A 461373-nucleotide genomic window follows, 5' to 3' on the forward strand; every position below is an offset into this window, starting at 1 on the left:
TGGCGCCGGAGACGACGGTCGAGAGGAGCACCCGGTTGTAGGCGGCGTGCGGCTCCTCTCCGACGATCGTCACGGCGAAGCGCGAGGCGTCGGGGTCACGCTGGCGGATCTCCTCGGCGAGGCGTGCACCGGCCATGCCGTTGCCGACGATGAGCACGTGCCTGCGACTGCGGGTCATGCGATGGCCTCCAGGCGGACGGCGCACGCCTTGAACTCCGGCATGCGACTGGTCGGGTCGAGGGCGGCGTGGGTGAGGGAGTTGGCCCGGCCGTCGCCGCCCCAGTGGAAGGGGAGGAAGACGACGTCGAGGCGCATGTCCTCGTCGAGGTGCACCGCCGCGCGGGTGCGGCCGCGGCGGCTGACGACGTCGGCGAGGTCGCCGTCGTCGAGGCCGGCCTGCGCCGCCGTCTCCGGGTGCACCTGCACGAACATGTCCCCGGCGGCAGCGGCGAGCTCGGGCACGAGTCGGGTCTGGGCGCCCGACTGGTAGTGCTGGAGCACCCGTCCCGTCGTGGCGACGAGGGGGTATGCCGCGTCGTCGGCCTCCGCGGGACCGACGTGGTCGACCGCGACGAACCGGGCACGTCCGTCAGGCGTCGCGAAGGCGTCGAGGAAGAGCCGCGGCGTGCCCTGGGGGCGCTCGGTCGAGCACGGCCAGTGCAGGCTCTCACCGGCGTCGAGGCGCTCCCACGTGACGGCCGAGTAGTCGGCAGGGCCACCGGCGGACGCCCGGCGCAGCTCCTCGAAGACGGTGTGCGGGTCGGTGGAGAAGCCTGTGCTGCAACCGATCCGGTCGGCCAGCGCGCTCCAGACGTCGAGCTCGCTCCGGCAGCCCGCCGGAGCGGTGAGGGCGCGGCGACGACGCAGCACGCGGCCCTCGAGGTTGGTCAGGGTGCCCTCCTCCTCCGCCCACTGCAGCACGGGCAGCACGACGTCGGCGATGGCTGCGGTCTCCGACAGCACGAAGTCCGAGACGACGAGCAGGTCGAGCGCAGCGAGTCGCTCGGAGACGACGCGCGCGTCGGGCGCCGAGACGACGGGGTTGGACCCGTGCACGAGCAGCATCCGCGGCCCGCCCTCGGTGCCGAGCGAGGCGAGCAGCTCGAAGGCGCTGCGGCCGGGGCCCGGCAGGTCGGCCGGGTCGATGCCCCAGACCGCGGCGACGTGCGCCCGCGCGGCGGGGTCGTCGATCTTGCGGTAGCCGGGCAGCTGGTCGGCCTTCTGGCCGTGCTCGCGGCCGCCCTGCCCGTTGCCCTGGCCGGTGATCGTGCCGAAGCCGCTGCCCGGGTTGCCGGGGAGCCCGAGGGCGAGGGCGAGGGCGATGAAGGCCGTCACCGTGTCGGTGCCGCTCGCGTGCTGCTCGGTGCCGCGAGCCGACAGGATGTAGGCGCCGCGCTCGGTGTCGCGGGCCCGGGCCAGGGCTGCGACCGCCGCCCGCATTGTCGTGACGGCGACTCCGGTGACCCGCTCGGCGCGCTCGGGCAGCCACTGCGCCGCGATCGGCCAGAGGTTGTCGAAGCCCGAGGTGCGCTCCGCGATGAACCCGCGGTCCGCATACCCCTCGGTGACGGCGAGGTGGAGCATGCCCAGCGCGAGCGCGGCGTCGGTGCCCGGCCGCAGCTGCAGGTGCACGCCACCGCCGTCGAGCGCCTTGGCGGCGGTCGGGGTGAGGCGCGGGTCGGCGACCATGAGCCCGCCGGCGTCGGCCGCGCGCACGAGGTGGGTGAGGAAGGGCGGCATCGTCTCGGCGGGGTTCGCGCCGAGCAGGAGCACGGCGTGCGCCGAGCCGATGTCGGTGACCGGGAAGGGGAGCCCGCGGTCGAGGCCGAAGCACCGGATGCCGGCCGCCGCGGCGGAGCTCATGCACCAGCGACCGTTGTAGTCGATCTGGCTCGTGCGCAGCGCCACTCGCGCGAATTTGCCCAGCTGATAGGCCTTCTCGTTCGTCAGGCCACCTCCACCGAAGACCGCCACCGCGTCACGGCCGTATGCCGCCTGCGTCCGCACGATGCCATCGGCCACGACGTCGAGCGCCTCGTCCCACGACGCGGGCACGAGCGCGCCGTCGCGGCGCACGAGGGGAGTCGTGAGGCGCCCCGGCGTGCGGAGCAGCTCCGCGCTCGTCCAGCCCTTCTGGCACAGGCCTCCCCGGTTGGTCGGGAAGCGACGCGGCGTCACGGTGAGGTCGGCCGCCGACGACCCCGTGAGGGTCATCGCGCACTGCAGGCCGCAGTAGGCGCAGTGGGTCGCGACGCCGGCCGGCGCATGGTCCGGGGTCGTGGAGACCCCGCCGGCCGGCGTCACACCCTGGGTCGTGGCGGTGGTCGTCATCGGCGGTAGCGCACCTTGGTGAGCACGGCTGCGGCGACGTAGAAGAGGGTGAAGACGACGAACGCGGCCGTGGCCGACTTGTTGACGCCCTGGTAGGACGCCCGCAGGCCGAGGTTGATGAGCACGCCACCGAGGGCGCCGATCGCCCCGGCGATGCCGATGAGCGCGCCGGCCATCGAGCGGGACCACGCGGTGCGCTCGACGGCCGGCCCGACGATCGAGGCGGACTTCGTCTCGAAGAGCGCTGGGATCATCTTGTAGACCGAGCCGTTGCCGATGCCGGAGAGGATGAAGAGGAGCACGAAGCCGCCGATGAGGCCGGTCAGCTGCAGCGCCGTCGCCGCGCCGACGGTCGTGTCGTCGGCGCGGGCCGCCACGGTGACGAGCACCCCGGCAAGGGCCATCCCGATGAAGGTCCACAGCGTGACCGCGGCACCGCCACGCTTGTCGGCGAGGCGCCCGCCCCACACGCGGCTCACCGAGCCGAGCAGCGGGCCGATGAAGGCGATCTGGGCCGCCTGCAGGCTCGCGGCGGCGCTCTGGGCCGCGGTCGGCGCGGCGCCGCCGGTCATGCCCGCGAGGAAGGTCTGGTTGAGCACCTGGCCGAAGGCGAAGCCGAAGCCGATGAACGAGCCGAAGGTGCCGATGTAGAGCAGCGAGATGAACCACGAGTCGCGGTGGCGCAGCACCTCGAGCATGGCCCTGGGGTTAGCTGTCTGGTGGTCGAGGTTGTCCATGAAGATCGCGGCGCCGAGGCTCGCGACGGCCAGCAGCACGAGATAGACGGCACAGACGACCTCGGGCCGCCGGTTGCCGAGGGTGGCGATGACGAGCAGGCCGACGAGCTGGATGACCGGCACGCCGATGTTGCCGCCGCCTGCGTTGAGCCCGAGGGCCCAGCCCTTCATCCGCTGCGGGTAGAAGGCGTTGATGTTGGTCATCGACGAGGCGAAGTTGCCGCCACCGAGACCCGCAAGGCCCGCGACGAGCAGGAAGGTCGTCAGCGAGTGACCCGGGTTGACCATGAGCCACCACGTGAGCACGGTGGGCACGAGGAGCGCCACGCCGCTGACGATCGCCCAGTTGCGGCCACCGAAGAAGGCGGTCGCCATCGTGTAGGGCACCCGCAGCACGGCGCCCACGAGGGTGGGCACGGCGACGAGGAAGAACTTGTCGGCCGCCGTGAAGCCGTAGACGGCCTGCGGCATGAAGAGCACCATGACCGACCAGATCGACCAGATCGAGAAGCCGACGTGCTCGGTCGCGACCGACCAGATGAGGTTGCGGCGGGCGACGTCCTTGTTGCCCGCCTCCCACGCCTGCGTGTCCTCGGGGTCCCAGTCGCGGATGACCCGCTTCTTCGGGGCGGTCAGCTCGCGGAACCGGCTCGGGCGCTCGGTGCCGGCGGGGGTGGTCTTGGTGGTCTGCGTGTTCGGTCCGGTGGTCGTGCTCACGGGGTTCCTCCTGAGGGCTGCCTGGGGCCGCTGCGAGAGCGTGTGACACACGCTAGGAACGTCGTGTTGCCCCTCGACCGGGCTCGCGTGAAGCCCTCGTTACATCTCCCTCACACCGCGCCGCCGGTCCGGTGAGGTCACGCGTGGTCGCGCTCGCCGGCGTCCTCACGCTGCCCCCAGCACCCCGGTGAGGTATGCCGCCGGGCCCGCGTACGCTCGTCGCATGCCTTCCGCTGCTCCCGAGGCCACCGGCACCGCCGCGCTCAACACCCTGTCGGTGGGCACCGCCGGCCCGCGGATCGCGTTCCTGCACGGTCTCTTCGGCCAGGGACGCAACTGGACCCAGATCGCCAAGGCGGTGAGCGGGCCTGACGGCCACGACGCGAGGTGCCTGCTCGTCGACCTGCCCGACCACGGACGCTCGCCGTGGTCGACCGAGTTCTCGTTCGCGGCATACGGCGATGCCGTGGCGGCGACCCTGCGCGCCCACGCGCCGGGGGAGGCCTGGACGGTCGTCGGGCACTCCCTCGGGGGCAAGGTCGCGATGTTCGTCGCGCTGCTGCACCCCGAGCTCGTCGAGCGCCTCGTCGTCGTCGACATCGCCCCGAAGGGCTACGGCTCGCTCGAGCGCTTCGAGGGCTACGTCGGCGAGATGCAGCGGCTGCCGCTGGCGCAGGTGAGCAGCCGTGGTGACGCCGAGGCGCGGTTCGAGGAGCCGGACCCGGGCGTCAAGGCGTTCCTGCTGCAGAACCTGCGGCGCGACGGCCAGGCCTGGCGGTGGCAGGTCAACCTCGACCTCATCGCCGGCGACGCCGCACGCGGCACCGGGTCACGCATCGCCGACTGGCCCGAGGAGGCCGACGCGCTGCCGCCCTACGAGGGGCCGGTGCTGTGGGTGGCGGGCGGCGAGTCGCGCTACGTCAAGCGCGAGGACGGCGAGCGGATGCGCGCGCACTTCCCGCGCACGCGCCTCTTCACGATCAAGGGAGCCGGTCACTGGGTGCACACCGACGCCCCCGACATCATCGTCACCGCCCTGCGCCGCTTCGTCACGTCCTGACCGATCGACAGAACAACCCCAAAGGCAATCGAAAGAGCAATCCGCCCGCCTTCCAGGGGACCGCGCGGTCCCGCTTGGTCGGCGGGTTCAGGGGGTTGTCGCAACACGTGACTCGTTGGTGGTTGAGAGTAGCTTGGCCAGGCTTGGGCTGGGGTGTCCCAGCTGAGGGTTTTCCGGGGTCGCGCGTTGAGGGCTGCGGCGACATCGAGGAGGTCCGTCGCGGTGTGGGTGGACAGGTCGGTGCCTTTGGGGAAGTACTGGCGCAGGAGCCCGTTGGTGTTCTCGTTCGTGCCGCGCTGCCAGGGTGAGTGGGGGTCACAGAAGTAGATCGGCAGCCCGGTCGCGACGCGGATCTCGGTGTGGGCGCCGACCATCTCCGAGCCCTGGTCCCAGGTCAGGGACCGCCACAGGTGCGAGGGCAGGGCGGTGATCGCCTGGCTCATCGCGTCGCGGACCGCGACCGCGTCGTGGCGGCCGGGCAGGTGCAGCAGCATCGTGTAGCGGGTGGTCCGCTCGACCAGGGTGGCGATCGCCGAGCCGCTGTCGGCGCCGATGATCAGGTCTCCTTCCCAGTGCCCGGGCACGGCCCGGTCGGCGGCCTCGGCCGGGCGGTTGCTGATCAGCAGCTCGTCCGGGACCCGGGTGCGGCGCTGGCCGGGGTCGCGGTTCGGGCGCCGGACCGCGCGCCCGGTCCGCAGGCAGCTGGCCAGCTCACGGCGCAGCCCGCCGCGGCCCTGGACGTACAACGCCTGGTAGATCGTCTCGTGGCTGACCTGCATGGTCTTATCGTGCGCGAAGGTCCGGGCGAGCGTGGCGCTGATCTGTTCCGGGCTCCACCGGGACGGCCCGCCCAGCTTGTCCTGCACGTACCGGGCCAGGCGCGGGTTGCTGGCCAGCTTGCCCGGCTTCGGCCGCCGTCCGCGGGCCTCGGCCCGGGCCTGGGCGACCGAGGCCAGGTACGGCCGAGGCGAGGGGCGCGTCCCCGGCGGCGCGGACGGGCCGGGCACCGCGAACCGGGCGTTGCGGGTCAGCTCGCGGCTGACCGTCGAGGGTGACCGGCCCAGCCGCCGGGCGATCTCTCGCACCCCGGCCTTCTCCGCGGCCCAGACCGAGATCAGCTCGCGCTCCTGGAACGACAGGTACCGCCCGGACAACGGCTTCAGCTGCGGGTTCACCCCGCCAGCCTTGCGGAAGTGGCGCCACGCCGGCGTCGGGGTGATCCCGACCCCGGCGGCGGCGGCTTCCACCGAGGCCCCGGCCCGGGTCAGCTCCCAGAACCCGCGCCATACCTCACGACGTGCTGGAGGACGCCCCTGACGCGCCCCGCTGCAATCCACCATTGACAACACCCTTTCGACGGGTGTTGCGACAACCACTGGAATCCGCCGTCGCGCGGATTGCTCTTTCGATCGGGAAGGGGGGTGGGCTCTCGATCGGTCAGAGGAGGCGGCGGCCGAGGGCCCAGGCGGTGAGCTCGTGGCGCGAGCTGAGCTGCAGCTTGCGCAGCACCGAGCTGACATGGGTCTCGACGGTCTTGACGGAGATGAAGAGCTCCTTGGCGACCTCTTTGTACTGGTAGCCGCGGGCGATGAGGCGCATGACCTCGCGCTCGCGGGCCGACAGCCGGTCGAGCTCCTCGTCGATCTCGGCGACCTCACCGGCCGCCGCGCCGAAGGCGTCGAGGACGAATCCGGCCAGGCGCGGGCTGAAGACGGCGTCACCGTCGGCGACGCGCCCGATCGCCGTGAGCAGCTCCTCGGCGCTGATCGTCTTGGTCACGTAGCCGCGGGCTCCGGCGCGGATGACCGCGATGACGTCCTCGGCGGCGTCGGAGACCGAGAGGGCGAGGAAGCGGACGGGAGACCCGGCCTGGGAGTCGACACCGGCGCAGGCCCGGATGACATCGGCTCCGCCGCGGCCGTTGCCACCCGGGAGGTGGACGTCGAGCAGCACGACGTCGGGCTGCTGCTCCGTGATGACCTGGGTGGCGGACTCGACCGCGCCGGCCTCGCCGACGATCTCGAGCCGGAAGGTGGCCGGGCCCGACGGACCGGCGAGCGAGGTGAGCTCGGACCGGACCCCCGTGCGAAACATGTGGTGGTCATCGACGATGACGATGCGGATGCTCCGCGGGTCGGTCATGAAGGCTGCTCCTGAGGCTCGTTCGCTGTCGTGGGGGCGGGCGCGGCCGTCGCTGCGGGCTCGGACGGCGTCGCGGGGGCCGTCGCTGCCGTCTCGGCCGGAGCCGTGGCCACCGTCTCGGCCGGCTCGGCCGGCTCGGCCGGCTCGGCCGGCGGTGGAGCCGCTGCGGGCGTGGTGGTGTCGGGGTCGCCGACGGGCAGGCGCAGCTCGACCTCGGTGCCGTCGGCGCGGCGGCGAATGCGGGCCGTGCCGCCGTGGCGCTCCATGCGACCGATGATCGACTCGCGCACACCCGCCCGGTCATCGGGCACGGCGTCGAGGTCGAAGCCCGAGCCGTGGTCGCGCACGAAGGCCTCGACCGCGTCGGGTCCCACCTCGACGTAGGCGCTGACGGGCGGGCTGGCGTGCCGCACGGCGTTCCAGGTGGCCTCGCGCACGGCCTTGACGAGGGCGTCGAGGTGCTGGTCCATCGGGCGGTCGCCGGTCACGACGAGCTGCACGGGCACGCCCTGGAGGTCCTCGACCTCGCCCATCGCGGCGGTGAGCGCGGCGCCGAGGGTGCCGGCGCGGGAGTCCTCGTCGTAGAGGTAGCTGCGCAGCTGCCGCTCCTGGGCACGGGCGAGCCGGGCGACCGTGGCGGCATCGGTGGACTGTCGCTGGATGAGCGCCAGCGTCTGCAGCACGGAGTCGTGCAGGTGGGCGGCGATGTCGGCGCGCTCGGTGGCCCGGATGCGCGCGGTCTGCTCCTCGCGCAGGTTGGTCCAGAGGCGCAGGATCCACGGTGCGCAGAGCACCGAGACCCCGACGAGGGCCGCGAGCACGGCGCCCGCCACCTGCCACAGCTCGGAGATGTTGGTGCCACGCACGAGCAGGGCGACGAGGCCGAGCAGGGTGAAGCCGAGGCCCACGACGAGCCAGATCCAGCGCACCGGACGGCGGCCGCCGAGCGGACTGCTGTCATCGAGCTGCGACCAGAAGAAGATCGCCCCGATGACGATGGCGACGACCGGCACGATCACCTCGGCGTGCACGTCGAAGCCCGCGCTGCCGAGCCACAGCGCTCCGGCCGCCACGAGGGCGGCCACCCCGAGCAGCGTGATGACGACGGCCTGGTTGCTGCTGCGCAGCCACGAACGCAGGGCCGCCACGTCGATGCCGTGGTGACGGGTGCTCGCCCCCGACGTCCCGGTGACCGCAACGGGAGCCGGCGTCGCGGCCGGCGTCGCTCCGGGGACCGCGCCGACGTGGGAGCCAGCCGCACCCCCGAGGGTGCCGGCGACGGCCGAGGGAGCGGACGGCATACCGGAAAGCGTTGTGGGAGAGCCCTCCTCGAGCATCGTGGCCCAGAGGAAGATGTAGACGACGAAGCCCGCGCCGAACGGGATGCTCGACGCGACGAAGGCGAAGCGGACCCAACCGACCGGCAGTCCGAGGTGGTTGGCGAGACCGACGGCGACCCCGGCGAGCACCTTGTCGTTGCGGTGCCGCACGAGCGGCGGGCGCTGCGTGGCGCGCCACGCGGGCAGGGGAGCAGGGGCTGGTGGCGGTGGCTGTGGCTGCTGCACGGCGCCCTCCTGACTGCCCGTCACGGTCTGCATGTGTCCATCCTCGCCCACCCCGAGGGATGGGGGCGACCCTCTGGGCCGGGTTTGGGGGTCGCGTCAGGGTCTGCTCAGGGTCGACCCTCATGGCTGTCGCGAAGCGGCGAGGCCACTCTGGAGACATGACGAACAGCAATCACGCCCCCAGTCAGGGCCACGGCCTCGACGGCTTCTACGCGGCGCTGCGTCGACCAGGGATCGTGCGAGGCACCGACGAGCGCTGGTTCGCCGGTGTGGCCGGAGGCATCGCCCGCTGGCTCGGCGTCGACCCCCTCGTGGTGCGCGCCGGCTTCATTCTCTTCTCCATCTTCTTCGGCTTCGGCCTCAGCCTCTACCTCCTGCTGTGGCTGCTCATGCCGGACGACCGCGGCCGGCTGCCCGTCGAGCGGGCCCTCAAGGACGGCGACGGGGGCTCGATCTTCCTGCTCGTCGTGACGGCGATCGCCGTGCTCGGCGGGGCTCCTTGGTGGGGCGGCGACTACCACGGCGCACGCCTCTTCGGCTTCGGCCTGCTCGTCGTGGGGGCGTGGTGGTTCCTCACCCGCACCGACACCGGCCGCGACCTCATGGTCACCAAGCCCTGGCGCGGCGGGGGTGCCGGCGTCGCCGGCACCGGGACGTCGACCGGCAACGCGGCCGCCAACGCTGGTGCGGCCTACGGACCCGCGAGTGCCGCGGGCACGGCCGGTGAGCCCGGCGACCCCGGCGTCACCGGTGCAGCACCCTTCGCGCCGGCCCAGCCGTGGTCTCCCCAGGCCCCCGTCGCGCAGCCGCCCCGTGACCGGGTGCGCAGCATCGGCTTCGCCGGCGGCCTGCTCGTGCTCGGGCTCGCCCTCGTCAGCGGCGTCGTCATGCATCAGGTCGCGACGACCGCAGGGTGGGCGGGCAACCCCACCGCCGTCGGGATCGCCGCCGGTGTCGGCGTGCTCGGCCTCGCCATCGTGATCGGCGGTCTCGCCGGTCGCCGGGCGGGTGGCCTCGCCTTCTTCGCCGTCGTCGGCATGATCGCGGCGGTCGCCACCACCGCGGCCCCGACGGGACTGACCCAGCCGTTCCAGGTGGGCGACCCACGGCACGCCGTCACGACGCTGACCGGTGACACGGACTTCCAGCTCGGGCTCGGTGAGATGACCGTCGACCTCAGCGGCGCCGACTATCGCGAGACGACCGCGCGGCCCGATCGCGTGACGGCAACGATGGGCGTCGGGCAGCTCACCATCGTGGTGCCCGACGGCGTCGCCGTGACGGTCAACGCCGAGGCTCGCCTCGGTGAGATCGATGCCCCAGCCGCCGCTGTGGCTCCGGGTTCGAGGATGCAGTCCGCGGACGACATGTCGCGGATGCAGCACGGCGGGGCCGGCATCTCTGAGACCCTGACCTTCGGCCCCGCGGGCGCGCAGCCCGAGATCGTCGTCGACGCGGAGCTCGGTCTCGGCCAGATCGTCGTCCGGAGCGCGTCATGACCGACCGCGACGAGCCCACCCCTGCAAGCGAATCCCCAGACACCCTCGACACGGAGCTCCCGATGACCCAGCACGACGACCCCACCGCTGACCCGACGGCCGACCCCGTCGTGGACCCGACGCTGACGATCGAGACCGTGCACACGCAGGCCGTGCCCGAGGTGACCCCGTTCCGGGTCGAGCCCGCCACACCGGTGCCTGACGACGTCACCCACGAGACCTCGGACCTGTCGCACCTGCCGCCGCCGTCCGTCGACCCCGTCACCCCGGCCACCCCGGCCGGCACTCCGGCCCCGCAGGCCGGCGGGTGCGACGGCGGCCACCCGTGGAGCCACTCGTCGCACCGCGGCCACGCCCACGTCACCGTGCGCAAGGGTCCGCGTCCGGGCGCGGTCGTGCTCGGGCTGCTCAGCATGCTCGTGGCGGCCTACGTCATCGCCGTCAACGTCAGCGACGCGAGCCTCGACGTCCGACTTGTGGGGCCCGCCCTCATCGGGGCACTCGGCGGTCTCCTGCTCCTCGTCGGCCTCGCCGGCGTGCTCGTCGGGAGGCTGCGCCGCTGAGGAGGACGTATGCCGTCCGGTCGGGGGAGACGGGCCCCCGCCGGACGGCATACGGCTGCCTCGGCGGAGTCGACCGGCTGGGGCGAGGGGCATCACCGCGCGGCCGGTGCTCCGTGGTTAGGCTCGTGCCGGTCGGGCCGGCTGGCCCGGCGACCCTCGAAGGGAGCAGCCAGGTGGCCATGAAGTCCGGGATCGACCTCGATGCCTTCGACCGCTCCACGCGGCCGCAGGACGACCTCTTCCGTTTCGTCAACGGCACGTGGATCGACACGACCGAGATCCCCGGTGACCGGGCGCGCTACGGCACGTTCGACGTGCTGCGCGAGCAGTCCACCGAGCGCGTGCGCGACCTCATCGAGGAGGCGGCCGCCAGCCACGACGGAGCCCCCGGCACACCCTCGCAGCAGGTCGGCGACCTCTATGCGAGCTTCATGGGCACCGAGCGCATCGAGGAGCTCGGCCTGGCCCCCCTGCAGGCCATGCTCTCGGAGGTCGCGTCGGTGACCGACCTCGAGGCTCTCGGGTCCGCGCTCGGCCGCCTCGAGCGCGACGGCGTCGACGGCCCGCTCGGTCACTGGGTGGGGCCCGACCAGCGCTCGCCGGAGGACTACGTCGTCTACCTCGAGCAGCACGGGCTCGGCCTTCCCGACGAGTCCTACTACCGCGAGGAGAAGTACGCCGAGATCCGCACGGCCTACGTCACGCACATCGGTCGGCTGCTCGACCTGGCCGGCATCCCGGAGGCGGAGGCGAAGGCCGAGCGCATCATGGCGCTCGAGACGCAGCTCGCGGCCGCGCACTGGGACAACGTGACCACGCGCGACGCCATCAAGACCTACAACGCCCACACCTTCGATGAGGCCCAGGCGCTGGCTCCCCAGTTCCCTTGGGAATCATGGCTGCTCGGCCTCCGGGCTCCCGAGGGATCCTTCGCGAAGGTCATCGTGCGCGAGCCGAGCTTCGTGAGCGCGCTCGGTGACGCAATGGAGTCGGTCGACATCGCCGACTGGCGTGCGTGGCTGACGTGGCGGGTGCTCTCGGAGTTCGCGCCGATGCTGCCGCAGTCGCTCGTCGACGAGAACTTCGACTTCTACGGCCGCACGCTCTCGGGCCAGCCCGACAACCGCGAGCGGTGGAAGCGCGGGGTCAGCCTCGTCGAGTCGTGCGTCGGTGAGGCCGTCGGCCAGCTGTATGCGGAGCGCTGGTTCCCGCCGGTCGCCAAGGAGCGCATGCAGCACCTCGTCGCCAACCTCGTCGAGGCCTTCCGCCGGTCGTTCGGCTCGCTCGAGTGGATGAGTCCCGAGACGCGCGCCGAGGCCATCGCCAAGCTCGACGCCTTCACGCCCAAGATCGGCTACCCCGATGTGTGGCGCGACTACTCGTCGATCGAGATCGTGGCCGACGACCTCGCCGGCAACGTGCGACGCAGCGTCGCCTTCGAGATCGACCGCAACCTCGCCAAGATCGGTCAGCCGATCGACCGCACCGAGTGGCACATGCTGCCGCAGACGGTCAACGCCTACTACATGCCGTCGATGAACGAGATCGTCTTCCCCGCAGCCATCCTCCAGCCGCCGTTCTTCGACCTCGAGGCCGACGACGCCGTCAACTACGGCGGCATCGGCGCGGTCATCGGGCACGAGCTCGGTCACGGCTTCGACGACCAGGGCTCGCGCTACGACGGCACCGGCGCGCTGCGCGACTGGTGGACCGAGGCCGACCGGGAGCGCTTCGACGCCCTCGCCCAGCGCCTCATCGAGCAGTTCAACGCCTACGTGCCGGCCGGGCTCGACCCGTCCCACACCGTCAACGGCGCCCTCACCGTCGGCGAGAACATCGGCGACCTCGGCGGACTGCAGATCGGCTACGCGGCCTACCGCATCGCCACCGAGCAGGACGGCATGCCTGAGATCGACGGCTTCACCGGCGCCCAGCGCTTCTTCATCGGGTGGGCCCAGGTGTGGCGCGGCAAGGCCCGCGAGGCCGAGGCGATCCGGCTGCTCGCCATCGACCCGCACTCGCCGCAGGACGCCCGGGGCAACGCCGTGCGCAACGTGAGCGAGTTCCACGAGGCCTTCGCCGTCAAGCCGGACGACGAGATGTGGCTCCCCGAGCAGGAGCGGGTCCGCATCTTCTGACCCACGCCCCCCGCAACACACCGAGCAATCGTCAACTCCGCGCGGCACACCACCGGATCTTGGCGATTGCTCCGTGTGTTGCGCGGTCTGGGCGGTCGGGGGGTGGCGGTCCAGAGGTGGTGGCGGTCAGGGGTGGAGCGGCAGCTTGAAGCCCACGTGTGATGCCTCGAAGCCGAGCCGCTCGTAGAACCGGCGGGCGTCGGCGCGGCTCGCGTCGCTCGTCAGCTGCACGAGCGAGCAGCCGGCTCGGCGCGACTCCTCGACGGCCCAGTTGATGAGCTCGGTGCCGAGACCGTGGCCGCGCTCGTCCCGTGCGACCCGCACCCCCTCGATGATCGAGCGGGTCGCGCCGCGGCGGGAGAGACCGGGGATGACGCTGAGCTGCAGGGTGCCGACGACGCGCCCGTCACGCTCGGCGACGACGAGGCGATGCGCGGGGTCAGCTGCCACGCGGTCGTATGCCGCGGCATACGTCTGCGTGTCAGCGGGGTCCTCGCGTGCCGCGCCCAGGGGATCGTCGGCGAGCATCGCGACCATGGCGGGCACGTCCTCGCGCGTCGCGGTGCGAATGACGCACCCGCTCGGCGTCGTCGTCGAGGTCACGCGGACTCGGCGACCCGCTTGAGCTGGGTGAGCCCCCGCTCGAGGTCGGGGCCGATCATCTTCTCCATCGACCAGATCTTGCTCATCAGCTTCATCACGAAGTTCTGGGGACCCGTCATGGCCCACTCGACGTGCGTCGACTGACCGCCGTCGACCGGTGTCAGGGTGAAGTCCACCCGGTTGTGCGCCTTCATCGGCGCCGCGAAGAGCAGGTCGACGCCGACGCGCTGCGGCTGCGACTCGACGATCTCCATGCGGCCCTCGCCCGCTTTGCTGTTGCCCTGCCAGGCGTAGACGGCGCCCAGCCCCGACGAGGGGCCGTCGTAGGCACGCTCCATGTTCGGGTCGAGACCCTCCCAGGGCGACCAGGAGCGCCACTCGTGAAAGTCGTTGATGAGTGCGTGGATCCGCTCGGCGGGTGCGGCGATCGTCGTCTCGCGGCTCAGGTGGAAGCTCTTGTCGGCCATGGCCGCATCCTCCCACTGCGCTGGGTCCGATCGTCGGGACGGTGAGCGAAGCCGCACCGCGCGCGACCTAGGCTGCTGCCGGTGACCTCCCCGACTCCCACCGGCCGCGCCGCGACCCCGCGTCCCGACGACATCCGGCTCGTCGTCGTCGACCTCGACGGCACCCTGCTCGACGGCGGCGGGGAGATGCCCGGCGAGACCGTTGCGACGATCCGCGCCCTTCGCGAGCGGGGGGTCGCGTTCGCCCCGGCGAGCGGGCGCCAGCACGCGACGATCGCGCGGCTCTTCAGCGAGGTCGAGAACGGTCTCGTCGTGATTGCCGAGAACGGCGCCTACGTCACGCGCGACGGCGCCGAGGTCAGCTCGCACACCCTCGATCTCGACTGGTCGCGCAGCGTCATCGAGCGCACCCGGCACCTCGAGAGCCGGGGCGTCGACCTGGGCGTCGTGCTCTGCGGCAGGTCGTCGGCGTGGATCGAGCGCACGGACGAGGTGTTCCTCGCGGAGGTCGAGCGCTACTACGCGAGGCTGAGCACCACCGACGACCTCACGCACGTCGACGACGAGGTGCTCAAGCTGGCCGTGCACGACTTCGGCGACCCGACGGCGCTGACCGGCCCCGACCTCGCGGCGTTCTGCGCGCCTCAGCAGGTCGTCGTGTCGGGTCACCACTGGGTCGACGTCATGGGCGTCGGCGTGCACAAGGGGCTCGCCGTGCGCGACCTCCAGCGAGCGCTCGGCATCACGGCCGCGCAGACGATGGCCTTCGGTGACTACCTCAACGACCTGGAGATGCTCGGGGCTGCCGAGCACTCCTACGCCATGGCAAACGCGCACCCGACCGTGCTCCGGGCAGCGCGGCACGTGGCCCCGGCCAACACCGAGGACGGCGTGCTGCGCACCCTTCGGGAGATCTTCGACCTCTGACGCGAAGCCGTACCATCGCATGTCGACCATTTCGGTGATTCTGGGGACGTGTCGCGCGATCGTCACTACCTTGTGACGAGTAGGCCGCTCGACGATGCGCGACCAGGGAGTGCGCACGCGAGTAGTGCCCCTGATGGGGAGATGTCATGGTGCGCAAGGCGATTCGTCGTGCCCTCGGAGCCGCGTTGACCGCGCTCCTCGTCGTCGTGGGGGCCCTCGCCGGTCAGTCACCGGCGTTCGCGGCCGACCCGGATCCCGGCGTCGATCGGCTCGTCGCGTTGCTCGGCGGCAGCGGCGGCTCGCCCAACCTCGCGACGTGGACCAAGGGCCTGTCGACCCTCGGCTCCTTCGGCAAGCAGCTCCCCTTCGTCGCGGCCAGCCCGGGCGGGCTCGCCGGACTGGACGACCTGGTGGAGAACGGCGTCGCCAGCACGCTCGCGGGCGCCACGACGTGGGCCGACCTCGCCACGAGCGGCGAGGCCGTGCCGCTCCCCGGCGGACGCAGTGGCGTCCTCGACATCACGGTCGACGACCTCGGCGAGGGCAAGCGCGCCCACGTCCACCTCGTCGTGACGCGCACCGCCACGCAGCAGGCGCTCGCGGTGAGCTCCACCAGTCCCAAGGTCGAGCTGTCGTCCCCGCAGGGCATGACGGCCACCGTGGAGGCGACCCTGTCGCTCTGGGTGGTGTGGACGGGACCGACGACCAACCGGGTCTACCTCGCGAGCGACGACGCGCACGCGCCGCGGATCGACATCGACGTCACCGCGCAGCTGTCCGCCTCGGCCAAGGCCGCCGTGGGCATCCTCGGAGTCACCCTCAGCAGCACCGACTTCATCGTCAGGGCCCACACCTTCGCTCGGGTCAACGACCCGAACAACGACGGCATCCTCGCCTTCGAGACCGGTGGCACGGGCGCAGCCGAGCTCGCGGCCGAGGGATCGCTGGCCGGCCTCGTCACCGCCGCCCTCGACCCGGCTGGGTCGCCGTCACACCTCGGCGTTGCCGGCTCGGTGCAGGGCACCCTCGCCATCGCTGCGGACACGAGTGGCCTCACAGGTATCGGCTTCCCGACCGATGTGGCATCCACGGTGGAGATCTCGTGGCCCGACATCGCCACCGGGTCGCCGACCGTCACCGCCCCCGACTTGGCGTCGCTCGTCGGCAAGTTCCAGAACATGAGCCTGCGCGACCTCGCGGACGGCCTCGCCCAGGTGGCCACGGCGCTGACGGGCATCCAGCAGGCGAAGTTCGACCCCGACGGCGCCGGCCCCCTGCCCACGACCGGCAACCTCGACCTGCCCTTCCTGCGCGGCACGGTCGCCGATGCCGTCAAGGCCAACCAGGTGCTCGTCGACTTCCTCAAGGCCCACGTCATCCAGCAGCCGGACCCCGCGCAGCCGAGCCCGCCGGGCTTCGATGCATCGACTGTCGGCAACCCGACCTTCACCTCCCTGCAGGACCTCATCGCCAAGCTGAAGGCGGCGGGCATCGGCCTCGACAACATCAGCTGGGACCCGACGACGAGCAAGCTCGTCTTCCGGATGCAGATGACCAAGGCCGCTCCCGCCTCGCCCGCGCCCATGGATGCCGGCAGCGCGCGCACGTCGAGGGCCTCCGCGACGTATGCGGCCGACGGGCTCGCGCTCGACGACGGCACCAAGCCGTGGGCGCCCGACCAGTGGGCCGGTATGCGGATCGTGGCCGGCACGTCGGCCGGCGAGATCGCCACGAACGACGACGACTCGTTGACCCTGTCGGGTCCGTGGATCGGAGGGAAGCCGACCGACACCACGCCCTTCGTCATCGTCGGTCCCGAGGCCCAGCTCGGCGCCGTCACCTTCGGCGACCGGCTCACCGACCAGCCCGTGACGGACGGGCCCCGGCGTGGCATCCTCCGAGCGAACGCTCCTCAGACCTTTGCGACCGTCAAGCCCTCGTTCTCCGCCGACCTCACGCTCGTGCTCGACCTGCAGGACCCGCGGACGGGCCAGGCCTGTGTCGGCTTCGAGGGCAACACCGAGCCGTGCCCCTTCACCCAGACCACCGGCACCTTCAAGACGAACATCACCTCCCTGCCCCTCGGGCCCGATCGCATCATGGTCCGCACGGGCAGTCCCCTGCTGACCGCGGACTTCCCGATCGAGACCAAGGTCGACCTCAGCGCCAACGCCGGCTTCTTCCAGGTGCGGCTGGAGGGCGAGCTCTCGGTGTGCAACAGCTCCGCCGCTGCCGACTGCTCCGGTCCGGTCACCGGCAACATGCTGACGATCGGCCTCAAGCAGGCCGGGGACGCCCAGCACGACCTGAGGCTGCGAGACCTCTTCGCCCAGCTCGTCACGTCCACCCCGACGGGTCCGAGCCAGGCCGGCGGCCTGCTCGACGTCGACGTCAACGTGCGTGCAGCAGCCGACATGGCCGTCAGCATCCCCGAGGCGGCCGGCTTCCTGCCCGCCGGCACCGACGTGGGCGTCAGTGCGACGTGGGCCGACCTCACCCAGCTCTCGGGCGCGTTGGGTCCCCAGCTCGACCTCAGCAAGCTCGACCGCATCTTCGCCCTCGACATCAAGCCGGGGTCGCAGGCGGAGCTCTTCGCGATCGTCCTGCGCACGCTCCAGACGCTCGCGGCGCAGCTCGCCGAGGCCCAGCCCGGTGGGGCAGGTGGGGTCTACAGCAAGGAGATCCCCGGCATCGGGGTGTCGCTGCGCGACCTCATGCGCCGTGACGCCTCCGGCCAGGGCGCCGACGTCAACTTCGGCGACAACACCCTCCAGCACGTGGGGCGGGTCTTCGACCCCTCGTTCGTCGGCCGCAGCGTCGTCGTCGGCACCCAGGTCGCCGTCGTCGCGTCCGCCTCGGGTGACACGGTGACGCTGACCGAGAACTGGACCACCAAGCCGGCCAACGACACCGCCTACAGCTTCCGCTCGCCGCTCGACGACGCCATCGACGCGATGTCGGCCCACCCGCCGCAGAACATGCAGGATCTGGTCGCCTTCCTCGACCGACGGCTGGGGACGGACGCCCTCGACTTCCGCTACCTCGACGACGGGGGCACCCCGAGCGTCGTCCTCGACGTCGACTGGAAGCGCTCGTACACGACGACCGCTCCGCTGCGCCTCGACATCGGCGGCGACAAGACCATCTTCTCGGCCGAGGCCTCCGGCGAGGGCTCCGTCGCCGTCGAGGGCGGGGTCAAGGTCGGCCTCGTCGTGCCGCTCGAGCCGGGCGCGGGGCCCACCACCGCGACGGCCCTCAAGGTGCTCGAGGACTCCTCCATCGGCATCGCCGCCGACGCCCGGTTCACGGGCTCGGCCGCCGGCACCCTCGGCCCGCTGTCGATCTCGGCAGGCCTTCCCGGCGGTGGGGCCGGCACCCAGGTCGACCTGCAAGCGGACCTCAGCCTCGACCTCGCCAAAAGCGGGGCCACCCCCGACACTCCCGTCACCTTCTCGGACTTCCTCTCCGGTGTGGCCGTCGAGCTCAACGCGCGGAACACCCCGGTCGACTGCGGGGAGTCGCTGACCGTCGATCTCATGGTCTGCGGCGTCATCCCGCTCTATGCGACCGTCGCGGGCGGCAGCCCGACCTCGCTCGGCAACGTGGCCCTGCGCCTGCCCGACAGCGACGACCCTGCCGACCTCATCACGGTCTCGGGCAACCTGCCGGCGCCCGACGACGGCATGGCCCGGCTCGAGCTGCCCGACCTCTCGACGGCCTTCGCCAAAGCCATCGCGGACTTCACGCAGATCGGCCCGGGCCTCGACGGCTACCTCGAGAAGATCGAGCAGGCGATGCGCATCGCCACGCTCGACGGCAAGCTGCCCTTCGTCGGCAAGGACCTCCAGCAGGGCGCCGACTCGATCAACCGCCTGCGAGCCGAGATCAAGGCCAAGCTGGGCAACGTCCCGGCCAGCGCCGACGAGGCCCGTGACTACGTCAACGACAAGCTCAAGGAGGCCATCGCAGCGGCCGGGCTCCAGGACGCGAACCTCGTCGTCAACTACGAGTGCAAGGCCAAGCTCGAGCCGACCGGCGCCCCGACCCTCGTCGCCGTCCCGGCGACTGCCGGGACGACGAAGTGGCAGTACAAGATCGTGGCGAGCCAGGGCACCGACGACGACACCGTGCCATCCGCCCCCGCGACCGTCTCCACGGCCTTCACCGACCTCGGTGGCGGCAACTCCATCGAGCTCACGTGGACCGCGTCCGCAGGCGCCACGGCATACAAGATCCTGCGCAGCAAGGACGACGCTGACTTCGGGTTGGTCGCGACGGTGGACGGCAGCACGCTGACCTACACCGACAGCGACAACGCGGCCCCGGCGACGTACGACGAGAAGACCTCCAAGCCGATGCTGCTCGCGTGCCCGACCGACAACGTCAACGGGGTCAACATCACCTTCGAGGTGCTCGCCGGGCAGGTCGATGCCGTCCAGGGCTGCGTCCCGGGCTCGGGCTGCCTCGGTGACGGCGCCTCGCTGCCGCTCGACATCGGCATCCCGGGCCTCGCGATCAAGGCGGGGGAGAACGACGCCATCACCTACGGTCTCGGGCTGCAGCTGCACGTCAAGGCCGGCATCAACACCGACGACGGCTTCGTCATCTACACCCATGACAACTGGCAGGGCGGCCAGGCCGCACCGGAGTTCGGCCTCGGCGCGCGCTTCGACATGCCCGCGACGATGAAGGCACAGCTCGCCTTCCTCGACATCGACGTGCAGAAGCAGGGGACGGTGCCGCTCTTCGCCGGCGCGTTCTTCGTGGACCTCACCTCCACCGACCCGACGGAGACGGCCACCTCGACGCTGACGATCGCCGACATCTCCGGTGGCGACGTCAGCTCGCTCTTCGGCATCTCGCTCAGCGCGACGATCAAGGCCGACTGGCTGGTCAAGGCCTCCGTCGACTCCGTGCTGCCCGGTGTGCAGGCCAACTTCCTCCTCGGCTGGACGATCACCGACAAGAACATCAAGGACGTCGGCTTCCCGACCATCGCGTTCAAGGAGGTGGCCATCGACGCAGGCGGCTTCCTCTCGAGCCTGCTCGGGCCGGTCCTCAAGAAGGTCAAGTCCGTCACCGGGCCGCTCCAGCCCGTCATCGACACGCTCTACGCGCCGATCCCGGTGCTGTCCGATCTCAGCAAGCTCGCCGGGGGCGGCGACGTCAGCCTCATCACGCTGGCGAAGACGTTCAACACGATGGCCGGCGGGCCCAAGCTCGACTTCGTCGACAAGATCGCCGCCCTGACGACCCTCGTCAACAACCTCCCCGACTGCGGGGGCGGGGCCGGTGACCCGACATGTCTCATCCCCATCGGCGAGTTCACGGTCAACGGCTCCCTGGCGCTCGACACCGACGTGTCACCGACGAGCAGCCTCGATCCCGGGGGAGCGAGCTCGCTCATCTCCACAGCACTGCCCAAGAGCGAGCAGCAGGTCAAGGACCTGCTCAACGCCAAGGGCGGGCAGGGGAAGGTCTTCGGCGTCGGCACCGACACCACGGGCAAGGCCAACCAGTCCGGCTTCAGCTTCCCGATCCTGGACGACCCGGCGTCGGTCTTCAGCCTGCTCATGGGCAGTGACGTCTCGCTCGTCGAGTTCGACAGCGGGCCGCTCACGCTCGGCTTCACGTGGCGCCAGGCCTTCGGCCCGGTCTACGCACCCCCGCCGGTCATGGTGACGCTCTCGGGCTCCGCCTCGGTGACGTTGCGCTTCATGGCGGGTCTCGACACCGCCGGCATCCGGTATGCCGTGGAGGCGGCCCAGGCGGGCGCGCCCATCGACGGCCTCAAGCTGCTCGACGGCCTCTACTTCAAGACGACCGACAAGACCGGCACCCCCGTGCCCGTGGTGCGGCTCGACGGCGAGATCGCCGCCGGGGCAGCGGTGACAGCGCTCATCATCACCGTCGGCATCGAGGGAGGACTGCACCTCACCATCGGCTTCCACTGGAACGACCCCAACAACGACGGGAAGTTCCGGGTCAGCGAGTTCCTGCAGGCCGCGGTCAACAACCCGCTCTGCCTCTTCACCACGACCGGACGGCTCAGCCTCTTCCTCCGGCTCTACATCACCTTGGGCTTCTCGCCCTTCAGCGTGTCCTTCTCGATCACGCTGGCCGACATCACGCTGCTAGACTTCACGGCCCAACCGGACTGCGAGCCACCACCACCGCGCTTGGGTGGCACCGAGGGCGACACGCTCGTCGTCTTCGCCGGGCACTTCGGCAACGACCTCTCCCGTGGTGCCCCGTGGGGCAACACGGCCGACACCGAGGCCGACGTCGTCAAGGTGACGGCCCTGCGCTTCGCCCAGAAGAAGGGCGTCGACGAGGCCGGCACCAACCCCGACTTCGACGGGTTCAGGGTGCAGATGCTCGGCGAGACCCGGGACTACCTCGACGCGGGCCTCGCGAGGGTCGTCGTCGACGGCCGAGGGTCCTCGACCCCCCTCATCGTGAGCTTCGTCGGCGACGGCAAGAAGGACTCGAGCCCGACGTCGACGACGACGCAGGCCGACCTGTCACTCTTCGACAAGGACGCGATCGTCTTCGGCACGTCGGGCAAGGACCAGATCCAGACCGGCACCGGCAACTCGTGGGTCGATGCAGGTGGGGGCGCCGACCGCGTCGTCACGGCGGACCTGGCCGACAAGGTCGCCCGCGTCGCGGGTGGTCCGGGCGACGATGCCATCACAACCGGCTCGGGCGACGACTTCGTCTCGGGTGACGGCGCGCTCCCGGTCTCGACCCGGGCCTTCACCGCGACCCTCAACCCGGTCGACGTCGAGAACTCGAAGCCGAAGATCACCACGGTCGGCCTCGGCGACGTCATCGACTGGACGAAGCTCGATGTCGACCCGACCCTGGGTGACCAGGGCAGCGGCGGCGTCGACGTCATCAGCGTCGGGCTCGGGCGCAACCGGGTCAACGGCGGCCCCGGCGACGACAAGATCGGCGTCGCATCCGACCGGCCGGGAGCCACGGCCGGCACGACGATCCGCTCCGAGGGCAACGTGCTCATCGGAGGCCTCGGCAGCGACGCCGTCACCGGCGGCAGCGGCCCCGACACGCTCTACGCCTCGACCGAGGGCGGCTTCGGCGTCGACCAGGATGGCACGGCCGACACGCTCACCACCCCGGCCGGCAAGCCGTCGATCCCCAACATCATCGAGACCGGGTCGGGCAACGACGAGGTCTGGGGGAGCACGGTCGAGGACGTCGTCACGAGCCACTCGAAGAGCTCGGAGCACGCCAGGATCATCGGCGGCGCAGGGCCCGACGCCCTCGTGGGCGGCTACGGGACCGACGCGGTCTTCGGCGGGCCCGGCGACGACTACGTCATCGCGGAGCCGAGCGAGGTCGGCGCGCGTGGCCTCGACGAGGCCGGGGCGCCACGCGGACCCGACGTCGTCGAGGACGTGGACTTCGGTGCCTATCGCTTCGTGCGGCACCTGCCCATCCCCTCCGGCGAGACCTCGTCGAGCAAGACCCTCGTCGGCGGCAAGGGCAACGACCACGTGCTCGGCGGCGACGGCCCGGCCACCATCTTCGGTGACACCCTGCGTGACGCCGCGACGGTCGGCGCGAACGCCGACGAGACGTGCCGGGCCGGGACGCCCGTCGCGTCCGACCCGGTGCCCCAGGGCACCACCGCCGCGACCGGCGACGGCAACGACCTCATCCTGGGCGGGGCCGGCGTCGACACCGTCGCGGCCGGCGGGGCCCGTGACCGGGTGCTCGCAGCCGGGTCCGGTGACCTCGTCTGCGGCCAGGAGGGCAACGACGTGCTCCTCGGCGACGACGGCGCCGACGGGGTGTGGGGCGGCTCGGGTGCCGACCGCGGCTACGGCGGCTCGGGCGCCGACCTCGTCTTCGGCAACGGCGACGACGACGCGCTCTACGGGCAGGCGGACGCCGACGTGATCGAGGGCAACAACGGAGCCGACTGGGCCACGGGCGGCGACGGGGACGACCTCGTCTACGGCGGCACGCGTGCCTCCGGCCGCACCGACATCGACGCCGCCGACGCGGGCGACGTGCTCGCCGGCGACCTCGGGGTCGATCGCATCATCGGCGACAACGGCACCGTCGACGACCCGCTGTCAGCCGGCGACGACCCGGCGATCCCCTACGACCTCGACGGTCTGACACCCGACGCAGGCCGGGGAGACCTGATCTTCGGTGGCGGCGATGACGACACGGCATACGGCGGCCTCGGCAACGACCGGGTCAACGGCGGCGACGACGCCGACCACCTCGAGGGCAACAACGGCTCGGACACCGTCCACGGCGACCGTGGTGAGGACCAGGTCGTCGGAGGCTCGTTCCAGCAGTCCGCGGCTGGCGTGGGTCGGCCGGATGCCGGCGACATCCTCCACGGCGACGCCGGCCCCGACCTCATCACGGGCGACAACGCCGTGGTGACCTCGGGTGTGCCAGAGGCGGACACGACGCCGGTCACGCGGATGCGCGGCTTCGCCCGCACGCACCGCGTCGAGCTGCTCGACCTCGGCACGAGCCCGGTGCTCGCCAACTCCGGGGCCGACCAGGTCTTCGGCGGTGACGACCAGGACGTCGTGCTCGGCCAGAGCGGCACCGACCGCCTCAAGGGTGACGGTGGCGACGACTACGTCGAGGGCGGCCCCGACGTCGACTGGGTCGAGGGCGACCTCGGCGACGACGACCTCGTCGGCGGAAGCTCGACCCCGTCCGGCGGCTCCGGCCCGACGACCGCAGGCCAGCCCGACACCGACGACGCCGTCTTCGGCGGGCCCGGTGACGATGTCGCGCTCGGCGACAACGGGCAGATCCTGCGTCCGGCCGCCGGTCAGGCGCCGACGTCGGTGACCCTGCGGCTCGGCAGCACGTCGGGCACGGCGATGACGCCACGGGTCCTGCAGCCGTGGGACCGCATGGTCACCGCGGGCTTCCTCGAGACACCAACGGCCGGGCGCTGGGGCTTCGACCGCATCTCGGGCGGCGACGGTGTCGACGTGCTGACGGGACAGGACGGCAACGACGCCCTGAGCGGCGACTCCGGGGCCGACTACCTCGAGGGCAACGGCGGGTCCGACCAGCTCTTCGGGGACCTGTCCCTCGACGCGGTCTCGGAGCACGGCACCACGGTGCTGGCACTGGCGGCGGCGTGGCCCGGCTCTGCGAGCCCGGCGGCGCTGCTCGTCGGCACCGAGACGGCCCCCGGGCAGGACGACCTCATCGGCGGCACGTCGACGCCCGCCTACCGCGACGGGCCCGACACGATCGAGGGCAACGGAGCCGACGACGTCGCGCTCGGCGACAACGGCTCACTGCTGCGCACGCTGAGCGGAGCTCCCGGTGCGCAGTCGGAGCGGGTCTATGCCGACCGCTACGCCGACGGCGCCGTTCCCTCCGATGCCACCCGGTCGCGCACGCACGACCCGGCTCTGCCCGGACCGAGCACGCGCTTCTGCACCACCGCTCAGGCGACGTGCGAGGTGGCGGGCGCCCACGGAGGCGACACCATCTGGGGCGACGGTGGCAACGACGGCGTCTGGGGCCAGGACGGCGACGACGCCATCTCGGGCGGCGGAGGAGACGACGACCTCTACGGTGAGCTCGGCGACGACACGATCAGCGGTGACGCAGGCCGCGATGCGATCGTCGGCGACCGCGGTGGTGTCGTCAACCAGTTCCTCAGCGCGGGCGACAGCCCGGCCGAGGTGACGACGTCGCTCAACAGCCCACCGGCAGAGACCTACACGGGCTTCCGCCGTGGCGCCTACGACCGCCGGGTCGACCTGCTCCACGACGTGGACGGCGACGAGTGGATCGGTGCCTCCACCGATGCGCCGATGCCGCACGACGGCTTCGCCAACGGCGGACGCGACCGGCTGCGCGGCGGGACCGACGCCGACAACATCCATGGCGGCTACGGCGACGACGTCGCCAACGGCGACAGCGGTGGCGACGAGGTCTACGGCGACGACGGTGAGGACGTCCTCTGGGGCGGCCGGGGCTGCGACCCGCTCCTCGACGCGGCGACCCCGGACTGCCTCACCGGCGGCGTGTTCGACGCGACCGCTCGAGGCACCGGCGACCGCTTCGTCGACCACCTCTTCGGAGGCGCCGGCGAGCCCGTCGTCGCCAAGCAGGACATCGCCGGCTCGGACCTGCTGGACGTGCGGCCCCGGGGCAGCTACACCCCCGGCAGCGGGTGCACCACGGGCGCCTGGCCGGTCACGTCGGGCAGCAAGAAGAACGCCGTCACCATCGACCCGTGCCTCTGGTTCGAGCTGACCGACACCGACGACGCCGATCCTGCCGACAACAACCACCACCAGGGCACCGACTGGATCTACGGCGGTTGGGACCGCGACGTCATGCAGGGCGACGTCGCTGCCAACGGCCCCAACCCGGGTGACCGGTTGATCGACTGGGTCGGGGTCTACAACCTCTACACCCACTGCAACGCGGCCTACGGCGGCTTCAACGACGTGCGCCAGATCTCGCCGCAGATGCAGACCTTCCTCCAGCAGGTGGCGTGGGGCACGGGAGCCGGACGATCGGCGTCGGACGTCACGACACCCGGCACGTCGGCGTTCCGCGAGCTCGCCCTGGTCTACACCGGCGACATCAACGCCCACGGCTCGGGCTCGGCCTACCCGACCACCCCGGGGCACTTCGAGGAGGTCGCCTGCCAGCCGTGAGCCAGTGAGGCGAGCCGGTGAGCCGGCTCGCTGACGGTGACAGAGAGGCACCGAGCCACCCGTGTGGGGTGGCTCGGTGCCTCTTGAAGTGCCTCAGGTCGGGGGAGCGATCTGCTGCTGCGACGGCAGCTGGTCCTGCCGCACGATGCCGACGGGGCAGGTGAGCCCGTTGGGCCCGTGGTTGCAGTAGCCGCCGGGGTTCTTGTGCAGGTAGCCCTGGTGGTAGTCCTCGGCGAGGTAGAACGGGCCGGCGTCGTCGGCCGAGCGGATCTCGGTCGAGATCTGCCCGTGCCCGGCGTCGTCGAGCACCTTCTGGAACGCCTCGCGGGTGGCCTCGGCCGCGAGCCGCTGCCCCTCGGTCGTCCAGTAGATCGCCGAGCGGTAGGCGGTGCCGATGTCATTGCCCTGCCGGTTGGGCGTCGTCGGGTCGTGGTTCTCCCAGAAGGCCTTGAGCAGCAGCTCGGGGCTGGTCCGGGTGGGGTCGTAGACGACGCGCACCGCTTCGGCGTGGCCGGTCAGGCCGGTGCAGGTCTCCTCGTAGGTGGGGTTGGGCGTGTAGCCGCCCATGTAGCCGGCGGCCGTCGCGATGACGCCGTCCTGCCGCCAGAAGATGCGCTCCACGCCCCAGAAGCAGCCCATCGCGACGTAGAGCACCTCGGACCCGTCGGGCCAGGGCCCCTCGAGCGGGGTGCCGAGCACGACGTGCGTGGGGTTCACGGCATACGGGCGCGTGTCGCGTCCCCGGAGGGCGTCCTCGCGCGCGGGCATCTGGGTCTTCTTGCCGAATCCGAACACCATGCCAGTGTCACATCCTTCGTCTCGTCAGCGGCTTACGTCCCTTTAACACCCCAGACGTCCCCGGTATGCCGCGGGGGCGGGTCCCCGACAAATGGGTCGCACCGCCGGGGCGGGCTCGGCAGACTGACGGCCCATGAGCAGCGACAGCCTCGAGATCCGGCCGATCGACCTCCTCGACGACGGCCGCCTCGCCGATGCGGAGCGCTGGTGCGATGTCCACGCCGCGGTGCAGCGCGAGCTCTTCGGCGACAAGGGGAGCTCGTGGACCCTTGAGGAGATCCGCGCCTTCCACCGGTCGGACGAGAAGCTGCGGGTGGCGCGCGCGGCCTGGATCGGCGGCGAGCTCGTCGGGGCGCTCGACATGATCATGCCGCTGGCCGACAACCCCTCGATGGCGATCCTCTGGCTCTCCGTCGACGCGGCGCACCGCGGGCGGGGAGTCGGCTCGGCCCTGCTTGCGGAGGCCGAGCGGGTCGGGGCAGAGCACGGCCGGACGCTCTTCAACGCAGAGACGGAGTGGGCCGAGGGGAGCGCCGACGCCTCCGAGTCCTTCGCCCGCGCTCGCGGTTTCACGATCGGCCTGACCATGCTGCGGAGCGACCTGGCGCTGCCGATGGACCGGGAGGCGCTCGACGCCGCACTGGGTGGGAACGACGGCGCGGACGACTACGTGCTCGAGTCCTTCGTCGACCACATGCCGGAGGAGTGGCTCGATGACCGGGCCGTGCTCCAGCAGCGCATGAGCACCGACGCCCCCACTGACGACCTCCAGGTCGAGGAGGAGGTCTGGGATGCCGACCGTCTGCGGTCCAACTACGAGCGGGCCCGTTCGTCCGGTCGCCGCATCGTCGAGACCGTGGCGCGCCATGTGCCGTCCGGGCGGCTCGTCGGCTTCACCAGCGTCTCGATCTCGGCCGGTGAGCCGGAGCTCGCCTACCAGCAGGACACCCTGGTCCTGCGCGAGCACCGAGGCCACGGGCTCGGCCTGCGGCTCAAGGCCGCCAACGCGCTGCGGCTCATGGACGAGCTGCCCGAGGTCACCTCGGTGCGCACGTGGAACGCCGCGTCCAACGCCCACATGCTCGCGGTCAACCGCCGCCTCGGCTACCGCGTCGACGGCTACAGCCGTGAGTGGCAGAAGCAGGCGGGAGTCGCCGAATGACCCCACAGGTCAAGGAGATCGACGTGACGGCCGGCGACGGCCTGAGTGAGTCGTGGCTCGAGGTGCACCATGCGGCCAACCGGGCCGTCTGGGGCGACGCAGCCCAGCGCACGTCGATCGAGGAGGTCGCCGATGTCGCGGCACGACGGCACGAGGTGCGTCGCAGCTTCGTCGTCACCGACGACGACTCGGACGTCGCGATCGCGGCAGCGCAGACGATCCGCCGCACGCGCGAGAACGTCGGCACGGGAGGGCTCTGGCTCTCCGTGCATCCCGACCACCAGCGCCGCCGCGTCGGCACCGCCCTGCTTGAGCACTGCGAGCTGGCCCTCCGCGACGACGGGTGCGACCGCATCCACGAGCACAGCGGGGCGCCGGACGAGCAGGGTGATGCCGCAACGGGATTCGCCATCGCGAACGGCTACCGGCAGACCCTCCTCGTCCTCCGCCAGGACCTCGCACTGCCCGTGGACGAGGCCGCGCTCACCGCGCTCGACCCGCGACCCGACCCGGCGGCATACGCCATCGAGACGTCCGTCGACGGGCTCCCCGAGGAGTGGCTCGAGGACCGGGCCCTGCTGGCCCGGCGGATGAGCACCGACGCGCCGTCCGGCGACATCGACCTCGACGAGGAGGACTGGGACGCCGAGCGGGTGCGGCAGCTGTGGAACACGCCGAGCCCGATCTGGGCCGTCGAGTCGGTGGCCCGACACGTCCCGTCGGGGCGGCTCGTCGCCTTCACCGACCTCGTCGTGCGCCCGGGCCAGCCCGACCTCGCCGTCCAGACCGACACTCTCGTCCTGCGGGAGCACCGCGGCCGGGCGCTCGGGCTCGCGGTCAAGCTCGCCAACCTGCGCAGTCTCCAGCGTGAGCGGCCGGACGTGACGACGGTGCGCACGTGGAACGCCGACACCAACGTGCACATGATCGCGATCAACGAGCGCCTGGGCTTCCGGCCCACCGGCTGGTCACGGGAGTGGGCCAAGGAGTTCTAGGGCCGACCGCGACCCCGGTCAGAAGCCGACCCCGGCGCTGCCGCTCCCGTGGCCGCCGAACTTGCCGACGTCGAAGTCCTTGTCGACGACGTCGATGTCGCCGCACCGCTTGCACGTGAGCCGGAGGGTGCGGTCGGGCATTCGCTCCCGCTTCCACCGGTGGCCGAGGACGAGACACACGAAGTTGCGCCGTGCCATGACACGAGTCTCCTCCGAGGTGCGCGCCGTGGTGGCGGAAACGCAGATGCTCGGCAGACGGGTGGGGAGGTACTAGGACCAAAGCCCGATGGTGCGTGTCCGTCCGACGGCGGCACGGTGGAGAACGAGCAGACATCGGCCCAGCAGGTCCGCCGCAAGGCATTCGGGCCGGCCGCCGACACCCCGTCTGCCAGACTCCCCTCAGGAAAGGTCCACTCCCATGCGACGCCTCGCTCTCGCCCTCGCCGCTGTTGCCGCCCTCGTGCCCGCCACGCTGGGCCTCATCGGCAACAGCTCCTTTGCCCAGACCGTGCCGACCCGCGTGCCCGCCTCGGCGCAGCTCGTCACGAACGACGACGACGCCACCGGCACCCCGACCCCCACGGCGACGCGCACGTCGGAGTCGGGCGACGACCGCGGCGGCGACCGTCCCGCCGGCACCCGCACGCCGGAGCCGGGCGACGACCACGGCGGGGACCGCCCTGCCGGCACCCGCACGTCGGAGCCGGGCGACGACCACGGCGGCGACCGCGGCTCCGGGGGCCACGGCTCGGACGACTCGGGGTCGGACGACTCCGGGTCGGACGACTCCGGATCGCGCTCCTCGGGCGGTCACGGCTCCGACGACTCCGGCGGAGACGACAGCTGACCATGAGCCACACCCCCCGCTCGGCCAGCGATGACACCGTTCCGGTGCCGGTCGCGACGCAGCCGGCAGGGGCCACCCCGCCCCTGCCGGTGTCGGGAGCCGCCGGCGAGCCTCACCACGACCCTCCCTCGTGGTGGACGCTCGCCGACGGCGCGGCCGTGCCCCCGATGCGGCCTCTGCCGAGCCGGCGACGCACGCTGGTGCAGCTGGGCCTCGCGGCCCTCGCCGTCTTCGCGGTCGTCGTCGTGGGCACGTCGTTCGCCGCCAGCCGGCTCGCCGAGCGCGAGGCGGTCAACGACGCTGCCCACACGACCAACCTGCTCGCGTTGTCGGTCGTCCAGCCGGCGCTCACGGACGCGCTGCTCGAGGGGGACCCGGCGGCATACGGCGACCTGGACCGCGTGGTGCGCGAGAGCGTGCTGCCCAACGGCATCGTCAGGGTCAAGCTGTGGGCGCCCGACGGCACCATCGTCTATGCCGACGAGGCGCGCCTCGTCGGGCAGCGCTTCGCCCTCGGCGCCGAGCAGCGCGACACGCTTGCTCGACCGCAGACGCGTGCCGAGGTCTCCGACCTCGACCGCTCCGAGAACGAGTTCGAGCGCTACGGCGGCAAGCTGCTCGAGGTCTATCGCCCCGTCTGGACGCCGTCGGGGGCGGAGCTGCTCTTCGAGGTCTACGGCGACTACGCCCCCGTCCAGGACCGGGCCTTCGACCTGTGGCGAGGGCTCGCCGGGGTGCTCGCGAGCAGCCTGCTGCTGCTCCTCGTGCTCATGGCGCCGATCATCTGGCGCCTGCTCGACCGGCTCCGGGCGGCCCAGGAGCAGCGCGAGGCACTGCTGCGTCGCGCGGTCGACGCCTCCGACGGGGAGCGGCGACGGATCGCGGCCGACCTGCACGACGGACCGGTGCAGGACCTGGTCGGCAGCTCGCTGGCCGTCAGCGGAGCCGCCGAGGCCGCCAGGGCCGACGGGCGCGAGGCGCTCGCGTCGACGATCTCCGACGCCGGCAGCACGGTGCGGTCCAGCGTGGCCAGCCTGCGCTCGCTGCTCGTCGACATCTATCCCGCCCGCCTGGCCGACGCCGGGCTGGCGGCGGCGATCGCCGACCTCGGGCGGCCGCTCGAGGGCCGGGGCGTTGCGGTCGAGCTGCAGGTGGACAACACCGCGGTGGCCCTCCTCGGGCGGACCGAGCAGCAGGTCGTGCACCGGGTCACCCGTGAGTGCCTCCGCAACGTCGTGAAGCATGCTGACGCCACCCGCGTCGTCGTCAGCCTGACGGTCGTCGGGGACGACACGGCCGCAGCCGACCGAGCAGCCGAAGGCAGCGACCCCGGCCACCCCAGCCACCCGGTCGTGCTCGCCATCGACGACGACGGCGTCGGTTTCGACCCGTCAACGCTGCCAGATCGCGAAGGGCACTTCGGGGTGCGGGTGCTGGCCGATCTCGCGACCGACGTCGGTGCGGTGCTGCGGGTGTCGTCGTCGCCCGGTGGGGGCACGCGCTGGCGCCTGGCCCTGCCGGCGCAGGAGCGGTCATGACCACCGTCGTCGTCGTCGACGACCATCGGCTCGTGCGCGCCGGGCTGCGCACGATCATCGATGCGAGCGCCGACCTCGAGGTCGTCGGCGAGGCCGGGGACGGCGCGCAGGCGGTGACGGTCGTCAGCGAGGCGCACCCCGACGTGGTGCTCATGGACCTGTCGATGCCCGGCGTCGACGGCATCGAGGCCATCCGGAGGCTACGTGCGGCCGGCCTCGTGATGCCCGTCGTCGTGCTCACCTCCTTCGCCGAGGCGGAGCGCGTGCGCTCCGCCCTCGAGGCCGGGGCCGTGGGCTACCTCCTCAAGGACAGCGAGCCGAGGGATGTGCTCGAAGCAGTGCGGGCCGCGGCGGCCGGGCATGCGCCGCTCGACCCCCGCGTGACCCGCGTGCTGCTGCCGTCGGCCGATCGCGGCGGCTCGGAGGTCTCGCTGAGCGGCCGCGAGCGCGAGGTGCTGTCGCACGTCGCACGGGGGCTGGCCAACAAGCAGATCGCGCGCACCCTCGGCATCAGCGAGCGCACCGTCAAGGTGCATCTCGGCAACGTCTTCCGCCGGATCGGGGTCTCCGACCGCACGAGCGCCGCCCTCTGGGCACGCGACCACGGCATCAGCTGACCGCGTCGCCTGGCCTCCGGCGGGGTCGGGACGTCCCCGGGGTGGGCATAGGCTCGTCCCCATGTCTGACGAGCACGGATTCTCCACGCGCGCCATCCACGCCGGCCAGGAGGCCGACCCCCTGACCGGGGCCGTCGTGCCCCCGATCTACCAGGTCTCCACCTACAAGCAGGACGGCATCGGCGGCTTCCGCAGCGGCTACGAGTACAGCCGCTCGGCCAACCCGACGCGCACCGCGCTCGAGGAGTGCATCGCGGCGCTCGAGGGCGGCAGCCGCGGCTTCGCGTTCGCCTCCGGGCTCGCCGGTCAGGACACCGTGGCGCGGGCCCTGCTCGTGCCGGGCGACCACGTCGTCGTGCCCAACGACGCCTACGGCGGCACCTATCGCTACTTCAACAAGGTCGCGCGTCCGCAGGGCATCGAGCACTCCATCGCCGACATGGGCGACCTCGACGCCGTGCGCGCCGCCATCGAGCCCGGTCGCACGAAGATGGTGTGGGTCGAGACGCCGACCAACCCGCTCCTCGGCATCGCCGACATCGCGGCGATCGCGGCGATCGCCCACGAGGCAGGCGCGATCCTCGTCGTCGACAACACCTTCGCGACGGCCTACCTGCAGAGCCCGCTCGCGCTCGGCGCCGACATCGTCACGCACTCTACGACGAAGTATGCCGGTGGGCACAGTGACGTCGTCGGCGGCGCCGTCGTGACGGCCGCTGACATCCGCGTCGCTGGTCTGGAGGATGCTGAGGAGCGAATCGCCTTCCACCAGAACTCGATCGGCGGTGTGGCCGGGCCGTTCGACGCCTGGCTGACGCTGCGGGGCCTCAAGACGCTCGCGATCCGCATGGAGCGCCACTGCGACAACGCCGAGAAGGTCGTCGACTTCCTCACCGGTCACGACGGGGTGTCGCAGGTGCTCTATCCCGGCCTCCCGACGCACGTTAACCACGACGTCGCGGCGCGCCAGATGAAGCGCTTCGGCGGCATGGTGAGCTTCCGCATGCGGCGCGGTGAGGATGCTGCCGTCAAGGCCTGCGCGGCGGTGCAGCTCTGGACGCTGGGCGAGTCGCTCGGCGGCGTAGAGTCGCTCATCGAGCATCCGGGACGGATGACCCACAGCTCGGTGGCCGGCACGGAGCTCGAGGTCCCGTCAGACCTCATCCGCCTGTCGGTCGGCATCGAGGACGTCGACGACCTCATCGCCGACCTGCGCGAGGCGCTCGACATCCACGGCTGACTCACCCCCCATCCATGACGATCCTCGCCGTCGACTTCGGCTCGACCTTCACCAAGGGTGTGCTGCTCGCCGATGACGGCGCGGTGCTCGGCACCGCTGCGACGGTCACGACCGGCACGCAGCGACGAGGAGACATCCTCGACGGCTACCGCGAGCTGAGGCGCGCACTCGAGGTGGCGGATGGCGTCGCGGTGCATGCCTGCTCGAGCGCTGGAGGAGGGTTGCGTCTCGCCGTCGTCGGCTACGAGCGCACGGTGACGGCCCAGGCCGGTCATCGGGTCGGGCTCTCGGCCGGGGCCAAGGTCGTGCACGTCGCGGCTGGAGAGCTGAGCACGGATGACGCGGCCGCGGTGCGCGCTGCCCGGCCCGACATGGTGCTCCTCGTCGGTGGCACCGACGGTGGCAACGCGGATGTGCTGCTGCACAACGCTGCTCGCCTCGCCAAGGTGGCGATCGGTGGCCACGGCGACCATGCGGTGCCCGTCGTCGTGGCTGGCAACGTCGATGCCCGCGAGGAGGCTGCGTCGCTGCTCCGGGCGACCGGCCGCCCGGTCGTGCTGGCCGACAACGTGCTGCCGCAGATCGGCGTCATCGCGCCCGAGTCGGCGCGTGCCGCGATCCGGGCCGCCTTCCTGCGCCACGTGATCGGCGGCAAGGGGCTCTCTCGTGACCCGGCCTTCGGGGCAATGGTCGAGGCAGCCACCCCGGACGTCGTGCTGCGTGGGGTTGAGGTGCTCGCGGCCGTCGAAGGCGGCGGTGACGTGCTCGTCGTCGACATCGGGGGCGCGACGACCGACGTCTACTCGTGCCTGACGCCGGAGGGGGAGGACGCCACCCTGCGCAAGGACGTCGTCGCACCGCTCTGGCACGCCCGCACGGTCGAGGGCGATCTCGGCATGCGCTGGAACGCCGTGCACGTCATCGAGGCCGCCGAGGCTGAGCACCTCCTCGACGCGTCTCCCGACACCGATGCGCTGAGGGCGTATGCCGTCCGCGTCCACGAGCGCCCGGACTCCCTCCCCGTCGACGACGCCGAGCGCGCCCTCGACCTCGAGCTCGCCCGGCTCGCGGCCCTCGTCGCCGTTCGACGGCACGCGCGACCGGCCCAGCCGACGGAGTCGCCCCGGCCCCTCGCCAACGTCACGACCCTCATCGGGTCGGGCGGGGTGCTGCGCCACGCCGACGAGGCCGGTCGCAGCAGGGTGCTGGGCGCGGTGCTGGCCGACCACGCCGGAGGGTGGAAGGTGCCGCGGGCCGCGAGCGCGACGGTCGACACGGCATACCTCCTCTTTGCGGTCGGCCTGCTCGCCGACCGCAAGCCCGAGCTCGCTCGAGCCCTCGCCACCCAGGTCCGCCACACCCCCTGACCTGAACCGCCCACCCGTCGAGTGGCCACCCTTTGCCGCGTGCGCCCCGTCGAGTGGCCACCGCTTGTCGCCGGTATGCCGTCGAGTCGCCACTCAGGGCCACGGCCACGTCTTCCCCACCTGTCCGAACTGGCTCGTCGTCGTCCACAGGAGACGCCCCGCATCTACCCGCGGGGGCAGGCTGTCAGCAAGGTCGGTCCATGGAGCCGTCGCGCCTTCCCCAGGACCTGATGATCCGGCCGTTCAGCCGACAGGAGGCTCTCGCCCGCGGGGTCACACCTCGCCGTCTGCGCGCCCAGGATCTGTGGACCCCGACGCCGGGCGTGCGCACCGTCGAGATTCCCCTGACGCTGCTCGATCGAGCCAGGGCCTTCGCGGTGGTGGCGCCGAGCGACTTCGCGTTCGCGCGTGCCACCGCAGCCCGGCTGCACGGCATACCGCTGCCGCAAGATCTGGAGAAGGATCCGTTCATCCACATCGTGACGCGGACGGCAGACAACCGTGTGCGTCGTCTGGAGGTCGTCGGCCACCGCGGGCTGGAGACGCGGCGCGTTGTCGAGATCGCAGGCCTCCCGGTCGTCAGTCCTGCGGACACCTGGGTCGACCTGGGGGGGGGTACGTCGGGCCCGGGCGTCCTTTCGGCCTGGACGACGTCATCGCGGCGGGTGATGCCGCGGCGAACCTCGAGAGATCAGTGGAGTCGTTGGGTCTGGCGCTACGTCGCCGGGTTCGCCCGCGAGGCAAGGTGACCCTGGATTATGCGTTGCCCCATGTGCGAATGGGCTCGCGATCCGCCATGGAGACCCGGTCACGTCTCATGGTGGTGCGAGCCGGCCTGCCCGAGCCGGAGATGAACCTCGAGCTCTACAGCCCTTCGGGGGACTGGCTCGGGGTGGGCGACCTCGGCTGGAAGGAGCAGCGGGTGGTCGGCGAGTACCAAGGCGTGCAGTTCCACTCTCGCGAGACCGATCGTCGGAACAACGACGTCCGCAGGAAGCGGATAGAGAGGGGGGACTGGCGCTACCTCGAGATCGTGTCTGCCGACGTCTTCGAGGAGATGGCCAGAGCTGTCAAGCTCCGAGAGCTCGCTGTGATGCTCGGGCACAGTCCTCACCTGCTGCGGCTGCACGATGCCGGGCCACGGTTCTTCGCCCCCGCGAAGTACGAGCGGCCACGACGCCGTCGTTCGTGAGGCCACCTCGCCGGCCCTAGGGCGACCACATTCGGCCACTCGTCGGCATAGGGACGGCACATTGTGGCCACTCGACTCGGGTGGGGCGACCACATGTGGCCACTCGACGGGGGATGGCGAACGGGCCGGTGCCCCGAAGGAACCGGCCCGCTCAGGTGCGCGCTCAGCCCGTGTAGGGCTTCGCGGCGATGATCTTGACGTCGATGGTCTTGCCGGTCGGGGCCTCGTAGGAGGTGGCCTCGCCGACGGTCTTGCCGTTGACGGCGGCTCCCATCGGGGACTTCTCGGAGAAGACCTGCAGGTCGGACCCGTCGGCGATCTCACGGTTGCCGAGCAGGAAGGTCTCCTCGTCACCGAAGATCTCGACCGTCACGAGCATGCCCGGCTCGACGACCCCGTCGTCGGCCGGCGTCTCGCCGATCGTCGCGGTCTGGAGCAGCTGCGTGAGCTGGCGGATGCGGGCCTCCATCTTGCCCTGCTCCTCGCGGGCGGCGTGGTAGCCGCCGTTCTCCTTGAGGTCGCCCTCCTCACGGGCTTCCTCGATCTTGCGAGCGATCTCGATGCGACCTTCGCCCGTCAGCTGGTCGAGCTCCGCCTTGAGGCGGTCATGGGCCTCCTGCGTGAGGAAGCCAGCGGCAGTGTCGGTCACGTGGTGTCACTACTCCTTGTATGAGTCGACGCCCACGCGGTGCTCGCGTAGGCGCCCACAAATGCGCAGGGCCCGGCGGTGTGTCGCCGACTCGTGTTGCCGGCTGGCGACGGTTCCGGACCCTGATGAATGACCAATCATAACAAAGTCGTGCTCAGACACGCAGTTTGCGCGCGCTTTGACCCCGCCGGAGACCTCAGAAGCAGGTCTTGACCTCGCCCGTGACGGCCCGCGACGTCGTGCGCACGGTGACGGTCTCGGTCGTCGTCAGGGAGCCGCTGCCGGCAGGAGGCGGCGGATAGGCCACGTCGATGCTGCCGACGGTCGCGAAGTCGCGGGCGAGGGCCTGGATCGTGCACGTCGTCGTCTTGTCGGCCGGCCGGTTGAGCTGGAAGGTCACCCGCACCGACTGGTCGTCGAGCACCTTGTAGCCGGTGGTCGTCCAGCTCGAGAGACCGACCGTCGATGCGACGCCGAACCACACCGCGACCGCGATGCCGGCCGCCACCCCGAGCGTGCCGATGACCCACCACTTCGTCGTGCCGGGAGCGGGGCGGGGCAGGGTGGTGCGGGACGGCATACGGAGTCCTGGCGGTCGGGAGCCCCGGGCAGAGGGCGCCCGGGGGAGTGAGAGGATGTCGTGCGGGCCCAGTCTCCCTCATGGGGAGCGCGGCCCTTGCGCCGGGAGGCCACGAGCCACCGGCGCCGGTCTTCACCCATCGAGCACGAGACCAGCACGAGACCAGACGGACAGGGAGCCACGTGGCCCAGGGCATGCGGTTGATGGCGGTGCACGCGCACCCCGACGACGAGTCGAGCAAGGGCGCCGCGACGACGGCGAAGTACGTCGCAGACGGCGCCGACGTGATGGTCGTGTCGTGCACGGGCGGTGAGCGCGGCGACATCCTCAACGAGCGGCTGAAGAACGACGCGCACATCCTGCGCGACATCGCCCAGGTGCGCCGCGACGAGATGAAGGCGGCGCAGGAGGTGCTCGGCGTCGAGCACACCTGGCTCGGCTTCGTCGACTCCGGTCTGCCCGAGGGTGACCCGCTGCCGCCGCTGCCCGACGGCTGCTTCGCCCTCGAGGACATCGACGTGACGACCGAGGCGCTCGTGCGCGTCATCCGCGCCTGGCGCCCCCACGTCATGACGACCTATGACGAGAAGGGTGGCTACCCCCACCCCGACCACATCATGTGCCACACGGTCTCGATGGCGGCCTTCGAGGCGGCCGGCGACCCGACCAGCTACCCCCACGCGGGGGAGCCGTGGCAGCCGCTCAAGATCTACTACAACGGCGGGTGGTCCAAGCCCCGCCTCGAGGCGATCCACGAGGCGATGCTCGCCGAGGGGCTCGAGAGCCCGTATGCCGAGTGGCTGGCCAACTGGAAGCCCCGTCGTTCCGGCCGGGTGACCACGACGATCGCCTGCGCCGAGCACTTCGAGACGCGTGACCGCGCGCTGATGGCGCACGCGACGCAGGTCGATCCCGACGGCTTCTGGTTCCAGGTGCCGCTCGAGATCCAGCAGCGGGTGTGGGGCGTCGAGGAGTACGAAGCCGCCGTTTCCTACGTGCCCGTCGCCGAGGGCGAGGACGACCTCTTCGCCGGTCTCGGCACGCCGGCCGAGGCCGACGCGCTGGCGACCCGCCGCGACCTCGAGGTCGCCTACGACGGCAGGGCCGCCGGGGCCGCGGCCCCCGAGATCGAGCCGGAGCAGCCCTCGGGCCGCGAGGAGGGCGACAGCTCCGACACGCACGTCGACGACGACGAGACGGATGGGGCCGTCGAGACCAACAGGGCCGACGTGTCGGACGGGGCCGACGAGGCGGACGACACGACAGAGAAGGCGGACGCCTGATGGATGGCGGCGGCAACCTCCCGATCGGGCCCGGCATCTGGGGCTTCATCGCCTTCTTCGTGCTCGCCATCGCTCTCACGCTGCTCGTGCGCAACATGAACTCCCGGCTGCGCCGGATGGCCTACAGCGACCGCGAGCGCGCTCAGGCTGCCGAGGCTGAGGCGGCGCAGGCTGCTGAGGCCGAGAAGGCCGATGCGGCACCCGAGGCGGCGCGTGCGACCGAGGGCGACGGACCCGAGCCGGGCGACGAGCCGACGGACGGCCGGCCCGACCAGCGCTGATCGATCACGACCAGCGGGTCGGGTGTCAGCTGACGGTCTGGTAGCCGACGATCGCGAGCGCGACGGCCGCGAAGTGGGTGAGGAAGCCGCCCAGCGTGAAGGCATGGAAGACCTCGTGGAAGCCGAACCACCGGGGCCACGGGTTGGGTCGCTTGACGCCGTAGACGATGCCGCCGGCGGTGTACATCAGCCCGCCGATCGCGATGAGCGCGCCGATGAGCGGGCCACCCGTGCGCCAGAACGGCACGACGTAGAAGATCGCGGCCCAGCCGAGGGCGATGTAGAGCGCGGTGTAGAGCCAGCGCGGGGCGCCGACCCAGAACACACGGAAGAGCACCCCGGCGATGGCGCCACCCCAGATCACCGTGAGCAGCAGGCGGGCCTGGTCGGCCGGCAGCAGGGTCACGGCGAACGGCGTGTAGGTGCCGGCGATGATGAGGTAGATGTTGGAGTGGTCCATCCGCTTGAGCAGCGTGCTCGCTCGCGGACCCCACGTGCCCCGGTGGTAGACCGCCGAGACGCCGAAGAGCAGCGCGGCGCTGACCGTGAAGACGATCGAGGCGGTGCGCACGGAGCCGGGCTCAGACATCAGGATGAGGACCAGCCCGCCGATCACCGCGACGGGGAACATCGCGACGTGCAGCCACCCACGCAGCTTGGGCTTGACGACCGCGACGAGCTCGGCGACCGCCCCGCCCGCGGCGTCCGAGGACCCGCCCGACTCGGGGCTCTGGGGTTCGCAGTTCTGCTGGGTCATGCGGACCAGCATAACCTACGGCACCGTAGGTTACGGAAACGTAGGTTGGCCCTGCTCTCGTCCGGCACACCCGCCACACCCGTCTCAGCCAGGCGGTCGGCGCGCGGGCCGCGCGGCGCCGCCGTGGACCGGAGACGCATCGGCCCACTCCGCGTGGAGTCACATCCTGCTCCGCTGAGAGGAGCAGGATGCGACTCGATGACGGGTGGATCCGCTCGAGGGTGCACCCGTGCGGGAGGAGCGCGGGCTCGGAGAGCCGACCACACGGCATACCGGCGGGGGGTGTGGCTGTGGTCACGCCGCGCCCACTGTCGGGCGAGGGGTCGAGGGGTACGGTGGGCCCTGCGGACCGCCCGGGCCGCGCTCGCGGCCACGGCCGGCGGCGAGGGTCGTGCGCGACGAAGAAGGAGGCCCCCCGTGGGGTGGCGCGACGTGGTCTATGGCGCATACGAGCGCCAAGTCCTCAAGGACCTTCCCCGCGAGTCGCTCCCACGGCACGTCGCCGTGATGCTCGACGGCAACCGCCGCTGGGCCCGCGCCCGCGGGCACGGCACCACGAGCGGACACCAGGCCGGGGCCGACAAGATCGAGGAGCTGCTCGGCTGGTGCAGCGAGGCCGGTGTCGAGTACGTCACGCTGTGGCTGCTCTCGACCGACAACCTGCACCGCCCCGCCGCGGAGCTCGAGCCGCTGCTGGGGATCATCGAGACCGCCGTCGCCGACCTCGCCGACAGCGGTCGCTGGCGGCTGCAGATCGTGGGCGCCCTCGAGCTGCTCCCCGAGGGCACGGCGGCCAGCCTGCGCGACTCCGCCGAGCGCACCCGTCATGTCGACGGACTCACGGTCAACGTCGCCGTGGGCTACGGCGGCCGCCGCGAGATCGCCGACGCCGTGCGCGACCTGCTGCTCGAGCGGGCCGCTGCCGGTCAGAGCATCGAGCAGATCGCCGATGCCCTCACCGCCGACGACATCGCCGAGCACCTCTACACCAAGGGTCAGCCCGACCCCGACCTCGTCATCCGCACGTCGGGTGAGCAGCGGCTCGGCGGCTTCCTCCTGTGGCAGAGCGCGACGTCGGAGTTCTACTTCTGCGAGGCCTACTGGCCCGACTTCCGTCACGTCGACTTCCTCCGTGCACTGCGGGCGTATGCCGGCCGGCACCGTCGCTTCGGCACCTGACCTCCGTGCCCGGCGGGGAGTGCTCCCCATCGCGCGCGGCAGGCACCCCCACGTAGGTTGCTCTCGACGTCCACACCAGGGGAGATCGATGGCCATCTACAAGAAGGGTGCCGATCCGGTCGCGCTGCGATCGGCGGCCGACCGGCTGACCGCGCACGCCCGCGACTGCGAGTCGGTGCGCAGTGAGGCCTCCCGGGCCGTCGGCACCCTCAAGGGCAACTGGGGTGGCGGCGACCTCGACCACCTGATGAGCCGGTGGCCTCCGGTCGAGGCCCAGCTCGCCGCCTTCGGCACCGACCTCGACTCGCTTGCCCAGGCGCTGCGGCGCAACGCCGGCGGTCAGGACGTGACGAGCGGCAACGGCTCCGGCGGGGTGCCGGTGGGCCCCATCGGCCCGCTCGGTCCCGTCGGGCCGAGCCCGCTCGGGCCGGGTGGTGCCTCGGGCTCCGGCAGCGCCAGCGCGGCCGACCGGTCGATCCTCGACGGCCTCAACAACGGCATGACGGTGGCCGGGCTGCCGAGCCTGCTCGCCGCCACGGCCGGCGTGCTGGCGACCTACAACCGCGCCGACGGGTGGCTCCAGAGCGGTCGCTACCTCTCCAACATCACCTCGATGGCCCGGGTCGCCGACCCGATGTTCGACCTGCTGCCCACGGCCTCGCGATTCGGCGGCACCGCCAACCTCGTCGCCGACGTCTGGGACATGAAGGGGCTCTCGGGCGTCTTCGCCGAGGGCAGCCGAGCCGGGTCGCTCGTCGGCAAGTTCGGCGTGCTCGGGCCGATCGGCATCGGCATCAGCGGTGCCCAGCTCGCCACCTCGATCGTCGAGGGCGACACCCGCGGCATCATCGAGAACGGCCTCGGCACGGGCCTCGCGGTCGGCGCGGTCTTCGCCCCGCCGCCCATCAACGTCGCCTGCGGCATCGCGGGTCTGGGCCTCGCCGCCTACCAGAACATCCCCGCCGTGCACGACGCGGTCGATGCGGTCGGCGAGGGCATCGGCGACGTCGCCGAGGGGATCGGCGACGCCGCGGCCGATGCCTGGAACAGCATCTTCTGACCCAGCCCGACCCCTGGACCGTCGGCGGCGCGAGGCGAAGCAGCCGGCCCCCGGCCCCCGGCACGCGTCGCCCAACGCGCACCGGCAGGATGGTCCGGAGCACCGAGACCCACGAAGGAGCACCACCCATGGCCACTGACCCGCTCGCCGGATCGGAGCTGGCGCGTGTCCCGCTGCCCGACAACGTCTACGGCTTCGGCTGGGCCGAGATCCGCTACCTGCTCGGCCGCCACGGGGGCGAGAGCACGGCGATGACCACACGGTCGCTCGGCTTCGATGCGGCTCCCGACGACGAGGTCGTCGTCGCGGCCGGCGTCGCCTCGCTGCTCGCCCGCGGCCTCGCCGCCGCCGAGGGCGACCGGGCCGTGAGCCGCGGCGAGGCCGCCGTGCTCGAGACCGTGCTCGCCGGCGCCCGGCGGTGGACCGGCATCAGCTTCCGCGACGGCGACGAGGGCGACCTCATGGTCATGCTCGAGGACGGCGGCATCATCGCGATGCTCCAGCCGCGCAGCCTCGGCACGTGGTTCGTCGGGCTGAGCGACGAGGTCGACCAGCCGGCGGCAGTGCTCGCCCGCGCCATCGAGGCCATGCACGAGGTGCGCGGGGGAGCCGGCCGCTTCGGCATCGAGACCCGCACGCTCGCGGGCGCCCAGGGCACGCGCTTCCTCACGCGTGCCGGCGACGGGTGGTCGGTGTCCGACACGAAGGACGGCGACGCGCGGCCCGTGGCCGGAGGCGACCTCGCCGCCGAGCTGTCCGCACTGCTGCCGCAGGCCCCTGCATGACGACCCCGGACCGCAGCCCCGCGTCGCCCGTCGGTCGCCCCGACGACCCGCCCCCGTATGCGTGGCTCGACGACCCCGCCCAGCCCTTCGGCCCCGTCGGCATCGGCACGACGCTCACGATGGGGTCGCTGCTGCTGGGCCTCGGCCTGCTCGGCGTCGGCTACGGCGTGCTCGCCGGTCCCGATGCCCGCGCGGCACGGCTCGGCGTCGGCGTGGTCTTCGTCGTCATCGGGGCCGTCGTGCTGCGCATGGGCACGGCCCGCCGTGCCTGGCGCGCCCGCAACCCCGGCGTCGACCCGCTGCAGGCCGCGACCGGGTCGGGCGGCAACGTCGGCTCGGCCCTCGGCGACGACTCCGCGACGGGCCGCATCGGGCGGTGGATCCTCGTCGTGGTGTGCGCCGCGGTCGTGCTCGTCTGCCTCCTCGCGCTGACGCGCATCGGCTCCGGCCAGTCCGAGGGCGGCGCCGGGGCGATCATCCTCGTCGTGCTGCTCGGCGCCCTCGCCGGCACCGTCGGCGTGCTCACCCTCCGCCGCCCCAAGTGATCGAAAGAGCGATCCGTCCGAGTCCTGCCGGCTACAGCCGGGCGAGAGCGGCCGAATCGCTCTTTCGATCAGAGACCGGCGAGGGCGCGCGCGGATCGCTCTTTCGATCGGAGCCCGCCACGCGGCATACCGGAGCGGTGCGGGGACCTGCGTGTTAATGGCATGTGAACACTGGCGCGACACGACCGCGAGATCCGTCGCGCGGGCGCGCAGGAGTCGTACGGTCGATGCAGTGACGGACACCCGTCCGGCACTGCCAGGAGGCCCACCGATGGAGCGATCGCTTCGGACGGAGGGCCGGGCACCACGCCACCCTCTGGTGGCCGCCCGGCACCTCGGGAGCGACTAGGCGCGTGCCGTGCGTGCGCGCCGCTAGGAGTGGGAATGGCTACGAAGAGCTCGGCCCCGGCCGACAACGCCACGTCGACCGCCACCTCGAGCACGACGGCCCGCACGCGCAGCGGCGCAAGCCCGGACCCGGGTCCGGCACGCAAGACCTACGTGATCGACACCTCGGTGCTGCTGTCGGACCCCAGGGCGATGATGCGTTTTGCGGAGCACGAGGTCGTGCTGCCCGTCGTCGTCGTGACGGAGCTGGAGGGCAAGCGCCACCACCCGGAGCTCGGCTACTTCGCCCGCCAGGCGCTGCGGCTGCTCGACGACCTGCGCATCAGCGAGGGGCGCCTCGACCGGCCCGTCGCCGTCGGTGACGCCGGCGGCAGCCTGCGCGTCGAGCTCAACCACACCGACCCGTCGGCGCTGCCTGCGGGCTTCCGGCTCGGCGACAACGACACCCGCATCCTCTCCGTGGCCAAGAACCTCGCCAACGAGGGCTGCGACGTGACGGTCGTGTCCAAGGACCTGCCGATGCGGGTCAAGGCGTCGGCGTGCGGGCTCGAGGCGGAGGAGTATCGCCACGAGCAGGGCGTCGACTCCGGCTGGACCGGCATCCAGGAGATGGAGGTCAGCACCGACGAGCTCGACCAGCTCTACGAGCGTGGCCGCATCGAGCACGCCGGCGCCGCCGAGCTGCCCTGCCACACCGGTCTCGTCCTGCTCTCGCCGCGGGGAAGCGGTCTCGGGCGGGTCGGGGCCGACAAGCAGATCAGGCTCGTGCGCGGTGACCGTGACGCGTTCGGCCTCCACGGTCGCAGTGCGGAGCAGCGCATCGCCCTCGATCTGCTGCTCGACCCCGACGTCGGCATCCTCAGCCTCGGCGGCCGCGCGGGCACCGGCAAGTCGGCCCTCGCGCTGTGCGCCGGGCTCGAGTCGGTCATGGAGCGCCGGGCGCAGCGCAAGGTGCTCGTCTTCCGGCCCCTCTTCGCCGTCGGTGGCCAGGAGCTCGGCTACCTGCCGGGCACCGAGGCCGAGAAGATGAACCCGTGGGGCCAGGCGGTCTTCGACACGCTGAGCGCGCTCGTGTCGAGCGAGGTCGTCGACGAGGTGATGGACCGCGGCCTGCTCGAGGTGCTGCCCCTGACGCACATCCGCGGGCGGTCGCTGCACGACGCGTTCGTCATCGTCGACGAGGCCCAGTCGCTCGAGCGCAACGTGCTGCTCACCGTGCTCTCGCGCATCGGACAGAACTCCAAGGTCGTGCTGACTCACGACGTGGCCCAGCGTGACAACCTCCGGGTCGGCCGGCACGACGGCGTCGCCGCTGTCATCGAGAAGCTCAAGGGGCACCCGCTCTTCGCCCACGTGACCCTCACGCGGAGCGAGCGCAGCCCCATCGCGGCACTCGTCACCGACCTGCTCGAGGGCATCGACGCATGACCTGACTCACACCGCCGCAGCCCGTGGCGGCCCCTCGCAGCGCCGGCCCGCCCCGCACCCGCACGATCGTGGAACGTTGGACACGACTTGCAGGCCCGCGGGGTGGGCTGGCACCGTGGGGGACGATCCCGACGTCGGGCTCGTCTGCCGCGCCCCACGCGCGGCCCGCCCGTCTCCGCCACCCCGTCGGACGCCGCGGCCCGCTGCCCTGTCGCAGCGGGCGGTATGCCGTCCGGCCGACGCACGCAGAAAGGTGTGACTCCGCTTCGTGGCCCGCTACCAAGGACGACACCGCTCCGGATCTTCGTCACCCTCGGCACCGTCGGCACCCTCGTCGGACGCGGCGTCGCCGACCTCGGCCGCAGTGGTAGACCGGACGTCCAGCCAGGCCACGGTGCCGGTGCCCACGGCGCGCGTCGCCGCCCGCGCCTCCTCCCTCAACGACACGCTGAGCGCGGCCTCGCACGCTCGCGCCGCGACAGAGGGTGGCCGGGCGCGGCACGCCGAGCCCGCCACCGCGCCGCGGCGTCGACTCGGGCGACCGCTGCTGGCGGGTGCCCTGACCGTCGGACTCGTCGGATCGGGCATGGCCTATGCGAACGCCAACCACCTGATCGGCGCCGACCCTGCCGCCTTCGTCGTCGGGGCCGGCGTGGCCGCGCAGACCGACGAGCTGGCCCGTGCGAGCACGGTCGACGTGACCTATCGCGCCGCCGCCTCCGTGTCGCGCAACGAGCGCCGCACGGCCATCGCGGCGTCCGGGGCGCGCGACGCCAGGGAGCTCGAGGCCAAGCAGAAGGTCGAGGCAGCCCGCAAGGCCAAGGAGGCCAAGGCCGCCGCCGAGCGCGCCGAGCGTGAGAAGGCCCGCAAGGCGGCGATCGACAACGCCAAGGAGAACCCCAAGGCCGCCGCCCGCGTGCTCATGGTCGACCAGGGTTGGACGAGCGACGCTCAGTACAACTGCCTCGTCAACCTCTGGACCGGCGAGAGCGACTGGCGCTGGTGGGCCGAGAACCCCAGCTCCGGCGCCTACGGCATCCCGCAGTCGCTGCCGGCACGCAAGATGGCCCAGATGGGCGCCGACTACCGCACCAACCCGATCACGCAGATGAAGTGGGGGCTGTGGTACATCAAGATGTCCTACGGCACCCCCTGCAACGCCTGGTCGTTCTGGCAGTCGAAGAGTCCCCACTGGTACTGACGCACGGGGGCTCACGGCCGCCAGCGGCCTGCGCCCCCGTGTGCCCCCGAACTGCCCGCCCGGTTCGTCTCGTGCACCAGTTCGGTGCCGTATGCGTTGGGCTCGGTCCCAGCGCGACGTCAGATCTTCCGGAGTCTCACTCGGGTGACCTCGTGGTTGACGCCCTTGGAGAGCACGAGCGTGGCGCGTGACCGGGTCGGCAGGATGTTCTCGACGAGGTTGGGGCCGTTGATCTCGCGCCAGATGCGGTTGGCGGTGGCCACGGCCTCGTCATCGGACAGCGCGGCATACCGGTGGAAGTAGGAGTTGGGGTCGGAGAAGGCCGTCTGCCGCAGGCGCAGGAAGCGCTCGACGTACCACGTGCGCACGTCGTCGACCCAGGCGTCGACGTAGACGGAGAAGTCGAAGAAGTCGCTGACCGCGAGACCCGAGCCGCGCACCGGGTGCACCTGCGGCGCCTGCAGCACGTTGAGCCCTTCGATGATGAGCACGTCGGGGCGGCGCACGACGATGCGCTCGCCCGGCACGATGTCGTAGGTGAGGTGCGAGTAGACGGGGGCGGTCACCTCGTCGCGTCCCGACTTGATCTCGGCGACGAAACGCATCAGGGCCCGACGGTCGTAGGACTCCGGGAAACCCTTGCGCTGCAACAGTCCCCGGCTCTCGAGCTCGGCGTTGGGCAGAAGGAAGCCGTCGGTCGTCACGAGGGCGACCCGGGGTGTGTCGGGCCAGCGCGCGAGCATCTCGCGCAGGATGCGGGCCGTCGTCGACTTGCCGACGGCCACGGAGCCGGCGACCCCGATGACGAAGGGGGTCGGGGCTGGGCGCTCGCCGAGGAAGTCGCTCGTCACGGCGTGCAGCTGCCGGGTGGCGCCGACGTAGAAGTTGAGCAGGCGCGAGAGCGGGAGGTAGACGTCCTCGACCTCGCGCAGGTCGATGCGGTCGCCGAGCCCCCGCAGGCGGCTGAGGTCGGCGTCGTCGAGGTTGAGCGGGTGGTTCTCGCGCAGCCGTGACCACGCCGCCCGGTCGAACTCGACGTAGGGGGACGGCAGTCCGGGGGTGGTCCGGCTCGTCCCGCTCACTGGCTGCGCCACGTGCGCCATTGTGTCGGACGGGCGGCACGAGGGGGGAGTCGGGCGGTCACCGTCGCATGGTGGCCGGTCCCCTAGGCTGGTCGCCATGTGCGGAATTGTTGGCTACGTGGGCCGCTCGACCGACGGCACGGCCCTCGAGGTGGTCATGGAGGGGCTCGCCCGTCTGGAGTACCGCGGCTACGACTCGGCCGGTGTGGCCCTCGTCGCCGGCGACCACGTCGAGACCCGCAAGAAGTCGGGCAAGCTCGCCAACCTCACGGCCGAGCTCGAGGCGCACCCTCTCCTCGACTCGACGACGGCGATCGGCCACACCCGGTGGGCGACCCACGGCGGCCCGACCGACGCCAACGCGCACCCGCACCGCGGCGGCCAGGACGGCAAGCTCGCCCTCATCCACAACGGCATCATCGAGAACTTCCACGCCCTCAAGCAGGCCCTGCTCGCCGAGGGGGTGGAGTTCACGAGCGAGACCGACACGGAGGTCGTCGCGCACCTCGTCGCCGCGGCATACGACACCCACGGCGACCTGACCGAGGCGATGCGCGCGGTCGTCGCCGACCTCGAGGGTGCCTTCACCCTCCTCGCGATCCACGCCGACCAGCCGGGCGTCGTCGTGGGCGCCCGCCGCAACAGCCCGCTCGTCGTCGGGCTCGGCGACGACGCCAACTACCTCGGCTCCGACGTCGCGGCCTTCATCGGCTACACCCGTCACGCGCTCGAGCTCGCGCAGGACCAGATCGTCACGATCACGCCCGACGGCGCGACCGTCATCAACTTCGACGGCAGCCCGGCCGAGGGCACGGCCTACGAGGTGACGTGGGACGCCGCGGCCGCCGAGAAGGGCGGCTACGCGACCTTCATGGAGAAGGAGATCCACGACCAGCCGCACGCGGTCGCCGACACGCTGCTCGGCCGCACCGACGCCTCGGGCCGGCTCGTCCTCGACGAGCTGCGCATCTCCGAGGAGCAGTTCCGCGCCGTCGACCGCATCACGATCGTCGCCTGCGGCACGGCGGCGTATGCCGGCATGGTCGCGAAGTACGCCATCGAGCACTGGACGCGGATCCCCGTCGAGGTCGCCCTCGCGCACGAGTTCCGCTACTGCGACCCCATCGTCAACGAGCGCACGCTGGTGGTGTCGATCAGCCAGTCGGGCGAGACGATGGACACCCTCATGGCCGTCAAGCACGCGCGGATGCTCGGCGCCCTGACCATCTCGGTGTGCAACACCCACGGCTCGACGATCCCGCGCGAGTCCGACGCCGTGCTCTACACGCACGCGGGTCCCGAGATCGCCGTGGCCTCGACGAAGGCCTTCCTCGCCCAGATCACGGCCTGCTACGTTCTCGGCCTCTACCTCGCGCAGCTGCGCGGCGGGTCGTTCGCCGACGACGCACAGTCGGTGATGAAGGAGCTCGGCGAGGTGCCGGCCAAGATCGAGGCCCTGCTGGGCCGCATGGACCGGGTCAAGGAGATCGCCCGCTTCATGGCCGACACCCGCGCCGTGCTGTTCCTCGGTCGCCACGTCGGCTACCCGATCGCCCTCGAGGGTGCGCTCAAGCTCAAGGAGCTCGCCTACATCCACGCCGAGGGCTTCGCCGCCGGGGAGCTCAAGCACGGCCCGATCGCGCTCATCGAGCCCGGGCAGCCGGTCTTCGTCATCGTGCCCTCGCCGACGAGCGAGCACGGCCTGCACGGCAAGGTCGTCTCCAACATCCAGGAGATCCGGGCCCGCGGCGCACGCACCCTCGTCATCGCGGAGGAGGGCGACGAGGCCGTCGTCCCCTTTGCGGACGAGGTGATCCGCGTCCCCGCGACGTCGCCGCTCCTCGCGCCGCTGCTCACGGTGGTGCCGCTCCAGGTCTTCGCGCTGTGGCTCTCGACGGCCAAGGGCCTCGACGTCGACCAGCCGCGCAACCTCGCCAAGTCGGTCACGGTCGAGTGATCATCGGGGTCGGGATCGACGTCGTCGACATCGAGCGCTTCCGCCAGACGCTCGAGCGCACGCCTGCCCTGCGTGAGCGGCTCTTCACCGACGAGGAGCGCGGGCTCGGCATCGCCTCGCTCGCGGCCCGCTTCGCCGCGAAGGAGGCGCTCGCCAAGTCGCTGGGCGCCCCCGCGGGCATGCACTGGACCGATGCGCGGGTCGTCACCAACGACGACGGCAAGCCGTCGCTGGAGATCGGCGGCACGGTGCTCGCGCGGGCCAACGACCTCGGCGTCGACTCGCTGCACGTCTCCTTGTCACACGACGCGGGCGTCGCGTCGGCAGTCGTCATCGCGGAGGGCTGATGATCCGGGCACATGCGGTCGAGACGGTGCGAGCGGTGGAGGCGCGGGCCATGGCCGACCTCCCGGATGGCGAGCTCATGCAGCGCGCCGCGCAGGGACTGGCCGAGGTCGCCGCGGCGCGGCTCGAGGACTCCGACGGCAGCACCGTCGTCGGGCTCGTCGGCTCGGGCGACAACGGCGGCGACACCCTGTATGCCGTCGCCCACCTCGCGGAGTCGGGCTATGCCTGCGCCGTGGTGGTCGTCGCGGCCGGCGGTCGTGACGCCCTGCGGCAGGAGGCCTTGGAGGCGGCGGAGGACGCCGGGACCATCGTGCACGTCGCCGCCGACGACGAGGAGGCGGCGGCGCGGGTCGTCGCCGAGGCCGACCTCGTGCTCGACGGCATCGTCGGCATCGGTGGCCGGCCCGGGCTCCGGCCCGAGGCGGCTCGCCTGGTCGACGCCATCGACGACGACGCCTGGGTGATCGCGGTCGACGTCGCGAGCGGGCTCGACCCCTCGGGTGAGACCGGCGAGGACGACGCGGTCTGGGCCGACGAGACGGTGACCTTCTCGACGGCCAAGCCCGCTCACCTGCTGCCCGCGGGTGAGGCCGCCACCGGCCGCCTCACCGTCATCGACATCGGCCTCGACCTCTCCGACACGGCTGCTGCCGTCGAGCGGCTCGACTACGACGACGTCGCGCTGCTGTGGCCGGTGCCGACCGCCGGAGACGACAAGTACTCCCGGGGCGTGCTCGGCGTCGTGGCCGGCAGCGAGGAATACCCCGGCGCGGCGGTGTTGACGACGACCGCCGCCGCCGAGGCCGGCGTCGGCATGCTGCGCTATGTCGGGTCGCCCACTCCCGTGGGCCTCGTCCACGCGGCCGTGCCCGAGGCCGTCGTCGGCACCGGCCGCGTCCAGGCGTGGGCGGTCGGCCCCGGCCTGCCCGCCCACGAGTCCGAGCCGGCGGGCCACTCCCAGCTCGCGGCGGCCCGGGTGGCCCGGGCGAGCGACCTGCCCGTTGTCGTCGACGCCGGCGGGCTCGAGCTCGTCGACGGGCCGCGGGCGGCTCCGACCGTGCTGACCCCCCACGCGGGGGAGCTGGCCCGTCTGCTGACCCGCCTCGGCAGCGCCGCGGGTGGGACCGATGACGGGACGGAGGGCCCGACCGGCGGCGGTGCGAGCACGGGCGACCGCGAGCCCCTCCTCAACCGTCCCTCAGGGCCAGCCCGCGAGGTCACCGCCGACGACGTCAAGGGCGACCCGCTGGCCCATGCGCGCCGGTTGGCCACCCTGACCGGCGCCACCGTGCTGCTCAAGGGCGCCACCACCCTCGTCGTCACCGACGGCCGACCCGTGCGGTCACAGGCCGAGGCGCCGCCGTGGCTGGCCACGGCGGGGTCCGGCGACGTGCTGACCGGGGTCATCGGGGCCCTTTTGGCCGCCGGTCTCGAGCCGCACGACGCCGCCTCGCTCGGTGCGCTCGTGCACGGCGTGGCGGCGGACCGGGTGTCCGGCGGGGGCCCGCTGCGGGCGCTGGCGGTGGCACACGGCATACGCCCGGCGGTGCGTGACCTGCTCGCCCGGGGCCGCACGGCGCCCGCGTGAGCGCGTACCGCGGCACGAGCACCCCTCCGGAACTGCGAGAATTGATCCGTGAACGACCCTGCCCCGACCCGTCCGTCTGAGCACCCCGGTGCCTCGGCGCCGGTGCTCGACCCCACCCCCGACCTGTCGGGAGCAGGCGCGGGGGACCCCACCCACGGCCTCACCGTGTGGGCCGAGATCGACCACGCAGCGATCGCCCACAACGTGCGCGTGCTGCGTGAGCGCGCGCCCGGCTCGCAGTTCATGGCGGTCGTCAAGGCCGACGCCTACGGCCACGGGCTGCTGCCCGTCGCGCGCACGGCGGTCGCTGCCGGTGCCACGTGGCTCGGGGTCGCGCAGTTCGGCGAGGCCTTCGCCCTGCGCGACGCGGGAGTGACGACTCCCCTGCTGACGTGGCTCTCGGTGCCGGGGGCCGACTTCGTCGGGGCCGTGCGCCGCGACATCGACCTGTCGGTGTCGGCGCCGTGGGTGCTCGACGAGATCGCGGCCGCGGCCCGCGCCGAGGGACGCACTGCCCGCGTGCACCTCAAGGTCGACACCGGGCTGGGGCGCGGCGGAGCCTTCGGCGCCGCGTGGGACGACCTCGTGCGCCACGTCCGGCCGCTCGAGGCCGAGGGCGCCGTGCAGGTCGTCGGCATCTGGCAGCACTTCGCCCACGCCGACGCGCCCGAGCACCCGACGGTCCTCGCCCAGCAGGAGCGCTTCTTCGAGGCCGTCGCCATCGCCGAGCGGGCCGGCTGCCGCCCCGAGCTGCGCCACCTGGCCAACAGCGCCGCGACGCTGGTGCACCCCTCCGCCCACGCCGACCTCGTGCGCCCGGGCATCGCGATGTACGGCCTGACGCCCGTGCCGCAGGTCGACGACGACTTCGGCCTGCGTCCCGCGATGACCGTGCGCTCCCGACTCGCCCTCGTCAAACGGCTACCGGCGGGTCAGGGCATCAGCTACGGCCACGCCTACGTGACCGACACCGACACCGTCGTCGGGCTCGTGCCCGCGGGGTATGCCGACGGCATCCCCCGCGCGGCCACCAACGTCGGCCCCCTGCTCGTCGACGGCCGCCGCACGACCGTCGCCGGGCGGGTCTGCATGGACCAGCTCGTCGTCGACCTCGGCCCCGCCTCGGAGGTGGAGGCGGGCGAGGTCGTCACGCTCTTCGGAGGGGCCGACGGCGAGCCGACAGCGCAGGACTGGGCCGACGCGACCGACACCATCAGCTACGAGATCGTCACCCGACTCGGACCGCGCGTGCCGCGGATCCACCTCGGTGCAGAGGACCAAGCATGACCCCCAGCCCCCGTCGCAACCCCGTCCTCGGCATCGCGGCCGCCACGCTCGGCGTGGCCGCCGGTGTCGCTGCCGGCATCGCGGCCGACCGCGCCGGCAAGCACCGCGCGGCCATGGCCGCCCTCGAGACGCCCGAGCTGCTCGACATCGTGCCCGATGAGGAGCACGTCGTGATCACGGCCGACGGCGTCGCGCTGCACTGCGAGGTCGACGTGCCCGACCCGCAGGCGGCAGCCGCCGCGGCCGAGGGTGCCACGCGCCGGGGCCGCCCCGAGGAGCTGCCGACGATCGTGCTGACGCACGGCTACTGCCTCAGCCTGCGGTGCTGGGTCTACCAGCGGCGCGCGCTCAAGGCAGCCGGCTACCGCGTCGTCAGCTGGGACCAGCGCGGGCACGGCCAGTCGGGCCGAGGCGGGCGCGACAGCTACACGATCGAGCGCCTCGGCGAGGACCTCCGCTCGGTCATCGACCAACTCGCTCCGACCGGCGACCTCATCCTCGTCGGCCACTCGATGGGCGGCATGACGATGCTCGCGCTCGGCGAGCAGCACCCCGCGCTCATCGTCGAGCGGGTCTCCGGCGCCGCCTTCGTCGCGACGAGCGCCGGGGGTCAGAGCCTGGCCAACGGCGGTCGGGTCGCGACGTTGGGCCGCCACGCGCTCGACCGGCTGGGCCCGCCCGTGCTCGGCCCGCTGAGCACCCGTCCCGAGCTCTTCGGGCGGATCCGCCGGATGGGGCGCGACGTCGAGGACTTCCTCGTCGAGCAGAACTCCTTCGCCTCGCCGGTGCCGCGCTCGGTCGTGCGCTACACCGCCGACATCCTGCTCGGCACGCCGCTCGACGTCATCAACGACTACCTGCACTCCTTCGACGGCTTCGACAAGCGTCCGGCGCTGTCGGAGTTCCGGCACTCGCTCGTGCTCGTCTTCAACGGACGAGAGGACATCCTCACCCCGCCCTCGCACAGCGAGCTCATCGTCGAGGGCATCCCCGGTGCGGAGCACATCGTCGTCAACGACGCGGGGCACGTCATCATGCTCGAGCACCCCGACCTGCTCAACGCCCACCTCGTGCAGCTCATCGACCAGGCCTCGCGGGCCCGGGCCGAGCGCATCGACCTCTCGCACCAGCCCCGCGTGCGCCGCGTCGTGACCGACGTCGCCAAGGGCCGCCGCCAGCGCCGCCTCGAGCGCGAGGCGGAGGCACTGCTGCGCAGCCAACGCGGGGACGCCTCCCGTGGAGCGTGACTTCCGCTGGCCCACGCTGGAGGACACGCAGCAGTTCGGTCGTGCGCTCGGCGGGCTGCTGCGCGGTGGTGACCTCGTCGTGCTCACCGGCGACCTCGGCGCCGGCAAGACGACGCTGACGCAGTCGATCGCTGAGGGCCTCGGCGTGCGCGGCCCGATCACGTCACCCACCTTCGTCATCTCCCGGGTGCACCCCTCGCTCGTCGGCGGCCCGGCGCTCGTGCACGTCGACGCCTACCGCCTCGGCAGCGCGGTCGAGCTCGACGACCTCGACCTCGACGCCGACCTCGACGCGAGTGTCGTCATCGTCGAGTGGGGCGCGGGGCTCGCCGAGCAGCTGAGCGACACCCGCCTCGAGCTGACCATCTCCGGCGACGTCGAGCGCAGCGTCCACGCGGTGGCCGTCGGCCCGCGCTTCGAGCACGTGCTGGCCGAGCTCTCGCCTTGGGTAGCCTGACCGACGTGCTCCTCCTCGCGATCGACACCTCGACGACGGCGATCACGACGGCCCTGCACGACGGGTCGTCTGTCGTCGCAGAGGTGACGACCCTCGACGCCCGCGCGCACGCCGAGCACCTCGCGCCCGGCGTGCGTGACGCGCTGGCGCAGGCCGGCGCCTCGCCCACCGAGGTCACCGACGTCGTCGTCGGCATCGGGCCCGGGCCCTTCACCGGCCTGCGGGTCGGCATCGTCACGGGCCGCACCTTCGCCTTCGCGCTCGGGCTGCCCGTGCGCGGGCTCACGAGCCTCGACGCCCTGGCGCACGAGGCCTGGCTCGGGGGTCGCCGTGGTGACCTCCTCGTCGCCACCGACGCCCGCCGCAAGGAGGTGTATGCCGCCGCCTACGTCCTCGACGACAGCGCGGCCACGCGGGTGGCCGGGCCCGTTGTGTCGCGTGCGGCCGATCTCGACGCCGACCTCACGGCTCTTCCGGCTGCGGGTCGGGGCGCGCTGCTCTCCCCCGACAGCCTCCCCGACGCGGTGGAGCCCCTCGACGTCAGCGCGGGAGCGTTGGCAGACCTGGCCGTGCGCAGGCTGGCGCACGCACCCGCCCAGCCGGACGGCATACGGCAGCACGTCGACCCCGGTCACGGCTTCGACGGGCTCGAGCCGCTCTATCTCCGTCGCCCCGATGCTGCACCCGCGCCGCCCAGCACGAAGTCGACGCTGGGGTGAGTGACGTGACCTTGCGCGAGCTCGAGTGGAGCGACCTGACGACCCTCGCGGCCCTGGAGCAGCAGCTCTTCGCCGACGACGCGTGGTCGGAGCAGACGTGGTGGGCCGAGCTCGCCGGGCGCCCCCGCCGCGACTACGTCGTGGCGATCGCAGACGGCTCCGTCGTCGGGTATGCCGGTCTCGACGTTACGGGTGACGTGGCCGATGTGATGACGGTGGCGACCGCACCGACCCAGCAGCGCAAGGGAATCGGCCGCCTGCTGCTCGACCACCTCGTGCGTCGCGCTGCGGCGCACGGCTGCGAGGCGCTCCTGCTCGAAGTGCGGGCCGACAACGATGCTGCGCGAAATCTCTATGAACGCAACGGTTTTGAGGTCATCTCCGTGCGCCGCCGCTACTACCAGCCCGGCGACGTCGACGCGCTCGTCATGCGCCGGTTGCTGACGGAGGGAGACCGATGAGCGACCAGCCGCTGGTGCTCGGCATCGAGACGTCGTGCGACGAGACCGGTGTCGGCATCGTCCACGGCGAGACGTTGCTCGTCGACACGATCGCGAGCAGCGTCGAGGAGCATGCACGCTTCGGCGGCGTCGTGCCCGAGGTCGCGAGCCGTGCGCACCTCGAGGCCATGGTGCCGACCATCGAGCGCGCCTGCCGCGAGGCCGGTGTCGCGTTGCGCGACCTCGACGCGATCGCGGTCACGTCGGGCCCCGGGCTGGCGGGAGCGCTCCTCGTCGGCGTCGCCTCGGCCAAGGCGCTCGCGGTCGCCCTCGACAAGCCGATCTACGGCGTCAACCACCTCGCCTCGCACGTCGCGGTCGACATCGTCGAGCACGGCCCGCTGCCCGAGCCGACGATGGCGATGCTCGTCTCCGGTGGGCACTCGTCGTTGCTGCTCGTGCCCGACGTCACCCACGACGTGCGCTCACTCGGCGCGACGATGGACGACGCGGCCGGCGAGGCGTTCGACAAGGTCGCCCGCGTGCTGGGTCTGCCCTTCCCCGGCGGTCCGCACATCGATCGCGCTGCGCGAGAAGGAAATCGGATCGCGATCGACTTCCCTCGTGGGCTGACGACCGGCCGTGACCTGGAGCGGCACCGCTTCGACTTCTCGTTCTCGGGGCTCAAGACCGCGGTTGCCCGCTGGGTCGAGACGCGGCAGCGAGCGGGTGAGAGCGTGCCGGTCGCGGACGTCGCTGCGTCGTTCCAGGAGGCCGTCGTCGACGTGCTGACCCGCAAGGCGCTGCTCGCCTGCAAGGAGCACGACGTCGACCACCTGCTCATCGGCGGCGGGGTGGCGGCGAACTCGCGGCTGCGGGCCCTGGCCCAGGAGCGGTGCGACAAGGCCGGCGTGACGCTCCGCGTGCCGCGGCCGGCGCTCTGCACCGACAACGGGGCGATGGTGGCGGCGCTCGGGGCGCAGATGGTGGCGAAGGGGCGCGACCCGAGCGACCTGGGGCTGCCGACCGACTCGTCGATGCCCGTCACGCTCGTCCAAGCCTGAGGCCGACAACCGTCGAGTGCCCACATCCCGACGCCCCACACCGTCGAGTGCTCAGTTCCCGACGCGCACACAAGGTCGAGTGCTCAGTTCCCGACGCCCACGGAGGGAGTTTCGCCGCTGGCTGGGTGCGTTCGGACGCCTACCGGCGGTCGCGGCGTGGAGCGTCGGCGCCGGTTCCAGCGTTCGTCAGCTGCCGTATGCCGTGGGCGCCGCCGATGCCGCTCCCCACCGGCAGCCGACCGCCCGCCTTCTCACAGTCGAGTGGGCAGTTTCCACCGGCTCGGCTCGGCACAGGGACCGCCACGAATTCGCGGCAGCCGTGTCGTGAGCGTGGCCGCATGCGCGGGTGGCTGCCCGTGGCGGTCCGTCGGCCCGGGTGGTGGTGTGTCAGAAAGTGAGCACTCGACTCTGTGGGGGTGCCGGGCAGGGGGCACACGACGGCGGGTCAGGGGCAGGTGGCGAGCTTCATGCGGAGCTTGAGGTCGACGACGCGGGTGGCGGCGGCCTCGACCTTGGCGGCGAAGGCGGGGTCGTCGGCCATCTCGTCCGTGAGGGCGTCGTGCATCGTCGGGATCGTCGACGGCGGCGCGCTCAGCACGATGTCGCCACCGGCGTCGACGAAGCGAGTGGCCCGCTCGCCCACGGGCACCGCCGAGACGGCCTTGGCGGCGCCGACGTCGTCGGTGATGACGACGCCCTGCCAGCCGAGCCGCTCGCGAAGCAGGTCGGTGACGATCGGCTTCGAGAATGAGGCATTGGTGTCCGGGTCGAGCTTCGGATAGATCGCCGAGCTGACCATGACGAGCTCGACGTCGGCGTCGATGCCGGCCTGGAACGGCTCGAGGTAGGGGTCGTCGACGGTGGTGCGCGAGTCGGTGATGCCGCGGGCGGTGACATCGGTGTTGCCGACGATGCGCCCGATGCCGGGGAAGTGCTTGATGGTGCTCGCGACCCCGCCCGCGCGCATGCCGGCGATGAAGGCGGGCACCATCGTCGCGACCCGCTCGGGGTCACTGGAGAACTGGCGGCCGTACTGCCCGATCGGGCCGTTGCCCGTGCCGAGGGAGGCCGGCACGGTGTCGGCCACGGGGGCGAGGTTGACGTTGATGCCGGCCCGGGCGAGCTGACGCCCCCAGCGGGTCGCGTCGGCCTCGAGGTCGGCGGCGCTGCCCCGACCCTGCACGCGCGCCGACGGGATGGTGCTGAAGCCGTCACCCTTCAGCTGTTGCACGGCGCCACCCTCCTGGTCGGCGGCGATGAGCAGGCCGAGGCCCGCCGTCGCCTCCGGCGAGGCCAGCCCCTCGAGGTGGCTCGTCGTCGTGCTGACCGCCGCGGTGCCCTCGCCCCAGCCGCCGAGCAGGATGACGCCGCCGAGGTGCCGGCGCGCCACGAGACGGTCGAGACTCGAGCGCGACGCGCCGTCGTCGAGGCCGACCATGAGCAGCTGCCCGGCCCGCTCGTCCGCGTCGAGGCCCTCGACGATCTCGGTCGCACACGACGATGGCGACGTGGGTTGCGCCGTCGTGGCGTCAGGCGTCGCGGTGGCGGTGGCCGAGGGGGTGTCGGGGCTGGTGGGCGGCGCGCTGGAGGTGACCACGCTCGAGGGATTGGACGGGCTGGTCGCCGCGCCTGCTGCACCCGTCGCCCCACCGTCGGTCGCGCTGCCCGTCGAGCACGCCGCGACGAGCGACGTCAGGACGAGGGCGACGGGCAGGGTGGCACGGGACGGCATACGGCTGGGCACCGCACGACCCTAACCGGTGAGGCGCGCCCCACCCGACCCGCGGCCCATGCCCCAGCGGCGCCGAAACGGTAGTTTGCCGAGGTGACGAGCCCCGCCCACACCTCCCGTCCCGTCCCGATCGTGCTCGACGTCGACACGGGCGTCGACGACGCCTGCGCCCTGCTGCTCGCCGCGCTGCACCCCGACCTCGACCTGCGCGCGGTGTCGTGCGTCGGCGGCAACGCCCCGGTCGACGATGTCGTGCGCAACACGCTCGTCGCGCTCCAGGCCGCCGGTCGCACCGACGTGCCGGTGGCCCGGGGAGCCTCCCGGCCCCTGCTCGAGCACCCCGTCGATGCGCGCCACGTGCACGGCGACGACGGCATGGGCGACCTCGGCTGGCCGGCTCCGGAGGCCCGCCCCGACCCTCGCCATGCCGTCGAGCTGCTGCGTGACGTATGCCGTGAGGCCGCAGCCGAGGGACGTGCGGTCACGCTCGTCCCCCTGGCCCCGCTCACCAACATCGCCCTCCTCCTGCGCACGTATCCCGAAGCAGCAGAAGGGATCTCGGAGATCGTCTTCATGGCCGGCGCGGCCGACGTCGGCAATGCGACAGCGTCCGCCGAGTTCAACGTCTTCCACGACCCCGAGGCCGCCGCGATCGCGCTCGACGCGGCCGCCGACCTCGGCATCCCGGTGACGATGTATGGGCTGGAGGTTTTCTACAAGCCTGTCGTCACTCGCGAGGAGGCCGCCGAGCTCGTCGCGGTCGGCGGCCGTGGGGCGGCCGAGCTCGGGGGACTGCTCCTGCAGTTCCAGCACGAGCGCTTCCAGCGCGACGCCTCCACGATCGGCGACGCCGGTGCCGTGTGCGCGGTCATCGACCGGGCGTCGCTGGCGACCACGATGCTGCCGGTGCGCGTCGAGCTGGCGGGCACGTGGTCACGCGGGCGCACCATCGTCGACCGCCGCGACTGGTCCGGGGACATGAAGCACGACCCGCACGGCGAGGCACCGGTGCGGGTGCACGTGGCGCTCGGGGTCGACGGCGACGCCTACTCCCGACTGTGGCGCGAGACCCTCCTCGGCGCGGCGGGGGAGTCCTGATGGGCAGGGTCGCCGTGCTCGGCTCGCTCAACGTCGACGTCGTGACGCTCGTGGAGCGCCACCCCCGGCCCGGAGAGACCGTGCTCGGCCGACCCGGCGGGCGCTTCGCCGGCGGGAAGGGCGGCAACCAGGCCGCCGCAGCCGCGCGCGCCGGGGCCGCGGTGCAGATGCTCGCGCGACTCGGTGCCGACGAGGCAGGCGCCGCCTACCGCTCGCGGCTCGCCGGACTCGGCATCGACGGTGCGGCCGTCGCCACGAGCAGCGCGGCGCCCACCGGCACCGCCCTCATCACCGTGGACGACCACGGCGAGAACTCGATCATCGTCATCGCCGGCGCGAACGGCGAGCGGGACCCCGCTCTCGTGGCGGCGGCCGGGCGCCTCGGTCCGGGCGACGTGCTCCTGTGCTCGCTCGAGGTGCACCTCGAGACTCTCGCGTGGGCCGCGCGCGCCGCCAGTGACGCGGGTGCCCGTGTCGTCATCAACCTCGCCCCGTATGCCGCCCTGCCGCCCGACGTCATCGCGCTCGCCGACCCGGTCGTCGTGAACGAGTCGGAGATGGCCCTGCTCGCCGACTCCGACCTCGTGCCCGAGTCGCTGCTCGTCACCTTCGGAGCAGCCGGGGCCCGGTGGGGCCTCGCGGGGGTGGACGGCGCGCCCGTGCCGCCCGAGGAGATCGGCGACACGGTCGGAGCGGGCGACGCCTTCTGCGGGGCGCTGGCGGCTGCACTCGCATCCGGCGCCGATCAGCAGACGGCTCTCGAGGCCGGCAACGCCGCCGGGGCGCAGGCGGTGCGGTGGAGCGGCGCCCAGCCCGACGCGTCTCTCTGACACCTTGCTTACCTTGCGGGTTACGTAACCATAGAGTTACGCTAAAGAGGTGAGCGGAGCATTCGAGGCCCTGGCCGATCCGACGCGGCGCACCATCGTCGAGCGGCTGGCGCACGAGCCGATGACGGCCGGCCAGATCGCCGACCTCTTCGACCTCGCCCGCCCGGGCGTCTCGCGCCACCTCCGGGTGCTGCGCGAGGCCGGGCTCGTCGAGGCCGAGGCGGTGGCGCAGCGGCGGGTCTACCGGCTGGCGCCCACCGCCCTCGACGACGTCGAGCAGTGGTGCCGCTCGGTCCGCTCCTTCTGGGACCAGCGCCTCGACGCCCTCGAGACCGAGATCGCCCGCGGCTCGCGGGCCGACCGAAAGGCATGCCAGTGACCACCCCCACCGAACTTCTCGGCCGCATCGCCGACCCGACCGACTCCAGTGATGGCGGCACGCGCGTCGTCACCTTCGACCGGCTCTATCGCACGAGCGTGGCCGACCTGTGGGAGGCCTGCACCGACCCCGACCGCCTGGCGCGGTGGTTTGCGCCGGTGAGCGGGGACCTCGAGGAGGGCGGCACCTTCGTGATCCACTTCGACGACGACGACACGCCGCGGTGCCGCGTCACGGCGTGCACGGCCCCGACGGGCTTCACTTGGGAGTGGCCGCAGGCCGACGCGGTGTCGGTCGTGACCGTCGAGGTCGCGCAGGACCCCGCCGGCGCGCGCCTGCGGCTGCGGCACACGGGGATCAGGCCCACGCAGGCCACCGGGTATGCCGCTGGGTGGGACACCTACGTCCGTCGCCTCGAGGCGTGGCTGAGCGGCGTCGCCCTTCCCGACTGGGACGAGACGTGGGGAGCGTTGCACGCCCTCTACGCCGCGGATGGTGGTGCGGGAGGTGCGGCCACCGGCGCGGACGGCGCGGGTGGTGGCGCGGACGGCGAGACCGGGGCTGCCGCTAGGCGGGGGTGACGACGAGGGCGACCTGGCCGCCACCGACGCGGGTCAGCACGAGGGTCGCCTCGGAGCCACCCTTGCCCCGACCGGTCATCTTCAGCTGCCGTCGCAGCACGTCGGCGTCGAGGGTGACGCCACGCTTCTTGATCGTGACGCGGTCATACCCCTGGTCGCGCAGCCACCGGGCGAGCCGCTTCGTCGACAGGGGCATCGCCTCGACGATGCGATAGCGCCTGGCCCACGGCAGCTCGTGCGCGCCGGCAGCGGTGACGTAGCCGACTCCGGTGGCGAGCTCGGCCCCGTCGACGGCCGCCACGAGCGCGCCGGTCAGGCCCGCCCGGATGACCGCGCGGTCGGGCTCGTAGAGCCACTCGCCGAGGTCGTGCACGGAGGTCAGCCCCGGGTGGTCGGCCCCGGGTGCGGCGTCGGCCTGCGTCACGACGGTCGTCGACGAGGCCGTGCACACCGCGGCCGTGCGTCCCACGGTCGTGACGAGCGGTCCCCACCACACGGCGCACTCGAGCACCTCGCCGTGCCACGACGTCCACTGCGCCTCGGCGCCGGCGGGCACGGCCCCGTGCGGCATCGAGGGGGAGAGCTTGGCGCCGGTGGCCGGCACCTGCCGGGCGACCTGCTGCACGTGGTCCCACGAGGGCGAGATCGCATCGAGGGAGAAGACCCGCTTCGTGCGACCGCGGGCGTCGGCGACACCGCTGACCCGCCGGGCGGGGTCGAGCCAGGCGCCGACCCGGGAGCCGCCGGCCACCGCGGCGGCCGACAGGTCGATGTCCTCGGCGCGGGCGCACACCGCCGTCGAGGCGGGCCAGTGGCGCAGGTTGACGGCCGCGACCCGGGCCGTCGCGGGGTCGGCGTCGACCGCGTGCACCGCGATCTCGAGCGAGCTGAGCGCCATGGCGTCGGAGCCCAGCCCACACCCGAGGTCGTGCACGACGGAGACGTCGGCGGCGGCATACCGCTGCGCGTGGCGGGCGGCGATCGGCAGCCGCGTGGCCTGCTCGAGCGCGTCGGGGGTGAAGAGCATGCCGGCCGCGAAGTCGCCGAACTTCTCGACCGCCCTCGCCCGCAGCCGCGACTGCGTCATGGCGCCCGCCACGAGCTCGGCGTCGAAGCCGGCGCCGCGCAGGCTCTCCTGCAGCGAGAGGGAGGTCGCCTCGTCATAGGGCGGGAGGGCCGACAGCAGTGCCCAGCCCTCACCTCGGGAGAGGCGGTCGACCAGCGCGGCGTCCATGACCGCCATCCTCGCACCCGGCCGGGAATCGGCCCCGCGGGCGGACCGGGGGTCGTCCGAGGGTGCTCGCGGGCGCAGGCCGATCACGGCCGCGCGACACGAATTCTGGCACTCGACTTGACCGAGTGCTAACGCCTGCCTAGATTTTGACCTGTTGGCACTCTCACCCCGAAAGTGCCAGCTCCCTCTCCGAGGGCGGTCGACCCCCGCGACGGCGACCAGCCTCGAAGAGCCACCGTTCGTATGTCCTTTATCGAGAAGTCCCGAAGGGTAGGTCACCACCGTGTCGGTTTCCATCAAGCCGCTCGAAGACCGCATCGTCGTCAAGTCCCTCGAGGCCGAGCAGACCACCGCGTCCGGCCTCGTCATCCCGGACACCGCCAAGGAGAAGCCCCAGGAGGGCGAGGTCCTGGCCGTCGGTCCCGGCCGTTGGAACGAGGACGGCGACGAGCGCGTCCCGCTCGACATCCAGGTCGGCGACAAGGTCATCTACAGCAAGTACGGCGGCACCGAGGTCAAGTACGGCGGCGAGGAGTACCTCATCCTCTCCGCCCGTGACGTGCTCGCCATCGTCGGCTGAGCACCACTCATCCGCTGTATGCCGTGAACGCACCCCGGTGAGCCCCTCGGGGTCTCCCCGGGGTGCGTTCGGTTTCACACCCCAGATCCACTCAGCCGCAACGCAATCCGAGCCTGAAGGAACACCATGGCCAAAATGCTGGAGTTTGACGACTCTGCCCGCAAGTCCCTCGAGCGCGGTGTCGACGCCCTCGCCAACGCCGTCAAGGTGACGCTCGGCCCGAAGGGCCGCAACGTCGTCATCGACAAGAAGTGGGGCGCGCCCACGATCACCAACGACGGCGTGACCATCGCCCGTGAGATCGAGCTCGAGGACCCCTACGAGAACCTCGGCGCCCAGCTCGCCAAGGAGGTCGCGACCAAGACCAACGACGTCGCCGGTGACGGCACGACGACCGCGACCGTGCTCGCCCAGGCCATGGTCAAGGAAGGCCTGCGCAACGTTGCCGCCGGTGCCGCCCCCGCCGCGCTCAAGCGCGGCATGGACAAGGCCGTGACCGCCGTCAACGACGAGCTGCTGCGCAACGCCCGTGAGCTCGAGGGCAAGGACGAGATCGCTTCGGTCGCGACCCTCTCGGCCCAGGACTCCACCCTCGGCACTCTCATCGGCGAGGCCTTCGACAAGGTCGGCAAGGACGGCGTCATCACCGTCGAGGAGTCCTCGACGACCGCCACGGAGCTCGAGTTCACCGAGGGCATGCAGTTCGACAAGGGCTACCTGTCGGCCTACTTCGTCACCGACACCGAGCGCATGGAGACCGTCCTCGAGGACGCCTACATCCTCATCAACCAGGGCAAGGTCTCGGCCGTCGCCGAGGTGCTGCCGGTCCTCGAGAAGGTCGTGCAGTCGGGCAAGCCGCTGCTCATCATCGCCGAGGACGTCGACGGCGAGGCCCTCTCGACGCTCGTCGTCAACAAGATCCGCGGCACCTTCAACGTCGCCGCGGTCAAGGCGCCGGGCTTCGGCGACCGCCGCAAGGCCATGCTCCAGGACCTCGCCATCCTCACCGGTGGCCAGGTCATCGCACCCGAGGTCGGGCTCAGCCTCGACCAGGCCGACCTGACCGTGCTCGGCCAGGCCCGCCGCGTCGTCATCACCAAGGACGACACGACGATCATCGACGGCAGCGGCGAGGAGTCCGAGGTCTCCGGCCGCGTGCACCAGATCAAGGCCGAGATCGAGCGCACCGACTCCGACTGGGACCGTGAGAAGCTCCAGGAGCGCCTCGCCAAGCTCGCCGGCGGCGTCTGCGTCATCAAGGTCGGCGCGCACACCGAGGTCGAGCTCAAGGAGAAGAAGCACCGCATCGAGGACGCGATCTCGGCCACCCGCGCCGCGATCGAGGAGGGCATCGTCGCCGGTGGCGGCACCGCCCTCATCCACGCCGCGGTCGTCATCGACGGCCTCGGTCTCGAGGGCGACGAGGCGACGGGTGCGGCGATCGTCCGCAAGGCCGTTGCCGAGCCGCTGCGCTGGATCGCCGAGAACGCCGGCCTGCAGGGCTACGTCGTCACCTCCAAGGTGGCCGAGCTGCCCCTCGGCCAGGGCCTCAACGCCGCCACCGGTGAGTACGGCGACCTCATGGCCGCCGGCGTCATCGACCCGGTCAAGGTGACCCGCTCGGCCCTGCGCAACGCGGAGTCGATCGCCTCGATGATCCTCACGACCGACACCCTCGTCGTCGAGAAGCCCGAGAACGAGGAGCCCGCGGCCGCCGGTGGCCACGGGCACGGCCACGGTCACTGAGACCCGGCCATCCGGCATACGGCGACCGGCTGCGTGAGCAGCCCCGCCGCCTAATGCCTCCTGAGGCACGAGAAGCACAAGAAGCACGAGAGTCACGAGAAGCACGGCGAGGGCCGCTCCCGATGGGAGCGGCCCTCGCTGCGTCTCGACCGGCGCAGACCCCGTCGTGTGCGCGGCCGAGAGCTAGGGGGCTGGCCTCGTCAGGAGGCCGCCTGGATGGAGCCCGTCAGGGGCCCGTCGTAGAGGGTCTCGCGCTCGGCCTCGGTGAGGCCGCCCCAGACGCCGTAGGGCTCGCGCACCTCGAGCGCGTGTGATCGGCACTCGAGCATGACGGGGCAGTCGGAGCACACGGCCTTGGCCTGGGCGTCGCGGTTGCGGCGGCGCGGGCCGCGCTCGCCCTCGGGGTGGAAGAAGACCTCGGGGCTGACGCCACGGCAGGCGCCGTCGAGCTGCCAGTCCCACAGGTCGGCTACGGGTCCGGGGAGGCGGGTGATCTCTGCCATCAAACTCGACTTTCGCTCGGGCGGTGTCGGTGCCGCCTGTCGTCCGGTGACCCCACCGCCCTGCTGGGGTGAGGCCGCGAATCGACGCTAACCGGGCACCCGATCACGGATAAAGAGCGGAATCTTCAAGACTTGTTCAAGATTCGCCATGTGGATGGCATGCTCACGGGAGGGACGTCTCGATCCACGAAACTCCCAGTTGTGCCGACGAGGCCCTAGCATGGGCTCGCTTTTGACAGGCGTCACCGGAGATGCGACCCATCGCCGCGTGACACGAGGAGTTCGGGGGAAGAACTCACATGGGTCTGGCTTGGTCTTCGCGCGCCGGCGTAACGACCGGTGCCCTCGAGGCGATGGAACGGGTGGACGCACCCGCATCGCTTCGTGAGCTGGCGGCTGCCGCCGCGCGCGACACCCAGGCGCGCGACGTGCTGCTGGCCCGCGTCAGGGACATGGCCCTGAAGTACGCGCGTGTCCGCCTCGGTCGCTTCGGCGCCGAGGACACGGCCCAAGACGTCGCGCAGGAGGTGTGCATGGCTGTGATGACGGCCCTGCCGACCTACGAGGAGCGCGGCCTGCCCTTCGAGGCCTTCGTCTACACGATCACCGCGCGCAAGCTCGCCGACGCGCAGCGCGCTGCGATGCGCGGTCCCGTGCCCGTCTGCGACGTCCCCGACGAGGTCGACGACGCGCCGGGCCCCGAGTCGACGGCCGTCATGCGCGACGAGGCGGCGACCGCGCTCAGCCTCATGCAGCAGCTGCCGGTGCAGCAGCGCGAGATCCTCACCCTGCGCGTCGCCGTCGGACTCTCCACCGAGGAGACGGCCGCGGCTCTCGGCATGTCGCCGGGCGCGATCCGGGTCGCCCAGCACCGAGCGCTGGCCAAGCTGCGGACGATGCTCGCCGAGTCCAGCCGAGGGGGTGTGGCATGAACGACCCGATCCCGCTCGACGACCTCATCGCCGACGACCTCCTGCTTGATCAGCTCGCCGGTCGCCAGGCCGCCGGCGACGAGCCCGTGGCGGCGCTGCTGTGTGCCGTGGCCGCTCACGCCGACACGCCGCTGACCGGCCGCGCGCGGCGTCGTCGGGCTCACGGCCGGCGCCTCTTCGCCGCCTTCGCCATCATCACCGTGGGCGCGTCGGGCGCCGGGGTCGCGGCAGCCGTCACCCTGCCCCACTACCTTCCCGGTGCGGCCGAGCGCGCCCGCATCGAGCGGGCCATGGACGCGAACGCCGCCAGCGATCGCCCGAGTGCCCTGCTCACGCGCCTCGGCATCCCCGCGGCCGCCGAGGCGGCGCTCGGCGCCGACCGGGGGCTCGTCCTCGTGCGACGCGCCGACGGCCAGATCGTGCTCGTGCCCGCCGCGGCCGTCGCCCGGCCCGGTGAGATCAGCGGCGCCTCCGCAGCGCTGGCAGCCGGAGGCAGTCTCGCCGGACTCACCGGCACGCCGCAGGTGCCCGGCGGTCTGGGCAAGGGCACCGACGACGGCAACGCCTACGCGTACGGCCACGACAAGGGCGCCGCGCTGGGCTCCCCGACCGTGGGCGCGGGTGTCGGCTCCTCAGGCTCCACCGGCTCATCCACAGCCGTGGGTGCGCAGCCGAGCACCGACGACGACGACAAGACCGTGACCAGCGGCAAGAAGCCGGTCTCCGGCAACAACGGCAAGACCGGCAAGGGCCAGGACAAGGTCAAGACCACCGCAGTGACCCCACCCACGACGACCGTGCCGACGCCGGCCCCGACACCCACGACGACGACCTCCCCGACCGAGTCGGCGGCGCTCGTGGCACCCGGCTCGAGCCAGGCCGGCACGACGTCGAGGAAGTCGGCCCGCTCGACCCAGAGCGAGAGCCCGGCACCGTCGGAGGCATCGCGGGGCGCAAGCCGGGCTGACTCGTCGGCCCAGACGTCTCCCTCATCCCCGTCGAGCCAGCCCGCGACGGCTGGCCAGCCGTCGCGCTCGGCGCAGACCGGTCGTCCTGCGCCTGCGTCCCCAGCCCCCGCCAAGGCCAAGGAGCCTGCCGCGTCAGCCACATCCGACGAGGCGGACGAGTCGCACGAGGCCACGGAGACCGGCGAGCCGTCTGAGTCGTCTGAGTCTTCGGAGTCGTCGGATGCTCGAGACACGCGACCCGTTGCGGGCTCGGCCGTCGGTGGCGCGGCGGCCTCGTCGCGGCCGAACGCCGCGGACAGCGCACCGGCCGGCCAGGCGGCAGGACAGGCATCCAGCGAGTCGGCCGGGCAGGCATCCGGCGAGGCGGCTACCGCTGCCGCCCGACGTCCCTGACCCACTCCGCCCAGCCCGGTCAGGGGCCCGCTCGCGGGCCCGTAGACTTGGGCAATGGCTCTCGGATCGTCTGACGTCCCCGCTGCTTTCGCCCCGATGGGGCTGACCTACGACGACGTGCTGCTCCTCCCGGGCTACAGCGACCTCGCCCCCAACGACATCGACACCTCGACGCGCCTCACCCGCGAGCTGACGCTGCGGGCGCCGCTCATCTCAGCGGCGATGGACACCGTGACCGAGGCCCGCATGGCGATCGCGATGGCCCGCCAGGGCGGCATCGGGGTGCTGCACCGCAACCTCTCGATCGCCGACCAGGCCTACCAGGTCGACCTCGTCAAGCGGACCCAGACCGGCATGATCAGCAACCCGATCACGATCGGCCCCGACCGCACCCTCGAGGAGCTCGACGCGATCTGCGGCGAGTATCGCGTCTCGGGTCTGCCGGTCATCGGGGACGACAAGAAGCTCATCGGCATGGTGACCAACCGTGACCTGCGCTTCACGCCGGTCGCCGAGTGGGCGACGACGCTCGTGAGCGACGTCATGACGCCGATGCCGCTCATCACCGGGCCGGTCGGCATCAGCCGCGACGAGGCGACGTCACTGCTGCGCCAGCACAAGCGCGAGCGCCTGCCGATCGTCGACGACGAGGGGCACCTCGCCGGTCTCATCACCGTCAAGGACTTCGTCAAGGGCGAGCAGTTCCCCGACGCGAGCAACGACGCCGACGGCCGCCTCATGGTCGGGGCGGCGATCGGCTACTTCGGTGACGCGTGGGAGCGCGCCACGACCCTCATCGAGGCCGGCGTCGACGTCCTCATCGCCGACACCGCTCACGGCCACGTGCGCCTGCTCATCGAGATGGTGCACCGCCTCAAGAGCGACCCGGCCACCCGCCACGTGCAGGTCATCGGCGGCAACGTCGCGACCCGCGAGGGCGCCCAGGCCTTCGTCGACGCGGGTGCCGACGCCATCAAGGTCGGGGTCGGTCCCGGCTCGATCTGCACGACCCGCATCGTCACCGGCGTCGGCGCGCCCCAGATCACGGCGGTGCACGCGGCTGCCCAGGCCTGCAAGCCGGCCGGGGTGCCGGTCATCGCCGACGGCGGCCTCCAGTACTCCGGCGACATCGCCAAGGCGATCGTCGCGGGCGCCGACTCGGTCATGATCGGGTCGCTGCTCGCCGGCTGCGAGGAGAGCCCCGGTGAGCTCATCTTCGTCAACGGCAAGCAGTTCAAGGCCTACCGCGGCATGGGCTCGCTCGGCGCCATGAGCTCGCGCGGCAAGAAGTCCTACTCCAAGGACCGCTACTTCCAGGCTGAGGTCGACTCCGACGACAAGATCGTGCCCGAGGGCATCGAGGGTCGGGTCGCCTACCGCGGTCCCCTCTCGCAGGTCGCACACCAGATGCTCGGCGGGCTGCGCCAGTCGATGTTCTACGTCGGCGCGCGCACGATCGGTGAGCTCCAGGAGAAGGGTCAGTTCGTGCGCATCACGTCGGCCTCGCTCAAGGAGAGCCACCCGCACGACATCCAGGGCATCGTGGAGGCCCCCAACTACTCCATCGGCTGACACCCCCGCGTCGAGTGCTCGTTTTTCGGCGTGGGCAACTGGGCACTCGACGGGGTGGGGGCGCAGCCGTTCGAGCACGTATGCCGCGTCGCTGAGCCCGCGGGACGGCATACGTCCGCTCGTGGCCGGGTCGATAGGGTGGCCCGGTGACCGAGATCGAGATTGGCCGAGGCAAGCGCGGTCGGCGCGCCTACTCCTTCGACGACATCGCCGTCGTGCCCTCCCGGCGCACCCGCGACCCCGAGGAGGTGTCGGTGTCGTGGCAGATCGACGCCTACCACTTCGACATCCCCGTCATGGCCGCCCCGATGGACTCGGTCGTCTCGCCCGAGAGCGCCATCGCCCTCGGCAAGCTCGGTGTCCTGCCAGTGCTCGACCTCGAGGGGCTGTGGACCCGCTACGAGGACCCCACGACGCAGCTCGCCGAGATCGCCTCGCTCGACCCGGGCGCGGCGACCTCGCGCATGCAGCAGATCTATGCCGAGCCGATCAAGCCCGAGCTGATCACCGAGCGCCTGCACCAGCTGCGTGAGGCCGGCGTCACCGTGGCGGGCGCCCTGTCCCCGCAGCGCACCCAGCAGCACTGGAAGAGCGTCGTCGACGCCGGCGTCGACCTCTTCGTCATCCGCGGCACCACCGTCTCGGCCGAGCACGTCTCGGGTCGCGCCGAGCCGCTCAACCTCAAGCGCTTCATCTACGAGCTCGACGTGCCCGTCATCGTCGGCGGCGCCGCGTCCTACACCGCGGCTCTGCACCTCATGCGCACCGGCGCCGCGGGGGTGCTCGTCGGCTTCGGCGGCGGTGCCGCGCACACGACCCGCACCACCCTCGGCATCCACGCCCCGATGGCGTCGGCCGTCGCCGACGTCGCCGCGGCCCGCCGTGACTACCTCGACGAGTCCGGCGGCCGCTACGTCCACGTCATCGCCGACGGTGGTGTCGGCACCTCCGGCGACATCGTCAAGGCGGTCGCCTGCGGCGCCGACGCGGTCATGCTCGGAGCCGCCCTCGCCCGGGCGAGCGACGCCCCCGGCGCCGGCTACCACTGGGGTCCCGAGGCGCACCACCCGGAGCTGCCGCGCGGCGAGCGCATCGAGCTCGGCGCGCACGCCTCGCTCGAGGAGATCCTCTTCGGCCCGGGGCGCCAGGCCGACGGCACGACCAACATCATCGGCGCCCTGCGTCGCGCGATGGCGACGACCGGCTACTCCGACGTCAAGGAGTTCCAGCGCGTCGAGGTCGTCGTCTCGCCCTACCTCGGAGCCTGACCGAAGCGTTATTACCGATCGGTAGTCAGGGTGGTGGCGCGTCCGTAGGCTGCGCCCATGAGCTACGACCACGACGTCGTCGTCATCGGCTCCGGCTTCGGCGGCTCGGTCGCTGCGCTGCGGCTCGCCGAGAAGGGCTACGGCGTCCACGTCTACGAGGCGGGCCGCCGCTTCGAGGACGAGGACTTCGCCCGAACGAGCTGGGACGTCCGCCGCTACCTCTGGGCGCCGCACCTCGGGCTCTTCGGCGTGCAACGCATCCACCGGTTGCCTGACGTCGTCGTCCTCGCGGGTGCGGGGGTCGGCGGCGGTTCGCTCAATTACGCCAACACCCTCTACGTGCCGCCGGCGCCGTTCTTCCGCGACCGGCAGTGGGGCCACATCACCGACTGGCAGGCCGAGCTCGCCCCGCACTACGCGACCGCGCAGCGCATGCTCGGCGTGGTCATGAACCCGTGCGACGGCCCGGTCGAGCAGCTCATGCGCGACACGGCGACCGCGCTGGGGGTCGGCGACACCTTCCGCAGGACACCCGTGGGGGTCTTCTTCGGTGAGCCGGGCCGACGCGTGCCGGATCCCTACTTCGGCGGCGCCGGCCCCGACCGCACGGGCTGCACCGAGTGCGGCAACTGCATGGTCGGCTGCCGGGTGGGCGCCAAGAACACGCTCGTCAAGAACTACCTCGCCCTCGCCGAGGGCCGCGGCGTGACCATCGAGCCGCTGCGCACGGTGACGCGGGTGCGACCGCTCGACCCGGCGTCGCCGGAGCGGGGGTATGCCGTCACGACCGTTCGCAGCGGAGCGTGGGGCCGGCGCCGGGCGGGGGAGCGCACCGTGACGGCCGGTCAGGTCGTCGTGGCGGCCGGGGCGTGGGGCACGGCGCAGCTGCTCCAGGCGATGCGGGCCGAGCCGGAGGGGCGGGGCCTGCCGAGGTTGTCGCCACGTCTCGGAGAACTGACCCGCACCAACTCCGAGGCCCTGGGCGGGGCGATGACCGCCCGGGTGCCGCGCGGCGTCGACCTCACCCGCGGGGTGGCCATCACATCGAGCTTCCACATCGACGAGAGCACGCACCTCGAGAACGTCCGCTACGGCAAGGGGTCCAACCTCATGGGAGCGCTCGCGGTGTTGCAGGTGGACGGGGGCGACGGCATACCCCGGTGGCTCCGTTTCGTGGGGCAGGCGGCCCGCCACCCCGTGGTCCTCGCGCGGTCGCTGTCCAACCACCGGTGGAGCGAGCGGTCGGTCATCTCGCTCGTCATGCAGACCTCCGACAACTCCATCACCGTGTCGCGACGGCGGGGGCTGCTCGGCTGGCGCCTCACCTCGACGCAGGGGCACGGGGCACCCAACCCGACCTACATCCCGCAGGGCAACGCCGCGGTGCGCGAGCTCGCGGCGGGACTCGAGCGCGCGACGGGGGAGCGCGCCGCGGCGGGGTCGTCGATCGGCGAGGTGCTCGACATCCCCATGACGGCTCACTTCCTCGGAGGTGCCGTCATCTCCGACTCGCCCGACCGCGGCGTGATCGACCCCTACCACCGGGTCTGGGGCTATCCGGGCCTGCACGTTGTGGACGGCGCCGCCGTGTCGGCCAACCTCGGCGTCAATCCCAGCCTGACGATCACCGCGCAGGCCGAGCGGGCTCTGTCGCTCTGGCCCGCCCGCGACGAGCCCGACGGCCGTCCCGCCCAGGGGGAGCCCTACGTCCGCCTCGCGCCGAAGATGAGAGCCGTCTCATGAAGGGCTCATCTGCCCGTCACCTGGGTGACCGACGCTTGAGGGGTGACGCACCCTGACCTTGCCCTGCTGACGGGGGCGGACGCTCACGACCTGCTCGCAGCCGCCGTCGCGACGTCAGGTGGTGAGCTGATCGAGTGGCGGGTGCGCCAGGTCGACCACCGCCCCGGCTCGAGCAGCACCGCGAGCTACGACGCCACGGTCGTGCACGACGGAGCGCGCGCCCGGCAGACCCTCGGTGCGAGCGTCGGCCTGTCGACGGTGGGCACGGACCTCCCCGGCGTCCTCGAGCTGTCCGACGGGTCGAGGCGGGTGGCCGTCTGGCGCTTCCCTCAGGACCCCGGGCTCCCCGGGCTCGCCGCGGCTGCCGACCCTGAAGCGCTCGCGCGGCTGCTCAGGGACCTCGGCGTCGCCGGTGTGTCCGCGGCCGACGTGGAGGTCTCGGTCGCTGCCTACCGACCGCGTCGTCGTGCGGTGCTGCGGGTCAGGGCTCCGGGAGCCGGTGTCTACGTCAAGGTCGTCCGTCCGAGCACCGTGCACGACCTGCACCGGAGGCACGTCCTGCTGCGGGAGGCCGGCCTGCCCGTCCCGCGCAGCCTCGGCTGGAGCGAGGACGGCGTGCTCGTGCTCGAGCCGCTGACGGGGACGCCGATGCGAGGACGGCTCCGCGCGCCGGGTGCGGCCCTCCCGACGGCCGACGAGGTCGTCGGCCTGCTCGACCGGCTGCCCGAGGGCGTGCTCGAGCTGCCGCACCGTCCGGCGTGGAGCGAGCACGCCGAGCACTACGCAGCGGTCATCGGTGCCGTGCTGCCCGCTGAGGCTGACCGCGCACGTGAGCTCGCCGCGGTCGTGGCGAGCCGCATCGCAGGGTTGCCGGCCGACGCCCCCACCCACGGCGACCTCTACGAGGCGCAGCTGCTCGTGTCCGAGGGGCGCATCAGCGGACTGCTCGACGTCGACTCGGCCGGACCGGGGCGGCGCGCCGATGACCTCGCCTGTCTCGTCGCGCACGTCGAGGTGCTCGCCACCATCGACGAGCAGCACCGGGACCGGCTCCGGCGCCTCTCCCGCGGGTGGGCGCGGGAGCTGGCTCGCCAGGTCGACCCCGACGAGCTGCGGGCGCGGGTCGCGGGCGTCACGCTGTCGCTGGCCACCGGTCCGCACCGGGTGCAGGACCCGCAGTGGCCGACCGCGACGACCAGGCGGCTCGACCTCGTCGAGGAATGGCTGTCGGGCCCCCCGGTTGCGACCTCGGACGATGGGGGAGCATGGGGACCGTGACTGCAGGACGGGAGCCCGCGAGCGTCGAGGAGCCCGGCGACCGGGCCGGCGACCGGCCGCGCCGCCGGCGGGTCTCGGTGCGCGCCCGGGTGCTCTCGTCGGTGCTCGTCATGTCGGCCCTGGGTCTGGCCGCCTCGGGCGCTGTCGCCGACGTGATCCAGAACCGCCGCACGGCCGAACGCATCGATGCGGCGCTCGCCCAGGAGGTGCAGGAGTTCCGGACGCTCGCTGCCGAGGGGGTCGACCCGGCGACGGGCCAGCGGTTCAGCAGTGTGCAGCAGCTGCTGCTCATCGCCCTCGAGCGCAACGTGCCGAGTGAGAACGAGATGTTCCTGACCTACCGAGAGGGCCGGCCCGACCAGTACTCGGCCGGTGGGCTGCCGGAGCTGGCGTCGTCGCCGGCCGTGCTCGCCGCCGTCGCCGCCGTCGATGACGGCGCCCCCAACGTCGTCACGACCGACGTCGAGGTCCCCACCGTCGGTCGGGTGCGCCTCTCCGTCGTGCCGGTGCGCGTCGACGGCTCCACCGCGGGCGGGAAGTACGTCATCGCGTTTGCGGTGGACCGTGAGATGCAACCCCAGGCCGACCTCATGCGCACCTACGCGCTCGTCGCCGTCGGCGCGCTGCTGCTCATCGGCGGTGTCGGCTGGGTCGTCGCCGGGCGCCTGCTGCGGCCCCTGAGCCGGCTCCGTGAGACGACGCAGCGGATCAGCGAGACCGATCTCTCCCAGCGGGTGGAGGTGGCCGGGGCAGACGACATCTCCGAGCTCGGTGACACCTTCAACGCCATGCTCGACCGTCTCGAGACGGCCTTCGCGGCCCAGCGCGAGTTCCTCGACGACGCGGGGCACGAGCTCAAGACGCCGCTGACGATCGTGCGCGGCCACCTCGAGCTGATGGATCCCGACGACCCCGTCGACGTCGCAGAGACACGCGCGCTGCTCCTCGACGAGCTCGACCGCATGGGCCGGCTCGTCCAGGACCTCATCCTGCTGGCCAAGGCCGAGCGAGCCGACTTCGTCGAGGTCGGTCCGGTCGATCTCGGTCCCTTCACCGACGAGGTGCTCGACAAGGCCCGCGCGCTCGGGCCACGCGACTGGCGCGTCGACCATCGGGCAGAGGGCGTCGTGCACGCAGACGGCCAGCGCCTGACCCAGGCCCTGCTGCAGCTCGGGCACAACGCCGTGAAGTTCAGCGAGCCGGGCACGACCATCGCCATCGGATCGCGCCTCGACGACGACGAGGTGCGCCTCTGGGTGCGCGACGAGGGCCCGGGCGTGCGGCCGGAGGACGCGGAGCGCATCTTCGGGCGCTTCGTGCGCGGTGGGTCCGAGCAGCCTTCCGACGCCAGCGTGGGCTCTGACCCCGGTCCGGGGCCCGGGCACGGCACCAGCCCAGGCCCAGGCACCAGCCCCGGCGCGGAGCCCGGCAGCGAGGGCTCGGGGCTCGGCCTGGCCATCGTGCGAGCGATCGCCGAGGCCCACCACGGCCGGGTCGAGGTCGCTCCCGCTCATCCCACCGGCGCCGTCTTCACCATCATCCTGCCCCTGCGGCAACGACCGGCCCCAGCCGGTGCCGGTGGTGGCACCGAGACGCCAGCCACTCCCGATGGCCTCCAGAGGCACAGCACACCTGACCCCGTCGCCCAGGAGGTGGCACCGTGAATCGCATTCTCATCGCCGAGGACGAGGAGCGCATCGCCTCGTTCGTCCACAAGGGTCTGCGCTCCAACGGCTTCACGCCGACCGTCGTCGGTGACGGGGTGACCGCCTACGACTACGCGATGTCAGGCGACTTCGACCTCATGATCCTCGACATCGGGCTGCCCGGGCTCGACGGCTTCAGCGTGCTCGACCAGCTGCGCGGCTCCGGCAGCACCCTGCCGGTCGTCATCCTCACCGCTCGTGACTCCGTCAGCGACACCGTGGCGGGTCTCGAGGGCGGGGCCGACGACTACATGGGCAAGCCCTTCCGCTTCGAGGAGCTGCTCGCCCGGGTGCGGCTCCGGCTGCGCGAGACCGGTTCGGCCGAGACGACCGTCATCAGCCACGGCGACGTGTCGCTCGACCTGCGCACCCGTCGAGCGAGCGTGGGGCACCGGGTCGTCGACCTCTCGGCGCGGGAGTTCGCGCTCGCGGAAACCCTGCTGCGCAACGCGGGCCAGGTGCTCTCCCGGGAGCAGCTGCTGAGCCACGTCTGGGGCTACGACTTCGACCCCGGGTCCAACGTCGTCGACGTCTATGTGCGCTACCTGCGCCGCAAGCTCGGCCCTGAGTGCATCGAGACGGTGCGGGGGATGGGCTACCGCTTCACGCGCTGAGACACGGGCCCGCCGCTGCATGAGGGTCCTCTCATGCACCTCTCCTCGGTGCCTCATCCGCCGACCGCATCGTGGAGTCATCAGGGTGCACCAGTGCACACAGGCAGCCCCTCGGGGGCGCGATGAGAGGACGAGAGATGAACGTGTCGAAGAAGTGGGTCGTGGTCGGTGCCGCAGCGGTGCTCGGAGCCGGCGGGACCCTGGGCGCCGCGGCGCTCGGGCTCAACGACCGCCCGGCCCAGGCCGACAGCGCACCGGCTGTGATGCTCGCCGCCGGGTCGCTCGACCAGCCGGGTGCCGACGACAGCCCCGAGAGTGCCGACTCGCCGAACGAGTCGGCCACGGAGTCGGCTGACTCGGCCTCGGACAGTCCTGGGGACCCGGGCTACGTCGACGCCTCTCCCGAGAGCGCGGACTCACCGAACGCCTCAGCGACGGACTCACCGAATGCGTCGGCCGACTCGCCCGCGCCGGCGCCCGGTGCGGCCGTGGCCTCGGCAGCGAGCGCCGACTCGCCTGCGGTCGCGCCCCGGGTGGCGGTTGCCTCGGCGGCGAGTGCGGACTCGCCCACGCCGGTGCGGCCCCAGGTGCGCACGGTCGCGAGCGCTGACTCCCCGGCCCCGGTCGTGCAGCAGCGGGTGGCGGTCTCCTCGGCGCAGGCCAGTGCCGCGAGTGCCGCGAGTGCCGCCAGTGCGGCGAGCGCCGACTCCGCTGACTGACCAACCTCGTCCGACCACCAGTCCGACCAGCACTGCCGTGCCGTGGGATCGACCTGCGGCACGGCAGTGCTGTGCGCCCCTCCAGCCCTGGTGGATGGGGCCGTCACCCCTCAGAGACGGCCCCACCCGGGCGCGAGTCACCCAAAAGGGGTCAGGGTGGAGCCTCGCGCCACCCTGACAACGAGGCGACCGCCCCGAGGTCACGCGCCGTTTCCGCCCGATTCGAGGTGATGCCGGCCCTGACGTGGGGCCCGGCATCACCTCGAACGGGGAGGGGTGGTCAGCGGACGGGCTGGGGCTCGTCGCGCCAGGAGCGCCACAGGGCGGCATACGGCCCGTCGGCGGCCAGTAGCTCCTCATGCGAGCCGATCTCGCTGATCAACCCGTCCTCGACCACGCAGACCCGGTCGGCGTCGTGCGCGGTCATGAGCCGGTGCGCGATCGCCACCACCGTGCGCCCCTCGACGACGGCCGCCAGCGACCGCTCGAGGTGCCGGGCAGCGCGGGGGTCGAGTAGCGACGTCGCCTCGTCGAGCACGAGCGTGTGCGGGTCGGCGAGCACGAGCCGGGCGAGGGCCAGCTGCTGGGCCTGCGGCTCGGTGAGCCGGTGACCACCGGAGCCGACCGCCGTGTCGAGACCGAGCGGCAGCTGCTCGGCCCACTCGCGGGCATCGACCGCAGCGAGCGCGTCGAGCAGCTGATCGCGGCTCGCCTCCGGCCGGGCGAGGCGCAGGTTGTCCTCGAGCGTGCCGACGAAGACGTGGTGCTCCTGCGTCACGAGGGCGACCTGGCCGCGCAGCTGCGCGAGCTCGAGGTCGACGAGCCGCACGCCACCGACCTCGACCCGGCCCGCCCGCGGCCCGTCGATGCCGGCCATGAGCCGGCCCAGGGTCGACTTGCCGGCCCCGGACGGCCCGACGATGGCGAGCCGCTCGCCCGGGTGCAGGTCGAGCGAGACCCCGCGCAGCACATCGCGCCCGGCCCGGTAGGAGTAGTGCACGTCGTCGACGTCCAGGTGGTCGTCGGCCGGCTCCTCGCCGGTCGCGGCGCGGTCGGGCGGCACGTCGGCGATGCCGATGACGCGGGCGAGCGACGTCGCCCCGACCTGGATCTCGTCGAGCCACGAGATGAGCTCGTCGAGCGGACCCGCCATCTGCTGCACGTAGAGCGCGACGGCGGTCACGGTGCCGATGGTCGCGACGTCGCGCGAGATGAGCCAGCCACCCCAGAGCAGCGTCACGGCGACGGGCATGAAGAAGGCGAACTCGACCGCGGGGAACCAGCGCATGCGCAGCTTCAGCGTGTAGACCTCGGCGTCGTAGCAGTCGCGCAGGGCCTCGTCCATGCGCCGACGCCGACGCCCCGAGAGTCGCAGGGCGTCGACCGTGCGCGCCCCGTCGGCCGACTCGGTGACGACACCGTTGAGCACGGCATACGTCGCCCGCTCGCGCAGGTAGCCCTCCGGCGCGTGACGCAGGTAGCGCCGCGTCGACAGCACGAGGATCGGCACGCCGACGACGACGGCGAGGGCCACCTGCCACCCGGTGACGAAGGCGGCGATGACGGTGATCGTCGTCGTGACGGCCCCGACGAAGATCGAGGGCACCCCGAAGCGGATGACGTGCGAGAGCGCCTCGACGTCGTTGGTCGTGCGCGAGACGAGGTCGCCGGTGCCGGCCCGCTCGACGGTCGACAGCGGCAGCTCGACGACGCGGCCCATGAACTGCTCGCGCAGCTCGGCGAAGACCGTCTCGCCCATGACGAACGACGCCCGGCGGGCGAACCAGGTGACGACGGTCTGCACGACCACGGCCCCGGCGATCCAGAGGGCGAGGGTGTTGACGACCTCGAGCGAGCGCCCGTTGCTGATCTCGTCGACGAGCAGGCCGATGACGCGGGGGGCGACGAGCGCTGCGACGGCAGCGATCGTGTGCAGGCCGATGACGCGCAGCAGGCTGCCGCGGTGCCGGCGCAGCAGACCGCGGGTGTGGGCCCTGACCGACGCGGTGTCGGCGACGGGCAGGGTGCGGGTGGATGGGGTCGGCGTGAGCGACATCAGTCCTCCTCCCCTCGGACGACGGTGCGCCGGTAGTCGGGATGCTCGGTCATGAGCTGCTGGTGGGTGCCGGTGGCGACGGCCTTGCCGTCGCGCAGGAAGACGACGTGGTCGGCTCGGTCGAGGATGAGCGGGCTCGCCGACATGACGACCGTCGTGCGGCCCTTCCGGGCCGCGGTGAGCCGCGCGGCGATGCGGGCCTCGGTGTGCGCGTCGACGGCGCTCGTCGGCTCGACGAGCACAAGGGTCTCGGCGTCGGTGAGCAGCGCCCGGGTGAGCGCGAGGCGCTGGCGCTGACCACCCGAGAAGGCGCGGCCGCGCTCCTCGACCTCGTTGTCGAGGCCGCCGGGAAGTGCTTCGAGCACGTCGTCGCCGCTGGCGACCGAGAGCGCGGCGAGGATCGTCGCGTCGTCGTGCTCGCCCCACGGGTCGAGCTCGTCGCGCAGCGTGCCGGTGAAGAGGCGGGGGTCGGTCTCGGAGACGACGATCCGTCGCCGCAGCTCGGCGAGCGGCGCGTCGGCGAGGCGGGTGCCGTCGAGGCGCGCCTCGGTCTCCTCGGCGCCGAACCTGCCGAGGCGGTCGGCGAGGACCGCAGAGTCCTCGGGCCGCGCCGACACGACGACGGTGAAGCGGCCCGGCTCGATGCTGACGCCGCTGCGCGGCTCGACGAGGCGCGCCGCCGCCGTGGGCAGCGGGAGCGTGCGGCCTGCCTCGACCTGGTCGGGCCGCACCCGCAGGATCCGGATGAGCTTGCCCGCCCCGATGTGCGCGCGGGTGGCCCGGTCGACCATCTCGGTCGCCGTGCGCAGCGGGATGACGAGGAAGGCCGTGTAGCCGTAGAAGGCGACGAGCTGGCCGGCCGTGATCTCGCCCTCGATGGCGAAACGCGCCCCGAGCCACACGACGATGAGCACGAAGATGCCGGGCAGCAGCACCTGCGCCGCGTCGAGCGCCGCCTGGTAGCCGGCGACCCTGTTGCCCACGGTGCGCACGGACTGCGACTGCACGGCATACCGACGCAGGAAGGTGTGCTCGCCACCGATGCCGCGCAGCACGCGCAGCCCGGCGACGGTGTCGGCACCGAGCCCGATGAGCCGGCCGGCCTCCTCACGCTGGGCGAGCTGGCGGGCCTGGAGCGGGCGCACGATGAGGCTGAGGCACGCGACGAGCACCGGCACGCCGATGAGCACGACGAGGCCGAGGGTCACCGACGCGCGCAGCAGGATGAGCGCCACGACGACGTAGGACACGACCGACCCGACGAAGCGCGCGGTCACGTCGTAGAGGCCGCCGATGCGCATCGCGTCGGAGCTCACGGTCGCGACGACGTCGCCGGTCGGCACGGTGCGGGTCAGCGCCTCGCCGGTGCCGGCCGTCTGGTGGCCGATGAGCTGGGCCGACCGGAAGGCGCCCTGCAGCCAGTTGGCGACGGCGTACTTGTGGCGCATCGCCCCCGACAGGGCGCTGACGACGACGAGGCCGAGCAGGACGCCGCACCACAGGAGCAGCGAGCCGGGGTCGGCGCCGATGATGCCCTCGTCGATCGCCTTGCCCATCGCGGCGGGGAAGAGCGCCTGGCTCACGAGCCACACGATGCCGAAGGCGATCGCGATGACGAGGGTGCGCCACTGCCCCTTGCCGACCCACCGCAGGTATGCCGTGGGGCTGGCCAGGTCGGGCGTGCCGGGATCGGCGTGGGGCAGTGAGATCACTTGCCCCATTTTAGGTCGGCGCGCGGTGTGCCTCACGCCATTTTCCGGTGGGGTCATCCCCCGACCGTAAAAGTTCAAGCAGGCTTGAGGTCAAACGACGAGCAGGTATGCCGCACAGCTCATTTCGTGGGGTCCCATCCCGAGCGCTCCAGGGCGTCGGACAGCTCGTCGACCTCGAGCGTGCTCTCGTCGACGTTGCCGTTGCGGTAGGCGGCGCGTCCGACGAGGTGCGCGGTCACGGGGGAGGTGAAGAACTGGGTCGCGGCGAGCAGCACGAGCGTCGTGACGGCCGACCACGTGCGCAGGGTCGCGGCCAGTCCGGTGAGGATGAGGATCAGGCCGAGGGTCTGCGGCTTCGTGGCGGCGTGCAGGCGCGACAGGGTGTCGGGGAAGCGGACGAGGCCGATGGCACCCGCGAGGCAGAGGAAGGCGCCGAGCAGCAGGCAGACACCGCCGATGACGTCGAACACGGTCGTCCAGCTCATCGGGAGGCCTCCGGCTCGGTGGGATCGGAGGGCTCACGGCTGTCGGTCGGGTCGCCGACCGGCGCGGTGGGGTGCACGGGACGAGCCGCGCCCTCCTCGACGTCGAGGTCGTCGGCATCGCGGGACATGAAGCGCGTGACGGCCACCCCGCCGACGAAACCGACGAGGCCGAGGATGAGCAGCAGGGGGAGGTTGGTCGCGGTGCGCTGCCACGCCGACTCCGTGGCGATGCCGGCGATGACGATGACCATGAGGATCTCGGCGGCGACGATGCGGTCGAGGTTGGTCGGGCCCCGGAAGAGCCGGAAGAGCACGATGGCGGCGGCAGAGCCGAGCAGCGCGAGGGCGAGGGCGGCGACGACGGTCATGACGGGCCCCCCTTGGCCTGCTCGAGACGGGCGATCTCGTCGTCGGAGCCGAAGGCGCGCACGACCCGCTCCTCGACGTCGAGGACGTGTCGGCGCTGGTGCTCGATCGCGCCCTCACGCTCGATGTCGAGCAGGTGCAGGTAGAGCACCGACGTCGACCGGCGGGCGTCGACGACGACCGAGCCCGGCACGAGGGCGACGAGCTCGGCCGTCAGCGTGAGGTAGAAGTCGGAGCGAGACCGCAGCTGCACCTCGATGACCGCGTTGCGGGGCCGCCGTCGCCCCAGGGCGAGGCGCAGCACCTGCCAGGACGCGGCGACGAGGTCGACGAGGAAGAGCACGATGAGCCAGACGACGCGGTGCGGGCGCAGCCGGCCGTGGAACTCGATCGAGGGCAGGGGGAAGGCGAGCGTCACGAAGAGCCCGACGAGCAGCCCGTTGACGAGGTTGCCCCAGCTGAGGCGGTCCCAGAGGAGCATCCAGGCGAGGGCGATCGTCGCGATGGCGCGAGGCTGGAGCGTGCGCCGTCGACGACGGGGCGCGGCGGCCTCGTCGGCCGTCTGCCTGTCATCGGCCGAAGCGGTCAGCCGGGCCCGGCTCCGGCGCGAGGACTCGCTCACCGTCGCACCCCCTCGGGCAGCACCGACGTGATGTAGGGGTCGCGCTGCTGGAGGTCGGCGGCGGCTCGCTCCGTGTAGGCGTGGAGCGGCCCGGCCACGAGCGTGATGACCAGACCGACGGCGGTCATCGCGGCGGTGGCGCCGAGCATCATGCGGGGGAGCGCCCGCGGCGAGGTGTCGACGGCCGCGGCCACCCCGGTCGGGGCGACGAGCGTAGCTGTCGCGGCACCGCCCGGGGGCGGGCCCGCGCGGCGCCCGGCGTCGCGCTCGGCCTGCTCGAACTGCTCCGCCTCGTCGGCGGCTTCCTCCGCAGCGAGCTCGGCCACCTCGCGCGTCTCGGCGAGCGGGCGCCAGAAGGCCTGGCTCCAGACCTTCGAGAGGGCGTAGAGGGTCAGCAGGCTCGTCGCGATGCCTCCGACGACGACGACCCAGGCGAGCGGGGTGCCCACCGCGATGCCGGCGTCGATGAGGCCGATCTTGGCGAGGAAGCCCGAGAGCGGGGGGATGCCGGAGAGGTTCATCGCGGAGACGAAGAACAGCGTCGCGAGCAGGGGCGAGGCCATCGCGAGGCCGCCGAGACGGTGCAGGCTCGTCGATCCGCCGATGCGCTCGACGAGGCCGGTGATGAGGAAGAGCGAGGTCTGGATCGTGATGTGGTGCACGACGTAGAAGATCGCCCCGGCCGTGCCGGCCTGCGTGGCCAGCGCGATGCCGAAGATCATGTAGCCGATGTGGCTGACGAGGGTGAAGGACAGGATCCTCTTGAGCCCCGACTGCGACACGGCGCCGAGGATGCCGATCACCATCGTGAGCAGGGCCGCCCAGAGCAGCAGGCCGGTCAGCGGTGACTCGGGGAAGAGCAGCGTCTGGATGCGGATGATCGCGTAGACCCCGACCTTGGTGAGCAGGCCGGCGAAGACCGCGGTGACGGGGGCCGGTGCCGTCGGGTAGCTGTCGGGGAGCCAGGCCGACATCGGGAAGACCGCCGCCTTGATGGCGAAGGCGGTGAGCAGGCACAGCTGCAGCACGAGCGCGACCCCGGCGTCGAGGCCACCGATGCGGATCGCGAGCTGCGCGAGGTTGACGGTGCCCGTGGCGGCATACGTCGCGGCGATGCCGATGAGGAAGAGCGCGGAGCTCAGCAGGCTGACGACGACGTAGGTCGTGCCGGCGTGGATGCGCGAGGCCGCGCCGCCCAGCGTGATGAGCACGTAGGAGCTGAACAGCAGGATCTCGAAGCCGACGAAGAGGTTGAAGAGGTCGCCGGCGAGGAAGGCGTTGGCCACTCCAGCCGTCAGCACGAGGTAGGTCGGGTGGAAGATCGACAGCGGCGTCTCCCGGTCGACCTCGTCGTCGCTGTCGGCGTGACCCTGCCCGATGGCGAAGAGCAGCACGAGCAACGTGACGACGCTCGAGACGAGGAGCATGAGCGCGCTCAAGCGGTCGGCGACGAGCGAGATGCCGAGGGGCTCCTCCCAGGCCCCGAGCCACAGCACCTGCGGCCCGCGCGCGTCGGTCTGCCACACGAGGACGGCGGCCACGACGACGACCGCGCCCAGCACGGCGATGCTCACCGCCCGTTGGAGCCGGTCGGAGCGGCGGAAGGCCAGCGTCAGCGCGGCTCCGAGCAGGGGGAGCAGCACGGGCAGCGGCAGCAGGTTGGGCACGGGGAAGTCACCCACGGCTCTCACCCGACTCCGCGCGCTCGTCGGAGGTGGTGGTCGACAACTCGGACCGGTCGTAGGTCTCGGACGTCTCGTCGTCGCGCGCGAGCCGCTGGATGCGGGCGTCCTCGGCGTCGTCGGGCACGTCGTCGGTGCCCGAGATCTGCCAGAGCCGGTAGGACAGGGCGAGCAGGAAGCCGATCGTCGCCAGCGAGATGACGATCGCCGTCAGCACCATGGCCTGGGGCAGCGGGTCGCTCATGGCCGCCGGGTCCTCGCCGACGAAGGGTGCGCGGCCGGCACGGCCCGAGACGACGAGGTAGAGCACGGCGACGCCGTTGCCGATGAGCACCATGCCGAGCAGGATGCGCACCAGGCTCCGGTCGAGAGCGAGCGCCGTGCCGACGGCGACGAGACCGACGACGACGAGCACGAGGGTGAGGTTGGGCGTCAAGGTCGACTCGAAGCCCGTGGGAGCGAGGGTGGTCATCGGCGCGCCACCTCCTGCTGGTCCTGCTGGTCCTGGCTGTCCTGCCGCTCCTCGGCGATCTGCCGGTCGATGCCCGTGCCGAGGCTGCGCACGATGTCGAGCATCATGCCGATGACGATGAGGTAGACGCCGATGTCGAAGACCAGCGAGGTCACGAGGTGCACCTCGCCCCACGGCCACAGCGTGAAGTCGACGGCCGTGGTCTCGAGGATCGTGCCACCGAACGCGAGCGGCGCCAACGCCGAGCCGACAGCCACGAGCAGCCCGAGCCCGACGAGCAGTCCCGCGTCGAAGGGCGCTGCCTCGTCGAGCTCGTAGCGGCCGCCGGCGAGGTAGCGCACGACGAGTGCGAGGCCCGCCACGAGGCCACCGGCGAAGCCGCCGCCGGGCTGGTTGTGACCGGCGAAGAGCAGGTAGAGCGAGGCCGCGAGCATGATGTGGAAGACGAGGCGCGTGACCACCTCGAAGATGACCGACCGCTTCTCCTTGACCATCGTGCGGCCGCCGAGGAGCCACGTGCCGCGTGCGGCGTTGCTCGCCGGCAGCGACTTGGCCGTCGCCGTCGAGAGCCGCGTGTTGCGGGTGCGCACGAAGATGAGGCTCGCGATGCCGGTCGCGGCCGCGACGAGCACCGACACCTCGCCGAGGGTGTCCCAGGCGCGGATGTCGACGAGGGTGACGTTGACGATGTTCTTGCCGTGGCCGAAGTTGTAGGCCTCGGTCGGGAAGTCGACCGAGACGGGGGTCGTGGTGCGCCCGCCCGAGGCCACGAGCGCGATGACGCCGACCGCCGCCCCGACTGCCGCCCCGAGGCCCAGACGCCAGGTGCGCGACGGGGAGTGGGGGTGCCGCGTGAACTTCGTCGGCATCCGGCGCAGCGCGAGCACGAAGACGACGAGCGCGACCGTCTCGACGAGCATCTGGGTGATGGCGAGGTCGGGGGCGCCGTGCAGGACGAAGAGCATCGCCACCCCGTAGCCCGTCGCCCCCACGAGCATCACCGCCGTGAGCCGGCGGCGGGTGACGAGCACGAGCATCGCGGCCAGGATCATCAGGGCGCCGACGACGGCCTGGGCCGGGTTGTCCCAGGCACGCACCGAGGGCAGCCGCCCCTGGGTGACCGCAGCCAGGCCCGGGAGCGCGATGAAGACGAGCAGGATGCTGGCGAGGTAGATCGGCAGCGAGCCGCGCTGGGTGATCGCGGTGGTCTCGACGGCGCCGCGGTCAACCGCCCGCAGGGTGCGGGCGAAGCCGCGCTCGCCGTCGATCAGGGCGGGCACCCGGGCCTGGGCCCGAGCGAACGCCTCGCGCTGCACGAAGAGGGCGACACCGGCGCCCAGCGACACGAGCGAGAGCAGCAGCGGCACGGTGACCCCGTGCCAGAGGGCGAGCGGCTCCGGGGTGGCGCCGGTGGGGAAGGAGGCGGCATACGGCATGAGCCAAGGGGACTCGAGCGGCGCGAGCAGGCCGAGCGCGAGACACCCGACGCCCAGCAGCAGGGGAGCGAGGACGAAGCCCGGGTGCGGGGCGGTGATGGGAGTGGGCGGCACGCCGGGCTTGGTCGCGAAGGCGCCCCAGAGGAAGCGGCACGTGTAGGCGACCGTGAGGGCCGAGCCGACGACGACCCCCGCGAGCGCGAGGTAGCCGTAGACCGACGGGAAGGGCGCGGCCTCCTGCGCCTCCTCCCACAGGGACTCGAGGGCGCTCTCCTTGGCGACGAAGCCGGCCATCGGGATGACCCCGGCCATCGAGAGCCCGGCGAAGGCGGCCGGCACGCTGACCGGCAGCATCCTGCGGCCGAGGCCCGAGAGGCGCCGGAGGTCGCGGGTGCCCGTCGCGTGGTCGACGACGCCGACGACGAGGAAGAGGGTCGACTTGAAGAGGCCGTGGGCCAGCACGAGAGCCAGGGCTGCCAGCGCGGCGGTCTTGGTGCCCAGGCCTGCGATGGCGACGATGAAGCCGAGCTGGCTCACGGTGCCGTAGGCGAGGAGCAGCTTGATGTCGTGCTGGCGCAGGGCTCGCCAGCCACCGACGATCATCGTCAGCAGGCCGAGCCCCAGCGTCAGCGCGTGCCACCCCGGGGCGCCCGCGAAGATCGGAGCCAGCAGCGCCACGAGGTAGATGCCGGCCTTGACCATGGCCGCGGCGTGGAGGTAGGCGCTCACCGGCGTGGGAGCGGCCATCGCGCCGGGCAGCCAGAAGTGGAAGGGCACGAGGGCGGACTTCGACAGGGCGCCGACGAGCAGCAGCACGACCGCCGTGGCGGTGACCGCGTCGAGCGGCGGGGGGTCGGCGAGCAGGCCGCTGATGCTGTAGGTGTGGTGCACGCCGATCGCGATGATGCCGACGAGCATCGCGAGGCCGCCGAAGGTCGTCACGAGCAACGCCTGCATCGCCGCGCGACGGTTGGTCGAGCTCGCCGGGTTGTGCCCGATGAGCAGGTAGGACAGGACCGTCGTCAGCTCCCAGAAGACGTAGAGCATCAGGAAGTTGTCGGTGAGGACGAGGCCGAGCATCGCCCCGGCGAAGGCCGTGAAGACCGGCGTGAAGCGCCAGAGCGTCGGGTCGTCGTCGTGGAAGTACCACGTGCAGTAGAGCAGGACGAGGGCGCCGACCCCGGTGACGAGCAGCGCCACGACCCACGAGAGGGTGTCGAGGCGGAAGTCGAGGTCGAGGCCGAGGCCCGGCACCCAGGGGATGCGCTGCGTCGGGGGGCGGCCGTCTCGCACGTCGGTCGCGACGGTGAGCAGCCAGATGAAGGCGGTGGCCGGGGCAAGCGCGAGCACGGGAAAGGCCTTGGTGCGCAACGTCTTTGCCAGCCACGGCGCGAGCGCGGCGGCAAGCAGGTGCAGAAGCAACAGTTGCGCCACGGCGGCCCCTCGGTCGTCGGGTGATGGTCTGGGCCCGGCTCGCGGGACCCGTCAGGACGTGGCTTCGATCCTATGCGCTGCAGGAGACCCCGCCGACCAGTGGTCGACGGGGTCTCCTTGACGTGCGGTGGGTCGGGGTCAGCCGACCCGGGGGCGCAGGACGTGCGCCAAGGGGTCCGGCGTCACTTCGGAGCGACGAGGACGGTCATGGTGTTGCCCTGCTTCGAGCTGTTGACGACGGTGATCGTCGTGCCCGTCTTGGGCACGTCGACGCCGTACCAACCCGGCTGGTAACGGCCGGCATGAGCACCGGTCGCAGCGTGCTCGTCCGCGTTGACCCACCACGTCTTCGTGTCGTCGAAGACCGGCACGGCCGGCTTCGAGGCGATGGTCGCGGCGACGCCGTTGTTGTGCAGCGTGATCGCGTCGGTGCGCTCGAGCCCGAAGGTCGAGTCGTAGGACAGGATCCGGTTGCGCATCAGGGTGCCGTCCGGCCAGTGGCTGAACTGCGGGTGGGCGTCGACCGGGAGGACGAGGCCCTTGCCCGGGTGGTCGCCGACGTTGTTGTCGGTCTGGGAGGTGTCCCAGTAGTTGATGAGCAGACCGTTCTGGTACGGGAAGGTCTCGACCCAGTCAGGACGGGTGTTGCCGTAGCCGAAGTTGTAGGCCGTCTTGAGCGACGTGTCGTAGCCGTCGTACTGACGGTTCTCGGCGATGTAGGCGTTGAAGAAGGCCTGCAGCTCCTGACCCGTCGTGGTGACGAAGCCGTCGAAGGTCCAGCCCTCCTCGGCCTCGGCCGTGCCGATGAGCGCGCCGTTCAGGGCGATGTTGTCGACCTTGATGCCGGGCTCGGTGGCCGCGACGTCCGTCCAGTAGCGGAAGCGGACCTGCGTCGTGCCGGTCGGGAGCGTGCCGGTGAGGTCGACCCAGGCGCCGGCCGTGGAGCCGGTGATGCCGTTGCCGTCGTTCTGGCTGTTGGGGTTGGTCGACGTCGACCGGTTGGTCGCGATCGGCGTCCAGGTGCCACCGACGTTGGCCTCGAGGTAGGCGTAGTCCCAGTCCTTCTCGATCTGGTAGTTGACCTTGGCGGTGAGCGCGCCCGGCGAAGCCGCGTGCGTCATCGTCGTCTCGATCTCGTCGCCCTGCGTGCTCCAGTACATCTTCGAGCCCGCGAAGGGCGCGCCGAGGTTGAGCGGCACCTGCTTGTCGGGGAGCACGGTGAAGAGGGCCTGCGACTTCTTCGTCGCCGGCACATTGGAGCCGAGCGTGTGCGAGGAGCGCTTGCCGGCGTAGGCCACGTCGTAGAACGGGCCCTGCTTGCCCTGCGGCTGGAGCCAGCCGAGCTGGAAGAGCTCGAAGGCGCCGAGGTCGGTCGGGTCGTCGCCGATGCCGTCGGGGCCACCGTCGCCGATGTTGGAGCCGGAGGACATCAGCGTCCAGAACCCGGTGTTGTTCTCGGCACCACCGGTGTTGCCGGAGGTGTCGTAGAGGTCGGGCAGGTCGAGGTCGTGGCCGAACTCGTGGGCGAAGACGCCGAGGCCACCGTTCTCGGGCTGCACGGTGTAGTCGTAGACCCACATGCCGGTCGGGTTGTTGGGCACGTCGCTGCTCGAGACGATGCCGCCGTTGCTGCCGACGTCGACTCCGACGCCGTAGGGGCCACCTGCCTGCAGGTTGGTCTGCCAGCGGTGGCTCCAGATCGCGTCGGTGCCCTGGTTGGGGTCGCCCGCGGCCTCGTCGCCACCGGCGTGGACGATCTGGAAGTGGTCGATGACGCCGTCGGGCTCCTGGAAGTTGCCGTCGCCGTCGATGTCGTAGCGGTCCTGGATGTCGAAGGTCTTGAGGTAGTCCTGGACCTCCTTCATCGTCTTGCCGCTCTTGAGCTGGCTGTCGACCCACATCGCGAGGGCGTCGCGCACGAGGGCCTTGCTCGTGGCGCAGACGATGCCGCCACAGTAGTTGCGGCCGTAGAGCGCCTCGTTGAAGGGGACCTTGACCCACTCGGTCACGTCACCGTCGACCGAGTAGCGACCCGAGGACTGCGTCTCGTAGTACTTCGCCATGCGGTTGAAGTACATGTCCTCGTAGTGGGCCTTGTTGTAGTCGGCCTTCCACAGGGTCGTGTTGTCCTTGGTCCGGTCCGGCTGGGGGATCTCGTTGTGCAGGGGGCCGGTGACGTCGGTCGTGCTGCCGTCCGGCGGCGGGCCCTGGAAGGTGGGATTCGGGTACTGCTTGTCACCGAACTCGACGATGACCGCGAAGATGCGGTCGGTGCCTTCGCGCTCGAGCTGGACGTACTGTCCCTTGCCGAGCTTGGCGACCTTGCCCTGGGCGCTCTTGTCGCCCTTGAGCCGCTTCTCCAGCGCCTTCTGGCGCATGGCGTCCTGCTTGACCGCCATGGGGGAGCGGAAGTTGTCGTTCGCGTGCTTGCTGTTCGCCTTGCCCGTGTCGCTCTTGGCGGCGGGAGCGGCGGGAGCGGCCTGTGCCGGCGCGGACGCCACGGCGCCGGCCAGCAGGGCCCCCGTGGCGAGCAGGCCGATGAGCCCACGTCGCCGGGTGTGCATTGAGTGCCTCACGAGATCCATCCCTGATGTGTGAGTAATGGTGGGATCGCACGACGAAGCGGTGCTTGTCCTCCCCCGAGGCGACTGGCCCATTCAAGGCCGACATGGCTCACGGTGACCGCTTGCGCAGCGGTCGTTACCGATTCGAGACCTCCCGCACAGCCTCGGTCCAGCATCGTGTGGCAGCGGCGTCTCCGTCACGGTCCGCGATCGGAGGTCGCGCGGGGAGTGCGCCGCGTCGGGGCTCAGAAGGTGACGAAGGTGTCGCGGGCGATGAAGAAGCCGTGCCTGCTTGCCTCGTCGATGCAGGTCATGCCGAACTCCTGGCTGAGGCAGGCCACCGATCCCAGGGAGGTGTCGGTGCGCACCCCGTAGGCGAGGGTGGCCGGGGTGCCCTGACGGATCGTGTCGGAGTTGCAGACGGGTCTGGCGCCATCGGCGGTCAGCTCGATCCGTCCGATGTCCGATGGGCCACCCTCCGGGCAGGGGGCCGACGAGGGGGCCGTGCTGCGTCCCTTGGCGACGTCGCAGGTCATCACGACGCCGGGGCCACCGCTGGTGCTGCACGTGATGTTGCCCGTGGGGCTCTGGAAGACCGAGCCGAGGTCGGCCGACGTGGCACCGTCGATGCGCTCCTTCGCCTCGTCGAAGGAGCGCGGCGCGCCCCGTTGCCTGCCCACGGCGAGCGACGTGGGCACGGCGCTGCTCGAGGGTGCCGCGGTCGGGGTGGCTGACTCAGGCGGCGCCGCCGTGGCCGACGTCGTGGTCGCACCCGGGGCGTCGACGGTGACCGTGACGGTGCGTCGGGGGGCGGGCAGGTCGGTCATGCCGCACCCGGACAGGGCGACGACCGCAGCCGCACCGGCGCCCACCGCGGCCACGGCACGACGCGGAGAGCGGCGCCTGGTGGCGGATTGCGAGCGGGTCAGGTCGAGCATGGCGCCGAAGTCTGGCACGGGTCGGGCTCCCGCCGCAGGCGTGACCTACTCTTGGGGGGTGCTCCGTGGACTGCTCAGCCCCAAGTGGGTGGGGCTGTTCGCCGTCGTGCTCGTGGTCGTGACCGCCTGCACGGTCCTCGGCCTGTGGCAGCTCGGCGTCGCGCGCGACGAGGGCCACAAGCAGGCCGTGGCCTCGGCCTCCCAGCTCCAGCCGGCCCCGCTCCAGCAGGTGACCCAGGCCCACTCGGCCTTCGAGGCGGAGTTCTCCAACCGCCCGGTCACCGTCACGGGCACCTATGACGACGGCCGCACGATCCTTGTCGTCGACCGCCGCCTCGGCGACCGCGCCGGCTCCTGGGTGGTCACACCGCTCCTCACCGACGGAGGCACCGTCGCGGTGCTCCGGGGCTTCGTCGAGGGACTCCCGTCGACCCCGCCGGCCGCACCCGCGGGCGTGGTCACGGTCGCGGGCTCGCTCGGACCGACGGAGTCGCCCCGCCCGGGTGCGGCCCTGCCGGCGCCGCAGCGCCGCTCGGTCGACCTCGCCGCTCTCGTCAACGAGTGGCCCGGAGACCTCTACAACGTCATCGTCCTCGCGTCGGGCGAGACCGACGCGACGTCCGGTGCCACCTCCGGCGCGGGCCCCGCGGCAGCGATCGCCACACCCGGCCTGACCCGGGTGCCCCCGCCCGACGTCGACACCCCGCTCAACCTGCGCAACGCGGCCTACGCCGTGCAGTGGTGGGTCTTCGGGCTCTTCGCGGTCTGGATGTGGTGGAAGATGTTCCGAGCCGAGCAGCAGGCAGAAGACGTGCCGGCCGCCCAGAGAGAAGAGATCCACGCGTGACGACCTACCCCCAGTCCCTCGCGAAGCCCAAGCAGATCCGCAGTGCCCTGTCGATCTATCGCGTCCTGGCGATCACGGCAGGCATCGCGCTCGTCATCCTCATCGTCGAGATGGTGATGAAGTACGTCCTCGACCAGACCAACGTGCTGACGGAGTTCTGGAGCCCGATCCACGGGCTCATCTACATGGGGTATGCCGCGGCCGTGGCCAACCTCGGCATCAAGTGCGCCTGGGGCGCCAAGCGCATCGTGCTCAACCTGCTCGCCGGCTTCGTTCCCGTCGTGCCCTGGATCGCCGAGCGGCGCAACCATGCCGAGGTCGAGGCGATGCTCCAGCGCGCCTACTTCGCGGGCGAACCGGTCGGCGACCCGGCCGGCGACCCGGCCCGCGGCGACGTCGACGGGCCTCGCTGACCGCGCCACCCGGCATACGTCGGCGGGGGAGGGCTCAGCCACCCCCGATAGGCTGGGCGCGTGATCGACGAGCCCACGTCCGAGCCCGCCACCCTGCCCGGCACCGAGACCACCACGGCGCCCACCCCGGAGCCCGCCGCCGACCTGCAGAGCCGCCCCGTGCTCGTCGTCGACTACGGCGCGCAGTACGCCCAGCTCATCGCGCGTCGCGTGCGTGAGGCGCAGGTCTACAGCGAGGTCGTGCCGCACTCGATGCCGGTTGCCGACCTGCTGGCCAAGCGCCCGGCCGCGATCATCCTCTCCGGCGGACCCAGCTCGGTCTATGCCGACGGCGCCCCCGCTCTCGACCCGGCGCTGCTCGAGGCCGGGGTGCCGGTCTTCGGCATGTGCTACGGCTTCCAGGCGATGTCGCGCGCCCTCGGCGGCACGGTCGCGCGCACCGGCGCTCGCGAGTACGGCAAGACGACGGCGTCCGTCACGCCAGCGGAGTCGACGCTCTTCTCGGGGCAGCCGACGAGCCAGGTCGTGTGGATGTCGCACGGTGACTCCGTCACCGAGGCGCCGGCGGGCGCCAAGGTCACCGCCACGACGGCGGGCACGCCGGTCGCCGCGATCGAGGACGACGAACGCCGCCTCTACGGGGTTCAGTGGCACCCCGAGGTGCTGCACAGCGAGCAGGGCCAGCGGGTGCTCGAGAACTTCCTCTGGAAGGGCGCCGGCATCGCGCCCGACTGGACCGCGTCCAACGTCGTCGACGACCTCGTGACGACCATCCGTGAGCAGGTCGGCGAGGACCGGGTGCTCTGCGCCCTCTCCGGCGGTGTCGACTCGTCCGTCGCGGCAGCCTTGGTGCAGAAGGCTGTCGGCGACCAGCTCACCTGTGTCTTCGTCGACCACGGGCTGCTGCGCGAGGGCGAGGCCGAGCAGGTCGAGCAGGACTTCGTCGACGCGACAGGCGTCGACCTCGTCGTCGTCGACGCGCGCGAGCGCTTCCTCGCGGCACTGGCCGGCGTGACCGATCCCGAGGCCAAGCGCAAGGCCATCGGCGAGCAGTTCATCCGGGTCTTCGAGCAGGCGGCGCGTGACATCGTGCATGACCGCGGCGACGAGGACCACCCCGTCAAGTGGCTCGTGCAGGGCACGCTCTACCCCGACGTCGTCGAGTCCGGCGGTGGCGAGGGCGCCGCCAACATCAAGAGCCACCACAACGTCGGCGGGCTGCCCGACGACCTCCAGTTCCAGCTCGTCGAGCCGCTGCGCACCCTCTTCAAGGACGAGGTGCGCCAGGTCGGACTCGAGCTCGGCGTGCCCGAGGTCATCGTGTGGCGCCAGCCCTTCCCGGGGCCCGGCCTCGGCATCCGCATCATCGGCGAGGTGACCGCCGACCGGCTCGACGTGCTGCGCCGCGCCGACGCCATCGCCCGCGCCGAGCTGACCGCCGCAGGCCTCGACCGTGACATCTGGCAGTGCCCCGTCGTGCTGCTCGCCGACGTTCGCTCGGTCGGCGTGCAGGGTGACGGCCGCACCTACGGGCACCCCGTCGTGCTGCGCCCCGTCGCGTCCGAGGACGCGATGACGGCCGACTGGGCGCGGGTGCCCTACGACGTGCTGGCGTCGATCTCGACGCGCATCACCAACGAGGTCGAAGAGGTCAACCGGGTCGTGCTGGACGTCACGAGCAAGCCCCCGGGCACCATCGAGTGGGAGTGAGCCGAACCGCGGGCTCAGCCTCGGGCTGGGTCTGCGCGTTCGTTCGGCTTGCTCCCGCGACGAGATGGCTCGAGTGGGAGTGAGCCGAACCGCGGGCTCAGCCTTGGGCTGGGTCTGCGCGTTCGTTCGGCTTGCTCCCGCGACGAGATGGCTCGAGTGGGAGTGAGCCGAACCGCGGGCGCAGCCTCGGGCTGGGTCTGCGCGTTCGTTCGGCTTGCTCCCGCGAACAGAGGGCTCGAGTGGGAGTGAGCCGTATGCCGCCCGGTCGGGTCCCGGCGACCGCCGCGCAGCGGCTGCCCACGCCGGAAGCGCCCCGCGCACGTCACTAGGGTTGTCGCCATGTGCGGAATCAGCGGTCACCTGGGCGTCTCGGCCGACGAGGAGCTGATCGAGCGGCTCTCCCGGTGCGACCATGCGTCGGCCGGGTCCCCGGGGGCACCCGCCGTCGTGCGGGTCGGCAGCGCGGTGCTGGCGGTGACGGCACCAGGCGAGGCAGCGGACCGGGCGCTCGCGACGAGCGTCTCCGGGCGGCATACCCTCGTCCTCGACGGCGAGCTCTACGAGGTCGACGGCGTCCGGGACGAGCTCGCCACGCTGGGACACGACCTCACCGGAGGCGATGCTGCCGTGGCGCTGGCCGCCTACGGGGAGTGGGGCCCCGAGGGCCTCGACCGGCTCGAGGGCTCCTATGCCCTCGCCGTCCACGACCGTGAGACCGACAGGGTGACGCTCGCGCGCGACCCCTTCGGCACCCGGCAGCTCTACGTCGCCCGGGTGGCTGACGGCGCCGAGGGCGGTGGCTGGCTCTTCTCGAGCACCATCCGCCCGCTCCTCGAGAGCGGGCACCACGAGCGCCGTCCCAACGACCGCACGATCTATCGCTACCTCTGCTTCCGCGTGCACGACGACGGCCCGGAGACCTTCTTCGAGGGCATCGAACGCGTCGGCGCCGGCGAGACCCTGACCCTGACGCCGTCCGGCTCCGAGCGCCACATCTGGAGCAGCCTGCGCGACGAGCTCGAGGCCACCCCCGTGGCGCGACCCTACGGCGTGCGCGTGATCGAGGACTTCCGGCACCTGCTGACGGCGGCCGTGCGTCGGCGTCACGCCGGTCGGGTCGCCACGTCGCTGTCGGGAGGCATCGACGCTGCCGCCATCGTGGCGGTCGTCGACGGTCTGGAGCGCGCCGAGGCGCCGACGGCGCACCACGTGCAGCAGACGTGGTCGGTGCTCTTCCCCGAGACGCGCGCCGACGAGGTGCGCTACGTCGACGACGTCGTCGAGGCGCTCGGCGACCGTGTCGAGGCCCACCGGGTCGAGCCGTCACCGACGGAGTTCAAGCAGGACCTGCGCGACTTCGTGCGCCTCCAGGAGGAGCCGCTCGTCTCGACCGGCGCCTACACCCAGTTCCGGGTCATGCGCGAGGCTGCGTCGAGCGACGCCGCACCGACCGTCCTGCTCGACGGGCACGGCGGAGACGAGACTCTCGGCGGCTTCGGGCCGCACCATCTCGTGCACCTGCGCGAGCTGAGCCGCTCAGGCGGAGCCGCGGGGGCGGCCAGGGCAGCCGCCGAGCTCGGTCGCTCGATCGACGTGCTCGCCCGGCGCGGGGGACCGGTCGTCGCCGACCGCGTGCGCGGCCGCCGTGACGTGCCGGTGCGCAGCCTGCTCGGGGCGCAGTTCGCGGCCGAGCACGCCGACGAGACGTATGCCGTGGAGCGCGGCTCGCTCCATCGCCGCCTCCTCGACGACGTCGTCGCGGGCTCGCTCCCGGCGCGACTGCGCTACGCCGACAAGAACGCTCGTCACTTCGGGCTTCGCGTGCGCCTGCCCTTCCTCGACCGCGACCTCGTGCGCTTCGTGTTCGCGCTGCCCGACGAGGCGCTGATCCACGAGGGGTGGAGCAAGCGCGTGCTGCGCGACGCGATGCGCGGCCGGGTGCCCGAGTCGGTGCGTCGTCGGCGCGACAAGGTCGGCGCGACGACGCCTCAGGGCGAGTGGTTCATGCGGCTCAAGAATCACATCTACGGCGTCTTCCTCTCCGAGTCCTTCGCCGACCGTCCCTATGTCGACCAGAGCGCGGTGCTGCACGCCTTCGAGGGCTGGATCAAGGGCACCAACTCGATCGACTCGATGACGGTGTGGCGCATGCTCAACCTCGAGCTGTGGCTCCAGGAGTTCTTCGACGAGCACGACCCCGCCGACGACGAGCCCGCGCGGGTCAAGACCGACTACGAGCCCAACGCCCGCAAGCAGCTCGATCTCACCCTCGACGACGGCTCGGTCGTGCGGCGCTACCCGCTGCGCACCGACCTCTACGCCCGCGAGGACGACCTCGACGCCAAGACCCTGACCTATCTCGAGCGCTTCTTCGACGGACTGCCCGACGCGGGGCCCGAGCACGCCGCGGCGACCAAGGGCCAGTGGTTCTTCTTCATCTCCGAGAAGATCGTCGCGATCACCCAGGGCCGCTCGTTCTTCATCTGGGACATCACGGTCGGTCGGCCGGCGCGTGTGTTGAGCCGCTACGTCACCCGCACTCCCGCAGGCATCGGGCTCGGGTCGCCCTTCACGATGCAGCTCGCGATCGAGGAGGCCGGGCTGCCGCGCGTGCTCTACGCCTCCGCCGGTGGCTTCGTCGGCAAGCTCATCGGCAAGCGGGGCCTGTTCTACGACCTCGTCGGCGGTGACATCCGCGCCATCGACGGGCCGACCGAGTACTCCGTCTATCCCGCCAACGTCTCGGCCAAGCTCGGCCCCAAGGATCCCGACGACGTGGCCGCGCGCCTCAGTGCGGCGATCCGCGAGCGGGTGCCGGAGGCCTACCGCGAGACCTTCGGCGGCACCGTCGTCATGGACGCCAACGACATCGGCCGCAACGTGCTCGGCAAGGATGCGCCTGGCCCCAAGGAGCGCTACGAGGCGATGTTTGCCGACAACCCCCTCGGGCAGGGCTCCGAGCAGACGCCGATGGCCATCGTCTTCGAGAAGCCCGCCGACTGAGACCCGTCGAGTGCCCATTTCCCGACGGGTCCCGCGGCCAGCTGGTGTCGGGAAGTGAGCACTCGACGGGGAACGTCATTCGACTGCTCACTTCCCGACGGGGAACGTCAGTCGAGTGCCCATTTCCCGACGGGTCCCGCGGCCAAGTTGTGTCGGGAAGTGGGCACTCGACGGAGACGACGGAGCGCTACGTCTGGTCGCTCAGGCGTCGATGAGCGACTCACGCACCTGCTTGCGCAGCACCTTGCCGATCTGCGAGCGCGGCAGCTCGTCGACGGCGACCACGCGGCGCGGCACCTTGTAGGCGGCCAGGCAGCCGCGGCAGTGCTGGCGCAGCGCCGCCTCGTCGAGGGTGGCTCCAGGCGCGAGCTGCACCGCCGCAACGACGTCCTCGCTGCCGTCGGCACGGGGCACCCCGACGACCGCCGCGTCGGCGACGTCCGCGTGCTCGCGCAGCGCGGCCTCCACCTCCGAGGGCATGACGTTGAAGCCCCCGGTGATGATGATCTCCTTGATGCGGTCGACGATCGAGACGAAGCCGTCGGGGTCGACCTCGACGATGTCACCGGTGCGGAACCACCCGTCGTCGATGATCGCGGCCCGGGTCTCGTCGGGCTTCTCCCAGTAGCCGCCGAACACCTGGGGACCCCTGATGAGCAGCTCGCCTCGCTCACCGGGAGCCCGGTCGATCTCGGGGTGCTCCGGGTCGACGACGCGAATCTCCGTGCTGGGGAAGGGAACTCCGATGGCCCCGGGTCGGCGGTCGCGTCCGAGCGGGTTGCCGACCGCCACCGGTGAGGTCTCGGTGAGGCCGTAGCCCTCGATGAGCAGACCCCCGGTCACCCGCTCCCACAGCTCGAGCGTCGACGCCGGCAGCGACATCGCTCCCGAGATGGCGAAGCGCACCGAGGTGAGGTCGACCCCGCGCTCGTCCGCGGCCCGGGCCAGGCGCTCGTAGATGGGCGGCACGGCCGGCAGGAACGTCGGCGGGTGCTTCGCGGCTGCCGCGAGCACCATGTCGACGTCGAACTTGGGGAAGAGCACCAGCCGGGCGCCGATGCTGAGGGCGAAGGTGAGACAGAGCGTCAGGCCGTAGGCGTGGAACATCGGCAGCACCGCGTAGATGACCTCCTTGCCGTCCTCCAGCCCCGGCACCCAGGCGCGGCCCTGCGCGGCGTTGGTGCGCAGGTTGCGGTGCGTCAGCATGGCGCCCTTGGGCCGCCCCGTCGTGCCGCTCGTGTACTGGATCGCCGCGAGGTCGGTGGCGCGCGGGCGCGGGTAGTCGGCGGCGAGCTCGCCGTGCGTCAGCAGCAGCCGCCACGGGATGGTGCCCGGCGCCGGCGCGGTGAGGGCCGCGCGCGAGGTGCGCGCCTTGGCGACAGGCAGGCGCAGGGCGAGGCGGGTGCGCAGCGGCATCGCCGCGGTGAGGTCGACCGAGACCACCGTCGTGACACTCGCCGCACCCGTCACGAGCCCCGCGGCCTTGTCCCACACGACGGCGACGGTCGCGCCGTGGTCGCTCAGCTGGTGCTCCATCTCACTGGCGGTGTAGAGCGGATTGTGCTCCACCACAACGGCGCCCAGCCTCAGCACCGCATGGAAGGCGACGATGTGCTGGGGGCAGTTGGGCAGCACGATCGCGACGCGGTCACCCGGGCCGACACCGAGCTGCCGCAGCCCCTCGGCCGCCGCGCGCACCTGCCGACCCAGCTCGGCGAAGGTCGTCTCGGCGCCGAAGAACTCGAGCGCCACGAGGGGGCCGAAGCTCTCGACGGATGTGTCGAGCAGATCGACGAGCGACGAGTCGCGCACGTCGACGTCGGCGGGCACGCCCTCCGCGTAGTGCCCCAGCCAGGTGCGTTCCATGCCATCGGTCACGTCGAGCCGCCTTCGTCGTCGTCGAGGTGCGTGCCGCAGGGGCAGCACGCGTCAGTATGCCGTTCGGTGGGGTCGGCCCGGAGGCGGACGCAGCGATCCCCGTCACGAGCGGTCGCGTCGTCGCAGCCCCGGAGGCCGGCTCGGGTGCCAGCCATGGGGCCAGCCCTGGTGCTCGGGGGCCGGGGTCGCGGGGACGAGGGCGAACGCGCCCTCCTCCTCCTGGCTGTTGTGCAGCCGGCACACGGCGTAGAGGCCGTAGAGCATGCGCCGCAGCTCGACGACGTCGTCGGGAGCGACCGGGGGCGGGCCCGACGCGTCGCCGACGCCGGGCCCGGTGCCGGGGGCCGTCCCGTCGAGGTCGGCGAGGAGACGGCGGAGCCTGCCGACCTGGTGCTCGATCTCGGCGTGGGTGCGCCGCATCGTGGCGGTGGCGTCGGTGCCGAGCGCCCGGTCGACGAGGGGCATGAGCAGGTCCTCGTCCGCGCGCTCGTGGGGGATGAGCTGGTGCTCGAGGCGCTCGACCAGGGCCTCGACCGGGGCGAGGTCGACGCTCTCGCGGGTGAGGTCGTCGGCGACGGTGCGGATTTGCTCCACGGCCCCGAGCGTGAGGTCGTGCTCCTCGCGGAGTCGGTGCGCGGTCGCGACGTCGTCGGCCGACATCGCGATCGTGTGCAGCCGCCCGGGGAGGAGGGCCCGCAGCGCGATCGCTATCGCGAGCACGTCGATGCCCTCCTGGAGCACCGCACCGGCAGCGGGGGGCAGCAGCCCGACGGCGGCGAAGACCATCGCCACGAGCGACAGCCCCATGCCCACGAGCACGGCCTCCAGCGCGATGCGCCGCGACCGGCGGGCGATGAGGATGGCGTCGGCCAGGGCGTCGACGCGGTCGACGGTGAGCACGATGTCGGCCGCCTCAGACGACGCCGTGGCACCGCGCGAGGCGAGAGCCACCCCGACGCCGGCGGCCGCGAGGGCCGGCGCGTCGTTGACGCCGTCACCGACCATGATCGTGCGACCCGTGGCCGACTCGGCCCGGATGACGGCGAGCTTGTCCGCCGGGTCGCAGTCGGCGAGCACCGCGTCGACGCCGACGATCCGGCCGACCGCCTCGGCGACCTCGGCCCGGTCGCCGGTCAGGAGCACGGTCCGGGTGATGCCGGAGGAGCGCAGCATCGCGAGCATGCGCGGCGCGTCGGAGCGGATCGGGTCCTCGAGCAGGAAGGCGCCGGCGGGCACGCCGCCGACGGAGACGAAGACGGTGAGCGAGCCGTCGAGCGAGGCCCGCCGACGCACGCGCTGGAGCCACGGCGGCCGCGTCGAACCCACGATCCAGGCGGCCTTGCCCAGCCGCACCTCGCGACCCTCGACGGTGCCCTCGAGCCCATAGCCGTGCACCTCGCGCACCGCTGTCGGCATCGAGAGCGGCAGGCCCCTCGCGAGGGCGGCGCTGACGAGCGCGCTGGCCAGAGGGTGGGGCGAGACCTGGTCGAGGGAGGCGGCGAGGCGCAGCACCTCGTTGGCGTCGTCGTCGGTGCCCGCCGTCACGGTGGAGGCGAGCTCGGGACGGCCCCTGGTCAGGGTGCCGGTCTTGTCGAAGAGCATGACCTGCCCGGCCGCCAGGCCCTCGAGGGCTGCGCCACCCTTGACGACGACCCCGATCCGGGCCGCGCGCGAGAGTCCCGACATGATCGCGACGGGGGCCGCGAGCAGCAACGGGCAGGGGGTCGCGACGACCAGCACGGCCACGGCGCGCAACGGCGTGCCGGAGACGGCCCAGGCCACGCCGGCCAGAGCCAGGGTGAGTGGCACGAAGAGCATGGCGAACCGGTCGGCCGTGCGCACGAAGGGTGCCGACGACGCCTGCGCCTGCTCGACGAGCCGCACGACGCCGGCATAGGTCGACTCGGCGGCTGAAGCGGTCGCGCGCAGGTCCAGCGGTGGGCCGGCGTTGACCACCCCACTGCGCACGTCGTCTCCCGCGCGTCGCTCGACCGGTCGCGCCTCGCCCGTGAGCGCCGACTCGTCGAGGGTGGCGGCCACCTCGAGCCGGCCGTCGACCGGCACGACCTCCCCGGTGCCGACGACGAGCCGGTCACCGGCCGCCACCTCGCCGACCGGCACCTCGGTGACCCCGTCGGCGGTCACGCGTCGCGCCGTGCGGGGGGTGCGCTCGACGAGCAGGCGCAGCTCGCGACTCGCCCGCACAGCGGCTCGGGCCTCGAGCAGCTGACCGCTCGCGAGCATGACGGAGATCATCGCGCCGGCGAAGGGCTCGTCGACCCAGAGGGCCCCGGCCAGCGCCAGCACGGCGATGACGTCGACCGTCGCGGTGCGGTGCAGCAGCGCCCGGGTCGTCGCCACGAGCGAGACGACGAGTCCGAGCACCGTGGCCACGATCCACAGCAGCCGCGCGACCTCACCGGCGTCGAGCACCGCGGCGACCGCCCCGCCGGCGAGCAGCCCGGTGGAGCCGAGGAAGAAGACCGTCGGCCAACGGTCACGCCACCAGCTCACCCTCCGATCATCCGCCTCCCCGGAGCCGGCGGACGGCGTTGGGGAGCGGGGTCACACGACGGGGCCGGACGGCATACGGCCCGCTCGTCAGGGGAGCCCGTCGAAGACGTCGCGGCGGACCGGGTCGCCGGGGCGGGCCGCCGGGTCGACGAACCACTCGCGCCCGAAGACGAGGTCGTAGAGCGGCCGGGGGATGCGCAGGAAGGCCGCGAGCGTGCGGTCGGCGCCCCCGTCGGCGCTCGCCTGCGACGCGTGGGCGCGCATCGAGGCGCGCTTGGCGCCGATGTGGCGCCGCACGCTGATCCGGTGGGTGATCTCGCTGCGGGCCGAGAAGGCGCGGTCGAAGCTGGAGCGGTCGAACTCCGGCGGGAAGCGATAGACCTTCGCGGCGAGGTCGATGGCGCGGCAGATGGTGTCGCGCGGCACGGTCGCCTCGAGGACCCGGGGAGTGCGGGCGAGCTCGGCCGCTCGGCGACCGACGACGTGCACCTGCTTGTGGTCGGGGTGGCCGTAGCCGCCGTTGGGCTCGTAGGACAGCAGCACGTCGGCCTGCTCTTCCGCGAGGATCGCCGCGAGCCGGCCGGCCGCCTCCTCCACGTCGGCCCGCACGAAGCACGTCGCGCCCGGAGGGTCGGGGGCGACCTCGGGGCCCAGACCGCTGTCGGCGTAGCCGAGGTGCTCGACGCGCGCGACGCCCAGGGCTGCGGCGCTGCGGCGCAGCTCGGCCATGCGGCGACTCGCGAGCGAGCCGTCGGCGGCATACTCCTGCGACGCGAGTCCCAGCGCACCGTCGGTCGCGACGACGAGCACGACCCGGTGACCCTCGGCAGCGGCGCGCGCCATCGTGCCCGAGGTGAGCAGCGCCTCGTCGTCAGGGTGGGCGTGGAAGGCGAGCAGGGTGCGTGGCATCGCCACATCCTCCCGCATGACAGAGTGAGGCCCGTGAAGGTGGCCCTCCTCTCCGACTGCTATCTGCCCAGGCTCGGCGGCATCGAGGTGCAGACGCACGACCTCGCCCGCGAGCTCGTCGCCCTCGGCCACGAGGTCGAGGTCTTCACCGCCACCCCGGGCGCTGGGGGTGAGATGCACGGCGAGGTCACGGTCGTCGACGGCATCCCCGTGCACCGGTTGGCCCTGCGGCTCCCGGGCCAGCTGCCGATCAACCCGCTGGCCCCGCCCGAGCTGCGTCGGCGCCTCGTCGGCGGACGATTCGACATCGCCCACGTGCAGACCGGTGTCGTGTCGCCCTTCGCGTGGGACGCGACCCGGGTGACGCTTCGGCTGGGCCTGCCGACGGCGATGACCTGGCACTGCATGCTCGCCAACCTCGCTCCCGTCTTCGACGCGGGTCGTTTCGTGCGCCGGTGGGCGTCCCGGGGAGTCGCGATGTCGGCCGTCTCCGACGTGGCGGCCGAGCCGCTGCGGGGGCTCGTCTCACCGGGGAGCGCGGTGTCGGTGCTGCCCAACGGCATCGACGTCAGCCGCTGGGCCGTCGGGTCGGCCCCGCGGCCTCCGGGGCCCCTGCGCCTCGTCACGGCGATGCGCCTCGCCAAGCGCAAGCGCCCGGCAGCGCTCGTCGACGTCGTCGCCCGCGCGGAGTCCATCGCTGGGCAGGGCACGATCACCCTGACCATCCTCGGGGAGGGCCCCGAGCGCGCCCGCGTCGAGCGGCACGTGCGCGAGCACGACCTCGGCTGGGTGCGCCTGCCCGGCCGCGTGTCGCGTGAGGAGCTGAGGGAGAGGTATGCCGCCTCCGACGTCTATCTGTCACCCGCACGTCTCGAGTCCTTCGGCATCGCGGCGCTCGAGGCCCGCACCGTCGGCCTGCCGGTGATCGGTCGATCCGGCTCTGGCGTGGGTGAATTCGTACGTGACGGCGTGAATGGCTTTGTCGTGTCGAGTGACTCGGAGATGGCCTCGGCAATCGCCTCTCTCGCAACGGATCCCGCTCGCGTTGCTGAGATGCGCGCCTGGAACGTCGCCCACCGACCCGAGCAGGACTGGTCGCAGGTCGCCCGGATGGCCGTGCGCGAGTACGAGCGGGCGATCTCGCTCGTCCGGAGCTGACCGGCGTGTCTCGGCCGGTGCGCACCAACGTGCCCGGCGGCGTGCACGTCGTCGGAGTCGTCGAGTCCGGCAGGGCCGTCACGCGTGCGGCGCTCGGGCACGGTGCTGACCCGGCGCACGTGCTCGCCGCATCAGGGTGGGCTGCCCGATCCGCCCACTCGGCCACGGTGCGCGAGGACGGGGCGCTCGAGCTCACCTACGTCGTGACCCGGCTGGACGGCATACCTCCTGCCGCGCCGCAGGTGCCGCGCGACGCCGACGTGGCGACCGACGAGGTGGGCGAGGCCTACCAAAGGGTGGCGGCCTATGCCGTCGTGACGAGCGAGCGCGGCGTGCTGCTGACGCAGTTCAACTCCCGCACCGCGATCCCGGGGCGGTGGGGGCTGCCCGGTGGCGGGCTCGACGAGGGGGAGGACCCGGTGGACGGCGTGCACCGCGAGGTCTGGGAGGAGACCGGGCAGCGCATCGAGCTCGGACCTCTCGTGACGATCCAATCGCAGCACTGGGTGGGGCGGGCGCCGGCGGGTGGCGTCGAGGACTTCCACGCCGTGCGCATCGTGTTCGCGGCGACCTGCCCCGAGCCGGGCGAGCCGGTCATCCACGACGTCGGCGGCACGACCTCGGACGCGCGCTGGTTTGCCCGGGCCGAGGTGGCGGGGCTGCCGATGAGCTCGTCCTGGCGGGGGCTGGCAGCCCTGTCAGAGGCCGTCTCCGACACTCCGTAGGATGACCGCCATGGATGTCCTGCACAAGGTCCTCGTCGTGATCCACCTGCTCGGCATGGCCGCTGTCGTGGGCGGCTGGATCGCCGTGCGCTCCGCGCGCACCGTGACGCCGGTCGTCGTGTGGGGTGCCCGCGTGCAGCTGCTCACCGGCCTGCTGCTCGTCGCCTTCGCATCGATGGACACCACCGACGACTGGGCCGTCAACAACACGAAGATCGCGGTCAAGCTCGTCATCTCCCTCGTCGTCGTCGCGGCGGCCGAGATCGGAGCGGCCCGCTCCAAGCGTGGTCAGGACGCCGGCACGCTGCTCGACGTCGCCGGTGGCGCGGCCGTCGTCAACGTGCTCGTCGCCGCACTCTGGTGACCGGCGGGCGTCCTCGGCGCGAGCACGAGCCGCGCGGACGTCGGGGCCCACGGGACCCACGCGGCCGATGCGGCCGACTGGGCAGACGGGGCGAGGGCTGAGATGCGGTGGAACGCGGGTGTGCTGGCCGGCCTGCTCATCGGCCTGGTCTGGATCGTCGCGGCCGTCGTGCTCGTCGTCATCGGCCGCCGCCGGCGCCGGTCATCGACGGCTGCGGGCGCCGGCAACATCGGGATCATCGGGATCTTCCTCGGCGTCGTCGGGGCCCTCACGTGGTTTGCGACCCTGCTGCTCGCCGTCGTCCCCGGCGAGTCCTGACCCCACCGCCCTGCGTGGGCTGAGCGCTCGTCAGACCCACAAAGGCTCAGTGCTGCCCGCCGGTCAGGCCTGAGGGGTGAGGCCATCGAGGGGTTTGTGGGTCCGATGGGTCAGCAGAGCCACCACTCGCTCGAGGACCGACCGCACCCACACCTGCTCGAACATCACCTGCTCCCACGTGAAGCGCAGCACCCGCCAGCCCGCGACCACGAGCTCGTCGTAGCGCCAGCAGTCGCTCTTGAGGCGAGCCCGGCCGGTGTGGAACTCGTGGCTGTCCGCCTCGAGGACGAGACCGAGGGTGGCGTCCACGAGGTCGGGGGCCACCCGCTCCCCGCCGGCCAGCCGGACGCCGACCTGGGGCACGACGGCCAGCCCTTGCACGTCGAGGGCGATCGCGCGCAGGCTCGACTCGAACGGGTTGGCCGCCTTGCGATGCGCGTTGTGGAGGACGCGCAGGACGCGCATCCTCCCGGCGCCCTGGATGTGCGCCCCTGCGCGCATGAGATCCGTGGGTCGCAGCAGCCCGCTCCGCAGCGCGGAGTCGGCGACAGACAGTGCCTCGTCGAAGGGCAGGTGACGAGCGCAGTCGACGACGGTGCGCAGAGGACTCGTCACCCCGCGCTCGACCTCGTGCGGCTCCAGTGCGGCGCGCCGCAGGGTTGCTCGGCCGCGGGACTCGTCACGCACCTTCCGGACACGCGGCACGATGACCTCCGGCCGCTCCGGCACGGTGCGCACCTTCCAGCCGTGGGTCAGCGCAGCGGACCGGAGCGCAACCACCGCGCTCAGCTCGTGGGCGACCCGCAGTGACTGCTCCGCCTGCGGCAGGACGTAGCGGCCCCGCCGCGGGCGGTGCACCGAGCCGTCGGCGAGCGCACGGGCGATGGCGGTGCGGCTGGCGATCTCGAGCAGCTCGCTCCGCGTTGCGACACCGCCAAGGCGGGCCATGTGGTCGACGAGTGCAGGCACCCCGTCACTGTGGCGTGCCGGCCGCGAGGGCCCGCGCCGTTGTCCACAGGTCCTCCGGACTCACAAACCTGCCGCCGTTGCGGTGAGCCCCGCACGGGCCCCGTGGCGTGAGCGGGTTTGTGAGTCCGGGCTACAACCCAGCCGGTATCCCGGGTGGCTCAGCTGCGCTCGTGGGCGAGCTCGCCGCCGATCCAGGTCTGCAGCACCACGGTGTCGCGGATCTCGGCCGGTGCCGACTCCTCGAGCGCCCAGAGGTCGCGGTCGACGACGACGAGGTCGGCGAGCTGGCCGGCCGCGAGCCTGCCGACGTCGGAGCGCCCGACGGCCTCGTGCGGCCCGACCGTGTGCGCGCGCACGGCCTCGTCGAGGGTGATCCGCTCCTCGGGCCGCCACCCGCCGAACGGCGACCCGTCGGCGCGCTGCCGCGTGACAGCGGCGTGCAGGCCGTAGAAGGGGTTCGGGTCCTCGACGGGCGCATCGGAGCCGAAGGCCAGCCGCACCCCGGCGTCGAGGAAGCTGCGCCACGCATACGACGCCAGCCGGCGCGGACCGATGATCTGGTCGGCGAGCTCGAGATCGGCCGTGCAGTGGCTCGGCTGCATCGAGGCGATGACGTCGAGCGTCCGGAAGCGCGGGATGTCGACCGGCAGCACGTGCTGGGCGTGCTCGACGCGCAGCACGTTGTCGTGGCCGTCGGCCCGCACCGCCTCGAACGAGTCGAGCACGAGCCGGTTGGCCTCGTCGCCGATGGCGTGCGTGCAGACGTCGAGGCCGGAGCGCACCGCGAGCAGGGTGCGCTCGAGCAGCACGTCATAGGGCATCGCGGCGATGCCGCAGCCCTCGTGGCCGATGAACGGCTCGGTCATGTGCGCGGTGTGCGACCCCAGCGCACCGTCGCTGAAGAACTTGACCGGCCCGAACCGGAAGCGGTCGTCGCCCTGACCCGACCGCCGGCCCTCGGAGATCGCGAGCTCGAGGTCGCCGTCGCGGGTGCACTTGGTCACCCGCAGCCGCAGGGCACCGTCGGCGTGCAGCTCGGCGTAGGCCGCACGCGTCTCCTCACCGTCGATGTCGGTGATGCTCGTCAGGCCGACCGAGAGCAGCAGCTGCTGGGCGCGCTCGAGCCACGGGCGCAGCGGCGCCTGGTCCTGCTCGATGACGTCGAGCAGGTCCTGCGCCGACTCGCGCAGGATGCCGGTGGGCTCTCCGTCGGCATCGCGCACGATCTCGCCGCCGACGGGGTCGGGGGTGTCGCGCGTGATGCCCGCGCGATGCAGCGCAAGGGAGTTCGCCCAGATCGTGTGACCGTCGACGCTCGAGAGCGCGGCCACGCGGTCGCCCGAGACCGTGTCGAGCGAGTGCCGGTCGGGCTGGACCGGCACGTCCCAGACGTTGTGGTTCCACCGGCCGCTGTGCAGCCACTCGCCGTCCGCAAGCCCCTCGGCGTGCACCCGCACGAGCTCGAGCGTTTCGTCGAGCGACCGCGCCTCTCGCAGGTCGACCGACGACAGGCTGCGGGCCACCCACTCGGTGTGGATGTGCGCGTCGTGCAGGCCCGGCATGACGAGGGTGCCGGGGAGGTCGACGACGTCATCGGCCCCGGCCTCGAGGGCCGACGCCCCAACAGCAGTGATGCGGCCGTCCTCGACGAGCAGCGCATCGGTCCAGGGCTGGTCTGCGTCGCCGGTCCAGATGCGCTCGTGGCGCAGCAGGGTGCGGGTCATGCGCCCGGCACCAGGATGAGCTTGCCGGTGGTCTGTCGACCCTCGAGCGCCTCGTAGGCCGAGGCTGCGTCGGCAAGGGCGTAGCGGCCGCCGATGTCGATCGCGAGTGAGCCGTCTGCAATGGCGCCCAGCACCTCCCGCGCCCGCCACTCGAGCTCGTCACGGTCGGCGACGTAGTTGCCCAGCGTCGGACGCGTCACGAAGAGGGACCCACCGGTGTTGAGGCGTTGCAGGTCGAACGGCGGCACCTGACCGCTCGCACCGCCGAAGAGGACCATCATGCCGCGCGGTCGCAGCGAGGCGAGCGACGCGTCGAAGGTCGCCTTGCCGACTCCGTCATAGACGACGTCGACGCCGCGCCCCGCTGCCGACCGCACCGCCGCGGCGAGGTCGTCCGACGACGAGAAGGTCGAGTAGTTGATGAGGTGCTGGGCGCCGAGCGCCCTTGCGATGTCGAGCTTCTCGTCGGTGCCTGCTGTTGCCACCACGGTGGCTCCGCGTGCGGTGATCAGCTGCACGAGGAGCTGCCCGACCCCGCCGGCCGCGGCGTGCACGAGGGCGATGTCACCCTCCCGGACGGCATACGTGCTGGTGACGAGGTAGTGGGCGGTCAGGCCCTGGAGCATGGCGGCGGCCGCGACGTCGAGCCCCACACCCGCGGGCACGGGCACGACCTTGTCGGCGGGCTTGTTGGTCAGGGACGACATGCTGCCGGCTGCCTGGCACCAGGCCACCCGGTCACCGACGGCGACGCCGGACACCTCCGGGCCCACCGCGGCGACGGTGCCCGCTCCCTCCTCGCCGAGCACGAAGGGGGTGGGCACGGGATAGATGCCCTGCCGCTTGTAGACGTCGATGAAGTTGACGCCTGCGGCCGCGACCTCGACCTGCACCTCGCCGGCGGCGGGGGCCGGCACGTCGTGCTCACGCACCTGCAGGACGCCGCGATCACCGGGCTCGGACACGAAGACGCTCGTCGCAGTGGTCATGGCAGCCACCCTACGACCGCCGGCGACGCGGCTCGCTCCCAGTCGGGCCTGCGGCCCCGAGCCGCACGAGGAGGTCGACCTCGTCCTCGAGGGCGTCGAGCAGCTCGCCCGGGTCGGGCACGACCGACTCGTCGGCGAGGATGCCGATGCGCACCGTGTCGGCGTAGGTGAAGATGCAGAAGCCCAGCGTGTGCTTGCCCGAGCCCGGCACCCAGCCCAGCACTCCGGCCACCGGGACCCCGGCGAGGTGACGCACCTGCCGCGGCCCGGCGACGTTGGTCGTCACGCCGATGGCCTTGTCGGCGAAGAAGTCGACGACCCGCCGCTCGAGCGCCCCCGTCGTGCGACCGATGACCGAGATGAGCGCGAAGGTGAGGGCAGCCTCGGGCGACGCCTTGAGCCAGTCCATCCGCGCCTTGGTCAGCGCGAGGCGCCCCAGCGGCGTGGCGTCGCTGCTGGGGAAGCGCAGGAAGAGCAGCGCGAAGCGGTTGCCGAGCTCGCGCGGCAGCGGCTCGTCGAGGGGTCGCAGGTTGACCGGCACCATGGTGACGAGGTCGACGGGCTCGCCCGGGCGCTCGTGCTGGTAGGTGTGCAGCGCACCCGCGACGGCGCTGAGGAGCACGTCGTTGAGCGTGGCCCCGACGAGGCGCCCGGTCTGCTTGAGCCCGGACAGCGGCAGCGGCTGCGTCCACACGATCCGCTTGCGGTGACCGGGTGAGCCGCCGACGGCACTCGAGGGGTTCGTCGTCAGCAGGAGGTCGGCCACGATCTGGCCGCTGCGCAGCGTGAGCCCCGCCGCGTCGGACGCCGCCGCGCGAACGCCCTTGCGGCGCAGTCGCTTCCACCCCTCCTGCGCCGCCGCGACGACGGGGGAGCGGGTCGTCGCGTCTCCCGCGGCTGGGTCGGTGGTCGAGACTCGAGGAGGAGGTATGCCGTGCAGCTCGGCACTGACGCCGGCGTCGGTGAGGTCGCCCGGCCGGCCCGCGGCGTCCTCCGTGAGACCGAGCAGCACCCGGGTCAGCGCCATCCCGTCGGCGAGGGCGTGGTGGATGCGGAACACGAGCGCGGCACCCGCTCCGTGTCCGCTGACGAGGTGCACCTCCCACAGCGGGCGCGTCACGTCGAACGGCCGTGAGAGGTGACCCTCGATGTAGGCCTGCAGGTCGGCATCGGTGCCGTCCCCGGCCAGCGTCACGCGGTGCACGTGCCGCTCGAGGTCGAAGTGCGGGTCGTCGGCCCACTCGTGCCGGCCGAACGGACCCGGGCGCGGCACGGGCCGCTGGCTGAAGACGGGGTAGGGCTCGACGATGCGCGACCGCACCACGTCGAGCACCCGGCCCCAGTCGGGCACCGACTCGAGCAGCACGACCGAGGTGATGACCATGAGGTTCGTGGGCCGGTCCATGTTGAGCCACAGCGAGTCGACCGCGCTGACCCTCCGGCGTGCGCGCGCCACCTACGACCCCGCCAGCCTCGTCAGGGCGTCCCCGTCGACGCGGTGGGTGGTCCACTCGTCGAGCGGCGTGGCGCCCCGCGAGCGGTAGAACTCGATCGACGGCGTGTTCCAGTCGAGGACGGTCCACTCGAGCCGGGTCCAGCCGTGCTCGACGCAGATCGCCGCGAGCCGCGCCAGCAGGGCGGCGCCGATGCCGTGGCCGCGCTGCTCGGGCTCGACGAAGAGGTCCTCGAGCCAGACGCCCGCCTGCCCGGTCCACGTGGAGAAGCTGCGAAACCACAGCGCCATGCCGACGACCGCACCCTCCCGCACGGCCACGAGGCTGTATGCCGTGGGGTCGCCGTCGGCGGGGAAGAGTGCCGTCTCGAACTGGGCCGGGGTCGCCGTCGCGGCCTCGGGCTCGCGCTCGTAGGCGGCGAGGGCGCGCACGAGTCGGATGAGGTCGGGGACGTCGGCGGGCGTGGCCTCGCGGATCTCGAAGTCGGTCACGACCCCATCCTCGCCCCCGCGGTGCCGGTCGCCCAGCCCAGCGCCGGTGCCGGTCGCCCAGCCCAGCGCCGGGCCGAGTGGGAGCGCGCGCGAGCGGGGGCGTCTACGGGGGTGTGGCGTGTGTGTGGCTGGCGGGCGCTGTGGGCGCCGCGACGTAGGCTGGGGTCCATCATGAGCACGCTCTTCGACGCCCTCTCCTTCCCCGGCTACGACCGCGAGCAGGGGGCCGTGGCCACCGGTGGTTCGAGGGGCACCGGGTCCGCCGCCGAGGCCGGCGCAGTCACGGGAGTGACGGAGCAGGGCGTGCCGACCTGGGCGGAGGCAGCGGCCCGCGGGGGCGTCGACACCCCGGGCACCCGGCATACCGACATCGACCCCGACGCGCTGCTGCGCGGCCTCAACCCGCACCAGCGCGAGGCCGTCGTGCACGAGGGCACCCCGCTGCTCATCGTCGCGGGGGCCGGCTCCGGCAAGACGCGCGTGCTCACCCACCGCATCGCGTGGCTGCTCGGCGAGCGGGGCGCGCAGCCCGGGCAGATCCTCGCCATCACCTTCACCAACAAGGCGGCGGCCGAGATGCGTGAGCGGGTGGAGGCCCTCGTCGGGCCCCGGGCCCGTGCCATGTGGGTGATGACCTTCCACTCCGCCTGCGTGCGCATCCTGCGGCGCGAGGCGGCCAAGGTCGGCATGAAGTCGACCTTCTCGATCTACGACGCCGCCGACAGCCAGCGGCTCATGAGCCTCGTGCTGCGCGACCTCGACCTCGACCCCAAGCGCTACCCCGCGCGCGGCTTCTCCCACCAGGTGAGCAACCTCAAGAACGAGCTCATCGACGAGGAGACCTACGCTGCGCAGGTCGCCGAGGGCAACCACTACGAGCGCACGGTCGCGTCGGCCTATACGCAATACCAACGCCGCCTCCGCCAGGCCAACGCGCTCGACTTCGACGACATCATCATGATGACGGTCAACGTGCTGCAGGCCTTCCCCGACGTGGCCGAGTACTACCGCCGGCGCTTCCGCCACGTGCTCGTCGACGAGTACCAGGACACCAACCAGGCGCAGTACCAGCTCATCAAGGAGCTCGTCGGGGAGGCCACGGGCCCCGAGGGTGCCTATGCCGTGCCGCCGGCCGAGCTATGCGTCGTGGGTGACTCCGACCAGTCGATCTACGCCTTCCGCGGTGCGAGCATCCGCAACATCCTCGAGTTCGAGCAGGACTATCCCGAGGCGCGCACCATCCTGCTCGAGCAGAACTACCGCTCCACGCAGCGCATCCTGCGGGCGGCCAACTCTGTCATCGCGCGCAACGAGGGTCGCCGCGCCAAGAACCTCTGGACCGACTCGGGCGACGGCGCGATGATCACCGGCTACGTCGGCGACAACGAGCATGACGAGGCGGCCTTCGTCGCCAAGGAGATCGACGCGCTGGCGGAGCACGGCGTCAAGCCGGGCGACGTCGCCGTGTTCTATCGCACCAACGCGCAGAGCCGCGCCGTCGAGGAGGTGCTCGTGCGGGTCGGCCTGCCTTACAAGGTCGTCGGCGGCACGCGCTTCTACGAGCGGCGAGAGGTCAAGGACGCGCTCGCCTACCTCCGCGTCATCTCCAACCCCACCGACACCGTCAACCTGCGCCGCATCCTCAACACCCCCAAGCGGGGCATCGGCGACCGGGCCGAGGCCTGCGTGGCGGCGCTCGCCGAGCGCGAGCGCATCCCGTTCGTCGCGGCCCTCGGCCGGGCCGAGGACGCCCCCGGCATCGCCACTCGCTCCGTCGCCGCGATCAAGGGCTTCACCACGCTGCTCGAGCGCCTGCGCACCGCCTACGAGTCCGACGACAGCGTCGCCGCCCTGCTCGAGATGGTGCTCGAGGAGAGCGGCTACCTCTCCGAGCTGCGTGCCAGCCACGACCCGCAGGACGAGACCCGCGTCGAGAACCTCGCCGAGCTCGTGGCCGTCGCCCAGGAGTACGACGAGCGCCGGGCCACCGAGCTGCAGGAGTCCGGCGGTGAGCTGCCCCCGGGCGTCGAGCCGGAGGACGTCGGTCCGGCGGGGGCGCTCGAGGAGTTCCTCGAGCAGGTCTCGCTCGTGGCCGACGCCGACGAGATCCCCGACTCACCCGAGGGTGCGACCGGACCCGACCTCGGGGTCGTCACCCTCATGACGCTGCACACGGCCAAGGGCCTGGAGTTCCCCGTCGTCTTCCTCACCGGCATGGAGGACGGCACGTTCCCGCACATGCGGGCGCTCGCCGACCCCAAGGAGCTCGAGGAGGAGCGTCGCCTCGCCTACGTCGGCATCACCCGGGCCCGCGAGCGGCTCTATCTCAGCCGCGCCGCCGTGCGCTCGGCGTGGGGTGCTCCTCAGTACAACCCGCCGTCGCGCTTCCTCGACGAGATCCCCGGCGACCTGCTCGACTGGCAGCGGCTCGGACCGTCCTTCAGCGGGGCCCGCGGCTCCGACCGTCCGGCCGTCGCCACGCTGGCTGCCAGGCCGGGGGTGCGCAGCGCGGGCAAGCGTCCGGTGATCTCGCTGCACTCGGGCGACCGGGTCAGCCACGACGCGTTCGGTCTCGGCACGGTCGTGCGGGTCGAGGGCGAGGGCGACAAGTCGATGGCGCACGTCGACTTCGGTGAGGAGACCGGCACCAAGCGCCTGCTCCTGCGCTACGCCCCGCTCGTCAAGCTCTGACGGGCCGGGCCGGGGCCTCAGCCAGCCCTGCCCTCAGCCGGCCGCGCCGTCAGCGATGGGCGCTCGGCGGGCCGGACGGCATACACGAGCCGTGACGTGTCGAAGGCCCGCACCCCGGTGGGGGAGCGGGCCTTCGACACGTATGCCGGGTGGTGGCGGGTGCGCTCAGAGGCGCACGCCGCGCTTGGCGAGCCACGTGCGAGGAGCGACTGCACCCGCGTCAGCGGGGTGGATCTCGAGGTGCACGTGCGGGCCGGTGGAGTTGCCGGTGTTGCCGCTGTAGGCGATGGTCTGGCCGGGCACGACGGCCTCCCCGACGGAGACGAGCAGGCGGCTGTTGTGCGCCATCCACGAGACGGTGCCGTCCCAGTACTTCACCTTGACCATGTAGCCGTAGCCCTCGTTGGACCAGCCGGCAAAGGTCACGCGGCCCGTCGACATCGACCGGACCGGGGTGCCGGAGGGAGCGGCGAGGTCCTGAGCGGGGTGCATCTTGCCCCAGCGGAAGCCGTAGCCCGAGGTCAGGGTGTAGCCGGTCACGGGGGTGACCCAGCGGCGGGCGAGGGCGATCGCCTTCTTCTCGGCGTCGGCCTTCGCCTTGGCCTTCGCCTTGGCGGCAGCATCAGCCTTGGCCTGAGCGGCCTTCGCAGCGGCGGCCTTCTCGGCGGCTGCCTTGTCGGCCCGCGCCTTGGCCTCTGCGGCGGTCTCGTTGCCGGCCGTGGAGGCGCTGACGACGAGCGTCTTGGCGTCGCGGGCGACGTCACGCGACGAGCGGGCGCCGGCCCGGCCAGCCGTGGCGGCGGCGACAGCGTCGGGGTCGGCAGCGAGGCCGAGTCCGGCCACGGTGTTGGAGACGTTCTTCATGGCAGCCGCCTCAGGGCTCAACTCGCTCGCTCCGGCGTCGCGGATGAGGAGACCGCCTGCGACGGTCGTGCTGAGCAGAGCAACGGGGACGACATACTGTCGACCCCGGGACGGCTTGAGGGCTGGCCGATGACGGCCGACGTAGCTTTGTGACACGAAGAAGTTACCTAACGTTACCGACTGCGAGCCTCAACGGTAACGTGACCGATTCGTTACGCAAAATCGGGTAGGAACGTGGAGGGACCGCCGTCGCGCTGGAGGGGACCGCGACTGGGCTCGACAGTAGGGCATCCAGCGAGCTGCCGACAGCTTTTGTCCCCAGGTATTTCGACCGGTTTCTCTCCGCCCCCGGGAGGGTTCCGGCACAGCGCCCGAACGGCCCTGGGACGCCGTCGCCAGCGCGCATTCAGGACGGCGTCGAGAGCGGCGTGTTGTCGGTGCGGCGAGACGCCGACGTGGTAGTGCGGCGGGTGCGCAGGGAGCTGACGCCGGGGGTCACGGTCGCGCCGGACGTGTCGAGGTGGGCGAGCGCGGCGGAGATGCCGTGCACGACCGAGCCCGTGATCGGCAGGCTCATGTGGCCCACACCGTGCAGGGCGATGTTGTGGACGTTGAGGTCCTCGTGGTGCAGGGCGGCGTTGCGCTGGGGCACGACGACCTGGTCGAGGTCGGACCAGTAGACGATGAAGCGGGTCTGGCAGTCGGTGACGGGACCGGCGAGCTCCTCCATCAGCGCACTGCCGGGTCGCAGCTGCCGCGTGAGGCCGTTGTTCCAGGAGTAGGCGAGGTAGCTGCCGCGGTGGGGGGTGCCGAGGGTCACGAGGGTGTGCACGTGGGCGTCGCCGCCGAGGCGGGTCACGTAGTAGCGCGCGATGAGCCCGCCCATCGAGTGGCCGATGACGTGGATGCGCTCGTAGCCGGTCTCCTCGACAATGCGCTCGACCTCGGCGCCCAGCCGCGCCGCCGCCGACCGGATGTCGTCGGTGAGGATCGAGTAGTTGATCGTCTCGATCTGGCCGAAGCCGCGGCGCACGAGCCCACGGCGCAGCACGGTGAAGATCGAGCGGTTGTCGACCATGCCGTGCACCAGCAGGATCGGGGTCTCGGCCGCCTCGACGTTGTGGATGGCGAGGCCGCGCTGGCTCGGGGGCAGGTGCTCGAGGCGGTAGCCCTGGCGACGGTCGGTGGCTCGCGGTCCGAGCAGCCCGAGGGGGTAGAGCCCGAGGTGCAGCCCCATCCACGTGGCCTCGAGGGCGGCGCCGGCCAGCCCGGTGGGCGTCAGCAGGGCGCCCAGCACGTCGCCCACGGCGGCACGCAAGCCCCCGTGGCCGCCGGGCTCCTCGCCCGCGGCGCCGACTGCGCGCGGCGTCGCTGCCGCTCGTGCTGCCACTCCCACCTGCCGACCGTACCGCCCACGGTGGCGGATGCGTCACTATTGCGCGCCGCGTCTCACGGGGCTGGCTAGAGTGCGCCGCATGAGTGAGACCACCGCGAGCGTGATCCGAGTCGTCGTCGCCAAGCCCGGTCTCGACGGTCATGACCGGGGCGCGAAGGTCGTGGCCCGGGCTCTGCGCGACGCCGGCATGGAGGTCGTCTACACGGGGCTGCACCAGACTCCCGAGCAGATCGTCGAGGCCGCGATCCAGGAGGACGCCGACGTCGTCGGCCTCTCGGTGCTCTCCGGCGCCCACCTCACCCTCTTCGCCCGCGTCGTCGAGCTGCTGCGCGAGCGCGACGCCGCCGACATCATCGTCTTCGGCGGCGGCATCATCCCCGCCGACGACATCCCCGAGCTCGAGGCGCTCGGGGTCGCCAAGATCTTCACGCCCGGCGCCACGACGATGGAGATCGTCGACTGGGTGCGCACGCACGTCCACGCCGACTGACGCCACCGCCACGAGGCGGGCGCCGCGTCTCACGGCTGACGCCAGAGGTATGCGTGTGGCTCGGTCCCCGGGACACGGTCGAGTGTGATCTTCGTCCGTTCCCGCGCTCCCCGGTTCCGTCGTCGCTGCTCACGGGCACTAGAGTCCGGGAGACAGCCTGATTCGGTTGCGCCTCGCGCGCAGGGACCGACCGAGCACCAGCGCGGGGGCCCCGGCACGCCAGAGCGGTGCAGTCGACGACGATACGAATCGACGACGAGGACGGACCCCACCCGTGGATCTCTTCGAGTACCAAGCCCGAGACATGTTCGAGAAGCACGGGGTGCCCGTGCTCGCCGGCGCCATCGCCACCACCCCCGAGGAGGCGCGAGCGGCCGCGGAGCGCATCGGGCCGAAGTCCGGCGGCGTCACAGTCGTCAAGGCGCAGGTCAAGACCGGCGGCCGCGGCAAGGCCGGCGGCGTCAAGGTGACGAAGAGCCCCGACGAGGCGCAGGAGGCGGCCGAGGCGATCCTCGGCATGGACATCAAGGGCCACACCGTGGGCACCGTGATGATCGCCCAGGGCGCCCGCATCGCCGAGGAGTACTACTTCTCCGTGCTGCTCGACCGCGCCAACCGCACCTACCTCGCCATGTGCTCCAAGGAGGGGGGCATGGACATCGAGCAGCTCGCCGTCGAGCGCCCGGACGCGCTGGCCCGCATCGCGGTCGACCCCAACACGGGCATCGACGCCGCCAAGGCGCAGGAGATCGTCGACGCCGCCGGCTTCGACGAGGCCGACAAGGCCGCGATCGCCGACGTCATCCAGAAGCTGTGGACCGTCTACCGCGACGAGGACGCGACGCTCGTCGAGGTCAACCCGCTTGTCAAGACCGAGGACGGCGAGATCGTCGCCCTCGACGGCAAGGTCACGCTCGACGGCAACGCCGACTTCCGCCACCCCGACCACGAGGCGCTCGAGGACAAGGCGCACGCCGACCCGCTCGAGGCGGCCGCCAAGGAGAAGGGCCTCAACTACGTCAAGCTCGACGGCTCCGTCGGCATCATCGGCAACGGCGCCGGGCTCGTCATGAGCACCCTCGACGTCGTCGCCTACGCCGGCGAGGAGTTCGGTGGCCAGAAGCCCGCCAACTTCCTCGACATCGGCGGCGGCGCGAGCGCCGAGGTGATGGCCAACGGGCTGCACATCATCCTGTCGGACCCGCAGGTCAAGAGCGTCTTCGTCAACGTCTTCGGCGGGATCACCTCCTGCGACGCCGTCGCCAACGGCATCGTCGGCGCGCTCGACGCCCTCGGCGACGAGGAGGACCGCCCGCTCGTCGTGCGGCTCGACGGCAACAACGTCGAGGAGGGCCGCGCCATCCTCGCGGCGCGCAACCACCCTCGCGTGATCATCGAAGAGACCATGGACGGCGCGGCCCGCCGGGCCGCCGAGCTGGCCGCGAACTGACCCCGAGTCGATAGAGAAGGAACTGAGGCACATCTGCCATGTCGATCTTTTTGAATGCTGACTCGAAGGTCATCGTCCAGGGCATGACCGGCTCGGAGGGCATGAAGCACACGCAGCGCATGCTCAAGTCCGGCACGGTCATCGTCGGCGGGGTCAACCCCCGCAAGGCCGGAACGACCGTCGACTTCGAGGGCGGCGTCTCCGTCCCCGTCTACGGCACCGTCCAGGAGGCCGTCGAGGCCACCGGCGCCAACGTGTCGGTCATCTTCGTGCCGGCCGCCTTCACCAAGGCCGCCACCATCGAGGCGATCGACGCGGGCATCCCGCTCGCCGTCGTCATCACCGAGGGCGTCGCCGTCAAGGACACCGCCGAGTTCTACAACTACGCCAAGGAGAAGGGCACGACGCGCATCGTCGGCCCCAACTGCCCGGGCCTGATCACCCCCGGCGTCTCCAACGCCGGCATCATCCCGGCCGACATCTCGGGCGGCGGCCGCATCGGCCTCGTCTCGAAGTCGGGCACGCTGACCTACCAGATGATGTACGAGCTGCGTGACTTCGGCTTCAGCTCGGCCGTCGGCATCGGCGGCGACCCCATCATCGGCACGACGCACATCGACTGCCTCGAGGCGTTCCAGAACGACCCCGACACCGATGCGATCGTCATGATCGGCGAGATCGGTGGCGACGCCGAGGAGCGCGCCGCGGCCTACATCAAGGAGCACGTGACCAAGCCGGTCGTCGGCTACGTCGCCGGCTTCACCGCCCCGGAGGGCAAGACGATGGGCCACGCGGGCGCCATCGTCTCGGGCAGCTCGGGCACGGCCCAGGCCAAGCAGGAGGCCCTCGAGGCTGCGGGCGTCAAGGTCGGCAAGACGCCGTCCGAGACCGCCCAGCTCATGCGCGAGATCATGCAGGGCCTCGCCGGCTGAGCACCCTGCGCATCGACGGGCGGGCACTCCTTGCGGGGTGCCCGCCCGTCGGCGTCGCGAGGGGCGGTATGCCGTCCCGCGGGCGTGCGCCGCCGCCCACCGGACGGCATACCCCCGCGTCGGTCGTCAGCAGGCCATCAGGCCGATGACGTAGCCGCGAGCGCGCAGCTTGGGGATGAGGATGTCGAGGGCGGCCACGGTCTGCGACCGGTCCCCACCGCCGTCGTGGAGCAGGATCCGCGACCCGGGGCGGACGTTCGCGAGGACGCGGTTGACGATGGTCCACGTGCCCGGGCGCGACCAGTCACGGGGGTCCACGGTCCACAGGATCTGGCGCTGGCCGCGGCTCGCGATGATCGACGCGATGCGGCTGTTCGTCGCGCCGTAGGGCGGGCGGACGCACCGCGGTCGGTAGCCGAGCGCCGACTCCATCTTGTTGAGCTGCCACGTGACCGAGGTGGTCGACAGGGTCGTGAGGTTGGGATGGCTCCACGTGTGGTTGCCGATGAGGTTGCCGTAGGAGCGCAGCGAGCGGGTGATGGACGGGTAGTAGGAGACGTTCTGCCCGAGCTGGAAGAAGACGCCGCGCACGCCGTACTTGCGCAGGATCGAGAGCACCCGCGGCGTCCACGTGGGGTGTGGCCCGTCGTCGAAGGTGAGATAGACGGTGCCGGCGTAGGCGACCGGCACGGTGGCCACCGTGGGCGGTGCGGTCGGCGCGGCCGCCGTGGGCGGCGACGCCGGTGAGGTGAGGGTGCTCGCCAGTGCGAGCGCGGTGACGAGTGCGGCCATACGGCCGATGAGTGTGATGCGCATGGTGCTCATCCCCCTTCATCCTCAGTGTGTGCCCGGGACCGGATCCACATCGGGAAACGCCAGGTTCCGTCGGCCACACTCCTGGCCCGCAACTGCGGCGGGCCTCGTCGGCGTGGGTGCTCGCTCCGGTGCCCGTCAGTTGTGACCATGGACCGAAGCCCGCCGTCGTCCCCGCAGCACCTCGGCACCGCCCCGCACCACCTCGGCACCACCTCAGGAGTGAGACCACTGCCCACGTCCGTCCGCCCGTCGTCCGCGCTCCCGGCCTCGCTGCGCGCGGGAGCCCTCGCCGCGATCGGCACGTGGGCGGTCGTCGTGCTGCCGGCCCTCGTCGGGTGGGTCGCCGCTCCCGAGAGCTCGGTCGGGTGGTTCTCGGCCGTCTCCGTCGGCAGCGGCATCTGGTTCCTCGGGCACGGTCAGTCGATCGGGGCCGGGGGCGTCGCCGTGTCGCTGACGCCGTTGCTCCTGCTCGCCGTCAACGTCTACATCGCCTACCGCTGGGCCCGCCGGCTCGCCGCGACCCAGCGCGCCGCCGTCGGTGCCGCCGCGTGGAGCGACGTCGCGCTGCGGGGGGTCGTGCCCGGCTTCCTCGGGGGCTACCTGCTGATGGCGGGCGTCTTCGCGCTCTTCACCCTCGGAGGGGTCGCCGCACCGGGCTTCGCCGCCGTGCCGGGCGCGCTCCTCGTGCCGGTGCTCGCGCTCGGCTTCGTCCTCGTGCGGCCCGACGACGAGGAGTCGCCGGCCTTCGTGCGTGCGGTGTTCCGTCGAGGTCCGACCTGGCTCCCGACCGTGTGGCGGGTGGGGTGGCGCGGCGCCGGTCTGCTCCTCGCCGTCGGTGCCGGCGTCGTCGTGCTGCGCCTCGTCCTGACCTTCCCGGCGGTCCTGTCGATCCAGTCCGACTACGGCGTCAACCTCGGCGGCGCAGCCATCGTCGCCCTCGCTCAGCTCGCGCTGCTCGGCAACGCCGTGACCTGGGCCCTCAGCTTCGTCGCAGGTCCGGGCTTCGCCTTGGCGCTCGGGTCGACGGTCTCGCCCGCGGCTGCCGTGCCCGGCCTGCTGCCGCTCGTCCCGGTGCTGGGCGCGGTGCCCGAGGCAGCCGACTACCCGACGGTCCTGTATGCCGTGTTGCTCCTTCCGATCGCCGCCGGAGTGCTCATCGGGCGTGGGGTCGACCAGGAGCTCGAGTTCTTCGGCAACGTGCGCGCCTGGGTCACGGCCACAGCCGTCGCGGCCCTGCTCGCCGTCGCCGTGGTCGTGGCGCTGACCGCGCTCGGCAACGGCGCCGTCGGGGTCGACCGCCTGCGATCCGTCGGGGTGCCGCTGCTGCCCTTCGCCGCCGCGCTCGCCCTCGAGGTGGTCGCCGGCGCACTGCTGTGGGTGGGCTACCTGCTGCTCCGGGAGCGCCACGAGCAGAAGAAGCTCGAGACCGACACTCCCTCGGAGGAGTCCGACTCCGAGGTCGCCACGTCACCCGAGGCAAGCACGGCGGCCCAGGCGACCACGGCCGCCGAGGCGAACCAGCCGGCCGAGGTCTCGGCGACGAAGGCCGAGCCCGAGCCGGCCTCGGTGGCGGAGTCGACCCCCTGACGCGGCAGCTGGCCGGTCAGGGCAGGAGCGAGCCGAGCAGGCCGGTGCGCAGCTGGTCGCACGAGGCGCGGGCTGCGCTGGTGTGCGCCTGGTCGATGCACTGCTCGTAGGAGCTGACCGGGCCGTAGAAGATCGCCTGCACGACGAGCGTCAGCAGCATGGAGACGATGATGCCCAGGCTGAGCGCGGTCCAGAGCTTCTCGCTCGTCGGCCGGTCCTTGAGGAAGCGCAGCAGCTTCACGCTGAGGTAGGCGGCCACGAGCAGCGGCAGCGCCGCGACGAAACGCCGGGGCAGCGGCATCGTGATCGCGATGAGGCCGAGCAGCACGAAGCCGATGAGCGGGAGTGTGCGCTTCGCTCGCTCACGGGCGAGCACGATCTCCTGCTCGCGGGTCGGCTGGGGCGGCTGGGTCATGGCCCCATCCTCGCCCACGACCCCGGTGACTCGGTCACGGGGCCCGCGCTGTCGCCGGTCCGAGCCGACACCGGCCCGTGGCTAGACTCGCCGGTGTGACGACTGCCGCCGCCAGCGAGCCGACCTCGGACGACGGCGGTGACGCCGACGGCGCCGTCCCCGTGGTGGTGCTCGTGTCGGGCTCCGGCACCCTACTGCAGGCGCTCATCGACGCTGCCGCGGATCCGGACTACGGGGTGCACATCGCCGCGGTGGGGGCCGACCGCCCGTGCCGGGGGATCGAGCGCGCCGAGCTGGCCGGCATACCGGCCTTCGTCTGCCGTCCGGCCGACTTCACCGACCGCGCGGCGTGGGACGTCGCGCTCGCTGAGCACGTTGCCGCCGCAGGTCCGCGCTTCGTCGTGACAGCCGGCTTCATGCGGATCCTCGGTCCGGCCACCCTCGGCGCCCAGCCGGTCGTCAACACCCACCCGGCGCTGCTGCCGAGCTTCCCCGGCGCCCACGGGGTGCGCGACGCGCTCGCCTACGGCGTCAAGGTGACCGGCACGACCTGCCACGTCGTCGACGCGGGGGTCGACACCGGTCCCATCATCGAGCAGCGGGTCGTCGCGGTCCGGGGCGACGACACCGAGGAGACGCTCCACGAGCGCATCAAGGTGCAGGAGCGCGACCTGCTCGTCGAGACGGTCAGCCGCCTCGCCCGCGAGGGCTTTGCGGTCGAGGGCCGACGAGTTCGGATCGGGCAGGGCTGACCGCTACGCTGGTCGCACACGACTGGCGCAGGTGGGTGACCACCGGGGAGTGACGTCGGGAGCATCGAACGCCTGGGTGCCTCGCGAGAACGGATGCCGTGGGTCCCATGGGGCCTGCCGCACGCCGCGACCGATGTCACCGACCCAGGAGTGCAGTCATGACCGCCGTCCCGTCCGCCGCCTCGAACCCCAGCGACACGAGCACCGACGGCCGCCGCCCGATCCGGCGGGCCCTCGTCTCCGTCTACGACAAGACGGGACTCGCCGAGCTGGCCACCGCGCTCGACGCGGCCGGCGTCGCCATCGTCTCGACCGGCTCGACCGCGAAGACGATCGCCGCTGCGGGCGTGCCGGTGACGCAGGTCGAGGAGCTGACCGGCTTCCCGGAGTGCCTCGACGGGCGGGTCAAGACGCTGCACCCCAAGGTGCACGCGGGCATCCTCGCCGACACCCGCAACCCCGACCACGTCCAGCAGCTCACCGAGCTCGGTGTCGAGGCGTTCGACCTCGTCGTCGTCAACCTCTACCCCTTCCGCGAGACCGTCGCGTCGGGTGCGAGCGAGGACGAGTGCGTCGAGCAGATCGACATCGGCGGGCCCTCGATGGTGCGCGCCTCCGCCAAGAACCACGCCAGCGTCGCCATCGTGACGAGCCCGGCGGCATACGGACACGTCGTCGAGGCCCTGGGAGCGGGAGGCTTCACGCTCGCCGAGCGCCAACGGTTGGCGGCCGAGGCGTTCGTGCACACGGCGTGCTACGACACCGCCGTCGCGAACTGGATGCAGCGCTTCGCGCCGGTGGACGCCGACACGGTGACCCGCCCTGACGGCACGGGCTTCCCGGCCTGGACCGGCGCGGCGTTCGACCGCTCGGCGGTGCTGCGCTACGGCGAGAACCCGCACCAGCAGGCCGCGCTCTACCGTGACTGGCGGCCGGGGGTGGCCAGCGCCGAGCAGCTGCACGGCAAGGAGATGTCCTACAACAACTACGTCGACACGGACGCCGCGGTGCGCGCCGCCCACGACCACGGCGACCAGCCGACCGTCGCGATCATCAAGCACGCCAACCCGTGCGGCGTCGCCGTCGGCGGCACCATCGAGGAGGCCTACGCTCGGGCCCACGCGACCGACCCGGTCAGCGCCTACGGCGGCATCATCGCCGCCAACCGCACCGTGACCGCGGCGATGGCGACGGCTGCCAAGCCGGTCTTCACCGAGGTCATCATCGCGCCGGACTACGAGCCCGCGGCCCTCGAGATCCTCACCGCCAAGAAGAACCTCCGCATCCTGCGGCTGCCCGCCGGCCTGGCCGAGGCCGCCGCCCCGATCGAGACCCGACCCATCAGCGGGGGCCTGCTCATGCAGACGGTCGACACCGTCGAGGCCGTCGTCCGCGGGGACGCCGACGACGTGACCGGCGGCGACGACGCTGCCCACTGGCGGCTGGTGGCGGGCGAGAGCGCCGACGAGGCGACGCTCGCCGACCTCCAGTTCGCGTGGCGGGCGATCCGCGCCGTCAAGTCCAACGCGATCCTGCTCGCGCACGACGGCGCCGCGGTCGGCGTCGGGATGGGGCAGGTCAACCGCGTCGACTCCTGCTACCTCGCGGTGCGGCGCGCGGGTGAGGAGCGGGCGCGGGGCTCGGTCGCCGCGTCCGACGCGTTCTTCCCCTTCGCCGACGGGCTGCAGATCCTGCTCGACGCCGGGGTGCGCGCCGTGGTCGCGCCCGGCGGCTCGATCCGCGACGACGAGGTCATCGCGGCTGCCCAGGCGGCCGGCGTCACGATGTACTTCACCGGCACACGCCACTTCGCCCACTGACCACCCCGATCAAGAGAGCCATTCCGCGCGGTTCTCGGGGCCCGCGGGGTCGCGCTCGTGGGGCGCGGAACTGCTCACTCGATCAGGGGGGCTGGCCGACTGACCCATCCGATCGAGAGAGCAGTTCCGCGCGGGGTCTCAGCCAATCGAAAGAGCAGTCTTGCGCGGCCTCGGGGCCCGAGCGGTCGCCCTCGTGGGGCGCGGAACTGCTCTCTCGATAGGGGACTGTGCGATCGGGTGGTGGGCCACGTGGTGCGGCGCAGGCACCGAATGGCAGGCTGGCCCGCATGACGAACACCCCCCTGGCCGGCAGCCGCAGCGCCGGCCGCAGTGACCTCACCTGGCTCGTCGCGCTGGCCGCGTCGCTCTGGGGCCTGTCGGCGCTCTGGCGTGGACCGTTGGCCAAGGAGTATCCGGCCCTCGCCATCGTCTTCTGGGAGCACCTCGTGCTCGTCGTGCTCGTCAGCCCGTGGATCGTGCCCGCCGTGCGACGGCTGCTCGCGTCGAGCACCCGCACCAAGGTGAGCGTGCTCGTCATCGGTGCCGGCTCGTCCGCGCTGGCGACGACGCTCTTCACGGCTGCCTTCCGGATGGGCGACCCCATCACCCCGCAGGTGCTCCAGAAGCTGCAGCCGCTCATCGCCTTGGCGCTCGCAGCCCTGCTGCTGGGCGAGCGGCTGAAGCGCAGCTTCGCCTACTTCGCCGTGCCCGCGATCGTCGGCGCGTGGTTGCTCGCGTTCGCCGACCCGCTCGGGGTCAGTGTCGCGAGCGCGACCGCTGCCGCCCTCGCCGTCGGTGCCGCGGCCCTGTGGGCGGCCGGCACGGTGCTGGGACGGGCCGCGAGCGCCGAGCTCAGCTTCTCCGACCTCACCGCCCTGCGCTTCTCCGTGGGCCTGCTCACCCTGCTCGCGCTCAGCGGTGCGACCTCGACCTCGCTCGCCATCGGCATGGACGCGGTGCCCAACATCCTGCTGCTCGCGGTCTTCCCCGGCCTGCTCGCCCTGCTGCTCTACTACCGGGCTCTCGGCCGCACCCCCGCGTCGCGCGCCACGCTGGCGGAGCTGGCCTTCCCGCTCACCGCGGCCGTCGTCGGTGTCGTCGCGCTCGATGCGACGCTGGCGGGGTCGCAGTGGCTCGGCTTCGCGATCGTGCTGGTGTCGGTGGTCGGCCTCGCAGTGCACGAGCACCGGTCGGAGCGGCCCTCGGTGGCGGTCCCCGACCGCGCCGACGAGGCATTGGTCCCCACCGACCGCTGACCCCGCCGCCCTCACGTCGAGTGGGCACTTTGCATCACAGTCCAAGGTCGAGTGGGCACTTTCCACCCGACGGGCACGATGGAAAGTGCCCACTCGACGTGACGCGGGGTCGCGAGGGCGCCTTTCCGCCCGACGATCCGGGTGCAAAGTGCCCACTCGATGTCACGCAGAGTCGAGTGGGCACTTTCCATCGCCGTCGGGGGCGGGTCAGCGGGTCCAGGTGTAGCCGGTCGGCTCGCCCTGACCGAGGTCGACGATGGCGGCCACCGGGCCACCGCCGTCCGGGCCCTGGTGGGCGGCCGAGACCGAGACGAAGACCGCGGGGTCGCCCGTCACCGAGGCGGTGACGCCGCCCACGGCCGACTTGATCTGCCGGTGCCAGTGCACGTCGGAGTCGTCGAGCATGGCGTTGCGTCGACCGTGCACCTGCCCGTCCTGGCTCACCTCGCACTTGAGGAAGACGTTGACGAGCCGGCCCTGCAGGTCACTCGAGTGCGGGCGCTCCGGCAGCTCGAGCCCGGCGTCCTTGATGGCCTCCCAGATGCCGTCGGCGTCGAGGGCGTCGCGCATCACGGAGTGCCCGATGCGGTAGCGGCCACCCACGCCGCGGGCGTTGCCGACGACGACGACCTGGGCCTGGTCGAGCTCGACACCGGAGCTGCACGACGCGACAGCCGAGAAGAGCGAGCGGTCGTGCATGATGTCGGCGTCCGTCGGCATCTCGATCTCGCCGAGGGCGACCGCGATGCCCAGGGCGGTCGTGCCGTTGGAGAGGTCCATCGACTCGTGCGTGTGCTCCGTCCAGACCCGGTGCCCGCGCGACTTCGCGTCGCGGATCGTGTGGATGGTCAGCAGTGGGGTCTTGGTCTGCACGTAGTGCACGTCGGCGGGGTCGGTGATGCCGGCCCGCTCCATGGCCACCCGCACGGCGTCGGCCACCTTGGTCACCATCGCGACGTAGCCGATCTCCTCGGGCAGCAGCCGCTCGCTCATCGCGAAGCCCACGGTGAGCCGCAGGTCCTCGGAGGGCTCTGCCTGCTCGGCCGGCACGGTCGCAAAGATCGTCGCGTGCGGACTGATGACACCGTCGGTGCCACCCGACCAGACGATGGGGACCTGCCGCACCTGGTCGGCCGGGGCGCCCTTGTCGACGAGCACCTCGCGGAATGCCTTGTCCGCGATGATGCGCGTGTAGTCGTTGACCCCGCCGTTGCCCTCGGTCTTGCCGATGATGGCGACGACACGGTCGGCCGCCATGACGCCGTCGTCGATGAGCTGCGCCAGCTCTGAGGCATCGGCGACGGAGTGGATGGGAACCTTGCGGACCTCGATGGCTTCGGGCACGTGGATGACCTTTCTCTTCAGGGGTTCTCGACGATGGTGCCGACGCGGCCGGCCGTGCCGACGTCTGCGGCGAGGGTGTCGGCGATGCGGTGCAGCTCGGTGATGACAGCTCGCGAGCCACCCGAGCGCACGAAGCGGAGCGCGGCCTCGACCTTGGGGCCCATCGAGCCCGAGGCGAACTCGCCCTGGGCGGCATACGCCTCGAGGTCGGACGGGGTCACCGACCCGAGAGCGCGCTCGTGCGCCGTGCCCCAGCCGATGGCGACGTGCTCGACGTCGGTGGCGATGACGAGGGCGTCCGCCCTGACGTCCGTCGCGAGGAGCGCGGCCGTGAGGTCTTTGTCGATGACGGCCTCGACGCCGCGCAAGGTGCCGTCGGGGTGTCGCACGACGGGTATGCCGCCCCCGCCCGCCGCGACCACGACGTGGCCGGCGGCGAGCAACGTCAGCACGGTCGGCGTCTCGAGCACCTCGAGGGGCTCGGGCGACGCGACCACGCGGCGCCAGCCCTGGGTGCCACGGTCCTCCCACCTCTCACCGTGGTCCATGAGCACCTGCGCCTGGTCGCGAGGGAGGTAGCGTCCGACCGGCTTGGTCGGGCGGCCAAAACCCGGGTCGTCGGAGTCGACACGGGTGCGCGACACCAGTGCGGCGATGGGACGCACGACCCCACGCGTCGCTAGGGCTGCCTCGAGGGAGTTGAGGATGGTGAAGCCGATGGTGCCCTGGGTCTGGGCGCCGCACCAGTCGAGCGGGACCGGTGGCACGACGTGCGCGGCGAGCGCGTTCTTGACGAGCAGGTTGCCGACCTGCGGGCCGTTGCCGTGCGTGACGACGACCTCGTGCCCGGCCGCGACGAGCTCGGCGACCGGCTCCATCGCCACGGCGATGGCGGCACTCTGCGCCTCCGGGCCCGCGCTGCCGTCCGATCCGATCATGGCGTTGCCGCCGAGCGCCACGACGAGCCTCATGGGGCTGCCCGGAGGCGGCTGGCGCTGGTCATGCGGCGAGCCTAGGCAGCAGATCGATGGAGTCGCGTTGTCACGTCCTGCCTAATGGAGCGGGTGCGGTTGGCACATCTTCGTCGAGTGGGCACTTTTCCCCCGGCCATGTGCCCGGTGGAAAGTGCCCACTCGACGTGGGGGGGGGCGGTGGGAAGTGCCCACTCGACGTGGGGGGGGCGGTGGGAAGTGCCCACTCGACGTGGTGGGGTGTCCTGCGCGGAGGGTGGGGCGCGGCCCCCGTTGGGTAGGGGAGCGGATGTAATCTCCTCGGAGAGAGAGCAGGCGGCGCTCGCTGCCGTCGTCACGGAGGTGGACTGTGGGACCCGGAGTCGTGCTTGCGGTGCTGGGGGCGATCCTCACCTTCGCCGTGCGGGCAAACACCTCGGTCATCAACCTGACCGTCGTCGGCATCATCCTCATGGTGGCGGGGGCCGGCATGATCTGGCATGCCCGCAAGGGCACCCGGCGTCAGCGCATCGTCACACGCGAGGAACGACCCGCGGGCTCCTCCACGCCGACGCACACGGTGCGCCAGACCATCGAGGAGCGCGACATCGAGTGACCGACTGTCGTCCTGACCGCCCACCCTGCCGTGACGGTCAGAGCCAGTCGACCTCGGCGCTGGTGCGTCCCTCGGCCAGGGCGGCATACCCCGGCCCCCGGTCGAAGAAGGGCAGCTCGGCCTCGCGCGCACCTCTTAGCTGCTCGCGCAGCGCGTCGGTGGCGGCGGCGTCGACGACCGGGTCGTCGATCGTGCCGGTGGCGACGACGCCGTAGTCGCGCCGTGCGCCCTCGAACGAGACCTTGCCCCAGCGCAGGTCGCGCTCGACGTCCTCGAGGGGGCGCTCGAGCGGGTCGCCCCAGCCACCGCCGCCCGTCGTGCGGATGCGGATGACCTGGCCCGCCCGCACCGGCTCCGCGTCGGCGAGGGCGTCGACGACGCGCTCGTCGGGGCCGCCGAGGTCGACGGTCACCTCGAAGGAGCGGCCGGCCCTGCCTCCCCTGACGCCCCAGCACGCGAGGATCGAGCGGTCGGCGATCGACATGAAGTGGGCGTCCTCGAGCATGCGGAGGTGCTTCTCGTAGCCGAGCCCGCCCCGGTGGAGGCCCGCGCCGCCCGAGTCGACGGCGAGCCCGAGTCGCTCGACGATGAACGGGAAGCGGCTCTCGGTGAACTCCGTCGGCAGGTTGCGGCTGTCGGGCACGACGTGGATCGTGTCCTCGCCGTCGGCGTAGTAGCGCCCGCCCGACCCGCCGCCGAGCACCTCGCGCATCAGGTAGTCGTTGCCGTCGCGGTCCTTGCCATAGACGCCGGTGTAGCGGATCGTCTCCTGGTCGGCCGGCATGCGCCCGTCGACAGCCTTGGCGACGACCCCGGCAAGCACCCCGAGCAGCCGGAGGATGACGAAGGTGCGCGCGTTGGTCGGCGCGGGATAGATGGGCGTCAGCAGGGTCCCCTTCTCGGGGAAGCGCATCTCGATGAGCGGCACGATGCCCTCGTTGACGTCGAGCTCGGCCATCCGCTCCGGGGTGTCGGCGAGGTTGCGCAGGATCGGCGCGAGCCACTTCTTGAGGAAGTTGCCGCCGACGTAGTCACCACAGTGGTTGATCGGTCCCTTGGCCTGCGGTGCCGTGCCCGTGAAGTCGATGACCAGCCTGGGCCCGCCGTCGGGGTACTGGTCGGGATGTCCGGGCCCACCGGTCGACTCCTTCGTCAGCGTGATCCGCTGCGTGTGCAGCCGCGGCTCGTCGACGCCGTCGTGCTCCGCGTAGTCCTCCCAGACGTAGGTGCCGTCGGGGATCTTGCTGAGGATCTCGCGACGGTAGGTCTCCGTCGTGCGATCGAGGATGGCGTCGAAGGCGGCCTCGATCGCGTCGCGGCCGTAGCGCGCGAAGAGCTCACCGAGGCGGCGCGCCCCCATGAGGCAGGCGGAGCACTCGGCGTCGAGGTCGGCGGCGAGGCTGTCGGGCATCCGGCTGTTGCGCGTCATGATGCGCAGGGCCGCCTGATTGGCAACTCCCTTGTCCCACAGCTTGATCGGGGGAACGGAGAGCCCCTCCTCGAAGACGGAGCGCGCGTTGCTCGGCATCGATCCGGGCACCGCGCCGCCGATGTCGTCGTGGTGCCCGAAGGCCTGCACGAAGGCGACCACCTCACCGTCGGAGAAGACGGGCACGGTGACGCAGAGGTCGGGCAGGTGGCCGATGCCGCCCTCTGACTCGTAGACGTCGTTGTGGAAGTAGACGTCGCCCTCGCCCATCTCGGCGAGCGGGAAGTCGCGCACCACGGGGTGCACGAGCGCGCTGTAGGAGCGCCCGGTCAGCTTGCGCAGCTGCCGGTCGTGGATGCCGGCCCGGAAGTCGTGCGCGTCGCGGATCATCGGTGACCGCGACGTGCGGGCGATCGCCGTCTCGACCTCCATCTCGACGCTGGCGAGGGTGCCCTCGACGATCTCGAGGAGGATCGGGTCGACCGTGCTGCCCGCCGCCGTCAGCCGGTTGCCGTGCTCATAGGCGGTGGGTAGCCCCGCCGGGTTGACGGGCGCATCGTCACCCCGCGCCGGTATGCCGTCCGGCTGGCTCGCGGGTCGCGTCCCCCCGTGCCCGGCTCGGTCGGCAGGGGCGAGCCGCACGGCGGCCGTCTGGCAGGAGAAGCACATGTCAGGCCTCCGTGGCTTCGGAGCTCTTGGTGATGACGAGGTTGCCCAGCGCGTCGACGCGCAGCCGGAAGCCGGGGTGCAGGGGCACGGTGGAGCCGAACTCCTCGATGACAGCGGGCCCCTCGATCGTGTCGCCGGCCAGCAGCGCGGGCCGCCACCACAGGTCGGTCTCGACGTCACCGTCGTCGGAGTCGAAGCAGACGGGCCGCCTGCCCCGGTGGGCGCGCTCGGCGACGGTCGCCGGGGAGGTCGCGGCGTCCGCGAGCTGCGGCAGGGTCGGCCGGGTGATCGGGCCGATGCCCGTGATGCGCAGGTTGACCCATTCCACCTGCTGGCGTGGGTCGTCGCGGAAGTCGTAGCCGTAGAGCGCGCGGTGCTCGTCGTGGAAGCGTGACGCGATGTCAGCGGCATACCCCTCGTCGACGAGGCCCTCCGGGGCTGCGACGCGGACCTCGTAGGCCTGGCCGAAGTAGCGCAGGTCGACCGTCCGCGTGTAGCGATGGGCGTCGCTCGGGAAGCCTTCTGCACCAAGGGCGCTCGCTGCCCGCGCGGTGAGCTCGTCGAAGGTCCGCTGCACGGCGGCGTGGTCCAGCGCGTGGTGGCGTGCGACGGCGGTCTGCACGTAGTCGTTCTTGACGTCCACGGTGAGCAGGCCGAAGGCCGAGACGTTGCCGGGGTGCTGCGGCACGACGACACCGGCGAGTCCGAGGATGTCGACGAGGCGGCACGCCAGCAGCGAGCCCGAGCCACCGAAGGTCGCCAGCATGAAGTCGCGCACGTCGAGACCGCGCTTGACCGAGACCTGGCGCAGGGCGTTCGCCTGGTTCCACGCCGAGATCTCGAGGATGCCTGTCGCACAGCGCTGCAGATCGAGCCCGAGCCGGTCGGCGAGTGCGGCGACACCCGCGCGCGCAGCCTCGACGTCGAGGGGGATCTCGCCGCCGAGCAGGTGCGGGGGGATGCGGCCCAGGGTCAGGTGCGCGTCGGTGATGGTGGCCTCTGTGCCGCCCTTGGCGTAGCAGAGCGGGCCGGGGTCGGCGCCGGCCGACTGAGGCCCGACCTTGAGCGACCCCTCGGGCGAGATCCACGCGATGGACCCGCCGCCCGCCCCGACGGTGACGACGTCGATCATCGGGATCTTGCTCGGGTAGGCCCCGACGGTGCCCTCGGTGGTCAGGGTCGGCTCGCCGGCGAGCACGACCGAGACGTCGGTCGACGTGCCGCCGCCGTCGCAGGTCAGCACGCGGTCGAAGCCGGCGCGGCTCGCGATGAGGCCGGCCCCGAGCGCCCCCGCGGCCGGCCCGGACAGGACGGTCGTGATCGGCTGGTTGACCACCTCGTCGGCCGACAGCACCCCGCCGTTGCTCTTCATCACCCAGAACGGCAGCACACGGGGGGCTCCGCCTCCCGTGTCCTCCCCGGAGGGCCCGGGAGTCTGGCTGACGAACTCCGTGAGTCGGGTGCGGATGTTGGCGACGTAGCGCGACACACTGGGCTTCACTGCGGCGTCGACGAGGGTCGTCATCGACCGTTCGTACTCGCGATACTCCCGGAGCACCTCCGAGCTGATCGAGACGACGGCGTCGGGGTGCTCGCGGCGGAGGATCGCGCGCATCGCGCGCTCGTGGCCGTCGTCGGCGTAGGAGTGCAGGAAGCAGACCCCGATCGTCGTGATGCCGCGCCCCTTGAACCATCGGGCCACCTGGACGGCGCGGTCCTCGTCGAAGGGACGGATCTCTTTGCCCTGGAAGTCGATCCGACCCCCGACCGTCTTCACGCGGTCGGCGGGGACGATGCGCGGCGGCTTGACCCAGAAGTAAGAGTTGCCGTAGCCGTCGGGCACCGCCTGGCGGGCGATCTCGAGGATGAACTCGTAGCCCTCGGTCGTGATGAAGCCCAGCGCCTCGACCTTGCCCTCGAGGAGCTTGTTGGTCGCGACCGTCGTCCCGTGCGAGACGGCCGAGATGTCGTCACCACTCGCGTCCATGAGGTCGAGCACCTTGCTCACCCCAGCGAGGAAGCCGTCGGCGGGGTTGCCCGGTGTCGAGGGGGTTTTCGTCGTGACGAGCTCACCCGAGTCCTCGTCGAGCGCGACGACATCGGTGAACGTGCCGCCCGTGTCGATGCCGATGCGGATCCGTCGCGTCATGTGAAGAATCCAACCCAGCCGCCCGAGCGGTGGCGTTGGCACAACCTGCCAATGTCGAGAAGCATGCGTCGGCTCCGTCTGAGGGGTGAGCGTGCCACGCTGGCACGACGTCACGAAGGAGAGAGAGTCATGGCCAAGTACCTGATCGGTGTCGACTTCCAGCCCGGAACCGTCGACACCCCCATGTCGGAATGGACGCCCGAGGAGGTGCAGGCGCACCTCGACTACTACGGCGCCCTCAACGACGAGCTCGTCGCGCGTGGCGAGCTCGTCGACGTGACGATCCTCACCGGGCCCGACCTGGCCAAGATCGTGCGGTCCGACGGCGGCGCCCCAGTCGTCACGGACGGGCCGTTCCAGGAGTTCAAGGAGTGGCTGGCCGGCTTCCAGATCGTCGAGGTCGACTCCGAGGAGCGCGCCATCGAGATCGCCGCGAAGGTGTCGGCGGTGCCGGGGCCCGGTGGCGTCCCCTTCGGCCAGCCCATCCACGTGCGCCGGGTCATGGACGACAACCCGTCGGGCCCTGACGAGATGGACGACTTCCTGCGCACGGCCGAGGGAGCGCCCTGAGGTCGACACCAGAGGTCGATGACCTGCTGCGCGCCTTGGCGCCGCAGGTCGTCGGCGTGGTCAGCCGCCGCTTCGGCGACTTCGACGGTGCCGAGGACGCGACCCAGGAGGCTCTCATCGCCGCCGCCCGGCGGTGGCCGGAGGACGGCGTGCCCGACGAGCCCCGCGCATGGCTCGTGCGCGCCGCCTCGCGGCGCCTCGTCGACGCCTGGCGCAGCGATGCCGCCCGGCGTGAGCGTGAGGCCCGGGTCATCGCGTGGGACGTGCCCGCCGCGGATCCTCCCGACCACGACGACAGCCTGACCGTGCTCTTCCTGTGCTGCCACCCGTTGCTGACCCCGGCGTCGGCGATCGCCCTGACGCTGCGCGCCGTGGGTGGCCTCACCACGGCTGAGATCGCGCACGCCTTCCTCGTGCCCGAGTCGACCTTGGCGCAGCGGATCAGTCGCGCCAAGGCGCAGCTGCGCCAGTCGGGCGACGGTTTCCGTATGCCGTCCGGCGCGGACCGCGACCATCGCCTGCGGTCGGTGCTCCACGTCCTCTACCTCATGTTCAAAGAGGGCTACACCAGCATGCAGGGGGAGTCGCTGCATCGGATCGAGCTCTCCGGTGAGGCGATCCGGCTGGCGCGGCTCCTGACCGAGAGGCTGCCCGACGAGCCGGAGGGGCTGGGACTGCTCGCCCTCATGCTGCTGATCGACGCTCGTCGGCCGGCGCGGACCGACACGCAGGGCGACCTCGTGCCGCTGCCGGAGCAGGATCGCACGCTCTGGGACGAGGCGCTCATGGCCGAGGGCGTCTCCATCCTTGGTCGGGCCATGGCGCAGCGTGCGGTGGGGGAGTATCAGCTCCAGGCCGCCATCGCGGCGGTGCACGACCGCGCAGCCACGGCGGACGCGACGGACTGGCGCGAGATCTGCGTGCTCTACGAGCTGCTCGAGGGCGTCACCGGCAGCGCCGTCGTCACCCTCAACCGTGCGGTGGCCGTGGCCATGGCTGACGGGCCGGTCGAGGGACTGCGGGTGGTCGACGAGGTGGCCGACCGTCTCGGTGGCACCCAGCGATGGCTGAGCGTGCGCGGCCACCTCCTCGAGAGGTCGGGAGACGTCGACGGCGCAGCCGAGCACCTCGAGCGCGCGGCGGCGCTGGCCGTGAACCTCTCCGAGCAGCGCCATCTGGTGACCCAGGTCCGCCGCCTGCGCCGCCTGCCGCGCCCGTGACGCACCGACGCAGGTGAGACGGCTCGCGCCGGTGCACGGTGCGGGCCGAGGCGCGCTGCGTCGAACCGGCTGTCGGGTCACCCCATGGAGGTGACCCACGAAGGGCGCGGCAGGCGGATGATGGACGTGTTGGCCCACCACACCGTCGTCAGGAGGCCCTCGTGCTCCTCGGACCGCCGGATGCCTCTGCATCCGAGGCACCCCCGACGCCGCGCGCTCCTGGAGGCCGCGCCGGGTGGAGCGGAGTCGACGCGGTCGACGCAGTGCTCGGCCTGGCTGTCGGGGTGATCGAGGCGGCTCGTCGGGCCGGCGACCTGCCGCTCATCGGCGGGCCCGTGCGGGCCGTTGCGGCCGTGCCGGGGTCGGTCGCCCGGGCAGCCCGAGCCCAGCCGTGGGTCGACGGCCTCGTCGAGCGTGGCGACCGCGAGCGGCGACAGGCCTTGAGCCTGGCGCACTCCCTCGCGCGCCGCGCCGCCCCCGGACTCGTCGACGCCCTGCTCGATCTGGTCGACGTCACCGAGCTGGTCCGCCGGCACGTCGACCTCGATGCGCTCGCGGCAGATCTCGATGTCGACGCGGTGGTCGCGCGGGCCGACCTGCAGAAGGCGATCGACCGGGTCGACCTCGACGGCGTCGTGGCGGGGGTCGACCTGCAGCGCATCATCGACCGGATCGACGTCGACGCGATCATCGCGCGCGCCAACATCCAGGCCGTCATCGACCGGGTGGACGTCGACGCGGTCGTGGCGCGGGCCGACCTGCAGAAGGCGATCGACCGGGTCGACCTCGACGGCGTCGTGGCGGGGGTCGACCTGCAGCGTGTCATCGACCGGATCGACGTCGACGCCATCGTGGCGGGCGTCGACCTGCAGGCCGTCATCGACCGGGTGGACGTCGACGCAGTGGTCGCCAAGGCAGACCTGCAGGCGGTCATCGACCGGGTGGATGTCGATGCAGTGGTCGCTCGGGCCGACCTGCAGAAGGCGATCGACCGCGTCGACATCGATGCGGTCGTGGCCAGGGCCGACTTCGATGCGGTGATCGCCAAGCTCGACCTCATCGAGCTGGCCGAGTTCGTCGTCGAGGGCATCGACCTGCCGGGCATCATCCGCAGCTCGACCGGCTCGATGGCCTCCGAGGGCCTGCGTGAGGTGCGGCGCCAGGGCATCGGCGCCGACGAACGGGTGGCGCATGTCGTCGACCGGTTGCTCCACCGGCAGGAGCGGGCCCCCGGCCAGCCCCTGCCGCGTCTCGGCGACGGTCAGCCTGCTGCTCCGCGCGAGCACGGTCAGTGAGGCGCGGCGACGTGGACCCACCCGAGGAGGAGCTGCCGGGCCATGCGGCACGTGTCACGGTCCCGCCGGCGGCCCGCGCCGTGCAGGGCCACCGCGCCGGCATCGTGACGAGGGTGCTCGCGGCGTCGATCGACGGCGCCGTCGCTGTCGCGGCCGTCGGCCTGGGGTATGCCGGGGCGGTCGCCGCCTACTTCGTGCTGAGCCCGCGGGCGTTCAGCTTCCCCGACCCCGGCTTCGGGCCGCTCTTCGCCTGCTTCCTCGGCTTCCTCGTCCTCTACTTCACCCTCGCCTGGGCGACCACCGGCCGCACCTACGGCGCCCGCCTGCTGGGCCTTCGGGTCGTCAGCGCGCGGGGTGGACGGGTCCGTCCCGTCGTCGCCCTGATGCGATCGCTGCTCTGCGTCTTCGTGCCCGTGGTGCTCTTCTGGGTGATCATCAGCCGCGAGAACCGTTCGGCCGCCGACCTCCTCCTGCGCACCTCCGTCGTCTACGACTGGGCCGCGTCCTAGCGCGACCCGGTCGTCCCGGCTGGGCGCCCCTCGTCGGCGGCCTACACGGCGGCGACCCGGGAGGTGAGGTGCCCGCCCGCGGTGCCGGACGGCATACGGGCGGGCACCTCACGTGGCTGCCAGGACTCAGCTGCCGCTCTGCGTCGCGATCCTCTCCACGACGTCCTTCTGCGCCTTGATCTGCGCCGACGTCGAAGCCGGGTTGGTGCGGACCAGCTCGGCCTGGAGCATGACCGCTCCGAACGTGCTGTCGAGCGTGCCGTTGCCGTCGGAGTCGACGGGCGTGCCGAGACTCACCGAGCCGTTCGCGAAGTTCAGCCAGGCACCGAGGGCGTGCTGGTCGAAGATCACGTCGGCCGGCGCCTTCGCCGGGTTGTTGAGCACGAGCGTCGCGGCCGCACGGGTCGAGGCGTTCTTGTGCTCGTTGAAGACGAGGCTGAAGTGCGCGGTGATGTCGAGGTAGCACTGCAGCTGCGCCGGGGTGAAGCTGTTCGGCGGCTTGTTCCGATACTGGTTGAGCCACCAGCCGTGGCCCTTCGAGACCGTCGCGTTGCCGGTGATGACGACGGCCGCCGTGTCGCTGGCGGAACCGCCGTCATCGTCGGTGACGGTGGCGGTCAGCTCGAAGAGGCAGGCCTCTCCGTAGGCGTGCGTCGAGCTCTCCGTGACGTCGCGCGGCTGGATGCTCGGGCTCTTTGCGGGGTCGAGCGCCGGTGGGTTGACGAGCGAGGTCTCGTTCGTCACCACCCCGTCGTCCCAGTCCCAGGCGAACTCCAGGTCGTCGCTGCCCGGGTCGGCCCCGCCGACCGGGACGGTGAGGTCCTCGCCGGCCTCGACGACGAAGGCGGACTGGCCGTCATAGACCTGCTCGCCGCTCGAGTCGATGACCGCCGTCGGGTCGACGTTGGCGACCGCGGCCACCTCGGAGTCGCAGTTGCCCGTCGTGTCGTCGTCAGCGGCGCACACCTGCACGGTGTAGGCGCCGTTGTCGCCGTAGGCGTGGTCGACCGAGAACGTCAGCGTGGCGTTCGGCCGCACGTTCTCCAGGGCTCCTGGGAGCGCGACCGCGGCGTTGCCGTCGTCGAAGCTGATGGTCGCCGAGAGCGGGTCGAGCCAGCCGGGGTCGGTGACGGTGCCCGAGACGGTGACGGTGCCGCCCTCGTCGATGGGCGTGATCGCCGTGATGGAGACCGTCGGCGCGACGTTGGTCACGTTCACGGTCGTGCTGTCGGTCGCGGTGTGACCGAAGGCGTCGGTCACGCGAAGGCCGATGGTGCTGAGCCCGTCCTGTCCCACGGCGGTGAAGCTCGGCGAGACACCCACGGCGTCGTCATACTGACCGTCGTTGTCGAGGTCCCACTCCCACGTCGTGATCGCTCCGGCGGAGGGGTCGGTGCCCGGAGCGGACCCGCTGCCGTCGAGCACCGCGTCGGTGCCCTCCGGCGTCACGTAGGGTCCGCCGGCGTCTGCGGTCGGCAGGCAGGCGGCCGGCACGTCGTCGCTGGCCGTCGGCACGGTGTCGAGGCCGGTCGTCGAGCCCGTGCCGAGTCCGCGCCCGGCGAAGGCCGACCAGATGAGGCACTGGTTGGCGCCGCCGCTCGCGGCGTCGGCGTCGAGCAGTCCGTCGCGCGCGTCGACGAACGTCGGGTTGGCCGACGTCGCCTTCATGCCGTCGAGCACGAGGTCGGCCATCGGCTCCACCCCGCCCGGATACTGCGCCCGGATGTCGTAGACCGCGGACGCCCAGATCTGGCCGTTGCCGTGGCCACTGCCGGACCCGGTGTCGTAGTCCTGGAAGGTGAGCGTGGAGTTGTCGTAGGCCACCCCTCTGATGCCGGTCGTTGCGTTGCCCGTGACGTACTCCCCGATGACCGCATCGCCCCACTTGAGGTAGGAGACGACGTCGCTCCAGCCCTCGCCGAGGGCTCCGCGCTGGTCGCCGCCGTTGTAGCCGAGGCTGCCACCGCCGACGAGGCGGCTCGAGACGCCGTGACCGTACTCGTGCGCGATGACGTCACCGTCCATGTCGCCGTCGCGGAAGGGCCGCGTCGGGATCCACATGTACATCTGCATGCGCGGGCTCGCGCCGTCGCCGGGTGTGCCGAAGTTGGCGTTGTTGCGGCACCGGTCCTCGTCCTCGTTGGGCGTGCCGTCTCCGTCGTCACAGCCGAAGTCGTAGCCGTCCTGGGCCTCGGCGAGCACCGGGTCCCCACCCGAGCCGCCGCGAGCGAAGTTGTCGACCTGGAAGTTGCCGCTCGCCTCGTCGAAGCCGTGCGTGTAGAGCCAGTCGTGCATGACGTTGGTGTAGTAGAAGAGCTGCGTGATGATGGCGTCGCGGTCGGCGTCGAGGGCAGCGGCCGAGCCACTGTTGGCCGTCGTGCGCCACGCGTCGGTGAAGGTGTAGTTGAAGTGCTGGTCGGCGGCGTTGGGCTGGTACTCGTTGTTGGCGTCGTCGTCGTTGCGGTCGAGGTAGGCGTTGACGTTGTTGCCACTCGTCGTGGTGCCCGAGACCCACGACCCGTCGAGCCCCGTGAAGGGGGTCACCTGGAACGCCGCGCCCGCGGCGTCGGGGTGCTGTGCCTGGTTGACCGTGCCCTCGGGGCCTGCGTGCGCGTAGCGACTCGTCCGTGAGAGCACCGCACCCGTGGAGGCGTCGACGGCGGTCTCGTACCACGACGTGCCCGACGCCTCGATATCGGTGAGCCAGGCGAGGGTCAGGGCGCGCCCGTGGTCGGACGGCACCCACACGAGCTCGGCCGACACGGGCCGGTCGGCGGAGGTTCCCTTGCCGTAGACGTTGGCATAGGTGCGCTTGCCCGTCGCGGTGGTGTCGGCCTCGCTCAGCCGCCGCGCCGGTCGTGCGCCCTGCGTGCCGGCCGCCGAGTCGAGTGCCTGGCGGGCGGTGAGCCTGGCGTTCGCGCTGCCCTTCGCGCTGCCGGAGGCGAGGTCGCCGGAGGCCGACAGGATGCGTCCGTCCGCGGCGACGACCACCGTGAGCACCGCGTCCTTGATCCTCAGGCCGCCGGCGCGCTGCCCGAGGTGCACGGCGGACGATCCGCTCGTGAGCGGAAGTGCCTTGAGCACGAAGAGGTTTCGCGCCTGACCCGGCGTCAGGCCGAAGTCCTTGGCGTGCGAGCGGGCCCATTCCTGGGCGAGATCGGCGGGCGCGCCCGCGGCCGGGGCGGTCAGCCCCGTGACGCCCGCGCGCACCGAGAGGGTGAAGCCCGTGACCGGGTCGGTCGTGACCACAGTCGGGCTGGGTCTCGGCGGTGGAGCCGTCGGTGTCGCTGCGGGTGCAGCGGTCTGGCTGCTCGCGGTCGCGATGATCGCGGGCGAGCCGAACGTCAAGAAGAGCAGTCCGCCGATGGCAGCGGACAGCGGTCGGCGAGTTCGCACGATGAAGCCTTCCCCAAGTTCCGTGCGTGTGTGATCGGTGCAATGGCACCGACCTGGCCCCGAGACGCACGGCGGATGGCCCGTGGGCCTTCATCGACTATGACGACCCGGACCGTCCGGTGTCTGCCGAATCGGGAAAATCCGTCATGCTCCCAGCCGCGATGACTCTCTCGGTAGTCACTCAATTCCCCTGCGTCACAGAGGTGCTCACGACTCCCGTATGCCGTGGATCGGTGTCGCGCGCGGGAGCCCGCGCTTCCGTGGGTGGTGGCGTCACGGCATACGGGCTCAGGCGCAGCCAGCGTCGGTCGCCGTCAGGCCAACCATCACCCGGCGTCACCCCGGTGGATGGGCGCGTGCGCGAAGGGTGTCTCGGCAGGGCGCTCGAGGTCGTCACGGTGGTTGCGGATGAGGTCGAGGTTGCGGTCGCGCAGGTGGTCGAAGGACTGCCCGATGTTGGACCCGGGGGTGAGCGACGCCAAGGCGTCGGCGGGGTCGAGGCGGGCCGTGACCCAGCCCTCGTGGGTGGCTGCCCGGGCGACGACGTGGCCGATGGGCGTGACGATGTGCGAGTTGCCGAAGTAGAGCACGCCGGCCGGGTCGGTGCCGACGGCGTTGGCGCCGATCACGTAGACGTGGTTGTCGTAGGCGCGGGCGCGGGAGGTGAGGTCCCAGATGTCGGCCGAGCGGAGCAGCGCCGACGGCCGGCAGATGACCTCGGCCCCCTGCACGGCCTGGATGCGTGACAGCTCCGGGTAGTCGCCGTCGAAGCAGATGATCATGCCGATGCGGCCGAGGTCGGTGTCGCACACGGTGACGGTGTCGCCCGGGGTGACCCACCCTCCGCCGGAGACGATCTCGGAGCAGAAGGGGTGTGTCTTGCGATAGACGCCGAGCACCTCGCCCGTGGGGTCGATGAGCACCGAGGAGTTGAAGACGGTGCCCCGCTCGGGACCACGCTCGTAGGTGCCGATGCAGACATGCACGCCGAGCTCTCGGGCGACGTGCTGCAGCGGCAGGGTCATGGGTCCCGGCAGCTCGGTGACGAGATCCCAGAGCTCCTCCTTGGAGCAGCCGGGGGTGAAGCCGGTCGTCGCCGTCTCGGGGAGCACGACGAGCTCGGCCTCGGTGGCGGCGACGCAGCGGCGCACCATGTCGACGCAGTGCTCGAGGTTGGCTGCGATCGTCTCGGGGCTCAGGGGGGCTGCGGTCGGTGCGACCTGCACGGCGGCGGTGGTGAAGGCGCGCATGTCAGCGCCTCCGGCCGAGTCGCGCCCCGAGGGCGACACCGAGCAGGGCGACCACCCCTCCGGCGACGACTCCGAGCGCGAAGCCGCGCGTGCCCTCCCGGACGGACGGCTCCGCAGTGGGGGACGCCCGGCCGGCGAAGGAGCGTGGTGTGGGAGCGGGCAGGACGCCTCCTAGCTCACCCGTCGAGGCGACCTGGGCTTCGACGGGAGCCAGCCCGGCAGGGACGCCCGCGATGTCGGCGTCGAGGGCCGCGAAGAACTGGCCGGCCATCTTGCGCGTCACGCCCGAGAGCATGCGCTGGCCGACCCCGCCGATGGCGCCACCCACCGACGCATCGGCGTCGTAGGTCAGCTCGGTGCCGCCCCCTGGCGTCTCGGCGAGGCGCACGACGACGAGTGCGTCGACCGTGCCCGGAGCGCCGACGCCCGAGGCCCGCATGGCGAAGGAGCTCGGCGGCTGCGGCTCGAGCAGAGCGACCTCACCGTCGTAGGTGCCCTTGATGGCGGCGACCCCCGCCGTGACGGTCATGGCGTAGTGGTCGTCGGCCAGCTCGGTGAGGCGCTCGCAGCCGGGGAGGCACCGGGCGAGCACCGCAGGGTCGTGGACGGCGTCCCACACCTGCTGCGGCGGCGCCGCGAGGGTCGAGGTGCCGGTGATCTTCATGCCGTCTCCTTGGGGCCGGTGCGGGTCACGCGGTGCAGTGACGGGATCTCGCCGGCGGCGTGCCGACGGCGCAGGTCCCACAGGTCGTTGGGCGAGATCGGCATGCGCGAGATGGGGAAGCCCTCGGCGTCCTCGATCGCCGAGGCGATGACGGCCGACACCGGGATGCACCCGGCCTCGCCGGCACCCTTGATGCCCAAGGGATTGAGGGGTGAAGGGGTCTCGAGGTGGTCGGTCTCGATCGTCGGCACCTCGGAGGCGTAGGGCACGAGGAAGTCCATGAACGACGCGTTGAGCAGCTGGCCCGACTCGTCGTAGGCCATCCGCTCGTAGAGTGCGCCGCCCACGCCCTGCGCGACGCCGCCGTGCACCTGCCCCTCGACGATCATCGGGTTGATCATCGTGCCGCAGTCGTGCACCACGCAGTAGCGCAGGATGCGGATCTCGGCCGTCACCGGGTCGGTCTCGACGATGGCCGCATGCATGCCGTTGGCGAAGGTCGCCTGGGTGGGGGAGTAGAAGTCACGCCCCTCGAGGCCGGGCTCGTCGTCGTCGGCGACCGGCGGCTTGTCGGGGTCGAACGTGCCGGCGAACTGCGTTGCGGCCTGGGCCGCCTCGTCGAACGCGTAGCGCAGCGGGTTCGAGAGCACCGACACGGTGCCGAGCGACATCGACGTCGCTGGTGCACCCTTGACGCGCACCGTGCCGTCGACGATCTCGAGATCGTGGGGAGACACCTCGAGCGCGTCGGCGGCGATGCGCAGGGCCTTGGCGCGCACGTTGCGGGCCGCGAGGGCGATGGCGCTGCCGCTCATGACGGCGGCCCTCGACGCGAAGGTGCCCACGGCATACGCCATTTTGCGCGTGTCACCCGTCGTCACGTGCACGTCCTCGAGCCGCACCCCGAGCTCCTGCGCGACGATCTGGGCGAAGACGGTCTCGTGGCCCTGGCCCTGCGACGTCAGTCCCGTGGAGACGTTGACGCGCCCGCTCGTCTCGATCTGGATGTGACCGCCCTCGTAGGGCCCGACGCCGGTGCCCTCGACGTAGCAGCCGATGCCGAGCCCCACACGGCGGCCCTCGGCCTCCGCCACCGCACGGTAGGCCGCGAAGTCGTCCCAGCCCACGAGCGCCTTGATCTTGGCCAGGCTCGCGGGGAAGTCGCCCGAGTCGTACTTGAGCGGCCGGCCGTCCTGGAAGAGCAACCCGTGGTCGTAGGGCATCTCGCTCGGCAGGATGAAGTTGCGAGACCGCACCTCGGTGCGGTCGAGGCCGAGCTCGTCGGCGATGGCGTCCATCGCCCGCTCCATCGCGAAGCAGCCCTGCGGCCGCCCGGCGCCACGGTAGGGCGTGACGAGCACCGTGTTGGTGTAGAGCGACCAGAACTCGCAGCGGTAGGCGCCGGGCTTGTAGGGACCGAGCAGCTGCGTCGAGGTGATGATCGGCACGATGATGCCGTAGGGGGTGTAGGCGCCGTTGTCGTGCCAGAGCTTGACGTCGAGCGCGAGCAGCCTTCCGTCGTCGTCGAATCCGACGGTGACGGTCTGCAGCTGTCCCCGCTCGTGCGCTGCGGAGATGAAGTGCTCGCGCCGGTCCTCGGTGAACTTCACCGGTCTGCCCAGGAGGCGGGCCGCCCAGGGCACGAGCACCTCCTCGGGCCACGGGTGCACGATCTTGACCCCGAAGCCACCGCCGACGTCGGGGGCGATGCACTCGACCTTCGCCAGCGGCAGGTCGAGCTTGGCGGCGACGGCGGCCCGCACACCGGTGGAGGTCTGGGTGGAGGACCAGAGGCGCAGCTCACCGCGCTCGTCGTCCCACCGGGCATAGACGCCGCGCCCCTCCATCGGAGTGCAGGCACTGCGCTCGATGTCGAGGTCGAGCGTCAGCGTGCGCGGCGAGGAGGCGAGGGCCGACTCGACGTCACCGACCTCCTGCAGCATGTGGGCGGCCACGTTGCCCGGCACGTCGTCGTGGACGAGCAGGGTGCCGTCGCGCGCGGCCTCGATGCCGACGACCGGCGGGAGCTGCTCGTAGGTGACGCGGATGCGCTGGCAGGCGTCCTCGGCGACGTAGCGGTCGGTCGCGACGACCATGACGACCGGCTCACCGACGTGGTTGACCTCGTCACGGGCCAGGGCGTGCCCCGTGCGTCCGTGGGTCAGCGTCGGGTGCGGGATGAGCAGGGGGAGCGGCTCGCCCACCCTCCCCGGCAGGTCCTCGTGGACATAGATGCCGACGACACCCTCGACGTCGACCGCGTCGGTGGCGTCGATGTCGACGATGCGGGCGTGGGCGTGGGGGCTGCGCACGAAGGCCGCCGCCAGCGCGTCGTGGCCGAGGTCGTCGAGGTAGCGCCCGCCGCCGGTGACGAGGCGGGGGTCCTCCTTGCGCCTGATCGGCGCGCCGAACATCTGCGTCGTCATGCCGGCGCCCTGTTGTCGCCAGCGCCGGCGCCCTGGCTATCGCCGTCGTCGCCGTCGCCCTCGGCTCGCCGCTCCGCCGTGATCTCGGCTGCGCGGAGCACGCTCTTGACGATGTTCTGGTAGCCCGTGCATCGGCAGAGGTTGCCCGAGATCGCCTCTCGCGCCTCCTCACTCGTGGGTGCCGGGTGCTCCTCGAGGTAGGCGGTGATCGTCGTGAGGAAGCCCGGCGTGCAGAAGCCGCACTGGAGCCCATGGCACTCGGCGAACGCCTGCTGAACCGGGCTCATCGACTCTCCGGTCGGTGCCACCCTGGCATCGGGCGCGTGGCCCAGTCCCTCGACGGTCGTGATCTCGTGGCGCTGCGCCGACACGGCGAACATGAGGCACGACCGCATCGGGGCGCCGTCGACGAGCACCGTGCAGGCGCCGCAGACGCCGTGCTCGCAGCCCACGTGGGTGCCGGTGAGACGCAGGTCGTGGCGCAGGAAGTCGGACAGCAGGCGGCGGGCGGGCACGGACGCAGTGCGACGCACTCCGTTGACCGTCACCGTCACGTCATGCAGTGTTTCGAGGTCGCTCATCACCGATCTCCTTCTGCTGCAGCGATGCTCTCGTGGAGCACACGGCGGGTCAGCTCGCCGACGAGCATCCGCCGGTAGTCGCTGGTCGCGTGGATGTCGCTCTCGGGCTGCACGTGCTCACTCACGGCCGTCGCAGCGGCGTCGACCGCCGCCGACCAGGCCCCGGACCGGGGCTCCGTGCCCGCCAGCGGCCCCACCAGGTCGAGCACCGACGGCACGTCGGTCACCGAGACGAACGAGGCGCGAGCAGCCGTGACGACGCCGTCGGCCACCGTCACGGCGACCGCGACGCCCGCGAGGGCGTAGTCGCCGTGACGCCGTGCCGACTCACGGAAGCCTGTGCTGGTGCCTGCGGGCAGGCGCGCGAATCGCACTGCCACGACGAGCTCGTCGGGTCTCAGGCTCGTCTCGAGTGGCCCGGCGAAGAAGTCCTGCCAACCGATCTCACGCGTGCCGCTCGCGCTCACCGCCTCGACGAGGCCGTCGCAGAGCGCCAGCACCGCCGGCATCTCGCCGGCCGGGTCGGCGTGGGCGATCGAGCCCACGGTCGTGCCGCGGTTGCGGATGGCCGGGTGGGCGACGTTGAGGGTGGCCTGCCGCAGGAGGGGGAGGGCGGCATACGCCTCGTCCGAGCGGGCGAGGCCCGCGTGGCGGACCAGCGCGCCCACGCGGACGACATCGTCGGTCACCACGATGCCGTCGAGCCCGGACACCCCGTTGATGTCGACGAGGTGGGCCGGTGAGGCGAGGCGCATGTTGAGGATCGGGACGAGGCTCTGCCCTCCGGCGAGCACCTTGCCGTCGTGGCCGACCTGCTCGAGCACGGCAGCGGCCTCGCCGACGGTGCTCGGCGCGTGGTGCACGAAGGGGGCTGGCTTCACCGAATCGATCCTGCCTTCCGATCGGCGCTGGCACTAGGGGGCTGGTCGGATCCCTGGGCCCACGCTCTTGTCAGGTTGTGCCGTCACCACCGTGGGGCCCCGACGACCGATCGGGGCCCACGGGTGCGGTATGCCGTCCGGCTCGCTCAGTGCCGCCGGTCGGGTCCGCCGGGAGTGTCCTGGTAGAGGTCGTCGATGCCGTCGGCGTCGCCGTAGTCCCCCTCCCGCCGACCGAGCGAGATCATCGTTCCCCCGGCGGCATCCGCCCGGTCACGCAGCTCCGCCGGGGCAAGGGCCCGGGCGAGGTGGAAGGCGCCGACGGCGACGATGGTGCCGAGGGCGATGCCGCCCAGCGAGAAGCTGTCGGAGAAGACGAGCGACACGTTGCCGATGCCGATGACGATGCCGGCTGCCACGGGCACGAGGTTGATCGGGTTGCCGAAGTCGACCCCGTTCTCCTTCCAGATCTTTGCGCCGAGCAGGCCGATCATCCCGTAGAGCACGACCGTGATGCCGCCGAGCACGCCGCCCGGCACCGAGGCCACGAGGGCACCGAACTTCGGCGACAGGCCGAAGATGATGGCGACGGCGGCTGCGACGTAGTAGGCCGCGGTGGAGTAGACGCGGGTGGCAGCCATGACGCCGATGTTCTCGGCATACGTCGTCGTCGGCGAGCCACCGACGGAGCTGGCGATCATCGTTCCGACGCCATCGGCGGCGATGGCCCGGCCCATGGAGGGGTCGAGGTCGGTCTTCGTCATCTCGGCGACGGCCTTGACGTGGCCGGTGTTCTCGGCCACGAGCGCGATGACGGCGGGGAGCACGAGCAGGATCGCCGCGATCGAGAACGACGGCGCGTGGATGCCGACGATCTCCTTGCCGTCGGGGCCCATGGTCGTCGACGGCGGCAGGCCGAACCACGGCTGCGAGGCGAGGTTGTCGAAGTTGGTTCGGAAGTGGGTGGTGACCTCACCGGCCGCCGCGTCGTAGGACGTGATCTGGCCGAAGACCTTGTCGAAGACCCAGGAGATGACGTAGCCGAAGATCAGGGCGAGGAAGACCGCGATCCGCGAGACGAAGCCCTTGAAGGCGACCGCGCAGACGATGGTGAACGTCATGACGAGCAGCGCCACCCACTGGTCCTGCGGCCAGTAGATGTTGGCCACGACCGGGGCGAGGTTGAAGCCGATGAGCATCACCACGGCGCCGGTGACGACCGGCGGCAGCACCTTGTGGAGCACGGCCGAGCCGGCGAAGTGGATCGCGACGCCGACAAGGGTCAGCACGAGTCCGGCCACGAGGATGGCACCGGTCACGGTGGCAGACGTCGCGCCCTCCTGCGCCCGGATGGCGACGACCGCGCCGACAAAGCTCGCCGACGTGCCGAGATAGCTCGGCACCTTGCCCTGGACGATGAGCAGGAAGCAGATCGTCGCGATGCCGCTCATCATGATCGCGAGCTGTGGGTTGAGGCCCATGACGAGCGGGAAGACGAAGGTCGCCCCGAACATCGCCACGACGTGCTGGGCCCCGAGACCGACCGTCCGGCCCCACGACAACCGCTCGTCGGGGGCGACGACGTCGTCGGGACCCATGGTCTTGCCGTCCCCGTGAAGTTTCCAGCCCAAAGCCATTCCGACTCCTATGGTCGCCGCGCGTGGCGCGGATGAGGTCCCACTGCGGGATGGGCGAAAACTACTCCCGCAGCAGGTGATCGCGTTCGTCAAAGGTTGATACACGCCGACGCGGACCTGCTGGCAGGTCATGATGTATCCCGTGCACGACGATCGAAAGAGCAATCCGTCCGCGTCCCCGGGGTCCGCGGGCACCCGCGCCGAGGGGACGGATTGCTCTTTCGATCGGTCCGGGCCGCTGCGGCCCTACGAGAGCCGCGACCGCGACGCCCTCTACGACATCTGCCTGCGCACCGGCGACGGGGGAGGCGACGCGACCGGTCGCTACGCCGTGCCGGCCCTGCTGGGCGAGGTCTACGTCGGCCCCTACCTGGCCTTCGAGCCGGAGCGGGCCTTCGTCCTCGACGACGGCACCGGTGCCGGCGGCTACACGCTGGGCGCCGTGGACACCCGGGCCTTCGAGGCCCGCTGCGAGCGCGAGTGGTGGCCGGGGCTGCGCGAGCGCTACCCGCTCGGCAGCCAGACCCCGGGCTCGGCCGACGCCGAGGTCGTGTCGCTGATCCACCGGCCGCCGGTCGTCCCCGACGCCGTCGTCGCCGGCCACCCGTCCCACCTGCACATCGACCTGCTGCCTCCGTGGCAGGGCGGCGGTTGGGGCCGGCGCCTCATCGAGCGGCTCCTCGACGCACTGCACGACGCCGGCTCGCCGGGAGTGCACCTCGGCGTCGGGACGGGCAACCATCGGGCGGTGGGCTTCTACCGTCACCTCGGCTTCACTCAGCTGCTCGCCGATGGCGACACCCTCTTCCTCGGCCGCTCGACGACCCCCTGATCGACAGAGCAATCCGTCCGCCGCCCCCATCCTGATCGAGAGAGCGATTCGTCCGCCCCCATCCTGATCGAAAGAGCAATCCGTCCCCGAGGAGCGGACCGAGCGGCCACGCTGACCGGACGGATTGCTCTTTCGATCACAGCCCGATGCCCGTGAGGCGCGCGGAAGTGCTCTTTCGATCGGACGGGCTCAGATGCCGCGCATGGCGTGGATCTTGAGCGCGAGCGCCAGCGTGAGCCGCAGGTCAGGGTCAGTCCCGAACGGACCGAGCATCTTCTCGAGCTTGCCGATGCGGTAGCGCAGCGTGTTGTAGTGGAAGAAGAGGCGGCGCGCGGTCTCGGCGACGTTCATGTTGGTGTCGAGCAGGATGCTGAGTGTCTCGCGCAGCCCGGCGTTCTCGGGGGAGTCGTCGGTGGCGAGCTCGCCGAGGGAGTCGCGCACGAAGCGGCGCAGGTCGGCACCCTCCGGGATGAGCGCGAGCAGGCGATAGATGCCGAGCCCGTCCACGTGGGTCAGCGCGCCGTCGCCGTGCATCTGTCGCCCGACGGTGACCGCCGACAGCGCCTCGTCGTAGGCCTGCGGCAGCGTGGCGACGGACGTGATGGGCCGCGACACCCCGGCCGAGAAGCTGCGGCGCCCGCCACCTCCGTCGCCGCGCACCACACGCACGAGATCGGCCACGCCGCGCATCAGGCGCTCGGTGTCGGCGTCGGCGGGCACCCCGACGAGCGCGACGACCTCACGGCTGAAGCCCATCACCGGGGCGCCGGGGTCGCGCACTCCCATCGCGTGGGTCCAGGCGCGGGCGAAACGCTGCTGGAGGAAGCGCACCTCCTCGGGGTCGCGGCTCGTGCGGTCGTCGTCCTCGTCGGTCTCGGCGACGACGACGACCATCGGCCGGTCGATGTGCCACCCGAGCGAGGCGGCGTGGGCCACGGCGTCGGCGGGGGAGCCGGCCCGCCCGGCGAGCGCGTCGCGGAGGAACTCAGCGCGGTACTTGCTCTCGACGGCCGACACCGCCTGGTCCTTGGTGATCGCGAGCGCCGCGACGGTGGCGGCCCGCTCGAGCAGGCGCACGTCGTCGGCGGTGAGGTCGCGGTGACTGCAGAAGGCGATGAGCACCCCGTGGTCCAGGTGCCCCGCGACGATGCGCACGGCGGCCCGCCCCGGCCCGTGGACGGCTGCCGCGCGGTCGTCGCGCACCAGTCCCATCGGCTCGCTCTCGGTGAGCAGCCGGCCCGTGCGGTCGAAGCAGCCCTGCCCCTCGGCGTGGGTGAGCTCGCGGGTCGACCCGGCGCGAGCGATGACGCGACCGTCGGTCGTCGTCACCATCGCCGCCCCGTCGAGGAAGCCGACGACCTGCTCGCAGAGGTCGTCGAGCGAGCCTCCCGCCAGCACGATCTGCACGAGGGCGCGGTCGGCGTCCTCGAGTCGGCGCAGCATCGCCGTCTGGTGCTCGAGGATCGCGCTCAGCACCTCGGTCGTGAAGGTGCCGAGGCGGCCCTCGGGCACCTCGATGATCGGCAGGCCGCTTCGCGTCGCTGCCTCGACGAGCAGCCGGTATGCCGCAGGGTCGGGTCCCGAGACCACGAGCCCCACCGCTCCGGCGCCGTGCAGCGCATCGACGACCGCGGCAGGGCCGTCGGCGGCACCGGCGGTCGTGATCTCGTGGAGGGCCGCGGTGTCGGCCAGCACGAGGCAGTGGGCGAGCGCAGCGACCGGCTCGGTGGTGTCGGCGGCGCGCCTCAGGGCCATGCGCAGCGGCAGGGTGCTGTCGACGGTGGCGTCCAACCGCTCGGGCGAGGCCTGCACGGAGCCCTGGGCCGTCGAGGCGAGGCCGGCGATGAGGCGCAGCGAGATGCCCGAGACCTCGGGGACAGGCCGGGCGGGGTGGCTGGGCGGGGGCGCGGCTGGCAAGTCACCATCGCGACGAGGCGCAGCGTTGGCAACTTTCACCATGAGCGCACCCTACCCAGCGTGGATAGCGTCACGACACGCCGCCCGACCGCAGTGGATGCTGGTGCGGGACGCGCTCGCGCGACGGGCGGGTGACGGATGCGGGACGGATGCGGTGGCAGGCACAGGGCGGCAGCGGGAGGCGGCAGGGGATGGGCGAGAAGCACGGGACCGACCTGCTGGGTGCCGCCGTGTCGCCGCTCGTGGCCGGCGCCGTCGCGGGGGGTGCCACGCGACGCCGGGTGCTGGGGGTCTTCACGACCTGCGTCTACGTCGAGCTGGGAGCGCACGACCGCGTGCTCGCCCTGCTGGCCTCCGACGCGCTGCACCTGCCCATCGGGCTGCGGCTCGCGGTGCCCTCGTCGGCGCTGTCCTGGGGCGTCCAGCCGGGCGACGAGGTGGTCGTCGGGGCGGGACGGGTCGTGCTGCCGGCGCACGAGGTCGTCGCCGCGCGTCTCGCCCGGCCGTCGCGCGTGCGTGCCACGACCTGGGTGCCGACCCCGGCCGATGCCGTCCGTCTCCCCGACCCGGGGGTGCTCGGTGACCTCACCCGCGACCTGACGAGGACCGCCCTCGCGGGTCGCCCCCTCGACGCCGCCGTGAGGGGCCTCGTGGGCGCCGGCCGCGGACTCACCCCGAGCGGCGACGACGCCCTGTGCGGCGTGCTTCTCGCGCTCGCGTCGGTCGAGCACCCCGACGCGGCTCGGACGCTCGCCGCGCTGAGGGCACAGCTGGCGAAGGCGCTCGGCCGCACGACAAGTCTCTCGGCCGCGCTCCTCGCGGCAGCCGCGTCGGGGTATGCCGTGCCCGACGTCGTGCGCCTCGTGACCCTCCTCGCCGCGGCCGGGTCGACCGGCCGGAACGACACCCCCGGCACCCCCGGCACCAGCTCTGTCGCGGGGCGCGCCGGTGCGATCCCGCGCGTCGACCCGCGACCGGACCGGACGGCATACGACCTTGCGTTGGAGGGGGTGCTCGCCATCGGCCACACGTCGGGGCGCGACCTGCTCTCCGGCGTCGCGGGCGCCCTGCTCGCCCTGGCCCACGCGCTCGACCCCAGCCCGACCACCCCGCCACCCGAGGGAGCCCACCGTGCCTGACCACGTCGAGCGCCGCACCGGCACCTACGTCGACTCCGTCAGCCTCCTGCAGGTCTCGCGGGCCGCGGCCAGCACGCCCGGCGTCGAGGCGGCGCAGGTCGCGATGGCGACGGAGCTCAACCTCGACGTCATCCGAAGCATGGGTTTCGACGTGCCGGACGGATCGCCCAACGACCTGCTCGTCGCGGTGCGCGGCAGCGACGAGGGCATCGCCGCGGCCCTGGCCGTCGTGGCGGAGCACCTGACCCGACGTCGCGGGGCAACGCCGACCGGGGGCCTGGGCGAGGCGCCGGCCCCGCGCACGACGGGCGCGGCCATCGCCGCCCTCGGCGCCGACCTCGCCCTCGTCTCGGTGCCCGGGGCGCACGCCGTCGTCGAGGCGTTCGACGCGATCGCGGCCGGTGTCAGCGTCATGGTCTTCTCCGACAACGTGCCCGTCGAGGACGAGGTGGCGCTCAAGAAGGCGGCCGCGCGCGCGGGCGTGCTCGTCATGGGGCCCGACTGCGGCACCGCGGTGGTGGGCGGCGTCGCGCTCGGCTTCGCCGACGTCGTGCGCCCCGGGCCCGCCGGCATCGTCGCGGCGTCCGGCACCGGGGCGCAGCAGGTGATGGCCCTGCTCGACGCAGCGGGGGTGGGCGTGAGCCACTGCCTCGGCGTCGGCGGTCGCGACCTCTCTGCCGCGGTGGGCGGCCGCTCCACCCGTCAGGCGCTCGCCGCGCTCGCGGCCGACCCCGCCACCGAGCGCATCCTCGTCGTCTCCAAGCCTCCTGCCGCGAAGGTGCTGGCCGAGCTCGAGGCGTATGCGGCTGGGTTGGGCAAGCCGGTCCACTGGGCGACCCTCGGGCCAGGTCGACCCGACCTCACCGCCGCGGTCGAGGACCTGCTCGGAGGGTCTGAGCGGGTGTGGCCGGAGTGGGCTGGCACCTCCAGCGACGAGCTCGCCGAGGGCTCGCTCCGCGGGCTCTTCTGCGGTGGGACCCTGGCTGACGAAGCGATGATCATCGCCGCCGAGTACGTCGGCGACGTGCGTTCCAACATCCCGCTTCGACCGGACCTCGCGCTGGGTCCGGACCTGCGCGATCCCGGCCACGTCGTCATCGACTTCGGCGACGACTCGATGACGCTCGGGCGGGCGCACCCGATGATCGACCCGTCGTTGCGGCTCGAGCGCATCGCCGTCGAGGCCGCCGACCCGACGTGCGGGGTGCTGCTGCTCGATCTCGTGCTCGGCCACGGCGCCCACCCGGACCCGGCCCCGGAGCTCGCCGACGCGATCAGATCCGCTCGTGCGACGGCGGCGGCGGCGGGTCGCGACCTCCCGGTCGTCGTGTCGCTGACCGCGACCGAGGGGGACCCGCAGGGCCGCGACCGGACCGCGGGGATCCTCGCCGATGCCGGCGCCACCGTGCTCCTGTCCAACGCCAACGCGACGCGGCACGCGATCCACCTCCTCGGCCGGCAGACGTGGCCACTGGCAACGACACCGGGCGCCACGGCATACGACACCTCCCCAACCCGATCGAGAGAGCAATCCGACGAGCTGCACGGGCTGCTGTCGAGCGAGCTCGTCGTGGCCACGGCGGGTGCTGGACTCTTTGCGGATTCCCTTCGTGCGCAAGCGGTCTCGGTGATCGAGGCCGACTGGCAGCCACCGATGCCGGGCACGGAGCGCGACCTCGGGGTCGTGCTTGCCGATGCCCGTCGGGCGGCAGCAAACGCTGAGTCGCTCGCTCGGATGACGACAGCCGGAGCCGACCTCGTCGACGTGCGGCCGGCGCGAGAGGCGCTCGGGCTCGAGTCCGGCACCTTCCTGCATGCAGGGCCGCCGATCAGCTTCGACCGTGCGTCGGGGCCGCTGCGGGGCGCGCTCATCGGCGCGATGCTGCTCGAGGGCCTGGCCGGCAGCGCCGAGGAGGCGGAGGCGAGGCTCGAGAAGGGTGACGGCATCACCCTCGAGCCGTGCCACCACCGCGACGCCGTCGGCCCGATGGCGGGGGTCATCAGCCCGTCTATGTGGGTCTACGAGCTGCGCGACGAGGTGCACGACAACACGTCGTGGTGCTCGCTGAACGAGGGGCTCGGCAAGGTGCTGCGCTACGGCGCCTACGGTCCCGAGGTCATCGACCGGCTGCGCTGGATGAATGCCGTGCTCGGGCCGATCCTCCAGCAGGCCGTGCGCGCGCGCGTCGACGCGTCCGGCCCGGTCGACATCAAGGCGATCATCGCCCAGATGCTCCAGATGGGCGACGAGGGCCACAACCGCAACCGCGCCGGGTCGCTCATGCTGCTCCGCGAGCTGCTGCCGACGATGATCACCGCCGACGCGTCGTCGACTCATGTGGCCGAGGCCGTGCGCTTCTCCGGAGCCAACGAGCACTTCTTCCTCAACCTCGGTATGCCGGCCTGCAAGCTGAGCACGCTTGCCGCGCACGGCATCCCGGGCTCGAGCGTCGTGACGACGATGGCGCGCAACGGCACCGATTTCGGTATCCGCGTGTCGGGCACGGGGGACGCGTGGTTCACCGGCCCGGCCAACACCCCCGAGGGGCTCTTTCTCGGGTCCTTCGGACCTGACGATGCCAACCCCGACATCGGTGACTCCGCGATCACGGAGACGGCGGGCATCGGTGGCTTCGCGATGGCCGCCGCACCCGCCATCGTGAAGTTCGTCGGTGGTGACGTGCCCTTCGCCCTGCGCGCAACCCAGACGATGTATGCCATCACCGTCGGCGAGCACTCCGCCTACCAGGTGCCGATCCTCGAGTTCCGTGGCACGCCGACCGGCATCGACGTCGCGGCGGTCGTGCGCACCGGCATCTTGCCCCAGATCAACACCGGCATGGCCGGGCGCGTTGCTGGGACGGGCCAGGTGGGCGCCGGCCTCGTGACCCCGCCGGCCGACTGCTTCACGGCAGCGCTGAGTGCACTCGCAGGAGCCGCCGCGCCCTGAGCCCCGTCGAGTGCCCGGTTTCGGACGGATCGAGGTCGAGTCGAGTGCCCGGTTTCGGACGGATCAAGGTCGAGTCGAGTGCCCAGTTTCGGACGGATCAGGTCGAGTCGAGTGCCCGGTTACGGACGGATCAAGGTCGAGTCGAGTGCCCAGTTCCCGACGGGCACCTTCACGGCATACGCGCGCGCCAGAACTCGTCGCGGGCAATCGCCGCGTCGATCGCGTGACGCGAGAAGAAGTGTGGATCTGTGTCGTGAAGTGTCAGCGCAGACTCCGGTACGTGCAGCTCATCGGCAAAGCGGCGGATGATGTCCCAACGCGCGGAGGCGGTGGCCATGTCGACCGCCCAAATCTTGATCACGACCCAGCCGTCGTCCTCAAGACGTGTGCATCGAACGTCGTCATGCTCCTGCTGCTCTGCGCCTGAATGGAATTCAGCACCCTGGTACTCGCCGATGAGCCGGATCTTTCGACCGTCTGGTAGGTCGATCTGCCAGACCAGGTCGCCAAAGCCCAGCAGGACGTCGGGATTCCAGGATGCGAAGATCGGTTGGTTGGGCAGCGGTTCGGGAAGGCCCGCCCGAACGAACATGATTCGCGCCGTGGTCTCGCGCGGAGACCACGATCCCACCCGGATGAGCTCCAGCGCCTCGGTGAGGAGAGCCTTACCACGTGGACGCACTCGTCTGCTCAGTGCTGCCTTCAGCGGAGCCGTGCTACGAAGTGCGGTAGCGCACGCATCGCCAACGACGATGGCGTCGTCCAGACCCATGGGCTTGCCGCGGCCGACGAGCTCGCCCAGGTCGACCCACGTGTCGGCGAGGCCGACGACTCGGAGTCCGTGGACCGTCGTCACTGCTCGGGCATGGACGGCCCGGTGCCCGACCACGTGTGCTCGGCGAAGGTGTGGTCTGTCGATGCGGTGGATGACGTGCAGCCGCTCGTCCGCTTCCAGGGCGTACGAGAGGGGAAGGCCGTGGAGCTGCGCGGAGGTGGTGTGGGAGAAGGCCGCCCCCGGTGGCAGGACGCAGGCCAGGGCCTCCGCCCGCTCGATCAGGCTCGACGGCGCGTAGCTGGATCGAACTCCGCGGAAAGGACGCTCCAAGGTCGCCGAATCGAGCTGTCGCTCCGTATAGCCGAGCCTTCTGCCGTGAGCGACGCTGAACGGCGTGTTGGGGAGGTCCATTCAGCGACAGTGCCCGAGGACCTGTACGTCATGCGCCGGGGAGAATCGAGCTGTGGATTGTCGCGACCTTCCTCGACGGGGTGTGGAAAACGTCGTGGAGAACTGGGCACTCGACGGGTGGGGGCGTCGGGAACTGGGCACTCGACGGGTGGGGGTGTCGGGAACTGGGCACTCGACGGGTGGGGGTGTCGGGAACTGGGCACTCGACGGGTGGGGGTGTCGGGAACTGGGCACTCGACGATCGGGGAGGGCAGCGGGCGGCTTCCTTGACGGAGACCGCGGCACCCGCATACGGCACGACGGTCTGGCCGATCTGCCCGGGGCAAAAAGGATTGGGGCGGTGTCGGTGGCCCGGCCTAGGGTGGACGGGCCATGCGAGACTTCCCACCCGTCACCCGGGCCTACACCGAACGCGGCGCCGACGAGCCCGACACCCGCAGTCCCCTGAGGTTCCTCTGGTGGATGGTGCGGGCCAACGGCGCGCTCTTCTGGGTCGGGCTGCTCGTCGCGCTCATCTGGATGGTGCCGCAGACCGTCGGCCCGTGGATCGTCGGTCGGGCGATCGACACCGGCATCGTCGCCGGCGACTCAGCCCAGACCACGCAGTGGATCGTGCTCCTCGCCGTGGTGACCATCATCGGCGCCGCCAGCGGCATCGCCTTCCACACCGTGATCGTGCGCGAGTGGCTCATCGCGCTCTACGGCACGACCAAGCTCGTCACCCGCAAGGCCCTCCAGCTCGGTCACGTCCTGACGCGTCGTACGCCCACGGGCGAGGTGCTGTCGGTCTCGGGCAGCGATGGTGACCAGTTCGGCGCCCTCATGGAGGTCACGACGCGAGCCGTGTCGCAGCTCGCCGCCTACCTCGTCGTCGCCGGCATCGTCCTGACCACCTCCGTGCGCATGGGCCTGCTCGTGCTCCTGTCGGCGCCGCTGCTCGTGCTCCTCGGCGCCCCGCTGCTGCGCCCCATGCAGCGCTGGCAGGGCGTCGAGCGCGCCCGCAACTCCGAGCTGACCTCGATGGCGACCGACATCGTCGGCGGCCTGCGCATCCTGCGCGGCATCGGGGGCGAGCAGACCTTCGGGGGCAACTACGCGACGCAGTCGCAGCGGGTCCGGGAGTCGGGTGTGGCCGCGGGCCGCTGGCTCGCCGCCGTCGAGTCGGTCGGCGTGCTGCTCTCCGGCAGCTTCGTCGTCGCCCTGATGTGGCTGGGCACCCGCGAGGTGGCCCAGGGCCAGCTCACCGTCGGCGAGCTCGTCAGCTTCCTCGGTTACGGCCTCTTCCTCATCCAGCCGATGCGCACCTTCGTCGAGTTCGCGCAGAAGTGGACCCGGTCGGTCGTCTCCGCCCGCAAGGCCGTGGCCGTGCTCTCCCAGCGCCCGCCCTGGGTGCACCCCCACGTGCCCGAGCGACTGCCCCATCAGGCCCCCATCGTCGACCGCACCTCGGGTGCGACGATCGAGCCCGGCCGCCTCACCATGGTCGTCTCGGCCGTGCCCGACGACTGCGCGGCGCTCGCCGACCGCCTGGGCCGCTACCTGCCGAGCGAGGAGGGCGCGCTCGTCAGCGACGAGATCCCCGAGGAGCTCAAGGGTCGGGCGGCCCGCCGAGAGCGATCGGCCCGCGCCCGGGCCCGCGAGGAGCAGGCCTGTCTCGACGACGAGCGGGCCCGCCAGGCCTGGGGCGTCACCGTGGGCGGGGTCGACCTCGCCAACGTCGAGCTCGACGAGGTGCGCGCGGGCATCCTCGTCAGCGACACCTCGCCCCAGATCTTCGCCGGCACGCTGCGAGAGGCCGTGGACCCGCTCGGCCGCCTCAGCCGCGAGGAGGCCGAGCGGGCCCTGCACACCGCCGCCGCCGAGGATGTCTTCGACGCGCTCCCCGGCGGTTGGCAGGGCGAGCTCGAGGAGCGAGGCCGGGGCCTGTCCGGCGGCCAGCGCCAGCGCCTCGTCCTCATGCGGGCGCTCGCGGCCGATCCCGAGGTGCTCGTGCTCGTCGAGCCGACCTCCGCCGTCGACGCGCACACCGAGGCCCGCATCGCCGAGCGCCTCGGAGAGCACCGCCGCGGCCGCACGACGGTTGTCATGACCGCCTCGCCCCTGCTGCTGCACCACGCCGACGAGGTCATCCTCCTCGAGGGCGGCGTCGCCACCACACGGGGTCGTCACGCCGACCTGCTCGCCGGCTCCGCGGCATACCGCTCGGTCGTCGTGCGTGGCGCCGAGGGCGCCTCCGTGCCCGCGCAGCCCGACAGGGAGGAGGCGCGATGAGCCGCACCGACGCGCTCGACAGCGCTCTCGACCCGAGGACGTATGCCGCCGGCGACCTCAGCCCGTTGCTGACCCCTGACATCGCGGCCGAGTCAGCACGCACGTGGGACGCCGTGACGCAGGCGCCCGCGGTGCCCGACGAGCTGCGCCCGGTCACGGGGGCCTCGACCCGCGAGCGGGTGTCCGCGCTCCACCGGCGTCACCTGCTGCGTGAGAGGCGGGCCCAGGAGTTCGTCGCCGACACGATGAACGCCCGCAAGGGTCTGCCCATCGCCGACAACCACCAGGTGATCCGCTTCATCGGGCGGCTGCTCGCCGACCATCGCACCCTCGTGGTGGCGGTCGTGCTCGCCAACGCGCTCGCAGCGACGGCGGGCCTGCTCGTGCCGCGACTGCTCGGCAACCTCGTCGATGCGACCGTGGCGGACGTCGCCGCCGGTCGCGTCGATGCCGCCCTCGCGGGCGCCAACGCCGCGGCCCTCGTCGTCGCGGGGCTCGTCGTCATCCAGAGCCTCTTCACCTTCGCCGCGAAGATGAGCTCGACGGTGCTCGGCCAGAACGTCCTCGCCAGCGCCCGCGAGTTCATCGTGCGCGCGATCCTGCGCCTGCCGCTCTCGCGCGTCGAGAGTGCGAGCTCGGGCGACCTCGTGACGCGCGTGACCCGCGATGTCGGCACGATGAGCGAGAGCGTGCGCTGGGCCCTGCCCGAGTCGATCATCGCGAGCATCACCGTCGTGCTGACCCTCGTCGCCATGGTGAGCAACTCGCTCGCGCTGTCGTTGCCGTCGATCGTTCTCATGGGGCTCGCGCTCTTCCAGGTGCGCCGCTACCTGCAGCGCGCGCCCAAGGGCTATCTCACCGAGGGCGGCACCTACTCGCGCATCAACACGACCCTCACCGAGACCGTCGAGGGTGCCCGCACGGTCGAGGCGCTGGGGCTCAGCGAGCAGCGGCTGCGCCGAGGCGACGACGACATCGAGGTCTCGGGCCAGGCCGAGCGCTACACGATGACGCTGCGCAACCTGCTCTTCGTCGTCATGGACGTCGCCTTCAGCATGCCCCGGGTGCTCGTGCTGCTCTTCGGAGCCATCGGCTACACGCAGGGCTGGGCGACCCTCGGCCAGCTGACGACGGCGATCCTCTACGCCGAGGCGCTGTGGGGGCCGTTCGACATGCTCGTGCACACGGTCGACCGCGTGCAGGTCGGCATCGCCTCCACGACGCGACTGCTCGGCATCGCGACAGTGCCTCCCGACCGCGAGGCGGCACCTGACCGTCCCGTCGGGCGCGACCTCGTCGGCCACGACCTGCGCTACGCCTACCGACCGGGCCACGACGTGCTGCACGGCATCGACCTCGACCTGCGCACCGGCGAACGTCTCGCCATCGTGGGGCCGAGCGGCTCGGGCAAGTCGACGCTCGGACGGCTGCTCTCGGGCATCCACGGGCCGCGCACGGGCACCGTCGCCGTCGGTGGCGTCGAGCTGACCGCGCTGCCGCTCGACGTGCTGCGCACCGAGGTCGCGCTCGTGACCCAGGAGCACCACGTCTTCATCGGATCGGTCCGCGACAACGTCGTGCTCGCCCGCGAGGGGTCGAGCGACGAGCAGGTGCGGGCGGCGCTCGGTGCGGTCGACGCTCTCGAGTGGGTGGACCGTCTGCCCGATGGCATCGACACCCGCATCGGCTCGGGGCAGCAGGTGCTGACGCCGGGGCGGGCCCAGCAGATCGCGCTCGCGCGACTGATCCTCGCCGACCCGCACACGATCGTGCTCGACGAGGCCACCTCCCTCATCGACCCGCGCACCGCGCGGCACCTCGAGGGCTCGATGAACGCGCTGCTGACCGGCCGCACGGTGGTGGCGATCGCGCACCGGTTGCACACGGCGCACGACGCTGACCGCATCGCCGTCGTCATCGACGGCCGGGTCGTCGAGCTCGGCAGCCACGACGAGCTCGTCGAGCGCGAGGGCGAGTACGCCGCCCTCTGGCGGGCCTGGACCTCGTAGGTCCTCAGCCAGTCGAGTGGCCGCGTCGTCCCACCCGTCGCGGCCTCATCGGGGCCCCTCGACTCGGGTTGGCGCGGGGAAGCCCAGGCGGGCCTTGATGACCGGAGCCGTGAGGTCGAGCATCGCTCGGGTCAGGCGGACGCGCTCGAGCGTCAACAGGGCGAGCTCGTCACCAGTGACAGTGCTCGAGGCCAGCTCGTCCGAGGGCAGCGCGGTGAAGACCGATCGGGCGAAGAGCGAGCCGAGGTAGCCGAAGCGCACGTCGTCGGCGCCGACGGCATACCCCTCGTCGGCCAGACCCTCAAGGTAGGCGGGGAAGATGACCGCGTCGATGGCCCTGATCTCGGAGGCGGGGGTCAGTCCGGCGTGCATAGGTCCGACGAGCAGCTGTCCGAGGTCGAAGCCGACCGCGAGGAGCGACCCGAAGCCCCAGTCGATCACGACGAGGTCGTCCTCGCCGTCGCAGATCAGGATGTTCTGCACGCTCGCGTCCCCATGCGCGAAGGTCTGCGGCAGCCGGTCGAGCTCGGCCAGCACGGGCAGGGCGAGGTCGAGCATGGCGAGCAGATCGCCCCGCAGGTCGTGGTCGCCGGTGGTTGCCACGGCCTGCATCATCGCCGGGTGTGCCCAGAGGTCGTCGTCGGCGAGCTCGGCACTCGCTCCGACGAGGACGCGACCCTCGACGAGATAGCGCAGGGCGGCACCGCGGGGGAGCTGGCGACAGATCTCGGGGAGTTGCTCGTTGACCTCCGCGCCCTCGTGGCGCCGGGCGGCCAGACGACCGAGGAGGTATGCCGCTCGGCCGAGCTCGTCTGTCGACCACGGCCCGGTGCGCTCGTCGACGAGCTCGGACCAGAGGCAGATGTGGTCGTCGTCGAAGTGCTCGTGGTGGCGAAGCTGGGGCATGCGCATGCCGTCGGGGAGCACACCCGCGATGCCCGACAGGGCCATGTCGAGCTCGAAGCGCCACGGGAAGGTGGTGAGGAAGAAATCGCGCGGCGGCCCTTCGGGGATCAGCTCGAGGCGGGGCCAGAGCCGAGGGTGGCGCAGGAGCTTGACGAAGGACCGCGCCGGCGGAGTCGGGGCGTGTGCCACCTCGGCCCTCCAGAGTCCGGCGGTCGCGGGGGAGCCCCAGGCGTAGTCGACGGCGGCGAGCGTCACGCTCTCGGCTCCGACGCCCGCCAGGCGCGCCGTGACGGCGGCGATGTCGTGCTCGTCGACCGGCAATGTGCCCACCCCCTCAAGTAGTAAAGCACCTTGACCAAATCGAGGATAGAGTCGGACCATGGTCTTGCGCAAGGACGAGCGTGCCCGCGACGGGCCTGGACCCGACGACTATCCCGACCACCTCTTTCGCTGGGCAGACGCGGTCGGTCGCCGCCTCAACCACGAGATGCGCGAGCTCGCACCCGCCCATCTCGTCGCCATCGGAGGTCGCCGATCGCGACTGCTGCAGATGATCCCCGTTGACGGCATGCGGGTCACCGACCTCGCGCACCGGTCGGCCGTGACCAAGCAGGCCATCGGTCAGCTCGTCGACACGCTCGAGGCCCAGGGCCTCGTCGAGAGTGGCCCGTCAGAGGGGGACAGGCGGGTGCGCTGGGTTCGCCGCACCGCGGCGGGTGACCGGGTCGTCGAGGAGACTCTCGCCCTCATCGAGGCCGCGCAGGACCGGCTCCGGGCGCAGGTCGGCGCGCGCCGCTACGACGTCATGGTCGACACGATGCGCGAGCTCGGACGCGACGTCACCTGGTGATCGTGTGGGGCTCCGGCGCGCCGCGGCGGTCCCCTCGACGGACCGGCGCGGTCGTGTGACAGTGGGGCCATGAGCAGCGCGGCGAGCAACGGGACGGACCGGACGGCATACGTCATCATCGGCGGTGGGCTCACCGCCGCCAAGGCGGTCGAGGGCATCCGCGAGCACGACGAGAAGGGCAGCGTCGTGGTCGTCACCGAGGAGGAGCAGGTGCCCTACGAGCGGCCACCGCTGTCCAAGGGAGTGCTCAAGGGTGACGACGACGTCGACACCGTCTACACCCACCCCCAGTCGTGGTACGCCGATCACGATGTCGAGCTGCGGCTCGGCGACCCGGCCACGTCGCTCGACGCGGAGGCGCACGTCGTGACCCTGCGCAGTGGCGAGTCCCTCTCGTACGACAAGCTCTTGCTCGCCACCGGATCGTCGGCTCGAGCCCTCGACGCCCCGGGCGCCGATCTCGACGGCGTGCTCTACCTCCGGGAGCTGCAGGAGTCCACTGCCCTCAAGGAGGCCCTCGTCGACGGAGCCAGGGTCGTCATCGTCGGCGCCGGATGGATCGGCCTCGAGGTCGCTGCGGCGGCCGCTGATGCCAAGTGCGCCGTCACCGTCGTCGAGCCCCAGGCCGCGCCCCTCCTCGGCGTCATGGGTGAGCATGTGGGGGGCTGGTTCGCCGACCTGCACCGCTCCCACGGCGTGGCCTTCCGCTTCGGCGAAGGGGTGGCGCGCATCGAGGGGACGGGCCGCGTCGAAGCGGTCGTGACGACGGCGGGGGAGCGCCTCCCTGCGGACGTCGTCGTCGTCGGCGTGGGCATCACGCCCAACACCGGGCTCGCGGAGGGAGCCGGGCTCGACGTCGACAACGGCGTCGTCACCGATGCCCGGCTGTGCACGTCGACCGACGGCGTGTGGGCGGCCGGCGACGTGGCCAGCTGGGAGAGCACCGCCCTGGGCACGCACGTGCGGGTCGAGCACTGGGCCAACGCCAACGACGGTGGTCTGGCGGCGGGCCGCTCGATGGCTGGCGCCGACGTGACCTACGACCCCATCCCGTTCTTCTTCTCCGACCAGTACGACGTGGGGCTCGAGTATGCCGGCCACGTCGCGCGCGGGTCCGGTGCCGAGGTCGTGCTGCGCGGCGAGCCGTCGAGCAACGAGTTCATGGCCTTCTGGGTGGTGCCCAAGGGTGCAGGCGTGCGGGTGCTCGCCGGCATGCACGTCAACGTCTGGGACACCATCGACACCGTGCAGCAGCTCGTGCGCGACCGCACGGTGGTCGACCGGCAGCGGCTCGCGGACACCGGTGTCCCGCTCGACGAGGTGGCCAGAGCGGCCTCCTGACAGCTCGGAGGCGGCAGCGAAGCGGTTGGCCGCGCCGTACCTGGCCGGTGTCATTCCCCCACGGACGTGACGAGCTGCCGCCTACTCTGTTGCGGTGGACGAGCACACCCGATGGATCCGGGCGGCCTCTGAGATCCTCAACGCGCCGACACCGCAGCGCGCGCACGACCTCCTCGTCGACGAGCTGATGCGCGAGACCCACGCCGACGTGGCGACCCGGGTCGGACTGTCGCCCCAGGATCCGCAGGCCATCGCGATCAGTGTCGAGGCCCGCGAGAAGCTTCCGCCGCGCGAGCACTGGCCGGTGGCGGCCCAGGCGCGGGCGCACCCGCTCGCGCAGTACTACGGGACGACGACAGACCACTCACCGGTCCGGCTCACCGACCTCATCGAGGCAGGCTGGACCCTGGACGATGACGCCCACGATGCGATGGCTGCCCTCGGCATCACGGTGCACCAGATGACCGTGCCGTGCGACACGCACCGAGGCGACTTCGACGGCTGGGTCGTGCTCAACGAGGGCGGCTTCGGCAGCGAGGATCTCGCCCGGCTCACCGATCTGCACACCCTGCTCGTCGGCCTCGACCGTCACATCCGGCTCTTCACCGCCGCGGTGGGAATGGGCGTGCCTGACCCCGGGGACGCACCCTCGTTGACGCCGAGGGAGCGATTGGTGCTGAGCCTGCTGGCGAGCGGGTCGACGGCGGAGGGCGTCGCCGCGCGGCTCATGATCTCGCCGCGCACGGTGCACAAGCACCAGGAGCACCTCTATCGCAAGCTCGGTGCCTGCGACCGGCTCTCCGCCGTGCTCGCCGCCCAGCGGCTCGGGCTGCTGCCCGCCGGCGGGAGCGGGCGCGCAGCCTCCCTGTCTGCGCACCCGCACCCCGATCGGCGCTACTCCTCGGGGAGCTCCCAGTCCGGGGCGCATTCCGCCATCCCGTCGACGACGGCCATCGTGAGCATGCCGAAGTCCTCGTCCGAGAGGTAGTTGAACGGCTTCGGTTCCATGCCCTTCTTGTAGTACGCGCCGCTTCCCACGGTGGCGCGTGACTGAATGAGCGGCTCCTGGGTCACGTCGTTGGCGACCATCCAGTCCTTCACGGCGTCGTCGGCGACGTAGCCGCACTGCTCGGCGTACTCCGGCCCGATGATGAACATCGTGCCGAGGTCGCTGAGCGGCACCCAGGGCGTGTTGCCCTTGAGGTGCTGCTCGTAGGCCTGGGGTTGCCAGTAGTCCCGGTAGCAGTGGTGGGCGGACGCCACCGAGGAGCCGGCGAGGGTGATGGCGGCAGCTGCGGCGGTGACGGTGCCGGTCCGGCGCAGGATCTTGCGTAGTGCTCCCATGCTCACATCTCTCTGTGCGAAAGGTGGCCCCCCGAGCCCGGCGCGGGTTCGCGCCAGCGTCAAACACAGTCTGGGTGGCGGCAACCGCTAGCAAAATACGCAGACCTGCGTATGCCGCTGACGTTCTGCCGCTGTGAACGTCCCGTTGTGCGCGTGGCAGGATGGGCGCCGTGACGGCACGCATCCTCGACGGCTCGGCCACCCTCAAGTCCATCAAGCTCGAGCTCGCCGAGCGGGTCGCCCGCCTCGCTGAGCGCGGCGTCGTGCCCGGTCTCGGCACGGTGCTCGTCGGCGATGACCCGGGCAGCCACTGGTACGTCAATGCCAAGCACAAGGACTGCGCTGAGATCGGCATCACGAGCATCCGGCGTGATCTGCCCGCCACCGCCACCCAGGCCGAGGTCGAGGCCGTCATCGACGAGCTCAACGCCGATCCGGCCTGCACCGGCTTCCTGGTCCAGCAGCCCACCGGCCTGGACGAGATGGCACTGCTCTCACGGGTCGACCCCGAGAAGGACGTCGACGGCCTGCACCCGACCAACCTCGGCTGGCTCGCGCTCGGCAGGCCGGCCCCGCTGCCGTGCACCCCGATGGGGTGCATCGAGCTGCTGCGGCGCTTCGAGGTGCCCATTGCCGGCGCCAAGGTCGTCGTCATCGGCCGCGGCCTCACCGTCGGCCGTCCGCTCGGCCTCATCCTCACGCGCAAGAGCGAGAACGCCACCGTGACGCTCTGCCACACCGGCACGCGCGACCTGGCCGCCGAGGTGGTCCAGGCCGACATCGTCATCGCTGCGGCCGGTGTGCCGGGCATCGTCACCCGAGAGATGGTCAAGCCCGGGGCCGCGGTGCTCGACGTCGGCGTCAGCCGCGTCGACGGCAAGATCGCGGGCGACGTCGCGCCCGAGGTCGCCGAGGTCGCCGGCTGGGTGAGCCCTAACCCCGGGGGAGTGGGGCCCATGACCCGAGCGCTGCTGCTGTCCAACATCGTCGACGCAGCCGAGGCGCATCTCGCCGCAGCCTCCGCTGATTCCACCCGGCAGGGCTGAGCCCCGCCGATGCAGTGGCGCGGCAGCGGCTTCGTCGTCCTCTCCTGGTGGTGGCTGATCGCCACCATCGTCGGGACGGGGGTGCTCGTCATCGCCTTCGCGGACCTGCGCTGGGGCGGTCGCATCATGGCGGCGGGCTTCCTGCTCGGGGCGGTGATCCGGCTCGTCGCCCGGCCGGCCCGCAAGGCCGGCGGCCTCAACGTCCGCTCTCGCACCCTCGACGTCGCCATCCTCGCGGCGCTCGGCGTCGCGCTGCTCGTCGCCTCGGCGACCGTGCGGCTCGATGACCCCGTGACCCGTTCGTCAGCCAGCGTGACCCGCTGACCCGACGCGCCGGCATACCCCGTGGTTGCCGTATGCCGTCGGGCCCGTCACGCGCGAAGGGCGCCGACCCGCAGGTCGGCGCCCTCCGTCACACGTCTAGCCGGATCAGATGAGCCCGAGCCCCTTGACGGCGTCGCGCTCCTCGACGAGCTCGGCGACGGAGGCGTCGATCCGGGCGCGCGAGAAGTCGTCGATGTCGAGGCCCTGGACGATCTGCCACTGACCGTTGCTCACGGTCACCGGGAAGGAGGAGATGATCCCCTCCTGCACGCCGTAGGAGCCGTCGGAACGGACCGCCATCGACACCCAGTCGCCCTCGGGAGTGCCCTGCACCCAGGTGCGCACGTGGTCGATGGTCGCCGAGGCGGCGGAGGCGGCCGAGCTCGCGCCGCGGGCCTCGATGATGGCCGCCCCGCGCTTGGCGACGGTCGGGATGAAGGTGCCGGCCAGCCAGTCCTGGTCGCCCACGGTCTCGGCGGCGTTCTTGCCGGAGACCTCGGCGTGGAAGAGGTCGGGATACTGCGTCGCCGAGTGGTTGCCCCAGATCGTCATCTTCTTGATCTCAGTGACGGGGACGCCGAGCTTGGCCGCGAGCTGGCTGGTCGCCCGGTTGTGGTCGAGGCGCGTCAGGGCCGAGAAGCGCTCGGTCGGGATGTCGGGCGCGTTGCTCATCGCGATGAGGGCGTTGGTGTTGGCCGGGTTGCCCGTCACCGTGATGCGGATGTCGTCGGCCGCGACCTCGTTGAGGGCCTTGCCCTGGGGCGCGAAGATGCCGCCGTTGGCCTCGAGCAGGTCGCCGCGCTCCATGCCCGGACCGCGGGGGCGGGCGCCGACGAGCATGGCGAGGTTGACGCCGTCGAAGACCGTGGCCGCGTCGTCGCCGATCTCGACCTTGGCGAGCGTCGGGAAGGCGCAGTCGTCGAGCTCCATGACGACGCCCTCGAGCGCCTTGAGGGCGGGCGTGATCTCGAGGAGGCGCAGCTCGACCGGGGTGTCGGGGCCGAGCAGGGCACCGCTCGCGATGCGGAAGAGGAGGCTGTAGCCGATCTGGCCTGCGGCGCCGGTGACGGCGACCTTGACGGGGGTTGTGCTCACAGGAAGAGGCCCTTCACGTCGGTGTGTCGCTGGACGCTCCGACGCTACCAGTGCGTGCGGGCGCCACCTCCCGGGGGAGTGCGGGCGCGGGTGCGGCCTTGGTCACGCCCCCCGCCCTGATCGAAAGAGCAATCCGCCCCCGGCCGCGCGAGCGCGCGGCACCCGTCGACGCGGCGGATTGCTCTTTCGATCGGTCAGGCCGCGAGGGCGAGGGTGGCGAGGGCGATGAGCCAGCTGACGAAGCTGCCGACGAGGAAGTACTCGGTCACGTCGTCGATGCCGGCAGGCCCACCCGGATAGCCGCCGGCGGCGTTGCTGCGGGCCGCCGCCTGGATCTCGGGGAAGCGCAGCAGCCCCTTGGCGGCGATGACGATGCCCGCGGCGCCGAACTCGCCGGCCAGCCCCAGGCCGAGGATGACGAGTCGCTCCATGGGTCCGAGCAGGCGCCCGCCCTTGAGGCGGTCGACGGGCTGGCCCGGCCCGGTCGGAGATGCGGCCGGCGGGAAGGTGGGCGCCGCGGCAGCAACCATGTCGGGACGCAGGGCCCCGATGGCCAGCAGCACGAGGCGCACGATGACGTTGGCCGTGGCGACGTTGAACGCGACGAGGCCGGCGAGCACGAGCAGACGGGTGGGGCTCGGGTCCGTGTCGCCCGGCAGGTCGGCCCACGTCAGCCAGCTCGCGAAGGGCCCTCCCGGCGTGCTCGCCGGGCCCGAGAAGCCGAGCAGGCCGACGACGAGCAGGGCGAACGAGGCCAGCGCGGCCAGCGCGCCGTAGCCAGTGCGCTGGGTGCGGCGGGAGAGCTCCATCCAGCCGGCCGCGACGACGCACCCGAGCAGCAGGGCCACGACGTCGGGCCAGGCGTCGACGTCGGTGAGGACGGCCACCACGGCGACGACGACGGGGGTGGTGACGTGAGCGACCAGCCGGGCGTGCGGCCAGGAAGCGGAGCGAACCAGGTCGCCGACACCGAGGCCGATGAGCACGATCGACAGCCAGGTCACGGCAGGTCCCAGAGCCGCTGCATCGACTCGAGCGCCACCCCGATGCCGTCACGGCGCACCCGCTGCGAGACGGCCGACGGGCTGAGGCCCAGGCGGTCGGCCAGGTCCTGCTGCGTGTGGGCGCTCATGAGGCCTCCGAGGATCTCGCGTGAGGTGGTCGACATCGACCCAACCATGAAGTCCAGACAGTCGAGCGCCGACTGCACCGCGGACACCATCGCGGGAGGGTCGTCGGGTCCCAGGTATGCCGTGCGCGACGTGCGCGTCTGCGCCTTGCGGGCGCGCTCCTCCGCCGACGTGATCGCGTCTCGGGCGCCCCAGTAGGCAGGTCCGTCGTGGATGCCACGCACCGGGTCGAGCGTCGTGACCGCGCCTCGGCCGAGCCCGAAGCGCACGTCGGTGCGTGGGTGCAGCGCGGTGCGCACGACGAAGCTGGCGTGCAGCGCCTGTCCGAGCGTGGCGTAGACACCCTGGAACTCGTCACCTAGCGTGATGACGAGAGGGTCCTGGCTGGCGACGGTGCTGTTGGCCTTCGCGAGAGCCTGCGAGAGCTCGTCGTGCAGGGCCTGTCGGTCACCTCTCGTGCGGGAGCGCACGATGTCGCCGATGAGTGCGACAGGTGAAGCACCTCGCTTCAACTGGTCCATCTGCAGATCATAGCTTCACTAACGTCAGATGAAGATATTCACTTCATCGAGCCGGGCAGTTGAGGTCCGTGCGTCGCAGGGCCAGCTCGAACCCGGGGCCCAGAGGTGCCCAGACCTGCTCCGCCGCGATGACCGGGCCCTGCCCGGGGACGGTCGGGTCCGTTGCGGGACCCGATGCAGTCTCCTGTGGCAGGTAGGTCGACAGAGCACAGACGTGCGGGTCCTCGAAGAGGGCGGTGACCCAGAAGGAGCTCTCGGTCAACGTCGTGGGCTGCATGACGATCGGCGCGGTCTGGTGGAAGCCGAACCACTCGAGGCCTGCATCGACGGTCTCGGCGGCGAAGCCTGCCGACACGGCGCGCTCCCCGAGACGCCACTTGGCGCCGTCGAGAGCTGCCGACCCGACCACGAGAGAGGTGCCGAGTCCTGCCAGCACCACGAGGCCGGCAGCGACGCCGACCGTGGCGACGCGAGCGCTCCGGGGCCCTGCACCGCCTGGCTCGAGGCGGTGACGGATGGTCCACAGGATGACGGCCGCGGCATACGGGGTGATCGGCATGAGGTAGCGGTCGAAGATGCGGTTGTGCACGGCGACCCCGATCGCGAGCACGATGGCGGCCATCGTCACCGTGAACGCGAGGCTCAGCACGAGCTCCGGGGGGGCAGCCCGCAGTCGAGCGAGTAGCAGGGCCCACCCGCGCCGGTGGAGGAGGCCACGCAGCTCAGCCCATGCCACGGTGGCGAGGATCGTCGTGCTGAGCACGGTCACCGCGACGACCAACACCCAGATCACCGGGGTGACCACGACGGGCTGGGGCCCGCCGACGGTCTCGGGGTAGGAGCCGGAGGCGGTGACGTAGTTGCCGAGCAGCACGCTCCCCTCCGTGGCGACGACGCCCGCGAGCAGCACGCCGCCGGTCGTGGCGGCAGCCACCCAGTGCCGTCGCACGAAGGCGCCGCGATCTCGCCGGACGACCAGCACCGCCACGGGCGACATGAGCAGGCCGGTCGTGTAGATGGTGCGGACGAGGACCTTGACCTGCTCGGGTCCGGGCACGCGCACCGGCCTCGAAGGACTCCCCGTCACGAGGCCCGCACGCCAGGCGAGCAGGGCGAGCGCCGCAGCGACCCAGACGGCCCCGGCACCGAGGATGACGGCCCGGTCACGACGACTCCGAGCCCGCACCAGCGCGACGACGACGACAGCGATCGTGCTCGCGACGGCATACTCCCGGATGGTGAGCGCCGCGAAGCACAGGACCAGGGACCCGGCGAACCACGCCCACCTGACCCGAGGTCCCCGCAGCGCCACCGCGGCACTCGCGAGGGCCAGCGCCTGGAACGTGAAGGCCGGCACGTCGGACATGAACGTCGTGGACAGGGTGCCCCACAGGGGCCCGAGAGCCAGGGTCGCCACGGCCAGCGCTGCAGGCACGCGGCCGAGGAAGCGGCGGATGAGCAGCCAGGCGGCCCACAGCCCCACGGCCCCGCAGATCGCCACCATCACCTGGAGCGCCGCCATGCTCGGACCGAAGACGGCCATGACCGGGGTGGCCAGCGCGATGAGCCCGACGAGCATCGTGCTCGTGAACGGGTCCGGGGAGAAGCCGCCCTCGGCGTAGGCGTCGAAGGCGACGCGGTAGTAGGTCCAGTCGTCGTTGCGCGACACCCCGAGAGCGCCGAAGCGCGCCGCGATCGCGAGGTACAGGCCCGCCAGGGCGAGGCACGCGACCGCAGCGAGCCAGCGCTCGCGACGAGGAGGTCGCTCCGGCAGGGCTGAGCCGCTCCGGGCTGGCACGGTCATGTCAGGGCTCTCCGTCGTCGGGGCAGTCGAGATCGACGGGTCGGGCAACGAGGTCGAAGCCACCGCCGAGCGGGGCCCACACCGAGGCCCGCGCGACCACGTCGCCCGCGCTCACCGGCGACACGCCCCGCTCGTGCGACACCATGACACAGACCCGGGGGTGGTCGAAGAGCCGGCTCACCCAGAAGGGATGCCCGGGCAGCACCCGCGGACGTGGGTCGATCGGCTGCTCCTGGTGGAAGCCGAACCACTCGAATCCAGCGTCGATCGTCGCCGCGCTCCACCCGCGGGACTCGAGCTGCTCGCCGAGCCGCCACTTCGCTGCGTCGAACTGCATTGAGGTGACCAGCAGCGAGAGGGCGACCGCGGCGACGAAGCCCGTCACGAGCCCCGAGGCCCAGGCCGCCACCCGTCCGGGCGCTTGCTGCGCGTCGACGCTTCCCTCGCTCTGCCACGCCCAGAGGATCGTTGCCGCCACCGCCGGCACGACCGGCACGAAGTAGCGGTCGAAGAAGGGGCTGGTCGTGAAGACGGCGAGGGCGAGGGTGAGCGCGACGTATGCGGCGGCATACGTCATCGTGACGGTGGCGGCAGCAGGCCGACGCGGCGTGAGCGCTCCCGCACGCCGGCGCGCGCGCACGCGATCGACGGTGGCCACTGCGAGCACGACGGCCGTGACGGCGCTGACGACCGCGACGGCCACGACGAGTGACCAGACCGCGGGCGTGACCACCCACGGGCGCACGCCAGCAACGGTGCCCGTGTAGGAGCCGCGAGGTCCGACGTAGTTTCCGAGGAAGACGCCGCGCAGCAGCTGGGTGCCGCCCACGAGCAGCACGGTCGCAGCGACCGTCACCCATCGGTGCGCCAGCATCAGGCGGGCTCCGCCGCGGAAGAGCACGTAGAGCGTTGCCGGCGACACGAGCAACGCGAGGGTGTATGCCGCCCGGCCGGCGAGGCGCAGGTCGTCGAGGTCGGGCAGCGGGCGGAGTGTCAGACCCGGGCCGGGGAAGGCGGTCGAGCGCCAGACGTAGAGAGCGGCCGCGGCCGCGAGCCACCCGAGCCCCAGCGCGACGGTGAAGCGGCGGTCGGCGCGCCCCGCGCGCCACCACGCCGCGGCCACGATCGCAGCCGCTGCGGCGACGGCATACTCGCGGATCGTGAAGCCGGCAAAGGCTGCGAGGAGTGCGACCGTCAGCCACGAGCGGCTGAGCCGGTCCCCGTGCAGGGCGCGCGCGGCGAGGAGCAGGGCGAGTGACTGGAGGGCGAAGGTCGGGACGTCCGTCATGAAGGTGGCGGTGATGCCGGCGTGGATCGGCCCGAGGGCCAGGGTCGCCACAGCGAGGAGTGCGAGTCCTGGGCGCAGGAAGCCGCGCAACAACACGTAGGTGCACCAGAGTGCGAGCACGCTCAGCACCGCTGTGAGCAGCTGGAGCGCAAGCATCGACGGACCGAACACCGCCATCAGCGGCCGGGCGAGGGCGATGTGACCGACGAGCATGGCGCGCGTGTAGGGGTCGGGTGCGAAGCCGCCCTCCTCCGCGGCGGCGAACGCGACACGGTAGTAGACCCAGTCGTCGTTGCGCGAGATGCCGAGTGCGCCGGTGCCCGCAGCCACCGCGACGACCAGGCCCGCCCACGCCGCGCAGACGACGGCGGCGAGCAGGCGCTCGCGGCCGGTCACGGGCCCGGGCACGCGCGGACCGTCGACCGGGGCGGACGGGTGGGAGGTCAGGCCGGGCTCAGTCGTCGAGGACCGGGTTGCCGGCCGCGTCCCGGGCTGCGTTGTCGACGTCGTCGGTCGAGCCGTCGATGTCCATGTCAGCGCGGTCCTCGCCCGTGATCCAGGCGAAGGTGGCTCCCGCGATGAGGGCTCCGACGATGGGGGCGACCCAGAACGCCCAGAGCTGGAGGCCGGCGTCGTTGCCGTTGAAGAAGGCGACGGCCGTCGAGCGGGCCGGGTTGATCGACCCATTGCTCACCGGGATCGCAACGAGATAGGCGACGAGCAGACCGAAACCGATCGCCAGTGGCGCGAAGCCCTTGGGGGCGTCGGACTTGGTGGCCCCGAGGATGATGTAGACGAAGAAGGCCGTCACGAGGGCCTCGACCACGAGGACGGCGCCGAGACCGAAGCCGCCGGGGGAGTGCTCTCCGAAGCCGTTGGCCGCGAGGTTGCCGGTGACCGGCAGGCCCCGGCTCTGGACGAGACCGGCGAGGGCGCCACCGGCGAGCAGGCCGCCGACGAGCTGCGCTCCGATGTAGGCCGGCACGTCCTTCCAGTCGAAGCGGCGGGCCACTGCGATGCCGATCGTCACGGCGGGGTTGAAGTGGGCGCCGGACACGTGCCCGACGCCGTAGGCCATCGTGGTGACGGCGAGACCGAAGGCGATGGCCACGCCGAGGTGGCCGATGCCGTAGTTGACCGGGTTGCCGTCGGAGAGCGCAGCGACGATGAACTTGCCGTTGAAGATCGCCGAGCCGCAGCCGATGAAGACGAGCCAGAAGGTGCCGAGCGCCTCGACGGCGAGGCGCGAGCGCATCTTGGGGGTGTACATCCTGGTCTCCTCCAGCACGACGGTGACGGTCGGACAGCGGCAGGGCGAGCGCCGCCCCGGCAGTCCGGTGCTGGCAGCGTAGTGGACCGCCGAAGGACCCTCGACGACGCGAGGCCGAGACGATCGGGGCGATTTCGGCTGATTCTCCACCCGCCGGCTGCCGCATCGGCCACACTCGAACCTTCTCAGGGGAACGGGGTCCTTCATGCGGCGCGCACTCATCACCGGCATCACCGGCCAGGACGGCCTCTACCTGGCGGAGAGTCTGCTCGCCAAGGGCTACGAGGTGCACGGTCTGCTCCGTGGCCAGAGCAACCCGAAACGACCGCTCGTCGAGCGGCTCGTGCCGCAGGTGCACCTGCATGCCGGGGACCTCACCGACCAGTCGAGCCTCATGCGGGTCATGGCGGCCGTCGACCCGCACGAGGTCTACAACCTCGGCGCCGTCTCCTTCGTCGCCTTCTCCTGGGAGAACGCCCGGGTCACGAGCGACGTCACCGGGCTGGGCGTGCTCAACATGCTGGAGGCGGTGCGGCTGCACTGCGGCGACGATCCGCGGCGCGTGCGCTTCTACCAGGCGTCGAGCTCGGAGATGTTCGGCAACGTCTTCGAGGTGCCGCAGCGTGAGACCACGCTGCTGCGGCCGCGATCGCCCTATGCCGTCAGCAAGGCCTACGGACACCACATGACGATCAACTACCGCGAGTCCTATGGCATGCACGCGTCGTCGGGGGTGCTCTTCAACCACGAGTCACCCCGCCGCGGCATCGAGTTCGTCACGCGCAAGGTGTCGCGTGCGGTCGCCCGCATCTCGCTGGGACGGCAGCAGACGATCGCCATGGGCAACCTCGACGCCCAGCGCGACTGGGGCTTCGCGGGCGACTACGTCGAGGCGATGTGGCTGATGCTGCAGCAGCCCGAGCCGGACGACTACGTCGTCGCCACCGGTGAGACGCACTCGGTGCGTGAGCTGCTCGACGCCGCGTTCGGTCGCGTCGGCATCAGTGACTGGCAGCCCCACGTCGTGCTCGACCCGGCCTTCCTGCGGCCGGCCGAGGTGGACGTGCTCACCGGTGACGCCTCGAAGGCACGCGCCGTGCTCGACTGGAAGCCCAAGGTGGCCTTCGAGGAGCTCGTCGCGATGATGGTCGACGCGGATCTCGTTGCGGAGCAAACCGATTCGCCATACTGACTCCATGCCACGAGCGTTCATCACCGGAGCCGCAGGCCAGGACGGCAGCTATCTCGCCGACGACCTCGTCGCCGCCGGTTGGGAGGTGCACGGCCTCGTGCGCGCCGGTGACGACCTGACGCACGTGCCGCCGGGGGTCGTCGTGCACACCGGCGACATCACCGACGGTCCAGCCACCCGGGGCCTGTTGCTCGATGTCGCACCGGAGCACGTCTACAACCTTGCGGGAGTCAGCTCCGTCGCGCGGTCGTGGGAGCACCCGGTCGAGACGGCGCGGGCGAGCGGCGTCGCCGCCGTCGAGCTCATGTATGCCGCTCGCGACCTCCGCGACGCCAGCGGCGTGGACGTGCGGTTCGTCCAGGCCTCGAGCTCCGAGATCTTCGGTGACCCGGCCGAGAGCCCGCAGACCGAGCGGACCCCGGTGCGGCCGACCAACCCTTACGGCGCGGCCAAGGCCTTCGCCCACCTGTCAGCGGGCGTCCTGCGCAGCCAGGGCATGCACTGCTCGAGCGCGATCCTCTTCAACCACGAATCACCAAGGCGGCCAACGACTTTCGTCAGTCGCAAGATCTGTGCTGCGGCCGCTCGCATCGCTCGCGGGTCGTCGGAGATCCTCGACCTCGGCAACCTCGACGCCCGCCGTGACTGGGGATGGGCACCCGACCACGTGCGGGCCCTGCGGCTCCTGGCGCAGTCCCCGGCGCCAACTGACGTCGTCGTCGCGACCGGTGTCGCCCACTCGGTGCGCGACCTCGTCGTCGCGGCCTTCGCCCACGCCGGGATCACCGACTGGCAGGCTCGCGTGCGCGTCGACAACTCACTGGTCCGCGTCACCGACGCGGCGGACGTCATCGGCGACCCGTCGCTCGCCGGCGCTCACCTGGGGTGGCGGGCCGAGACCTCGTTCGACGAGATGGTCGTCCACATGGTGGACGCCGAGCTGGCCCTCATCGACGCCTGACCAGCGCAATCGTCACACCGGCGATCACGAGCACGGAAACGACGATCAGCACCATGTATCTCATGCTGCCCTGCCGACCCTTGGCAGGTAAAGGAATCGTAAGTTTTGTCGTTTTCGTGACGGCCACTCCCGAATGTGGCAATGATCAAGATTCGTATTCAGGCAGTCCAGCGGCGTGCTGTCTCGGGGTAGTGCAAATGTGGGGTTCTCGCGGGGGGACACTTGCATGTCTGAAAGTGCGTTCGACTGTGACCAAGGGGCGGTGACGCCCCAACCGACCATTGCGGTGCGCAGCTGGGTCGTGGGTTTCCACGGCATCCTGCGGGCCGATGATCTCGATGCCGACGGACGGCCGTCGCTCTGCGCCCTGGCGCTGGGCAACCGTTCGCTCGGCATGCAGCGCATGCGCGAGCTGACCTTCCTGCCGGGGGTGACGCCGCTCCGCGCCAACCCCAGCTCGACGAGCGGACACCACCACCTCGGCGCCGTGCAGCACGACGGCCTCGGTGCCGTCGACCTCGCCGACGCCGTCGAGGCCGTCGAGCGGATCACCGGTCTGCAGCCGGTGGAGCCGGTGGAGCAGCCTCTGTCTCGCCAGCCCGGTGCAGCCACGACGCTGCCCGTGCCGTGGGACCCCTCCGAACCGCTGCCCGACTACCTCGAGCGCCGCCTCGGCACGGCTCGCTTCCTCTACCTGCCCAACCGGTCCCGGGCCTACCGCATCGCCAAACGAGCACTCGATCTCGTCGGCGCCACGGTGCTCCTGCTCCTGGCCGCCCCCGTCATGCTCGCGATCGCGCTGCTGATCCGGCACGACTCGCCGGGCCCCGCGGTCTTCCGCCAGCAACGGGTGACGCGCGGAGGCCGGGTCTTCACGTTCTACAAGTTCCGCACCATGTGGGTCGATGCCCGCGAGCGCTATCCGGACCTCTACGACTACCAGCGCAGCGGCCCCTTCAGCGATGTCTTCTACAAGCTCGAGGACGACCCGCGCAACACCGGCGTGGGCCGCTGGCTGCGCCGCACGACCCTCGACGAGCTGCCCAACCTCTTCAACGTCATCCGCGGCGAGATGAGCCTGGTCGGGCCCCGGCCGGAGCTCCCCGAGCTCATCGCCCACTACCGGGCGGAGGACCTGGCCCTCTTCTTCACCAAGGCGGGGCTGACCGGGCTGGCCCAGGTGTCGGGCCGGAGCCTGCTCACCGTCAAGGAGCGCATCACGCTCGACCTGCGCTACGTCGCCCAGCAGACCCTCCTGCTCGACCTGCGCATCATCGCCCGGACGGTCGGCACCGTCGTGCGCTCCAAGGGTGCGTTCTGATGGCGCCTGACGACTCCCCGCCCGCCGCGGACCTCGACGTCGTCATCGTCAGCTACGAGAGCAGCCACCTCATCGGTGCCTGCCTCGACAGCATCGAGGGCGCTCGAGGCGGCCTCGACCTCACCGTGACGGTGGCCGACAACGCGAGCACCGACGGCACCGTGGCCCTCGTCCGCGGCAGGGGTGACCGCACCCGCGTCGTCGAGATGGGCCGCAATGCCGGCTTCGCCACCGCCAACAACCGCGCCATCGCGGCCGGGGCGGCCCGGCACGTCCTGGTGCTCAATCCCGACACCGTCGTGACCACCGGCGCTCTCGAGACGCTCGTCGCCTTCGCCGACGCCCACCCTGCTGCCGGGGTCGTGGCCCCCCGGCTGCTCAACACCGACGGGTCGCCTCAGCTCACCGCCCGAGCCTTCCCCACTCCGGCAGCCGCCGTCTTCGGTCGGCGGTCACCGGTGACGAGATGGTTCCCGCACAACCGCTGGTCGAGCCGCTTCCTCGTGGAGCGAGACCACCTGAGCGCCGAGCCCTTCACCGTCGACTGGGTCTCCGGCGCGGCCATGCTCGTGCCGCGGTCGGTCATCGAGAGCGTCGGTGCCTTCGACGAGGACTTCTTCCTCTTCTGGGAGGACGCCGACTGGTGCCGGCGCATCTCCCGTGCCGGGCACGAGGTGTGGTGCGTGCCGGAGGCGGTGGTCGTGCACGACGAGGGCGGCACCCGAGCCCACGGCTGGACCCCGCGCACGATCCGCCACTTCCACACGGGCGCCTACCGCTACTGGGCCAAGCACCACGCCCCGCAGCCGTGGAACCCGCTCCGGGTGGGAGCTGCCGGCCTCCTCGGGGCCCGCGCCGCAGCCCTCACCGTCACCACCAGCATCCACAGCCAGCTCGAGAGAACAGGTCGTTGACAATGCTCCGCAATTCTCAGATGTGGCAACGCAACTGGCGCATCGTGACGGTGGCTGCCCTCGGTGCGGTGCTCGCCTTCGTCGGCTCCTTCCTCGTGCAGCCGACCTTCGAGTCCTCGACCCGTCTGCTCATCCACGGGCGTGACGCGACGTTCCTCTCGAGCACGGGCCAGGACCTCACGACGCAGCCCGGCGTCGTCGACTCGCAGCTGTCGCAGTCGCTCGCGGGCACGTATGCCGGCATCGCCACGAGCCGCAGCGTCGCCACGGCCGTCGTCGACCAGCTCGACCTCGACGCGGCGTCGCGCTCCGACGGGCTCGTCTCGACGCTGGCCAAAGGGTTTGCCTGGGTCTACCGGTGCACCCGTGCCTTCGTCACCTCCGGCTACTGCGCCGACGTGGACCCCTACGAGAAGGCCGTGACCGAGGTCCAGGAGGGCACGACGGTCCAACCGCTCGCCACCAACGCCGGCGCGAGCGCGGGGCAGGGTGCCTCCTACGTCCTCGAGATTACCTCGAGCGGGCACTCCCCGCAGGAGGCCAAGGAGGTCACCGACGCGGTGGCCGCCGAGCTCGTCGCGACGAGCCAGGCCCGCTACACCGAGGACGCCCAGCGCTCGCTCAAGGCCTTGCAGGCCCAGCTCGCAGCCGCGAGCAAGGACGTCGGCACGGCATCCACGGCGCTCGCGACCTACCAGACCGAGAACGGCATCTCGGCCGCCGACGGCAAGCTCGCCCTCTCGGCCGAGACGTACGAGTCGCTGCGCTCCGACCTGCTCAAGGCACAGGCGGAGGAGGCCGACCTGCGAGCCCAGCTCGTGTCGATCGCCTCGTCGCTCTCGACGATCCCGCGCAGCGCCCAGTCGAGCCAACGGATCATCACCGGCCGGTCGACGACGCAGCTCGACAGCAGCAACGTCAACACCGTCTACAACGACCTGCTCACCCAGCAGCGAACGACCCGGGCGAGCCTCGACGGCCAGGTGGCCCGGGTGCGACAGCTGCGCGAGGCGGTCAACGGGGCGGCACCGCTGTCCAACAACGCGACGCTCGCCGGCATGACCGGACTCGAGAGCCAGCTCGAGCTGGCGCAGAAGAACCAGGCCGACCTGGCCGCCTCCGTGCAGCAGGCCCGCACGACCCAGGCACAGGGCCCCGTCGGGCTCACCCGCATCGACACCGCCGCCGAGCCGCCCTATCCGAGTGAGCCCAAGCGCTACATCTACCTCGCCCTCGGTCTGCTCCTCGGCGCTCTCGCGGGCGCGGGCCTGACGATGTGGGCCAAGCGGCACGACTCCGACCCTGGCCCGAGTGACGTCGAGGGCGACGGTCCGACCGGCGACGCTCCCGGCGCCGAGGGTCGTGACCCCGACCTGCTCGACGAGCTGACGGGCGCGGGGCAGCCGGTCACCCAGTGGCCGGAGCCCGCTCGCGCGGAGGTCCTCACCGGCGCCGCGCCGTCGGGCAACGGCCACCACGCCCCCACGTCCACGACCACGCTCGGGCCTCGTCAGGCGGACGGGACGCCCTGACCGTGACCACGCGCGCCGCCGGCCCCGTCGGGTCGGGCTCCGTCACCCTCAGTGCTGCCTCGCAGCTGGGGGCCAAGGTCGTGCACCTGCTGCTCAACGCGGTCTCGACCCTGGCTGTGCTGCGCTACCTCGCACCCGACGCCTACGGCACCTACGTCCTCATCCTCACCATCACGACCCTCGTCGGTGTCGTCGCCGACTTCGGCCTGCCCAAGCTCGCCGTGCGCGAGATGCTCCGCCCGGGTCAAGTCGAGGGTGACGTCGTCGGCACCGTCATCGTCGTGCGGCTGGGGTTGGCCGGCCTCGGGGTCGTCGGGGTGCAGGCGGCGCTGTTGCTCTTCCAGCAGTCGCCCCAGGCGCATCTCGCCGGTTTCGTCGCCTCGCTCGGCATCATCGTCGAGGCGGTGCTCGGCATCGTCGTCACGATCTTCCACACCCGCTTCGTGCAGCAGTACGAAGCGGGCATCCGGGTGGTCGCCGAGGCGATCGAGACGGCCCTCGTGCTCGTGCTCATCGCCCGCGGCGTCAGCCTGCCGTGGCTCTTCGTGCCGCCCCTCGTCGGGCTGCTCGTCGGCACGGCCCTGGCCGTCCGCCTCGCCTCGCGGCGCTTCGGCCTGCGACCGCGCTTCGAGGCCCCGCTCGTGCGCGGGCTCGTGCGCGAGGCGCTGCCGCTGGGCCCCGCCCTGATGATCGGGGTGCTCTACCTCAAGCTCGACTCCTTCGTCGTCGCAGCGCTGCGACCGAGCAGCGACCTCGGTCTCTACGGAGCGGCCTACCAGCCGATCGAGTACCTCTTCCTCGGCAGCGCCGTCTTCATCAACGTGCTCTACCCGCTCGCGACGTCGGCCTGGGCCACCCCGGGGCGCGTCCGCTTCGTCGAGATCTACCGCCGCGGCACCGAGCTGCTCGTGGCCCTCATGCTCGTGGTGCCCGTCGTCGTCGCCGTCGTGGCCGACGAGCTCGTGCTCCTTGCCTTCGGGCCGGCGTATGCCGCCTCGGCCCTGCCGCTGCAGGTGCTGGGTGTCGCCGTGGTGCTGATGACGGTCAACGCCTGGCAGTCGCTCGTGCTGCTCTCGGGTGGCCACCAACGAGTGACCCTGCGCTACAACCTCGCTGCGCTCGCCCTCAGCCTGGTGCTGTGCCTCGTGCTCGTCCACGCCGTCGGTCTCGTCGGCGCGGCCCTGGCTGCGGTGGCGACGGGGCTCTTCGTGCTGTGGGCCTCGACCCGGGCGGTGCGACACCACATGGACGCCCACCTCGACGTGCTCGTGGTCGGCCGGATCATCGCGGTCGCCGCCGTGGCCACCGCGCTGCTCTGGGTGCTCGACAGCCTCCGCGTGCCCTGGCCCCTCGCCGTCCTCGCCGCCCTCGCGGCCTATGCCTTCGGTATGCAGCGCATCGGCCTCCTCCGCTCGCTCAAGGGGGCGCTGACATGACGCAGCCCTTCGTCTCCGTGATCTTCCCGACCTACAACCGGCGGGACGTCGTGCAGCGCACCATCGAGCACCTGCTCGCTCAGGACTACCCCCACGACCACTTCGAGATCATCGTCGCCGACAACTCGAGCGACAGCACGCCCGACATGGTGCGCGAGCTCGCGGCGACCTCTGACGTGCGCATCGTGCTCCAGGCGAGCGACGAGCGGCTCCCCGCGGTCAAGCGCAACCAGGCGCTCCGCGAGGCCAGGGGAGAGCTCGTCGTCTTCATGAACGACGACGTCTGGGTGACTCCCGACTTCCTCGCGCGTCATGTGGAGGCCCATGCGGCACAGGGCGATCCGGTCGCCGTGCTCGGACTCGTCGAGCAGTCAAGGCAGATGCCGCAGACGGCGTTCATCGAGTGGTACGAGCCCTTCGCCTACGGCGAGATCGTCGACCGCGGCGGCGCCGAGGTGTCCTATCGCTACCACTGGTCGATGAACCTCAGCCTCCCGCGCCAGGTCATGCTCGACCGCAACCTGCTCTTTCACGAGGACTGGGCGGAGATCGGCCACGAGGACATCGAGCTCGGCTACCGCTGGACCCGTGCGGGCTACCGCGTCGTCTACGAGCCTCGCGCGTGGGGCGAGCACTACCACCCGCACGACCTCGCCAGCGCCTGCCGGTTGCAGGCCTCGATCGGGCGTGGTCTGCGCGACCTCGAGGTGCTCATCCCCGAGCCCGACCTACTCGAGCGCTACGGCGTGCTGACCCGGCGCGCCTCGTGGCGGGGCCGTCTCCGAATGGGGGTGCGCACGGCGCTCTTCAACCGCCTCACGGTGCCCCTCCTGCAGCCGCGTCTCGAGCGAGTCGACCGCAGAGCGCGAGTCGCCGAGTGGACCTACTGGAAGGTCATGCTGCACCACACGCAGCACGCCTACCGGACGACGCCGCCGCGGCGGCCCGTCCCCACACCGACCACCCCTGGCGCGCGCGCATGACCCCGCCTGCCCCTCCCCGCCCCCGGGGCGGTCCCGTGTCGGCCGTCATCGTGGGACTGCTCGTGGCCCTCGCTGCACTCGTGCTCGCCCAGCTCGGCATGACGGGGCTGTATGCCGTGCTCGCCGTCATCGTCGTCGGTGTCGTCGTGCGTCTGCTGCGTGACGACCTGAAGGGACCCGTCACCGACCGGATCGCGCGCCTGTGGTCCGGCCGGGGCGGCTCCCGCCCTCCCCGCACCCGTCGGGACGCCAAGGCCGCCTCGGCCACCTCGGGCGTCGCCGTCGCGGCGGTCGCGGCGGTGGGGTCGGCGGCCGTCGCGTGGGCCGTGGCCACCCAGGGCGGCAAGGCGATCGGAGCGGTCGTCGCCCTGCTCGTCCTCGGGCTCGCGGCGCTCGTGCTCTGGCCCCTCGTCGTGGACCTGGCCCGCGGCTGCGTGGCCGACGAGCGCGAGATGGTGTCCGAAAGTGGGCACTCGACCTCGAGTCGGGCCACCCCTCAGTCGAGTGCCCAGTTCTCCACGCCCCAAACCTCGTCGGGGGTGTCGGAAAGTGGGCACTCGACTGTGGGTCGGGCCACCGCTCAGTCGAGTGCCCAGTTCCCGACGCCCACAACCACCTCATCCGGCGTGGGTCTCCTGGCGACGCTGCTCGTCGCGGCTGCGGGCGCCGGTGTCGCCTGGGTCCTCGCGACCCTCGGCACCAAGGGCCTGCTCGCCGCGGCCGGCGCGGTCCTCGTCGTGGCACTGCTCGTGCTCGTGCGCGACAAGACCGTCTTCGTCACCTTCGTCGCCGTCTGCTCCCTCACCTTCGTGCTGCACAAGTCCTTCACGCCACAGGACGTCGAGCAGTCGGGTGGGGCGATCTCCATCTACGTCACGACCTTCGACGTGCTGCTGCTGCTCCTCTACGGGCTGTGGGCCCGCGAGGGGACGCTCGTCGCCGACGTGCGGGCGGCCTTCCGCCAGCCGATCATCTGGTTCCCGCTGCTGGGCGTGCTGCTGCTCCTCCCGAGCCTGCTGTCCGCCCCGAGCATCGGCCACGCCGCGTCGGAGCTCGTGCGGATGGGCTGGATGTTCCTGCTCTTCGTCTACGTCGCCGTGCGCATCCGCACCGTGCGTCACATCTGGGCCGTGCTCGCCGGACTGACCGTCTTCGTCGCCGTCGAGCTCGTCGTCGTCATGCTCCAGTGGCGCACCGGGGGCGTGCTCGGGCTCTCCTTCCTCGGGGTGCCCCAGTCCCTCGGGGAGCGCACGACCGACGCCCAGGCGATCGGACGCCCCTTCGGCACGATCATCCACCCGGTCTTCATGGCCGCAGCGCTCGGCGCCGTCGCCATGGTGGCGCTCGCCTTCGCCATCCACCGCCGTCGGTCGCTCATCCGGATCACCGCCGGCGCCGCCTTCCTCGCCTGCCTCGCCTGCATGTGGGTGTCACAGACCCGCGCCTCCTTCGTCGCGGTGCTCGCCGTCTCGGCGGTGCTCGTGATCCACGGCATCCGGGTGGGCGCCATCCCCTGGAGTGCCGTCCGCGTCGGCGCGCTCGTCACGGTGGCAGGGGTCGTCGTCGCCTTCCCCGTCATCAGCAAGAAGCTCGCCGACAACTTCGGCACCGGGCACTTCTGGACCGAGGTCGACTCGCGCCTGCAGATGAACGACATCGCGGGCCACATGATCGCCGACCACCCGATCCTCGGCGTCGGCCTGGGCAACTACGAGCTCGTCCTGCCCCGCTACGAGCAGAACCCCGTCATCTTCTTCGGGCACCCGGTGCACAACCTCTACCTGCTCACCCTCGCCGAGGCCGGCCTCATCGGCCTCATCGGGCTCGTGGTCGTGGGGGTCGCCAACTACGACATCGCCATCCGTCTCGGTCGCAGCGCCGACCCGCTGCTGCGTCCCCTCGGCATCGGCGTCGCCGCCGCGATGGCCTTCCTCATGATCGAGGAGCTGCTCGGTTTCTCACTGCGACAGGACATCCCGCTCGCGCTCTACTGGTTGCTCGCCGGCCTCGCGGTGGCCGGCACGCGGTTGTCGGGTGCGGACTGGCCCGCCCTGCGGGGCGCGCGCGGTCGCGGAGCCGGCGACGCGGCATACGGCACGCACCACGACCACGGCAACGGCCGAGGTATGCCGCCGCGAGCGTCCCAGCCTGCCGCGGGTCCCAGCCGTCCTCGCCGCGGTGCCTCGGTCGCGTCACGCGCGCTGCTCGCCCTGCCCATCGCGGGCCTCGTGCTCGCCGGGCTCATGCCCGCCCAGCCCGGTGGCGCCGCCGAGGGAGCGCCGTCGGCCCCGGCGATGAGCACGGTCGCGGCCACCCCACCCGGCCTCGTCTTCTCCGCGCTCGAGCGCGCCACGGGGGTGCAGGGGATCTTCACGGCGAGCCTCGACGGCACTGGCATCCGGCGGATCACCCCCGCCGACGGCAAGGCCTACAACTGGCCGCGCTGGGCCTTCGGCAACACGAAGATCGTCTTCACGGTGCGCACGGGCCCGCCCGGCTCGCCCGAGACGATCGCGCTGATGAACCCCGACGGGTCCGGGGCCCGTGTGGTGCAGTCGTTCGAGTATCGCGTCGGCCAGCCGATCGTCGAGCCCAACGGCCGCTACGTCCTCTTCACCGCACAGGCACCGTGGTTCCCGCAGGTCGCGACCTTCCGGCTCGACCTCGTCACGGGTGAGAGCCGCAACGTCTCGGCCGTGAGCGTGCCGGTGGGTGGCTTCGACTCCGACCCCTACCTCGCGGCTGGCTCGGTCATCACCTTCATCTGGACCGAGGGCAAGAGCAAGGCCTCGGTCACGCAGATGCGCACCGACGGCACCGACCGCCGCCGCATCACGAACGACCGCTGGTTCAACACCGACCCGGGGCTCTCGGCCGACGGCAGCCAGGTCGTCATCGCGTCCTACCGCGGCGAGGGCAACCCGTCCAGCGGAGGCAGGATCGACTTCACCGACGTCAAGCCGAGCGACTGGAACGTCGTCGTGCGGCCGACCGCAGGCGGGCCCGAGCGGGTCTACACCGCGGGCGAGAACTGCACGACCCGCACGCCGCTCGACCCGTGCACCCCCAAGGACATGTCGGGCTTCGTGCCGCGCTTCAGCCCCGACGGACAGTCGATCACCTTCGTCGGCGCGCTCGACGTCGCCCACACGTGCATCTGCCGCATCGCGCTCGACGGGTCGTCGGAGGGCGCCATCATCTCGAGCAGAGCACTCGCGATCGACTGGTACGACTGGCCGCAGCGCGGCGCTCTCAGCACCGACACGTCCAGCATCGGCACGCAGGTGCGCGACTCGCGACTGCTGCTCGTCACCGCGCGGCCCGACGGCACCCGCTACCTCGTGGGCGCGTCGGCCGACCTCATGCACCAGCTCGAGATCCCGCTGCCGGCCGGTCTGGAGCCCCTCGAGGCGCGCTGGGGGCCGGACCGGTCGACCATCGTCTTCACCGCCGAGGTGCCGGTCGGCGCGGCCAGGGCGCCGCACCCGGCGGCCCCGTCCGGGCAGACCCGACGGGCCCACCTGACCTTCGACGACATCGACCCCGTCGCCACGACCCAGCGACTCGCCCGGCTGTCGGAGCTGCCCGGCGACGAGGCCCGCCAGCAGGTCTTCCTGCGGCGCCCCGACGGCACGGTGCGGCAGCTGACCGACGCGTGGACCGAGGACTGGCGCGACGGGCTCGCCCCCGGCGACCTGCGGGGCAACTCGCAGCCGGTGATGACCCCTGACGGCAGTGCGGTCATCGTGCGCAACACCTCGACTCTGACAGGTGAGTCGTTCCTCCTGCGCCTCGACCTGCGCACCGGCGCGGTGCTCAACCTCACCAACGGCACGGCAGGCGCGGTGCCCACCGACGACGCCGAGCCGGCATTGACTGCCGACGGCCGGCGCCTCGCGTTCACATGGACGGAGGGGAGCCTCCGGTCGGTGCACACGATGGACGTCGGCACGGGTGGGCGGGTGGCCGATCTCGTCACCGGGACGACGCCGGCGGGCATGCCGGACTGGTCACCGGACGGTCGCTCACTCGTGTGGGTGAGCGGCGGCGACGGCACTGGCGGCACTGTCGTGCGGGCACCCTTGGGCGACAAGGGCACCGGACAGGCCACGGTGCTGAGCCGCGGCATCGACCGGGGGTGGAGCCCGCTCGTGGCGCCGGAGGGTGACCGCGTCCTCTTCCTCGCACGCACCGGCAACACCCTCGGGGTGTATGCCGCGGAGCCGGGCCCCTCGGGCACGTGGTCGTCGCCGTCGCGTCCTCGGGTGCTGCAGCCCGACCCGCTGCGCAACGTCTTCGGACTGGACTGGAGGTGAGGGCCATGGGGGAGTCAGTTGCAGCGTCTCGAGCGGGTGATCGGACCCATGACCGGCCCAGCCACCTCGCGACGGTCGTCGTCAACTGGAACACCGTCGACCTGCTCGACGACTGCCTTGCCAGCATCGAGGCGGCCACGCCGACGGGCTGGCGCAACGACGTCGTTGTCGTCGACAACGCCTCGAGCGACGGGTCGGTCGAGCACCTGCGGGCGCGCTGGCCCGGCGTCCGGGTCATCGCCAACGCCGACAACGTCGGCTTCTGCCGGGCCAACAACCAGGCCATCGAGACGACGGACGCGCCGCTGCTGCTTCTCGTCAACACCGATGCCCGTCTCGCACCCGACGGCATCGCGGCCCTCGCGCGCCACCTGGAGGCCGACGACCGGGTCGGCGTCGCCGGTCCCCGTCTCGTCTACGGCGACGGCAGCTGGCAGCGCTGGACCGCGGGTCGCCTGCCGCGGCTCTCGTCGATGGCGACCTACCTCTGCGGTCTCGACCGGGTGGCCCCGACGCGCTTCGGCCGCTCCGGGCTCTACCTCGGGGACGACGTGGGTGAGGCTTTCCGGCCCGAGTGGGTGTCGAGCGCCGTGATGCTGCTGCGGCGTGACGCGATCGACGAGGTCGGTGCCTTCGACGACGCGATCTTCGTCTACATGGACGACGTCGACCTCTGTCAGCGACTCGGCGCCGGAGGCTGGCACGTCGTCTACGCCGCCGACACGACCGCAACCCACTTCATGGGCGCCTCGACCAAGAAGGTCACCGGGCGGGCGTCGCCCGAGGCCCTGCGGTCGCTCAACCGGTGGTACGTCCGGCACCACGGCCGGGCAGCCGGCCATCGGCTGCGGGCACTCGAGGCCGTCGGCTTCGGCACCCGGGCCGGAGTGCTCGCCGCAGCCTCGCTCGTCGGTCGACCCGGAGCCCGGGCTCGCCTGAGCGCCACCACGACTCACCTACGACTCGCCCTGGAGGGGATCGATGCCTGACCACGACGCACACGACCACCACGACCATCACGACCACGGGTCGGGGCCGCTGACGCTCGAGCAGCGCCACGCGCACGAGGCGGAGACCTACGACCGGATGGCCGAGGAGATCCGGTCGACGTGGACCGACCCCGACTACGTCGTGCCGGCCGACCGCATCCCCTTCGCCAACCGCGAGCACGTCGACTTCCTCACCGACGCGATCGGCCGCCTCGGACCGTTGGCCGGCAGGCGCATCCTCGAGGTGGGCGCCGGAGGCGGCTCGCTCGCGGTCTGGCTGGCGCACCAGGGAGCCGAGGTCGTCGGCATCGACGTCTCGCCCGGTATCCTCGACGTGGCACGTCGCCGGGCCGAGGCGAGTGGCGTCGCCGACCGCACCACCTTCGTATGCCGTCCGATCGAGCACTTCGTCCCCGCTGACGAGGGGCTGGGCGACCTCCGCTTCGACGGGATCATCGGCAACAACGTCGTGCACCACTTCGAGCGCGACCTGGCCCTGCACCGCATCGGCGAGCTGCTCGCACCTGGCGCGAGCGCCGTCTTCTGCGAGCCGATCCTGCTGCTGCCCGAGTGGGTGCGCGGCGTGCGCAACAGCTCGCTCGTGACGCGGCGCTTCCCGATGCACACCCACAGTCCCGACGAGCGCTCGCTCGGCACGGATGACTTCGCCATCATGCGTCGGCACTTCGAGGTCGTCGAGTGGACGCCCTACCAGGTGCTCTGCCGGCTGCAGAACTTCGTCGAGCTCTCCGACCCCGCCTGGCACCGCCTGGAGAGGTGGGACCGGCGCATCCTCGCGCGCGTCCCGGGCGCCCGCCGCGTGTCGCGGATGGCCGTCATCACGCTCTCCCGGCCCGTGTCCGGCCACGACGCCGCACCAGAAGCCACCACCGTGTCCCGTCCCAAGGAAGGCAGCACCCCATGAGGATCCTCGCGACCGGCTCGGCCGGCATGCTCGGCAGCGCGCTCGTTCCCGCCCTGATGCGCGCCGGGCACGGCGTCGTCGCCACCGACATCGACCTCACCGACCCGCAGCCGTGGGGCCCGACCGGCCCCACCCTCGGTCACCTCGACGTGCGCGACCGCGGCCAGGTGCGGCACACGATGGCTGCGGAGCAGCCCGACATCGTGCTGCACCTCGCCGCCGAGACCTCGCTCGAGGTCAGCGACGCCGACCCCGACCACGCCTACCTCACCAACACGGTGGCGACGAAGTACGTTGCGCAGCAGGCTCGCTCGGCTGGCATCCCGATCGTCTACATCAGCACCGCTGGTGTCTTCGACGGTCAGAAGGCCACGGCCTACACGGAGTTCGACCGGCCCAACCCGATCAACACCTACGGGGCGTCGAAGCACGAGGGCGAGCTGCTCGTGGCGGCGACGGTGCCGCAGCACTTCATCATCCGTGCGGGCTGGATGGTCGGCGGCGGGCGGATGAAGGACCACAAGTTCGTCTCGCGCATCGTCGACCAGGTCCGCGACGGCGCCGACACCATCTACGCCGTCACCGACAAGCTCGGCACGCCGACCTACGCCCCCGACTTCTCCAGCTGCCTCCTGGGGCTGCTGGACTCGAAGGTCTACGGCACCTACCACATGGCGTGCGGGGGAGAGGGGAGCCGCTACGACGTGGCCGCCCACCTGCTCGACGTGCTGGGACGCACCGACATCGAGCTCGTGCCCGTCACGTCGGAGCACTTCGCCGACGAGTTCCCGTCGCCGCGCCCGCCGTCGGAGATCATGCGCAACCTCGTGCTCGACCTGCAGGGAATGAACACCATGCGCCCGTGGCGCGTCGCGCTCGCCGAGTACCTCCAGGCCGAGTTCCCCGACCTCGTCCGCGCCAGCCGCGTCGCGTGAGGCGCCGGCTCCCCGGCACTGCCGCCACGCCCCCGGTCACCCCGTCCCACCCGTCACCCCGTCCCACCCGTCACCCGAGGAGAGACCGATGACCCTCTCAGCCCTACCGACCCTGCCGAGCCCGGCCGACCAGACGAGCCGGGGCGCGGGCAGCCCCAGCGTCTGCGTCGTCGTGCCGATGCCCAACGACCCGCCGTGGGAGCTCTTCGACGCCATCCCGCCTGACATCCCGATCATCGTCAGCGACGACAGCGACGGCCACCTCTCACCGCCGCCGCGCGACAACGTGCATTACGTCGACTACGCGGCGCAGGAGGCGTATGCCGGGTCGCACTACGGGGCGATGCCCCACAAGAGCGCGGCGAGCCGCAACATCGGGCACTACATCGCGTGGAAGGAGGGCTTCGACGTCATCATCGCCCTCGACTACGACTGCCAGACCCGCCCGGGCTGGCTGGACGCCCACTTGGGCAGCCTCGGCCGGGTCGACCAAGCCCCGGGGGTGCGGCCGGTGGCCGACAACGGCTGGGTCAACCCGATAACGAAGGCGTTCGACAACGGCGACACCGTCTACGCCCGCGGCTACCCCTACGAGTGGCGCACGCCCTCGCTCGCGCAGACCCGCACGGAGCCCGTGTCGGGTCGCGTCGCGCTCAACCTCGGCGTGTGGGACGGCATCCTCGACCTCAACGGCATCGACAAGCTGTATGCCGGTGAGCCGGGTGACCCGGGCGTGCCCGCCGGCCCGTCGCGCATCGCCCTCGGCAACATCCCGATCTGCGGCATGAACACCGCGTTCGTGCGCGAGCTGACGCCGGCCTACTACTTCCTGCCCGACCTCTGGGTGAACGGGTGGCAGCTGAGCCGCCACGACGACATCTGGGGCGGTTACATCACGAAGCGCCTGATGGACCTGCGGGGCGACCTGCTGGCCTATGGCGGTCCGGTCGTCGGGCACACGAAGCAGACCCGCCTCGAGCGGGTCGTCGTGCTCGAGCAGTGGATGCACCTCATGTCGATGCCGTTCTACGACATCGTCGACGAGGCCGCCGCGCGCGTCGAGGCGGGCGACTACGCCGACATGTTCGCCCACTTCGTCGAGGAGTATGCGCGTGGGGTCGAGTCGAGCAGCGCACCGTCGCACTACCGCGAGGTCTACAGCCAGCTCGGTGACTGGATGACCCGCTGGGCGGCGGCGTTCCGATGAGCCAGCCACACGGCATACCGCCTCGGCCGAAGAACCCACCTCTGCTCGCAGCCCTGCGAGCGGATGCGCGGGAGCTGTCGAAGGTCAAGGCCGCAGACCGCGGCGCGGTGGGCATCGTCGACGCGCTGATGCTGCCGGGCTTCTGGTCGGTGGCCCTGTGGCGACTCGGGAACTCCTTGCACGCCAAGAAGATCCGGCCGCTCTCGCGCATCTGCTACTTCGCCAACATGGTGCTCTTCGGGGCCGACCTCGCCTCGGGCGCGGTCGTCGGACCGGGCTTCGTCATGCCGCACCCGGTCGGCGTCGGCGTCGCGAGCGACTGCGTCATCGGGGCGCGCTGCCGGCTCATGGGGCTCGTGCGCATCGGCGGCAGCGGCAAGCGGGGCAGGGTCGGGCACCCGGTGCTCGGCGACGACGTGTGGGTGCTCGACGGGGCCAAGATCTTCGGCCCGGTCGAGATCGGCGAGCACTCCGTCATCGGGGCCTCCGCGATGGTGACGTCGGACGTGCCCGCGCGCATGCTCGTGCTGCCGCCCAAGGAGTCGACGACGATGCGGATGCGACCGCGCACCGACCTGGCGTCGGTGCCGCCGGAGGCCTCGGTGCCCCCCGACGCGACGGCGGCGGTGGCGTCGTGATCATCGCCTTCGACGCCACGGCGATCGGCTCGGGGCTCGGAGGCGACGAGACCCTGGTCTCGGGCATGCTGCGCGGCCTGGTGCTGTGCAGCTCGCCCGTCGACCGGGTGCACGTGCTGGCGTCCGAGGGCGTGCGCCTGCCGGAGGACGTGACCAGCGACCAGCGGGTGTCCGTGCAGCGGGTCCGGAGGCGGGCGGGGGCGCTGCACTTCACCGTGGTGCTGCCGCTCTGGCTCGCCCAGCTCGGCCGCCGCCACCTGCGGCCCGACGTCGTCGTGACCAACACCCACGCCCCGCTGGCGACGCAGGTCCCGGTGGCGCTCATGGTGCCGGACCTGTCGTTCGAGCACCTCGACGGCGCCTACCCCTGGGCGACCCGGCTGCGCCTGAAGCAGCTCGTGCGACGCCAGGTGCGCTCTGCCGGGGTGGTGCTGACGATCAGCGACTTCTCGCGCGACGACCTCGTCGCCACCTACGCACTCGACCCGGCGGGCGTGCACGTGGTGCCGTTGACGGTCGACGACCCCGGCGTGCCCGACCCGGAGGTGCGTGAGGCGCTGACCGGAAGGGGAGTGGCCGCGCCCTACGTGCTCTATCTCGGCAACCTGCACCCCCGCAAGAACGTGCCCCGGCTCATCCGGGCCTTCCTGCGGCTGCAGGCGCGCGACCCCCGGGTGGCCGGGCACCGGCTGGTCGTCGCCGGCCGCCCGTGGTTCGGCGGCACGGCGGAGCAGAAGGCCGCGCACGGTGCGGCGGAGGGGAGCGTCGTCTTCCTCGAGCGAGTCAGCGACGCCGAGCGCGAGGTGCTGATGCGCGACGCCGACGTGCTCGCCTACCTCTCGACGTTCGAGGGCTTCGGCCTCCCCCCGCTCGAGGCGATGGCACGCGGCACCGCCGTGCTGGCATCCGACGTGACCTCGATCCCCGAGGTCTGCTCGGGCGCGGCCGTCCTCGTGCCCCCCACCGACGACGCCGCGATCGAGGCGGGGCTGCTCCAGCTGCTGACGGACGACGCGGCGCGAGCGCGCTGCGTCGAGGCGGGGCTGGGCCGTGCCGCCGCCTACGACCTGGCGCGCACGGGGCGGGCGCTCGTGGCCGCTCTGGGCTCCGTCGTCGGGCGCGATCCGTCCCCTGCTGCGAGACTTCACGCAGCATGAGGAGGAGGTGGGTCATCGTGATGCTCGCAGTCGCTGCCGCGCTCGTGGCAGGCGTGGTCGCCGTCGCCCAGTTCGTCTCGCCTGCGGTGTCGCCGGTGCCGACCTCCTGGAAGCCTCCGACGGGCCTGCCCGTGGCGCGTGCCCTCCCGACTTCGACGTTCGCCTTCGACTCCGACCGCACCGGCAACTTCGAGCTCTTCACGATGCCCCTTGCGGGAGGCGCGGCCAAGCGCGTGACGAACGACCCGGCATACGACTCGTGGTCGCCGCGCATCTCACCCGACCGCCGCACGATCCTCTTCCACCGCGCGCCCAAGGGAGTCCACGACCTCGACCACTCGAAGATCAGCCTCTGGGCCGTCGGGTCCGATGGCAGCGGGGCACGGCAGCTGCGGCCGGCAGGGCTGGACGGGTGGTATCAGCAGGGGCACGCGGAGTGGTCGCCCGACGGCAAGGCGCTCGTGCTCTTCGGTGGGAGCCGGCTCAGCCCACAGATCTTCGTCACCGACCAGCTCGGCCAGCGTCCGCGGGCGGTGACGAGCCGGCCCGGGACCAACCTCGACCCGGCCTTCACGCCTGACGGGACGCAGATCGTCTTCGTCGGCTGTGCGCAGGCGATCTGCACGGAGAGCGACTACGAGATCTATCGCGTTCGACGCGACGGCACGGCGGAGACGCGGTTGACCGACGACGACCTGCGCGACCACGACCCGGTCGTCTCGCCCGACGGTCGCCGCATCGCGTGGCTGACGGCCTTCGGCGGGGCGGGAGTCGGGGTGTGGGACATCCGCGTGGCGGCGGCCGACGGCTCGGGCGCCCGGCGTCTCCTCGGCGACAGCGGCATCACGAGCAGGCCGGAGTGGCTGCCCGACAGCGCGTCGGTGCTGACGCACCGGGTGGCGCCGGGGCGGCTCGCCTTCTCCGTCTACCGCGTCTCGGCGGACGGGTCCTCCGTCGTGGAGCTGACTGCCGGCCAGCCGGGAAGCAACGAATATCCCGCACCCTGAGTCACGTTTCCGACGGATCGAGACAGGGCCGTACTTTCCTCAGCCAGTGGGCGTCTCATGTGCTTCTCGGCGTCAACGTCATTCCTTTTTGCCTGCTACTCTCCGAAATTCATCGACATGTGCGACAAAGGGGATTCGTGAACACGCAATCTGGCACCGAGGGCATTTCTCGTCGGCGTCTGGTCAAGGGGGCCGCGTGGTCCGTGCCGGTCGTCGCCGTTGCCTCCGTGGCCCCGGCGTATGCCGCCTCTCCCGGCACCTGCCCGACCGTGACCGGAGTCGTGACGAATCCGTCGCCGAAGAACTCTGCGACGGTGGCCCTCACCCTGTCGCCCTACGCCGGCGGCTCCTACTCGGTCGCGATCACCAGCGTCTCCGGGGGGTCGTTCGTGCTGACAGGAGCCCTCCCCAACCCCGTCGTCTTCACCTCCTCGAGCGCCAGCGTCGTCTTGGCGCGCAGCAGCAGCGGGAACGTCAACTCGCCAGGCGTCACGGTGACCGTGGGCTACCAGGTGACGCGCGGCTCTACCGTCTGCACGGCCGACACGTTCACCTTCACGTACTACAACTGACTCGCCTCTGCCCGCCCCCTGAGTCGCGTTGTCAGCGTGCCAGGAGGTGGGCGGTGAGTCCGGCTCGCCAGTCTCGGACAGGGGCGATGCCGACGCGCCCGAGGGAGTCGTGAGACAGCACGCTGTAGGCGGGTCGCGGCGCGGGGCGCGGAAAGGCATCCGTCGTGGTCGGCAGCACGCGGGCAGGGTCCAGCCCCGACTCCTCGAAGACCGCCCGGGCGAAGCCGCACCAGGTCGTCTCTCCGGACGAGGTGCCGTGGTAGGTCGCTGAAGGGGCATCCCCGTCGACGAGCCGCAGGAGCAGGTCGGAGAGGTCGACCGTCGAGGTCGGCTGACCGCGCTGGTCGTCGACGACGCTCAACGTGTCGCGCTCGGCAGCGAGCCTCAGCATGGTCGAGACGAAGTTGGGCCCGCCGTGCCCGTAGAGCCAGGCGGTGCGCACGATCCAGTGGTCGGAGCAGAGCGCCTGCACCGCCCACTCGCCGGCCGCCTTGGTGCGACCGTAGGCCGAGCGCGGGGCGATGGGGTGGTCGACGGCATACGGCTCGGTGGCCATGCCGTCGAAGACGTAGTCGGTGGAGATCTGCACCATCCGGGCGCCGGCGTGATCGCACGCGCGGGCGAGGTTGGCCGGCCCGACCGCGTTGACGGCGAAGGCCGCTGCCTCCTCGGTCTCCGCCGCGTCGACGGCGGTGTGGGCGGCAGCGTTGACGACGAGGTCGTGACCGGCGACCCCTGCGATGCACTCACCCGGGTCGGTCACGTCCAGATCGGCCCGACCCATCGCGGTGACCTGGTGACCTGCCGCGCGCAGCCGTGGGACGAGGTCGTGCGCGAGCATCCCGCCCGCGCCCGTCACGAGCACCCTCAGGGGCTCACGTGACGGCAGGGCCGACCCGTCGCCGACCGCTGCGGTCATCGGCCCAGGCGGGCGTAGACGCGCTCGGCGTCGACCTTGGACTGGCGCCACCAGTCCTCGTTGGCGCGGTACCAGTCAATCGTCGCCTCGAGGCCGGAGCGGATGTCGGAGTAGCGCGGGCGCCAGTCGGTCTCGGCGCGCAGCTTGCTCGAGTCGATGGCGTATCGCAGATCGTGGCCGGGGCGGTCGTTGACGTGGTCGAACCAGTCGACGGGCTTGCCGAGCAGCTCGAGCAGGAGGGTGACGATCTCGAGGTTGTTCTGCTCGCCGTCGGCGCCGATGAGGTAGGTCTCACCGAGGCGACCCTGCTCGAGGATCGCGATGACGGCGTCGTTGTGGTCGTCGACGTGGATCCAGTCGCGCACGTTGAGGCCGGACCCGTAGAGCTTGGGCTTCGTGCCCTCGAGGATGTTGGTGATCTGGCGCGGGATGAACTTCTCGACGTGCTGGCGCGGGCCGTAGTTGTTGGAGCAGTTCGAGACGGTCGCCTCGATGCCGAAGGAGCGGATCCACGCCCGCACGAGCAGGTCGGCGCCCGCCTTCGTCGCGGAGTAGGGAGAGGAGGGGTTGACCGGGGTCGACTCCGTGAAGCGCTCGGGGTCGTCGAGCTCGAGGTCTCCGTAGACCTCATCGGTCGAGATGTGGTGGAGGCGCTTGCCGTGGCGGCGCACGGCTTCGAGGATCGTGAAGGTGCCGACGACGTTGCTCTCGACGAACGGCCACGGGCTGTCGAGGCTGTTGTCGTTGTGCGACTCGGCGGCAAAGTGCACGACGACATCGTGGTCGGCCACGAGCCGGTCGACGAGCGCGGCATCAGCCACAGAGCCCTCGACGAGCTCCACCGAGCCGTCCCCGCCGAGGTCGGAGAGCACGGGTGCGAGCGAGGCCCGGTTGGCGGCATACGTCATCGAGTCGATGACGGTGAGCGTCCAGTCGGGACGCGTCTCGCGCGTGCGCAGGACGAAGTTCGAACCGATGAAACCGGCACCCCCGGTGACGAGCAGTCGCATGGCCCACACCCTATCGACCCTGCAGCACAGGCTCCTTCCGCGACCATCGTTATGCTGCCGACCGTGAAGATCTCGGTCATCGGATGTGGCTATCTCGGAGCCGTGCACGCAGCGTGCATGGCCGACTTCGGCCACGAGGTGATCGCCCTCGACATCGACGCGGCCAAGGTCGACCGTCTCGGCCGCGGCATCCCGCCCTTCCACGAGCCCGGCTTCGAGGAGGTGCTGCAGCGAGCACTCGCCTCGGGGCGCCTCCAGTTCACGACCGATCCCACGGCGATCGGGGAGGCGCAGCTGCACTTCATCGCGGTCGGCACGCCGCAGCGCGGCGGGAGCTACGCCGCCGACCTCAGCCAGGTCGACACCGCCGTGGCCTTCCTCGTCGAGCACGCCCGCGCGCACACCGGGCCGGTGGTCGTCGTCGGCAAGTCGACCGTGCCGGTCGGCACCGCACAGTCCATCGCCGACCGCCTCACCGACTCAGGTCTCGACGCCGTCGTCGTCTGGAACCCGGAGTTCCTCCGTGAGGGGTATGCCGTCGCGGACACGACTCGCCCCGACCGTGTCGTCTACGGCCTCCCGGAAGACGAGGACCGTGGCGAGGTCGGGCGCGCCGCCCTCGACGAGGTCTACCGTCCGATCATCGACGCCGGCACGCCCCGCCTGCTCGTCAACTACCCGACGGCCGAGCTCGTCAAGGTCGCGGCCAACAGCTTCCTCGCGACGAAGATCTCGTTCATCAACTCGATGGCCGAGCTGTGCGACGCCACGGGCGCCGACGTCACGCGACTCGCCGAGGCGATCGGCCATGACGACCGCATCGGACCCAAGTTCCTCCAGGCCGGCATCGGCTTCGGCGGTGGCTGCCTGCCCAAGGACATCCGCGCCTTCATGGCGCGTGCCGGCGAGCTCGGCGTCGACCAGTCGCTGACCTTCCTCCGCGAGGTCGACTCGATCAACATGCGCCGTCGCGACCATGCCGTCGAGCTCGCTGCGCAGATGTGCGGTGGCCGCCTCGTCGGCCTCAAGGTGGCCGTGCTCGGCCTGACCTTCAAGCCAGACAGCGACGACGTGCGCGACTCTCCGGCGCTCGACATCGCCGGCCGGCTCTGGGGGCGCGGCGCCAACGTCGTGGCGACCGACCCGGCCGGAGCCGACGCGGTACGCCGTGCTCGCCCCGACCTGCACATCGTCGACACCGCCGACGAGGCGCTCGAGGGGGCGGACCTGGTCATGCTGCTCACCGCGTGGCGCGACTACGTCGCCCTCGACCCCACCCACGCGAAGTCACTGGTCGCCGTGCCCCGCATCATCGACGGGCGCAACGCCCTCGACCCCGTGGCCTGGTCGCAGGCCGGGTGGGACTACCGCGGCATGGGCCGGCGCGCGCCCGTGACGTGATGTTGCCGGGCTGTGCGCACCCACCGATGCAGAGCGCCTAGGCTGACCACCCATGAAGGGCATCATCCTGGCCGGGGGCTCGGGCACACGGTTGCACCCCATCACCCGCGGCATCAGCAAGCAGCTGATGCCCGTCTACGACAAGCCGATGGTCTACTACCCGCTGTCGACCCTGATGATGGCCGGCATCCGTGAGGTGCTCGTCATCACGACCCCGCAGGACGGGCCACAGTTCGAGCGGCTGCTCGGCGACGGTTCGCAGTGGGGCATGTCGATCACGTATGCCGTGCAGGCCAGTCCCGACGGACTCGCCCAGGCGTTCATCCTCGGTGCCGACTTCATCGGCGACGACCAGGTGGCCCTCGTGCTCGGCGACAACATCTTCTTCGGGCCCGGCCTTGGATCACGCCTGCGTGACAACACCAACGTGCACGGCGGGCACGTCTTCGCCTACCGCGTCGCCGACCCGACGGCATACGGCGTCGTGGAGTTCGACGAGGACGGAACGGTGCTCTCGATCGAGGAGAAGCCCACCCAGCCCAAGTCCAACTACGCCGTGCCGGGTCTCTACTTCTATGACAACGACGTCGTCGAGATCGCGCGCAACCTGACGCCGAGCGCGCGCGGCGAGCTCGAGATCACAGCGGTCAACGACGAGTACCTCCGGCGCGGAACCCTCACGGTCACGCCGCTGCCGCGGGGCACGGCGTGGTTCGACACGGGCACGTTCACCGGCCTCATGGAGGCCAGCCAGTACGTCCACGTCGTCGAGGCGCGACAGGGCCAGAAGATCGGCTGTGTCGAGGAGATCGCCTGGCGCAACGGCTGGCTCGACGACGACGGGCTGCGCGTGCACGCCGACGCCCAGGCCAAGAGTGGCTACGGCCTCTACCTGCACGCCCTGCTCGCCGAAGGCCACGAGGAGACCTGATGGACATCCGACCGCTGTCGATCGCCGGGGCCTGGGAGGTGACGCCTCGGGTGTTCCCTGACGACCGCGGCGTCTTCCTCGAGTCGTTCCGCGGCGACAAGCTCGCCGCCGCTGTCGGGCACCGCCTCGACGTCGTGCAGAGCAACGTCTCGGTGTCCTCGCGCGGCACCGTCCGCGGCATCCACTTCGCCGACGTGCCGGTCGGACAGGCGAAGTACGTCACCGTGGTCGCCGGATCGCTCATCGACTTCGTCGTCGACCTGCGTGTGGGCTCGCCGACGTTCGGCCAGTGGGACTCGGTGCTGCTCGACACGGGCGACCGGCGGGCCGTCTACCTCTCCGAGGGCCTCGGCCACGCCTTCTGCGCGCTAGAGGACGGCACGACGGCGCACTACCTCTGCTCGTCGGCCTACAACCCGTCGGCCGAGCACGGCATCAACCCGCTCGACCCCGAGGTCGCCCTGACGCTTCCCGAGGGCATCGAGCCGCGACTCTCGCCGAAGGACTCGGCCGCCCCCACCCTCCGCGCCGCTCTCGAGGACGGTCTGCTGCCGTCGTTCGAGGCGTGCACCGCCTTCACCGACTCGCTCGCCGTCGCGAGACCTGCGCCGGGGGGTACGTCAGAGTCGTGACGGACACTCCAGGGGGATCGTTTGTGGAGGCCGACGAGGGGGAGGCGCCGCGCCGACCGGTCGTCGGCCACATCCTCGTCGTGTGCACGGGCAACATCTGCCGCTCGCCCTACATCGAGCGTCGGCTCGCCGGACTCCTGGCAGGCACGGGCGCCGTCGTCTCGAGCGCCGGCACGAGGGCCCTCGTCGGTGCGCCGATCGAGCCGGGCTCGGCAGACCTGCTGGCGGCTGCCGGCGGCAGCACGGCCGACTTCGCCGCCAGGCAGATCAGTCCGGCCATCCTCGCCGAGGCCGACCTCGTCATCGCGTCCACCCAGCTGCACCGGGCCGAGTCCGTGAGGGTCAACCCCCGCGTCCTGCGGCGCACCTTCACCCTCGGCGAGCTCGCCGACCTGGTCCGCGACGCCGACCTCGCCGCGGAGGCCGCCGACACCGACCCCGAGCTGCCCTGGGCGCGGCGTCTCGGCGAGATCGCGCTTCGGCGTCGAGGGCTCTTCCGCGCGCGACCGGCGGAGGAATCGGACATCCCGGACCCCTACCAGCGTGGAACCGCGGCCTACGCCACCATGGCGAGCGAGATCGAGAAGGCACTGCTCGTCGTCGGCCCCGCCCTGCGACCACCCACCGGCTAGACGGGTGCGGCCCGAGCCCGCCGGGACTCGTACGATGTGACCCGGAGATCTCGGGACAGGAGTGGGGGCAGGCATGCGCAACAAGGTGGCCACGATCGGACTGGTGGCCTTCCTCGCCGTCGATGTCGGCCTGGTGGCCCTCGCCCTGCGACCCGGGCGCCCGGCGACCGTCGCCCCGTCGACCGGCACGCCGACCGCAGTCGTCACGACGACAGGCGCATCGACGACCAAGACGCCCGCGACGACGCCCACGGGCACGGCCACGGACACGGCCACCGGCACGGCCGCCCCGGGCCAAGGCCCGAAGCCGGCCCCTGTGGCCCTGCTCATCGGGGCGCTCGACGCGACGACCGCGTGGCGCGCGTCGACGGGCAGCTGTGAGAAGGGCGGCTCGGCCCTGTCCGTGACCGCCGACGGGGGCGAGACGTGGGACGAGACCAAGTCGCCCGCCCGCTCCGTCATCCGCGTCCAGCCCCTCGACGAGGACCGCGTCTTCGCAGTCGCCGCGGGGGCCGACTGCGAGCTCAAGCAGTACGCCAGCAACGACCGCGGCGACTCGTGGCAGGCGCCGTCAGCGGTCTCGGGCGGGTGGGCCCGTCAGCTCGACGAGCCGACCGAGGTGCTCACGCCGCAGAACGACCGCGCCCAGCCCTGTGGTGCGTCGACCGACGTCATCGACCTCTCGCGCACGTCGGCAGACCAGGCCCAGGCCCTCTGTGCCGACGGCGCCGTGACCGTCACCGGCAACGGCGGAGAGTCCTGGGCCGACGCCGGCACCGCGAAGGGCGGGCTCGCCCTCGGCAACCGCCTCGAGTCGGGCCGGCTCACGACCTACGTCGCCCGGGTCAGCGGCGACTGCCCGGGCATCGAGCTCGTGCGCGTGGCCAAGGGCAAGAGCCTCGACCGGGTCTCCTGTATCGGCACGAGCGTGCCCACCAAGGCTGGCCAGATCGGGCTGTCGATCGTCGGTGAGGCGGGGTGGCTCGTCGCCGCCGACTCGGTGTGGACCGCTACGGCAGACCTGACGACGTGGAAGCAGCCCTAGCAGTCACTGGTAGGACTCGAGGTCGTCCTCGCGGATGGCCTTGCCGAGGTCGCTCATGCGGCCCTTGTCGACGACGTCGATGGACTGGCCGTCGGGGCTCGTGCCGAAGCCGCTGAAGGGCGCAGTGATGAAGCGGATGTCGCTGCCGCGCAGGCTCCGCAGGGCGAAGGCCTCCGAGCGCATGGTGGCGACGTCGAGGTTCTGGTCGACCGTGAGGTTGTTGGTGGCCGCCTCGGTGAAGTCCTTGAGCTTGATGGGGTTGGTCAGCACGTCCCTGCTCAGCGTCTTGAGCATGAGGGCCTTGATGAACGCGAGCTGGCGCTGGCCGCGGCTGATGTCGCCCTGGCTCAGCATGTAGCGCTGGCGCACGAAGATGAGGGCCGTCTCGCCGTCCATGCGCATGACGCCTTCCTTGAAGACCTTGCCGTCGCCCTCCGACGCCTCCTCGACGTTGACGTCGACGCCCCCGACGGCATCGGTCATGCTCTTGAAGCCCTCGAAGCCGATCATCGCCACGTGGTCGACCTTGATCCCGAGCATGTTCTGCATGGTCTTGACCAGCAGCGGCGCGCCGCCGTAGGCGTAGGCCGCATTGAGCTTGGCGTCCCCGCGACCGGGGATCGGCACCCAGAGGTCTCGGGGGAAGTGGATGAGCGTGACGTTGCGGTGGTCTGCGGGCACGTGGACCAGCACCATGACGTCGGAGCGGGCGCCGACCCGGTCGGGCCCGGCGTCGTTGCCGATGATGAGGTAGTTGGTGCCACTGCCGGTGGGGAGCGGCACGGCGTTGCCGTTGGCGTCGACGGGCGCGGCGGAGTCGGGAAGGAGCTGCTCCTGCTTGACGTTGTTGGTCACGATCTGGTTGAGCCAGACGAGATAGCCCCCAACCGCGAGGACGGGCACCAGGAGCAGCACCAGCGCCACGACGAGGACCTTGCGGTTGCGTCGCTTGCGCCTCGAGCGCTCGACGGGGTCGTCGTCGTCGGAGCCCACGCCCAGCGTGGGGCGCTCGTCCGCATCCGGATCGCCCAGCAGGGCCGCCCTGGTGTCTTCCACGCCGTCAGTGTAGGTGCCCCGGCACCCGTTCATGGTGCGCTTCCGCGGCTGCCTACACTGTCGCCCATGCTCAGCGGACCCCGGCGATCCTCGTCGGCCGACGTCCTCGTGGCGATCGGGGGCCTGCTCGTCTTCGGGGCCTACGTGTGGCTGCTGACCAAGGCCACCCCGGTCGTCGTCACGGCGTTCTCGTTCGCCTCGGACGACAAGCCCGAGCTGTATGCCGCCTTCCTGGCCTTGCTCGTCGGCCTCCCCGGACTGCTGTGGACCATCCCACGAGCCGCTCGTCCGCCCGCACCTGTCGTCGTGCCGTCGGTGCGCAGCCGGCGCCAGCTGAGTGAGCGCCGTCAGTCGTTCCTGCGCACGGATGTGCTCGGCCTCGCGCTGCTCCTGCTCGCCCAGGTGCCGCTGCCGGCCCCGTGGGGCCCGGCGGGCAAGGCCGCGACGATCGCCAACATCACGACGTCACCGGAGATCGTCGAGCTGAGCGCGAAGTTTGCGACCTACTCGCTCGGCGTCTTCGCCATCGGCATCGCCGCGGCGGTCATCGTCAAGGTCTACGGCCACGCGGCGGCCTACCGGGTCATCGGCATCAGCCTCGCCGTCGGCGCCCCGGTGGTGGCCTGGTTCCTGGGGCTCCGAGCCCTCTGAACCCACGGCACCCCCGACGGCGGGCGTCCCGGCGGCCGCGTCGCGCACGACGCTGCGCATGCTGCCCCGGACGAGGAACGGCTTCTCGATGAAGTGGTAAAACACGGCCGCGAGCAGCACCGTGGCCGTGCCGGCGACAGCGAGGGCGACAGCCGTCGTCACTCCGATGCCAAGTTGGGCGGGGTCGGCGAGGCCGGAGGTGAGCAGGAGCACCGGTTGGTGCAGGAGGTAGAAGCTGTAGGAGATGACACCCAGGGCGGTCAGCCACCGCAACGGTCCCCGCTCGAAGACCCGCGATGGGACGTGCGCGAGGGCCACGAGCAGGCACACGGCGGTGACGCCGAAACCGAGGGCGCTGACGGGACCCCAGCCGGCCGCATACCCCACGACACCCACCGCGGTGGCGAGGGGCAGCACCAACCAGGCCGTGCGGCTGGAGCGGTCCCGCACCATCGAGCGAGGCGCGGGAGAGGCTGAGGCGACGAGGGTCGCTGCCCACATGCCGAGGGCGAACTGGAACCAGCGGGCCGGGAACAGCTTGCCGGGGTCGGGCAGGAAACCCAGGGGGTGCGGTTGCGCCGTCCACCACACGGTGAACGCGGCCCACACCAGGGCGACCGCGAAGGTCGTCAGCAGCGCACCCCGCATCCGCCACCGCCGGTGGATGAGCAGGAGCAGGGGGAATCCGAGGTAGAGGGTCGCCTCGAGCGAGATCGACCAGAGCGAGCCGTTGACCGACCCGAGCGTCTCGCTGAAGAACGGGAAGGTCAGCGTCAGGTGCGTGACGACGTCGATGCCCGTGATGGGTCTGGCCACGAGGCGCTCCTGGAGCGCGGGCACGAGCTCGAGAGCCATGACGAGCAGGACGGCGGCGTAGTAGGCCGGGAGCAGGCGGTAGGCGCGCCGGCGGAAGAAGCGCCTCGCGTCGAGCGAGCGCATGCTCCCTCCCCGCAGCAGCGGCAGGGTCAGGCAGAAGCCGGACAGCACGATGAAGATGTCGACACCGGCGCCGCCGAAGCCCATGATCCGAACGAGGAGCCCGTCGACCGTCAGCGTCGGGGGCCGCACGTTGTCGAGCCAGTAGCCGTGGATGTGCAGCAGGAACACCCAGAGGGCAGCGAAGCCGCGCAGGGTGTCGACGTAGGCGAGCCGCCGGGTCGCGGTGGAGTGAACGGACGGGTCACTGCTCGCGGTCATCGCCCCTCCTCCGTCAGCGTCGTCCGGTCCGCCCCTCGGCGGCGTGCACCGGGGGTCAGTCTAGGAAGCGGGAGACCTCGGCGCGGAGGCGTTCGCGGAATCGCTCCTCCGAGAACGCCTCGGCGTGAGCACGGATCGCGGCGGCGTCCCACCCCCGGTCGCGAGCGGAGGTGATGGCGGCGCGCACGGCATCGACCGTCGGCTCCGCGAAGAACACCCCGTTGACCGCCTCGTCGATCGTGTCGAGGTAGCCGCCGCCGTGGAGGGCCAGCGTCGGCACCCCGAAGGTCGCGGCCTCGAGGGGCGTCAGGCCGAAGTCCTCGAGGCTGGGGCCGACGAGCGCACGGGCGTGCGCGTAGGTCCAGCGGAGCTCGGCGTCGGTGAGACCACTCAGCAGGCGCACGTTCCCGGGCGCCGAGGCCCGCAGCTGCTCACCCATCGGGCCCTGACCGACGACGACGAGCCGCTCGGGCAGGTCACGCACCGCCTCGATCGCGACGTCGACGTTCTTGTAGGGCAGCAGGCGTGAGACGACGAGGAGGTAGCCGACGTCGGCCCAGTCGGCGAGCGCCTCGACGGGCGTCAGCTCGCCGCCCGCGTCGACGCCGTAGGGCGGCGCCACCACGGTCGCCTCGATGCCGTATGCCGCCGCGATGCGTTCGCGCACCACCGTGGAGTTCGCGAGGTAGACGTCGGCGGACGCCGCGGCCCGACGGTCCCAGCGGCGAAGCCAGCCGCCGAGCACGTCGAGGGCGCGGGACTTCGCGGAGCGGGCGGCCTGGTCGCCGAGGTAGGCGTCCGCCTGGTAGAGCCACCGCGCCGGCGCGTGGCAGTAGACGATCTTGCGACCAGTGGTCGGCACGCCGTGGGCCCAGCCGGAGCTCGACGCCACGACGACGTCGGCGTCGATGCGAAGTCGCGACACGGCATACGGCAGCAGGGGGAGCGCGGCACGGTGCTCACGGCGCAGGGGGCCGATGCGGTTGATCGGCGAGGTGACGATGCGGGCGTCACGGAACTCCGGGTAGGTGCCGTCGGGGTCGTAGAGCGTCGTGTGGATCGTCGCGTCGGGGAACGCCCGGTGGAGCGCGAGCACGACGCGTTCAGCGCCGCCGCGCTGGGTCAGGTAGTCGTGCGCGATGGCGACGCGCGGTCGTTCCGTCATGGTGTCCGATCAGATCACGGGGCAGGACGCTAGCCTCGGGCAGGTGCCCAGAGTCAGTGTGGTCGTGCCGACCTACAACCCCGGGGATCTTCTCACCCGGTCCCTCGGGTCGGTGCTCGCGCAGAGCATGACCGACCTCGAGGTCGTCGTCGTCGACGACGGGTCGCGCGAGCGGCAGGAGTGGGTGGCCGACCTCGACCCCCGGGTCACCTACGTGCGACAGGACAACCGCGGGGTCTCCGTCGCGCGCAACGTCGGCGTCTCAGCGGCGCGCTCCGACTGGGTGGCCTTCCTCGACCAGGACGACGAGTGGCTGCCCGACAAGCTGGCCATGCAGCTCGACCTCGTTGCCGCTCAGCCGCGGGCGGCCTTCTGCTGCACCGGATTCGACTGGGTGCGCGCCGACGGCTCCGTGCACGGTGACCCCGAGCAGCTGACCTATCGCGGACTGCTCAGCACCCAGTCGGCACTGCTCAGCTCGGTGCTCATCGCCCGCGACGACTACGAGGCTGTCGGCGGCCACGACCCCCTGCTCGTGCAGATGCAGGACTGGGACCTCTTCCTGCGGCTCACCATGGGCGGGCGCGACCCGGTGATGGTGCCGGAGCGGCTCGTCCGCTACCACCTGCACGGTGAGAACGCGTCCCGTGACTACGTGACGGCCATGCGCGAGCGTCTCGCCGTCCTCGACCGGCACGAGGCCCGGGCGCGCCGGCGCGGTGACGGCATGACCCTCGCGGCCATAGATCGCGGCAGGCGCCGCACCCGGGAGCTCTTCGCGCACCAGGCAGTCGACGCCGCCCGTGACGGGGCGCGCGACCACGACGGCCGCGCCGTGCTCGCGCACGGCGCACGCGCGGGGCGGCTCAGCCCCACGGTGGTCGCAACGGCGGTGGGACAGGCTCTCGCCTCCCGGCTACCGCGGCGGACAACGACAACGGCGTCCATGCCGGGGTCTGGGGCGGCGTCGGCGTCGGCGTCGGGGGAGGGCGAGTGACGGCACGCCTCGCGGTCAACGGGAGGTTCTTGTCGCAGGCCACGACAGGCACGCAGCGCTACGCCCTCGAGCTCGTCAGCCGTCTGGTCGCGCGGCACCCCGGGCAGATCGTGCTGCACGTGCCGCAGGGCACGCCGGTGCCGGGGTTCATCGCCCGGCACGTCGAGGTGCGTGAGTCGCGCGCCCGTGGCCAGGTCTTCGAGCAGGTCGCGCTGCCGTGGGCCTCCCGGCACGACCTGCTGCTCAGCCTCGGGGGGCCCGCGCCCGTGGCGGCGCGCCGGCAGGTCGCGACGATCCACGACGTCTCCGTCTTCCGACACCCGCAGACCTACAGTCGCGCCTTCCGCACCTGGTATCGAGCGATGTATCGCGTGCTCGCGCGACGCGCCGTCCGCATCCTCACGGTCTCGCAGTTCAGCGCCGACGAGCTGGGCCGCGTGCTGCGCGTCGCGCTGCCACGCGTCAGCGTCGTGCCCAACGGGTCAGACCACGTCGACCGGGTGGCGGCGGCGCCACCCGACCTCGCGGCATACCCGGGCCTGGCCTCGGCGGAGCCGTGGGTGCTGTGCGTCGGCACGTTGGCCCGCCACAAGAACCTCGGGCCCACCCTCGACGCGCTCGAGGCGGCGAGCATCCCCTCGGTCGTCGTCGGCGCTCGCGGCAGCGCCGCGGTCTTCGCCGGGCCGGGGGCCCAGCGGTGGCGCTACGCCCACGTCGCGGGCCGGCTCACCGACGAGGAGCTGGCCTGGCTCTATGGGCATGCCACGGCGCTCGTCTTCCCCTCGCTCTACGAGGGGTTCGGGATCCCCGTCGTCGAGGCCCAGCGGCTCGGGTGCCCCGTCGTCGCGCTCGACACCGGTCCGATGCGCGAGGTCGGGGGCGACGCGGCGATGCTCTGCGACCCCGCCCATCCGGAGCAGGTGGTCGAGGCCGTGGGCCGGCTGGTCACCGACCCGGGGATGCGGGCCGAGGTCGTCGAGGCCGGCCGTCGAAACGCCGACCGCTTCCGGTGGGACCTGTCCGCCGACCGGCTGGAGGACGCGCTCGCGCAGGCGGGGTGGTCCTGGTGACCTCGACCCGGTCTGCGATCGGGTGCCCACGGGAGAGCCGGGTGCGCCACCGGCCCGTGTGGCCAGTGCGATACTCCTGCCATGTCTGAGGCCCCGTCCCCGTCGGTCGACGTCGTCGTCGCGACCTTCAACCGTCCCGACAACGTGCGGATCTGCCTCGAGCACCTCCTGCTGCAGACCCTCACTCCCGACGAGATCGTCGTAGTGGACTCCTCGCCGCACCGCCTGACCGCCGACGTCGTCGCCGACTTCCCTGGGGTCCGCTACATCCGCAACGATGCCGGGCCGGGCACCCTCGCCACGTCGCGCGCGATCGGGGTCGCCGAGACGCACTCCGAGATCGTCGCCTTCATCGACGACGACGCCTACGCCGAGCCCGACTGGCTCGAGAACATCGTGGCCCGCTACTCCGACCCGACGGTGGGCGCGGTCGGGGGGCGCGCCAGCAACGGTCGGCCGGGGGAGGAGCTCGAAGGGCACGACGAGGTCGGCCGTCTGCTGCCCGACGGCACCCTGACGGGCAACTTCGCGGCCGACACCGGGCGCGACCTCGAGGTCGACCACGTGCTCGGCGCCAACATGTCGGTGCGACGGTCGGCGCTCGAAGGGATCGGCGGCATCGTCGACCTCTTCCCGGGCACCTGCCTGCGCGAGGAGAGCGACATCATGCTGCGCCTCGGGCGGGCTGGCTGGCGCATCGTCTACACCCCGACGGCGCTCGTCGAGCACGTGGCGGCGCCCTACACGCGCGGTCGCCGCTTCGACGTGCGCTACACCTACTACGGGCACCGCAACCACATCGTGCTGCTCTCGCACACGTTCGGCATGGGCGCCCCCATCCTCAGGCGCTACTTCGGCACGGCGCTGCGCGGGGTCGGCGGCACCGTCGTCGAGGGAGCGAGGGCCCTCACCGATGGCGAGCGCAGCCCGCGCCAGCGCGTGCGGTCCCTCGGCGGCAAGGCGCTCCACGCGTCTGCCACCCTCGGCGGGCTGGCCGCCGGCACCACCGTCGCCGCCCGCACCCGCCTGGCCGATCGTCGCGCCGACACGCCGCCGGCGACCGGCGGGTGACCACGACGCCGGTCACCGCGGCCTACGTCGTGCTCTCCCACGCGTCCGCCGACCGGTTGACCCACCTCGTCAGCGCGATCCGGCGTTCGAGCCCGCAGAGCTGGGTGGTCGTGGCCCATGACGCCCGCGCTACCCCGGCGCCGCGCATCGATGACGAGCGCGTCCTGGTGTGGACGCACGGGCTGTCCACCGACTGGGGTTCCTGGGCGCTCGTCGAAGCGACGCTCGGGGGCTTCCGTCGCGCCCGCGCCGCCGCCGATCCCGACCTCGTCGTGCTCGTGTCGGGCCAGTGCCACCCCGCCGTCGACCTCGAGGCGTGGGAGCGTGACCTGGTGGCCGCCGGGGGCTGGCAGGGTGAGGTGCGCCCCGTGTCCTACCGGGCGCGCTGGGGCGGTGGCGACGGCGCCGGCGACAGCGTGACGACGCGCTACACCTACCGGTGGTGGCCGGCCCCGCTGCTCGACGGCACGCTCCGGCGCAAGGGACGCCTGGCCCGGGTGCTCTGGGCCGCGGCCCACCGCACCGAACCGCTCGTCTCGTTGCGCCTCGTCGAGCGCGGGCACGGGGCCCACGTCGGTGTGCGCCGCCTGCGCAGCCCCTTCACGTCCGACACGCCCTGCCAGCTCGGCTCGCAGTGGGTCGCGCTCGACCGCATCGGTCTCGACCACGTGCTCGCGGAGCTCGCGCCCGGGGCCCCGCTCGAGCGGGCCTACCGGCACACCATCATCCCCGACGAGAGCGCGCTGCAGACCGTGCTGGCCCGGCACCGCCCTGCAGCGGTGACCCGCACGGTGAGCCACCGGCTCCCCGAGGACGTACCGCTGGCGTGGCAGCAGCAGCTGCACGACATCGAGCAGTCCGGGGCGCCCTTCGGTCGCAAGGTCGAGGACTTCGCCGACCCCGCCGTGCTCGAGCGGCTCGACCTCCTGAGCGGCGCGACGTGAGCACCCCCGACGGCACGCCGCCCCCCGACCCCGACGAGCTCGGACCCGCCGCAGTGCTCGGCCCGCCGACCGAGGCAGCCCTCAACCGCGGCGCGCTGCAGGAGCGGGCCGTCCGCGGGGTGACGTGGACGATGATCCACACCGCCGTCGCGATCCCGGTGGCCTTCGTCGTCAACCTGCTCATCGCCCGGGTGCTCGGGGTCGAGGACTATGGCCGACTCGCCTTCCTCACCGCGCTCATGGAGTTCGTGTCGGGGCTGCTGGCCTCCGGCTTCGGGGCCGCGGTCATGCAGTTCGGGTCCAAGGCCCACGCTGCCGGCCGCACGCAGGAGGTGGCAGCGCTCCTGTCGAAGTGGCAGGGCTTCCGGGTGCTCTTCGCGATGCCGATCCTGTCTCTCGTCGTCGTCTTCGCGACCGACGTCACGCCGGCCGCCGTCGCCATCGCCGTGATCTTCGGCGTCGTGCTGCCCTCGACCCTCGATGGGGCGGCTGCCTGCCTCGGCATCGAGAACAAGACTGCGGCCGGCGCCAAGATCACGCTGATCACCTCGCTCGTGACCCAGGCTGCGGTGGTCGCCGTGCTGCTCCTGGTGGGCTCTGCCGAGGCGGTGTGGTTCACCCGGCTCATCGTGTCGGGGCTCGCCATCGCGATGTGCCTCATCCCGATCTCGAAGGCCTACCGTCGGGCCGTGCTGCGACCGGCGTTGCCGCGCCACCTGCCGCCGGGCTTCCTGCGCTTCGCCGTGCTCATGGGCGCGTCCGGTGTCATCGGCGGCCTCGTGACCTCACGCAGCGAGATCTTCGTCATGAACGCGATCGCCACACCGGCGGCCGTCGGCATCTTTGCCCTCGCCTTCGGCCTCTCGAGCCATGTCTTCGCACCGGCCCAGGCGTTCGCCTTCCCGCTCATCCCGGCGATCTCAGGACTGCGCGAGGTCGACAGCGACTCCGTGCCGGCCGCCTTCCGGCGGGTGATGCGCGTGGGAAGCACGGTCGTGGGTCTGCTGTCGGCGGGAGTCATCGCCCCCCTCGCCGCTCTGGTGCCCAGCCTCTACGGCGAGCAGTTCAGCCAGGCCGCACCGGTCGTGGTGGCCCTCTCCATATCGGCGGGTCTCGTCACCTGCTTCACCCCCGTCTACGCCTTTGTCACGTCGCGTCTGTCGGGGGGTTCCATCCTCAAGGCCAACATCGTCGCGCTCGCCCTGGACCTGGCCCTGGCCTTCGCCCTGATCCCATCGATCGGCGTCTGGGGTGCGGTGATCGCCAATGCGGCGGGGGCGCTGACCACCCTGACGATCCTGCTGCGACTCGAGCTCAGGCAGCTCGGGCTCCGCGCGCTCGACCTGCTCGGCGACACGATGCCGGTCTACGTCGGGGCGGTGGTCGCCGCAGTCGCGTTCTTTGCCAGCGAGGGTCTCGAGGTGCCAGCCGTCGTGAGAGCCATCGCCCTCGGCGTCCTCGGCACGGCCGCCTATCTCGGTGTGGTGCGTCTGCTCCGCAGTGGTCTGACACCGACGGACGCCGAGGTGCTGTCGCGCGGCCTGCCCCGCTTCGTGCGGCCTGTCGGGGGCCTCATGGTTCGACTCATCACGGGTCGGGCCCCGGCGTGAGCGCGACTGCCCGGCTCGACTACGACGTCGTCATCCCCACGCACGGCCGCGATCTCGACCTGCTCGGCGCCACCCTCGCCAGCGTCCGGGCCCAGAGCGTGCCGGCGCGGTCGGTCATCGTCGTCGTCGACGGCAACCCGGAGGCCGTCGAGGCGGCACGCCGACGCTGGTCAGATGTCGACTTCGTGCAGACGACGCACTGCGCAGGCGCAGGGGTCGCGCGTCAGGCCGGCATCGAGCGGGCGGGCGCCGAGTGGGTCGCCTTCGTCGACGACGACGACCTGTGGTCGCCCCGGAAGCAGGAGGTGACGGCCGAGCATCTGGCGGCACACCCCGGCTGCTCTGCTGTGCGCACGGCGTTCTGGACGTTCACGACGCCGGCCGCTGGGCTCGATCGGGTCAGTGAGCTGCGCGCCGAGCTCGTCGGTGAAACGGTCGCCGACCTCGAAGCGGCTGCGAAGACCGCGCCGGCCCTCAACGACATGCGCTATCTCGACATCGAGGGCCACAGCCTCGACCTCATGCTCGAACGCAACCGGGGTGTGATCGGATCGAGCGTCGTGCGTCGGTCACTTCTGCAGTCACTGCCGCCGGTGCCCGGAGGGGTGCGACCCGGCGAGGACCACCTGCTGCTCACGCTCGTCGCCCGCGATGCCGAGTGGGAGCTCCTGCCGGAGCGGCTTCTCTACTACCGCCTGCACCCGGGCCAGGACACGAGACGCCCCGACCCGACGGCGGCGCGATCGATCATCCGCTCGCGCGAGCTCGCCTGGCAGTTCGCGGGAGACCGGGCGACGCTGCCCCTCGCGGCCTACGGACCGACGTACCGACGCGAGTTCCGGCGCCTGCTCTGGCCGCTGCTCCGGGGCCGCGAGGTCCGGGAGTTCACACGCACCTACAGGGCCGCAGGGACGCTCCTTCCTCGGGTCACCGACCGCGCCCTGTTGCTCGCACCCGAGCCGCTCGTGTGGCGTCTCGTGCACCAGCGCCGCGAGCGCCGGCCGACGCCCTCGATCCAGGATCTGCTCGGCGGCCCTGCCCCTGCCTAGTCGACGGCGGACGAATAGATCGCGGTGTAGTCCTCGGCCACGCGGGTCCACGTGTAGTCCCTGACGGCAACCTGCCCCGCCGCGCCCAGAGAGGCCGACAGTGCGTGGTCGTCGAGCACCCGGCGCAAGGCGGAGGCGAGGGCCTCAGTGTCTCGGGGGTCCACGACGAGGCCGTTGGTGCCGGAGTCGACGAAGGTCGATGGTCCGCCGAGACTGGTTGCCACCAAAGGGGTTCCGGCCCGCCAGGCCTCAAGGGCCACGATGCCGAACGCCTCGCGGCGGCTGGGCATCACGACGACCTGGGCGGCCCGCATCCACGCGTCGACACCGACCTCGTCGAGCGCCCCGAGGAGGTGGAACCTGTCAGCGAGACCGCGCTCTCGTGCCAGTTTGGCCAGCGCATCTCGTTGCGATCCGGTGCCGCCCACGACGAGCGTGACGGTCGGGTCAGCCAGGCTCGCGACCGCGTCGATCGCCAGGTCGAAGCCCTTCATCCGCTCGAGACGGCCGACGGCGAAGACGACCCGGTCACCGGGCGACAGTCCGATGCCGGCGCGGGGCGACGACGCCGCGGGCTGCTGTGGCTCCGGCCCGACGCCATTGGGCACGACGATGCCGCCGACGAGGCCGAAGCGGTCGCGCAGGTCGTCGAGCACCTCCTGCGAGCAGCCCGTCGTCACCGCCGCTGCCGAGATCGTCTCGCGCAGACCCCGGCGCAGCAGCGCGGACGTGCCGAAGGCGTCGTGGTCGTCCATGAAGGTCTCGCCGTGAGACGACAGCACGAGAGGGAGCCCGGCGCGGCGTGCCAGCGCGGCGGCATACAGGCCATTGGGTCCGAAGCACTGGATGTGCAGCACCTCGGGACGGAAGGAGCGCTGGGCCAGTCGCCACGCGCGCCAGGCCCCGGGCGCGGCGGCGGCGAAGCGCGCCAGTGCGCCCCCGCTGCGGGCGGGCATCGGCGTCGGCAGGTGGCGGACGCGGATGCCGTCGAGCTCGGTGGTGCCGAGGTGCTCGCCACGATCAACCGTCCACACCTCGACCTCGACGCCACCAGCACGCAGCTCGCGGGCGACGTGGCGCACGTGTGACTCCACCCCGCCGAGGTGGGGGTGGTAGGACGAGGCGACGAGGGCGACGCGTGGTGGCACCGGTGATCCTTCCGCACCGACACGCAGCCGGGCGCGGTGCCGTCTCACCCTACGATGCGGGGGCAGACACCACGACAGTCAGGATCTCGCGTGCCCCGGCTCAGCATCGCCACGACCGCCACGGAGGTGCCCATGGGCGCCCAGGCCTATGAGCAGCACGTGATCTCGCGTGCGGCGGCCGCCCTCGCAGCCGTCGCCCCGGGTGAGGACTGGCACGTGCGCCACGTCGTCGTGAGGTCGCTGCGATCAGGCCTGCCCGGCACCCGGAGGCTGCCGATGGGCCGGCTGACGTCGGCGTCCGAGCGCGTGCGGAGGGCGGCCGGCCGGGTGGCCTACGGGCGCACCGACCTCGTCCACCGCATGACGCTCGAGCTGCCCCCCGCCCCGCGCGAGGTCGTCACGCTGCACGACGTCGTCGCGTGGCGCTACCCCGACGAGTCTCCGCCGGTGGCTGCCGCGGCCGCTGAGCTGCGTCGGGCCGCTGCGGTCATCTGCGTCTCCGAGTTCACCGCCTCCGAGGCCGTCGACCTGCTCGGGGTCGAGTCGCCGGTCGTCGTGCCCAACGGTGTCGAGCAGCGTTTCTTCGACGCCTCACCCCTGGACGGCGAGTCACTCGCGGGCCTCGGGGTGGCGACGCCCTTCGTGCTCGCGGCGGGCGGAGCCTCCGGGCGCAAGAACCTCGCGGCACTCGCCGAGGCCTGGCCGCGCGTCCACGCCGCACGACCCGACACGACTCTCGTGCTCGCCGGACCACCGCACCCACGGCGCACCGCGCTCTTTGCAGCCCTGCGCGGGGTGCGGCTCGTGGGACGGGTCCCTGACGCCGTGCTGCCGGGCCTGTATGCCGCGGCGGCCGTGGTCGTCGTGCCCTCGCTCGTCGAGGGTTTCGGTCTGCCTGCCCTCGAGGGGATGGCGGCCGGGGTGCCGGTCGTCGCCGCCAACCGGTCGTCGTTGCCGGAGGTCGTCGGCGACGGCGGGCTGCTCGTAGAGCCGGGGGGCGCGGCACTGGCGCAGGGGATCCTCGACGTGCTCGCCGGTGGTAGCGACGTGGTCGCCATGGTCGATCGCGGGCGCGAGCGCTCGCGACGCTTCACCTGGGAGGCGAGCGCCGACGGTCACGCCAGGGTGTGGCGGTCAGTCCTCTGAAGGATCCCGGGGGCCGACATCGGCTGCGAGGTTGGCCGTGTCGCCGCCGAGGAGCGCGATGACCGAGGCGGTCACCGCTCCCACGAGCAGGGCGCTGCCGACGACGTCACGGGGTTGATGGGCATACCAGGAGACGTTGCCCAGCCCGATGCACAGAGCCGCGATCGCTCCTGCGAAGAGCCCCCAGCGGCCCACGCGAGTCGGCCACACCAGCATCACGGCGACGAGCAAGCCGAGCCCGAGCGCTGCGTGGTTGGACGGGAACGCGGACTGTCCGGTCTCGAAGGGGTCCTCCTGGCGCAGCCACAGGGTCAGCGCCGTCGAGGTGACGGGCACGATGATCGCAGCCAGCGCCCGACGCCACGCCCCCCGCACGAGGGCGAGGAGCACGAGCAGCCCCACGACCGGGCCCAGCACGACGATGACGAGCGGGCGGGCCAGGGTGGAGAGGTCCTGACGCACCCTCTCCCCGATGGTGTTGAGCACGGTGTTGCGCACCTCGTCGTCGAGGCGCGCCCCGGTGCCGGTGCGAAGGGTCAGCCAGGCGCCCGCCACGAAGAGCAGGCCCAACGAGACTCCGGCGAGGGCCCAGCGCAGGCGGACGCGGAGCGGCACGTGCGCCTCCCGAGGTGCTGTTAAGGTGCGGTCAACCAGTCCGTTTGCAGTCTATGGGGGTCCGCTCGATGGCAGCCCACGAGGTCGCCGAGGTCCCCGCGGCGGCGACGACGGTCCCTCTCGAGGTGCGGATCGGCTTCGCCCACGCCTCCGTGCAGTGGATCGCCGACCGGTGCGGTGCAGACCTGCTCCACGTCAAGGGCGCTGCCCTCGATCCGACCCTGGTGCCCGATCGCGGCTTCTCCGACGCCGACGTGCTCGTGCGGCCCACCCACGTGGCTCGCGTGCTGGCCGAGCTCCCGCGACACGGCTGGGAGCTGATCAACTCGTTCGCCTATGGCTCCTCGTTCGAGCACTCGGCCACGTTGCGGCACAGCGACTTCGGTCTGCTCGACCTGCACCGCATCTTCCCCGGGGCCGGGCCCACCCCCGACGAGGCCTTCGCGACGCTGTGGTCCGAGCGTCGCACGACGACCCTCGGCGGGTGGCCGTGCGCCGTGCCGGCGCGTGGCGCGCAGGCGGCCCTGCTGCTGCTTCACGCCGCCCGAGGTGGCATGGACCCCAAGGCGTCCCGCGACATCGGCTTCGTCTGGACGCGGGCGACCGACGAGGAGCGGGCCGAGGTGGTCGACTGGGTCGAGCGGCTCGATGCCGCCCTCGGCTTCTCGGTCATCACGGGGGAGCTAGACCGCCATCGCGACGACCCGGCATACGACCTGTGGCGCGTGGCGTCCGAGGGCGGCACGCGGCTGGAGGAGTGGCGGGCGCGCGTGCGCGCCGCCAGCGGTCTGCGGGCCAAGGCGCTCGTCGCCGGACGCTCGGTCCTCGTCAACGTCGAGCACCTCACCATCGTGCGGGGCCGCCCGGTCTCCCGTCGGGAGGTCGTGGCGGAGTTCTTCGACCGGCCGCTCCGGGGAGTGCGCGAGCAGCTGTGGAGAATGCGGTCGTCGCGGCAGGGGCGGGGCCAGTGACCCCCGCCTATCGTGCCGGGGCGGACGTCGCGGCCACCACCAGCGAGGACGGGGCCACCGTCTACGTCGCCCGGCTCCCCGCCGGCCCGATCCTCGTGCTCGCAGGAGCGGGGGCCGTGATCTGGGCCGAGGCGACCGAGGGCTCGGCCGACGGCTGGATCGACCGGGTGGCCGACGCCTTCGACCAGCCCGCTGCGGGCATCGCCTCCGACGTGCTCGCCTTCGTGCACACGCTGGGCAGCCAGGGCCTGCTCGAAGCGGCTGACTTCACCAGCGCCTGACGGCGCGGCCGAGCAGCCAGCTCCACCCTGCCGTCGGGCGAGGATCAGGTGCTGCTGTGGCGGACCGCCCGAGTCGCGCGGTCGGTGCGGGCCTTGCGCTCGCTGCGCGTGAGCTTGGTGCCCACCTCGCGGTTCTGGCCGTAGTAGCCGTAGCGGTGAGCTGTCGAGCTGGCGGGCACCATGTTGAGGGCGAAGCCGGCGACCGGCGCGTCGACGGTCTCGAGAGACTGCACCGCGCTCGCGAGGTCGCGCTTGCTCGTGCGGTCGGCTGCCACGACCATGATGAGGCCGTGGGTGAGCTTGTTGATGAGCACGGCGTCGATGACCGGCACGACCGGCGGGCTGTCGACGAGGATGAAGTCGAAGTCGTGCGACAGCTTGCCGAAGAGCGTCTCCATCGGCTCGGACCCGAGCAGCTCACTGGGGTTCGGCGGGACCGGACCCGAGGGGAGCACGTGCAGGCTGGTCTCGCGCCAGCGCTGGATGACGTCGGCGGGATCAGCGTGGCCGAGCAGGAGGGTGGTCAGACCGAAGGAGCCGTCGAGTCCCATCGAGGTCGCCACAGACGGGTTGCGCAGGTCGCCGTCGATGAGCAGCACCTTGGAGCCTGCGTCGGCCATCGCCATCGCGAGGTTGATCGTCGTGGTCGTCTTGCCCTCGCCGGGCACCGAGGAGGTGATGACGAAGGAGTGACCGCCGGTGGTCACGTCGACGAAGAGCATGTTGGTGCGCAGACGCCGGATCGACTCGGCGTGCCGCCCGTGCGGGTCGCTCTCGATCGTCAGCAGACCGTCGCGGGGGGCCTTGACGACCGGGATGTCGCCGAGGATCGGCCGCGGGGAGAGGGCCTTGATGTCGTCCTCGCTGCGCACCTTGGTGTCGAGGGCGTGCGCGAGGAGGGCAAGCCCGATCCCGAGCGCGAGGCCGAGGAGACCACCGAGCATGAGGTTGCGCTTCGCGTTGGGAGAGGAGGGTGCGCCGGGCACCTGGGCCTCGGCGATCGTCTGCGACTGCACGGCCTGGCCGTTGGCGGCGAGCAGCGGTGCGAACTTCGCCGTGGCCACCTCGGCGAGGATCGGGCCGGCTGCGTTGGCGATGCGCGCGGCGGTGACCGGGTCGCCGTCGGTCGCCGTGATCGTCATCATGTTGGAGGTGAGCGAGACGTCTGCGGCCACGGCCACCGGCGCGTTGGGCTGCAGACCCAGGGTCTGGCGCAACGGTGCGATGACCGAGGGGGCGTTGAGGACGTCGACGTAGGTCGCGAGGTCGTTGGCGCCGATCGCGTAGGCACCCACCTTCTCGCCGGTCGCCGACTCGGGCTGGGTGGCCGACAGGTAGATCTTGGCGCTGGCCGTGTAGACGGCAGGCGTCATCATCGTCTGCACGGCCGTTGCCGCGATCACGGTGAGCAGTGTCAACGCGATGATCCGCCAACGTGCCACCAGAACGCTGAGGAAATCCCGGAACGTCACCTTGCCCCCGGCCCAACTCGACAGTACGTGCGAGCATCCTCCCATAGGATTCGAGGGGTTGTGCCGGGTCCGAGACATCGTGGGCATCGAGCGGTGCACGACGGGATCGGGCCGGGAGCGAACGAGAGCGGGGTGGGTGACCCATGCGGATACTGAGGGTGTCCCACAGCGCCGTCGTCGACTCCTGGCGCGAGCGCGAGCGGGTGCTTCGCGGCCTCGGTCACCGCGTCGACCTCGTGTCCGCAGCCCGCTGGCACGAGGGGGGCCGGGAGGTCTCGCTCGTGGCACGTCCCGACGAGGACGTCGTCGCCGCCCGGACCCTCGGTCGTCACCCCGCTCTCTTCGTGTACGACCCCCGCCCGCTCTGGACGGCGTTGGGCCGCCCGGTCGACGTCATCGACGTGCACGAGGAGCCCTTCGCCCTCGCGACGGCGGAGATCCTGCTGCTGCGATGGCTGCGACGGCAACGCGCCCCCTACGTGCTCTACACCGCTCAGAACATCGACAAGCGCTACCCCGTGCCGTTCCGCTGGATCGAGCGGGCCGCGCTGCGAGGGGCTGCGGGCGTCAGCGCGTGCAACGCGACCGCGGCACGCATCGCCGAGCGCAAGGGCTTCCCCGGCAGGGCCGCCACGATCGGCCTCGGCACCGACCTGGCCAGCTTCCGCCCTGCCGACGCTGACGATGGCCCCCGCACGTCCGACGGCCCCGTCGTGGGGTATGCCGGCCGGCTCGACCCAGCCAAGGGCGTCGACGTGCTGCTGCGGGCCGCAGCCATCGACCCCACCCTGCACGTCCGCCTCGTCGGCGACGGCCCGGAGCGGGCGGCGCTCGCCGCGCTCGCCGACGACCTCGCGGTCGCCGAGCGGGTCGAGTTCATCGGGTCGCTCGCCGCGGAGGCGCTGCCGGAGTTCTACCAGTCGCTCGACGCCCTTGCCGTGCCGTCCCTGACGACCGCGAGCTGGGTCGAGCAGTTCGGGCGGGTCGCCCTCGAGGCGATGGCCTGCGGCACGCCGGTGGTGGTCAGCGACAGCGGAGCCCTGCCCGGTGTCGTCGACGGCGCCGCCGTCGTCGTGCCGGAGGGCGACCCCGCAGCCCTGGCCAAGGGACTCCAGGAGGCGACCCGAGACCCGGTGGTGCGCTCCCGGCTGCGGGCCGACGGACTCCGCCGCGCTGAACGCAGCTCCTGGCAGCGGGTCGCCGCGGCCTACGAGCAGCTCTACCGGCGGGCCACCCACGCGCCTTCCGAGGCCGATCGACCGCTCGAGGTCGTGGTCGTCGCCTACGGCCAGCCGGCGCTGCTCGCTCGCGCACTGGCTCCGCTCGACGGGCTCACCGTCACCGTCGTCGACAACTCCTCCTCGCCCGAGGTGAGAGCCGTCGTCGAGGGCACCGCGGCGCGTTATGTGGACCCGGGCCGCAACGGCGGTTTTGCGGCGGGGGTCAACGAGGGCCTGCGTCACGCCGATCCGCGCGCCGACGTGCTCCTCGTCAATCCGGATGCCGTCATCGACCGGTCAGCCATCGAGACGCTGCGCGCCGCCCTCGCCTCCGACGGCAGTCTGGCCAGTGTGGGTCCTGCACAGTTCGACGCCGAGGGGCGGCCGTCCAGGGTCGAGTGGCCGTTCCCGTCGCCGCTGGGCACCTGGGTCGACGCCGTGGGTCTGGCCCGGTGGCGTCGGAGCACCTACGTCATCGGATCGGTCCTGCTGCTGCGCCGCGAGGCACTCGACCACGTCGGACCCTTCGACGAGGAGCGCTTCTTCCTCTATGCCGAGGAGACCGACTGGGCCTACCGTGCCGCGCGGCTCGGTTGGCGACATCGCGTGGTCGACGAGGTGCACGTCGAGCACGAAGGTGCAGCCACGAGCACCGACGACGCGCGCCGGGAGGGCCACTTCCTGGCCGCCCACGAGATCTATCTCCGCAAGCACCACGGCACCCTCGGGTGGCAGGTGAGCCGGGCCGGCAACGTCATCGGCTCGGTGGTGCGCGCCGCACTGCTCCGCGGTGACGGCCGGCGCGCGGCTCGCGACCGGGCCCTGCTCTACCTGCGCGGGCCGGCACGGCTCGAGAGCCGACCCCTGGACTCGGGCCACGCCTCTTCGACAGTGGTCGCGCCGTGAATGCGTCGGCGCCCGAGCGGGTGCGCGAGGTCCTGCGGGAGGAACGGACCCTGCATGTGCTCCTCGTCGCGGGGGCCGTGGTGCTCGCGCTGGTCGTGGCGCGGCTGTCGGTGACGATGCCGGAGGCCGCCATCGTCATCGCTGTGGCCGTGCTGGCGATCGGCGTCACGGCCCTGCAGCCCGGGCTCATCCCGTTGGTGAGTCTCCCCTTCCTGCTCGTCGTCCTGCGGGTCGGCACCGGCGGGATCGACCTGTCGCTGTCGGACTTCGCCCTGGCTGCCGCCGCGCTTCCCGCGCTCTTCATGGCGCGGCGCCCCTTCGCTCCCGGCCTCCGAGCCGTCCTCTGGGCCTCCGTCTTCTACCAGTTCACGACGCTCATGGCCGTCGTCAACAACCCGTATGCCGCCAACGCGGTCGAGTGGGCCCACGCCTGGCTGTTGGTCGCTGGGGGGCTCCTCGTCGGCTGGGCCGTCGGCGCCAACGGGCACGGACGGACAGGCGTGCGGCTCCTCTACCTCACGATCGGCCTGCTCGCCCTCATCACCGTCGTCGAGGGCCTGATCCAGTTCGCCCAAGGTGATTTCGAACCGGTCTATCCCAGCTTCCCCTTCGCCATGCACAAGAACTTCGCAGGCACGCTCTGCGGCCTGGGAGCCGCGATGGTCTATGCGCGTCCCCGCTGGGCGGGCCTGGCGAGGCCCACGACGGTGATCCTCATGACCCTCCTGATCGGGGCCATGCTCTTCACGCAGTCGCGTCAGGCGGTCGTCGGTCTCGTCGGTGCCGTCTTCGTGCTCGTGCTCCGTTCCAACACCGACCGCAAGCGTTCCAAGCTCACGCTCCTGCTGCTGGTGCCGATCGTCGCGGTCCTGACCAACCTCGTGCAGGACCAGCTGAAGTCCGACAACCAGTTCAACTCCGCACTCCAGCGGCTGACCTGGTTCCAGGACTCGCTGACCGTCTGGAGCACCGATCCGTGGTTCGGTGTGGGGCTGCGCTGGTGGTACACCGACCGCTTTCCGTTCCAGTTCCAGCCACCCAACGCCGAGATCGAGGTGCTCACCTCGGCCGGCGTCGTGGGACTGGTGGGGTTCGTCGTGCTCATCGTCGTCTCCCTGCGCGTCGCCTGGAAGCTCGACCCCGTCTACGGCTCGCTCGCGGTCGCCGTGCTCGTCTCGCGCCTCGTGCAGGGTCAGTTCGACCTCTACTGGGCCGCCGTCCAGGCCTCGCTGCCCTTCGTCGTGCTCGGTCTGTGCCTCGGTGTCCAGCGGCACGCGGAGGAGACGGACGGGCCTCCGGCCGGCGGTCGCGACACCTCTGCAGCCAAGACGCCGGTGACCGTGCCATGACCGTGATCGTCCAGATCACCCCCGAGATCGGGCCGGGCACGGGGGTGGGTGCCGTGGCGCACCACCTCGAGCAGGAGTGGACCCGGCTGGGGCTCGACGTCCGGACCTTCGGAATGAAAGAGGCGGGCGGCGACTGGCTGCCGCAGCCCGGTGGGGGCGTGGGCGGTCGGCTGGCCCTCATGGCGCGCGTGGTCTGGTTCTCCACGGTCGGCACACGACGGGCCCGCGCGCATCTGCGGGCGCACCCCGAGCAGGTGTCGGTCTGCCACAACGATGTCGTCGCCGGCGACGTCTACGTCAACCACGGCATCGTCCAGGCGGCCATGCGTGCACGTGGGCACTACCGACTCCGGATGCTCCGCAACCCCCTCCACCTCTTCACGACGACCCGAGACCGGTGGCGTTACTCCCGACCCGGCACCCACCGGGTCGTAGTCAACCTCGTCAGCGCCGAGGAGTCGCTGTTGCGACAGAGCTACCCGAGGCTCGCGATCCCGACGGTGGTGATCGGCAACGGTGTCGACATCGAGCGCTTCCGTCCGCCCACATCCGACGAGCGCGGGGCCGCTCGCGCAGCCATCGGTCGCAGCGCCGACGACCGAGTCGTGCTCTTCATCGGCAACGAGTTCGGGCGCAAGGGTCTGCCCCTGCTCATCGCGGCGATGGCGGGGCTCGACGCACGCACCCATCTCCACGTCGTGGGTGGCACTCCTGACCTCATCGTCCAGGCGTCGTCGTCCACCGCCGCAGCAGCCGTCGAGGGCCGGGTGCACCTCGAGGGGCCTCACCCTGACCCCCGTCCGTGGCTGAGCGCCGCCGACGTGCTCGTGATGCCGAGCGCCTACGAGTCGTTCGGCCTCGTCGTCCTCGAGGCGCTCGCCTCCGGGGTGCCCGTGGTCGCGACGCCGACGGGATGCGTGCGGGACCTCGTCGTCGACGGCATCAACGGTGCCGTCGTCGACCCGACGCCGGGCGCGCTCGTGCGCGGCCTGAACGCAGTGCTCGCCGGTGACCGCAGTGCCCTCGCGAGGGCGGCGAGGGCCACGGCCGAGGAGCACTCCTGGGCGCGGGTGGCGCAGCGCTACCTCGACCTGCTGACCGAGGTGTGCGGCCTCGACCCGCGGGGAGCGGCTCGATCGGTCTCGGACGGGGGCCGCCCGTGAGGGTCCTCCACGCCGTGCGCTCGGACGCCTTCGCCGGGGTGGAGAGCCACGTGGCACGACTGGCCTGCGCCCAGGCGGCGACCGGTGACGACGTCGTGGTCATCGGTGGTGACCCTGAGCGCATGGCTGTCGCGGTCCGGGGCGCGGCACGACTCGTGCCGGCGACGACCGTCCGCGAGGTGATGACCTCGGTGCACCACTGGCGACGCGGTGCCGACGTCGTGCACGCCCACATGACCGCGGCCGAGATCGCGTCTGCGGCAGCCCTGCTCGGCACCCGCACGCCGCTGGTCGTGACCCGGCACTTCGCTCGCGTCCGGGGCAGCAACCCGGCCTCCACGCTGGCGGGCTCGTTGGCTGCAACGCGCGTCTCTGCCCAGGTCGCGATCAGCGAGCATGTCGCGCGGAGCATCGGGGGGGTGAGCACGGTCATCCACCCCGGCGTCCCGTCGACGGACTCGACGACCCTGGCCGCGCGGCGGCAGCGCGTCGTGCTCGTCGCGCAGCGCCTCGAGTCCGAGAAGGAGACCGATGTCGCGGTCACCGCCTTCGCCCGCTCGCGACTGGCCGACCACGGGTGGCGCCTCGAGCTCGCCGGTGATGGTGCGGAGCGAGCGCGCCTCGAAGCCCTGGCAGGGGGGCTCGGGGTCGCCTCCGCCACCGACTTCCTCGGTCACCGGAGCGATGTGACGCAGCTGATGCAGCGAGCCTCGGTGCTCCTCGCGCCGTGCCGGGTGGAGGGACTCGGACTCACCGTGCTCGAGGCGATGGCTGAGGCACTTCCGGTCGTCGCGGTGGGGGCCGGTGGTCACCTCGAGACTGTCGGCAGTGTGTCGGCCGCGGCCCTGCACCCGCCCGGGGATGCCGCCGCCGCAGCCTCGCTGCTGACTGCCCTTGCCCTGGACCCCGCGGCCCGCGACGCCTACGGCGCGGCGCTCCAACGAGCCCAACGCGAGCGCTTCACTCCTGCGCACCAAGCCGCCGAGACGGCGGCCGTCTATCGCGAGGTGGTGTGAGTGGACCTCGTCGTGACTTCCCTCGAGGCCTGGGACACGGTGTGGCGGCGCAACCAGCACCTGGTGGCCGGTCTGCTCCGGAGTGAGCCCGCGCTGCGCGTGCTGTTCGTCGAGCCGGCAACCGATCCGTTGCATGCGGGTCTGGGCGCCGGCCGGCCCCGGCGCGGACGGGGCCTTCGCTCTCACGAGGGGGACAGCATACGGGACGGGGCCCTCTGGCTGCTCGAGCCGACGAAGTGGCTGCCGCGCCGGGTCGACCGGTCCGTCGACGAACGGTGGGCGAGGCAGGTGGTGCGGGCAGCACGCGGGCTCGGCATGGGTGACCCCGTGCTCTGGGTCAACGACCCCCGGGGGGCCATGCTCGTCGAGGCAACGACGTGGCGCTCGCTCTATGACGTCACCGACGACTGGACCCTGGCGGATCGGCCGCCGGCCGAGACCGCACGCATCGAGGCCCAGGAGGACGTCCTGCTGTCGCGATGTGACGAGGTGGTCGTGTGCTCCCCGGCCCTCGCGAGAAGCAAGGGTGCCAGTCGCGCCGTCACGCTCATCCCCAACGGGGTCGACGCGGCGGCCTACTCCGCCGCACACCCGCGGCCCGGTGACCTCCCCGACGCCCCGGTCGCGTTGTATGCCGGCACCCTCCACGGTGACCGCCTCGACGTCGCGCTCTGCGCTCGCGTCGCCGAAACCCTCGCGGGTCGGGGACAGCTCGTGCTCCTCGGTCCCGACGCGTTGGAGGCCGCCCAGCGCAGCGCGCTCGAGGACGCGGGAGTCGTGCTCCTCGGGGCACGGCCGAGTGTCGAGGTCCCGGCCTACCTGCAGCACGCGGACGTGCTCGTCGTGCCGCACGTCGTGACGCCCTTCACCGACAGCCTCGACCCGATCAAGCTCTATGAGTACCAAGCGGCGGGACGGCCAGTCGTCTCGACTCCGGTGGCCGGGTTCCGTGACGCCGTCGACGACCTCGTGACGGTGGCCTCCGGGCCGAGCTTCGCAGCAGCGGTCGTCGAGCGCGCCACCACCGCTGGAGCGTCGGAGACGGGACCGGGACCAGGGGGCGACCGCGAGCGGATGGCGCTCATCGACTGGTCGCGTCGGGTCGACCAGATGTCAGTGGTCCTCACACGCCTGCGGACCGGGGGGTCGGGGTGAACGCGCAGGCGGTGGGCTCGGTCCTGCACGTGCGGGCCTTGGGCATCACGGTGGCCATCGACGTCGCCGACGATGCTCTCGTCGAGCCACTCGAGCACGCGTGGGAAGCGGTGCTGACGGAGCCGGCGACCGGGTGCCCCACGGTGCGCACCCCCGAGCCGCTGACCGACGGCGTCGCCCGCACCGACGACGAGCGCGCGTCCACGCTGAGCCACATCACCCAGGAGGTGACCCGGGCGGCGATCGGGGCGAGGGCGGGGGAGCTGTTCATGTTCCACGCAGGTGCCCTCAGCGACCAGGCGTCAGGTGCTGCGATCGCCTTCGTCGCGCCGGGGGGGACGGGCAAGACGACCCTCGTACGCACCCTGGGTGCCGGGCGAGGCTACGTGACCGACGAGACGGTGGGCGTGCGGGCCGACCTCGAGATCGAGCCCTACAGCAAGCCGTTGTCGGTGCGCCGGCCCGACCTCGGCGGACCCAAGGACGAGACCTCACCCCTCGCGCTCGGGCTGGAGGTGCCGCGGGTGACGCCATGGTTGGCGGGCATGGTCGTGCTGCAGCGTGACCTGGACCCCGGCGCACCCGTGACCGTGGAGCAGGTCGACCCGCTGGACGCCCTGGTCATGCTGGGGCCCGAGACATCGTCGCTGGCGCTGCTGGATCGTCCGCTGCACGCGCTGTCGGAGCTGTTGCACGAGATCGGCGGGCTGCGCGTCGTCCGCTATCACGATGCGGCCGATCTCGAGCCTCTGGTGCGCGACGTCCTGGGGGTCACCCGATGACAGCGTCGACGGACGCCACCGAGGACGCGGGGGCCGGGGGCGTTGCGGGCGCGGGGATCGGCGTCGACGGATGGGCGGGCTCATCGGTCGTGACCGCTGGTCCGGTCGTCGACCGATTCGAGACCGATGACGGCATCGTCGTCATGGTCGCGTCGGGCGCCGCGCACCGGATCGTGCGGCTCTCTCCACTGGGGCAAGCCCTTCTCGATGCGGTCGGTGACGTGACCACCCTGGGCGAGCTCGAAGCCGCGATGCTCGAGCAGCTGGGTCCGCCGCCGGACGGAGATCTGGCGGGAGCGGTGCTCTCTGCCGTGCACGGGCTGGTCGATACAGGGCTCTTGAGCGTGTCCCCACCAACGTCAATGTGACGCAATCGTGACAATCCTGCGCCGGACCGAGCAGTGGATTTCCGTGCCACGGGCCTGCTGAGGTGCGGTATGTTGTCTGCGTTCTTGGGGGTTCAGTCTTCGAGTGGGGGATTCATCCATGTCGCACAACCATGGCGTCAGCTCGACGCCTCCGAGCCGACGCTCGGTCGTCAAGGGCGCTGCCTGGGCCGTGCCGGCCGTCGTCGTCGCCAGCGCGGCGCCGACCGTTGCCGCCTCGCAAGGGCTCCTGACGCTCAACGGCAACGCCTGCAAGTTGCCCGGCAACTCGCAGTCCACGTTCAAGGGCTACGTCTTCGAGCTCAAGGGCAACAACGTCCTCGGACCCAACCCGCGTGACGCGGTCATCGTCATCACCGGGATCACGGTCTCAGACACGCCCGACCTCGGCGTCTTCAAGGTCGTCATCCCGGCCGGCAACCCGTCGTGCTCGTGCGCGGGTGCGTGCGCGCTGGACCCGAACACCTCGTTCTGCACGCCGGACGGCACCCTGAACCAGCAGGTGCTGATCTACACCTCTGCAGACGTGACGGGCAACAGCGCCTCGTCCACCGTCACGGTGAGTTACAGGGTCTACGACTGCAACAACCTGGCAACCTGCCCCGCGCCGGGTCCTGTGCAGACGACGTCCGCCACTCTTGGTGGCACTCCGCCGGTTCAGGGCGCTTCCTGTCTCATTCCGGGCGCCGAGGCGAACCAGCCGTAAGGAATCTGCATCTTCTGATCATCACGAACGCGCGGCTGCCTCTCGGCGGCCGCGCGTTCTTCCGTCGGAGTCAGTTGTGGCGGACAGTCTGCGGGTGGGGCATCCTTCGTCACCCTGCACGTGTTGAGCCACCCGCTCAGGTCAGCGCACCGAGCTCAGCGCGGATGTCCTCGACGAACTCTGGCACCGCCACGTTTCCGACGATCGGGCCGCCCGCGAGAAGTCCATCCGCTCCCAGAAGGACGGCAGAGGGTGTGCGCAGGTCGAAGGTTTCGTAGATGAGCCCGTCAGTGTCGTGCACGCTGATGGGGTGCTCGATCGACGTCAGAGCCGTCGACTCCGGGCCGAAGCGCAGCACGAGGCGCACGTCGAGCTGCGGCAGCTGCTCGCGCCAGGTCGGCACGGCAGCGATCACCGGCTCGCAGCTGCCGCAACTCTCGGAGACGTAGAGCAGCAACTGCGGTCGCTCGGCGCTCAACCCCCGCAAGGTCGTGCTCGTCCCGTCGGCGAGGGTGACCGGCACCGCCGGTGTGCGCACGCGGAGGTAGTCGCCCTCTTCGACGGCCAGCTCACCGACGGCGTCAGCGCTCGCGCCCGCCGGTGAGTCCGAGCCCAGGCCGACGACCAGCAGCACGGTGACGGCGGCTGCCGCTGCCGCCAGCAGCCACGCCCACGGCGCCGTGCCGTCGATGACCCGGCTCAGCAGCGACTCCCCGCTCAGCGCCACGAGGACCGAGACGACCGCCAGGGCCAGCAGCCAGGTGTTGCGCCACACCGTGACCCGGGTGATGCGGCCGGGGCCCAGGCTGCCGAAGCATGCGCAGTCGACATCGGTGTCGAAGCCCCGGGCGCGGATGACGAGCGCCAGGTAGGCAGCGAAGAGCGCCAGCACGGCGAGAGAGACGACGACACCGACCCAGCCACCGACGGTCACCAGAGCGAGCCCGAGCACGATCTCGACCCACGGCAGTGCCCGGACCACGGGCGGCGCGGACAGCGGCCGGGGCACTCGCAGCGCCGTGAACGCCTGCGCGGACGCCGCGGGAGACCGCAGCTTGCCCACCGCGCTGACGACGAGCACGACGGCGAGGATCGCTGGAGCGATGGCGAGAGCATCTGTGGGCACAGCGCATTCTAGGCAGCCGAACCCGTCCGACGGTCACGCTCACGAAGGATTGGACCCCCGCACCGTCCCCCTCAGCCCGGTCGGCCACAATCGGCGGCATGCGCATCATCTCGGTCAACGTCAACGGCATCCGGGCGGCTGCCCGTCGCGGGGCCGTGGCCTGGCTGCGGTCTGCCGACCCCGACGTGCTCTGCCTGCAGGAGGTGCGCGCGAGCGACGCAGAGCTCGGCAAGGTGCTCTCCGAGGCGGGCTGGGCGCACTGGTCGGTCGCGCACACCGAAGGCTCGGCCAAGGGCCGCGCGGGCGTGGCCGTCGTGAGCCGCGACCCCCACCGGGGGGTGACGATCGGGCTCGCCGGTGGTGCCTTCGCGGACGCCGGCCGATGGGTCGAGGCCGAGCTCGAGACCGACTCCGGTCCGGTGACGATCGCCTCGACCTACGTCCACACCGGGGAGGCGGGCACAGCGCGCCAGGAGGAGAAGTACTCCTTCCTCGACGCGATGACCCAGCGCCTGGCGCGGGCTTCACGGTCGGGCGAGCGCATGGTCGTCACGGGCGACCTCAACATCGCGCACCGGGAGGTCGACCTCAAGAACTGGAAGGGCAACCTGCGCAAGTCCGGCTTCCTCGAGGGGGAGCGTGCCCACCTCGACGCGTGGCTCGACGAGGGGGGCTGGGTCGACGTGGTGCGCCGAGCCGCAGGTGCAGGACCCGGGCCCTACACGTGGTGGTCGTGGCGCGGCAAGGCGTTCGACAACGACTCCGGCTGGCGCATCGACTACCAGCTCGCCTCGGCGACCCTCGCCCCGACGGTCACTGCCGCGTGGGTCGGCCGCGCCCCGACGTATGCCGCTCGGTGGAGCGACCATGCCCCCGTGGTCGTGGACTACGACGTCTGAGCCCGCCGGACGGCATACCGACGAGGTGGGCAGGGGAGCTGACCGAACCGGTTGGGGACGAACGTGTGCCATGGGCCAGAATGCAGCCATGCCTTCGACCGCACCGCCGACGCACCAGCCCCGCAGCCTGTCCGGCATGCAGCCCACGAGCGACTCGCTGCACCTGGGCAACTACATCGGTGCCCTCGTGGAGTGGGTCAAGCTGCAGGAGACCCACGACGCCTTCTACTTCGTGGCCGACCTGCACGCCCTGACGGTCTCGCCCGACCCGGCCGTGCTCCGTGAGCGGACCCGCCTCACGGCGGCGCAGTTCATCGCCGGTGGTGTCGACCCGTCACGGTCGGTCCTCTTCGTGCAGAGCCACATCGCGCAGCACACCGAGCTGTCGTGGGTGCTCTCCTGCCTCACCGGCTTCGGCGAGGCAGGTCGCATGACGCAGTTCAAGGACAAGTCCGCCAAGGGCGCCGGCCCCAACGTCGGGCTCTTCACCTACCCGGTGCTGCAGGCCGCCGACATCCTCATCTACGACGCCAACGTCGTGCCCGTGGGGGAGGACCAGCGCCAGCACCTCGAGCTCTCACGCGACCTCGCCGGCCGCTTCAACGCCCGCTTCGGCGACACGCTCGTCGTGCCGGAGCCGCACATCATGAAGGCCACCGCCAAGATCCAGGACCTGCAGGACCCGACGTCCAAGATGAGCAAGTCGGCCGCGACCGACACCGGCCTGATCAGCCTGCTCGAGGACCCGGCCCGCACCGTCAAGAAGATCAAGTCGGCCGTCACCGACACCGAGCGCGAGATCCGCTTCGACGTCGACGCCAAGCCCGGCGTCTCCAATCTTCTGTCGATCCACGCGGCCCTGTCTGGCACGCCGATGGACGAGCTCGAGGCTGCCTATGAGGGCAAGGGCTACGGCGACCTCAAGAAGGACGTCGCCGAGATCGTCGTCGGAGCCATCACGCCGTTCCGCGAGCGCACCCTCGAGCTGATGGCCGACCCCACCGAGCTCGACCGCATCCTCGCCGACGGCGCCGAGCGCGCCCGGGCCGTTGCGGAGGCCACCGTGAGACGGGTCTACGACCGCGTCGGACTGCTGCCCTCAGCGAGCCGCGCCTAGTCGCTCCAGGCCGTCGAGCAGGGCCGTGTGGCTGCGCTCCCACGTGAACGAGCGCCCGTGCGCGGTCGCCGTGCCGCGCGCCGCCTCCACCGCGGCGGGAGTCAACGTCGTCAGCTCGCGGACCCAGCCCGCGACCGTGGGCTCGACGAGTCGGCCGGCACTCCCCAGCACCTCCGGGAGCGCGCCGGAGCGGTTCGCGAGCACGAGGGCGCCGGAGGCCATCGCTTCGAGGGGCACCATCCCGAAGGGCTCGGCCCTCGATGGCACGGCCACGACGTCTGCCCACCGATAGAGCTCCCCGACGCCCTCCTGCAGCCGATAGGGCTCGAAGGCGATCGGCGCCCGCACGGAGCCCGCGATCGAACGGAGCCCTCGCTCGTAGTCGCTCAGGTCCTCGGTGTCGCGCAGCTCCGAGCTGCCCACGATGCGGGTCTCGAAGCGCTCGGCGTGACGACCCATCGCGGCGAGCGCCTCGAGCAGGAGGTGCACGCCCTTGTGCGGCGCCACCTGCCCGACGAAGAGCAGTCGCAGTGGCGTGTCGGGCAGTCGTGGCTCGCGCGTCACGGCCGGGAACCGCTCGAGGTCGACCCCGTTGGGCACGGTCACGAGCTTCTCCTGGTCGAACCACGACCGGCGCCGCACGCCCTCAGCCATGAAGTCACTCACCGACACGAGGGCGTCGGCGTAGCGCAGGAGGTGGGTCAGCTCGGGCCGCAGCACCGAGCCCGAGATGGCGTTGTGCAGGTGCAGGGCGATCCGGGTGGACCGCGGCAGCTGCCGACGAAAGAGCGGCAGTGACGTCACGGCATAGTGCCCTTCATGCACGATCACCCAGTCGGGCGGGTCGGTCGCGAGGGCCCGGGCGGCAGGCTCGAAGAGCTTCGCCGCGTGCGGACGCTCGAGCAGCAGGGCGCCGAGCGCCCAGTCCTGGCGATACTCGGCCGTCGTGAAGTGCGTCCTCGGGCAGTTCTCGGTGTAGTCGACGGGCACCGTCGTCGCGTCCGGGTAGGTCGCCTCGCGGTTGTGCGAGGTGACGACCGTCGACCGTCCACCTCGACGCGCGTGCTCGTGGGTCAGGGCGCGCACGACGTGAGCCACCGAGCTGCCGTCACCCGCGAGCGGCATGGGAACGTGGGCCAGGTGCGGGAGCTCGCTCATCGCCGCCAGCGTATCGCCGAGACCCCTCGGCTCGGCTTGGCACGGCAAGGTTCGATACCGTCGGCTCCGTGACGTTAGCGCCCGCCATGACCATCGGCGTCTCGATCCCGATCCCCGACCCGCACGGCGACTACCTCCAGTCGCGCCGGGCCGATTTCGGCGATCCGGCGGCCTGGGACATCCCGGCGCACATCACGTTGCTTCCGCCGACATCGGTCGACGAGGCGACGTATGCCGCTTTCCTCGACCACTGCCGCTCGGTGGCCTCCGCGCATGCCGCCTTCGACGTGGTGCTGCGTGGCACCGGCACGTTCCGTCCGCTCTCCGACGTCGTCTTCATCCAGGTCGCCAAGGGCGTGTCGGCCTGCGAGGCCCTCGAGGTCGAGCTGCGGGGCGGCCCGGTGCGACGTGATCTCGAGTTCTACTACCACCCGCACGTCACCGTCGCGCACAACGTCGGGGAGGTGGCGCTCGACCGGGCGTTCGCCGAGCTGGCCGACTACTCGGTGGCCTTCCGGGTCGGGGCGTTCCACCTCTACGAGCTGGGCAGCGACGCCGTGTGGCGTCCGGTGCACGAGTTCGAGCTGTCGGGGGGTTGATGGGTGTCGGTGTTCCAGAAGGCGCTCGACAGGCTCAAGACCACCCGCGCGTGGTCGGCGTGGCAGCGCTACGGGAGCGCCAACGGTGACCTGCTGGCCGCGGGGGTGGCCTACTTCGCGTTCTTCTCGATCTTCCCGGCGCTCGCGCTCGCCTTCGCGATCTTCGGCTTCGTGCTGCAGGACCGCCCTGACCTGATCGCCACCATCGCGGACTCGCTCAACCAGGCGCTGCCGGGCATGGTCAAGACGGCTGACAACCCGGACGGCATCATCAGCATCTCCGCCCCCGCGAGCCTCACCCTCACGGTCACCGGGATCATCGCCTTCATCACGCTGCTGCTGGCCGGGCTCGGCTGGGTCGGCTCGCTCCGCACCGGCATCCGCACGGTCTTCGGGCTCAAGGCCTCTGATGGCAATGCCGTGACGACGAAGCTGCGCGACCTCGGGGTGCTCACGGTCCTCGGGGTGCTCATCGCCGTGTCCGCGATCCTCACGAGTGCGATCGGTGGGCTCGCCGGCACCATCGCCGACTGGGTGGGTCTGCCGGGCGGAGCCGTGCTGGTGGCCGCGGTCGGCCTGCTCGCGGGCATCCTCTTCGACACGCTCATCATGGTCGTGCTGCTCCGGCTGCTGACCGGGGCACCCCTGCCCTGGCGCAACGTCCGTCAGGGCGCCCTCCTCGGCGGTGCGGTCATCGCCGTCCTCAAGCTCTTCGGCGGCTTCCTCATCAGTCACGCCACGGGCAACCCGCTGCTGAGCGCTGTGGCCATCCCGGTGGGTCTCCTCTTCTGGCTCAACGTCATGTCGCGCGTCGTGCTGCTCGCGAGCTCGTGGGCCGCCGACGACGTCGACCTCGCCACGCTTTCGGACGAGGCCCGCCGCACCGCGCTGGCAACGACCGCCCGCCCACCGTTCCTCGCGCCGCTGCCAGCCACGGCCGACCTGTCGAGGCTGCCGTATGCCGCTGTCACACCGGTGGCACGGCCCCTGGCGGACGTGGCGGCCTCCGGGAGTGAGGCCGGCCAGCAGGTGTCCGGTGCGGCGTCCGGCGAGCGACGTGCCTCCCGCGCGGTCGATCGGGTCAGCATCGCGGCAGGAGCCGTCGTCGGTGCTGCCGGTGCGGGTGTCGCCGCAGCCCTGCGTCGTCGCCGCGGCTGACGTGCCCTCCGGCTAGGTCGACGGATCGCTCACTCCTCCGCGACGCCGACGATGGCGGATCACCAGGCCAGCGGCGGCCGCCGTCAACAGGGCGCCGGCCAGGCTGACGACGATCAACGAGGTCGGGTCGCCGTCCGCGGTGGCCGTCGCGCGTGACGCTGTCAGTGGTGCCGGGGTGCCGGTCGCAGGAGTGGGCGGGCCGGTGCTGGCGGTGGTGCCCGGCGGCGGTGTCGTCGTCGCGGGAGCGTCAGGGTCGGGCAGGCTCGTGAGCGACGGCTGGGGCGTCGGCGGCTCGGCCTCCCCGGGCGCGACGAGCGTGCCGACCGGTGTGACCCGGTCGGCGTTGGCGAAGCCCCAGTCGAGCAGGGCGGCCGTGGGCTTCCAGGAGCCGGTGATGCTGCCCATCTGGGTCACGACGAGGGTGCGTCCGCCGCGCGTGGCCGCTCCGATGAAGGTGTGCTGCGCACGGTCGGTGCGGCCCGGCTTGATGCCGATGCTGCCGGGGTAGTGACGCAGCAGCTCGTTGATGTTGTAGATGTGGAACGGCTTCCACACCTTGCCCTTCTCGTCCTTGCCGCCGGGGAAGATCGCATCGCGCTTGACGGCCGCGGCCCTGAAGGCGGGCAGCTGCATGGCCTCCCGGGCGATGAGCGCGAGGTCGTAGGCACTGGAGCGCTGGTTGCCGTCGTCGAGTCCGCTCGGGTCGACGACGACGGTGTCGTGGGCACCGAGGTCGCGAGCGGTCTCGTTCATCAGTGCGACGGTCCTGTCATAGCCGCCGGCAGCGTCGGCCAGAGCGTAGACGGCGTCGTTGGCCGAGAACATCATCATCGCGTCGACGAGGTTGCCGACGGAGTAGCGGTTGCCGGCCAGGATGCCCACCCGCGAGCCAGAAGCCGCCTGCGCGTCCTCGCTCGCGACGACGACCGTGCGCGGGTCGAGCCGCGGCATCAACGTCAACGCGGTGAGCGCTTTGAGCGTGCTGGCCGGGCGGAGCCAGGCGTGGGGGGACTTGGCCGCGAGGACCTCGCCGGAGTCGAGGTCGGCGATGACGTAGGAGACGTCATAGACCTCCGGAGGCGGCGAGCCTCCCTGCCCCACATCGGCGATGACGCCGGTGCGCCCGAGCTGCTCACCACCCACGACGGATTCGGCGCGCCACGAGGGATGCTCGAACGGCGCGGGTGGCGCGTTTCGGCACACCACGCGAGGTGTCGCCGGCTTCGTTGGCCTCACGGGCGTCGTGGACCGCGCTGCAGGCGGTCGAGTCGCCGTCGCAGCAGCGGTGGGCGCCCGGGTGGGTGCACTCGTCGGCGCCGTCGTCGTCGGCGTCGTCGTCGGGGCGGCAGGAGCAGGCGCGGGAGGAAGGACCCGCGGCGTCAGGGTGACTCCGGGCGGCACGGTCGTGCTGGTCTGCCACGGCTGGCAGGCGGCAGCAGCGGCCGGACCGTTGCCGACCACGACGGCACGGGGGACGGGCCCGTGAGCCGGCGGGACGGCATACGCCGTCGTGATGCCGGCGAGGAACGGCAGCAGCGCGACGGTCACCCCCACAGCGTGCACGGGCAGGCTGCGGCGTCGATGAGGGAGATCGCGCGACATTGCCGGGTCAGACTAACAAGCCGGCACCGGGCGTCACCTACACTCGCCGTGGAAGATCCGGGGGCTGGCGCGACGGTCTCGGCTCCGCCTCGTCAGCACCGACTGCTCCGTGGAAGGGGCCACCGCATGGTCACGGTCCGCTCCCTGGTCCGCCGGGTGGTGAGGCGCGGGCCGCGCACAGTGGTGTTGCTCCAGGAATGGGCTGGCTTCGGCAACCAGCTCTACTACTTGCTCCACGTGTACAGGCGACAGCGTGCGGGCGAGAACATCAAGGCTGTCCGCAGCCGCGCGAGCGAGCCGTGGATGGCGCACTTCGCGCACATGCGGGACCAGCTGACGATCGCTCCTGAGGAGTTCCACTGGTCTGACCGCATCGACCCCACGGACTGGGACAGCCTCGGAAGATTCGGGGTCGACTACTCCCGCGAGGAGCTCCAGTCCTTCTTGACGACGTTCATCCTCCCGTCCCTGGCCCGGCCTGAGGCAGAGAGTGTGACGCCTTCACTCACCGTGAACGTGAGGCGCGGGGACTATTACTGGAACCCGCCGGTCAGAGGTAAGTTCAGCATTGATCAGCCGCACTACCTCTCAGTGGCTCTGGAACGGTACACATCCATTCGTCCGCACCCAGAGCACATTCTTGTTGTCTCGGATGACCAGGACTGGTGTGAGGCGCGGCTTGGTTTTCTGGAGGGCTACACGCACAACCTGCGGTTTGCGCGCGACAGTGCAGGACCGCTCGACGACTTCACCCTCGTCTGCCGCTCCCAGGACCTCATCATCACCAATTCGACTTTCTCGATGTGGGCGGCGCACGTGAGCTCGCTGCTCAACGACGGCACGTCGCTCGTGATCGCGCCGGCGTTCATCACCAGGCCTCACCGTGGTCGCTGCGAGCAGCTCGACCCACGCTGGAGCATCATCGAGGACCTCCCGGGAGGCTGGGACTCCTGAGCCTCCGCCGACGACGAACCCGCCCCGGCGAGGCCGGGGCGGGCTGTCAGCGAGGCCGTGGTGGCGGCGACCCGAGAGTCACTGGCCGTGCGCGAGGGCGTGGCGCAGGTCCTTGTTGAGCTGGTTGATGACGTCGAGCGGGATCTCCTTGGGGCAGGCGGCAGAGCACTCGCCGATGTTGGTGCAGCCGCCGAAGCCCTCGTCGTCGTGCTGGGTGAGCATGTTGACGACGCGGGCGTCCCGCTCCGGCTGGCCCTGCGGCAGCTCACCGAGGTGGGTGATCTTGGCGCCGAGGAAGAGCATGCCGGAGGCGTTGGGGCAGGCCGCCACGCAGGCGCCGCAGCCGATGCAGGCGGCAGCCATGAAGGAGCGGTCCGCCTTCGGCTTGGGCACCGGCACCGAGTGCGCCTCGGGCGCCGATCCCGTGTTGGCGCTGATGAAGCCGCCCGCCTGGATGATGCGGTCGAACGAGGTCCGGTCGACGACGAGGTCCTTGATGACCGGGAAGGCGTCGGCACGCCACGGCTCGATGGTGATCTCGTCACCGTCGGAGAAGGTGCGCATGTGCAGCTGGCAGGTCGTCGTGACCTCGGGGCCGTGGGCCTTGCCCGAGATCATGAGTCCGCACATGCCGCAGATGCCCTCGCGGCAGTCGGAGTCGAAGGCGATCGGCTCCTCGCCGCGGGCGTTGAGCTGCTCGTTGAGCACGTCGAGCATCTCGAGGAACGACATGTCCTCGGAGATGTCGGTGACCGGGTAGGTCACCATCTCGCCCTTGGCCTTGGGGCCGGACTGGCGCCAGATCTTGAGAGTGAGGTTCATCGGGGTCCTCGCAGGGTGTCGGGGTGAGGCGCGAACGGAGCTCGGTGCTGGGTGATCGTCACTTGTAGCTCCGCTGCTTCATCTCGACGAACTCGTAGACCAGGTCTTCCTTGTGCAGGGTGGGTGCGCCGTCACGGCCGCCCCACTCCCACGCGGCGACGTAGGCGTACTCGTCGTCGTGGCGCAGGGCCTCGCCGTCCTCGGTCTGGCTCTCGGCGCGGAAGTGGCCGCCGCACGACTCGCGCCGGTGCAGGGCGTCGACGCACATGAGCTCGCCGAGCTCGAGGAAGTCGGCCACCCGGCCGGCCTTCTCGAGGCTCTGGTTGAGGGTGTCGGCGGCCCCGAGGACCCTGACGTTGCGCCAGAACTCGTCGCGCAGGCCGCGGATGAGGTCGATGGCCTTGAGCAGCCCCTCCTCGGACCGCTCCATGCCGCAGTACTCCCACATGATGTTGCCGAGCTCCTTGTGGAAGGAGTCGACCGAGCGGTCGCCGTTGATCGACAGGAACTTCTGCACGCGGGCATCGACCGAGGCGCGCGCCTCGACGACCGCCTCGTGGGACTCCTCGAGCTTGTCGAACGGACCCTTGGAGAGGTAGTCGCGAATGGTGTTGGGGAGCACGAAGTAGCCGTCGGCCAGGCCCTGCATGAGCGCGCTCGCGCCGAGGCGGTTGGCGCCGTGGTCGGAGAAGTTCGCCTCGCCCGTCACGAAGAGACCGGGGATCGTCGACTGGAGGTCGTAGTCGACCCACAGGCCGCCCATCGTGTAGTGCACCGCGGGGTAGATGCGCATCGGCACCTCGTAGGGGTTCTCACCCGTGATCCGCTGGTACATGTCGAGCAGGTTGCCGTACTTCTCGGCGACGGTCTCGGCGCTCATCCGCTTGAGGGCGTCGGTGAAGTCGAGGTAGACGCCGCGCCGGAAGTCCCCGACCTTGGGGCCGACTCCGCGGCCCTCGTCGCAGACGTTCTTGGCCTGGCGGCTGGCGATGTCACGCGGCACGAGGTTGCCGAAGGAGGGGTAGATCCGCTCGAGGTAGTAGTCGCGGTCCTCCTCGGGGATGTCGCGGGGGTCCTTCTCGCAGTCGGCGGCGTTCTTGGGCACCCAGATGCGGCCGTCGTTGCGCAGCGACTCGGACATCAGGGTCAGCTTGCTCTGGTGCTCGCCGGCGACGGGGATGCAGGTCGGGTGGATCTGCGTGTAGCAGGGGTTGGCGAAGTGCGCCCCCTTGCGGTGCGCGCGCCAGGACGCGGTGACGTTGCTGCCCATCGCGTTGGTCGAGAGGAAGAAGACGTTGCCGTAGCCACCGGAGGCGAGCACGACCGCGTCGGCGAGGTGCGTCTCGATCTCACCGGTGACGAGGTCGCGGGCGATGATGCCGCGCGCCTTCCCGTCGACGACGACGATCTCGAGCATCTCGTGCCGGCTGAACATCTCGACCGTGCCGGCGGCGATCTGGCGCTCGAGGGCCTGGTAGGCACCGATGAGCAGCTGCTGGCCGGTCTGGCCGCGGGCGTAGAAGGTGCGAGAGACCTGCACTCCGCCGAAGGACCGGTTGTCGAGCAGCCCGCCGTACTCCCGCGCGAAGGGCACGCCCTGCGCGACGCACTGGTCGATGATGTTGGCGCTGACCTCGGCCAGGCGGTAGACGTTGGACTCGCGCGAGCGGTAGTCGCCGCCCTTGACGGTGTCGTAGAAGAGGCGGAACGTCGAGTCGCCGTCCTCCTTGTAGTTCTTGGCCGCGTTGATGCCGCCCTGGGCGGCGATCGAGTGGGCGCGGCGCGGGGAGTCCTGGTAGCAGAAGGACTTGACCCGGTAGCCGGCCTCGCCGAGCGTCGCGGCCGCGGCGCCACCGGCGAGGCCGGTGCCGACGATGATGACGGAGAGCTTGCGGCGGTTGGCCGGGTTGACGAGCGCGGCCTCGAACTTGCGGGTGTTCCAGCGCTCGGCGATGGGGCCGCGGGGCGCCTTGGTGTCGACGATCGGCTCTCCCTCGCGGTAGATGCCGTGCACGAGCGGCGCCTCGGCGCCGTCGAACTCGGACTCGGTGTCGGGCGCGTCGGTGGCCGGTGCCTCGGGTGCGATGGTGTCGGTGTGCAGGTCGGTCATGCGGTTCAGCCCTTCACGATTCCGAAGAGGATGGCGAGCGGCGGCAGCGCGAAGCCGACCGCCGTGACGAGCGCGATGACGGAGGCCACCGTCTTGGCCGTGCGGCGCGACCGCGCGGAGGAGGTCCAGCCGAGCGTCTGGGAGGCGCTCCACACGCCGTGCCACAGGTGCATGCCGAGGGCCGCGAGCGCGAGGAGGTAGATCACGACTACCCACCACACCTGGAAGCTCGAGATGACCAGCCGGCCGGCGCTGTCACCGGCGGCGACGGAGCCGACGTTGAACTTCACGATCGTGAACTGCAGCAGGTGCCAGACGAGGAAGAGCAGCAGGGCCACGCCGCCCCAGCGCATCATCCGCGACTTCACCGTCGCCTTGGCCGCCTCCTTGGCGACGTAGCGCGTCGTGCGCGCACCGCGGGCCCGGCTCCACAGGTAGAAGGCCGACCACGCGTGCGCGACGAGTGCGGCGATGAGCAGCGCCCGGAAGAGCCAGAGGAACCCGCCGTAGGGCAGGATCGGCGTCAGCAGCGTGCGCAGGTGCAGCGCGTAGTCGTCGAAGGCCTCGACGCCCGCGAAGATCTTGAGGTTGCCGTACATGTGCACGACGACGTAGAAGACGAAGAGCGCGCCCGACAGTGCCATGAGCAGCTTCATGAACACGGTGGTGCGACGCGCCGACGCGGGTCGGGGTTTTCCCGTCACTGGGAGGGTGTTGGTGGCCACAGCCGCACCCTATCGCCGCGTTTGCGCGAGCCCCATGTCGTACCCCCCGGTAGCCCGCGCACTGTGACAATCTCAACAAGAACCCTCGACAAGCGCCCGCCACGAGCAGGTATGCCGTCCGGCGCCGTCGCGGACGGTCCGTAGGGTGAGGCGCATGGTCACTTCCCAGCCGGTCTCCGGCGTCACGGCCGCGCTCGACTGGGTGATGGACAAGTCTTTGGTGCTCGGCTACACCAAGGTCGGACCGGCGGTCCGGCGGGCCTGGTGGCCAGACGATCCCGAGCCCGGGGCCCTGACCGGTCGCCACGTGCTCGTCACCGGTGCCACGGGTGGGCTCGGGCTGGCCACGGCAGGCGGCGTCGCCCGGCTCGGCGCCGTCGTCCACCTCACGGGCCGCGACGCATCCCGCCTCGACCGCGCTCGCGCGACGCTGCTCGCCCAGCAGCCGGGTGCGACCGTGGAGACACACGTGTCCGACGTCAGCGACCTCGCCGCGACGGCGGACTTCGCCCGCGACCTCGCGGCCCGGGTGCCCCGGCTGCACGCCGTCGTCCACAACGCCGGGGTCATGCCGCCGCGGCGCACGACGACGCCCGAGGGCCACGAGCTCGCCCTCGCGACCCACGTCCTCGGCCCCCACGTGCTCACCTTCGGGCTGCGCGAGTCGCTCGCCGGCGGCCGCGTCGTGCTCGTCACCTCCGGCGGCGCCTACGCGCAGCGCCTGGAGGTCGACGACCCGGAGTTCACGCAGGGCACCTACTCGGGCACGGCGGCATACGCCCGCACCAAGCGGATGCAGCTCGTGCTGACGCGGCTGTGGGCTCGCGAGCTGTCCGGCGACGACGTCAGTGTCTCCTCGATGCATCCCGGCTGGGCCGACACGCCCGGGGTCACGGACTCACTGCCCGGCTTCGCGAGGGTCACCGGCCCGCTGCTGCGCGACGCCGAGCAGGGCGCCGACACCGCGGTGTGGCTCACGGCGACGGGTGACGCTATCGGCACGGGAGGCTTCTGGCACGACCGCCGTCGCCGCGCGGCGCACTATGCGCCCGTGCGGGTCGAGACCCCGGGTGAGATCGAGCGCTTCTGGGCCTTCGTGTGCGAGAGCACGGGAGTGCCCGCGCCGACCGGCTGACGCGGCCACGCGGCATACCTGCTGGGTGGGCCTCGTGCGTCAGGGGCGCAGCCAGCAGGTCCAGCGCACGATGCGCAGGTAGCCGAGCCGCTCGTAGACGGGCTGGCCGTCGTCGCTCGCGATGAGCACGGCGCCCTGGCCGGGCCACGACGTCGTCGCCGCCCAGGTCAGCGCTGCTCCGGCCCCCTTGCCGCGGGCCGAGGCGAGCACCGCGACGTTCTCGACGACGGTGACACCCGCAGCGGAGTGCGCGGCCGACGTCGCGACGGGCACGCCGTCGTCGTAGCCGACGAAGACCCGTGTCGGGCCGGCGACGACGTCGGCGCGGTAGAAGTCACCGGGCGGCAGGTCGGCCATGTCCGGCATCGGATAGCCCTCGACGAGCACCCGCTCGGCGTCCTGCAGCTCCTGCGGCGTCGTGGCCTCGCGCACGTCGAGCGTCGTCGTCGGCGGTGCCGTCACGGTGGAGGTGGGGCGGAGCATGAGCGGCGGGTGACCGACGAGTCCCAGCCCGTGGGCCGTGAGGTCGGGCGTCGGGAAGGGGCTGATGACGATGGCCGAGACACCCACGGGGTATGCCGCCGAGATCGCGTCGACGGTGGCAGCCCAGTCGCGCGGCGGGCTGGTGACGATCGCCCAGTTGAGCAGTGCCGAGGCTCCGCCGCCGCTGCCGGCGCACCAGCCGGCGCCCCGGGCGAAGTCGCCGCGGGCCGCGGTGGTCAGCGCCTCGGCCCACGAGATGTGGGCCTGTACGGCCTGGCGCACGATCGAGTCCGCGGGGTCGAGGTCGTCCTCCCAGCCGGTGGTGAGGTGTTCGCCCTCCTCGGGCAGCAGCGAGGTCATGCATCAACTGTGGCGCTGCCTCGCGCGGCATGGTCCGGATTCGCGAGATCGCGCCCCAAGGGACGCGCGCGCCGCCGAGGTCCCGCCTCAGCGCGCCGGTGTCGAGCCGGGCGCGACGTAGAGCCCGTCCTTGATGCACACCTGTGAGCGCGAGGTCGGCACGCACGTGTAGCCCGAGCTGATGAGCCGGCGCACCTCAGCCACGTAGGCGTTCCAGTCGGGGCGGTCGACCTCGTCGCGGATGTTCTGGTCGACGATCAGCGCGTCGGCCGTGGAGAGGCAGGCGAAGATCTGGTCGAAGACGGCCTTGCCCTCGAACGAGTAGTGGTGGAAGCGCGGACAGACCAGGTCGAGGGAGCCCAGCCCGACAGCATGTGCTCCGTCGTCGTTGGCCCCGGCCCGGGCGTAGGTGCGGACCTCGGGCTGCTGGGCGAGCACCGCGCTCTCGACCGACTCCCGGCCGAGCGCCGCCACCCTGCCCGGCGCTTCGCGGGCCGACTCGAGGTAGTAGTAGGGGTGCAGCGTCCCGCCGGTGATGAACGCAGCGAGAACGACGACCCCGACGGCGCGCCAGGGTGCGGTGGCAGCCAGACCGCCACCGGAAGTCAGGCGCTCGACCCCGCCCTGGGTCAGCCTCCGCGCCACGAGCACGAGGGCGAGGCAGCCCGCGACATAGAGGGACTGGCTGTGATGGGCCCAGGGGGCGCTGGCGCCGATGACGAGGATCGCGGCGAGGAGCGTGGCTGCTGTGAGGTCCCAACCGAGGGCAGGAGTCACCAGCGGAGGCTCGTCGTGGTCCTCGAGCCGGCTGGCGCGCGCGGTGGCGCCACCGCGACGCCCCACCGCGACGAGGACGAGCAGCACGGCGGAGATCGTGATGAGCCCACCGCCACGCCCGTCCTCGGGGATGGCATTGAGCAGGTGGCCGACGAAGCTCCCGTATCGCGACTCCGAGAGCGTGCCCTCGGCGTACTGCACGTTGGACGCCAGGATCGCGACGAGCCCGTCGAGCTCCCCTCGCACCCACAGGACGCCGAGCCCGACGGCGGCGACGACCAACGAGCTCAGCGCTGCCCACGCGACACCGAGCCACGTGCGGCGGTGCCAGGCCGCCGTGAGGATCGCCGCAACGGCGATCGGCACCATGATCTCCTTGCTGAGCACGAGCGCCCCCGTGAGAAGGCCGGCGACGACCCAGCGCCCCCGCACGGCCAGGGCCGCGACGGCCAGACACAGGGCGACCCCCGGCAGGTGCGTCATCCCCGGGCCATAGGCGTTGCCCGTGACGACGATCGGCACGCCGGCGAAGGCCGCGACGAGACCGATGCGGGTGCCGACCCCCGCGGACGCTGCGACCGCACGCACGGCGAGGCAGGCGATGAGCACCCAGCCGATCTCGAGGGCGATGTCGGCATACGGTGACACGAAGCGGCCGAGGGCGAGCTCGGCGTAGTAGAGCGGGCCCTTGTTGTCGATCGCATCGACGTAGAGGCGGTCGCCGGCGAGCAGCCGCTCAGCCATCGAGATGTAGCTTCCGTGGTCGCCGAAGAGGCTCGGCACCATGCGGGGCAGGGTGACGAGCCAGACCAGGGCGATGGCTGTGGCGGAGGCCAGGGCGCCGGCCCCCCGGCGCGGTCCCTCAGCAGAGGTGCTGTGAGGCGGGGTTCGTCCTGCCGTCGTCGATGCGGTCGCGGGGGAGGCGATCGCAGGCTCGGTCTCTCGCGTCGTCATGTCAGCTCGAGTCGGCCCTGGGCCGTCAGCGCCTCGACGATCTGCTTGACCTCCTGGGCCCGCTCCGGCGTCGTGATGAGCAGGGCGTCCTGGGTGTCGACGACCACCAGGTCATCGACCCCGATGAGCGCCACGAGCCGCCCGCCGGTGGCGACGGTGGCGGTCGAGTCGATGCTGATGACGTCGTCCGCGGGGCCGATGATCTTGACGCCGGGGACCGTCCCGGAGACCTGCACGAGGTCGGTGAGCGACCTGAAGTCGCCGATGTCGTCCCACCCCATGGCAGCGGGCACGACAGAGACCCGGCCCGAGCGGGCCGCCGGCTCGGCGACCGCGTGGTCGATGGCGATCTTGCGCAGGCTCGGCCACAGGTCACGCATGCGCGACTCGTCACCGGCGATGGTGCGCAGGGCACTGGTCATCTCGGGGTGCTCCTCGGCGAGCATCTCGAGCAGGGTCGTGGCGCCGACGACGAACATGCCTGCGTTCCAACGGTATTCACCACTGGCGACGTAGCTCTTCGCCGTCTCCGAGTCGGGCTTCTCGACGAAGTCGGCGACGCGCCGAGCCGTCGGGGCTCCCTCGACGGAGAGCGCCTCGCCGAGACGGATGTAGCCGAAGCCCGTGGCGGGGCGGGTCGGCTCGATGCCGATCGTCACGAGGTCTCCGCGTCGGGCGAGCACGACGGCCTCCTCGATGGCACGCCGGAAGGCCGAGACGTCAGTGACGACGTGGTCGGCGGCGAACGACCCGAGCACCGCCTCGGGGTCGCGCCGCTCGAGGAGCGCTGCGGCCAGGCCGATGGCCGGCATGGAGTCACGCGGGGTGGGCTCGGCCACGACGGAGTCGCGCGGGAGCATCGGCAGCTGCCCCCGCACGGCCTCGAGGTGGGCAGCGCCGGTGACGACGAGGATGCGGTCGCGGGCGAGCGGTTCGAGCCGGTCGTAGGTCGCGCGCAGCAGCGTCTGCCCCGACCCGGTCAGGTCGTGCAGGAACTTGGGGTAGTCCCTGCGAGACAGGGGCCACAGGCGCGTGCCCGACCCGCCGGCCGGGATGACCGCCCAGAACCCATCGATGCCCGTCATGGGCAGAGGGTAGCGACATCCGCACCCGACGCCGCGCGGTCAGCCGTCTGCCGCCGCGTCGAGGTGGGTATGCCGCGTGGCCCGGTCGCGGTGGTCCCGCGCCTCACGGGGTGTCGGCATGACGTCAGGATCGGCGGCGGGCGGGGTGCCCGCGCGCACGAAGTGCTCTCTCGATCGCGCGAAGTGCCCGCGCGCACGAAGTGCCCGCGCGCACGAAGTGCTCTCTCGATCGGTGAAGTGCCGCGCGCATGAAATGCTCTCTCGATCGCGCGAAGTGCTCTCTCGATCGGGGGAGGGTGGGGTCAGGCGATGTCGCGGCGGGTCAGCCCGGCGAGCCCGACCGCGGCGATGGCGGCGCCGACGGCGACGAGACCGAGCAGGGGAGCGGCCTCGAGGCTGCCGCCCGGCAGCTGGGAGAGGTGGTCGAAGGGGGAGATCGCGGTGATCCACGAGGGCAGGCCCATGAGCACCCCGAACTCGCCGAGCACGAGGAAGCCGATGAGCACCGCCCACGCGAGCCCGGTCAGGCGCGGCACGAGTCCGACGAGCAGCACCGCGACAGCGACGCAGACCCAGACCGCGGGGAGCGTGGCGAGGGCCGCCCCGAGCATCCGCCCGGCGGAGCCACCCACGTCACCGGTGCGCTGCCCGTCGATGGCGCCGGCGACGAGGCCCGCCACGGCGAGCACGAAGGTGGTCGCGGCGAGCGCGCCGAGCAGGTGGGACAGCGCCCACCGGAGCCGGGTCGCCGGGGTGGCGAGCACGGCCTCGAGGCGGCCGGTGGTCTCCTCCGTCCGCATCCGGGTGGTCAGGGCGATGCCGAGGGCGGCGGCGCCGATCGCCGCGAAGCGCAGCTCGGTGGCGAAGAAGGTGTCGGTGATCGATCCGGCCCCGCCGCCGAGCTTGCGGAGCATGTCGGCGATCTCCGGCGAGTCGAGGAAGGACTGCACGCTCCCCCCCAGTGACCCCACGACCGCGCCGAGCACGACGAAGCCGATGGTCCAGCCGATGAGGGTGCCGCGGGCCAGGCGACGCGTGAGGCCGCCGACCGTGCGGAGGGATCCGCGCGCCGGGCCGGGCCGGCTCGGCAGGACGCCGGCCCCGAGGTCGCGACGCTCGAGGAGGGCGAAGGCGATCAGGACGAGGCCGGCATACGCGAGCAGGCCGACCAGGAGGATCCACGTGCGGTTGGCGCCGTAGGGCTGGACCATCTCGCCCCAGCCGAGGGGGGAGAGCCAGGTGAGGAACCGGACGGGACTGTCGTCACCGGCGGCGTCGCCGAGGGCGCGGAGCATGTAGGCAACAGCCAGGGCTCCGAGGGCGAAACCCGCTGTGCCACGGGCGCTTTCGGTGAGCTGCGCGGCCACCGCGGTGACGCCGACCCAGGTCAGCCCCATCACCGTCCAGGACACCCCCAGGGCCACCGAGCCGCTGGCGTCGAGCCCCACGGCGATCGCACCGAGAGCCGTGAGCACCACCGTGCCGAGCACTGCTGCGGTGGCGAGCAGCACGGCGGCCGCGAGGGGAGCGCGGCGACCGACGACACCGCTGCCGAGCAGCTCGAGGCGGCCCTCCTCCTCCTCGGTGCGGGTGTGCCGTCGCACGACGACGTAGGCGAGCATGCAGAGGAAGACCCCGCCCATCAGCACGGTCTTGAAGGTCGCCAGGGCGTCGATGGTGGCACTCGCGACCGGACCGTAGATCGCGACGAGCGCCGGGTTGTCGAGGGTCTCGCGCAGGGCACCGCCCGCCATCGACGTGTCGGGGTAGAGGTCGAAGGTCGCCTGGGCCGATGCCGCGACCACTGCCGCGAGGGTCAGGGCGCTGACCGGGATGAGCACGCGGTCGCGGCGCGCCGCGAGCCGCAGCAGGCGGGAGGTGCCGGTGAGCCCGGTGACGCCGGCGGTGGTCCGCTGCCGGCCGCGCGGCGCGCTCAGCGTGCTCGGGGCCGTCATGGCGTCGCCGCCGGCACGCGGTACTGCTCCATGAAGAGCTCCTCGAGCGTGGGCGGGGCGCTCGTCAGGCTGCGGATGCCGAGGGTCCCGAGGTGCTGGAGCACCGCTCCCAGATGGCCGCTCTCCACCGCGCAGGTCACGTGGGTGCCGGAGACGACGGCGCTGCTCACCCCGGCGAGGGCGGCGACCTCCGCCTGGGACGCGGGGTGCTCGAGGGTGGCCTCGATCGTCGTGTGCGAGAGGTGGCGCAGCTGGGCGAGCGTGCCCGACTCGACGTTGCGCCCGTCACGGATGATGCTGACCCGGTCGCACACCGACTCGACCTCGCTGAGGATGTGGCTCGAGAGCAGCACCGTGCCGCCCCCCGCCCGGAACTCACGCACCGCGTCCTTGAAGACGGCCTCCATGAGCGGGTCGAGACCCGAGGTCGGCTCGTCGAGCAGGAGCAGCTCGACGTCGGCGGCGAGCGCGGCCACGAGGGCGACCTTCTGGCGGTTGCCCTTGGAGTAGGAGCGGCCCTTCTTCGTCGGGTCCAGGGCGAAGCGCTCGATCATCTCGGCGCGGCGCTGCTCGTGGAGGCCGCCGCGCAGGTTGCCGAGCAGGTCGATCACCTCGCCGCCCGTGAGGTTGGGCCAGAGGGCGACGTCGCCGGGCACGTAGGCGAGCCGGCGGTGCAGATCCTCGACCTCGTGCCAGGGGTCACCCCCCAGCAGGGTGGCGCTGCCGCCGTCGGAGCGCATCAGCCCCAGCAGGATGCGCAGGGTCGTCGACTTGCCCGACCCGTTGGGCCCGAGGAAGCCGTGGATCTCCCCGGTCTGCACCTCGAGGTCGAGCCCGTCGAGGGCGACAGTGCGGCCGAACGTCTTGCGCAGGTCATGGACCTGGATCGCCGAGGTCATGCTCTCGACGATACACAGGATTCACGTTTAACTGAATACAATGACGGAAGTCCCAGCACGTCACGACCCACGAGACCCGGGAGGTGCGGTGGCCGCACGACCACCCGTCCGCGACGAGCGGGCGGTCGCCGCCTACGTCGAGCGCTTCGGCGACTCGCTCACCGACGCCGGTATGCCGCGGCTCGCCTCACGCGTCTTCGCGCGCCTGCTCGCCGACGACGACGGCCGCATGACCGCCGCCGAGCTGACCGAGGCCCTCGAGGTCAGTCCCGCGGCGATCTCCGGCGCGGTGGGCTACCTCACCCAGACGTACCTCATCGGCAAGGAGCGCGAGCGAGGCTCCCGGCGCGACGTCTACGTCGTGCAGAGCGACGCCTGGCACGGGGCGATGCTGAGCCGCGACCGCGTGCTCGCCCAGATCGAGACGAGCCTGCGCTCCGGCGTCCCCGCGGTGGGTGGCACCTCGGCCGCGGCCGGCCGGCGGCTCCAGCTCTCGGTCGAGTTCCTCGCCTTCCTCTCCGAGCGGATGGGCGAGATCGAGCAGGAGTGGCAAGGCCGCAAGGCGGAGATCACCCGGGACTGGCCGGCCGACCACTGACGCGCGGCCCCTCGAGAGGCTGCGTGCCGCCGGGACCGGGCCGGACGGCATACCCCCGTGGTGACGTGACATGGGCAACGATCGGTCTCGCCGGGGCTGCGGGCGACCACCCCGCCGATACGCTCGGCCCCATGGCTGACAGCACTGGTGCGCGCTCCGAGTCCGACCTGCCGATCGAGGCCGTCTACGACGCGTCGGCCCTCGCGGACTTCCACGCCGACAGCAAGCTCGGTGCCCCCGGCCGTTACCCCTTCACCCGGGGCGTCTACCCGTCGATGTACACCGGGCGCCCGTGGACGATGCGGCAGTACGCCGGCTTCGGCACCGCCAAGGAGAGCAACGAGCGCTACCACCAGCTCGTCAAGGCCGGTACCGGAGGCCTCTCCGTCGCCTTCGACCTGCCGACCCAGATGGGCTACGACTCCGACGAGGCCATCGCGCACGGTGAGGTCGGCAAGGTCGGCGTGGCCATCGACAGTCTCGACGACATGCGCACGCTCTTCGACGGGCTGCCGCTCGACACGATCTCGACGTCGATGACGATCAACGCGCCCGGCTCGACCCTGTTGCTGCTCTACCAGCTCGTGGCCGAGGAGCAGGGCGTCCCGGGCGACAAGCTCACCGGCACGATCCAGAACGACGTGCTCAAGGAGTACATCGCGCGCGGCACCTACATCTATCCGCCCCGCGAGTCGCTGCGCCTCATCTCCGACATCTTCGCCTACTGCCACCGGGAGATGCCGCGCTGGAACACCATCTCCATCTCCGGCTACCACATGGCCGAGGCCGGGGCGACGCCCGTGCAGGAGATCGCCTTCACCATCGCCAACGCCATCGAGTACGTCCGGGCCGCTGAGGCCGCCGGGCTGCACGTGGACGACTTCGCGCCGCGCCTCTCCTTCTTCTTCGTCGCGCGCACGACCCTGCTCGAGGAGGTCGCGAAGTTCCGCGCCGCGCGCCGCATCTGGGCCAAGATCATGAAGGAGCAGTTCGGTGCCCAGAACCCCAAGTCGATGATGCTGCGCTTCCACACCCAGACTGCCGGCGTGCAGCTGACGGCGCAGCAGCCCGAGGTCAACCTCGTGCGCGTCGCGCTGCAGGGGCTCGGCGCGGTGCTCGGCGGCACGCAGTCGTTGCACACCAACTCCTTCGACGAGGCCATCGCCCTGCCGACCGAGAAGGCGGCACGCCTCGCGCTGCGCACGCAGCAGGTCATCGCCTACGAGACCGACGTGACCAAGACCGTCGACCCGTTCGCCGGCTCCTACGTCGTCGAGTCGATGACCGACGACATCGAGGAGGCAGCGCTCGCGCTCATCCAGCGCGTCGAGGACCTCGGAGGGGCCGTCGCCGCCATCGAGCAGGGTTTCCAGAAGTCGGAGATCGAGCGGTCGGCCTATCGCGTGCAGCTCGAGATCGACTCGGCCGAGCGCACTGTCGTCGGTGTCAACCGCTTCACCCTCGACCAGGAGGAGCGCTACGAGCCGCTGCGCGTCGACCCGACCATCGAGGCCGACCAGCGCGCCCGGCTCGAGGCCCTGCGCGCCGAGCGCGACGACGCCGCGGTCACGGCCGCACTCGCGAAGCTGAAGGACGCCGCTCGCGGCACCGACAACCTGCTCTACCCGATGAAGGAGGCGCTCGCCGCCCGCGCCACCGGCGGTGAGGTCGCGCATGCGCTGCGGGAGGTGTGGGGCGTCTACCAGCCCCGCGAGACCTTCTGAGCCGGCCGGCATACCTGAGCCGTATGCCGGGTGCCCGGCTCGGCGGACCGCCACCACTGGCGAGATGGCCCGTTCTCACACGGGGCTACACCGTCACCACAGCGCTCGTGGCGGTCCGTCTGCGCGTGGCAACGACCTGGCGCAGGGCCGTGACGACGTAGTCCGGCTCGAACATCACCTCGTCCCACGTGAACCGGATGACCACCCACCCGCGTGCGCCCAGACCGGTGTAGCGCCGGCAGTCGCGCTTGAGCGCCGCTCGCGTGCCGTGGTTCTCGAAACCCTCTGCCTCGATGACGATGCGAAGGGCTGCGTCCGCGAGATCGACCTTCGCGTAGAACGTCCGATCACCAATGACGTGCTGCGTCACGACTCTCAATCCCTCGACGTGGAGGCACAGGGCGCGCAGCACCGACTCGAACGGGTTGGCCGCCTTGCGATCGGCACGCTCGAGGACCCTCGCGACCCGCAGACGCAGCCGTCGGGGCAGCCGAGCGGCGGCCGCCATGATGGTGATGGGTGACAGGCCGTCGCGCCAGGCGGAGTCGGCAACGGCGAGAGCCTCGTCGAAGGGCAGGTCGAGGCAGCAGTCGATGACAGTGCGCTCGCGGCTCGTCACCCAGCCGTCGACCACCTCTGTCGTCTCGAGGTCGCGCCAGTGCCGCTGCACCCCGGTGCGCGCGGCGGCACGGAGCTTGCGCCCGCGCGGCAGTGTGATGTGCGGCAGGTCCGGCTCGTGCTTGACCTGCCACCCCCAGTGCAGCGCTGCCGTCGTGTGCGACGCCGTTGCGCTCGCACCGAGCGCGACGGAGCGGGCCGCGGCCACGCTGGGCAACGCATACCGGCCGCGCGTGACGCGGATGAGCGCACCCGAGGTCAGCGCGAACGAGATGCTGCGGCGCGAAACGGATCTCCTCAGCTCGCGCCACGTGCAGGTCCCCCCGTGCTGTGCGAGCAGCGTGGCCAAGCCCATCACGCAAGCGTGCCCGCGAGGCTGCTGCCACCGATCTGGTCATCCACAGGCACACGGACCGCCACGAACGCCGCCGTGGAGCGCGCGCGAGCGTGGGCCCCGGCGCTCGACGGAGGTCGTGGCGGTCAGTGTGCCCATGCGCGACGAAATGGTGTGCCGGGTGGTCCGAGGGGTATGCCGGTCAGCGGGGGCGGGCGCCCACGCGGGCTGCCGCTGCGCTGCCGGCCGTGACCCCGGACGCCAGGGCCTCGGCGGGAGGCTGACCCGCGAGCCAGGCCGCCAGCAGGCCGGCGTTGAAGGCGTCACCACAGCCGGTCGCGTCGACGTTGGCGACGTGCGGAGCCTCGGCCGAGACGTCGACGTCGTCCGCGACCCACCGCGCCCCAGCCGCACCGAAGGTGGCGACGACCTGCCGGGTGTGGCGCAGGATCGCCTCGAGGCCACCGAGGGTCGCGACCTCGTTCTCGTTGGGCAGCAGCAGGTCGACACCGTCGACCCACGACAGGAAGGTGTCGACGCCCTCGCGCACGATGAGCGCGGGCGACTGAGGGTCGACCGAGGTCGTCCAGCCGAGCGCGCGCGCCTGCCGCAGCGCCTCGAGCCCCGCCGCGCGCGATCCGGCGTCGAAGAGCACGTAGCCCGACAGGTGCAGGTGGGGGACCGGCTCGGCGGGCAGCCCCAGAGACCCCAGGTCGACGTCGGCCACGGAGAAGGCCTTGTTGGCGCCACGGTCGGGAAACATCGTCCGGTCGCCGTGGGCGTCGAGCAGGATGACGACCATGCAGGTCGGCAGCGTCTCGTCGACTCCGAAGGCGCAGCGCACCCCTTCGGCCTCGAGCTCGCTGCGGCAGGTCGTGCCGGCGGCGTCATGCCCCACCCGCGCGAGCAGGGTCACGTCGGCTCCGGCGGCGGCGAGCCACGACGCGGAGTTGCCGCCGGCGCCACCGGCGACGAGGGCCACGGCCGACGGGGTGTCGGAGTGCCAGTGGATCTCCCCGCGGGGCCGCGTGATGACGTCGAGCCCGACATCACCGACGACGACGACCGGGCGTCCGGTCACGACCCGAGACCGGCCGTGCCGGCCGCCGCGGACTGGGCCACGATCTCGGCGGCCACCTCACCGGCCAGCCGTGCGTTCGACAGCACGAGCTCGACGTTGGCGCGCAGCGACTCACCACCTGAGTTGTCGTGGAAGTACTCGAGCAGCCGGGGTGTCACGTCCTTGCCGTGCACGCCCTCGCGCTCGAGCACGGCCAGGCCCTCGGTGACCAGCCGGTCGTGCAGCCCCCGCTCGACCTGCCGGTCGGCGGGCAGCGGGTTGGCGAGCACGACACCCGCGGCGTCGGTGGGCAGCTGGTCACGTGCGACGACGACGGCCGCAGCCTCCGCGGCCGACTCGACCCGCCACGGGACCTCGTGCCCGGAGTCGGAGAGGTAGAAGCCGGGGAACGCGCTCGTCCGGTAGCCGAGCACCGGCACCGACAGCGTCTCGAGATACTCCAGCGTCCCCGGCACGTCGAGGATCGACTTCACACCGGCGCACACGACGAGCACGGGCGTCGAGGCGATCACCCCGAGGTCGGCCGACACGTCGAAGGTCGCCGACGCGCCCCGGTGCACGCCGCCGAGTCCGCCGGTGGCGAAGACGCGGATGCCGGCGAGGTGCGCGACGGCCGACGTCGAGGCGACGGTCGTCGCGCCGTTGAGCCCGAGCGCGATGGCGACGCCGAGGTCGCGCATCGAGAGCTTGGCGATGTCGGGGGCGGTGCAGACCTGCTCGAGCTCGGCCGGGCCGAGGCCGACGTGCACGACTCCGCCGAGCACCGCGATCGTGGCCGGCACCGCGCCCCCCGCGCGCACGGCGTCCTCGATCTGACCGGCGATCTCGATGTTGTCGGGGTGCGGCAGCCCGTGGGCGAGGATCGTGCTCTCGAGGGCGACGACGCCGCGCCCCTCCGCCAGGGCCGCTGCCACCTCCTCCTGCACGACGACGGGGGTCGACGGGGGCACGGGGGAGGTCATGCTCGACATGGCAGCCAGACTAGTTGCGGCCCCCACGCGGGCACGACGCGCACTCGCGCATCCCGGGCAGCGCATAGATGAAGCAGCACGACACCCGCTGCGGCGCGGGCCCGACCGCCACCCCGGCCGCGCCGTCGGCCAGCCGCACAGCCGTCTGCCACACGTCGTCGACGACACCCCACCGTTGCCGCGAGCCCATGACGACGTCGGGTGCGAAGTCGCGCACGACGTCCTCCACCAGCCGGAGGTATGCCGTCCGGGCCAGTTCCAGCGCCTGCTCGGCCGACGCACGGGCCGCCGACTCACGCCCGCCCGGCGCAGCGGGCTCGGGCCCACACGGCGGCGCAGACTCCAGCGAGAGCCGGTCCGGGTCGACGACGATGCGGTGCGGGTGCAGGCCCGGCGCCAGCTCGAAACCCAGCCCACCCGGGTCGGGCACGACGACCCCCTCGCCGAGCCGGACGGCATACGCGAGCGGGGTGGCGGCGACCTCGCACCACCACTGGAGCACGAAGGCTGCGGGCACGTGCGGCGGCACCGGCACCCCGTGGAGCCGCTCCTGCTGCGCCTGCAGCGCGGCGCGCCACGGCTCCAGCGGGTCGCCGCCGGAGCGCGCCAGCGAGGCCACCTCGCCCACCCACACCGTCGCGTCGGAGCCCTGCGTGACGATGGACGTGAAGGGCAGTGCGCGGTCGATGCGACCGAGCACGCGCAGGGCGGCTGCGTGCGGCACGGGCTCGCTCACGGGTCTCCGTCCGGGTCGATGGCGTCTCGATGAGGGGTCGATGCGGGTTGCTGTCAGGGTCGGGTTGGTGGTCGGCGGCGGGGCCAGCGCCATCCTCTCGCTAGAATCCGGTGCTCGTGACCCAGCCCGCCCTCTCGATCCCGTTCGAGGCCATCGCCCGAGCCGTCTCCGAGCACGGTGCGGAGCTCGTCGCGATCCGGCGGGACCTGCACACCCACCCCGAGCTCGCCCGCGGCGAGGTGCGCACCACCTCGGTCGTCGCCGAGCGGCTGGAGCGGGCCGGCATCGGCGTGCGCCACCTGCGCGGCACGGGCCTCGTCGCCGACATCGGTGCACCCCAGCCGGCGCGTCGGATTGCCCTGCGCGCCGACATCGACGCGCTGCCCATCCGCGAGCAGACCGGCCTCGACTTCGCGTCACGCACCGACGGCGTCAGCCACGCGTGCGGCCACGACGTGCACACCACGGCCCTGATCGGCGCGGCCCTCGCCCTGCGCTCCGTCGAGGACCGCCTCGTCGCCGCGGGCATCGGCGCCCGGCTCGTCTTCCAGCCCGCCGAGGAGGTCATGCCCGGAGGGGCCGAGGACGTCGTCGCCCAGGACGGTCTCGTCGGGGTCGACCGCATCTTCGCGCTGCACTGCGACCCCTCGCTCGACGTCGGCCAGGTCGGCCTGCGCGTCGGCGCGATCACGGCAGCGGCCGACCAGGTCGAGGTCACCCTCTCGGGCCGAGGCGGCCACACGTCAAGGCCCCACCTGACGCAGGACCTCACGTATGCGCTCGCCAAGGTCGTCACCGAAGTCCCCGGAGTGCTCTCGCGCCGGCTCGACCCGCGCGCCGGGGCCGCGCTCGTCTGGGGCTCGGTGCACTCGGGCGGTGCCTACAACGTCATCCCGGCCATCGGCAAGGTCGGCGGCACGCTCCGCATGCTCGACGCGAGCGTGTGGGAGGGCGTCGAGCGGCTGCTCGAGGAGGTCGTCCACGCGGTCGTGGCGCCGTATGCCGTGCAGGCCGAGGTCTTCATCACCAAGGGCGTGCCCCCGGTCGTCAACGACGCCGCGTGCATCGACTCGCTCACCGCGGCGGTCGCCGGGGCGGGCGCCCACGTCGCGCCGACGCCGCAGTCCCTGGGCGGCGAGGACTTCGCGTGGTATCTCACCCACGTGCCCGGTGCCATGGCCCGGCTCGGCACCCGCACCGCAGGCGGGCCGACCTACGACCTGCACCGCGGCGACCTCGTCGTCGACGAGACCGCGATCACGGTGGGGGCCCGCACTCTCGCAGGGGCGGTCTTCACCTCGGCCGCCTCGGCTGCAGGCTCGGCGGGGCTTGGTGGGGTTGCTCCACTGGCTGCGGTCGCGGATCGGTAACACTTCCCGGTAGATGCCGGTGAAGGTGCAGATCCTGTCGGGCGCGGGTCTACAGTTCCGTGCTATGTGGGCCGATGTCGTCGTCGGCCCCGCTGAATTTAAGGAGCACCCCTTGCGTCACGCAACCAAGGTCGCGGCTGTCGTCGCCGCTGCCGCGCTGGGCCTCACGGCCTGCGGAAGCAGCACCAACGAGACCCCCGCCCCCGGCAGCACCGCCGGCGGCACGAGCGCGGCCAGCGGCGAGAAGCTCGTCGTCGGCATCGCCTACGGCGTCGGTGGCCGCGGCGACCAGTCGTTCAACGCGTCCGCTGCTGCCGGCCTCGACAAGGCCAAGGCCGAGCTCGGCGTCGAGTTCAAGGAGGCGACGCAGGTCAACGGCGAGAGCGAGGCCGCGACCCAGGAGCGTCTGCAGCAGTTCGTCGACGCGGGCGCGACCCACGTCATCGGTGTCGGCTTCGCCTATGCCAAGGCCATCGGTGCGGCCGCCAAGGCCAACCCCGACGTCAAGTTCGCGATCATCGACGACGCCTCGGCCGACTCCGCCGGCGCCAACGTCGCGCAGCTGACCTTCGCCGAGGAGCAGGGCTCCTTCCTCGTCGGCGCCGCCGCCGCCCTCAAGTCGAAGACCAACCAGGTCGGCTTCGTCGGTGGCGTCGCGACCGACCTCATCAAGAAGTTCGAGGCCGGCTTCATCGCGGGCGCCAAGGCCGCCAACCCGGCCATCACCGTCAAGAGCCAGTACCTCTCGCAGCCGCCGGACTTCTCGGGCTTCAACGACCCCGCCAAGGGCAAGACGGCCGCCGAGGGCCTCTACCAGGGCGGCGCCGACGTCGTCTACCACGCTGCCGGTGGCTCGGGCTCGGGTGTCTTCACCGCTGCCAAGGCCGCGGGCGCGCTCGCGATCGGTGTCGACTCCGACCAGGCCCTGACGGCCACGCCCGACGTGCGTGACGTCATCCTCACCTCGATGATCAAGAAGGTCGACGTCGCGGTCTACGACTTCCTCAAGGCCGGCTCCGAGGGCAACGACCTGACGGGCAACAAGATCTTCGACCTCAAGGCCGGCGGTGTCGACTACGCGACCACCGGTGGCAAGGTCGATGACATCAAGACCAAGCTCGACGAGTACAAGGCCAAGATCGTCGCGGGCGAGATCACCGTCCCGACGGCCCCCTGATCCCCGCTGATCAGAGCCTGACCCCGCTTGGCTGACCGGTGCGCCCAGAGCGTCACCAGCCAGATTCCTGAGAAGGGCGACACGGCCCGCGTGGCGCGGTAGCGTCATCGCGGGCCGTGTCCGTCCCCGGCTCAGGGAGCCGCCACCTCCGCCCGGACCCCGCGCCCGGGCCCGGACGAGGAGTTGTCGCCATCACTGCTGCAGCACCCCAGCGAGCCGCCGATCCGGCTGCGAGCGAGAACGCCGTCGAGCTCGAGGGGATCACCAAGCGCTTCCCCGGCGTCGTGGCCAACAAGGACATCAGCTTCGCGGTGCGCCGCGGCACCGTCCACGCCATCGTCGGCGAGAACGGCGCCGGCAAGTCGACGCTGATGAAGATCCTCTACGGCGTGCAACGACCCGACGAGGGCACGATCCACGTCGACGGTCGCGAGGTGCACCTCTCCTCGCCATCCGACGCGATCGACGCCGGCATCGGCATGGTGTTCCAGCACTTCCAGCTGGCCGACAACTTCACCGTCCTCGAGAACGTCGTCCTCGGCGCCGAGAAGCTGCACGGCATCGGCGACGCCGCGCGGCGCGAGATCCGCCGCATCTCCGACGACTACGGGCTCGACGTCGACCCCGACGCCCTCGTCGAGGACCTCGGCGTCGGCGCCCGCCAGCGCATCGAGATCCTCAAGGTGCTCTACCGCGGGGCCAAGGTCATCATCCTCGACGAGCCGACCGCGGTCCTCGTGCCGCAGGAGGTCGAGGAGCTCTTCGACAACCTGCGTGACCTCAAGTCCGAGGGCCTCACCGTCCTGTTCATCTCGCACAAGCTCGACGAGGTGCTGTCGGTCGCCGACGCCATCACGGTCATCCGCCGCGGCACCACCGTCGACACGGTCGACCCGGCGTCGGTCAACGCCCGCCAGCTCGCGGAGCTGATGGTCGGCGCCGAGCTGCCGACGCCGGCGACGGAGGAGTCCACCGTCACCGACCGGGTCGTGCTGCGCACCGAGGACATCGTCCTCGAGGGGGTCGGCACCAGCCGCAACGTGCTCGACGGCATCTCCCTGACGATCCACGCCGGTGAGGTGCTCGGCATCGCGGGCGTCGAGGGCAACGGCCAGGCCGAGCTCGTCGAGGTCATCATGGGCATGCGCGAGCCCACGTCGGGTCTCGTCTTCCTCGACGGCATCGACATCTCCGACTGGCGCACCCGCGAGATCCGCGAGGCCGGTGTCGCCTACATCCCCGAGGACCGCCACCGCCACGGCCTGCTGCTCGAGGCCCCTCTGTGGGAGAACCGCATCCTCGGCCACCAGACCGAGGAGCCCAACGCCAAGGGCTTCATCATCAACGCCGCCGGCGCCAAGGCCGACACGGAGCGCATCGTCAAGGACTACGACGTCCGCACCCCTTCGATCTACGTCAAGGCCGGCTCGCTCTCGGGCGGCAACCAGCAGAAGCTCATCGTCGGGCGCGAGATGAGCCATCAGCCCAAGGTCCTCGTCGCCTCCCACCCGACCCGGGGCGTCGACGTCGGCGCTCAGGCGAGCATCTGGGACATCATCCGCCAGGCCCGTCGCGACGGGCTCGCCGTGCTGCTGATCTCCGCCGACCTCGAGGAGCTCATCGGCCTGTCCGACACGATCGAGGTCATCCTCCGGGGCCGGCTCACCGGCACCTTCGACCCCGACACGGTGACCGCCGAGGACCTCGGTGCCGCCATGACGGGAGCCGCGAGCGCCGCCGGCCCGGCTGATGCCGCGACCACGCCCGCCGCGACTGATGGCACCCCGACGGACCCGACCGCGACCGACTCCACCCCGACCGACTCCACGCCGACCGACTCCACGCCGACGGACCCCACCCCGACCGACCACGCTGGCGACGTCGAGGAGAGCCGATGAGCACCTTCAACCCGCGCAAGGCCCTGCTGGGCCTCGCGGCGCCCGTCCTGGCCCTGCTCGTCGCCTTCCTCGTCACGTCGGGGATCCTGCTCGCCCTCGGTGACCCCGTCGTCGAGGTCTGGCAGACCATCCTGTCGTGGCCGCGCCCGCGCCAGCTCGTCCAGATCGTCAACGGCGCGACCGTCTACTACCTCTCCGCGGTCGCGGTTGCGGTCGGCTTCCGGATGAACCTCTTCAACATCGGCGTCGACGGGCAGTACCGCATCGCCGCCTTCGCCGGAGCCCTCTTCGCCGGCCAGGCGTGGTTCCCCGGACCGCTCAACGTGCTGCTGACCCTCGTCGTGGCGATGGTGGCCGGTGGCATCTGGGCCGGCATCGCGGCCTACCTCAAGGTCAAGCGCGGCATCTCCGAGGTGATCAGCACGATCATGCTCAACGCGATCGCCACCGGCGTCGTGCAGTGGCTGCTGCTCAAGGTGGCCGTCAAGCAGCCGGGCAGCAACACCATCTCGACCCAGCCGATCCCCGAGTCGTCGCGCCTCGAGGGGCTCGCGCTCATCCCCGGTGCGACCAACAAGGTCTACACCCTGCTCATCCTCGCCGTGGTCGTCGGCTTCGCCTACTGGTTCTTCATCGGCAAGACGCGCTTCGGCTTCGACCTGCGGGCCACCGGCCAGTCCGAGACTGCTGCGGTCGCGAGCGGCGTCAAGGTGCCCCGGATGGTCGTCTCGACACTCGTCATCTCGGGCGCCCTCGCCGGGCTCATCGGCATGCCGCTGCTCTTCGGCCAGGACTACAGCTACGGCACGACCTTCCAGGCCGGGCTCGGCTTCGCCGGCATCGGCATCGCGCTGCTCGGTCGCAACCACCCCCTCGGCATCGCGGTCGCCGCGCTGCTCTGGTCCTTCCTCGACGTGCAGTCGAACGCCCTCCAGATCCGCGCAGGCGTGGCCTCTGAGGTCGTCTTCATCATCCAGGGCGTCATCCTCTTCGCCGTCGTCATCGCCTACGAGCTCATCCGCCGCGCCGACGTGCGGCTCGAGCAGCAGCGCGTCGCGAGGGAGCTGGCCGGCACCAGATCCGATGCCCCGACCGTGGAAGGAGCGTCCGCATGAGCGCCTCCGGACTCAGCGTGGGCACCGAGGTCGTGCCCGAGAACACCCCGATGCGCAAGCGTGGCCTGGGCCTCAACCGGATGCAGTGGGTCGGCGTCTTCCTCGCTGCCGTCTTCGTCGTGTCGGTGCTCCGGGTCGTCACCGGCGCCAACGACATCGACTCCTCCGGCCTGCTCATCGCCGCCTTCGGGCTCGCCGTGCCCATCGCCCTCGCCGGCCTGGGCGGCCTCTGGTCGGAGCGTGCGGGCGTCGTCAACATCGGCCTCGAGGGCATGATGATCCTCGGCACGTGGGGCGCCGGCTTCCTCGGGTACCACATGGGCCCGTGGTGGGGCCTCGTCGGCGCGATCGTCGGCGGCGTGATCGGCGGCTTCGTGCACGCCGTCGCCACCGTGACCTTCGGGGTCGACCACATCGTCTCCGGTGTCGCCCTCAACATCGTCGCGCTCGGCTTCGCGAAGTACCTCTCCGTCCGCTTCTTCAGCACGCTGCCCGGCGGTGGTCCCACCCAGTCGCCGCCGCTGCCGGAGCTGCCGACGGTCACCGTGCCGGGTCTCTCCGACGCGCTCGGCTCGCTCGAGCAGCAACGCATCTTCTTCGTCTCCGACCTCGCCGGCATCCTGCGGGCCTTCTGCACCAACATGTCGGTCGTGACGATCCTCGCGGTGCTGCTCTTCGTGCTGACGTGGTGGCTGCTGTGGCGCACCGCCTTCGGGCTGCGGCTGCGGTCGGTGGGAGAGTCGCCCGTCGCCGCGGAGTCGCTCGGTGTCAACGTGCTGCGCTACAAGTTCATCGCGGTGCTCGTCTCCGGTGGCCTCGCCGGTCTCGGCGGTGGCTTCCTCGCCCTCGTCGCGGCCAACGTCTTCCGCGACGGCCAGACCGGTGGTCGCGGCTACATCGGCCTCGCGGCGATGATCTTCGGCAACTGGCGTCCGGGCGGCCTGCTTGCCGGGTCCGCGCTCTTCGGCTACACCGACGCGGCCCAGCTGCGCGGCGGTGGCACGACCGTCCACGCCTTCTTGCTGCTGCTCGCGCTGCTGCTGGTCGGCATCGGCGTCTGGCAGATCGTGCGCAAGGGCCGCAAGGTCCAGGGCATCCTCGCCATCGTCGTCGGTCTGGTCGTCGGCACGTGGTACGCCCTGACCGACGTCATCCCGCCGGAGCTCTCGGGCACGACGCCCTACGTCACGACGCTGCTCGTGCTCGCCTTCGCCTCGCAACGCCTCCGGATGCCGGCGGCCGACGGGCAGGTCTATCGCAAGGGTGAGGGCCACTAGTGGGCCCGTCGCACCCCCCTGAGCGCACTGAGCCCACAGCCGACGGCACGTCTGCGACGGAGCCGGCCCCGCGGCATACCCCCGCTGGTGCCGGGGAGCCCGGCGACACCGCAGGGGTCGACTGGGAGACCCTGCGGGTGCGTGCCGTCGCGATGATGGAGCGGGCCTATGCGCCCTACTCGCACTTCCCCGTCGGGGTGGCCGGCCTGGTCGACGACGGCCGCGTCGTCGCCGGGTGCAACGTCGAGAACGCCGCCTACGGCGTCGCCCTGTGCGCGGAGTGCGGCATGGTCTCGGAGCTGCACGCCACGGGCGGCGGCCGCCTGACGGCGGTCTACTGCGTGGGGGGCGACGGACTTCCGCTCATGGCGTGCGGCAGGTGCCGGCAGCTGCTCTGGGAGAACGGTGGACCGACCTGCCTGGTCATGACCCCGGAGGGCGTGCTGCCCATGTCGCAGGTGCTTCCGCAGGCCTTCGGCCCCGACAACCTCACCCTCGGGGGCCCGCGGGCATGAGCACCCCGCGCCCCCGCAGCCCCCGGTCGCGGCGGTCCCCGACACAAATCCACGGGTATGCGTGAGGATGAGGTCGTGAGCGAAGCCTTCGATGCCGTCGACGTCATCTCTGCCAAGCGCGACCGGGAGGAGCTGTCCGACGCCCAGATCGACTGGGTGATCGACGCCTACACCCGCGGGGCCGTGGCCGAGGAGCAGATGTCGGCCCTCGCGATGGCGATCTACCTCAACGGGATGAGCCCGAGGGAGATCGCGCGCTGGGCCGACGCGATGATCCGCTCGGGCGAGCGGCTCGACTTCTCGGGGCTCTCCCGTCCCACGAGCGACAAGCACTCGACCGGGGGAGTGGGCGACAAGATCACGCTCCCGCTTGCACCGCTCGTCGCCGCGTGCGGCGTGGCCGTGCCGCAGCTCTCGGGTCGAGGCCTCGGGCACACCGGGGGCACGCTCGACAAGCTGGAGTCGATCCCGGGCTGGCGGGCCTCACTGTCCAACGAGGAGATGCTCGCGCAGCTCGAGGACGTCGGCGCGGTGATCTGCGCAGCGGGCACAGGGCTCGCGCCCGCCGACAAGAAGCTGTATGCGTTGCGTGACGTGACCGGGACCGTCTCGTGCGTGCCCCTCATCGCCACCTCCATCATGAGCAAGAAGATCGCCGAGGGCACCGGCTCGCTCGTGCTCGACGTCAAGGTGGGCTCCGGCGCGTTCATGAAGGAGCTGGGCCAGGCGCGTGAGCTCGCCGAGACCATGGTGCGACTCGGCACCGACGCGGGGGTCAGGACCGTTGCCCTGCTCACCAACATGCAGACCCCGCTGGGGCTGACCGCCGGCAACGCGCTCGAGGTGCGCGAGTCGGTCGAGGTGCTCGAGGGCGGGGGGCCGCCTGACGTCGTGGAGCTGACCCTGGCGCTGGCGCGCGAGATGGTGGCTGCGGCCGGCCGTGATGACGTCGACCCCGCTGACGCGCTGGCCGACGGGCGTGCCATGGACGTGTGGCGTCGGATGATTCGCGCCCAGGGTGGTGATCCGGACGCGGAACTGCCCGTGGCCCGCGAGACCCACGTCGTGCAGGCGCCGGCTGACGGTGTGCTCGTGCAGCTCGATGCGCTCGCGGTGGGTGTGGCCGCCTGGCGCCTCGGCGCGGGACGAGCCCGCAAGGAGGACCCGGTGCAGGCCGGGGCGGGAGTCGAGATCCACGCCAAGCCGGGAGCGGTGGTGCGTGGGGGAGAGCCGCTGCTCACCCTGCACACCGACGAGCCGGAGCGCTTCGAGCGAGCGATGGCTGCGCTCGAGGGAGGCTTCCTCATCGCCCCGGAGGGGTCGAGGCCCGATTTGCCGCCGATCGTCATCGAACGCGTCTCCTGAGGGCATTCACGCAGGTCAGCGGCCCGTGTGTGGTCCTGGCGAGGGGCTCCGGAGGGCCGATTAGGCGTTTGCCGCGGGGCCCGTGTAATGTTCTCTTCGTCAGCCCGACAGGGAGGAACGGACGCCACCGCGGCGGTGAGAGATCACCGAGCGAAGTTGGCCGGTCCCGGGGCTGATCCCCAAGACAGATGGACGGTCGGTTCGCCCGGTCGTTTGGTCGAGGGGCCCGCCTCTGGCGGGTCCGACCCGGTGCGGCTCCTTGGAGCCGGAGCGAGTTTGACTCCCTCAGGACTGGCGGGTAACTTTGATGGTCTTGCCCCTGACCGTCGCTCACGAAGCGATGTGACGGTGCGCGTCCGATTCTTGAGAACTCAACAGCGTGTCAAATAATCGATGCCAATTACCTCGTCTCGGGGCCTGGCTGGTCGCGCCTTTTGGTGTGGTTGGTGGGTTTCGGGGTGAATTATCCTTTGGTTGAAACGGATGAAACAGCTTTATTGCTGGTTTGTTCGGCTTCAGCTGGGTTTCGGATCCTTCATGGGTTCAAGTTTTTGCTCACTGTCGTTTCGGTGGTGGGTGTTTGAACATCAACGGAGAGTTTGATCCTGGCTCAGGACGAACGCTGGCGGCGTGCTTAACACATGCAAGTCGAACGGTGACGACAGGGCTTGCCTTGTCTGATCAGTGGCGAACGGGTGAGTAACACGTGAGTAACCTGCCCCAGACTCTGGGATAACCCCGGGAAACCGGAGCTAATACCGGATATGACCCTCGCATGCATGTGCAGGGGGTGGAAAGTTTTTCGGTCTGGGATGGACTCGCGGCCTATCAGCTTGTTGGTGAGGTAGTGGCTCACCAAGGCGACGACGGGTAGCCGGCCTGAGAGGGCGACCGGCCACACTGGGACTGAGACACGGCCCAGACTCCTACGGGAGGCAGCAGTGGGGAATATTGCACAATGGGCGGAAGCCTGATGCAGCGACGCCGCGTGAGGGATGACGGCCTTCGGGTTGTAAACCTCTTTCAGCAGGGAAGAAGCGAAAGTGACGGTACCTGCAGAAGAAGCACCGGCTAACTACGTGCCAGCAGCCGCGGTAATACGTAGGGTGCGAGCGTTGTCCGGAATTATTGGGCGTAAAGAGCTTGTAGGCGGTTTGTCGCGTCTGCTGTGAAAATCCGGGGCTCAACCCCGGACTTGCAGTGGGTACGGGCAGACTAGAGTGTGGTAGGGGAGACTGGAATTCCTGGTGTAGCGGTGGAATGCGCAGATATCAGGAGGAACACCGATGGCGAAGGCAGGTCTCTGGGCCACTACTGACGCTGAGAAGCGAAAGCATGGGGAGCGAACAGGATTAGATACCCTGGTAGTCCATGCCGTAAACGTTGGGAACTAGGTGTGGGTCTCATTCCACGAGATCCGTGCCGCAGCTAACGCATTAAGTTCCCCGCCTGGGGAGTACGGCCGCAAGGCTAAAACTCAAAGGAATTGACGGGGGCCCGCACAAGCGGCGGAGCATGCGGATTAATTCGATGCAACGCGAAGAACCTTACCAAGGCTTGACATACACCGGAATCACTCAGAGATGGGTGCGTCTTCGGACTGGTGTACAGGTGGTGCATGGTTGTCGTCAGCTCGTGTCGTGAGATGTTGGGTTAAGTCCCGCAACGAGCGCAACCCTCGTTCCATGTTGCCAGCAACACCTTTTAGGTGGTTGGGGACTCATGGGAGACTGCCGGGGTCAACTCGGAGGAAGGTGGGGATGACGTCAAATCATCATGCCCCTTATGTCTTGGGCTTCACGCATGCTACAATGGCCGGTACAAAGGGCTGCGATACCGCAAGGTGGAGCGAATCCCAAAAAACCGGTCTCAGTTCGGATTGGGGTCTGCAACTCGACCCCATGAAGTCGGAGTCGCTAGTAATCGCAGATCAGCAACGCTGCGGTGAATACGTTCCCGGGCCTTGTACACACCGCCCGTCAAGTCACGAAAGTCGGTAACACCCGAAGCCGGTGGCCCAACCCTTGTGGGGGGAGCCGTCGAAGGTGGGACTGGCGATTGGGACTAAGTCGTAACAAGGTAGCCGTACCGGAAGGTGCGGCTGGATCACCTCCTTTCTAAGGAGCATCTGCCCACGGGGTCTCTTCGGAGGTGTCGTGGTCCAGAGCCCGGTCTGTCCCCGAGTGTGGGGCAGCGGGTGCTCAAGGGTGGAACATCGATTGTTGGACATCGACGCTGGTCGTCACACACAAGTACAAGTGGAGCTCTGCTCCACAGTGGAACGTGGTGGTGGTCGGGGTGGGTGTCCGTGACACGTTGTTGGGTCCTGAAGGATCGGGCGACACGCAGTGCGTCCTGGTGGAGCTGAGGCTTCGTCGGGGTGTGGTGTGTGCCGGCTGGTTTCTTCTGGTCGTGGGCCTCACCGATGCTCGAGTGTTTGCTCGGGTGGGTGTGGGGTGCCGGTTGTATGTTGAGAACTTCACAGTGGACGCGAGCATCTTTAGTAGTGTTCAAGTTTTTAAGGGCACACGGTGGATGCCTTGGCACCAGGAACCGAAGAAGGACGTAGGAATCTGCGATAAGCCTCGGGTAGTCGATAACCAGACTGTGATCCGAGGATTTCCGAATGGGGAAACCCGGCTGGAGGCAAGTCCAGTCACCCGCACCTGAATATATAGGGTGTGTGGAGGGAACGTGGGGAAGTGAAACATCTCAGTACCCACAGGAAGAGAAAACAACAGTGATTCCGTGAGTAGTGGCGAGCGAAAGCGGATGAGGCTAAACCGGGCGTGTGTGATAGCTGTCAGGCGTTGCATGTCCGGGGTCGTGGGACCCGCCAGTCGGTGCTGACAAGCCGGCAGGGAGTAAAAAATCTGCGTCATAGTCGAAGAGCATTGAATGGCTCGGCACAGAGGGTGCGACCCCCGTAGACGAAATGGTGTGGACTCCCGGTGGATTTCCCAAGTAGCACGGGGCCCGAGAAATCCCGTGTGAATCTGGCAGGACCACCTGCTAAGCCTAAATATTCCCTGGTGACCGATAGCGGACAAGTACCGTGAGGGAAAGGTGAAAAGTACCCCGGGAGGGGAGTGAAATAGATCCTGAAACCGTGTGCCTACAATCCGTTGGAGCCTCCCGTCGTTGGACGTGTGGGGTGACAGCGTGCCTTTTGAAGAATGAGCCTGCGAGTTAGTGCTCAGTGGCGAGGTTAACCCGTGTGGGGAAGCCGTAGCGAAAGCGAGTCCGAATAGGGCGTTTGAGTCGCTGGGTCTAGACCCGAAGCGGAGTGATCTACCCATGGCCAGGTTGAAGCGCAGGTAAGACTGCGTGGAGGACCGAACCCACTTAGGTTGAAAACTGAGGGGATGAGCTGTGGGTAGGGGTGAAAGGCCAATCAAACTCCGTGATAGCTGGTTCTCCCCGAAATGCATTTAGGTGCAGCGTCACGTGTTTCTTGCCGGAGGTAGAGCTACTGGATAGCTAATGGGCCTCACCAGGTTACTGACGTTAGCCAAACTCCGAATGCCGGTAAGTGAGAGCGTGGCAGTGAGACTGCGGGGGATAAGCTCCGTAGTCGAGAGGGAAACAGCCCAGATCACCAGCTAAGGTCCCTAAGCGTGTGCTAAGTGGGAAAGGATGTGGAGTTGCTGTGACAACCAGGAGGTTGGCTTAGAAGCAGCCACCCTTGAAAGAGTGCGTAATAGCTCACTGGTCAAGTGATTCCGCGCCGACAATGTAGCGGGGCTCAAGCACACCACCGAAGCTGTGGCATTGACATATTTGCTCGGCACCGACACCTGCGGGTTCGGTGTCCAGGCGTGTTGATGGGTAGGGGAGCGTCGTGTGGCCAGGGAAGCGGCGGTGTGAACCAGCCGTGGAGGCCACACGAGTGAGAATGCAGGCATGAGTAGCGAATGACGGGCGAGAAACCCGTCCGCCGAATAACCAAGGGTTCCAGGGTCAAGCTAATCTGCCCTGGGTAAGTCGGGACCTAAGGCGAGGCCGACAGGCGTAGTCGATGGACATCCGGTTGATATTCCGGAACCGGCGAAGAACCGCCCATGACGAACCGAGTGATGCTAAGTGCCTGAAGCACGCCCACCGGACCTTCGGGTCCATCGGGTGTGTGGAGCGCACGACCCGACCTGGTAGTAGTCAAGCGATGGAGTGACGCAGGAAGGTAGCCTCCGCGTGGCGATGGTAGTCCACGTCCAAGGGTGTAGGGCGCGGTCCAGGCAAATCCGGACCGCCGCATTGAGTTGCATGCCTGAGACCTGATAGTGACCGCGAATGCGGGAAGAGGGTGATCCTATGCTGCCAAGAAAAACTTCTAGCGAGGTTCGAGCCGCCCGTACCCCAAACCGACTCAGGTGGTTAGGTAGAGAATACCAAGGCGATCGAGTGAATCGTGGTTAAGGAATTCGGCAAAATACCCCCGTAACTTCGGGAGAAGGGGGGCCCTGATCGTGACGACACTTGCTGTCCGAGCGTGATCGGCCGCAGAGACCAGGGAGAAGCGACTGTTTACTAAAAACACAGGTCCGTGCCAAGTCGCAAGACGATGTATACGGACTGACGCCTGCCCGGTGCTGGAACGTTAAGGGGACCGGTTAGCCTCACGGCGAAGCTGAGAACTTAAGCGCCAGTAAACGGCGGTGGTAACTATAACCATCCTAAGGTAGCGAAATTCCTTGTCGGGTAAGTTCCGACCTGCACGAATGGCGTAACGACTTCTCCACTGTCTCAACCACGAACTCGGCGAAATTGCACTACGAGTAAAGATGCTCGTTACGCGCAGCAGGACGGAAAGACCCCGGGACCTTTACTACAGCTTGGTATTGGTGTTCGGTACGGCTTGTGTAGGATAGGTGGGAGACTGTGAAGCCGTCACGTCAGTGATGGTGGAGTCAACGTTGAAATACCACTCTGGTCGTTCTGGATATCTAACCTCGGTCCGTGATCCGGATCAGGGACAGTGCCTGGTGGGTAGTTTAACTGGGGCGGTTGCCTCCTAAAAGGTAACGGAGGCGCCCAAAGGTTCCCTCAGCCTGGTTGGTAATCAGGTTTCGAGTGTAAGTGCACAAGGGAGCTTGACTGTGAGACAGACATGTCGAGCAGGGACGAAAGTCGGGACTAGTGATCCGGCGGTGGCTTGTGGAAGCGCCGTCGCTCAACGGATAAAAGGTACCCCGGGGATAACAGGCTGATCTTGCCCAAGAGTCCATATCGACGGCATGGTTTGGCACCTCGATGTCGGCTCGTCGCATCCTGGGGCTGGAGTAGGTCCCAAGGGTTGGGCTGTTCGCCCATTAAAGCGGTACGCGAGCTGGGTTTAGAACGTCGTGAGACAGTTCGGTCCCTATCCGCTGTGCGCGTAGGAAACTTGAGAAAGGCTGTCCCTAGTACGAGAGGACCGGGATGGACGAACCACTGGTGTGTCAGTTGTTCCGCCAGGAGCACCGCTGATTAGCTACGTTCGGAAGTGATAACCGCTGAAAGCATCTAAGCGGGAAGCACGTTTCAAGATGAGGTTTCCAGGCCCGCGAGGGCGAGAGGCTCCCAGCTAGACTACTGGGTTGATAGGCCGGACGTGGAAGCACAGTAATGTGTGGAGCTGACCGGTACTAATAAGCCGATGACTTGACTCACAAAGATGCTACGCGTCCACTGTGCAGTTCCCGAGATACAAACGGGTCCTGCAAACAACACAAAACCCCACCCCCACCGGTGTCACGACCGGGAAGGGCGGGAGGTTTGCGGCACAACCACGACCTTGATATCTCCATAGAGTTACGGCTGCCATAGCGAAGGGGAAACGCCCGGCTCCATTCCGAACCCGGAAGCTAAGCCCTTCAGCGCCGATGGTACTGCACTGGTGACGGTGTGGGAGAGTAGGACGCAGCCGGACATACTTTCAGACAACCCCGCCGGGTCTCCCGGCGGGGTTGTCGCATTCCCATGCCGTTTTCCAATGTGCGACGCTCACTCCGCGGCCCCGGAACGGCCCCTTTCCGGCCCGGCCCTACTGTGTCGGGAGTGGGCAGGTCGCGCACGTCCGAGGCGTAGGGTTGGGTCCGTGCCAGAACTGATTCCCTCACCTACTCGTATCCCCGTGCCCGGCGGCAAGGTCATCGAGGAGCACGTCGGCGGCGTGACGACCCCCAATGCCGGCCTTCAGGCCTCCGTCTCGGTGGCCCACATGAAGGCTCCGGCCGGATGGTCCGAGCCCTTCCAGACGCCCGAGTTCGACGAGATCACCCTCGTGCTCGCGGGGCTCGTCCTCGTGGACCATAACGGCGGCACCCTCGAGGTCCCCGCCGGCCAGTCGGTCATCACCCGCGGTGGCGAGCGTATCCGCTACTCGTGCGGCCCCGAAGGAGCCGAGTACGTCGCCGTGTGTCTGCCGGCCTTCTCACCCGACTCCGTGCACCGCGAGGACGAGGCGTGAGCATCGCTGCCAGCGCGCCGGCCCTGACCTCGGCCACGGCCTTGGCTGCCCCCAAGGTGCTGTTGCACGACCACCTCGACGGTGGGGTGCGACCCGCGACGATCATCGAGCTCGCGGCCGCCAACGGCTACGCCTCCTTGCCCCCCGGCGACGCAGACACCTTGGCACGGTGGTTCCGCGACAGTGCCGACTCCGGGTCGCTGCCGCGCTACCTCGAGACCTTCGACCACACCCTGGCCGTCATGCAGACCCGTGACGAGCTCTTCCGGGTCGCGAGCGAGTGCGCCCAGGACCTCGCGGCGGACGGTGTCGTCTATGCCGAGAGCCGCTACGCCCCGGAGCAGCACCTGCGCGCCGGCCTCACCCTCGAAGGGGTGGTCGAGGCGGTCAACGCCGGCTTCCGCGACGGCGAGGAGCGGGCCGCAGCCGACGGACGCCCGATCCGGGTGACGGCCCTGCTGACGGCGATGCGACACGCAGCCAACGCCACCGAGATCGCGCGCCTCGCCATCCGCTACCGCGACGAGGGGGTGTCGGGCTTCGACATCGCGGGCGCCGAGGCAGGCTACCCGCCCACACGTCACCTCGATGCGTTCGAGTACCTCCGGCGCGAGAACGCCCACTTCACGATCCATGCCGGTGAGGCCTTCGGCCTGCCCTCGATCTGGGAGGCCATCCAGTGGTGCGGCGCTGACCGGCTGGGCCACGGTGTGCGGATCGTCGACGACATCACCATCGATGGGGCGCCCTTCGCCGAGTGGCTCGAAGGTGCGAAGAGCAACCCGGCGGCCCTGGTCGAGGTCGAGCTCGATCGCGTGCGACTCGGGCGCCTGGCCGCCTACGTGCGCGACATGCGTATCCCGCTCGAGATGTGTCCGAGCAGCAACCTGCAGACCTCGGCAGCCCTGTCGATCTCGCTGCACCCGATCACGCTCCTCAAACGGCTGCGTTTCCGAGTCACCCTCAACACCGACAACCGGCTGATGAGCGGTACGACGATGAGCCGCGAGGCCAGCCTGCTCGCTGAGGCGGCGGGCTGGGACCTCGGCGACCTGCGGTGGGTGACGATCAACGCGATGAAGTCGGCGTTCATCCCCTTCGACGAGCGTCTTGCGATCATCGACGACATCATCAAGCCGGGGTATACCGCTGTCGGCGTCGACGGGTCCCCGCCGGCACCCGCGCCCTCCGCCTGAGCTGCTGCGGGTCCCCTCAGGAGGCCGAGGGCAGAGCCCTTGCGGGCAGGCCGGAGAGCTCGCTCTCGGCCTGCCGCGGGTGGATGCAGCGGGCGCCGTGGGCCTGTGCCTCGGCGACGACCCGCGGCTCGTCGCGAAGCAGGGCCAGCCCGCGGCGCACGAGGATGTGCGGAGGCTTGCGGCGCTCGGCGAGGTCTCGCGTGAAGCGTCGCAGCGCGGTGAGGAAGCGGTTCTGGCGCACGCAGAGGGCGTCGGCCAGCAGGCCCTGCTCGCGCAGCGGCTCGACGAGACGGCCGGCGAAGAGGCCCTCGGCGAGCACGTAGTCGTGGGGCCCGGCCGTCAGCACGTGCCGCCCGGTGACGGCCGAGGCCCCGATGTCGTAGACGGGGACCTCGACGTGGCCGTCGTCGACGAGCCGGCGCAGCGCCTCGACCGCCGCGTCGGCGTGCCACGAGTCCACGTGGTCCCAGTCGGGGATGCCGATGGGGGAGCGGGGCAGGTGCGGGTCGTGGTGCTCGCGGTAGAAGTCGTCGAGCCGGACGACGGGCCAGCCGTGGGCGGAGCTCAGCCGCTCGGCGAGCCGGCTCTTGCCGGCACCACTCGGCCCCGTCAACAGCACGACCCGACGGCGGCCGGGCCCGGCCGACGACGGCTGCGCCGACTCGGATCCCGTGCCCAAGCTCAGAGGCCCTTGGGGTGCCAGACCGTCTTGGTCTCGACGAAGGCGCGGATGCGCTCGAGGCCGGGTGCGGCGGTCCAGTCCGGCTCGACGGGGACGCCGCCCTCGACGTGCGGACGCAGCACGCGCTTGAGGTTGCCGGCAGCCTCCGCCTCGAGGCCGGCCCAGTCGACGCCCTCGGCGCCGGCGACGCCCGTGAGGTCGATGGCGTTGACGTCGCGGTGCGCGGCGAGCCAGGTCGCGACCTCGGCCGTCTGCGCCGTGACGATGTTGACGACACCGCCGGGCACGTCGGAGGTCGCGAGCACCTCACCCAGGGTCACGGCCGGCAGCGGGCGCAAGGCCGACGACACGACGACCGCCGTGTTGCCCGACGCGATCACCGGGGCCACCACCGAGACGAGACCCAGCAACGAGGAGGCTTGCGGCGCAAGGACGCCCACGACGCCTGTCGGCTCGGGGGCCGACACGTTGAAGTAGGGGCCTGCGACGGGGTTGAGGTTGCCGAGGACCTGGGCGATCTTGTCGGTCCACCCGGCATACCAGACCACGCGGTCGACGGCGGCGTCGACGACGGTCGCGGCCGTGCGGGCGGTCAGGCCCTCACCGGCGCCCACCTCGTCGATGAACTGCGCGCGACGACCCTCGAGCACCTCGGCCACGCGATAGAGCACCTGGCCGCGGTTGTAGGGGGTCGCCGCGGCCCAGCCGCCGAAGGCGCCGCGGGCGGCGACCACGGCGTCACGCACGTCCTTGCGCGAGCCCATCGACGCGTTGGCGAGGAACTCCCCGGAGGCCGACTGCACGGCATACGAGCGTCCGGACTCGCTGCGCGGGAACTTGCCGCCGATGTAGAGCTTGTAGGTCTTGCGCACGTCGAGGCGGCTCATCGGGTGGCTCCCGTCAGGGTCGCAGGGGTGGTCGTCACGTAGGCCTCGAGGCCGTGGCGCCCGCCCTCGCGGCCGTAGCCCGACTCCTTGTAGCCGCCGAAGGGCGACGTAGGGTCGAAGCGGTTGAAGGTGTTGGCCCAGACGACTCCGGCGCGCAGCTGGTCGGCCATCCAGAGGATGCGTGAGCCCTTCTCGGTCCAGACCCCCGCCGACAGCCCGTATGCCGTGTTGTTGGCCTTGGCGACCGCCTCCTGCGGCGTGCGGAAGGTGAGGACCGACAGCACCGGCCCGAAGATCTCCTCGGTCGCGACGCGGTGGGTCTGGGCGACGCCGGTGAGGAGGGTGGGCGGATACCAGAAGCCCTTGGTCGGCAGGGTGCACGCCGGGCTCCAGCGCTCGGCTCCCTCGGCGACCCCCGCGTCGACCAGCGTCGTGATGCGGTCGAGCTGCTCACGGGAGTTGATCGCGCCGAGGTCGGTGTTCTTGTCCATCGGATCCCCGACGCGCAGCGTCTCGAGGCGGCGCTTCAGCTTGGCGACGACCTCGTCGTGGACGTTCTCCTGGACGAGCAGGCGCGAGCCGGCGCAGCAGACCTGCCCCTGGTTGAAGAAGATGCCCCCCACGATGCCCTCGACGGCCTGGTCGATGGGGGCGTCGTCGAAGACGACGTTGGCCGCCTTGCCACCCAGCTCGAGGGTCGCCTTCTTCGCGGTGCCGGCGATGGCGCGGGCGATCGTCTTGCCCACCTCTGTCGAGCCGGTGAAGGCGATCTTGTCGACGTCGGGATGCTCGACGAGCGCCTGGCCGGTGCGGCCGTCACCCGTGATGATGTTGACGACACCGGGCGGCAGGTCGGCCTGCTGGCAGACCTCGGCGAAGAGCAGCGCCGACAGCGGCGTGCTTTCGGCGGGCTTGAGCACGACGGTGTTGCCGGTCGCGAGGGCCGGAGCGATCTTCCACGCGAGCATCAGCAGCGGGAAGTTCCACGGGATGACCTGCGCGACGACGCCGTGCGGACGGGCCGTCGTGCCGGGCGCCGACAGACCGGCATACTCCAGCTTGTCGGCCCAGCCGGCGTGGTAGAAGAAGTGCGCCGCCGCGGTCGGCACGTCGAAGTCGCGGGTCTCCTTGATCGGCTTGCCGTTGTCGAGCGTCTCGAGCACGGCGAACTCGCGGGCGCGCTCCTGCAGGATGCGGGCGATGCGGAAGAGGTACTTGCCGCGCTCGGCACCGCTGAGGCGGCCCCACTCGCCCTCGAAGGCGCGTCGGGCGGCGGCGACCGCCTTGTCGACGTCCTTGGGGCCGGCCTGGCTCACCTCGGCGAGCACCGACTCGTCGGCAGGGTTGAGCGTGGCGAAGGTGGCCTTGGGGCGCGTGAAGGCACCGTCGATGAAGAAGCCGTAGGTCGGCGAGATCGTGACGACCGATCGCGACTCGGGCGCGGGGGCGTAGTCGAACGTGGGCATGCGCAGATCCTTCGTCGGTCAGTCGATCGTCACGTAGTCGGCACCGGAGTAGGCACCTGTCGCGAGCTTCTGCCGTTGCAGGAGAAGGTCGTTGAGCAGGCCCGAGGCGCCGAAGCGGAACCACTCGGGGGTGAGCCAGTCCTCACCGGCGATCTCGCTGACCATGACGAGGTACTTGATCGCGTCCTTCGTGGTGCGGATGCCGCCGGCGGGCTTGACGCCGACCTGCACCCCGGTGAGGTCGCGCCAGTCGCGCACGGCCTCGAGCATGACGAGGGTGACGGGCAGGGTGGCGGCCGGCTGGACCTTGCCGGTGGAGGTCTTGATGAAGTCGCCGCCCGCGAGCATCGAGAGGTAGGACGCGCGGCGCACGTTGTCGTAGGTGACGAGCTCGCCGGTCTCCATGATGACCTTGAGGTGGACGTCGCCACAGACCGCCTTGACCTCGGCGATCTGGTTGAACACCGTGAGGTAGTCGCCCGCGAGGAAGGCGCCCCGGTCGATGACCATGTCGATCTCGTCGGCGCCGGCCTTGACGGCGTCGCGCGTGTCGGCGAGCTTGACCGGCATGCTGGCGCGGCCCGACGGGAAGGCCGTCGCGACCGCGGCGACGTGGATGCCGCTGTCGCCGAGCGCCGCCTTGGCCGTCGCGACCATGTCGCCGTAGACGCAGATCGCGGCCGGACGCGGGGTGGTCGGGTCGAGCGGGTCGGGCACGAGCGCCTTGGCGCAGAGCGAGCGGACCTTGCCGGGGGTGTCGGAGCCCTCGAGGGTCGTCAGGTCGATCATGCTGATGGCGGTGTCGATGGCCCAGGCCTTGCTCGTCGTCTTGATCGAGCGGGTGCCGAGGCCTGCGACGCGCCCCTCGCAGCCGACCTGGTCGACGCCGGGGAGTCCGTGGAGCCAAGAGGTGAGGGCGCGGTTGGTCAGGCGTGACACGCCGAGGACGTCGCGCGCCTGGGCCGTCAGCTCCGCAGCCGTGCGGGTCGTGGTGCTTACAGTCACCCCGGGAGTCTATCCACGATTCGAGACGCCGAGGTCAGGGTCGGAGGTGGCCGCCGGGGGGAGCCCCACCGGCCCGGCGTGAGAGAGTCGTGGGGCAAGAACGACGAGGGTGGAGCGGAGCACGTGACGATGGGCGAGACCGACCGGCCGGGCAGGCGCACCCTGCGACCCGGCTCCAGCATCGCCGTGGGGGTGGTCGGTGTCGTGGCCGGCCTGGCACTGCTCGTGCCGGCGCTGCTCACCTCTCCACGCAGCTGGGCGCTCATCTCCTCGGTGGTGCTCGCCCTCGTGCTGCTGTGGCTCTTCGTCGTGCGCCCCGCTGCCGTCATCCACGACGAGGGCATCCGGCTCGTCAACCCGCTGCGGGTCGTCGACGTCACGTGGCCCACGATCACCGAGGTGCGCTCGAGATGGGCCCTCGAGCTCGTGGCCGACGGGAAGAAGTACACCGCGTGGGGCGTGCCGGCCGACCCGGGCCGCCCGAAGTACGGTCGCTCGCTGCTCACCGTGCCGGCCAACCGGATGGCCAAGGCGGGCAGCCTCGCGGCGACGCCCGCGGCAGGGTCGGCCGACCAGCCCGTCAAGCGCTCGAAGGTCGAGGCCCAGGCGGTTGCTGCCGAGGTCGAGGCCCGCATCGCGGCCGACCGAAAGCGCAAGGGCGACAAGACGCCGCGGATCGCCCACCAGACCTGGGACCCGGTGTCGGTCGGACTGCTGCTCGCCGCGCTTGCCTTCTTCGTCATCGGCGTCTTCGTCCTCTAGGGCGCCGGAAGCCTCGAGCGCCCGGGGCACTCCGGTGTCTGGGTCACCTCGAGCGGCTCGAGCGGCACGGGGGCCAGGACCGCCGGGGACGGCGGGTCAGAGCGCGGTCAGCCGCTCCAGATCGGTGCGGACGGCGGCGAGGCGGGTCTCCGCGACCGCCCGGGACCGGTCGAGGTCCTCGGGGGTCGCCACCGGCTCGATGACCTCGAGGTAGACCTTCACCTTGGGCTCCGTGCCGCTGGGGCGCACGATGACCCGTGAGTCGTCGGCGAGCAGGAAGCGCAGGCCGTCGGTGGGGGGCAGACCGCCGTCGCCGCGGCTGAGGTCGTCGAGTCTCGCGACGTCGGTGCCTGCCACGGTGACCGGCGCGTCGGCGCGAAGCCGCCCCATGAGGACGTCGATCTGCGCGAGGTCGTCGACGCGTACCGCGAAGGAGTCGGTCGCGTGCACGCCGTGCGCGATCGCGAGGTCGTCGAGCAGGTCGCTCAGGGTGCGCCCTTCGGCCTTGAGCCCGGCGGCGAGCTCGGCGAGCAGCAGGGCCGCGCTGACCCCGTCCTTGTCGCGCACGAGGTCGGGGGCGACGCAGTAGCCCAGCGCCTCCTCGTAGCCGTAGCGCAGCCCCTCGACGCGAGAGATCCACTTGAAGCCGGTGAGCGTCTCCTCGTGGCGGATGCCGGCTGCGCGCGCGATGGAGGCGAGGAGTCGTGACGAGACGATCGAGTTGGCGAAGACGTCGCGCCGGTCGACGCCGCGGGCCACGAGGTGCGCGCCGAGCAGGGCCCCCACCTCGTCGCCACGCAGCATCCGCCAGTCACCCGTCGCCGGGTCGAGGATCGCGGCGGCGCAGCGGTCGGCGTCGGGGTCGTTGGCGATGACGAGGTCGCACCTCACCTCCCGGGCCCGGGCCAGGGCGAGGTCGATCGCGCCCTTCTCCTCGGGGTTGGGGAAGGCGACCGTCGGGAAGTCGGGATCGGGCACAGCCTGCTCGTCGACGGCGATCGGCGCCGCGAAGCCGGCCCGGAGGAAGGCCTCGTGCACTGTGCCGTGGCCGACGCCGTGCAGGCTCGTGTGCACGATCGACAGGTCGCGGGGTGAGCCCGGGTCGACGACCGTGACCACGGCGTCGAGGTAGTCGGACAGGAGGCGCTCCCCGAGCGTCTCCCATCCTTCGTGCGCGCGCGGCACGTCGGCGACCCGCTCCACGGCGGCGATGTGACGCGCGATGTCGGCGTCGGCCGGGGGCACGATCTGGCTGCCGTCGCCGAGGTAGACCTTGTAGCCGTTGTCCTGCGGAGGGTTGTGGCTTGCGGTCACCATGACGCCCGCGTCGGCGCCAAGGTGGCGGATCGCGAAGGCGAGCACCGGCGTCGGCAGCGGCTGCGGCAGCAGCAGCGCCCGGCCGCCCGCGGCGATGACGACGGCCGCGGTGTCACGGGCGAAGACGTCGGAGTTGTAGCGCGCGTCGAATCCGATGACGACACAAGGGCGCTCACCCACGCCACCCTCGTCCTTGAGGTATGCCGTGAGGCCGGCTGCCGCACGGATGACCACGCTGCGGTTCATCCGGTTGGGACCGGCGCCGAGAGCACCGCGCAGCCCGGCGGTGCCGAACTCGAGCATGCCGACGAAGCGGTCGGCGAGGTCGGCCCCGGCCGCCTCGTCGCCAGACTCGGCCAGGACCAGGAGGGCATCGAGCTCGGAGCGCGTCGTCGGGTCGGGGTCGTCGTCGCGCCAGGCGCGCGCGGCGGCATACAGGGCCTCACGGGGGTCGGTCGAGGGAGCCTGCGCCATCAGATCCTCCCGACGACCTCGGCGAGGAGGCGGCCGCAGCGCTCGGCGGCTGCCTGACCGGCCTCGAGCACCTCGGCATGGGACAGCGGGGTCTCGGAGATGCCCGCGGCGAGGTTGGTCACGAGCGAGATGCCGAGCACGTCGAGCCCGGCCTGGCGCGCGGCGATGGCCTCGAGCGAGGTCGACATGCCGACGAGGTCGCCGCCGATGACCCGCGCCATCGCCACCTCGGCCGGGGTCTCGTAGTGCGGGCCGCGGAACTGGACGTAGACGCCCTCGTCGAGGCCGGGGTCGACCTCGCGGGCGAGGTCACGCAGGCGAGGCGTGTAGAGGTCGGTGAGGTCGACGAAGTTCGCACCCTCGATGGGGGAGTGCGCGGTGAGGTTGATGTGGTCGCGGATGAGCACGGGCGTGCCGGGGCCCCACCCGGGGTTGAGGCCGCCGCAGCCGTTGGTCAGCACGATGGTGGAACAGCCCGCGGCCTTGGCGGTGCGCACGCCGTGCACCACGGCCCGCACGCCTCGACCCTCGTAGAAGTGGGTGCGGGTGCCGAAGACGAGGGCACGCCGGCCGGTGGCGCCGATCGCGACGGAGCGGATGCTGCTCGAGTGGCCGGCCACGGCTGCGCCGTGGAAGCCGGGGACCTCGGCCTGGTCGACCGTGGCGAGCGTCTCGCCGACGAGGTCGGCGGTCTGCCCCCAGCCCGAGCCCAGCACGAGGGCGACGTCGTGCCGCGCGGTGCCGGTGCGCTCGGCGATGACCGCGGCTGCCTGCTCCGCGACGGCGAAGGGGTCGGCGGCCGGGTCGGAAAGGAGGTCGGGTGTCGTCGTCACGCACAGGACTCTAGCGAGGTGCCCGCGGCCCGGTGCCCGGACGCTGGCAATGGGCCGGGTGGCCGGGTGGTTGGATGGTGGCGTGATCACCCGAGACACGTCCGTCGTCATCATCGGGGGTGGCCCCGGTGGCTACGAGTCCGCCCTCGTCGCCGCGCAGCTCGGGGCGTCGGTCACCGTCGTCGAGCGCGACGGCGTCGGAGGCGCAGCCGTGCTCACCGACTGCGTGCCGAGCAAGGCCCTCATCGCCACCGCCGACTACATGTCCGACTTCGAGGTCGCCTCGCACCTCGGTGTGCGCCTGCAGGACGACCATGGGGACGAGGTCTCCGACGCCGTCGCGCAGGCTCACACCGTCAACGACCGCATCCTCGACCTCGCCGCCGCGCAGAGCGCCGACATCCAGCGCAGCCTCGAGCAGGTCGGGGTGACGGTCCTGCGGGGCACCGGCCGGGTGGCCGGCCGTGGCGCGGTCGTCGCCGAGCTCTCCGACGGCACGAGCGAGGAGCTCGCAGCCGACGTCGTGCTCGTCTCCACCGGAGCGGCGCCCCGGGTGATGGACACCATGCGCCCCGACGGCGAGCGCATCCTCACCTGGCAGCAGATCTACGCCCTGCGCGACCTGCCCGAGCGCATCATCGTCATCGGCTCCGGTGTGACCGGTGCCGAGCTCGCCCAGGCGTATCTCGGCCTCGGCTCCCAGGTCGTGCTCGTCTCGTCCCGCGACCGCGTGCTGCCCGGTGAGGACGCCGACGCCGCGACCGTCATCGAGGACGTCTTCCGCAAGCGCGGCATGGAGGTGCTCGGGAAGTCCCGTGCCGCGAGCGTCGAGCGCACCGCGGACGGCGTCGTTGTCACGCTCGTCGACGGGCGCACCGTCGAGGGGTCGCACGCCCTGCTCGCCGTCGGCTCGGTGCCCAACACGGCGGGCCTCGGCCTCGAGGAGGTCGGCGTCGAGCTCAGCGCGTCGGGTCACGTGCAGGTCGACCGTGTCTCCCGCACCAGCGTCACCGGCATCTATGCCGCCGGCGACTGCACCGGGGTGCTGCCGCTGGCGTCGGTGGCGGCCATGCAGGGGCGCATCGCGATGTGGCACGCGCTCGGCGACGCGGTGGCGCCGCTCAACGTCACGGGGGTCGCCGCCAACATCTTCACCGAGCCCGAGATCGCGACGGTGGGCATCGGGCAGGCCGCGGCCGACCAGTCAGCCGACGTCGAGTCGGTGATGCTGCCCCTCGCCCGCAACCCGCGCGCCAAGATGCAGGGAATCACCGACGGCTTCGTCAAGCTCTTCTGCCGCAAGGGCTACGGCACCGTCCTCGGCGGCGTCGTCGTGGCGCCCAAGGCGTCCGAGCTCATCCACCCCGTCGCGCTCGCCGTGCAGAACCGGCTCTCGGTCGACCAGGTGGCGAGCACCATCACCGTCTACCCCTCGCTGTCGGGGTCGATCGCCGAGGCGGCCCGACAGCTGCACCAGTCGGACTGACGCTCAGAGCGACCCGGAGCCGGCGGAGCCGCCTGAGCCGCCGGAGTCGCCCGAGTCGCGTCGGTCGAGCTGCTGTTGCGCCTCGAGGTCCTCACGGGCCCACCGCTCGCGGCGTCGTCGCGAGGCCACCTCGCGGATCTTCTTCTGCACGGGATAGAACACGGCGATCACGACCGCGAGGATGAGCAGGTTGGTGAAGGAGAACCCCGTTTGCTCTGGGGCGGCAACGGGCAGGGTCGCAAGCACCCCAGCAGTGTGCCAGAGGCGTAGCCTCCCGGGTGTGGCGGCGCCCGCCGCCACCCAGGGGTCAGCCACGGGCCATCGGCCCTGGCTGCGCGAGACCGAACGACGAGGACACGCATGAGCGACTGGATCCAGAAGGCCAAGGACTTCGTCAAGGGCAACCCGGAGCAGGCCGGGCAGGGCCTCGACAAGGCAGAGGAGTTCATCAACGAGCGGACCGGCGGCAAGTACGCCGACAAGCTCGACCAGGGCACCGACAAGGTCCGTGAGGGCCTGGGTCTGCCGCCCGAGGCCGAGAACGCCCCCGGCACCGACGCGGCGCCGGCCGACGCCCCGCCGGTCGACCCGGCCCCCGAGATCCCGCCGAGCGGCGAGCCCGCGGGCGAGCAGGGCCTGCCCGGCGTGCCCGACCCCAACCTGCCGGGCAGCGCTGAGGGCGACATCACGCTCGGCGAGCCGCCCCAGCCGCCCCAGCGGCCCGAGGTGCGCTGACACCCACGCAGACACCCGCGCAGACGAGTGGCCACGACCCGCGGGGTCGTGGCCACTCCGTCGTCCAGCGCTCCGGTATGCCGCGGGGCTCGTCGCCGACGAGCGCCTCGGTCAGGCGTCGGCGTCCTTGATCTCGGCGAGGACGGCGCCCGAGGAGACCGTCTCTCCGACCTTGGCGGTGAGGCCGGTGACGACGCCGTCGCGGTGCGCCGTGATCGGCTGCTCCATCTTCATCGCCTCGAGCACGATGACGAGGTCGCCGGACGCCACCGTGGCGCCCTCCTCGACCGCGATCTTGACGATGGTGCCCTGCATCGGCGCCGTGAGCGAGTCGCCGGAGGCCGCGGCGCCGGACTTGGCTCCACCGGAGCGCTTCGGGGCCTTCTTGCGCCCGGCCGCACCGCCGCCCCCACCTCCACCTCCACCGCCGAGCGTGAGGTCGCCGGGCAGCGAGACCTCCAGGCGCTTGCCGCCGACCTCGACGACGACGGTCTGGCGCGGCTCCGCCTCGGCAGCGTCACCCGACCCACCGGCATACGGCTCGATGGTGTTGTCGAACTCCGTCTCGATCCAGCGGGTGTGGATCGTGAAGGGGGCATCGCCCTCGGGGGCGAAGGCCGGGTCGGAGACGACCGCGCGGTGGAAGGGGGTGACCGTCGGCATGCCGTCGATGACGAGCTCGGCGAGCGCGCGGCGGGCCCGCTCGAGCGCCTGCTGGCGGGTGCGGCCGGTGATGATGAGCTTGGCGATCATGGAGTCGAAGGCGCCCGCGACCGTGTCGCCCTCGACGAGGCCGGAGTCCCAGCGCACGCCGGGCCCCTGCGGCACGACCATGCGCGACACGGTGCCCGGGGCCGGCAGGAAGCCTCGGCCCGCGTCCTCGCCGTTGATGCGGAACTCGATCGAGTGCGCGTGCGGCTCGGGGTCGGGGTAGTCGAGGCTCTCGCCATTGGCGATGCGGAACTGCTCGCGCACGAGGTCGATGCCGGTGACCTCCTCGGTCACGGGGTGCTCGACCTGCAGGCGGGTGTTGACCTCGAGGAAGCTGATGTCACCGGCCGGGCCGACGAGGAACTCGCAGGTGCCCGCGCCGACGTAGCCGGCCTCCTTGAGGATCGCCTTGGACGCGCGCAGCAGCTCGGTGTGCTGCTCCTCCGTGAGGAAGGGCGCCGGCGCCTCCTCGACGAGCTTCTGGTTGCGGCGCTGGAGCGAGCAGTCGCGCGTCGAGATGACGACGACGTTGCCGTGCTGGTCGGCCAGGCACTGGGTCTCGACGTGCCGGGGGTGGTCGAGGAAGCGCTCGACGAAGCACTCGCCCCGGCCGAAGGCGGTGACCGCCTCGCGGACCGCGGAGTCGTAGAGGTCGGGGATCTCGTCGATGGCGCGCGCGACCTTGAGGCCGCGTCCGCCGCCGCCGTAGGCGGCCTTGATGGCGACCGGCAGCCCGAACTCCTCGGCGAACGCGACGACCTCGTCGGCCCCGCTCACCGGGTCGGTGGTGCCGGGCACGAGCGGCGCGCCGGCCTTGGTCGCGATGTGGCGCGCCTTGACCTTGTCGCCGAGGGAGTCGATGGCCTGCGGCCCGGGCCCGATCCAGATGAGCCCGGCGTCCGTGACGGCCTGGGCGAAGGAGGCGTTCTCGGCGAGGAAGCCGTAGCCGGGGTGCACCGCGTCGGCGCCGGCCCGGCGCGCGACGTCGAGGAGCTTGTCCTGGTCGAGGTAGCTGTCTCCGGGCGTCGAGCCGCCGAGGGCATAGGCCTCGTCGGCGACCTTGACGTGCAGGGCATCACGGTCCGGGTCGGCATAGACGGCGACCGAGGCGATCGCACTGTCGGCGCACGCCCGAGCGATGCGGACCGCGATCTCCCCACGATTGGCGATGAGGACCTTGCTGATGGGTGCCATGGATCGGAGCCTAGCGGGACGTGAGCACGGTGAAATCATGACGTCGGACACCTTTGCCCCAGCGGGCTGGTGGGCTGGGCGGCACGAGCGCGACCGGGCCTGCCGGTACTAGGTTGGTTGCATGGGACTGTTCTCCCGCAAGGACAAGGAATCCGTGGTCGACACCGCATCGGAGGCTCCGGAGGTCGACGACGACGACCTCATCGCGGACCTGCCCGAGCGACCGATCGCCCGCCCTCTCGACGACCCCGAGCGGGCGCGGATCGCGGCGGGCATCGAGGCGGCGAAGGCCGAGGGCGTCGACATCGACGACCTCGAGTCGATCGGCTCGCACTACGACGACGCCTACCGGCGCGCCACGGCCGATCCCGGCGCGCTGAGCGCCGACGCCGTGGTCGAGACCTACGCCATCGCGATCGGTGAGCACCTCGCCCGCCACAGTGCCCGGGAGTGGGCCGTGGTGACCGACGTCTTCGGCACCGATCTCGGGCTCGTGGCGGCTCGCGCCGACACCGTCATCGTCCCCCACAACCTCGTGGGTGCCCGGTGGATGCGCCGCGAGACCGGGTGGATCCCGGGCGTGGTGTCGCACCTGGTGCGCATCCGGCCGCGACGGACCTGACGCGGTCGCTCGTGCCGCTCAGCCGCCGGCGCCTAGGATCTGCGGCATGGACAGCGCCGTCGACGGAGTGACCGACCCGCGCAGCAAGCGCGACCTCGAGCAGGGCATCGAACGCGACTTCACGCGCAAGATGTCCTACGGCGACTACCTGAGACTCGACACGTTGTTGAGCGCCCAGCAGCCGCTCAGCGACCCGCCCCAGCACGACGAGCTGCTCTTCATCATCCAGCACCAGACCTCGGAGCTCTGGCTCAAGCTGCTCATCCACGAGCTGCGTTCGGCCCGGACCCTGCTGACGACCGACGAGCTGGGGCCGGCGCTCAAGCGGCTGGCCCGCGTCAAGCACATCCAGCACACCCTCACCGACCAGTGGTCGGTGCTCGCCACCCTGACGCCGAGCGAGTACGCCCAGATCCGGCCCTTCCTCGCGGCGAGCTCGGGCTTCCAGTCGGCGCAGTACCGTGAGGTGGAGTTCCTGCTGGGCAACAAGAACGCCGACATGGTCGCCGTGTTCTCGCACGACGAGGGGGCGCGCGCGGCCCTCGACGCCCTCCTGCGCGAGCCGAGCCTCTACGACGAGTTCCTCGCCTACCTCGCACGGCGGGGGTATGCCGTCCCGGCAGAGGCCCTCGACCGTGACTGGTCGCAGCCCTACCGCCTCAGCGAGGGCCTCGTCGACGTCTTCGCCGACGTCTACGCCCGGCCCGACGAGCACTGGGGGGTCTACGAGACGTGTGAGGAGCTCGTGGACCTCGAGGACAACTTCCAGCAGTGGCGCTTCCGACACCTCCAGGTCGTGCAGCGCACCATCGGCCAGAAGACCGGCACCGGTGGCTCGACCGGAGTCGACTTCCTGCGGCGCGCCCTCGACCTCACCTTCTTCCCCGAGCTCTACGAGGTGCGCACGCGCGTCGGCTCCTGAGCGGGGCCTGACGGCGACGCCCCTCTCGCGTTGCCGACCCGGATCGGCTGGGCCAAGGTGGGGGCAGCGACCCGGAGACAGCGGCCGCAGCGGACCGAGGGGAGGCCTCATGGCGAAGGTGTCAGCGGAGCAGCAGACCGAGGAGGGCAGCGGCGAGCTCAAGCGGGTCATGGGCCCCGGCCTGCTCCTGCTCTTCATCGTCGGAGACATCCTCGGGACGGGCGTCTACGCCCTTACCGGTGACGTCGCGGCCGAGGTCGGAGGGGCGGCCTGGGCGCCGTTCCTCGTGGCCTTCGCGATCGCGCTCCTGACGGCGTTCTCCTACCTCGAGCTCGTCACGAAGTATCCGCAAGCGGCAGGTGCGGCGCTCTACACGCACAAGGCCTTCGGCATCCACTTCCTCACCTTCATCGTCTGCTTCACCGTGATGAGCTCGGGCATCACGTCGGCCTCGACCGCGTCACGCGCGTTTGCCGCCAACCTCGCCAAGGGCTTCAACCTCGACGACAAGAACAGCGGCCTGATCCTCGTCATCGCGCTCGCCTTCATGGCCCTCGTCGCGGCCATCAACTTCCGCGGGGTCGGCGAGAGCGTCAAGGCCAACATCGTGCTGACCATCGTCGAGCTCTCGGGCCTGCTCCTCGTCATCTTCGTCGGCTTCTTCGCTCTCTTCGGCGGCGCGGGCGACTGGTCACGCACCCTCATCTTCGAGTCGCCCGGCGACAAGTCGGCCTTCTTCGCGGTCACGGCCGCGACCTCCCTCGCCTTCTTCGCGATGGTCGGCTTCGAGGACTCGGTCAACATGGCCGAGGAGACCAAGGACCCGGTGCGGATCTTCCCCAAGATGATGCTGACCGGCCTCGGCATCACGGGCGTCATCTACGTGCTCATCTCGCTGTGCTCCGTGGCACTGGTGCCGGTCGGGGTGCTGGCCGACAGCGACACGCCCCTCGTGACGGTCGTCGAGACCGCCGCCCCCGGCGTCCCGATCAAGGACCTGCTGCCCTTCATCTCGATGTTCGCGGTGGCCAACTCGGCGCTCATCAACATGCTGATGGCCTCGCGCCTGCTCTACGGCATGAGCCGTCAGGACGTGCTCCCGCACTTCCTCGGCCGCGTGCACCCGACCCGCAAGACGCCGTATGCCGCGATCATCTTCACGACGCTCATCGCCTTCGGCCTGATCGCCTACGTGTCCTTCGCGAGCAGTGATGCGATCGCGGCGCTCGGCGGCACGACCTCACTGCTGCTGCTCGGAGTCTTCACGATCGTCAACATCGTCGTGCTCGTGCTCCGGCGCGACCCCAAGCCCTACAAGCACTTCGTCACCCCGTCGGTGGTGCCGGTGATCGGGGCCATCGCCTGCTTCTTCCTCGTGCTGCCGCTCTCCGGCAGACCCATCGAGCACTACAAGATCGGCGGCGGGCTGCTCGCCCTCGGGGTGCTCCTGTGGGTGCTCACGTGGATGGCCAACCGCGGCCTGCGTGCCAAGAAGACCTACTTCCGCGACACCGACGACCTGAGTGGCGGCGGTCCCGTCAACTGAGGTCTCCGCGCGGCGGTGACCACCCAGCACGCCTGCACCGTTAGCCTTGCGCGATGCTTCCGGCTCGTCTGTCCCCTTTTGCGCGCCGGCTCACGATCGGTCTCGCGGGCGCGGTCCTGCTGCTGGCCGCCCTCTACGTCGTGACCTACTGGCTCCGGCGCGAGCCGGGTCGGCTCGACTACTCGCTGTTTCGGATGGTCCACCTCAACCGCGAGTTCTCGCTGCCGACGTGGTTCAACACCATCCTGCTCATGGGCGTGGCCCTGCTCGCGTTCTGCGCTCGAGCGGTGGCCACCGATCGAGCCGAGCGGCGGGCCTGGCTCGTGGTCGGCATCGGCGTCACCTACCTCAGCCTCGACGAGGCGGCCGCCCTGCACGAGGTGCTCCCCAACCTGCTCGGCCTGGCCACGACCGAGCTGCGCACCTTCCAGTGGCTGGGCGCCGGGATCGTGGCGGCCGCGGTGGGCAGCGCCGTGCTCGTCGTCGTGGGGCGTGCGCTGCAGGCGCCGCTACGGCGGCCCCTGCTGCTCGGCCTCGTCGCCTACGGGGCGGGGGCGCTGGGGGTCGAGTTCGTCACCGGCTACATCGAGCTGGCCTACCCGTCACCGCGAGCAGTCGTGGAGCACGGCCTCAAACCGGCGCTCGTCGTGCTCGAGGAGGGCCTCGAGATGCTCGCGTGCGTGTGGGTGATCGGCCACCTCGCCACGCACCTGGAGTCGCGGGTGACGCGGTTGGCCGCCCCGACCCCGGCTGCAGCCTGAGCGGGCCCGCCTGCTCAGGCGGTCTTGGCGCGGACCTGCCGCTTGATCCTGGCGAGCATCGCGACCATGCCGCGCAGGCGCAGCGGCGAGACCGCCTCGGCGAGGCCGAAGCGCATCGGGGCGTCGTCGGGCACGGCCAGCACCTGCGCGGCCGACAGTCCGTCGAGCCCCTCGTGCAGGATGCCGGCGAAGCCGCGGGTCGTCGGTGCCTCGGCCGGCGCGTCGAAGAAGAGGTGCACGTCGCGCTCCTCGAGCGACGCGCCGTCGTCGACCTCGACGGTCAGGAAGAGCGGCGACTGGCACTCGTCGACGCGCTCGAGCTGGTCGAGGTGACCGGCATACCGCTCTGGCAGCGGGGGCAGCTCGTCACTGAACTCGAGGAGCAGCTGGAGCTTGAGGTCGTTGCTCGCGGAGCGGAAGTCGTCGGCGATCTCGGCGAGCGAGCCCGGCAGGGGAGAGCCCTCGGCGTTGCCGGAGCCGGTCATCGCACTCACTTCTCGATGGGCACGCGCACGGCGTTGCCCCACTCGGTCCACGAGCCGTCGTAGTTGCGCACCGAGTCGAAGCCCAGCAGGTGGGTGAGCACGAACCAGGTGTGCGACGACCGCTCGCCGATGCGGCAGTAGGCCACGACGTCGTCTGTCGGCGCCAGGCCCTGCTCCTCGAGATAGATCGCCTCGAGCTCCTCGCGGGGCTTGAACGACCCGTCCTCCTGCGCGGCCCGGGCCCACGGCACCGACTTCGCGCCGGGGATGTGGCCGCCGCGCATCGCGCCCTCCTGGGGGTAGTCGGGCATGTGGAGCAGCTCACCGGAGAACTCCCCGGGGGAGCGCACGTCGACGAGCGGCTTGCCGAGGTGGGCGAGCACGTCGTCCTTGAAGGCCCGGATCGGGGCGTCGTCGCGCTCGGCGACGGGGTAGTCGACGACCGTCGGGGTGGGCACGTCGCGGGTCACCTCGCGGCCCTCGGCGATCCACTTCGCGCGACCGCCGTCGAGCAGTCGCACGTCGTCGTGGCCGAAGAGGCTGAAGACCCACAGCGCGTAGGCGGCCCACCAGTTGCTCTTGTCGCCGTAGAGCACGACCGTCGTGTCGCGGCGGATGCCGCGCTCACCCATCACCGTGGCGAAGCCGGCGCCATCGACGTAGTCGCGGGACACGGGGTCGTTGAGGTCGACGTGCCAGTCGATCTTGAGGGCGCCGGGGATGTGGCCGGTGGCATAGAGCAGGACGTCCTCGTCGGACTCCAGCAGGGCGATGCCGTCGGGACCGCCGACAGCGCCGGCCTCGATCTGCTCGGCCAGCCACTCGGTGGTCACGAGCCGCTCCGGATGGGCGTAGGAGGAGATCTTCGCGTCGTCGGTGCTCATGCACCCATGGTGTCAGAGCCACGGGAGAAGAGGGTCAGGGCAGGGTCAGGGTCAGAGCCGGTCGAGGTCCTCGCGGCAGCGGCGCTCGAACTCTCCGAGCTCGGAGATGGCGTCCTGGACGTCCTTGAGCCGCTGGTCGAGGTCAGCCCGACGTTCGTCGATCTGGCCGAGGACGTACTCGAGCTGGGTCCGGCGACCGCGCGGGGCGTCGAAGAGGTCGATGATCGTGCGGATCTCGTCGAGCGGGAAGCCGAGGCGCTTGCCACGCAGGATGAGACCCAGCCGGGTGCGGTCGCGGCGGTGGTAGACCCGCTGGGTGCCGCGGCGCTCGGGGGAGATGAGTCCGAGGTCCTCGTAGTGCCGCACGGTGCGGTGCGTCACCCCGAACTCGTCGGCGACCTGCGCGATCGTCCAGGTCGCCTCGGCGGGCCGTGCGGTCGCAGCGCCACTTGTCATGCCGACGACGATGCCTTACGTTTACGTCAACGTCAAGCACGCGTCACGAGCGCGTGATGGCGGCCACCAGCCTTCAGGAGAACAGCGATGTTCGAGCTCAGCCAGGACCACGAGGACTTCCGCAAGGTCGTTCGCGACTTCGCCGAGAAGGAGGTGGCGCCCCACATCGCGAAGTGGGACGCCGCCGCCTATTTCCCGACCGACCTCGTGCCCAAGATGGGCGACCTCGGGCTGTTCGGCCTCGTCGTGCCGGAGGAGTTCGGCGGCGCCGGAGAAGGTGGCGACTTCACCAGCCTCTGCGTCGCGATCGAGGAGCTCGGCCGGGTCGACCAGTCGATCGGCATCACGCTGTCGGCGGGCGTCGGGCTCGGGATCAACCCGATCCTCACCTACGGCACCGACGAGCAGAAGCAGCGGTTCCTGCCCGACCTCGTGGCCGGCCGCACCCTGGCCGGTTTCGGCCTGACGGAGCCGGAGGCGGGCTCCGACGCCGCAGCCACCCGCACTCGCGCGGTGCTCGACGGCGACGAGTGGGTCATCGACGGGGCCAAGGCCTTCATCACCAACTCCGGCACCGACATCACCTCCGTCGTGACCGTGACGGCCCGCACGGGCACCAACGAGGACGGCTCGCCCCAGATCTCGGCGATCATGGTCCCCGCCGGCACCCCGGGGTTCATCGTCGAGCCCGCCTACCACAAGCTCGGCTGGCACGTGTCCGACACCCACGGCCTCACCTTCGAGAGCTGCCGGGTGCCGGCCGACCACCTCCTCGGCGAGCCGGGGCAGGGGTTCAAGCAGTTCCTCAAGACCCTCGACGACGGCCGCATCGCCATCTCGGCGCTCGCCGTCGGTTGCGCCCAAGCCTCCCTCGAGCTGGCCACCGACTACGCGAGGACCCGGATCGCGTTCGGCCGGCCGATCGGCGTCAACCAGGGCGTCTCCTTCCAGCTCGCCGACCTCGCCGTCATGGTCGAGGGGTCGCGCCTGCTGACCTACAAGGCGGCCTGGCTCAAGGACGAGCTGCACGCCGGTCGTCGCTCGGTGGCGGAGGTCAAGCACGCAGCCTCGATCGCCAAGCTCTACTCCACCGAGGCCGCTGTCACCGCGACGCGCATCGCGACGCAGGTCTTCGGCGGCAACGGCTTCATGGAGGAGTACCCCGTCGCCCGCTTCTACCGTGACGCCAAGATCCTCGAGATCGGCGAGGGGACCTCCGAGGTGCAGCGCATGCTCATCGCACGAGGACTGGGTCTGCCGGCATGACCGAGCCCGCCCCGAGCACCGAGCCCAGCACCGATCCCGTCTCGGACCCCCAGGCCGACCCCAGGGTCGCGGACGTGCGGGCCCGCCTCCACACGGCATACCTCGCCTCGGCGAGCGCCCCCGCCAAGGCGCAGGCCAAGCTCGACGCCCAGGGCAAGATCTACGTCCGGGACCGCATCGCGCTGCTCTTCGACGAGGGGTCTTTCGTCGAGGACGGCCGCTATGCCAACGCCCTGGCGCCGGGCCTGCCCGCCGACGGCGTCGTCACCGGCCGGGGCACGGTCGACGGTCGGGCGGCGATCGTCATCGCCAACGACCCCACGGTCAAGGCCGGCTCGTGGGGAGCGCGCACCGTGGAGAAGATCGTGCGCGCGACCGAGATGGCGCTGCGCGAGGAGCTGCCGGTCTTCTGGTTCGTCGACTCCGCCGGTGCGCGCATCACCGACCAGGTCGAGATGTTCCCCGGCCGGCGCGGTGCCGGACGCATCTTCCACAACCAGGTGGCGCTCTCGGGCCGGGTGCCGCAGATCTGCTGCCTCTTCGGCCCGAGCGCGGCGGGTGGGGCCTACATCCCCAGCTTCTGCGACCTCATCATCATGGTCGAGGGCAACGCGTCGATGTATCTCGGCAGCCCGCGCATGGCCGAGATGGTCGTCGGCGAGACCGTCACCCTCGAGGAGATGGGTGGTGCGCGCATGCACTGCACCGTCTCCGGCGTCGGTGACCTGCTCGCCCACGACGACGCCGAGGCCATCGAGCTCGCCAAGCTCTACTTCTCCTACGTCCCCGGCACGTGGCGCGACCACCCGCCGACGTATGCCGTCGAGGAGCCCTCGGAGCCCCTCACGGCGCAGACGGTGCCCGAGCGCGAGTCGGTGCCCTTCGACATCCACGAGGTCGTCGACGGCCTCGTGGACGAGGACTCCTTCTTCGAGCTCAAGCCGCTCTGGGCCGGCGAGCTCGTCATCGGCTTCGGGCGCATTAACGGCGAGAGCGTCGGCATCGTGGCCAACAACTCCGCGGTCAAGGGCGGGGTGCTCTTCACCGACAGCGCCGACAAGGCCGCTCGCTTCATCTGGCTCTGCGACGCCTTCGGCATCCCGCTCGTCTACCTCGCCGACGTGCCCGGCTTCATGATCGGGTCGGAGGTCGAGCGCGGGGGCATCATCCGCCATGGCGCCAAGATGGTGAGCGCCGTCGCGTCGGCGACGGTGCCGCAGGTCTGCGTCGTCGTGCGCAAGGCCTACGGCGCCGGCCTCTATGCGATGGGGGGTCCGGGCTTCGGCCCCGACGCCACCATCGCGCTGCCGACGGCCCGCATCGCCGTCATGGGTCCGGAGGCCGCGGTCAACGCCGTCTACGCCAACAAGATCGCCGAGATCGGGGCCGAGCAGGGCGCTGAGGCCCGCGACGCCTTCGTCGCCGAGCGCCGTCGGGAGTACGAGCAGGACGTCGACATCGAGCGGCTCGCGGCCGACCTCGTGCTCGACGCCGTCATCGAGGCCGATGAACTGCGCTCGGAGCTCGCCCGCCGGCTGGCTTATGCTTCCCGGCGTGACCGTCACTTCAGCGAGCGCCGACGCTCCGTCCCGCCGGTCTGAGCCGCGCCTCGGTCACCGCCTCGAGCACCCCGACCGCGAGGCCGAGGCCGCTGCGCCGTTCTACCGTCGTTTCCCGGTCTGGTTCCCCTTCGCGATCTACGGTCTCTCGCGCATCTGGGTGCTCATCGCGGGCATCGTGCTCGCCCGCAACCAGATCGCGCTGCCCATCGGCACGGCCAACATCCGCATCTTCTTCCCGTCGCCGGAGAGCCCCGGCTACTGGACGGTGATGAGCGGCTGGGACGGCCAGTGGTATCGCGTCATCGCCGAGCAGGGCTACCCCGCAGTGCTGCCCCGCGCCGGCTGGGGCGGCATCGACATGAACCCCTGGGCCTTCTTCCCCCTCTTCCCGATGGCCGTCGGCGGCATCATGAAGGTGACCGGGCTGCCCTTCGAGATCGTCGGCCCGCTGCTGTCGACGCTCATCGGCTTCGTCGCGATGCACCTGCTCTTCAAGCTCGTCGACCAGGCGGTCGGCCGCTGGGAGGCCATCGTCGCCGTCACGGCCACGAGCTTCTACATCGCCTCGGCCGCCTTCTCGGCGTCCTACACCGAGTCGGCCGCGCTGCTGCTCGTCGTCACCGTGCTGCTGCTGCTGCGCGCCAGACGGTATGCGTGGGTCGTCGTCGCGCTGCTCGCGCTCTCCCTGACCCGCAACGTCGTGATCGCCATGGTGCCCGTGATCATCGCGCACGCCGTCGTGCGCTGGCGCCAGCACGACGAGGGCGATCACCCGGTGCGCTTCCGGTGGGGCATGGCTGCCCTGGCGGCGTATGCCGGCGCCCTGACCTTCCTGTGGCCGACGATCGTCTCGATCGGCACCGACACCCCCGACGCCTACAACCAGACGATGCTCGCCTGGAACATCGAGACGAAGATCAAGCTCTACCTCTGGTGGGGGCTGCTCTACGACTACTGGGGCATCGCGGGGCAGGTCATCGGCGTGCTCGGCGTCGCGGGGTTCGCGTGGTTCATGCTCTCGAAGAACTCCTGGCGGTGGGGGCCCGAGATCTGGGGCTGGGCCGGCGCCTACCCCGCCTACATCCTGCTCGTCACGAGCACGACGCCGAGCCGGGTGCGCTATGCGATGCTCGCCTTCCCCTTCACCCTCGTCATCGCGTGGTTCCTCAAGCTGCCGTGGTGGCGGCGCTACCGCTACTGGCTGCTGCTCGCGATCGTCCTGCTCGGTGCCGTGCAGATGTGGTACTGGCTCCAGCACTACCTCGTCATCGAGAACCTCACCGACGACCTCTACCCCTGATCGTCGCCCGCCGCTCCGCCGACGACGTCGAACCACCCGATGCCGGCGTCGGCGAGCAGCTCGCGCAGCAGGGGGAGGGAGAGGCCCACGACGTTGTGGTGGTCACCCTCGATCGCGGTGACGAAGGCGCCACCCAGCCCGTCGATGGTGAACGCCCCGGCAACGAGCAGCGGCTCTCCGGTGGCCACGTAGTCGTCGATCTCCTCGTCGGTCAGCCTGGCGAAGTGCACCGTCGTCGAGGCGGTCGCGCCGAGGGTCGCCCCACCGTCCTCGTCGCGGTCGTCGACGAGCCAGTGCCCCGTGTGCAGCACACCCGTGCGGCCGCGCATCCGGCGCCATCGTCGGCGGGCCTCGTCGGGATCGGCCGGCTTGCCGTGCACCTCGCCGTCGAGCTCGAGCACCGAGTCGCAGCCGAGCACGACCGCGTCGAGGTCGTTCGTCGAGGCGACGTCCTCCGCCTTGGCCCGCGCCAGCAGCAGGGCGACATCGGCGGCCACGAGCCGGCCGTAGCGCTCGGTGGCCTCAGCGAGGGCGAGGTCCTCGTCGACCGTGCTGACAACGACGGCGGGCCGGACGCCGGCGGCCTGGAGGGTCGTGAGCCGGGCCGGCGAGGCGGAGGCCAGCACGAGACGGACGGCGGGCACCTCGGGAAGGGGATGCTGCGGCATGACGTCATCGTAGGGTTCGGACGCGGACCGGCAACGCGCGGCGGCACCACCCGGGAGAGGGTGGTGCCGCCGCGCAGGTGCGCGCGGGTCAGGCGAGGGCCTTGGGTCAGATCTCGTCAAGGACTGCCGCCCTCAGGGTGTCGAGGCCGACGCCGCCGATGTCGAGGGCCCGGCGGTGGAAGGCCTTGAGGTCGAAGCCGTCACCCTCGCGCTGCTCGACCTCGTCGCGCAGCTGCAGCCAGAGCCGCTCGCCGATCTTGTAGCTCGGCGCCTGACCGGGCCAGCCCAGGTAGCGGTTGAGCTCGAAGCGCAGGATCTTCTCGTCCATGAAGCCGTAACGGGTCAGGTAGCTCCAGGCCTTGTCGTAGTCCCACGCACCGCCGCCGACCTCCTCGGGGGCGTCGAAGCCGCAGTGCACCCCGATGTCGATGACGACGCGCGCGGCCCGAAGTGACTGTCCCGCAAGCCAACCCATCCGGTTGCCCGGGTCGTCCATGTAGCCGAGCTCGGCCATCAGCCGCTCGGCATAGAGCGCCCAGCCCTCGCCGTGGCCCGACGTCCACGCCTCGAGGCGGCGCCACTTGTTGAGCAGCTCGGAGCGGTAGACGGTCTGGCCCACCTGGAGGTGGTGGCCCGGAACGCCCTCGTGGTAGACGGTCGTCAGCTCGTTCCACGTCCGGAACTCGGTGTTGCCCTTGGGCACCGACCACCACATCCGACCGGGCCGGCTGAAGTCGTCGGACGGGCCGGTGTAGTAGATGCCGCCGGTCTGCGTCGGTGCGATCATGCACTCGATGCGCTGGACCGGCCCCGGGATGTCGAAGTGGACGTCCTTGAGATCGGCGATCACCTCGTCGGCCCGCTCCTGCATCCAGGCCCTGAGCGCGTCGGTGCCGTGCAGCTGGTACTTCTCGTCGGCGTCGAGGATCTCGACACCTCGCTGGACCGTCGCGCCGGGCTCGAGGCCCTCGGCGATCTCGGCCATCTGGGCGTGCAGGTCGGCGACCTCCTGCTGACCCCAGCGGTAGGTCTCCTCGAGGTCGACGGCCGCGCCGAGGAAGTAGCGCGACTCCAGGGCGTAGCGCTCCGCACCGCACGCGTCGGCCTCGGGCGCGTGAGGCAGCAGCTCGCGCTCGAGCCAGTCGGCGAACGAGCCGTATGCCGCCGAGGCCGACCGCGCCGACGTGGCTAGGGCGTCCCTCACCTCGCCCGCGAGCGGTGCGTCACCCACCGTGGCGTCCTCGACGATCTTGGCGAAGTAGCCGTCGTCGGTGGTGAGATCGCGCGACTGCTCGGCGCAGGCCTCGACCTGACGGCGCGGCGAGACCTGCCCGCGCTCACGCGCCAGCAGGAGCGAGCGCTGGTAGCCCTCGAGGGCCGCCGGGATCTTGCCCATGCGGGTGGCGAACACGCGCCAGTTGGCCTCGGAGTCCTGCGGCATGAGGTCGAAGACGTCGCGCACGCTCTGGAGGGGGGAGGCGAGGACGTTGAGCGACATCTCGTCGAGCCCCGCGGCATACCGGTCCTCGGCGAGCTGGAGCCGCTCGGTCATGGCGGCCACCGTGACCCGGTCGACGTCGTCGGCGGGGGAGGCGCTCGCGAGCTCTGCGAGGGCCGCCCGGCGCAGCTGTGAGGCCGCGGCGATGCCCGTAGGGGAGAGGTCGTCGAGGTCCTCCTCGCCGCCCGGCACGCCGAGGTAGGTCGCGTTGATCGGGCTGAGCGCGACGGCGGCGTCGAAGTAGCGCTCGGCGATGCGGTCGACCTCGGTCTGCGGTCGGCTCGTCGGGGAGCCGTCGCTCGCTGCGTCGGACAGGGTCTCAGGGGCGGCAGGGGTGTCGGTCACCCGCCGAACGTACTGCACCACCCCGCCTGGGTGGCCACCGAATTGCGGCGCGTCAGTCGTCCCCCGCGCCCGCGACGACGAGCACGATCTGGCCGTCGGTCAGCTCCTGGCCGGTGCCGGGCCAGGTCGCGACGACGGTGCCCTCCTCGCGCGAGGAGGGCACCCGGACGGTCGTGACGCGCAGGTCCTCCGGGAGCTCCTCGCGCACGTCGTCGAGGGCCGAGCCCACGATCCAGCCCGGCACGGTGAGCGAGCTGCTGCCCTGCTTGCGGCCCTCCGCCTTGCCGCCGCCGCCTCGGCTGACGACGAGCACGACGGTCTGACCGGGACGCACGGTGATCCCGGCCTCCGGCAGGGTGGCCAGCACCTGGCCCTTGTCCTCGCGCGAGCGCACCTGCACCGTCTCGACGCGCAGCCCCATGACCTCGAGGGTCCGGCGGGCGTCGTCCGCCCGCGAGCCGACCAGCCCACCGGGCACGCCGACCCCCTCCGCGGGGTCCGCCGTCGTGGGGGGAGGAGCGTCAGTGGTCGGCGTGGCTGCCGGGGTCGGCGCGGCGGCCCGCGACGTCGGGACGCGGGTCGAGGTCTGCGAGCTCGTGGTCGGCGCAGCCGGCCCCGGCGCCACGGCGGCACCGGACGCGACGCGGGGTGCGTCCGGACGTCCGGTGAGCAGGGTCAGGCCGCCGACGAGCAGCACGAGCGCCGCGGCTGCAGCAGCGATCCACGCGGCTCGTGAGGGGTGACGGCGGTCGGGGACGGCCGCCGGGGGCTGCGCGCGGCGCCGGGGCTGCACCGGGACCGGCATGGGGGCGGTGGCCGTCAGCTCTGCTGCCGCCACGGCTGACTCACGTGCGGCAGCCGCTCGGGCCTGCTCGGCGGCTCGTGCCGCTGTCTCGGTGAACACCTCGCGCAGCGCGGCTGCCATGGCGTCGGCGTCGGGGTAGCGCTGGGCTGGGTCCTTGGCCGTCGCGACGGCCACGACGCGGTCGAGCGCGGGCGGGATGCCCGGGGCCGCGGCACTCGGCGGGGGCACGGCCTCGTCGAGGTGGCGTAGCGCGACGGCGACAGGGGTCTCGCCGTCGAACGGCGGGCGCCCGGTGAGCATCTGGTAGAGCAGGATGCCGAGCGAGTAGAGGTCGGACGCCGGCGAAGCGGCCTCACCGCGGGCCTGCTCCGGCGGGAGGTAGGCGGCGGTGCCGAGGATCGTGCCGACGTCGGTGATCGAGGTCTGGCCGAGGGTGCGGGCGATTCCGAAGTCGGTCACCTTGACCTCGAGGTCGGGCGAGACGATGACGTTGCCGGGCTTGATGTCGCGGTGCACGACGCCGGCCCGGTGCGCGGCCCCCAGCGCGGCACAGACCTGGGTGGCGATGGTCACCGCCTCCGCAGGCTCCAGGCGACCACGTCGCCGCAGCAGCGCGGCGAGGTCGGCGCCGGGGGCGAGCTGCATGACGATGAAGTGCTCTGCCTCGTCGGTCCCGTCACGGTGCACGCCGTAGTCGTAGACCTGGGCGATGGACGGGTGGAGCAGCCCGGCGACGACGACCGCCTCACGGCGGAAGCGCTCGACCGACTCCTCGGAGCTGCCCTGGGAGCGGTGGAGCAGCTTGACGGCGACCTGCCGGGCGAGGCGCTCGTCGGTGGCGACGTGGACCTCTCCCATGCCGCCGACGGCAAGCCGCTCGCCGAGCACGTAGCGTCCGGAGAGCCGCACCGGGGTGGAGGAGTCGGCCGACATGACGGACCACCCTAGGGCAGCGCCACGGTCGGGCGTCAAACGCCGTGCTGCACGCCAGCAGCCCATCGGAGGCCGGCCAGCAGCCGGGTGGGCAGGTCTGCCAGCAGCCCGTTCAGCACCCTGCCCAGGAGGGCGTTGCGGTCCGCCCCGTGGCAGTCACCGAGGCAGCGCGCTCGCGCGCCAGCCGCCGATCCGGGTCGAGGGTCCGACGAGTCGCCACGCCGGGTCGGCCCACGCCGACCGTCGCGCGGAGTCGTGGCCGTCCGGGTCGTCACCGCCCAAGGCGGAGAGCACGACGACGAGCGCGGCGAGCTCCTCGGGCGTGGGGTTGCCCGATACCGACAACGCCGACTGCACGGTGTTCGCTGCGCTCACCTGACTCTCCGTTCCGGCAATCCAAGCTCCTGCGTCGCGGACCCCCACAGCACGGAGCTCGCTTCGCTCGCGCGGTTCTTGTTCTCGGTCAAACCAAGCTCCTTCGTCGCGGCTCGACCGTCACAACGGGATGTTCCCGTGCTTCTTGGGGGGCAGCGTCTCGCGCTTGTTGCGCAGGGCGCGCAGGGCCCGCGTGACGTTCATCCGAGTGTTGGACGGCGAGATGACGGTGTCGATGTAGCCTCGCTCGGCCGCGATGTAAGGGTTGGCGAGCATCTCCTCGTAGTGGTGGACGAGCTCGCTGCGGTGCGCGTCCACGTCGCCGCCCTCGGCGGCCGTGGCGGCGAGCTCCTTGCGGTAGAGGATGTTGACCGCGCCCTGCGCGCCCATGACCGCGATCTGCCCGGTCGGCCACGCGAGGTTGATGTCGGCGCCGAGGTGCTTGGAGCCCATGACGTCGTAGGCGCCGCCGTAGGCCTTGCGCGTGATGACGGTGATCTTGGGGACGGTGGCCTCGGCGTAGGCGTAGATGAGCTTGGCCCCGCGGCGGATGATGCCGTCCCACTCCTGCGAGGTGCCGGGCAGGAAGCCGGGCACGTCGACGAAGGTCAGCACCGGCACGTTGAAGCAGTCGCAGGTGCGCACGAAGCGCGCTGCCTTCTCGGAGGCGTCGATGTCGAGGCACCCGGCGAACTGCAGCGGCTGGTTCGCCACGACGCCGACCGACATGCCGTCGACGCGGGCGAAGCCGGTGATGATGTTGGGCGCGAAGAGCGGCTGCACCTCGAGGAACTCGCCGTCGTCAACAATGTGCTCGATGACGTGCTTCATGTCGTAGGGCACGTTGGGCGAGTCGGGGATCGCCGTGTCGAGCCACCGGTCGTCGTCGGTGACGGACAGGTCGGCCTCGCCGTCACCGTAGGCCGGGGGCGTCTCGAGGTTGTTGCTCGGCAGGTAGGAGAGCAGCGCCTTGACGTAGTCGATGGCGTCCTGCTCGTCGGTGCCCATGTAGTGGGCGACGCCGGAGCGGGTGTTGTGCGTCTGGGCGCCGCCGAGCTCCTCGAAGCCGACGTCCTCACCGGTGACGGTCTTGATGACGTCGGGGCCGGTGATGAACATGTGCGAGGTCTGGTCGACCATCACTGTGAAGTCGGTGATCGCGGGCGAGTAGACGGCGCCGCCGGCGCAGGGACCCATGATGAGCGAGATCTGGGGGATGACGCCCGAGGCGTGCACGTTGCGCCGGAAGATCTCGCCGTAGAGGCCGAGCGAGACGACGCCCTCCTGGATGCGCGCGCCGCCGGAGTCGTTGAGCCCGATGACGGGGCAGCCGATCTTCATCGCGAAGTCCATGACCTTGACGATCTTCTCGCCGAAGACCTCGCCGAGCGAGCCGCCGAAGACGGTGAAGTCCTGCGCGAAGATCGCCACCTGACGCCCGTCGATCATGCCGTAGCCGGTGACGACGCCGTCGCCGTAGGGCCGGTTGGCCTCCTGGCCGAACTGGTTGCTGCGGTGCCGGGCGTACTTGTCCATCTCGATGAAGGTGCCCTCGTCGAGCAGCATCTCGATGCGCTCACGGGCGGTCTTCTTGCCGCGCGCGTGCTGCTTGTCGACGGCCCGCTCCGAACCGGCGTTGGCCACCTCGGCCACGCGCCGCTTGAGATCGGCGAGCTTGCCCGCCGTGGTCGTGAGGTCGGGACCGGTGCGATCGGCCGTCTGGGCGGCGTCGGCGAGTGCCTGATCGGGTGCCATGGCCGCACTCTAGTCTTGGCGACGTGCGCGATTCGCTGGACGCGGAGATCGTCGGTGCGGGCTTGGTCACGTCGGGGCAGCCTTGGCGTGGCGTCGAGTTCCATGCTGCGATCGGCTCCACCAACAGCCGGCTCCGCGAGCTGGTGACCGGCGCCTCCACCCCCACCGGCCCGTATGCCGCCGGGCCGGGTGCCGTCGCCGGTGGCCGTTGGTGGGTGGTGCTGACCGACCACCAGACGGGTGGCCGGGGGCGCCTCGGGCGGGTGTGGCAGGTGCCCGACCGCGCGTCGGTGGCCGTCTCGTGCGCGATCCCCGTCCGTGACCCCGCTGTCGCCGGGTGGCTGCCGCTGCTCGCCGGGCTCGCCCTCGCGCGGGCCCTGCGCCACGTGACGCGGGCGGCAGGCCGTGAGCTCGACCCGCGCCTCAAGTGGCCCAACGACGTGCTGCTCGGCGACGACGGCGACCGCAAGGTCAGCGGCATCCTCGCCGAGCTCGTCGCCGTGCCGACCGCTGCTCCCAGCTCGCCCGGTGCCTCGGTGCCCGCGCGTGACCCGGCGTCGAGCGCGGGCGCCGGCGACACGGCATACGTCGTCGTCGTGGGCACGGGGGTCAACGTCGACCAGACGCGCGACGAGCTGCCCGTCGACACGGCCACCTCGCTCGCCCTCGCGGGGGCGGGGGTGCGGCGGGAGGACGTCGTCGTCGCCTATCTGCGCGAGCTCGCAGCCCTGCTGCCCGTCTCCGACGGGCCGACAACGACCGAGGGGTCTGTCGGCGCGGTCGACGACGCGGCCCGCGCGGCCTACGTGGCTGCCTGCTCCACCGTCGGTGCCCACGTGCGCGTGCACCTGCCGGGCGGAGACGCGATCGAGGGCGAGGCCGTCGACGTCGACCGCGACGGCGGGCTCGTCGTGGCCACGCGAGCCGGCCGGCGCACCTTCGCCGCGGGCGACGTCATGCACGTGCGCCGGCCCTGACCTTCCCGTGATGCGGGGCGTGGGCCGGCTGGCATGATCGGGCCATGACCGCCCCGGGCTCCGACCCAGCCGACCGGGCTGGGCAGGACATCACCGAGCAGCTGCTCGGGCAGCCGCGCGTGCTCCGTCGGCGAGACGTGAGCCGCGGCGCCGAGGTGTCGCTCCTGTCGGCCCGCAAGTTCTGGCACGCCCTCGGCTTCCCGGTCATCGACACCGACGACGAGCTCTTCACCGAGGCCGACCGGCAGGCGCTCGCCACGGTCGCGGGCATCGTGCGCGAAGGACTGCTCGACGAGCCGACGGCCCTGGCGATGACGCGTGCCTTCGCGCGGTCGGCCGACCGCCTCGCGGGGTGGCAGTCGCAGCTCATCGCGGAGGCGGTCGAGGCCGAGGCGACCCTGGCGATCGAGGCGGAGCACGACGTGCCGGCCGACGAGCTCGACGCATCGGTGGCCGCCGGCTCGACCAACGCCCCCGCGGCCCCCGAGTCGCGGTCGGTGCCCGGAGTCGCGACCGCCGCCGAGACGGCACGTCGCCTCGCGGACATCACCGACCGGCTCGAGCCGCTGCTCGTCTACGCCTGGCGGCGACACCTGTCGGCCACGGTGTCGCGCATGATGGCCGACGCCGACCCCGAGTCCTTCGGCCTGACCAAGCAGCGCTCCGTCGGCTTCGCGGACCTCGTCAACTTCACGGCCCTCGTGCGGCGACTGTCCGAGCGAGACCTCGCCCGGCTCGTCTCCCGCTTCGAGGCGCTCTCGGCCGACGTCATCACCGCGCACGGGGGGCGCCTCATCAAGACCGTCGGCGACGAGGTGCTTTTCACGACCGTCGGCGCAGCGCCAGCGGCCGCGATTGCGCTCGACCTCGTCGACACGATGACCGAGGACGACGTGCTGCCCGACGTGCGCTGCGGCATGGCGCGCGGCCCGATCATCTCGCGCCTCGGCGACGTCTTCGGCACCACCGTCAACCGGGCCTCGCGCCTGACGGCCGTCGCCGGGGCGGGCTCCGTGCTCGTCGACGCGACGATGGCTCGCGAGCTCGCGAGCATGTCGGGGTTCGAGCTCACCGGCCAGCGCCGCCGCGTGCTGCGCGGTGTCGGCGCCGTCACTCCGTCCGTGCTGCGCCGCGCGTCGAGCGCGGGTCGTCGCACCACCTGAGCCACCGAATCCCACGCCCTCGCAGGCGCCGACCAAGGAGAGCCCGTATGCCGCCCAGCCCCGCCCTCGTGCGCGTCGACCGTTTCGAGGTGCCCGGTCTCGAGCACGTGGCCGAGATCGTGCTCGACCGACCCCAAGCGATGAACGCCGTCTCCACCGAGATGGCGCGGGCCATCACCGCGGCGACCGAGCGGGTGGCGCACGACGACACCGTGCGCTGTGTCGTGCTCACCTCGAGCCATGAGCGCGCCTTCTGCGTCGGAGCCGACCTCAAGGAGCGGGCCGGCTTCACCGACGCCGACCTCATGGAGCAGCGTCCGGTGGCTCGGGCGGCCTACGGCGGGGTGCTGGCGCTCCCGGTGCCCGCGATCGCTGCCGTCGACGGCTTCGCGCTGGGGGGCGGCTTCGAGCTCGCGCTGTCGTGCGACGTCGTCGTTGCCGGGGAGGGCGCGCTCGTCGGCCTGCCCGAGGTGAGCGTCGGGGTCATCCCCGGCGGCGGCGGCACGCAGCTGCTCGTGCGCCGGGTCGGGTGGTCGCGCGCCTCGCGGCTGATCTTCACGGCTGCCCGGCTCGACGCCGCGGCTGCCCTCGAGCTCGGGGCGGTCGACGAGGTGGTGCCGGCCGGCACGGCCCGGGCGCGCGCCCTCGAGCTCGCCGCGACGATCGCTGCGCACTCGCCCGTCGGGCTGCGCAACGCCAAGAGAGCGATGCGGCTGGGCGCCGACGTCGACCTGGCGACCGGTCTGGAGGTCGAGGACGCCTGCTGGCGGGCGACCGCCTTCTCGGGTGACCGGCGCGAGGGCGTCGCCGCGTTCGCGGAGAAGCGCAGCCCCCGGTGGCCGGGGCGCTGACCGGGACGCCCCGCCCGGGTCCGCCTCCGTCGGCTGCAAGGTGCGCGGCGACCGGTTGTGGATAGGCTTCGACCCGACGGGGCCTCCGGGGTCTCGTCGTACTGAGGACGGTGACATGACTCGAGTGCTCCTGGCGGAGGACGACCCCGCCATCTCGGAGCCACTGGCCCGCGCCCTCCGACGTGAGGGCTACGAGGTCGACGTGCGCGAGGACGGTGCGGCCGCCCTCGAGGGCGCCAAGGAGAACCCCGACCTCGTGCTGCTCGACCTCGGCCTACCCAAGGTCGACGGTCTCGAGGTGTGCCGCCGCATCCGCGCCGAGGGGCGCACCATCCCGGTGCTCATCCTCACGGCCAGGGCCGACGAGGTCGACACCGTCGTCGGGCTCGATGCCGGAGCCGACGACTACGTCACCAAGCCCTTCCGTCTCGCCGAGCTGCTCGCCAGGGTGCGTGCGCTGCTGCGACGCACCCCCTCCGACGCCCCCGTCACCGGTGAGCTCGTGCGCATCGACTCCGACGGCCGCCGTGCGTGGTTCAAGGGTCTCGAGCTGCAGCTGACCGCCAAGGAGTTCGACCTGCTGCGGGTGCTCGTGCGCGAGCAGGGCAAGGTCGTCTCGCGCGAGCAGCTCATGCGCGAGATCTGGGACACCGCGTGGTTCGGCTCGACGAAGACCCTCGACATGCACATCTCCGTGCTGCGCCGAAAGCTCGGCGACGACGCCACATCGCCCCAGTACATCGCGACCGTCCGGGGGGTCGGCTTCCGGTTCGAACGGCCGCAGGCCGACTGACCGTGCGCCGGCTGCTCGCCCGCACCTCCCTCGTCAGCGGGCTCGTCAGCGCGCTCGTCGCGGTGGTGATCGCGACCGGCATCGTCTGGTGGGCGGTGACGGCGCGGCCGGGTGAGCTGACCACGTGGCTGACCGCCGACCCGACGACGGGGGTGGCCCGCTTCGCCGCGGTCGTGCTCGCCGGGGGCGCCCTCGCCGTGCTCGCGGGGCACCTGGCGACGGCCGGGGTGCGCGCCCACGTCGAGCGCGCCTCGCAGGACCTCGTCGCCATGGCGAAGCGGCTCGCTGCGGGGGAGGCGCGCCTCGTGCCGGTGCGCTCCGACATCGCCGAGATCGACACCGTCTCGGAGGTGATGACCCGTCGGGCCCACGACATGACGAAGTCGCTCGCGGCGGAGCGCGACTTCGCCTCCGACGCCTCCCACCAGCTGCGCACCCCGCTGACCGCCCTGCTCATGCGCCTCGAGGAGATCTCCCTCACCGACGACCCCGAGGTCGTCAAGGAGGAGGCCACCATCGCGATCGCCCAGGTCGAGCGGCTCACCCGGGTCGTCGACGACCTGCTCGGCCGGACCCGTGGGTCGGGTGGCCCGGCCCCGGCCGTGTCGCTCGACTCGGTCATCGCCGCGCTGCAGCGCGAGTGGCAGCCGGCCTTCGAGCAGGCTCGCCGGTCGGTGAGGGTCAGGGGCGAGCGCGGCCTCTTCGTGCGCTCGACCCCCGTCGCCCTCTCGCAGGTGCTCTCGACCCTGCTCGAGAACTCCCTCGTGCACGGACGAGGCACGGTCGACGTGCACGCCCGCCGGTCCGGGCCGTCGGTCGTCGTGGAGGTCAGCGACCAGGGCGACGGAGTGCCCTCGGCGATGGCGCCGCACATCTTCGAGCGATCCGTGAGCAGCGGGACCAGCGGCAGCACGGGCCTGGGCCTTGCCCTGGCGCGCGACCTCGCCGAGTCCAACGGCGGTCGCCTCGACCTCGTGCAGGCGCAGCCGGCCCGGTTCGCGCTCTTCCTCTCCGAGGCCGAGACCGACTGACGCCCCGCAGGCCTCCATGCGATCAGGAGAGGGCCCTCAGTGACGCGGGGTAGGGTGCCCGAGTGAGGCGCCTGCACCACTTCCTCTTCGTGCGCCACCGCCACAACTGGGTCCTGCTGGGCCGGTTCGGGCTGGTGGGCGCCTCCGGCGTGCTCGTCAACATGATGACGCTGATCATCGTCAAGAAGCTCGGACCCGAGGCGCGCGAGGCCATCGTCGGCATCCCGTTCACCGACTTCAACGTGCGGTGGTACCACGTCTACTCGACGATCGCCTTCGTCGTGGCCAACCTCTGGAACTTCCAGCTCAACCGATCGTGGACCTTCCGCTCGAGCCACCGCGCCGTGTGGTGGCGCGAGTACCTCCCGTTCTTCGCCGTCGGTCTGCTCGGCCAGCTCGTCGGCCTCGTGCTGCTCACCCTGCTGATGCACGAGGGCTCGCCGCTGCATCTGTCCGAGGAGGTCTTCGACAACTCGACCGGGCTGCGCACGCGCCTCTACTGGGCCCAGCTCATCGTCATCGCGGTCGTCACGCCCGTGTCCTTCGTGCTCAACAAGCTGTGGACCTTCGCCGCGGTGCGCACCCACCACCCCGACCTCGCCGACCCCCGGCACGTCCACGAGGTGCTCGGCGAGCCCGCCGACGAGTCGATGACGCCGGACGCGCGGGTCACCACGCCGGCGCCGGCCGGTCGCCGCGACCCGGGGGCCTGAGCCGGCGCCGTCGGCCACTAGGCTGGGGCGTCGTGAGCGAGCCGACGAGCCATCCGAGCCCATCGAGCCGGCCCCAGCGTGCCCCCGGCGGCTTCCCCGTGGTCGGCGTCGTCGGCGGCGGGCAGCTCGCCCGGATGATGCAGGGCCCGGCGGTCGAGCTCGGCATCCAGCTCTCCATCCTCGCCGAGAGCGACAGCGCCGCTGCCGCGCTCGTCGTGCCCAGCTCACCGGTGGGGGACCACACCGACCTCGAGGCCGTGCGAGCCTTCGCCGCCTCGTGCGACGTCGTCACCTTCGACCACGAGCACGTGCCGCAGGACATCCTGCAGGCCCTCGAGGACGACGGGGTCGCCGTGCACCCGAGCCGCGCCGCACTGCACTTCGCCCAGGACAAGCTCGCCATGCGCGAGCGCCTCGAGGGGCTGGGGATCGCCTGCCCCCGCTGGACCCGGGCCACGACGGCGGCCGAGGTCACCGCATTCGGCGACAGCGTCGGCTGGCCCATCGTCGCCAAGACCCCACGCGGGGGCTACGACGGCAAGGGCGTGAGCATCGTGTCGGCCGCCGACGAGCTCGCCGACTGGCTGGCGAGGGTCGGGGAGCCGGGCCCGGTCGAGGGCGGCCTGCTCCTCGAGGAGAAGGTCGACTTCGTGCGTGAGCTCGCGGTGCTCATCGCCCGCAGCCCCTCAGGCCAGGCCGCGGCCTGGCCCGTCGTCGAGACGGTGCAGACCGACGGCATCTGCACCGAGGTGCTCGCCCCGGCACCCGGACTCGACCCCGACCTCGCCTCGGTCGTCACGGAGGCCGCCCTGCGCATCGCTGGCGAGCTCGCGGTCACCGGCGTCCTCGCCGTCGAGATGTTCGAGGTGCGGGCTAGGGGCGCGGAGGGAACGGAGGGCACGCGCGGCGGCAGGGCGGCATACGTCGTCAACGAGCTGGCGATGCGCCCCCACAACAGCGGCCACTGGTCGATGGACGGCGCCGTCACGGGGCAGTTCGAGCAGCACCTGCGCGCGGTGCTCGACCTGCCGCTCGGCGACCCGCGGCCGACAGCACCGTGGACCGTCATGGCCAACGTGCTCGGCGGCGACTACGAGCACCTCTACCCCGCCTACCGCCACATCATGGCGCGCGACCCCGGCGCCAAGGTGCACGTCTACGGCAAGGGCGTGCGTCCGGGCCGCAAGATCGGCCACGTCAACGTCAGCGGCTCCGACCTCGCCGAGGCGCGTGAGCGTGCCGGGCACGCGGCCGACTACCTCCGAGGAGTGATCACCGAATGAGCGAGACCGCCTCCAGCGACAGCGCCGGCAGCCACGACAGCAGCCCCGAGGGCGGCCCCGTCGTCGGCATCGTCATGGGCAGTGATAGCGACTGGCCCGTCATGCGCGAGGCGGCAGTTGCCTTGCAGGAGTTCGGGATCGCCTACGAGGCCGATGTCGTCTCGGCGCACCGGATGCCCGACGAGATGATCGCCTACGGTCAGGGCGCGGCGGCTCGTGGCCTGCGCGTCGTCATCGCCGGGGCCGGGGGAGCGGCGCACCTGCCGGGCATGCTCGCGTCAGTGACACCGCTGCCCGTCATCGGGGTGCCCGTGCCGCTGAAGTACCTCGACGGCATGGACTCGCTGCTGTCCATCGTGCAGATGCCGGCCGGCGTGCCGGTGGCCACCGTGTCGATCGGCGGGGCGCGCAACGCCGGCCTGCTGGCGGCACGCATCATCGGCTCGGGCAGCGACGACCTCGCCGCAGACGTGCGCGAGCAGATGCTCACCTTCCAGTCGGACCTGCGCGACCAGGCCCACGCCAAGGGTGCGGCGCTGCGCGAGCAGGTCGCCCGCGGTCTGCACTGAGCTGAAACTGAGCCGGCTCAACCGGTGACGGCGTCGGCTCCGTCGCCCGGCTGCACCCGGGGCCACTCGATCTTGGGGCAGGTGTCCATGACGACCGCCAGCCCGGCGGCCTTGGCCCGCTCTGCGGCTTCCTGGTCGACGACCCCGAGCTGGAGCCACAACGCCTCGATGCCGAGACGCTCGCGCTCGGCGATCGCCTGGTCGACGACGTCGCCGACGTGCGAGCTGTTGACGAAGCAGTCGACCACCTTGACCACGGTGCCGTCCGGGATGTCGGCCAGCGTCGCGTAGCCCGCCGCCCCGTGCACCCGCGCTGCGCTGGGGTGCACGGGCACGAGGTGCATGCCGAGCTCGCGCTGGAGCCAGAGGGACACGTGGTATGCCGTGCGGTCGGGGTTGTCGCCGAGGCCGACCACGGCCCACGTGGCGGGGGTGTGCAGCAGGTCGCGGACCACCTCGGGCGCGTTGTGGTGGGGGCTCATGCCGCTCATCGTGGCACGAGTGGCCCCCCGGGCGGCGGCGGGCCACGAGTGACAGGATGGGCAGATGCGATTCGGAGTGTTCGTTCCCCAGGGTTGGCGCATGGATCTCGTCGGCATCGAGCCGGCTCGGCAGTGGGAGGTGATGCTGGGCCTCGCACGGCATGCCGATGACGGTGACGTCTTCGAGTCGATCTGGGTCTACGACCACTTCCACACGGTTCCCCAGCCGTCGGGCGAGGCGACTCACGAGGCGTGGTCGCTGATGGCCGCATACGCCGCCGCGACGAGCCGGGTGCGCCTCGGCCAGATGTGCACGTGCATGGCCTACCGCAACCCCGCCTACCTCGCCAAGGTCGCTGCGACCATCGACGTCATCTCCGGTGGCCGGGCCGAGATGGGCATCGGCGCCGGCTGGTACGAGCACGAGTGGCGGGCCTACGGCTACGGCTTTCCCAAGGCCGGCGACCGCCTCGGCGCCCTGCGCGAGGGTGTGCAGGTCTTCCGCGACATGTGGACGACGGGCTCGGCGACGCTCGACGGAAAGTACTACCAGGTCGACGGCGCGCTCTGTCACCCGCAGCCGCTGCAGGGCACATCGACGGCGGGCAGCGCCGACAACGGCATCCCGATGTGGATCGCCGGCGGCGGGGAGAAGGTGACGCTGAAGATCGCGGCGCAGTATGCCGACTACACCAACTTCGACGGCACCGCCGAGGTCTTCGACCACAAGAGCGAGCTGCTCCGCGGCCACTGCGACGACCTCGGCCGCGACTTCGGCTCGATCGTGCGCTCGGCCAACTACAACGTCGTCATCGGCGAGACCGAGGCCGACGTCGAGGACCGCCTGCAGTTCTACGGCGAGCTCCTGCGCAAGGGCGGCGTCGCAGACGACAAGGCCGCGGCATCGGTCGAGGACCTGCGCAAGCAGCCCGCGGTCGGCACCCCCGACAAGATCGTCTCGATGTTCAAGGACATGGAGGCTCGCGGCATGACCTACGCGATCACCTACTTCGCCGAGGCCGCCTACGACCGGTCGGGCATCGAGCTCTTCGAGCAGACCGTCGCCCCCGAGCTCAAGAGCTGACCGCATCGAGAGAGCGATCCCGCGCACGCAATCGAAAGAGCGATTCCGCGCGCGAGAGCAACCCCCATCGAGAGAGCGATCCGCGCCATAAGGGCGCGCGGATCGCTCTTTCGATTGTGGGGGAGCGGACGGATCGCTCTTTCGATTCTGGGGGAGCGGACGGATCGCTCTTTCGATCTACCAGGCGGTCCAGCCGCCGTCGACGGCGATGACCTGGCCGGTGACGTGGGCCGAGGCGTCCGACGCGAGCCACGTGACGACCCCGCGGAAGTCCTCCTCGATGCCCATCTGGGCCAGCGGGGTGAGCCGCTCGTAGCGCTGGACGAAGGCGTCGTCCTGGCCGCGGGCGATGCCGCCGGGAGCGAACGCGTTGACCCGCACGTCGAGTGCGAGCACCGTCGAGAGGTAGCGGGTCAGCTGCGCGAGCCCACCCTTGCTCGCGGCATAGGCCGCAGGGTTGCCCATCCGGGTGCCCCCTCGTTGAGGCCAATGTTGGGCCCGACCAGGCCGTGCATGCTCGACACGTTGACGACGCTGCCGCGGCCGCCGGCGCGCAGCAGGGGCGCGAGTCGGCGGCCTCAGGCTCCGCAACTAGGATCGTCTCCGCTCCCGAGACCGGGAGGCCCGAACCCCTGCGCATGAGGAGACCGTCGAATGGCTCTCAGTTTCAATCGCGACGCGACGGACAGGGTCTATGTGATCGCTGAAGTTGGGGTCAACCACGACGGTAGCGTCGATGACGCGCACCGCCTCGTCGATCTGGCCGCCGACTGTGGTGCCGACTCGGTCAAGTTCCAGACGTTCGACCCTGCGGCCATCGTCTCGGGTCTCGCCGAGGCTGCGCCCTACCAGCGTGAGCTGGCGCAGGTGTCGACTCAGCAGGAGCTGTTGGCACGGTACGTCCTACCCGACAGCGCGTGGGGCGAGCTGGCAGCTCATTCTCGGGAGCGGGGGCTCGACTTCATGTCGACGACCGTCGACACGGCCAGCCTCGATCTGATCACGTCCCTCGACGTCCAGGCTCTCAAGATTGGCTCGGGGGAACTGACGAACAAGCCATTTCTCGTCGAGACCGCACAGCGTGGGCTGGCGGTGATCCTCTCCACCGGAATGGGCACCATGCAGGAGGTTCGTGACGCCGTGGGATGGCTGGAGGGGGTTCCACAACTCATGCTGCTGCACTGCGTCTCGAGTTATCCCGCACCGGCCGAGCAGGCCAACCTGCGGGCAATCCCGACGATGCGTGACGAGTTCAACGTGGCAGTGGGGTGGTCGGACCACACGGTGGGCAATGTCTCCGCGGTCGCAGCCGTTGCGATCGGTGCGGCGTCACTCGAAAAGCACATCACGCTGGACAAGCATCGCGAAGGACCGGATCACATGGCCAGCGCCGACGCCGAGGAGTTCACGGACTACGTTCGGGCTGTCCGGCAGGCGTACGTCTCGCTGGGCGACGGCATCAAGGTCCCTGTCCCGTCTGAGATGGAGAACCGCCCCTTGGTGCGACGCAGCTGGCACGCGCGCCACGCTCTCGAGGCGGGTCATGTCTTGACGGCTGGCGACGTCGTGACGTTGCGTCCTGCGGCCGGCCTCGAACCTTCGTTCGACATCATCGGGCATCGGACTTCTCGCAGCCTGGCTGCGGGCGCAGCAATCGTGGCCGACGACCTCGACTGAGCGCTCCGCCTTGACCACAGGGGTGAGCGCAGATGCTCAGGCGTGGAACGCGGGCCGGGCGCCTACCAGGCCGTCCACCCTCCGTCGACGGCGACGACCTGCCCGGTCACGAAGGACGATGCATCAGAGGCAAGCCATGTCACCACGCCGCGGAAGTCATCCTCCGTGCCCATGCGGGAGAGCGGCGTGAGCCGCTCGTAACGAGCCACGAAGGCGGGATCCTGTCCCCGGGAGATGCCCCCCGGGGCAAAGGCATTGACACGGACCGCTGGGGCCAGCACGGTCGACAGGTATCGGGTCAGTTGTGCCAGCCCACCCTTGCTCGCTGCGTACGCCGCTGCGTTACCCATGACTGTGCCCTCGTACAGCCCCATGTTCGGCCCCACGAGTCCGTAGATGCTCGAAACATTGATGACGCTGCCGCGACCGCCCTCGCGCAGCAGTGGAGCCAGACGCCTCGTCAGCGAGAACGGGGCCGTCAGGTTCAGCGAGAGAGCAAGCGTGAAAGCCTCATCCGTTTGCTCCTCGAACGGCACTGCGTACCCGGGCACCCCGGAAGTGCCCGTAAAGGCCGCGTTGTGCACGAGGATGTCGCATGCGCCGAGACTCTCGGCGAGTTGCACAACCCCATCGAGCCCACCGGGCTCGAGAAGGTCAGCGGGGCAGGTCAGATGCCCGCTCCCCGGGAGTCGAGAGGCGATGGCGTCACAATCCTCTGCACGGAGGTCCACGACGACCACCCGGGCACCCGCGGCTGCGAGTGCGTCCGATAGCACCGCTCCGAGCGGCCCGGCACCGCCGGTGACGAATGCCGTTCGACCACTGACGTCGAAGAGTTGCTCACTCATTCCTCCCCCTCCTGTAACTCCCGGTTGATCCAGGGAAGTCGGATTATTCCGGCAACGATCAGCGCCTCGATCAGGCGGAACTCATACTCGTCGTCGATCGAGAACGCCTGGGACTCAGGGATCTCGGCGCCTGCGTGTGTCCCCTCGTCGAACCATGATCGATCCAATCGTCGGACGAAGTCGGCTCTCCACAGGTAGAAGTTGCCATTGATGCGCAGATACCTACCGACATCCTGCCGGCGGGTGACTCCGCGCGTATCGGGGAAGAATCGTTGAAGAGCGCCAGACTCGTCGCCAGTGGGCTGGACGCCGACCCAGAGGGGGTTGAAGGTCGGTTCAGAGACGCTGATGACCCCGTCGAGCTCCGGGTGGGCGGCCAGCCGACTCGCTGCCTCCTCGAGCTGCGCTGGAACGCGCGCTGGACTGGTCGGGTCCAGCAACAGAACTGCGTCGTAGGGCAGCCCCTCCTCTCGCTCGACATACTCCAGCGCATGCCGCACCACGGGTGCCATGGGCGAGTGATCCCCCGAAAGTTCAGTCGGTCGAAGGAACGGCACGTCGGCTCCGTTGTGTCGAGCGACGTTTGCGATGTGCTCTGAGTCTGTTGAGACGATGCAACGGGTGACCGCGGGGGTCATGGCAGCAGCCCTGACGCTGTGCACGATGAGCGGCAGGCCGAACAGTTCGCGAACGTTCTTGCCGGGCAGTCCTTTCGAGCCGCCGCGCGCGGGGATGACTGCCAAGATCCGCTGCAGGGTCATCGGTTCTCCTCAGATGGTGTCGTGGCGCGGGAGTCGCTGAGTGCCCGCGCAGCATCGCACAGCTCGAGTGTCGCCAAGCCCTCGGCAAGCGTTGCGGGGGCCCCCGCGGAGTGAGCGGCAACGGCGTCCGCAGACGGGTGGAGGTCGAGGGCGGCGCGCGCCTGTATGCCCATCACGACGTCACGGTCGAGATCCTCGGGAAAGGCCAGCTCTGTGACGTCGCCTCTCGCGCTGATATGCCGGACGACGGCCGTCCCGAGATGCCACTCGAGCCCACCACTCGTCCCGCGCAGCACCAGCCCCCGAGTCTGAGGGCGGGTGATGTAGTCGAGCCGGGCTGTCACGACCGAACCGTCCGGTGTCGTCCACAGCATGGTGGCCGCCTGCTCGGCTGCGATGGATAGAGGTCCTGTGCGGTCGAGGTGCGCCCCGAGGAGCGACGGCCGGCCGAGCAGCAGGGCTGCGTAGTCGAGTTCGTGGACGAGGTCGCGCAGCACCCCGCCCTCGTCCAGCCGGGCGGAGTAGGAGTCTCGGTAGTCGCGGTCGGGTCGCCAGTCAGGCAGCCAGGATTGGGACCACACATGCGCCGAAGCCGGGGTGCCTACCTCGGCCACACATGAGAGAAGGTGCCTGAACGCGGCGTTGGCTCGCAGCGGTGCGGCCACCCACACGTCGCCGGACCGGGCGTGTGCGGCAAGTCGAGCGGCATCCGCAACGGTGGGTGCGACGGGTTTCTCGAGCAGCACTCGCGCAACGCCGGCGTCGAGGAGTGCGACAGTGTCCTCGACGTGGCGGCCGGTGTCGGTGGCGACGACGACGAGGTCGGCCGAGGTCAGTACGGCGGCGACAGTGGCGTCGTCGACGAGGCGCGCGCCCGTGTCCTCATCGACTCCGCGCGACGCACGCGGACGCACCGGCCACAGGTGTACGTCAGCCCCGAGCCGGCGGAACACGCGTGCGTGGCGCTGGCCGATCGAGCCCGAGCCGCGCACCACAACGGTCGCAGTCACGCCGTCTCCTTCGTGAAGTAGGTTGCCCATCGTGGCAGATTCCCCCGCAACCGACGGCCCGGCCAAGGTGTCGGGCCGCCCCGTCGCGGTGCATTCCCTGATCTATGTCGGCGGCACGGCGCTGCAAGGCCTCGGCGTGCTGCTGATCATCCCGTTCGCCACCCGGATACTTGGCGCCGCGGAGTTCGGGCGCGTGGCGACGGGACTGGTGATCGTCCAGATGGTCGGCACCATCGCCGCGGCCGGGCTCCCTCAGGTCATCCTGAGGGAGCACCACCGTGGGCCCGAGGGCCCGCGCGTCGCACGAGCCCTCGCCGGTGCGATGGTTCTCCTCGCTCTGGTCGTCGGGCTCGTCGGCGCATTGGGCCTGGCGGTCGCTGCGTCAGCCGGGTTCAGCAGCCTGAGCTCGAGCATTCCCGTCGTCGTTTCTGCCGTATCGCTCAGTATCGTCGTCAGCGGTCAGACACTCATGCGGGCACGGATGCAGCCCGTTGCCTTCCTGGTGCTTGCAGTGGGATCCACTGTCCTGGCCCAGCTCGGCGGGCTCCTCGCCGTACGCACCGATCCCACGGCAGAGGCCTACCTGACGGCCTACGCCGGAGTGATCGGAGGTGTCGCACTGCTCGCCATCCTCATGGGTAAGCCGCTGTTTCCGACGCATGAGCCCACGCGAGTGCGCCAAGGACTGCGGCTCGGTGCCCCACTGCTTCCGCAGGCGGCGGCGATGCTCGCCCTGCTCATGGGCGACGTCGTGTTGACGACGCTACTGCTCGGTGACGCCGCGGCGGGCACCTACCAGGTGTCACTCCAGCTCGGCAACATCGCCTTCGTCCTCTCCACGGCCCTCTTCAACGCGTGGGGCCCGCTCGTGTTCTCGCACCCCATCGAACGCCGCTGGTCGTTCACCGCCGACACGGGAGCCATCCTGACGGCGATCGTTGGGGCCGGAGGTGTAGGCGTTGCTCTCCTCTCCCCGTGGCTGGTCGCCGTCATGACGAAGTCCGACTTCGACCAAGTGGCAATGGTGCACGCCCTCGGCTGGCTTTCATCCGTTGGAGTGCTCTACATGGTCTACCAAGGTTCGTCGCTCGCCGTGCTCGACGCCGAGCGAACCAGCCGCCTGGCTTGGACCGCGCTGGCCGCCCTCGCAGTCATGGTGGCGGTGTCGCTCGTCGCCGCGCCCCTTCTAGGCATTGTCGGTGTCGCAGTGGCCAAGGTGGTCGGCTACGCGGTGCTCGCGGCGGGCACCACCTGGTTCGCGGCGCGGCACTCACCGCTTCGGTGGCCGGTCGGGGTCGGGGTGACGGTCGTCCTGGCTCTTGGGCTCGGTGTTTGCGCCGGTGGACTCCTGCCCGTTGAAGGACCAGGCGCATGGGTGCGGCTCGGGCTGGCCTCCATGGTGGCGCTCGTGGCAGCGGTCGCGGCGCCGAGAGCTCTGCGGTCCCTTCGCGGATAGGATGACGTCGCCCGTTCAGCCTGCCGTCAGGAGTTTTCTTCCGTGGTCACCCCGCTGGTCCACATGGGGTTGGGTTATGACGATCTCCTCGTCCCCGCTCTCGTACACGCAGGATTCGACACCAAGGACCTGATCCTCGTGGTTCGGACGGACGCGAACCTCGCTTGGGCTCAGCGGCACGCGCCCAGAGCAACGATCGTCCGCTTGCCTTACTCGGCTGCAAAGAGGGCCAACGCCGTCTCAGGTCTCACCCCTCATGCCCCGTTGCGGCGTGCGCTTGAGGGTGTGGGGCTCGACGTCTTGGACCTGTTGGTGAGCGAACGCGCCTTGCGACGCAACAGGGTCGACACCGCGATGAACTTCATGAACCTTGCCGCCGAGGAGATCGAGTCCGCGATCGAAGGGCGGGGACCGATTCTTGCCCTGACCGAGTTCACGGTCACCTCTGAGCTGCTGGTCGCTGGTTTGGTCACGCACCACGGGGGGTTGGCGGTGTGGCCCCGCTCGGTCCGTCTACCTGCCGACCGCTTTGGCCTCGTTGGCTGCCCTGTGGGAGTGACGCTGTTCGAGCGCGAGGTCGACGATCCCGAAGCGCGCCAGGCCGGTGCAGACTTCCTCCGGACGTGGCGCGACCAACAGGCTCGACCCACGGGGTTTGCCCAGAACCTCCGGGTCGAGTCGAGGCAAGAGATCTGGCGACTGGCCTCTGACCGCATACGAGAGTTCGCCCTTGACCGGGGCAGCAACCTGCAGTTGCCCAGGCCGACTGACTACGCCAGGTTGCCGTGGCTCAACCCCGTCAAGGCGCGTCTCAACCTTCGCGAGTATCGCTCGCGGCGTTGGGATCTCATCCCTGACAGGTTCGTGTTCATGCCGTTGCACGTACAGCCCGAGTCTAGCGTCGACGTCCACGGCCGCCTCTGGCGCGACCAGGCATATACGGCGAAGGTGCTCGCCGATTCACTGATGGAGAAGGGCATCGTGCTCGCTGTGAAGGAGCACGCCCACTTCATGTGGCGACGAGACCCTGACTTCTGGCCACAGCTCGACCTGCACCCCAACATCGCCTGCGTCGACCCTTTCGCAGATTCGCGCGATCTGGCCGCGAAAGCAGAGTTCACCGTCACCGCCACGGGCACTGTAGGACTTGAGAACTCGCTTCGGGGGTTGGCCACCGTGACAGGGGCCCAGATGCCGTGGTCCCACCTCGGCAACGTTGCGCATATCCCCGATCCGGATGACCTTCCCGCCTTCGTCGCGTCACGTGGATGGGACTCGCTCCGTGATTCCACGGCTCGTATCGACGAGTGGTTCGTCGACCACTATGTCGCCAACACGTGGAAAGGGCTTGTCCTGGATCCGCCACGCGAGCCGGCGGTTCTCGAGCCGGAGAACATCCGTAGCATCGGAGGTGCCTTTGCGGAGGCAGCGGACAGATTGAGGGCACGGAGCCCAGAGTCGGGGGCCTGAGATGACCGACAACAGCATCCCCACGGTGGCTGTCTTCGCGGCGACGAGGGCTGACCTGTCCCCGTTGGGGCCGGTGATCGCGCTCCTCGCCGAATCGCCATGCCATCGCGTGGTGCTCGTCGCCTCATCCGCCGTCGGGTCCACCGAGCACGGAAACCCACTGGCGGACCTCGGGTTGCACACCCTGGAGGTGCGATGGCTCCGCGGGGATCTGGCTCAGACCTCGGTGTCCGGTCAGACCCGAGCGGGAGCTGAGCTCTCGAGTGACCTCTCACGAGCGTTGGACGAGGTCCGGCCGGACGCCTTCGTTGTGCTGGGGGACCGTTGGGAGCTGCTCTATGTCGTGCCTCCCGTGGTGATTCGTGGAGTCCCGCTGGTCCACCTGCACGGCGGCGAAGTCACCGAGGGTGCCATCGATGACCGCGTCCGGCATGCGGTGACCAAGCTCGCCGATATTCACTGTGTCAGCACGGAGGATGCCGCCGACCGGGTCCGGCAGCTTGGGGAACCTGCCAGCCGTGTGTTCGTGACCGGTGCGCCGGGCCTTGATCGTGTGGTTGGAACGCGAGCCGCAACCGAATCCGATCTGGCCGAGCTGCTGGGCCGGCCCGTGCGACGCCCGTTGGCACTTGTCACGTATCACCCGGTGACCGTCGGTGGGCTGGATCCCCGCCGCGGCGCGGCCAATGTCCTCTCTGCCGTTGCCAAGACGTGTGGAAGCGCCATCATCACCCACCCCGGGATGGACCAGGGACGGGACGCGGTGCTCGAAGAAGTGCGCCGGGTGACCGCCGGGCAGGATGGAATGATCGAGGTCCCGGCGTTGGGGCGCGGTTACCTCTCCGTGCTGGGTGCAGTGGACGTGGTGGTCGGCAACAGTTCCAGCGGCGTCGTCGAGGCGGCCTCCTTCGGCACCCCCGTGGTCAACGTCGGCGACCGCCAGCGCGGCCGCCCCACGGGAGCAAACGTCATCACCTGCGGGGAGTCAGAGGAAGCGATCGAGGCGGCCATCAAGACCTGCCTCACGCCGGATTTCGCTGCTGCTGCAAGGCAAGTCGTCAACATCTATGGTGACGGGCAGAGTGCACCACGCGTCGTTGCGGCGATCGATCTCGCGCTCAGGCATGACCTCGCACGTAAACCCTTCGTTGATCTCAAAGGACGTACCTCATGACCTCGCATCGCACGTGGATCCTCGGTCAGGGCGGCCTTGCTCGCGAGACTCTCCAACTTCTCAGCGTCACTGGCAAGGATGTCGACGGCGACTCGCTCGAGTTCGTTGCGGCGCTGACGGCTGAGGAGGAGGCGGAGATCCTCGGTGAGCGCGGCCGCCTCGTTCTGGGCATCGGCGACGCTGGTATCCGAGTCAAGCTCCTGGACTCGTACGCCGACCACAAGACACTCTCCTTCGCTACCCTCGTGCACCCCCGAGCCGACGTCGGGGAGGGAACGCTGTTGGGGCGCGGCGTGACCGTCACCTCAGGCTGTGTGGTGACGACTGATGTCGTGATCGAGGACGGTGTCCTCCTCAACCTGTGTTCCACCGTGGGACACGACGTCGTTCTCGGGCGTGGAACCATCGTCAACCCCGGAGTGAACGTCTCGGGATCAGTCCGGGTCGGCGCCGGCGTCCTGGTGGGCACGGGGGCCACCATTCTGCAGGGGCTCCAAGTCGGTGATGGCGCAACCATCGGCGCGGGAGCCGTCGTCACCAAGGATGTGCCTCCGGGCGTCGTCGTGGCGGGAGTGCCGGCCAAGGCGTTGGCCCGATGAACCGGTCGCACTTCCGGCCGACGGTGGCACCGGTGCGTGCATGACTCTCAACCGACTCGATACCGCGAAGGCCTCGGTGACGTCCACCTTGCGCGAGGCCCTGACTGTCATCGACCGTACGGGTCTGGAGGCGTGTCTCCTCGTTCACGACGATGGCCGTCTGGCTGGGCTCTTCACGGATGGCGATGCGCGGCGAGCACTGCTTCGCGGTGCCAGCCTCGAAGACGGTGCTCTGGAGTACGCGACGAGCGAGCCCAAGATCGTGAGTGCCGGCACGACGCGCGCGCTCGTCCTCGACCTCATGCGGGCGGTGCGGATCTCGGTTGTCCCTGAGGTCGATGCTGCAGGCGTTCTCGTCGGGCTGCACACTCTCTCAGAGATCGTCGGCTCGGCTCCTCTGCCCAACGTCGCCGTCATCATGGCCGGGGGGCGTGGAACCCGGCTGGGAGAGCTCACCAAGGACACGCCCAAGCCGCTCATGACCGTCGCGGGCCGCTCGATCATCGAGTGGATCGTGCTCGGCCTCGTCGGCGACGGCGTGCGCGAGATCTGGGTCAGCGTCAACTACCTCGCCGACCAGATCGAGGAGCACCTCGGCGACGGGTCGCGGCTCGGCTGCAGCGTGCGCTATCTGCGCGAGGACCCCGCCCTGCCGCTCGGCACCGCCGGCTCGCTGACGCTGCTCCGCGCCGAGCGGCCCGACCTCACGCACCCTGTGCTCGTCATGAACGGCGACCTCATGGTCGAGTTCGACGCGAACGACCTGCTCGACGCGCACCGCCGCACCCGCGCCACGCTGACGATGGCGACGCGGACCTACCAGCACGAAGTGCCCTTCGGGGTCGTCGAGAGCGCGGGCGGCCGGGTCACCGCGGTCTCCGAGAAGCCCACGCTGAGCTTCGACATCAACGCCGCCGTGTATGCCGTCGAGCCGAGAGCGCTCGCGTGGCTCCCTTCCGGGGAGGCGAGCAGCATGCCCGACCTCGTCGAGACCTGCCTCGAGCGCGACGAGGTCGTCACGGCCTGGCCGATCACGTCCGAGTGGATCGACGTCGGCACCCCCACGGACCTCGCGCGGGCCAAGGGACACACGTGACCTCACGCGCTCGCGGCACCCGGCGCGACGGCATACGGCATCACTCATGATCGACGAGAAGGCAGCTGTGACAGACGAACTGACCGCCCGGCCCATCAACGGATCGGTGGCCGGCAAGACCGTGCTCGTGACGGGCTCCGACGGCTTCATCGGCTCGCACGTCGTCGAGCGACTCCTCGCCGACGGCGCCCACGTGCGCGCCTTCTGCCTCTACAACTCCAACGGCTCGGCGGGCTGGCTCGACGAGTCCGACGCGTTCCGGGCGGCCGTGCGAGACGGGCAGGCGGAGGTCGTGCTCGGCGACATCCGCGACCCCGAGCACGTCATGGCGACGACGGAGGGCGTCGACGTCGTGCTGCACCTCGCGGCCCTCATCGCGATCCCGTTCTCCTACGTCGCCCCTCGCTCCTACGTCGAGACCAACGTCATCGGCACGCTCAACGTGCTCGAGGCGGTGCGCCGGCACGGCACTCCGCGCCTGGTCAACACCTCGACCTCGGAGGTCTACGGCACGCCCGAGTCGGTGCCGATCACCGAGGCGCACCCGCTGCGCGGGCAGTCGCCCTACTCGGCGACGAAGATCTCGGCCGACAAGATGTGCGAGTCCTACGCCCTCTCCTTCGAGACGCCGGTCATGACGCTGCGGCCGTTCAACACGTTCGGTCCGCGGCAGTCCACGCGCGCGGTCATCCCGACGGTCCTGTCGCAGATGATCGCCGGCGCGTCCGAGATCCGGCTCGGTGACGTGACGCCGAAGCGCGACTTCACCTTCGTCACCGACACGGCCGACGGCTTCGTGCGCGCGGCGCTGTGCGACGTCGCCCCGGGCACGACGATCCAGCTCGGCACGGGCCGCACGGTCTCGGTCGGTGAGGTGGTCGACCTGTGCAAGAAGGTGACCGCGAGCGACGCCGAGATCGTCACCGAGGAGGCGCGCATCCGGCCCGAGGGCTCCGAGGTGCAGATCCTTCTGTCCGACCCCTCGCTCGCCCACGAGGTGCTCGGCTGGGCGCCGACCGTGTCGCTCGAGCAGGGCCTCGCGGCGACCGCCGAGTGGCTGCGGCCGAGGGTCGACCCCGACACGGCTGCGTGGTACCACCGATGAGCGCTGCCGCACCGCCGGCCGGCGAGGCTCACGCACCGGGCGCCCGTGGGCCCGAGGGCACCGTGCCGCTCGCCGTGCCCAACATCGGCGAGCTCGAGCGGCGCTACGTCCTCGAGGCCGTCGAGTCCGGCTTCGTCTCGTCGGTCGGACCCTTCGTCTCGGAGTTCGAGCGACGCTTCGCCGACCACGTCGGGTCGAAGCACGCCATCGCGTGCTCGACCGGCACGGCCGCGATCCACATCGGCCTCATCCTGCTCGGCGTGCAGGCGGATGACGAGGTCGTCTGCTCGGACTTCACCTTCGTCGGCTCGGTCAACCCGATCGCCTACCTCTCGGCACGGCCGGTGCTCGTCGACAGCGAGACCCGCACCTGGAACATCGACCCCGCCCTGCTGGCGTCTGAGCTCGACCGTCGCGCCGCTGCAGGTGAGCCGATGCCAAGGGTCGTCGAGGTCGTGCACGTGCTCGGGCAGCCCGCCGACATGGAGCCGCTCGTCGACGCCTGCGAGCGACACGGCATACCTGTGCTCGAGGACGCGGCGGAGTCGCTCGGTGCCACCTGGTCGACGGGCCGGTATGCCGGCCGGCACACGGGCACGGTCGGCGCGGTCGGGTGCTTCTCCTTCAACGGCAACAAGATCGCGACGACAGGGGGCGGCGGCATGATCGTCACCGACGACGACGCCCTCGCCGCGAGGGCCCGCCACCTGACCACCCAGGCAAAGGTGCCCGACGTGGGCTACCTCCACGACGAGGTCGGCTACAACTACCGGCTCACCAACATCGCCGCGGGCCTCGGGCTCGCTCAGCTCGAGCGGCTGGACGACTTCGTCGCCGCCAAGCACCGCATCGCCGCGCGCTACGACGAGGCGCTCCGCGACCTGCCTCTCATCCTGCCGCCGCGGGTCGACGGGCTCGACGCGACGTACTGGCTCTACTCCGTGCTCGTGCCCGAGTCCGACGGGCGGGGACGTGACGACCTGCTCGACCACCTCAACAGCCGCGGCATCGGGGCGCGCGCGCTCTGGCGGCCGCTCCATGCCCAGCCACCCTTCGCGTCGTCGCAGGTCGTCGGGGGAGCCGTCGGCGACGGGCTCTTCGAGCGGGGCGTGTCGCTCCCGTGCGCCACCGAGCTGACGGCGGACGACCAGGAGCGCGTCATCGCGGCCGTGCGGTCCTTCTTCGCCTGACGAAGCCCACCCCCTCGTCGAGTGGCCGCGTCGTCACTCGCCGGGGTGAGGGTCTGCGTGGACCGGGAGCGCGGAGCGCGGACGGCTGGTGCAGGATGGCCCGGTGGAGATCGCCATCGGCCTGCTCGCCATCGCCGCCACCGTGCTGGGCGGGTCGTGGTTCGCCGACCGGCTCGGCCTGCCGGCACCGCTCGTGCTCATCCTCGTCGGCATCATCGGCTCCTACCTGCCCTTCGTGCCGGAGGTGGCGCTGAGCCCCGAGATCGTGCTGCTCGGCATCCTGCCCCCGCTGCTCTATGCCGCCGCGATCCGCACGTCGCTCGTCGACTTCCGCAACAACCGGGCGGTCATCCTCAGCCTGTCGGTGGGGCTCGTGCTCTTCACCGCCCTCGGGGTCGCCGTCTTCCTCCAGTGGGCCCTCGGCATCGACTTTTGGGTCGCGTTCGCCCTCGGGGCGGTCGTCGGCCCGCCCGACGCGGTGGCCGCGACCTCGATCGGCCGGCAGATCGGCCTGCCGCGGCGGCTCGTTTCGATCCTCGAGGGTGAGTCGCTCGTCAACGACGCGACGGCCCTCGTCACGCTGCGCACGGCCCTGGCCGCGGCGGGTCTCGCCACAAGCGCCTTCGGCACCGAGGTGACCGTCGGCACGGTCGTCGGCGACTTCGTCTGGGCCTCCCTCGGTGGCGTCGCGGTGGGCCTGGGCATCGCCGTCGTCGTCAGCGTGCTGCGCAAGCACTTCACGACCGAGCCGGCCTTCGACACCGTGCTGTCGTTCATGGTGCCCTTCGCTGCCTACGTGCCCGCCGAGGAGCTGCACGCCTCAGGCGTCATCGCGGTGGTCACCGCCGGCCTCGTGCTCGGGCACAAGTCGCCGCGCACGCAGTCGGCCGCGTCGCGCCTCAGCGAGCGGATCAACTGGAGCTCGATCCAGTTCCTCCTCGAGAACGCCGTCTTCCTGCTCATCGGCCTGCAGGTCTTCTACGTCGTCGACCGGGTGCGGGCCTCCGAGCTCAGCGCCGGCCAGATCACCTTCGCGGCGCTCGGCACGCTCGTCGTCGTGCTCGTGCTGCGCCCCATCTGGGTCTTTCCCTTCCGGCTCTTCACCACGCGGGTGCTGCGCCGCGAGGCACCGGCACCGTGGACGCACACGGCCGTGCTCTCGTGGGCGGGCATGCGCGGTGTCGTCACCCTCGCCGCGGCGCTCCTGCTCCCGACCGACACGCCCTATCGCGACGTGCTCGTGCTCATCGCCGTGGTCGTCACGGTGGGCACCCTGCTCATCCAGGGCACGACGCTGCCGGGCCTCGCGCGGCGCCTCGGGGTGCGCGGTCCCGACCCGCGTGAGGACGCGCTCCAGGCGGCGACCGTGCTGGCCGCGGCGAGCCGGTCCGGCCTCGCGGAGCTGGCCGCGACGCCCGACCTTGACGACAGCACGAGGGCTCTGCTCACGTCGCGGTCCGAGGACCGCGTCAACCAGATGTGGGAACGGCTCGGAGCGCGAGGGGCCGGGATCGACGAAACCCCCAGTGACCGCTACCGCCGTGGCCGGCTCGCGATGCTGCAGGCCGAGCGCGACGAGGTGCTGCGACTGCGTGACGAGGGGCGCGCCGACCACGAGGTGCTGCGCGTCGTGCTGAGCGCGCTCGACCTCGAGGAGACGATGCTCGAACGGATCGACGACCAGGCCGAACGCCTGGCAGACAGTGAGGTGCTGCCCATGGAGACCATCGAAGCCGCCTGCGAGCACCTGCGTGAGGTCGCGGACGTCGCCGTCGAGCCCCGCACGCCTGAGGGCTGCGAGGAGTGCCTGCGTGACGGCACGACGTGGGTGCACCTGCGCCTCTGCCTGACGTGTGGACACGTCGGGTGCTGCGACTCCTCGCAGATGAAGCACGCGACCGCCCACTTCCACGAGACCGGGCACCCGGTCATGCGCTCGATCGAGCCCGGCGAGGCGTGGCGCTGGTGCTACGTCGACGAGCTCACCGGCTGAGCGTGCTGAGACCGGACCGACCGCCTCCGATCAGGTCAGTCGCTGCGTGATGGTCCGCTCGTCGTGGTCCAGCACGACGGTCGTGTCGGCGCCCTGCACGAGCGCGAGGTAGGGCGGCACGTGCCCGCACTCGACGTCGGCGACGATCGGCACGCCGAGCATGCCGAGGGCATCGCGCACGGCGTCGTGCTGCGAGAAGTCGGCCGTGCCCGGGGCGCGCGTGCGTGAGACGAGGATGCCGTTGGAGCGGTCGAACCAGCCCCGCAGCCGCATGGCGTGAAGCGCCCGGCAGATGTCGGTCGCGGCCCACTCCGCGATGTCGAGCACGTGCACGAACCCGTGTGACGCATGGGCGTCGGCGAAGGCGTCGAGGTCGGCGAACCGACCGCCCGCGAGGAAGCTCACGGTCTCGACGCAGCCGCCGACGAGACGGCCCGAGAACGTGACCGGCTCGTCCTCGTGGCCCGCGTCGAGGCGCACCCAGCTACCGCGGCCGTCCAGGGCGTAGTCCGACACGGTCGGGTGGGCCGCGTAGTCGTCGTGGCCCGTCGTGCGGAAGACGCCGGGTGAGCGCTGCACGATCTCACCCCCCGGTGGGGTGGCCGCGACGTCACGCCAGTGACGTATGCCGTCCGGCACGGCGTAAGGGGTGTCCATGAGGTTCTGTCCGTGGATCGTCGCGATCCCCGTGGTCAGGGTCAGCGGCGTCAGCCACGTCGAGCTGTCGGAGAAACCGACGCACCAGGTCGGCTCGGCGGCCGAGATCGCGTCGAAGTCGAGCAGGTCGAGCAGGTCGATGGCGGTCTCGCCGCCCCACGGCGGCACGACCGCACGGATGGCTGGGTCGAGGAGCATCGCCATGAGCTCTGCCGCACGGTCCTCGCGTGGCCCGCTGACGTGGGACGGACGATGGCGCGAGGTGTGGTTGAACTCGCCCACGACGACCTCGAAACCCTTGTCGCGCAGGGACTGCACGGCATACGTGAAGCGGGGCCACAGGTCGTCGGCGACACCGGAGCTCGGGGAGGTGACCCCGATGCGGTCGCCCGGACGCAGGGGAGCGGGGTAGCGGATCGGCATGACTGCCACTGTGCCAGTCATGCCGACCCGGCACCCCTGCATTGTTCGTCGGTCAGGCCTTGGCGGCCGCGAAGCCCTGCTCGAGGTCGGCGACGATGTCGTCGATGTGTTCGATGCCCACCGAGAGGCGGACGAGCCCGGGGGTGACCCCGGCCGCCAGGCGGTCCTCGTCGGGGCCCTGCGAGTGCGTGGTCGACGCGGGGTGGATGACGAGTGAGCGCACGTCGCCGATGTTGGCGACGTGGCTGTGCAGCGTCAGCGCCTCGACGAACTTCTTGCCGGCCTCGAGGCCGCCGGCGATCTCGAAGGAGAGCACGGCGCCGGCTCCACGCGGGGTGTACTTCTGCGCGAGCGCGTGAGAAGGGCTGTCGGGCAACGACGCCCACACGACCTTCTCGACCTGGTCGTGCCCCTGGAGGAAGGCAGCGACCGCGTGGGCGTTCTCGAGGTGGCGCTCGATGCGCAGCGACAACGTCTCGATGCCCTGGGCGATGAGGAAGGCGTTGAAGGGCGACGCGGCCGGACCGAGGTCGCGCAGCAGCTGGACGCGAGCCTTGAGGATGAAGGAGAGGTTGGCCCCGAGCGGGCTGCCGACGCCGAGGTCGCGCCCGTAGACGAGCCCGTGGTAGCTGTCGTCGGGGGTGTTGTAGTTGGGGAACTTCTCCGGGTCGGCGGCGAAGTCGAAGGTGCCCGCATCGACGATGACGCCGGCGATCGAGGTGCCGTGCCCACCGAGGTACTTCGTCGCGGAGTGCACGACGACGTCGGCGCCCCACTCGATCGGGCGGATGAGGAAGGGCGTCGCGACCGTGTTGTCGACGACCAGAGGCACGCCGTGCTCGTGAGCGAGGGCGGCGACGGCTTCGATGTCGAGGATCTCGGACTTCGGGTTGGCGATCGTCTCGCCGAACAGCAGCTTCGTGTTGGGGCGGATCGCGGCGCGCCACGAGTCGATCGAGGTGGGGTCCTCGACGAAGGTCACCTCGAGGCCGAAGCGCGTCAGCGTGTTCTTCAGCAGGTTGTAGGTGCCGCCGTAGAGCGAGGGGGAGGCGACGACGTGGTCGCCGGCCTCGGCGATGTTGAGGATCGCGAGAGTCTCGGCGGCCTGGCCGGAGGCGACGAGCAGGGCGCCGACGCCACCCTCGAGTGCGGCCAGACGCTGCTCGACGACATCGGTCGTCGGATTCATCAGCCGGGTGTAGATGTTGCCGAACTCCTTGAGCCCGAAGAGGTTTGCGGCGTGGTCGGTGCTCGTGAAGACGTAGCTCGTCGTCTGGTAGATCGGCAGGGCGCGGGCGCCGGTCGCCGTGTCGGCGGACTGCCCGGCGTGGATCTGCTTGGTCTCGAAGGACCAGTTGGGGCTGTCGGTCATCGTGGGGCTCGACTTTCTCGTTCGTGTCGACGACCGGGCCGGCGATGGCCCGAGCACCGACGATGCGGTGCGGGAGAGGAGTCTCCGCGCTTGCCCGCGGCGCCGGGTGGCGTCGACGGGCCAGGTCTTCACCCGGGGCACCCCACCGCGGTTGGAGGGTTGCCGGCCAGCAAGCCGGGGCTTGTCGCTGGCACTCATGACCTACCGGGGAGTCTACGAGCCACGGTTCGACGGTCCGAAACGGCCGTCCTCATCGTGGACGGGGGCGTCCCGGCAGCGGCGGCTGGAGCCGTCGTGGCATCGATCACGTGGACGTCCTACTAAATCGAACTCGCGAGTAGGATCACCGTTCGTGAGCACCCACACCGACTTCGACCTGTTCCGCACCAGCGAGGACCACGAGGCGCTCCGCGAGGCGGTCCGCGCGGTCTCCGAGGACAAGATCGCGCCGTATGCCGCCGCCGTCGACGCGGAGGCCCGCTACCCGCAGGAGGCCCACGACGCCCTCGTGGCCTCCGACTTCTTCGCCCCCCACGTGCCGGAGGAGTATGACGGAGTCGGCGCCGACGCGCTCGCCACGTGCATCGTCATCGAGGAGGTCGCGCGCGTCTGCGCGTCGAGCTCGCTCATCCCGGCGGTCAACAAGCTCGGGTCGCTGCCGGTGATCCTCGCCGGCACGGAGGAGCTCAAGGCGAAGTACCTCACGCCCCTGGCCCAGGGGAGGACGACGTTCTCCTACGGGCTGTCCGAGCGCGAGGCCGGGTCGGACACGGCTGCTATGAAGTGCCGGGCCCGTCAGGACGGCGACGAGTGGGTGCTGAGCGGCCAGAAGTCGTGGATCACCAATGCCGGCGTCTCGGAGTTCTACACGGTGCTCGCGGTCACCGACCCCGACGGTCCCCGCGGCGGCAACGTCACGGCCTTCGTCGTCGAGAAGTCCGACGAGGGCTTCACCTTCGGCGAGAAGGAGCGCAAGCTCGGCATCAAGGGCAGCCCCACGCGTGAGCTGTACTTCGACAACGTGCGGCTGCCGGCCGACCGCGTCATCGGGGAGGTGGGCGGCGGTCTGAAGCTCGCCCTGCGCACGCTCGACCACACCAGGGTCACGATCGGGGCCCAGGCCGTCGGCATCGCGCAGGGAGCGCTCGACCAGTCGCTGACCTACGTCAAGGAGCGCAAGCAGTTCGGCAAGCGCATCTCCGACTTCCAGGGCATCCAGTTCATGCTCGCCGACATGGCGATGGAGCTCGAGGCCGCCCGCCAGCTCGTCTACGTCGCAGCTGCGAAGTCCGAGCGTGGCGACAAGGACCTCACCTTCTTCGGGGCCGCTGCCAAGTGCTACGCCTCCGACGTCGCGATGAAGATCACCACCGATGCCGTCCAGCTGCTCGGGGGCGCCGGCTACACGAGCGACTTCCCGCTCGAGCGGATGATGCGCGATGCCAAGATCACGCAGATCTACGAGGGCACCAACCAGGTCCAGCGCATCGTCATGGCCCGCCAGCTGCTCTCCCAGGCAGTCACGTCCCGGGAGGCGTGAGTCGGGCCGTCACGACCGGCAGTCGACGCGCCGGTAGAGCGTGTAGGGCTCCTCCGTGCGCTCCTTCTGCCACGCCGCGCTGTCGCCGACGGCATCGACCCCTGCGTACGGGCTCAGATCGCTCTCGCTCTCGGTCGCCGGTCGCCCGCCCGTGATCGCCCACTCGGCGCGCTGTCGCTGAGCTGCTGCGCACACCTCGGGGTCGTCGCCCACGTCGTCGAGCCGTGCCGACAGCAGGGCGACGTCCCCGTCATAGTTGGTCTTCTCCGTGGGCACGAGCAGGCGTCGGCCGGACACGACGTAGAGATACGTCGCACCGGTCCACGGGTTGGCCGCGACGACTGCGTCGGTGGGGATGGCGGTCGAGAGCGACCTCAGGGCCCGCAGCTCGGTGTCCGACGCCCACGACAGCTCGTCGGGGGGCTGGAAGTAGCGGGTGAGCACGTCGCGGTGCGCGATCATGCCGGTCAGACTGATGGTGCAGACGGCCAGCGCGATGACGCCGGGCGTCGTGGACCGGCGGGCGCCCGGACCAGAGAGACCCCGAGCCGGCCGGTCGGCGGAGGGCCTCATGCCGCCGCCGTCCCGCCCGGACGCGACGCGAGCCGAGATCCGCTCGCCCAGCCACGCCGTCCCCGCGGTGGCCACGACCACTGAGGGGATGACCGACATGGCCTGGAACCGCGGCGCGTTGTTGTACCAGGGCCAGGTCAGGGAGCGGATCAGGGTGGAGTCGATCGCCACGTTGAGCCACCAGACGCTGAGACTGCCGACGAGGGCGACGAGTGCCCAACGAGCGGCAGGCTCCCGGCGTAGCGTGACAACCGCGCCGAGGACGAGCAAGACGCTGGCTGCCACGAGCGGGCTGTCCTTGTCGGCCGCCAGGAGCAGGACGGTGCGTGCCGCCTCGAGCGGGTCCTCGGTCGACCCGAGGGGCCCAGCCTCGGCCATCGAGCGCACCTTGAGGACTCGCAGGCCCAGCAGGGTGGCGACCGAGGCGCAGATCAGGACGAGTCCGACGGCGACCGCGGGGCCTCGTCGCGGCCAGCCGCGGCGGGCACCGCCCACCAGGCGGAAGGCGATGAGAGCGGCGCCCATGAGCAGAAGGGTCAGCAGGGCGTTGGGATGGGCGAGGCCCAGGGCCGGCAGCGCGACCATGACGACGAGGCCCGCTCGGAGACGCTCGGCGAGGGTCGTCTCCCGGGCGGTGGCGTCGGCGGCGACAGCCACGGCGGCGAGGGACGCTGGGATGAGGCTCTGACCGAGCAGGTTGGGCCAGAGCACGCCGTAGCCCATGAGCAGGAAGGGAAAGCCGGTGAAGGCGACGCTGAGGACTCCCGCGCTCACGGCGACAGCCGGGCGAGGTCCGAGCAGCGTGACGGCCAGGGCGATGCAGCCCAGGGGCCACACCAGTCCTGCCACGACGAGGACGTAGGCCGAGGACGACACGACCACCGGGACGCCCGTGAGGAGCGAGATCGTCGCGGTGAAACCGTGGAAGGCGGCCGGATAGAAGCCGCGCCACGTCGGCGACTGGAAGCGGCCCGCGTCCAGGGACGAGATGGTGCCTTCGCGCAGCATCCACTGCGCGTCGGCCAGGTGGAAGATGGTGTCCGGGTGCTGCGGAAAGGCCTCGGGTGAGGGCTGGGAGCCGAGGACGACCGCGAGCAGCACGGTGAAGGCGCTCGCGAGCCCGACCGCGACCCAGACCGCGAGCGAACCGTGGACCTGAGGCACGTCGCGGCGCGCGATGACTCCACCCAGCACGGCGCACACCAGCCAGGTGAGGCCCACGGCGACGAGCCAGGGCGCCACACCCCACCGCACCTCGAGCAGGGACGCGACGACGCCCGCGCCCGCGAGCACGGCGACGGACACAACCGGCGCGAGGCTCAGGGCCGCGAGGGGTCGAAGCCTCAGCAGGAGCAGGGAGACCGCACCCGGGAGGAAGACCGCACACCCGGCGACGAGGAGCACGGGAACGGCGGTGAACCACGTCCACGTGCCGGGGACGAGGATCCCCATGGTGCTCCTCCTCGGCATAGCGGGACCGGTGGAGCCCCCGTGGACGGCGACCACCCTAACCTGACCAGCACTGCTCTCCTGCCACACCCCGCGCCCCACCGCTGCGGGAGCGCCGTCGGCGCGAGGCTACGATCGGGAGCATGGTCGGCGCGGGGTCAGGGGCACTGCGCCTGCTGCGTGCCCTCGCCTTCGTCGCGACCACCGTGCTGCTCACGGTGACGGGGCACGCCTGGGCCGGCGGCTCGGTGTCGCCAGCGGCGATGGCCGTCCTTGCCGCCGTCTCTTGGCCGGTCGCCCTCATGGGGTCAGCGCGCGAGCGCCGCATTCGGCACCTGTTCCCCGCCCTCGCCGTCGGCCAGCTGGTCGGTCACGGGGTGCTCACCTTCTTCACCGGCGCCCCGACGACGGCGCTGGCCTGCGCCGGAAACTCCTCGCACCGGGTGCACGCACTGACCTCGGGCTGCCTGCAGGCCGACGCGCTCACCTCGGCGTCGACCGCGCTCAGCGGCTCCGCCTCGCCCTCTGACGTGGCCGGCATGGCAGGCATGGCCGCACCGGCCCCGGGCTGGTCCGCCGCCGTCATGGCCCTCGCCCACCTCGCGGCGGCGCTGCTGCTCGCCGCCCTCCTGGCCCGAGGCGAAGCCCTCCTCTGGCGCGTGCTCGGCGTCATCCTGCGCCGCGCCCCTCGGCTCGCTCCCGTGCGCCCGAGCCCCCTCCTGGGCGTCCACCGCGGCGCCCGCATCACCCCTCGGCACCTCGTGCTCGTCGTGCCCGGGCGTGGACCACCCACCGTCACTGCCTGACACCTCCGGCCGCCGGCTCCCGGCCTCCGGACGCTCTCGACGCGTGCCCCCGCCCGCGTCCGCTGTCACGCACCGACGTCCACGCCTGCCCAGAAGGAACTCCCGATGAAGCCCACCACCCTGCCCCCTGCCGTCTCCACGTCCGCCCTCCGTCGTCGCCGGGGCATCGTGCTCGCGGCGATGCTCGCCGCGCCCCTGGCGCTCGCTGCCTGTGGCTCGACCACCCCGGCCGGCGCCGGAGCGGCTCCCGCCGCGACCGCCGCGACCGCCGCGACCGCCGCGACCGCCGCCGGACCTGCCGGCCACGCCTCAGGGCACGCCCACGCCCTGACGCTTGACTCCGCCTGGGTCAAGGCCGGCTTCGGCATGACCGCCGCCTTCGGCACGATCAGCAACCCCACCGACCATGCCGTCACCATCGTCAGGGGCTCGTCCCCGGCGGCGGGGATGGTGCAGCTGCACACGATGCAGAAGCAAGCCGACGGCTCGATGACCATGACCGAGAAGAAGGCCGGCTTCGTCGTGCCTGCCAACGGCTCGCTCACCCTGAGCCCCGGCGGTGACCACATCATGCTCATGGGGCTGACGGCCCCGCTGAGCAACGGACAGGACGTGTCGTTCTCGATGATCAGCTCCGACGGCGAGGTGTTCGACTGGACCGTCCCGGTGCGCTCGTTCGCGGGCGCCGACGAGACGTATGCGCCCGACGGCCCGACCGATGCTCCGACGGGGACGCCGACGGGGACGCCGACGGGGACGCCGACGGGGACGCCGACCGACGTGCCGACCATGCACGACATGGCGCCCACGACCACCGCGTCCAGCTGATGGCCCGCCCCGACCCGAGTGAGCAGCACCGCAGCGCGCCGGGGCGTCGGGCGGTGCTGCGCACCGGCCTGCTGGCGGCCGGCGGCCTCGGGGTCGCCACCGTCGCGGCCACCAGCCCCACGTCGCCGAGCTCGGCCGGCCTGCCCGCCCCCGACGGCGGGCTGGCCGAGCGCCCTGGCAGCAGCCCGGGCACTGGAGCGAGCGGGACCCGATCCGCCGGCGACACCGTCGCCTTCCGGGGGGCGCGGCAGGCCGGCGTGGTCGACGCGCCCCAGCCCTTCGCGTCGTTCGTCGGCCTCGACCTGCCGCCGGGGGCCACGCGCGAGACGTGCGCCCGGCTGATGCGCGTGTGGACCGACGACATCGAACGGCTGATGGCGGCGCGCGGACCCCTGACCGACCTCGAGCCCGAGCTCGCAGCCGTGCCCTCACGTCTCAGCGTCACGGTGGCCGTCGGGCCCGGCTTCTACGACGCTGCAGGGCTCGCAGCCGACCGCCCGGCCTGGCTGGCACCCCTGCCGTCCCTGCCCATCGACCGCTTCACCGACGACTGGCCGCAGACCGACCTGCTGCTCCAGGTGCGGGCCGACTCCCCGGTCGCGGTCGCGCACGCCCAGCGCCGCCTCGTCGTCGGGGCCGATCCCCTCGCCGTGCAGCGGTGGGTGCAGCGCGGCTTCCGCGAGCCGCTCACCGACACCCGGCCCGGACTGGTCTTCCGCAACCAGTTCGGGCAGGTCGACGGCACGGTGCAGCCGCGGGTCGACGGGCCCGACGACCCGCTCGTGTGGATCGGTGGCGACGGGGCACCGGCCCCGAAGGGACTGCGCGACGGCAGCTCCGTCGTCGTCCGCCGCATCGCGATGAACCTCGAGACGTGGGACGAGGCCGATCGCACGGCGCGGGAGAACGCGGTGGGTCGCACTCTCTCGACGGGAGCGCCGGTCACGGGCGAGCGGGCCAGCGACCCGCCCGACCTCCTCGCCACCGACGGCCTCGGCTTCCCCGTCATCGACGCCGCCTCCCACATGCGGCGCGCCATGCCGGCGGAGCCGCACGAGCGCATCCTGCGCCAGCCGTATTCCTATGACGACGCGCCTGCGCCGGGGGCGCGGACGAACACGGGGCTCGTTTTCGTGTCCTTCCAGGCCGACCCGGTGCGGCAGTTCCTCCCCCTCCAGCGGCGCCTCGCGGAGGCCGACCTGATGAACATCTGGACGACGCCGATCGGCAGCGGGGTGTATGCCGTGCTGCCCGGAGCGCAGCCGGGGGAGGTCCTGGGGGCCGCGCTGCTGGCATGACCGGACCGGTGACATCGCCCTGGGTCACGACCCGGAGGCGATGGTCGGGCCACGGCCGCAGGCCCGCGAGAGCGCCTGCTCTTCAGGACCAGCCGGCGCCTGAAGTAGGCTGGCCCGCGCTCGACCCGGCCGACTCCGCCACGACGAAGGACGACAGTGTGACCGCCAGCCCCGGCGCCACCCCTCCGGTCAGCGTCATCATGCCGCTGCTCAACGAGGAGCGGCACCTGCGCGACGCCGTGGCGATGATCCTTGCCCAGGACTATCCGGGTCCCCTCGAGGTCGTGCTCGCCCTGGGCCCCTCACGCGACCGCACTGATGAGGTGGCGGCCGACGTCGCCGCTGCAGATCCACGAGTTCGCTTGGTGCCCAACCCGACTGGTCGCACCCCCGATGGGCTCAACGCCGCGATTTCCGCAGCCTCGGGTGAGATCATCGTGCGCGTCGACGGCCACGCCGAGATCCCCGACGACTACATCCGCGTCGCTGTCGCCGAGCTCCAGCGCGTCGATGCCGACAACGTCGGCGGCATCATGGACGCCCGGGGGAGCACCGACTTCGAGCGCGCCGTCGCGTGCGCGATGCGCAGCCCGATCGGCGTCGGAAGCGCCCGTTTCCACACCGGCGGTGAGCCCGGACCTGCCGACACCGTCTATCTCGGGGTCTTCCGCCGAAGCGCCCTCGAGCGGGTCGGGGGCTACGACCCCCACTTCGCCCGGGCCCAGGACTGGGAGATGAACCACCGCATCCGTGAGAGCGGTGGCACCGTGTGGTTCACGCCCGAGCTGCGCGTGACCTACCGTCCGCGCGCCTCCGTCAAGGCCCTGGCGAAGCAGTACTTCCACTACGGCCGCTGGCGCCGCGTCGTCGCCCGACACCACGAGGGCACGATCAACCCGCGCTACCTCGCGCCGCCGACGATGGTCGTCGTGACGACCGCCGCGACGGTGGCCGGCTTCGTCTGGGCGCCCGCCTGGGCGGTCCCCGCTGCGTATGCCGCCGGTGTCGTCGCCGGAGGCGCCGCCATCTCGCGTGGCGAGTCCGCCCGCACCCGCGTGGCGACGCCCCTCGTGCTCGCGACGATGCACTGGGCCTGGGGCGTCGGCTTCATCACGAGCCCGCGCCGCCTGACCCGCTGACCGGGGGCCATCGTCGGTCGACGTCCAGGCGGTCAGTTCGTCAGGGCGTCAGGCACTGCCGGCGCAGGCCACCCGCTCGTAGAGCGTGAACGGTGCGGCCATGGCTACCTGCCGCCAGGCCGGGGAGGTGCCCACGCGGTCGATGCCGACGAACTCCTCGACGCGGTTGCCCGCCCACGAGAAGGGCTGGCCGCCGACGAGGGCGTGGGTGACCCCCTGTCGCTCCGCTGCGTCGCACACCTCGGGGTCGGTGCCGACGCGGTCGAGCGCTGCCGCCAACAGCTGACGGTCACCGGGTGAGTTCGTCTTCTCGGTTGGGATGAGCAGCTGCCGCCCGCTGACGACGTAGAGGTAGGTGCCGCCGTTCCACGGGTTGGCGGCGACGACGGCGTCCTCGGGCAGTGCGGTCGAGAGCTCCCGCAGTGCCTTCAGCTCCTCGCCCGTCACCCACGAGTCAGGTGCCCTGGGGTGGAAGTAGCGGTGCAGGATGTGCCGGTGGGCCTCGAGCTGGATGCCGAGGTTGAGCGAGAACGCACCGAGCACGACGACCGCTCCGACCCAGATGGCGACGGTTCGACTACGGCGACGGGGCACGAGTCGGCCGACGAGGTCGGTCAGCGCGAGGAGCCCCGCGACGGCCGCGATCACCGCCGGCAGGATGGCCACGGCGTGGAGGCGGACCGCGTTGTTGTACCACGGCCAGGTGAACCACCGGGTGACGTCGCTGTCGACGGCGATGTTGAACCAGAAGAGCGCGAGCATCCCCAGGAGGGCGGGCACCACCCACCGCGCGCCGCGGTGGCGCACGAGCAGCGCGACGGCGCCCAGACCCACGATCGCGGCGAGCACCGGCAGGGGCTGGGTGAGGCGGGGGGCGAAGTTGAGCAGGTCCTGCCACGCGAGGTCGGTCGGACGCTCCGGGCCGGCCGCACCCGTGCCGACCATCGACGCCGGCCGCAGGACCACGGACGCGGTCGCGGCGGCGGCGATGGCCACCGCCGTGGCGCCGAGGACAGTGAGGCGTCGGGGCCAGGTCGGCGCGCGCGCCGCGAACGACAGCACCCGGCCCAGCACGAGCAGGCCACCGAAGAAGGCGAGGCTCACGAAGGCGTTGGGGTGCGCCATGACGAGTCCGGGAACTCCCGCAACGAAGAGGAGACCTGACCGGAGGCGGTCGGCGACGGCATACGGCGGCCTACCGAGCGCTCGGAAGACCCCCGCGAGGGCCGCCAGCGCTGCGGGCAGGAGGGCCTGACCCAGGAGGTTGGGCCACAGCACGCCGAAGCCCATGAGCAGGTAGGGATAGCTCGTGAACGCGACGCTGAGCAACGCCGCCAGCAGCACGACGACGACGCGACGCCCGAGCAGCGTGAGCGCGAGCACGATACACCCGAGCGGCCAGACCACCCCGACGAGGACGACGACGTAGACGGACGACGAGACGACGACCGAGGCGCCCGTGACGAGGGAGATCGACCCGGTGAACGCGTAGAACGCCGCGGGGTAGAAGCCCGACCAGGTCGGGAAGTTGAAGCGTCCGATCTCGAGGGAGGAGAGGGTGCCGTTGTCGAGCCCCCACTGCGGAGCCGCGACGTGGAAGATCGTGTCGGGGCCCTGGGGGAGCGCCTCGGGGGTGCGCAGCTCGGGCCGGATGGTCACGAGCACGACGATCAGGGTCACGAGGACGCTCGCCACCGTCGTCCACCACACGCCGTCGAAGCGCCCGCCGAGTGGCTGGGCCAGCCACGCACCCGATCCCGGCCGGCGTGCCGACAGCGCCCCAGTGGCCCGGGGGGCAAGCCGGCCGAGGCCGGCTGCCGCGGCTCCCATGACGAGGGCCCCTGTGACGAGGGGGAGCAGCCCCCAGCGCACCCCGAGCGCCCCGGCTACGACGGCAGTGAGCGCGAGGCAGCTCGTCGACAGCAGCGGAGCCAGGGCCAGGGCGGCCAGCGGCCGCAGACGCAGCGCGAGCCCGGCGGCGAGGCCGGGGACGAAGACGAGGGTCAGGGCGGCGAGGAAGACGACCAGGGTGTCGCTCCACGACGTCGTGCCCGGGTTGAGCACCCTCACCAGCCCCTCTCGCATCGGGCGTCGTCGTCGACGCCCGCGCGACTGTACCCACAACGGCCCGGACCACGGCAATCCGCGCTCGCCCCGACCGTGACGGTGGGCAGTGGACTCGGCACCGGGGTCACTACGATGGCGGCGGCGCCGGGCACCCGGCACCTGGCATCCCGGCAGCGGTTGCCTCCGGAGACCAAGGAGTCCACACCCTCATGGCACTGCCCACGCGTCCGGCTCGGACGATGACGCGCCTCGTCCGCAAGCTCGGGCAGGCCGCACCCCATGAGCTCAAGGCCGCCGCGCGGGCGCTGCCCGTCGACCCCGATCTCGTCGTCTACGAGTCGTTCGCCGGCAACGGCATGCTGTGCAACCCCGAGGCGATCTTCCGCGCCCTCCTGGCCGATCCCGCACAGCAGCACCGCCGTCACGTGTGGGTGCTCGCCGACCTCTCGGCCTACGCCTCCACCGTGGCGGAGTTCGCGGGCGACCCCCGGGTCCGCTTCGTCCGACGAGGTTCACTGGCCTACCACCGGGCGCTCGCGACGGCGGGGCTGCTCGTCAACAACGCGACCTTCCCACCCGACTGGGGCAAGCGCCCGGGGCAGACCTACCTCAACACGTGGCACGGCACGCCGCTCAAGGCGATGGGCTACGACGAGGCGCAGGGCGCGTGGGGTGCCCGCAACGTGCTGCGCAACTTCATGATGGCCGACTACCTGCTCTCGACGAGCGAGTTCATGTCGGAGCAGATGTACGAGCACGCCTACCGCCTCGTCAACATCGCCCCCGGTGAGCTCGTCGAGGTGGGCTACCCGCGCACCGACCTGCAGTTCGGTGACGCCGCCCGGCGCGACGGCACCCGGGCCCGGCTCGCCGCCGAGGGCGTCGTGCTCGGGGCCGACGAGACGCTCGTCCTGCTCGCGCCGACGTGGAAGGGCGAGTCCTTCCACGCGCCTCGCAACGATGCCGCCGACCTCGCCGCGCTCGTCGACGAGCTGGACGGACGGCTCCCCGCCGGGCACCGGGTGCTGCTCAAGGTGCACCAGCAGGTCTATCGCCACGCCTCCGCCGAGCCCCGGCTCGCGGGCCGCCTCGTGCCCAACCACCTGCCGACCAACGCCGTCCTCGGGCTCACCGACGTGCTCGTCACCGACTACTCGAGCATCTTCTTCGACTTCCTCTCCACCGGCCGGCCGATCGTCTTCCACACCCCTGACCGCGAGGAGTACGACGGCTACCGCGGCTGCTACCTCGCCCCGGAGGAGCTGCCCGGCCCGCAGGTCGCCTCCGCGGAGGAGCTCGCCGCCGTCGTCTCGGCCGTCGGCACCGGCAGCGGGCTCGACCCCACCGTCACGCACGGGGAGGCGTATGCCGCCGCGCGCGCCCGTTTCGCTCCCCGCGACGACGGCGGGGCGACCCAGCGGGTGCTCGACGTCGTCGTGCGGGGACGCCGCGACGGCCACACCGTGCGCCCCACCCGGCGTGACGGACGTCGGACGCTGATGCTCTACCTCGGCGGAATGATGTCCAACGGCATCACCAGCTCGGCGCTCAACCTGCTGCGCAGCCTCGATCACGCCCGCTGGGACGTCTCGGTCGTCATGGGCCCCATCGACAACGACGACCGGGTCGCGAACGCGGAGACGATCGACCCGCGCGTGCGGCAGTTCGTGCGCCAGGGCAACCCCGCCATGAGCAAGACCCAGTGGCTCAGCCGGCGGCGGATGATGCGCGGATACCTCGAGAACGTCTCGCCCCCGGCACTCGCCCGCCTCGATGCCGCGCTCGCCCAGGACTGGCGCCGCGTCGTCGGCTCGGCGTTCTTCGACCACATCGTCGACTTCAGCGGCTACTCGCCCGCGTGGACCTTCCTGCTCGGGCACGCCCCGGCCCGCAGCCGCTCGGTGTGGCAGCACAACGACCTGCTCGCCGACCAGATGCGCGAGGTCAGGGGCAAGCGCCCGCACGAGGCCAACCTGCGGGCCGTCTTCACCAGCTACGCCCGCTTCGACCACCTCGTCTCGGTCTCGGAGGCGCTGCGCGACATCAACGCCCGGTCACTGGCCGCGTGGGCGCCAGCGGACAAGTTCGCGGCAGCCCGCAACACCGTCGACGTGCAACGCGTCGTCAGCGGGGCGAGCGAGCCGGCGCCCGAGGGCACTCTCGACGCGCTTAGGCCCACCGAGAACGGCGCCCGGCCCTTCGTCTTCGTCTCGGTGGGACGGGTCTCGCCGGAGAAGAACCACGCGCGACTCATCGAGGCCTTCCAGAAGGCCCAGCGCAGTCGCCCCGAGATGCGGCTCGTCGTCGTCGGTGACGGGCCGCTGCGGGCCGAGTCCGAGGCGCTCGCCAGCCGACTCGGGCTGGCCGGGCTCGTGCTCTTCGTCGGGCTCCAGCGCAACCCGTGGTCGATCATGGCCGAGAGCGACTGCTTCGTGCTCTCGAGCGACTACGAGGGGCAGCCGATGGTCATCCTCGAGGCGCGCACCCTCGGCCTGCCCGTCGTCTCGACGTCCTTCGACTCCGTGGGCTCAGCCCTCGCCCCGGGGGAGGGGCTCGTCGTCGACCGGACGGTCGACGCCCTCGCCCAGGGCATGGTGGCCGCCGCGGAGGGGCGCGTGCCGTGTGTCGACTTCGACGCCACGGCCTACAACGCGCTCGTCGTCAGCGAGTTCGAGCGCGCCATCGGCGCCGCCGTCTAGCAGCGCTCGCCGCGCGACCCGGGCGGTCAGCGCCCCCACACGGCGTCGACGACCCGGGCCGCGGCGGACCCGTCGTCGCGCGGTGCGAAGGTCGTGCGGAACGTGTCGTAGCGGGCGGCATACGCCGTCTCGAGCTGGGCGAGCGAGGTCAGCGACCGCAGCACCTCGTCGGTCGAGGAGAGCAGCGGGCCCGGCGCGATGTCGGCGAAGTCGAGGTAGAAGCCACGCGTCGACCCGGCGTACTCGGCGAGGTCGGGTGTGAGGAAGAGCATCGGCCGCCGGGTGCTCGCGAAGTCGAACATCATCGACGAGTAGTCGGTGATGAGCACGTCGGCGACGAGCATCAGCTCGGTGATGTCGGGGTAGCGCGAGACGTCGACGACGTTGGCGGCCGTGGCGTCGCCGAGACCGGGCGTGTTGCTGTGACCGCGCACGAGCAGCACGGAGTCGACGCCGAAGGCCTGCGACACGACGTCGAGCTCGAGGTGGTTGACCATCGCGTAGCCACCAGTGGCCGTGCGCACGTTGTCACGCCAGGTCGGGGCGTAGAGCACGAGCCGGGCCTGCGGCGGCACGCCCAGACGCGCCCGGATGCGTCGCCGGTCGGCGTCGGAGCCGGTGCTGAGCAGATCGTTGCGCGGATAGCCGAGGTTGAGCACCTCGCCCTCGAACTCGAGGGCCTCGGGGAGGGTCGTGCTGGCGAAGTCGTTCTGCGCGAGCAGCAGGTCCCAGGCCTTGGCCTCACGGCTCATGAGGTCGCGGTAGGACAGGGAGAGGTTGGGTGCCGGCACGTGCTGGCCGATCTTCTTCAGCGGGGTGCCGTGCCAGGTCTGCAGGTAGGTCTGGTCGGGGTGCTTGCGGTAGTAGAACGGGAAGTTGTTGTTGGCGACGAGATGCCGTGAGGTGTGCAGTGCCCGCAGGTGCTCGCGGCTGCCGATCACGACGGTCTCGGCACCCTGGGGCACCACCGCCGTGCCGTCCGCAACCTCCCAGACGAGCCGGTGGGGGTAGTCGCGACGCACGAGCTCGTCGTGCAGCGCGAGCGGCGAGTCGGCCGCCGAGCGCCCACCGAACGTCGAGAACAGCACGCCGTCCTCGATCGGCGACGACAACAGCGCCGGGATGCCGCGGCGTGCGGACCACTGTCCGGCGCGGGTCCAGTCCTGCTCGGGCACAGCGGATCTCGTGTTGACCCAGAGCGCCCGGGCCCGCGACGTCAGGGTGAAGCGGAAGGCGATGTCACGGCCCTGGTGCCAGTGCAGGAAGCGCGGGCTCACCTCGTCGACCGCGTGCGGCGCGACGGGGATCCACACGCTGCGCTCGACGGTGCCTGAGCTGCGCAGCAGACGGAGGGAGTAGCCCCCGGTCGCGCGGGCGACGGCGTTGCCCCAGGTCTCCGTCGTCAGGCTGAAGTCCGCCTCGAAGCGACGCGTCACGAGGTCGTGCCGCACGGCGGTGGGCTCCCAGACGGACTGGTCGGACACGAGCGCGAGGTGCACCTGCGCCCCGACCTCGGGAGCGGCATACCCCGTCACCGTGAACGAGCCCAGGTCCTCTGCCACGTCGACCCGGTGGACGGTGGCATGGAGCTTGCGGTCGAGCATCCGCAGGCGACCCGAGCCCGCGACGCCGAGGCGCAGCCCACCCGTGTGGGGAGAGGCCTGCGACAGCTCGGCCGTCGACCCTGCGTAGACGACCGGTCGGGTCTCACCGTCGACGAGGGCCCGCACGCCCCACTGGTGGTCGACCACGGGCGACGCGCCGGTCGGGAGCGGCGGCACGGTCACCGTGGCGGCGTAGCCCCCGTCGACCGGCACGACGGGGAAGGAGCGACGCAGGCCGACCCGGCCGCACGAGATGGACAGCTCCGAGATCGGCAACAGGTCGCTCGAGGAGACGACGAGGTGGAGGACGCGGCCGTCGAGACGCGCCGTTGTGGCGACGACCCGCGGCGCGAAGAGGTGGAAGTGCAGTCCGCGCGCGGAGGAGTGGACCGCCACGATGCGCTTGCCGTCGTGCAGCGGTGAGACCTCGAGGTCGTTGCCGGTCCAGCGCCGGTCCCATGACGTCACCGCCGTGCGCCAGGTGTGGCGGGGTGCGGCGCCCTCGTCCGAATGCTCCTGCAGGCGCAGCTCGAGCTCGAGGTGCCAGCCCGGGTGGGACTCGACGACGTCGTCGACGGCCGGGTGCCGGGCCTCGAGGGCGGTCGCGAGGTCCGCGAGGTCGATGCGCACCCGGAAGCCGGACGCCGCCTGGCTGGGCGAGGACCAGCTGGAGAGCTCGTCGAGGATCACGTCGTCGAAGCGCTCGACAGAGAGCAGGAGGTCGGACTCGGGCGTGTGCGGACCCTCGACGGACTCGTCGACGAGGTGGGCGTCGAGCGTCGTGGGCGTCGTCGACAGGTCGAGCCCGGGCACCCACGCCATGCCCGTCACGACGAGCTCGTCGCCGTCGACCGCATAGCCGTGCACGGTGACCTTCATCCGGTTGTCGACGTCGGTGTGGGCGAGATCGGCGGCCGTCGGGCGATAGGTCTGCAGATCGTCGAGGTAGAGGGGGCGAGCCTGGGGGGGCTCGGTCGTGAGGTCGCTCTCCCACCCGTCGCCCACCTCGCTGCGACGGCGCAGCGCGATCCGGATGTCGTCGCGGTGCCCCTGCTCGACCATCCGGGCCAGGAGGCGGTCGTGCAGGCTGACGAGCCCCCACGCGTGCTCGTCCATGTCGGCGGTCACGGCCCGCACACCTTGGGCGAGAGCCTGCCAGTAGTCCTCACCCGTGCGGGGGACCTCGTTGTAGTAGGCCCGCAGGTCGAGCCCCACCGACTTGGCCTGCCACTCGCGCAGGACGTCGGCGCTCGCCCGCTCCCGGAGGACGTCGGCGACGCTGGCCATCACGGTGAGGCGGTCGGCGAGGTCGACGATGTCCGACTTCTGCTGCGTGATCGAGGTGCCGTCGCCGCGGATGTACCACGAGTAGACGACCTCGTGGAGCACGTCGAAGGCCGCCGCGCTGGAGTAGGCCTTGGCCGACGGCTCCTGGTCCTCGTAGCGGATGCCCTCGGGGAAGGTGCCCACGGCTCGGTCGAAGAAGGTGCGACGGAAGAGCTTGTTCCAGGCGAAGACGTCGGCGAGCACCTCGGGGAAGTCGTCGAGGCGCAGGCCGGTGCGGTCACGGCGGTGCACCTCCTGGGCCCACAGCGGCACCCAGGTGCGCGACGCGTTGCGGCGCTCGAGGTTGCCGACCACGAAGTCGGAGCCCGACGCCGACAGGCACGAGACCATCGTCGCGATCGCCTTGGCGGGCAGGGTGTCGTCGGAGTCGACGAAGGCGATGAACTCGCCGTGCGCCGCGCGGATGCCGGTGTTGCGTGCGGCGCCGAGTCCGGCGTTGGCCTGCTCGATGACGGTGATCCGGCGATCCCACCGGGCGTAGCCGCGGGCGATGGCGGCGCTCCCGTCGGGGCTGCCGTCGATGACGACGATGATCTCGAGGTCGCGGTACTTCTGACGGATGATGCTGTCGAGGCAGTCGGCGAGGTACTCCTCGACGTTGTAGCAGGGCACGATCACCGAGACCCGGCCCAGGCTCGCGGGCGACGGGCTCAGGGCAGAGGCGACGGTCTGGCGCAGCGCGGGGTGGAGGCGGTCGCGCACGGCCTCCCAGCGGTGGTGCGGGATCGAACGACGCACCGCGTGCATCGTCCGACTCGCCCGTTGCTTCGCTTCAGATCGGCCCAGCACGTGATTTGCCCCTTGTGTCCGCTTGGTGTCAGTCGTCGTCACTCGTCGTCGGAGTCGCATCTCCCTCGCCAAAGGGTAATGGTGGCGCCGCGAGGGCGCCGTCTGCGCCCGGCGCCTGCACTGGCGCGGTGCGGGCGGCGCACGACGTCGGGGGCCTAGACTTCCGTTCGGCGGTGGCCCGGTCGGGTGCTCGCCGCTCTCACCGACACCGAGAAGGTAGGACTGGCACGCATGATCCTGTTGCCCCAGGCGCGAGGCATCATCGCCCGGAGGCAGGTCCTCGACACGTTGGTGAGGCGCGACCTGCGCGTCCGTTACGCCGGCAGCCCCATCGGCTACCTCTGGACGATCCTCGACCCGCTCGCGATGGCGCTGATCTACTTCGTCGTCTTCACCTTCATCTTCCAGGCCCGCAGCGTCGGCTACCAGCCCTACGTCCTCTTCATCGTGATCGGCGTGCTGGCCTGGCAGTGGTTCTCGCAGTGCGCCACCGAGACCTCGCGCGCCCTGCTCTCCGAGTCACGCCTCGTCCGGTCGACCAACCTGCCGCGTGAGCTGTGGGTCGTGCGCATCGTCGTCGCCAAGGGCATCGAGTTCCTGCTGTCGCTGCCGGTCATGGCCGGCTTCGCGATCTTCTTCATCGTGGTCGGCGAGACGAAGCTCGACTACCGCATCCTGCTGCTCCCGGTCGCGATCGTCCTGCAGTTCCTGCTCTCCGTCGGGCTCGGCCTCATCCTCGCTCCCGTGACGGTGCTCTTCACCGACATGCCGAGGATCGTGCGCATCGCGCTCCGGATGGGCTTCTACGCGACGCCCATCATCTACGGCGTCCACGCCGCCCCTGAGCTCCTGCAGAACGTCCTGCTGCTCAACCCGATGGCCGGCATCCTCGAGATGTATCGAGCCGGGTTCTTCCCCGAGGAGCTCAACGTCCCCGCCATCATCTCGTCCGTCGTCATCACGTTCGGCACCCTCATCGCCGGAACCATCGTGTTCAAGCGGCTCGAGGCCCCAGTGCTCAAGGAAATCTGATGCGTCCAGTCATCGAGGCGAAGGACCTCGGCATCGAGTTCTACCGCAGTCGCCGGCGCAAGATGTCGTTGCGCGAGATCGTCTTCAAGGGCAAGAACACCGCCCCCAAGGACACCTTCTGGGCGCTGCGCAACATCTCCTTCAGCGTCGCCCCCGGCGAGGCGGTCGGCCTGGTCGGCGGCAACGGCAGCGGCAAGAGCACCCTGCTCAAGATGATCGCTGGCGTCATGATCCCCGACGAGGGAGGGGTCAAGGTGCGTGGGGGAGTCGCCCCCCTCATCGAGCTTACGGGCGGCTTCCTCGGGGAGCTGACCGCTCGCGACAACCTCTACCTCGCCGGTGGGCTCCACGGGCTGCGCAAGGCGCAGATGGACGAGCGCTACGACGAGATCGTCGACTTCGCCGGACCGCAGGTGCGGGCCGGCATGGACATGGCCTACCGGCACTTCTCCTCGGGCATGCAGGTGCGACTCGCCTTCGCCCTCATCACGACGCTCGACGAGCCCATCGTGCTCGTCGACGAGGTTCTCGCCGTCGGCGACCGCGCCTTCCGCGAGAAGTGCTACCTCCGCATGGAGCACATGCTCGCCGGCGGCAAGACGCTCTTCATGGTGTCGCACAGCGAGGCCGACCTGCGCCGCTTCGCCAAGCGCGGCCTCTACCTCCGGCAGGGCAGCCTGGTGGGCGACGGCCCGGTCGAGCAGATCATCGACCAGTACAACGCCGACGCGGACGCGGCGAGGTGACCTGGAGCCAGCCACCGCTCGTCGGTAGCCCGCGCGCCCGCGCCCTCCGGGGCACGTCGGACGGGGGGACGCTCCTCGTCGTGGGCGACCCCTCCCTGGTGTCCGGCCCCGGCACCGGTCCGTCCCCGGACGATGCGGGTGCGCTGGGACTCGCCGCCGCCTACGACCTCGCGCCCCACCGGCTCTCCGGCGGCGCCGGTGAGGTGCTCGCCGGGGCGGCCTCGATCGCCGCGTCGGACCTCGACTCCCCGCTCATCGTCGTCGCTGCGGACCTGTCGCTGAGCCCCGTCGCCCTGCTCGACGTGCTCGACGCCGCCGACGCGACCTGCGCCGCCGTCGTCGAGGGCGGCGCCGTCGCCGACCGCGCGGACGCGCCTGCGGCCGTGCGGGTCTCCGAGGCGGGCCGGCTCGTCGTGTCGGTCGGCGCCGCAGGTCGCCTCGTCACCCGACCGACGGGGTATGCCGTCGGCGTCCTGCGCGTGCGCGCCTCCGACCGCGCGGCGCTGGGAGAGGCCCTCGCGGCCGCGACCGCGGCGTCTCCCGCCACCTTCTGCGACGCCGACCCCTTCGGCGTGATCCTGCTGGCTGCGGTGCGCGCCGGCCTGCCGGTGCGTGCGGTCACCCTCGCCCACCAGAGCCTGCGGCGTGGGGGGTGGCAGCTCGCGGGAGCCCCCGGGTCACCGTGGCAGCAGCGGCTGCGGTCGGCGTCGCGCGGCAACGACGGGGTCTTCTCGACGCTGGCGATCCGACCCCTCTCACGGCGGCTCACGGCATACGGCCTCGCTCGCGACTGGTCGCCCAACGTCGTCACGGCCGTGAGCCTGGCGCTGGGGCTGGCGGCGTGCGCCGCCGTCGCGACGGGGCTGTGGTGGGCCTGGCTGCTGGGCGCCGTCCTGCTGCAGGCCTCGCTCGTCGTCGACTGCGTCGACGGCGAGATCGCGCGCTTCACCCGGCGGTCCAACCCGCTCGGGGGGTGGCTCGACGCCGTCAGCGACCGCGTCAAGGAGTTCACGATGGTCGCGGCGCTCGCCTGGGTGGCGGCGCGTCAGGGGAGCGACCTGTGGTGGCTGGCGGTGCTCGTCCTCACGGTGCTGGCCGTGCGGCACGTCGAGGACCACGCCTATGCGACCCGGCGACGGGCCCAGCTGGTCGCTGCCCCCGGATGGCCCGAGCACCCGATGACCGGTGGTCTCGACGACGGGTGGCTGGGCGACGGCCGTCGGGGTGACGGGGGGCCGGAGGGCGTCCCGACCGCCATGCCGCAGCCGCCCGGCGCGCGGGCGCGACGGCTGCGCGCGGCCAAGCAGGTGCTTCACCTGCCGATCGCGGAGCGCTACCTCATCATGTCGCTCGGGCTGCTCACGATGAGCCCGGCCGTCGTGCTGTGGGCGCTCGGCATCGCCTCGGTGATCGCCTTCACCTGGACCCAGACCGGTCGCCTGCTCCGGGCGCTCGGCGGACGCGACGGATTCCGCGCCGACCGGCCCGACCGGCAGCTCGCCGACCTCTGCGACCTCGCGGTTCTGCCCCGGCCCTCCGGCCCTGGCCGGCTGGCATGGCAGCTGCCCGGGCTGCTGCTCGTCCTCGAGGCAGCCGCCCTGCTCCTCGCCGCCGGAGCGGACACCACGGCCCGGGCCGCGGCCTACGCCTGGCTCGCCGTCGTCTGCTGGCACGTCTATGACAACGTCTACCGCCTCCGCGAGACCGGTCGGGGGTCGGCCTCCTGGCTGCGGCGGGCGACCGGCCTCGAGGTGCGCGTGGTCGTGCTCGCCCTCATCGGCGGAGGGTTGAGCTCACCCGCACCGGCCCTGCTCGTCGGGGCTGGTGTGCTCGCCGTGCTCTACGCGGCCGAGTCGGTCATCGGCTGGCGCGCCCACCAGCGCCCGCAGGAGGCACCGGTCGCGACGACAGGGCAGGATGGGCGCTCGTGACGCACGACCCCACCGACGACCACCCCAGCATCGCCGAGCTCAAGGCCGTGGCCCAGCCCCCCGAGCACATCGCGCGCTACAACGCGGAGCACTGGGCGGGCGCGCTCTACATCAGGCACCTGTCGATCTACGCCACCCGCGCCCTGCTGCCCACGCACATCACGCCCAACGGCGTCACGTGGCTGATGATCCTCGTCGGGGTGCTCGGGGCCTTCGCGATCCCCTTCGGTGGAGTGGTCGGCCCCGTGGTCGCAGTGCTCGCGATGCAGGTGCAGATCCTGCTCGACTGCTCGGACGGCGAGGTGGCGCGGTGGCGCCAGCGCTTCTCCCCGGCCGGCATCTACCTCGACCGCATCGGCCACTACCTGACCGAGGCGGCCATCCCCATCGCGATCGGCCTGCGCGCCGACGAGTGGTCGCTGGCCCGCCCCGGTGACGTCGGCGGCTACACCGTGCTCGGCCTGGTCGTCGCGGTCGTCGTGCTCGTCAACAAGGCCTTCACCGACCTCGTGATCGTCGCGCGTGCCAAGACCGGCCGACCGCTGCTCGACGACGTCGCCCAGACGGCGGCCTCCAAGGTGTCGGGCATCGCCGCGATCCGTCGCGCGGCCGGACACCTCCCCTTTTTCCGGGCCTTCGTCGCCGTGGAGGCGAGCCTGCTCGCCCTCGCCGCGGCCGTCGTCGACGTCGTGCGGGGCGACGTGCTCGGCACGCAGGTGCTCGTCGTCGTCATGGTCCCCCTGGCCGTCGTCACCGCAGCCGGTCACCTCCTTGGGGTTCTGACGAGCTCGAGGCTCGACTGATGCCCGAGACCGATCCTGCGGCGGGCCGTGGCGGCAACGGGTCCGCTGCCCACCGGCCGGACTCCGCCGGGAGGGTGGTGCAGTGGGCGCAGGAGCACGGGGAGGTCGGGGGCGTCATGACGAGCCACCGCCAGATGAGCGAGGTGCTGCGTGCAGCCGGGCACGACGTCAGCTACGTCGACACCGGCTCGGCCGCTCGAGCGGCTCGGGCCGTGCCCTCGCTCTGGCGCCGTCGGTCGCTGCACGTGCTGCACCTGACCCGTCTCTGGCGTGCCGCCCAGCTCGCCCCGCTGCTGGCCACGCTGCCCGGGCGCAAGGCTCTCGTCCTGCACTCGGGCTCGACCGCGGGCCAGCTCTCGGCGATGACGCCGTCGCGGCGACGCGCCGTCCTCCGGGTGTTGCGCACCTTCGACGAGCTGTGGGTCGTCAACGCCGCGATCCGAGAGCTGTTGCCGCCCGACCTCGCCCGTCGGACGACTGTCGTGACGCCCTTCGACGCCCGTGGCGTGGCGGCTCGCGGGACGCTTCCGCGCGACCCGCATGCCCTCGTGCTGGCGACCAACGCCGGGCTGGCGCACTACAACGCCGAACTCGGCGTCGAAGCGGTGCGGCTCGTGCGAGACACCTGGCCCGATGCCACCCTCAAGGTGCTCGCCTACGGCCACCAGGGTCCGGAGCTGGCCGACCTGAGGTCGACGGTCGCACCGCTCGAGTGGGTCGACCTGTCCTTCGACCTCTCGCCGGACCAGGTCAGCACGGTGCTCGCCGGCGCCGAGGTCTTCCTGCGCCCGACGAGCTGGGACGGCGACTCCGTCATCGTGCGCGAGGCCCTCGCGCTGGGGGCGCGCGTCATCGCGAGCGACCTCGCGCCCCGACCCCGAGGCGTGGAGGTAGCGAGTCTCGACCCCTCCGAGATGGCGGCGGCCGTGCTGCACGGTGGTTCCGTCAGTGACGGAGCGGGGCTCGTCGACACCACGCTGGCGGAGGCTGCGTCTCGCGCTCTCGCCACTCTCCACGGTGACGACCGCACGAAGCGGTAGCCTCTGACGCGGTCCAGCCTGCGACCACGTCCGCCCGCCTGGGCATGCCCCATCGGTGCATCACCCCGCCTCCCACACGAGGAGAGACCCTGTGTCCCCGAGGACCGTCATCACCTTCGGCACGTTCGACGTCTTCCACGTCGGCCACGTGCGGGTGCTCCAGCGCGCTGCTGAGCTGGGCGACCGCCTGATCGTCGGGGTGTCGTCCGACGCCCTCAACCTGGCCAAGAAGGGGCGTGCGCCGGTCTTCAACGAGGACGAGCGGCTCGAGATCATCAGCAGCCTGCGCGTCGTCGACGGCGTCTTCCTTGAGGAGTCGCTCGAGAAGAAGCGTGACTACATCCTCGAGCAGCACGCCGACGTGCTCGTCATGGGCGACGACTGGACCGGCAAGTTTGACTGGGTGCAGGACGTCTGCGACGTCGTCTACCTTCCCCGCACCCCGTCCGTGTCGACGACTGGCCTGATCGAGCACATCGCCGGTCTGTCCTGACCCAACGGGTCGCGCGGTGGGGCGTCGCGCGTCGATTGGGGTCCGGCACGGGCGTGCGACTACCATCGATGGGTGCCTCAGACCTCCGACCACGACCGCGGTGCCCCCGTCGTCGTCGGCGAGCAAGGGGCCTTGGTCGAGCACCTACCGCCCGGCATCAGCGGTGACGACGGCCTGCTGCTGAGGCTCTTCAAGGACCGCCGCGTCGCGTTCCTCTTCGTCGGCGGCCTCAACACCGCAATCGGCACCATGTGGTTCTTGCTTTTCGACTGGTGGCTCGGTGCCAAGTGGAACGGCTACGGCCACTACCCTGCGCTCGTCATCACCTACGTGTTCTCGATCCTCTGCGCGTTTGTGCTCTACCGCAAGATCGTCTTCAAGGTGCACGGCAACGTATGGCGCGACCTCGGGCGCTTCAGCACCGTCTACATCTCGGCCTTCGCGGTCAATCTCGTGCTGCTGTGGGTGATGATCCACCTCTTCCACTGGCACCCGTTCCTATCGCAGTGCCTCATCACCTTCGTCACCACGATCTTCAGCTGGGTGGGGCACAACCGCTACTCCTTCCGGCGGCCGGCGGCAGACGCGGGGTCGGACGGCCAGTCCGGCACCCAGCCCGTCAACCAGCCCGTCAACCAGCCCCTCAACCAGCCCGTCAACCAGCCCGGCACTGCCCCCACCCCACGCACCGCGCCCGTCGAGGCGACCGCACGACCCCAGGAGAAGTGAGCAGTGCCCCCGACCGTGTCCGTCGTCGTGCCCGCCTACAACAATGCCGACTTCATCGAGGCGACCCTCGACTCGATCCTGGCGCAGACGTTCACGGACTTCGAGCTCCTCGTCGCCGACCACTCGAGCACCGACGACACGTGGGAGCGCATCCAGCGCTACGCCGACGACCCGCGGGTCCGGCTCATGCAGACCGACGCAGGCGGTGGCGCCCCGGCCAACTGGTCCCGTGTCACCCGGGAGGCCACCGGCGACTACCTCAAGCTGGTCTGCGGAGACGACCTCATCGACCCGCGGTGCCTCGAGCTGCAGGTCGAGGCGATGCAGGCCCACCCGCAGGTCGTGCTCGCATCGTGCCGACGCACGCTCATCGACGCCCACAGCAACACCGTCACCGAGGCCCGTGGCCTCGCCGGGCTCACGGGCCTGCAGCCCGGGCGCACAGCGGCTCGTCGTGCGGTCATCGTCGGATCCAACATCTTCGGAGAGCCGGCCTGCGTGCTGATGCGCCGTGAGGCGTTCGAGCGAGCGGGCGGTTGGGCCGACTCCGAGCCCTACGTCATCGACCAGCAGACCTTCTGCAACGTGTTGATGCTCGGCGACTTCTTCGCACTGCCCGAGTCGCTGGCGAGCTTCCGCCTCAGTGCCTCGCAGTGGAGTGTCAACCTGGCTCGGCAGCAGTCCGACCAGGTCGTTCGCTTCCACCACCGGCTCGCTGCGGAGAACCCCGGACTGCTGACCCGCGCCGATCTCGTGCGGGGCGACAACCTCGCGCGTGCAATGGCCTATGTGCGACGCCTCGCCTACATCTGGCTCGGCCGGAAGATGACGCCCCCCGACCCTCTCCTCGAGCGGGCGCGGGCCTGAGGCCCTCGGCGGCAGCCCTCTCCTGATCCCTTACGCTCGTACCGTGTCCGACCCCCAGGCCGATCCTCAGGCAGATCGACAGCCCGAACGCCTCCACCGCATCTCGGTGGTGACGCCCGTCTACAAGGGGGAGCGCACCCTCCCGGACCTCGCGGTGGAGATGACGGCGCTGCTCGGAGAGCAGACGAGCCAGGACGGCCACCGCTGGGTGCTGACGGAGTGGCTGCTCGTGCACGACAACGGGCCTGACGCCTCGGCCGACACCATCGCAGCGCTCGCGCAGGAGCACGACTTCGTGCGCCCCATCTGGTTGAGCCGCAACTTCGGGCAGCACCCGGCGACGCTCGCGGGCATGGCCTCGAGCAGCGGCGACTGGATCATCACCCTGGACGAGGACGGGCAGCACGACCCCGCCGACATCGGGCGCTTCCTCGACGTCGCCATCGCCGAGAACGCTCAGCTCGTCTACGCCGAGCCGACCAACGAGCCGCCGCACGGCGTCCTGCGCAACGTCGCGTCCAAGGGTGCCAAGTGGGTCTTCGCAAGCTTCCTGGCCGGTGGGGCCGTGCAGACGTTCCAGAGCTACCGACTCGTCCTCGGCGAGCTCGGGCGCAGTGTCGCCGCGTATGCGGGTGCCGGCGTCTATCTCGACGTTGCGCTCGGGTGGGTCGTCGACCGCATCTCGCACGTCGACGTCGAGCTGCGTGAGGAGGGAGGGCGTCCCTCGGGCTACAGCCTCCGGCGACTGCTCTCGCACTTCTGGCGTCTCGTGCTCTCGAGCGGGACCCGAGGTCTGCGCCTCGTCAGTGGACTCGGTGTCGCCTTCGGCCTGTCCGGCATCCTCTTCGCGCTCTACCTCGTCATCTCCTCCAGCCTGGGCCGTCACACCCCCGAGGGGTGGACGTCCAACATGGTCGTCGTCCTGCTCAGCACCGGGGCCATCCTCTTCTCGCTCGGCGTGATTGCCGAGTACATCGGGGTGGCCGTCGGCATGGCCATGGGCAAGCCGCCCTACCTCATCATCAGCGACCCGGGCAACGGTCCCCTCGGTCGGCGTCCCGGGTCGCGATGAGCATCTCTCGATGACCGCGGGGCATCCCCCGCTCACCTGGGTGGTGGGGGCAGGCGGACTCCTCGGCCAGCACGTGGTAGCTGCCCTACGAGGGCGGGCGCCGATCTTCGACGCCCCGCGGGTCCCGTGGAGCGACCCGACGCAGGCGGAGTCGGTGCTTGCGGACACGGCTCGCCGGTTGAGAGCGGACGCCGGGGGCCGCGGGTGGCAGGTCGTCTGGTGCGCCGGCGCGGGCGTCACAGGCTCGTCAGCCGAGTCGTTCGACGCAGAGCACGCGGCGCTGGTCGCCGCACTCGAGGGCCTCCGGGAGGGCTCCGACGCCTCCCGCGGCGCCTTCTTCCTGGCCTCATCGGCAGGTGGTGTCTACGCCGGCGTGGGCGCCTCGCCCTACGACGAGTTCTCGCCGACGAAGCCGTTGGCGGCCTACGGCTGGGCCAAGCTGCGCGCCGAGCAGACCGTCACCGAGTGGGCCCGTGGTGGCAGCCCCGTCGTCATCGGACGCATCGCCAACCTCTACGGGCCCGGCCAGAACCTCGACAAGCCGCAGGGCCTCGTCTCCCAGCTCTGCGCTGCCCACCTGGAGCGTCGACCCGTCTCGATCTGGGTATCGCTGGACACGTTGCGCGACTACCTCTACGCGCCGGACTGCGCGCAGATGGTGCTCGACTGCCTCGACCTCGCCCGCGCCGAGTCGCAGGGCAGCCCGGTCGGTGACGCCCCGGTGGTGACCAAGATCCTCGCCACGCAGCGCGCCATCACCATCGGGGCGGTGATCGCCGAGCTCCGTCGTATCTTTCGACGTCGCCCGTCGATTGTCCTCGGCGCATCGTCGGTCTCAGCCCTCCAGTCGCGCGACCTCAGCCTCAGGTCCCGGGTGTGGCCCGAGATCGACCGGCGCACCCTCACGACCTTCCCTGCAGGGGTAGCGGCGACTCTGGAGGACCTCAGCAGTAGGCTTCGGGTGGCCGCACGATAGGTGTTGCGCAGTCGCGATGTCGCCGCTGCGTGGTCTCGAAGGGGCAGTGGATGGCGTTCCGCACCTGGGTAGGACGTGGACTGAATCACGTCATCGGTGCCCCACGCGCTGATCACGTGCGGCTGATGGAGCGACGTGTCCGCAATGCCACGGCGCGGCGCATCCAGATGACTGGCCCAGCGGGCAAGACAACGCCCACCACGTGGGTTGGTCCCGACCCCTTCGTCGAGCATCCCCGCCCGACGATGAGTCGTCACACTCTGTTGAAGGAGCTGCACCACAGGCTGCAGCCGCGGACGTATCTCGAGGTGGGGGTCAACGACGGAGCGAGTCTGGCCCTCTCACGCGCACGATCCATTGGTGTCGACCCGTCCTTCCGCATTGTCAAGGAGCTCGAGTGCGACGTGCAGCTCGTCCGCGCAACAAGTGACGACTTCTTCGCCCGCGACCGGGCGACGTCCCACTTCGGTGACACGCCTGTGGACCTGGCGTTCATCGACGGTATGCACTTGTCGGACTTCGCGCTGCGCGACTTCATGAACATCGAGCCGCTCATGGCACCCACGGGAGTTGTCGTTGTCGACGATGTTCTCCCTCGCAATGGTCTCGAGGCCTCCCGGAAGCGCATGACCAGCGCTTGGACAGGGGACGTCTACAAGATGGTGGAGGTGCTCAAACGCCATCGACCGGACCTTGTCGTCCTCCTCGTCAACACAGCTCCCACCGGCACGGCGATCGTGACGTCACTGGATCCTCGGTCCACGGTCCTCCGTGAGCGCTACGAGGAGGAAGTGCAGTACCTGCACTCGGTCGACCCGCAAAGGCCGCCGATGTCCTTCATGAATCGCTCCATCAGTGTGGAGCCTCAGGACCTGCTCTCCTCGACAGCGTGGGAGCGGCTCCTCTCCCTGCGAGAGCAGGGGGTCACCACAGACCTCGCATCCGTTCGGGCAGCTCTCAGGTCGCTCTCGGACTGAACGACGACAGGCGTCGGTCGGGGTCGGTCGGTGGTCGTGGTGGAGCGACGGTATCCTCGAGGCGGTCATGTGCCGCCAGATCCGTCGAGCAACGTATGCCGGACGGCGTCCCAGCCATCTTGGGCGCGCCGCCCGGGTGCAGGTTAGGAGTTGTGTGCCAGCGCACGCAGTCGAGGTGTCCCCGGAGCAGCCCAGCGTGGTTCCACAGCGCTCGAGCTCAGTCACGGAGCCGCCCGCGACCTCTACCCGCCGACTCTCGTCGGCGCTGCAGCACAGCGACTTGTTCTGGGTCATCGTGCTTGTCGTCCTTGTCCTCCTGGCGGGGGTCTGGCCGCTCGGGGCGACACCGCGGTACTACTTCCACGGCGACACGCAGGCAGGGGCGTTCGGGCAGTGGTACCACCTCGGCACCGAGTTGCTGGCTGGCCGCTGGCCAGTTGTCGACCCACAGGTGTGGCGCGCCGGGAACTTCATCGGTGAGGGCCAGTGGGGACTGTTCAGCCCTCTGACGATGCTCCTCGGAGTGCTGTCCGTGCACGTGACCAACGCCGTGGTCTTTTCCACGGTGGTCAAGCTCGTGCTGCTCGTGGTCGGCGCTCTGGGGACCTACGCGCTGACCCGCTCCTACCAGGCACGCCCCTGGGCGGCAGCGTTGGCTGGACTGACGGTCACCGTGGGCGGGGCGACGCGCTACCTGGAGTCCCCATCGTGGGTGACGGGGCAAGTGATATGGGCCTTGCTGCCCGTGTTCTGGTGGGCGATGCGAGGGATTACCCACCGGCGGAGGAATGCTGCGGCTGCCCTGGCGACGGGCATGCTCATCGTCTCGGTGGGCTATGTCTACGGATGTCTCTTCATCGCCATCGTCGTGCTGGCGTGTGTGACCGAGTCCGTCGTCCTTGGTCATCGCCGCGATGCGTGGAGACCTGTACTCGTGGGTGTGATCTGCGGGCTGCTGGCGGTTGCCGTCTATCTGCCGGGAGTGTTGACAGCACCGGTCACCGTCCGCGCCGGCTTCAAGATCCTCAGTGACGGTAGTCTCCCGGGTGACCTGCTGGGGATGCTCATTGGCATCCTCCCCTTCCCGGTGACAGCGAGCTTCACCGTCTGGTTCATACCACTCCTGGCTCTGGTCCAACCCCGTCGAGCAGTTGCTCTGCTGCGACCCATGGCGGGCCTCTACGTCTTCTTGGGCGTGATCGTGCTCTGGCTGCTCGGACCGAACCAGATCGGTCCCATTCGATGGCCTGCTCGCGTGATGCCCGAGTTCGCGATGCCGCTGGCGGTCATCATCTGCGTTCTGCTCTCGCGAGCCATGGTGGCGCGGGTCACCGCACGCCGCGTGGTCGTGGCTGCCGCGTGGACGATCGTCGCGGCCTACCTCATCGTTTCCCGGCACTGGATCGACGCACGCACGATCGCGGTGCTCGCGGCCATCGTTCTGTGTGGCGTGCTTGTTGGAGGGGTCGCAGGTTTGACCATGGCGCGTCTGGGGCGTGCGCCGAATATTGCCGTGGGCCTCGTCGCGATGATGTGGACCTTCGCCGTTCTGGCAAGCCAGTATCACTTCTTTCCCGAGCCACCTTCCGTTGACCGGAACATGCCCGCTCTCGTGGCCGACTACAAGAACCAGGTTTCGGGTGCGGTGGGCGATGTCATCGTCGTGGGCGACGTGGAGGACGCCCTCATCACGGATCCTTCTCTGAGCCGAGACTTCCTCATCGCCAGTGCGTGGTTCGTCAACCCGCACTCGGTCCAGAACACCTACACGACGATCGGCTTTCAGAACTACGACCGCCGCTACTGCATTCGCTACAACGGGACGTCCTGCCCCGAGCTGCTGACGACCCTGTTCAGCACGCATGCGGGCACGGGTCTGCAACGCGTGGACCTGCTATCGGTGAGCACCATCTACCTGGCTACCAGCGACTTCCGCCCGGAACTGCTCGCAAACCCCCCGCAAGGATGGCGCGTCGAGTCCTCCACGAAGAACGCTGTGATGTGGGTCCGGGATGCACCCGTGCCGATGGCCGGTGGTGTTGTCTGGAACAGCCGCGGGGTGTCGGTCACCCAACTGTCCCAAGACGACCGAGGCGCGAGCTTCCAGGTCAACACGACCACGCCCTCGGGCAAGGTCGTTCTCAGCCGCTTGGCATGGCCCGGCTACGAGGTGGCCGGAGCCTCCGAGACGGACATGACCGATGGATACCTCCTCACCATCGACGTCTCGCGGGTGGCACCGGGCGACGTGGTCACGGTGAGGTACTCGCCTCCTGGATGGGCGGTTGAGCGTGCCGCGCTGGCGGCGGCGCTCGTTCTGGGAGCGGCTTGGCCCATTGGCGAGGCCATCAGGCGGCGACGCCGAAACAACGCGGTGATGACGGCACCGCCGGCAGGCGTCCCCTCACAGTGACCTGAGCAGCGTGGTCAGGGAGTCGAGATTGCGGTCGAAGTCAAACTCCCATCCCGAGTAGTACGCGTCGGCGCTCCAGCCCGTGACCGGCTGCGCAACGTCGGCAGGGCTCCAGAAATAGTGCTCGGTGCACCCGAGAACCGCGGCGTACAGGTGCTCGTTGCGGGCGGTGTAGGACTCGTGGTTGAGCACGATGAGGTGCTCCAGTGCCTCGCTGTTGAAGATATTGAAGAGGCCGGAGCCACCAAATCCAGCGACGACGCGCGGCCCCCGGAACAGGTGGGCCTGCTGTGCAAGGTCCAACTCCTCCGGGTAGACGACGACGAAGCCGTGATGCCTGAAGATGCGCTCGACCTCGCGCGCATTTCGACAGGCCCTGTTGGACATGGTGTCGCGGCGGGAGATGAACAGTCGGTCCGCGGGCGTGACCTCCCTCGGCGCGGAGCGCGCCAGCCCTTGGCTGACACGTTGCCAGACCTGCAGGAGGTCCGGATGGACATAGTGAGGCGCCGCGTTGTGCCACATGGGAGACGCCGCATAGATGGAGTCGACCCACGTGGGCTCGGTGATCCAGGTGATGGACGCCTCACTGATCCCATAGGCGGTGAAGAGGCGTCGCTCGAGCAGCGGATCCCGCTCGTTGGGGTAGCGGATGCGGAAGATCGCCTTGAGGTCTGGACACTCCTTCTTGGCCTCCTCCCACCCCCAGAGACGAGACATGACCTCGGTGACGAGGTGGCCGAAGTGCCCAGAGTTCTCGCAGTCCAGGTGGTAGAAGGTGCCCTCACGCGTGGTGTGGGGGAGAACACGCTCGGGGATTCGTGCGAAGTCGCGGTTGACGTTGGCAATGGCTGGGTTGATGAGCCCCGGTGTGCGGTGATGTCTGAAGGAGTCGGGGAGGATCGACTCCTCAGCGAACAACAGTGCGTTGGAGACCATTCCGATCTTTCCCGTGTACTGACGCAGCTTGAGCGCAGGGACCGTGAATGTTGTGCCGAGGTCGGGAATGGGCACGCCGGCCTCATGGGAGATGACAGAGCCGCGGTGCTCGAACGTCTGCGCGGGGAGCACCGCCACATCACGGACGGTGAGCTCCCGGCTACGGACGGCCAGCATTCGGCTGCCGTCCGCGTCTCGAATCTTCACGAAGTGCTGATTCGCCTTCGAGATGCGAATCTCTGTCCTGTCGAGCTGCACACCTCCGACCGAGTCAGCGAACTCGCGGATCGCAGCTGGCATCGCCCTCCGCGCCTCATGCGGTGCGCTCTGGGCCGCGATCACCTTCACGAGCCTCTCGAAGATGCCCGGCTCTTCGTCACGCTGGATCCTGTCCCGGGGGATGACGTACACGCCACCCTTGCGCAGGTTGAAGAAGAGCCGATCCCAGTCGGTCTCGTGGCCGGCAGGTGTCTTGGTGGTGAGGTTGATGAAGACATCGACGGGGCCGACCATCTTCAGCACCCAGTTGACCTCGTCGAGGTGCTTGGCCGCGTGGAATGCAGCTGCAGACTCGGCAAGCTCCCACACGGGCCGGGCCTCGGGAGCGATCACGTGGGCGCTTCCGCGCTCCGACGCCAGGACTGACATGAGCTCGGGGCCGACTTCGTCGTCGGCGAGCACAGCGAGAACGCGACCGCGTCCGACCTCCGCTGGTGTTGCGGGGTCTGAGTGGGCAGTCGAGCGCTTGGTCCATCGCCCCGCGATCATCGAAGCCACCCTCCGAGGCGGTGCTGGGGCAGGCATGAGTCGGCCGTGGCAAGCGACCGTTTCGTCGTCATGGGCTGCATTCTTGCGCATGCCTCTGATCGGCATCGCTTTGGGCGCAAGGTCTCGCTCGCGATTGCGAGGCCCGTTTCCCGTAGGTTGGGGCCACGTCGGACCGTCGGGCGCCGGCCCCCGGGAGAGGATCGTGATGCGGAGTCGACTCGCCAGCCTGGTGCTGCGCCTCAGCGGCTGGACCGCGGTCGGAGAGGTGCCCCGCACCGGGGTGCTCGTCGGAGCGCCCCACACGTCCAACTGGGACTTCGTCATGATGCTGCTCGTCATGTGGCGCGGGGGAGTCAATCCCCGCGTGCTGATCAAGAAGGAGCTCTTCCGCGGGCCGCTGGCGTGGCTGCTGCCGCGCCTCGGCGGCATCCCGATCGACCGTGACAACCCCGGCGCCGTCGTGCGCGAGCTCGTGCGCGAGGCCCGCAGCGGGGAGCCGTTCCTGCTCATCCTCGCGGCGGAGGGCACCCGCAAGAAGGGCGAGTACTGGAAGTCGGGCTTCTGGCGCATCGCACGCTCGGCCAAGCTGCCGATCGCCCTGGCGTTCATCGACGGGCCCAGCCGCACGACGGGATTCGGACCCACCATCATGGCGACGGCAGACGTGGTCGCCGACATGGACAAGGTGCGTGAGTTCTATCGCGACAAGCGGGGCATCCACCCCGAGCTGCGCACCGAGCCGCGCCTGCGCGAGGAGCTGGGCGCCGGGGGCGGCAGCAGCTGACCCCGGCCCATCGCGTATGCCGCCGTCCCCACCTCCCCGAGGGAAGGTGGGCGCGTCAGTCTTGTCAGCCCCGCGACGGCGCGGGCTGGAGGTCGACGACGAGGTCGGGCTCGGTGCGCTCTCGGACCTCGTCCTCGGTGACGCCGGGGGCCAGCTCGCGCAGGACGAGGCCGGTGTCGGTGACGTCGAGGACGGCGAGGTCGGTGATGATGCGCTGGACGACGCCTCGCCCGGTGTAGGGCAGCGTGCAGTCCTTGACGATCTTGTAGGAGCCGTCCTTGGCGTTGTGCTCCATGAGGACGATGACCTTCTTGGCGCCGTGGACGAGGTCCATCGCGCCGCCCATGCCCTTGACCATCTTGCCGGGGATCATCCAGTTGGCGATGTCGCCGCCCTGCGAGACCTGCATGGCGCCGAGGATGGCGGCATCGACCTTGCCGCCGCGGATCATCCCGAAGGAGGTGGCGGAGTCGAAGAACGCGGCGCCCTTGCGCAGGGTGACGGTCTCCTTGCCGGCGTTGATGAGGTCGGGGTCCTCGTCGCCGTCGAGGGGGTAGGCGCCGACGCCGAGGATGCCGTTCTCGGACTGCAGGACGATCTCGACGTCGTCGGGCACGTAGTTGGGCACGAGAGTCGGCAGGCCGATGCCGAGGTTGACGTAGGCGCCGTCGGACAGCTCGGCGGCGGCGCGGGCGGCCATCTGCTCGCGGGTCAGTGCCATCTCAGGCCTCCTGCTCGGTGGTCGTGCCGGTGGTGGGGCGGGGGCGGACGGTGCGTCGCTCGATGCGCTTGTCGGTGGCCTGCTCGGGGGTCAGGGGCAGCACCCGCTGCACGAAGATGCCGGGGAGGTGGATCTGGTCGGGGTCGAGCTCGCCGGGCTCGACGAGCTCCTCGACCTCGGCGACGGTGATCCGCCCGGCCATGGCGCACAGCGGGTTGAAGTTGCGGGCCGACTGGTGGAAGACGAGGTTGCCGTGGCGGTCGCCGCGGGCGGCGCGCACGAGCCCGAAGTCGGTCGTGATGGCCTGCTCGAGGACGAAGGTCCTGCGCTCGCCCATCCAGTCGAAGTCCTGGGTCGGCTTGGGAGGGGAGGCGATCGCGACGGTGCCGTCGGCGGCATACCGCCAGGGGAGCCCGCCCTCGGCGATCTGGGTGCCGACGCCGGTCATCGTGAAGAAGGCGGCGACGCCGGAGCCGCCCGCACGAAGGCGCTCGGCGAGCGTGCCCTGCGGCGTCAGCTCGACCTCGAGCTCGCCGGAGAGATATTGCCGCTCGAACTCCTTGTTCTCGCCGACGTAGGAAGAGACCATCCGGCGGATCCGCTTGTCGCGCAACAGGATCCCGAGGCCCCAGTCGTCGACGCCGCAGTTGTTGGACACCGCCTCGAGGTCGGCCAGGCCCGCGTCGTGGATGGCGGAGATGAGCACGGAGGGGATGCCACAGAGGCCGAAACCGCCGACCGACAGCGACATGCCGTCGCTGATGCCGGCGATGGCCTCCTGGGGGGAGGAGACGACTTTGTCCATGCTCGGGACTCTATCCGCGCGCGCGGTGTGGGCGGACGTGGGGTCGCCCCACACCAGCAGGCGCCCACATGTCGCCCAGCCACGTGTGGAGCACCCCTGTGTCGCCGACCCATGTGAGGCTCACCACCCTGCGTGACGGGTGGGGCGAAAGAACACTCGTGTAATTCAGAGTCATCCCTTGTGATGCGTGTGACAGGAGTGCATAAATGGTCAGGTTGTGCGCTCCCTGCCCTGAATCGAGACCCCCCATGACCTCACGTCGACGCCAGCTGGGCCTCGTCCTCACCATCCCCGCCCTCGTCGCGCCGGCCGTCGTCATGCCGGCCGCGCCCGCAGCCGCCGCGGTCAAGGCCCCGCCGACGAAGAGCCTGCCCTCGGCGCTCGATGTCTACGTGCCCTACCAGGCGCAGACGATCTGCGACCCCCGCCCGCGGCCCGGCGTGGTGGCCTTCGCCAAGCTGATGACGACGCACTACGCGATGGGCTCGGTGTCGCTCATCGGTCGCACCTGCGGCAGCGGCCCCTCGGAGCACTACGACGGCCGCGCGTGGGACTGGATGCTGAACGTCAACAACACGTCGCAGGCCGCCGTCGCGCAGTCGGTGCTGGCCTGGCTGACAGCCCCCGACAAGAACGGCGTGCAGGGCGCGATGGCTCGCCGCTTCGGGATCATGTACATCATCTACAACCGCAAGATGTGGCGGTCCTACGCGCCGGAGCGGGGGTGGGCTCCCTACTACGGCGCCTCACCGCACACCGACCACATCCACTTCAGCTTCAACTACAACGGCGCCGCGGGGCGCACGTCTTGGTGGACCGGTGTCGCCGCGACGACGGTCCTGACGACCCTGCCGGCTGCCGGCACGACACTGCCGACGACCCCGACCACGCCGCCGACCCCCACCACCACGACGCCCGTTCCGACCGCTGCGGGAGTGCTGTCGCTCGGGATGACCTCTGCGGCGGTGAAGACGCTGCAGACGCGGCTGGGCGGGCTGCCGGTGACGGGCTACTTCGGCACCCTCACCAAGGCGCGCGTCATCGCGTACCAGAAGTTCGTCGGCCTGCCCCAGACCGGTGTCGCCGACCTGCGCACGCAGGAGATCCTCGCCCACCGCGGGTGGCGCACCGTCACGGCGGCCTACCCGACCCTGCGGGTGGGCATGACGTCGACGGCAGTCAAGACGCTGCAGACCAAGCTCGGCAGCCTGCCGACCACGGGCTACTACGGCTCCCTCACGGCCGCGCGGGTCACGGCCTACCAGAAGTTCGTCGGCCTGCCGCAGACCGGCGTCGCCGACCCCGTCACGCAGGCGCGGCTCTGGGTGCGCGGCTGGTCCGTCACCGCTGCCGCGACCACCACGACCTACCCGACCCTGCGTCTCGGCATGACCTCGACGGCGGTCAAGACGCTGCAGACCAAGCTCGGCAGCCTGCCGACGACGGGCTACTACGGCACGTTGACGCAGGCGCGCGTCTCCGCCTACCAGCGTTTCGCCGGCCTGCCGGTCACCGGGGTGGCCGACTCGCGCACCCAGCAGGTGCTCTACACCCGCGGCTGGTCGACCGTCGCGCCCGCGGCGTTCACCGCAGCCCCGACCCCGAAGGAGCCCGCGATGACGGTCTTCGCGTCAGCGCCCGCCCGGATGAGCAGCGTCAGCCCCGGCGTCGCCCGCGTCGAGGTCGACACGGCCTACACGCCCTTCAAGGACCTCACGCTGGGGCTCGGCTCGCGCGGCGCCCCCGTGCGAGCGCTCCAGCGCGGGCTCGGTGGGCTCGCGGTCGACGGGGTGTTCGGCTCGGTGACGCGTGACAAGGTCGCCGCGCTCCAGCGTTCGATGGCGTTGCCGGCGACCGGGGTCGTGACAGCCGACGTCTGGGACGTGCTCGAGGCGCGGGACTTCCCCTTCGCGACGAGCCGGTCGACGGTGCTGCGCGAGGGCGACGCGGGGCCACAGGTCGTTGCGGTGCAGCGGCTGCTCGGCGTGCGGGTCACCGGAGTGTTCGACCAGGTGACGCGCGACGCGGTCAAGGCGGCTCAGGCGGGGGCAGGGCTCGCGAGCACCGGCGTCGTCGCCTCACGCACGTGGTCGCTTTTCGACCGGCTGTCCGCCTAGGCGGGACGGCGCGCGGCGGTCAGGTGCGAGCCGGGCGGCATACGGCCCCGTCAGCCCCGGGCGTCGACCGTGACCGACTCCGAGGCCAGGCGTTCGGCGTCACGGGGGCTGACGCCCCGTCCGATGACGACGGAGCCGTCGGCCGACCACGCCGACAGGCACTGCCGGAGCACCTGCTCCGTCGTGCCTCGCAGCGCGACGCGCGGCGAGTCGCCCCAGGCGGGCTCCGCCACGACGAGGTCGCCGTATGCCGTGTCGCCGGCCTGCGTCGCCAGCGCGACGTCAGCACGCTCGGGGTCGGCCATCGGGGAGAAGAGGTCACCGTGGGTCGAGAGCTCGCGGGCCTCGTCGACGGCGCCCGGGGCGTCGCCGGCCCGGGGATGGGCCCGAGCCAGCGCGGCGAGCGTCACGAGCACCGTGTCGCCACCGTGCGCTGCCGCCCGCTCGGGTGAGTCCGTGACGAGCACGTCGGCGCCGGTGGCGGAGTCGCCGAGCACCACGGTGGCGCCGACCGACCAGGTGGCGAGCGCCCAGTAGACCGAGCGCCAGTGGGCCGGCAGGTCGATGCCCACCGTGGTGCCCGGCTCGGCGGCGGCGTCGTCCTGCAGGAGGTTGGCGGCCTTGGCCACCCAGTTGGCGAGCACCCGGGCGGACAGCTCGATCCGCTCACCCGCCGTCTCGCCGGGCTCGTCGTCGTACCACGTCAATCTCGGCCTCGCGGAGTCGGAGGCGAGCAGGCGCGCCAACAGCTGGGCCGGAAGGGGCGGTGTGCTCAGGGAGTCGGCCACGGCGGTCAGCTGCCGGCCGGCTCGGTCGGCACGGTACCGGCGGGCGGCTCGGTGAGCGGCTCGTCGTCCTTGAGGGCGGCGAAGAGGGCCTTGGCGCGCTCGGTGTCCCACTTCACCGCGAGCCCGGCGTTGGTGGGGTAGGAGAGGTCGCTCGTCGGCACGGAAAGCGACAGGCCCTCGTCGTTGCTCACGGCGCGCATCGCCTGCAGCACCCGCACGGCGTCGAAGAATCCCGTCTCGGTGCCCACGGCGAGACCTCCGGCCGACGCGTCGGCGAAGGCCTTGTAGCGCCACGGGATGAGCACGGTCGAGGGCGTGGCTGCCTGCTTCATGAGCGCGCCGAGGAACTGCCGCTGGCGCGCGGCACGGCCGATGTCACCGAGCGGGTCCTCGTAGCGCGAGCGCACGTAGCCGAGCGCGTCGCCGCCGTCGAGGGTCTGGCAGCCCTTCTTGAGGTCGATGCCGGCCTTGGGATCCTTCATGTCTCGCGGCACGCAGAGGTAGACCCCGCCCACGCTGTCGACGACCGACGCGAAGCCGCCGAGCCCGATCTCGACGTAGCCGTCGATGTGGATGCCCGTGACGTTCTCGACCGTCTCGGTGAGCAGCTTGGGCCCGCCGATCGAGTAGGCGGCGTTGATCTTGTTGCTGTTGCGGCCGGGGATCGGCACATACGAGTCACGCGGGAGCGACACCATGACCGGCTTGCCGCCGCTCTCGGACACGTGGACGAGCATGATCGTGTCGGTGCGATTGCCGGCCGCGTTGCCTGTCGCGTACTCCTTGCGCTGCTCCTTGGTGAGGCCCTCGCGGCTGTCGGAGCCCACGAGCAGGTAGTTGTAGCCCGACGTGTCGGCCGGGCGCTCGCCGGCGGGGATGTTGTCGACCCGGGCGACGGAGTTCCAGGCGCTGACCGGCACCCAGATCATGAAGGCGATCCAGGAGACGAGGAGCACGCCGACGATCAGCAGGGCGATCCGCCCCTTGCGCAGACGGTGTCCCGGCTCGGAGGAGGGCGGCACGGAGGTGGCCTGCCGAGCGCTCGATGCCGGCCGATCCCCACCCGACGCCGGACGACCGCCCGACGCGGGCTCGCGACCCGGGGCGGGCTGGCGGGTCTGTGCCGGACGCACCTCGCCGGACGACCTCTTCACCCGACGACGGGTGTCGACGGTGTAGGCGTCATCGCGTGAGCTCTCGGGTCGGCGGGGATCAGTCGGCATCGGTGGCCTCCGGCTGGATCGGATAATCGGAGGGAACCCCCGAGTCGGTGGGGGAACCCGGCAGGGCGGGCGCCCCAGTCTCGGACCTCGACCTGTGGACGGTGGCGGGCTCGCTCTCGTCGAGCGCGATCCGCCGGGCCAGGCGTGTGTAGCGCGTCTCCATCACGCGGAAGCGCTGGTAGGTCGTCACGACGAAGCCGAGGAAGGCGACGACGAGGCCGTAGAGGATGAGGTCGGCTCCACGACCGATGCCGAGCCACCGAGCGACGCGCGTCCACGTGCCGCTCGGGTCAATGATCGAGTAGACGGCCAGGGCGGCCAGGGCGAGCAGGGCGAGGCGGCGCACGGCCTGGGTGCGTTGCCCCGAACCCAGCAGGAGGCGCCACGCCACGGCGAGGGTGCCGACGATGAGCAGGACCTGGATGACGCTCTGTCGGCTCATCGCCAGATCAGCTCCGCGAGGATGTTGACGGCGTTCCAGAGCGACTGGCCCTTGGCTTTGGAGTAGTCGGTGTAGAGGATGTGCACGGGCTCCTCCGCGTAGGCGACCTTGGCGCCGTCGAAGCGCATCGAGCCGATCTGGGCGACGATCTCGGACGCGTGTGCCATCCGGTTCTGGGTGATGTCGAGCCGCTCGACGACGTCGCGGTGCAGCACCCGCAGGCCGTTGTGCGCGTCGGTGAGGCGCGTGCCGGTCGTGAGGTTGGTGTAGGCGACGGCGGCGCGCAGGACGAGCCGCTTCGAGGCCGATGCCTCGGTGCGCTCGTCGAGGAAGCGCGAGCCGAAGACGACCCGCACGTCGCCGCGCCGGATGCGCTCCACCATCACCTCGACGTCCGTGACCTGGTGCTGGCCGTCCGCGTCGTAGGTGACGACGTAGCGCATGGCCGCGTCGCTCAAGGCGTAGTCGAAGCCGGTCTGCAGCGCGGCGCCCTGCCCGAGGTTGACGGGATGGCGCACGACGGCAGCGCCCGCGAGCTCGGCGGCCTCGGCAGAGCCGTCGGTGGATCCGTCGTCGACGCAGACGATGTGGGGGAAGACGGCGCGAGCCTCGCGGACGACCTCGGCGATGACGGTGGCCTCGTTGTAGAGCGGCACCACCAGCCACACGTCGTCGTTCTGCATGCGGACAAGCGTAGAGCCGTCCGCGGCTGCCTCCGACCAGCGATGCCGTCGGTGCAGGTGACGCGCGCGTCGCCGATGTCCCGAGGCTCGAGGCCCGGGGCTCGTGGCCGTGCCCTCAGGGCGCGGCATCGGTGGCACGCGCGATCCGGGCGGGCAACTAGAGTCGGAGCACCATGACGGAGGCGAGGATCGAGCGGACGGGCCAGCCCGCGCCCGGCGGGGCAGGAGCAGCGGCGCTGCGCATCGCCGTCGTCGGCCCGACGCATCCGCACACCGGCGGGATCGCCGCCCACACGACGATGCTCGCCCACCACCTGCAGGACGCCGGCCACGACGTCGTCCTCGTCTCCTGGGCCCACCTCTACCCCTCCCGTCTGCACCGAGACGACGTCACCGTGCCGCGCGGGGGAGTCGACGTGCCCGAGGTGCCACCCTTCCCGCGCACGATCCGGGCGCTCAGCTGGGCCCGCCCGGACAGCTGGGTGAGGGTCGGTCGGCGCCTGCGCGGACTCGACGCGATCGTCGTCGTGCACGCCATCCCGCCGGCCGTGCCGGCCCACCTCGCGCTGCTGCGCGCCGCGGGAGCCCTGACCGGTGCCCTGGCCGGTGCCCAGGCCGGTGCCCAATCCGGGGCGGCCGACGCGGTGCCACGCGCGCAGTCGATCGTCATCTGCCACAACGTGCTCCCGCTCGAGCCGCACACCGGCGATGCCCGCCTCATGGGGCTGCTCTTCTCGCGGGTCGACTCGGTGCTCGTGCACAGCGCCGACCAGGCCCGTCTCGCGCACGACCTCGGCGCCCGCCGCGTCTCGGTCGCCGACCTGCCCCCGCACGTGCCGGGCGGCCACCCGATCTCACGCGGCCCCCGGCCGGGTCCCACGAGGCTGCTCGCCCTCGGGCTGATCCGCGAGCACAAGGGCATCGACGTGCTGCTCCGTGCCATGCGCACGGTGCCCGGGGTGACGCTGACGATCGCGGGGGAGATGAGCGGTCCGGCTCGCCGGGTCGTGGGCGGTCTTGCCTCCGACCCCCTCCTGGCAGGTCGGGTCGAGATCCGCGAGGGCTACGTCCCCGCCGACGCGCTCGCCGCCCTGCTGGCCGACCACGACGTGCTGGCCCTGCCCTACCGCTCCGCCACGGCGTCCCAGAACGTCGTCTTGGGCCACGCCCATGGTCTGCCGGTGCTCGCCTCCGACGTGGTGCCGTTCTCGCAGCAGGTGACCGACGGCGTCAACGGGCTGCTCGTGCCGCCCGACGACGAGCGGGCCCTGGCCGGAGCGCTGCGCCGCCTTGGTGACCCTGAGGTGCGCCGTCGCCTCGCCGACGGGGTGCAGACCCCCGACCTCTCCGGACCGTGGGCGCACTACCTCGGCACGATCGAGGCGTTGTCGCTCGACGAGTCGCTCCTCGGCCCGGGCCCCGAGCCGAGCGACGTGCTTGGCACTCCCACGTCCCAAGACGCGACGGACGACGGCGACGACGCCACCCTCGAGAGCCTCGACGACGCTGAGGGGTATGCCGTCTTGCCGGGTTCGTCTGCGCCGCAGGCCTCCTCGCAGCCCTCCTCACCGGCCGGATCGCGGTCGGAGGGACTGTCGCGCACCGAGGACGTCGCCGCTCGGGTGGGCGCGACCATCGGTCGCACCTGGGCCACGCTGGCAGGAGCGACCCGGCACCGGGTGCGCCAGAGCCTCGCCTCGCGGCGCGACGTCCTCGATCTGCGTCCGGAGGACGTGCCCGACTGGGTGCTCGCGACCGACGTGCTCGGCGACCCGGCCGAGGCCGACGACGCCCGACGCCTGGCCCGCGTCCTCGGTCTGCCCCGCTCGCTCGACGGCGTCTCGTCGTGGGCCGCGCTCGGGGCCCTCACCGCGATCCTGCGGGTGCGCGACGACGGGCGGCGCAGTGCCGTCATCGTCGACGAGACCGGCTCGCGCTCCCTGCTGTCGCGCTGGGCGAGGGCGGTCGGCTTCGCCCCGGTCGAGATCGAGTTCACCGGGGCGCACCCGAGCGTCGCCGCCCTCGACGTCGACACCGGTTCGCTCGACGTCATCGTGCGCATCCACCCACGCGGGTGCGACGCCAGCGACATCACCCAGGTGCTCGAGCAGGCGTCGTGGGCGCTGCGGTCCGGCGGTCTGCTCATCGTCACCGTCCCGATCGGCCCGCCCTCCGCCGAGGGCGCCGTCGGCCCCGCCGACGTGCGCGGCATCCTCGCGCGGGCCCACGACCTCGGCTTCGTGCTCGTCGGCGACCTCGACGGCGACGTGACGGCGCGCATGCGTGAGGCGGCCGGTCGAGCCCGAGCCGACGACGCGGCATACGGCCTCGTGCGACTGACGCTGAGGCGCCGCTGATGACCCGCGGGCGGGTGCTGACGATCCTGCGCGTGGCGATCGCCGTCATCGTGCTGGCGGCGGTCGTGTGGGCGGTGGCGAAGAACTGGGCCGAGGTGTCGGTGCACCTCAACAAGATCTCGTGGCCGGTCTTCGTGCTCTCGTCGCTCGCCGCAGCGGTCGGCACGTGGCTGACGATGCTGGGCTGGCGCGTCATCCTGCGCGACCTCGGCTCCGACCTTCACCTCGCGCCGTCGTCGGGCGTCTACTTCGTCGGGCAGCTCGGCAAGTACCTCCCTGGCTCCCTCTGGTCGGTGCTGGTCCAGGCCGACATCGCGAGCCATCTCAAGGTGCCGCGGCGGCGCACGGCCGTGACCGGCCTGCTCGCCCTCGGACTGTCTTTGCTGACAGGGCTGCTCGTCGGACTGCCCGCCGCCTCGTTCCTACTGCGGCGCGACGCCGACGCGTTCTCGTGGTGGGTGCTGCTCGCGATCCCGCTCGTCGTCGTGCTCTGCGTGCCGAGGCTGCTCAACGCCATCATCGCGCTCATGCTGCGCACGCTGCGCCGCGAGCCGCTCGAGCACGACCTGTCCGGTCGCGCCGTGCTGACGTCGGTCGGCATCTTCGTGCTCGTCTGGCTGGCGTTCGGTGTGCACACGCTGCTGCTCGCGCAGGCCGTCGCGGGAGATGCCCCCCACCCCGACCTGACGCGCGCGGCGATGACGGGCTATGCCCTCTCGGTGTCACTGGGCATGCTGACGATCATCCTGCCCGCCGGTCTGGGTGCCCGCGAGGGACTGCTGACGATCATCCTGTCGGTCGCCATCCCGGCACCCGCAGCGGCGGCGGTCGCCATCGTGTCGCGCTTCATCGTGACGATCATCGACGTGCTCGCTGCACTGGGTGGCTGGCTCTATGCGCGCAGCCACCACCTCGTCACCGAGCGCCGCGCTGAGGACGAGGCGAGCGAGACCACTGCCGCCTGACGCCAGATGACAGGCGTCAGACCGGCTCGAGCACGAAGACGGGGATGAGCCGCTCGGTCTTGGACTCGTAGGAGGCGTAGGGCGGGAAGGTCGCGACGCACCGCTCCCACCAGGCCGCGCGCTCCTCGCCCTCCAGCTCGCGGGCCCGCCGTCGGGTGACGACGGTGCCGTCCTGCAGGTCGAGCTCGGGGAGGCTGCGCAGGTTCCAGTACCACTGCGGGTGCTCGGGGGCGCCCCCGAGACTGGCCACGGCGGCATACAGCCCATCGTGCTCGACCCGCATGAGCGGCACCTTGCGGATGGCGCCCGTCTTGGCCCCGACCATCGTCAGCAGCACGACGGGCATGCCCATGATGTCGACCGAGTCCGTGGTGCCGGTGCGCTCGATCTCACTGACCTGGTCGCGAGCGCCCTTGCGGGGACTCGGCACATACTCTCCCTCGATCACCATGGCCCGAGTCTGCCTCAGGCAGCGCCCGGCTCGGGGGCCGAGCTCCACGGGAACTTCTTGACGAAGTCCTCGACCACGGTCGTGTTGAGCCCGCCGCAGAGCTGGCGGTGGCCCATCTGGTTGGAGACCTTGCCGCTGCTCTGGTCGACGTCGGCCGACCAGTGCGAGAGGGCGTACTTCTTGCCGGCCGGCAGCTCGCCGTAGGCGGGATCCCACGGGCTGATGAGGAACTTGTTGGCCGACTCCTTCATCGCGTTGACCTTGGCGGCGAGCGCCTCGAAGGCGGCGGCCTGCTCGGTCTCGACGGAGCGGTCGTACCAGAGGATGGTGTAGCCGTGCTCGAGGTTGTGCACGAGTGTCTCGATCTTGGGGGCGTCGGCGACGGTGTAGACCCGGCGCGCCTCGACGGCGGGCACGGCGAAGTGCTGACCGCTTGACGGGGGCACGGTGGCGTACTTCACGGTCGTGAGGTCGGGCTGGTTGGTGCCCGGTCCGACGTGCTCGCTCGACCCGCTGGCGGGGTCGTCGGTGATCGGGTCGCAGGAGGCCGCGGCCACGTCACCGCTGATCGCGCTGAGGGCCTCGGCCTTCTTGTTCTGCTCGCCGAGCACCGCCCACGCGACGGCAGCGCCGATGATGGCGACGACGGCCACGCAGGCGCCGATCACGACGAGGAGCCGACGGCGTTCGGCCTTCTTCTGGGCGGCCTGCATGGCTGCCACGCGCTCGCGTCTGTCTCGGCTCGTCTCGCGGGCCATCGTTCCTCGTTCCTCGTCCAGGGGTGTGTGAGCTGCACTGCCGGGTCAGGGCGGTGTCGTGCATCCAACGACCGACCCGCGGCGATCGTGCCGAGTCTAGGCGAGGATGTCAGGGTGGCCGAACCCGACGACACCTCCGAGACACGGTCGCCGACCGTGCTCAGCCGGGTCTGGCGCACCGACCGCGAGATCAACCTGCGGGCCCAGCTCGGCGTCTTCCGCCGAGGGTCGGGCGACCCCACGATGCGCTGGGGCGCCGACCGCTCCGTCGTCCGGGCCGCCCAGACACCGGAGGGCGTCGGCACGCTCCATCTCGTCTGCCGTGCGGCGGGCTCCGAGGTGCATGCGCACGCGTGGGGACCCGGGGCGGGGTGGCTGCTCGACGGTGTGCCCGCGCTGCTCGGTGACGACGACGACCCCTCGGGCTTCGAGCCCGTGCACGCTCCGGTGGCCGATGCCTGGCGCCGCTTCCCGTCCTGGCGGGTGCCGCGCTCGGGCCTGCTCTTCGACGCCCTGGCCCCCGCGGTCATCGAGCAGAAGGTGACGGGGCAGGAGGCCTTCAGCGGCTACCGGATGCTCGTGCGGCGCTTCGGCACCCCGGCGCCGGGGCCCGTCGAGGGGCTCCTCGCGCCACCCACGGCAGCCGGCTGGGCCGCGATCCCGTCGTGGGCGTGGCTGCAGGCGTCGGTCGACGGCGCCCGGTCGCGCACGGTCGTGCGGGCTGCGGGCTTCGCGGGCCGGCTCGAGGAGGGGGTCGGTCTCGGCACGCCCGAGGCGCACCGCCGGATGCGTGCCCTGCCCGGCATCGGGGTGTGGACCGCGGCGGAGGTCGCCCAGCGAGCGCTGGGCGACGCCGACGCGGTGTCCTTCGGCGACTACCACGTCGCCAAGGACATCGGGTGGGCGCTCACCGGCACCCCCGTCGACGACGACGGCCTCGCCGCGCTGCTCGAGCCGTATGCCGGTCACCGCTACCGCGTGCAGCACCTGCTGGGCCTCACCGGCCAGCACCGCCCGCGCCGCGGCCCGCGGATGTCTCCGCGCACGCACCTCCCGACCCGCCCCCGCTGACCGATCGAGAGAGCGATCCGCCCACCCGACCCTTGATCGAGAGCGCGATTCGTCCGCCCGCCCCTTGATCGAGAGAGCGATCAGCGCGGTGATCCCTTGATCGAGGGAGCATTCCGTCCGCCCCAGCCCACCCGCGCCGCGGGAGCCGGCCACACGGCATACGGGAGCACGATGGAGCGCGACGACCCGCCCCTCGGCGGGGGCGGGCCGTGGCGTCAGGAGGCTGCGCTCAGCTGCGGTAGGAGACCACGATGCTCGGGCGCGGGAAGCCGTCGGTGTGCGGCCAGGTGCTCGTCGGTGCCTCGAAGGTGGCCCCGTCGGTCTCACCGGGGTGCTGCACGGCGACGAAGACGGAGAGCTGGTCGTCGGTGATGAGCGGGCCGCACGTCTCGGCGCCGTAGGGCACCGTGAGGAACTGCTGCACGTTGCCCCGCTCGGGACCGGTGACGGGCACGCGGAAGAGCCCGTCGTTGGAGCCGAGGACGTTGCCGTCGGTAGAGATCCAGAGGTTGCCGACCTTGTCGAAGGCGACGTTGTCGGGGCAGCTGATCGGGCTGACCCGGCTCTTGTCGTAGCCGGCGAAGTAGGTCTCCGGCGCCTCGGGGTCACCGCAGACCAGGAAGAGGTCCCACGTGAACGTCGTTGCGGCGTGGTCGTTCCCGTGCTCGGTGAGCTCGAGGACGTAGCCGTTGCGGTTGCCCGACTGGGTCCGCAGGGGTGCACCGAGGGCGGGCCTCGTCATGCTGCTGGCGAGCGGGTTGGCCTCGTCGGTCGGGTAGGCGGTGCCGCGGCTGCTGTTGTTGGTGAGCGCGCAGTAGACCTTGCCGTTGACCGGGTTCGCCTCGACGTCCTCGGGGCGGTCCATCTTCGTCGGGCTCACGGTGTCGGCTGCGAGGCGGGTGTTGATGAGCACCTCGGCCACCGACATGCCGGGCACGTAGGACGTCGTGTCGGACGTGAGGGCGACCCACGTGCCGGCGCCGTCGAACTCGCCGTCGCCGGTGCCATCACCGCTGAAGCGGGCGACGTAGAGGGTGCCGCGGGTCAGCAGGCCCTTGTTGTGGGTGCGCGCCGCCCGCGATCCGCCCTTGCGGAAGGTGTCGGCCGAGACGAACTTGTAGAGGTAGTCGCCGCGCTCGTCGTCACCCATGTAGGCGACGGCGTGACCGCTCCGGCTCAGGCTGACGTTGGCGCCCTCGTGCTTGAAGCGGCCGAGCATTGTCTGCTTGACGGGGGCCGACTCCGGCTCGTAGGGGTCGATCTCGACGATCCAGCCGAAGCGGTAGGCCTCGTGGGGGTGCTTGGCGAGGTCGAAGCGCTCGTCCACGCTCGACCAGCCACGGTTGGTCGCGGTGGTGGTTGGGAGGCCGTAGCGCTTGAAGGACGTCGCGTTGGACGGCTCGACCGGGCCACTCGCGTCGAAGTAGCCGTTGAAGTTCTCCTCGCCGGAGAGCACCGTGCCCCACGGGGTCGTGCCGCCGGCGCAGTTGCCGAAGGTGCCGAGCACGGTCCGGCCGGAGGGGTCCGCGGCGGTGCGCAGCAGCTCGTGGCCCGCGGCGGGACCCTCGACGGTGAACGGGGTGCTGCCGGTGATGCGGCGGTTGTGCTCGGCCCGGCGGTGGTCGGCGCGCACCCAGGAGCCGGTGGCTCGCCCGCGCTCGATGGTCACGACGGCCATGCCGTGGGCAGCGATCGCGATCTTCTTGATCGTCGCGTCGTCGTAGGCCCCGGCGGGGAACATGAGGTTCTCGTCGGTGTACTCGTGGTTCGTGACGAGCAGGGCCTGGCGGCCGCGGAGGGGCAGCACGCCGACGTAGTCGTTGTTGTAGCCGAACTGCTTGGCCTGCGCCTCGGGCGTCTGGGCCTCGACGTCGAAGCGGGGGGCGCCTGCCTCGACGGGGTCGCCCCAGCGGATGACGACGTTGTGCGTGAAGCCCGGTGCGTTGGTCACGGCATCGGCCCGGTTGGGGGCAACCGGGGTGAACGCAGCTCGGCCGAGGTTGGGGGTGGTGCGGGCTTCCTTGGCAGACAGGGCGGTCGACGCCGCGGCTGCGGGGGAGGCCGTCCCGAGTCCGGCGAGCACGAGCGCCCCGGCGCCGACCGCTCCGCCCTTGAGCACCGACCGGCGCGCGAGGGCGCCCTCGACGAGGTCGCGCATCCGCGGGTTGTCGCTCTCGTTGGGCACGGGGGCGTCGCAGGCGTTGTTGCAGCGGTAGTGGCACGTCATCGAGCTGCGCGACCCGTGGCGCGGCGAGCTGATGAGGGGGAGAAGCGTGGGGGACATGCAGGTGCTCCTTCGGCAGTCAGGCTGGGTGGGTCCGCCGCGCGGCTGGGTCGGCGCGGCTCGGAGCCGTCTGTGACGCTAGGAGGGCAGGGGTGGGGTCTGGGTGCTGCTGCGGTGACCATCGAGTGAACACGGCGTGACGGTGTCGCGCGGAGCCGCCGACGGTGAGGGAGTGCCCGACCTGTCCGCTGCGTCACCATTTCGGTATGCCGGTGGAGGCGGCTCCTACGCTGGAAGTGAGGCCCCCCGATGGCGGCGGCCGACAGATCCGCGCCGGTGCTCCGACGCCGGGCCGGGGGCTCACGCGGGGAGGCGTGAGATGACGGGCAGCAGGCACCAGGGACGTCAGGACAGACCGGCAGCGTCGGGCGCGAGCGCAAGGTGCCCGTCTGGATGGCAGTGACGGGGAGCCTCGTCGCCATCGTCAGCGCGGTCGTCGGCATCTACTTCACGGTCTGGCCCCGCACTCAGGAGCGCTCCTTGGATGCCTGGGCGCGCGAGGCCACTGCGGTCTGCGAGCAGTATCGCGGTGAGCTCGTGGCGGGCTATCGCGATGCGACCGATCGCATCGAGGCGGCCTTCTCCGAGGGCGCCGGCGTCGCTCCGGCCGTGGCGGCGCTCGACGACGCCTCCAACGTCTACCGCGGGATGGTCGGACGCATCCGGGCGATCGCCCCGCCCACCGACTCCGCCGATCTCGCCAAGGTCGACGCGGCGCTCGCTGCCACAGAGCGCCTCGACGCAGCGTGGGCCACGGCGGCGACGCTGCTCGAGCAGGTCGACCCCGCAACGGCATCCATGCCACAGCTCCAGGGCATCGTCGACGCGGTCGATCTCGCCGCCACCGTGGCGGATGAGACGTCGGCCGCCTTCGTCTCGGTCGGCGCGAGGAGCTGCTCCATCAACTGACGCGCCGAGATGCCCTCCCCGCGGGGGTGCGCAGGCCTCGCCCACTCTGCTGAATCCGCTCCGGCCGCTGCGCGCCGGTGGGACAGTGGGTCGATGCGGGTGCTCTGCGCGACGACGGCCGGCACGGGCCACTTCGGACCGATGATCCCCCTGGCGCAGGCGTGCGCGGCCGCCGGTCACGAGGTGCGCGTCGCCGCCCCCGAGTCCTTTGCCGGGCACGTGGAGCGTGCTGGTCTGACGCACGCCCCCTTCGACGACGTGCCACCGGAGGTGATCGGTCCGGTCTTCGGGAGGCTGCCGTCCCTGTCGACGGAAGAGGCCAACCGCACCGTGATCAGCGACGTCTTCGGCCGTCTCGACGCCCGGGCGGCGTTCCCGCGGGTGAACGAGCTGGTCGAGGCATGGCGGCCCGACGTCGTGCTGCGCGACCCGTGCGAGTTCGGCTCCCTCGCGGCCGCGGAGCGCGCGGGCGTGCCGCACGCCGAGGTGGCGATCGGCATCGGCAACCTGCAGCCCTGGGCGACCTCCGCACTCGTCGAGCCGTTGGGTGAGCTCGACGAGATCGTCGGGCTCGCGCCGGGCACGTGCACGGGCGCGATGGCGACGGCGCCGGTGCTGACGTCCGTGCCAGCCAGCCTCGATGGACGTGGAGAGGCGCCGCCCGGCGACGTTGCCGCACAGCGACCCTCGGCAGTCTTCCGTTATCGGTATGCGCAGGGCCGGGGGCGCTCGGGCTCGCTGCCTGGGGCGTGGGGCGCGGCCGACGAGCCGCTCGTCTACGTGACGTTCGGCTCGGTCACCGGCGGCTTCGACGTGCTGAGCGTCGTCTTCGAGCGCTCGCTGCGGTCGCTGGCCGACCTGCCGGTGCGGGTGCTGCTCACGACCGGGCACGCGGGCGACCCCGAGTCGCTGCGCCCCTGGCCCGACAACGCCCATGTCGAGCAGTGGTGGCCGCAGGACGACGTCATGCCCCTCGCGTCGGCCATGGTGGGGCACGGCGGCTTCGGCACGACGATGGCGGCGCTCGCTGCCGGGGTGCCCCAGGTCGTCGTGCCGCTCTTCGCCTCCGACCAGGAGACCAACGCGACGCGCGTCGCGCAGGTCGGCGCCAGCATACGGCTGGATGGTCGGCAGGACGCGACGGAGGGTCTGGCCGATGCCGTGAGCCGGGTGCTGACCGATGCTGGCATGCGGACCGCCGCCACAGCGATGGCCGACGAGATCGCCTCTCTGCCAGAGGTTTCCGAGATCGTGGAAACCATCGAAGGACTCGCCACGAGCCGCTAGCCTCGTCACCATGGCGCTCCTGCGGTTCGACACCCCGGGTCGGGTGCGCGACGTCCCGACCGGCTCCCGCTTCTATGACGAGTGGCACCGCACCGTCGAGCGCATCATCGCCACGAGCACCGCGGTGAGCGGGCCGGGCCGCTATGTCGACCCGAGCAGGCGCGACGTCGACGTGATCGGGAAGCGGCTCTACACGTGGACCGGCTTCCCACGGCCCCTGCTCGTCGAGCACCGCGACGACCGGCGAGCTGCGTGGGTGGCCGGGGAGAGCCGCGACGTGCAGATCGAGTACCTCGAGTGGCACGTCGAGCGGGCGGGCGACACGATCACCCGGGTCACCTTCACCACCGAGACGCCGGAGTACTGGAAGGCACTCGCAGCCACCGACCGTCGACGGGTGCTGGCGCTCTACCGCGAGCTCGTGAGCCCCGACGTGACGGAGCGCGACCTCTTCCCGGGCGGCACGGCATACGACCCCCGCAACCGGTGGAACACGACCGACGGCATCGTCCACTTCGTCATGCGCATCAACTCGCTGCGTGACCTGCTCGGGGTGTCGCAGGAGGTGGAGCCGACGCGCCGCGCGCTCGACGGCTACGACGCGCTGCCCTACAGACGACAGACGGGGGCCGACGCCCGGCTCAACCTCGACATCTGGGCGCTGAGCCGCAGGGGGTATGCCGTGTCGACCGACGAGACGCCGGGCCTGTTCATCGCGGGCTGGGACGACACCGGGTGGGAGAGGCCTGACGGCACGCCGGTGGGCAGCTACTGGACGGTCGTGCGCGGGGAGCCGGGTGCAGCCCTGCGGGTGGTCTACGAGGTGCCGCCCTCGGAGGGTTTCGCGGTCGGTGACATCTGCATCGGGGGTCGCCCGATCGAGTTCGGTGGCCAGATCGCCGAGCACGTCACCGTGAGCGCGCACGGGCTCGTCGGACGGAGCAGACGGTGAGGCGGGCGACGGCTGAGGTCCTGGCCGGGCTCGGCGCTGCCGGCGCTGACCTGCTGGCGGGCGTGGAGGTGCCGGCGGGCGTGGAGGTGCCGGTAGCGCCGGACGCTTCCGCGGCGCCGGTGCCGAGGGGGCAGGAGCATGGGCGCGGCGCGCCGCAGACGACGCCGCTCGGCGAGCCGGTCTATGGACGGGCGGCGGGCAACGAGATCCAGGGCGCGGTCGTGCCGGGCTTCAACAAGGACCACCAGCAGCTGCTCTTCCTGCGGCTGGGCGACGTCGACCGCGCCCGCGCCTGGCTGCGCTGGCTGGCACCGCGCCTGTCGACGATGAACGAGGTGCTCGACTTCCGCCGGGCGTTCCGCGCGGCGCGCCTGCGGCAGGGCGTGCACGACCCGGGGCTGTCGGCGACGGGGTCGCGGGTGCCCGAGCTGACGGCGACGTGGCTCTCGGTTGCGTTCTCTCACAGAGCGATTGCGCTGCTGGTGGGGTCGGACGACGCGTCGCGCCTCGGTGACGAGAGCTTCCGTCAGGGTCTGGCCGCCCGCTCGACGTATCTCGGTGACCCCACCGACCCGACGCACCCGGGGCACCGCGACCACTGGGTCGTCGGGGGCCCGCAGAACGAGGCCGACGTGTTCGTCACCGTCGCGGCCGACGACCTCGACGACCTCGACGCGGCCGTGACAGCCGTCGTCACGGCGGCGGAGCAGCACGGTCTGTCGGTCCTGCTGAGCCAGCGGGGCGACAACCTTCCGGGCGCCCTTGCGGGCCGAGAGCACTTCGGCTTCAAGGACGGCATCTCACAGCCCGGCATCCGCGGCGCCCGCTCGACCGTGCCCGGCGACGAGATCACCCCGCGCTACCTCGCCGACGACGACCCCCACGCTGCGCTCTTCGCCAAGCCGGGCCAGCCGCTCGTGTGGCCGGGGCAGTTCCTCCTCGGCGAGCCGCGGCAGGATCCGCAGGACCCCCGGGTCGCGGCACCCGGCGCCACGACGCACCCGGAGTGGGCGCGGCTCGGGTCCTACGTCGTCGTGCGCCGCCTCGCCCAGGACGTCGTCGGCTTCTGGGACTGGATGGGGTCGGCGGCGGAGGCGCTCGGTGTCGAGCCCGTCGCGTTCGCGTCGGCGCTCGTCGGCCGCTGGCCCACGGGGGCGCCCGTCATGAGGTCACCCCGTGCCGACGACCCGGTGCTCGCGGGCGACGACTTCGCGAGCAACCACTTCCTCTACCAGGACGACACCCGACCGTCGTCGCTCGTGCCGATCGAGGGGTATGCCGGCGACACCCACCGCGCAGCCGCGGCCGACGTGCTCGCCCGGGTCTGCCCGCACGCCGCGCACATCCGCAAGGTCAACCCCCGCGACAGCGCGACGGACTTCGGCGCACCGGCCGACACGTTGACGCGCCTCATGCTCCGGCGCGGCATCCCCTACGGCCCCGCGCTCGTCGGGGTGACGGATCCACCGCCCGAGCTCGTCGAGGCGGAGCGGGGGCTGCTCTTCGTGGCGTGCATGGGCTCGATCGAGGACCAGTTCGAGTTCGTCTCACGGCGCTGGGCCAACTCGACCGACCAGCCCAACGCCGGCGGGGTCGACCCCGTGATCGGTCAGGTCGACCGGGCGGGCAGCCGGGTGCGCGAGGTGCTGTGGCCCGGTGCCGACGGGGACGTGCCGCTCCGGCTCGACACCGACTTCGTGACGCCGACCGGTGGCGGCTACTTCTTCGCGCCGCCCATCTCCGCCGTCGACGGCATCCTCGCTTCCGGCTGACGCCCCCCACCACGTCGAGTGCCCACTTCTCGACGGGCTGAGACCGCCCGGGGGAAACTGGGCACTCGACCGGTCCTGCGTCGAGTGCCCACTGCTCGACGGGAGGAGACGGGGCACTGGACCGGTCGTGCGTCGAGTGCCCACTTCTCGACGGGAGGAAACGGGGCACTGGACCGGTCCTGCGTCGAGTGCCCACTTCTCGACGTGGGTGTCAGGGGACGTGGCGCTCGGCGTCGATCTGGTGGCGCAGAGCGACGAGCCCGAGGGCGTGGTCGCGCAGGGCGATGTCCTCCTCGGACACCGGCTCCCAGGTCGGGGTCGGCACGGCGTTGCCGTCGTCGTCGAGCGGCACGAAGACGATGAGCGAGTGCGTCGTCAGGTCGAGCTCGCCGGTGGCCGGGTCGCCGGAGCGCACGTGCACGCTGATGTGCATGCTGGACGTGCCGGTGAGCAGCAGGCGGGCCTCGACCTCGACCAGGTGCCCGATGCGCAGCGGACGGTAGAAGCGCACCCCGCCGGAGTAGACGGCGACGTTGGCGGCGCTGCCCGTCCAGCCGGTCGCGAGCACATGGGCCGCCTCGTCGATCCACCGCATGACTATGCCACCGTGCACCTTGCCGCCCCAGTTGACGTCGGTGGGGGCCGCGAGGAAGCGCAGCACGGTCCGCGGCGCCGTGCCGGCGTCGCTGTAGGTCTGGGCCGCCATCGCGGTGGCGATCTCGGAGCGCAGGTCGATCCGGCGCAGGGCGCTCTCCTGCCAGGCGCGGTCCTGATCGGTCTGAGGCTCGAAGACCGGCACGGGGGTCGGACGACCGTCGGCACCGACGGCGACGAAGACCATGAGGCACTCGGTGGTCGGCAGCAGGTCGGGGTGACGCGGGTTGCCGGCCGAGACGGTCACGAGGATGTGCATGCTCGAGGTGCCGGTGTGGATGATCTGGGCGCGAGCCTCGACGAGGTCGCCCACCTCGACGGGGCGGGTGAAGCGCACGTTGCCGACGTAGGCCGTGACGCAGTAGGTGCCGCTCCAGCCCGCGGCTGCCGCATAGCCAGCCTTGTCGATCCATTCGAGCACGCGGCCGCCGCCGACGGTGCCGGAGTAGCCCGCGTCGGTGGGACCGGCCAGGAAGCGCAGGGTGATCTCTCGGGCACCACGCGGCATACGGGCTCCTCGGTCGGGGCGGCAGGGGTGGAGCGAGCGTCGCAGCCTACTGACGGGTCGCCAAGCCACCACGACGAAGTGGAGCGCAGGTCACAGTCGAGCCTGCACGCCCCATGGCCGGGTGGTCATGCCGAACGCAGGTCTGGCCCGGGGTGCGGCCCGACGGCACCAGCATCAGGCGCGCTCGAGGACTGGGCCCGTGCCACCTGGATCGGGAGGCAGCGGGAGTGGAGGACGAGGCTGCCGCGGCCGGGGGCCGCGCGGCCCACCCGCTCCGGGCGGGCATGCAGACAGTCCCCGTCGGTGGGTCCTGCGGGGCAGAGCACCAGGCCGTCGCCGTGGCGAGCCAGCGCGGGGACCAGGCCGCGGAAGGCAGCGTTGGCCCGTGCCGTGTCGGAGACGGCCCAGACGAGGCCACCGGAGTCATCGACGAGGTCTGAGCACTCGACGAGAGCCCGCTCGAGGTCGCTGCCCTCGAGCGACTCTGCATCGTCGACGAGCGCGGCGAGATCGGGGTGGGCTCGTCGAAGGTCGACGAACCGGCGGTCGTCCTCGCGGGCGAGCAGGTGCACCCCCCGCTCGGCGGAGAGGGCGTGCAGCGGGGAGCGGCGGTTCGCGACGATGGCGACCTGGCGGTGGCTCTCGATGAGCTGCCGGGCCAGCACCTCCAGGACGTTGGAGCGGCCCGACCTCGGCGGCCCGACGACGAGGAGGCGAGAGGCCTCCATCGCGAGGTCGATGCAGATCGGCGTTGCGGCGTCACCGCCCACGCCCAGGCACACCGTCGGCCGACCGTTTCGGGTGGCGAGGGTCGCTCCTGGCCGGCGCGCGCCCGCGATGAGGGTCCCCAGGTCGAGCTCGGACGGCAGGGGGACGATGCGCCACGGTCGTTGTTCTGCTGGAACGGTCGACAACGAGCCCCTGGCGGTTGCTGCGCGCTGCACCGCTGCGATCTGCTCGGCGTGGGTCGGTCCTGAGCCCATCGTGGCAATGTGCAGCTCCGTGCCGTCGGTGAGATCGACGGCGCGGCCGGGACCCCGCCGGAGTCGAGCCGCGGCCGGCTCGAGACCGACCAGGGTGAGGTCCAGGGGGTCGGGCATCGGCAGCACGAGGCGACGGTCGAGGAGGCTGGACAGCCGGCCCGATCCGACCGTGCGACCGCCGGTGACGACGGCTCGGAGCCCGCGGGTCGCCCCATCGCGGATGAGGCGCAGGAGGGAGTCAGTGCCCGGTCCGACCGCCTCGCTCAGCGCGTCGTCCACCGCCTCCCAACCGTCGACCACGAGGACGGTGAGGTCGGGGGAGGCTCCTTCGGGTGGAGCGCCGAGGACCTGCTCGGCCAGTCGTTCGACGACTCGACGCAGAAGGGTCGGGTCGCCGGGGTCGACGATTGTGCCGACGTGGGGGAGCGCCGAAAGGTCGGTGAGCAGCCCCGGGGTGCTTGCGAGCACGTGGACGTGGAGCTCGCTCAGTGCATGACGCTGAGTGATGCCGGTGACCAGGGTGCGAACGAACGTGGTTCTGCCAGAACGGGATCCACCGATGACGCCCAGGTGGCCGTCGCATGCCGGATCCCACCGTGCGACCTCCTGTCGCTGCTCGCCCGGGAGGTCGACGAGGCCGAACGGCACACCACCGGGTGACGAGGCGTCAAGGCGGTGCCGCGGAACGGCGGTGCCGGCGGATCTGGGTGGTGCAGCCGTGGGGTCGAGGGTGGCGAGCTCGTCGACGCCGATCCAGTCCGGCAGTGGTGGCAGCCAGGGCGAGGTCGGTGTCACGATCCGCCCTGCGGTCGCGGCTCGACGGGCTGCGTCGACGAAGGCTGCGAGCTCTGTCGCGACGACCGGTGCCGCCTGGGGAGGGTTCTCGTCCCGCTCGGCGCGCGGGCGCTTCGCAGCGGGAAGGGAGCCATCTCCGGCGAGCACCATCACGCTGACTCCCTCCGCGGCTGCGGGTGTGTCGGCGGGACCGCCGACATGGGCGGTCTGGAGGACGACGAGCTGGCCGTCGCCGGCACGCAGGTAGGCGCGTCCCGGCGAAGCCTCGCTCAGGCCCGCAGCCCCGGAGTCGTCGATGACGTCGTCGCTGTCGGCGCGGTCGCGAACTCGAAGGCAGATGCGGAGCGACACGTTGGCCCTCATGTCACCGGTGATGATGCCCGACGGCCGCTGGGTGGCGAGCACGAGGTGGACACCGAGGGAGCGGCCCGTGGCAGCGATGCGCACGAGGCCACTGACGAAGTCAGGCAGCTCGTCGGCCAGCAGCTTGAACTCGTCGACGACGATCACGAGTCGAGCAAGCCGTGGCCACGCGGAGTGCGAGCTGCCGCGCAGGAGGCGATAGGTGTCGAGATCCTTCGCACCGGCCTCGGCAAGGATGCGCTCGCGCCGGCGCAGCTCGGCGGTGAGCGAGGCCAGGGCGCGAGAGGTGAGGTGCTCGTCGAGGTCGGTGACGAGACCGAGAGTGTGAGGGAGGCGGGCGCACTCGCTGAAGGCCGCGCCGCCCTTGTAGTCCACCAGGACGAAGCCCAGGTCATCCGGTCGGTGAGTCGCCGCGAGGCCGGCGACGAGAGCCTGGAGCAGCTCGGACTTGCCCGAGCCGGTGGTGCCGCCCACGAGCGCGTGCGGCCCATCGCGGGCGAGGTCGACCTCGTGCGGCCCCGAGGCGGTGAGCCCCAGCAGGGCACGCGGTGCGCCGGCCGGCCGTGCCCACGCGTCCGCGAGGGCATCTGCGTCGAGCGGGTCGAGGCCCCGGGACCGGTGCAGCTCGCGGAACCCGACGCGGGGCGCTAGCGCACCCTCGTCGGTGTCCGGCGTCGCATCGCACAGCGGCGCGAGTCCGCGCGCAAGCTGCTGGATCCAGCTCGGGTCAGGCAGGTCAGGGGCGACGTCCTCGACCACCCGATCGGGCAGGGTGAGGCAGGCGCCGACGCCCCGGTCCGCCAGCTCGACCACGGCGACGGTCTCGAGCGGAAGCGAGGAGCGGTCGTGCTCGAGGCAGAGAAACGCCAACCCCTGAGCGGGACCGAGTCTCAGCAGATCGGCGACGCCCGTGACTGCGCGCAGCTCGCGAGCACCGTCGAGCACCACGAGCACGTCGGTGACCGGCCCCGCCTGACGATGCTCGCGCGTGTCGAGCTGCGAGCCAGCGCCGGCCGCCCGCTCGTCGACGAGCGCGCGCAACGACGAGACGACCAGAGCGAGGCCATGGGGGTCGAGGGTGCGTGCCTCGCAGGTGATCTCACCCGTCTGCGTCGTGAGCAGGTGGGGGAGCAGACGCGTCGAGTCCCAGTCGCGGGTCGGCACGTCGGATCCGGTGAGGAGCACGATGCGTGCACGCCGGGGCGAGTGCCACGCTGCAACCTGCGCCGTCAGGCTCCTGGCGACGGCGAGCGAGGCTGGTCGTGGGCCGGCGATGCCGAGCACCGAGGTGTGACGCAGGTCGACGAGCGCGGGCACCTCTGCCACGACGGGGTGCTCGCCCGTCGAGGCGCCCGTGCGCACGATCCGAGCGGGCTGCGTGGCCGTGCCGAGTCGCAGCACGAACCAGTCGCCGTCGCTGGGCTGGCGCTCCCAGAGGCGTGGGCCGCGTCGGTCGACCAGCTCGAGGAGGAGGCAGAGGTCGGGGTGCTCGGCCCTGCGCTGACGCGTCTCCGTCCTGAGGGCTTCGCTCAGCTGGCTCGCGCCGGCCTCGAGGCTGTCGGCGTGCTGTCTCAGCATCCGCCGGTAGGACAACCGTCCGTGGCGCCGGTCGCTCCACCACTGACCGATGAGGATCACCGGCGACATCAACGCGAAGAGCAGCATGATGGGTGAGCGCATCGCCAAGGCCAGGGCGCCGGACAGCACCAGAGGTGCGAGGGACGCAAGCAACGGCAGGCGGTGCCCGTCCGGACGTTTCGGCTCCTCGGGGGTGTGGATCTCGACGGAGCCGCCAGCAGGTGCGAATCGGGGCCGCACATGCACGAGCACCCGTCCGTCGCGCGTGCCGTGGCCCACCCCCGTCATCGACCGCTGGCGCAGCACCAGGGTGGTCGACCCCACCCGCAGGTAATCGCCTGGTCCGAGTGTCGCCCCACCGGGAGGAAGTGGCTCCCCCTCGAGGCGCGAAGGATTTGCGGGGTGGAGGTCGCGCACGCTGATGTCGCCGTCACGCACCGTGACGAGGCAGTGCGCCCGTGAGACGTCCGAGTCGTCGAGCCGCACCGAGCACGAGATCGAGCGGCCGACGACGTGATCGCCGCGACCGAGCGAGACCGTGCGACCTGCTCCGGGGCCGCCCACGACGAGGAGGTCTGCGAGCCCGACCGAGCCGGACGGCATACGGGAGCGGTGTCGTGGTGCTGCGACGACGGCGGCACCTCGGAGCAGAGGCGGTGCACCGAGCGGGACGTCGTCGGCGAGGGCACGCCCGCCGACCTCGAACACGACGTCATCGGACGTCAGGATGTCGTCGGCGTGCTTGATCTGCTGGAGGAGCGCGGGCCGGAGGTCGGCGAAGGTGGAGCCGGGCGGCGCGTCGACGAGCAGCTCGATGGGCCCTGGGGCCGAGTCGGGTCGGTTGTCGATGAGGCTGAGGCGCAGGTGCACGTCGTGGTCTCCCTTCGATGTCCGATGTCCGATGACAGCAGAACCCGGGGCGGACGTGGTTCGTCATCCACAGGCGGTCCCCGGAGGCGTGCACAAGGCCGGGGATCTGCGTGGTTATCCACAGATTCAGTCCGGAACGTGGGCATTGGTCCGTTCTGCTCTAGTTTTGAACGCGCCAGATCATCGGCTCGCGGGCAAGATGACCGGCACACCAGCCGACCGTCAGGGGGTCCGATGTCGACACAGGAGGCCGTGCGCCACGTCGAGGGTGAGGTCCGCGAGCTCATCCGACGCTCGGGCATCGACCCCACGAGGAACACCCTCGAGGTCCGCCGCCTCGTCCAGGACGCGGTCCAGGACTATGACGAGCGCTCGCTCCACGGAGGCCTGCCGGCTCTCGGCGACATGCGATCGGCGGTGCACTCGATCCTTGCCGTCGTCGCGGGCTACGGGCCGTTGCAGCAGTACTTCGACGACCCGACCGTCGAGGAGATCTGGATCAACGAGCCGGGCAAGATCTTCGTCGCGCGTGGCGGCGTCGCCGAGCTGACGCCCACCATCCTCACCGCCGACGACGTGCGCGACCTCGTCGAGCGGATGCTGAAGAGCAGCGGGCGGCGGGTCGACCTGAGCAGCCCCTTCGTCGACGCCACGCTGCCTGACGGCTCCCGTCTGCACGTCGTCATCCCGGACATCAGCCGGACGCACTGGCAGGTCAACATGCGCAAGTTCGTCGTGCGGGCGGACCATCTCGACGACCTCGTGGGTCTCGGCACCCTGACGAAGCAGGCTGCCACCTTCCTCGACGCGGCGGTGGCGAGCGGTCTCAACGTACTGGTGGCGGGCGGCACTCAAGCAGGCAAGACGACCCTGCTCAACTGCCTCGCGGCCGCCATCCCACCGCGTGAGCGCGTCATCACCTGCGAGGAGGTCTTCGAGCTCAAGATCCCCCTGCGCGACGTCGCCGCGATGCAGTGTCGCCAGCCGAGCCTCGAGGGCACCGGCGAGGTGCCGTTGCGCCGGCTGGTCAAGGAGGCGCTGCGGATGCGCCCGTCGCGCATCATCGTGGGGGAGGTGCGTCAGGAGGAGAGCCTCGACCTGCTCATCGCCCTCAACAGCGGCGTGCCCGGCATTTGTACGGTCCATGCCAACAGTGCCCGTGAGGCCGTCACCAAGATGTGCACCCTCCCGCTGCTCGCCGGCGAGAACGTGTCGAGCCGCTTCGTCGTGCCGACCGTGGCCGCGGCGGTGGACCTCGTGATCCACGTGGCTCTGGAGCGTGACGGGGTGCGGCGGGTGCGCGAGATCGTCGCCGTGCCGGGGCGCGCCGAGGGCGACGTCATCGAGATCGCCGACCTCTTCGTGACCCGGCAGGGGCAGCTGCGGCGGGCCGATGGTTTCCCTCCGCACCGCGAGGCCTTCGAGCGCGCCGGCTATGACGTGGCCGCACTGCTGGCCCAGGGGGCTCCATGACCTCTCCTCTGATCATCGGAGTGCTCCTCGGCGCCGGTGTCTTCTGCATCTACTGGTCCTTCTGGCCGCAGCCTGAGGGTGAGCGGCCGGTGAGTCGAGGCGGCTTCACAGCCGAGCTGCGCGACCACCTCACCCAGGCCGGCTACCCCTCGATCAGCCCGAGCAACGTCATCGTTGGCTCGATCGTGCTCTTCGTCGTCACCTTCCTTCTCTTCGCGGTTCTCACCAAGGTGGTGCCGATCGCCCTGTGCTTCTCCGTGATGGCGGCTGTGGCACCGATCTCCCTGGTGCGTATGCGTGCTCGTGATCGTCGTGCGAAGTTGCGCGACCTCTGGCCCGACGTCGTCGACAACATCACCTCCGGCGTGCGCGCCGGGCTGGCGCTGCCTGAAGCGCTGTCGCAGCTTGCCGAGCGTGGGCCCGAGGAGCTGCGACCGGCCTTCGCCTCCTTCGCCCAGGACTACCGGGCGACCGGCCGCTTCCACGACTGCCTCGACCGGCTCAAGGACCGCCTCAGCGATCCGGTCGCCGACCGAATCATCGAGTCGTTGCGGATCGCCCGCGAGGTGGGAGGGAACGACCTCGGACGCCTGCTCCGCACCCTGTCGGCCTTCCTGCGCGAGGACGCCCGCACCCGCGCCGAGCTGGAGACGCGCCAGAGCTGGACGGTCAACGCCGCCCGACTCGCGGTGGCCGCCCCGTGGATCGTCCTCGCGATGCTGGCGCTCAAGGGCAACTCCCTCACGGCCTACTCCTCACCTGCCGGCTGGGTCATCCTCGCTGTCGGAGCAGGACTGTGCGTGGTCGCCTATCGGGTCATGGTGTGGGTCGGGCGGCTGCCCGACGAAGAGCGGGTGCTGCGATGAACGACCTCGTCTCACGGCTCGGCGCTGTCGTCGACTCGGGCTGGTCCTGGCTCGGGGCCGGTCTCGGTGTCCTGGTGCTGGCCGGAGCCACCCTTGTCGGCGCGGGACTGCCGATGAGTCGGGTGCCCACCCTCGACGACCGGCTCGAGCCCTACCTGCGCGACACCCCGAGACCGTCCTCGCTGCTGGCAGGGCCTCCGCCCGCGCGTGGCCCCTTCGGGCTCCTCGAGATGCTCCACCCCTACATCGCCTCCGCCGGAGCCGTGGTCGGTGGGGCCCTCGGGGGGAGCACCTCCGTCGCTCGACGCCAGCAGCGTGCAGGGCAGCTCGCCGACGTCGACCGCTTCCGCGCCGAGCAGGTGCTCTGGGGCGCGATCGGTGTAGTGGCAGGGCTCGCGCTGACCAGCCTCATCGCTGTGGCGCAGTCGAGCCTCTCCGCTCCCGTGCTCGTCGGCCTGGTGCTCGTCGGGGTCCTCGGTGGCATCACCGGACGCGACTATGCCCTGTCGAGATCGGCAGCCAGGCGCGAGGCCCGCATGTTAACCGAGTTCCCCACGGTGGCAGAGCTGCTCGCCCTCGCCGTGTCCGCTGGCGAAGGGGCGATCGGCGCGCTCGAGCGGGTGTGCCGACTGTCGCGCGGCGAGCTCTCCGATGAGCTGAGGCTCTGCCTCGCCGACGCCCGCGCCGGCGCGAACCTGCCGACAGCCCTGCAGGGACTGGCAGACCGGACGGGGCTCATTAGTCTCAGCCGCTTCGTCGACGGCATCGTCGTCGCCGTCGAGCGAGGGACGCCTCTCGCTGAGGTGCTTCGGGCCCAGGCCCAGGACGTGCGTGAGGACAGTCGCCGCACCCTCATGGAGCAAGGAGGCAAGAAGGAGATCCTCATGATGGTGCCCGTCGTCTTCCTCATCCTCCCCGTCACCGTGCTCTTTGCCATCTACCCCGGGATCAGCTTCCTCCGCTTCCAGATCTGACGCCCAAGCACCCTCATCCACAGCCAAATTCACCAACAGGGAGACATCATGAAGTACATCATCACCGCTCAGCACCGGCTCGAGCGCGCCGCCCTCATGGCGCTGGCCAGGCGCCTCGGTGGGCGCGACGACCGGGGCGACGTGCCCGGCTGGGTGCTCATCACGATCATGACGGCGGGCCTCGTCACGGCTCTCTGGGCGATCGCCGGACCCCAGCTGAGCTCGCTGTTCAGTGACGCGATCTCCAGCGTCAAGGGGCCGTGAGACCCCGAGCACTGCGCACCCGGTGGCGCCGCACCGTCCGGGCTTTGCGTGCGAGCGAGGTCGAGCAGGGCTCTGCCATAGCGGAGTTCGTGATGGTGACCGCGCTGCTGCTCGTCATCACCCTGGCAGTCTTCCAGCTCGGGCTCGCCCTCTACGTGCGCAACACCTTGATCTCGGCGGCATCCGAGGGCGCCCGCTACGGCGCCCGCGCCGACGCGTCCCCCGGCGACGGCATCGCCCGCACCGCGGCCCTCATCACCTCGTCCCTCAGCTCGTCGTTCGCCGAGGACGTGTCCGCCGCGGCACGCACGACCTCCGGCGGGGTGCGGGTCGTCGAGGTCACCGTGTCGGCGCCCCTGCCGGTCATCGGACCGCTCGGCCCGGAGGGCGCCCTGACCGTGAGCGGTCGAGCGTTCAGCGAGCAACAGGTGACGGCGGTGACCCCGTGACGTCGTGGCTCGCCCGCCGCCTGCGCCACACCCACCTCTCCTCGCGCCTCGACGAGGGGCGAGCGATCGTCGAGTTCATCTTCCTCAGTGTGCTGCTGCTCCTGCCGCTCGTCTACCTCGTCCTCACCGCCGCGCGCCTGCAGGCCGCGTCGTTCTCGGCATCGCTGGCCGGGCGTGAAGCCGGTCGTGCGTTCGTGACGGGCGGCTCCGACGGTGAGGCGCTGGGGCGGGCACAGTCGGCGGCCTCGCTCGCCTTCGAGGACTTCGCCTTCACCGAGGGCGCCACCCTGGGGGTGGCCTGCGACGGCTCACCGTGCCTGCGCCCCGATGGCGTCGTGACCTCCACCGCCACGATCGTCGTGCAGCTGCCGCTCATCCCCGACTTCGTCACCGACCACGTGCCCGCGTCGGTGACGATCAGCTCGACGCACGTCGCGTCGGTCGATCGGTTCGTGGCCCGGTGATGCCCTTCCCGTATGCCGTCCGGCTCGCCGGGTGCCGCGCCCGCGCATCGGCGCGGGGCGAGGAGGGAAGCGAGCCCAGGAGCGAGCACCGCAGCGAGCAAGGGCAGATCGGCATCCTCATCCTCGGGCTCTTCTCCCTCGTGCTGGTGCTCATCCTAGGGGCCGTCGACGTCACGGCCGCGCAGCTGGCGCGGATGCAGCTGCTCGATGCCGCCGACGCCGCCGCGCTGGATGCGGCCGATGCCCTCGATGAGCGGGCCGCCTACGAGACAGGCGTCCTCGACGCGCTCGCGCTCACCGACCAGTCGGTTGCAGAGGCAGCCGCCAGCCACCTCGCCCGGGTGCCGAGGCCGCCCGGCATCACGGCGTGGTCGGTCGTGCCGCAGACCGGCACGACCGACGGGGCGACGGCGGTCGTGACCCTGCAGGGCGACGCCACGCTGCCGATGAGTGGCTGGATCCTCCAGTCGCTGGGCGGCAGCGTGACGATCACCGTCACCTCCCGCGCTCGCGCGCCACTGGGCTGACGAGGTCACCACCCGATCGGCACCACGCAGCACCGAGCACCGCCGACCACCGCCGATCACCGCCGGCTCGCCCTCTTGGTGCTCCTCTGCCAACGGTGGCCCGTCAGGGCAGCACAGCCCAGGGGAGCCAGGCGCCGGTGCTCGCCGACCGCGTCGTCAGCCACGGACTGCCACCCTCGTCGATACCCACGAGGGAGAGGTCACCGATCGACGACGCCCCGCACGCGACCTGCGACACCGGGCCGAGCGCGGGGTTGCGCTCTCCCGCGATCACCGCGTCGATGTTGCCGAAGGCCGTCCACGCGGTGCCTGTGCGCAGGGCGTGCCACGCGACGTCCTGCGCGTCGGTGACGACGACGTCCAGGGTGCCCGTGCTCGGGTCGACCGATCCGGCGACGGTGCGCAGCGGTCCGACGTCGGGGTGCCCCTCGGCGACGATGAAGGCCCGCACGTCGGCCCAGCCGGTCCACCCCGTCCACACGCCGGCCGAGAGCGTCGCGAGGCCGTGGAAGAGTCGCGCCCCGGCCGAGGTCGCGAGGGCCTGCACGGTGCCCTGCCCGTCGCATCCGAGCGAGACCTCGAGCACCGGCCCGACGGCGGGTTGCGAACCGCCCCCGACGCCCGCAGCCAGACTGGTCCACGGCTGCCAGGTGCCGTCGGCGTTGCGCACCGTCAGCCACGGCGTGTCCTGCGCGTCGGTCGCCAGCACCACGAGCTCGCCGCCCGGCGTGGTCGTGCACGCGGCCGTCGTCACGGGTCCGATGTCGGGGTCGCCCTCGCCCGCGATCGTGCCCCGCACGTCACCCCATGCCGACCACGACCCGGTGCCCGCGGCATACCTCACCGCGTGCCACAGCCGGCCCGCGGGATCGATCGCGAGGGTGTTGAGGTCGCCGCTCGCGAAGGTCGCGACCGCGGTGCGCGTCACGGGCCGGATGTCGGGGTTGCCCTCGCCGGCGATGTAGCCGCACACGTCGGCCCATCCCGTCCACGCGCCGGTGCCGCCCGGCTGCATGCGGTGCCACAGGGTGCCGACCTGGTCGACGCTCGTCGCGTGCCGGTCACCCTGCGCGGCGACGGCCACGGCGATCGAGCCGAGCGGCGTCGGGGGAGCGGCAGCCAGCAGCGACAGGGCGTAGACGTAGCCGTGCGTGCCGGCGTAAACCGACCGCCCGTCGGTGGCGAGCCGGGTCTCGTAGTCGCCCACCCCGATCGCCGATGCGCAGAGGATGCTCGAGCGGATCGCCCCGGTGCCGGGGTCGAGGTCGTAGACGAAGCCGTTGGCGCCGGCGAGCACCCGACCGGCCGTCGTCGCGACGTTGACCATGAAGATGCCGCCGGTGAGCCCGCCCAGCGCCTGCTGCGTCCACCGGATCTGGGTGACGTCCGTCAGCGCCACCGCATAGACGTAGCCGTGGGTGCCGACGTAGAGGTTGGTGCCGTCGGTCGCGAGCCGGCAGGGGTAGGTGAGCACCCCGGAGCCGGGCAGAGCCTGCTGCCTCGACCGCCCCTGCGCGTCGATCGAGGCCACGGACCCGTTCGACGCGGCATACAGCCCTCCGGCCCACAGCACGTCGACCGGGTTGTAGGTCGACGCGCTCGCCGGGACCGCCACCGGCGTGAAGAGGTCGGCGCCGAGGTTGCCCAGCGCGCGGGCATAGACGTAGGCGTGGGACCCCGCATAGAGGTTCTGCCCGTCGGTGGCGAGGCGGGTGTCGTAGTCGCCGCCGATGCTCCACGAGCTCTTGAGCTGGCCCTTCTGCAGCTGCCGCCCCGAGCCGGGGTCGAAGGTGAAGACGAAGCCGTTGCAGCCCGCCGCGACCACGCCTCCGGCGACGAGCACGCTGACGGCGAGCCCGCCCTGCCCGGTGTCGGCCACCCACGTGGGGGCGGTGAGGCTGTCGAGCAGGCTGGCGACCATGTGGCCGTTGACACCCGCAAAGAGGCGTATGCCGTCGCTGGCGAGCCGCACCTCACCGCCGGCCTGGGCGACCGTGGAATGCTGCAGGATGCGTCCGCTCCCGGGGTCGAGCTCGAAGACGATCCCGTTGGACCCGGCGAAGACGCGCTGGCCCACCATGAGCGTCTCGCTCATCGTGAAGCCGGTGTCGGGCAGGTTGGCATACCAACGGTCCCCGAGGTCCTGGTCGCGCGACGAGATGCCGAGGCGCGGGCTGCCGAGGCGCAGCACCACGGTCTTGAGGGTCGGCCAGAAGCTCTCGAACTGGCTGATCGCCTTGGGCTGGAGCGAGGCGGCGAAGGTGGCGATGTCGGTGACCGTCGACGACGTCGCGCCGGCACCCGTCGGGAAGTGGCTGCTGATGTCGTCGAGGCTGATCGACGTGCCGCCGTCGGCGAGGATCTCGGTCATGGACTGCTGCGAGAGCTGGGCCGTGCTGCTCGTTGCCGCAACCCCGTCACCCCCGTTCGCCCCCGACAGCAGCGTGTAGTCGCCCCACACCTCGTAGGGCGTGGGCTGCGCGGCGGAGGTCACCCAGGCCGAGGTGTCGTTGAAGTAGTCGTGCAGGTTGGCCGACGCGAGCTGGCTGACGGCACTCGAGAGGAAGGCAAGGTAGTTCTGGTAGACGGCGGCCGACCCGCTCGCACCGCTGGGGACGACCCCCGACCCGACCGTGCGGGCCCCGACGGTAACGAGCTCCTCGACGGTCTGCGGGTCGCTCGAGGGCCCGGTGGCCCCAGGCACGTAGAGCCCGGGAGCCGACAGCCCCGGCTGCAGCGACGGCGTCATGCCGGCGATCCACGACCAGTCCGACACGGGCAGCGACTCGTTCGTCACCCAGTCGACGAACCACTGCATGACGAGGGTCTTGTTGACGAGGTGCCCGGCGGCGAAGGAGTCCTGCAGGAAGTGGTCGGCATACCCCGCCCACGCCCAGGCCGACGCGATCAGCCGAGCCTGCTGGTCACCGGAGGTCTGGTGGGCAGCCGTCGCCAGGTCGCGCGCGATGATGTGCGACGACTGCCAGCGGAACCACGAGTAGGGCGCGAAGTGGCAGGCGTTGCGCGACAGCAGCCCTTGGTAGTGGTCCGCCCCGTTGCGCCCGAGGCCCGTCGTCAGGGCGTCGAGTGCACTCGTCTCGACGATGTTGTTGACCATCGAGTTGCGCCATGGTGCACACGCAGCCTGGGCGAACTCCACGAGCGGCAGCGGCGGGCTGCCGGTGAGCAGACTTGTCAGCGCGTTCCAGCCCTCCTGGCGGATGACCTGCAGGACCGGCAGGAGGATGTCGTGGCCGAGCGACTCGATGGCGACGGCGTTGGCGAGGTAGTCGGGCAGGGCGTTGATCTCGCCGTAGGTCGCGAGCACGTTGTCGGGACCGAGCCGCACGGTGCGGATCCACGGGCAGTAGTGCGCCACCGTGGCCTCGTCGACGGAGTCGGGGTCGTAGCGGAAGGCGCCGAGCAGGGCGAGCTGGCCCTGGAGCACTGCCGCCCGTGACCCGCCACCCGTGCTGACGGCGACGAGGTCGGCCGTCGAGACGTCTCCGAGGACGCGGTGCTCGAAAGAACCGTGCGCCTGCGCGAGGGTCGAGTGATGCGGAACCACATGGGTCGCGATGAGCGGCACCGGTCCGCCCGAGAGCGCGGCGGCGGCGATCGCCCGCGCCTCCAGCTCCCACGCCCGGCGCTGGCGGCGCGACACCGGCGAGGCGCCGGCACCGAGCTCGCGCCGACGCGCCTGCTGCAGCACGTGCACCGCTTCGTGTGCCATGAGTGGGAAGCCGGCGTCTCCGGACGAGCAGGCGCCGGGGGCCAGGTAGATGTGCGACCCGAGGGTCAGGGCGTCGGCAGCGGCGACGCGACGCGCTGCGCCGTCGTCACGATGCACCCGCACGGCCGAGAAGTCCGCCCCCAGGATCGCCTGGAGCCGACCGAGCGTGATGTCGTCGAGAGGCTCGCCCGAGCCGGACGACACCTCGGAAACCCTTGCTGCAGAACTCATTTCGTCTCCCCGATTCGTCGCAGTGCGCTGAGTGGCGCGTGGGCGGAGACGACGGGGGCGGTGAGCACGGCACCGCGCCGGCTGGTCTGGTCACGCGCTGACGAGCCGGACCAGAGGGTCGACGGGCTGCGCTGGCCAGGCTGAACCGGTGGATCTGGAGCCCTGTCGCCAGTTTCGCACCGGGCTCTCGGGACCGGTCCCACTTGTCGTTTTCCTGACCGACTCTTGACTCATGCCCGAAACGTAAAGACTTGGCAAAGGATTTCCCCATATTCGCCCTGTGCCCGAGAGCGTCGCTTTTACAGTCATTGGCGTACGCAGCGCGTGCGTGCATGGCCATGGTGCGGTCTCTAGAGGGGGATGGTGCTCACCGTCCCCCGACGGGTCCGCGTGATGTTGAGGGGACATATGGTCTGGGCTCCGAAGCAGCCGGGAGTGCTCCCGCTCGTGCTCGTCGGTCCGATGCTCCGGCGCGTCGACCCGGCCTCGGTCACCGTCTTCCTCGCCCTCAAGGAGGCGCGCACCGCGACGCTGCGGGTCTACGAGGGTGAGTCCGGGGGAGCCGGCGCCCCCGTCGGCACCACCGTCGTCGCGACCGGCAGTCGCGAGACCGTGCGGCTCGGCACGCACCTGCACGTGGTCGCGGTCACCGCCGCCGCGCCGACACCGCTGACGCCGGGGCGGCTCTACCGCTACCAGGTCTTCTTCGGCCCTGCTGGTGGCGCCGATGTGCCCGAGACCGGCACCACCCTCTTCACCGCCGGCGTCGTCGCCGCGACGGAGGCGGCGGCGCGCTCGGCCCTGACGTTCGCCACCACGGGAGCTCCCCGGCTCCCGAGCTTCGCCACCCCGCCCGCGACGCCGTCCTCTCTGCGCCTCCTGCACGGCTCGTGCCGCAAGCCCCACGGCGGGGGGCTCGACATGCTCCCCGTCGTCGCCGACATCATCGCCCCCGTCGCCGACTCTCCCGAGTCCCGTCCCCACCAGCTGCTGCTGACCGGTGACCAGATCTATGCCGACGACGTGGCCGACCCCTTGCTCGCCATTTCGGCTCACGCGATGTCGGCCCTCGGGCTGCCGCAGGAGAAGCTGCCCGCCAAGAAGCGTGGCGCCCTCCTCGAAGACCGCCACGCCGCGGTCGGCATGCGCCAGCACGCCGTGCTCGAGATCGCCAAGCTGACGTGCGACGTGGGGGCGAGCCACCTCTTCACCCTCGCCGAGTTCGTGGGGATGTATCTGCTCGTCTGGGCCGACGTGCTCTGGCCGCAGACCCTGCCCGAGTTCGGCGACGAGTTCCCCCAGCTCAAGCGCGAGATGGGCGACGAGACCTACGCCAAAACCCTTGCGGGCGAGCCCTACCCGGCGATGTACGTGCCCGACGCGGTCAAGCGGATGCAGCGCTGGGTCGAGCAGGCGAAGCCGCTCGCCGACTTCCGCGACAGCCTTCCCGTGGTCCGTCGCGCCCTGGCCAACATCCCCACGCTGATGATGTTCGACGACCACGAGGTCACCGACGACTGGCTGCTGTGCCGCCGGTGGTGCACTGACTCGGTCATCGCCAAGGATGCCGACACCGGCAGCAGGCTCGGTCGTCGCATCGCGGCCAACGCCATGGCCGCCTGCGCGGTCTTCCAGGCATGGGGCAACACGCCCGACCGCTTCGCCAGCCAGGGCGCGGCAGGCCAGAAGGGCCGCGACCTCCTCGCCCGGCTGTCGACCTGGACCGCGGGGAGCGACGACGCCAGCGTCGCCCTGGCCGAGGAGATCGCCCAGCGGGTGGGCACCCCGACCGACCTCGTCGACGCGCCCAAGGACACCGACGTCGACCCGGTCCGCGAGCGCGGCAAGCTGCTCCAGCGCGCCGACACCGCGATCGACTACCACTACGAGCTGCGCTGGCCCCGCTACCAGCTCATCGTCCTCGACACGCGTACCCGTCGCGGCTTCCCCGGGGGTCCGACCGACCCGCCGGCCCTCATCGGCGACGACCTCGGCCTGCGCGCGATGCTCCACGACACCGGCGACCCGGCCGACGACGGGGTCACCGTCGTCGTCTCGCCGGCCCCGGTCGTCGGGGTGCCGCTCATCGAGGACTTCATCCAGCCGCTCGTCGGCCGGTCCTACGCGGGCAGCATCTTCACCGACAACGAGGCGTGGGGACTGCAGCAGGCGGGCCTGCAGTCCTTCCTGCCACGGCTCTGCACTGCCACGGCGGCCGCCACCGACGGCACCCACTCGAGGCGGGTCGTCATGCTCTCCGGTGACGTGCACTACGGGTATGCCGCCCGCCTGCGCTTCTCCGCGCGGGCGCCCCACACCGCGCCCGGCGCGCCGACGACCCTGGCCACGACACGCGTCGAAGGGGTGGCGGCCCAGCTCGTCTCGTCGTCGCTGAAGAACGAGGAGGGCAAGACCCGCTTCCTGCACTCCATCGGCTTCGAGCCGGTCCTCGACCGCCTCCCGGAGCGACGTCTCGTCGGCTGGCGCAACGAGGCCGGATCGAGCATCCAGGTGGGCAACGAGCTCGGCCTCGGCTGGGGTGGTTCGGGCCTGCGCCCGTGGAAGGTGTCGGGGCGTCCGGCCGTCGGCGAGGTCACCGAGACCCGCGTGGTGACGAGCGAGCCCGACATCCGCGCCGAGATCTCCTTCGTCAAGCACGACGAGGCCGACCCAGAGGTGCCACGCCGTGACGTGCAGGCGCGCACCGTCGACGCCCCCGGCTCCGACACGCAGCAGGCCCTGGCGCAGTACCTCGCGGCTGCCGGCAACCATCAGGACTACCTCGGTCCGTGGGGGTCGGGCAAGGAGGTCGTCGGGCGCGTCAACCTCGGCGAGATCCGTTTCCTCTGGGGCGCCGACGACCGCAAGTCCGTCGCCCAGACGCTGTGGTGGCGCCTCGAGCGCGGCGCCGACCGTCAGACTGCCGCACCGCTGACGCGCTATGTCGTCGATCTCGCGCTCGGCTCGACGCTCTTCCAGCCACCCCGCTACGGCGGGTTCCTGCTCCAGCGTGGCGACAAGGACGCCGCCGCCGACAAGCCCCCGACCTATGGCGGGGTCGAGCGCAAGGGCTACGTCGGGCCGGCCCACGTCGCGGCGCTCCAGCGCGACCTCATCGAGCTCGGCTTCACCCAGCACCGCACGGCCACAGGGGAGTTCGACCGGCTCACGCAGTTCGCCGTCCGCGAGCTGCAGGTGTATGCCGGCCGGTCGCGGGTCGCTGTGGACGCTCAGCCGGTGCCCCGGCCGTCGCGCTACGTCGACGCGCTGCGGGCGGTCGAGGTGCCGACCACCGACCGCTACCGCGGCATCGTGCACGGTGCCGTCGACCTGCCGACCGAGGCCGTCATCACCGCGTGGAAGGACCGGCGCTGGCGGTGCCCGGTCGTCGTCGAGGGGTGGACGACCAATGCGGCTGGCGACCGGCTCGGGCTTGCCACGATCCCCGCCACGCCGAGCCAGCCGAGCCGCCCCGCCGAGAACCTCTGGCGCCACGACGAGTGCCCGGTGGCGACGGCCGCCTTCTTCGTCACCGACTTCTCGCTCGTGCCCGCCGGGGCCGCGGCCGGTGCGCCCCGACTGCTCGCCGGCTACGACGCCCACGCGTCGGTCCAGGGTTTCGGTGGGCCGCGACGCGACCCGCTGAAGGGCCACCGCACGGCGGAGCTCGAGGTGCGACCAGAGGTGCTCCTGCCACGGGTGGCGGCCGGAGCGGCCGGCCCCGGTCTGGCCGCTCTCGTCGCCGACCGCGGTGCGCCCGACGCCGCGGTGGCAGCCCTGGCAGCGGCTCGTCTGTCGACGTTCAAGGTGCTGCGAGCGGTCGCCGAGGTGCGCGCCGACGGTCAGCTCGACGCCGTGCGTGCCGAGGGCGAGCCGGCCCTCGCTCTCGGGCTCGGTGGGTGGAGCACCGGCCAGCCGGTCAGCCCACCCCAGCTCGAGGGTCCCAAGCCGCTGCGCGACTGGTCGGTCGCCGAGGGTGACCTGCCGCCCCTGCTGGCCTACCTCAAACGCCGCGACCCAGACACCTTCGAGGCCGTCGCCGGTCGCTACGGACTGTCCGCGTCGAAGGCGTGGGGCAAGGACGGCGAGGGTCTGCTCGACAAGTCCCGTGTCGTGCTGACGGCACGCCCGGCGCTCACCGACCGCAGTGGTGAGGCGAAGGCCCTGGACACGGTCGGCGACCACGACTTCCTGCGCTCCTGGCACTGGGTCAATCGCGTCGTGACGGCCCTCGCCGAGCAGGACGGTCTGCGGCGGTCCATGTGGCTGCTGGCACGGCAGCGGATCGCCGACGTGCTCGGCGCCCCGTGGGACGGGCCGGTCGGCACACCGACGGTGCCCGACCTGCCCGCGGGGGAGAAGACCCGGCGTGCGCGCATCGGCGACCTCGTGACGAGCGAGCGGGGGGTGGCGTTGCTCCTGGCCTGGCACCAGGCCACCCCTGCGGGAGTCGTCGGTCCGGGCCCCGACACCGAGATGCCCGCCGAGGAGCGGGCGAAGCCCCGTGCGAGCGCCGGCCTGCACGCGGCGTTCGACGCGGCGAAGGCCTCGGGGGCAGCGGACTTCACCGCCCCGACGACAGCGTGGGGTGATGCCCACGAGCAGGCCCTGACCAGCGCGGTCCTCGCCCGGTCGCAGCCCGACGCGGCCCTCCACGGAGCCCTCACTGCCGTGCTCGCCTGGCCCGCGTGGACCCCATCAGGCGGCACGGTCACGAGCACCAACCCGCGCGGGTTCGCACTGCCCGTCGATGCACTCCCCACGGGCGAGCGGACCCTGCTCGCGGCTCGCGGCTCCTTCCGACTCGATGTCTCCGACCTGCCGAGGAGCACGTCATGACCGATGCGCCACGCGAGGGCAAGGACCTCGTCCACCTCATCGCCGACGAGGCGGTGGCCTTCAGCGCCCCGGTCATCGCTGCCGGCACGAACCCGTGGGCGAGGGCGCGCCTGCTCGACGCCCTGGGCTGGGACCTCACCGCCCTGACCGGCGCGAGCGAGGACGAGCTGACGGCGTGGTTCGGCGGAGTCGAGGCGGCGCTCGCCGCCCTCGCGGCCGCCGTCGCCGACCAGGGCGAGTGGGGCTTCGACAAGGTCAAGCGGATCGCCGAGGAGGGGTCCAAGGCGAGCGCCGTCGCGTCACTGCCCCCGCTGCTGAGGGGCACGCTGCCGCCGGGCCTCTCCGCCGAGGACATGGGCGTCGACCTGCTGTCCTACCTCACCGTCAACCGACTGCACGCCGCCTCGCCCGTGGCCTATCGCACGGCCGTCCTGCTCGGACTCGTCACCCCGGCGGCCGACGGGTCGCCGAGCGTGCCGCAGCCGGATGCCGACAACACGCCGCCCGTGCGCCTCCCGCGTCGCCGCGACACGATCCACCTCGATCGCATCATCGACCTGCTGACCGGTCCCGGCGACCACCTGCGCGCGGTCTACCTGCCGAACGGCGTGGCGACCCAGGGGGACGCCGACCGCCTGGCGTCGATGGCCTTTCCCCGCATCGCCGCCCTGCTCGGCGAGCTGGGCGTGCCCGCGCGCTACGGCATCTCCGACGACATCGTCTCTGCGCTCACGCCGGCAGGTGTCGCGCTGTCGGGCCACATGCTCTCCATCGCGGGCGAGATCCGCCTCGGCGGCAGCGTCACCCTGCCCCTCGGCGCCACGATCGCTCTGCGCTACCGACCGGGCTCCAGCGGGGCGACCGGGACGCTCGGGCTCGTCGTCGTGCCGCGGCTCGGGTTGGGCCTGCGCCACACGGTCGCGCGTTGGCGCTACGAGCTCGAGCTCGACGCCGACGCGCCCGGCGCGGTGGAGATCAACGAGAACGGCTTCGAGCTGCACGGGTCGAGCCCGTCGCTGAGCATCCGGGCGCGAGCCTCGCGGCTGCCCGACGCGTCGGGCTTCGCCCTGCTCCTCGGTCCCGCCGACGGGACGCATCTCGCGATCGGGTCGGCGGCGCTCGAGGCCTTTGCGGTGATGGGCACCGGCCGTGAGGACGTCGGCGTCGGCATCGCAGCGCAGCGGGCCGAGGTCGTCGTGCGCGCCGGTGACGGTGACGCCTTCCTCAAGCGTGTGCTGCCGACCGAGGGCCTGAGGGTCGAGTTCGACCTGGGCCTCGCCTGGTCGCAGCGCGGTGGGGTCGTCATCGCGGGCGGCCTCTCGACCGCGGTCACCCTGCCGATCCACCTGGGCCTGGGCCCCTTCGAGATCGACTCGGTCCACCTCGCCCTCGACGCCGACGTGACGGGCCGCACCCTGGGGGCGACGGCAGCGCTGACCCTCAAGATGGAGATCGGCGCGCTCAAGGCGGTCGTCGAGCGCATCGGCATCACGGGCGAGCTGTCCTTCCCCCAGTCGAGCGGTGGCGCCCTCGGCCCCGTGCAGCTCGTGCCGAGGTTCAAGGCGCCCGACGGTGTGGGCATGACGATCAAGGCCGGCCCGGTCACGGGCGGCGGGTACCTCTTCATCGATGAGAAGAAGGGGCAGTACGCCGGTGCCCTCGAGCTGGGCTTCGGAGACTTCAAGCTCGCCGCCCTGGGGCTGCTCAACACCAAGCTCCCCGACGGCTCGCCGATCCTCGGCCGAGACGGCAAGGAGACGTGGTCGCTCATCGTCGTCGCGGCGGCGCAGTGGAAGCCGGTGCACATCGCCTTCGGCATCCACATCGCCGGTGCCGGTCTCGTCGTCGGACTGCACCGCACGACCGACCTCCCCGCGCTCCGGGCGGGCGTGCGGACCAAGGCCCTCGACGCCGTGCTCTTCCCGCCCGACCCCGTGGGCAACGCGCCGCAGCTGCTCTCGACGCTGGGCACGCTCTTCCCGGTCGCGCCCGATCGGCACGTCTTCGGGCTGATGGCGAAGTTCACCTGGGGTCCGGAGGCCTGGCTGAGCCTCGAGCTCGCGCTCCTCCTCGAGATCCCGGCACCGCTGCGCCTCATCGTCCTCGGGCGCGTGACCCTCAAGCTGCCCGAGAAGAAGCCGGTCGTGGAGCTGCGCCTCGACTCGGTCGGCATCCTCGACCTCGACAAGAAGGAGTTCTCCCTCGACGCGACGTTCGTCGACTCCAAGATCGCCGGCATGGAGCTGACGGGCGACATGCTCGTGCGAGCGGCGTGGGGCGACCGCTCGGTCTTCGCGTTCAGCGCGGGCGGCTTCCACCCCCGCTACACCCCGCCGCCGGGCTTCCCTGAGGTGCGCCGCCTCACCCTCGCGATCTCGAAGAAGAAGAACCCGAAGATCACCCTCACGGCCTACCTCGCCGTGACCTCCAACAGCCTCCAGCTCGGGGCGCGCCTCGAGGTGCACGCCGAGGCGCTGGGCTTCAGCATCGACGGTCACCTCGTCTTCGACGCCCTGATCCGGTGGAGCCCCTTCGGGCTCGACCTCTACCTCGAGGCCAACGTCGCGCTCAAGCGCGGCGACCGGGTGCTGATGAAGATCGAGCTGCAGCTCTCGCTCGTCGGACCCCAGCCCTGGGTCTTCAAGGGCAAGGCCTCCTTCAGCCTGTGGTTCATCAACGGCTCGATCCCCGTCGAGGGCCGGTGGGGACCGCCCGAGCCGGAGCGCGACGCCCCCACACCGCTCGACCCGACGGGCCGCACGACCGAGGCGCTCTCGGCCCCCGGCGCCTGGTCGGTGCGACCGCCGTCGGTCTCGTCGGTCGCGACGCTGAGAGCGATCGAGGACGCCGACGGGTTGCTCGTGCACCCGCTCGGCCAGGTGGGCGTGCAGCAGGCCGTGCTGCCACTCGCCGTGTCGGTGCAACGGCTCGGCCGGGTGCCGCTCGACCGGCCGAGGATGTACACGATCGTGGGTGCCCGCATCGGCGGCTCCACCACGGTCCAGCCCGCGACCCCCATCCTCGCGGCCTTCGCGCCGGGCGAGTTCTTCGACCTCACCGACGACCAGAAGCTGGGGCGCCCCGACTTCGAGATGCTCCAGGCCGGGGCGTGGTTCGGGGCTGCCGGCTACACGGTGCCCACGGACGCCGGCACGGGAGTCTTCGCCGAGGTGACCTACGAGCGCGGCATCCTCGACGCGCCGACCGAGCCTGTGCGCTCGCTGGCTCCGGAGTCGCTGGCCCCCGAGCGCTTCGCCCGAAGCATCGCCACCGGCCCCGCGGCCGTCGCGCCGGCCCGGCGCAGCGGCGCCGGTCGCTTCGCCACCGACACGGTCGAGGTCGCCGTGCTCGAGCCGAGGTATGCCGTCTCCGGACTCATGCAGACCGGTGACGGCTCGCGGGGGTTGGGTCCGGTCCCCGACTCGTTCACCGCGGTCCTCGACCACTTCGGTGGCCCCGTGCGCGGTGAGGACAGGGTGCGGGTCAGCTCGCTGGAGGAGGCGGTCCGATGAGCGGGTTGCGCTTCCTGCCCTGGGTCCGCGCCGGCCTGTCTGCCGGATTCCCCTCTGCCGCAAGTCTGCCGGCGCGAGGTCAGGTCACGGTGACCGCCGTGCTCGGGGCCGATGGTGCGGGGGTCACCGTGCCGGGCGAGATCGCCACGTTCGGCCCGGGGGACGTGCTCGGCCTCGACGGCGAGCAGGTGATCCGACGCTTCCCCGCCCCCGACACCGACGGAGCAGAGACCACCGGCTTCGCCTGCGTCGAGCTCGACAACCCCGACGCCCCGTGGGCCTTCACGACCGGCGGACCCGATGGTGACGGCCGGCTGCGCCCGTGGCTCGTGCTCGTCGTCGTGCCCGCGCCTCCGGCCGATGTGACGCGCAAGGCCGACCACCCGCTGCCCGTCCTCACCTGCCCCCAGAGCGAGCTGCCCGACCTGTCGGAGTCGTGGGCCTGGGCGCACGCCCAGCTCGCCGTCTCCAACGACGCAGAGGGGCCGGAGGGCGCTCTCGCGGCGACCGAGCGCTCACTGTCGCGCATCATCGCGCCGCGACGCCTCATCCCGGGCGCCGACTACGTGGCGGCCCTCGTGCCCGCCTTCGAGGCAGGTCGCCTCGCCGGACTCGGGCTGCCGCTCGACGAGCACGAGGCCGGCGACCTCGCCGACGCGTGGGACCACACCTCGGGCGAGCCAGTCGACCTGCCCGTCTATGACACGTGGCGCTTCTCCACCGGCATGGGAGGCGACTTCGAGACGCTCGTGCGTCGCATCGAGCCGCGGGCGGTCCCCGAGACCGTCGGCCAGCGCGCGATGTTCGTCGGGGCGGCCGACCCCGGCCTGCCCGTCGTGGCCGAGGACGCCCCGGGTGGGGTGCTCGGCCTAGAGGGCGCCCTGCGAGCACCGACATCTCGGCCCACGGCCTGGCCCGCACCGGAGCGGTCGGCTCACCGCGCCGCGATGCGTGGCCTGCTCGGACACCCCGAGCGGCTCACGCCACCGCTCTACGGGTCAGGGCACGCGGGCACCGACCGGGTGCCGGCCGACGGGAGCGGTCCGGAGTGGTTGCGCGAGCTCAATCTCGATCCCCGGCACCGCGTCGCCGCGGGGCTCGGGGCCCGGGTCGTGCGCGACCATCAGGAGGAGCTCGCCGAGGCGGCGTGGAGCCAGGCGGCCAGCCTGCGCCAGGCCAACGACCTGCTCCGACGGGCCCAGCTCGCCCGGGCCGTGTCGGAGCAGCTGCACCAGCGTCGCCTCACCGAGGAGGGCCCCGGACGGCCGCTCAGCCAGGCCGAGGTGCTCGCCCTCACCGCGCCCGTCTCCCGCTTCGTGCCGCTGACACCACGCAGCGGGCAGAGCGTCGGAGCGCTCGTCGACGCCAACCCCGGCCTCGCCGCCGTGTCGTCACCGGCCTTCCGACGGGTCGCCCGGCCGCACGGCCCGGTGGCCCGGCGCGCGGGTGCGGCCGCGCTGACCCCGCCCGTGCAGGGACTCGCCGCGACCACCATCACCAAGGCACCGACGCTCGACCCGCCCGCAGGCACGGTGCAGCTCCCGGCGCTGGCCGAGGAGTCCGTCCCAATCGCCCTCAAGACGGTGACCCAGGCCTACATCCAGAAGCTCGTGCCCTGGTGGCAGCTGCAGTCCGGCGCCGCAGCGCCGCCCATCGTCGAGGCCCCGACGAAGATCGTCAGCCCACCCGGCGTCTTCCTCTTCGACGACCGCTTCTTCGCCGCGAGCGAGGACGGCCGGCTCTTCGAGGTGCGCTTCATCGGGGGCACCTGGGTCTGGCGCGACCACGGCCGCCCGCCCGGGGGCAACGCGGCCTCGTCGGTCAGTGCCGCGATCGGCCGCCGGGTCTACGTCGCGACGGCCGACGGCCGGCTCTGCTCGCTCTACTGGGACGGCGACCGCTGGCTCTGGCAGGACCATGACCGCCCGAGCGGCACCTATGTGACGACGAGCGGCGCGGCGGCCGCCGGTGCCAGCGTCTTCGTGACGTGCACCAACGGCTCGATGGCCGAGCTGCGGCCGGACCTCCCGGGCACGTGGCGCTGGGTCGACCACGGCCGCATCCCGCGCTATCCCGTCGGGCCGATCTGGTGGCCGTCCCAGTCCGCCGTGGGCCGTCCCGGCGGGGTCATCAACGGCTCGGTCTTCACCATCAGCAACCTGGGGGAGCTCTGGGAGCTGAGCCTGGCGACTGGCACCTACACGTGGGTCCGCCACGGTTTCCCCGACGGTGGGCTGATCCCCGACGTGGGTCCGTCCTTCCAGAGCTCGAAGCTCTTCGTCACGACGCAGAAGGGCGACCTCTGGGAGCGCTACCTCGGGTCGAGCGGCTGGCAGTGGGTGCCCCACGGCCGTCCGTCACAGGGCGCGGTCGTCAGCCCGTCGGGCGCCCCGATGCTCGGGTCCAAGCAGTTCGTCCGGGTCTCGGACGGGGGGGTGGCCGAGCGGGTCTGGAACGGCAGTGCCTACGTCTGGGTCTACCACGGCAAGCCGCCGAGCGGCGCCCACGTCATCGCGCAGCCCGATGCCGCGGTGCAGGCGCACACCTTCTTCTGTGCCGCCTCCGACGGTCACCTCTGGGGCCGCACCTACGTCGCCAACGCGTGGCAGTGGGTCGACCACGGCATCCCCAAGGACAGTGGCGGCCAGGGGTCCGTCTCCGCACAGCCTCCCGCCGAGGAGCGATGGGCACCGCGGCTGGCGATGTTCGGGTCCGCGGTCGTCGCTCACCTCGACAACCCCGCCGGCGCCAACCGGGTCCACCACCGGGTGGGTCGCGATCTCGGCCTCGACGGCACGGTCGCGGGCGGGTGGATACCGGCGGGCAACCCCCACCCGGGCCCCGTCCTCGGCCCTGAAGGCCGCGGCCTCGGCATCGCCATCGGTGACATCACCGGCACCGGGCGTCCCGACCTGGTGGTGCTCACCGTCGAGCCGGCCACGGGTGGCTGCGACGCCCGCTACTGGATCGGCACCGACCTCGATGCGAACGGCGTCCCCACGGGCTGGCTCGGTCCCAAGAGCCTGCACTCGCAGCTCAACTCGCTCGTCACCGAGGCCGACATCGCGCTCGCCGACCTCGACGGTGACGGTCGCCCCGAGCTCGTCCTCGCGTATGCCGTCTCGGCCCCCGGCGCCGCCACCCGGCTCTACTACCGCGTGGGCTGGCGCCTCGACGCCAGCGGCAACGTCAGTGACGGCTGGTCCGAGTCGAAGCCGATCCCGTGGGAGGCGATCGGCACCGTGCGCGGCCTCGGTGTCGACGTCGCCGACCTCGACGACGACGACCGGGCCGACCTCGCGGTGCTCGTCGTCGAGGACGCAGGGGGCGCCGACCGGGCCAGGGTGCGCGTCGGTCACACCCTCAACCGGAGGGGCAACGTCGTCGGGGGCTGGACCGAGCCCCGTCCGATCGGGGGCCCGCCGATCGCACCGCGGCACGCCGGCGCCGGTCTGTCCATCGTCGACATCACCGGCAGCCGCAAGCCCGACCTCGTCGTGCTGCTCCTCGCCGACCCGCAGTACGACAACCAGGGTCGGGTGCGCATCGGCTTCGACGCCGACGCGACCGGGCAGGCCCGGGTGTGGTCCGGCGACCAGGTCGTGCCCCACTGGTTCGGGTGGGAGAACCAGGGCGCAGCCCTCTGCGTCTACGACCTCGACCCTGCCCTCGTGCAGCGGCGTGCGGCGATGGGGTCCGCCTTCACGTCGGCCTCCGCTGCCCATCAGGCCTATCTGGCCCCGGCCCAGTCCCTCGCCAGGGCCGCGCGCGAGCAGGTCGTCGACGTGGCCCAGACCGCCACGCGTCTCGTCACGGCCCTCGACCCCGCGACGACGATCCCCGCGGCCACCCTCGGCCGGATCGTCGTCGGCGGCCGGGCCCTGCCCGAGCGCGCGCCGGGCTCCGCAGCGAGCGACGTCACAGCCGACCCGCTCCGACCGGTCGTGCGGCACGTGAGCTTCCCGCAGCCGACCTACGAGCTGCTGCGGCGGGTCGGTCAGGAGCACATCGTGCCGGGCGTCGAGCACATCCCGGCCGAGACGATGACCCTGCTCCGGGCCAACCCGGCGTTCATCGAGGCCTTCCTCGTCGGCCTCAACCACGAGCTGAGCCGTGAGCTGCTCTGGCGCGAGGTGCCGGTCGACCTGCGCACGACGTGGTTCCGGCAGTTCTGGGACGTGCGCGGCACGGAGGCCGGCACCCCCGACATCCCGCCGCTCACCAGCTGGGGCGGCCCGCTGGGGAGCCACGCCACCGGGGTCGGGGCGAGCGGTGAGGGCAACCTCGTGCTGGCCGTGCGCGGCGAGCTGCTGCGCCGCTACCCCTCGACGACCGTGGCGATGCGACCGGCGGTCTGGGCGGATGACGCGCGCACCCGTCGCGACCTCGGGCCCCAGGACCAGGAGGTCGCGCCGATCTTCAGCGGGTGGCTCTCGCCCGACCTGCTGCTCTTCGGCTTCCCCCTCTCGGTCGCCATGGCGCGGGGCAGCGGCGCCGCCCCGGGGTGGTTCATCGTCCTGCGCGAGCAGGCGACGGCCGTGCGCTTCGGCGTCGACGACCCGCCGGACGACCGAACCCGGTGGGCCACCCCGCCGGGTCACTGGTCCGACCTGCACTGGGCGCACCTCGTCGGGCCCGACGGTGTGAGCACCGCACGCTTCCTGCCGACCACGGGGACGTCGGTCGGCGCGCTGACGCTCGACGGAGCGACCTACGGTCGCAACGGCGCCCATGTCGCACGGGCGCTGCTGCAGCAGCCCGTCGAGATCGCCGTGCACGCGGCCCGGATGCTGGGTCCGCTCCTCGACGGCTGGAGGATCACCGGCATCGAGCGCACCGACGGCCACATCGTCGCCCTCCACGGCGAGCACGCGGACCCGGGCTCGACGTGGCGCCTCACGGTCGACGAGGTGGCCGATGCCGCCGCTCACGGGGACCGCTTCTACGTCCAGATCGGCTCGCGGCGCACGCCCATCGTCGTCGTCGACCGCGCCGACGGCCGGCGCTACGTGCGCACCCGCGGCGATGCCGAGGGCCCCAACAACCTGCTCGCCCTGCCGGAGGTCTCGCCGCGATGACGGTCACCCCACCCGCCACCTGGTCGCTGTCCACGCGGTGGCCGATCACGCTCCTGCCCGTCCGGCTCGAGACCCGGTTTGCCGGCAACGCCCTCAAGGTGCGCATCTATCCCGACGCGATCCATGTCGACTCCCACGAGGTCGACCTGTCGGCCGACGAGGTGCTGCGGGGCAAGGACTACTGGACCGCGATGTGGCGCGCGGGTGGCAATGTGCAGCGCGAACGCGACGCGTGGGAGCGGCTCCTCGGCGACGTGGGCGGCGCCGAGCGTGCCCGGTGGGTCGCGCGTGTCATGGAGCCGTCACCGGAGGGGCGACCGTCGGCCCCCCTGCCCGTCGACGCACCTGTCACGCCGGCCTTCCCCTCCGTCGCTCCCGCTGATGCGTGGACGAGGCCACCGCTGGCGCGGGCGCTGCCCACCCGGTGGTGGGCGATGGCGAGACGCGCCGGAAGCCCACCGGCATACGGCATGTCGGCCGAGGTGCGCCCCGACCTGCCCGTCGGCCCGGGCCCGGGGCAGGCCGAGGTGCCGACCGATGACGACCTGCCCCCCGTGGCAGCCGAGCTGGAGTGGCTCGTCGACTTCGACGCCGCTCTCGACGCGGGGATGGCCCTCGTCATCGAACCGCTGCCCACGGCGATGCTGGCCGGTGGCATCGACCGGCTCGTCGTCGTCGGGGTCGACGAGGGAGCGACGGCACAGGCGAGCGCGACCACCCTCGCCCAGCTCCTCGAGGCGCATGCGGCGGACGACGGCTTCGGCCTGCTCGCCCCCGGCACCCCGACCAACACGACCGACGACGTGCGCTCGGCCTACGACAGCGGCTCGCCGGCCGAGCTGCTCGCCGCGCGTGTGACGGTCGTGGACGCCGCTCCCTCCGTCGCCCTCGCCGCAGGCCGTCTGGGCGCGGCACTCGGCGTCCCGCTCACCGGCGGCGCCGCGGGTCCCGACCGCGTTCGCGACCGGCCGGTGCGCGTCACCGCTCCCAGTGCACTGGGCCGCGCCGTCGGAGGAGGCTCGGCCGACGCCGCGCGGGCGGCCGACATGCGCAGGGCGCTGTGGCCGGCGACCCTCGGCTACACGATGCGGCACCTGCTCGACGTGCCGAGCGGGGGAGTCAGCGCCGCCGACCAGGAGGCGGGGGTGCGGCGCCACTTCGCCGACTGGGTCTGCGCCGAGGGCCCGCTCCCGAGCCTGCGCATCGGTCGTCAGCCGTATGCCGTGCTGCCGGCGGTGTCGCTCGACCGCTACGTCCGGCGCGAGCCGGGCAACCACGCCGGCGGGATCGCCCTGCTACGGGCCCTGCGCGACCACGTCTGGCTGCCGTCGCTCGACAACGTGCCGCGCATCATCGCCCCCGACGTCGCGGCGGCGCGCGGCCTGCCGGTCCAGGACCCCGGCGACGTGCTCCTCGACATCCTGGCCACCGACGCTCGGCCTCGGTCGGTGGCCGCCCGCAGCCTGCTCGGGCCCGACTACGTCGCCTTCCTGTGGCGCTTCGCGAAGTTCCGGCTGGCCGACGACTGGCAGGAGCGTCTCGCGAGCGCCGCAGGGCCGCTGCTCGCGCAGCTCGGCCGCCCGGGCGCTTCCGAGGGGCTGCTCGCCCGCGGGGTCTATGCCACCGACGCCTTCCCTCTGCAGACGCCCTTCGTGGACGCTCCGACGACGGCCCCGGTAACCCAGTGGCTCGGCACGCTCGCGAGTCCGATGTCGCCGATCTCCCTTGCCGCACAGACGAGTCCGGGCGGTCTGGCCGTGCCCCTGCTCTATCGCCTGGCGCGTGCCTCGCTGCTCGCCGAGCACTCCGCCGCAGCCGACGACGCGTCGCAGCGCTACGGCATACCGGTGGCCCGCACGCGTGACGGTCAGGAGCTGCACAACATCCGACCGGCCGACGTCGTGCCGACCTTCGCCGAGCGGCTGGCCCCGGCGGTGCCCGGGTGGCCGAGCCTGGAGGCGGCCCTCGCGGAGTCCTCGGCGAGCTTCCCGCCCGCGGCCGGCGTGCGCGACGTGCGGGCGGCCCTGGGCTCGCTGCGCACCGCGACGAGCTCGGACCTCGAGCGGCACCTCGGCGGGGTGCTCGGCCTCGTGTCCTACCGCCTCGACGCGTGGATCACGGGCTATGCGACCGAGCGCCTCGCCACCCTTCGCTCCACGGAGCCCGGGGGCACTCACGTCGGCGGCTACGGGGTGCTCGTCGACCTGCTGCCCGACGGACCGCGCCCGCAGCGCGACGATCCCGTCGACGGTGAGCCGCTGCCCCTCAGCCTGACCCCGGGGTCAGGGCACGTCCTCGCCCCCTCGATCGCCCACGCGACGACGGCCGCGGTGCTCCGCAGCGGCTTCCGGGCCCGGGGCTCGGGGCCGGAGAACCCGTTGGCCGTGGAGCTCACGTCTCGCCGACTCCGGCTGGCCACCGGTGTGCTGCAGGGCATCCGGTCAGGACAGCCGCTGCCGGCGCTGCTCGGCTACCTCTTCGAGCGCGCCCTGCACGAGCACCCCCGAGAGCTCCTCGACCGCTACCTCCCTCGCCTTCGCGAGCTGGCTCCGACCGAGGCCACGGAGGTGCGCGCCGACGGCTCGCTGCGGCGCACCGAGCTGCCCGGCACCGTCGTCGACGGGCTGGCGCTGCTGCGGCGCAGGCCGACCCTGCCCTGGGGTGACGGGCTGCCCCCGGCCGACCCGGCCGACCCCGACCACGCGGCCCTCGACGAGGTGCTCGACGTGCTCGTCGACGCCGTCGATGCCGTGCACGACGCGCTGCTGGCCGAGAGCGTGCACCACGCGCTGCAGGGCAACATGGCGCGCGCGGCCGCCAGCCTCGACACCGTCTCGCGCGGCGTCGTGCCCCCGCCCGACGAGCTCGACGTGGCAGCGACCCCCACCTCGGGGCTCGTCGTGCGGCACCGGCTGCTCGTCCTGACCAACGGTGAGACCGCCTCCCGTGCGCACTTCCCGGCCAACCCGGGCACGACGTCCCTGCGGGCAATGGCGAGCCCCGAGCTCGACGCGATCGCCTCTGCCCTGCTGCCGAGCCCCGGACGGGTCTTCACGCAGCTCGTGTGGACCTCTCCCGACGGAGTGACGCGCGTGCAGCCGCACCAGCTCTCACGGCTCTTCCTCGCAGCGATCGACTGCGTAATGATGCCGCCGCGCGGCCCTGAGCCCTCCGGCGGCGAGCTCGAGCAGCGCATCGCCCTCGACGCGTGGACGATCGCGCCCTCCGAGGTGACGGCGGACTGGACCCTCCGGCTCGACTTCGGGCGCGACCCGTCGTGGTCGGCAGGCCGCCTGGGGCTCGGCGAGTTCCTCACTGCCGTCGCCGGGGTGCGTGCGCTGCTGCTCCAGTCACGACCGGTGGTGGCCTCGGACCTCGAGCCCGGCGCGCCGACCGACTCGCTCATCGACCACCAGCACGTCATCAACCGGGCCGACGCCATCACCATCGCCCTGACGACGGCGGCGCAGCACCTCGAGACCGGTGACGAGAGCGCTCGCCGCGACGCCCTCCTCGTCGCAGCAGGGGTCGGCATCATCGGAGCGGTGCCGCCACCACGGCTGGCGCGCCATGCCGAGACCGTCGTCGAGGCGGCCGCGCGCACCCGCAAGGCTCTGCTCGACCGGCTGTCCGCCGCAGCCGCGGTGCTCGCCGGTGAGCCGACTCCCGATCGGCAGCGGCGGCGGCTCGCTGCGCTCGTCGGCGACGACCTGCCCGTGCTCGCGCGCGTCGCGCACCCCGAGCAGGCCGACCTCGCAGCCTCGCTCGCTGCGAGCACGAGCCTGCAGGGTGGCGACCCCTGGGCATCGAGTGCCTGGCTGGCGCGGGCCGCGAGGGTGCGTGAAGGTGCCGATCGACTCCAGACCGCGCTCATCGGTGCCGACGCCCTCGAGGCCCCGGCGGCGGTGCTCGGCGCCCCGACGCTGCGCGTCGCCCAGGTGCCACACGTGCCCGGCGACCTCTGGCGGGCCCTGTCCCGAGCGGCCGATACCCCAGGGGAGGGACTGGCGAGCCTCGTCGTCGCGGCTCCGCTGGGGCTCGACGCCCTTGCTCCCGTGTGCGGGGTGCTCGTCGACGAGTGGACCGAGACCGTGCCGGACGAACGCCGCACGGCCGCAGTCACATTCGAGTTCGACGCCCCCGGGGCGGCCCCGCCCCAGGCGGTGCTCGTCGCCGTGCCACCCGATGCCGCCCCGACGTGGTCGCCCGCTGCGCTCTTCGACACCGTGTCCGAGACGGTCGACCTCGCCCGCCTACGGATGGTCGACCCGGCTGCGCTCGACCGGGTCGGTCAGTTCCTCCCCGGGCTCTACTTCCCCGTCAACGTCGCGCGTGCCGTGCCGACGACCGACTTCACCCCCGACGCCGCGGCGCCGGTCTAGGAGCGCGCCATGCCCTCTCCCTCCGTCACGACGTGGACCCGTCTCGAGCCCCGCAGTCGCGTCGCCGACCTCTCGCCCGGACTCGAGGCGCGCACTGCCGACCCGCTGTGGATGCTCGGCCGGCAGTGGCAGCTCGGTGAGCTGCGCGGCGACGACGCCGGCTCGCCGGTGCTGACCCGCGTCCGGGCGCACGCCGACCTGCTCACCCGCTTCCGCACCGCGGGGTCCTCGGCCACCGACCTGCCTGCGGGGCAGCCCCTCGAGACCTTCGTCGAGCGGGAGACGGCGAGCACGGTCGCCGACCTGCGGCTGGCACTCGACCTCGGGCGAGAGCTCGTGGCGCGACTGCGAGCGGCGGGACTCGGCGATGCGGTGGCACCGCTGTCAACGGCATACCGACCCCACGTGCGACCGGGTGCGGTCGTCGATGCCGCCACCACCGCGCTCCTCGCTGCGACGAGTGGGCGTATCCCGGACGGCCTCGACCTGCAGGCCGCCGTGACCGAGGCCGACGGACTGCCCGCGGGGGTCGCCGTGCCTATGGCATTGGCCGATGCGGTCTCGGAAACCCTTGCGGCATGGGCTGGCTCGGCTCCACTGCTGTCTTTGGGCGCGCCCGACGAGGACGCCTGGCAGGACGCCCGGCTCGAATACTCCTTCGACGTCGCGGCCGCCGGCCCGACCGGTGAGACCGTGCTCCGGGCGGAGGGCTACGACGGCAACCGCCTCGACTGGTGCGACCTCGACGTGGCGCCGGGGGAGACCCTCGACGCGGTGGCGAGCGACACGACGACCGAGACGATCGTGCGCACCCTCCTGCCCGCGCCGGCGACCTTCGCCGGCATGCCCTCGGCCCGGTGGTGGGAAATGGAGGACTCCCGGATCAGCTTCGGGCGCATCACCGCCGAACGGCCGGACCTGGCGCGCATGCTGCTCATCGAGTTCGCGTCGGTCTACGGCAACGACCACTTCATCGTGCCTCTCGACGTGCCCGTGGGCAGCCTCGTGCGCATCGACTCGGTCGTCGTCACCGACACCTTCGGCGAGCGCTTCCTCATCGAGCCCGCGTCGGCGCCCGCCCGCTGGGGGCTCTACCGCCCGAGCCGGCCGGACGGCGGCTCGGAGGCCGTGCTCGTCGTGCTGCCCACGGTCGTCGACACGCTGCACTCGAGGCCGCTCGAAGAGACCGTGCTGCTCCGCGACGAGATGGCCAACCTCGCATGGGGCGTCGAGTCGACCGTCGCCTCGGCTGGGGGCCGCCCCGTCGACCGGTTGTCGGAGGCGGCGCGCGCAGCCACCCCGGTCGAGCCGCCCGTCGGCTCGTCCGAGCTCGTCTACCGCCTCCAGTCGGTCGTGCCGGAGCACTGGATCCCCTTCGTCCCCGTCGAGCGCGCGCCGGGAGTCATGCACCTGCGCCGCAGCCTGCAGCAGCGCTCCGGACCGGGCGGCCCCGAGGCCGTGCTGCCGCAGGGGCAGGTGCTGGCTCAGGACGGGCTCGAGATCCCGGAGGAGGAGGTGCCCCGCGCGGGCGTCCGCGTCACCCGGGAGTGGCAGTCGAGCCGATGGGTCGACGGCTCGACCCACGTGTGGCTCGGCCGGGTCAAGCGCACCGGGCGGGGCCCCGGGTCGAGCGGACTCGTGCACGACGAGGCGGACGTGCGACGCGCCCCGAGCGTGTGAGGCAGACGCGACGACACGGCATACCCCCGAAGGCGTATGCCGTGTCGTCGCGGTGCGCTGGAAGAGTCAGCTCACGGGGTGAGCGCCGTGAGATAGGCGTGCTGGTAGCGGAACTGCCGCATCGTGCCGTCCTGGTACTGGTCCGAGCCGGACTCGAAGACGACGTAGACCCAGTCGCTGACCGGGCCGGCCTCACCCCGCGGCACCCGCACGATGCCCTCGCTCATCGGCGGGATCTCGATCGAGCGACCGTAGACGCCCGTGCTGATCTTCTTGAACTTCAGCCGGCTGTAGCAGTCACGGCCGTAGGAGGTGCTGAAGATGTAGTGGCCGTCGGCGACCACCGCACCCTGCACCCGCGTCGGCGTGCTGATCGCGACCGGGTCGCCCGTCGGCGCCTGCGTCGAGGTGAGGTCGTAGCGCCACATCGTCGAGGAGCCGTAGAGGTCGGAGCTGAAGGACCCGACGTAGAGCTTGCCGCCCGAGACGGTGTTGTAGGAGCTGGCCCTGACCGACCACGTGCCGTTCGTCTTAAGCGCGGTGTTGTGCGGCGCGCGGTCGAGCGCCTCGAGCGAGAAGCGGAAGAGGTTGCGACCGTTGGAGCTCGTCGACAGCAGCAGGCTCCCGCCCGCGACGGACAGGCCGCCCATGTGGCCCTCGATCTGCGAGCCGTCGCCGTACTGCACGAAGACCCGCTTGACGAGGGTGCCGCCGCGCGTCTTGACCACGATCATGTTCTTGCCCGGCAGCCACGTGTCGTCGCTGTAGGACGTGATGAGCCAATCCTTCGCCTTCCAGTAGGCCAGACCCTGGGCCACGTAGTCGGTGTTGGTGTAGGGGATCGTCGTCCCCGCGTCGAAGTTGTTGTTGAACCATGTCAGCCCGAGCCGCGACGGGCATTGCACCTCGGCGGAGGCACTGGTCGCCGTGACCACCCCCATCGGAGCGATGAGCCCGACCACGGCGAGCAGCCGCACGAGCACAGCACGAATTCGCATACCCCTGTTCCTTTCCCCTGACCCCCGAGCCGGTGGGGTCCGTCCCCGACCGGTCCTCGCATCCTGCACCGCGCGGACGAAGCGGACAAGGGGGAGATCTCCCCGCAGTCACCGCGAAAGGCGCCAGTCGCGCGCCGCCCGTGCCCATCCGGCGGATGACCCCCGACGCAGACGAGGGCCCGTCCGACCGGGCGGGCCCTCGTCTGCGTGCGAGCGACTACTGCGACGGCTGGGGCGTGGAACAGCCGACCTTCGGGTTGAGCCCGATGTAGTTGAGCGGCCCGGCGACGACGGTCAGGGCAGCACTGCCGATGCGGCTGCAGCTCGGGTCGGCAGAGCCGAAGTAGCCGCGCTGGAAGGCCGCGAAGATGCCGATCAGGAGCCAGATGAGGATCACGATCGTGCTCGTGCGGGTGCGCGAGCGGGTTCTGGTGCGGACGCTCATGGTGTCCTTTCGAGACGGTGTGGAGGGTGGGCAAAGCCGGGCAAACCTACTGGTCCGGCCCCGGCGAGGTGGCGCTCGCACGACAACGATTCGCAACGCCCGCCCGAGACGGCGGCGAGGAGCGCTCCGGCGCACACGGCATACCTCTGCGCTGCCGTAGGCTGTGGCAACGTGGCTGTTGACTTCACGCAAGAGATCAAGGAACTGCGCGCGACGATGGACTCCGTGCGCGGGGTCACCGACCTCGACGTGCTCGCGAGGACGATCGACGACCTCGAGCAGCAGGCCTCCGCGCCGGATCTCTGGGACGACCCCGAGAAGGCGCAGCAGGTCACGAGCGACCTCAGCCGGGCTGGCTCCGAGCGCGACCGCATCGTCAACATGGACGCCCGCATCGACGACCTCGAGACGCTCGTAGAGATGGGCACCGAGGAGTCCGACCAAGCCACCCTCGACGAGGCCGAGCGCGACCTCGCCAAACTCAAGAAGGACGTCGGCGAGCTCGAGGTGCGCACTCTGCTGTCGGGGGAGTACGACGAGCGCTCCGCCGTCGTCACCATCCGCGCCGGCGCGGGTGGCGTCGACGCCGCCGACTTCGCCGAGATGCTCATGCGCATGTACCTGCGCTGGGCCGAGCGGCACGAGTACCCCACGAAGGTCATGGACACCTCCTACGCCGAGGAGGCGGGCCTCAAGTCCGCGACCTTCGAGGTCAACGCGCCCTACGCCTTCGGCCACCTCTCCGTCGAGGGCGGCACGCACCGCCTCGTGCGGATCAGCCCCTTCGACAACCAGGGTCGGCGCCAGACGAGCTTCGCCGCCGTCGAGGTCATCCCGCTCATCGAGAGCGACGACTCGGTCGACATCCCCGACAACGAGCTCAAGATCGACGTCTTCCGCTCGAGCGGCCCGGGTGGCCAGAGCGTCAACACGACCGACTCGGCCGTGCGCATGACGCACCTGCCGACCGGCATCGTCGTGTCGATGCAGAACGAGAAGAGCCAGATCCAGAACCGCGCCGCCGCCCTGCGCGTGCTCCAGTCGCGCCTGCTCATCCAGCGCAAGGCCGAGGAGGCCGCGGTCAAGAAGGAGATGGCCGGCGACGTCAAGGCGAGCTGGGGCGACCAGATGCGCTCCTACGTGCTCAACCCCTACCAGATGGTCAAGGACCTGCGCACCGACTTCGAGACGGGCAACCCCAGCGCCGTCTTCGACGGCGACATCGACGGCTTCATCGAGGCCGGCATCCGCTGGCAGATCGGTCAGAACCGCGCGCAGGACTGACCGCGGTATGCCGTCCGGCCGGGTCCCCGGACGCGTGACCCCTCGCGCCACGCCCGACACTCGGGTAACGCCGGTTTCGCCCGGTGTCGCCGTAGCCTCGTAGGCGCAACACCGAGCCGAGCGAGGCCGAGCCCTCCTGAGCGCGGCCGTGGAAGTGACCGACTGATGATCCTCTTCGAGAACGTCACCAAGACCTACCCCAAGTCGCACCGCCCTGCCGTCGACCGGGTCTCCCTCGAGATCGGCCGGGGCGAGTTCGTCTTCGTCGTCGGCACGTCCGGGTCGGGCAAGTCGACGATGCTCCAGCTCATCATGAAGGAGCAGGACGCGACGGGCGGGCGGATCTCGGTGGCGGGCCGCGAGCTCGACCGGCTGCCCGACCGCAAGGTGCCCTCGCTGCGACGTCAGATCGGCTGCGTGTTCCAGGACTTCCGCCTGCTGCCCAACAAGACGGTGCACCAGAACGTCGCCTACGCCCTGCAGGTGCTGGGCGCCCCGCGCTCGCGGATCCGCTCCACGGTGCCCGAGGTGCTCGACCTCGTCGGCCTCGCCGGCATGGAAAAGCGCTTCCCGCACCAGCTCTCCGGCGGTGAGCAGCAGCGGGTCGCGATCGCCCGCGCCTTCGTCAACCGGCCGCCGATCCTGCTGGCCGACGAGCCGACCGGCAACCTCGACCCCGGCATCAGCCTCGAGATCGTGCAGCTGCTCGATCGGATCAACCGCACGGGCACGACCGTCGTCATGGCGACGCACGACTTCGCCACCGTCGACGCGATGCGCAAGCGGGTCATCCGCCTCGACAAGGGAGTGCTCGTCGGCGACGTCGAGGCGGGCGAGTACACGACCGGCAGCATCCCGCGCATCGAGCTCGACGACCGGCCGATCCCGGCCCGCGTCGAGGAGCCGGCCGTCGCCGACGGCTACGACGACGGCGCCGCAGTGGCCCCGGTGGCCCCGGTGGCCCCGGAATCCCCCGAACCCGAGCAGGTCGAGCAGCCCGCTCAGGCACGGCAACCCGACCCGGCGGCATACGGCAAGGACGATCCCGATCCCAAGCCCGAGACCGATCCGGAGCGGCAGGCTGCCGTCCAGGGCAGCGGACGCTGAGCGGGGGACGACGACATGCGCCTGCAGTTCCTCCTCGGCGAGATCGGCAACGGTCTGCGCCGCAACCTCTCGATGGCCCTTTCGGTCGTCATCGTCACGATGATCTCGATGTATCTCCTCGGCCTGGGCCTCATGGGCCAGCGGCAGGTCGACACGATGAAGGACTACTGGTACGACCGGGTCCAGGTCACCGTGCTGCTGTGCGCCGAGAAGACGCGCTACACCAACTGCGCCGGCGAGCCGACGACCGATGCCCAGCGCACCGCGATCCGGGCCGAGCTCGACGCGCTCAAGCCGACCGTCGCCGAGGTGTTCTACGAGTCGCGCGACGAGGCCTTCGACCGCTTCAAGCAGACCTACCAGAACTCCCCGCTCGCGCGGGCCGGCGAGTCCTACTTCGCCGACTCCTATCGGGTCAACCTCAACGACGCGAGCAAGTTCGACGTCGTCGCGAGCTCGATCAAGGGCATGCCCGGGGTCGCCGACGTGCAGGACCAGAAGAAGCTCCTCGAGAAGTTCTTCACCTTCATGAACACCGTCTCGTGGGCGGCGATCGCCCTGAGCTCGCTCATGGTCCTCGCGGCCGTCATGCTCATCTCGACGACGATCCGCCAGACCGCCTTCAGCCGGCGCCGCGAGACCGGCATCATGCGTCTCGTGGGGGCCTCCAACTTCACGATCCGCTTCCCCTTCGTCATGGAGACCGTCATCGCGAGCGTGCTCGGCGCGACCCTCGCGATGGGGATGCTGTGGGCGACGGTGCGCTACGGCGTCGTCGGCTTCCTCTCCGAGACCCTCACCGACACGGCCTTCATCGGGGTGGCCGACGTACTCTACGTCGCGCCGTTCATCATCGCCGGCGTCGTCGTGCTGTCGTCGCTCACCTCGTGGGTGACCCTCCGGCGCTACCTCCGGGTCTGACGGCGGCGCGCTGCGCTGTGGTCTGACGGGCAGCCCGAACCGGTCACACCCTCCACAACAGACGGGTCCTGTGGTACCAATGAAGCCTATGTGGCTCATGAGGCAGAAGCGAGAGGTGACGCCGGCGACCAAGCTGACGGTCGCCGGCCTCGCCGTCGCCTGCACGATCTCGCTCGGCAGCGCCTTCGTGGCCCGGGCCGACTCGATCTCGGACCAGAAGAAGAAGAACGACCAGCGCATCGCCGCGCTCGGCCAGCAGCTCGAGGGGACCAGCAGCAAGCTCGCCACCGCCTACGTCAACCTCGAGCGCACCAACGCCGCCCTGCCGATCGCCCAGCAGCGGGTGGCCTCGGCCCAGGCCGCCCAGCAGCGCGCCCAGGCCGCGCAGGCCGCCGCCGAGGCCACCGAGCAGCGGGCCATCGCCGCCGAGAGCCGGGCCCGCGCCCACAACGAGCGGGTGGCCCAGAAGCTCGCCGTCGCCCAGGCCAACGAGCAACGGGCCAAGGAGCAGCTCGCCAAGAGCGCCACCCAGCTCGTGTCTAGCCAGGACGCCCTCGACTCCTACGCCGCCGAGGTCTTCCAGGGTGCGGGTCAGGAGTCGCAGCTCGGACTCGTCTTCGGCTCGACCTCTCCCGAGGACTTCGCCAACCGCCTCATCATGGCCGACACCGCCAGCGCCGTCGCGAGCGACACGATCGACTCGCTGGCCGCGATGACGGCCGACAACACCTCGACCCGCTCCTACCTCACCGCGGTCCGCGGGGAGATCGCCGAGCTCAAGCGGCAGGCCGAGGCGGCGCTCACCGCAGCCGAGGCTGCAGCAGCGGCCGCGACCCAGGCCAAGAACCAGGCGATCGTCGCCAAGAACAACGCCGTGACCGCCGCCGCCAACGCGCTCGCCGCCAAGAACGAGCTCGACAGCCTCAAGGGCCAGCAGGTGGCCTTCACCGCCGACCTCAAGGCGCAGAAGCAGAGCGAGGCCGCCAGCCTCGCCGCCGCGCGCGCCGAGTCCGCCCGCCTGCAGGCGATCCTCGTCGAGCGCGCTCGTCAGGCCCGCATCGCGGAGGCCAAGCGGGTCGCCGCGCTCAAGGCGAAGCTCGAGCGGGAGCGGCAGGCCAAGATCCGCGCCGAGCGGGCCAAGGCGGCGGCCGCGGCCAAGGCCGGCCGCAAGTACACCCCCAAGCCGCAGCCCCCCGTGTCGGTGCCGGCTCCGTCGACGCCGTCCAACTTCCTGTCCTACCCCGCCATCGGGCCGACCACCTCGGGCTTCGGCATGCGGTGGCACCCCGTCCTCAACAAGTGGATGCTGCACGACGGCCTCGACTGGGGCATCGCCTGCGGCACGCCGGTGTATGCCGCCGCGCCGGGTGAGGTGATCAGCGCCGGCTGGCGCGCGAGCGGGTGGGGCAACCAGGTGATGATCGACCACGGCATCCACCGCGGCGTCGACCTCGTGACGACCTACAACCACCTCTCCTCGATCGTCAAGAACGGCGGCAAGGTCAACCGGGGGCAACTCATCGGCTACTCCGGCACGACCGGCTACTCCACGGGCTGCCACCTTCACTTCGGCACCTACGAGGACGGCACTCCCGTCAACCCCCGCGGGTGGCTGTAGCGCCCGCAGCGCCGAGGCGAGTGCCACGACCGTCGCGGCAGGGCCTCGCGACCAGGCTGCCGCACACGCCGGCGCGACCCACCTACCCGGCCCCACGGCATACAGCCGAAACCGAGTCGGGGCCGACGGCCACTCTCGGGTAGCGTGGGAACGCTGCGAGAGCCGTGGCACGAGCAGGGAGGAACGGTCCGGTGCCGAAGGAGAAGGGGCGGTCGCTCATCGCGAGCAACCGCAAGGCCCGTCACGACTACCTCATCGAGGACACCTTCGAGGCAGGCATCGTGCTCTCCGGCACGGAGGTCAAGGCCCTGCGGATGGGTCGCGCCTCGCTCGTCGACGGCTTCGCGATGTTCACCGGTGACGAGCTCTACCTCGAGAACGTCCACATCCCCGAGTACCTCAACGGCACCTGGAACAACCACGCCCCGCGCCGCAAGCGCAAGCTGCTCCTCCACCGCGCCGAGCTCGAGAAGATCTCCCACAAGACGCGCGAGAGCGGGCGCACGATCGTGCCCCTCGCGCTCTACTTCAAGGACGGTCGCGCCAAGGTCGAGATCGCGATCGCGACCGGCAAGAAGGAGTACGACAAGCGCCACGCCCTGCGCGAGCGGCAGGACAACCGTGAGGCGCAGCGCGCGATGAGCGCGGCCAACCGCCGCTGAGCCGTCAGCACCGGGGGCCCGACACCCGCGGAACCGCCATCGCGTGGCCACCGTCCAGTGTCAGGATGCAGGGACCAACGACGTGGAGGGACCGATGACCGGATCGAGGGCGGCCCGCCGCCGGGGCGTGGGAGCGAGTGGACGCAGGGGACTGCTGGGGACGCTCGCCCTGGTGCTCGCCACCGCGCTGCTCGTGCTGGCGCCGACCTCTGCCTCTGCGGCCACCGGCGGCGAGGGCATGCCGTCGTTCGCGGCCGTCTACGACGTGCAGGCCGACGGCAGCATGCGGGTCACCGAGACGATCACCTGGCGGTTCCCCGCCGGGGAGGAGCGCCACGGCATCTTCCGCAACATCGTCGTGCGCATGGGGTGGAACGACGAGCCCGGCCGCTTCCGCTACTTCGACCTGACCGACGTCGACGTCTCGAGCCCCTCCGGCGCCCCCGACGACTTCCGGGTCAGCGACAACGGCGCGGCCCAGGAGATCCGCATCGGCTCGCCGAGCGAATACACGAGCGGCACCCAGGTCTACGTCGTCAGCTACACGCTGCACGACGTGCTCAACCCGATCACGGCCGATGGCCAGCCGGCGACGACCACCGACCAGGCCGACACCGTCGAGCTCTTCTACAACGTCTTCGGCACCAACGAGTTCACCGAGCGCACGGCCGTGCAGATCGAGGTCAAGGCGCCCGACGCCTCGACGAAGGTCGCCTGCTTCCAGGGGCCCCAGGGCTCGACCACCGAGTGCGCCGCGCGGGCCGGCGACCCGTCGACGTTCACCGCGACCAACCTCGGCAGCGGTGACGCGATGACGGTGCTCGCCTCCTACCCAGCCGTAGCCTTCGACGCCGTGCAGCCGGTCGTGCTCGAGGGGGACAGTGACACTCCCGTCGGCTCGGCCGCGGCACCCGCGGTCAACGCGGCCGCCTGGATCGGCGGGATCGGCGCACCGATCCTCGCGCTGGCCGTCATGGGCACCCTCGTGTGGACCCGCGGCCGCGACGAGCGGTATGCCGACCTGACGCCGGGCCTGTCACCCTCCTTCGGCGCCGGAGCCTCTGGCGACGGCACGCCCAGCGCCGTCGGGGCGCCCACGGTCCGCGGCGGCCGGACCACCGTGGCCGTCCAGTTCCAACCGCCTGCTGGCGTGCAGCCGGGCATGGTCGGCACGATCGTCGACGAGACCGCCAACCCGATCGACGTCTCGGCCACCATCATCGACCTCGCGGTGCGCGGCTACCTCACCATCGAGGAGGATGCCGGCAACGGTCTGTTCAGCCGCACCGACTGGACGCTGACCCGACAGCCCATGCCCGCCGACGATCGGCTGCTGCCCTACGAGCGCCAGCTCCTCGACGGGATCTTCGGCAGCCGCGGTGACGTCGTCGCGCTCTCCGCGCTGAAGAACACCTTCGCCAGCACCCTCAAGTCGATCCAGGCCGAGATGTATCGCGAGGTCGTGCGCCGGCACTGGTTCCGCAACTCGCCCGAGGCGCAGCGCGGGGCATGGCAGGCACTCGGCATGGTCCTCGTCGGCGGTGGCTTCCTCGTGCTCTTCTTCGGCCAGGGGGCGCTGCAGGCGATGCTCGGCGGCGGCTTTACCGGCGGCTTCGCGCTCGGCGCCGGTCTGATCGTGGCGGGCGGCATCGTCACGCTCCTCGGCCGCCGGATGGCCGCCAAGACGGCGGAGGGCTCGGCCGTGCTGGCGCAGTCGCTCGGCTTCAAGGAGTACCTCCTGACCGCCGAGGCCGGGCAGATCGAGTTCGAGGAGGCGAGCAACGTCTTCAGCCGCTATCTGCCGTACGCCGTCGTCTTCGGGGTCGCTGACCGGTGGGCCTCGACGTTCGCGCAGGTCGCGCAGGCCGCTGAGGCGGCCGGTCGGCCGCTCATCATGCCGACCTGGTATCTCTGGAGCGGTGCGACGATGCCCGACTTCACGAGCATCGCCAACGGGGTCGACTCCTTCTCGACCACCTCGACGGGCACCTTCACCTCGACGCCGGGCTCGAGCGGCTCCTCCGGCTTCTCCGGGGGTGGCGGCTTCAGCGGTGGCGGAGGCGGCGGCTCCTCGTCCGGCTCCTGGTGACCCCGGGCTCCGCAAGCAGTCGCTGACACTGCCCCGGCGCCCCCAGCAGACAATCGAAAGAGCAGTTCGTCGCGGTCAAGCGGGACCGCGCGGCCCCATGGAAGGGCGACGAACTGCTCTTTCGATTGGCTCTCGCGGGACCGTGCGGGGGGCGTCCGGGGATGCGTCGGGTGACGCTGGGTCAGGGGCTCAGGGGGTGATGACGACGAGGAGGTCGCCGCCCTCGACCTGCTGGTGCGCGCCGATGGCGACGCGAGAGACCGTGCCGCCCGTGGGGGAGGTGATGTTGGCCTCCATCTTCATCGCCTCGATGGTGGCCACGACCCCGCCGGCCTCGACGGTGTCGCCCTCGGCCACGTTGAGGGTGACCACGCCGGCGAACGGGGCTGCGACCTGACCCGAGGCGCCCGGGTCGGCCTTCTCCGCCGACTTCACGTCGGCCTCCACGGAGCGGTCGCGCACCTGGATCGGCCTGAACTGGCCGTTGAGCGTGCACATGACGGTGCGCATCCCCTTGGGGTCGGCCTCGCCGACGGACTGCACGCCGATGAGCAGGCGCTTGCCCTGCTCGATCTCGACCTCGTACTCCTCGCCCGGCTCGAGGCCGTGCAGGAACTCGACCGTGCCGAGCACCGAGAGGTCGCCGTAGGACTCGCGGGAGCTCTCGTACTCCTTGGTCGGGCCGGGGAAGAGCAGCTCGTTGAGGGTGCGGCGGGGCGCGCTCGCGAGGGAGGACTCCTGCTCGGGCGTGAGCTCGGTGAGGCGCGGCTTGGCCTGACGTCCGGCGAGCGCCTTGGTGCGGAAGGGCTCGGGCCAGCCACCGGGCGGGTCGCCGAGCTCGCCGTTGAGGAAGCCGATGACGGAGTCGGGGATGTCGAAGCGCTGGGGGTCGTCCTCGAAGACCTTGGGGTCAGCGCCGGCGCCGACGAGGGCCAGCGCGAGGTCACCGACGACCTTGGAGCTCGGGGTCACCTTGACGACGTTTCCGAGGATCTGGTTCGCCGCGGCATACATGTCCTCGATGGCCTCGAAGCGGTCGCCGAGCCCGAGGGCGATCGCCTGCTGCCGCAGGTTGCTCAGCTGCCCGCCGGGGATCTCGTGGAAGTAGACGCGACCCGTGGGGGAGTCGAGGCCCGACTCGAACGGCCGGTAGAGGTGACGCACCGCCTCCCAGTAGGGCTCGAGGGCGAAGACGTTGTTGATGTCGAGGCCGGTAGGTCGGTCGGTGTCGTCGGTGGCCGCGACGAGGGCCGAGAGCGACGGCTGGCTCGTCGTGCCCGCCATCGTGGCCGTCGCGGCATCGACGGCGTCGACCCCGGCGTCGATGGCGGCGAGCAGGGTGCCGATCTGGCCGCCCGCCGTGTCGTGGGTGTGCAGGTGCACGGGCAGGTCGAAGCGCTCGCGCAGCGCGGTGACAAGCCGGTGGGCCGCCGGCGCGCGCAGCAGGCCGGCCATGTCCTTGATCGCGAGCACGTGGGCGCCGGTGTCGACGATCTGCTCGGCGAGGCGCAGGTAGTAGTCGAGCGTGTAGAGCTTCTCGCCCGGTGACATGAGGTTGCCGGTGTAGCAGAGGGCGACCTCGGCGACGGTCGTGTTCGTCTCGAGGACCGCCTCGACGGCGGGCCGCATCTGCGAGACGTCGTTGAGCGAGTCGAAGATGCGGAAGATGTCGAGCCCGGTGCGGGCCGCCTCGCGCACGAACGCATCGGTGACGGCAGTGGGGTAGGGCGTGTAGCCGACGGTGTTGCGACCGCGCAGCAGCATCTGGAGGGGGATGTTGGGCATCGCCTCGCGCAGGGCGGCGAGCCGCTCCCACGGATCCTCGGCGAGGAAGCGCAGGGCGACGTCGTAGGTCGCGCCGCCCCAGGCCTCCATCGACAGCAGCTGGGGGGTGAGGTGCGAGACGTGCGAGGCCACGTGAAGCAGGTCACGGGTGCGCATCCGCGTCGCGAGCAGCGACTGGTGGGCGTCGCGGAAGGTCGTGTCGGTGACGGCCACGTCGTTCGCCTCGCGCAGTGCTCGTGCGAAGGCCGCCGGCCCGTCGGCCACGAGACGGTCGCGCGCGCCTGCCGGTGCCGGCGCGTCAGGCAGCTGGGGGAGCTTGCTGCGCGGGCGGATTCGCGTCGTGACCGGTCCGTTGGGCTGGTTGACCGTGACGTCGGCGAGGTAGGTCATGAGCTTGGTCGCGCGGTCGGCGCTCACCCGCGACGCGAGCAGCTGCGGCCGCTCGTCGATGAAGGAGGTCGTGGCGAGGCCCTGCTGGAAGACGGGGTCGGACAGCACCGCCTCGAGGAACGAGATGTTGGTCGATACCCCGCGGATGCGGAACTCCGCCAGCGCACGTCGCGCCCGACGCACGGCGATCGGGAACGTGCGACCGCGGCAGGTCAGCTTGACGAGCATCGAGTCGAAGTGGGCGCTGACCTCGGCTCCGACGAAGATCGTGCCACCGTCGAGGCGCACCCCGCCTCCGCCGGCGGACCGGTAGACGGTGATCGTGCCGGCGTCTGGCCGGAAGCCGTTGGAGGGGTCCTCCGTCGTGATGCGGCACTGCATCGCGAAGCCCTTGGTCGCGATGTCGTCCTGGCGCAGGCCCATCGCCTCGAACGTCTCGCCCGCCGCGATCTGCAGCTGCATGACGACGAGGTCGATGTCGGTGACCTCCTCGGTGACCGTGTGCTCGACCTGGATGCGGGGGTTCATCTCGATGAAGACGTAGCGTCCGTCCTCGCCGAGGAGGAACTCGACCGTGCCGGCGTTGACGTAGCCGATGGACCGCGCGAACGCGACGGCGTCGGCGCACATCTGCTCGCGCGTGCCGGCGTCGAGGTTGGGCGCAGGGGCGATCTCGACGACCTTCTGGTGCCGACGCTGCAGCGAGCAGTCGCGCTCGTAGAGGTGGACGACCTCGCCGGTGCTGTCGGCCAGGACCTGCACCTCGATGTGCCGCGGGTTGACCACGGCCTCCTCGAGGTAGAGCGTCGGGTCGCCGAAGGCCGACTCCGCCTCGCGCTGGGCCGCCTCGAGCGAGTCGCGCAGCGTCTCTCGGGACTCCACCCGGCGCATACCGCGGCCGCCGCCACCCGAGACCGCCTTGACGAAGACGGGGAAGCCGATCTCGTCGGCAGCCGCCTCGAGGGCGTCGAGGTCGGTGCCCGGCTCCGAGCCGTGCAGCGTCGGCAGTCCGGCGGCGCGGGCGGCTGCGATCGCCCGGGCCTTGTTGCCGGTCAGGTGCAGCACCGAGGCCGGAGGCCCGACGAAGGTGATGCCGGCGGCGTCGCACGCCTCGGCGAGCAGGGGATTCTCCGACAGGAAACCGTAGCCGGGGTAGATCGCGTCGGCCCCGGCCTCGACGGCCTGCGCGACGATCGCCTCGTGGTCGAGGTAGGCGCGGACTGGGTGGCCTTCCTCACCGATCTGGTAGGCCTCGTCGGCCTTGAGGCGGTGCTCGCTCTTGCGGTCCTCGTAGGGGAAGACCGCGACGGTGCGCGCTCCCATCTCGGTCGCGGCCCGGAAGGCACGGACGGCGATCTCGCCTCGGTTGGCGACGAGCACCTTGCGGAACATCGGACCTCCAGGGGTGGGGGCGATCTGCACGCTCCCGCGACTGCGGTCGCCGCGGGCTGTGGTCGTCGGCGACCACGACGGCAGCCTAGTGGCGTCCCCGATCCCGGACCGGTCGAGTCCGTCCGGTGTGCGTCGTCCGCGCCCGCTCCACCGGGCGCCCCGGGAATGGCGTGGACCCCGCTGTCGTTACCAAGGCATACTGTGGTCTCGCAGGACAGCAGGTTGACAAGTGCACAGCGTGACGTGGACCCCCGGTTACACACATGGGGGTGATCGGTTTCGACGGTGGTCGACACACCAGAGGAAGCGGGTCGAGGATGTGGGGTTATCTCGTTAACGCTCCCTGCAAATCAATAGGTGCCGATTCCAAGCGCACCGACTTCGCCCTCGCCGCCTGAGCGAGCCTCGAAGTCCGTCAGCCTGAGCTAGTTCCCGACTCAGTGCCTGGCGTCAGCTAGGGGACTTGCTGCGCAGTCATGTTGGGGGACTGCGCGGGACTCTTACTCAACTGGGCCTGTCAGGGGACGCGTGCGTGCGAGCCCTGGGGCCGAGAAAAGCCATAGCGCACTGCACCCGGAGAAGCTCTGGTCTCTCGTCATCGGACGCGGGTTCAATTCCCGCCACCTCCACCACTTGATGGTGGTCACGTCACGCTGTCACTTGTCCTTCGAGGGCGCCCGTTCGTGGGGCGCCCTCCGTCGTCGTGCCACCGATCGACAGAGCGATCCGCCCCCTTCGGCGGCCCAGCGTGGGCAGCGAGCGGGGGCGGATCGCTCTGTCGATCGCCGCGCGGATCGCTCTGTCGATCAGCGGAGGCGGAGGTTCTCGGACGTTCCGGTCGGGCCCGGGCCGAAGGCCGGGGAGCTGCTGCCGCCGGCGGGCACGATCCGCTTGCCCAGCGGGAAGAGCGAGACGGGCACCATCTTGAGGTTGCCCAGCGCCAGGGGGATGCCGACGATCGTGATCGCCTGGGCGATCGCGGTCGTGAGATGCCCGAGGGCCAGCCACCACCCGAAGAGGATCAGCCACAGCACGTTGCCGATCGTCGAGCCCACGCCCGCGGCGGGGTGGTCGACGACCGTGCGTCCGAAGGGCCACAGGGCGTACCAGCCGATGCGGAAGGCCGCGAGCCCGAAGGGGATGCCGATGATGGTCACGCACGCGATGACGCCGGCGACCATGTAGAGCAGCCAGAGCCAGATGCCTCCGAGCAGCACCCAGATGACGTTGAGGATGAGCCGCACGGGGCTCAGGCCTGGGCCGGCCCGGCGGCACCCTCGGCGGCCATCTGCTCCTTGATCGGACCCATGTCGAGGGCCTTGACCTGCTCGATGACGTCCTGCAGCGCCGACTGGGGGAGGGCACCGGGTTGCGCGAAGACGAGCACACCCTCCTTGAAGGCCATCAGCGTCGGGATCGAGGTGATGTTGGCGGCCTGAGCCAGCGACTGCTCGGCCTCGGTGTCGACCTTGCCGAAGACGATGCCCTCGTTGTCGCCACTCGACGAAGCCGAGTCGTAGATCGGTGCGAACTGCCGACACGGGCCGCACCAGGACGCCCAGAAGTCGACGAGCACGATGTCGTTGTCGAGAACGGTCTTCTCGAAGGACTGCGCGGTCAGGTCAGTGGTAGCCATGTCTCTCCCAACGATTGCCCCACGGAGGCTATTCCGTGGCTTGTCCGTGAAGGTCCCGGGGCCTCTGGCGGCCGGGTCGGAGGCTGGTGAAGGCTCAGGCGCGCGTGAGCTCCCAGGTCACGGTGACGCTGGCCGACAGCTCGAGGTCACCGCCCTCGACCGGCATGCCGCCGGCCATGTCGCGAGCCATAGCCGCGAGCTTGAGACCGCCGCCCACGGGAGCGGCGCCCCCCTCAGCCACCCCGAGCACTGCTCCCAGCGACGCTCCGGAGAGGGCGGCATACTGATCCGCCTTGGACCGAGCGTCGGTGAAGGCTGCGTCGCGTGCCTCTCGGAGCCCCAGCGAGCGGTCCGAGATGTCGAGGCGCACCTGGTCGACGAGGAGCGCGTTGCCGATCGCTGCCGCTGCGGACTCGAGGATCCGCCCCACCGCGGCGAGCTCGCGGACGGTGACGGCGAGGCGCTGCTGCGCCGTGAAGCCGACCGCCACACCCGTGTTGTCCCAGCGCTGGTTGACGCTGGCGTCGAGCGTGCGCAGGTCGGCGTCGGCGACACCCTGCTCGCGCACGACGGCGGCGACCGCCGTGATGCCGGCCGACGCCCCCGACAGGGCCGCGGCGACGTCGGGTGCGTCGTGGCCCACCCGCAGGTCGAGCCGCACGACGTCCGGAGCCACGTTGGCTCGGCCGGTGCCGGTCACGGTGACGGTGCGCTTGCCCATCGCAGATCCTCCTGGCTCTCGGTCCCGGCGGCGGGACCGTGCTCGCAACCTACCTAGACTGCGGTGCCATGACGAGCCCCACCGACAGCGCGGCTGCCGGCCTCGCGCGCCGTGGGGTCGTGGCCCTCGCCGTCGTGGCCGTGCTCGCGCAGCTCGTGGTGCTCTACTGGCCCGTTGTCACGGTCGAGGGCCCGGTGAGCTGGACCGACAAGGTCGTGCACCTACTCGTCTTCGCGGTGCCCACGTATGCCGTGGGGCGGGCCCTGCGCTCGGTGCGCGCGGCGGTGCTCGTCTTCGCGATCCACGCCCCGGTCAGCGAGCTCGTGCAGCAGTTCCTGCTGCCCGGTCGGTCGGGCGACGGGTGGGACGTCGTGCTCGACCTCGTCGGGGTCGCGGTGGGGGCCGCGGCGCTCATGGTCGGGACGCGGCCGCTCCGCTGGTAGACTTTCCGGCATCCGACTCCGAGGTCTCCTCGGATCACGATGGAAGAGATGCCGCAGGGGATGCCCGGCGGGCAGGCTCATCCGACGAGGTGACACCCACGGGAAAGTTCGCGCCACAGGGCGTGACCCGTCACCGACGCGGAGCGGATCCGATCACCGGACGGCACAGATGCCGGGAACCGGTACACACATGGGCGCACCTGATGCGCCTGAGGCTCGTCTGCATGGTCGTGGTGTCACTCACGGCTCGAGGCGAAGTCTGCTCGAGTCAAGAGAGTTGAATACGCATGCCCAACAGCAAGTCATCCGCCGGCGCGCCCAAGAAGGCCCGCTGGTCCACCGAGAAGAAGGCCGTCGCCGCCAAGAAGCCGCACCGCGGCCAGGGCCCGTCGTCCTACTCCGGATCCCCCTCCCGCCCCGCCTCGTCCGGCAGCAGCCACGTCGGCGGCCGCGAGTGGCGTGCGCCGCGCGACGAGCACCGCTCGTCGGACCGCCCCGCACGCAACCGCGACGACCGTCCGTCCTACAACCGTGACGACCGCGGTGACCGCGGCACTAGCGGTTACCAGCGCCGCGACGACCGCCCGTCGTACAACCGTGACGACCGCGGTGACCGTGGCACCGGTGGTTACCAGCGTCGCGACGACCGCCCCTCGTACAACCGTGACGACCGCGGTGACCGTGGCACCGGTGGTTACCAGCGTCGCGACGACCGCCCCTCGTACAACCGTGACGACCGCGGTGACCGTGGCACCGGTGGCTACCAGCGTCGCGACGACCGCCCCTCGTACAACCGTGACGACCGCGGCACGGGTGCGTACCAGCGTCGCGACGACCGTCCGTCCTACAACCGTGACGAGCGTCCCGCCTTCAAGCGTGACGACCGCAACGACCGCGGCACTGGTGGTTACCAGCGCCGCGAGGACCGGCCGGCATACGACCGCGGCGCACGCACCGACCGCACCGGTGGCGGCTTCCAGCGACGCGACGACCGTCGCTCGTTCGACCGCCCCCGCACCGACCGCGACGCCGACCGTGCGCCCGCGACCTTCGAGGATGCCGAGGCCGAGCGCATGGACGCCGACACCTGGACCAAGTCCACCCGCGCCGACGTGAGCGAGGGCCCGGTCGAGGTGGCCGCCGACAACGGCTTCGCCGCCCTCGGTCTGCCCGAGCGACTCGTCGAGCGTCTGGCCCGCGAGGGCATCACGACGCCCTTCCCGATCCAGACCGCCACGATCCCCGACGCGCTGGCCGGCAAGGACGTCCTCGGCCGTGGGCAGACGGGCTCGGGCAAGACCCTGGCCTTCGGGATGCCGCTCATCGCCCGCCTGCTCGAGATGGAGCTGCCGCGTCGCCCGCGTCGCCCGCACGCCCTCATCCTCACGCCGACGCGTGAGCTGGCCATGCAGATCTCCGACGCGCTCGAGCCCCTCGTGCACGTCGCCGGCCTGCGCCACAAGCTCGTCGCCGGTGGCCTCAGCTACACGACGCAGATCAACGCCCTCAACAAGGGCGTCGACATCCTCATCGCGACGCCGGGCCGGCTCAACGACCTGCTCGAGCGCGGCGCGGTCGAGATGGACGACATCGCGATCACCGTGCTCGACGAGGCCGACCACATGGCCGAGATGGGCTTCATGGCCGAGATCACGACCAGCCTCGACAAGATCCCGGCCGACGGCCAGCGCCTGCTCTTCTCGGCGACGCTCGACCGCGGCATCGACGCCCTCGTCGCGAAGTACCTCACCGACCCGGTGACGCACTCGACGAACGACGCGACCGCATCGGTCGAGGGCATGGACCACCACGTGCTGCTCATCGACCCGCAGCACAAGAAGCTCATCACGGCCGAGGTCGCCAACCGCGCGGGACGCACCGTCGTCTTCTGCCGCACCAAGCTCGGCGCCGACCGCATCGCGCTGCAGCTGCGCGAGCAGGGCGTCATGGCGGCGGCGCTCCACGGTGGCCTCAACCAGGGCCAGCGCAACCGCGTCCTCGGCGCCTTCCGTGACGGCACGCTGCCGGTGCTCGTCGCGACCGATGTCGCGGCCCGCGGCATCCACGTCGACGACGTGTCGGTCGTCCTGCAGGTCGACCCGCCGGCCGACCACAAGGACTACCTGCACCGCTCGGGTCGCACCGCCCGCGCCGGCGACAAGGGCACGGTCGTGACCCTCGCGCTGCCGCACCAGCGGCGCACGATGGAGCGTCAGCTCAAGGACGCCGGCCTCGACATCTCGCCCGTCAAGGCCTCGCCCGGTGACGCGATCATCGCGGCGACGGGTGCGACCACGCCGTCTGGTGTGGCGATCGCCGAAGGTGACTTCCAGCGCCTCATCGCCGGTCCGCCGTCGCACCGGCGCGGCCCGGCCGGCCCGCGCGGCCCGCGTCAGGGCTCGCGTGACGGTCAGCGCCCCCACCACGCCGGTGGCCGCAGCGACCGTCGTGACGACCGACGCGGGGGTGACGACCGTCGAGGTCGTCGTGGCGACCGCGGCGAGGGCCTCGTGACCCGCTGGGGCTCCGACGACCGCGGCGACCGCCGAGGTGCTCGCTCCTGAGCGAGCGCTGACTGCGCAGCCTGCACCGTGACGTGCGGCCGGTGTGGAAGTCTTGGAGCGTGAGCTCCACCTTCCACACCGGCCGCCTTCTCGTGGCGACACCCTCGGTCGAGGGTGAGGTGTTCCATCGCTCGGTGATCCTGATGCTCCACCACGACGACGGTGGGGCCCAGGGGGTCGTGCTCAACAAGCCCCTGACGGCCGAGGTGGACTCGGTGCTGCCGGGGTGGCAGCGGGTCGTCACCGCACCGCACGTGCTCTTCCAGGGCGGGCCGGTCTCGACGTCGTCGGCGCTCGGGCTCGTCACGGTGCCGGGGGACGTGCCGGAGCCGCTGGGGGTGCGGCGTCTCTTCGGCTCGCTGGGGCTCGTCGACCTCGACGTGCCGACGCCGGTCGTGGCCGCCGAGCTCGCCGGGATGCGGATCTTCGCCGGTTACGCCGGCTGGGAGTCGGGGCAGCTCGAGGGCGAGATCCTGCGCGGCGACTGGTACGTCGTCGACGCGGAGGGGCGTGACCCCTTCACCGCAGACCCCGAGGGACTGTGGCGCAGCGTGCTGCGTCGCCAGCGCGACAGCCTGGCCTATGTCGCCAACTTCCCCGACGACCCGTCGATGAACTGACGCCGGTGCCCGACACAGACCCACACGACCGAGCCCGGTCCGCTGACACCCCGAGGCGAGTTGCCTTGGTGGACAGCGGTCTCGGGCTCGTCGGCTATGCCGATGCGCTGCACACGCTTCGGCCCGACCTCCGCCTCGTCCTGTCGCTCGACCCCGTCAACATGCCCTACGGGCCCCGCTCGCCCGACGAGGTGAGGCGGCTCATCCTCGCCTCGGCCCTTGCGACGCTGCCCTATGAGCCCGATGCGGTCGTCGTGGCCTGCAACACCGCCTCGGTGCACGGCCTCGAGGCGTTGCGCGCCGAGCTCGAGCCCGACATCCCGGTCATCGGCACGGTGCCGGCGATCCGGCCCGCGGCGGCCACGGGCGGCCCCGTCGCCGTGTGGGCGACGGCAGCCACGACCTCGAGCGACTACCTGCGCGGGCTCGTCGACGCGTTCGCCGCCGACATCGAGACCCACCCCATCGCGGCGCTGGGCCTCGCCGAGGCGATCGAGTCCGGCGACTCTGCCGCTGTCGACGAGTGCATCGCGTATGCCGTGTCGCGCACTCCCACGGGCGTGCGCGCTCTCGTGCTCGGGTGCACCCACTACGGCCTCGTGGCCGATCGCATCGTCGCCGCCCTCGGCGGCGACGTGACGGTCTTCGACTCGCCCCTCGCCGTGGCCCGCCAGACGCTGCGCCGCATCGGGCTCGCGCCGGACGCGACAGCGGCGCAGGGAGGCGTCGAGGCCGTGCTGCTGAGCGGTCAGGTCGGCGGCGCCCCGGACTCGTGGCGCCACTACCCGGCCGGCGCCCGCCTGCTGGCGACCTCCGCGTCGGCCTACACTTTGCGCCATGAGCACGATGCCTCCTGACCCGTTCGAGCCCCAGCCTGAGCCGCTGCGGCGCACGAGCACGGCGACGATCGAGCGCGAGGAGGTCCGCGAGCAGCTCCAGGAGCCCGGCGACCACGAGCGCTTCTCGCACTACGTGCGCAAGGAGAAGATCCTCGAGAGCGCGCTGTCTGGCGAGCCCGTGGTCGCGCTCTGCGGCAAGATCTGGGTGCCGGGCCGCGACCCGCAGAAGTTCCCCGTCTGCCCGGTCTGCAAGGAGATCTACGAGGGCCTGCGCGACCCGCAGGATGGCGGCGACGGCGACAAGGGTGGCTCCGGCGGCTCCTGAGGACCGCATCGCTCGCGCGCCTTTCTTACGGAGTCTTTACCCTCGCTTGTCCGAAATGACGGCGAATGGCCTCTTACAGTCCAAGAGGACGTGCCAGACCGGCACGGGACGGACGAAAGAGGTCAATCCATGAAGCTTCGCTCCCTCGCCTTCGCGGCGCCGCTCGCGCTGGTGGCTGCCGGGCTCGGCACGCCGGCCTTCGCATCACCCGCCGCTGACGGGCCCGCGCCGGCCGCCTGTCTCGACCCTCACGACGTCGGCGCCTCTGACGCCCGCGGCACGCAGGGTGCCAAGGACACCAACCACCTGAGCGCCGCCGAGGTGAGGGCCAGCGAGGCCGATCTCACCCGGGCGCTCGCCGCCAAGGGCCTGACCCGTGACTCGTCGGGTCAGCTCGCCAAGCCCGGGTCCGGCTCCACCGCGCTCGTCAGCGCGACGATCAAGGTCTACTTCCACACCATCACGAGCGGCAACGCTGGTGCGATCAGTCAGGCCGAGATCGACAAGCAGATCAGCGTCCTGAACGCCGCCTTCTCAGGGTCCGGCTTCAGCTTCACGCTCGCCGGCAGCGACGTCACGAACAACTCCTCGTGGTACACCGTGACGCCCGGCAGCCGGGCCGAGCGCTCCATGAAGTCGTCCCTCTACAAGGGCACCAAGGCAGACCTCAACATCTATGCCGCCAACATCGGTGACGGGCTGCTTGGCTGGGCGACCTTCCCGAAGTCGAAGATCAACAACCAGGACGGCGTCGTGCTCCTCAACGAGTCGCTCCCGGGCGGAAGCGCCACGAACTACAACCAGGGCGACACCGGCACGCACGAGGTCGGCCACTGGCTCGGGCTCTACCACACGTTCCAGGGCGGCTGCGCCGGCTCGGGTGACTACGTGAGCGACACGCCCGCCGAAGCGAGCCCGGCCTACGCGTGCCCGACCGGTCGTGACACGTGCACGAGCCCCGGACTCGACCCCATCAAGAACTTCATGGACTACACCTACGACACCTGCATGGACACGTTCACCGCAGGCCAGGTCTCTCGGATGGAAGCCCAGTGGACGGCGTACCGCGCCTGAGCCCAGCCGTGCGCAACACGTCAGCTCTGAGCGAAACCCGCTGAGCGGCATACCATCTCGCTCGAGGCCCCGCCAACCCGGCGGGGCCTCGGCATGTCGGTCGGCAGGACCGGCTACGGTGGGCGGTCTATGAGTTCAGGGGCCGCATTCCACCTTTCACCCGCCTTCCCGGAGCGGGCGGCCTGGGGCACCGCCAGCAAGCTGCGCGCGTGGCAGCAGGAGGCTCTGAACCGCTACCTCGCGGCGTCGCCGCGCGACTTCCTCGCCGTGGCCACGCCCGGCGCCGGCAAGACGACCTACGCCCTGCGGGTGGCGACCGAGCTGCTGAGCGCCGGCGTCGTGCAGCGGATCACGGTCGTGGCCCCCACCGAGCACCTCAAGACCCAGTGGGCCGACGCGGCCGCCCGGGTCGGCATCAGCCTCGACCCGAAGTTCAGCAACAGCGTGGGCCGGCACAGCGAGGACTACCACGGCGTCGCCGTCACGTATGCCCAGGTGGCGTCCCGGCCCGCGCTGCACCGTGAGCTGACGACGTCGCGCCGCACGCTCGTCATCCTCGACGAGGTGCACCACGGTGGCGACGCCAAGAGCTGGGGCGACGGCATCCGCGAGGCCTTCGATCCCGCGGAGCGACGCCTGTCGCTGACCGGCACCCCCTTCCGGTCCGACACCTCGCCGATCCCGTTCGTCACCTACGAGCTCGACGCCGAGGGCACCCTCGTCAGCTCGAGCGACTACACCTACGGCTATGCCGAGGCGCTGCGTGACGGCGTCGTGCGCCCCGTGCTCTTCATGGCCTACGGCGGCAGCATGCGGTGGCGCACCAAGGCCGGCGACGAGCTCGAGGCGCGCCTCGGCGAGCCGATGACGAAGGACTTCGTCGCCCACGCCTGGCGCACGGCCCTCGACCCCAAGGGGGAGTGGATCCCTGCGGTCCTGACCGCCGCAGACCGGCGCCTCAGCGAGGTGCGTCGCCACGTCGCCGATGCGGGCGGGCTCGTCATCGCCTCCAACCAGACCCAGGCGAGGGCGTATGCCGCCATCCTCCGCCAGCTGACGGGCGAGGCCCCGACGGTCGTCCTCTCCGACGACCTCGGCGCGAGCAAGCGCATCGAGGACTTCGGCGCGAGCGACGAGCGGTGGATGGTCGCCGTGCGGATGGTGTCGGAGGGCGTCGACGTGCCCCGCCTCGCCGTCGGGGTCTATGCGACCTCGACGTCGACGCCGCTCTTCTTCGCGCAGGCCGTCGGCCGCTTCGTGCGGGCCCGCAAGCGCGGCGAGACCGCATCCGTCTTCCTCCCGTCGGTGCCCGTCGTGCTCGACCACGCCTCCCGGCTCGAGGAGCAGCGCGACCACGCCCTCGACCGCAAGCCCAACCCCGACGACATCGGCCAGATGTGGGCGGAGGAGCAGGCGCTCATCGACGAGGCCAACCGCGAGGCCAAGGCCGGCGCAGGGCTCGACGAGGGCGCCTTCGAGGCCCTCGAGTCGGACGCGCACTTCGACCACGTGCTCTTCGACAAGCAGCAGTGGGGGATGCACGCGCAGATCGGCTCGGAGGACGAGGAGGAGTACCTCGGGCTCCCCGGCCTGCTGGAGCCCGACCAGGTCTCCGTGCTCCTGCAGGAACGGCAGAGCCGTCAGGTCAAGAAGGCGCCGAAGGGCGCCGAGGCACCGGTGCCGGTCGCCGCCCACCGGGCGCTCGCGGCCCAGCGCAAGGAGCTCAACACGCTGGTGTCGACCTACGCGCGCCAGAAGGGCCTGCCGCACGCCAACGTCCACATCGACCTGAGGCGCGTGTGCGGAGGCCCCGACCTGGCCGCGGCCTCCTCGGAGCAGGTGACCGAGCGGATCGAGAAGATCCGTCTCTGGCTCGTCGGCCGGCGCTGACGACACGAGCACGCTCGTCGCGCGCGCTCCTCGGATGTGACGCTTCTGTGAAGCGCTGTCTGCCCTCGGGCCGATCAGCGGGGCTATCGTCGGTGACTGCGCCTCGGGGGCGAGCCGCGCACCTGTGACCACCTGCGAACCAGGCATCGACACATGAAGGACGAGATGAGCACCGACCAGACCCCAGACTTCCTCGCATCACCCGCCACCCGCCGGCAGCTGCTCACCATGGCAGCGGTCGGCGGAGCAGGCGTCGCGGCCGTCGCCGCGGCCGGCCCGGCCACCGCCGCCACGGGCCGCGGCCCCGGCACCAACGGCGAGGTCGTCCGCCTCACCGTGCTCGGCACGACCGACCTGCACGGCAACGTCCTCAACTGGGACTACTTCAAGAACGCCGAGTTCACCGACAGCCGGTCCAACGACATCGGAGTCGCCAAGGCGTCGTCGATCATCAAGGCGGTCAAAGCCGAGGTGGGAGCCGAGCGCACCCTCACGATCGACGCGGGCGACACCATCCAGGGCACCCCGCTGGCCTACTACTTCGCCAAGATCGACCCGATCACCGGCGGCTCCATGCACCCGATGGCCGCGGCGATGAACCAGGTCGGCTACGACGCCGCCGCGCTCGGCAACCACGAGTTCAACTACGGCCTCGACACCCTGCGGGTCTTCGAGAAGCAGTGCAACTTCCCGCTGCTGTCGGCCAACTCGGTGGACTGGAACACCGGCGCGCCGGTCTTCAAGCCGTGGATCATCAAGACGATCAAGCTGCCCGACACCAAGGCGATCAAGGTCGGCATCCTCGGCCTCGTCACGCCCGGCGTGGCGATCTGGGACGCCGCCAACGTCGAGGGCAAGGTGCGCTTCCCGGGCATCGTCGAGCAGGCCAAGGTCATGGTGCCGCGCCTCAAGGCCGCCGGGGCCGATGTCGTCATCGTCTCGTGCCACTCCGGCGACAACGGCGCCTCGTCCTGGGGCGACGCCCTGCCCTACGTCGAGAACGCCAGCGCCCTGCTCGCCCAGGAGGTCCCCGGGATCGATGCGATCCTCGTCGGCCACGCGCACCTCGAGATCCCGCAGCGCTACGTCACGAACACCGCCACGGGCAAGCAGGTGCTGCTCTCCGAGCCCCTCTACTGGGGCATGCGCGTGACCCGGATGTCGATCGACGTGCAGAAGGTCCGCGGGCAGTGGCAGGTCGTGCACTCCGAGGCGAAGCTCTACAACTCCAACGTCGCTCCTGAGGACCCCGCCGTGACCGGCGCCGTCGCCGCATCGCACGCCAAGGTGCTGACCTATGTCAACAGCGTCATCGGCACCTCGAAGCAGGCGATGTCCGCCGCGACCTCGCGCTACGAGGACACCGCCGCGATGGACTTCATCAACTACGTGCAGGGCCTCACCGTGAAGGCGGCCCTTGCCGGCACGCCGCAGGCCGACCTCCCGGTCCTGTCGATCGCTGCGCCGTTCAACAAGGCCGCCGCGATCCCCGAGGGCAACGTCACGGTGCGCGACGTCGCCGGTCTCTACATCTTCGACAACACGCTGATCGGCATCGTCCTCACCGGCCAGCAGGTCAAGGACTACCTCGAGCAGTCGGCGTGGTACTTCCAGCAGCGCAGCGGCGCCGGACCCTACACGCCGGAGCAGGTGACCAACGCGGTGACCCCGCTGGCACCCGGAGGCACGCCCGACTACAACTACGACATCATGGGTGGCCTCGACAAGGCGCTCACCTACGACATCGACATCGCCAAGGACCTCGGCTCGCGCATCGCGAATCTGTCGTATGCCGGCGCCCCCATCGACCTGTCGGCCCAGTTCGTCATCGCCATCAACAACTACCGGCAGTCCGGCGGTGGCAACTTCCCGCACGTCAAGACCGCGCCGGTCGTCTACAACCGCCAGATCGAGATCCGCCAGCTGATCATCGACTGGGTGACGGCCAACAAGGTCATCGACGCCGCGGCGTTCTCCAGCATGGACTGGAAGCTCGTGAGCAACGGTCTCCCGGTCACGATCACCGGCTGACACGCGCACCCACCCGGGTGGAAAGTGCCCACTCGACCGACAAGGTCGAGTGGGCACTTCGCACCTCGGTCTCGTCCTTCTCGACGCAGACGAGCCGGCGGAAGCTGTCGGCCTCCTGGCCGTTGTCGGTGAGCGGCACGCCCTCGCTGACCACCGACGACGCACTCGAGCTGGGCAGGGTGGCCACTCCCCACCACGCGTGACCTATATCGAGACCCCGTTCGTCGGTGGTTTGGACTGGCCCGACTGCACTGGCCCGGCGATGACGTCGTTCGGTGACACCGGCGGGATCTGCCTCGCTGCGAAATCGTTCTTCGCAGCCACGACGAACGCGGTCTCAGCGTCGTGGTTGTGCTTGCGCTGGGTGCGGTAGTAACGGGTCTCGTTCTGTCCGTAGCTCATCTTGACGATGTAGTACGCCATCACTTCCTCCTCGGATCGAACACGGATTGCCGACCTAGTCGGCCGTGGGCGGATAGGACGGCACGCCACCGACGAGGAAAGCGCGCGCGGTCTGAAGGGACGTCGTGCCGCTCGAGGAGTCAGGGGCGCCGAGCGACACGATCACGCAGCCGTCGACGGTCTTGTCGTCGACATTCTTGACCTCGTAGCTCTGGTCGACCTCACCGACGGTGAACAGGCCCAACACCTTGAGGCTGAGCTTGGCGTTCTCCGTGAAGTCGGAGGTGACGTCATCGGTCTGGGCCGCGCAGAACTGCAACGTGATCGATGGTTCCCGGCTGAGGACCCACGTCTTGATGCGAGAGAACTTCTTGCCCGAACCGAAGTACTCGTCAGCCGGGAACGCCCCGCCCTGGAGCGAGTAGCCGGTCCGTGAACCGTCGACGTTCTCGAGCGCCTCGGCGAGAATGTCCTCTGCGTACCAGCCGGCGCGGTTGCTCGTCGCCAGCGCGCCGGACGTCAGTGGGGTGCTGACGAACGTGATCCCCTCGTAGGCCACATCCATCGTCACCGTGGTGGAGGCGGACGAGTACTTGTCGAGGGTGTACCTCGCCCCTCCGGAGAAGCCGACCTCGACGATGTCCGCGATCGGCACCTCCAGTCCCACTGATCCACCGACGCTCATGTTGGTCGTCTGAGAGCTGAAGTTGGTGAGCTTGAGGTTCAACTCGAGACTGCGGTTCCCGCTGGCGAGCGAGCTCACGATGGTGTTCTGGTCGGGGAAGGGGCCGAACGCCGGGTAGTACGTCGAAGCGTCGATCTGCAGCGCGCCGTTGGCCGCGGAGGGGGTGGCCAGGTTGGCGCGCAGGGCCGCCAGCCGCGCCATGGCCTGCGCCGACTGGATGCTCAACCGGTTGGCGACCTGGGCCTGCACCTGGTAGTTCTGCAGCGCGTCTTTGAACGCCTGCAGCGAGGCCGGCACGTTGTTGATGTCCGAGGACCATCGTTGCGCGAACTGCGTGTAGATGTATCCCAGCTTGGTGGGCGGGAATGCGCTCTTCATCTGGTCGTCCGTGATGGTCCCGACGTTCACCTCCCAGGTGGAGATCACCTGCTGCAGCTGCGACTGGTACTGCGCCTGGTCCCGCTGGAGGCTCTGGTTGTCGGCGCTGCTGAACGTGAACACGACGCCGCTCATGATGTCCGCATAGAGGCTCGTGAACTTGGTGCTGCCGGGCTGTGCCTGGCCGTTGTCGCCGATCGTCACGGTCTGGTCGAGCTGACCGAGGAAGGAGGTGTTGTAGTAGTTGTTCGGCCCGTACTGGATTCCGTAATACGCGCCGCTCGGCATCGACATCGGTACGAAGTCCCCGTCGAGCAGTGACGAGAAGCTTTGCGAGACCTTGGCCTGAAGAGCCTGGATGAAGGCCTCCTGCCCCGGGGTGATGCTGGCGTCAGTCATGGTGTGCCGTCCTTCGTGCGGCGCCGGGCGTCGTCTCTCGGCCCGGGCGCTGCGTCGAGTCGGGCCGAAAGGGGTGACCTCGCTCCGTTGCAAGGCCCACCCGAGAACGGTCCCAACGGGGACAGTGTTCGCGGATCCGCCGTCCCGGCGGGTAGGCGATCGGTGTGTGGGGTGGAGGCACTGCCTCCACCCCACCTCACCCGGTGGAGCCCGCGTCGCCCGCGGGGCCGCCGACGAGTCGGCCCACGATGTCCTCGCGGCCTCGAAGCCCCAGCTTGGTGAGCACCGAGTGGATGTGGGATTTCACGGTGGACTCCCCGATGAAGAGCTGACGGGCGATCTGCCGGTTGGTCAGGCCGCGCGATGCGAGCTCGGCCACGGTCCGTTCACGCGGGGTGAGCGACGCCGCCGGCCGGCTCGCACCCATCCCGCCACCGTGTCCCGGCCCGCCCGCCCAGGTGGTGTCCGGTCGACGCTGCATGGTCTGCAGCAGAAGTGCGGCCACGCGCGGGCTGCAGGGAGACTGTCCGACACAGCTCACGCGCACCGCTGCGAGCAGGTCGATGAGTGGCTGATCGGCATCGACGAAGCCGCTGGCCCCGGCCACGGCACACCGGACCACCGCCTCGGCGTGAGCCCGCGTCTCGTTGATGCCCATGCCGATGACCCGCGACGATGGTGCCGTTCTCCGGAGCGAGGCAACCGCCTCGGCGACCTCGCCCACGGAGAAATCGAGCAGCACGGCCGTGGGTTGTCGTCTCGACACGGCGGCCAAGGCCTCCGTCGTCGAGGGAACGTGCGAAAGCACCGACATGTCGCTGGCCCGCTCCACGACCGCGGCCATGGCCTCGCGGTAGGCCCGGACCGGCGCGATGACCACGACCTCGATCATGCGTCCCCCGCCCGTCGACGCTGTTCACGTGAATGCGGCGGAGACGGAGACTGCTCCGGGCGCCAAAGTGTGTCCACGCGGCGATGCCCGTCACATTGGCAAGATTCGGCTGGGGCCGCAGAGCTTGACCGATTTCTTTAAGAAGTCTTTACCGGGCATCCGGTGGCCGGCTCAGGACGCGACGAGCACCTGGTGACCCCAGGCGGGCAGCGTGTAGGACTGGCCCTGCGTCAGCTCGACCGTCTCGCCGCTCCACGGGTCGGTCCACGTGCCCGCCTGCGGGCCGTCGCCGAGCGTCACCGTCTGCTCCTGCGGCGAGAAGTTGAAGGCGGCGAACACCCGGTCGCCCTCGACGGCGCGCACGAAGCTGAGCACCGCGGCCTCCGTGGTGTTGGGCACCCGCACCATTCGGCCACCTGCAGCGCCGTTGCGCAGGGCGGGGTGGGCCTTGCGCAGGGCGAGCAGCCGGCGATAGAGCTCGCCCTGCTCGTCCTCGCGCCACTCGATCTGGTCCTTCTCGAAGAAGTCGAGGCGGCGGTCGCTGCCCGCCTCCTGGCCGTTGTAGATGAGCGGCATGCCCTCGCTGACCACCGACAGCACGACGGCAGGCACGAGTGCGTCACCGAACTGCTCGTACTCGGTGCCCTCCCAGGCGTTCTTGTCGTGGTTGCTGACGAAGAGCATGCGGTAGGCGTCACGCTGGTAGAAGCGGTCGTTCCACGCGTAGTAGACCTTGAGCACGTCGACGTCGGCCTTGCCGTGGGCGATCTTGTGCAGCGTGTCGTTCCAGCTCCACCCGTAGGACATGTCGAAGGCGCGCACGTGCAGGTCGCGCGACTCCCACTCGGCGAGCATGAAGACCGGCTTGATCTCGTCGAGCTCGCGGCGCACGTTCTCCCAGAAGTCGAGCGGCACGAAGCCGGCGACGTCGCAGCGGTAGCCGTCGACACCGACGTCGCGCACCCAGAACTTCATCGCCTCGGTCATGTAGCGGCGCAGGTCCTCGTTGTCGTAGTCGAGGTCGATGATGTCGTCCCAGTCCCACCACGGCGTCGGACGGAAGTTGCCGTTCCAGTCGCGGGCATACCACTCCGGGTGCTCCTGCACGAGGTGGTTGTCCCACGCCGTGTGGTTGGCGACCCAGTCGAGGATGACGTGGAAGCCGAGCTCGTGGGCAGCCTCGACGAAGTGACGCAGGTCCTCGATCGTGCCGAACTCCGGGTTGACCGCGAGGTAGTCCTTGACGGCATAAGGGCTGCCGAGCCCGCCCTTGCGGTTGAGCTCGCCGATGGGGTGCACCGGCATGAGCCACAGGATGTCGACCCCGAGGTCGCGCAGGCGCGGCAGGTGCGCCTCGGCAGCGCGGAAGGTGCCCTCCGGGGTGAAGTTGCGCTGGTTGATCTGGTAGATCGTCGCGTCACGGCTCCACTCGGGATGGGTCAGCTCGACGGCGGGCCGGGGCGTGTAGGGGTTGGTGGTCACGGGCACAGTCTCCTAGGACGAGGCGGTGGCTGCACCGAGCAGGTGCTCGACGAGCGGAATCGTACGGTGGTCGAGGCGGGTCGCGAGAGAGATGACCGTCGACGCGCGCGTGACGTGGGCGTCGTCGACGACCTGGTCGATGACGCGCTGCAGGTCGGCGTTGTCGCGCCCGACGATCCGGATCAGCACATCGCCCGATCCGGTGATGGTGTGCGCCTCGAGCACCTCGGGGATCGCAGCGAGGTGGTCGATGACGGGGGAGTGGCCGCCCCGGCCCTGACGGATCTCGAGCGTGCAGAACGCCGTCACGGGGTAGCCGAGCGCAGCCGGGTCGACGTCGGGCGCCATGGAGCGCAGCACTCCGGCGCGCTGCAGCCGGTCGAGCCGCGCCTGCACGGTGCCGCGGGCGACGCCGAGCCGGCGGGATGCCCCGAGCACACCCACCCCGGGCTCGCGCAGGAGCAGCAGCAGGATCCGGCAGTCGAGGGCGTCGACCGGCGCGCGCGGGGGCGGTGAGGGCGCGGACGTCATGGGCAAAGTGTCCAGCACCGGACGGCATACGGGCAACAGTTTGTGCACGATGCCCAAGCGGAGGTGCACCTGTTGACCACTGCGGGCTCCCTCCGTCACTCTCACGACATGACTGACACGATGCCGTCTCAGGCCCCCGCACACCGCGCCGACCTCACCGACCAGGAGCGCGAGGCCAACCTCGACCTCGACCAGCTCAAGCAGCTCGTCGGGCTCGTCGACTACGACGAGGACTCGGACGTCTTTCCGGTGACCGGGTGGGACGCGATCGTCTTCGTCGCGGGCAACGCCACCCAGAGCGCGCACTACTACCAGAGCGCGTGGGGCATGGAGCTCGTCGCCTACTCCGGTCCCGAGAACGGCAACCGCGACCACAAGGCGTTCGTGCTCAAGAGCGGCTCGATCCGCTTCGTCATCAAGGGCGCGGTCGACCCCGACAGCCAGCTCGCCGACCACCACCGCCGCCACGGCGACGGCGTCGTCGACATAGCCCTCGAGGTGCCCGACGTCGACCGGTGCATCGCCCAGGCCCGTCGCGCCGGAGCCACCGTGCTCGAGGAGCCGGCCGACCACACCGACGAGCACGGCACCGTGCGCACCGCCGCCATCGCGACCTACGGCGAGACGCGGCACACCCTCGTGCAGCGCTCCGTCGAGGGGCAGACGTATGCCGGCCCGTACCTCCCGGGGTACGTCACGTCCGCGTCGTCCTACGTCAGGCGCGACGGCCAGCCCAAGCGGCTCTTCCAGGCGCTCGACCACATCGTCGGCAACGTCGAGCTCGGCCACATGGACGAGTGGGTCGGGTTCTACAACCGCGTCATGGGCTTCGTCAACATGGCCGAGTTCATCGGCGATGACATCGCGACCGACTACTCGGCGCTCATGAGCAAGGTCGTCGCGAACGGCAACCACCGGGTGAAGTTCCCGCTCAACGAGCCGGCGATCGCCAAGAAGAAGAGCCAGATCGACGAGTACCTCGACTTCTACCGCGGCGCGGGCGCCCAGCACCTCGCCGTGGCGACCAACGACATCCTCGCGTCGGTCGACGCCCTGCGGGCCAACGGCGTCGAGTTCCTCGACACCCCCGACAGCTACTACGAGGACCCCGAGCTGCGCGAGCGCATCGGCAACGTCCGCGTGCCGATCGAGGAGCTGCAGAAGCGCAAGATCCTCGTCGACCGCGACGAGGACGGCTACCTGCTGCAGATCTTCACCAAGCCCCTCGGCGACCGCCCGACCGTCTTCTTCGAGCTCATCGAGCGGCACGGCTCGCTCGGCTTCGGCAAGGGCAACTTCAAGGCGCTCTTCGAGGCCATCGAGCGCGAGCAGGACCGGCGCGGCAACCTCTGACCGACGCACGGGGCAACGCCCCACGAAGCCCCACGACGCCCCGGACCAGCTCGGTCCGGGGCGTCGTCGATCCTCGGCTGCGGGGCATGGGAGAGTTGTCCCATGAGCCAGCAGCCTTCCGGGTGGTACGACGACCCGAGCAATCCCGAGATGCTTCGCTACTGGGACGGGGTGATGTGGAGCAGCCACACCGCTCCCAAGAAGTCACCGACGCTGCCGCAGGGCACCGGCGTGCAGCCCGACGCGGGTGCCGACGCGACGGGGGCTGCGACCCAGGGCGTGCCGATGCCGACCACGCCGATGCCGCAGGGCAGCGGCTGGCAGGGCCAGGCGCCGCAGGCGTATGGCCAGCAGGGACAGGTCGGTCAGCAGGGGCAGTACGGCCAGGCGCCGCAGTATCCCGGTGCGCCGGCGAACGCCGCGTGGATGCAGTCGATCAAGACGACCGCCGACGGGGTGCCGCTCGCCTCGTGGGGCCGCCGCCTCGGAGCCTGGATCATCGACGGCATCCTGCTGACGATCCTGTCCTACCTGCTCCTGCAGGCCTTCGCCCCCGACTACTTCACGGCGGTCGAGAACCTCCTCGACGCCGCGGGCCGCCAGAACCAGGACGAGATCCAGGCGCTCGCGACCGACATCGCCGCCCAGTCCCTGCGCGTCGGGCTCATCACCTGGGGCGCCGTGACGGTCTACTGCCTCGCGTTCTGGACGACGCTCGCCCAGACGCCGGGCAAGATGGCGCTCGGCATCAGCGTGCGCCGGGCCGACCGCCCCGGTCCGCTCGACATCTCCACGGCCCTGCGGCGCCGGGTGCTCTCGGCCCTGCAGATCGTGCCCCTCGTCTCGGGCCTCTACTTCATCGTCTTCCTGCTCGACTACCTCTGGCCGCTCTGGGACGACAAGCGCCAGGCCTTGCACGACAAGGTTGCGGCCACGCAGGTCGTCGTGGGCAAGCAGCCCCGCAACCAGCGCTGACGGCGGGCTGCACCCGCTTCTGCGTCGCGTCACGTGGCAGGGTGAAGCGATGCAGACGCTCTATGACGCAGCCGGCGGCGCTGACGGGATGCTGCGGCTCGCCCACGCCTGGCATGAGCGGGTGCTCGCCGACGAGGTCGTGAGCCACGCCTTCAGCCACGGATTCCGTGACGACCACACCGAGCGCCTCGCCGCCTACTGGGGCGAGGCGCTCGGCGGTCCCGCCACCTTCTCTCGCACCATGGGCAACGAGTCCGAGGTGGTGCGCCTGCACAGCGGCAACGGTCCCCACGAGGAGATGGACCGTCGGGCCGTCGACTGCTTCGACGAGGCCCTGACCGACGTCGGTCTCACCGAGGAGCCGCTTCGGGGCGTGCTGCACGACTACTTCGCCTGGGCGACGCACTCACGGATGAGTGCGTTCCACGGCTCGAAGGACCAGGTGCCTGACGGCATGACGGTCGCGCGCTGGTCGTGGCAGGGACTCGTGGAGCCCGCCTGACGGCATACGGACGCCTCTCGCCGGTGAGCCGGCGCCCTTAGGGCGCGGTGGGCACGATCGTGCCGGTGACCTGGCCGAGGCCGATGCGCGACCCGCGCGGACCCGGCGCCCACGCCGTCATCGTCACGGTGTCCCCGTCCTCGAGGAATCCGCGGGTCGACCCGTCGGCGAGGGCGAGCGGCTCGGTGCCGTTCCAGGTCAGCTCGAGCAGACTCCCCCGGGAGTCCCTGGTCGGCCCACTGATCGTGCCCGAGCCGAAGAGGTCGCCGTCGCGCACCGAGGCCCCGTTGACGGTGAGGTGCGCGAGCATCTGCGCGGGGGACCAGTACATGCCCGCGTGCTCGGGCCGCGAGACGACCGTGCCGTTGAGGCTCACCTCGACGTGCACGTCGAGACCGAAGGCATCGCCCTCGAGGTAGGGCAGGACCGGTGGATCCGCCTGTCCCGGCAGGGAGATGCGTGCATCGCGCAGCGCATCGAGCGGGGTGACCCACGCGGAGATCGAGGTCGCGAAGGACTTGCCGAGGAAGGGGCCGAGGGGCACGTACTCCCACGCCTGGATGTCGCGTGCGCTCCAGTCGTTGAGGATGACGACACCGAAGAGGTGGTCGGCGGCCTCGTCGACGCTCACGCGTGAGCCGATCGTCGTGGCACCTCCGACGACGTAACCGAGCTCGGCCTCGATGTCGAGCCGGATGCTCGGGCCGAAGACGGGGGCCGCGTCCTGAGGCGCCTTGCGCTGGCCGCTGGGCCGCACGACATCGGTGCCCGACACGACGACGGTGCCCGCCCGGCCGTGGTAGCCGATCGGCAGGTGCTTCCAGTTCGGCGGGAGCGCGGGGTTGTCGGGTCGGAAGATCTGTCCGACGTTGCGGGCATGGTGCTCACTCGCATAGAAGTCGACGTAGTCGGCGACCTCGATCGGCAGGTGCAGCGTCACGCGGTCGAGGGAGAGGAGGTGCGGCTCGACCCCGGCCCGGTGCACGTCGTCGGTGAGGATCTCGGTGAGCCAGTCGCGGGCGATCGTCCACGCCGGACGGCCGAGCGCGATGAAGGCGTTGAGGCTCGGATTCGCCCAGGCCGCAGCCAGATGCGGCCCGTCCCCGGGGTCACCGCCGAGTGCAGCGACGGCGGACGCATCGAGCACGTGGTCACCGATCCGCACACCGACACGGCGGCGGTCCGGTTGCTCCGCCGTGGAGAAGATGCCGTAGGGGAGGGTGTCGATGCCGAAGGGATGGTCGTCGGGGACGTCGAGCCACGAGGTCACGTGCGGTCTCCTCAAGAGGTGCGGGCGGTCAGCGGTCAAGGTGCGGGTGCTCGTCGATGAGACCGAGGGCGGCGAGCTCGACGAGCGGGTCGAGCACCCCGCAGCAGCCGTATGCCGTGAAGCTGGCTCTGACTCTCGCAGCGTCGACCGCCGTCAGGCGGGCCACGCGCTCCGTGAGCAGCTCGGCACTCGTCTGCGCCAGGACGTGCGCCAGCTCGGGAGCCTCGGCGCCGTCGAGCGCCTCGTGGGTGGCGACGACGACGTTGAGCAGACCGTGCATCGGCTCCCCGGCGTAGTCACCTCTCACCACGTGGTGCAGACCGCCGGTCAGCTTGAACGAGAGGCCCTGCAGGATGACGGCGTCGAGGAAGCCGCCGAGCACATGCTCGTCAGGCCAGAGCCACGTCGGGGTCGCGCCGGTGCGGAACTTCACCGTCACGTCGGCCTCGTCGTCGACCGCGTCGGCGATGTCGTCGAGTCCGGCGCGCTGGTCGGCACCCACCCCGACCTCGACGACCACGGGCACCTCGAGGGCCAGCACCGAGCGCCAGTCGGGGCACCAGCCCACCTCGACCCCGGTCACGACGACCCGGTCGTCGTCGCGCAGGGCGGCCACGGCGTCGACCGCCGGCTGCACGGGTGAGTCCGGTCGCACGACGAGGGCCAGCTGCAGTGGGTGGGCGGCCGTCCGCGCATCCGCCGCCGCGAGGCGTGCGGCCTCCGCCGCGTCGGTGGCGGGCACGAGGAGCGTGCCGAGGTGGCCGGCATACGGCTGCGACCGCCGGTCGAGGTGCTCACGCACGGCGACGTCGAGCGGCGCGAGACCCGGCGGAAAGACGGCTGCGTCGTCGATGAGGCGGTCGAACAGCGGCGTCCTTGACATGTGGGGGAGCGTACTCCACTGTGGCAATAGTGATACGCCCGCGTCCGATTATCGGACGCCAGTCAACGATGATCGAGGAGCCATGGCGCACTACCAGGCTGTCGGCAGCATCCCGCCGAAGCGTCACACCCAGCATCGACGCCCCGGGCGGGGCCCCAAGGCCGGAGAGCTCTACTACGAGGAGCTCATGGGCGAGGAGGGCTTCAGCTCCGACAGCTCCCTGCTCTACCACCGCAACATCCCGTCGACGATCGTCGACTCGCGCGTGTGGGAGCTGCCCGACCAGACGACGACGCCCAACCACCCGCTCCTGCCGCGGCACCTCAAGCTGCACGACCTCTTCGACGCCAAGGCAGCCCGTGCCGCCGACGTCGTCACGGGCCGGCGGCTCGTGCTCGGCAACGGCGACGTGCGCATCTCCTACGTCGTCGCCGCGAAGCCGAGCCCCTGGTATCGCAACGGCATCGGTGACGAGTGCGTCTACGTCGAGCGCGGAAAGGCCCGTGTCGAAACGGTTTTCGGCTCCTTCGACGTCGCCGAGGGCGACTACGTCATCATCCCCCGTGCCACGACGCACCGCTGGATCCCGAAGAAGTCCACCAAGGACCCGCTGCGCGCCTACTGCGTCGAGGCCAACAGCCACATCGCACCGCCGAAGCGCTACCTCAGCAAGTACGGCCAGCTCCTCGAGCACGCGCCCTACTGCGAGCGCGACCTGCGCCAGCCGGTCGGCCCGCTGCTCGCCGAGGACGTCGGCGCCGACCCCGACGAGCGGACCGACGTCTACATCAAGCACCGGGGCAACGGCCCGGGCGGGCTCGTGGGCACGGTCCACACGCTGCCCTTCCACCCCCTCGACGTCGTCGGGTGGGACGGCTGCCTCTATCCCTACGTCTTCAACGTGCGCGACTTCGAGCCGATCACCGGTCGCATCCACCAGCCGCCACCCGTCCACCAGGTCTTCGAGGGCTGGAACTTCGTCATCTGCAACTTCGTGCCGCGCAAGGTCGACTACCACCCGCTCGCGATCCCGGTGCCCTACTACCACTCCAACGTCGACAGCGACGAGATCATGTTCTACGTCGATGGCGACTACGAGGCACGCAAGGGCTCGGGCATCGGCAGGGGCTCGATCTCGGTGCACCCCGGGGGTCACCCGCACGGACCGCAGCCCGGAGCGACCGAGGGCTCTCTCGGCGTCGATCGCTTCGACGAGCTCGCCGTCATGGTCGACACCTTCCGGCCGCTCGAGCTCGGCGAGGCCGGCCTCGCCGTCGACGACGGCCGCTACGCGATGTCGTGGTCGCAGGGCCTTGCACGGGTCGGGTCGACGGGCGCCGGCGGCGTGCACTCGGAGGGCTGAGCGGGTGGCGACGGACTCCGCTGCGCCACGATCGGAGGCGTCGCAGACCCTCGACCGCGGCATACGGATCCTCGAATCCCTCGCTGAGCGAGGCGATTTCGCGGGTCTGACGGTGACGGAGCTCGCGACGTCGCTCGGGGTGGGGCGGCCTGTCGTCTATCGCCTCGTGACGACGTTGGAGGCGCACCACCTCGTCGCGCGCGCCGAAGACGGTCGGGTGCGCCTCGCCCTCGGCATCAGCCGCCTCGCGTCTGCGGTCACTCCGATCGTGCGCGCCGAGGCCCGCCCGGTGCTGCGTGAGCTCGCCGACGCCGTCGGCGCGACCGCCCACCTGACCATCGCCGAGGGTGACGAGGCACTGGCGCTCGTCGTCGTCGAGCCGTCGTGGACGGACTTCCACGTGGCCTATCGCTCCGGAGCCCGGCACCGGCTCGACCAGGGGGCGGCCGGGCGGGCCATCCTCGCCGGGCGGGCGGGGGAGGCCGGCCTCGTCGCCTCCGACGGCGAGCTGCAGGCCGGGGCGCACGGTCTGGCGGTCCCGCTCGCAGTCACCGTGCCGGGCGCCGCGCCGGCGTCGTTCGAGGCATCGGTGGGAGTCGTGTCGCTCGCTCCGCTCGACGCCCGCGCCGTGGGTCCGCGACTCCAACACGCCGCCCGCGCACTCAGGGCCGTCCTGCGCTGACCCGGCCCGCAGGCGCCGCGAGGTGGCCGGGCGCGACCCGTGCACGGCCGATCCCGGCTCTGTGACAACCGTTTCGGCTGCCCACAACGTTGAGATGTCGGCGCCCGACGACGTGCGCCCACCCTCAGCGCAAGGAGCGCCGCCATGTCATCTCTCCGTCTCGCAGCCGCGGCCCTGGCTCTGGGCGTCGCACCCCTCTCGGCGGCGCCCGCCCATGCCAGTGACGTCGGCAACGACACCATCGCCGGAGCGGTCGTCATCGACAGCATCCGCCCCGACCCCTGGGCCTGGTCCCAGGACACCACCGGCACCGATGTCACGGACGCCGACGACGCCTATCTCGCCGACACCTGTCTCCTGTCGATCGCCGTCGAGCGCACGGTGTGGTTCACCTACACCGATGTGACGGGTGAGGGCTTCGGCGTCGACGCGATGGCCTCGGACCACAGCACGAGCACGGCGATCTTCGAGGGGGACCCACGCGCGGGCGGTGCCGTCGTCGCGTGTGGCGAGGACGAGGTCGCGGCCGACGGTGAGGCCGGTCAGCAGTACTGGATCGCGGCGTTCGCGGACAGGCCGGGCTCCGCCGGTGGAACCCTCGACCTCACCGTGCGGCCGCTGCGCCCACCGGCCACCGTGTCGGCGTTCACGGTCAGGCCGACGGCACTCGTGCAGCCGGATCGGACGGTCCTCGTCACGGGGACGTATGCGTGCGCCAACGCGCCGGCATACGGCAGCAGCATCCGTGGCTCCGTCGGTCACGACGGCGACCGGGCCAAGCCGCGCAGCTACTTCTACCTGCCGGAGCTGACCTGCGACGGGGATGTTCGCGTGTGGCAGGCCACGGCCCAGACGTTCGACGCGGGGGTCCCCTTCGTCGGCCGCGGCACGGTCGACACCACCCTCTGGGCCTGCGGCGACCTCTCCTGCGACGTCGGCGAGATCCGGCAACCGATCACGGCAACGCGTCTCGGCTGACGTCAGCTCGCGACGGTGGGGGAGCCGAGGAGGCGTATGCCGGCCTCGTCCATCTCGTGCAGCGCCGCGTCCGTCGTGGGCCGGGCCACGCCCGCCGTGAGGTCGAGCAGCACGGTGGTCTCGAAGCCCTCGCGCCGGGCATCGAGGGCCGTCGCCCGCACGCAGTGGTCGGTGGCGATGCCGACGATCTCGACCTGCCCGACGTGGCGCTCGTGCAGCCAGGCGGACAGGGACGATCCCTCGCCCTCGTCGCTGTGACCCTCGAACCCGCTGTAGGCGGCGGCGTGCTCGCCCTTGCGGAAGACCGCCTCGACGTGGTGCAGAGCGGTCATCAGGTGCGGGTGGAAGTCGGCGCCCTCCGAGTCGGCGACACAGTGCACCGGCCACGAGTCGACGTAGTCGGGCGCGTTGGAGAAGTGCGGGCCCGGGTCGATGTGCCAGTCGGCAGTGGCGACGACGTGGTCGTAGTCGGCGGCGTGCCGCACCACGTGCTCCGACACGAGCTGCGCGACCTCCGCCCCCCCGGTCACGGCGAGTGATCCGCCCTCGCAGAAGTCGTTCTGCACGTCGACGATGATCAGGGCGCGTGCCTCGGATTCGGCCATGGCTCAGTCCTCCTCGTAGATGGTGGGAATGACGGCCTCGCCGCGAGAGAGCTGCGCGGCAGCGCGCGGCAGCTCGGCACGGGAGGCCTCGTGACGCGCTCGGGCCTCGTGGATGTCCTGGTGGTCGACGACCTCGCCGCCTCGCACGAGGTCGATCAGGAGCGGGCGGTCGTCACCGTCGTCGCGCGGCTGCTCGCCGATGCCGATGACCTCGGCCTGCGCGACGCCGTGCTCGTTGCGACGGCGCAGGGCCCACTTGCGGCCCCCGACCGACGCCTTGTCCTTGCTCTTCTTGGCCACCCCCCGCATGACGCCCGACGCGTCCTCGCGGTGAACGAGCTTGTAGACCATCGACGCGGTCGGTGCTCCCGACCCCGTCACGAGGGCGGTGCCGACGCCGTAGCCGCTGACCGGGCCGGCGGCGAGGGCGGCGATGGCGAACTCGTCGAGGTCGGAGGTGACGATGATGCGCGTGTCGTGGTTGCCGGCGGCGTCGAGCTGGGCCCGCACCTCGGTGGCCTGGATCAGCAGATCGCCGGAGTCGAGCCGCACTGCCCCCAGCTCGGGACCGGCGATCTCGATGGCGAGGTCGACCGCCCGGCGCACGTCGTAGGTGTCGACGAGCAGCGTCGTGCCCTTGCCGAGCGACTCGACCTGGGCGGTGAAGGCCTCGCGCTCGGAGTCGTAGAGGAGCGTGAAGGCGTGGGCCGCCGTCCCGGTCGTCGGCACGCCGTAGCGGCGGCCCGCCTCGAGGTTGCTCGTCGCGTCGAAGCCGCAGATGTAGGCCGCCCGCGCCGCGGCCACCGCCGACTCCTCCTGGGTGCGACGCGAGCCCATCTCGATGCACGGCCGGCCGCCGGCGGCGCTCGTCATGCGGGACGCGGCCGAGGCGATCGCGGTGTCGTGGTTGAGGATCGAGAGGACCAGCGTCTCGAGGAGCACCCCCTCGGCGAAAGAGGACTCGACGACGAGCACCGGTGAGCCGGGGAAGTAGCACTCACCCTCGGCGTAGCCGCTGATGTCGCCGCTGAAGCGGTAGGAGGCCAGCCACTCGACGGTCGGCCGGTCGACGACGCCGGAGTCGGAGAGGAAGCGCAGCTCGTCGTCACCGAAGCGGAAGGCCTCGAGCGCCTCGAGGATGCGACCCGTGCCGCCGACCACGCCGTAGCGCCGACCGTCGGGCAGCCGCCTCGCGAACGCCTCGAAGACGCAGCGTCGCTGCGCCTCGCCCGAGGCGAGCGCTGCCTGCAGCATGGTCAGCTCGTAGTGGTCGGTCAGCAGCGCGGTGCTGGCGGCGGGGGTGCTCCCACGGGTGCTCACGCCAGCCACCTTACGGGCGGCGACCACACGGCATACGGCTGACGCCCGAGGCACCTAGGGTTGGCGTGTGCCAACCGCCAGTCTGTCGCTCGCGCCCGTCGAGGAGGAGGTGACCTCGGTCGACGAGGTCGTCTCGCCCGACCTGCCCTGGGTCACCATCGTCTGGAACGACCCCGTCAACCTGATGACCTACGTGACGTGGGTCTTCGAGACCTACTTCGCCTACCCGAGGAGCAAGGCCGAGAAGCTCATGATGGACGTCCACCTCAAGGGCAAGGCCGTCGTCTCCCACGGCCCCCGCGAGTCGATGGAGCGCGACGCCGAGGCGTTGCAGGGCTACGGGCTGTGGGCCACCTTCGAGAAGGACGCCTGATGGCACGGGCGTTCCTGCGAGAGCCCGAGGGGCTCGTCGCCCTGCTCGACGACGGCGAGCGCACCATCCTCTCGGGACTCATGCAGCAGACCCGCGTGCTGCTCTCGCCCGAGATCGAGCCGACCGGCGACGCCTTCGACGACCTCGTCGCCTCGATGGGGGTGTCCCTCGCCGCCGACCAGGACGCCGGCGGCACTGACGACGAGCGCCGCGACCCCGCGCTCGACCGTCTGCTGCCCACGGCGCACCGCGGCGACGACGAGGTGGCCGCCGAGTTCCGCCGGCTCACCGAGGAGGGCCTGCGCCAGCGCAAGAGCTCCAACCTCGACGTCGCCATCGACCGCGTCGCGGCGGCGAGCGAGGACCGCGTCGTGCTCGACGACGCGTCGGCGCCCGCCTTCCTCATCGCGCTCACCGACGTGCGGCTGCTGCTGGGGGAGCGGATGGGGATGCGCACCGAGGAGGACGCGGACGCCCTGCACGCAGCCATGGAGACGATCGCCGACGACGACCCGCTCGGCTACGCGATGGCGTGGTACGACTTCCTGACCTGGCTGCAGGAGACCCTCGCCCACGCGCTCATGGGTGACGACGGCCGCGACGACCTCGACGACCGCGACGACGTGTGACGCAGCCGACGCCCCGCCTCCCAGCGGCTGTCGGCGAGCCCACCTAGGCTCGATCTCGTGGATCTCACGATCATCGGGTGCTCGGGCTCCTTCGCCGGCCCCCACTCGCCCGCGTCCTGCTACCTCGTGCAGGCCGAGCACGAGGGACGCACGTGGAGCCTCGTGCTCGACCTCGGCAACGGGGCGCTCGGATCGCTGCAGCGCCACCTCCAGCCGTATGCCGTCGACGCCGTGCTGCTCAGTCACTTGCACGTCGACCACTGCATCGACATGTGCGGGCTCTACGTGATGATGAAGTACGTCCCCGGCGGGCCGGGTCGCGACTCAGTGCCCACGTGGGGGCCGCCCGGCACGGGCGCGCACCTCGCGCGCGCCTACGGCGACGTCGACTCCGAGGACCTGCTCGGGGTCTTCGAGTTCCATGACCTGCGCGACCGCGACGGCTTCACCATCGGGCCCTTCGATGTCACGCCCCTGCGCGTGCACCACCCCGTCGAGGCCTACGGCTTCCGGGTCGAGGCGGGGGGCCGGGTGCTCGCCTACACCGGTGACACCGACGCGTGCGACGCGCTGACCGACCTCATGAGCGACGCCGACCTCGTGCTGGCCGACTCGGCCTTCGTCGACGGGCGCGACACCGTCACCGGCATCCACCTCTCGGGCTCGCGTGCGGCCACCGCGGCGGTGCGGGCCGGGGGCGTGCGGCGCCTCATGCTCACCCACCTGCCCGCCTGGAACGACCCCGAGGTGTGCCGCGCGCAGGCGGCCGCCGTCTGGCCCGGCGAGGTCGAGCTCGCCGCACCCGGGGCCACCTACGCCGTCTGAACCCACCGCCCCTCCCACGTCGAGTGGCCAAAGCGTGCCGCCCCTCCCACGTCGAGTGGCCAAAGCGTGCCGCCCCGCCCAGGTCGAGTGGCCAAAGGCTGCCGCCCGGCGGGCATCGAGTGGCCAGAATTGGCCGACGAAGAGTGGCCTCTCGACGGGGGTGAGGCGACTCAGAGTGGCCACTCGACGGGTATGGGCGAGGAGTGCGCGGCGACCGCCGCGGACGCAAGCACTCAGGAGGCACCCGTGCAGCAGCGAACCATCGGAACGAGGCAGGTCAGCGCGATAGGGCTCGGCGGCATGCCGATGTCGATCGAGGGACGGCCCGACGAGGACCGCTCGATTCGCACCATCCACGCCGCCCTCGATGCCGGGGTCACCCTCATCGACACGGCCGACGCCTACCACCGCGATGCCAACGACGTCGGGCACAACGAGTCGCTCATCGCCAAGGCTCTCGACGCCTGGTCGGGCGACCGCGACGCCGTCCTCGTCGCCAACAAGGGTGGCCACGTGCGTCCCGGTGACGGCTCGTGGACCCGCAACGGCCGCCCGGAGCACCTCAAGCAGGCCGCCCGGGCGTCGCTCCAGCGGCTCGGGGGTGAGGCCATCGGTCTCTACCAGTTCCACCGGCCCGACCCCGAGGTGCCCTACGCCGAGTCCGTCGGTGCCCTCGCCGACCTGCTCGACGACGGCGTCATCGAGATGGCCGGCATCTCGAACGCGAACCCCGACCAGATCCGCGAGGCCCAGCGGGTGCTCGGCGGTCGCCTGGTGTCGGTGCAGAACCAGTTCTCGCCGGCCTTCCGCAGCAGCGAGCCGGAGCTCGACCTCTGTGCCGAGCTGGGTCTGGCCTTCCTCCCGTGGAGCCCGCTCGGCGGCATCGCCAAGGCGGCCGACCTCGGCAGTGCCCACGACGCCTTCGCCGAGGTCGCGCGTGACCGCGGCGTGAGCCCGCAGCAGGTCGCGCTCGCGTGGGAGCTGGCGCTGGCGCCGGTCGTCGTGCCGATCCCGGGCGCCTCGCGCCCCGAGAGCATCGAGGACTCCGTCAAGGCGGCCGGCCTCGAGCTGTCCGACGACGAGGTCAAGCGGCTCTCGGCGGCCCACTCCGACTGAGCCGGACGGCATACGGGCGCTCCTTACGGTCTGCGAACGACGGGGGAGCGCCCGTCGCCCCGGCGGCGATTCCGGCTTAGCGTGGAGGCATGGCTAGCCTCAGGGGCATGACGCAACGACATGACGGCCGTGCCCCCGACGAGACCCGAGAGGTGCGGATCACCCGCAACTGGCTCGACCACGCCGAGGGCAGCGTGCTGGTGGAGTTCGGTCGCACCCGGGTGCTCTGCGCCGCCTCCTTCACCGAGGGGGTGCCGCGCTGGCTCAAGGGCAAGGGTGCCGGCTGGGTGACGGCCGAGTACGCCATGCTCCCGCGCGCCACCAACACCCGCTCCGACCGCGAGAGCGTCAAGGGCCGCATCGGCGGCCGCACCCACGAGATCAGCCGCCTCATCGGGCGCAGCCTGCGCGCGGTGATCGACACCAAGGCCCTGGGCGAGAACACCATCGTGCTCGACTGCGACGTGCTCCAGGCCGACGGCGGCACCCGCACTGCTGCCGTCACGGGGGCCTACGTCGCCCTGGTCGACGCGATCGAGGACGCCCGGTCGCGGGGCCTGATCGCCAGGAACGCCAAGCCCCTGATCGGCTCGATCGCCGCCGTCTCCGTGGGCGTCGTCGGCGGGCTGCCGGTGCTCGACCTCGACTACCCCGAGGACTCGACGGCCGACACCGACATGAACGTCGTGATGACCGGTGACGGCCGCTTCGTCGAGGTGCAGGGCACGGCCGAGAGCGAGCCCTTCGACCGGGCGCTGCTCGATGCGCTGCTCGACCTGGCGACCAAGGGCTGCGCCGACCTCACGACGATGCAGCAGGTCGCCCTCGCCGACGAGGTCGTCGCATGACCCAGGTCGTGCTCGCCACCCGCAACGCGCACAAGGTCGAGGAGCTGCGCGCGATCCTCGGTGACGTCTGCGACGAGCTGGGGCTCGACATCGTCGGGCTCGACTCCTTCGCCGACGTGCCCGAGGTCGTCGAGGACGGGGTGACCTTCGAGCAGAACGCCGTCCTCAAGGCAGCAGCTGCCGCTCAGGTCACCGGCCTGCCGGCGCTCGCCGACGACTCCGGTCTCGCCGTCGACGTGCTCGGCGGCGCGCCGGGCATCTTCAGCGCCCGCTGGTCGGGAGGCAAGGGGGACCGCGCCAACCTCGAGCTGCTCCTCGCGCAGCTGGGCGACGTGCGCGACGAGCACCGCGCCGCCGCCTTCGTGTGCGCCGCAGCACTCGTGCTGCCCGACGGCCGCTCGGCCGCCGAGGTCGGGCGCTTCCCGGGCAGCGTCGGGCGCGAGGCGCGCGGCGAGGGCGGCTTCGGCTACGACCCGATCTTCGTGCCATCCGACCAGCCGGACGGCGCCGAACGCACCCTGGCGGAGTATGCCGCCGGGGAGAAGAACGCCGTGTCGCACCGGTCGCTCGCCTTCCGTGCACTCGTGCCACACCTGAAGGAGCACCTGAGGCCATGACCACCACGAGCCCGCCCACCACCCCACAGACGCCCGCCGCCCCGCAGTCGCGCGGTGTGCCCGGCTGGGTGGGTGCGGTGGACGGGCTCGTGGCGGGCCTGATCACCATCGGGCTCGGCACCCTGTCTGCGGCCGTCCTCACGGCTGTCGGGGCGGCCGGTGGGCAGCCTGCGCCGGTGGCCGCGGTCAGTGGCGCCTTCATCGACCGGACTCCCGCCTGGCTCAAGGACTTCGCGATCGCGACGTTCGGGACCAACGACAAGCGGGCCCTGCTCGTCGGCACCGTCGTCGTGCTGGCCCTCGTCTGCGCGGCGATCGGGGTGCTCGCCCAGCGCCGGCTGACCCTCGCGCTCGTGCTCTTCGCCGTGGTGGGTGCCGTCGGCGCAGCGGCGGTGCTCTCCCGACCGGGCGCATCGCCCGCCGACATCGTGCCCACCTTGCTCGGGGTGGCCGCGGGGCTGTGGTTCCTCAGCCGGGCGCATGCAGCGAACTCCGTTGCGACGCCATCGAACCCGACGAGGCGCTGGGTGATCGGCGGCCTCGTCGGCGGCGCGGCGGCATACCTCGGCAGTCTCCTCGGCGGCGGCTCCACGACGGCCGCGGCGTCTCGCGAGGCCGTCAAGGCCCAGACGCTCAAGGGCACGACCCTCACCATCCCCGCCGGAGCAGACCTCGGCATCGAGGGGCTGACGCCCTACATCGTGCCCAACGAGGACTTCTATCGCATTGACACCGCCATCGTCGTGCCGCGCCTCGACGCCGCGGAGTGGAGGCTCAAGGTCACCGGCATGGTCGACCGCGAGGTCGAGATCGACTGGAACACCTTGCAGTCCAAGCAGATGCAGGAAGCCCTCGTCACCCTCATGTGCGTCTCCAACGAGGTGGGAGGCGACCTCACGGGCAACGCGGTCTGGACCGGGTGGCCGGTGCGCGAGCTGCTCGCGATGGCCGGGCCCCAGGCCGGGGCCGACATGGTGCTGCAGACGAGCGCCGACGGCTGGACCTGCGGCACGCCGCTCGGCGCCCTCACCGACGACCGCAACGCCCTGCTGGCAGTCCGGATGAACGGCGAGCCGCTGCCCTTCGAGCACGGCTTCCCGGTGCGCCTCGTCGTGCCCGGACTCTACGGCTACGTCTCGGCCACGAAATGGGTGACGGAGCTCAAGGTGACGACCTTCGCGCAGGACCAGGGCTACTGGACGCCGCGCGGCTGGTCGGCGCTCGGCCCGGTCAAGACGAGCTCGCGCATCGACGTGCCGCGCGCGGGCGCCTCGGTCAAGGCCGGGCGGGTCCCGGTCGCGGGCGTCGCGTGGGCGCAGCACCGGGGCATCTCCAAGGTCGAGGTCCAGGTCGACCAGGGGCCCTGGACCCCGGCGCGGCTCGCGGTCGACGTGAGCATCGACACGTGGCGGCAGTGGGTGCTCGACTGGGACGCCACACCCGGCAGCCACGACATCAGGGTGCGGGCCTACGACGCCAGCGGCGAGGTGCAGTCTCCCTACGAGGCGCCGCCCGCGCCCGACGGCGCGACCGGCATCCACGTGGTCAACGTCCGGGTCGACTGACGACGGCCTCCGCCTCGATCTCGACGAGCAGGTCGGGGTCGATGAGGGCGACGACCTGCACCATCGTGGCCGCCGGACGCACGTCACCGAAGACCTCGCCGTGCGCTCGACCGACCTCGGCCCAGTGTGCGATGTCGGTGACGTAGATGCGGGTGCGCACGACGTCCGTCAGGGCGGCACCGCAGTCGGCCAGGGCCGCGGCGATGATCTCCAGTGCCACACGGGCCTGGCCGTAGGCGTCGCCCGGCGACTGCACGACGCCGTCGCGGGTCGCGGTCGTGCCGGAGACGTGCACGACGTCACCGACGCGCACGGCACGGGAGTAGCCGACCTGCGACTCCCACGGACTTCCAGACCCGACGTTGTGGCGCACGGGGCGAGGCTAACCCGAGGGCGCGCGCGGCGCGGCGACAACTACAGTGGTGGCGCACCTCGGCGGACGTGGTGGAACTGGTAGACACGCAGGATTTAGGTTCCTGTGCCTCAGGTGTGCGGGTTCGAGTCCCGCCGTCCGCACCATGTCGTGCTCGCGCTCGTCATCTGCTCGTCCTCTGCTCGACCCGGCCCCCGGCCCCCCCAGCCGCCCCACGAAGGAGCGTTCCATGACCTCTCGCCTCGAGCCCGGAGACGTGGCTCCCGCCTTCAGCCTCTCCGACGACACCGGCCAGACGGTGAGCCTCTCGGACTTCGCGGGCCGCAAGGTGATCGTCTACTTCTATCCCGCGGCCATGACGCCCGGCTGCACGAAGCAGGCCTGCGACTTCAGCGAGTCCATCGAGACGTTGAGGCGCGACGGCTACGAGGTGCTCGGCATCAGCAAGGACGCGCCCGCCAAGCTGGCGAAGTTCCGCGAGCGCGACCAGCTCACGATCACGCTGCTCTCCGACCCCGACCTCGTGGTCCACCAGGCCTACGGCGCCTTCGGCGAGAAGAAGCTCTACGGCAAGACCGTCGAGGGCGTGCTGCGCTCGACCTTCGTCGTCGAGCAGGACGGCACGATCGGCCACGCCTTCTACAACGTCAAGGCCACGGGGCACGTCGCCAAGCTGCGCCGCGACCTCGGCATCGCGGCCTGAGCCGCGGCGGGTATGACCCCCGATAGAGTCGCCACAGACCCTCGAAAGGACAAGCCAGCATGAGTGACACCGCACGTCTCGAGCAGGACATCCAGGCCACGCGGGCCCGCCTCGAGGGCACGATCAACGAGCTCGCCTACCGCGCCCAGCCCCAGGTCATCGCCCAGCGACAGGCGCAGGGCCTGCGCCTCAAGCTCGACGCGGCCACCCACACCGACGATGGCGAGCTGCGCATCGAGCGCGTCGCGGCCGTCGTCGCGGCAGCCGTGGCGGTCGTCGTCGTCATCGGCTTCCTGCGCCGCCGGCGCTGAGGTCCGCTGAGGTCCACGGTCCGGGCGCCCGTTCATCGGGCGCCCGGTGTCAGTCGGGGGCGCCGCCGAGCAGGCGGATGAGGGCCGGACCGGGCCACACCGGTTTGCTCGGGAGTGGCCACCGCTTCGGGTCCTTCTTGTTGAGCATGACGTACTTGTCGAAGCAGACCTCCTGGCTCACCGGGCCATAGAGGTCTGAGGCCTCGCTCTTCCACTCCTTGTCGTGCGCCGCACGGTAGTCGGCCGGCATCGAGGACCAGAGCGCGGCGTTGAAGCGGCGGACCGCGTCGTTGCGCTTGCCCGGGCGGATCGCCTCGTCGTCGATGCGCCCCAGCTTGCCCGGGCTGGGCTTCGACCCGAGCCCGGGGATCGGCACGCCGGCCCAGTCGGCGGACCAGCCGCGGTAGGTGATGCCCCACGAGCTCGTCATCGTGGCGATCTTCACGTCGCCGACGCGGCCCTTCTCGGGCCAGTCGGTCGAGCGGACGACCCCACCGCCGAGGGAGATGGCGATGTGACCGTGCTTGCCACCGGCCCAGTAGACGGGCACGCCGGCGGGCGGGTTCTGGTCGGTGCGCCGGCTCTTGGCCCGGGCCCACGCGGCGTTGGCGTCGGCGAGGCCGAAGCGGCGTGGGGCCGCGATGCAGTTCCAGACGAACTGGCAGCACATCCCGGGCGGGTCGTACTTCGTGAAGGCCCGCGCCTTGGGGACGCTCTGCGCCGGGCCGCGCACCGTGATGTCGCGGTCCCCGGGCTTCCAGTCCCAGTCGTCGTCGAAGGGCAGGTCGGGTGCGACGACCTCCTCCTCTTGGTCACCCTTGTCGAGATCCTTGTCGAAGCCGCTCATGGCCCGCCTCCTCGGGGCTCGGCGACGCGCCCTGGCCGCGCCGTGACTGGGTCCATCGTCCATCGGAGTGGCCGCGCCGTCAGGCTGATACGACAATTAGGGCGCAATCTCCCCGGCTGGAGCGAACGCCCAGAGACCCGAAAGACCCCCGCCGGAATGATCCGGCCGGGGGTCTCGCCGAGGGCGCCGCCAGGGCTCGAACCCCCGAGCCATTGCGTCTCGGCGCGGTCCTTGTGTGACTGCTCGTCAGCACCCCCGAAGCCCACTCGTTCAGCATGCTTGTCCTCGGGGTTCCCACCCGTCGTGTCCCTCCCTTCTGTCAGGTTTTCGTACAAAAGGGATGGTTACGCGGCCTCGGACAGGACCCGGGTCTCCTCCGGCATGCTGCCCGCGCATCTTCAGCACCACGAGGTCGATGGGGCCGCCGCGGGTGCCGAAGCCCGGATCGCTGGAGTTCTGGTGATTCGCCGTAGCCGGTCTGCGCAGCGACGATCAGTTGACGAGCGGCCCAGACGCGACCCGCTGCTCGCCAGAGTCGTAAGCACCTGTGTCAGCACCGGCACAGACAAGGGCGGGCCGGAGCCGGAACCTTTGGACATGGCAACGACAAGCATCAGGTGCACGATCGGGTGGCACCACTGGACGTTCGAGAACGCGGACCACACCGGCGTTCGCTGCTGTGCCAACTGTTGTGAGCGGCGCTATGACGGTTCGCACCGAGCTGTGCACGTCGGGTGGCTCGACCGCGTCGACGTCGACGGTGGGAGCGATGGCGGCGGTGACGGCGGGGACTGATAACCACCGCCTCTGTGAGCACGGGATCCTGATCGAAGCGACCCCGCCGGCAATTCGGCACACTCGAGGGACGCGGCCTGAGAGGCGCCCGGCACGCGGCTACTTGACGATTGTGGGCAGGGCCGGTGTCTGGCCAGACTCGGTTCCAGGTGCCCGGCGGGGAGCTCTCCTCGCGGCTGCCCACCAGCGTGACCGGTGTGGCTCTCTATCGGTCTGCGTTCCCGCCGGGCACCGTTGCCGGTCGTGGCTCCAGAAGGGACTGCCCCGCTCTCAGTAGCAGTGCCCGCCCGGCGTCAACCAGCAGCGACGACGGGAAGGAAGGCTCATGGCGAAGGTGTTCATCGGGGTCGATCCCCACAAGCTGTCGGCCACGATCGAGGTGGTCGACAGGAACGAGACGGTGCTGGCGACCGGACGGTTCGGCACCGACAAGGCCGGGTATGCGGCGATGCGCAAGCACGTCGCCTCCTACCCGGACCGGGTGTGGGCGGTGGAGGGCAGCAACGGCACCGGCCGGCCGCTCGCGCACCGGCTGCTGGCCGACGGCGAGCACGTGGTCGACGTCCCGGCGAAGCTGTCGGCGCGGGCGCGGTTGTTCGACACCGGTCACAACCGGAAGACCGACGCCCATGACGCGCACGCCGTCGCCGTGGTCGCGGTGCGCACCAGAGGGCTCCGAGTCCTTGCCTACGACGAGGAGTTGGAGGTGCTGCGGATGCTGGTCGATCGCCGTGAGGAGCTGACCCGCGCGAAGGTCCAGTCGGTCAACCGGCTGCAGCGGTTGCTGTCGGAGCTGAGGCCCGGCAAGGGCAAGAAGGACCTGACAGCCTTGCAGGCCAAGAGGATCCTCGCCTCGGTCCGGCCGCGGGACGTGGTGGGCAAGACCCGCAAGAGGCTCGCGCTCGAGCAGCTGGCCGAGCTGGTCGTCATCGAGGCGAAGATCAAGGCCTCCACCAAGGAGCTGAAGCCTCTGGTCCTGGCCCGCGGTTCGCACCTGATGGACCTGACCGGGGTGGGGCCGGTCGTCGCCGCCCGGATCCTGGCCGACGTTGGTGACGTCGCCCGGTTCGCCGACCGGAACCGGTTCGCGTCGTGGACCGGTACTGCCCCGTTGGACGCCTCCTCCGGGGAGCAGATCCGTCATCGGCTGTCCCGGGCCGGCAACCGCAAGGCGAACCATGTCATCCACATCGCCGCGGCCTGTCAGATCCGCTTGGACACGCCCGGGCGGGCGTACTACCGGCGAAAGCTCGCCGCCGGCAAGACCCGAATGGAGGCGATGCGCTGCCTGAAGCGGCGGATCTCAGACGCGATCTATCGTCAGCTCGTCACCGACGCCACGACGACCGCAACGGTCGGCTTGGACGCGGGTCCGGGAGGGCACCGCGGGGCGTCTCATGTATCCAGCGCGGCCGGCTTCCACCCGCACACCGGCACTTCGGATCAGCCACTCCCGGGACCCGCACCAACGACGCTACCCGCGCCGACCGGCGGCCGGAAGACCCGGACGACAAGAGCCCTCGTGCCGGCGCCTTGACAAGAGAGGGGAGCCGAAATGACGCTGGTGGCGGCTCGCATGGGTGACTTCGTTGTCTACCGGTTCTGTCACTGAGCACCGCTACGCTCCTCCGGCCTTGCCGTCGATCGATTGTCCTAATGGGCCAGACGTTGCGATCTATGGGAGCGCTGCGCCTGAAACTGGAGTCCACTTACAGGAGCGCTCCAACTGACCGAAAGCGTCCGACCTCCCCGGGCGACGCCGCAGGCTAGAGGCGCCGGATGCCGCACGCGCCTGTAAGACTTGCAAGCCGAACAGCCCGAGGGACATGGCCCCGGGCGCTGCGCTCATGGGCATGAGGTGACCGGGCGAACAACGACGCCCGGCGTCATAGAAACGGCGACCACGTCGTTCCCGCTGCGGACCGCGAGCGCGGGGCCAGTGCTTTGAACGAGCGGTCCGCAGACGGTGCCCGTGCCGGTGTGGACCTCGACGAGCGAGCTGGACGGCGAAGACACTGGCCACCAAGACAAGGCGAAGGCCAAGCCCATGAAGACCAGGGAGACGATGGTCAACGGTATGGCGCGGCGGAGGCGGCGTTGGGCTCGTGCGACGTCGTCGGCCTCTTGGACCGGGTCCTGGGCCAATCCAGTTGGAACGGTTCGGTAGAGCGGGAACGCGGCCCGTGCAATGAGCAGTGCCCCCGCGGCTGCGCACGCGAACGCAATGAGGGCCGCGGCGCCCATTAGCACCTGCACCGCGGACGGGATGGCCGCGAACTGGTCAGCGTCCCTGCTTACGCCGGCGATGCCGAGCAGCCCGAGGATGGCGATCTGGGCGGTGGACCAGCCGGCAGCTGACCTCTGGACGGCGGCCATCCGAGTAGCCGGTGCGCGGTTTTGCTGCGCTGCGTCGATGGCGTCGATTCCACCCACCGGGGGTGGGCCGACCCGGCCCGGGGGCAGGCGTCGACGGATGCCGCCCGGGCTCACCGGTAGTCCTGTGGGACGTCGAGGTCGTAGCTCCAGTAGGCGCCGCAGCCGTTCCTTCTCTTGGAGTCCCGGTCAGGATGCTCCCCAGCGCAGCGGCACGCCATCTTCTGGTGGATGAGCTCCGGGACACCCGGTGTCGGTTCTCCACGTCGGCGCAGCTGCGCGAGCCGAAGCTCGATCGTGGCGACCATGGCCCGCTGGTCATCCGTCTCCACGAGGCCGGCCACGTCGGTGATGAGCCACTGCTCATCGCTGGTGTGGTCCCTGCATCGCGGGCATGGCCCCTCGGTGACGACCTGGATGGCAGTCTCCTCGTCCGCGGCGTAGACCAGGTCGGAGGTCATGCCACGGATGGGGTCGGTCCAGGGCGCTTCCTCATACGGCTCTCCGCTCATGAGGTCTCCTCCGGTTCTTTCGCTCCGAGCCGGACCCGGCGTCGTGGCATCTCCCACTCCGTGATCCAGTAGGGGCCAATTCGGTTAGAGAAGCTGTTCCAGATCGCGGCGGGAACGCGCCGCCCCAAGACGTTCCAGATCATCTGCCGGGCCCTCTCGTCGGGGTCGGCATCCGGGTGTGCGAAGAGGTCCTCGATGCGACGCAGCGTCTCGCAGCCGCTAACCAGGTAGGCGCTTCCAAGGGTGTCGCCGGCGCGGGCCTCGCTGACGCGGCCCGGCCCGGCGACCGACGCGACCAGCTCGTCGACAGCTCGCCCGGCTTCCTGCCTTTGCGCGCTCTGGCGTCGGCATGCCTCCGCCAGGACCATGTCCACATCGGGGCCCAACGCGTCCACGCTGCGCGTGTGGTCGCCGTAGCGCTCACGCACGTAGCCGTGCAGGCGCGTCAGGCGCTGCTGCGCCGTCGGGTAGGTCGCCGGGCGCAGGGCCGGCTCGAAAGTCTCAAGGAGCCCGACCCCTGTGAGCAGTGTCCAAGCCGACATGTACGACAGCCGCCCGACGGCGCCGTCCGACATGCCCGGTGAGTCGTGGCCCAGCCAGGCCAGAAGGGCGTCGAACCCGGTTGCGTCCGCCTCGTACTCCAGCCGACAGGTCCGCTCCCGTGGTGACAGGGCAGCCCAGTCTGGCTCGTGGGCGTGGCCTGCCACGTTCGCCACGTAGACGTGCGCCAGCTCGTGGCACATGACGAACGCGAGTGCGAGCCGGCTGCGCAGCGGCGCCTCTTCCTGCCAGGGACCTGATGGACCGGTGGGGACCGCGAACTTGTCGCACGGGGAGGCTGCGTGGTCCATCCAGTTCGCGACAGCATCGATGAGCTCCTCGGACGGTCGTCGGCCCCGGGCCGGGTGGAGCATCGCGGCTACGAAGTCGCCGAACTGCTCCGTAACCGCGACCATTCCGCCGCGAAGGACGACCGAGGTTGTGTCACCGAGTGGGAACGAGCCCGCATGCAGGTCAGCGTCAACCCAGACGTCGACCGCAAGACCGGCACTGTCGATGAGCGGGCCCTGCGAGCGACGAGCCATCTGCGGGACGGCGACCTCATTGACCTCTCGCAGGATGTGTAACCCTTCGGCCCAGACGCCCTGCCAGTCGATCGGTGAGTCGATGAGGTCGCCGACCTGTTGCCACGGGTCGGAAGCGGGACGGCCGAGCAGCCGCCGCGTGAGACCGAACGGGGGGCTCATGCCCTCACCGCGGGAGCCCGTCCTGGCGAGCGCCGGTCAGCCGGTGACCGCCCGGTGGACGTGGGCGGTCCACGGCGAACGCTCACCCGGCCTGCATGAACTGTCAGCATGGACGCCTCCGTCACCCTCGGTTGTCGGCCAATCCCTCCACTCAAGTGTTGCCGCCTCGGGCAGCCCCCGTCTGCGATTTGCCCGAATCACGCCCTCTGTCGCTGGCCACGCAACACCGGCCGGAAGCTCGTCCACTGGGGTCGCGTGCCGCGGAATATCCGCGGCGACACCCCGGCCCTCGGGACTGCGCCCGGCAGAGGCATGGTCGCGAACCCAGGCGCGCAACTCAAGCCCCCACAGATTCGAGGCTTATTCACCCGCGGTCACTCATCCAACCGGGCTGTGAACCCGTCTTCTTGCAGCTCATGGAAACGTCTACGGCTGCCGAGTGCGCGTGGTCGCTTGCGGCGGAATGACCCATCAGTGCGCACTGATTGGATCGTTGGCAAGCATCCTCATCGACTACTTCGAGATGGTCCACCACGACTTGGCGCCCACCTTGGTGGTGAGGTAGGTGGTCTTGTACGTTGCATTCCAAATTGGCTGGAGCGTCTGATCCGTTACCGATCGACTCAGGAAGCAGATCTGGTCGCCGTAGTGGATCTCCGGATCTGTGGCGTCGAGCTTCTGCACGGTCCAGGCCTGCTTCGTCGCGTTCGTACCTGAAGCGAGGTAGTAGAGCCACGTCGAGTCGGCCCATGCGCCGAGCACGTTGTACTTCCCTGCAGTCGACTCATCCGTCTTGATCTGGACGTGGTCCCCGTGTCTGATCACGCCCGTGCCGCCGGTGATCTCAAGCGGCGCCGCGGTGTTCGTGCTCATGTGGGGGAAGTACTGGGAGTACTTCTGAATGGTCGACAGATAGTCGCCCGAAGCCGCTCGGAGCTTGATCGGCCCGTACTGCACCGGGCCCAGATCGGCACGGTTGGGCTTCTCGTACTCCTCCGAGAAGATCAGCGTTGACTTCAACTGGGCCGGCGCCGGCCAGATCGTCCCCCAGGACGGGTACTGGTAGTACTCGGCCCTGATGGGAGAGTCCGGCTGGGCGCGGCCGCCGAGCTTGATCACGGCGTACCCGTGGTTGTAGTAGGCGTTCACCTGGTCCACCCGGTTGCGTACCGGGTCGAGGTAGGGCACCTGCGGCCAGTTGACCGCATACGGGTTGGACGTCGTCTCCTCCTCGTACGCGCTACAGCCCACCAAGCGGCCTTTGGCCAGTCCGAAGAGGCCGTTCTGGTAGGCCACGAAATTGTGCTCATGGCCCCACATCCACGCGGCCACGTCCGTGGCGAAGTACTGCTGAAACGCGTCCTGGAGGTATGTGTTCCTATAGGGAGCAAGTCCAGAACTGACTCCGTTGATGTTGGCGTTGGCCGTGAAGAGCTGATGGTGCGAGAGCAGCACCGTCGCGCCGGCGAACGTGTCGATCTTGTCGTGTAGCCACTGCACCTCGCTGTCTCGGAGCGGTGGTCCCTTGAACGTGAAGTCCTTCTGGTTGGCCGGGTTGGAGTCGTAGTAGCTCGAGTCCATCGCAAGGAACTGCCACCCGAGATCGGCGCTACGCAGGCAGAAGTAGCTCGCCGGCTGACTGGCACCAGGCAAGCCGGCGTTCATCTGGTTGACAGTGTCGAGGAACCCGTAGCCGAACGAGTAGTAGTCGTGGTTCCCCGCCAAGGTGAAGACGGGTATTCGCTTTCCTACACCGAGCACTTCGTCAAAGACGGACGTGATGACCTTGGCGTAGTTGGCAACGCACTCCGCAGGTGTGGCCGAGTAGTAGATGTCTCCGAGGTGGATCAGGACGGCCGGCTTGTGCTGGACCATGAGGTCTCGAAGGAGCATCCGGGCATCGTCCAAGCCGGTGCCCCAGTCACCGATGATCCCGACGACGGCGTCGTTGGGCAGCTTCCAGTCGATGACGCCGTAGCTGAGATCGCCCTGCCCCTCGACCTTCCAGTCGTTGTACTTGAGTACCCCGCGGTACTGAATCCCGTAGTTCACGTATGCGCTCGCGCATTGGGCGAAGAACGCCCACCAGTCGCTGTCCGAGTAGTGGCGCGCGGCCTCGGCGAGCACCGCGGCGCGAGCGTCGTCGCCAACGGCTGTGGCCTGGGCGGTCTCGAGCGCAAGGTGGGAGACGTAGGCAGCGGTCTCGCGTGGGCCGCCTGGCTCCATAGCGTCCATGCCGTCGGTCATCACGGTCCGCACATGGTCCGTGGTGGCTTGCATCATCGGATGCGCCAAGACGTCCGCGTTGGACAGCGGTCCGTCGGCGCCCTGCCGGATGTTCTCGGCGACGACGGACTGCCACAGGGACAAGTGGGGATCGTGAGCACGAACGAAGTCGAGCTGGGGATCGGGGGTCGGGTCGACGTCCGACACCTTGGGGGGCGAAGTCGCGTCCTTGGCCACACTAATCAACTCCTGAGCGGGGATTAGACAGCCGCGCGGACCACGAGCTTTGAGTGAGGTTCCGCGACCAGATCATCGATGAAAAGCGGTGCCCCAGTGTGGCAGGGAAACGATGCGCCCGTGGCGCCTTCAGTAAGAGCGCGGAATCAAGTGGCACGGATTGCCGAGGTACTGCGGGCAGGGCACGGTCACCTTTTGCGCGCGGAATCGACGCGGACCAAGCAACGTGTCACACGCCGGCCACGTACGCGGTCAGGAAGTGGACGCCGTGCCGGTCAAGGTTGCCTCGGGCGCGGTCGTAGTGCTCGGTGGTGCGTGGATCGGCGTGCCGGGCGAGGATCTGGGCGTCGCGGAGCGGGACCCCGGCGTCGAGGGCGTTGGTGATGGCGGCGTGCCGCAGCGAGTGGGGGCTGATGTGCCGCGGGATGCCGGCGTTCTTCGCGATCCGGGCGACCATCCGGTAGACGTCGCGTCGGTCGATCGGCTTCCCCGAGACCGGCCGCAGCACTAGCGGACCGCTTGTTCGGTTACCGCGGCAGGCCTCGAGTGCCCGGAGGACCGGGACGGTCACAGGCATGGTCGCGGGCTTGTTGCCCTTGCCGACCAGGTGCAGGACGCGGTGTCCGCGGAGGGTGTCGGCGTAGTCCTCGATCCGCACGGCCGCGGCTTCGGAGGCGCGCAGGGCGTTGATCCCGAGCAGGTACGCGAGAGCGCCGTGGTGCACGGTGATGGTCTGGGCGACCTGCAGGAACCGGATCAGCTCGAGCCGGTCCAAGCCTTGGGTGCGGGACTCGTCGCGGTGGATCTTCGGCAGGCGCGCATAGACGGCCGGGTCCGCGGGGATGAGGCCATCGATGTGGGCGAAGCGGAAGTAGCCGCGGACTGCGTGCATCATCGTGATGACGGACGAATCCATCAGACCCCGCTCGCCGAGGTGACGGATGTAGAGCTCGATGTGTGCTCGCTGGATTCCGAGGAGCGGGTCGAGCCCGCTGATCTCGCACCAGGCGAACCACTCCCGCAGTTGGAACGAGTACAGGGCATGAGTTCGGCCGGAGTAGCGGGCCAGGTAGGAGACTGCCGCCAGTTGGGACGTGGACATTGTCGCGGGCTGGAACGGAAGCAGTGTCGTAGGAGTGGGCATGGAGTCACCTCACGCGGCGACCGGCTACGGACCAGACCCCGCCCGCCGCCTACGCGACCCGGCATCTGGGTCCAACGACGCTAGACCTGAGTCGGCCCTCGCGTCGGCAGGCGGCGGTGTGACGCGCCTCGAAGCGGCAGCCAGGATGGTGCCAGCCGGGCGCCTTCGCGCGAAGGGACATCTCGTCCCCACATGCCGAGTTGGGGACGTTGTCGAGGCCGCCCTGCTACAGCCGTGGCGGGAGGATGTCCAGACCACGTTCGAGGGGATCTCGTCCAAGGCCATTCGAGTCCATCGGACGGAAAGCACCGTGAATGTCCAGGGCAGGGCTAGGTGCTGATGCCTCTGAGGAGCAGGTCGGCGACCCCGTCAGCCCAGCCGGGTCGAACCCGGCCGTGCCGCAGCGCCTCCCCGAGGTAGGCCCCGAAGGCCACGCCGGCGAGCGACTCCACGTCGATCCCATCCCTCAGTCGACCGCTGGCGACGTCGGCGTCGATTTGCACCTGTAGGGCCTCGAGCCGGCGCCTCAGGCGGGCACGCAGGGCCGTGCTGAACGCGGGGTCGGAGTCCGCGAGCACCGCAGCAATCGCACCTCGCCCCAGCTGCTCCTCGACGAGCTCTCGGACCTGGTCGAGCACCCACCGCAGCTTGTCCTCGACCGGAAGGTCCGCGGCGGGGAACGGTGCGTCGACGAAGAGCTCCAGGGTGGCGGTGAGCAGGGCCGATCGATCCCGGAAGCGGCGGTAGATCGTCGTACGGGCCACTCCGGAGCGGGCCGCCACCGCGTCGATGTGGACGGCTTGGGGCCCGTTCTCACGTAGCAGGAGCAGCGCCGCACGAGAGATGCGCTTGTCGACGGACGGGTCGCGCGGTCGGCCGGCCGCAGTTGGCATACGCGGTCCTCTCGGGAACAAAAGCCTGGGTAATATCGCTACAGACAGTGTAGCGGTATTTTGAGCCCGCTATCAGAGATGGAGATCCTCATGACACCCAGCGACGTCCTCGTCCCCGGCGCCCTCGCGATCCTCTTCGTGGTCGCGTGGTTCGTCTTCGGCTTGATCGACGCGACCCGGCCTGACCGACCCAAAGGTCGAACCGGCACCCGCACCGGGACACCCGGGACTGCCCGGTCGGAGACCTCGCGCTGACTGCAACCGGGTGCCGCTGCTGCACCCGGCCGGAACACCACGGAACTGAACGAACGAGCGGCGGAGCCAAGAGCTCCGCCAATGAAAGGAAGGTGGACGAAGTGGTCGTCTACAACGAGCTGGTTGCGGTCTCGGCGGGAGCGGGACTTCTGGGATTTGCCTGGTTCCTCGCCCGACTCATCCGAGGCAAGCGCATCGACAGCGAAGGCTGGGCCGCCTTCTTCGGCGTCACCGGGCTGCTGCTGCTCGCGCTGGGTCTGCACACCACGGTGACGTGGCCCTTCGGCGGCGACGGGTTCGAGTACGCGAACGTCGCGTTCGGCCAGCCGGCCGCGGGATTCGGCGCATTGCTCCTGTTCGCCGCCGTCTACCTGTGGCGTCACCGCGCCCTGTTCGCCGGCGAGCCGGACGAGGCCAACGCGACCGCACTTGCGGCCCTGAAGCCGATCTCGGTCTTCGTGGGCGCACTCGGGCTGGCCATGGGCGTCCTGGCCATCACGTTCGTTCGGTTCCAGCTCGGCGCGGCACCAGCGGAGGAACCCATCAGCGGCCGCTTCGGCCACCTGCCCATCCTGGAGGCGCTGTTCCTCGGCGGCCTGTGGGGCGTGGTCGCGGTCGGCGCCCTGCTCTTCGCGATCGCGCAGCTGCTGAACCGGCCGTCGTTGCTGCCGTGGGCCGTCCGGGCCTGGGTCGTCGGCGGCGCCGTCTTCCTGCTCTTCGGGGCGATGAACTACTACACGCACATCGGGATGTACTTCAACATCGCGCACGGCACCATGCACCTGTGGTGACCTGCCGACCTGGGGCGTCCAGGCCCTGCCCCGCGCGTTCGCGGGACAGGGCCACTCGGACGAGCTGAGGGCCTGAGGACCTGGCGCCGCGCCGCGCGCCGGGATGCGCCATGCCGTCTCATTCGTCGGGTGACCCCGGGGGG

At 71.3% G+C, this 461373-nt stretch carries 378 protein-coding genes, 1 tRNA gene, 3 rRNA genes, 1 other RNA gene, 3 pseudogenes and 1 riboswitch (2 of these 387 cut by a window edge); of the genes and pseudogenes, 239 read left to right on the forward strand and 147 right to left on the reverse strand.

Features of this window, described 5'->3' with window-relative positions:
* The 3 genes from LG278_RS06200 to LG278_RS06210 all read right to left on the reverse strand — a co-directional run.
* Positions 1-178: the 5' end (the start) of an FAD-dependent oxidoreductase gene (locus LG278_RS06200; protein WP_404391987.1), read on the reverse strand. Its footprint begins 1418 nt before the window's first position; the window shows 178 of its 1596 coding nt (coding positions 1-178); it begins with the start codon at positions 176-178; its stop codon lies beyond the left edge, outside the window.
* Positions 175-2214 carry a molybdopterin oxidoreductase family protein gene (locus tag LG278_RS06205; protein WP_404393551.1) on the reverse strand — a complete coding sequence of 680 codons (2040 nt, stop codon included), beginning with the start codon at positions 2212-2214 and terminating at the stop codon, positions 175-177. Before LG278_RS06205 ends, LG278_RS06200 begins: the two co-directional genes overlap by 4 nt.
* A gap of 113 nt (positions 2215-2327) precedes the next feature.
* A complete protein-coding gene (locus tag LG278_RS06210) occupies positions 2328-3785 on the reverse strand; it encodes a nitrate/nitrite transporter (protein ID WP_404391989.1) in 1458 nt (485 codons plus the stop codon).
* A gap of 223 nt (positions 3786-4008) precedes the next feature.
* Here LG278_RS06210 and LG278_RS06215 point away from each other — a divergent pair, with 223 nt between their 5' ends.
* The gene (locus tag LG278_RS06215; protein WP_404391991.1) at positions 4009-4845 is read left to right on the forward strand and encodes an alpha/beta fold hydrolase; all 837 of its coding nucleotides are present in this window, start codon (positions 4009-4011) and stop codon (positions 4843-4845) included.
* A 140-nt stretch (positions 4846-4985) separates the two neighbouring features.
* Here LG278_RS06215 and LG278_RS06220 read toward each other — a convergent pair.
* From LG278_RS06220 to LG278_RS06230, 3 genes and pseudogenes are all read right to left on the reverse strand, one after another.
* Positions 4986-6185: pseudogene (locus tag LG278_RS06220) on the reverse strand (IS30 family transposase); the annotation flags it as partial.
* A gap of 97 nt (positions 6186-6282) precedes the next feature.
* Positions 6283-6987 (reverse strand): LuxR C-terminal-related transcriptional regulator, encoded by a 705-nt coding sequence (locus tag LG278_RS06225; protein ID WP_404391993.1) that lies wholly within the window; start codon positions 6985-6987, stop codon positions 6283-6285.
* Complete coding sequence (locus LG278_RS06230; protein WP_404391995.1) at positions 6984-8585, reverse strand: PspC domain-containing protein; 1602 nt, start codon at positions 8583-8585, stop codon at positions 6984-6986. Before LG278_RS06230 ends, LG278_RS06225 begins: the two co-directional genes overlap by 4 nt.
* 125 nt (positions 8586-8710) lie before the next feature.
* On the opposite strand from LG278_RS06230, the gene LG278_RS06235 reads away from it, so the two are divergent.
* The 3 genes from LG278_RS06235 to LG278_RS06245 all read left to right on the forward strand — a co-directional run bounded on the left by LG278_RS06235 (position 8711) and on the right by LG278_RS06245 (position 12752).
* Complete coding sequence (locus tag LG278_RS06235; RefSeq protein WP_404391997.1) at positions 8711-10051, forward strand: PspC domain-containing protein; 1341 nt, start codon at positions 8711-8713, stop codon at positions 10049-10051.
* A 62-nt stretch (positions 10052-10113) separates the two neighbouring features.
* Positions 10114-10614: a hypothetical protein gene (locus LG278_RS06240; RefSeq protein WP_404391999.1), complete on the forward strand. Its 501-nt coding sequence runs from the start codon at positions 10114-10116 to the stop codon at positions 10612-10614.
* Between the two features lie 179 nt (positions 10615-10793).
* The gene (locus tag LG278_RS06245) at positions 10794-12752 is read left to right on the forward strand and encodes a M13 family metallopeptidase (protein ID WP_404392001.1); all 1959 of its coding nucleotides are present in this window, start codon (positions 10794-10796) and stop codon (positions 12750-12752) included.
* A gap of 126 nt (positions 12753-12878) precedes the next feature.
* Here LG278_RS06245 and LG278_RS06250 read toward each other — a convergent pair whose 3' ends face one another.
* Entirely contained in the window at positions 12879-13289 is a 411-nt protein-coding gene (locus LG278_RS06250; RefSeq protein ID WP_404393553.1) for a GNAT family N-acetyltransferase, read from the reverse strand.
* A 62-nt stretch (positions 13290-13351) separates the two neighbouring features.
* The gene (locus LG278_RS06255) at positions 13352-13822 is read right to left on the reverse strand and encodes an SRPBCC family protein (RefSeq protein ID WP_404392003.1); all 471 of its coding nucleotides are present in this window, start codon (positions 13820-13822) and stop codon (positions 13352-13354) included.
* 81 nt (positions 13823-13903) lie between these two features.
* Here LG278_RS06255 and LG278_RS06260 point away from each other — a divergent pair, with 81 nt between their 5' ends.
* Entirely contained in the window at positions 13904-14749 is an 846-nt protein-coding gene (locus LG278_RS06260) for an HAD family hydrolase (protein WP_404392005.1), read from the forward strand.
* Between the two features lie 146 nt (positions 14750-14895).
* Positions 14896-25440 (forward strand): calcium-binding protein, encoded by a 10545-nt coding sequence (locus tag LG278_RS06265; protein ID WP_404392007.1) that lies wholly within the window; start codon positions 14896-14898, stop codon positions 25438-25440.
* 93 nt (positions 25441-25533) lie between these two features.
* Here LG278_RS06265 and msrA read toward each other — a convergent pair whose 3' ends face one another.
* The gene (gene msrA, locus LG278_RS06270; RefSeq protein ID WP_404392009.1) at positions 25534-26238 is read right to left on the reverse strand and encodes a peptide-methionine (S)-S-oxide reductase MsrA; all 705 of its coding nucleotides are present in this window, start codon (positions 26236-26238) and stop codon (positions 25534-25536) included.
* A gap of 133 nt (positions 26239-26371) precedes the next feature.
* Here msrA and LG278_RS06275 point away from each other — a divergent pair, with 133 nt between their 5' ends.
* Positions 26372-27400, forward strand: coding sequence for a GNAT family N-acetyltransferase (locus tag LG278_RS06275; protein WP_404392011.1), 1029 nt, complete (start codon positions 26372-26374; stop codon positions 27398-27400).
* Positions 27397-28395, forward strand: a complete 999-nt coding sequence (locus tag LG278_RS06280) for a GNAT family N-acetyltransferase (protein WP_404392013.1) — start codon at positions 27397-27399, stop codon at positions 28393-28395. Before LG278_RS06275 ends, LG278_RS06280 begins: the two co-directional genes overlap by 4 nt.
* Before the next feature lie 18 nt (positions 28396-28413).
* Here LG278_RS06280 and LG278_RS06285 read toward each other — a convergent pair whose 3' ends face one another.
* Positions 28414-28593, reverse strand: coding sequence for a hypothetical protein (locus tag LG278_RS06285; RefSeq protein ID WP_404392015.1), 180 nt, complete (start codon positions 28591-28593; stop codon positions 28414-28416).
* A gap of 220 nt (positions 28594-28813) precedes the next feature.
* Here LG278_RS06285 and LG278_RS06290 point away from each other — a divergent pair, with 220 nt between their 5' ends.
* The 7 genes from LG278_RS06290 (at position 28814) to LG278_RS06320 (ending at position 35196) form a co-directional block, all read left to right on the forward strand.
* The gene (locus LG278_RS06290) at positions 28814-29242 is read left to right on the forward strand and encodes a hypothetical protein (protein WP_404392017.1); all 429 of its coding nucleotides are present in this window, start codon (positions 28814-28816) and stop codon (positions 29240-29242) included.
* A 2-nt stretch (positions 29243-29244) separates the two neighbouring features.
* On the forward strand, positions 29245-30780 hold the full coding sequence (locus LG278_RS06295) for a sensor histidine kinase (RefSeq protein WP_404392019.1): 1536 nt from the start codon (positions 29245-29247) through the stop codon (positions 30778-30780).
* Complete coding sequence (locus tag LG278_RS06300; RefSeq protein ID WP_404392021.1) at positions 30777-31397, forward strand: response regulator; 621 nt, start codon at positions 30777-30779, stop codon at positions 31395-31397. Before LG278_RS06295 ends, LG278_RS06300 begins: the two co-directional genes overlap by 4 nt.
* A 61-nt stretch (positions 31398-31458) precedes the next feature.
* Positions 31459-32637: a cystathionine gamma-synthase gene (locus tag LG278_RS06305; RefSeq protein ID WP_404392023.1), complete on the forward strand. Its 1179-nt coding sequence runs from the start codon at positions 31459-31461 to the stop codon at positions 32635-32637.
* 14 nt (positions 32638-32651) lie between these two features.
* Positions 32652-34004 (forward strand): glutamate mutase L, encoded by a 1353-nt coding sequence (locus LG278_RS06310; RefSeq protein ID WP_404392025.1) that lies wholly within the window; start codon positions 32652-32654, stop codon positions 34002-34004.
* Positions 34005-34204: 200 nt separating this feature from the next.
* Positions 34205-34753 carry a hypothetical protein gene (locus LG278_RS06315; protein ID WP_404392027.1) on the forward strand — a complete coding sequence of 183 codons (549 nt, stop codon included), beginning with the start codon at positions 34205-34207 and terminating at the stop codon, positions 34751-34753.
* Positions 34754-34782: 29 nt separating this feature from the next.
* Positions 34783-35196 carry a hypothetical protein gene (locus LG278_RS06320; RefSeq protein ID WP_404392029.1) on the forward strand — a complete coding sequence of 138 codons (414 nt, stop codon included), beginning with the start codon at positions 34783-34785 and terminating at the stop codon, positions 35194-35196.
* A 163-nt stretch (positions 35197-35359) separates the two neighbouring features.
* Here the strand turns inward: LG278_RS06320 and greA are convergent, their stop codons facing one another.
* A complete protein-coding gene (gene greA / locus LG278_RS06325; protein ID WP_404392031.1) occupies positions 35360-35845 on the reverse strand; it encodes a transcription elongation factor GreA in 486 nt (161 codons plus the stop codon).
* A gap of 196 nt (positions 35846-36041) precedes the next feature.
* Positions 36042-36425: a DUF4307 domain-containing protein gene (locus LG278_RS06330; protein ID WP_404392033.1), complete on the reverse strand. Its 384-nt coding sequence runs from the start codon at positions 36423-36425 to the stop codon at positions 36042-36044.
* 182 nt (positions 36426-36607) lie between these two features.
* On the opposite strand from LG278_RS06330, the gene mca reads away from it, so the two are divergent.
* Entirely contained in the window at positions 36608-37708 is a 1101-nt protein-coding gene (gene mca, locus LG278_RS06335) for a mycothiol conjugate amidase Mca (protein WP_404392035.1), read from the forward strand.
* Positions 37708-37989, forward strand: a complete 282-nt coding sequence (locus LG278_RS06340) for a hypothetical protein (RefSeq protein WP_404392037.1) — start codon at positions 37708-37710, stop codon at positions 37987-37989. The genes mca and LG278_RS06340 overlap by 1 nt, the downstream gene beginning before the upstream one ends.
* 25 nt (positions 37990-38014) lie before the next feature.
* Here LG278_RS06340 and LG278_RS06345 read toward each other — a convergent pair whose 3' ends face one another.
* Positions 38015-38746, reverse strand: a complete 732-nt coding sequence (locus LG278_RS06345; protein WP_404392038.1) for a hemolysin III family protein — start codon at positions 38744-38746, stop codon at positions 38015-38017.
* Between the two features lie 417 nt (positions 38747-39163).
* Here LG278_RS06345 and LG278_RS06350 point away from each other — a divergent pair, with 417 nt between their 5' ends.
* From LG278_RS06350 to LG278_RS06375, 6 genes are all read left to right on the forward strand, one after another.
* Positions 39164-39925: an isoprenyl transferase gene (locus LG278_RS06350; RefSeq protein WP_404392040.1), complete on the forward strand. Its 762-nt coding sequence runs from the start codon at positions 39164-39166 to the stop codon at positions 39923-39925.
* A gap of 88 nt (positions 39926-40013) precedes the next feature.
* Complete coding sequence (locus tag LG278_RS06355; RefSeq protein WP_404392042.1) at positions 40014-40985, forward strand: WXG100 family type VII secretion target; 972 nt, start codon at positions 40014-40016, stop codon at positions 40983-40985.
* 128 nt (positions 40986-41113) lie between these two features.
* Positions 41114-41770, forward strand: a complete 657-nt coding sequence (locus LG278_RS06360) for a hypothetical protein (protein WP_404392044.1) — start codon at positions 41114-41116, stop codon at positions 41768-41770.
* Positions 41767-42315, forward strand: a complete 549-nt coding sequence (locus LG278_RS06365) for a hypothetical protein (protein WP_404392046.1) — start codon at positions 41767-41769, stop codon at positions 42313-42315. The genes LG278_RS06360 and LG278_RS06365 overlap by 4 nt, the downstream gene beginning before the upstream one ends.
* A gap of 540 nt (positions 42316-42855) precedes the next feature.
* A complete protein-coding gene (locus LG278_RS06370; RefSeq protein ID WP_404393555.1) occupies positions 42856-44091 on the forward strand; it encodes a PhoH family protein in 1236 nt (411 codons plus the stop codon).
* Between the two features lie 394 nt (positions 44092-44485).
* A complete protein-coding gene (locus tag LG278_RS06375; protein ID WP_404392048.1) occupies positions 44486-45292 on the forward strand; it encodes a lytic transglycosylase domain-containing protein in 807 nt (268 codons plus the stop codon).
* Between the two features lie 119 nt (positions 45293-45411).
* On the opposite strand, the gene coaA is transcribed toward LG278_RS06375, so the two are convergent.
* Positions 45412-46395: a type I pantothenate kinase gene (coaA, locus tag LG278_RS06380; protein ID WP_404392050.1), complete on the reverse strand. Its 984-nt coding sequence runs from the start codon at positions 46393-46395 to the stop codon at positions 45412-45414.
* Between the two features lie 76 nt (positions 46396-46471).
* Between coaA and glmS the strand changes: the two genes are divergently transcribed.
* The 9 genes from glmS to tsaD all read left to right on the forward strand — a co-directional run bounded on the left by glmS (position 46472) and on the right by tsaD (position 55481).
* Positions 46472-48331 carry a glutamine--fructose-6-phosphate transaminase (isomerizing) gene (gene glmS, locus LG278_RS06385; RefSeq protein WP_404392052.1) on the forward strand — a complete coding sequence of 620 codons (1860 nt, stop codon included), beginning with the start codon at positions 46472-46474 and terminating at the stop codon, positions 48329-48331.
* Positions 48328-48678: a holo-ACP synthase gene (locus LG278_RS06390; protein WP_404392054.1), complete on the forward strand. Its 351-nt coding sequence runs from the start codon at positions 48328-48330 to the stop codon at positions 48676-48678. The genes glmS and LG278_RS06390 overlap by 4 nt, the downstream gene beginning before the upstream one ends.
* Positions 48678-50267 (forward strand): bifunctional ADP-dependent NAD(P)H-hydrate dehydratase/NAD(P)H-hydrate epimerase, encoded by a 1590-nt coding sequence (locus LG278_RS06395; RefSeq protein WP_404392056.1) that lies wholly within the window; start codon positions 48678-48680, stop codon positions 50265-50267. The genes LG278_RS06390 and LG278_RS06395 overlap by 1 nt, the downstream gene beginning before the upstream one ends.
* A gap of 123 nt (positions 50268-50390) precedes the next feature.
* The gene (alr, locus tag LG278_RS06400) at positions 50391-51554 is read left to right on the forward strand and encodes an alanine racemase (protein WP_404393557.1); all 1164 of its coding nucleotides are present in this window, start codon (positions 50391-50393) and stop codon (positions 51552-51554) included.
* Positions 51551-52801 carry an alpha/beta fold hydrolase gene (locus tag LG278_RS06405; RefSeq protein WP_404392058.1) on the forward strand — a complete coding sequence of 417 codons (1251 nt, stop codon included), beginning with the start codon at positions 51551-51553 and terminating at the stop codon, positions 52799-52801. The genes alr and LG278_RS06405 overlap by 4 nt, the downstream gene beginning before the upstream one ends.
* Positions 52791-53258, forward strand: a complete 468-nt coding sequence (tsaE, locus tag LG278_RS06410) for a tRNA (adenosine(37)-N6)-threonylcarbamoyltransferase complex ATPase subunit type 1 TsaE (RefSeq protein ID WP_404392060.1) — start codon at positions 52791-52793, stop codon at positions 53256-53258. The genes LG278_RS06405 and tsaE overlap by 11 nt, the downstream gene beginning before the upstream one ends.
* Positions 53259-53263: 5 nt before the next feature.
* Positions 53264-53977: a tRNA (adenosine(37)-N6)-threonylcarbamoyltransferase complex dimerization subunit type 1 TsaB gene (tsaB, locus tag LG278_RS06415; RefSeq protein WP_404392062.1), complete on the forward strand. Its 714-nt coding sequence runs from the start codon at positions 53264-53266 to the stop codon at positions 53975-53977.
* Positions 53974-54438, forward strand: a complete 465-nt coding sequence (gene rimI, locus LG278_RS06420; protein ID WP_404392064.1) for a ribosomal protein S18-alanine N-acetyltransferase — start codon at positions 53974-53976, stop codon at positions 54436-54438. Before tsaB ends, rimI begins: the two co-directional genes overlap by 4 nt.
* Positions 54435-55481 (forward strand): tRNA (adenosine(37)-N6)-threonylcarbamoyltransferase complex transferase subunit TsaD, encoded by a 1047-nt coding sequence (gene tsaD / locus LG278_RS06425; protein WP_404392066.1) that lies wholly within the window; start codon positions 54435-54437, stop codon positions 55479-55481. The genes rimI and tsaD overlap by 4 nt, the downstream gene beginning before the upstream one ends.
* Positions 55482-55926: 445 nt before the next feature.
* Here the strand turns inward: tsaD and LG278_RS06430 are convergent, their stop codons facing one another.
* Positions 55927-57225, reverse strand: coding sequence for a glycoside hydrolase family 3 N-terminal domain-containing protein (locus LG278_RS06430; protein WP_404392068.1), 1299 nt, complete (start codon positions 57223-57225; stop codon positions 55927-55929).
* A gap of 81 nt (positions 57226-57306) precedes the next feature.
* On the opposite strand from LG278_RS06430, the gene LG278_RS06435 reads away from it, so the two are divergent.
* Genes LG278_RS06435 through LG278_RS06450 form a run of 4 tightly spaced genes read left to right on the forward strand, consistent with a single transcriptional unit; the run spans position 57307 to position 60101 of the window.
* Positions 57307-58311, forward strand: coding sequence for a nucleoside hydrolase (locus tag LG278_RS06435; RefSeq protein WP_404392070.1), 1005 nt, complete (start codon positions 57307-57309; stop codon positions 58309-58311).
* Positions 58311-59141, forward strand: a complete 831-nt coding sequence (locus LG278_RS06440; protein WP_404392072.1) for a PfkB family carbohydrate kinase — start codon at positions 58311-58313, stop codon at positions 59139-59141. The genes LG278_RS06435 and LG278_RS06440 overlap by 1 nt, the downstream gene beginning before the upstream one ends.
* 49 nt (positions 59142-59190) lie before the next feature.
* Positions 59191-59520, forward strand: coding sequence for a metalloregulator ArsR/SmtB family transcription factor (locus LG278_RS06445; protein ID WP_404392074.1), 330 nt, complete (start codon positions 59191-59193; stop codon positions 59518-59520).
* Positions 59517-60101, forward strand: a complete 585-nt coding sequence (locus LG278_RS06450; protein ID WP_404392076.1) for an SRPBCC family protein — start codon at positions 59517-59519, stop codon at positions 60099-60101. The genes LG278_RS06445 and LG278_RS06450 overlap by 4 nt, the downstream gene beginning before the upstream one ends.
* On the opposite strand, the gene LG278_RS06455 is transcribed toward LG278_RS06450, so the two are convergent.
* Complete coding sequence (locus tag LG278_RS06455; protein WP_404392077.1) at positions 60088-61335, reverse strand: class I SAM-dependent methyltransferase; 1248 nt, start codon at positions 61333-61335, stop codon at positions 60088-60090. The genes LG278_RS06450 and LG278_RS06455 overlap by 14 nt on opposite strands.
* A 283-nt stretch (positions 61336-61618) precedes the next feature.
* Here LG278_RS06455 and groES point away from each other — a divergent pair, with 283 nt between their 5' ends.
* On the forward strand, positions 61619-61915 hold the full coding sequence (groES, locus tag LG278_RS06460; protein WP_404392078.1) for a co-chaperone GroES: 297 nt from the start codon (positions 61619-61621) through the stop codon (positions 61913-61915).
* 126 nt (positions 61916-62041) lie between these two features.
* Positions 62042-63661: a chaperonin GroEL gene (groL, locus tag LG278_RS06465; protein WP_404392079.1), complete on the forward strand. Its 1620-nt coding sequence runs from the start codon at positions 62042-62044 to the stop codon at positions 63659-63661.
* Positions 63662-63861: 200 nt separating this feature from the next.
* Here the strand turns inward: groL and LG278_RS06470 are convergent, their stop codons facing one another.
* A complete protein-coding gene (locus LG278_RS06470; protein WP_404392081.1) occupies positions 63862-64164 on the reverse strand; it encodes a WhiB family transcriptional regulator in 303 nt (100 codons plus the stop codon).
* Between the two features lie 353 nt (positions 64165-64517).
* Here LG278_RS06470 and LG278_RS06475 point away from each other — a divergent pair, with 353 nt between their 5' ends.
* The 9 genes from LG278_RS06475 (at position 64518) to LG278_RS06515 (ending at position 75357) form a co-directional block, all read left to right on the forward strand.
* Positions 64518-65096: a sigma-70 family RNA polymerase sigma factor gene (locus LG278_RS06475; RefSeq protein WP_404392082.1), complete on the forward strand. Its 579-nt coding sequence runs from the start codon at positions 64518-64520 to the stop codon at positions 65094-65096.
* Positions 65093-66457 carry a hypothetical protein gene (locus LG278_RS06480; RefSeq protein ID WP_404392084.1) on the forward strand — a complete coding sequence of 455 codons (1365 nt, stop codon included), beginning with the start codon at positions 65093-65095 and terminating at the stop codon, positions 66455-66457. The genes LG278_RS06475 and LG278_RS06480 overlap by 4 nt, the downstream gene beginning before the upstream one ends.
* Positions 66458-66511: 54 nt before the next feature.
* Complete coding sequence (gene guaB, locus LG278_RS06485; RefSeq protein WP_404392086.1) at positions 66512-68029, forward strand: IMP dehydrogenase; 1518 nt, start codon at positions 66512-66514, stop codon at positions 68027-68029.
* A 146-nt stretch (positions 68030-68175) separates the two neighbouring features.
* The gene (locus LG278_RS06490; RefSeq protein WP_404392088.1) at positions 68176-69297 is read left to right on the forward strand and encodes a GuaB3 family IMP dehydrogenase-related protein; all 1122 of its coding nucleotides are present in this window, start codon (positions 68176-68178) and stop codon (positions 69295-69297) included.
* 57 nt (positions 69298-69354) lie between these two features.
* Positions 69355-71040 (forward strand): GMC oxidoreductase, encoded by a 1686-nt coding sequence (locus LG278_RS06495; RefSeq protein WP_404392090.1) that lies wholly within the window; start codon positions 69355-69357, stop codon positions 71038-71040.
* Between the two features lie 42 nt (positions 71041-71082).
* On the forward strand, positions 71083-72318 hold the full coding sequence (locus LG278_RS06500; RefSeq protein WP_404392091.1) for an aminoglycoside phosphotransferase: 1236 nt from the start codon (positions 71083-71085) through the stop codon (positions 72316-72318).
* Positions 72315-73982: an ATP-binding protein gene (locus LG278_RS06505; protein ID WP_404392093.1), complete on the forward strand. Its 1668-nt coding sequence runs from the start codon at positions 72315-72317 to the stop codon at positions 73980-73982. The genes LG278_RS06500 and LG278_RS06505 overlap by 4 nt, the downstream gene beginning before the upstream one ends.
* Positions 73979-74638, forward strand: a complete 660-nt coding sequence (locus LG278_RS06510) for a response regulator transcription factor (protein WP_404392095.1) — start codon at positions 73979-73981, stop codon at positions 74636-74638. The genes LG278_RS06505 and LG278_RS06510 overlap by 4 nt, the downstream gene beginning before the upstream one ends.
* A 137-nt stretch (positions 74639-74775) precedes the next feature.
* Positions 74776-75357: a hypothetical protein gene (locus LG278_RS06515; RefSeq protein ID WP_404392096.1), complete on the forward strand. Its 582-nt coding sequence runs from the start codon at positions 74776-74778 to the stop codon at positions 75355-75357.
* Between the two features lie 280 nt (positions 75358-75637).
* Here the strand turns inward: LG278_RS06515 and LG278_RS06520 are convergent, their stop codons facing one another.
* The 10 genes from LG278_RS06520 to LG278_RS06565 form a co-directional block, all read right to left on the reverse strand.
* On the reverse strand, positions 75638-77413 hold the full coding sequence (locus LG278_RS06520; RefSeq protein WP_404392098.1) for an ABC transporter ATP-binding protein: 1776 nt from the start codon (positions 77411-77413) through the stop codon (positions 75638-75640).
* A complete protein-coding gene (locus LG278_RS06525) occupies positions 77413-79125 on the reverse strand; it encodes an ABC transporter ATP-binding protein (protein WP_404392100.1) in 1713 nt (570 codons plus the stop codon). Before LG278_RS06525 ends, LG278_RS06520 begins: the two co-directional genes overlap by 1 nt.
* A gap of 119 nt (positions 79126-79244) precedes the next feature.
* Entirely contained in the window at positions 79245-79610 is a 366-nt protein-coding gene (mnhG, locus tag LG278_RS06530; RefSeq protein ID WP_404392102.1) for a monovalent cation/H(+) antiporter subunit G, read from the reverse strand.
* A complete protein-coding gene (locus tag LG278_RS06535; RefSeq protein WP_404392103.1) occupies positions 79607-79978 on the reverse strand; it encodes a monovalent cation/H+ antiporter complex subunit F in 372 nt (123 codons plus the stop codon). Before LG278_RS06535 ends, mnhG begins: the two co-directional genes overlap by 4 nt.
* Positions 79975-80598, reverse strand: a complete 624-nt coding sequence (locus tag LG278_RS06540; RefSeq protein ID WP_404392105.1) for a Na+/H+ antiporter subunit E — start codon at positions 80596-80598, stop codon at positions 79975-79977. Before LG278_RS06540 ends, LG278_RS06535 begins: the two co-directional genes overlap by 4 nt.
* On the reverse strand, positions 80595-82280 hold the full coding sequence (locus LG278_RS06545; protein ID WP_404392107.1) for a Na+/H+ antiporter subunit D: 1686 nt from the start codon (positions 82278-82280) through the stop codon (positions 80595-80597). Before LG278_RS06545 ends, LG278_RS06540 begins: the two co-directional genes overlap by 4 nt.
* Entirely contained in the window at positions 82273-82752 is a 480-nt protein-coding gene (locus LG278_RS06550; RefSeq protein WP_404392109.1) for a Na(+)/H(+) antiporter subunit C, read from the reverse strand. Before LG278_RS06550 ends, LG278_RS06545 begins: the two co-directional genes overlap by 8 nt.
* Positions 82749-85622, reverse strand: coding sequence for a Na+/H+ antiporter subunit A (locus LG278_RS06555; RefSeq protein WP_404392111.1), 2874 nt, complete (start codon positions 85620-85622; stop codon positions 82749-82751). Before LG278_RS06555 ends, LG278_RS06550 begins: the two co-directional genes overlap by 4 nt.
* Positions 85623-85804: 182 nt before the next feature.
* A complete protein-coding gene (locus LG278_RS06560) occupies positions 85805-88198 on the reverse strand; it encodes an immune inhibitor A domain-containing protein (protein ID WP_404392113.1) in 2394 nt (797 codons plus the stop codon).
* A 233-nt stretch (positions 88199-88431) separates the two neighbouring features.
* Positions 88432-89124 carry a hypothetical protein gene (locus LG278_RS06565; protein WP_404392115.1) on the reverse strand — a complete coding sequence of 231 codons (693 nt, stop codon included), beginning with the start codon at positions 89122-89124 and terminating at the stop codon, positions 88432-88434.
* Positions 89125-89182: 58 nt separating this feature from the next.
* Here LG278_RS06565 and LG278_RS06570 point away from each other — a divergent pair, with 58 nt between their 5' ends.
* From LG278_RS06570 to LG278_RS06585, 4 genes are all read left to right on the forward strand, one after another.
* On the forward strand, positions 89183-89971 hold the full coding sequence (locus tag LG278_RS06570) for an SURF1 family protein (RefSeq protein WP_404392117.1): 789 nt from the start codon (positions 89183-89185) through the stop codon (positions 89969-89971).
* Positions 89968-90384, forward strand: a complete 417-nt coding sequence (locus tag LG278_RS06575) for a DUF3817 domain-containing protein (protein WP_404392119.1) — start codon at positions 89968-89970, stop codon at positions 90382-90384. The genes LG278_RS06570 and LG278_RS06575 overlap by 4 nt, the downstream gene beginning before the upstream one ends.
* Before the next feature lie 93 nt (positions 90385-90477).
* Positions 90478-92094: a glutamine-hydrolyzing GMP synthase gene (gene guaA / locus LG278_RS06580; protein WP_404393559.1), complete on the forward strand. Its 1617-nt coding sequence runs from the start codon at positions 90478-90480 to the stop codon at positions 92092-92094.
* A 339-nt stretch (positions 92095-92433) separates the two neighbouring features.
* Positions 92434-95097 carry an asparagine synthase-related protein gene (locus LG278_RS06585; protein WP_404392121.1) on the forward strand — a complete coding sequence of 888 codons (2664 nt, stop codon included), beginning with the start codon at positions 92434-92436 and terminating at the stop codon, positions 95095-95097.
* A gap of 201 nt (positions 95098-95298) precedes the next feature.
* Here LG278_RS06585 and LG278_RS06590 read toward each other — a convergent pair whose 3' ends face one another.
* The 3 genes from LG278_RS06590 to LG278_RS06600 all read right to left on the reverse strand — a co-directional run bounded on the left by LG278_RS06590 (position 95299) and on the right by LG278_RS06600 (position 100398).
* Positions 95299-96963: a long-chain-fatty-acid--CoA ligase gene (locus LG278_RS06590; protein WP_404393561.1), complete on the reverse strand. Its 1665-nt coding sequence runs from the start codon at positions 96961-96963 to the stop codon at positions 95299-95301.
* 114 nt (positions 96964-97077) lie between these two features.
* Positions 97078-99489 carry a heavy metal translocating P-type ATPase gene (locus tag LG278_RS06595; RefSeq protein WP_404392123.1) on the reverse strand — a complete coding sequence of 804 codons (2412 nt, stop codon included), beginning with the start codon at positions 99487-99489 and terminating at the stop codon, positions 97078-97080.
* Between the two features lie 87 nt (positions 99490-99576).
* Positions 99577-100398 carry a PIG-L deacetylase family protein gene (locus LG278_RS06600; protein WP_404392125.1) on the reverse strand — a complete coding sequence of 274 codons (822 nt, stop codon included), beginning with the start codon at positions 100396-100398 and terminating at the stop codon, positions 99577-99579.
* A 33-nt stretch (positions 100399-100431) separates the two neighbouring features.
* Here LG278_RS06600 and LG278_RS06605 point away from each other — a divergent pair, with 33 nt between their 5' ends.
* The 4 genes from LG278_RS06605 (at position 100432) to LG278_RS06620 (ending at position 102963) form a co-directional block, all read left to right on the forward strand.
* Positions 100432-101556, forward strand: coding sequence for a glycosyltransferase (locus LG278_RS06605; protein ID WP_404392127.1), 1125 nt, complete (start codon positions 100432-100434; stop codon positions 101554-101556).
* A gap of 5 nt (positions 101557-101561) precedes the next feature.
* Positions 101562-102281, forward strand: coding sequence for an NUDIX hydrolase (locus tag LG278_RS06610; protein WP_404392129.1), 720 nt, complete (start codon positions 101562-101564; stop codon positions 102279-102281).
* 10 nt (positions 102282-102291) lie between these two features.
* Positions 102292-102645 (forward strand): hypothetical protein, encoded by a 354-nt coding sequence (locus LG278_RS06615; RefSeq protein ID WP_404392131.1) that lies wholly within the window; start codon positions 102292-102294, stop codon positions 102643-102645.
* Between the two features lie 102 nt (positions 102646-102747).
* The gene (locus tag LG278_RS06620) at positions 102748-102963 is read left to right on the forward strand and encodes a hypothetical protein (protein ID WP_404392133.1); all 216 of its coding nucleotides are present in this window, start codon (positions 102748-102750) and stop codon (positions 102961-102963) included.
* 63 nt (positions 102964-103026) lie between these two features.
* Here LG278_RS06620 and LG278_RS06625 read toward each other — a convergent pair whose 3' ends face one another.
* The 5 genes from LG278_RS06625 to LG278_RS06645 form a co-directional block, all read right to left on the reverse strand.
* Positions 103027-103932, reverse strand: a complete 906-nt coding sequence (locus LG278_RS06625) for a hypothetical protein (protein WP_404392135.1) — start codon at positions 103930-103932, stop codon at positions 103027-103029.
* Between the two features lie 158 nt (positions 103933-104090).
* Positions 104091-105656, reverse strand: a complete 1566-nt coding sequence (locus LG278_RS06630; RefSeq protein WP_404392137.1) for an amidohydrolase — start codon at positions 105654-105656, stop codon at positions 104091-104093.
* Positions 105653-106645 carry a quinone oxidoreductase family protein gene (locus LG278_RS06635; protein ID WP_404392139.1) on the reverse strand — a complete coding sequence of 331 codons (993 nt, stop codon included), beginning with the start codon at positions 106643-106645 and terminating at the stop codon, positions 105653-105655. The genes LG278_RS06630 and LG278_RS06635 overlap by 4 nt, the downstream gene beginning before the upstream one ends.
* 10 nt (positions 106646-106655) lie before the next feature.
* Complete coding sequence (locus LG278_RS06640; RefSeq protein WP_404392141.1) at positions 106656-108101, reverse strand: wax ester/triacylglycerol synthase family O-acyltransferase; 1446 nt, start codon at positions 108099-108101, stop codon at positions 106656-106658.
* Positions 108102-108590 carry a GNAT family N-acetyltransferase gene (locus LG278_RS06645; protein ID WP_404392143.1) on the reverse strand — a complete coding sequence of 163 codons (489 nt, stop codon included), beginning with the start codon at positions 108588-108590 and terminating at the stop codon, positions 108102-108104.
* Positions 108591-108761: 171 nt separating this feature from the next.
* On the opposite strand from LG278_RS06645, the gene pcrA reads away from it, so the two are divergent.
* Positions 108762-111281 (forward strand): DNA helicase PcrA, encoded by a 2520-nt coding sequence (gene pcrA, locus LG278_RS06650; RefSeq protein WP_404392145.1) that lies wholly within the window; start codon positions 108762-108764, stop codon positions 111279-111281.
* Between the two features lie 165 nt (positions 111282-111446).
* Here the strand turns inward: pcrA and LG278_RS06655 are convergent, their stop codons facing one another.
* Together LG278_RS06655 and LG278_RS06660 are read right to left on the reverse strand one after the other, a co-directional pair.
* The gene (locus tag LG278_RS06655; protein ID WP_404392147.1) at positions 111447-112145 is read right to left on the reverse strand and encodes a M23 family metallopeptidase; all 699 of its coding nucleotides are present in this window, start codon (positions 112143-112145) and stop codon (positions 111447-111449) included.
* Positions 112146-112551: 406 nt separating this feature from the next.
* A complete protein-coding gene (locus LG278_RS06660; protein ID WP_404392149.1) occupies positions 112552-113541 on the reverse strand; it encodes an esterase/lipase family protein in 990 nt (329 codons plus the stop codon).
* Positions 113542-113620: 79 nt separating this feature from the next.
* On the opposite strand from LG278_RS06660, the gene LG278_RS06665 reads away from it, so the two are divergent.
* The 3 genes from LG278_RS06665 (at position 113621) to sucD (ending at position 116413) form a co-directional block, all read left to right on the forward strand.
* Positions 113621-114031, forward strand: coding sequence for a cobalamin B12-binding domain-containing protein (locus tag LG278_RS06665; RefSeq protein WP_404392151.1), 411 nt, complete (start codon positions 113621-113623; stop codon positions 114029-114031).
* A gap of 274 nt (positions 114032-114305) precedes the next feature.
* Positions 114306-115481 carry an ADP-forming succinate--CoA ligase subunit beta gene (sucC, locus tag LG278_RS06670; RefSeq protein ID WP_404392153.1) on the forward strand — a complete coding sequence of 392 codons (1176 nt, stop codon included), beginning with the start codon at positions 114306-114308 and terminating at the stop codon, positions 115479-115481.
* A 38-nt stretch (positions 115482-115519) separates the two neighbouring features.
* On the forward strand, positions 115520-116413 hold the full coding sequence (gene sucD, locus LG278_RS06675; protein ID WP_404392155.1) for a succinate--CoA ligase subunit alpha: 894 nt from the start codon (positions 115520-115522) through the stop codon (positions 116411-116413).
* A gap of 126 nt (positions 116414-116539) precedes the next feature.
* Here sucD and LG278_RS06680 read toward each other — a convergent pair whose 3' ends face one another.
* Positions 116540-117238, reverse strand: a complete 699-nt coding sequence (locus tag LG278_RS06680; protein ID WP_404392157.1) for a polysaccharide deacetylase family protein — start codon at positions 117236-117238, stop codon at positions 116540-116542.
* A gap of 138 nt (positions 117239-117376) precedes the next feature.
* Between LG278_RS06680 and LG278_RS06685 the strand changes: the two genes are divergently transcribed.
* Positions 117377-118816, forward strand: a complete 1440-nt coding sequence (locus LG278_RS06685) for a DUF6350 family protein (protein WP_404392159.1) — start codon at positions 117377-117379, stop codon at positions 118814-118816.
* 16 nt (positions 118817-118832) lie between these two features.
* On the opposite strand, the gene LG278_RS06690 is transcribed toward LG278_RS06685, so the two are convergent.
* Positions 118833-119231 carry a hypothetical protein gene (locus LG278_RS06690; protein WP_404392161.1) on the reverse strand — a complete coding sequence of 133 codons (399 nt, stop codon included), beginning with the start codon at positions 119229-119231 and terminating at the stop codon, positions 118833-118835.
* 95 nt (positions 119232-119326) lie between these two features.
* Between LG278_RS06690 and purN the strand changes: the two genes are divergently transcribed.
* From purN to LG278_RS06705, 3 genes are all read left to right on the forward strand, one after another.
* On the forward strand, positions 119327-119983 hold the full coding sequence (purN, locus tag LG278_RS06695; protein WP_404392163.1) for a phosphoribosylglycinamide formyltransferase: 657 nt from the start codon (positions 119327-119329) through the stop codon (positions 119981-119983).
* A gap of 158 nt (positions 119984-120141) precedes the next feature.
* A complete protein-coding gene (gene purH / locus LG278_RS06700) occupies positions 120142-121803 on the forward strand; it encodes a bifunctional phosphoribosylaminoimidazolecarboxamide formyltransferase/IMP cyclohydrolase (RefSeq protein ID WP_404392165.1) in 1662 nt (553 codons plus the stop codon).
* Positions 121804-122090: 287 nt separating this feature from the next.
* Positions 122091-123059, forward strand: a complete 969-nt coding sequence (locus LG278_RS06705) for a DMT family transporter (protein WP_404392167.1) — start codon at positions 122091-122093, stop codon at positions 123057-123059.
* 207 nt (positions 123060-123266) lie between these two features.
* Here LG278_RS06705 and LG278_RS06710 read toward each other — a convergent pair whose 3' ends face one another.
* Together LG278_RS06710 and LG278_RS06715 are read right to left on the reverse strand one after the other, a co-directional pair.
* Positions 123267-124403 (reverse strand): ring-opening amidohydrolase, encoded by a 1137-nt coding sequence (locus tag LG278_RS06710; RefSeq protein ID WP_404392169.1) that lies wholly within the window; start codon positions 124401-124403, stop codon positions 123267-123269.
* Between the two features lie 17 nt (positions 124404-124420).
* Entirely contained in the window at positions 124421-125374 is a 954-nt protein-coding gene (locus LG278_RS06715) for a carbamate kinase (RefSeq protein WP_404392171.1), read from the reverse strand.
* A gap of 349 nt (positions 125375-125723) precedes the next feature.
* Between LG278_RS06715 and LG278_RS06720 the strand changes: the two genes are divergently transcribed.
* The gene (locus tag LG278_RS06720) at positions 125724-125969 is read left to right on the forward strand and encodes a hypothetical protein (protein ID WP_404392173.1); all 246 of its coding nucleotides are present in this window, start codon (positions 125724-125726) and stop codon (positions 125967-125969) included.
* A 37-nt stretch (positions 125970-126006) separates the two neighbouring features.
* On the opposite strand, the gene LG278_RS06725 is transcribed toward LG278_RS06720, so the two are convergent.
* Positions 126007-128067: a hydantoinase B/oxoprolinase family protein gene (locus LG278_RS06725; RefSeq protein ID WP_404392175.1), complete on the reverse strand. Its 2061-nt coding sequence runs from the start codon at positions 128065-128067 to the stop codon at positions 126007-126009.
* Between the two features lies 1 nt (position 128068).
* Positions 128069-130216 carry a hydantoinase/oxoprolinase family protein gene (locus LG278_RS06730; protein ID WP_404392177.1) on the reverse strand — a complete coding sequence of 716 codons (2148 nt, stop codon included), beginning with the start codon at positions 130214-130216 and terminating at the stop codon, positions 128069-128071.
* Positions 130217-130345: 129 nt separating this feature from the next.
* On the opposite strand from LG278_RS06730, the gene LG278_RS06735 reads away from it, so the two are divergent.
* From LG278_RS06735 to LG278_RS06750, 4 genes are all read left to right on the forward strand, one after another.
* The gene (locus tag LG278_RS06735) at positions 130346-130786 is read left to right on the forward strand and encodes a YciI family protein (protein ID WP_404392179.1); all 441 of its coding nucleotides are present in this window, start codon (positions 130346-130348) and stop codon (positions 130784-130786) included.
* A gap of 35 nt (positions 130787-130821) precedes the next feature.
* On the forward strand, positions 130822-132006 hold the full coding sequence (locus tag LG278_RS06740) for an RNA polymerase sigma factor (protein ID WP_404392181.1): 1185 nt from the start codon (positions 130822-130824) through the stop codon (positions 132004-132006).
* Positions 132007-132167: 161 nt separating this feature from the next.
* A complete protein-coding gene (locus LG278_RS06745; protein WP_404392183.1) occupies positions 132168-133301 on the forward strand; it encodes a hypothetical protein in 1134 nt (377 codons plus the stop codon).
* A gap of 11 nt (positions 133302-133312) precedes the next feature.
* The gene (locus tag LG278_RS06750; RefSeq protein ID WP_404392185.1) at positions 133313-133810 is read left to right on the forward strand and encodes an RDD family protein; all 498 of its coding nucleotides are present in this window, start codon (positions 133313-133315) and stop codon (positions 133808-133810) included.
* A 126-nt stretch (positions 133811-133936) separates the two neighbouring features.
* Here the strand turns inward: LG278_RS06750 and LG278_RS06755 are convergent, their stop codons facing one another.
* From LG278_RS06755 to LG278_RS06785, 7 genes are all read right to left on the reverse strand, one after another.
* Positions 133937-137206 (reverse strand): M36 family metallopeptidase, encoded by a 3270-nt coding sequence (locus LG278_RS06755; protein ID WP_404392187.1) that lies wholly within the window; start codon positions 137204-137206, stop codon positions 133937-133939.
* Between the two features lie 326 nt (positions 137207-137532).
* Entirely contained in the window at positions 137533-138456 is a 924-nt protein-coding gene (locus LG278_RS06760; RefSeq protein WP_404392189.1) for a carbon-nitrogen hydrolase family protein, read from the reverse strand.
* 1 nt (position 138457) lies between these two features.
* Positions 138458-139120: a carbon monoxide dehydrogenase subunit G gene (locus LG278_RS06765; RefSeq protein WP_404392191.1), complete on the reverse strand. Its 663-nt coding sequence runs from the start codon at positions 139118-139120 to the stop codon at positions 138458-138460.
* Entirely contained in the window at positions 139117-141546 is a 2430-nt protein-coding gene (cutA, locus tag LG278_RS06770) for an aerobic carbon-monoxide dehydrogenase large subunit (protein ID WP_404392193.1), read from the reverse strand. The genes LG278_RS06765 and cutA overlap by 4 nt, the downstream gene beginning before the upstream one ends.
* On the reverse strand, positions 141543-142127 hold the full coding sequence (locus LG278_RS06775) for a (2Fe-2S)-binding protein (RefSeq protein ID WP_404392195.1): 585 nt from the start codon (positions 142125-142127) through the stop codon (positions 141543-141545). The genes cutA and LG278_RS06775 overlap by 4 nt, the downstream gene beginning before the upstream one ends.
* The gene (locus LG278_RS06780; RefSeq protein WP_404392197.1) at positions 142127-143008 is read right to left on the reverse strand and encodes an FAD binding domain-containing protein; all 882 of its coding nucleotides are present in this window, start codon (positions 143006-143008) and stop codon (positions 142127-142129) included. The genes LG278_RS06775 and LG278_RS06780 overlap by 1 nt, the downstream gene beginning before the upstream one ends.
* Positions 143009-143154: 146 nt before the next feature.
* Positions 143155-144642 carry a uracil-xanthine permease family protein gene (locus tag LG278_RS06785; RefSeq protein ID WP_404392199.1) on the reverse strand — a complete coding sequence of 496 codons (1488 nt, stop codon included), beginning with the start codon at positions 144640-144642 and terminating at the stop codon, positions 143155-143157.
* 142 nt (positions 144643-144784) lie between these two features.
* On the opposite strand from LG278_RS06785, the gene LG278_RS06790 reads away from it, so the two are divergent.
* Positions 144785-145474: a GNAT family N-acetyltransferase gene (locus tag LG278_RS06790; protein WP_404392201.1), complete on the forward strand. Its 690-nt coding sequence runs from the start codon at positions 144785-144787 to the stop codon at positions 145472-145474.
* A gap of 189 nt (positions 145475-145663) precedes the next feature.
* Here LG278_RS06790 and LG278_RS06795 read toward each other — a convergent pair whose 3' ends face one another.
* On the reverse strand, positions 145664-147391 hold the full coding sequence (locus LG278_RS06795; RefSeq protein ID WP_404392203.1) for a helix-turn-helix domain-containing protein: 1728 nt from the start codon (positions 147389-147391) through the stop codon (positions 145664-145666).
* Between the two features lie 191 nt (positions 147392-147582).
* Here LG278_RS06795 and LG278_RS06800 point away from each other — a divergent pair, with 191 nt between their 5' ends.
* A complete protein-coding gene (locus LG278_RS06800) occupies positions 147583-148530 on the forward strand; it encodes a DUF2877 domain-containing protein (RefSeq protein ID WP_404392205.1) in 948 nt (315 codons plus the stop codon).
* Positions 148523-151480, forward strand: a complete 2958-nt coding sequence (locus LG278_RS06805; protein ID WP_404392207.1) for a DUF1116 domain-containing protein — start codon at positions 148523-148525, stop codon at positions 151478-151480. Before LG278_RS06800 ends, LG278_RS06805 begins: the two co-directional genes overlap by 8 nt.
* A 169-nt stretch (positions 151481-151649) precedes the next feature.
* Here LG278_RS06805 and LG278_RS06810 read toward each other — a convergent pair whose 3' ends face one another.
* Positions 151650-152666 (reverse strand): hypothetical protein, encoded by a 1017-nt coding sequence (locus LG278_RS06810; RefSeq protein WP_404392209.1) that lies wholly within the window; start codon positions 152664-152666, stop codon positions 151650-151652.
* 372 nt (positions 152667-153038) lie between these two features.
* On the opposite strand from LG278_RS06810, the gene LG278_RS06815 reads away from it, so the two are divergent.
* Both LG278_RS06815 and LG278_RS06820 read left to right on the forward strand, forming a co-directional pair.
* Complete coding sequence (locus tag LG278_RS06815; RefSeq protein ID WP_404392211.1) at positions 153039-154937, forward strand: ABC transporter transmembrane domain-containing protein; 1899 nt, start codon at positions 153039-153041, stop codon at positions 154935-154937.
* Positions 154934-156946: an ABC transporter ATP-binding protein gene (locus tag LG278_RS06820; protein WP_404392213.1), complete on the forward strand. Its 2013-nt coding sequence runs from the start codon at positions 154934-154936 to the stop codon at positions 156944-156946. The genes LG278_RS06815 and LG278_RS06820 overlap by 4 nt, the downstream gene beginning before the upstream one ends.
* A 45-nt stretch (positions 156947-156991) precedes the next feature.
* Here the strand turns inward: LG278_RS06820 and LG278_RS06825 are convergent, their stop codons facing one another.
* On the reverse strand, positions 156992-158182 hold the full coding sequence (locus LG278_RS06825) for a phosphotransferase (protein WP_404392215.1): 1191 nt from the start codon (positions 158180-158182) through the stop codon (positions 156992-156994).
* A 49-nt stretch (positions 158183-158231) separates the two neighbouring features.
* Here LG278_RS06825 and LG278_RS06830 point away from each other — a divergent pair, with 49 nt between their 5' ends.
* From LG278_RS06830 to LG278_RS06840, 3 genes are all read left to right on the forward strand, one after another.
* Positions 158232-158702 (forward strand): MarR family winged helix-turn-helix transcriptional regulator, encoded by a 471-nt coding sequence (locus LG278_RS06830; RefSeq protein WP_404392217.1) that lies wholly within the window; start codon positions 158232-158234, stop codon positions 158700-158702.
* A 69-nt stretch (positions 158703-158771) separates the two neighbouring features.
* Positions 158772-160043 (forward strand): NAD(P)/FAD-dependent oxidoreductase, encoded by a 1272-nt coding sequence (locus tag LG278_RS06835; protein WP_404392219.1) that lies wholly within the window; start codon positions 158772-158774, stop codon positions 160041-160043.
* 94 nt (positions 160044-160137) lie between these two features.
* Positions 160138-161031, forward strand: a complete 894-nt coding sequence (locus tag LG278_RS06840; protein WP_404392221.1) for a response regulator transcription factor — start codon at positions 160138-160140, stop codon at positions 161029-161031.
* Here LG278_RS06840 and LG278_RS06845 read toward each other — a convergent pair.
* Complete coding sequence (locus tag LG278_RS06845; RefSeq protein ID WP_404392223.1) at positions 160938-161387, reverse strand: hypothetical protein; 450 nt, start codon at positions 161385-161387, stop codon at positions 160938-160940. The two genes, LG278_RS06840 and LG278_RS06845, sit on opposite strands and share 94 nt — an antisense overlap.
* 170 nt (positions 161388-161557) lie before the next feature.
* On the opposite strand from LG278_RS06845, the gene LG278_RS06850 reads away from it, so the two are divergent.
* Both LG278_RS06850 and LG278_RS06855 read left to right on the forward strand, forming a co-directional pair.
* On the forward strand, positions 161558-162433 hold the full coding sequence (locus LG278_RS06850; protein WP_404392225.1) for a bifunctional methylenetetrahydrofolate dehydrogenase/methenyltetrahydrofolate cyclohydrolase: 876 nt from the start codon (positions 161558-161560) through the stop codon (positions 162431-162433).
* 9 nt (positions 162434-162442) lie between these two features.
* Entirely contained in the window at positions 162443-162757 is a 315-nt protein-coding gene (locus LG278_RS06855) for a DUF3017 domain-containing protein (RefSeq protein WP_404392227.1), read from the forward strand.
* Positions 162758-162862: 105 nt separating this feature from the next.
* On the opposite strand, the gene LG278_RS06860 is transcribed toward LG278_RS06855, so the two are convergent.
* The 6 genes from LG278_RS06860 to aqpZ form a co-directional block, all read right to left on the reverse strand.
* Entirely contained in the window at positions 162863-163852 is a 990-nt protein-coding gene (locus LG278_RS06860; RefSeq protein WP_404392229.1) for a malate dehydrogenase, read from the reverse strand.
* 194 nt (positions 163853-164046) lie between these two features.
* Positions 164047-164856 carry a hypothetical protein gene (locus LG278_RS06865; protein ID WP_404392231.1) on the reverse strand — a complete coding sequence of 270 codons (810 nt, stop codon included), beginning with the start codon at positions 164854-164856 and terminating at the stop codon, positions 164047-164049.
* Complete coding sequence (locus LG278_RS06870) at positions 164853-165503, reverse strand: SatD family protein (protein WP_404392233.1); 651 nt, start codon at positions 165501-165503, stop codon at positions 164853-164855. Before LG278_RS06870 ends, LG278_RS06865 begins: the two co-directional genes overlap by 4 nt.
* 43 nt (positions 165504-165546) lie before the next feature.
* Entirely contained in the window at positions 165547-167307 is a 1761-nt protein-coding gene (locus LG278_RS06875) for a glycosyltransferase family 39 protein (protein ID WP_404392235.1), read from the reverse strand.
* 1 nt (position 167308) lies between these two features.
* Entirely contained in the window at positions 167309-169003 is a 1695-nt protein-coding gene (locus LG278_RS06880) for a glycosyltransferase family 39 protein (RefSeq protein WP_404392237.1), read from the reverse strand.
* A 46-nt stretch (positions 169004-169049) separates the two neighbouring features.
* Positions 169050-169865 (reverse strand): aquaporin Z, encoded by an 816-nt coding sequence (aqpZ, locus tag LG278_RS06885; RefSeq protein ID WP_404392239.1) that lies wholly within the window; start codon positions 169863-169865, stop codon positions 169050-169052.
* Positions 169866-170070: 205 nt separating this feature from the next.
* Here aqpZ and gmd point away from each other — a divergent pair, with 205 nt between their 5' ends.
* The 16 genes from gmd (at position 170071) to LG278_RS06965 (ending at position 189950) form a co-directional block, all read left to right on the forward strand.
* Positions 170071-171057, forward strand: a complete 987-nt coding sequence (gmd, locus tag LG278_RS06890) for a GDP-mannose 4,6-dehydratase (protein WP_404392241.1) — start codon at positions 170071-170073, stop codon at positions 171055-171057.
* A gap of 4 nt (positions 171058-171061) precedes the next feature.
* A complete protein-coding gene (locus LG278_RS06895; RefSeq protein WP_404392243.1) occupies positions 171062-172018 on the forward strand; it encodes a GDP-mannose 4,6-dehydratase in 957 nt (318 codons plus the stop codon).
* Between the two features lie 262 nt (positions 172019-172280).
* The gene (locus tag LG278_RS06900) at positions 172281-173339 is read left to right on the forward strand and encodes a sugar transferase (protein WP_404392245.1); all 1059 of its coding nucleotides are present in this window, start codon (positions 172281-172283) and stop codon (positions 173337-173339) included.
* On the forward strand, positions 173339-174253 hold the full coding sequence (locus tag LG278_RS06905; RefSeq protein WP_404392247.1) for a glycosyltransferase family 2 protein: 915 nt from the start codon (positions 173339-173341) through the stop codon (positions 174251-174253). The genes LG278_RS06900 and LG278_RS06905 overlap by 1 nt, the downstream gene beginning before the upstream one ends.
* Before the next feature lie 20 nt (positions 174254-174273).
* A complete protein-coding gene (locus LG278_RS06910; RefSeq protein WP_404392249.1) occupies positions 174274-175785 on the forward strand; it encodes a GumC family protein in 1512 nt (503 codons plus the stop codon).
* 2 nt (positions 175786-175787) lie between these two features.
* Positions 175788-177221, forward strand: a complete 1434-nt coding sequence (locus tag LG278_RS06915) for an oligosaccharide flippase family protein (protein WP_404392251.1) — start codon at positions 175788-175790, stop codon at positions 177219-177221.
* Complete coding sequence (locus LG278_RS06920) at positions 177218-178204, forward strand: glycosyltransferase (RefSeq protein ID WP_404392253.1); 987 nt, start codon at positions 177218-177220, stop codon at positions 178202-178204. The genes LG278_RS06915 and LG278_RS06920 overlap by 4 nt, the downstream gene beginning before the upstream one ends.
* 35 nt (positions 178205-178239) lie before the next feature.
* Positions 178240-182520, forward strand: a complete 4281-nt coding sequence (locus LG278_RS06925; RefSeq protein WP_404392255.1) for an O-antigen ligase family protein — start codon at positions 178240-178242, stop codon at positions 182518-182520.
* A gap of 5 nt (positions 182521-182525) precedes the next feature.
* Positions 182526-183509: a glycosyltransferase family 2 protein gene (locus LG278_RS06930; protein WP_404392257.1), complete on the forward strand. Its 984-nt coding sequence runs from the start codon at positions 182526-182528 to the stop codon at positions 183507-183509.
* Positions 183502-184434: a class I SAM-dependent methyltransferase gene (locus tag LG278_RS06935; protein WP_404392259.1), complete on the forward strand. Its 933-nt coding sequence runs from the start codon at positions 183502-183504 to the stop codon at positions 184432-184434. The genes LG278_RS06930 and LG278_RS06935 overlap by 8 nt, the downstream gene beginning before the upstream one ends.
* Positions 184431-185369: an SDR family oxidoreductase gene (locus LG278_RS06940; RefSeq protein WP_404392261.1), complete on the forward strand. Its 939-nt coding sequence runs from the start codon at positions 184431-184433 to the stop codon at positions 185367-185369. The genes LG278_RS06935 and LG278_RS06940 overlap by 4 nt, the downstream gene beginning before the upstream one ends.
* 88 nt (positions 185370-185457) lie before the next feature.
* Positions 185458-186576 (forward strand): hypothetical protein, encoded by a 1119-nt coding sequence (locus LG278_RS06945; RefSeq protein WP_404392263.1) that lies wholly within the window; start codon positions 185458-185460, stop codon positions 186574-186576.
* Positions 186573-187214, forward strand: coding sequence for a serine O-acetyltransferase (locus LG278_RS06950; protein WP_404392265.1), 642 nt, complete (start codon positions 186573-186575; stop codon positions 187212-187214). The genes LG278_RS06945 and LG278_RS06950 overlap by 4 nt, the downstream gene beginning before the upstream one ends.
* Complete coding sequence (locus tag LG278_RS06955; RefSeq protein WP_404392267.1) at positions 187211-188371, forward strand: glycosyltransferase family 4 protein; 1161 nt, start codon at positions 187211-187213, stop codon at positions 188369-188371. Before LG278_RS06950 ends, LG278_RS06955 begins: the two co-directional genes overlap by 4 nt.
* Positions 188372-188388: 17 nt before the next feature.
* Positions 188389-189378, forward strand: coding sequence for a TolB family protein (locus tag LG278_RS06960; RefSeq protein ID WP_404392269.1), 990 nt, complete (start codon positions 188389-188391; stop codon positions 189376-189378).
* Positions 189379-189515: 137 nt separating this feature from the next.
* Entirely contained in the window at positions 189516-189950 is a 435-nt protein-coding gene (locus LG278_RS06965; RefSeq protein WP_404392271.1) for a hypothetical protein, read from the forward strand.
* A 31-nt stretch (positions 189951-189981) separates the two neighbouring features.
* Here LG278_RS06965 and rfbD read toward each other — a convergent pair whose 3' ends face one another.
* Complete coding sequence (gene rfbD / locus LG278_RS06970) at positions 189982-190869, reverse strand: dTDP-4-dehydrorhamnose reductase (protein WP_404392273.1); 888 nt, start codon at positions 190867-190869, stop codon at positions 189982-189984.
* The gene (gene rfbB / locus LG278_RS06975; RefSeq protein ID WP_404392275.1) at positions 190866-191879 is read right to left on the reverse strand and encodes a dTDP-glucose 4,6-dehydratase; all 1014 of its coding nucleotides are present in this window, start codon (positions 191877-191879) and stop codon (positions 190866-190868) included. The genes rfbD and rfbB overlap by 4 nt, the downstream gene beginning before the upstream one ends.
* Before the next feature lie 63 nt (positions 191880-191942).
* Here rfbB and LG278_RS06980 point away from each other — a divergent pair, with 63 nt between their 5' ends.
* The 5 genes from LG278_RS06980 (at position 191943) to LG278_RS07000 (ending at position 196520) form a co-directional block, all read left to right on the forward strand.
* Complete coding sequence (locus tag LG278_RS06980; protein ID WP_404392277.1) at positions 191943-193280, forward strand: UDP-glucose dehydrogenase family protein; 1338 nt, start codon at positions 191943-191945, stop codon at positions 193278-193280.
* Positions 193281-193332: 52 nt separating this feature from the next.
* On the forward strand, positions 193333-194211 hold the full coding sequence (gene rfbA, locus LG278_RS06985) for a glucose-1-phosphate thymidylyltransferase RfbA (RefSeq protein ID WP_404392279.1): 879 nt from the start codon (positions 193333-193335) through the stop codon (positions 194209-194211).
* A complete protein-coding gene (locus LG278_RS06990) occupies positions 194211-194843 on the forward strand; it encodes a dTDP-4-dehydrorhamnose 3,5-epimerase family protein (protein WP_404392281.1) in 633 nt (210 codons plus the stop codon). The genes rfbA and LG278_RS06990 overlap by 1 nt, the downstream gene beginning before the upstream one ends.
* 23 nt (positions 194844-194866) lie before the next feature.
* Positions 194867-195475, forward strand: a complete 609-nt coding sequence (locus LG278_RS06995) for a low molecular weight phosphatase family protein (protein ID WP_404392283.1) — start codon at positions 194867-194869, stop codon at positions 195473-195475.
* A 73-nt stretch (positions 195476-195548) separates the two neighbouring features.
* A complete protein-coding gene (locus tag LG278_RS07000; protein WP_404392285.1) occupies positions 195549-196520 on the forward strand; it encodes a hypothetical protein in 972 nt (323 codons plus the stop codon).
* Between the two features lie 3 nt (positions 196521-196523).
* On the opposite strand, the gene LG278_RS07005 is transcribed toward LG278_RS07000, so the two are convergent.
* Positions 196524-197576 (reverse strand): LCP family protein, encoded by a 1053-nt coding sequence (locus LG278_RS07005; RefSeq protein WP_404392287.1) that lies wholly within the window; start codon positions 197574-197576, stop codon positions 196524-196526.
* A gap of 66 nt (positions 197577-197642) precedes the next feature.
* Between LG278_RS07005 and LG278_RS07010 the strand changes: the two genes are divergently transcribed.
* A complete protein-coding gene (locus LG278_RS07010; RefSeq protein WP_404392289.1) occupies positions 197643-198227 on the forward strand; it encodes a hypothetical protein in 585 nt (194 codons plus the stop codon).
* A 156-nt stretch (positions 198228-198383) separates the two neighbouring features.
* On the opposite strand, the pseudogene LG278_RS07015 reads toward LG278_RS07010, so the two are convergent.
* Together LG278_RS07015 and LG278_RS07020 are read right to left on the reverse strand one after the other, a co-directional pair.
* A pseudogene (locus LG278_RS07015) lies at positions 198384-199424 on the reverse strand (acyltransferase family protein); the annotation flags it as partial.
* 55 nt (positions 199425-199479) lie between these two features.
* Entirely contained in the window at positions 199480-200589 is a 1110-nt protein-coding gene (locus tag LG278_RS07020) for a glycosyltransferase (RefSeq protein ID WP_404392291.1), read from the reverse strand.
* 43 nt (positions 200590-200632) lie between these two features.
* On the opposite strand from LG278_RS07020, the gene LG278_RS07025 reads away from it, so the two are divergent.
* The 6 genes from LG278_RS07025 to LG278_RS07050 all read left to right on the forward strand — a co-directional run bounded on the left by LG278_RS07025 (position 200633) and on the right by LG278_RS07050 (position 207330).
* On the forward strand, positions 200633-201586 hold the full coding sequence (locus LG278_RS07025; RefSeq protein ID WP_404392292.1) for a glycosyltransferase family 2 protein: 954 nt from the start codon (positions 200633-200635) through the stop codon (positions 201584-201586).
* Positions 201583-202656, forward strand: a complete 1074-nt coding sequence (locus LG278_RS07030; RefSeq protein ID WP_404392294.1) for a glycosyltransferase family 4 protein — start codon at positions 201583-201585, stop codon at positions 202654-202656. The genes LG278_RS07025 and LG278_RS07030 overlap by 4 nt, the downstream gene beginning before the upstream one ends.
* 81 nt (positions 202657-202737) lie before the next feature.
* Complete coding sequence (locus tag LG278_RS07035; protein WP_404392296.1) at positions 202738-203727, forward strand: glycosyltransferase family 2 protein; 990 nt, start codon at positions 202738-202740, stop codon at positions 203725-203727.
* On the forward strand, positions 203724-204671 hold the full coding sequence (locus tag LG278_RS07040; RefSeq protein ID WP_404392298.1) for a hypothetical protein: 948 nt from the start codon (positions 203724-203726) through the stop codon (positions 204669-204671). Before LG278_RS07035 ends, LG278_RS07040 begins: the two co-directional genes overlap by 4 nt.
* Positions 204668-206281: an oligosaccharide flippase family protein gene (locus tag LG278_RS07045; RefSeq protein ID WP_404392300.1), complete on the forward strand. Its 1614-nt coding sequence runs from the start codon at positions 204668-204670 to the stop codon at positions 206279-206281. Before LG278_RS07040 ends, LG278_RS07045 begins: the two co-directional genes overlap by 4 nt.
* The gene (locus LG278_RS07050; protein ID WP_404392302.1) at positions 206278-207330 is read left to right on the forward strand and encodes a glycosyltransferase family A protein; all 1053 of its coding nucleotides are present in this window, start codon (positions 206278-206280) and stop codon (positions 207328-207330) included. The genes LG278_RS07045 and LG278_RS07050 overlap by 4 nt, the downstream gene beginning before the upstream one ends.
* Here the strand turns inward: LG278_RS07050 and LG278_RS07055 are convergent.
* Positions 207327-208478 (reverse strand): glycosyltransferase family 4 protein, encoded by a 1152-nt coding sequence (locus LG278_RS07055; protein ID WP_404392304.1) that lies wholly within the window; start codon positions 208476-208478, stop codon positions 207327-207329. The genes LG278_RS07050 and LG278_RS07055 overlap by 4 nt on opposite strands.
* A gap of 90 nt (positions 208479-208568) precedes the next feature.
* Between LG278_RS07055 and LG278_RS07060 the strand changes: the two genes are divergently transcribed.
* Entirely contained in the window at positions 208569-209624 is a 1056-nt protein-coding gene (locus LG278_RS07060; RefSeq protein ID WP_404392306.1) for a glycosyltransferase family 4 protein, read from the forward strand.
* On the opposite strand, the gene LG278_RS07065 is transcribed toward LG278_RS07060, so the two are convergent.
* On the reverse strand, positions 209613-210239 hold the full coding sequence (locus tag LG278_RS07065; RefSeq protein WP_404392308.1) for a phosphatase PAP2 family protein: 627 nt from the start codon (positions 210237-210239) through the stop codon (positions 209613-209615). The genes LG278_RS07060 and LG278_RS07065 overlap by 12 nt on opposite strands.
* A gap of 68 nt (positions 210240-210307) precedes the next feature.
* Here LG278_RS07065 and LG278_RS07070 point away from each other — a divergent pair, with 68 nt between their 5' ends.
* A complete protein-coding gene (locus tag LG278_RS07070; RefSeq protein ID WP_404392310.1) occupies positions 210308-211210 on the forward strand; it encodes a nucleotidyltransferase family protein in 903 nt (300 codons plus the stop codon).
* Positions 211207-211491, forward strand: a complete 285-nt coding sequence (locus LG278_RS07075) for a PqqD family peptide modification chaperone (protein WP_404392312.1) — start codon at positions 211207-211209, stop codon at positions 211489-211491. The genes LG278_RS07070 and LG278_RS07075 overlap by 4 nt, the downstream gene beginning before the upstream one ends.
* Positions 211492-211535: 44 nt before the next feature.
* On the opposite strand, the gene LG278_RS07080 is transcribed toward LG278_RS07075, so the two are convergent.
* A complete protein-coding gene (locus LG278_RS07080; protein ID WP_404392314.1) occupies positions 211536-213008 on the reverse strand; it encodes a polysaccharide biosynthesis tyrosine autokinase in 1473 nt (490 codons plus the stop codon).
* 113 nt (positions 213009-213121) lie between these two features.
* Here LG278_RS07080 and LG278_RS07085 point away from each other — a divergent pair, with 113 nt between their 5' ends.
* The 8 genes from LG278_RS07085 (at position 213122) to LG278_RS07120 (ending at position 221646) form a co-directional block, all read left to right on the forward strand.
* Entirely contained in the window at positions 213122-215089 is a 1968-nt protein-coding gene (locus LG278_RS07085; RefSeq protein ID WP_404392316.1) for a glycosyltransferase, read from the forward strand.
* Positions 215086-216438, forward strand: coding sequence for an O-antigen ligase family protein (locus tag LG278_RS07090; protein ID WP_404392318.1), 1353 nt, complete (start codon positions 215086-215088; stop codon positions 216436-216438). Before LG278_RS07085 ends, LG278_RS07090 begins: the two co-directional genes overlap by 4 nt.
* On the forward strand, positions 216435-217601 hold the full coding sequence (locus tag LG278_RS07095) for a glycosyltransferase family 4 protein (protein WP_404392320.1): 1167 nt from the start codon (positions 216435-216437) through the stop codon (positions 217599-217601). Before LG278_RS07090 ends, LG278_RS07095 begins: the two co-directional genes overlap by 4 nt.
* Complete coding sequence (locus tag LG278_RS07100) at positions 217598-218617, forward strand: glycosyltransferase family 4 protein (protein ID WP_404392322.1); 1020 nt, start codon at positions 217598-217600, stop codon at positions 218615-218617. The genes LG278_RS07095 and LG278_RS07100 overlap by 4 nt, the downstream gene beginning before the upstream one ends.
* Positions 218618-218629: 12 nt before the next feature.
* Positions 218630-219772: a glycosyltransferase gene (locus LG278_RS07105; protein WP_404392324.1), complete on the forward strand. Its 1143-nt coding sequence runs from the start codon at positions 218630-218632 to the stop codon at positions 219770-219772.
* Positions 219769-220554: a hypothetical protein gene (locus tag LG278_RS07110; RefSeq protein WP_404392326.1), complete on the forward strand. Its 786-nt coding sequence runs from the start codon at positions 219769-219771 to the stop codon at positions 220552-220554. The genes LG278_RS07105 and LG278_RS07110 overlap by 4 nt, the downstream gene beginning before the upstream one ends.
* Positions 220551-220922: a hypothetical protein gene (locus tag LG278_RS07115; RefSeq protein WP_404392328.1), complete on the forward strand. Its 372-nt coding sequence runs from the start codon at positions 220551-220553 to the stop codon at positions 220920-220922. The genes LG278_RS07110 and LG278_RS07115 overlap by 4 nt, the downstream gene beginning before the upstream one ends.
* Before the next feature lie 118 nt (positions 220923-221040).
* Entirely contained in the window at positions 221041-221646 is a 606-nt protein-coding gene (locus LG278_RS07120; protein WP_404392330.1) for a hypothetical protein, read from the forward strand.
* A gap of 136 nt (positions 221647-221782) precedes the next feature.
* Here LG278_RS07120 and LG278_RS07125 read toward each other — a convergent pair whose 3' ends face one another.
* Complete coding sequence (locus LG278_RS07125) at positions 221783-222772, reverse strand: MauE/DoxX family redox-associated membrane protein (protein WP_404392332.1); 990 nt, start codon at positions 222770-222772, stop codon at positions 221783-221785.
* 98 nt (positions 222773-222870) lie between these two features.
* Between LG278_RS07125 and LG278_RS07130 the strand changes: the two genes are divergently transcribed.
* Both LG278_RS07130 and trpS read left to right on the forward strand, forming a co-directional pair.
* Positions 222871-223671, forward strand: a complete 801-nt coding sequence (locus tag LG278_RS07130; RefSeq protein ID WP_404392334.1) for an exodeoxyribonuclease III — start codon at positions 222871-222873, stop codon at positions 223669-223671.
* A gap of 88 nt (positions 223672-223759) precedes the next feature.
* A complete protein-coding gene (trpS, locus tag LG278_RS07135; protein WP_404392336.1) occupies positions 223760-224788 on the forward strand; it encodes a tryptophan--tRNA ligase in 1029 nt (342 codons plus the stop codon).
* Here trpS and LG278_RS07140 read toward each other — a convergent pair.
* Positions 224771-225946, reverse strand: a complete 1176-nt coding sequence (locus LG278_RS07140; RefSeq protein ID WP_404392337.1) for a glycosyltransferase family 4 protein — start codon at positions 225944-225946, stop codon at positions 224771-224773. The two genes, trpS and LG278_RS07140, sit on opposite strands and share 18 nt — an antisense overlap.
* A gap of 68 nt (positions 225947-226014) precedes the next feature.
* On the opposite strand from LG278_RS07140, the gene LG278_RS07145 reads away from it, so the two are divergent.
* A complete protein-coding gene (locus tag LG278_RS07145; protein ID WP_404392339.1) occupies positions 226015-226545 on the forward strand; it encodes a 2'-5' RNA ligase family protein in 531 nt (176 codons plus the stop codon).
* A 3-nt stretch (positions 226546-226548) separates the two neighbouring features.
* Positions 226549-227703, forward strand: a complete 1155-nt coding sequence (locus LG278_RS07150; RefSeq protein WP_404392341.1) for a YihY/virulence factor BrkB family protein — start codon at positions 226549-226551, stop codon at positions 227701-227703.
* A gap of 12 nt (positions 227704-227715) precedes the next feature.
* On the opposite strand, the gene LG278_RS07155 is transcribed toward LG278_RS07150, so the two are convergent.
* Positions 227716-229251: a D-alanyl-D-alanine carboxypeptidase family protein gene (locus tag LG278_RS07155; RefSeq protein ID WP_404392343.1), complete on the reverse strand. Its 1536-nt coding sequence runs from the start codon at positions 229249-229251 to the stop codon at positions 227716-227718.
* A gap of 180 nt (positions 229252-229431) precedes the next feature.
* On the opposite strand from LG278_RS07155, the gene LG278_RS07160 reads away from it, so the two are divergent.
* Complete coding sequence (locus tag LG278_RS07160) at positions 229432-230259, forward strand: alpha-1,2-fucosyltransferase (protein ID WP_404392345.1); 828 nt, start codon at positions 229432-229434, stop codon at positions 230257-230259.
* Positions 230260-230337: 78 nt separating this feature from the next.
* On the opposite strand, the gene LG278_RS07165 is transcribed toward LG278_RS07160, so the two are convergent.
* Genes LG278_RS07165 through LG278_RS07175 form a run of 3 tightly spaced genes read right to left on the reverse strand, consistent with a single transcriptional unit; the run spans position 230338 to position 233853 of the window.
* Entirely contained in the window at positions 230338-231081 is a 744-nt protein-coding gene (locus LG278_RS07165; RefSeq protein WP_404392347.1) for a succinate dehydrogenase/fumarate reductase iron-sulfur subunit, read from the reverse strand.
* A gap of 58 nt (positions 231082-231139) precedes the next feature.
* Positions 231140-233191 carry a fumarate reductase/succinate dehydrogenase flavoprotein subunit gene (locus tag LG278_RS07170; RefSeq protein ID WP_404392349.1) on the reverse strand — a complete coding sequence of 684 codons (2052 nt, stop codon included), beginning with the start codon at positions 233189-233191 and terminating at the stop codon, positions 231140-231142.
* Between the two features lie 5 nt (positions 233192-233196).
* Positions 233197-233853, reverse strand: a complete 657-nt coding sequence (locus tag LG278_RS07175) for a succinate dehydrogenase cytochrome b subunit (protein WP_404393563.1) — start codon at positions 233851-233853, stop codon at positions 233197-233199.
* Between the two features lie 217 nt (positions 233854-234070).
* Between LG278_RS07175 and LG278_RS07180 the strand changes: the two genes are divergently transcribed.
* Complete coding sequence (locus LG278_RS07180) at positions 234071-235051, forward strand: SDR family NAD(P)-dependent oxidoreductase (protein WP_404392351.1); 981 nt, start codon at positions 234071-234073, stop codon at positions 235049-235051.
* A gap of 39 nt (positions 235052-235090) precedes the next feature.
* Here LG278_RS07180 and LG278_RS07185 read toward each other — a convergent pair whose 3' ends face one another.
* From LG278_RS07185 to LG278_RS07205, 5 genes are all read right to left on the reverse strand, one after another.
* Complete coding sequence (locus LG278_RS07185; protein WP_404392353.1) at positions 235091-235894, reverse strand: GNAT family N-acetyltransferase; 804 nt, start codon at positions 235892-235894, stop codon at positions 235091-235093.
* Positions 235895-235981: 87 nt separating this feature from the next.
* A complete protein-coding gene (locus LG278_RS07190; protein WP_404392355.1) occupies positions 235982-237457 on the reverse strand; it encodes a hypothetical protein in 1476 nt (491 codons plus the stop codon).
* Between the two features lie 164 nt (positions 237458-237621).
* Positions 237622-238710: a mannose-1-phosphate guanylyltransferase gene (locus tag LG278_RS07195; protein ID WP_404392357.1), complete on the reverse strand. Its 1089-nt coding sequence runs from the start codon at positions 238708-238710 to the stop codon at positions 237622-237624.
* Positions 238711-239012: 302 nt separating this feature from the next.
* Positions 239013-240665: an ABC transporter permease gene (locus LG278_RS07200; protein ID WP_404392359.1), complete on the reverse strand. Its 1653-nt coding sequence runs from the start codon at positions 240663-240665 to the stop codon at positions 239013-239015.
* Positions 240662-241564 (reverse strand): ATP-binding cassette domain-containing protein, encoded by a 903-nt coding sequence (locus tag LG278_RS07205; protein ID WP_404392361.1) that lies wholly within the window; start codon positions 241562-241564, stop codon positions 240662-240664. The genes LG278_RS07200 and LG278_RS07205 overlap by 4 nt, the downstream gene beginning before the upstream one ends.
* An 88-nt stretch (positions 241565-241652) precedes the next feature.
* Between LG278_RS07205 and LG278_RS07210 the strand changes: the two genes are divergently transcribed.
* Together LG278_RS07210 and LG278_RS07215 are read left to right on the forward strand one after the other, a co-directional pair.
* Complete coding sequence (locus LG278_RS07210; protein ID WP_404392363.1) at positions 241653-242162, forward strand: GbsR/MarR family transcriptional regulator; 510 nt, start codon at positions 241653-241655, stop codon at positions 242160-242162.
* Positions 242163-242293: 131 nt separating this feature from the next.
* Positions 242294-243886 (forward strand): methylmalonyl-CoA mutase, encoded by a 1593-nt coding sequence (locus LG278_RS07215; protein ID WP_404392365.1) that lies wholly within the window; start codon positions 242294-242296, stop codon positions 243884-243886.
* Between the two features lie 85 nt (positions 243887-243971).
* Here the strand turns inward: LG278_RS07215 and LG278_RS07220 are convergent, their stop codons facing one another.
* From LG278_RS07220 to LG278_RS07235, 4 genes are all read right to left on the reverse strand, one after another.
* Positions 243972-244859, reverse strand: coding sequence for a DUF559 domain-containing protein (locus LG278_RS07220; RefSeq protein WP_404392367.1), 888 nt, complete (start codon positions 244857-244859; stop codon positions 243972-243974).
* Positions 244860-245040: 181 nt separating this feature from the next.
* Complete coding sequence (locus LG278_RS07225; protein ID WP_404392369.1) at positions 245041-245919, reverse strand: carbohydrate kinase family protein; 879 nt, start codon at positions 245917-245919, stop codon at positions 245041-245043.
* Positions 245916-246890 carry a pseudouridine-5'-phosphate glycosidase gene (locus LG278_RS07230; RefSeq protein WP_404392371.1) on the reverse strand — a complete coding sequence of 325 codons (975 nt, stop codon included), beginning with the start codon at positions 246888-246890 and terminating at the stop codon, positions 245916-245918. The genes LG278_RS07225 and LG278_RS07230 overlap by 4 nt, the downstream gene beginning before the upstream one ends.
* A gap of 10 nt (positions 246891-246900) precedes the next feature.
* Positions 246901-247626, reverse strand: a complete 726-nt coding sequence (locus LG278_RS07235) for a (2Fe-2S)-binding protein (protein WP_404392373.1) — start codon at positions 247624-247626, stop codon at positions 246901-246903.
* A 116-nt stretch (positions 247627-247742) separates the two neighbouring features.
* Here LG278_RS07235 and LG278_RS07240 point away from each other — a divergent pair, with 116 nt between their 5' ends.
* The 12 genes from LG278_RS07240 (at position 247743) to LG278_RS07295 (ending at position 263987) form a co-directional block, all read left to right on the forward strand.
* Complete coding sequence (locus LG278_RS07240; protein ID WP_404392375.1) at positions 247743-248996, forward strand: amidohydrolase; 1254 nt, start codon at positions 247743-247745, stop codon at positions 248994-248996.
* 13 nt (positions 248997-249009) lie between these two features.
* Positions 249010-250173, forward strand: a complete 1164-nt coding sequence (locus LG278_RS07245) for a BMP family protein (RefSeq protein ID WP_404392377.1) — start codon at positions 249010-249012, stop codon at positions 250171-250173.
* A gap of 284 nt (positions 250174-250457) precedes the next feature.
* Complete coding sequence (locus tag LG278_RS07250) at positions 250458-252071, forward strand: ABC transporter ATP-binding protein (RefSeq protein ID WP_404393565.1); 1614 nt, start codon at positions 250458-250460, stop codon at positions 252069-252071.
* On the forward strand, positions 252068-253186 hold the full coding sequence (locus LG278_RS07255) for an ABC transporter permease (RefSeq protein WP_404392379.1): 1119 nt from the start codon (positions 252068-252070) through the stop codon (positions 253184-253186). Before LG278_RS07250 ends, LG278_RS07255 begins: the two co-directional genes overlap by 4 nt.
* Positions 253183-254463: an ABC transporter permease gene (locus LG278_RS07260; RefSeq protein ID WP_404392381.1), complete on the forward strand. Its 1281-nt coding sequence runs from the start codon at positions 253183-253185 to the stop codon at positions 254461-254463. Before LG278_RS07255 ends, LG278_RS07260 begins: the two co-directional genes overlap by 4 nt.
* 152 nt (positions 254464-254615) lie before the next feature.
* Entirely contained in the window at positions 254616-254978 is a 363-nt protein-coding gene (locus LG278_RS07265; RefSeq protein WP_404393567.1) for a cytidine deaminase, read from the forward strand.
* Positions 254979-255053: 75 nt separating this feature from the next.
* Positions 255054-256343, forward strand: a complete 1290-nt coding sequence (locus LG278_RS07270) for a thymidine phosphorylase (protein WP_404392383.1) — start codon at positions 255054-255056, stop codon at positions 256341-256343.
* A 587-nt stretch (positions 256344-256930) separates the two neighbouring features.
* Positions 256931-258460 (forward strand): 16S ribosomal RNA (locus tag LG278_RS07275).
* A gap of 391 nt (positions 258461-258851) precedes the next feature.
* Positions 258852-261991 (forward strand): 23S ribosomal RNA (locus LG278_RS07280).
* A 143-nt stretch (positions 261992-262134) separates the two neighbouring features.
* Positions 262135-262251: ribosomal RNA gene (gene rrf / locus LG278_RS07285) — 5S ribosomal RNA — on the forward strand.
* Together the 16S, 23S and 5S rRNA genes form the textbook arrangement of a ribosomal RNA operon.
* A 168-nt stretch (positions 262252-262419) precedes the next feature.
* Complete coding sequence (locus LG278_RS07290; protein WP_404392385.1) at positions 262420-262791, forward strand: cupin domain-containing protein; 372 nt, start codon at positions 262420-262422, stop codon at positions 262789-262791.
* Positions 262788-263987 carry an adenosine deaminase gene (locus tag LG278_RS07295; protein WP_404392387.1) on the forward strand — a complete coding sequence of 400 codons (1200 nt, stop codon included), beginning with the start codon at positions 262788-262790 and terminating at the stop codon, positions 263985-263987. Before LG278_RS07290 ends, LG278_RS07295 begins: the two co-directional genes overlap by 4 nt.
* Positions 263988-264003: 16 nt before the next feature.
* On the opposite strand, the gene LG278_RS07300 is transcribed toward LG278_RS07295, so the two are convergent.
* The 4 genes from LG278_RS07300 to deoC are packed head-to-tail and all read right to left on the reverse strand — an operon-like array spanning position 264004 to position 268027.
* Positions 264004-264666, reverse strand: coding sequence for a uridine kinase (locus LG278_RS07300; RefSeq protein ID WP_404392389.1), 663 nt, complete (start codon positions 264664-264666; stop codon positions 264004-264006).
* A gap of 2 nt (positions 264667-264668) precedes the next feature.
* Positions 264669-265556, reverse strand: coding sequence for an aldehyde dehydrogenase family protein (locus LG278_RS07305; protein WP_404392391.1), 888 nt, complete (start codon positions 265554-265556; stop codon positions 264669-264671).
* On the reverse strand, positions 265553-267022 hold the full coding sequence (locus tag LG278_RS07310) for an aldehyde dehydrogenase family protein (RefSeq protein WP_404392393.1): 1470 nt from the start codon (positions 267020-267022) through the stop codon (positions 265553-265555). Before LG278_RS07310 ends, LG278_RS07305 begins: the two co-directional genes overlap by 4 nt.
* An 18-nt stretch (positions 267023-267040) precedes the next feature.
* A complete protein-coding gene (gene deoC, locus LG278_RS07315) occupies positions 267041-268027 on the reverse strand; it encodes a deoxyribose-phosphate aldolase (protein WP_404392395.1) in 987 nt (328 codons plus the stop codon).
* 78 nt (positions 268028-268105) lie between these two features.
* Between deoC and LG278_RS07320 the strand changes: the two genes are divergently transcribed.
* Positions 268106-268789 (forward strand): PH domain-containing protein, encoded by a 684-nt coding sequence (locus tag LG278_RS07320; protein ID WP_404392397.1) that lies wholly within the window; start codon positions 268106-268108, stop codon positions 268787-268789.
* Positions 268790-268885: 96 nt separating this feature from the next.
* On the opposite strand, the gene LG278_RS07325 is transcribed toward LG278_RS07320, so the two are convergent.
* A complete protein-coding gene (locus tag LG278_RS07325) occupies positions 268886-270580 on the reverse strand; it encodes a phospho-sugar mutase (protein WP_404392399.1) in 1695 nt (564 codons plus the stop codon).
* Positions 270580-271413, reverse strand: coding sequence for a purine-nucleoside phosphorylase (locus LG278_RS07330; RefSeq protein WP_404392401.1), 834 nt, complete (start codon positions 271411-271413; stop codon positions 270580-270582). The genes LG278_RS07325 and LG278_RS07330 overlap by 1 nt, the downstream gene beginning before the upstream one ends.
* 82 nt (positions 271414-271495) lie before the next feature.
* On the opposite strand from LG278_RS07330, the gene LG278_RS07335 reads away from it, so the two are divergent.
* The gene (locus LG278_RS07335; RefSeq protein WP_404392403.1) at positions 271496-272899 is read left to right on the forward strand and encodes an NAD(P)H-quinone dehydrogenase; all 1404 of its coding nucleotides are present in this window, start codon (positions 271496-271498) and stop codon (positions 272897-272899) included.
* A 3-nt stretch (positions 272900-272902) separates the two neighbouring features.
* Here the strand turns inward: LG278_RS07335 and LG278_RS07340 are convergent, their stop codons facing one another.
* Positions 272903-273145, reverse strand: coding sequence for a hypothetical protein (locus LG278_RS07340; RefSeq protein ID WP_404392405.1), 243 nt, complete (start codon positions 273143-273145; stop codon positions 272903-272905).
* A gap of 114 nt (positions 273146-273259) precedes the next feature.
* Between LG278_RS07340 and LG278_RS07345 the strand changes: the two genes are divergently transcribed.
* Complete coding sequence (locus LG278_RS07345; RefSeq protein ID WP_404392407.1) at positions 273260-273634, forward strand: antitoxin; 375 nt, start codon at positions 273260-273262, stop codon at positions 273632-273634.
* Positions 273635-273745: 111 nt separating this feature from the next.
* Here the strand turns inward: LG278_RS07345 and LG278_RS07350 are convergent, their stop codons facing one another.
* On the reverse strand, positions 273746-275539 hold the full coding sequence (locus LG278_RS07350) for an acetyl/propionyl/methylcrotonyl-CoA carboxylase subunit alpha (RefSeq protein ID WP_404392409.1): 1794 nt from the start codon (positions 275537-275539) through the stop codon (positions 273746-273748).
* A gap of 121 nt (positions 275540-275660) precedes the next feature.
* On the opposite strand from LG278_RS07350, the gene LG278_RS07355 reads away from it, so the two are divergent.
* The 4 genes from LG278_RS07355 (at position 275661) to LG278_RS07370 (ending at position 279390) form a co-directional block, all read left to right on the forward strand.
* Positions 275661-276161 carry a DUF3806 domain-containing protein gene (locus LG278_RS07355; RefSeq protein WP_404392410.1) on the forward strand — a complete coding sequence of 167 codons (501 nt, stop codon included), beginning with the start codon at positions 275661-275663 and terminating at the stop codon, positions 276159-276161.
* A 46-nt stretch (positions 276162-276207) separates the two neighbouring features.
* Positions 276208-277083: a tryptophan 2,3-dioxygenase gene (locus LG278_RS07360; protein WP_404392412.1), complete on the forward strand. Its 876-nt coding sequence runs from the start codon at positions 276208-276210 to the stop codon at positions 277081-277083.
* A 109-nt stretch (positions 277084-277192) separates the two neighbouring features.
* The gene (locus LG278_RS07365; RefSeq protein WP_404392414.1) at positions 277193-278629 is read left to right on the forward strand and encodes an APC family permease; all 1437 of its coding nucleotides are present in this window, start codon (positions 277193-277195) and stop codon (positions 278627-278629) included.
* Between the two features lie 53 nt (positions 278630-278682).
* Positions 278683-279390 carry a hypothetical protein gene (locus tag LG278_RS07370; RefSeq protein ID WP_404392416.1) on the forward strand — a complete coding sequence of 236 codons (708 nt, stop codon included), beginning with the start codon at positions 278683-278685 and terminating at the stop codon, positions 279388-279390.
* 14 nt (positions 279391-279404) lie between these two features.
* On the opposite strand, the gene LG278_RS07375 is transcribed toward LG278_RS07370, so the two are convergent.
* Genes LG278_RS07375 through LG278_RS07385 form a run of 3 tightly spaced genes read right to left on the reverse strand, consistent with a single transcriptional unit; the run spans position 279405 to position 281215 of the window.
* Positions 279405-279875 carry a SufE family protein gene (locus tag LG278_RS07375; protein WP_404392417.1) on the reverse strand — a complete coding sequence of 157 codons (471 nt, stop codon included), beginning with the start codon at positions 279873-279875 and terminating at the stop codon, positions 279405-279407.
* 5 nt (positions 279876-279880) lie between these two features.
* Positions 279881-280759 (reverse strand): sulfurtransferase, encoded by an 879-nt coding sequence (locus tag LG278_RS07380; protein WP_404392419.1) that lies wholly within the window; start codon positions 280757-280759, stop codon positions 279881-279883.
* Positions 280760-280810: 51 nt separating this feature from the next.
* Positions 280811-281215, reverse strand: coding sequence for a MerR family DNA-binding transcriptional regulator (locus LG278_RS07385; RefSeq protein ID WP_404392421.1), 405 nt, complete (start codon positions 281213-281215; stop codon positions 280811-280813).
* An 87-nt stretch (positions 281216-281302) separates the two neighbouring features.
* Here LG278_RS07385 and LG278_RS07390 point away from each other — a divergent pair, with 87 nt between their 5' ends.
* The 3 genes from LG278_RS07390 to LG278_RS07400 are packed head-to-tail and all read left to right on the forward strand — an operon-like array spanning position 281303 to position 285343.
* The gene (locus LG278_RS07390; protein WP_404392423.1) at positions 281303-282481 is read left to right on the forward strand and encodes an acyl-CoA dehydrogenase family protein; all 1179 of its coding nucleotides are present in this window, start codon (positions 281303-281305) and stop codon (positions 282479-282481) included.
* Positions 282478-284082 carry an acyl-CoA carboxylase subunit beta gene (locus LG278_RS07395; protein ID WP_404392425.1) on the forward strand — a complete coding sequence of 535 codons (1605 nt, stop codon included), beginning with the start codon at positions 282478-282480 and terminating at the stop codon, positions 284080-284082. Before LG278_RS07390 ends, LG278_RS07395 begins: the two co-directional genes overlap by 4 nt.
* Complete coding sequence (locus tag LG278_RS07400) at positions 284036-285343, forward strand: hypothetical protein (protein WP_404392427.1); 1308 nt, start codon at positions 284036-284038, stop codon at positions 285341-285343. Before LG278_RS07395 ends, LG278_RS07400 begins: the two co-directional genes overlap by 47 nt.
* Here LG278_RS07400 and LG278_RS07405 read toward each other — a convergent pair.
* The 5 genes from LG278_RS07405 to LG278_RS07425 all read right to left on the reverse strand — a co-directional run bounded on the left by LG278_RS07405 (position 285334) and on the right by LG278_RS07425 (position 291722).
* The gene (locus LG278_RS07405) at positions 285334-286011 is read right to left on the reverse strand and encodes a Maf family protein (protein WP_404392428.1); all 678 of its coding nucleotides are present in this window, start codon (positions 286009-286011) and stop codon (positions 285334-285336) included. The genes LG278_RS07400 and LG278_RS07405 overlap by 10 nt on opposite strands.
* Before the next feature lie 106 nt (positions 286012-286117).
* Positions 286118-287854 carry a DUF885 domain-containing protein gene (locus tag LG278_RS07410; RefSeq protein ID WP_404392430.1) on the reverse strand — a complete coding sequence of 579 codons (1737 nt, stop codon included), beginning with the start codon at positions 287852-287854 and terminating at the stop codon, positions 286118-286120.
* Between the two features lie 52 nt (positions 287855-287906).
* Positions 287907-289592, reverse strand: a complete 1686-nt coding sequence (locus LG278_RS07415) for a protein kinase (protein ID WP_404392432.1) — start codon at positions 289590-289592, stop codon at positions 287907-287909.
* Between the two features lie 156 nt (positions 289593-289748).
* The gene (locus LG278_RS07420) at positions 289749-289967 is read right to left on the reverse strand and encodes an acyl-CoA carboxylase subunit epsilon (RefSeq protein WP_404392434.1); all 219 of its coding nucleotides are present in this window, start codon (positions 289965-289967) and stop codon (positions 289749-289751) included.
* Between the two features lie 120 nt (positions 289968-290087).
* On the reverse strand, positions 290088-291722 hold the full coding sequence (locus LG278_RS07425; RefSeq protein ID WP_404392436.1) for an acyl-CoA carboxylase subunit beta: 1635 nt from the start codon (positions 291720-291722) through the stop codon (positions 290088-290090).
* Between the two features lie 23 nt (positions 291723-291745).
* Here LG278_RS07425 and LG278_RS07430 point away from each other — a divergent pair, with 23 nt between their 5' ends.
* From LG278_RS07430 to purE, 8 genes are all read left to right on the forward strand, one after another.
* Complete coding sequence (locus tag LG278_RS07430) at positions 291746-292699, forward strand: biotin--[acetyl-CoA-carboxylase] ligase (protein ID WP_404392438.1); 954 nt, start codon at positions 291746-291748, stop codon at positions 292697-292699.
* 44 nt (positions 292700-292743) lie between these two features.
* Positions 292744-293862 carry an adenylate/guanylate cyclase domain-containing protein gene (locus LG278_RS07435; RefSeq protein ID WP_404392440.1) on the forward strand — a complete coding sequence of 373 codons (1119 nt, stop codon included), beginning with the start codon at positions 292744-292746 and terminating at the stop codon, positions 293860-293862.
* A 47-nt stretch (positions 293863-293909) separates the two neighbouring features.
* Positions 293910-294713 carry an enoyl-CoA hydratase/isomerase family protein gene (locus tag LG278_RS07440; protein WP_404392442.1) on the forward strand — a complete coding sequence of 268 codons (804 nt, stop codon included), beginning with the start codon at positions 293910-293912 and terminating at the stop codon, positions 294711-294713.
* Positions 294714-294828: 115 nt separating this feature from the next.
* The gene (locus tag LG278_RS07445) at positions 294829-295506 is read left to right on the forward strand and encodes a response regulator transcription factor (RefSeq protein ID WP_404392443.1); all 678 of its coding nucleotides are present in this window, start codon (positions 294829-294831) and stop codon (positions 295504-295506) included.
* A 2-nt stretch (positions 295507-295508) separates the two neighbouring features.
* Complete coding sequence (locus LG278_RS07450) at positions 295509-296537, forward strand: sensor histidine kinase (RefSeq protein ID WP_404392445.1); 1029 nt, start codon at positions 295509-295511, stop codon at positions 296535-296537.
* A gap of 62 nt (positions 296538-296599) precedes the next feature.
* Positions 296600-297250: a GtrA family protein gene (locus tag LG278_RS07455; RefSeq protein ID WP_404392447.1), complete on the forward strand. Its 651-nt coding sequence runs from the start codon at positions 296600-296602 to the stop codon at positions 297248-297250.
* A gap of 32 nt (positions 297251-297282) precedes the next feature.
* Positions 297283-298533, forward strand: coding sequence for a 5-(carboxyamino)imidazole ribonucleotide synthase (locus LG278_RS07460; RefSeq protein ID WP_404392449.1), 1251 nt, complete (start codon positions 297283-297285; stop codon positions 298531-298533).
* Positions 298530-299102 carry a 5-(carboxyamino)imidazole ribonucleotide mutase gene (purE, locus tag LG278_RS07465; RefSeq protein ID WP_404392451.1) on the forward strand — a complete coding sequence of 191 codons (573 nt, stop codon included), beginning with the start codon at positions 298530-298532 and terminating at the stop codon, positions 299100-299102. The genes LG278_RS07460 and purE overlap by 4 nt, the downstream gene beginning before the upstream one ends.
* Before the next feature lie 17 nt (positions 299103-299119).
* On the opposite strand, the gene LG278_RS07470 is transcribed toward purE, so the two are convergent.
* Positions 299120-299584 (reverse strand): CoA-binding protein, encoded by a 465-nt coding sequence (locus LG278_RS07470; protein WP_404392453.1) that lies wholly within the window; start codon positions 299582-299584, stop codon positions 299120-299122.
* A gap of 64 nt (positions 299585-299648) precedes the next feature.
* Between LG278_RS07470 and LG278_RS07475 the strand changes: the two genes are divergently transcribed.
* Positions 299649-300668 (forward strand): LLM class F420-dependent oxidoreductase, encoded by a 1020-nt coding sequence (locus LG278_RS07475; RefSeq protein WP_404392455.1) that lies wholly within the window; start codon positions 299649-299651, stop codon positions 300666-300668.
* Positions 300669-300845: 177 nt separating this feature from the next.
* Here the strand turns inward: LG278_RS07475 and LG278_RS07480 are convergent, their stop codons facing one another.
* Positions 300846-301133 (reverse strand): SDR family oxidoreductase, encoded by a 288-nt coding sequence (locus tag LG278_RS07480; protein WP_404392457.1) that lies wholly within the window; start codon positions 301131-301133, stop codon positions 300846-300848.
* A gap of 189 nt (positions 301134-301322) precedes the next feature.
* On the opposite strand from LG278_RS07480, the gene LG278_RS07485 reads away from it, so the two are divergent.
* A complete protein-coding gene (locus LG278_RS07485; RefSeq protein ID WP_404392459.1) occupies positions 301323-302345 on the forward strand; it encodes an N-acetylneuraminate synthase family protein in 1023 nt (340 codons plus the stop codon).
* A 62-nt stretch (positions 302346-302407) separates the two neighbouring features.
* On the opposite strand, the gene LG278_RS07490 is transcribed toward LG278_RS07485, so the two are convergent.
* From LG278_RS07490 to LG278_RS07500, 3 genes are read right to left on the reverse strand one after another with little or no spacing between them, the layout of a single operon-like run.
* Positions 302408-303193, reverse strand: a complete 786-nt coding sequence (locus LG278_RS07490) for an SDR family oxidoreductase (protein WP_404392461.1) — start codon at positions 303191-303193, stop codon at positions 302408-302410.
* Positions 303190-303954, reverse strand: coding sequence for a cytidylyltransferase domain-containing protein (locus LG278_RS07495; protein ID WP_404392463.1), 765 nt, complete (start codon positions 303952-303954; stop codon positions 303190-303192). Before LG278_RS07495 ends, LG278_RS07490 begins: the two co-directional genes overlap by 4 nt.
* Complete coding sequence (locus LG278_RS07500; protein WP_404392465.1) at positions 303951-304964, reverse strand: Gfo/Idh/MocA family protein; 1014 nt, start codon at positions 304962-304964, stop codon at positions 303951-303953. Before LG278_RS07500 ends, LG278_RS07495 begins: the two co-directional genes overlap by 4 nt.
* A 31-nt stretch (positions 304965-304995) precedes the next feature.
* Between LG278_RS07500 and LG278_RS07505 the strand changes: the two genes are divergently transcribed.
* From LG278_RS07505 to LG278_RS07545, 9 genes and pseudogenes are all read left to right on the forward strand, one after another.
* The gene (locus tag LG278_RS07505; protein WP_404392467.1) at positions 304996-306420 is read left to right on the forward strand and encodes a lipopolysaccharide biosynthesis protein; all 1425 of its coding nucleotides are present in this window, start codon (positions 304996-304998) and stop codon (positions 306418-306420) included.
* Positions 306421-306462: 42 nt separating this feature from the next.
* Positions 306463-307890, forward strand: coding sequence for a hypothetical protein (locus LG278_RS07510; protein WP_404392469.1), 1428 nt, complete (start codon positions 306463-306465; stop codon positions 307888-307890).
* Position 307891: 1 nt separating this feature from the next.
* Positions 307892-309064 carry a UDP-N-acetylglucosamine 2-epimerase gene (gene neuC / locus LG278_RS07515; RefSeq protein ID WP_404392471.1) on the forward strand — a complete coding sequence of 391 codons (1173 nt, stop codon included), beginning with the start codon at positions 307892-307894 and terminating at the stop codon, positions 309062-309064.
* Entirely contained in the window at positions 309061-309663 is a 603-nt protein-coding gene (locus tag LG278_RS07520; protein WP_404392473.1) for an acetyltransferase, read from the forward strand. Before neuC ends, LG278_RS07520 begins: the two co-directional genes overlap by 4 nt.
* 40 nt (positions 309664-309703) lie before the next feature.
* A pseudogene (locus LG278_RS07525) lies at positions 309704-309808 on the forward strand (hypothetical protein); the annotation flags it as partial.
* 117 nt (positions 309809-309925) lie between these two features.
* The gene (locus tag LG278_RS07530; protein ID WP_404393569.1) at positions 309926-310759 is read left to right on the forward strand and encodes a nucleotidyltransferase family protein; all 834 of its coding nucleotides are present in this window, start codon (positions 309926-309928) and stop codon (positions 310757-310759) included.
* Between the two features lie 67 nt (positions 310760-310826).
* Positions 310827-311864, forward strand: coding sequence for an SDR family NAD(P)-dependent oxidoreductase (locus tag LG278_RS07535; protein ID WP_404392475.1), 1038 nt, complete (start codon positions 310827-310829; stop codon positions 311862-311864).
* Entirely contained in the window at positions 311861-313054 is a 1194-nt protein-coding gene (locus LG278_RS07540; RefSeq protein WP_404392477.1) for a DegT/DnrJ/EryC1/StrS family aminotransferase, read from the forward strand. The genes LG278_RS07535 and LG278_RS07540 overlap by 4 nt, the downstream gene beginning before the upstream one ends.
* Before the next feature lie 103 nt (positions 313055-313157).
* Positions 313158-315047 carry a Na+/H+ antiporter gene (locus LG278_RS07545; RefSeq protein WP_404392479.1) on the forward strand — a complete coding sequence of 630 codons (1890 nt, stop codon included), beginning with the start codon at positions 313158-313160 and terminating at the stop codon, positions 315045-315047.
* Positions 315048-315077: 30 nt separating this feature from the next.
* Here LG278_RS07545 and LG278_RS07550 read toward each other — a convergent pair whose 3' ends face one another.
* Together LG278_RS07550 and LG278_RS07555 are read right to left on the reverse strand one after the other, a co-directional pair.
* A complete protein-coding gene (locus tag LG278_RS07550) occupies positions 315078-316127 on the reverse strand; it encodes an LD-carboxypeptidase (protein ID WP_404392481.1) in 1050 nt (349 codons plus the stop codon).
* A gap of 52 nt (positions 316128-316179) precedes the next feature.
* A complete protein-coding gene (locus tag LG278_RS07555) occupies positions 316180-317499 on the reverse strand; it encodes a bifunctional o-acetylhomoserine/o-acetylserine sulfhydrylase (protein ID WP_404392483.1) in 1320 nt (439 codons plus the stop codon).
* A gap of 81 nt (positions 317500-317580) precedes the next feature.
* A riboswitch (SAM riboswitch) is annotated at positions 317581-317701 on the reverse strand.
* A 150-nt stretch (positions 317702-317851) separates the two neighbouring features.
* Here LG278_RS07555 and LG278_RS07560 point away from each other — a divergent pair.
* Positions 317852-319039, forward strand: a complete 1188-nt coding sequence (locus LG278_RS07560; protein WP_404392485.1) for an acyl-CoA dehydrogenase family protein — start codon at positions 317852-317854, stop codon at positions 319037-319039.
* A 9-nt stretch (positions 319040-319048) separates the two neighbouring features.
* On the opposite strand, the gene LG278_RS07565 is transcribed toward LG278_RS07560, so the two are convergent.
* Positions 319049-321064, reverse strand: coding sequence for a DUF6541 family protein (locus tag LG278_RS07565; RefSeq protein WP_404392487.1), 2016 nt, complete (start codon positions 321062-321064; stop codon positions 319049-319051).
* A gap of 140 nt (positions 321065-321204) precedes the next feature.
* Between LG278_RS07565 and LG278_RS07570 the strand changes: the two genes are divergently transcribed.
* The 4 genes from LG278_RS07570 (at position 321205) to LG278_RS07585 (ending at position 325132) form a co-directional block, all read left to right on the forward strand.
* A complete protein-coding gene (locus tag LG278_RS07570) occupies positions 321205-321867 on the forward strand; it encodes a hypothetical protein (protein ID WP_404392489.1) in 663 nt (220 codons plus the stop codon).
* A gap of 105 nt (positions 321868-321972) precedes the next feature.
* Positions 321973-322695, forward strand: coding sequence for a copper chaperone PCu(A)C (locus LG278_RS07575; protein WP_404392491.1), 723 nt, complete (start codon positions 321973-321975; stop codon positions 322693-322695).
* Complete coding sequence (locus LG278_RS07580; protein ID WP_404392493.1) at positions 322695-323993, forward strand: Dyp-type peroxidase; 1299 nt, start codon at positions 322695-322697, stop codon at positions 323991-323993. Before LG278_RS07575 ends, LG278_RS07580 begins: the two co-directional genes overlap by 1 nt.
* Positions 323994-324193: 200 nt before the next feature.
* Positions 324194-325132: a glycosyltransferase family 2 protein gene (locus LG278_RS07585; protein ID WP_404393571.1), complete on the forward strand. Its 939-nt coding sequence runs from the start codon at positions 324194-324196 to the stop codon at positions 325130-325132.
* Between the two features lie 48 nt (positions 325133-325180).
* Here LG278_RS07585 and LG278_RS07590 read toward each other — a convergent pair whose 3' ends face one another.
* Positions 325181-327217, reverse strand: a complete 2037-nt coding sequence (locus tag LG278_RS07590; RefSeq protein WP_404392495.1) for a DUF6541 family protein — start codon at positions 327215-327217, stop codon at positions 325181-325183.
* A 191-nt stretch (positions 327218-327408) separates the two neighbouring features.
* On the opposite strand from LG278_RS07590, the gene LG278_RS07595 reads away from it, so the two are divergent.
* Positions 327409-329898 carry a CDP-glycerol glycerophosphotransferase family protein gene (locus tag LG278_RS07595; protein ID WP_404392497.1) on the forward strand — a complete coding sequence of 830 codons (2490 nt, stop codon included), beginning with the start codon at positions 327409-327411 and terminating at the stop codon, positions 329896-329898.
* Positions 329899-329924: 26 nt separating this feature from the next.
* On the opposite strand, the gene LG278_RS07600 is transcribed toward LG278_RS07595, so the two are convergent.
* The gene (locus LG278_RS07600) at positions 329925-333587 is read right to left on the reverse strand and encodes a CDP-glycerol glycerophosphotransferase family protein (RefSeq protein WP_404392499.1); all 3663 of its coding nucleotides are present in this window, start codon (positions 333585-333587) and stop codon (positions 329925-329927) included.
* Positions 333588-333869: 282 nt separating this feature from the next.
* Here LG278_RS07600 and LG278_RS07605 point away from each other — a divergent pair, with 282 nt between their 5' ends.
* The 12 genes from LG278_RS07605 (at position 333870) to LG278_RS07660 (ending at position 346717) form a co-directional block, all read left to right on the forward strand.
* Complete coding sequence (locus LG278_RS07605; protein WP_404392501.1) at positions 333870-334670, forward strand: ABC transporter permease; 801 nt, start codon at positions 333870-333872, stop codon at positions 334668-334670.
* Complete coding sequence (locus tag LG278_RS07610) at positions 334670-335416, forward strand: ABC transporter ATP-binding protein (protein ID WP_404392503.1); 747 nt, start codon at positions 334670-334672, stop codon at positions 335414-335416. The genes LG278_RS07605 and LG278_RS07610 overlap by 1 nt, the downstream gene beginning before the upstream one ends.
* An 80-nt stretch (positions 335417-335496) precedes the next feature.
* Positions 335497-337347: a CDP-alcohol phosphatidyltransferase family protein gene (locus LG278_RS07615; RefSeq protein WP_404392505.1), complete on the forward strand. Its 1851-nt coding sequence runs from the start codon at positions 335497-335499 to the stop codon at positions 337345-337347.
* A complete protein-coding gene (locus LG278_RS07620; protein WP_404392507.1) occupies positions 337344-338150 on the forward strand; it encodes a CDP-alcohol phosphatidyltransferase family protein in 807 nt (268 codons plus the stop codon). Before LG278_RS07615 ends, LG278_RS07620 begins: the two co-directional genes overlap by 4 nt.
* A complete protein-coding gene (locus tag LG278_RS07625) occupies positions 338150-339190 on the forward strand; it encodes a glycosyltransferase (protein ID WP_404392509.1) in 1041 nt (346 codons plus the stop codon). Before LG278_RS07620 ends, LG278_RS07625 begins: the two co-directional genes overlap by 1 nt.
* A 91-nt stretch (positions 339191-339281) precedes the next feature.
* Entirely contained in the window at positions 339282-339683 is a 402-nt protein-coding gene (locus LG278_RS07630; RefSeq protein ID WP_404392511.1) for an adenylyltransferase/cytidyltransferase family protein, read from the forward strand.
* Between the two features lie 72 nt (positions 339684-339755).
* Positions 339756-340412 carry a GtrA family protein gene (locus tag LG278_RS07635; protein ID WP_404392513.1) on the forward strand — a complete coding sequence of 219 codons (657 nt, stop codon included), beginning with the start codon at positions 339756-339758 and terminating at the stop codon, positions 340410-340412.
* A 3-nt stretch (positions 340413-340415) separates the two neighbouring features.
* Positions 340416-341279, forward strand: coding sequence for a glycosyltransferase family 2 protein (locus LG278_RS07640; protein ID WP_404392515.1), 864 nt, complete (start codon positions 340416-340418; stop codon positions 341277-341279).
* A 43-nt stretch (positions 341280-341322) separates the two neighbouring features.
* Entirely contained in the window at positions 341323-342351 is a 1029-nt protein-coding gene (locus LG278_RS07645; RefSeq protein WP_404392517.1) for a glycosyltransferase, read from the forward strand.
* A gap of 10 nt (positions 342352-342361) precedes the next feature.
* Positions 342362-343327 carry an NAD-dependent epimerase/dehydratase family protein gene (locus LG278_RS07650; RefSeq protein WP_404392519.1) on the forward strand — a complete coding sequence of 322 codons (966 nt, stop codon included), beginning with the start codon at positions 342362-342364 and terminating at the stop codon, positions 343325-343327.
* A gap of 50 nt (positions 343328-343377) precedes the next feature.
* Positions 343378-344304 (forward strand): class I SAM-dependent methyltransferase, encoded by a 927-nt coding sequence (locus tag LG278_RS07655; protein WP_404392521.1) that lies wholly within the window; start codon positions 343378-343380, stop codon positions 344302-344304.
* A gap of 280 nt (positions 344305-344584) precedes the next feature.
* Positions 344585-346717, forward strand: coding sequence for a hypothetical protein (locus LG278_RS07660; RefSeq protein WP_404392523.1), 2133 nt, complete (start codon positions 344585-344587; stop codon positions 346715-346717).
* On the opposite strand, the gene LG278_RS07665 is transcribed toward LG278_RS07660, so the two are convergent.
* A complete protein-coding gene (locus tag LG278_RS07665; RefSeq protein WP_404392525.1) occupies positions 346709-348337 on the reverse strand; it encodes a glycosyltransferase family 61 protein in 1629 nt (542 codons plus the stop codon). The genes LG278_RS07660 and LG278_RS07665 overlap by 9 nt on opposite strands.
* A 292-nt stretch (positions 348338-348629) precedes the next feature.
* On the opposite strand from LG278_RS07665, the gene LG278_RS07670 reads away from it, so the two are divergent.
* Positions 348630-349208: a 1-acyl-sn-glycerol-3-phosphate acyltransferase gene (locus tag LG278_RS07670; RefSeq protein WP_404392527.1), complete on the forward strand. Its 579-nt coding sequence runs from the start codon at positions 348630-348632 to the stop codon at positions 349206-349208.
* Between the two features lie 64 nt (positions 349209-349272).
* Here the strand turns inward: LG278_RS07670 and LG278_RS07675 are convergent, their stop codons facing one another.
* Positions 349273-349929 carry a CoA transferase subunit B gene (locus tag LG278_RS07675; protein WP_404392529.1) on the reverse strand — a complete coding sequence of 219 codons (657 nt, stop codon included), beginning with the start codon at positions 349927-349929 and terminating at the stop codon, positions 349273-349275.
* 1 nt (position 349930) lies between these two features.
* The gene (locus tag LG278_RS07680) at positions 349931-350734 is read right to left on the reverse strand and encodes a CoA transferase subunit A (RefSeq protein ID WP_404392531.1); all 804 of its coding nucleotides are present in this window, start codon (positions 350732-350734) and stop codon (positions 349931-349933) included.
* 248 nt (positions 350735-350982) lie between these two features.
* Between LG278_RS07680 and LG278_RS07685 the strand changes: the two genes are divergently transcribed.
* Positions 350983-352851 carry a peptidoglycan-binding protein gene (locus tag LG278_RS07685; RefSeq protein ID WP_404392533.1) on the forward strand — a complete coding sequence of 623 codons (1869 nt, stop codon included), beginning with the start codon at positions 350983-350985 and terminating at the stop codon, positions 352849-352851.
* Between the two features lie 50 nt (positions 352852-352901).
* Here LG278_RS07685 and LG278_RS07690 read toward each other — a convergent pair whose 3' ends face one another.
* The 4 genes from LG278_RS07690 to LG278_RS07705 form a co-directional block, all read right to left on the reverse strand.
* Positions 352902-353639 carry a TIGR03089 family protein gene (locus tag LG278_RS07690; RefSeq protein ID WP_404392535.1) on the reverse strand — a complete coding sequence of 246 codons (738 nt, stop codon included), beginning with the start codon at positions 353637-353639 and terminating at the stop codon, positions 352902-352904.
* 5 nt (positions 353640-353644) lie between these two features.
* On the reverse strand, positions 353645-354661 hold the full coding sequence (locus tag LG278_RS07695) for an LCP family protein (RefSeq protein WP_404392537.1): 1017 nt from the start codon (positions 354659-354661) through the stop codon (positions 353645-353647).
* Between the two features lie 190 nt (positions 354662-354851).
* Positions 354852-355304 carry a DUF2304 domain-containing protein gene (locus LG278_RS07700; RefSeq protein WP_404392539.1) on the reverse strand — a complete coding sequence of 151 codons (453 nt, stop codon included), beginning with the start codon at positions 355302-355304 and terminating at the stop codon, positions 354852-354854.
* Entirely contained in the window at positions 355301-355987 is a 687-nt protein-coding gene (locus LG278_RS07705; protein WP_404392541.1) for a glycosyltransferase family 2 protein, read from the reverse strand. Before LG278_RS07705 ends, LG278_RS07700 begins: the two co-directional genes overlap by 4 nt.
* 173 nt (positions 355988-356160) lie before the next feature.
* Between LG278_RS07705 and LG278_RS07710 the strand changes: the two genes are divergently transcribed.
* Positions 356161-358344: a glycosyltransferase gene (locus tag LG278_RS07710; protein WP_404392543.1), complete on the forward strand. Its 2184-nt coding sequence runs from the start codon at positions 356161-356163 to the stop codon at positions 358342-358344.
* Positions 358344-359309 carry a lysylphosphatidylglycerol synthase domain-containing protein gene (locus tag LG278_RS07715; RefSeq protein WP_404392545.1) on the forward strand — a complete coding sequence of 322 codons (966 nt, stop codon included), beginning with the start codon at positions 358344-358346 and terminating at the stop codon, positions 359307-359309. Before LG278_RS07710 ends, LG278_RS07715 begins: the two co-directional genes overlap by 1 nt.
* 16 nt (positions 359310-359325) lie before the next feature.
* Here LG278_RS07715 and LG278_RS07720 read toward each other — a convergent pair whose 3' ends face one another.
* Both LG278_RS07720 and LG278_RS07725 read right to left on the reverse strand, forming a co-directional pair.
* Positions 359326-359760, reverse strand: a complete 435-nt coding sequence (locus tag LG278_RS07720) for a nitroreductase family deazaflavin-dependent oxidoreductase (RefSeq protein WP_404392547.1) — start codon at positions 359758-359760, stop codon at positions 359326-359328.
* A 14-nt stretch (positions 359761-359774) separates the two neighbouring features.
* Positions 359775-360473, reverse strand: coding sequence for a DUF3105 domain-containing protein (locus tag LG278_RS07725; RefSeq protein WP_404393573.1), 699 nt, complete (start codon positions 360471-360473; stop codon positions 359775-359777).
* Between the two features lie 159 nt (positions 360474-360632).
* Between LG278_RS07725 and LG278_RS07730 the strand changes: the two genes are divergently transcribed.
* Entirely contained in the window at positions 360633-361589 is a 957-nt protein-coding gene (locus tag LG278_RS07730) for a DNA-3-methyladenine glycosylase family protein (protein WP_404392549.1), read from the forward strand.
* Between the two features lie 229 nt (positions 361590-361818).
* Here the strand turns inward: LG278_RS07730 and LG278_RS07735 are convergent, their stop codons facing one another.
* Positions 361819-363873: a PhoX family protein gene (locus tag LG278_RS07735; protein ID WP_404392551.1), complete on the reverse strand. Its 2055-nt coding sequence runs from the start codon at positions 363871-363873 to the stop codon at positions 361819-361821.
* A gap of 393 nt (positions 363874-364266) precedes the next feature.
* Here LG278_RS07735 and LG278_RS07740 point away from each other — a divergent pair, with 393 nt between their 5' ends.
* The 4 genes from LG278_RS07740 (at position 364267) to LG278_RS07755 (ending at position 368793) form a co-directional block, all read left to right on the forward strand.
* Entirely contained in the window at positions 364267-364782 is a 516-nt protein-coding gene (locus LG278_RS07740) for a hypothetical protein (RefSeq protein ID WP_404392553.1), read from the forward strand.
* A gap of 93 nt (positions 364783-364875) precedes the next feature.
* On the forward strand, positions 364876-366069 hold the full coding sequence (locus LG278_RS07745) for a glycosyltransferase (RefSeq protein ID WP_404392555.1): 1194 nt from the start codon (positions 364876-364878) through the stop codon (positions 366067-366069).
* Between the two features lie 10 nt (positions 366070-366079).
* Complete coding sequence (locus LG278_RS07750; protein ID WP_404392557.1) at positions 366080-367021, forward strand: hypothetical protein; 942 nt, start codon at positions 366080-366082, stop codon at positions 367019-367021.
* Positions 367018-368793 (forward strand): Dyp-type peroxidase, encoded by a 1776-nt coding sequence (locus LG278_RS07755; protein ID WP_404392559.1) that lies wholly within the window; start codon positions 367018-367020, stop codon positions 368791-368793. The genes LG278_RS07750 and LG278_RS07755 overlap by 4 nt, the downstream gene beginning before the upstream one ends.
* A 211-nt stretch (positions 368794-369004) precedes the next feature.
* Here the strand turns inward: LG278_RS07755 and LG278_RS07760 are convergent, their stop codons facing one another.
* Together LG278_RS07760 and LG278_RS07765 are read right to left on the reverse strand one after the other, a co-directional pair.
* Complete coding sequence (locus LG278_RS07760; protein WP_404392561.1) at positions 369005-369955, reverse strand: acyl-CoA thioesterase; 951 nt, start codon at positions 369953-369955, stop codon at positions 369005-369007.
* Between the two features lie 125 nt (positions 369956-370080).
* On the reverse strand, positions 370081-374544 hold the full coding sequence (locus tag LG278_RS07765; protein WP_404392563.1) for an FtsK/SpoIIIE domain-containing protein: 4464 nt from the start codon (positions 374542-374544) through the stop codon (positions 370081-370083).
* 234 nt (positions 374545-374778) lie between these two features.
* On the opposite strand from LG278_RS07765, the gene LG278_RS07770 reads away from it, so the two are divergent.
* From LG278_RS07770 to LG278_RS07800, 7 genes are read left to right on the forward strand one after another with little or no spacing between them, the layout of a single operon-like run.
* Positions 374779-376017, forward strand: a complete 1239-nt coding sequence (locus tag LG278_RS07770) for a CpaF family protein (RefSeq protein ID WP_404392565.1) — start codon at positions 374779-374781, stop codon at positions 376015-376017.
* Positions 376014-376883 carry a type II secretion system F family protein gene (locus LG278_RS07775; protein ID WP_404392567.1) on the forward strand — a complete coding sequence of 290 codons (870 nt, stop codon included), beginning with the start codon at positions 376014-376016 and terminating at the stop codon, positions 376881-376883. The genes LG278_RS07770 and LG278_RS07775 overlap by 4 nt, the downstream gene beginning before the upstream one ends.
* On the forward strand, positions 376880-377857 hold the full coding sequence (locus tag LG278_RS07780) for a type II secretion system F family protein (RefSeq protein ID WP_404392569.1): 978 nt from the start codon (positions 376880-376882) through the stop codon (positions 377855-377857). The genes LG278_RS07775 and LG278_RS07780 overlap by 4 nt, the downstream gene beginning before the upstream one ends.
* 48 nt (positions 377858-377905) lie before the next feature.
* Positions 377906-378121: a hypothetical protein gene (locus tag LG278_RS07785; protein ID WP_404392571.1), complete on the forward strand. Its 216-nt coding sequence runs from the start codon at positions 377906-377908 to the stop codon at positions 378119-378121.
* Positions 378118-378570 carry a TadE/TadG family type IV pilus assembly protein gene (locus tag LG278_RS07790; RefSeq protein ID WP_404392573.1) on the forward strand — a complete coding sequence of 151 codons (453 nt, stop codon included), beginning with the start codon at positions 378118-378120 and terminating at the stop codon, positions 378568-378570. The genes LG278_RS07785 and LG278_RS07790 overlap by 4 nt, the downstream gene beginning before the upstream one ends.
* Positions 378567-379034, forward strand: coding sequence for a pilus assembly protein (locus LG278_RS07795; RefSeq protein ID WP_404392575.1), 468 nt, complete (start codon positions 378567-378569; stop codon positions 379032-379034). Before LG278_RS07790 ends, LG278_RS07795 begins: the two co-directional genes overlap by 4 nt.
* Positions 379034-379561, forward strand: coding sequence for a pilus assembly protein TadG-related protein (locus LG278_RS07800; protein WP_404393575.1), 528 nt, complete (start codon positions 379034-379036; stop codon positions 379559-379561). Before LG278_RS07795 ends, LG278_RS07800 begins: the two co-directional genes overlap by 1 nt.
* A gap of 103 nt (positions 379562-379664) precedes the next feature.
* Here the strand turns inward: LG278_RS07800 and LG278_RS07805 are convergent, their stop codons facing one another.
* Positions 379665-383498, reverse strand: coding sequence for a DUF4157 domain-containing protein (locus LG278_RS07805; protein ID WP_404392577.1), 3834 nt, complete (start codon positions 383496-383498; stop codon positions 379665-379667).
* A 435-nt stretch (positions 383499-383933) separates the two neighbouring features.
* Here LG278_RS07805 and LG278_RS07810 point away from each other — a divergent pair, with 435 nt between their 5' ends.
* The 5 genes from LG278_RS07810 to LG278_RS07830 are packed head-to-tail and all read left to right on the forward strand — an operon-like array spanning position 383934 to position 403016.
* A complete protein-coding gene (locus LG278_RS07810) occupies positions 383934-388364 on the forward strand; it encodes a hypothetical protein (protein ID WP_404392579.1) in 4431 nt (1476 codons plus the stop codon).
* On the forward strand, positions 388361-391876 hold the full coding sequence (locus tag LG278_RS07815) for a DUF6603 domain-containing protein (RefSeq protein ID WP_404392581.1): 3516 nt from the start codon (positions 388361-388363) through the stop codon (positions 391874-391876). Before LG278_RS07810 ends, LG278_RS07815 begins: the two co-directional genes overlap by 4 nt.
* Entirely contained in the window at positions 391873-396954 is a 5082-nt protein-coding gene (locus tag LG278_RS07820; protein ID WP_404392583.1) for a DUF3892 domain-containing protein, read from the forward strand. The genes LG278_RS07815 and LG278_RS07820 overlap by 4 nt, the downstream gene beginning before the upstream one ends.
* Positions 396951-401336: a hypothetical protein gene (locus tag LG278_RS07825; protein ID WP_404392585.1), complete on the forward strand. Its 4386-nt coding sequence runs from the start codon at positions 396951-396953 to the stop codon at positions 401334-401336. The genes LG278_RS07820 and LG278_RS07825 overlap by 4 nt, the downstream gene beginning before the upstream one ends.
* A 9-nt stretch (positions 401337-401345) precedes the next feature.
* Positions 401346-403016: a hypothetical protein gene (locus LG278_RS07830; protein WP_404392587.1), complete on the forward strand. Its 1671-nt coding sequence runs from the start codon at positions 401346-401348 to the stop codon at positions 403014-403016.
* Between the two features lie 71 nt (positions 403017-403087).
* On the opposite strand, the gene LG278_RS07835 is transcribed toward LG278_RS07830, so the two are convergent.
* Both LG278_RS07835 and LG278_RS07840 read right to left on the reverse strand, forming a co-directional pair.
* On the reverse strand, positions 403088-404014 hold the full coding sequence (locus LG278_RS07835) for a hypothetical protein (protein WP_404392589.1): 927 nt from the start codon (positions 404012-404014) through the stop codon (positions 403088-403090).
* 217 nt (positions 404015-404231) lie between these two features.
* Positions 404232-404459: a hypothetical protein gene (locus LG278_RS07840; protein WP_404392591.1), complete on the reverse strand. Its 228-nt coding sequence runs from the start codon at positions 404457-404459 to the stop codon at positions 404232-404234.
* Positions 404460-404630: 171 nt separating this feature from the next.
* Here LG278_RS07840 and prfB point away from each other — a divergent pair, with 171 nt between their 5' ends.
* From prfB to LG278_RS07870, 6 genes are all read left to right on the forward strand, one after another.
* The gene (prfB, locus tag LG278_RS07845) at positions 404631-405743 is read left to right on the forward strand and encodes a peptide chain release factor 2 (protein ID WP_404392593.1); all 1113 of its coding nucleotides are present in this window, start codon (positions 404631-404633) and stop codon (positions 405741-405743) included.
* A 165-nt stretch (positions 405744-405908) separates the two neighbouring features.
* The gene (ftsE, locus tag LG278_RS07850; RefSeq protein WP_404392595.1) at positions 405909-406850 is read left to right on the forward strand and encodes a cell division ATP-binding protein FtsE; all 942 of its coding nucleotides are present in this window, start codon (positions 405909-405911) and stop codon (positions 406848-406850) included.
* Positions 406851-406865: 15 nt separating this feature from the next.
* On the forward strand, positions 406866-407771 hold the full coding sequence (gene ftsX, locus LG278_RS07855) for a permease-like cell division protein FtsX (RefSeq protein WP_404392597.1): 906 nt from the start codon (positions 406866-406868) through the stop codon (positions 407769-407771).
* A 97-nt stretch (positions 407772-407868) separates the two neighbouring features.
* Positions 407869-409389: a M23 family metallopeptidase gene (locus tag LG278_RS07860; RefSeq protein WP_404392599.1), complete on the forward strand. Its 1521-nt coding sequence runs from the start codon at positions 407869-407871 to the stop codon at positions 409387-409389.
* A gap of 191 nt (positions 409390-409580) precedes the next feature.
* The gene (gene smpB / locus LG278_RS07865; protein ID WP_404392601.1) at positions 409581-410051 is read left to right on the forward strand and encodes an SsrA-binding protein SmpB; all 471 of its coding nucleotides are present in this window, start codon (positions 409581-409583) and stop codon (positions 410049-410051) included.
* 94 nt (positions 410052-410145) lie between these two features.
* Positions 410146-412140 carry a DUF2207 domain-containing protein gene (locus LG278_RS07870; protein ID WP_404392603.1) on the forward strand — a complete coding sequence of 665 codons (1995 nt, stop codon included), beginning with the start codon at positions 410146-410148 and terminating at the stop codon, positions 412138-412140.
* 189 nt (positions 412141-412329) lie between these two features.
* Here the strand turns inward: LG278_RS07870 and LG278_RS07875 are convergent, their stop codons facing one another.
* Positions 412330-415707 (reverse strand): pyruvate carboxylase, encoded by a 3378-nt coding sequence (locus LG278_RS07875; RefSeq protein ID WP_404392605.1) that lies wholly within the window; start codon positions 415705-415707, stop codon positions 412330-412332.
* A gap of 265 nt (positions 415708-415972) precedes the next feature.
* Between LG278_RS07875 and ssrA the strand changes: the two genes are divergently transcribed.
* Positions 415973-416339: a transfer-messenger RNA gene (gene ssrA / locus LG278_RS07880) on the forward strand.
* A 174-nt stretch (positions 416340-416513) separates the two neighbouring features.
* Here the strand turns inward: ssrA and LG278_RS07885 are convergent.
* The 3 genes from LG278_RS07885 to LG278_RS07895 all read right to left on the reverse strand — a co-directional run bounded on the left by LG278_RS07885 (position 416514) and on the right by LG278_RS07895 (position 418064).
* Positions 416514-416951 carry a YccF domain-containing protein gene (locus LG278_RS07885; protein WP_404392607.1) on the reverse strand — a complete coding sequence of 146 codons (438 nt, stop codon included), beginning with the start codon at positions 416949-416951 and terminating at the stop codon, positions 416514-416516.
* Between the two features lie 5 nt (positions 416952-416956).
* A complete protein-coding gene (gene trxA, locus LG278_RS07890) occupies positions 416957-417343 on the reverse strand; it encodes a thioredoxin (RefSeq protein ID WP_404392609.1) in 387 nt (128 codons plus the stop codon).
* Positions 417344-417437: 94 nt separating this feature from the next.
* Complete coding sequence (locus tag LG278_RS07895) at positions 417438-418064, reverse strand: SIMPL domain-containing protein (protein ID WP_404392611.1); 627 nt, start codon at positions 418062-418064, stop codon at positions 417438-417440.
* Positions 418065-418132: 68 nt separating this feature from the next.
* Here LG278_RS07895 and LG278_RS07900 point away from each other — a divergent pair, with 68 nt between their 5' ends.
* The 8 genes from LG278_RS07900 (at position 418133) to LG278_RS07935 (ending at position 427850) form a co-directional block, all read left to right on the forward strand.
* Positions 418133-418507: a VanZ family protein gene (locus tag LG278_RS07900; protein ID WP_404392613.1), complete on the forward strand. Its 375-nt coding sequence runs from the start codon at positions 418133-418135 to the stop codon at positions 418505-418507.
* 287 nt (positions 418508-418794) lie between these two features.
* Complete coding sequence (locus LG278_RS07905; protein WP_404392615.1) at positions 418795-421071, forward strand: DEAD/DEAH box helicase; 2277 nt, start codon at positions 418795-418797, stop codon at positions 421069-421071.
* A gap of 59 nt (positions 421072-421130) precedes the next feature.
* Positions 421131-421691 (forward strand): YqgE/AlgH family protein, encoded by a 561-nt coding sequence (locus LG278_RS07910; RefSeq protein ID WP_404392617.1) that lies wholly within the window; start codon positions 421131-421133, stop codon positions 421689-421691.
* Between the two features lie 68 nt (positions 421692-421759).
* Positions 421760-422548, forward strand: coding sequence for a glutamate racemase (locus tag LG278_RS07915; protein WP_404393577.1), 789 nt, complete (start codon positions 421760-421762; stop codon positions 422546-422548).
* Positions 422529-422855, forward strand: coding sequence for a DUF3039 domain-containing protein (locus LG278_RS07920; protein WP_404392619.1), 327 nt, complete (start codon positions 422529-422531; stop codon positions 422853-422855). The genes LG278_RS07915 and LG278_RS07920 overlap by 20 nt, the downstream gene beginning before the upstream one ends.
* A gap of 129 nt (positions 422856-422984) precedes the next feature.
* Positions 422985-423929 carry a zinc metalloprotease gene (locus LG278_RS07925; RefSeq protein ID WP_404392620.1) on the forward strand — a complete coding sequence of 315 codons (945 nt, stop codon included), beginning with the start codon at positions 422985-422987 and terminating at the stop codon, positions 423927-423929.
* Positions 423930-424058: 129 nt separating this feature from the next.
* Positions 424059-425819: a DEAD/DEAH box helicase gene (locus LG278_RS07930; protein WP_404392622.1), complete on the forward strand. Its 1761-nt coding sequence runs from the start codon at positions 424059-424061 to the stop codon at positions 425817-425819.
* Positions 425820-425984: 165 nt separating this feature from the next.
* Positions 425985-427850, forward strand: a complete 1866-nt coding sequence (locus LG278_RS07935; protein WP_404392624.1) for a bifunctional metallophosphatase/5'-nucleotidase — start codon at positions 425985-425987, stop codon at positions 427848-427850.
* Here the strand turns inward: LG278_RS07935 and LG278_RS07940 are convergent.
* The 6 genes from LG278_RS07940 to LG278_RS07965 all read right to left on the reverse strand — a co-directional run bounded on the left by LG278_RS07940 (position 427840) and on the right by LG278_RS07965 (position 432619).
* Positions 427840-428037 carry a hypothetical protein gene (locus tag LG278_RS07940; RefSeq protein WP_404392626.1) on the reverse strand — a complete coding sequence of 66 codons (198 nt, stop codon included), beginning with the start codon at positions 428035-428037 and terminating at the stop codon, positions 427840-427842. The genes LG278_RS07935 and LG278_RS07940 overlap by 11 nt on opposite strands.
* Positions 428038-428054: 17 nt before the next feature.
* Complete coding sequence (locus LG278_RS07945; protein WP_404392628.1) at positions 428055-428273, reverse strand: hypothetical protein; 219 nt, start codon at positions 428271-428273, stop codon at positions 428055-428057.
* A gap of 34 nt (positions 428274-428307) precedes the next feature.
* Entirely contained in the window at positions 428308-429714 is a 1407-nt protein-coding gene (locus LG278_RS07950) for a hypothetical protein (protein ID WP_404392630.1), read from the reverse strand.
* Positions 429715-429910: 196 nt separating this feature from the next.
* Positions 429911-430606, reverse strand: coding sequence for a LuxR C-terminal-related transcriptional regulator (locus tag LG278_RS07955; RefSeq protein WP_404392632.1), 696 nt, complete (start codon positions 430604-430606; stop codon positions 429911-429913).
* 171 nt (positions 430607-430777) lie between these two features.
* Entirely contained in the window at positions 430778-432088 is a 1311-nt protein-coding gene (locus LG278_RS07960; RefSeq protein WP_404392634.1) for an alpha-amylase family glycosyl hydrolase, read from the reverse strand.
* Between the two features lie 12 nt (positions 432089-432100).
* A complete protein-coding gene (locus LG278_RS07965) occupies positions 432101-432619 on the reverse strand; it encodes an Lrp/AsnC family transcriptional regulator (RefSeq protein WP_404392636.1) in 519 nt (172 codons plus the stop codon).
* A 108-nt stretch (positions 432620-432727) separates the two neighbouring features.
* Between LG278_RS07965 and hppD the strand changes: the two genes are divergently transcribed.
* The 3 genes from hppD to LG278_RS07980 all read left to right on the forward strand — a co-directional run bounded on the left by hppD (position 432728) and on the right by LG278_RS07980 (position 435449).
* A complete protein-coding gene (gene hppD, locus LG278_RS07970) occupies positions 432728-433972 on the forward strand; it encodes a 4-hydroxyphenylpyruvate dioxygenase (RefSeq protein WP_404392638.1) in 1245 nt (414 codons plus the stop codon).
* Positions 433973-434074: 102 nt separating this feature from the next.
* Positions 434075-434947: an RDD family protein gene (locus LG278_RS07975; RefSeq protein WP_404392640.1), complete on the forward strand. Its 873-nt coding sequence runs from the start codon at positions 434075-434077 to the stop codon at positions 434945-434947.
* Positions 434948-434996: 49 nt separating this feature from the next.
* Entirely contained in the window at positions 434997-435449 is a 453-nt protein-coding gene (locus LG278_RS07980) for a group II truncated hemoglobin (RefSeq protein ID WP_404392642.1), read from the forward strand.
* A 37-nt stretch (positions 435450-435486) separates the two neighbouring features.
* On the opposite strand, the gene fahA is transcribed toward LG278_RS07980, so the two are convergent.
* Together fahA and LG278_RS07990 are read right to left on the reverse strand one after the other, a co-directional pair.
* Positions 435487-436719, reverse strand: coding sequence for a fumarylacetoacetase (gene fahA / locus LG278_RS07985; protein WP_404392644.1), 1233 nt, complete (start codon positions 436717-436719; stop codon positions 435487-435489).
* 28 nt (positions 436720-436747) lie between these two features.
* Positions 436748-437602 carry a hypothetical protein gene (locus tag LG278_RS07990; RefSeq protein WP_404392646.1) on the reverse strand — a complete coding sequence of 285 codons (855 nt, stop codon included), beginning with the start codon at positions 437600-437602 and terminating at the stop codon, positions 436748-436750.
* 82 nt (positions 437603-437684) lie between these two features.
* On the opposite strand from LG278_RS07990, the gene LG278_RS07995 reads away from it, so the two are divergent.
* From LG278_RS07995 to LG278_RS08005, 3 genes are all read left to right on the forward strand, one after another.
* Positions 437685-438965 carry a homogentisate 1,2-dioxygenase gene (locus tag LG278_RS07995; protein WP_404392648.1) on the forward strand — a complete coding sequence of 427 codons (1281 nt, stop codon included), beginning with the start codon at positions 437685-437687 and terminating at the stop codon, positions 438963-438965.
* 4 nt (positions 438966-438969) lie between these two features.
* Complete coding sequence (locus LG278_RS08000) at positions 438970-439647, forward strand: IclR family transcriptional regulator (protein WP_404392650.1); 678 nt, start codon at positions 438970-438972, stop codon at positions 439645-439647.
* Positions 439648-439791: 144 nt separating this feature from the next.
* Entirely contained in the window at positions 439792-440625 is an 834-nt protein-coding gene (locus LG278_RS08005) for a hypothetical protein (RefSeq protein ID WP_404392652.1), read from the forward strand.
* A 2-nt stretch (positions 440626-440627) separates the two neighbouring features.
* On the opposite strand, the gene LG278_RS08010 is transcribed toward LG278_RS08005, so the two are convergent.
* A complete protein-coding gene (locus LG278_RS08010) occupies positions 440628-441230 on the reverse strand; it encodes an isochorismatase family protein (protein ID WP_404392654.1) in 603 nt (200 codons plus the stop codon).
* A 3-nt stretch (positions 441231-441233) separates the two neighbouring features.
* Positions 441234-442484 carry a nicotinate phosphoribosyltransferase gene (locus LG278_RS08015; RefSeq protein ID WP_404393579.1) on the reverse strand — a complete coding sequence of 417 codons (1251 nt, stop codon included), beginning with the start codon at positions 442482-442484 and terminating at the stop codon, positions 441234-441236.
* Positions 442485-442617: 133 nt separating this feature from the next.
* On the opposite strand from LG278_RS08015, the gene clpS reads away from it, so the two are divergent.
* The 7 genes from clpS (at position 442618) to LG278_RS08050 (ending at position 448523) form a co-directional block, all read left to right on the forward strand.
* Positions 442618-442923 carry an ATP-dependent Clp protease adapter ClpS gene (gene clpS / locus LG278_RS08020; RefSeq protein ID WP_404392656.1) on the forward strand — a complete coding sequence of 102 codons (306 nt, stop codon included), beginning with the start codon at positions 442618-442620 and terminating at the stop codon, positions 442921-442923.
* Positions 442923-443552, forward strand: coding sequence for a DUF2017 domain-containing protein (locus tag LG278_RS08025; protein ID WP_404392658.1), 630 nt, complete (start codon positions 442923-442925; stop codon positions 443550-443552). The genes clpS and LG278_RS08025 overlap by 1 nt, the downstream gene beginning before the upstream one ends.
* Before the next feature lie 57 nt (positions 443553-443609).
* Positions 443610-444377 (forward strand): MBL fold metallo-hydrolase, encoded by a 768-nt coding sequence (locus tag LG278_RS08030; protein ID WP_404392660.1) that lies wholly within the window; start codon positions 443610-443612, stop codon positions 444375-444377.
* Between the two features lie 246 nt (positions 444378-444623).
* Positions 444624-445493 carry an aldo/keto reductase gene (locus LG278_RS08035; protein WP_404392662.1) on the forward strand — a complete coding sequence of 290 codons (870 nt, stop codon included), beginning with the start codon at positions 444624-444626 and terminating at the stop codon, positions 445491-445493.
* 107 nt (positions 445494-445600) lie between these two features.
* Positions 445601-446341 carry a ribonuclease PH gene (gene rph, locus LG278_RS08040; RefSeq protein ID WP_404392664.1) on the forward strand — a complete coding sequence of 247 codons (741 nt, stop codon included), beginning with the start codon at positions 445601-445603 and terminating at the stop codon, positions 446339-446341.
* Entirely contained in the window at positions 446338-446958 is a 621-nt protein-coding gene (gene rdgB, locus LG278_RS08045; protein WP_404392666.1) for an RdgB/HAM1 family non-canonical purine NTP pyrophosphatase, read from the forward strand. Before rph ends, rdgB begins: the two co-directional genes overlap by 4 nt.
* On the forward strand, positions 446955-448523 hold the full coding sequence (locus LG278_RS08050; protein ID WP_404392668.1) for a molybdopterin-dependent oxidoreductase: 1569 nt from the start codon (positions 446955-446957) through the stop codon (positions 448521-448523). The genes rdgB and LG278_RS08050 overlap by 4 nt, the downstream gene beginning before the upstream one ends.
* Here LG278_RS08050 and LG278_RS08055 read toward each other — a convergent pair.
* A complete protein-coding gene (locus LG278_RS08055) occupies positions 448504-448896 on the reverse strand; it encodes a RidA family protein (protein WP_404392670.1) in 393 nt (130 codons plus the stop codon). The genes LG278_RS08050 and LG278_RS08055 overlap by 20 nt on opposite strands.
* 62 nt (positions 448897-448958) lie before the next feature.
* Here LG278_RS08055 and LG278_RS08060 point away from each other — a divergent pair.
* The 3 genes from LG278_RS08060 (at position 448959) to LG278_RS08070 (ending at position 449910) form a co-directional block, all read left to right on the forward strand.
* Positions 448959-449042: transfer RNA gene (locus LG278_RS08060), tRNA-Leu, on the forward strand.
* An 83-nt stretch (positions 449043-449125) separates the two neighbouring features.
* Positions 449126-449599, forward strand: a complete 474-nt coding sequence (gene bcp / locus LG278_RS08065) for a thioredoxin-dependent thiol peroxidase (protein WP_404392672.1) — start codon at positions 449126-449128, stop codon at positions 449597-449599.
* A gap of 59 nt (positions 449600-449658) precedes the next feature.
* The gene (locus LG278_RS08070; protein ID WP_404392674.1) at positions 449659-449910 is read left to right on the forward strand and encodes a DUF3618 domain-containing protein; all 252 of its coding nucleotides are present in this window, start codon (positions 449659-449661) and stop codon (positions 449908-449910) included.
* A 49-nt stretch (positions 449911-449959) separates the two neighbouring features.
* Here LG278_RS08070 and LG278_RS08075 read toward each other — a convergent pair whose 3' ends face one another.
* On the reverse strand, positions 449960-450757 hold the full coding sequence (locus LG278_RS08075; RefSeq protein ID WP_404392676.1) for a hypothetical protein: 798 nt from the start codon (positions 450755-450757) through the stop codon (positions 449960-449962).
* A gap of 1120 nt (positions 450758-451877) precedes the next feature.
* Here LG278_RS08075 and LG278_RS08080 point away from each other — a divergent pair.
* Positions 451878-453089 carry an IS110 family transposase gene (locus LG278_RS08080; RefSeq protein ID WP_404392678.1) on the forward strand — a complete coding sequence of 404 codons (1212 nt, stop codon included), beginning with the start codon at positions 451878-451880 and terminating at the stop codon, positions 453087-453089.
* Positions 453090-453397: 308 nt separating this feature from the next.
* Here the strand turns inward: LG278_RS08080 and LG278_RS08085 are convergent, their stop codons facing one another.
* The 6 genes from LG278_RS08085 to LG278_RS08110 all read right to left on the reverse strand — a co-directional run bounded on the left by LG278_RS08085 (position 453398) and on the right by LG278_RS08110 (position 460184).
* On the reverse strand, positions 453398-453928 hold the full coding sequence (locus LG278_RS08085) for a hypothetical protein (protein WP_404392680.1): 531 nt from the start codon (positions 453926-453928) through the stop codon (positions 453398-453400).
* Positions 453929-454038: 110 nt separating this feature from the next.
* Positions 454039-454437: a hypothetical protein gene (locus LG278_RS08090; RefSeq protein WP_404392682.1), complete on the reverse strand. Its 399-nt coding sequence runs from the start codon at positions 454435-454437 to the stop codon at positions 454039-454041.
* The gene (locus LG278_RS08095) at positions 454434-455684 is read right to left on the reverse strand and encodes a hypothetical protein (RefSeq protein WP_404392684.1); all 1251 of its coding nucleotides are present in this window, start codon (positions 455682-455684) and stop codon (positions 454434-454436) included. Before LG278_RS08095 ends, LG278_RS08090 begins: the two co-directional genes overlap by 4 nt.
* A 513-nt stretch (positions 455685-456197) precedes the next feature.
* Positions 456198-458147: a metallophosphoesterase family protein gene (locus tag LG278_RS08100; protein WP_404392686.1), complete on the reverse strand. Its 1950-nt coding sequence runs from the start codon at positions 458145-458147 to the stop codon at positions 456198-456200.
* A gap of 229 nt (positions 458148-458376) precedes the next feature.
* Positions 458377-459249, reverse strand: a complete 873-nt coding sequence (locus tag LG278_RS08105) for a tyrosine-type recombinase/integrase (RefSeq protein ID WP_404392688.1) — start codon at positions 459247-459249, stop codon at positions 458377-458379.
* A gap of 371 nt (positions 459250-459620) precedes the next feature.
* The gene (locus LG278_RS08110) at positions 459621-460184 is read right to left on the reverse strand and encodes a TetR/AcrR family transcriptional regulator (protein WP_404392690.1); all 564 of its coding nucleotides are present in this window, start codon (positions 460182-460184) and stop codon (positions 459621-459623) included.
* Between the two features lie 90 nt (positions 460185-460274).
* On the opposite strand from LG278_RS08110, the gene LG278_RS08115 reads away from it, so the two are divergent.
* Both LG278_RS08115 and LG278_RS08120 read left to right on the forward strand, forming a co-directional pair.
* Positions 460275-460439, forward strand: a complete 165-nt coding sequence (locus tag LG278_RS08115) for a hypothetical protein (protein WP_404392692.1) — start codon at positions 460275-460277, stop codon at positions 460437-460439.
* A 92-nt stretch (positions 460440-460531) separates the two neighbouring features.
* Positions 460532-461230: a DUF981 family protein gene (locus LG278_RS08120; RefSeq protein WP_404392694.1), complete on the forward strand. Its 699-nt coding sequence runs from the start codon at positions 460532-460534 to the stop codon at positions 461228-461230.
* A gap of 118 nt (positions 461231-461348) precedes the next feature.
* Here LG278_RS08120 and LG278_RS08125 read toward each other — a convergent pair whose 3' ends face one another.
* Positions 461349-461373 carry the end of a trimeric intracellular cation channel family protein gene (locus LG278_RS08125; RefSeq protein ID WP_404392696.1) on the reverse strand. It continues 482 nt past the right edge of the window, so 25 of the gene's 507 nt are visible here — the last part of the coding sequence; the start codon falls outside the window, past its right edge; it ends in the stop codon at positions 461349-461351.

Source organism: Humibacillus xanthopallidus, from assembly GCF_044793955.1.
GTDB lineage: Bacteria > Actinomycetota > Actinomycetes > Actinomycetales > Dermatophilaceae > Humibacillus > Humibacillus xanthopallidus_C.

Bases quoted from the DNA above. Each gene is read 5' to 3' on its own strand.
- LG278_RS07565 (WP_404392487.1), bottom strand. From the start codon at position 321,064: ATGGGGATCCTCGTCCCCGGCACGTGGACGTGGTTCACCGCCGTTCCC.
- LG278_RS06275 (WP_404392011.1), top strand. From the start codon at position 26,372: ATGAGCAGCGACAGCCTCGAGATCCGGCCGATCGACCTCCTCGACGAC.
- LG278_RS07020 (WP_404392291.1), bottom strand. From the start codon at position 200,589: ATGACGGAACGACCGCGCGTCGCCATCGCGCACGACTACCTGACCCAG.
- LG278_RS07925 (WP_404392620.1), top strand. From the start codon at position 422,985: ATGAAGCTTCGCTCCCTCGCCTTCGCGGCGCCGCTCGCGCTGGTGGCT.
- LG278_RS07705 (WP_404392541.1), bottom strand. From the start codon at position 355,987: ATGCAGAACGACGACGTGTGGCTGGTGGTGCCGCTCTACAACGAGGCC.
- LG278_RS07930 (WP_404392622.1), top strand. From the start codon at position 424,059: ATGAGTTCAGGGGCCGCATTCCACCTTTCACCCGCCTTCCCGGAGCGG.
- msrA (WP_404392009.1), bottom strand. From the start codon at position 26,238: ATGGTGTTCGGATTCGGCAAGAAGACCCAGATGCCCGCGCGCGAGGAC.
- LG278_RS07355 (WP_404392410.1), top strand. From the start codon at position 275,661: ATGGGACTGTTCTCCCGCAAGGACAAGGAATCCGTGGTCGACACCGCA.
- LG278_RS08075 (WP_404392676.1), bottom strand. From the start codon at position 450,757: ATGAGCGGCTTCGACAAGGATCTCGACAAGGGTGACCAAGAGGAGGAG.
- LG278_RS07000 (WP_404392285.1), top strand. From the start codon at position 195,549: ATGCGCAACAAGGTGGCCACGATCGGACTGGTGGCCTTCCTCGCCGTC.
- LG278_RS06895 (WP_404392243.1), top strand. From the start codon at position 171,062: ATGCCACGAGCGTTCATCACCGGAGCCGCAGGCCAGGACGGCAGCTAT.
- LG278_RS07830 (WP_404392587.1), top strand. From the start codon at position 401,346: ATGCCCTCTCCCTCCGTCACGACGTGGACCCGTCTCGAGCCCCGCAGT.
- LG278_RS06250 (WP_404393553.1), bottom strand. From the start codon at position 13,289: ATGGTCGCGATGCTCGCCGACGATCCCCTGGGCGCGGCACGCGAGGAC.
- rfbA (WP_404392279.1), top strand. From the start codon at position 193,333: ATGAAGGGCATCATCCTGGCCGGGGGCTCGGGCACACGGTTGCACCCC.
- LG278_RS07440 (WP_404392442.1), top strand. From the start codon at position 293,910: ATGCCGCCCAGCCCCGCCCTCGTGCGCGTCGACCGTTTCGAGGTGCCC.
- LG278_RS07625 (WP_404392509.1), top strand. From the start codon at position 338,150: ATGCCCGAGACCGATCCTGCGGCGGGCCGTGGCGGCAACGGGTCCGCT.
- LG278_RS06345 (WP_404392038.1), bottom strand. From the start codon at position 38,746: ATGACCCAGCAGAACTGCGAACCCCAGAGCCCCGAGTCGGGCGGGTCC.
- LG278_RS06930 (WP_404392257.1), top strand. From the start codon at position 182,526: ATGGGGGAGTCAGTTGCAGCGTCTCGAGCGGGTGATCGGACCCATGAC.
- LG278_RS07995 (WP_404392648.1), top strand. From the start codon at position 437,685: ATGGCGCACTACCAGGCTGTCGGCAGCATCCCGCCGAAGCGTCACACC.
- LG278_RS07495 (WP_404392463.1), bottom strand. From the start codon at position 303,954: ATGACCCTGCAGCGGATCTTGGCAGTCATCCCCGCGCGCGGCGGCTCG.
- LG278_RS07190 (WP_404392355.1), bottom strand. From the start codon at position 237,457: ATGGTGCCGAGCCTCTTCGGCGACCACGGAAGCTACATCTCGATGGCT.
- LG278_RS06800 (WP_404392205.1), top strand. From the start codon at position 147,583: ATGGGCGAGAAGCACGGGACCGACCTGCTGGGTGCCGCCGTGTCGCCG.
- LG278_RS06855 (WP_404392227.1), top strand. From the start codon at position 162,443: ATGCAGTGGCGCGGCAGCGGCTTCGTCGTCCTCTCCTGGTGGTGGCTG.
- LG278_RS07395 (WP_404392425.1), top strand. From the start codon at position 282,478: ATGACCGAGCCCGCCCCGAGCACCGAGCCCAGCACCGATCCCGTCTCG.
- LG278_RS07130 (WP_404392334.1), top strand. From the start codon at position 222,871: ATGCGCATCATCTCGGTCAACGTCAACGGCATCCGGGCGGCTGCCCGT.
- LG278_RS07990 (WP_404392646.1), bottom strand. From the start codon at position 437,602: ATGTCAAGGACGCCGCTGTTCGACCGCCTCATCGACGACGCAGCCGTC.
- LG278_RS07540 (WP_404392477.1), top strand. From the start codon at position 311,861: ATGAGCGCTGCCGCACCGCCGGCCGGCGAGGCTCACGCACCGGGCGCC.
- LG278_RS07385 (WP_404392421.1), bottom strand. From the start codon at position 281,215: ATGACAAGTGGCGCTGCGACCGCACGGCCCGCCGAGGCGACCTGGACG.
- LG278_RS07550 (WP_404392481.1), bottom strand. From the start codon at position 316,127: ATGCCGATCCGCTACCCCGCTCCCCTGCGTCCGGGCGACCGCATCGGG.
- LG278_RS06910 (WP_404392249.1), top strand. From the start codon at position 174,274: ATGTGGCAACGCAACTGGCGCATCGTGACGGTGGCTGCCCTCGGTGCG.
- glmS (WP_404392052.1), top strand. From the start codon at position 46,472: ATGTGCGGAATTGTTGGCTACGTGGGCCGCTCGACCGACGGCACGGCC.
- LG278_RS07585 (WP_404393571.1), top strand. From the start codon at position 324,194: ATGCCGCTGCTCAACGAGGAGCGGCACCTGCGCGACGCCGTGGCGATG.
- LG278_RS06835 (WP_404392219.1), top strand. From the start codon at position 158,772: ATGAGCAGCGCGGCGAGCAACGGGACGGACCGGACGGCATACGTCATC.
- LG278_RS07700 (WP_404392539.1), bottom strand. From the start codon at position 355,304: ATGAGCCGACAGAGCGTCATCCAGGTCCTGCTCATCGTCGGCACCCTC.
- LG278_RS08095 (WP_404392684.1), bottom strand. From the start codon at position 455,684: ATGAGCCCCCCGTTCGGTCTCACGCGGCGGCTGCTCGGCCGTCCCGCT.
- LG278_RS06285 (WP_404392015.1), bottom strand. From the start codon at position 28,593: ATGGCACGGCGCAACTTCGTGTGTCTCGTCCTCGGCCACCGGTGGAAG.
- LG278_RS06730 (WP_404392177.1), bottom strand. From the start codon at position 130,216: ATGACGCGACGGATCCGCATCGGCATCGACACGGGCGGCACGTTCACC.
- LG278_RS06310 (WP_404392025.1), top strand. From the start codon at position 32,652: ATGACGATCCTCGCCGTCGACTTCGGCTCGACCTTCACCAAGGGTGTG.
- LG278_RS06905 (WP_404392247.1), top strand. From the start codon at position 173,339: ATGGCGCCTGACGACTCCCCGCCCGCCGCGGACCTCGACGTCGTCATC.
- LG278_RS07735 (WP_404392551.1), bottom strand. From the start codon at position 363,873: ATGTCCCCCACGCTTCTCCCCCTCATCAGCTCGCCGCGCCACGGGTCG.
- LG278_RS06600 (WP_404392125.1), bottom strand. From the start codon at position 100,398: ATGCCACGCACCCTGCTCGCCTTCCACGCCCACCCTGACGACGAGGCG.
- purE (WP_404392451.1), top strand. From the start codon at position 298,530: ATGAGCGAGACCGCCTCCAGCGACAGCGCCGGCAGCCACGACAGCAGC.
- LG278_RS07675 (WP_404392529.1), bottom strand. From the start codon at position 349,929: ATGGCACTGACCCGCGAGCAGATGGCCGCCCGCGCCGCCGCCGAGCTG.
- LG278_RS07380 (WP_404392419.1), bottom strand. From the start codon at position 280,759: ATGAGCACCGACGACGCGAAGATCTCCTCCTACGCCCATCCGGAGCGG.
- rdgB (WP_404392666.1), top strand. From the start codon at position 446,338: ATGACCCAGGTCGTGCTCGCCACCCGCAACGCGCACAAGGTCGAGGAG.
- LG278_RS07580 (WP_404392493.1), top strand. From the start codon at position 322,695: ATGGCCCGCCCCGACCCGAGTGAGCAGCACCGCAGCGCGCCGGGGCGT.
- LG278_RS06245 (WP_404392001.1), top strand. From the start codon at position 10,794: ATGAAGTCCGGGATCGACCTCGATGCCTTCGACCGCTCCACGCGGCCG.
- LG278_RS06470 (WP_404392081.1), bottom strand. From the start codon at position 64,164: ATGGCAGAGATCACCCGCCTCCCCGGACCCGTAGCCGACCTGTGGGAC.
- LG278_RS06370 (WP_404393555.1), top strand. From the start codon at position 42,856: ATGATGCGTTTTGCGGAGCACGAGGTCGTGCTGCCCGTCGTCGTCGTG.
- LG278_RS06355 (WP_404392042.1), top strand. From the start codon at position 40,014: ATGGCCATCTACAAGAAGGGTGCCGATCCGGTCGCGCTGCGATCGGCG.
- LG278_RS06225 (WP_404391993.1), bottom strand. From the start codon at position 6,987: ATGACCGACCCGCGGAGCATCCGCATCGTCATCGTCGATGACCACCAC.
- LG278_RS07405 (WP_404392428.1), bottom strand. From the start codon at position 286,011: ATGCCGCAGCATCCCCTTCCCGAGGTGCCCGCCGTCCGTCTCGTGCTG.
- bcp (WP_404392672.1), top strand. From the start codon at position 449,126: ATGACCTCTCGCCTCGAGCCCGGAGACGTGGCTCCCGCCTTCAGCCTC.
- LG278_RS07345 (WP_404392407.1), top strand. From the start codon at position 273,260: ATGAGCGACTGGATCCAGAAGGCCAAGGACTTCGTCAAGGGCAACCCG.
- rfbB (WP_404392275.1), bottom strand. From the start codon at position 191,879: ATGCGACTGCTCGTCACCGGGGGTGCCGGTTTCATCGGTTCGAACTTC.
- LG278_RS06405 (WP_404392058.1), top strand. From the start codon at position 51,551: ATGACCCCCAGCCCCCGTCGCAACCCCGTCCTCGGCATCGCGGCCGCC.
- LG278_RS07165 (WP_404392347.1), bottom strand. From the start codon at position 231,081: ATGAACCTCACTCTCAAGATCTGGCGCCAGTCCGGCCCCAAGGCCAAG.
- LG278_RS06950 (WP_404392265.1), top strand. From the start codon at position 186,573: ATGAGCCAGCCACACGGCATACCGCCTCGGCCGAAGAACCCACCTCTG.
- LG278_RS06875 (WP_404392235.1), bottom strand. From the start codon at position 167,307: ATGACCGTGCCAGCCCGGAGCGGCTCAGCCCTGCCGGAGCGACCTCCT.
- LG278_RS06315 (WP_404392027.1), top strand. From the start codon at position 34,205: ATGGAGCCGTCGCGCCTTCCCCAGGACCTGATGATCCGGCCGTTCAGC.
- LG278_RS06520 (WP_404392098.1), bottom strand. From the start codon at position 77,413: ATGTCGCTCACGCCGACCCCATCCACCCGCACCCTGCCCGTCGCCGAC.
- LG278_RS06920 (WP_404392253.1), top strand. From the start codon at position 177,218: ATGACGCAGCCCTTCGTCTCCGTGATCTTCCCGACCTACAACCGGCGG.
- LG278_RS07605 (WP_404392501.1), top strand. From the start codon at position 333,870: ATGATCCTGTTGCCCCAGGCGCGAGGCATCATCGCCCGGAGGCAGGTC.
- LG278_RS08015 (WP_404393579.1), bottom strand. From the start codon at position 442,484: ATGCTGCAGGCAGCGCTCGCCTCGGGCGAGGCGCAGCGACGCTGCGTC.
- LG278_RS07800 (WP_404393575.1), top strand. From the start codon at position 379,034: ATGCCCTTCCCGTATGCCGTCCGGCTCGCCGGGTGCCGCGCCCGCGCA.
- LG278_RS07810 (WP_404392579.1), top strand. From the start codon at position 383,934: ATGGTCTGGGCTCCGAAGCAGCCGGGAGTGCTCCCGCTCGTGCTCGTC.
- LG278_RS07370 (WP_404392416.1), top strand. From the start codon at position 278,683: ATGCTTCCGGCTCGTCTGTCCCCTTTTGCGCGCCGGCTCACGATCGGT.
- LG278_RS07070 (WP_404392310.1), top strand. From the start codon at position 210,308: ATGGCAGCCCACGAGGTCGCCGAGGTCCCCGCGGCGGCGACGACGGTC.
- LG278_RS07720 (WP_404392547.1), bottom strand. From the start codon at position 359,760: ATGGTGATCGAGGGAGAGTATGTGCCGAGTCCCCGCAAGGGCGCTCGC.
- LG278_RS06815 (WP_404392211.1), top strand. From the start codon at position 153,039: ATGCGAGACTTCCCACCCGTCACCCGGGCCTACACCGAACGCGGCGCC.
- LG278_RS06715 (WP_404392171.1), bottom strand. From the start codon at position 125,374: ATGAGGCTCGTCGTGGCGCTCGGCGGCAACGCCATGATCGGATCGGAC.
- LG278_RS06725 (WP_404392175.1), bottom strand. From the start codon at position 128,067: ATGTGCTTCTCCTGCCAGACGGCCGCCGTGCGGCTCGCCCCTGCCGAC.
- LG278_RS06205 (WP_404393551.1), bottom strand. From the start codon at position 2,214: ATGACCCTCACGGGGTCGTCGGCGGCCGACCTCACCGTGACGCCGCGT.
- LG278_RS08105 (WP_404392688.1), bottom strand. From the start codon at position 459,249: ATGTCCACGTCCCAACTGGCGGCAGTCTCCTACCTGGCCCGCTACTCC.
- LG278_RS06240 (WP_404391999.1), top strand. From the start codon at position 10,114: ATGACCCAGCACGACGACCCCACCGCTGACCCGACGGCCGACCCCGTC.
- LG278_RS08025 (WP_404392658.1), top strand. From the start codon at position 442,923: ATGGCACGGGCGTTCCTGCGAGAGCCCGAGGGGCTCGTCGCCCTGCTC.
- trxA (WP_404392609.1), bottom strand. From the start codon at position 417,343: ATGGCTACCACTGACCTGACCGCGCAGTCCTTCGAGAAGACCGTTCTC.
- LG278_RS06290 (WP_404392017.1), top strand. From the start codon at position 28,814: ATGCGACGCCTCGCTCTCGCCCTCGCCGCTGTTGCCGCCCTCGTGCCC.
- LG278_RS07475 (WP_404392455.1), top strand. From the start codon at position 299,649: ATGCGATTCGGAGTGTTCGTTCCCCAGGGTTGGCGCATGGATCTCGTC.
- LG278_RS06785 (WP_404392199.1), bottom strand. From the start codon at position 144,642: ATGGCTTTGGGCTGGAAACTTCACGGGGACGGCAAGACCATGGGTCCC.
- LG278_RS06810 (WP_404392209.1), bottom strand. From the start codon at position 152,666: ATGGACCTCCCCAACACGCCGTTCAGCGTCGCTCACGGCAGAAGGCTC.
- LG278_RS06945 (WP_404392263.1), top strand. From the start codon at position 185,458: ATGACCCTCTCAGCCCTACCGACCCTGCCGAGCCCGGCCGACCAGACG.
- LG278_RS07325 (WP_404392399.1), bottom strand. From the start codon at position 270,580: ATGGCGCAGGCTCCCTCGACCGACCCCCGTGAGGCCCTGTATGCCGCC.
- LG278_RS07785 (WP_404392571.1), top strand. From the start codon at position 377,906: ATGAAGTACATCATCACCGCTCAGCACCGGCTCGAGCGCGCCGCCCTC.
- LG278_RS07115 (WP_404392328.1), top strand. From the start codon at position 220,551: ATGACAGCGTCGACGGACGCCACCGAGGACGCGGGGGCCGGGGGCGTT.
- LG278_RS06735 (WP_404392179.1), top strand. From the start codon at position 130,346: ATGGCCAAGTACCTGATCGGTGTCGACTTCCAGCCCGGAACCGTCGAC.
- LG278_RS06690 (WP_404392161.1), bottom strand. From the start codon at position 119,231: ATGACCCAGCCGCCCCAGCCGACCCGCGAGCAGGAGATCGTGCTCGCC.
- LG278_RS07710 (WP_404392543.1), top strand. From the start codon at position 356,161: ATGACGGAGGCGAGGATCGAGCGGACGGGCCAGCCCGCGCCCGGCGGG.
- LG278_RS06495 (WP_404392090.1), top strand. From the start codon at position 69,355: ATGAGCTACGACCACGACGTCGTCGTCATCGGCTCCGGCTTCGGCGGC.
- LG278_RS06265 (WP_404392007.1), top strand. From the start codon at position 14,896: ATGGTGCGCAAGGCGATTCGTCGTGCCCTCGGAGCCGCGTTGACCGCG.
- LG278_RS07490 (WP_404392461.1), bottom strand. From the start codon at position 303,193: ATGAGTGAGCAACTCTTCGACGTCAGTGGTCGAACGGCATTCGTCACC.
- LG278_RS07485 (WP_404392459.1), top strand. From the start codon at position 301,323: ATGGCTCTCAGTTTCAATCGCGACGCGACGGACAGGGTCTATGTGATC.
- LG278_RS06455 (WP_404392077.1), bottom strand. From the start codon at position 61,335: ATGGACGCCGCGCTGGTCGACCGCCTCTCCCGAGGTGAGGGCTGGGCA.
- LG278_RS08090 (WP_404392682.1), bottom strand. From the start codon at position 454,437: ATGAGCGGAGAGCCGTATGAGGAAGCGCCCTGGACCGACCCCATCCGT.
- LG278_RS07365 (WP_404392414.1), top strand. From the start codon at position 277,193: ATGGCGAAGGTGTCAGCGGAGCAGCAGACCGAGGAGGGCAGCGGCGAG.
- LG278_RS07900 (WP_404392613.1), top strand. From the start codon at position 418,133: ATGACGAGCCCCACCGACAGCGCGGCTGCCGGCCTCGCGCGCCGTGGG.
- LG278_RS07870 (WP_404392603.1), top strand. From the start codon at position 410,146: ATGACCGGATCGAGGGCGGCCCGCCGCCGGGGCGTGGGAGCGAGTGGA.
- ftsE (WP_404392595.1), top strand. From the start codon at position 405,909: ATGATCCTCTTCGAGAACGTCACCAAGACCTACCCCAAGTCGCACCGC.
- LG278_RS07035 (WP_404392296.1), top strand. From the start codon at position 202,738: ATGTCTGAGGCCCCGTCCCCGTCGGTCGACGTCGTCGTCGCGACCTTC.
- LG278_RS07445 (WP_404392443.1), top strand. From the start codon at position 294,829: ATGACTCGAGTGCTCCTGGCGGAGGACGACCCCGCCATCTCGGAGCCA.
- rph (WP_404392664.1), top strand. From the start codon at position 445,601: ATGACGCAACGACATGACGGCCGTGCCCCCGACGAGACCCGAGAGGTG.
- LG278_RS06340 (WP_404392037.1), top strand. From the start codon at position 37,708: ATGGATGGCGGCGGCAACCTCCCGATCGGGCCCGGCATCTGGGGCTTC.
- LG278_RS08050 (WP_404392668.1), top strand. From the start codon at position 446,955: ATGACCACCACGAGCCCGCCCACCACCCCACAGACGCCCGCCGCCCCG.
- LG278_RS06295 (WP_404392019.1), top strand. From the start codon at position 29,245: ATGAGCCACACCCCCCGCTCGGCCAGCGATGACACCGTTCCGGTGCCG.
- LG278_RS07740 (WP_404392553.1), top strand. From the start codon at position 364,267: ATGGCAGTGACGGGGAGCCTCGTCGCCATCGTCAGCGCGGTCGTCGGC.
- LG278_RS06550 (WP_404392109.1), bottom strand. From the start codon at position 82,752: ATGACCACCCTCGCTCCCACGGGCTTCGAGTCGACCTTGACGCCCAAC.
- LG278_RS07895 (WP_404392611.1), bottom strand. From the start codon at position 418,064: ATGGGCAAGCGCACCGTCACCGTGACCGGCACCGGCCGAGCCAACGTG.
- LG278_RS06655 (WP_404392147.1), bottom strand. From the start codon at position 112,145: ATGAAGAACGTCTCCAACACCGTGGCCGGACTCGGCCTCGCTGCCGAC.
- LG278_RS06305 (WP_404392023.1), top strand. From the start codon at position 31,459: ATGTCTGACGAGCACGGATTCTCCACGCGCGCCATCCACGCCGGCCAG.
- LG278_RS07750 (WP_404392557.1), top strand. From the start codon at position 366,080: ATGGCGCTCCTGCGGTTCGACACCCCGGGTCGGGTGCGCGACGTCCCG.
- ftsX (WP_404392597.1), top strand. From the start codon at position 406,866: ATGCGCCTGCAGTTCCTCCTCGGCGAGATCGGCAACGGTCTGCGCCGC.
- LG278_RS06475 (WP_404392082.1), top strand. From the start codon at position 64,518: ATGGAACGGGTGGACGCACCCGCATCGCTTCGTGAGCTGGCGGCTGCC.
- LG278_RS07245 (WP_404392377.1), top strand. From the start codon at position 249,010: ATGCCGGTGAAGGTGCAGATCCTGTCGGGCGCGGGTCTACAGTTCCGT.
- LG278_RS07200 (WP_404392359.1), bottom strand. From the start codon at position 240,665: ATGACGGCCCCGAGCACGCTGAGCGCGCCGCGCGGCCGGCAGCGGACC.
- LG278_RS06320 (WP_404392029.1), top strand. From the start codon at position 34,783: ATGGGCTCGCGATCCGCCATGGAGACCCGGTCACGTCTCATGGTGGTG.
- LG278_RS08005 (WP_404392652.1), top strand. From the start codon at position 439,792: ATGTCATCTCTCCGTCTCGCAGCCGCGGCCCTGGCTCTGGGCGTCGCA.
- LG278_RS07965 (WP_404392636.1), bottom strand. From the start codon at position 432,619: ATGACGTCCGCGCCCTCACCGCCCCCGCGCGCGCCGGTCGACGCCCTC.
- LG278_RS07180 (WP_404392351.1), top strand. From the start codon at position 234,071: ATGGTCACTTCCCAGCCGGTCTCCGGCGTCACGGCCGCGCTCGACTGG.
- trpS (WP_404392336.1), top strand. From the start codon at position 223,760: ATGCCTTCGACCGCACCGCCGACGCACCAGCCCCGCAGCCTGTCCGGC.
- aqpZ (WP_404392239.1), bottom strand. From the start codon at position 169,865: ATGTACACCCCCAAGATGCGCTCGCGCCTCGCCGTCGAGGCGCTCGGC.
- guaB (WP_404392086.1), top strand. From the start codon at position 66,512: ATGGCTCTCGGATCGTCTGACGTCCCCGCTGCTTTCGCCCCGATGGGG.
- LG278_RS07950 (WP_404392630.1), bottom strand. From the start codon at position 429,714: ATGACTGACGCCAGCATCACCCCGGGGCAGGAGGCCTTCATCCAGGCT.
- LG278_RS06935 (WP_404392259.1), top strand. From the start codon at position 183,502: ATGCCTGACCACGACGCACACGACCACCACGACCATCACGACCACGGG.
- LG278_RS07650 (WP_404392519.1), top strand. From the start codon at position 342,362: ATGACCGCGGGGCATCCCCCGCTCACCTGGGTGGTGGGGGCAGGCGGA.
- LG278_RS06480 (WP_404392084.1), top strand. From the start codon at position 65,093: ATGAACGACCCGATCCCGCTCGACGACCTCATCGCCGACGACCTCCTG.
- LG278_RS07875 (WP_404392605.1), bottom strand. From the start codon at position 415,707: ATGTTCCGCAAGGTGCTCGTCGCCAACCGAGGCGAGATCGCCGTCCGT.
- rfbD (WP_404392273.1), bottom strand. From the start codon at position 190,869: ATGACCGCAGCGGTCGGCGACGGGTCGGCCCTGCCGTCACGTGAGCCC.
- LG278_RS07265 (WP_404393567.1), top strand. From the start codon at position 254,616: ATGATGGAGCGGGCCTATGCGCCCTACTCGCACTTCCCCGTCGGGGTG.
- LG278_RS06585 (WP_404392121.1), top strand. From the start codon at position 92,434: ATGTGCGGAATCAGCGGTCACCTGGGCGTCTCGGCCGACGAGGAGCTG.
- LG278_RS06775 (WP_404392195.1), bottom strand. From the start codon at position 142,127: ATGAGCGACCTCGAAACACTGCATGACGTGACGGTGACGGTCAACGGA.
- sucD (WP_404392155.1), top strand. From the start codon at position 115,520: ATGTCGATCTTTTTGAATGCTGACTCGAAGGTCATCGTCCAGGGCATG.
- LG278_RS08115 (WP_404392692.1), top strand. From the start codon at position 460,275: ATGACACCCAGCGACGTCCTCGTCCCCGGCGCCCTCGCGATCCTCTTC.
- LG278_RS06820 (WP_404392213.1), top strand. From the start codon at position 154,934: ATGAGCCGCACCGACGCGCTCGACAGCGCTCTCGACCCGAGGACGTAT.
- LG278_RS07305 (WP_404392391.1), bottom strand. From the start codon at position 265,556: ATGAGCCGCCTCGACGTGCGCAAGACCTACAAGCTCTACATCGGCGGC.
- LG278_RS07520 (WP_404392473.1), top strand. From the start codon at position 309,061: ATGACCTCGCATCGCACGTGGATCCTCGGTCAGGGCGGCCTTGCTCGC.
- LG278_RS08070 (WP_404392674.1), top strand. From the start codon at position 449,659: ATGAGTGACACCGCACGTCTCGAGCAGGACATCCAGGCCACGCGGGCC.
- LG278_RS07160 (WP_404392345.1), top strand. From the start codon at position 229,432: ATGGTCACGGTCCGCTCCCTGGTCCGCCGGGTGGTGAGGCGCGGGCCG.
- LG278_RS06235 (WP_404391997.1), top strand. From the start codon at position 8,711: ATGACGAACAGCAATCACGCCCCCAGTCAGGGCCACGGCCTCGACGGC.
- LG278_RS07815 (WP_404392581.1), top strand. From the start codon at position 388,361: ATGACCGATGCGCCACGCGAGGGCAAGGACCTCGTCCACCTCATCGCC.
- LG278_RS06515 (WP_404392096.1), top strand. From the start codon at position 74,776: ATGAACGTGTCGAAGAAGTGGGTCGTGGTCGGTGCCGCAGCGGTGCTC.
- LG278_RS06440 (WP_404392072.1), top strand. From the start codon at position 58,311: ATGGGCAGGGTCGCCGTGCTCGGCTCGCTCAACGTCGACGTCGTGACG.
- LG278_RS07670 (WP_404392527.1), top strand. From the start codon at position 348,630: ATGCGGAGTCGACTCGCCAGCCTGGTGCTGCGCCTCAGCGGCTGGACC.
- LG278_RS06760 (WP_404392189.1), bottom strand. From the start codon at position 138,456: ATGCGCGCCTTCACCACCGCCGCCGTGCAGGTCGCACCGACCGCAGCC.
- purH (WP_404392165.1), top strand. From the start codon at position 120,142: ATGACCGCCGTCCCGTCCGCCGCCTCGAACCCCAGCGACACGAGCACC.
- LG278_RS07835 (WP_404392589.1), bottom strand. From the start codon at position 404,014: ATGCGAATTCGTGCTGTGCTCGTGCGGCTGCTCGCCGTGGTCGGGCTC.
- neuC (WP_404392471.1), top strand. From the start codon at position 307,892: ATGACCGACAACAGCATCCCCACGGTGGCTGTCTTCGCGGCGACGAGG.
- LG278_RS07945 (WP_404392628.1), bottom strand. From the start codon at position 428,273: ATGGCGTACTACATCGTCAAGATGAGCTACGGACAGAACGAGACCCGT.
- LG278_RS06535 (WP_404392103.1), bottom strand. From the start codon at position 79,978: ATGACCGTCGTCGCCGCCCTCGCCCTCGCGCTGCTCGGCTCTGCCGCC.
- gmd (WP_404392241.1), top strand. From the start codon at position 170,071: ATGCGGCGCGCACTCATCACCGGCATCACCGGCCAGGACGGCCTCTAC.
- LG278_RS06280 (WP_404392013.1), top strand. From the start codon at position 27,397: ATGACCCCACAGGTCAAGGAGATCGACGTGACGGCCGGCGACGGCCTG.
- LG278_RS07745 (WP_404392555.1), top strand. From the start codon at position 364,876: ATGCGGGTGCTCTGCGCGACGACGGCCGGCACGGGCCACTTCGGACCG.
- LG278_RS07685 (WP_404392533.1), top strand. From the start codon at position 350,983: ATGACCTCACGTCGACGCCAGCTGGGCCTCGTCCTCACCATCCCCGCC.
- LG278_RS06620 (WP_404392133.1), top strand. From the start codon at position 102,748: ATGCGGTGGAACGCGGGTGTGCTGGCCGGCCTGCTCATCGGCCTGGTC.
- LG278_RS07655 (WP_404392521.1), top strand. From the start codon at position 343,378: ATGGCGTTCCGCACCTGGGTAGGACGTGGACTGAATCACGTCATCGGT.
- hppD (WP_404392638.1), top strand. From the start codon at position 432,728: ATGACTGACACGATGCCGTCTCAGGCCCCCGCACACCGCGCCGACCTC.
- LG278_RS07205 (WP_404392361.1), bottom strand. From the start codon at position 241,564: ATGACCTCGGCGATCCAGGTCCATGACCTGCGCAAGACGTTCGGCCGC.
- LG278_RS06590 (WP_404393561.1), bottom strand. From the start codon at position 96,963: ATGGAACGCACCTGGCTGGGGCACTACGCGGAGGGCGTGCCCGCCGAC.
- LG278_RS07170 (WP_404392349.1), bottom strand. From the start codon at position 233,191: ATGACCGACCTGCACACCGACACCATCGCACCCGAGGCACCGGCCACC.
- LG278_RS06255 (WP_404392003.1), bottom strand. From the start codon at position 13,822: ATGGCCGACAAGAGCTTCCACCTGAGCCGCGAGACGACGATCGCCGCA.
- LG278_RS07770 (WP_404392565.1), top strand. From the start codon at position 374,779: ATGTCGACACAGGAGGCCGTGCGCCACGTCGAGGGTGAGGTCCGCGAG.
- LG278_RS07195 (WP_404392357.1), bottom strand. From the start codon at position 238,710: ATGACGGGCATCGATGGGTTCTGGGCGGTCATCCCGGCCGGCGGGTCG.
- LG278_RS06630 (WP_404392137.1), bottom strand. From the start codon at position 105,656: ATGACCCGCACCCTGCTGCGCCACGAGCGCATCTGGACCGGCGACGCA.
- LG278_RS07425 (WP_404392436.1), bottom strand. From the start codon at position 291,722: ATGGCACCCGATCAGGCACTCGCCGACGCCGCCCAGACGGCCGATCGC.
- LG278_RS07555 (WP_404392483.1), bottom strand. From the start codon at position 317,499: ATGACCGACAGCCCCAACTGGTCCTTCGAGACCAAGCAGATCCACGCC.
- LG278_RS06215 (WP_404391991.1), top strand. From the start codon at position 4,009: ATGCCTTCCGCTGCTCCCGAGGCCACCGGCACCGCCGCGCTCAACACC.
- LG278_RS07185 (WP_404392353.1), bottom strand. From the start codon at position 235,894: ATGACCTCGCTGCTGCCCGAGGAGGGCGAACACCTCACCACCGGCTGG.
- LG278_RS07140 (WP_404392337.1), bottom strand. From the start codon at position 225,946: ATGAGCGAGCTCCCGCACCTGGCCCACGTTCCCATGCCGCTCGCGGGT.
- LG278_RS07375 (WP_404392417.1), bottom strand. From the start codon at position 279,875: ATGACCGGCTCCGGCAACGCCGAGGGCTCTCCCCTGCCGGGCTCGCTC.
- LG278_RS07220 (WP_404392367.1), bottom strand. From the start codon at position 244,859: ATGGGCTTGGCCACGCTGCTCGCACAGCACGGGGGGACCTGCACGTGG.
- LG278_RS06365 (WP_404392046.1), top strand. From the start codon at position 41,767: ATGACGACCCCGGACCGCAGCCCCGCGTCGCCCGTCGGTCGCCCCGAC.
- LG278_RS06330 (WP_404392033.1), bottom strand. From the start codon at position 36,425: ATGCCGTCCCGCACCACCCTGCCCCGCCCCGCTCCCGGCACGACGAAG.
- LG278_RS07610 (WP_404392503.1), top strand. From the start codon at position 334,670: ATGCGTCCAGTCATCGAGGCGAAGGACCTCGGCATCGAGTTCTACCGC.
- LG278_RS07080 (WP_404392314.1), bottom strand. From the start codon at position 213,008: ATGGGAGGATGCTCGCACGTACTGTCGAGTTGGGCCGGGGGCAAGGTG.
- LG278_RS07310 (WP_404392393.1), bottom strand. From the start codon at position 267,022: ATGCCCACGTTCGACTACGCCCCCGCGCCCGAGTCGCGATCGGTCGTC.
- LG278_RS06845 (WP_404392223.1), bottom strand. From the start codon at position 161,387: ATGGGAGCACTACGCAAGATCCTGCGCCGGACCGGCACCGTCACCGCC.
- LG278_RS07775 (WP_404392567.1), top strand. From the start codon at position 376,014: ATGACCTCTCCTCTGATCATCGGAGTGCTCCTCGGCGCCGGTGTCTTC.
- LG278_RS07905 (WP_404392615.1), top strand. From the start codon at position 418,795: ATGCCCAACAGCAAGTCATCCGCCGGCGCGCCCAAGAAGGCCCGCTGG.
- LG278_RS06685 (WP_404392159.1), top strand. From the start codon at position 117,377: ATGGACCGAAGCCCGCCGTCGTCCCCGCAGCACCTCGGCACCGCCCCG.
- coaA (WP_404392050.1), bottom strand. From the start codon at position 46,395: ATGGCGCACGTGGCGCAGCCAGTGAGCGGGACGAGCCGGACCACCCCC.
- LG278_RS07390 (WP_404392423.1), top strand. From the start codon at position 281,303: ATGTTCGAGCTCAGCCAGGACCACGAGGACTTCCGCAAGGTCGTTCGC.
- LG278_RS08010 (WP_404392654.1), bottom strand. From the start codon at position 441,230: ATGGCCGAATCCGAGGCACGCGCCCTGATCATCGTCGACGTGCAGAAC.
- LG278_RS07260 (WP_404392381.1), top strand. From the start codon at position 253,183: ATGAGCGCCTCCGGACTCAGCGTGGGCACCGAGGTCGTGCCCGAGAAC.
- LG278_RS07920 (WP_404392619.1), top strand. From the start codon at position 422,529: ATGAGCACGATGCCTCCTGACCCGTTCGAGCCCCAGCCTGAGCCGCTG.
- LG278_RS07780 (WP_404392569.1), top strand. From the start codon at position 376,880: ATGAACGACCTCGTCTCACGGCTCGGCGCTGTCGTCGACTCGGGCTGG.
- LG278_RS06230 (WP_404391995.1), bottom strand. From the start codon at position 8,585: ATGCAGACCGTGACGGGCAGTCAGGAGGGCGCCGTGCAGCAGCCACAG.
- LG278_RS07230 (WP_404392371.1), bottom strand. From the start codon at position 246,890: ATGTCGAGCATGACCTCCCCCGTGCCCCCGTCGACCCCCGTCGTCGTG.
- LG278_RS07760 (WP_404392561.1), bottom strand. From the start codon at position 369,955: ATGCCGCGTGGTGCCCGAGAGATCACCCTGCGCTTCCTGGCCGGTCCC.
- LG278_RS06765 (WP_404392191.1), bottom strand. From the start codon at position 139,120: ATGAAGATCACCGGCACCTCGACCCTCGCGGCGCCGCCGCAGCAGGTG.
- LG278_RS07680 (WP_404392531.1), bottom strand. From the start codon at position 350,734: ATGGACAAAGTCGTCTCCTCCCCCCAGGAGGCCATCGCCGGCATCAGC.
- LG278_RS06940 (WP_404392261.1), top strand. From the start codon at position 184,431: ATGAGGATCCTCGCGACCGGCTCGGCCGGCATGCTCGGCAGCGCGCTC.
- LG278_RS07255 (WP_404392379.1), top strand. From the start codon at position 252,068: ATGAGCACCTTCAACCCGCGCAAGGCCCTGCTGGGCCTCGCGGCGCCC.
- LG278_RS07980 (WP_404392642.1), top strand. From the start codon at position 434,997: ATGCAGACGCTCTATGACGCAGCCGGCGGCGCTGACGGGATGCTGCGG.
- LG278_RS07825 (WP_404392585.1), top strand. From the start codon at position 396,951: ATGACGGTCACCCCACCCGCCACCTGGTCGCTGTCCACGCGGTGGCCG.
- LG278_RS07595 (WP_404392497.1), top strand. From the start codon at position 327,409: ATGGCACTGCCCACGCGTCCGGCTCGGACGATGACGCGCCTCGTCCGC.
- LG278_RS06705 (WP_404392167.1), top strand. From the start codon at position 122,091: ATGACGAACACCCCCCTGGCCGGCAGCCGCAGCGCCGGCCGCAGTGAC.
- LG278_RS07480 (WP_404392457.1), bottom strand. From the start codon at position 301,133: ATGGGCAACCCTGCGGCCTATGCCGCGAGCAAGGGTGGGCTCGCGCAG.
- LG278_RS08110 (WP_404392690.1), bottom strand. From the start codon at position 460,184: ATGCCAACTGCGGCCGGCCGACCGCGCGACCCGTCCGTCGACAAGCGC.
- LG278_RS07435 (WP_404392440.1), top strand. From the start codon at position 292,744: ATGACCGCCCCGGGCTCCGACCCAGCCGACCGGGCTGGGCAGGACATC.
- LG278_RS07470 (WP_404392453.1), bottom strand. From the start codon at position 299,584: ATGAGCCCCCACCACAACGCGCCCGAGGTGGTCCGCGACCTGCTGCAC.
- LG278_RS07860 (WP_404392599.1), top strand. From the start codon at position 407,869: ATGAGGCAGAAGCGAGAGGTGACGCCGGCGACCAAGCTGACGGTCGCC.
- LG278_RS06665 (WP_404392151.1), top strand. From the start codon at position 113,621: ATGAGTGAGACCACCGCGAGCGTGATCCGAGTCGTCGTCGCCAAGCCC.
- LG278_RS06635 (WP_404392139.1), bottom strand. From the start codon at position 106,645: ATGACCACTGCGACGAGCGTCTTCGTGTCCGAGCCCGGTGATCGCGGC.
- mnhG (WP_404392102.1), bottom strand. From the start codon at position 79,610: ATGAGCTGGACGACCGTGTTCGACGTCATCGGCGGTGTCTGCCTGCTG.
- LG278_RS06990 (WP_404392281.1), top strand. From the start codon at position 194,211: ATGGACATCCGACCGCTGTCGATCGCCGGGGCCTGGGAGGTGACGCCT.
- LG278_RS06395 (WP_404392056.1), top strand. From the start codon at position 48,678: ATGATCCGGGCACATGCGGTCGAGACGGTGCGAGCGGTGGAGGCGCGG.
- groL (WP_404392079.1), top strand. From the start codon at position 62,042: ATGGCCAAAATGCTGGAGTTTGACGACTCTGCCCGCAAGTCCCTCGAG.
- LG278_RS07360 (WP_404392412.1), top strand. From the start codon at position 276,208: ATGGACAGCGCCGTCGACGGAGTGACCGACCCGCGCAGCAAGCGCGAC.
- LG278_RS07575 (WP_404392491.1), top strand. From the start codon at position 321,973: ATGAAGCCCACCACCCTGCCCCCTGCCGTCTCCACGTCCGCCCTCCGT.
- LG278_RS06870 (WP_404392233.1), bottom strand. From the start codon at position 165,503: ATGGACCAGTTGAAGCGAGGTGCTTCACCTGTCGCACTCATCGGCGAC.
- LG278_RS07975 (WP_404392640.1), top strand. From the start codon at position 434,075: ATGAGCCAGCAGCCTTCCGGGTGGTACGACGACCCGAGCAATCCCGAG.
- LG278_RS07840 (WP_404392591.1), bottom strand. From the start codon at position 404,459: ATGAGCGTCCGCACCAGAACCCGCTCGCGCACCCGCACGAGCACGATC.
- LG278_RS06830 (WP_404392217.1), top strand. From the start codon at position 158,232: ATGGTCTTGCGCAAGGACGAGCGTGCCCGCGACGGGCCTGGACCCGAC.
- LG278_RS07095 (WP_404392320.1), top strand. From the start codon at position 216,435: ATGACCGTGATCGTCCAGATCACCCCCGAGATCGGGCCGGGCACGGGG.
- LG278_RS07215 (WP_404392365.1), top strand. From the start codon at position 242,294: ATGGCTGACAGCACTGGTGCGCGCTCCGAGTCCGACCTGCCGATCGAG.
- LG278_RS07590 (WP_404392495.1), bottom strand. From the start codon at position 327,217: ATGCGAGAGGGGCTGGTGAGGGTGCTCAACCCGGGCACGACGTCGTGG.
- LG278_RS07725 (WP_404393573.1), bottom strand. From the start codon at position 360,473: ATGCAGGCCGCCCAGAAGAAGGCCGAACGCCGTCGGCTCCTCGTCGTG.
- LG278_RS06615 (WP_404392131.1), top strand. From the start codon at position 102,292: ATGGATGTCCTGCACAAGGTCCTCGTCGTGATCCACCTGCTCGGCATG.
- LG278_RS06360 (WP_404392044.1), top strand. From the start codon at position 41,114: ATGGCCACTGACCCGCTCGCCGGATCGGAGCTGGCGCGTGTCCCGCTG.
- LG278_RS07010 (WP_404392289.1), top strand. From the start codon at position 197,643: ATGCTCAGCGGACCCCGGCGATCCTCGTCGGCCGACGTCCTCGTGGCG.
- tsaD (WP_404392066.1), top strand. From the start codon at position 54,435: ATGAGCGACCAGCCGCTGGTGCTCGGCATCGAGACGTCGTGCGACGAG.
- LG278_RS07935 (WP_404392624.1), top strand. From the start codon at position 425,985: ATGAGCACCGACCAGACCCCAGACTTCCTCGCATCACCCGCCACCCGC.
- pcrA (WP_404392145.1), top strand. From the start codon at position 108,762: ATGAGCACGCTCTTCGACGCCCTCTCCTTCCCCGGCTACGACCGCGAG.
- LG278_RS07820 (WP_404392583.1), top strand. From the start codon at position 391,873: ATGAGCGGGTTGCGCTTCCTGCCCTGGGTCCGCGCCGGCCTGTCTGCC.
- LG278_RS06565 (WP_404392115.1), bottom strand. From the start codon at position 89,124: ATGCTCGACCTGACCCGCTCGCAATCCGCCACCAGGCGCCGCTCTCCG.
- LG278_RS07570 (WP_404392489.1), top strand. From the start codon at position 321,205: ATGGTCGGCGCGGGGTCAGGGGCACTGCGCCTGCTGCGTGCCCTCGCC.
- LG278_RS07715 (WP_404392545.1), top strand. From the start codon at position 358,344: ATGACCCGCGGGCGGGTGCTGACGATCCTGCGCGTGGCGATCGCCGTC.
- LG278_RS08085 (WP_404392680.1), bottom strand. From the start codon at position 453,928: ATGGCCGCCGTCCAGAGGTCAGCTGCCGGCTGGTCCACCGCCCAGATC.
- LG278_RS06680 (WP_404392157.1), bottom strand. From the start codon at position 117,238: ATGAGCACCATGCGCATCACACTCATCGGCCGTATGGCCGCACTCGTC.
- LG278_RS07120 (WP_404392330.1), top strand. From the start codon at position 221,041: ATGTCGCACAACCATGGCGTCAGCTCGACGCCTCCGAGCCGACGCTCG.
- LG278_RS08080 (WP_404392678.1), top strand. From the start codon at position 451,878: ATGGCGAAGGTGTTCATCGGGGTCGATCCCCACAAGCTGTCGGCCACG.
- LG278_RS07955 (WP_404392632.1), bottom strand. From the start codon at position 430,606: ATGATCGAGGTCGTGGTCATCGCGCCGGTCCGGGCCTACCGCGAGGCC.
- cutA (WP_404392193.1), bottom strand. From the start codon at position 141,546: ATGACGACGCAGATGTTCGGCGCGCCGATCAGGCGCAAGGAGGACCCC.
- LG278_RS07350 (WP_404392409.1), bottom strand. From the start codon at position 275,539: ATGGCACCCATCAGCAAGGTCCTCATCGCCAATCGTGGGGAGATCGCG.
- LG278_RS07415 (WP_404392432.1), bottom strand. From the start codon at position 289,592: ATGTCGGCCGACTCCTCCACCCCGGTGCGGCTCTCCGGACGCTACGTG.
- LG278_RS06300 (WP_404392021.1), top strand. From the start codon at position 30,777: ATGACCACCGTCGTCGTCGTCGACGACCATCGGCTCGTGCGCGCCGGG.